This window comes from Lentzea sp. NPDC102401, from assembly GCF_044765805.1.
Taxonomy (GTDB): domain Bacteria; phylum Actinomycetota; class Actinomycetes; order Mycobacteriales; family Pseudonocardiaceae; genus Lentzea; species Lentzea sokolovensis.
The window spans coordinates 55,575-417,853 of sequence record NZ_JBIWKS010000008.1; the positions used below are offsets into that span (position 1 = coordinate 55,575).

Below are 362,279 nucleotides of genomic sequence, written 5' to 3' on the forward strand. Positions count from 1 at the left end.
CGCACGTTTGCTGTGATGCCGGAGTGGATCAGCCCGCGGTCGGAGCGAGGGTGCGGGATTCGGTTGGGGGCTGGGTGTCGTGGCGCTGGCGGAACTTCTCCTTGGTGTTCTCCACCATTGTGTAGAGGGTCGGTACCAGCAGGAGCGTGAGCAGGGTGGAGCTGATCAGTCCGCCGATCACCACGATCGCCAGAGGTTGCGAGATGAATCCGCCGCCCCCGGTGAGCCCGAGCGCCATCGGGATCAGGGCGCCGATGGTGGCTGCGGCGGTCATCAGGATCGGCCGCAGCCGTCGCCTGCCGCCCTCGATGACAGCGTCGCGCACGCTCATGCCCTGCCGCCGGTACTGGTTGATCAGGTCCATCAGCACGATCGCGTTGGTCACCACGATGCCGATGAGCATCAGCATGCCGATCAGGGCGGGCACCCCGAGCGCGGTTCCCGTCACCAGCAACAGGGTGAGCGCGCCGGTCGCGGCGAACGGGATCGAGACCAGCAGGATCAGCGGCTGTACGAGGCTGCGGAAGGTCGCCACCATGATCAGGAACACGATCGCGATCGCGATCAGCAGCGCGGTACCGAGATCCCCGAACGAGTCCGACTGCTGCGCGCTGACCCCGCCGATCTCATATGACGCGCCGGCCGGTAGCTGGAGCGCGCTGAGCCGGTTCTGCAGATCGGTGCTGACCGCGCCGACGTTCTGACTGGTCGCGGTTGCGCTCACGGTCACGGTGCGGGCGCCGTCGACGCGTTTGACCTGTACCGGACCATCCGCTTGGGACACTTGGGTGACGGTGTCGAGCCGGATCGGCCCCGCTGCCGTCATTACCGGCAGCGCTCGGATCTGGTCCAGATCGACCGGCGCCGGCGCACCGCTGAGCAGGACGACGTCGCGCTGCTCACCGTCCACTGTGACCTGGCTGATCGTGCGGCCGTGAAAGGCCTGTGCGACGGACTGGCCGACAGTCGCGTCGGTCAGCCCGTATCGCCCGGCCGCCTCGCGGTTGAGCGTGGCCTGGATGCGCGGCGCGCTCTGGCTCAGGTCGCTGGTCACGTCAGTGGTGCCGGGAACACCCGCGATGGTCTGACGCACCAGATCCGCCGCCGCGGCGAGCGTCTGCTGGTCGCCTGCCTTCACATTGACCTCGAGGTTGCTGGTGTTGAAACCGCCACCCCCGCCAGATCCGACGGTGATGGTGCCCGCGCCGGCGAGCCCTTCGACGCGTTGACGCACCGTCGATCCCACCGCGGCGGCATCTGCGCCATTCTTGAGGGTGACTGAGAATTCGGCGATGTTCGAACCGGTGGCGGCCCCGCCGAATGCGCCGAAGGGACCACCGGCGGTCCCGATGGTCACCTGGTAGGTCTGCACGTCGCTCACGTCGTGCAGCACCGCCTCGAGGCGTTTCGCCGCCGCGTCGGTCGATGCCAGGGTGGTCCCCGGTGGCAGCTGCTGGTGCACACTCAGCGTGTTCTGTCCCGAGTTGTCCAGGAAGTTCGTTTCCAGCCTGGGTACCAGCGCGAGCGTGCCACCGAAGATCAACAAAGCGAGCCCCACGGTCAGCCAGCGGCGGTGCGTCACGAATCGCAGCACTGGAACGTACACACGCTGCAGCACGCTGCGCCGTTCCTTGTCGGCGGTGACGCGGACTTCCGGCTCCGCGGGCTTGAGGAACCAGTACGCGAGGACCGGGATGACCGTCAGCGACACCAGCCACGACGCGAGCAGGGCCACCGCGATCGTCAGCGCGAACGAGGAGAACAACTGCCCGACCATCCCGCCGACCAACGCGATCGGCAGGAACACCGCGACCGTGGTCAACGTGGACGCGGTGATCGCGCCGGAGACCTCCCGCACGCCGTCGAGCACCGCGCGCTGCTTGGCCTCTCCGTAGCCGAGATGTCGTTTGATGTTCTCCAGCACCACGATCGAGTCGTCCACCACCCGGCCGATGGCGATGGTCAGCGCGCCCAGCGTCAGGACGTTCAACGACTCGTTGCCCGCCCACAGGGCGATCAACGCCACCAGCACCGACAGCGGGATGGACACCGCGGTGACCAGCGTCGACCGCAACGACAGCAGGAAGATCAGGATCACCAGCACCGCGAAGGCCAGGCCGAGCAGTCCCTCGGAGGTCAGTCCGTCGACCGACTGCTCGATGAACGGCGCCTGATCGAACACGATGTTCAGCGCGCCGCCGGTGCCAAGCGCAGCGGTCAATGCGGGCAGTTTGTCTTTGATCGCTTGGGAAACGCTGACCGGTGTGCCGTCCGGCGTCAGCGTCACCGACACGCCAAGGCTGTCCTGGCCGTTGGTACGGGTGATCGACGTCGCCGCGGCCGGGGCCAGCGTCACGGTGGCCACGTCACCGAGCCGGACCGGCGCACCGGACGCCCTCGGCAGGAACAAGTCCCTGAGCTGGTCCACCGACGTGAGCGCGGCACCGACCTGCAGGCTGACGTTCTGGTCCCCTTCGACGATCGCCCCGGCCGGAATCGAGACCCCGTTGCCGGTCAGCACGGTCGTGATCGCCGTCGGCGCGATACCGGCGGCCGCGAGCTTCGCGAGGTCGGGCGTGATGGTGACGTTCTCCTCGGCAGTGCCCGTGACAGTCGCCTCCCGCACTCCGGAAATACTCTCGAGCTCCGGTAGCACGCTGGTCTTGAGCCGCTGCACCAGCTGCCGCTGGTCGGTGCCGGCACTCGCGGCGAGGATCACCGCCGGCAGGCTGTCGATGCTGCCCACGACGACCTGGGGTGTCACTCCGGTGGGCAGCTGGAGCCGGTTGAGCCCTTGCTGGATCTGGTTGACCGCACCGTCGACGGAGGTGCCGTACTCGAACTGGATCTGCACCGACGCGGACCCTTCGCGCGAGGTCGAGGTCATCGTGGTCAGGCCGTCGACGCCCTGGACCGCACCCTCGATCGGCCGGACCACCTGCTGCTCGACGAGTTCGGGCGACGCACCCGGATACGGGGCCACCACGGTGGCGGCCGGAAATTCCAGCGACGGGAACAGTTCCTGCTTGAGGGACGGGATGGCGAGAACACCGAACACGATCGCCACGAGCGCCGCGAGGGCGACGAGCGATCTGTTGGCGAGACTCAGCCTGGCCAGCCAGGTCATGGGCAACTCCGCGTCTGATTAGTTAGTCTTACGCTAATAGTCTATGTGAAGCGAAGTATATGCCCGAAGCGGGGCTGTTAACGTCCTGAGAACCCTGCCCAGACAAGGAGACGCGGTGCCGGACGACAAAGCCGAGCTGATCGAAGCGGTGGTGGAACTCCAGCGGGATTTCGCCCACTTCGCGGCGAGCAGCGCCGATCACCCGGTCCTCCAGCTGAACCTGACCATGCAACAGCTCAAGGTGCTCTCAGTGCTCGGCGTGCGGGACAGTCGTTCGTCCCAGGAACTCACCGCCAGCCTCAACGTGAGCTCGGCGACCATGACCGGGATCGTCGACCGACTGGTCGCCCAGGACATGGTGAGCAGGCGTGAGGACCCACAGGACCGGCGAGTTCGCCGGATCGAGCTCACTGACCGGGGCCGGGCGGTGTTGAACGATCTCCAGGAGGCGGGCAGGACCCACACCCGGCATCTGCTGAGCGGACTGGACACCGACGAACTCGAAGCTCTCGTGGGGATCCTGACAAAGCTGACGAAACTCGCCAGGGCGGGCTTCTCGCCATCGGAAGCGACCTGCCAGTAGAGCGGCGAACTGGCCACGGGGCGAGACAGCTGGCCACACTGAGCGTCCTGGTCGGCCGTGTCGCCAACGGGCCGTGGCAGGCGGGTGCCGCCACGGCCCGAGATGTTTGCCTGCCGAGTCAGCCGAGCTGGGGGTGGATTTGCTCGACGCGGTCACGCTTGGTGTACATGTCCCAGTAGTGCGCGGCGAGGTCGTCCGGGTCGACGAGCGGGCCGGCCAGGTCGGGCATCGTCGCGGCGGCCAGCTCACCCATTTCGCTGCGCGCGATGAGGGCCGTGATGGACAGGGTGCCGGCGTAGACACCGATCTGGGTCAGTTCGCCGTTGAGGGAGTAAAGCCAGTTGCGGGCGGCCGCCATGAGCGGGCCTACGCCGCTCATGTAGGGGCGCGGTTGCACGGCCGTGTGGCCGGTGGTCATCAGGAAGGCGCCGTCGCCGCGCTCGGTCCACTCCGGCAGCACGGCGCGGACCACTTCGACGGGGGTGAGCAGCAGCAGCGGGCTGTTCTTCTCCAGAATGGCCGCGTCCAGCTTCGTGGCAGGGGAGAAGCCCTGCTCGCCACTGATCGGGCCGTACTCGATCACGTCGATGCGGCCGAAGCGATCGCGGATGGCCGCGATCAGGTCGGGCACCTCGGTGGGCTGGGACAGGTCGGCGGGGAAGCCGGCTGTCTCGATGCCTTCGGCGGTGAGCTGCTCGACGAGGGCGTCCAGGCGGTCCTTGCGTCGTGCGACCAGGGCGACGCGGAAGCCCTCGCGGGCGAAACGACGAGCGACGGAGGCGCCGAGGCCGGGACCGGCTCCGAAGATGGCGATCACTTTGGACAAGGGGAGTTCCTTCCAATTCCTACTCTTTGTGTGTTGCCCCCATGATGGGACAGTATGGGGGGCCGTACAAAAGGCACATCGATGTGTGTGCCGGAGAGGAATGTGCGCCATGGACGCCGCAGCCCGACCAGGCCCCATCGCAGGCCGGGGCCCGTGCGCCGGGATTCCCGCCGAGCAGATGGACTTCATTCGGCAAGTACTGGACCGCGTCGGCGACAAGTGGAGCATGCTGGTCATCGTCGTGCTGGAAGGCGGCCCGCTGCGCTACACCGACCTGCTGCGACAGGTCCCCGGCATCTCGCAGCGGATGCTCACCCTCACCGTGCGCCAGCTGCAGCAGGACGGACTGGTCACCAGAACCGCGTATGCGGAAGTGCCGCCTCGCGTGGAGTACGCCCTCGCGCCCTTGGGACGCAGCCTGCTCGAGACCGTCACATCCCTCGTCCGCTGGGCCTCCGACCACCATCAGGAGATTCGCGAACACCGAGCCCGCGCCACAACACCATGAAGACCGCACCGGGTGACGGATGGCAAACGGGCAGCTGGCCCACCGGCTTGCTCAGGGTGGCCGACTGCGGCACTCAGTCACACACTGAAGTCCGGCTAGGCCAACGAAACCAGACGCCGGCAGCGTCGTTCCACTCGTGCTTGGCAGGATGCCAACCGCCCTCGAGCCAGCCACGTGTGGACCGGGCGGTTGACATCGACAAATCAGACTTCGCGTTGAGGAACTCACGATCTGCCCGAACCGAACTGTAGTAGAGGCACGTCGTAGAGATCTGCGCGTGCTGACGTCGGCTGGGTGTACGGACGGGCGCGTCATGCCGCAGGGCTCCGCCGCCCTCACTTGAATGAGGCCCTCAGGACCCATGACGTCCTCGTCGACCTCGGCGACGCGATCAAGCAGTACGGGTAGCTGCGAGACCGCCTGCCAGGCCATCGACAAGGATGGCCTCTGAGGCGTAGCAGGAGTACGATGGCAGGGTGACCACGTTCGTGTCGCGACGATGCAACCCTTGCGCCACAGGAACTTGTGTATGCACGGACGAGTCTCACACTGAACGCGGTGGAGCGAAACTGGAGCACGGCAAGGAGTTGAACGTCACCGAACGGCGTGCAACGGCGCTGAACGGCGGCCAACGGCTCTGGATTTCCTGGGGCGATTGGGTTTCCGCAGGTCAGAGTCCTTTATGGACCAAACTGGCAGTGTGAGGGTCAGGGGTTCGAGTCCCCTCAGCTCCACTTGTAGGTAGAACCCGTCTGATCTAGTGATTTTCGCTGGTCAGGCGGGTTTCTTGCTGTTCTGTCTCGATCTTCGGTGATCGTTTGTTGGTCATGTTGCGGTGACCCTGTGGAGCAGTTCTGGAGCAGGATCTCCGGCTTGATCGTCGTGCCGACCGCTGAACTGGCTGATCATCGAGCCGCTCGCACCAGAGGTGTGAAGGGCAGTGGATTGGTTATGTGGCAAGGGGTCCGGAGACGTGGCGTTCTGCAGGTTCCGGTGCTTTCGGATGCGCTCGGACATTCAGGTCGGCTTCGAGCCACCGCCGCCGCAGATCATTGACGAGTTGGAGTTCGACTTCTGGGGCGACGTGCGAGTAGACCTCGGTGACGCGGTTGGGCAGGTGGTGGGCCGAGGCGTCGTGCTTGGACGATCTCTGGCGCTCCGCCGGCAATCAGCCAGGTGTTGTGGCTGTGCCGCAGTCCGTGCAAGGTCAGTCCGGGTCGGATCGGCACAGTACGGATGCCTGAGAGCGGTCGTCCTTCGTTGCCGTTGACCGCGGGTTTGAGTACGCGGCGGATGAAGTGCTGCGCTACAACCAGGTTTCGCCTTCAGCGGTGAACACGAACTCGTTGTCATGTCGCTCGAGATGCTTGCACAGCATGGTGATCAGGAATGGCGGCAGGTGATCGTGCGGGCCGATGATGTGGTTTGGGTGAGCCGAGCCAGTGCGTGGGTCGATGATGAGCGCGCCGAGGTCGACGTCGTCGCGTCGTAGCCCGGTGAGTTCGCCCCATCGGCATCCGGTCCAGCCGATGCGGAGGACCTCGGTGGGTGTCGCCCACACCCGTTCGCGTTCGATGCGGTGGCGGCTGATGGGTTGGTAAGGGATGAGGCCTTCGTCGACGGCGTCGGCGAGGGTCATCGACAGAACTTTGATGATGGTGGCGACGGTGGTGTTGGCGTAGCTGCGCTGGCGCAGGTCGCTGGTCCACTTGTTCAGGCCGAGCGTGGTGATGGCGTTGGGGTGTGGCGCTCCGACTTTGCGTCGTGAGCGCGCGTTGGTGGTTACGTGTTCGACCGCGGTCGCCCGTCGGTGTGTTCCTCCCTGAGCGCGCCGACCTGGTCGCGGATGGCGGTGTCGAGGTCGGTGGCGGTCAGGCCGAAGGTGTCTGCCGTCTCCGTCGCGTCCATGTGGAACGGCGCGTACCACTGGTAGTCCATCTCGGCCATCTCGCGGGCGATGGGTACGACCAGCCCGGCCGTGCGCATCGCGAAGCGCGGCATCTGGATCAGTTTGATCGGCGGCCTGCCCGCGGCGACGGCGTAGCGTCGTGCGAGCTCGCGGATGGTGACGGCCGGTGGGGACGGCACGTGCCAGGCTCGACCCCATGCGCGTTCGTCCTGGGCGAGCGTGACCAGGGTTTTGGCCATGTCGCCGTTGAAGGTGAAGGTGTGCGGCATGTCCAGGTGACCGGGGATCCAGGCGGCGCTGCCCCTCTTCGAGGCAGGCTCGATGAGCATGGAGTAGAGGCCGGCCGCGTCCTTGCCGATGTAGTCGGCGCCGCGAACTTCGACGGTGCGGATGCCGGCGGCGAGGGCCTGTTCCCACATCCGTCTGCGCAGGCGGCCCTTGCGCCCGGTGGCGGCCATGGGGGTGTGCTCGTTCATTCGGCCGTCGGGCTGCGGGCCGTAGGCGTAGAGGCTGCCGGTGAGTGCCAGGACCGCGTCGTTCGCCTTCGCGGCGGTGATCACCGCCGTCTGCAGGGGCGGCAACAAGCGTTCCCAGCTCGTGTACGAGGGTGGGTTCGCGCAGTGGTAGATCACTTTCGCGCCGCGAGACAGTTCGGTCATGCGTGACGGGTCGGAGGCGTCCGCGGCGACCCGCTCGATGAGCGGGTGCGCGGGGCCGGAGCCGCTGCGCGTGACGATCCGGACGCTTTCGCCGCCGTTGGCGTGCAGGCGTGCGACATTCGCGCCGATGGAACCGGCGCCGATGATGACGTGTTCGGCCATGTCAGGTTTTCTCCTTGATGGGACTTCTGGGCGCGTCGTACGGGGGCTGGGACCGGTCAGTCGTCCACGCCGGAGCCGGTGTAGGCAGGCACGTCGGCCAGCATTCCGGCGACCTCGGGGTTGAGTTCGTTGCGGCGCCGGTGCAGTTCCTGGATCTTCGCGTTCAGGTCGGGATCGTCGTCGTCGCTGATGTCGAAGGTTTCGAGCCGTTCGACCAGGTTCAGCCCGAGGTGGTCGGTCTGGTAGGTGGTCGGGTGCGTCAGGTATTCGAAGAGCCCGTCGAGGTCCTCGAGGACGAACACCGAGCTGTACGCGTAGTCGCCGCCGTGGTCGCGGCCGACGACGAAGGACTTGATCACGGGGTTCGACCGGCCCTGGGTGCGCCAGCTCTCCAGCGCCGCCTCGATCTGCTCTGGCGTCGCAGTGGCCTTCAACGTGGCCCGATTGATGTGGTAGATCATGTCGCGCACCTCAGTTTCTAACGTCGTTAGATTTTCTAACGTCGTTAAGTTAGCTGGGCGGGGAGATCGTCGTCAAGGGCGGCGGCTACTGTCCGCGGACACCATCGAAGCGGGGTGGCGGAACATGCCGACCAACACAAGGCGGGACCGGGAACGGGCGAGCACCCGCGAACGGATCATCGAGGCCGCGCTGCACGTCCTCGAGACAGAGGGCACCGCGGCGCTGACGATCCGGCGCATCGCGACCGACGTCGAGTACTCCGCCCCCGTCGTCTACCAGTACTTCGCCAACAAGGACGCGCTCGTGCTGGAGCTGGTCGCGCACGGCCACCGCCTGATGCTGGCCGAGTTCCGGCTGGCCGCCGAGGAGCCCTGCATCGACCGGCGCATGATGCGCATCGCGTCCGAGTACGTCCGGTTCGCCGGCGAGCACCCACACCTCTACGAGGTCATGAACGGCGCCGCGGTCGACGCGGACGAGCGCAGGCACGCCGTCGAACCGGCCATCGCCGTCCTGGAGGAACTGCTCGCCGCCTGGTCGGACGCGCACGACGTGGTCCTGGCCGACCCCGGTGAGGCCTGCGAGATCATCTGGGGCACGCTCTACGGCATAGCCTCGCTCGGCCATCTCGGCACCGTCGGCAACGAGCGCGCCCGGCGACTCGCCGAGCAGGCGCTCCGCGCGATCCTTCTCGGCTGGCGAACCGAGGTACCGGGAAACTGGTAGTCCGGCACCGCCGTCGGCTGTAGCCGGAGTCAGGCGACATGCCGATCCATCGACATTGCCGTGGAGATCACCCGCACATCGAGCACGAGAGTGCGTTGTCGTGGCAGTGCGGCCACGACTCGCGTACCGCACGAAGGCAGGGGCGCCGGCCGTCGCTCCGCCACCTCTTGGGATTGTCGCTGGTCAGCCACGCCTGGTGGTCGTGGAAAGTGCTGCGCCACAACCATGTTCCGCTTTCGAACTGGAATGCCGGGTACTCTGCGGACCGCCTGACGGAAGGACACGGGTGGACGACTCGTCGAAGGTCGGTAGGCATGCTCGCGCGGTGCTGGGCGCCGCGGAGGAGTTTCGCGCCGAGGCGGCAGGGGTGCGCGCGGAACCGGAGCGGCTGCTCGCGCTCGCCCGCGCGAAGTACGAGGCGATCCGGGACTCGCTGGTGGCCGAACGGCTCCGCGCCATGCCGGTGGACAAGCTCCGGGACACCAAGGCGAACCTGCGGCTGAGCACGCTGAAGGCCGCCGGGTACCGGACTGTCGCCGACGTCGCCGAGGCACGTCTGGAACAGCTCGACGGCGTGCCTGGCGTCGGGAGGCAGTCCGCGGAGCAGATCGTGCGGGTCGCCCGCGCCGTTGTCGACGGCGTTGCGCGGGACACGACTGTCCGGTTGAACCCCGATCGTGCTGACCGCGCCCAGACCGAGCTGCTGCAGCTGATGTCCAAGCTGCGCAGGGCGAACCAGCTCGTCGGCCCGCTGCGTGAACCGCTCGGGGACGTGCTGGGCAGGGTCGACGCGGACGTGCGCGCCGCGTCCCGTGCCTGGAGCCGGGTGCGGATGTTCTTCTCGTTGCGGAAGAACCGGCAGGCCGCCATCGAGTCGCTCGACCGGCTCGAGGCCCTGCTGGCCAGTCGTGACGTGGCGGCGTTGCGGGCGGTGGGCACGCAGCTGCGCGTGCCGGACCTGGACCACCGCTCGCTGTGGCGCGACTACGAGCGCGACGCGGCCGCCTACAACACGGTTCTCGCCGACCTCGCCGGTGCGGACGCGGTGCCGGATCGCAGTGCCGCCAAGGGATTCGTTCCGGCCGACATCGAGCACGAGGTCGACGCGACCACACTGGACACCAGTCTGCTGAAGGTGGCGCTGCGCGGTTACCAGGTGTTCGGGGCCAAGTTCGCGCTGGCCCGCAAACGCGTCATCATCGGCGACGAGATGGGACTGGGCAAGACGATCGAGGCCATCGCGGTGATGGCCAGTCTCGCCGCCGGCGGGCGGCGCGGGTTCCTGGTGGTCTGTCCGGCGAGCGTCGTCGTCAACTGGGTCAACGAGATCGCCAGGCACAGCGACCTCGTGCCGCACCGGATGCACGGCGCGGGCCGCGACGGCGCGGTCGGCGAGTGGCTGGCGCAGGGCGGCGTCGGCGTGACGACGTTCGGCACGTTGCCGAAACTGGTGCTGCCGAAGAGGTTCCGCCCGGCGCTGGTCGTGGTCGACGAGGCGCACTACGTGAAGAACCCGGACACGCAGCGCTCGCAGGCGGTCAACACGATCGTGCAGCGCGCGGAGCGGGCGATGCTCCTCACCGGCACGCCGATGGAGAACCGCGTCGAGGAGTTCCGCACCCTGGTCGCCTATCTCCAGCCGAGCGTCGCGGCCCACACCGGAGCCACCGATGCCGTGGTGGGAGCGAAGGCCTTCCGTCGCGTGGTCGCGCCGGTGTACCTGCGGCGCAACCAGGAGGACGTGCTGGGGGAGTTGCCGGAACTGCTCGAGGTGGAGGACTGGGTCGAGTTCGGCAAGCAGGACCGGGGCGCGTACCTCGAGGCGGTGCGCGAGGGGAACCTGATGGCGATGCGCCGCGCCGCCTACGCACCGGGGACGCCCCGCGGCTCGGCGAAGCTGGAACGACTGCTGGAGATCATCGAGGAGTCGAGGGACAACGGCTGGAAGGTCGTGGTGTTCTCGTACTTCCACGACGTGCTGGACGCGGTCGCGAACCACCTCGAGGTCTTCGGTCCCCTGACCGGTGCGACGTCGGCGCAGGGACGCCAGGAACTGGTGGACGCGTTCACGGCGTGCGAGGACCACGCGGTGCTGGTGGCCCAGATCGAGGCGGGCGGCGTGGGTCTGAACATCCAGGCCGCGTCCGTGGTGATCATCACCGAGCCGCAGTGGAAGCCGAGCACGGAGGACCAGGCGATCGCCCGTTGCCACCGAATGGGCCAGGTCCGCAAGGTCCACGTGCACCGGTTGCTGGTCAAGGACAGCGTGGACGCGCGTGTGCAGGAGATCCGCGACCACAAGACCCTGCTGTTCGACCACTACGCGCGCGAAAGCGACACGAAGCACTCGCACGCGAGTGCGCTGGACTCGGCGGTGTCGGTGGAGCAGCGGGTGGTGCGGGCCGAGCAGCAGCGCCTCGGTCTCTAGGAGCTGGACGCCGCTTTCAGACACGACGAAGCCCGGCCGGATGAGTGATCCGGCCGGGCTTCGGTGTAGTCCTGCTTGCCGCTGAGAGTTCAGTGGCGGGCGAGGGGACTAGGCGGGGACGATGTTCTCCGCCTGCGGGCCCTTCTGGCCCTGCGTGATGTCGAAGGAGACCTTCTGGCCCTCCTGGAGCTCACGGAAACCCTGAGCGGCGATGTTCGAGTAGTGGGCGAAGACGTCAGCGCCGCCACCGTCCTGCTCGATGAATCCGAAGCCCTTTTCGGCGTTGAACCACTTGACGGTTCCGGTGGCCATGGTGCACTCCAAGCATTAATGTGGCGCCCGCACTGTGCGGGGCCGGGTAATCCGTCATGGCCGAGGACACCGAACAGCAAAACGCCCGTGACCTGCGATCACGGGCGAACGGTATTTCGTAGCCATGACGATGACCATCACCCTACACGGATCGGCCGCCCAGTGGGCAACGCACACGCCGAAATCTCCAGTTTCTGAGATGAACCAGGCGCAGACCCACCCGGCGATGTGCTTTTTGTCTCGTCGGCATGTGCCGATCGGCACCCCTTGGGGCGTGCCGTGTGGCGTCCGAAGTGGCCGGTCGGGACTTCGGGGCACGGTGGTGGCGTCCCTAGCGTCGGTGGCGTGACGGACAACAAGATCTTCTTGCCGAGGTTCGGGGCTGTGTGCGGGGTCGTGCTGGGCCTGTCGATCGGGCTGCCGGGGGCCGTTGAGGCCTTCACCGGGGAGACGGCGGTCACCAGTGCGGTGATCGGGCTGGGGACGGCTTTCGGGGCGCCCGCGGTTCTGGCGTTGCACGGGCATCAGGCGCACGCGTCGGGGAGGTTCGGGGCGTTCGCGTTCGCCGCGAACCTGCTCGGGCTCGGGTTGTTCACCGGGGTGGCGTTCGCGCTGAACCTGGTGATCTTCTTCCTGGAACCCGGGCAGGTGGCGCCGTTGACGCAGGTGGTGGTGAAGGTGGCCTCGCTGGTGTTCGTGGTCGGCACCGTGCTGTTCGGGGTGTCGATGGTGCGGGCGAAGGTGTTCCCCGCGGTGCCTGCCTGGGGGTACGGGATCAGTTTCGTGTTGCTGGCCGTGTTCGCGGCGTTGCCGGACACGCCCTTGTCGGCACTGGTGCACGTCGCGTGTGCGGCGGTGCTGGTGTGGCTGTCTGCCGCGGTGTGGTCGGCGCGCCCGGCACTAGCCTGAGCGGCATGTACACCTCGCGGCCCGCGTTCTGGGTCTCGCCTGTGATGTGTGCCGCGGTGCTGGTCGCGGGGGTGTACGCGGCGGTGTCCGGGCTTGGCGACACGAGCGTGCCCTTGTTGGTCGGCGGGCTGGTGGTGCTGGTGGCCGTGGACCTCGCGGAGTTCCGGCGTTATCCGGTGCGCACGCCCGAGGCGGTGGCGGCGGGGCTGTTGGTGCTGCGCGCGGTTCTGTACGTGGGACTGGCCCATGTGGACGGTTCCGGGCTGGCGCGGGTGATGTTGTTGCTCGTGCCGTTCACGGCCTACTTCGCGTTCGGGCAGGGCGTTTCGGTTGTGCTCGCGGTGGCGTGCTTCGCGGCCGCCGTGGTGAGCACTCCGGACTGGTACGCCGATCTCGAACAGGCGTCGGACCTCGTGATGTTCGCCGTGGGGCTGGTGCTCACCATCACGATGGCGGCGGTGGCGGTGCGCGAGCGCGACGGGCGGATCCGGTTGCAGGAGTCGCATCGGACGGTCGCGGAGCTGTCCGCTGCGGCGGAACGGGCGCGGGTGGCCAGGGATCTGCACGACGACCTCGGGCACCATCTGACGGCGATCGTGGTGTTGCTGGAGAAGGCCGCCGCGTTCCACGACCTCGAACCGGGCACGGCGAAGACCGCGGTGCTCGACGCCGAACGGTCCGCGCGGCGGGCGTTGGGCGAGGTGCGGGAGTCCGTCCGGTCGCTGCGGTCGTTCCACCTGCCGGCCGCCCTGGACGAACTGGTCGCGGGGCAAGGAGATGTGACGCTGACGGTCAGCGGCTCGCCCGAGGCGCACGACACGGGTGCGTTGCACGCGCTGTACCGGGCGGCGCAGGAGGGCATCACCAACGCGCGCAGGCACGCCGCTGCCGGAAGCATCGCCGTCGCGGTCGAACTCGACGCCGGACGGGCGCGGCTGACCGTGGCCGATGATGGACGTGGCATGGGTGCCGCGGCGGAGGGGTTCGGGTTGCTCGGGATGCGGGAACGGGTCGCGCTGGCCGGTGGACGGGTCGATCTCGCCAGTTCGCCGGGCGGCACGACGCTGACGGTGACGATTCCGGTGAGGACGGCGTGACGCGCGTGCTGGTCGTCGACGACCAGCGGTTGATCAGGGAGGGCATCGCGTCGCTGCTGGGACTGCAACCCGGCATCGAGGTCGTCGGCACCGCCGCGGACGGGCACGAGGCCGTGGAGCAGGCGGTGACGCTGGCCCCGGACGTGGTGCTGATGGACGTGCGGATGCCCGGCCTCGACGGAGTGGAGGCGGTGGCGTTGCTGCGCAGGCGCGCGCCCGCCTGCAAGGTCGTCATGCTGACCACGTTCGACGACGAGGACTACGTGGTGCGTTCGCTGCGCGCGGGTGCCACGGGCTATCTGCTCAAGGACCTGCCGTCACAGGAACTCGCGGCGGCGGTCAAGCTCGCCGCGGCGGGCGTGGCCCAGTTCGACCCGGCCGCGGCGGCCCGGCTGGCGGCGGTGCTCGGCCGGTCCGACGGCCACCGCGAACCGCTCACCGTGCGCGAGGTCGAGGTGTTGCGGCTGGTGGCCGGCGGGGCGACGAACAAGGAGATCGCCGAGCGCCTGCACCTGTCGGAGGGCACGGTGAAGAACCACATCTCGCGCATTCTCGGCAGGCTCGGGCTGCGGGACCGGACGCAGGCCGCGCTTTATGCCCAGTCGCACGGACTTGTGTAACGACGCCTGGCGAAGGTCGCGATGTGGCGGCCATGACCGTTTCCCAGCAGCTGTCGAGGACAGCCGCGATCGCTGCCGGTTTCCTGCTCGTGGTGTCCGCGTGCGGCTCCCAGGAGCCCACCCGGCTCGCGGCTGATCTCACCACCACGACCAGCAGTTCGGCCGTCACGACGACCACGCCTCCACCGGTGACCGTGGAGTCCATCGTGGATGGTCGTACGGCGATGTTGTCCAACGGCACCAAGGTTGTGCTGTCCGGACTCGCGCAGCCAGGAGAGTGCTGGGCCGCGTCGGCCGTCGAGTTCGCGACGAAGACCCTGGTGGGCAAGCCCGTCCAGGTCTCCGCGTCGCGACTGTTGCTGGCCGACGGCACGGACTACGCGGTTCTCGCCGTGGGACAGGGCGCTGCACGTGCGATCGCCGGGGCGGACACGGCGATCCAGGTCGCGGAGAAGGCCGCCAAGACGGCGACCATGGGGTTCTGGGGCCCGTCGTGCGGCGGGCTCGACGTGAAGCCCGCGCCCGTCGTGGCACCGCCCGTCGCGCCGCAACCCGTGGTACCGCAGCCGGAACCAGCGCCCGCGCCCCAGCCACCGGCAGCCGTCTACTACGCGAACTGCGCCGCCGCGAAGGCCGCCGGCGCGGCCCCGCTCTACCGCGGACAGCCCGGCTATCGCGCAGGCCTCGACGGTGACGGTGACGGCAAGGCCTGTGAGAAGTAGCTAGAAGCCGCCGCGCTCCAGCACGGTGCGCGCCTCCCGCTGCTCCCGGTCGCCTTCCGCCTCGTCGAGGGCGCCGGGCAGCGGCGGGTTCGTGTCCTTCTCCGCGACCCACTCCTCCGGTTTCGGACGGTCGGGCAGGGCGTCCCACTTGTTCTCGCTCATGAATCGAGTGTGCCCTGACAAATCGGTGGCCGCTGGTGTCAGCGGAATGTCAGTGGCGCTCGCGATCCTTCAGCCGAAACGAAGCTTCCCCGGCACGACTGGGGTGTGCTGGGGCCGGTAAAACGGAACAAAGGGTTCAAATCGTGCTGAAGAAAACCATCTTCGTGGCATTGATGGGTGCGCTGGTCAGCGCGTCCTTCGGGGCGGGCGTCGCGAACGCGGCGACGGACCGCAACGGTGTCTGCGAGTCGGGCGAGTTCTGCCTCTACTACAACAGCGACCAGGCCGGTTCGGTCTCGGACTTCGCCGGGTCGATCTCCGACTACGGCGACAGCCAGCCGAGCTGCTACGAGTTCAAGAGCGCGGGCAACGGCCAGGGCGTGTGCGTGAAGAACAACGCCGCCGCCGTCTGGAACCGCACCAGCGGCAACGTCACCGTCTACTACAACAGCGGCTACGCCGGCGCCAACCAGACGTTCGCGTCCGGCGCCAAGGGCAACCTGAAGGCGGAGCTCAAGAACGAGAACGCCTCGCACCGCTTCGGCGCGGGCAGCGACCCGGACCCGGACCCCGGTACGGGCACCTACCCGACCCCGCCGACCAACAACCAGCCGTCCGAGGCCGTTCGCGCGCCTCAGGCCAGCAAGCGGACCGCGTTCGTGCGCACGCAGATCGCCGACCTGACCGGTGAGAAGCAGTGCTACGTGGGCGACTACCGCTCCGGTGAGTCGTCGACGAGCAACCACAACACCGGCAACGCGCTCGACTGCACCATCTCGAACGCGATCGGCCAGTACCCGAACGCCACGCAGAAGGCCCAGGGCTGGAAGCTCGCCTACTGGCTGCAGAAGCACGCCGTGAAGCTCGACGTCCGCTACGTGATCTGGCAGGGCAAGATCTGGAGCGTCGCCCGCGCGTCCGAGGGCTGGCGCAACTACACCGCCGGCAGCGGTGTGACCGGTGGCCACTACGACCACGTCCACGTCTCGATGCAGAACCCGTACGGCGACTGATCTGAGTCGTTTCCGAAGAGGCGAGCGCTCCACGCGCTCGCCTCTTCGGCGTTTCAGGACCTCAGGTCGTGGACGATCAACGACGCCGAGAGCAGCCGGATGTCCGTCGGATCGGCCGGGTTGTAGCCGGTGAGTTCGGTGACGCGGCGCAGGCGGTAGTTGAGCGTGTTGCGGTGCAGGTGCAGTTCGTCGGCCGTGCGGTGGCGGTTGTGGTCGCTGTTGATGAACGTCCTGAGCGTGTGCACCAGGTCGGGGTGCTCGGCCAGCCGGTCCATCACGCGGGCCAAGCGTTTGCGGCCGGGGCCGGGGCGGCAGAGCTGGTACTCGAGCAGCACGTCGTCGAGGACGTACGCGCCGGGCGGGCGTCCGAGGCGCTGGGCCAGCTCGGCGATGTCGGCGGCCTGACGGGCGGCGGCGGGAACGTCCTCACGGTGCTCCGCCGCGGCGATCCCGCCGATCAGGAGGGTGCCCGCGGCGGTGTGCAGGCTGCGGACCAGTGCGGCGGCGTCCTCCAGGTCCGACTCGACGGTCTCCGCGGTGGTGGGCAGCAGCACCGTTCCGCCGTCGTGGTCCAACGCCGAGAGGGCGTGTTTCGGCAGTTCAGCCCGTAGGCGTCGCACGAGACCATGGACGGCGAGACGTGCGTCGGCGCCCTCGGCCAGTGATGGCGCGTCGACACGCACGGCGACGACGACGTGGTGACTGGACAGCTCCAGCCCGATCCGTTCGGCCAGCGGCTCGGCCTCCCTGCCGGTCAGCAGGGCCGCGACCAGCGCACGACCGGCCTCGCGGCGTTCGGCGTGCAGGGCCTGCTGCTCGGCGAGGTACGACCCGGCCACGGCGGGAACGGCGACGCTCAGGTACCGCAGCAGCGCCGGAACCGTCGCCAGCAGGTCGGGCACCTCGTCCGGCTCGGCGACGGCGGCCATCGCCTCCCAGCCGACGGTCGCGGCGACGTGGTAGGTGCTGAGCACGATGTCGAGAGGAACGCCCTGCTGAGCGCGGCGCACCGCCGTGGCGATCTGCATGTCGAGCTCCTCGGGCGCGGGCGGCCGCTGTTCCCGCAACGCGCGCAGGAAGACCTGCAGGTGCCGCGTCACGGCTTCGGTGATCTCGCGGTCGACCAACTGGTGCGGCAGCTGCCGGTACGTGGCGGATCTGGCGAAGAACGCCTCCAGCACCTTCTCGGCGATGCGCGGGATCTGCGTCGCGGCCCGGTCGTACAGCGGCGAGTCGGGGTTCGGTGCCTGGATGTCGACCACCGCCAGAGGCTTGCGCATCCGTGAGCCGCAGGCGATAGCCCGTTCCGGTGTGGTTGGTTGCACGAAAGAGGGGCGCCCCCGTTGTGCACGTGCCCCAAACATTTGACCCTATCGAGTGATGGCCGATGAGGACGGCTGCGTCGCGCGGTCAGAATCAGGCGTTGTGAGCAGCGTCGAAGAATGCATGAAGTTGTTGCTGCGTAGCGGGTTCCGGCGGACGGTCGTGCACGATCGGTTCACGTGCGCCAAAGCTGTGATGTTCAGGCGGGTGTGGCGTGGCACCAACGAGACGGTGCTCGCGTTGTCGGAGTCGGAGGCCCTGGCCTATCGCGTGGCCGAGAGCGACGCGGACCCCGCGGATCCGTTCGTCGTCGATCCCGATCTGGCGATGTGGCAGTGCGGTGGCGAGTTCCTGGACGTCGCGGGCCAGTTGCTGGGGTTGCCCGCCGCGCCGGGACAGTCCGCGTTCGACCGAAATTCCGATGGGTGACCTACCGCTGTCGATGCGCTGAGATGGAGTTCGGCTGCCGCCTGTGTGAACCCTGCGACCCCACACAAGGAGCAACCCGATGCGTTTCATGGCGATCGCCGGTGCCACCGTTCTGATGGTGGCCGGCATCCAGCCCGCGGCTCATGCCGGACCGGTGGGCAGCGGCTGGACCGAGCACAGTCCCGCGTGGAACCTGCAGATCCAGAGCAAGGGCGTGATCACGTCCTATCCGGGCAGCACCACCAGCGCCTCCGGGCCCGGCGGCTCCTATGCCCGATCGGGCGGGGTGCAGACCTTCAAGCTGGTCAACAACGGCTCCAACCGGGTCGAGGCGCGGATCCAGGACAACTACCGGACCGGGCAGCGGCAGTTCGAGGGTGAGCTCAAGGTCACCGCGGGCACGGACGACGAGAGCGCCATGCAGATCTTCGGCAACGACGGCGACGGCGCCACCACGTTGATGATCAGGTCGTTCTCCCGCGACGGCGGCACCCTGCGCGGTGGTGGCAAGGATCTGGTCAGCGGCATCAACGGCAAGTGGGTGCGGATCAACGTCACCCACAACGCCACCGCGGCCGGCGGCAGCTACTCGATCTACATCAACGGCAAGCAGGTGCACACGGCCAACGGCCCCAAGGGCGACCACTACTTCAAGTACGGCGTGTACGGCACGTTGAAGACGGCGAGCGCCGAGCACCAGTGGCGCAACGTGCACTTCTACCGGAAGTAGTAATCTCGTCCGGTGGGTGAGACCGACCGGATCGGAGTGTTCTACGACGGCACGTGGTTCGCCTACCTGAGCGATTTCTACGCCACCGCGCACCCCAGGGGCGCGCGCATCTCTCTTGACGGCCTGCACGACGCGTTGCGCTGGTACGTCCACACGGAGACGGGTCGTCCTCTGGACGAGTGCGTGGTCGCGGAGGCGCATTACGTTCGCGGTCGCATCGACACTCCCGCCGAATCCTTCGACCGGGCACTGGCTGCCGCCGGCATCACGCGGCACGACCTGCCGTTGCACAACGGCAAGGAGAAGGGTGTCGACGTCCTGCTCGCGCTGGAGGCGTGGGACCGGGCGACGACGGTGCCGTTGCAGTGGGTCGTGCTGCTGACCGGCGACTCGGACTTTGCTCCGCTCGCGGAGAGGCTGGCGGCGCGGGGCATCCACGTGATCGTGCCGGTGGTGGACATCCGGACGGTCCAGGCGCCGCCCGCGTGGACTCCGCGCACCGCGGCGCCGTTGCGGGCCGCGACGCCGTTCACGCCGGGGTTCGACGCGCTGTTCGCGCCCGGTGACCAGGCCGACTACCCGTTGCGGCGCGCTTTCGTGCGGTCGTCGCAGGTGGTGGCGTCGCCGGTGGGAGCGCCGCGCGGACGTCGCAAGGGCACGGTGGCCAGCTGGAAGACCGGGCAGGCGCACGGGTTCATCACCGACACGCGCGGCGGGTCGTGGTTCGTCTCGCGCGACGAGCTGCCGTCGGGGCTGACCCTGCTGCTGGCGGGCACGACGGTGTCGTTCACCGGGTCGCCCTCGCCGTTGCCCGGCCGCAAGTACCCGAGGGCGCAGGCCGTCCGGCCGGAATGACTTTTGTCATCCTGACCTCGTGACGCTGCCTCACTACTGGTGAAGGCCCGTTCCGACCAGGCTCAACGCCATGGAAACGGTGCTTGAGGTACGAGGGGCCCGGCACGACTACGGTGCCACGCGGGCGTTGGACGGCGTCGATCTCGACGTCGGCGCGGGGGAGTGCGTGGCGTTGCTCGGGCCGAACGGCGCGGGCAAGACGACGCTGGTCAACCAGGTGATCGGGCTGCTGCCCGCCAAGGCCGGTTCGGTGCGGGTGTGCGGTGGGGATCCACGGGTCGCCGCGACCCGGCGGCACCTCGGGGTGGTGCAGCAGTCGCTCGGGTTCCCGAACACGCTGAAGGTGTCCGAGCTGGTCACGGGGGCCGCGGTGCGGGCGGGCAAGCCCCGTTCCGCCGCCGGGCCGGTGCTGGCCGAACTGGACCTCGTCGACCTGGCGGGGCGGCGCGCGACGAAGCTCTCCGGCGGTCAGAAGCAACGGCTGCAGCTCGCGATGGCACTGGTCGCCGACCCGGCGCTGCTGGTGCTCGACGAACCGACCGTCGGCCTGGACGTGCCGGCGCGCAAGCGGTTCTGGCAGATCCTCGCCGAACGACGGGAGCGCGGCACCGGCGTGCTGCTCACCACGCACCTCATCGAGGAGTCGTCGGCCGTCGCCGACCGCGTGGTCGTGCTGGGCCGCGGCCGCGTGATGGCCGAGGGCACGCCGGACGAGCTGGTCGCGAGGCTGCCGGACCGCACGGTCATCGCCCGGACGGGGCTGGGCTTGGAGCAGCTCCAAGCACTGCCGGGGGTCGTGTCGCTGAGCGACGACGGCGACCACGTCCGGCTCGGCACGCGGGCACCGGAGGCGTTGCTGCGGGTGCTGCTGGCGCAGGACCCCGGACTCACCGACCTGCGGGTCGAGGGTGCCGGACTGGAAGAGGCAGTGGCGGGTCTGATCGAGAGGGGTGCGGCGTGAACGCGCAGGTTTCCGGGCAGATCTCCTTGGGGAAGGTCTTCGGTGTCGAGGTCTCGGACGAGCTGAGGGGTATCGTCCGCGAACCCGCCGCCCTGTTCTTCTCGGTGCTCATGCCGGTGGGGTTCTTCGCGCTCTTCGTGTCGCTGTTCGGGAAGTTCAGCGAGGGTGGGATGTCCGCCGGCACCACGATGATCGCCACGTTCGGCGCGTTCGGCGTGATCTCGGTGGTGCTGATGAACCCCGGTCTCGGCGTCGCGGCCGACCGGGACCGCGGCTGGCTGCGGGCGAAGCAGGTGTCGGCGGTGCCGATCAGCGTGACGCTCGTGGCGAAGGTGGTCGCGGCATTGCCCTACGCGGCCGGGGTGCTGATCGCGATGACGGCGACGGCGGCCGTCAGCGGTGCGTTGACCGCGCCGTTGCCCGCGTTGCTGCGGGTGCTGGTCGTGCTGGTCGCCGGCGCGCTGCCGTTCGCGATGCTGAGCCTCGCGATCGGGTTCCAGGTGGGGCCGGGTGCCGGTGCCGCCGTGCTCAACGCGCTGCTCATCCCGACGTCCGTCGTGTCCGGACTGTGGATGCCGCTGGAGATCATGCCGGCGTTCTTCCGCGACGTGGCCGTGTTCCTGCCGAACTACCACCTGGCCGAGCTGGCCCGTGCGCAGCTGACCGGCGGTCCCGTGCTCTCGCACGTGCTCTACCTGATCGGCTTCGCGATCGTGGCCTCGGTGCTCGCGGCCGTGTCGTATCGTCATGCCCGGTCATGAGAAAAAACGTGGGGGTCACCCGCTGGTTTCACCTGATCTACCTCGGGAACCTGTTGTGGGCGCCGGTGTTCGACCCGGAGACGAGCTGGGCCGGCTGGGCGCTCGTCGCCTTCGTCGTGGTGGCCTTCGTGCCGCTGTACGTGCTGTCGTGGCGGCGGCCTGAGCTCGTCCGGCACTGGTGCCTGATCCCGACGGTCGTGCTCGGTGCCCTCGCGACCCCGTTCAACGCCGGTGCCGCCGTGCTCTTCGTCTACGCGGGGGTGTTCGCGGGCCTGTCGGAGTCGCGGCGGGTCGCGATGCGGTGGTTCGTCGGCCTGTCCGCCCTGATCTGCGTGTTCGGCGTGGTGTCCGTGGTGGAGATGCCGTACCGGGTCTGGGCGCTGCTGCCGTCGCTGGTCTTCCTGTGGGTGGTCGGCCTGGTGCAGGTCGAATGGGCGGAACGGGAGCGGGAGCGCTCCGAGCTGCGCATCCGCACCGCGCGGGTCGAGCACCTCGCGACGCTGGCCGAACGGGAGCGCATCGCCCGCGACCTGCACGACCTGCTCGGCCACACGCTCACCGCGATCATCCTGCGGGCGCAGCTGGTCAGCGCCGATCCCGCGCGGGCACAGGAGGAAGCGGCGGAGATCGAACGTACGGCCCGCGCGGCGCTGGGCGAGATCCGCGACGCCGTCACCGGGTGGCGCAGCGCGTCACTGGACACCGAGCTGGAGGCGGCGCGCACCGCGCTCGCGAGCCTCGGCGTCGAGGTGGTCGTGCGGCGCGATCCGGAGCTGACGATCGTCGGCTCGACCGAGCACGAACTGGCGCTCGCGCTGCGGGAGGCCGTGACCAACGTGGCCAGGCACGCGCGGGCCAGGACGTGCCACATCGGTGTCGAGGCCCGCGACGGCGAGCTGCGGCTGGTGATCGCCGACGACGGCATCGGCGGGCACGCGCCGGAGGGCAACGGGCTGACCGGCATGCGCGAACGGATCGCCGCGCTCGGCGGCCTGGTCGCGCGCACCGCCACGGCCGGCACCACCGTCACCATCGCCGTTCCGCTGAAGGTGGCCACGTGATCAGGATCGTGCTGGCGGAGGACCAGGCGATGGTGCGCGGCGCGTTCGCCCAGCTGCTCGACCTGCAGCCCGACGTCACGGTCGTCGCGACCGCGGGGGACGGCGACGAAGCCCTTGCGGCCGTGGCGGAACACCGGCCCGACGTGTTGCTGACCGACATCGAGATGCCCGGCCGCACGGGGCTGGACGTCGCCCACGAACTGAGCTCCCGAGGCGACCCGACACGAGTCCTGATCATCACGACGTTCGCCCGCAGCGGGTACCTGCGGCGCGCGATGGACGCAGGCGTCGCGGGGTACGTGCTGAAGGACGCGCCGATCGCCGACCTGGTCTCGGCGCTGCGTCGCGTGCACGCCGGCGAACGCGTCGTCGCCGCCGAACTCGCGATGGCCGCGTGGGACAGCGCCGATCCGTTGACACCGCGCGAACGCGAGCTGCTGCAGGAGGTCACGACCGGCGCGAGCAACGCCGACATCGCGGCCCGGCTCAACCTCGCCGAGGGCACGGTCCGCAACTACCTGTCGACCGCGATGGCGAAACTGGGCGCGCGCAACCGTTCCGAGGCGGCGAACACCGCCCGCGAACGCGGCTGGCTCTAGTTCTTGCGCTGCACCATCTCGTTGATCCAGATCGGGGCGAACGGTGACGTGCAGCCCGCCGGCGTCGGGTAGTCCTTGAGGACCTCCAGCCGTTCGCCGATCTCGATCGCACGGGCCCGCAGCGACGGGTGCTCGATCCCGATCTGCGCCAGGCAGTGGTTCATCGCCCACTGCAGCCGCTCCGGGGCGTCCTTCAGGTCCTTCTCGATGACGTCGAGCAGACCGTCGAGGTCCAGGCCCTCCGGCTGCTTCGCCACCCGGTCGACGGTCAGCGCCCAGCCCGCGCTCGCGACCACCGGGTCCGGGTCGTCGAACCACAGCACGCGCAGTTCCTCGGTGTGCGGGCCCTTCTTCACGACGTAGTTCACCAGCCAGTCGTGCACCTTGGGGCGCTTGGCCTCGCGCAGCATGGTGTCGAGCTGGTCGCGCGAGAACGCCTTGGGGCGGCAGATCAGCAGCGCCAGCAGCCGGGCCGCGGTGTCGCCCGTCGCCCACAGTTCGAGCGAGAGGTCCTGCTGGGTCTTGAGACGCTTCGCGATCGCGCGGAGCTTGCCGAGGTTCACGCCGTGGTCGTCGCCGTGCTTCTCGTTGATCGCGCGCGCCCTGGGGTCGTCGAGCGCGGCCAGTTCGGCCATCAGCCCGGTCACCGTCTCCGCCACCGCTCGACCTCCCGTTCGCCACCGGTGCCCGACAGCCTACGAGCCGCAACGCCTCAATCGCTCAGCGCCGCCACCACCGGGCACTGGTCCTGGACGCCGTTCTCCGCGACGTCCAGCAACGCCAGTCGCACCCGGTCGAGGTCACGCAGCCGTTCCTCGATCTCGGCGACCTTGCCGGTGATCACGTCACCCACGTCGGGCGTCGTGGAGGCGGAGAGGAGCTGCTCGACCTCGGTGAGGGTGAAGCCGAGCCGTGCCGCGCGGCGGATGAACTTCAGCCGCTTCAACGCATCCCGGTCGTAGTGGCGGTAGCCGCCGTGGGTGCGGGCGGTGGGTACGACGAGGCCGCGGCGCTCGTAGAACCGCACGGTGCTGATGCCCACCCCGGCGGCGCGGGCCAGTTCGGATATGCGCACCACCGGACGCTACCTCCGCACCAGCGCGCGCAGCTGGGCCGCGCCCCAGAACAGCTCCAGCACCAGGAAACCCGCGAGCGCCGGCGTGTGCCCGTTCCACAACGCCCACGCGAACCAGAGGCTGAACAGCGCACGCCCGGCGGTGTCGGCGGCGATCAGCAACGGTTCGGGGCGCAGCCAGCGGACGATCGACCACATCACCACGACCGTGCCGAACAGCGTCGAGAACAGGAGCGTCTCCTTGGTGTGGGGCGTGCCGAGGAGGTCCAGCACCAGCGCGCCGGTCCAGGGCGTGACGAACGCGATGCTCGCCACGAGGTCGTACAGTGCGCCGGCTTTGCCCCAGCGGGCCACGTGATCTTGGGTCATGCCGCTCACGATGCGCCCTGCACCGTGGTGCAAGGTCAAGTCCGTCCCCACTACCGTTGCGAGTGGTTGTCGAACCGAAGGAGTCGCGTGACCGGCCAGATCGTCCGCCACGCCGACCAGATCGAGGCCGTGCGCGTGCGGTTCGCGGCCGTGCACCGGGCCAGCGCGGTCGTCGTCGGCGACGAGACCGTGTACGGGCGGCTGTGCCGGTGGATCATCCACCCCGTCCTGGAGAAGCACGCCCGGCAGGACGAGCTGGTCTCCTACGTCGAGGAGAACCTGCGTCTGATCGTGGCCGGGTTGTACGACCTCTACGGCGTGCGGCCGCCTCGTCCCGACCCCGTGCGGGAGGCCGCTGTTCTGTCGCTGGTCGCGCCGGTCGAGGACTCGGCGCGGGCGGCGATGGAGCTGATCGGGCCGTTGCGGGACGTGCTGGACGAGCTCACCGGGCTGCCGGACGTCGTCGCCGCACATGCGATGACCTGGTACAACATCGCGGCCGAGCAACAGGACATGGCCGACGAGCTCGAGGACTTCCTCGACCACGACGTCCCCGAGTGGAGCGGCGCCGGGGAGCATCTGAGGTTGATGGGCCACAACATCGACGCGATCCGCGGACTCAGTTCGGTGTCGGCGGCGTTCGGGGAGATCATCGAGAGCGTCGGGGTGCTGGTCGCACAGACCCGGCGGCTCGTGCGGGAGCTCGTGATCAGCCTGGCCGTGGCGCCGACGGAAGCGACGCTGTGGCGGCTGGCGTGCCGGATCGCGGTGTACGGGGTGGCGCTCAACGCCACCCTCACGCACCTTCAGGACAGGCTCAGCGATTAGGCCGCTCGTTGCGCGCGGCGGCGGGCGATCTGCGGCAGGAACCACATGTAGACGCCCGTTCCCATGAGGACGAACAACGGCAGCAGCGGCACGTACGACACCCACACCACCGAGTTGTCCACGGTCAGCGCGACGGCCGTGAACACGACGGTGGCCATGAAGACCATGCTCACCACGCGGTGGAACTGACGGATTCCCTTGCTGCTGGCCATTTTCGCTGTCCTCCCGGTTGCTGGTGAGGACAACGGTAGGAGCGTCGGCTCAGCCGCGCTTCTCGATTCCTGACCGGACGATCGCACGGGCTTCCTGGGGGGTGAGGTTGCCGGTCAGGGTCAGGCTCGCGAGCCCCAGCGCCAGGGCGAGGAGCTCCTTCGCCGCGTCGCCGACCAGTGCCGTCAGCAGGGCGATCAGTTCGTCGTAGCCCTGGCGGAGTCGCCCGGCCAGCTCCGGGTTCGTGAGGGCGTGCGTCTCGAACGCCTGCGCGACGCGGAACAGCCGACGGTCGTCGTCGGTCGCGGGGATGAGTTCGGTCAGCAGTGCTTCGGCCGGTGACGACTCGGAGAGCCGGGCCTGGACGCGAGCGGTGCCGCGGTCGTTGATCGCGGTGAACGCGGCCGTGAGCAGGTCGTCCTTGCTGGGGAAGTAGTGCTGGACGCGGCCCACGGACACACCCGCCTGCTCGGCCACGCGGCGGATGCTGACCTGATGGGTGCCCTCGGTGTCGACGATCGCGAACACCGCCTCCAGGATCGTGCCGCGCCGTTCGTCGTGGGCGGCACCCCTGCCTCGTGCAGGCTTCACTCGGCTCCCTCTTTTCGAGACGTTCGCATTGATTTGACCACATGCCGGATCGCGGCTACCGTCGAGCATCAAACCAATACGTTCGTATTCATCAGGGGGAGCTGTGGAGCTGATCGCGCTGGTGTTGCTCGTGCAGGGTGGCGGCGGGTTGATCAACAACCTGACCGGCGGTTCGAAGAGCTGGTTCGCGTTGAACTACGTGGAGATGCCGGACGCACTGCGCGTCACGGCGTACGCGGTGATGGCGCTGCTGGGCCTGGTTCTCGTGGTCCGCAGGTTCGGCTGGGACTGGTTGAAGAGCTAGTGGTGCGCCATGCCGTGCCCGGTGCCGGTGGGTCGTGGCGAGGAGACCTCAGCACTGCGGACGCCTGCGCTCGCCGCTAATTGGGGGCTCTGTACCCATGTGAGCCGGGCCCCCTACCGGGAAGACTCCCTCATCTGGCCGGCGGCGCTGGACTCGGTGGGGTGTGCAGCGCCGCCGGCACTCGTGCCGGAAACTTTCTTGGCGCGAGATGTCGATACCGGGCATCTCCCGTTCGACGCACTGATGACAGCAAGCGCGAACACCGAGGAGAACCAGATGCGCACCTTGATCGCCACCGCCTTCGTCTCCCTCGACGGCGTCGTCGAGGCACCCGGCGGCGAACCCGGTCACCGCAGCGCCGGCTGGACCTTCAAGGACATCGAGTTCGACGAGGCCGCCTACGAGATCAAGGGCCGTGAGCAGGAAGAAGCCGCGGCCATGATGATGGGCCGGGTCAGCTACGAGGCGTTCGCCCCGGTGTGGCCGACGCTCGACTACTTCCCGCAGTACAACGCGATGCCGAAGTACGTCGTGTCCAGCACGCTGAAGGAGGACCAGCTGGTCGACAACTGGGGCGACATCACGATCCTGCGGTCGCTGGACGACGTCGCCGCGCTCAAGGAGACCGAGGGCGGCCCGATCTCGCTGCACGGCAGCGCGACGCTGAACCGCAACCTGTCCGACGCGGGCCTGATCGACCGCTACCACCTGCTGGTGTTCCCGGTGCTGCTCGGCGCGGGCAAGCGGCTGTTCAGCGAGTCCGACAAGGACAAGCAGATGCTCAAGGTCGTGGAGAGCGAGTCGTACTCGAACGGCATCCAGAAGCTGGTCTACGACGTCGTGCGCTGACGTACCAGTTCGGACAGCCGGATCCACGCCGGCGAGTAGTCCTGCACGTGCGCGCCGAGCAGTGACTTCTCGTCGGCGGACAGCACCTCGTGCACGGTCTGCGCCGCCTCCTGCCGCAGCCGGGCCGCCATGACGTCGGCCAGGCCGCGCAGGCGCGGGTCGGCCGGGTCCCAGTCGTGGGCCTAGTCGTAGGTGACGTAGAACTGGCGGAAGTCCGGATCCGCCAGCTGCTCCCGCTTCTGCGCGATCCACGTCGGCGCCTGGTCCGGGTAGGCGGCGGCGAGCACGATCCAGCCGTCGCGTTCGAAGCGCACGCCGCGTTCGCTGACGCCCAGAGCCCGCAGCCGGTCCAGGTAGTCGGTGATCTCGGCGGACAGGAACATCCGGTCGCCCGCCCGCAACGCCGCCACACCGGCCTTGCGGTGCTCCAACTCCTCGATCTGCCGGGTCAGGTCCTGGCCGATCTCCTCGACGGCCGCCGCGAACTGCTCGGGGGTCGCCCTGATCAACTCATGCACTCGGGTCAGCGGCACGCCGGCCGCGGTCAGGGTCCTGATGCGGATCAGGTCGACCACGGCCTGCGCGGGGTAGCGCCGGTAGCCCGAGGCGTCGCGTTCGGGTTCGGGCAGCAGACCGGTCTGGTGGTAGTGGCGCACCGCCCGCACCGTGACCCCGACGTACTCGGCCAGTCGCTTGATCGTCAGCACCCCGTCATTCTGGGGCTTGACCTTGACGGTGCGTCAGCCTTCGAGCATTGCCGTCATGTTCACGAACTGGCATCGCCCACTCCTGGTCAACACCGTTCTCATGCTCGGACTCGCGCTGGTCGCCGCGTTCGGGATCCTCCTCGACGACCGGGAACTCCTCGGTGAGCCGATCTGGCTGAAACCGCTGAAGTTCGGCCTCGCGTTCGCCCTCTACTCCGGCACCCTCTCGTGGTTGCTGAGCACGTTCACGAGAGCACGCAGGTTCGGCTCCTGGATGGGGACGGCGTTCGCGATCGCCGCGTTCGCCGAGGTCGCGGCCATCACGACGCAGGCGGCCCGCGGCACGTTCAGCCACTTCAACACCTCGACCGACTCGATCACCCTGCTCGCCACGCAGGTCTTCACCAACGGCGTGGCGGTGTTGTTCCTCGTGCAACTGGCGATCGTGGCGCTGGCGCTGCTGCAACGGGACGGCGACCGCGGGCTGAAGCGGGCGGTGCGCGCCGGCCTCGCGATGGCGACGTACGGCATGGTCGTACCGGTGTACTTCCTGGCCACCGAGGTCCACCAGCGCACGGTCGCCGACGCCAACGGCCGGGAGATCGTGATGTACCAGGGACACGGAGTCGGAGAGGCCGGCGACTTCCGGGTGCCGCACTTCGTCGGGCTGCACGCGGTCCAGGTGCTGCTGGTGGTGTTCTTCGCGCTGCGGCGGAGGGACGAGGGCAGGCGAGCGCGGCTGATCACCGTCGCCGCGCTCGGCTACGCAGGACTGCTGGCCTTCATGACGTGGCAGACCGGCAGCGGTCACGCCCTGCTCCCGTGGTGATCAGGTGCTGGGACGAGTCACGTGCACTCGCGCACCGCTGCCACGACTCCGGCGAACGAGTCGACCAGCCAGGTCGGGTTCGCGCTGAGCAGCTGGTCGACGCTGTGCACGCCGTAGGTCACGCCGACGGACGACATCCCGGCACCGTGCGCCATGTGGATGTCGTGGGTGGTGTCGCCGACCATGACCGCGTTCGCCGGTGCCACGCCGAGCTTGCGCAGCACGAGGAGGCCGGACTCCGGGTCGGGCTTGGGTTTGGAGACCTGGTCCGCGCCGACGACGACGGAGAACTCCTCGCGCAGACCGGCCGCGGTGAGCAACGCCTCGGCGTTCACGATGAACTTGCTCGTCGCGACGGCGAGCCGGAAACCGTCCTCCCGCAACGCCTGCAGCCCGTCGTACACACCGGGGAACACCAGCTGCGTCGCCATCGGCAGCACGATCTTGCGGAACGTCGACTGGTAGACCTCGACGCACCGGGCGACCACCGGTTCGTCCTCTGGCAGCCCGAGCACCTTCGCGAACGCCGAGGGCAGCGGCAGCCCGATCGTGCCGCGAATGGTCGGAGAGTCCACTGTGGGCAGATCAAGCTGGGCGAACACCGCGGCGAACGTCGTGACGATCCCGCGCGGGGAGTCGACCAGCGTGCCGTCCAGATCGAAGATCGCGCAACGGTTCACGAGGAGAACTCCTTCGCGTGGGCGGCGGCGAGCTCCCCGGCGACCTCGGCGGTGTTGATCAGCACCGCCATCGTCGCCTTCGCGGAACGCCCCTCCGTCGCGCGGTCGACGGCACGCTCGAGGTACTTCGTTCCCGCGGCGAGCACGGATGTGATCACGGACTCGATCTCGGCGCTGTCGATGGCGTCCGCGGGCTTGGTCGGTGTGGTGACGAGGAACGAGCCAGGGTTGCCGAGCGCCCAGTGGCTCTCGATCGCCCGGGCGAGCATGGCCGGGTCGTCGAGGCGGTGCGGCGCGCGCAGTCCGCTGGACACGCAGTAGAACGCGGGGAAGTCGTCCGACCGGTAGGCGACGACCGGAACGCCGTGCGTCTCCAGGAACTCCAGGGTGAGGCCGAGGTCGAGGGTGCTCCTGGCGCCCGCACAGACCACCGCGACCTTCGAGCGGGTGAACTGGACGAGATCCGGCGAGACGCGGCGCGCGTCGCGGTGCACACCGCCGATCGCGGCCGCGGACAGGAACTTCAGTCCCGCCAGCTCGGCCGCGATCAAGGAGGACGTGACGGTCGTCGCGCCCATCGTCCCGCGGGCCAGCACGACCGGAAGATCCCGGCTGCCGACCCGCGGAACACCTGGTGTGGAAGCGAATCGCTCGATGTCGGTCTCCGAGAGGCCGACGAGGATCCGGCCCTTGTCGATGCCGATCGTGGCGGGCACCGACCCGCTCGCCCGCACCGCGTCCTCGACCAGGCGCGCGGTCTCGGCGCTGTCCGGGCCGGACCTGAGCACGCCCGACTCCAGTGCCACGACGGGTTGCCCCGCCGTGATCGCCTCGGCCACTTCCTCGCCGTACACCAGGGGAATGTTCATCGGCACCTCAGTAGCTCGGGGTCTTGCGCAGGAACTCCTTGCGTTCCAAGATCTCCGGCGCGTAGACCTGGTCCTGCCACGCCTGCGGGTCGACCGGTTCCACGGCGATCGACACGACGCCCTCGTCGCAGCCGAACGCCCGTGTCACCGCCTCGGTGATGGCCGAGACCAGCTCGGACGTCTGCTCCTCGTTGAGCGGTGCAGGGAAGTGCTTGATGTTCACGTGCGGCACTGCGACCTCCTCACGACTGACCTCCCGCGATGGCGAGGGTGACCGCCTTGGTGACGGCCGCGATCAGTTCGGCCATCTGCTCGTCGGACAGCAGCACCGGCACCGCCGCGATCTCCTCGCGCACGGTGGCGTTCTGCTCCATCGACGCCAGCAACTCGTCGATGTCGGGCTCGCGCAGCAGGCTGTAGTGGTCGGCCTCCAGCTCGACGATCACCGGGTCGGTGACCGAGAAGCCCTCGCTGCCCTCGATGAACGAGTAGTCGTCGCCCCGCGCCTTGAAGATCGTGAGCGGCGCGGTGATCGTGCGCTCGGCCAGCTCGCTGAAGGTGTACTTGAAGGAGAACGTCTCGGTGACGATCCTGATGATCCGCCGCACGAGCTCGCTGTCGAGGTCGCGGAACTCGCCGCTGATGAAAGCCGCGAAGCTGTCGTCGTCCTTCGCGACCTCCAGGCACCGGTCCAGCCGCGCGTCGGTGATGCTGCCCGCGAAGACCGAGAACAGGATCGTCACGAACGCGCTGTTGTCGTAGGAGGCCTCGTCGCTGTCCCGCTCCGAGCGCACCTTCGGCGACCCCGGCGCGATCAGGTACAGGTTCGCGATCTCCTCGCCCGCCTGCTCCAGCTGGTAGGCCGTCTCGAACGCGACCCGCGCGCCGAAGGAGTAGCCCCACAACGTGTACGGGCCCTCCGGCTGAACCTCCTTGATGGCCTCGATGTCGGCCGCGGCCATCTCGCGGATCGTGCGGTACGGCGTCTCGCCCTCGTTGATGCCGTGCGCCTGCACGCCGTAGAACGGGCGCTCCGAACGACTTGCGAGCGTGCGCAGGTTCATCGGGTAGCCGCCCAGGCCTGGCCAGCAGAACACCGGCACCGCGTCCCCGCCCGGCTGCAACGGAACCAGCCGCGAGATCGGCCCCTCGTGCAGTCCGTCGACCCGCCGGGAGAGCTGCTCGATGGTCGGCGACTCGAAGAGCACCTGCAACGGCAGGCTGGTGCCGAAGTCCTTGTTGATGCGGTTGACCAGGCCCACCGCGATCAACGAGTTGCCGCCGGTCTCGAAGAAGTCGTCGTGCGTCGAGACGGTCTCGCGCTTCATCAGCTTCTTCCACATCTCGCTGATGCGGCGCTCGGTGATGGTGCGCGGCGCGACGAACGGCCGGTCCTGGTCGTCGACGTTGGTCTTGTCCGACTTCTCCAGGGCCTTGACGTCGATCTTGCCGTTGGCGGTGACCGGCAACGCGTCCAGCACCACGACCTTGTTCGGGATCATGTAGTCCGGCAGGAAGTTGACCAGGTCGTCCCGGATCAACTCGGCCGGGCCCTTCATGTGGACGACGTCCTCCTTCATGCCGGGGCTGCGGCGCTGGTCGTAGGAGACCTTGCCGCCCAGGAAGAAGTACGACGGCCCGTCCTGCCGGCCGGCGGCCTTCAGGACGTCGCAGATGCGCTTGGCCGACGGGAGGTCGTTGTTCGTCTTCGAGCTGTAGCCCGACGACATGAAGCCGAGGTCGACATCGTTGGCGGACAGGCGGTGCATCGTCCGGCCGAGGTCGATGTAGCGCCGCCACAGCTCCGTGGAACGGCCGATGGCGCTGATGCCGAAGCTCGCGCGCTCGTACACCGCCTGGTTGATGGCGATGACGTGCTTGCGCAGCACCAGGTCGTCGGACACGCGCTCGAACTCGCCGTCGGCGTACCGGTACTGGCCGCCGGGCAGGTTCGTGACGCGGCCGGGATGCGTCTGGACGTAGACGTCGACCTCGTCCTCGCGGATGCCGGTGTAGGCGCACAGTTCGAACGTGCCGAGGTAGTAGTCCTCGTCGGCGACGTCCAGCAGTCCCTTGGTCTCCGGGGTGTGCGCGGCGGCCGTGATGTCGAGTCCGTAGCCGGGCAGGACCTCCTCGAAGAGCCCGACCATGTGGCCGGTCTCGATCTCCAGGACCTCCTGGATGTTGTTGAGGTACACCGCCTCGATCGCTGCCTTGCGTCCGATGAAGTGCAGTTTCGCCTGCGCCTCATAGCTTTCCGGCAGCGACGAGATCAGCACGAGCTGGTGGCGCAGCGGGTGGTAGTAGTACAACCCGCTCGGCAGGCCCGCGATGTGGTGCAGTTCCAGGTGGAGCTGGGTCGCGTAGAGCGAGCCCGGTGACGCGTAGCCGTACTTCGGCAGCAGCCGCTGGTCGCTGAAGTGCGCGCCGAAGTAGCGCAGGATCTCGCCCAGTTCCGCGAAGTGGATCGCCTTCGGGTCCTTGGAGCCCGCGCCGATCGGCTTGCGTTCCAGCAACCGCCGCAGGTCGGCGTCGGTGACCTGGCCGCCCTCGTAGAAGCGGTAGGACTTGCGGGAGAAGACGACCTTGCGCTGCAGGCAGCTCGCCTCCTCGCCGGGCAGTTCGAAGCTCTGCCGCTCGCTGAGGTCGTCGCGCACGCCGGGGTTCGACAGCTGCGCGCGGACCTGCAGGCGGCTGGACTTCGACTGGTGGTGCGAGCCGGAGTTGCCCTGGTCCATCAGGGCGGCTTCCTTGGGGTTCAGCTCCACGCACGCGATCAGGTTCTGGAACCCCGTGCGCTCGTCCTCCTTGACGATCACCGCGGCGTTGCGCACCCAGTCGTGCGTCTCGATCGCGAGCCGGATCTCGTCCAGTTCGACCCGGTAGCCGCGCAGTTTGACCTGGCTGTCCGCGCGTCCGGCGAACTGCACGGTGCCGTCGAGGTTCTGCGTCACGAGGTCGCCGGTGCGGAACATGCCGTCCACGAACCGTTCCTCGGTCAGCTCCGGCTGGTGCAGGTAGCCGCGGGCGACCTGGACGCCACCGATGTAGAGCTCGCCGATCTCGCCCGGCGTGACCATGTCGCGGTTGTCGTTGAGCACGAGGTACGTCGTGTTCGCGACGGGCAGGCCGATCGAGATGGACTTCGGTGCCTCGGCGAGTTCGGCGGGATCGACCACGTGCGACGACGAGTTGATCGTCGTCTCCGTCGGGCCGTAGAGGTTGATGAGCGCGACGTTCGGCATGTCCGCGACGAACGCCTGGGCGAGCGTGCGGGACAACGCCTCGCCACCGCTGAAGACCTGCTTCAGCGACGTGACGGTGTGGAACTCCTCGGTGTCGATCAACGCCTGCAACAGCGTCGGCACGCACTGCAGGGTGGTGACGCCGTGCTCGCGCATGGTCTCGATCAGCATCTCGGGGTCGCGGTAGATGCCGGGACGGCCCATCACCACGGTGCTGCCGACCGCGGGGGCCAGGATCTCCCACTGCGCCGCGTCGAAGCTCATCGGCGTCTTCTGCACCACGCGCTTCGTGCCGTCGATGGCGTGGGTGTCGTGCAGCCACAGCATCTGGTTGACGATGCTGCGGTGCTCGATCATCACGCCCTTGGGCCGGCCGGTGCTGCCCGAGGTGTAGATGATGTACGCGAGGCTGTTGTGCGCGGGGGAGAAGCCGTCGTCGAACGCCTCGTCGCAGTCGTCGAGCGTGACGATTCTCGTTGTGCTGGGGGCGAGTTCGGCCAGGCGTTGCTTCAGCGCGGGCTGCGTCACGACGACCTTCGTGCGCGAGTCCTCGATCATGTACCGGAGCCGCTCCTCCGGGTATTCCGGGCTCAACGGCAGATAGGCGCCCCCGCCGCAGAGGATTCCCCAGGCGCCGACCACGAGGTCGAGCGAGGGTTCGACGAACATGCCGACGCAGTCGTCCTCGCTGATGCCGAGGCGGCGCAGATGCGTGGCGAGCGCGGAACTCTGCTCGAAGAGTTCGCCGTAGGTGATGCTTTGTTCGCCGAAGACGACGGCTGTGCGATCGGGGTGTTCCTCCACCTGCTTGCGCAGCAGGTCCGGGAGGCAGCCGCCGTCCACTTCAGCTTCGTGCGACATCTCAGAAATCCCCCAAGCGGTCGACAGGCAAGAGTGGTGCGAGCGCGTTCTTGGTTAGTTGAAGAACGTATGAGTAACGGCTCGAAACCCACTGGAGCGATCTGCCTGGTGACCAGCCGCAGAGGTCTACCAGAACCGCCTTGAACGTCGGCGGAATTCCACCACCTGAGACGATGGTTCGGTCGCGAATGGTTGCTTCACTGTCCACAATGGTGTTGGGTTGACGCCAACTTCGAGGGCGGGGCCACGAGGATGAATGTGCTCGAGTACGTAGCCGATCGCTGGGATCGGCTGTCTTTGCAAGCGTTTCTGCACGTCAGTGCCGTTGTGCAGTGCACGGTTCTGGCGACGCTGCTCGGAGTGCTGATCGGGGTTGCGGTCTACCGCAGTCCGGCCGGATCCGCGCTGGCCACGGCGTTGGCGAGCACGCTTCTGACCATTCCGTCGTTCGCGTTGCTGGCGTTGCTGATTCCGGTGTTCGGGCTGGGCGCGAACACGACGGTGGTCGCTCTGGTGCTTTACGCGTTGCTCCCGATCGTGCGCAACACCGTCGTCGGACTGGCCGGTGTGGATCCGGCTGTGAGCGATGCCGCAAGAGGGATTGGGATGAGCAGAATCGGGGTACTCGCGCGCGTCGAGTTGCGTTTGGCGTGGCCCGCGATTCTCGCGGGAATGCGGGTCGCCACGCAGATGCTGATGGGGATCGCCGTGATCGCGGCCTATGCGAAAGGGCCGGGTCTGGGGTCTGAGGTGTTCTCCGGGCTCGCGAACGCGGGCAGTGCGAACTCGATGAACCAGGCCCTCACCGGAACGATCGGCGTGGTGATCCTCGCCCTGCTGCTCGACGGCGTGTACGTGCTGGTCAACCGTTTCACCGTGTCGAGGGGCGTCCGTGGCTGAAGGCATCGAGATCCGGCTCGACCACGTCACCAAGCGGTATCCGGGGCAGAAGGCGGCCGCGGTCGACGACTTCTCGATGGTCGTGCCCGCCGGGCAGATCGTGGTGTTCGTCGGGCCGTCCGGCTGCGGCAAGACCACGACCATGCGGATGATCAACCGGTTGATCGAGCCGACGTCCGGCACGATCACGATCGGCGGCGAGGACGCGCTCAGGATCGACCCCGACGACCTGCGTCGGCGCGTCGGCTACGCGATCCAGCAGGCGGGGCTCTTCCCGCACTTCACGGTGGCGCAGAGCATCGGGATCGTGCCGGGACTGCTCGGCTGGGACAAGAAGAAGATCGCGGACCGCGTCGAGGAGATGATGGACCTCGTCGGGCTCGATCCCGGCGAGTTCTCCGATCGCTTCCCCCGTCAGCTCTCCGGCGGCCAGCAGCAACGGGTCGGCGTCGCCCGCGCATTGGCCGCCGATCCGCCGGTGCTGCTGATGGACGAGCCGTTCGGCGCGGTCGACCCGATCACGCGCGGGCACCTGCAGGACGAGTTGCTGCGGCTGCAGAGCGAGCTCCGCAAGACGATCGTGTTCGTCACGCACGACTTCGACGAGGCCGTGAAGCTCGGCGACAAGATCGCCGTGCTGGGCGACCGGTCCACGATCCTGCAGTACGACACCCCTGACGCGATCCTGGCCAACCCGGCGGACGACACGGTGGCAGGGTTCGTCGGTGCCGGTGCGTCGCTCAAGGCGTTGACACTCATGAGGGTTCGCGACGTCGAACTGGGCCAGACCGTCACGGCGCGCGCGGACGCCGATCCGTCCACTGTGGAGTTCGGTGACGCGAAGTTCGTGTTGGTGCTCGACCAGCGTGACCGGCCGGTGCGGTGGGTGCGCGCGACCGAGCTGAAGCGCGCGACGTCGCTCGCCCGCATCGGCCAGCCGGTGCAGGACCTGGTGTCGTTGCAGTCGACGCTGCGGGACGCGCTGGAAGCGATGATCACCGAGGGCGGCCGCGCGGTCGTCACCGGTGGCCGCGGCGAGTACGTCGGCACGATCGACCTCGCGACCGTCACTGAGGTCGTCCAGCAGCTGCGGGCGAACGCGTGACGGCCCGCTTCTGGATCCAACCGGCCGCGGTGCTGCTGATCGTCGGCGGTGTGCTGGCGTGGGTGTTCTTCGGCGAACTGACGGCGACCGAGAAGGGCACGTTGAACGCGACGTCGTTGCTGACCGCGTTGCGCGACCATCTGGCGATGACGGTCGTGGTGACCGCGATCGTGGTGGTGGTCGCGGTGCCGGCGGGCATCGTCGCGACCAGGCCGTGGGCGCGCTGGCTCACCCCGGTGTTCCTGGCGGTCGCGAACGTCGGCCAGGCCGCGCCCGCGCTGGGCGTGCTGGTGCTGTGGTTCCTGGTCACCGGTGCTTCCGGCGGACTGTGGGTGGCCGCGCTGCCACTCGCGTTCTATTCACTGCTTCCCGTGCTGCGCAACACGATCGTCGGCATCCAGCAGGTCGATCCGTCTCTTGTGGACGCAGGCCGCGGTGTCGGAATGTCGGCGTCGAGCGTGTTGTGGCGGGTCGAGCTCCCGCTGGCCGTTCCGCTGATCCTGGCCGGCCTGCGCACCGCGCTGGTGCTCGCGGTCGGCACGGCGACGTTCGGCCTGTTCGTCAACGCCGGCGGGTTCGGGTTGCTGATCGACACCGGCTACAAGCTGAACCTGATGAAGGTCCTGGTGACCGGCTCGGCGCTGGCGGCGGGGCTCGCGCTGCTGGTCGACTGGGCCGGCGCGGTGATCGAGCAGCGGTTCGGCCCCAAGGGGGTCAGGTGAAGAGGGTTCTGCTCGTTCTGGCGCTGTGTCTGGCCGGCTGCGGCCTGGACGTCAACAGCGCGTTGCCCTACAAGGTGTTGCCGGGCTCGATCCAGCCGGACCAGTCGCTCCAGGGCGTCGAGATCACCGTGGGGTCCAAGGACTTCACCGAGAACATCCTGCTCGGCTACCTGGCCGAGATGGCGTTGTCCGCGGCCAGCGCCGACGTCGTCGACCTGACCGACCTGAAGGGCTCGCAGACCGCCCGGCAGGCGCTGCTCAACGGCGAGGTCGACGTCACCTGGGAGTACACCGGCACCGGCTGGATCAACTACCAGGGCAATGAACTCCCAGTGCCCGGCGGCGAACAGGCGCAGTACGACGCGACGAAGAAGGCCGACCTGGAGAAGTACGGCGTCGAGTGGCTCGCCTACTCACCGCTCAACGACCAGTACGCGTTCGCCGTCACCGAGGCCTACGGCGAGCAGCACGGCCTCAAGACCACCTCCGACCTGGCGGCGTTCCTCACCCAGAACCCGGACCAGGCGGTGTTCTGCCTGGAGACCGAGTTCACCAGCCGCCAGGACGGTTTTCCCGCCGCACAACGCACCTACGGGTTCCCGACGACCGAGGTGAAGAACTTCGGCATCGGCACGATCTACTCGGCGGTCGCGGGCGGCACCTGCCCGGTCGGCGAGGTGTTCACGACCGACGGCCGCATCGCCGCGCAGAAGCTCCGCGTGCTGGAGGACGACAAGAAGGCCTTCCCGCAGTACAACGTCGCGCCGACCGTGCGCGCCGAGTTCCTCGCGCGGTACCCGCAGATCCGCGGCCCGCTGGAGAGGGTGAGCGCCGCGCTGACCAACGACCAGATGATCGAGCTGTGCCGTCAGGTCGACGTGGAGGGCAGGGACGCGGGCGAGGTGGCGCGCGACTGGATGGTGTCGAAGGGGTTCATCAGGACGGACTGATCAGCGCATCGCCCGTCCGACCGGAGGCAGCACGGACACCATCGCCGCGGCCAGCCACAGCATCAGCGCGATGCCCGGCACGATGATCAGCGTGCCGCCGTGGTCGATGGTCAGCCGCACGACGGCGAAGACGTAGTAGGCGACCACGAGGAACCCGAGTCCGGCGAGGACCCAGCGCGCGAACCCGAGCCGGGCGATCACCAGCGCGGCGAGCAGCAGCACCACACCGCCCGCGACGTAGGTGGCGACGATCGCCGGGTCGCCGTTGGCGATGAAGCCGCGCCCGAACGCCAGTCCCAGCAACGCGACGGCGGCCTCCGGGGTCTGCCGGATGCCCTTGCCGTCGGCGGAGTTCAGCCCTGCCAGCACGAAGCACAGCACCGCGACGACCAGCCACAGTCCACCCGCGAGGAACGCCGGCGTGACGCTCGGCCGCAGCGGCTGACCCCAGCCGGGCGCAGGGCCGTAACCCGGACCGTGTCCCTGCGGCTGCTGCGCCTGCCAACCCTGGTTCGGATGCACGGCAGCCACCATACGAGCCGTGAGGCCAGGCCGCAGGGAATTCGCGGAAGGCCGGGAAACGTTGCCGCTGCGGCAGTTCCAGAGCGACCGCGGACTCAGGCGTCGGCTGGGTTCTTGCGATCGGTGTGGCCCAGCGAGCGTTCCGGCGCCACCCGGTCGCGCACGAGTTGCTTGAGCACGGGGAGGTCCGGGAAGCCTTCCTGCTCCTTGCGCGACCACAGGGTCTCGCCGTCGAGCCGCACGTCGAACACGCCGCCGGTGCCGGGGATCAGCGCGACCTCACCCAGTTCCGCGGTGAACGTGGTCAGCAGCTCCTGCGCGGTCCACCCGGCGCGCAGCAGCCACCGGCACTGGGTGCAGTACTCGATCTCCAGACGCGGTGTCCTCATGTCCGATTCTTAACAGACTCCCCGGAGCGGGTCGCGTCCCTGCCCCAGCTGGCCAGCAGCTGCAGCGCCTCGGCGGACGGCGTGCTCGGCTCCGCGTGGTAGGTCGTCAGGAAGAGGTCGGGCTCGCTGGGCATCCGCAGCGTCTCGTACGACAGCGTCATCTCGCCGACGAGCGGGTGGCGGATCGCCTTGGTGCCGAAGGACTTCTCCTTGACGTCGTGCCTCGCCCAGAGCTGCCGGAACAGCTCGCTCTTCACCGACAGCTCGCCGATCAGGGCGGTCAGCTCGGGGTCGTTCGGGAAGCAGCCCGCGTCCATCCGCAGGAACGCCACGACGTCGGAGGCCTTGCTCTCCCAGTTGACGAAGAGCTCCTGGTAGGAGGGCCGGAGGAAGATGAACCGCGCCCAGTTGCGGTCGCGCGGCTCCAGCTCGCCCCAGTCGCCGAACAACGCCGCCGCCATCGGGTTCCACGCGAGCACCTCGCAGCGCCGTCCGCCGATGTACGCGGGCACGCTGATGTTGTCGAGCAGGTGCTTCAGCGCCGGGCGGACGTTGCTGCGCCCCACCTTCTTCTGCTTCTTGTTGTCGTACGGGCAGGCGGCGAGGTTGCGCAGGTGCGTGTGTTCGGCATCGTTGAGCTGCAGCGCACGGGCGATCGAGTCCAGCACCTCGTCCGAGACGTTGCGGCCGTTGCCCTGCTCAAGCCGTGTGTAGTACGCCACGGAGACGCCCGCGAGCTGCGCCAGTTCCTCACGGCGCAGGCCCGGCACACGGCGGGTGCGGCCGTAACGGGGCAGCCCTACGTCGTCGGGGGACAGCCGCGCCCGGCGGCTGCGCAGGAACTCGCTCAGCTCGGTGCGCGGGTCCACGTCCATGCACCCGAGTATCCCCGGCCTGGGCAAACCGTGCCTGCTACTGCTGGTGGTAGGCACGGCAGACGTACGAAAACCAGGTGTCTGGGCAGCTCCTCGGAACCCCGGCAGTGTCGTCATCGACACGACAACGAGGAGAAAACTGATGAGCACCGTCGCTGCCTACGCCGCTCCCGCACCCAAGGCACCGCTGGAGCGCACCACCATCGAACGTCGCGCGGTCGGCGCGCACGACGTCCTGATCGACATCAAGTTCGCCGGCATCTGCCACTCCGACATCCACCAGGTCGACGAGGGCTGGGGCCAGGGCATCTTCCCGATGGTCCCCGGACACGAGATCGCCGGCGTGGTCGTCGAGGTCGGCTCCGAGGTCACCCGCCACGCCGTCGGCGACCGGGTCGGCGTCGGCTGCATGGTCGACTCGTGCCGTGAGTGCGAGTTCTGCCTGCGCGGGCTGGAGCAGTACTGCGCGAACGGCAACACCATGACCTACAACGGCATCGACCGCCGCGGCGACGTCACCTACGGCGGCTACTCGCAGCAGATCGTGGTCGACGAGAACTACGTCGTGCGCATCCCGGACGCGCTCCCGCTCGACGTGGCCGCGCCGCTGCTGTGCGCGGGCATCACGCTCTACTCGCCGCTCAAGCACTGGGGTGTCGCACCGGGCAAGAAGGTCGCCGTCGTCGGCCTGGGCGGGCTCGGCCACATGGGCGTCAAGATCGCGGCCGCGCTCGGCGCCGAGGTCACCGTGCTGTCGCAGTCGCTGCGCAAGAAGGACGACGGGCTCAAGCTCGGCGCCCAGGACTACCGCGCCACCAGCGACCCGGCCACGTTCACCGAGCTGGCCGGCAAGTTCGACGTGATCGTCTCGACGGTGTCCGCGCCGCTCGACTTCACCGCCTACCTCGGGCTGCTCAAGACCGATGGCGCCCTGGTGAACGTCGGCGCGCCGGAGGAGCCCGTCTCGATCAACCTGTTCGGGCTGCTCGGCGGCCGCAAGACGCTCGCCGGGTCGATGATCGGCGGCATCGCGGAGACCCAGGAGATGCTGGACTTCTGCGCCGAGCACGGCCTGGGCGCCGAGATCGAGCTGATCAACGCCGACGAGATCAACACGGCCTACGAGCGGGTGCAGTCGAGCGACGTGCGGTACCGGTTCGTGATCGACACCGCCACGATCTGAGGACTGCGTCGTGCCCGCTCAGCTGGGCGGGCACGGCACCCCGGTCGCGTAGGCCATCGTGGCGCCCGCGATCACCGTGTCGAGCTGCAGGAGGGTCTCCTGCAGCTCTTCGATCTGCTTCACCACCGACGAGCGGTGCCCGCGCAGCTTCGCCAGGACCTCCGGTGCCGCCACCCCCGTCACCACGCACGGCAGCATCTCCAGGATCGACGTGCTGGAGATCCCGGCGGCGTAGAGCTGCTGGATCAGCTTGACCCGGCCGACGGCCTTCTCGACGTAACGCCGTTGCCCGCTCCCGCTGCGTTCGGACGCGAGAAGGCCCTGCTCTTCGTAGTAGCGCAACGCGCGCACGCTCACGCCCGTGCGTTCCGCCAGCTCGCCGATCCGCATGAGACCTCCGCCACAAAAGCTACCTCTGACGTCAACGTCAGGTTTCTACCTTAGCTCTCATGCTGCTCACGAGCTACGAACTCGGAAACCTGACCCTGCCGAACCGCCTCGTCATGGCGCCGATGACCCGCGCACGGGCCGTTGACGGCAAACCGACCGAGGCCACGGCCACCTACTACGCCCAACGTGCCACCGCGGGGCTCATCGTCACCGAGGGCGTGCACCCGAACGCGGTCGGCCAGGCCGGTCCGTTCATGCCCGGCGTCCACACCGACGAGCAGGTCGCGGCCTGGCGCGTGGTCACCGACGCCGTGCACGCGAACGGCGGCCGGATCTTCGCCCAGCTCATGCACGGCGGCCGCATCGGTCACGCCGAGGTCGCCGGGCACCACCCCGTCGGTCCGTCGGCGATCGCGGCCGGCACCGACGTGTTCACCCCGACCGGCATGAAGCCCGCACCGGTGCCGCGGGCGTTGTCGGCTGCCGAGGTCGCCGACCAGGTCCAGGCGTTCGGGGACGCGGCCCGCAAGGCCGTCGACGCCGGGTTCGACGGGGTCGAGCTGCACGGCGCGAACGGGTACCTGATCCAGCAGTTCCTGTCCTCCAGCGCGAACGAGCGCACCGACGGCTACGGCGGTTCGATCAGCGGCCGCATCCGGTTCGCCGTGGAAGCCGTCGAAGCGGCCGTGGACGCCATCGGAGCGGACCGCGTCGGCATCCGGCTCTCACCGGGCGGCGAGATCCAGGGCATCGTCGAGGAGAACGTGCCCGTGCTCTACGGCGAGCTGCTGAAAGCGTTGCCGGACATGGCCTACATCCACGTGCTCGCGACCGTGGACGACGAGCGGCTGATGGAGTTGCGCAAGGCGTGGCCGAGCGCGTTCATCCTCAACCCCGGCGGCCAGATCGGCCCGAACGAGAGCACGCAGGAGCAGGGGGAGCGCTGGCTCGCCAACGGCGCCGACCTGATCAGCTACGGCCGCGCCTACATCGGCAACCCCGACCTCGTCGAACGGTTCCGTCAGGGCCTGCCGCTCGCCAGTTCCGACCAGGAGACCTGGTTCCAGGCGCCCACCGGCTACGTCGACTACCCCAGCCATCAGCACTGAAGAGCGCGCAGCAGGTGGTCGACGAGCCGTTCGAGGTAGTCGGGCTCGACCTCGGCCCGCCGGACCGACAGCCGCCAGTAGACCGGGGCCGCGACCAGGTCCAGGGCGATCTCGAAGTCCAGATCCGCTGGTAGTTCGCCCCTGTCGATCGCCCGCCGCAGCGTCACGGCGCCGAGCGCGCGCCGGGGTTCGCCGATCGTCGCCGCGATCGCGTCGGACAACGCCGGAGTGCGCACGGCCTCGGCGGTGAGGTCGGGCAGGATCGTGGCGAACCGGGGGTGCGTCAGCCAGTCGTGCACGGCTGTGACCGTGGCCAGCAGGTCACCGCGCAACGACCCGGTGTCCGGAACCTCGGCCAGTGGCACGGAGAACTCCGACAGGGCCGCGACCACCATGTCCTGTTTGGACGGCCACCGCCGGTACAGCGCGCTCTTGCCGACCTCCGCGCGCTTGGCCACCGCCTCCATCGACAGCCGGCCGTAGCCGTGCAGGGCGAGCTCGTCGAACACGGCGTCGGTGATCGCCTGCGTCACCTGGGGCTGCAGGACGGCTGCTCCGGTGGGGGTGCGCTTGGTCATGGCGCACATCATAGGACTGGACGAGACGGTCCCGTTCCACCTAGTGTTGCGGACGGGACGGAACCGTCTCGTCCATTTCGTTCGGAGGAAAATCGATGGACCTCATCCCGAGGGCACTGCAGTTGCTGCTGGACAAGGACATGATCGGGTTCGCCGGCCTGTGGGCCGAGGACGGCGTGGCGGAGTTCCCGTTCGCCCCGCCCGGCTGGCCGACCAGGCTGGAGGGCCGCGCGGCGGTCGAGGACTACGTGCGCGACTACCCGAAGATGCTCGACATCCGGAGCTTCCCGAGGCAGGTCGTGCACCAGAGCACCGACCCGGACGTCGTCATCGCCGAGTTCGAGGCCGAGGGCGTGGTGGTCGAGACCGGAGAGCCGTACCGGGCCGCCTACATCGTCGTGGTCACGACCCGCGACGGCGAGATCGTGAGCTACCGCGATTACTGGAACCCGCTGATGGTGCAGGACCTGGCGTGGTCGCACTGATCATCGGCGGCACCGGCACGACCGGCAGCCGCCTCGCCTCGTTGCTGCCCGATGCTCACGTCGGCACCAGGAAACCGGTGCGGCCCGGCCAGGTCCGGTTCGACTGGGACGTGCCGGCGACGTTTGAAGGTGCACTGGAGGGGATAGATCGTCTTTACCTGATCCCCCCGGTCGGCGTCGTCGACCCCGCGCCGGTGGTCGAGTCGCTGCTCACTCGAGCGCGGCTCGTGCGGCGAGTGGTACTGCTGAGTTCGTCCGCGGTGCCGGAGAGCGCCACGGGGATGGGCGCTCTCCCAGCACTCGTGCGCGCCATGCCGGAATGGGCGGTGCTGCGGCCGTCGTGGTTCATGCAGAACTTCACCGGCGACCACCTCGTCGCCCAGGGCGTCCGGTCCGGTGAGATCGTCACCGCCACCGGGGACGGCAGGGTCGGGTTCATCGACGCCGCCGACATCGCCGCGGTGGCCGCGCGGGCGTTGACGGATCCGTTGCCGCACAACACCGAGCACCTGATCACGGGTCCCGAGGCGCTCAGCTACGCCGATGCTGCCGCGATCATCACCGAGGTGACCGGAAAGCCCGTGCGGCACCGTTCGGTCGGCACAGAGGAGATGACCGAACGGATCGCGTCGGTGTTGCCGAAGGAGTTCGCCGCCCTCCTCGCCGCGCTCGACGAGGACATCCGCGGTGGAGCGGAGGATCGGGTCACCACGACCGTCGAGGACGTGACGGGCAGGCCCGCCCGGTCGTTCCGCGACTTCGTCAGGCGAACGTCCAGCGAGTAGCGCCACCCGGACCCGCGGTGGCCACGGCGTGCGCGCCGTGCAACGTGATCCGGTAGACGTACCAGGGCCCCGCGCCTCCGCTCGGCGCCATGAAGGGCGCGGTGAACGCCGCGCCCTCGCGTTGCGCGGGCCAGCCCGACTCGCGGTACCTCGCGGCGACCCTGTCCAAAGTGGACTCGTCGCCGACCAGGTGCGCGTCGCCCTCCAGCACGAGGTCCATTCCGTTCAGCCGCACCGAGATCGTGCAGGCCGGGTTCTCCGCGAGGTTGCGCGACTTGCGGGTGTCGAGCCCGCTCACGAAGTACAGCGCGTCCTCGAACCAGATCGCGCCTATGCCGACCGAATGCGGCCTGCCGTCCGGTCGCACGGTGTTCAGGAAGAACGGCACGTCCTTCGCCGCGGACTCGGTGGCGAGCAGGTCCTGCGCCTGGCTCCACGGCAGAGCGGCGTTGCCGTAGCGGTCGAGGTTGCGGGTTTCGATCGTCGAGTTCGTCATGCAACCACGTCGAACGAGGATCCGTGTTTTCGACGAGTCAGCGCACCGATTCGCACGGAACGATGAAGAACCAGTCGTCAGGCGCGTGCTCCAGCCGTGCCTCCGTCGCTCCCGCTGCGCAGGCCGCACGGGCGTTCGCGAGGCTCTCGTCCCACGCGACGCCCGTGAGCACGGTCTTCGGCTCCCGCAGGTAGGCGAAGACGCTGACCACCACGAGGAATCCGATCAGGTAGCGGCTTCCGGCGACCACCGCGCGTTCCCAGGTCTTCGCCGGCGTCGCGTCGAGGCCCACGAAGATCGCGGTGAACAGGAACAGGCACGGAGCGATGCTGTAGCGCTGCGCGGCCATCACCACGTCCTCGGCCTGCACCTGCAGGACCTGCGTCCAGTTCAGCACCAGGCACGCCACGATGAGGATCACGCTGTAGGCACTGGCGACCAGCGCGAGCGTCCGTCCGGCCCGGTCACCGAACCGCAGGCCCGCCGCGATCGGCACGGCGGCGGCCAGCAGCGAGCCGAGGATCAGCAGGTTGCCCATCGCCGGGTAGAGCTCGACGACCCGCTCGGATCCCGTGAACGCCACCACGGGCACCCGCAGCAGGCTCGCCAGCAGCACCTGAACCGGGTCGACCGCGTCGTGCGAGTACGGCGTGCGCGACGCGAACAGCATCGTCAGCCCCTGCACGACCAGCCCGGTGAGGAACGCGATCGGCACCTCCCTGCGCGGCTGGAAGAGCCGCAGGATCGCGATCGGCGCCAGGATGAACACCAGCGGGCTCGTCAGGGCGGCGAGGACCACGAACAGCGCGATCGGCACGCGTGGGGCGTTACGCCACAACAACGCCCAGAAGGCGCCGTAGAGCAGGAACCAGTGCAGGTTCGCCATGTTGTTCAACGTCTCGGAGTTGCCCGCCGGCAACACGATGACGAGCGCGGCCAGCGCGAACCGCATCGGTGTCGATTTCAGGTACGCCTTCGAGGCCGCGAACGTGATCAACGCGATGAGCGCCCGCAGAATCGCTGCGCAGACCGCGAACCCCGCGGCCGCCCACTCCAGCGGCAGCAACGCGACGAGCTGGGCGACCAGGCGCGGCAGCATGTGCAGGTAGCCGCCGTACGGGTCGGTCAGGTTCGACAGCACGGGCGAGCGCACGGCGTCGACCATGAACCGGGCGCCGTCCTCGGCCCACAGGTGGTCGAGCCGTGACCAGCCGGCCGGGATGAGAAGCAGGAACGCCATCGCGGCGACGAACCCGCCCAGGAGACCCAGCCACGCCAGTTCGTGCCGCGGCTCGTCCGGCAGCGGCAGCACGCTGTCCGCGAGCGCCCTGGGCCGTTGCGCCGTCAATGCCACCAGTCGGTCCCCCGTGTCCGATTCGAAGCTGGTGGCGTGGCCCGGCAACGTTCCGCGTAGCGCCACCAAGGGGAGAACGTAGCCGGTCAGGGCCGGACGAGGTCCGGCAGGCGCTCGTACGCCGCCCACTGCTCGGCGGACACCGTGCTGATCTGGGACGAGTTCAGCGTCGCGAGTTCGGTCGAGCCGACCACCCACAGCTTGCCGTCGAGCAGCAGCCCGACCGCGCCGTCCGGGTTGCTCACCGCGGGCGCGCCGGCCGGGACCTTGGCCGTGAGGTTGAACGACTCGACGCCCCGCGGACGGGTGCCGAGCACGCCGCGGGAGAACTTCTCGGCCACCGAGCGGCGTTCGAACCGCATCAGGTTGCCGCCCGCGACGACGTCGAGCGTGCGTTCCGGGGACGGCACCGCGAAGCCGTTGAGGACCCTCGCCTCAGCGGCGGTGGCGCATCCCCTGGTGCCCTTCACGTCGATGCCGAAGTGGGAGATGTTCGTCGGTCCCGCCGGACCGTCGACGGTGCCGCGCAGCACGTCGATCGCGACTCGGCCGCACGGGTCCTTGGCGTTGATCGGCGCGTGGCCCTCGGGCGTGCGCAGGAGGCCGGGGCCTTCCTTCCACGGGCCGGGGATCAGCACCGGTTCGAACGGGTGCCGGGTGAAGTCCCTGTTCCAGAACGTGATGGTGGTGCCGTTGTCGGTCTCGTGGGCGATGGCGAACGACGACACCGCGTCGATCCACATCCAGTCCGCGCTGAACGCCTCGACCACGGACCGGGTGCGCGGCCCGTTGTTCGACGTCACCGGCTTGAAGCCCTGCTGGCCGAGCGCCTCGACGCCCTTGGCGAACGTCGGGTCCTTCGAACGCAGCACGTACTGGCCCGCGCCGTTCTGGTGCGAGGCGAGGCCGGTGGTGTCGGTGAACATCAGGTACACCCAGCCGTCGAGGTAGATCGCCGACTGCTGGCCCGCGCCGTAGGTGTTCTCGCGGATGTTGTCCCCGGCCGGGCCGAGGATCGGCTGGCCGCCGTTCTCGCGCGTCCAGGTGATGCCGTCCTTGCTGGACGCGACACCCGCCGAGCTGCCGTTCGCGTGGTTGTCCCGCGAGGCGCCCGTGTAATACATGTAGTAGACGCCGCCGATCTTGATCAGCGACGGGTCGCAGGTGTGCATCGCGTCGAAGCTGCCGCCGCTGCCCGAGAACACCGGTGCCGCCGTCGAGAACGGTCCACCGACGGACGAGCCCTCGCTGTAGAGAATGTCGTCGCCACCGGGCGGTGCCGCGCTCAGCTGGCTGCACCACCACGCGCGCACCTTGCCGCTTTCGAGCATCACGGCGGGCGCGTAGTTGTAGGGCGCGTCCCCGGCCCCGGCGATCACCGTGCCACCGCTCTGGCGGCCGTTGTCCACGGTGAGCTTGAGGTTGTCCCTGGGAGGCGGCGCCTGTGTCGGCTTCTTCGACGAAGTGGGCTTGTCCTGCTCAGACGGTGCTCCGACCGGGTCGCCGACCGCCGCGTTGGTGCACGCTGTAACCGCACTGACCAGCGCGAGCGCAGCGAGTAACGCGAGAGGTCGACGACTCAGGGGCACTCACCCATCATAGTGATCAGGTCCTCCGTACGGGTGAAGTGCGTTGGCGCAAACCGATTCATGCCCTCTCGATTAGCCTTTCTCGCCGCCGTGAGAAGCGCGATTCCGCTGCCCAAGAGCACAATTCCGGCGGTTCAAAGCGCCAACGGAGACGCACAGGTGTTAGCCCGGCCTTGTGGCCGAGACGTGCGTGGTGGCACCAGGTCTCCGGGGTCTGCACGACCGATGGCAGCCGAGCCGGGCCAGGCTGCCGCGGCAGCGCTGAGCAGGACGAACCCGGGGTCGGCGGGAGGTCGTCGAGCCTGTCGCCGGCCTCGTAGAACCCGGCGAACGCCTCGGAGCTGGTGACCGTGCGCTTCATGTCTGTGACGGTGAGCACACCCGTGTCGTCGGCGGAGAGCCTGCCTTCACCTCAGCCGGCCGGTGGGTGTTCGCGGACCGCGCAGCGGCGGCGGAACCAGACGAGGAACTTCGCCGGGTCGCCGCCCTGCTGGAGCGCGGACACCGCGCCGGTCAGCGGGAACATCGTGGCGTGCGTGCGCGCCCGTTCGTAAAGGCCGGGCCGGACCCGCTTGACCAGTGGCCAGCCGTAGAGGGCGAACGCCGCCGCTTCGAGGGCCGGGTCTCCGGCGCAGGCGAAGTCCCAGTCGATGACTCCGCTGATCTTTCCGTTGTGCCGGCGCAGGTTCAGCGGTGCCAGGGCGGTTCATCAAGCAGCGCGCCGAGTTCGGCGTCCGGTTCCACTGCGGCGAGCGCGTCCAGCACCTCGCGGACGGCCTCGTCGCTCGCGGGCCCGCCGGGCAAATAGGAGAGGACGGCGTGAGCCTGGCCGAGTGGCAGGCCAGCCGGTCCTCGACGACCTCCGGCACGGCGAACGGCAGGTCCAGGCGCTAGATCCAGCGGAGTGCCCGCGCGCGACGCCTCACGTCCACGAGGTCTCTGCGAGGGAATCGGGCGACCTACTTCCCCCGCACCACAACGGCATCGTTGAACGTGCCGCGCGCCCGTGCCGCGCCCGGCGTCCTGAGCAAGTCCTCGATCGTCATCAGCTGCCCAGGTAGCGGACGACGGCCATCACGCGGCGGCTCACGCCGGACGAGCCGGAGAGGCCGAGCTTGTCGAAGATGGCGTTGATGTGCTTCTCCGCGGCGCTCTGCGAGATGTGCAACTGGGTGGAGATGCGGGCGTTCGTGAGGCCTTGGGCCATCAGTTCGAGGACGTCCTTCTCCCTCGCCGTCAGCGTTTCGAGCGGGTCGACGTGGGTGGTCCTGGTCAGCAGCCTGCGCACGACCTCCGGGTCGAACGCCGCGCCGCCCGCCGCGACCCTGTCCAGCGCCTCCAGGAACTCGTCCACCTGCGCCACGCGGTCCTTGAGCAGGTAGCCGACCTTGCCGCCGGTGCTGGTGATCAGCTCGGTGGCGTAGCGGTTCTCGACGTACTGGGACAGCACCAGGACGCTGACCTCCGGCCACCGCTCGCGAATCTCCAGCGCGGCACGCATGCCGTCGTCCTTGTGGTCCGGCGGCATCCGGACGTCGGTGACCACGATGTCCGGCCGGTGTTCCTCGGTCGCCTTGATCAGTTCCGGCGCGGTGCCGACGGCGGCCACGACGTCGTGCCCCTCCTCGGCGAGCAACCGGATCAGGCCCTCGCGCAGCAGTGTCGAGTCCTCGGCCAGGATCACTCGCACGGCAACCTCGCGTAGATCATGGTGGGACCGCCTTCAGGACTGGTCACCTCGAACGTCCCGTCCACCGCCTTGACCCTCCTGGCCAGCCCGGACAGCCCGGTGCCGGTGGGATCCGCGCCTCCGAAGCCGTCGTCCCACACCATCACCGTGATGTCGCCGGGCGCCGGCCAGACGGAGATCTCCACGACCGTCGGATCGGCGTGCTTGGCCGCGTTGTTGACCGCTTCGGACGCCACGAAGTAGATCACCGTCTCCAGTGCCGTGCCGGGCGACGCCTTGAGCTCGTTGCTGATCTCGACGCGCACGCTCGACCGCTCCGCCAGCACCTCGAGCGCCGTGTCCAGCCCCGAGTCGTCGAGCACGGCGGGGTAGACGCGGGTCGCGACCTCGCGCAGTTCGTCGATGGCCTCGCCCGCTGTGAGATGCGCCTGCTGCAACAACTCCTGCAACTGCTCCTCACCCTTGGCCCGCCGCGCCCTGCCGATCAGCATGCCGAGTGCGACGAGCCGCTGCTGAACGCCGTCGTGCAGGTCGCGTTCAATGCGCCGGCGCTCGTCGTCGATCGCCTCGATCACCTCGGCCCGCGTGCTCGTCAGCTCCGCGACCCGTTGCCGCAGCAGCGTCTGCTGACTCGTCCCGAGCATCGCGGTGGCGAGCCAGCGGTCCAGCACCGCCACCCCGACCACCCCGGCCGTGGTCACGAAGATGACCAGCGCACCCGGAATCGCCACCAGCGCGATCAGTTCGAGGGTGACGCGATCCCCGTCCTCGATCAGGCTCCAGTCGCCGTCGAAGAGCCACGCCGTCACCATCGAGATGGCGACGGCGTACCAGAACGCCAGCATCCAGATCACGCCCGCGCCGAGCGCGCCGACCAGCCACCGCACCGCGAGGTAACGACGGCATCCCTTTCGCGTCAGCGGGTTCGTGTGCACGGCCCGGTCGAACCGCGCGATCCGGCCCAACTCGTATTCGGTCTGCCCGACCACTCCCACGTCGACGGCCGCGGCGGCGAGACCCAGCAGCCCCGTCACCGAACCGATCGTGAGCCCGGCGAGCATCCGGAACCAGCCGCGCACCTGCGAACCCGCACTGAGCTGCCCCTCCTGATGCACATTCGCCACCGTACTGGCCTGCCCGATCCCGGGCATTGCGGTTTACCGCAGTATCGCCCTGCGGTTTCCCCCACGATTCCCGACGGACAACCTCATGGTCCCGCGCTTTTCCGATTCCTAACGTGGACCTCGACCGAATCGCCTTTGTGTGAAGGGAAATCCAATGCTGGCTGAATGGGCCGTCTCGCTGATGGAGTCACTGGGAGGCGTGGGCGCGGCCGTGGTCGTGGGCCTCGACAACCTGTTCCCGCCCATCCCGAGCGAACTGGTGCTGCCCCTGGCCGGCTTCTCCGCTAGCAAAGGCGTGTTCAGCCTGCCGGCGGCCCTGTTCTGGACCACGCTCGGCTCGGTGGCGGGAGCCGTCATCGTCTACCTGGCGGGCATGCTCCTGGGCCGCACCAGAACCCGCGCACTGGTGGCCCGAATCCCGCTGGTCCGCGTGTCGGACTTCGACAAAACCGAAGCCTGGTTCACCCGCCACGGCACCAAGGCCGTGTTCTTGGGGCGAATGGTCCCGCTCTTCCGCAGCTTCATCTCGTTGCCCGCAGGCGTGGAACGCATGAACTTCCCGAAGTTCCTCGCACTCACCACACTGGGCAGCCTGATCTGGAACACCATCTTCGTAGGAGCCGGCTACCTGCTGGGCGAGAACTGGCACCGAGTCGAGTCCTACGCGGGAATCTTCCAGAAGCTCGTGATCGCCGCGGTGGCCGTCGCCGTCACGCTCTTCGTAGTCACCCGCCTGCGCCAGCGCTCCTCGGGCGACCCGGAGGCGACGACCGTCTTACCGCGAGTGAAGCGTTAACGCTGCCGCGCAACACAATCCGGCCGCCCGCGTCAGTGCCGGCATTCTCGGCTTTGTGCGATCGCTGCGCGCCGCGTCGTCAGTTCGATCATGGTGTCAGGCGTCAGCGGTGGCGTTGTCCCGCACCATGATTCGGCTGGGTGGCGTGAGCGCCTGCGGATTCTCGACCGGCATCTCGGCCCGTGCGGTCGAGACGTGCCGCGGCCTGAGTCCGGAGCGGTGCCGTGCGTCAGGCGATGACGTTGCCGCGCAACACGATCAGGCTGGGACGCGTCAGCACGGACGGATCCTCGACCGGGTCCGCGTCGTAGGCCACCACGTCGGCGAACCCGCCGTCCTCCAGCCCAGGCAGCCCCAGCCACTCCCGCGCGGTCCACGACCCGGCCCCGATGGCGGCCTCCACCGGCATCCCGGCCTTGATCAGCCACGAGATCTCACCCGCCACCTCGCCGCAGGGCTTGTTGTCGGTTCCCGCCAGCACGGTCACCCCGGCTTCGTGCGCCTCCCGCACGGTGGGAAACGCGTGCTCCCACCCGCTGAGCAGCCACTCCCGCAACCGCGGGTCCGGAACATCGTGCAAGCCCGACGCCGCCTTGGCGAAAGCCGAGAAGGTCGGCACCAGCGCAGTTCCCTGAGCCGCCATCCGAGGAAGAAGTGAATGATCGAGGTGCATCCCGTGTTCGAGACTGTCCGCTCCGGCCAACACAGCGTTGCGGCACCCCTCGGCTGTCTGGCAGTGCACGGCGACGCGTCCGCCGATGGCGTGCACGGCCGAGACCACAGCGGTCAGAAGGTCCAGCGGCACAGGAGGATCGTCCGGCATCCAGTCGCCGATCACCTTGCACCACCCCACCGCGGCCTCTTCGACCGCGGCGGCGACCAGCTCCTCCTCGGATACCCGCCTGCCGTAGGACGGGAAGAACCGTCCGGGCGTGGCGAGCCAGGCGCCGCCGCGCACCAGGCGAGGCAGATCGGGATCGTCCGGCCGGTCCGGCAGCGGATCTGGCGAGCCGGGCGACCGCACGGTCAGCACCCCGGCCGCGCGGTGCGCGAGCATGTGCCGGCGGAACATCGAGTGCGAGTAGTCGTCGCCGGGCTTCTCCATGCCGGCGTGCGAGTGCACGTCGGTCAGCCCCGGCAGCAACCACAGAGAGTCCGCAGTGGACGAAGGTGTGGTGCGCAGCCGGTCTCCGTCCACGACGAACGAGACCTGAGCGCGCGAAGGCAGAGCAGTCCCCGAGATCGTGACCCCCATGAAGACGAAGGTACCCCAGGCCGGGGGAGTGGCCTGGGGTACCTGGGAGGGGCTGGATCAGACGTCGTAGCGGTCCGCGTTCATGACCTTGTTCCACGCGACGACGAAGTCCTGGACGAACTTCGAGGAGGCGTCGTCACTCGCGTAGACCTCGGCGACGGCGCGCAGTTCGGAGTTCGAGCCGAACACCAGGTCGTTGCGGGTGCCGGTCCAGCGGACGGCTCCGGTGGCGCGGTCGCGGCCCTCGAAGTTCTCCTCGTCGTCGCTGACCGACTTCCACTCCGTCTCCATGTCGAGCAGGTTGACGAAGAAGTCGTTGGTCAGCGTCTCCGGCTTGGCCGTGAGCACGCCCGCGGTCGAACCGCCGTGGTTGGCGCCCAGCACGCGCAGGCCGCCGACCAGCACGGTCAGCTCCGGGGCGGAGAGGCCGAGCAGGTTGGCCCTGTCGATCAGCAGGTATTCCGACGGCAGCGGGGTGGCCTTGCCGCCGTAGTTGCGGAAACCGTCGACGGTCGGCTCCAGGACCGCGAACGACTCGGCGTCGGTCTGCTCCTGGGTGGCGTCGACGCGGCCCGCGAGGAACGGCACCTCGACCTCGTGGCCGGCGGCCTTGGCGGCCTGCTCGATCGCCGCGGCACCGCCGAGGACGATCAGGTCGGCCAGCGAGACCTTCTTGCCGCCGGTCGCGGAGCTGTTGAACGCCTCCTGCACGCCTTCCAGCGTGCGCAGCACCTGCGCGAGCTGGTCGGGCTCGTTGACCTCCCAGCCGCGCTGCGGTTCGAGGCGGATGCGGGCGCCGTTGGCGCCGCCGCGCTTGTCGCTCTGGCGGAACGACGAGGCCGAGGCCCACGCGGTCTTGACCAGCTGCGAGATCGTGAGACCGGTCTCGAGGACCTTGGCCTTGAGCGAGGCCACGTCAGCGGCGTCGATCAGCTCGTAGTCGCGGGCCGGCAGACGGTCCTGCCAGATCAGCTCCTCCTGCGGCACCTGCGGGCCGAGGTAGCGCTGGATCGGGCCCATGTCGCGGTGGGTCAGCTTGAACCACGCGCGGGAGAACGCCTCGGCGAACGCCTCGTGGCTCTCCGCGAACCTGCGCGAGATCGGCTCGTAGATCGGGTCGAAGCGCAGCGCGAGGTCCGTCGTGAGCATCTGCGGCGTGCGGTTGAGCGTGCCGTCCTCGGGGTCGGGCACCGTGTTGGCGCCCGCGCCGTCCTTCGGCTTCCACTGGTGCGCGCCCGCGGGGGACTTGGTGAGCTCCCACTCGAACGCGAAGAGGTTCTTGAAGAACAGGTTCGTCCACTTGGTGGGCTGCTGCGTCCAGGTCACCTCCAGGCCGGAGGTGATGGCGTCACGGCCCTTGCCGGTGCCGTGCGTGCTGATCCAGCCGAAGCCCTGCGCGTCCATCAGCGAGCCCTCGGGCTCCGCGCCGACCAGCGACGGGTCGCCCGCGCCGTGCGCCTTGCCGAAGGTGTGGCCGCCCGCGATGAGCGCGACGGTCTCCTCGTCGTTCATGCCCATGCGGCCGAACGTCTCGCGGATGTCGCGGGCCGAGGCCAGCGGGTCCGGGTTGCCGTTGGGGCCCTCGGGGTTGACGTAGATCAGGCCCATCTGGACGGCCGCGAGCGGAGACTCCAGCTCGCGCTCACCGCTGTAGCGGGTGTCGCCACCGAGCCACTCGGTCTCCGGGCCCCAGTAGACGTCCTCGTCCGGCTCCCACACGTCCGCGCGGCCACCGGCGAAGCCGAAGGTCTCGAAGCCCATGGTCTCCAGCGCGCGGTTGCCCGTGAAGACCATGAGGTCGGCCCAGGAGACCCTGCGGCCCCACTTCTTCTTGACCGGCCACAGCAGACGGCGGGCCTTGTCCAGGTTGCCGTTGTCCGGCCAGCTGTTGAGCGGAGCGAAGCGCTGCATGCCCGCACCGGCGCCACCGCGGCCGTCGTGGGTGCGGTAGGTGCCCGCGCTGTGCCACGCCATGCGGATCATGAACGGGCCGTAGTGCCCGAAGTCCGCGGGCCACCAGTCCTTCGACTCGGTCAGCACGGCGTCGACGTCGCGCGCCAGCTCGTCGAGGTCGACGGTCAGGAACTCCTTGCCGTAGTCGAACTCACCGCCGAACGGGTTGGCCTGGACGGGGTGCTTGCGCAGGATTCGCAGGTTGAGCTGCTTGGGCCACCAGTCGCGGTTGCCGCCGCCCTCGGTGGGATGGCTCCGCCGGCCGTGCGCGACAGGGCAGCCGCCGGCCTCCTCCTCGTTCAGGTCGCTCAGCTTGGCGTCAGTGCTGTCGGACACGGGAATCCTTCCGGGTGTTCAGGAACTTTTCGCGGCGGTCGTGCACTCGGGGCAGGAGCCCCAGTAGATGACCTCGGCCTCGTCGATGACGAACCCGTGGTCGTCGGATGCGTCCATGCATGGCGCGTGGCCGACCGCGCAGTCGACGTCGGCGATGGCGCCACAGGATCTGCACACGACGTGGTGGTGGTTGTCCCCGACGCGCGCCTCGTAGCGGGCGACCGAACCCTGGGGCTCGATCTTGCGCAACAGGCCGGCGCCGGTCAGTGCGCGGAGCACGTCGTACACGGCCTGATGGGAGACCGCGCCGAGGTTCTGACGCACGACACCGATGATCGAGTCCGTGTCGGCGTGCGGGTGGGAGTGCACTGCGGACAGCACGGCTATCCGCGGAGCCGTCACCCGGAGCGACGCTCCACGCAACAGGCGCTCGAAATCGGAAGCCGTGGGCACGAACGCCACCCTGCCGTCTTTTCTGGAATGAGTCAAGTTAATGAACGATGCAGTTCACCCGAACGCGGTCACCGCCGCACGGCCACCACGGCGTCGGCCAGCCGCCGCACGCCCTCGGCGAGCACGTGCTCAGGTGCGCCGCCGTAGGTCAAACGAAGAAAACTGCCCGGCGGTTCAGCGGCGAACCACGGCCGGCCCGGGAACACCACGACATCGCGCGCCGCGGCGGCCGTCGTCAGCTCCAGGTCGTCCACGCCGTCGGGCAACGTCGCCCACAGGTGCAGGCCACCGGACGACTTGGCGAGCTCGAACTCCGGCAGGTGTTCGCCGATCGCGTGCGTCAGAGCGTCACGCCTGGACCTCAAGGACTGCTGGAGTGTGCGCAGGTGCCGCCGCCAGACCGGGGACGTCACGAAGTCGATCGCCGCCTCCTGCAACGGTCCCGCGACGTACAGGTCCTGCCGGGAGCGGGTGTTCTTCAGCCGCGTGCCCGCCGGGCCGCGGGCGCCGATCGCGGCGACGCGCAGTCCGGGCGCGGCGACCTTGGTGAGCGAGCGGACGTAGACGACGTGGCCGTCGGTGTCCTGCGAGACCAGTGTCGGCGGCGCGGTGCCGTCGATGGTGAAACCGCGCGCCCAGTCGTCCTCGACGAGGAACGCGCCCATGCGGCGGACGATCCGCATGACCTCGGCACGGCGTTCGTCGGACAGCACGGCGCCGTGCGGGTTCGCGTGCAACGGCTGGCAGTAGAAGACCTTCGCGCCGGTGCGTTCGAACGCGGCCTGGAGCAGGTCCGGCCGCACACCGTCCTGATCCGCCGGCACCGGCACGACCTTGAGTCCGGCGTCGCGCGCCGCCGCGATCGCACCGAGATAGGTGGGCGACTCGACCAGCACGGCGTCGCCACGGTCACCGAGCCCGCGGAACACCGTCGCGAGCGCCTCCTGGGCGCCCGCGCACACCGTGATGTCGCCGGCCCTGAGCTCGCCGCCGGCCTCCTTCGCGAACCACGCGCGCAGTTCTTCCCTGCCCTCGACGGGAACACGCCCCCACGAGGCCGGCCGCCGTGCCGCGCGACTCAGCGCGGCACCGAGCGCGTCCGTGGGCTGCAGCTCAGGATCGAGATAGCCACTGGTCAGCGGGATGGCCTCGGGTTTCGGCACCGCGACGAGGTTCGCCACCAGGTCCTCACCCGGCCTGCCCTCGCCGAGCGCCACGGCCTGCCACGACAGGTCGCGGCTGGTCGCGGTCGTGCGGGCGGCGACGTAACTGCCGCGGCCGGGCCGCACCTCGACCAGTCCCTCGGCGGCGACGCGCTGGATCGCCTGCTGGACCGTCGCGGGCGAGGCCCGGTGCCGCGCCATGAGATCGCGCACCGAGGGCATGCGGTCGCCGGCCCGGCCGGACCGTGCGACTGCTCTCAGGTCCTCGATAACGCGGACGGCTGCGTTATCCTCATTCATGAGAGCCAAGAGTAACGTTATCCTGCCAGCGGGGGTAACACTGGGAGCGCTCGGCGTCCTGGGTTTCAGCTACTCCCTGCCCGCGACCCGCCTGGCAGTGGCCGGACTGGACCCGTGGTTCGTCGCGTTCGGCCGCGCCCTCGTCGCAGGAGTCCTGGCGATCGCCTACCTGGCGTTATCGCGAGCTCCGCGTCCGACGGCAACGCAGATCCGCCGCCTGGTCGTCGTCGCCGTGGGCATCGTGATCGGCTTTCCGCTCCTCACCTCGCTGGCCCTCACCACCCAGACCTCAGCTCACGGCGCCGTCGTGATCGCCGTGCTGCCCATGTCCACGGCGATCTGGGCCGTCCTGCGCGCCTCCGAACGCCCGCCGATCGCGTTCTGGCTCGCCAGCGGCGCCGGCCTGCTCGCGGTGCTGGCGTTCGTGGCCACCGGAGGCGGCCTTTCCGGTTCGCTGAGTCTGGCCGACGTCTACCTGCTCGTCGCCGTTGTGCTGTGCGGCCTGGGTTACGCAGAGGGAGGCGCGCTCTCCCGAGAACTGGGCGGCGCCAGGACGGTCTGCTGGGCGTTGGTCGTCTCGCTGCCCGTAACGATCCCGGTTTCCCTGTACACAGCGGACTTCTCGCGCGCCGACGGCGTCGTGTGGCTCAGTTTCGCTTACGTGTCACTGATCTCGATGTTCCTGGGCTTCTTCGCCTGGTACGCGGGCCTGGCCGCGGGCGGTGTGGCCAAGATCGGCCAGATCCAGCTGGCCCAACCGGTTCTGACGCTCATGTGGTCCGCGCTGGTCCTCAGCGAACCGGTCGGCTGGCAGGCCCTCGCCACTGCGGCCGTCGTGCTCGTCTGCGTCGTGCTGACCCAGCGCAGCCGCGTGCCCAGCGGCCCGAAACTGTCAGACCCTCCTGCCATCCTCGACCCATGCCGATCGAAGTCGCGAGCAAGCGACGCAAGCTGAAGCGCCCGGACGCGGTGGTCATCGACGTGACGTCCCGCGGTCCTGAGCCGTGGGTGCGCTTCAGCCCGTTCTACCCGCACGGCCAGATCCCGGTGCCGTTGTCTCCTGGCGTGACGAGCGAGTCCGTCGAAGGTCTTTGGCAGGCGTTGAAAGTCTTCGAGAGCACTGACGTCGATCCGTCGAAGCTCGCGGTGACGTCGATGAAGGGTCTGAAGCGCACGGTCCGCCGCTTCGGTCAGGTCCGGGGCCACCGCGCGGGCCTGACTGGCGAGCGCCTGCTCGACTACCGCACGGCCCGGCAGGAGATCTACTTACCGGCCTACCGCTGGGTCCTGGAGCACCGGCTGCAGGCGGAAGTCGCGCGGCTGCACGAGGTGGCCGAGTCCTCCGACGTCGTGCTGCTCGACTACACGACCAACGGCGACGTCGAGGACCTCAGCACGCCGCTGTCGCACGCCGCCCTGATCGCCGAGCACCTGAGGAGGCTCACCGCTCACGCGTCCTGAAAGCCGGATTTATACTTTCCGCTCTTCGGCTTTGGGGGTCGGCAGTGGCGACAACGAGCAAGCAGCTCTTCAAGATCCTGGACGGGCTCGCCGAGGTGCAGCGGTCGTCCGGGCAGCAGTACGACTCGTTCCGCGTGCGGGGCAAGTTGTTCGGCTACTACTGGCCGCGCACGCAGACGGTGGGGCTGAAGCAGACGTTGTCCGAGCAGCTGGCGCTGGTGGCGGAACGGCCGGAGGTGTTCGAGGTGCAGTTCACGGCCGGCGGTTTCGGCTGGGTCGTGGTGTACCTCGAAGGCATCGAGGCGGACGAGATGAAGGAACTGGTCTTCGAGGCGTGGCGGTTGTCGGCGCCGGAGGAGCTCGTCGCCCAGGTGCCGGATCTCGCGCTGTGACCAGGGTTGAATTCGAGCTGCCCGCTGACGATCTCGGCCGTGCGACGGCCTTCTAGCGCGACGTGTTCGGGTGGTCGGCGCAGCAGTTGCCGTTCGACCACGTGCTCGTCGACACCGAGGGGGAGCCCGTCGCCGTCGGCGATGCCGACGGCGGGATCTCACCGCGGACCGAGTTCGTGCAGGGTCCAGTGCTGATCATCGACGTGCCGAGCGTCGACGAGGTGGCGCGGAAGGTCGGGCAGCGTGCTGTGCCTGTGGGAGTCGATTCAGGACTGACGGCGCAGAGCCAGCGACGAGCCGTCCGCGAACATCAGCCTGACGACCGGCCGCGCGGGCAGACTTGCTCCCACGCAAGGGGTTTCCAACGACCGCACGGCGCCGCCGGGGATCTCGGCGAACGTCGTGAACACACTGGAAGGCTTGGCTTCGAACAGACGCGTCGGGTAGACGACGGCCACGCGCTGGTCGCTCACCGCCAGCCGGGCGTTGCCACGGCTGAAGGCGAAGTGGTCCGCCAGCGACACGGCAAGGCAGGAGGCGGCCGGCGCGTCGACCCAGTAGCCGAGCGTCGGATCGTCGGTCCAGTCCTGCGGTGACGGGGGAGCGGGCAACGGCCACCGCTGCTTGTCCAGCTCCAGCGCGGGCATCGGACTCGACGCGACGAGAGGCAGCCGCACCTCTCCGCCGACGACGCCGCCCACGTAGCCGACGATCGGCGGCAGGCCAAGCACCAGGCGTTCGCCGCGGCGCAGCCAGAACTTCGTCAGCTCCGAGACGACCACCTCGTCGTCCGCGACAGCAGGGTTCTCCAGCAGGAACTCGAAGCCCGAGCCGTCTACGAATGTCACGCGGTCATGCGAGACAGAGGCGATCTGTGCGCGCGAGAACTCGCACACGATCCGGTAGTCCGGCACCGTGACGGGCTCGCCCTCCACGTGCTCGCCGTACTTCCTGCGGTTGTCGGCGAGGATCTTGCCGACCTCGCGGCCGAACCCGATCGCCTTGCCCAGGAACGACTTCTCCTCGACAGGCTCAGCGGCCACGTACCGCTCGGCGATCACCAGCCGAGTGGACGTCAACGCCCACAACCGATCCACGCGCCTGCCGGGCTCGAACCGCGCCATCGCCGAAGCGGCCAGCGAAGCAGAAGAAGGCCCGAACACCAGGTGATCGGCGGCCGGAGCCTTGTCGTCGCCCGAGTCGCCACCGCCGCCCAGCACCGTCAGCGCGAAGTCGCCCACCCCGCGCCCCACGGCGGAAGCACCGCGGGCGAACAGCGACCGGCCCGGCGCGCCGAGCTGGTCGAGGCCGTCGACGGCGTAGTAGAAGGTCCGCCGGTACATCGCCCACACCAGCGCCTCGCCTGCCCGGCAGACCTGCTGCCGGGCGACGTGGCCGGGGCCCAGGGGCTCCGCGAAGATCACTCGTACTCGAATCCTCGGTTCATGGCGTCAGCGCGGTCCTCGTCGGAAGACGTGTCCTGACTGGAGTTGTAGCCGTACTTGATGCCCTGCTCGACGGCGAGACCGGGAGCATTCTCCATGATCCCGTTGGTGATGGCGGTCGGCACGTGGGTCGTGCCGCTCAGGCCCGCCGTGCGCAGGCCCGCCTCGGTGAGGTTCGTCGTCAGCGAGTCCGCACCGGGGCCGTCGACGCCGAACCGGCCGGCGAAGCGGTTGCCGGTCTTGGACGCCATCGTCGCCGGGTCGGCCTTGGTGACGATCTTGGCCAGCGGATTGGCGTCGATCTTGCGCATGACCCACTTCTCGGCCATGTTGCCGTCGCGCAGGCCCTCCGCCTTCTCGACGAGCTTGCGGAGCGGTCCCTTGCGCAGCGCCTGCAGCAGGTCCTCCAGCTTGTCGATCAACGGCTTGAGCTTGCCGAGCAGCTGCTTCACCTTGAGGCCCAGGCGCGCCATCGTGCCGCCGACCTGGGCGGTGGTGGCGACGCCCGCCGCGGCCATCGAGGCACCGGCGGTGATCCACGAGGCGGCCAGCGCGGCCAGCCACTCGATGATCAGGCCCATGACCAGCTCTTGCAGGATGTCGATGCAGATCTCGACGAACGCGTCGAACAGGTCGGCGGCGAGCTCCAGCATCTGCTGCAGGCCGCGGATCTCGTTCGAGAACGCCTCTGCGCCCGCGCCGAACTCGTCCATCTGCTTGCGGAACTTGTCGCCCGCCTGCCCGGTCCACGGCTCCGACGTCGCGGCGGCACGGGTCTTCTCGTGCTCGCCGGTCTGCTTCACCCAGTCCGCGACCTTGCCCCAGCCGGTGCCGGTGCTGCGCATCTGCTCGGGGTCGCCGATCGCGGGTTCGAGCACGAGCTCGACGATCGGGCTGATCACGATGCCGATCAGGAACCCGAGGCCGTTGTCGATGAAGGACTGGCCGGGGCTCATCACGAACTGCAGCTGCTCCATGCGCGCGTTGACCGCCGCGATGGCCACGTCCGGCGGGCTGCCGGCGCGGGAGATGTCGCCGCTCGTGCTCATCCACGAGCTGCCGTAGCCCGCGTTCTGCCCGAAATCGCTCTTGCGGTTGCCGTTGCCCGCGCTGTTCAGGTCCGCCAGCGAACCAGGGCCGCCACTGCTGAACTGCTGCAGCCCCTGGTGGATCGCGTCCTCGACGTCGCGGTACGTCTGCGCCGTCTGGTCGGTGCGCTCGGCCACGCCCTCCAGGAAACCCTTGGCCTTGGTGGCCATCTCCTGGCATTCCCGCAGACCCTCGAAGTACTTGAACGCCATGAGCTCACCGAGCGGACCGAAACAGTCGTCGCTCACGCGTGCCTGGTCGAGCAGGGTCGCCAGCTGTCCGAAGTGGCCTGCGGCCTCTCGCGAACCCTGGCCGTGCGCCGTCAGCGCACCGCCCTGCACCTGGAATCCCGTCATGCCCCCATCACCTCAGGATCGAGTTGCCGCCGAAGTCGTCATCGTCTGAGACCGGCCTCGGCCTCGGACGGTTCCCGGCAGGCGGTGCGGGCGGCATCACGTTCTGCGTCATGTTCTGCGGCACGTTCGGCGCCGCATGAGGTGCGGGAGCCTCCGGCATCATCACGGCCGAGTGCGCGCTGAACGCGTCCTTGAACCGCTCGGCCTGATCACCCAGCACCGGCGTCACGGTGTCCTGCAACGCCTGCGCGGCCTGCTGCGTCGCCGCCCTGATGGTGGCGAGGATCTCCTGCTGCAGCTGCGTGTGGCTGTGCTTCATCGCGTTGGGACTGAGCTGCAACCCCAGCACCGCCCCCGACGGCGCGACGGTCACGGTGACGGAGCCGTCGCCGCTGCGAGCCTGGCCGCGCAGGTCCGCGATCTTGTCCTTGAGCTGGCCCGCTCTCGCGGCCTGCTCCTGGAACGCGCGGATCTTCTGCTCGATCTGTGCCCTTCTGTCCGGCACGGCGACCCCTTCCCCAGTGTCTGAACAGGTCGCTCACCACGGTAGCAACGCGGTCTGACACCTCACTGACGCCTCAGCGGAAGAGGATCCGGGTGATCTCCGTGTCGGTGGCGCGGCCCTCGTCGTAGGCGCCCTCGCCCTTGAGGTTGTTCATGATCGCGAGCGTGTACCGCGCGTCCTGACCGACGAACCCGACGGAGTTCATCACCCAGCCGCCCTCTTCCTCCGACCAGCCGTTCTTCGCCCCGGAGTCGGGTCCCCAGACGCCCCACTGCTGCACGGTGCCGACCTGGCGCATCTGCCCGACGATGTACTCGCGGTCCTCGGCGGGGACGGTGTCGAGGATGTAGTTCATCAGGCGGTCGAGGTCGTTCGCGGTGCACTTCTCGAAGCCCCAGTAGGGGAATGTGGCCGTATATCCCTTTTGTGGCACCAAATCGGTCATTCCGTACTTGCCGAACGCCGCGTTGAACGTCGTGCCGCTGTACTTCTTCCACAACGAGTCCGCCGCGTCGTCGTCGGACGTGTGCAGCATCGCGTTCATCAGCGAGCGGTCATCGCTGCTCAGCTTGATCTTGCCGGCGCGGTGGCGCTCCAGCAGGTTCACGACCATCGCGAGCTTGATCGTCGACGCGGTCCACGTCATGTCGCTCGCGTGGTCGTTGCGCCAGGTCGCCCCGTTCTTGCGGTCGCGCAGCACGAAACCCACGGTTCCCGGCCTGGTCTCGGCGTAGTCCTGGGCGGCCTTGAGGCGCTTCTGGAAGTCGCACTCGAACCCGCTGTCGGGCAGCGGGCACACCTCGGGCGTCGCGACGAGAGGCGCTGCCGCGGGGGTGTGGGACGGCGGTTGCGTGCGTGCGGCGGCGGGAGGTTCCGCCGTCACTGCGTGGCCACACGCCGTGAGGGCAAGCGCGCACGCAACAAGGATCGGACGGAGCATGCGCCGCACGCTAATGGCTCCGATCGGAGGTAGTCGACCGCCATACGGACGCGTTGATCACGAAAAGGTTAAGTCAAAGATGTTTGACACGGTGTCTACTTCGCTTTACCTTGGTGATGTCAGGTTTCTTTGACATCAGGAGCGGGACCATGGCGTTCGAGGAGAAGCGGGCGTGGGCTCTGGCGGTCATCGCCGTCGTTGGCTATGCCGTGTATGTCGTGCTTGTCCTGACTGGGATGGACGGCAGACCGCTGGCCGAGGCGCCCTACGTCGGCGCGTTGCTGTGGACGATCTTGTTCGGGATCGTCGCCGGCATCGTGTCCGGTATCTGGTTCGGCATCCAGTCGCGCAACGACGGCCTGCAGGCCGACGAACGGGACCGCGAGATCGGCCGGCTCGGTGACCACATCGGGCAGTCGTTCGTCGTCATCGGCGGCATCTCCGCCATGGTGCTCGCGATGCTCGAAGCGCCCTACTTCTGGATCGCCAACGTGCTCTACCTGTGCTTCGTGCTGTCCGCGGTGCTCGGGTCGTTGGCGAAGCTCGCGCTCTACCGGCGGGGAATGCTGTGAAGCCCACGAAAGTCACGAACTCCATCCGTGCGCTGCGGTTCGCGCACGGCGAGATGAAGCAGGCCGATCTCGCCACGGCCATCGGCGTGACGCGGCAGACGCTGATCGCCATCGAGCAGGGGAAGTACTCGCCCTCGCTGGAAGTGGCCTTCAAGATCGCCCGCGTGTTCAAGGTGTCGCTCGAAGACGTGTTCCAGTACCCCGAGGAGGAAGAGCTGTGAAGGCTGTCGTGCAACGAAGATACGGATCGGCGGTGTTCGGTGACCTCGATGTGCCTGTGCCTGGGAAGGGCGAGGTTCTGCTGGAGGTGCGGGCGGCGGGCGTCGACATGGGCGTCTGGCACCTGCTCACCGGGAAGCCGTATCTGCTGCGGTTCCTCGGTTTCGGGTTCCGCGGGCCGAAGTCCCCGGTACCGGGACGGGACGTCTCCGGTGTCGTGACGGAGATCGGGCCCGGCGTGACCGGGTTCGAGGTCGGCGACGAGGTGTTCGGCACGTGCGAGGGGTCGTTCGCCGAACACGCCGTCGCGCCGGTCTCACGGCTCGCGCGCAAGCCGCGGGGAATCTCGTTCACCGAGGCGGCGGCGATGCCGATCTCGGGCGGCACCGCGCTGGAGGGACTGCGCGGAGTCCAGCCGGGGCAACGGGTTCTGGTGCTCGGCGCCGGTGGCGGCGTCGGATCGTACGGAGTCCAGATCGCGAAAGCCTTGGGCGCGCACGTGACAGCGGTGTGCAGCACGCGCAAGGTGGAACTCGCCAGGACACTGGGTGCCGACGAGGTCTTCGACTACACGGTGGCGGACTTCACCGGCACGTACGACCTGATCCTCGACTGCGGTGGCGCCAGGCCGTTGTCCAGGCTGCGCGCGGCGACGAACGAGGGCGGCCGGATCGTGCTGGTCGGCGCGGAGACCGGGGGATCGATCACGGGAGGGTTCCACAAGTCGATCGGCGCGCTGTTCCTGAACCCGTTCTCGTCCAGGAAGTTCGTCCCGTTGATGGCGAAGGAACTCGGCGCCGTCTTCGAAGAGCTGCGTGTCATGGCTGAAGCAGGCACGGTGAAACCCGCGGTGGGCAAGGTCTTCCCGCTGTCCGAAGCGCTCGACGCGGTGGACCACGTCTACTCGCGACGGTCGGTCGGCAAGACGGTCGTCGCGATCTGACCACCTATCACCACGGTGCTCACGTGGTGCAACGCCGTGATGTCCCGCATGGGATCTCCTTGCACGGCGATGATGTCAGCATCCCAGCCAGGCTTCAGCGCGCCCTTGCGGACGTTCAGCGCCTTCGCCGCCTGGCTGGTGGCACTCGCGAGCGCGACCGCGTTCGGGATGCCGGCCTCGATCATCTGACCGAGGGCGTGGGCGGTGATCCCGTGCGGTTTGCCCGCCCCGATCCCGCCATCGGTGCCGGACACCGCCCGGACACCGCGGTCGTTCATGCGGCCCAGGATGTTCAGCTTCGCCGGAATGCTCATCCCGGCACGCTCGAACGCTTCCAGGACGTGTGGCGGCGGATCCTGCGTGTTGCCCAGGGTGTGGCAGACGGCGATGTCCGCCTCGGCCAGCGCGTCCATCAGCTCCACCGGCATCCGCATACCTCGATCGGTGAGGCACGTGCAGTGCTCGATGCCGTCCACGCCCGCGGCCACGGCCCGTTGGATCGCGGCGAGGCTGTGCGCGTGGGCGGTCACCGGCAGGCCGTGGGAATGCGCTTCCTCCACGACCACACGGAGTTCGTGTTCGGTGAACTGACAGTCGTCGACGGCGGTGCCGGGCGTCGCGAACCCGCCGCTGGCCATGATCTTGACGACGTCGGCCTGCCGTTCCGCCCGTTCACGCACGGCACGGCGCAGCGCGTCGTCGCCGCTGGTCTCGCCGCCCATTGACCAGCAGTGACCACGAGTGCAGGTGAGAGGAGGGCCGGACGCGAGGATCCGCTGACGGTGCCTGGTCCGCTGTTCGAGCACCGACCACCGCCGGTCGCCGAGATCGCGGACGGTGGTCACGCCTGCCCGCAGCTGGCGGTCGAGACTGTCCTTGATGACCGCGTCCAGGTGTTCCGAGGTGAACTCGGGCAGCCGGTCCAGCGCGCCGTCCTCGCTGTCCGCGCCCAGGTGGACGTGGGTGTCGATCAGTCCGGGCAGGACGGTGGCGGTGCCGAGATCGACGACCTCGGCACCGGCGACGTCCGGATGCCCCTGCTCAACGGCCTTGATCGTCCCGTTCTCGGTGATGACCGTGACGGGTCCGGCGATCGACCGCTCACCGTCGAACGCACGCCCTGCCCGCAGCGCCAGCATCGGCACATTCTGAGCTCCACATGCTGGGAAAGCAATGGTCAGCGTGCGTGCGGAAGGGTGGTGAACTCGTCGACCTGCGGCAGGTCGTGCCCGAGCCGGTCGCGCTTCGCGGTCAGGTAGGCGATGTTGTGGGCGTTGGGGGTCATCAACGACGGCACCCGCGCCGTCACCGAAATTCCGTGGGACTCCAGGGCCGCGATCTTGTCCGGGTTGTTGGACATCAGCCGCACGGACTGCACGCGCAGATGCTTGAGCACGCGCGCCGCGGGGGAGTAGTCGCGCACGTCCACGGGCAGACCGAGCGACGTGGCCGAGTCCAACGTGTCCAGTCCGGCGTCCTGCAGCACGTGCGTGCGAATCTTCGACACCAAACCGATTCCGCGCCCCTCGTGCCCGCGCAGGTACACGAGGATGCCGTTGCCCTCACGCACGATGGTGTTCAGCGCGGCGTCGAGCTGCTCGCCGCACTCGCAGCGCATGGCGGCGAAGATGTCCCCGGTCATGCACTCGGAGTGGATGCGCACGAGGACGTTCTCACGCAACTTTGTCTTGCCGTAGACCAGAGCCATGTGCTCGTGACCGTCCGCGCGGAACGCGACTGCGCGGAAGGTGCCACGCCGTGTCACCAGATCGGACTCCGCAACGTCTTCCTCGTTGAAGGCCTGTTCGAACATCTCCGGTCCCCTTGTCGCCAGGCGCCTTCCGAACGTGCAGCTACGCTCGGATGGAGGTCGCACCGTAACCCGACCGCACAGCGGAGGTCATCCTGTTCAGCATCACCGTTCGCGATCACGTGATGATCGCCCACAGTTTCCGCGGCGAAGTCTTCGGTCCGGCACAACGTCTGCATGGAGCAACGTTCCTGGTGGACGCAACGTTCAAACGTGCTGAGCTCGATTCGGACAACATCGTCGTCGACATCGGACTCGCGACCCAGGAGCTGAACAAGGTCCTGGCCGCCTTCAACTACCGCAATCTGGACGAAGAACCCCAGTTCGCGGGCATCAACACCTCCACGGAGTGGCTCGCGAAGCACATCGCGGACCAGCTCGCGGACAGGATCTCCGAGGGCGCTCTGGGTGAGGGCGCTCACGGGATGGATGCGATCGCCGTCACACTTCACGAGTCCCATGTGGCGTGGGCCGGCTACGAACGTGCACTTCGTCCTTCCGGCTGACGTCGGGGATCCGGGCAGTCCCAGCGGCGGCAACGTCTACGACCTGCGCGTGAGCGCTGGCCTGAACCGTCTGACCGTCGCTGGTGACTGGCCGTGTCCGAGCGACACCACCGCGTTGCGGCAAACGCTTGCGGCGATCCCCGACGGTGATGTGGTGCTCCTCGACGGCCTGGTCGGCTGCGGAGTACCCGAAGTCGTGGTTCCTCACGCCCAACGGCTCCGATTCGCCGTGCTCGTGCACCTGCCGCTGGCCGACGAGACAGGTCTCGACCCCGAGACGGCGCGCGACCTCGACGATCGGGAAGGCCAGGTCCTGAGGGCCGCGAGGGCGGTCATCGCGACCAGTCCGACGGCCGCGCGGGACATCGAGCGCCGGCACGGGCTCGACCACGTCCACGTCGTCGTCCCCGGCACCGACCCGGCGCCACGGGCACGCGGCACGGACGGAGTCCACCACCTGCTCTGCGTCGCGTCCATCACACCCCGCAAAGGCCACGACCTGCTGGTCGGAGCGTTGCGGCGGATCGAACGCGACTGGCGGCTGACGTGCGTCGGCCCGCACCGGCCGTTCCTGCGCGAACTCCCGCGAGATGAGCGCGTCAGCTTCCCCGGACCACTCGCCGGCGAGGCCCTGACCAGCGCATACGACAGCGCGGACCTCTTCGTGCTGGCCTCTCGGAACGAGACCTACGGCATGGTCGTCACCGAGGCGCTCGCCCACGGTCTGCCGGTCATCGCGAGCGCGGTCCCTGACGCACTCGGCGACGGCGGTCTGCTCATTCCCGCAGGGGACGAAAATGCATTGGACGCTGCACTAACGCGCTGGTTCCAAGATCAAGATTTCCGGGCTGAACTGCGTGCGAAGGCGCTCGCCCGGCGGGCCATTCTGTCCACTTGGGACGAATCCACAGAGGACCTGCGGAGGGTGCTGGCTACGCTCCGGCCATGACCTTCGCCCCGGAATGGCTGGCACTGCGGGAAAACGCCGACGCTCAGGCTCGCTCGACCGAGCTCGCCGACGTGGTCCGCGAAACTCTGGTGAACCGAAACCCCCTGACGATCCGTGACCTCGGTTGTGGAACGGGATCGATGGGACGTTGGCTCGCCGGGAGGCTCGGCGGCGTACAGCACTGGGTGCTGCACGACCGCGACCCCCGGCTGCTCGGGCTGGCCGAGGCCGGCATGAACGCCCTCGAGAACGTCACCGCCGAGACCCGTGAGGGCGACCTCACGGCCCTGACAGCCGCCGACATCGCGGGTGCTGACCTGGTCACTTGCTCCGCGCTGCTCGACTTGCTCACTACTAACGAGATGAACGCTCTGGCGGTTGCATGCGTAGAAGCACATGTGCCCGCTCTGTTCACGCTCTCGGTGGCAGGCCGGATCGACATCGATCCGGCCGAGCCGCTCGATGCCGCCTTCCAGGACGCGTTCAACGCTCACCAGCGCCGCGTCGTGGACGGGCGCCGTCTGCTGGGACCTGATGCTCCCGCCGCCGCCGAAGAGGCATTCGTGGCAGCCGGCGCTTCGGTTCGGACGGCCCAGAGCCCCTGGCGGATGCACGGCGACGCCCTGCAGTCCGAGTGGCTCAAGGGCTGGGTCGACGCCGCGGTGGAGCAGGAACCCGCACTCGCCTCCGAGGCATCCGAGTACCTGCGCCGCAGGTCAACGGCCTCTGTGGTGGTCCACCACGTCGACCTGCTGGCAATACCTGGAGCTGCATGATGAAGAAGTTCTGGCCGTGGCTTCGCCTGGTGCTGGCGTTGGGCATCCTGGTCGCTCTGGGCGTACGCCTGGGCACCGGGGCGTTCCTCGACGGACTGCGCGCGATCGACGCGTTCTCCGTCGCCGCCGCACTGGCGATCGGGCTCGTGACGACGGTGCTCAGCGCGGGTCGCTGGGTCCTCGTCGCGCGCCGCCTCGGCCTGCCGCTGACCCTGAAGTCCGCGGTCAGCGACTACTACCGCGCCCAGCTCGTCAACGCCGTGCTGCCCGCCGGCGTGCTCGGCGACGTGCACCGCGCGGTCAACCACGGCCGTGAGTCGGGCGACGTCGGACGGGGCGTGCGCGCCGTGTTCTTCGAGCGCTTCGCCGGTCAGATCGTGCTCATCGGGATCGGGCTCGCGGTGCTGCTCACGCACCCCGCGCCCGGCCTCGACCTCGCGCCGGACGGCACCACCGCCGGACTCGTTCTCGCCGGACTGGCCATCGCCGCGGTCGTCGGCTGGCAGATCGGGCCGGTACGCCGCGTCCTGGTCCACACCCTCGCCGACGGCATCAGGCTGCTGTCCTTCCGGACCTGGCCCGCCGTCATCGGGCTGTCGGCCGCCACGGTCGCGGGTTACGTCGCGATGTTCCTGGTGGCCGCCCGCGCCGCCGGGTCGGACGCCACGATCGCCCAGCTCGCGCCGGTCGTCGTGCTGGCGTTGCTGATCATGGCCATCCCGGTGAACATCGGCGGGTTCGGCCCGCGCGAGGCGTTCCTCGCGGTGGCGTTCGGCGCCGCCGGTCTGGGCGCCGCGCAGGGCTTCACCACGGGCATCGTCTACGGCGTGCTGGCGCTCATCGCGGCGCTGCCCGGCGCGGTCGTGCTGTTCCTGTCACGCCGGAAGACCGAAAAGGTCCAGGTAGTGACGGAACGACTCGGTCAGCCCCGCGAGCAGGAGCTCGCCCTTGCGCGCTGACGCGAGCGACGGCCGCCCGATGACGCCGGAGGACGTGTACGGCGCCAGACCCAGGGTGAGCATGTGCCGCCGGTCCTCCGCCAGGTGGTCAGAGCCTTCGTAACCGGGACGGATCAGATCGGGGTGCGCGTGCAGCAGGATCGAGGTCTCCAGTTCGCCCGCGTGCATGTCGCTGTACGCCGAGGTCTCGATGCCGGCCTTCTCCCGCGCGAACGCCCAGTCGTCCCGTCCGGGGAACAGGGCCAGACCTTCGCCCTCCTGCACGATGTTCGACAGCACGTAGTTGCCGCCGTGGCCGTTGACCAGCACCACGTTCGTGACACCGTTGCGCCGCAAGGACTCCGCGATGTCCGTGACCACTGAGATCAACGTGCTCGCGGAGATGCTGACGGTCCCCGGCCAGTCGGCGTGCTCCTGCGAGCACGAGAACTGGATGGGCGGCAGCAGCCGGACCGGATACCTCGCCGCGATCTCCGACGCGATGGTCCACGCGATCACCGAGTCGGTGGCCAGCGGCAGGTGCGGGCCGTGCTGCTCGGTGCTGCCGACCGGGAGCACGGCGACGTTCTTACCGCGGACGTCGATCGTGGTGTCACTCGGAAACATGGGCCTGACCGTAGTCAATCCGGTGGCACAGCGCCGGAATCTCGCCGTCGGCCAGCCTCGGCATCACGTCCGGGAGCTCCTCGAACGCGCTGTGGCCCGTGATCAGCGCGTCGAACCGGTCGTCGGCCAGCAGATCCAGTGCGACCGCCATGCGTTCGGCGTAGCTGCGGTCCGGGCGGCCGACCGTGCCGACCTGGCTGCTGCGGATCGTGAGCCGGCGCGAGTGGAAGAACTCGCCCAGCGGCACGGAGATCTTCTTGTCGCCGTACCAGCTCAGCTCGATCACCCGGCCCTCCGGCGCGAGCAGGTTCAGCGCCGTGGAGAGGCCCGGTTCGGTCGCACTGGCGTGGAAAACGAGATCGCATCCGTCGAGAGCGTTGCCCGGCAAGGCGAATCCGACACCGAGCTGCCGGGCGACGGCCTCACGAGCCGGATCGGCGTCCACGAGCTCGACGCGGGCACCGGGGAACGTCGCCAGCACCGCCGCGATGCTCGACCCGACCATGCCGCCGCCGACCACCGCGATCCGGTCGCCGATCAGCGGACGCGCGTCCCACACGGCGTTGACCGCGGTCTCGACGGTGCCCGCCAGCACCGCCCTTGCCGCCGGAACAGCGTCGGGCACCGGCGTGACCGCGGTTTCCGGTACCACGTAACGAGTCTGATGTGGATAGAGGCAGAACACCGTGCGCCCGCGCAGATGCGAGGGCCCGTGTTCGACGACCCCCACGTTGAGGTACCCGTACTTGACCGGCCACGGGAAATCCCCCTCCTGGAAGGGAGCCCTCATCACCGCGTACTGGTTCTCCGGCACGCCACCGCGGAACACGAGGGTCTCCGTGCCGCGGCTGACGCCGGAGAACAGCGTGCGCACCTCGACCTCACCGGAACCGGGCTCGGCCAGTGTGACCTGCCGAACTTCCCCTTTTCCCGATTCATTGAGCCAAAAGGCACTCGCCGTACGTGTCACTCACAACACCTCCGCCGCACGAAGTTCGTTAGGGGCACCTGATGATCACACTTCAGCACACCAGGACGGCACCCGTCCTCCGGGAGCCTGCCATCTGGGCGGGACTTCAGATCCTCGCGCTGGGCGTGGTCGCTGCCACAACCGGTCTCGGGCCGCTCGGCTGGGCCGCCGGTCTGGCCTACGGGTTCGCCACGTGGGCGTTCCTCGGCTACGGCATGCAACGCCACCGCACCTCGTCGTTAGGTCCCGCCGACCGCGTCACGCTGGCGCGTGGCCTGATGGTCGGAGCCGTGACCGCGCTGGTCGCGGACCGTGCCGGGCAGGACGTTCCGGTCGCGCTGGTCGTGACGCTGGCGGCCGTCGCGTTGTCGCTCGACTGGGTGGACGGTCAGGTCGCTCGCCGCACGGGCACCTCGACCGCGCTGGGCGCCCGGTTCGACATGGAGGTCGACGCGTTCCTGATCCTCGTGCTCAGCGCGTACGTCGCCGTGCACATGGGTCCGTGGGTGCTCGCGATCGGGCTCATGCGGTACGTGTTCGTGGCTGCTTCCTGGCGTTTGCGCTGGATGAACGCGCCGCTGCCGGCCAGCTACGCCCGCAAGGTCGTGGCCGCGGTCCAGGGGATCTTCCTCGTCGTCGCGGCCTCGGGCCTGCTGCCGTACGCGGGCGTGCTCGTCGGTCTCGCGCTGGCATCGTTGGTGTGGTCGTTCGGTCGCGATGTGCTCTGGCTGTGGACCAGCACCGCCGTTGCGGTGGGAGAATCCCGCCATGCCTGATCAGACCTCGACCGCGGCGAAGATCGGCAACATCGTCGTCTGGATCCTGCAGATCGTGCTCGCCGTGCAGTTCGTGATGAACGGCTACGCGTTGTTCACCGACTCGTTCGTCGCCAAGTTCGACGACATCGGCTTCGGTCAGTGGTTCCGGTACTTCACCGGTGTGCTGGAGATCGCCACCGCGATCGGCCTGCTCATCCCGCCCATCTGCGGCCTCGCGGCGCTGGGCCTCGCGGGCATCATGGCCGGCGCGGCGCTCACCGAGCTGACCCTGGTCACCAACGGCGGCTTCGACGACGCGATGATGCCGCTGATCTTCATGGTGTGGGCGCTGGTGATCGCGGTCTACCGCCGCGAGCAGATCTTCGGCGCGCTCAAGCTCGTCAGGAAGTGACTTTCGGGAAGTAGCGGAGCACCGCGACGTCCCCGACTTTCGTGACGTCCTCCAGGTGGAATCGGCGTGCCGGTCCACCGGGGAATTCGGCGGGATTCACGAAACGCGGGGCCGTCGCCTGTCCGATCAGCATCGGTGCCACCGCCACCCGGATCTCGTCGGCCAGTCCGGCTTCGAGGAACGCCGTGTGAATGCTCGTACCACCTTCGACCATGAGCCTTCTCACTCCGCGTGCACCGAGATCGTCCAGGATTTCTGAAAAATCACTGAAGGTCCTCGTTTCGGCGAGGTGCCCGACCGTGGTCTCCTGGCTCTTCGAGTAGACGAGCCGTTCGCCGCCGCAGTGCCAGAACCGCAGGTCGGGGTCCAGTTGGCCACTCCGGGTGACGGTGACTCGCAGCGGGAACTCCGGTTTGCCCTCCGCTATTCTCCGCGCACGCCGTTCGTCGCTGTAGACGAGCAGTCGCGCGTTGTCGCGGCGCAACGTCTCGGCTCCGGCCAGAATCGCGTCAGACTCCGCGCGCAACCGGTCGACGTGATCGAAGTCCTCGTCGTTGGAAAGCGGAAACCTCTCGGTGCCGCGATCGTCGATGTGGCCGTCCAGGCTGACGGCGACGCTCAGCAGAACGTGCGGGCGGGTCACGGGATCCGATGATAGGGCAGTTGAACCGTTCGCGGGCTGTGCCGCGTTTACCTCATAGGGTCTGGAAAGGGGAATCTCGGTGAGGATGTTGCTGCGGCGGACGGCCACGGTCCTGGCAGGGCTGTTCGTGTTGTTCGTGCTCATCGCACCGAGCGACCTCGAGAAGTTCTCCTTCGAGGCGTTCCTGCGGGTGCCGCTCGAAGGCCTCATCGGCGTGCTGGTGCTGGTGCTGCTGCCGGACCGGTTCCGCAAGCCCGCGGCCATCGCCGGCGGCGTCGCGCTGGGCCTGTTCACGGTCGTGAAGATCATGGACATCGGCTTCGACATGGTGTTGTACCGGCCGTTCGACCTCGTGCTGGACTGGCCGCTGCTGGTACCCGCCATCGACTTCGTGGACGTGACGTTCGGTCGCTTCGCCTCCGTCCTGGCCGTCGCTCTCGCGGTCGCACTGGTCGCCGGAATCGTGTTCGTCGCGGCTATCTCGGTGCAGCGCCTCAGTTCGGTCGCCGCCGGACGGCGCCCGACCGCGATCCGTGCGGTGGCTCTGCTCGCGGTCGCCTGTGTTTCGCTTGCCGTGCCAGGGGTTCCGGTCTACTCGGACGCCGCCGCCACCTCGCTGGTAGATCACGCGCGCCGCGTGCAGGCCGGTCTGAACGACAAGGAGGTGTTCGCGGCGGAGGCCTCGGTCGACGCGTTCCGCGGGCATCCCGGGCTGCTGTCCTCGTTGCAGGGCAAAGACGTCGTCTTCACTTTCGTGGAGAGCTACGGCAAATCCGCCCTCGACATGCCGGACGTCGCGTCGAAGCTGGCTGATGGCAACTCACGGCTGAAGGCGGCCGGTTACTCGGCTCGCTCCGCCTACCTGACCTCGCCGACCGCGGGCGGTGGCAGCTGGATGGCGCAGGCGACGTTGCTGTCCGGGCTGTGGATCGACAACCAGCAGCGCTACCGCAACCTCGTGGCGTCCGACCGGCTGACGCTGCCGAGGGCGTTCCGCGAGTCGTCGTGGCGCTCGGTCGGTGTCGTCCCCGGCATCACGCAGGCGTGGCCGGAAGGCGACTTCTTCCACTACAACCAGATCTACGCCGCCCAGGACCTCGGCTACAAGGGTCCGCGCTTCGGCTACGCCACGACACCCGACCAGTTCACCTTGGAGTCGTTCCAACGCAACGAGCGCTCGAAGGCCCACGGCCCGGTGATGGCGGCGATCCCGATGGTGTCCTCGCACGCGCCGTGGTCCCCGACGCCGGACTCCGTGGAGTGGGACAAGCTCGGCGACGGCTCGATCTACTCGACCATGCCCGCTTCGAACGACCCGCCGGAGTCGATCTTCGGCCGCGACCCGGCGGCCGTGCGCGCCGACTACGCGCACTCCATCTCGTACTCGCTGGAGTCCGTGCTCTCCTACATCGAGAAGTACGGCGACGAGAACCTGGTGATGGTGTTCCTCGGCGACCACCAGCCCGCGCAGATGGTGACCGGCGAAGGTGCGTCGCGGGACGTGCCGATCACCATCGTCGCCAAGGACCCGGCCGTGATGGCCGAGGTCCAGGACTGGAAGTGGGACGACGGGATCAAGCCGGGAGGGTCGGCCCCGGTGTCGCGGATGAGCGACTTCCGGGACCAGTTCCTCTCGACCTTCAGCCCGCCCAAGGCGTGATCAGCCCATGGTCTTCTGACCGTCGATCGTCTCGCGGATGATGTCCGCGTGGCCCGCGTGCTGCGAGGTCTCGGCGACGATGTGCACGAACACGCGCCGCGCCGACCACGTCTTGCCCTCGGGGAACCACGGCGCGGACGGCAGCGGGTGCGAGAGGTCCATGTCGACCGTCTCGACCAGCTTGTCGGTGTGGGCCGCGATCTCGTTGTAGCGGGCGATGATGCTCTCCAGCGTCTCGCCGGGCGCCATCTTGAAGTTCGCTTCGTGGTTCTCGTAGGCCTCCGACTCGGGGTCGGCCTCCATCGCGGAGGTGCCCTGCTCGATGAACTTGACCCAGTTCTCCTCGACCGACGCGACGTGCTTGATCAGGCCGCCGATGCTCAGCGCGCTGGCCGTCGGGCTCGACGCCGCCTGCTCGTCGCTCAGACCCTGGGCCGTGAACGTCAGGAACCAGCGGTGCTGCTTGAGGGTCTCGAGGAGGTCCGCGCGCTCGCCGGTGAGGATCTCGGTGGTGGTCATCGCTTCTGTCCTTCGTTCGTTTGTCCCGACATGAAGGACTCTAGGACCACTTGAGGTCAGCTTGTGTCCTAGACGATGGGCCGCTCCAGCGAAACTTGAGCGCCGTTCAAGCGGTACGCGGCTGACCTGTGGTCACTGTCCGTGAATCCGTCGAAAGTGAGATGGTCGGTACCGGAGATCGACCAGACTCGCGGGATGCGTCTGGCCCTGGCCCTGCTTCTCGTGCTGACCGCGTGCTCGACCACGCCGGCGGATCCGGTGGCCCTGCTCCAGGAGTGGCGGCAGATCGCCCAGCGACAGGGGTCGGTGCGGTTCGACGTCAGGATCGAGGTCGACGGCAAGGATCCGCGCAGGCAGACCTACGCGGGCGTGCACCACGTCGGCAGCGCCGGCGCCACCACGCAGGAAGACGTGACCGCGCACATCGAGAACAGGTACCGCACCACCGACTACCGCTGGGTGACCGTGGGCGACGACGGCTACCTGCGGCACAGCGGGCTCACGATGCCGCAGGGGAAGACGTTCTCCAGCATGGGACTCAACGACGCGCCCTGGGTCGGGCCGTACTCCAGCGACCTGTCGATGGCCACGAAGGACTACCACCCCGGCAACCTGTTCAGCGACATCGACCGCGACACGCTCCGCCTCACCGAACGGGACGGCGACCGGTACGTGTTCAGCGCGGGCGGGGTGCCGCACTCGGGTGGCTACGCGAACGGCGACGTCCGGCTCGTCGTCGAGGTGGACGACGAGAACCGGGTGGTCCGGGTCGAGCAGAGCATGCCGTCACCCGACAGGCAGCAGGCGCGTCTCACCGCCGTGTACAGCCAGTGGGGCACCGCACCGGACGTGCTGCGGCCTCCACAGGAGACCGTGGCGAAACCGGAGGAAGTCGTCGCCGTGCAACGTTAGTGTCGGTGTCATGATTGCCGAGGACCTCCAGCGCTACCTACAGGCTTCCCGCGACTCGATCGTGTCCTCTTTGGACGGACTGGGCGAGTACGACGTCCGGCGCCCGCTCGTGCCCAGCGGCACCAACCTGCTCGGCCTGGTGAAGCACCTGATCGGCATCGAGTTCGGCTACCTCGGCGACAGCGCGGGTCGTCCCGCGCCGGTCACCCTGCCGTGGAACGAGGACGGCTCGGTCTGGGAGAACGGCGACATGTGGGCCAAGCCCACCGAGAGCCGTGAGTACCTCGTCGACCTGTACCGCGCAGCCTGGAAGCACTCGGACTCCTCGATCGCGGAACTGCCGCTGGACGCGCCGGCGGAGGTGGCGTGGTGGGCCGAGCACAAGCGGCAGACCACGTTCGGGCACCTGCTCGTCCGCGTCACGGCGGAGACCGCGCAGCACGCCGGGCACTGCGACGTCGTGCGGGAGCTCATCGACGGGCGGTCCGGCGCGGACAACCCCGACGGCTACTACGACCTGGTCCTGAGCATGGCGAGCGCGCCGACCACCGGGCCGGGCACGAGCAGCAGGAACGCGTAACGCCAGGTCACGACCTCGGCGAGCAGCGGAACGAGCTGGATGCTGACCACCGTCAGGCCGAACCCGACGGCGGTCAGCGCGGTGAGGGCCGTCCCGACGTAGCGCGGGTCGGCGACCTCGCTCAGCGACGCCGAGAACACCCCGGAGTCCGCGATCACCGACGCGCCCCACACCGCGCAGAACGCGATCAGCAGCGGTGTTCCCCAGGCCAGTGGCGAGAGCAGGCAACACAGTCCGCTCACCGTCAGGGCTCCCACGGCGGCGGGCGCGCGGCCGAACCGGTCCGCCGCCCAGCCGCCCGCGAGACAGCCGGCGAACCCCGCCACGCCCATCGTCAGGAACACGGTGAGGCCGACGGGTTCCCCGGAGCTCAGCAGGAACGTCGGCAGCCACGTCCACAGCGCGTACAGCTCCCACATGTGGCCGAAGTAGCCGAGGTTCACCAGCCGGGGCTTGCGCTCGCGGAACATCTGCACGGCGTAGCGCGGGTTGAGCTGCGTGGTCGTCCCACTCACGAACGGACCCGGCCGCACGAACGCAAGCGCGACCACGGCACCGAGAAACGCGATCAGCGCGGCAGCGACGAGCACCTCGCGCCACGGCAGCCGCCCGAACACGTGAGGAAGCGCCGACCCCAGGGTCAGCGCTCCGATCAGCACGCCCAGGGCACGGCCGCGGGTGCGGGTCTCCGACCACGACGCCATCAGCTTCATGCCCACCGGGTAGACGCCCGCGAGCGCCACCCCGGTGAGGAACCGCAACGGGATCGCGGCGGCCAGCCCGTCCACGAACAGCCCGAGCACCAGCGTGAACGCCGCACCGGCCGCCGCGCAGCAGGCGATCAGCAGGTGCGGGCGGACGCGGTCGGCCAGGTTGAGCACCGTGGCCCCGACCGCGCCCACGACGAACCCGAGCTGCACGGACGCGGTCAGCCACACCGCCGCGCCCGCGCTGATGCCCCACTCGACCCGCAGGGAAGGAACGACGGCGGACATCGAGAACCACACGGCCAGGCCGAGGACCTGGACGAGTGCGATGGCCGCCCGTCTCATCCGCAGACCTCCCAGCACGGCCGCGAGCGTGGTCCGCCACGGAATCGTGCCGTGAATCTTCCACGCTCCGGCCACCGGCGCAGCAGGAGCCGTCCCGGTCAGGACGCCGATGGTGGACTGCGCGGTCCTTGTCGAAAGTTAGGTCCGATCGGTTCCGAACGGCAGGGGCGCTCACGCCGCGGCCTTCGTAGGTTCGGCTGGGTGACTTGGCTGACTGTGGGCACCGACGCGGTGCTCGGTGTGTTCGCGTTGATGTTCTTGCTGCTGTGGTTCAAGCACAGGCTGCGTGCGTTCCTCGCTGGAGCCGGTGTGGTGGTGGCCTACGCGATCAGCGAGGTCGTCAAGCTCGTCGTGCAGGAGGAACGGCCCTGCCGCACGACGCCGTCGATCGCGGAGTGCCCGGTGCCGGGCGACTGGTCGTTCCCCAGCAACCACTCGGTGATCGCCGGCGCGTCCGCGATGGCGATCTGGGCGTTGCACCGGACCTACGGCTGGGTGGCGGCTGTGTGCGCGATCGCGGCGGCGTCGTCGCGCGTCATCGTGGGTGTCCACTATGTACACGACGTCATGGCCGGGCTGGCGCTCGGAGCGTTGGTGTCGTGGGGGATCGCGGTGCTGCTGGAGAAGCGGCAGCGCAGGGCGGTGACCAACGCCGACGCGCCGACCGTGGTGATGCAGCGACTGCGATGATGGTCGCCGTGTGGGAGGTCCTGCTCTACCTGGTCCTGTTCGGCGCGGCCTTCTTCCTGGTGCGCGACAGGCCCGCGGTGGCTCTGGGGATCGCACTGGGAGCCTGGCTCGTCTGCTACCTGGTGAGCGTGGAGTTCGACGTCCGGGTGGTCGCGCTCGCTCCCGCGCTGGCGCTGGTCAGCTTTCTCGCCGGACGCCACGCCCCGGATCCGCGGCCGGGCGCGATCGCCCTGACCGTCGCCGAGATCGCGGGCGTCGTCGTGGCCCTGACCGAGCGCGGCGGCTCCGACACCGCGCTCGCCGTGACCTCCGGCGTCGGCGTGCTCGGCGTCATACCCTGGGCCTTCGGCCGGTTCCGCCGCCGGTACTGGGAACTGCGGGAGGTCGGCTGGGAGCTCGCCTCCTTGCTGGAACGGGACGTCGACAACGCGCGTAACGCCGAACGGGCCCGGCTCGCGGGCGAGATGCACGACCTGGTGGGCCACGAACTCGCACGGGCCGCGCTGCTGACCGGTGCGCTGGAACTGGAACCGACGCTCACCGCACAGCAACGCGAGGCCGCCAAGACGGCCCGCGCCAGCGTCACGGCCGCCGCGGAACGGCTGGCCGACGTCATGCAGGTGCTGCGGGCCGACGAGGACGAACCCGTCGCGACGATCGAGGAGGTCGTTGCCAGAAGCGGACTCGACGCCGAACTCACCAACGACCGCACGACGCCGATCGACGGCATCATCGCGCGCACCGTGCACCGGGTGGCCGCGGAGGCGCTGACGAACGTGATCAAGCACGCCCCCGGCGCGAAGGTCACGGTGAGCCTGACCGCGAACCTCGAACTGCGGATCACGAACGGCCCGGCGCCGAAGACCCACGCGGTCGGCAGCGGCAAGGGACTGGTGGGCCTGGCCGAACGCGTCGCGCTGGTCGGCGGCTGGTTCGAGGCGGCGCCCTCGGACGACGGCGGGTTCGAGGTCAGGGCGAAGCTCCCGGAACGCCCGCGTGCGCGGAACACACCCACGCACGTGCGTCGCGAACGCACCGAGAAAGAACTCCGCAAGAGTGCTCGCAGGACCGTGCTGATCACATCGGCCGTGTGCGTTGGAATCGCGATCGGGGTGCCGGGCTACATGGTGTTCGACGCGGTGACGTCCGTTCTCACACCGCAGCAGTTCGAACGGGCACAACTCGGGCAGAACGAGGACGACATGGATCTGCCGCTGCGCACCCGCGTCGACAACCCGCTCGGCGTCACCGCGCCGCCCGGCACCGAGTGCCGCTACTACAGCACGCACCCCAACCCGTTCGACGGCGACCGCCACGACCTGCACCAACTGTGCTTCCGGGATGATCGGCTCGTGTCCAAGCAGTGGCTCGCCAGGAGGACCGGTTGATCAGGGTCGTGCTCGCGGACGACGAGCCGGTGGTCAGGTTCGGCGTGAAGGCCGTGCTCGCGACCGCCGGGGACGTCGAGGTGGTCGCGGAGGCGGAGAACGGCAGCGAGGCGATCGACCTCGTCGCCCGGCACCGGCCCGACGTCGCCGTGCTCGACATCCGCATGCCCGTGTTCGACGGGCTGGACGCGGCCAAGGTGATCCGCGAGTGCCATCCGGGCACGAAGACGCTGGTGCTGACGACGTTCGCGGAGGACGCGTACATCAGCCGGGCGCTGGGGGAGGGCGCGGCCGGGTTCGTGCTGAAGACCGGCGACCCGCAGGAGATCATCTCGGGCGTCCGCGCGGTCGCGAGCGGCGGCGCGTTCCTGTCTCCCGTGGTGGCCAAGCGAGTCGTGGACCAGCTCTCCCGCGCACACCCGCGACCGCTTGCGACGCAACGGATCGAGGTGCTCACCGCACGGGAGCGCGAGGTGCTCGGCCTGGTCGGCGCCGGCCTGTCCAACGCGGAGATCGCGGCCCGCATCCACGTCGTCGAGGGCACCGTGAAGGTCTACGTGAGCACGATCTTCCGCCAGCTCGGCGTCCGCAACCGCGTGCAGGCCGCGATCATCGCTCACGAGTCCGGGATCATCCCTGCCGGATAAGTCCGATGTGGGCTGAATGTTCTTGCGGCACAAGCGAAATCACTCGAATGTGCCGCAGGTCACCGTACACTCCGGACCGTCATCGGACGGGCGAATGGGGGCCGTGGTGAGCGGGATCAAGGTACTGGTGGCAGGGGCGAGCATCGCGGGACCCGCGCTGGCCCACTGGTTGCGGCGGCGGGGAGCCGAGGTGACCGTGGTGGAACGGGCTCCAGGGTTGCGTCCCGGCGGTCAGGCGGTGGACGCGCGCGGGGTGGCCAAGGAGGTCATCGCGCGGATGGGACTGGACGCGCAGGTGCGCGCGGCCTGCACCGACACGGTCGGCGCGTACACCGTGGACGTCGACGGGACCGTGCTGGAGACCTACCGCGCCGACGACGACGGCGGTGACGGGTACATCGCGGACATCGAGATCCTGCGCGGAGACCTGTCGCAGGTGCTCTACGACGACACCCGCGACGGCGTCGAGTACGTCTTCGGCGACCGGATCGCCGAGCTCACCCAGGACGCGGACGGCGTCGACGTGACCTTCGCGAGCGGCGGGCGGCGGCGCTTCGACCTGGTGGTCGGCGCCGACGGGCTGCACTCGGCGTTGCGCTCGATGGTCTTCGGGCCACGCGAGAAGTACGTGCGCCACCTCGGACTCGTGCTGGCCTTCTGCACCGTGCCCAACGAGTTCGGCGTGGACGGCTGGATGATCGACCACCAGGACCAGGTGACCGGGCGCTCCGCCGGGCTGCGGCCGCTCAAGGACGCCACCAAGGCGATGGCGATGTTCTCGTTCCCGGCGGCCGACTTCGACGTCGACCACCGCGACATCGAGGGCCAGAAACGCCTGCTGCGTGAGCAGGCGGACGGGCTGGGCTGGCTGGCGCCGCGCATCCTCGCCCACGTCGGAGACAGCCAGGACTTCTACCTCGACCAGGTCGCCCAGGTCGTGATGGACCGCTGGTCGGACGGACGGGTCGGGCTGATCGGCGACGCCGCGTTCAGCTCGTCACCGATGTCCGGCGGAGGCACCGGACTGGCCCTGGTCGGCGCCTACCTGCTGGCAGGGGAACTGGCCGCCGCCGACTGGGACCCCAAGGCCGGGTTCGCCGGCTACGAGGAGCGGATGCGCCCGTTCGTCGAGGCCAACCAGGAGATCGGCCGGTTGCACGTGGCGAGCCGCGCCGTTCCGGATCCGGACGCCGAGGCGGCCCCGGAGCCGGACATGGACGCGCTCATGGCGATCGTCGACCGTGCGATCAACGGTGCCGAACTGCCGGACTACGCGGGCTGAATCAGGTGCGGGCGCCGATGCCGGAGATCGCCCGCACCTCCATCTCCGCTGCCTTGGCGGTCATCTCCGGCTCGCGCTTCGAGAAGATCGTGGCGAGGAACCCGCAGAGGAACGAGAACGGGATCGACACCAGACCGGGGTTGCCGAGCGGGAACCACGCGAAGTCGATGTCCGGGAAGATCGACGTCTTCGCGCCGGACATCACCGGCGAGAAGATGATCAGCATCAGGCACGAGCCCAGGCCGCCGTAGATGCTCCACAACGTGCCGGTGGTGTTGAAGCGCCGCCAGAAGATCGTGTAGAGGATCGTCGACAGGTTCGCCGAGGCGGCCAGCGCGAGCGCCAGCGACACGAGGAACGCGACGTTCTGCCCGTTCGCCGCGATGCCGCCGATGATCGACAGGATGCCGACGACGACCGCTGTCAACCGGGCGACCCTGATCTCCCTGCGCGGCTCGGCGTTGCCGCGCTTGATCACGTTCGCGTAGACGTCGTGGGCGAACGAGGCGGAGGCCGCCAGGGTCAGGCCCGCGACGACCGCGAGGATCGTGGCGAACGCGACGGCGGACACGATGCCGAGCAGCACCGCGCCCCCGATCTCGAACGCGAGCAGCGGCGCCGCCGAGTTCTCGCCACCCGGTGCCGCGGCGATCTTGTCCGTGCCGACCAGTGCCATCGCGCCGAAGCCGATCACCAGCGTGCACAGGTAGAAGATGACCATCGTCCAGGTCGCCCACACGACCGAGCGACGGGCCTCGGAGGCGTTCGGCACGGTGTAGAAGCGCATCAGCACGTGCGGCAGGGACGCGATGCCCAGCACCAGCGACAGCGCCAGCGAGACGAAGTCCAGTTTGGACATCGCGCTGAAGCCGTACTTCGCGCCGGGGTCGAGGACGGCCTCGCCGAGCTTGTTGTTCTCGGTGGCCTGCTGCATGATCGCCGACAGGCTGAAACCGAACTTGCCCAGCAGGAACACGCTCATCAGCGTCACGCAGAGCAGCAGCAGGACGGCCTTGATGATCTGCACCCAGGTCGTGCCCTTCATGCCGCCCAGCAGCACGTAGAGCACCATGACCATGCCGACCAGCGCGATCAGGATCGCCTGGCCCCACTTCGAGGTCACGTTGAGCAGCAACGCGATCAGGCCGCCGGCGCCCGCCATCTGCGCGATCATGTAGAAGAACGAGATCACCAGCGTCGCGTTCGCCGCGGCGGCGCGCACCGGGCGCTGCCTCATCCGGAACGCCAGCACGTCGCCGACGGTGAAGCGGCCGGTGTTGCGCAGGCCCTCCGCGATCAGCAGCAGGCCGACGAGCCACGCGACGACCCAGCCGACGGAGTAGAGGAACCCGTCGTAGCCGTGCGCCGCGATACCGCCGGAGATGCCGAGGAACGACGCGGCGGACAGGAAGTCACCGGACAGCGCCACGCCGTTCTGGGCGCCGGTGAACGAGCTGCCGGCGGCGTAGTAGTCCGACGCCGTCACGTTCCGGCTGCTGAAGCGGTAGACGATGTAAAGGGTGATCAGGACGAACACCGCGAAGACGCTGAGGTTCAGCACCGGGTTGCCGGTGGTGGGCATGCCTTACTCCTCGACGCCTGTCATCTCTGCGAGCAATTGACGCTGCGGGTCAAGCCGTCGCTTTGCGTAACGGGCATAACCGAGCGTGATGATGATCGAAGTCACAAACTGTCCGAGGCCCAGCAGGATCCCGAGGTTGATCACCCCGATCACCTTGGTGCTGACGAAGTCTTTCGCGTACGCGGACAGCAGTACGAAGGTCAGGTACGACGAGAGGAAAAGCGCCGTCATCGGGAAGATGAACGTCGTGAGTCGCCGGCGCAGGACGCGGAATTCGTCGGTCTGCCGAATCAGCTCGTACTTCGGGTTGCCGTCGGAATCGACGTACGACAAAGTCTCGGGGTCGTCGAACGACGCGAAACCCCGGATTTCCCGGTACTCGTGCTGCGCTTCGCCAGGCGACCTCATCGCCTTGGTCATGTACCCCTGCCCCTCGTGTGCGGCGCTCACTGTAGCGCTCTCACGTGTGCAGTCAACGTCGCGGACCTCCCGGAAACGGACGAAACAGGACCAATGCCGGGCAGTCATCGGACTGAAACCGGACTGTAAACCGGACGCCATTCGTCTCAAATGGTACGTCCCGGGCTTTGTCTCAAGTGGAGAGTCCGAGGTTGCGTCGTGTGCAACACCTGAAGCCTTGGTCAAGCCCGTTGTCGCACGTGTGCAGCTGGCCTAGGATCGATCGGTCCGCGTATTGGTGACGGTTGGGGATAAAGTGGGGTTCTTAGCGCGCGAACGTCAGGTCGCGCCTCCCGGATGGAACCGCTGGCTCGTTCCGCCCGCAGCACTGGCGATTCATCTCTCCATTGGTCAGGCCTACGCCTGGAGCGTCTTCAAGACTCCGCTGGAGAAAACACTCGGCATCACCGGAACGCAGTCCGCGCTGCCGTTCCAGCTCGGCATTGTGATGCTCGGGCTCTCCGCCGCGGTGCTCGGCACGACGGTCGAGCGCAGGGGCCCGCGCTGGGCCATGCTGATGTCCCTGATCGCCTTCTGCTCCGGTCTGCTGATCTCGGCGGCCGGCGTGTGGGCCGGTCAGTACTGGGTCGTCGTCCTGGGCTACGGCCTCGTCGGCGGCATCGGTCTCGGCATCGGCTACATCTCGCCGGTGTCCACGCTGATCAAGTGGTTCCCCGACCGGCCGGGCATGGCGACCGGCATCGCGATCATGGGCTTCGGCGGCGGTGCGTTGATCGCGTCGCCGTGGTCGACCTCGATGCTGACCGCGTTCGGCGCCACCTCGACGTCGGGCATCGGCAAGGCCTTCCTCGTGCACGGCATCGCCTACGCGGTCTTCATGAGCGTCGGCGTGCTGCTGATCCGCCTGCCCTCCAAGGAGTTCACGGCGGAGAAGGAAGCACTGCTCAAGGACAAGCCGAAGGCCACCGTCGGCTTCAACGTCTCGGCGAACAACGCGATCAAGACGCCGCAGTTCTGGCTGCTCTGGGTCGTGCTGTGCTTCAACGTCACCGCGGGCATCGGCATCCTGGAGAAGGCCGCGCCGATGCTGGTCGACTTCTTCAAGGAGTCCTCGACGCCCGTGGCCGCGACCGCCGCCACCGGTTTCGTCGCGCTGCTCTCCGCCGCGAACATGGCGGGCCGGTTCATCTGGTCGTCCACTTCGGACATCGTGGGCCGCAAGAACATCTACCGCCTCTACCTCGGCGTCGGCGCACTGCTCTACCTGGTGCTGCTGACCGTCGGCTCGACCAGCACCCCGCTGTTCGTGATCGCGGCGATGGTGATCCTGTCGTTCTACGGCGCGGGCTTCGCGACCGTCCCGGCGTACCTGCGCGACCTGTTCGGCACCTACCAGGTCGGCGCGATCCACGGTCGCCTGCTGACCGCGTGGTCGGTGGCGGGCGTGCTCGGGCCGCTGATCGTCAACGCCATCGCGGACGCGGGCAAGAAGGCCGGGCACGTCGGTCCCGACTTGTACGCGACGTCGTTCTACATCATGATCGCGCTGCTGGTCGTCGGTTTCGTCGCGAACGAGTTGATCCGCCCGGTCGACCCGAAGTTCCACGAGCCGAAGGCCGCCGAGGAGACCGAGAAGCCCTCGTCCAAGGACGACGACGAGGCCACGGTCGCGAAGTGGAACGAAGCCGAGGCCGCCGACGCTGCCGAGACGGCTGTTGACAAGGAAGACGCGGAAGGCGTGGTGAAGAAGTGAGCGCACCCCTGGAGAACCGGTCGAGCACGTTGCTGCTGATCGGTGCGTGGCTGTGGGTGGGCCTGCCGCTCGCCTACGGCCTGTACAGGCTCTTCCTGAACGCGGCCAAGCTCTTCGTCTGATGTTCAACGCGCTCGTCAACTGGCGCAACTGGCGCCTGCCGGTGAAGCTCGCCGCGGTGTTGATCGTTCCGGTCAGCATCGCGGTGGGCTCCGGCGTACTGCAGATCAATTCACAGATTGATCGTGCCGAGTCCTATGCGGCGCTCCAGCGACTGGTGAAGGTCCGCGCCGCCCTGATCCCCGTGATCGAGGGCGTGCAGGCGGAACGGCGGATCGTCGCCGAAGGTGCCGGCCAGCAGCTCCTCGCCGAACAGACCAAGCGCACCGACGACGCCCGCGCGGCGTTGCGGGACGAGATCGCGAAGACCTCGCTCGGCGAGGTCGTGACCGCCCGCATGAACGACGTGCAGGGCAGGATCGGCGACCTGGCGGCCTTGCGGGAGCGGACCGACGACGTCCCCGCCGTGATCAAGACGTACAGCGAGCTCACCGAGTCGTTGCTGGACGTCGACGAGGTGATCGCCAGCGAGTTCGGCGACGCCGCGCTGCTGCGCACGGCGATGGGCCTGCACCACGTGGTGCACGTGCGGGACCAGGTCCTCTACCAGCAGGCGGTCGTGCTGTCCGGGCTCACCCGCGGCCAGCTGACGACCGCCGAGGTGCGGGCGCTGGTCGAGTCGAACGTCAAGCTCGGCTACATCGCCGGCGAGTTCGCCGCGCTCGCGACCCCGGACCAGCTGAAGACCTACGGCAAGAACTTCAACGGCCCGGACATCGAGGCCCAGCGCACGATGCTGGCCGCCGCGGTGCTGCACCCGACCTCGGACGCGCCGACGCCGGGCAACAACACGGGCAACAACAACACGGGCAACAACCGCCCCAGGCCGTTGCCGATCGCGGCGGCGGACTGGACCAAGGCGTCGGGCGCCGTCGTGACGTCGATGGACGGCGTGGTGCAGGGTCTGCAGACCGACCTGCGCGACACCGCGAACCGCCTGCGCGACGAGAGCAGCGACGCGGCCGGAACGGCGTCCGCGATCCTGTTCGCCAGCCTCATCCTGGCCGCCACCATCGGGTTCGTCGTTGGCCGCTACCTGCTGCGTTCGCTGAACGCGCTGCGCCGCTCCGCGCTCGACGTGGCCTGGGAGAAGCTTCCCGAGATGGTCGCGACCGGACGCGGCAGCACCGAGATCGAACGCGTGCCGGTGGACACCACCGAGGAGTTCGGTCAGGTGGCACGCGCGTTCGACGAGGTGCACCAGCAGGCCGTCAAGTCGGTCATCGAACAGGCCGGCATGCGCGCGAACATGCGCAACATCTTCGTGAACCTGTCGCGGCGCAGCCAGAGTCTCGTCGAACGCCAGCTCAAGCTGATGGAGGAGCTGGAGAAGTACGAGGAGGACCCGGACCAGCTCGCGAACCTCTTCAAGCTCGACCACCTCGCCACCCGCATGCGCCGCAACAACGAGAACCTGATGGTGCTCTCCGGCGGCGACGTGGCGCGGCGGTTCCACAAGCCGATCCCGCTCACCGACGTGCTGCGCGCGGCGGCCGCGGAGATCGAGCAGTACCAGCGGGTCATGGTGCACACGGCACCGAACGCCGAGGTCGTCGGTTACGTGGCGAGCGACCTGGTCCGGTTGCTGGCCGAACTTCTCGACAACGCGACGGCCTTCTCGCCGCCGCACACCCAGGTCTCGATCAGCGCGTCCATCGAGGCGGGCGACATCGTGCAGATCGACGTGGTCGACCAGGGCATCGGCATCGACCCCGAGGCACTCGAGGGCGTGAACCAGCGCCTGGAGGCCGCGGGGGAGGGTGTCGACGTCCAGGTGTTCCGCGAAATGGGACTTTTCGTCGTCGGCAGACTCGCGGCACGCCACCAGATCGTGGTACGTCTGGACGCCAAACAGGGCCAAGGGACTCGCGCGATCGTGTTGGTTCCGGCCGAACTGGCACCAAGGCGGGAAGAGTCCTGGGAGTCTTTCCGAGGGGAGACGATCGAACGGCAGCAGGCATCGTGGTTCCAGCAGACGAGTCCGGCCGCCGTACCGCCGCCTCCCCCCGCACCCGCACGTCAGACGCCGGAATCGGCCCGGGGCTTCCTCGACGCCTTCCAGCGCGGTGTGCAGCGCGGCCTTCCCGACCACCAGGAGAGTCGATGAGCACGCAGGTTGACCAGTTCGGCTGGCTGGTCACCAACTTCGCCGAACGCACACCAGGCATCGAGCACGCCGTGGTGATCTCGGCCGACGGCTTGGTGTTGATCTCGTCCTCGAAGCTGCCCGAGCAGGTCGCACCGCAGTTCGCGGCGATCGTGGCGGGCGTGGTCTCGCTCGCCGACTCCGCGTCGAAGTGCTTCGCCGGGGAGTCGGTCGTGCGCACCGTCGTGCAGATGGACCGGGGCGTGATGCTGCTGTCGGCGATCAGCGACGGCTCGGTCCTCGCGGTGCTGGCGTCGTCCTCCGCGGACGTCGCGCAGATCGCGTACGAGATGACCGTGGTCGTGCGGCAGGTGGGCCAGCTGCTCACGCCGGAACTGCGGGCAGAGCTGGCATGAGCAGAGAGCCTGACGATCAGGTCAACTTCGGCGACCTGATCAGCGGTTTCAGCTTCGACAGCGAACGGATCCGCAAGCGCGGCAAGAAGAAGTCGCAGCGTGCGCCGGAACCGCCGCCGGAGCAGCCGGACCCGTACGCCACGGCGCCGTTCGAACCGGTCCCGCCGCTGCCGTCGATCGAGGACGACGCGTCGTCCTCGATCGTGCGCGCCTACGCGTGGACCGGCGGCCGCACCACGTCCGACGTGCACCTGGAGATCGAGACGCTGGTCTCGGTGAACGAGTTCTCGGCCACCGCCGTGCGCCCGGAGCACCAGGACGTGCTGGCCCTGTGCTCGCAGCCGCGGTCGGTGGCGGAGATCGCGGCCCTGCGCGGGCTGCCGCTGGGCGTCACCAAGGTGCTGCTCGGCGACATGGCCGGGCACGGGCTGATCGACGTGCACCGGACGGCGTCGTCCTACGGCGGCGACCGGCCGGACGGGATGCTGCTCGAACGCGTGCTGGCGGGCCTGCGCAGGCTCTAGCCCCTGGGGACGGCCCGGCCGCTGATACGGTCGTGGCTCGACTATCTGGGGGTAGCGATGGAGTTTCAGGACGTCGTCCGCCGTCGGCGCATGGTGCGCAAGTTCACCGACGAGCCGGTCAGCGACGAGAGTATCCAGCGGATCATGCGCAACGCCGTGCGCGGTCCGTCGGCCGGGTTCTCGCAGGGCCAGGGCTTCCTCGTCCTGCGGGGGGAGCCGCTGAAGCGGCTCGCCGAGATGTTCGAGTGGTGGGGCGGGGAAGAGGCGAAGACGGCCCCGGTCGTCGTCATCCCGTTCTCGTCCAAGCAGGTCTACCTCGACCGGTACGCGCAGCCCGACAAGGCCTGGGCCGGTCTCACCGAGGAACGCTGGCCCGTGCCCTACTGGGACATCGACACCGGCATGGCCGCGTTGCTGATCCTGCAGACGGCCGTGGACGAGGGCCTGGGCGCGGTGTTCTTCGGCACGGACAAGGAGACGTGGCCGGAGTTGCGCGCGGCGTTCGGCGTGCCGGACACGTACGTGCCGATCGGCATGATCGCGATCGGGCACTCGGCGGAGGAGGGCGTCTCCGAGGGTGCCTCGCCGCTGCGGCGCAAGCGCAAGGTGTTCGACGAGGTCGTGCACTGGGGTCAGTGGACGTGAGGTCGTTCGGCCTGCTCGGGCCGTTGGACGTGGTGCTCGACGGGCGCCACGTCCACATCCCGCCCGGCAAACGGCGGGTGGTGCTCGCCGCTCTGTTGCTGCGGCCGGGGCAGGTGTTCCCGGTCGACGAACTGGTCGAACTCGCCGGCGGTTCGCGCAACGCCCTGCAGACCACGGTCGGCCGGCTGCGCGAGGTGTTGCCGGGGCTGGTGCTGACCAAGCCGGCCGGATACCTGCTGGACGTGCGGCCCGACGAGGTCGACGTGCACCTGTTCGACCGGCTGGAGCCGCGCGAGGCGCTGGCGCTCTGGCGCGGGCGCCCGTTCGCGGACATCGGCAGCGACGCGCTCGAACGCGACCACGTGCCCGCGTTGACGGAGAAGTACCTCGCGACGCTGGAAGCGCGGATCGAGCAGGAGCTGCGCGCCGGCGAGCACGAGCGGTTGGTGCCCGAACTGCGTTCGCTGACGGGCCAGCACCCGACCAGGGAACGGATGTGGGCCCAGCTGATCGTGGCGCTGCACCGCTGCGACCGGCAGACCGAGGCGTTGCAGGCCTACGACGACATCCGCGGCAGACTCGCCGCGGAGCTGGGCCTCGATCCCGGAAGGGACCTGCAGAAAGCCCACCAGCAGGTGCTCACGGCCGACAACCGGCCGCGCGCCCGCAACGACCTGCCCGGCGACATCGCCGACTTCGCGGGCCGTGCCTCCGACCTGGACGAGATCCTCGCCGCCGTGCCGTCCGGGTGCGTGGCGATCACCGCGATCGACGGCATGGCGGGCATCGGTAAGACCACGATCGCGGTCCGCGCCGCCCACCGGCTGGCCGCTCGTTTCCCGGACGCACAACTGTTCGTGGACCTGCACTCCTACACCGCGGGCGTCGAGCCGCGCACCCCGTCCGATGCGCTGCTGGCGCTGCTGACCGCGCTCGGCGTGCCCGCGCAGGACATCCCGGACGGCCTGGACGCCCGCGCCGCCCGGTGGCGGGCGGAAATGGCGCACCGCAGGGCACTCGTCGTGCTCGACAACGCGGGCAGCAGCTCCCAGGTCCGCCCGCTGCTGCCCGGCACCGGCCTGGTGCTGGTCACCAGCAGGCGCCGGCTCGTCGACCTGGACGCCGCGCACACGATCTCGCTGGACGTGCTGTCCGAAGAGGACTCCCTGAACCTGTTGGCGAGCATCGTCGGCCGCGCGAAGCTCGACCAGGACCTGGACTCCGCACGCGAGATCGTCCGGCTCTGCGGCTACCTGCCGCTGGCCGTCCGCATCGTCGGCGCCCGCTGGCGCACCAGGCCCGCGTGGTCCGCGCAGGACCTGACCCGCCGCCTCACCGGGCAGAGGCTGAGTGAGCTGACCGCGGGCGAACGCAGTGTCGCGGACGCGTTCGCCCTGTCCTACCAGCAACTCACGGCCGAGCAGCAGCGCCTGTTCCGGCGGTTGGGCCTGCACACGGGCGAGGACTGGGCCGCCGACCTCGCGGCCGCGGTGATCGGCTCGACGTGCGCCGATGCCGAACGGCTGCTGGAAGAACTCCTGGACGCACATCTGGTGCAGCAGAAGGAGAACGGCCGCTACCGGTTCCACGACCTCCTGGCGGACCACGCGAAGGCCAGCGTGAAGGCGGACGAGAAGACCGAGGCCGTCACCCGTCTCCTCGACCACTACCTGCGCAACGCGGCTGAGGCCGCGGACGTGCTGAACCCCGGCCGGCCGGGGATCGACATCGCCGTCCGGTACGAACCGGCTGGCCCGCTGCGGTTCGTGACGCAAGCCGACGCGGTGGCGTGGCTGGAGAAGGAGCGTCTCAACCTGAAGGCGGCCGTGTACCTCGCGGCCTACCAAGGGCACTACCAGCACGCGTGGCAGATACCGCACCTCATCGCGTACTTCCTGCTGATGCGCGGCTACGGCCGCGAACGGGTGGAGCTGCAAAGCCTCGCCCTGGCGGCCACGCACCAGCTCGGCGACCTGAAGGCCCGCGCGGAAGCGTTGCGGGGGCTGGGATCGGCGTACATGGAGGACAGCGACCCGCGTGCGGTGGAACACCTGCACCAGGCGCTCGACCTGATGCGGCAGATCAAGGACCTGCGCGGCGAGGCCTCGACGCTGGGCGTGCTCGGCATCATCGCGCGGGAGCGCCGCGAGCTGGACAAGGCGATGGAGTACTTCCAACGCGGTCTCACGCTGATGCGTCACATCGGCGCGAGAACGGGCGAGGCGAACGCGTTGCACAACATCGGTGCCGTGTACGCGGAGCGGGGTGAGAACGACCAGGCTCTGGTCCACATCGAAAAGGCGTTGGAGCTGCTGACGGAACACGGCGACGTGCGGTCGTGCGGAATGGTCCTGCACGACATCGGCTACGTGCACTACAACGAGTTCAGGGACGAGGAGGCCGTCGCGTTCATCGAACGGACCCTCGCGGCGTACCGGGAGTCGGGCGACTGGCGTGGCGGGGTGATGGCCATGGCCGACTTCGGCTACCTGCTGTACGCCATGGACAGGCTCGACCAGGCCCGCGAGATGATGCGCGTGATGCTCCGGCAGACCCGTGAGTCGATGAGGCAGCCCGACGACGAGTCCGTCCTCTCGGCCATGGCGAAGGTCAGGGACCACCAGGGCAGGATCGCGATCCTGATCTCGCTGGCCCTCCACGCGGAGCTGAACGGACGGCTGGGCGCGGCGGTGCGCTACGCCCAGCGGTGCCTCGAGCTGGTCCGCCACAACAAGCGGGGCTGGGGCGAGGCACGTCTGCTCATCCAGCTGTCCGGCCTGCACCACGCGCTCGGGGACACCGCCGCCGCGATCCGCTGCGGCGAGGAGGCGGTGCGGGCCGCCGAACGCCTGTGCCAGCGGCGGACCATCGACCGCGCGAAGCAGGCACTCGCTACAGCGTCAGCCCCAGCGCAACCAGCGTGATCACGGCCGCCGCCAGCACGGCGAAGGCCACCCACTGCCGCACCCTGTCCCTGGTCGTACGCATCCCCTGCTCCCCTCGGTGGTGTCGCCACCGAGGGTCGTGAAGCCCGTCCCCACCTCGTCCCCACCGCGGTCACACGCCCGTGAAGCCGCGGGAGTTCTGTGTGAAACTGAATTCCGCTGACAAGGTCTCCGGCGGAAGGAGCGGTGTGGAGATCGCGCTGTTCCCCCGCCCGCACCAGCTTCCCGCCGCCGTCGCCGACTTCGTGGGGCGGGAGGAGCTGCTGCAGTCCGTCGTCGACCGGATCATCCCGTTTCCGCAGGTGGTGTTGCTGACCGGTCCGGTCGGCACCGGCAAGACGACGCTCGCCGTGCAGGCCGCGCACCGGGTCGCGAACGGCCACTTCCCGGACGGTCAGTTGTTCGTGCGGCTGCGTGGCACGACCCCGCACGAGGTGCTCGGCCGGTTCCTCACCGCGTTCGGGTTGCCCGCTCCCGGCGATTTCGCCGCCCGGCTGAGCGCCTATCGAGACGCTGTCGTGCGCCAGTCGCTTCTCCTGGTGCTGGACGACGTCACGTGCGTCGACCAGGTGAAGCCGCTGCTGCCGCACGCACCTGGATGCGCGGTGCTCGTGACTTCCCGGCACGCCTTGAAGTTGCCCCACGTCGTCGAGGTCGGTCCGCTGGAACCCGCCCAGGCGATGATGTTGCTGGGCAACCAGATCGGTCCCGACCGGCTGGCCGCCGAGAGCGCGCCGGCGGAGGCGCTGGTGGCCGCCTCGGACTGTTCGCCGCTGACGGTGCGGATCGCCGGGGCCGTGCTCGCGGCCCGCCCGCACTGGCCGCTGGCGCTGCTCGCCGAGCGTCTTCGCGACCCGCGCGGCCGGCTGGAGACCCTGTCGCACGGCGGTTTGTCGGTCCGGGCGAGGCTGGAGGAGACGGCGGGGGACCTGAGCCCGCACGCCCGCCGGTTGCTGGGCCTGCTCGCGGGCGTGGGCGCGCGGCGGTTGCCGTCCTGGGCGCCGGTGGCGGCGTTCGGGGACGTGCGCGGACAGTCCGCTGTGGACGAACTGGTGTCGGCGCACCTCGTCTCGGCCGGCGAGCACGGCTACGCGGTGCCCGAACTGGTGCGGGAGTTCGCGGCGGGTCAGTCCGACGCCGGTGAGGCCCTGCGCCGCGTGCTCGGCGGCTGGTTGTACCTGCTGGACCAGGCCCGCGCCGCGGTGTACGGCGGGGACTTCTCGGTCGTGCGAGGCTGTTCGGCACGCGAGGTGGTGCGGCCGGACCGGCTGCTGCGAACCGATCCGCGGGAGTGGCTGGAGTCCGAGCACGAGAGCCTGTGCGACGCGGTCGAACTGGCCGCCGGGGCCGGTCTGGACGAGCCGGCCTGGGAGCTGGCGCACCGGCTGGTGACGTTGTTCGAAACGCGCACCGGCTTCGAAGGCTGGCAGCACACGCACGACATCGCGCTGGCGGCGTGCGAGAAGGCGGGCAACCGGCGTGGCGCGGCCGTGCTGCACTGCTCGCTCGCGTCGTTGCACATCAGCCAGAGCCGCTACGACCTCGCGCACGAGATGACCTTGCGGGCCAAGGACTTCTTCGAGGATCACGACGACCCCGCGGGCCTCGGGCTCGTCTACCGCAACCTCGGCATCGTCGCCCGCTCGTCCGGCGAGTTCGCCGCCGCCCGGCGGTGGTACCAGCACGCGCTCGCGGTGTACGAGCGGTTCACCGACCCGGTCGGCCAGGCGTCCGTGCTCCAGCACCTCGCCCAGATCGACCTGTACGACGGCGACACCGCCGGCGCCGGGGAACGCCTGAGCGCCGCGCTGGCCGCGTGCGACGGAACCGGGCCCGCGCGAGTCCTGGCGCAGATCAACTACCGCCTGGGCAAGCTGCTGGCCGTGGACGGACGGCACGACGAGGCATCCGGCGTGCTGACCACCGCGCTCGACCTGACCCGCACCGCACGGGATCGTCGTGGCGAGAGCTTCGTGCTGTACGCGTTGGGGCGCAACGAGTTCGTGCGCTGCCGACTCGACCAGGCCCGCGCCTTGCTACACGAGGCGGCGCTCCTCTGCGAGGCGAACTTCGACGTCGTGGGAGCGGCGCGGGCCCGCCTCGAACTGTCCCGCGTGCACCGGGCGCGCGGTGAGGTTCAAGTCGCCGCCGAGCTGGAAGCAGCGGCCCGCGCGGTTTACTCGGAATTCGGCCTGAAACCCGTCCCGGGTGATGTGATCTTTCAGCCATAAGGTTGGTGTGAGGTATTGCTCCAACCGAGTGCTTGGCTCACCCGTAAGATTCCGTTAGGGTCGCATTCGCGGACAATTGGCAGGGCGGGCGGCGTTATCAAAAATCGCCCGAAAATTGATCAAAAATTAGTCACTTGTTCGTTTGCAACCATGATGCTGCTCCGTCCGGGTGGTGCCTTCCACGGCAGGACCAGTCGCTGCTCACCCTGCGGGACGGTGTTGACGGAGACGTGTGCGTGCAGTGGTGCGGGGTCGGCCAAAAGGGGCTTGCGAGTCGTGAGAATCGGACCAGTCTTGTCTAATGGCATCGCCGGGATCCGTCCGGCGGACAGTGGCCTCGACGCGGGGGTGGAACGCACCATGGGTGGTGTCCCGACGTTTCCCCACGGCAGACCGCTGACGTGGGCGGATCTGGAGGCGATGCCTGATGACGGGCACCGTTTCGAACTCGTCGACGGGGTGCTCGTCATGAGCCCCTCACCGCGCCCCGTGCACCAGCGGGTGGTCGCCCGGCTGCTGGTGGCACTGACCGCTGTCTGCCCACCGGAGCTGGAGGTCCTTCCCGCTCCGGTCGACGTCGTGCTCGCCGACGACACGGTCTTCATCCCCGACCTGGTGGTGGGCCGGCGTGAGCAGTTCTCGAAACAGGCGCTCATCGGGCCGCCCGTGCTGGCGGTCGAGGTCCTTTCGCCGCGCACGCGACACGTGGATCTCGAACTCAAGCGGGCGAAGTTCCAGGAAGTCGGCTGCGAGAACTACTGGATGATCGACTACGACAGTCCGTGGCTGCGGTGCCTGCACCTGGAGAACGGCGTCTACGTCGAACAGGCGCGGTCCGACGGCGAAGAGATCATCGAGCTGCAATTCCCGTTCGCGGTGAAACTCAGCGCCCAGTCACTGGTGCGCTGAGTGGTCGCCGGTCGGAACGGACTGGGCTGAACGGGCGACACCGATCTACGAACGTGTGGATCAACGTTTCACCATCTGGCGTCCCCGCGCGCCGGGCTGGTTGCGTGCATCGCGACACGTCCACCGCGCGGAGGTTCACACCACATGCAGCCGTTCCAGCTGCCGGAGTTCTACACGCCCTATCCGGCCAGGCTGAATCCGAACCTCGAACGCGCCCGCGTCCACACACGGGCCTGGGCGCACGAGATGGACATGATCGACGTGCCGCAGCACGGGACGGTGATCTGGACCGACGACGACCTCGAGTCGCACGACTACGCGTTGCTCTGCGCGTACACCCACCCCGACTGCGACGGTGAGACGCTCGACCTCGTCACCGACTGGTACGTCTGGGTCTTCTACTTCGACGACCACTTCGTCGAGCTCTACAAGCGCAACCCCGACATCAAGGGCGCGCAGGCCTACCTCGACCGGCTGCCGCTGTTCATGCCGGTCAACGGCGTGATCACGGCGACGCCGGAGAACCCGGTCGAGAAGGGCCTCGCGGACCTCTGGCGCCGCACGGTCGGCAAGCACTCGCCCGACTGGCGCGAGCGGTTCGCCGACAACACCAAGCACCTGCTCGACGAGTCGATGTGGGAGCTGCACAACATCAGCGCGCAGAGGCTCAGCAACCCCGTCGAGTACATCGAGATGCGCCGCAAGGTCGGTGGCGCGCCGTGGAGCGCGAACCTCGTCGAGCACGCGGTCGGCCTCGAAGTGCCGGCCTCCATCGCCCTGTCCAGGCCCATCGGGGTCCTCCGGGACACGTTCAGCGACGCCGTGCACCTGCGCAACGACCTGTTCTCCTACGAGCGCGAGGTGCTCGACGAGGGCGAGCTGTCCAACGGCGTGCTGGTGTTCGAGAAGTTCCTCGACGTGCCCACCCAGGAGGCCGCGGAGGCCGTCAACGACCTGCTGACGTCCCGGCTGCACCAGTTCGAGCACACCGCCCTCACGGAGGTGCCGATCCTGCTGGACGAGCACGCCGTCGATCCGATCGGGCGCGCGGCCGTCCTGGGTTACGTGAAGGGCCTGCAGGATTGGCAGGCTGGCGGCCACGAGTGGCACCTGCGGTCGTCGCGGTACATGAACAAGGGCGCCAGGACGGGCCTCTCCGCCACGAACGTCCTCGGCTCGTACGCCAAGACCATGCCGCAGCGGCTCAAGCAGTTCAGCAGCACGCCGAAGGTCGTCGAGCCGTACACGCTGCCGGAGTTCAGGACGCCCTTCACGCTGACCCTGTCGCCGCACCTCGACCAGGCGCGCGAGGAGGTCATCACGTGGGGCCGGGAGATGGGCATCCACGACGAGGGCATCTGGGACGAGGCCAAGCACCGGGGCTTCGACCTCGCGCTGTGCTCGTCGGGGCTCGACCCGGACGCGACGCCGGAGGAGCTGTTCCTCTCGGCGGCCTGGCTCACCTGGGGCACCTACGCCGACGACGTCTACCCGTGGGTGTTCGGGCGGCTGCGGGACCTGGCCGGGTTGAAGATCCAGACCGCGCGGCTCAAGCAGTGCATGCCGCTGGACCTGGTGCTGACCGTGGCGCCGGTCAACGCGATGGAACGCGGCCTGGCCGACCTGTGGCAGAAGACCGCCGGTCCCATGTCCGGCGAGTTCCGCGCGACGTTCCGGCAGACCGTGGACGACATGGTGGACGCGTGGGTGTGGGAAGTCGTCAACATCCAGCAGAACCGCGTGCCGGACCCCGTCGACTACCTGGAGATGCGGCGGTCGACGTTCGGCTCCGAGCTGACGACGTCGCTGTCGCGCTTTTCGCATTCGACGACGGTGCCGCCGGAGATCTGGGGAACCAGGGTCATCCAGACCATGGAGCGGTCGGCCATGGATTACTGCTGCATGCTCAACGACGTCTTCTCGTACTTGAAGGAGATTCAGTACGAGGGCGAAGTGCACAACATGGTGAAGGTGGTCGAGACCTTCCTCGGTGTTTCGCAGTCCCGCGCTTTCGAACTGACCTACGCGTTGATGGACGCCCGTCTGGGACAGTTCATCGCGTCGGTCGACACGCACCTGCCGAAGATGTTCGACGACCTCTCACTGGACTCGGCCACACGGGCGTCGCTCACCCGGTACGCCGACGAGCTGAAGGACTGGATCGTCGCGATCATCAACTGGCACGAGGAGACCAGCCGGTACGGCGAGGACGAGATCCGGACCCCGGTGAACTCGGGAGCGTTCAGCCAGGCCCCGTCGGGCCTCGGCACGTCGGCCGCCCGGCTCCTCACCCGGTAGCCGCTGTCAGGCGCTGACCGCCGACGGTCAGTGGACGGTCAGCGCCTGCCCGCACCTTGTGAGCAACACCGACTCACAGGGGGCAACACCATGAAGAACGTCCTGATCTCCGGCGCCAGCATCGGCGGACCCGCACTCGCCCACTGGCTGCGCCACCACGGTTTCAGCGTCACCGTGGTGGAGCGGGCACGCGGCATGCGGTCCGGCGGCCAGGCCATCGACGTGCGCGGCCCGGCCCTGGAGGTCATCGAACGCATGGGTCTCGGCGACCGGTTGAGGTCGTTCAGCACCAACATGCGCGGCATGAACGTGGTCGACGCCGACGGCAACGAGCTGTACCGCTCCACCACGCACACCCTGAGCGGCGGCGACCTGTCGAGCCCCGACGTGGAGCTGCTGCGCGACGACCTCGCCCGGATGCTCTTCGACGCGGCGGACGGCGTCGAGTACCTGTTCGACGACACGATCACCTCGATCGACGGCACCCGCGTGACGTTCGAGAAGGCGGCCCCGCGCGACTTCGACGTCATCGTCGGCGCGGACGGGCTGCACTCCAACGTCCGCAGGCTGGCGTTCGGCCCCGAGTCGGACTTCATCACGCACCTCGGCATGAACCTCGCCGTCTTCACCGCGCCGAACTTCCTCGGTCTCGACCACTGGCAGACGTTCCAGCAGGGCGAGGTCGTCGGCGGCGGCATCATGAGCGCCCGGTCGAACGCGGAATGCCGTGTCTACATGGGTTTCAACGGTGTGACCGCCTTCGACCACCGCGACGTCGACGCCCAGCGCGCCCTGATCGCCGAGAAGTTCGCCGACGCCGGCTGGGCGTGGCCGACCGCGCTCAAGCACATGTGGGAGGCGCCGGACTTCCACTTCGACTCGATGAGCCAGATCCGGATGGACTCCTGGTCCCGCGGCAACGTCGTGCTGCTCGGCGACGCCGGCTACTGCGGTTCGCCGTTGTCCGGGCAGGGCACCAGCATGGCGCTGGTCGGCGCGTACGTGCTCGCCGGTGAGCTCGCCAAGGACCCGTCGACCGCCTTCGAGCGCTACGAGGAGATCCTGCGGCCGTACGTGGTCGCCAACCAGGACATGGCGCTGAAGAACCAGGCGAACGGCGGCGCGCCCACGGAGGAGTTCGCCGACGTCGTCAACAGCCTCAGCCTTCCCAGTTACTGATCTTCTCCTGGATCGCCGCGCGGACCTCGTCCTCGGGGATCACGGCACCGGTGAACCTCACCACCGCCGTGATCCCCTTGGCGTCGAGGTGGCGGTAGTCGGCGAAGCTCAAGCCCTCCAACGCTTCCCGGATCTCGGAGTCGGCGAACGAGGTGTGGCCCATGACCTCCTGGGCGTCGACCACCTGACCGGCGCGGGCGAACGACAGCCGCGTGAGCCGGTTGACGTTCCAGTAGTGGCTCGCGGCCTTCCCGTTGCGGGACAGGCGTTCCAGCACTTCGCCGCGAGAACCCTGCCAGTTGTTGCCCTCCACGACGAGCACACCGCCGTCGATCTCCAGGGCGATCGAGTCCTCCTCGAACTCGCCCACGACGTCGTCCACGCCGGCGTTCGTGATGATCGTGACCGTCGCCGCCTCACCGAGCACTTCCCTGAGCCACCGGTACGGCCGCTCAGGACGGGAGATCGGCGGCGGCGCCGGTTCGCCGCGCAGCAGGTGCCCGACGCGGTCCGTCTTCTTGTGCAGCAACGGATCCGACACCGGCTGCGGCCAGATCGTCAGCTCGTAGCGTTCGTCGTCCTCGTCACGGCCGCTCGCGCAGACGCGGACCCGGAACTCTCCCGGCCACGGAGCGGTGGCGCCGTGACCGAACCTGGCGTCGCCCTCCACCGCGACGTAGCTGATCTCGGCGACCTCGTCCCAGCTCTCCAGATCCGGCGGTCCCGGCTCGTCCAGCAGGACCCTCACGGACACCGGGACCTGGCCCTGCTCGATGCCCGTGCGGACCGCGAACCCGGTCTCGATCGCGCCCGCCAGGCCCGTCGCCGTGAAGTCCGCCTTGGCCTTGCCCAGTTCCTCGACCAGCACGAACTCGTGGTCGAACACCGGTGCGCTCGTGCTCCAGGACAGGCCCTGGTACTCCCGGCGCCGCTTCTCCAGCAACGCCCTGTCGTAGGCGGGAGGCATGGGGACGTCCGGCAGGATCTCGGCGGCCGCGCCGATCGCGATCCCGATGGCCGCCACCGGATCGGCCGCGGTCGGGGTGCCGAGCGCGTTGAGGATCGCCCTGGACACCGCCACGGCCACCGCCAGGTGCGCGGCCCCGCGTTTGGTGGCGATGGCCGCCTCGTCGCCCGTGACCTCGCTCAGGTCCGGGAGCATCGCGCGCACCTGCTCGACGATCAGGTCGGTGGCGCCCTGGTGCACCGCGTTCACCATGCTCATCGGCGTGGCCAGCGCGCTCTGACCGCTCATCGACATCAGTCCGAAGCTGCTGCCGTCCGGCAACGGCCGCAGTCGCGCGACGAGGTCGGCGGGCGCGGTCAGGTCCAGCCGGGCGACGCCCAGTTCCAGCGCGCCGAGCAGCCGTTCCGCCGGCAGCGAGGGAAACGCGTGCAACGCCTGCTGCACCACGGAACCGACCGCGAAGCGGTCCTGCCTCCTGCGCTCGGTGTGGCGGCCCAGCAGCGCCGCCGGCTCGTCCGGGATGAGCGCCTCGATCGCGGGCACCACGTCGTCGATCAGCCTTCGGAAGTCCCCCATGCCCGTGATTCTGGCATGTCCCGAGCAAAGAATTGGCTCAGACCATTGACGACAAAAGGGATGTCTGAGCAGGCTGAAGGCAGGGTCGTCGCCCCCCGACTCGTGAGGAGGAGTCGTGAGAACTCGCGTTCTCGCCGCGGTCATCGCTGTCACGGCGGCGTTGTCCGTCAGTGCGCAGTCGCAGGCCGCGGAACCACTGCAGAGCCTGGTGCCGGTCCCGGTGTCGGTGCAGGCCAGAAGCGGTGTCACGCACACCCTGACGGCCGCCACGAAGATCTACACGGCTCCGGCCGCACGCGACGTCGGCACCTTCCTCGCCGGAGTCCTGCGGCCCTCGACCGGTTACGCGTTGCCGATGTCCGACGCGACAGGAACGCCGGCGGACGGAATCTCGCTGCTGCTCTCGGGCGCACCCGGCACGGTCGGGGAGCAGGGCTACCAGCTCGACGTCGCCGCGAACAGCATCGTCCTGCGCGCCAACACGTCCGAAGGTCTGTTCACGGGCGTGCAGACGCTGCGGCAGCTGTTGCCCGCCAAGGTGGAGAGCACGACCGCGCAGGCCGGTCCGTGGACCGTGCCGGGCACGCTGATCGTCGACTACCCGCGGTTCTCCTACCGCGGCGCGATGCTCGACGTGGCCCGCCACTTCCACCCGGTCTCCACGGTCAAGCGCTACATCGACCAGCTGGCGTTGTACAAGATCAATTACTTCCACCTGCACCTGAGCGACGACCAGGGCTGGCGGATCGTGATCGACAGCTGGCCGCGCCTCGCCACCTACGGCGGCAGCACGCAGGTCGGCGGCGGCCCCGGCGGCTACTACGCCAAGGCGCAGTACAGCGAGATCGTGCAGTACGCGGCCTCGCGCAAGATCACGGTGATCCCCGAGATCGACCTGCCGGGCCACACCAACGCGGCACTGGCCTCGTACGCGGAGCTCAACTGCAACGGCCAGGCTCCGCCGCTGCGCACGGACATCGAGGTCGGCTACTCCTCGTTGTGCGTGAGCAAGGAGATCACCTACCAGTTCCTGGACGACGTGATCCGCGAGATCGCGGCGCTCACACCCGGCCCGTACTTCCACATCGGCGGCGACGAGGCGCACTCGACGCCGGACGCCGACTACCAGACGTTCATGAACCGCACCCTGCCGATCGTGAAGAAGTACGGCAAGACCGCGCTCGGCTGGCACGAGTTCGTGAAGACCACGACCGACACCACCGCCATCCCGCAGTACTGGGGCACCTCGACGTCCAACGCCGTGGTGCAGGCAGCGGCGGCACGCGGCCACAAGGTCATCATGTCGCCCGCGAACAAGGCGTACCTGGACATGAAGTACAACTCCAGCACGCCTTTGGGCCTGTCGTGGGCGGGTCTGATCGAGGTCCAGACGGCATACGACTGGAACCCCGGAACGCACCTGAGCGGCGTGCCGGAGTCCGCGGTCCGCGGCGTCGAGGCTCCGCTGTGGAGCGAGACGCTGGTGACCGGGCAGGACATCGAGTTCATGGCGTTCCCGAGGCTCGGCGCGATCGCGGAACTGGCCTGGTCGCCGTGGTCGACGCACAACTGGGACCAGTTCAAGGTGCGCCTGGGCAACCAGGGCACGCGCTGGACGACCATGGGCATCAACTTCTACAGGTCCACCCAGGTGCCGTGGGACACCGGCGGCCCCGGGCCCGGCCCCTGCGCGCAGCCGGCGTGGGAGCGCGACAAGGTCTACACCGGCGGCAACGTGGTCTCGCACAACGGCCACAAGTGGACCGCCCAGTGGTGGACGCGAGGTGAGGAGCCAGGCACCACCGGCGAGTGGGGCGTCTGGCGCGACGCAGGCGTTTGCTGATTGCTCCGGTGCGGACGAGTAGCACTCGCCCGCACCGGGTATCAGATTGTCGTGGATGCCCGAGTTGCCGTATTTGCCCCGTCCCCGCAGTTGACCGTGACCGTCGAGGACCTCGATGGCGAGCCGGACGTGCACCTGCACGCCGGTGGCCAGGGTTTCTGGCAGTCCAGGATGATCGCCGCGTTGGGCGTCGAAGCAGTGGTGTGCGCGACGTTCGGCGGCGAGACAGGCCGTGTGCTGCGCACCTTGCTGGAAGGCGAGCACGTCGAACTTCAAGCACGAGAAGTCGCCGCACGCAACGGCGCCTACGTGCACGATCGCCGCGACGGAAGCCGCGACGAGATGGTCGAGATGCTCCCGGACGCGTTGTCCCGGCACGAGCTCGACGACGTGTACGAGTCGGCACTGGTGGAAGGCATCCGTGCGGGCACAGCCGTGCTGAGCGGGCCGTCCGACGACCGGGTGCTGCCCCACGACACGTACTTCCGCCTCACCTCCGACCTGACCGGCAACGGCTGTCGCGTGATCGTCGACCTGGCGGGAGAACGGCTCGCCGAGGCCGTGCGCGGCGGCCCGCACGTCGTCAAGGTGTCGCACGAGGAACTGGGCGAGGAAGAGCTGCCCAAGCTCATCGAGAAGGCCCGCGAGATCGCTTCTTCGTGCGTGCACGGCGTGGTGGTGTCCCGTGCCGACGAACCAGCGTTGGCGCTGCTCGAAGAGCAGCTGTACCTCGTGCGGATGCCACGGCTGGAGCCCGTCGACACGCGTGGCGCGGGTGACTCCATGACCGCGGGGATTTCGGCGGGCCTCGCGCTGGGTATGTCGCTGACGGACGCGGTGAAGCTCGGAGCGGCCGCCGGCGCGGTGAACGTGACCCGGCACGGCCTCGGCAGCGGGGGCGGAGAGGCGGTGCGCGAGCTGAGCAAACGCGTGGAACTGGAGCCGATCGAGGAATGAGCGGATGCGCGCGCTGATCACGAACGACGACGGAATCGACTCGCCCGGCCTGGCGGTGCTGGCGTCCGCGGCCCTGGAGGCAGGCCTGGAGGTGGTGGTGGCGGCACCGGCCACCCAGGCCAGCGGCACGAGCGCCTCCGTCGCGGCGGCGGGCGAGAACGGCCGGGTGGCGAGCGAACGCCGTTCGCTGCCCGGCCTCGACGTGGAGGCCTACGCGGTCGCGGCGCATCCGGGGCTGATCTCGCTCATCGCGTGCCGCGGCGGCTTCGGCGGCAAGCCCGACGTGGTGCTGTCCGGGATCAACCTCGGCGCGAACGTCGGCCGCGCGATCCTGCACTCCGGCACCGTCGGCGCGGCGCTGACCGCGCACCTGAACGACGTCACGTCGATGGCGGTGTCGCTCGACGTGGGGTTGGACGAGCCCGAACCGTTGTGGGACAAGGCGGGCGAGGTGGTGCGCGTCGTGCTGCCGGTGCTGCTGGAGATGCCCGCGGCCCCGGTGCTGTCGGTGAACGTGCCGAACATCGCCGACGTGCGCGGACTTCGCTGGGCCGAGCTGGCGCGGTTCGGCACCGTGCAGAGCCGCGTGGACGAACTGGACGACGGCGAGGTCGAGCTCGTCCACGTCTACGCGGAGGAGTCACTGGTGCCCGGCACGGACACGGCGTTGCTGGCCGAGGGTTTCGCGACCGTGACGGCGTTGCGCTCGGTGGACCGCGATGTCAGTTCTGAGCGCGCTTTGCCGGCCTGGCCAGCGTGATCACGAGCCCGATCAGGGCCGTCCGCACCTCGAGAAAACTTTCGGTCGTCAGGTCGTTGAGCGAGAAGGCCAGCATCCCGAACGACAACAGCAGGAGAATCCCGTACATCCGCGCGAGGTCGTGCCGCCACGCCATCGCGACGCCCAGCGCTCCGACCCCGATCTGCACCACGTGGTAGTTCGGGTCCAATCCGAACACGTCGAACCATCCGAACGCGAGCTGCAGCAAGCCCGCCGTGAGAGTGAGCGCCTGCGGCCTCGTGAACTCGAACTGATCGTTCAGCAAGGCCATGGGTCTCTACCCTTCGGATCGCCGCCAGACCGCGTCGTACTTCGCCTGTCGCGCGCGGTCCCTCACGGCGTTTCGTTCCCGGCGACCCTGAGTCGCCGACCCTCGTGGATACCCGTACTTCGTGAGCCGGTAATCCACGCTTTCGGGTGCGTAGGAAAGCGCGAAGTACAGTCCTACAACGAAACCGAGCGCTCCGCACGCGATTGCGAGTGGCCACGCCGAGTCGAGTCCGAAGACCAGCGCCAGCGTGATGGCCGTCGTCAGCGGTGTGACCTGCACAAGACTGCGCACCGTGAAGCGCACCAGCCACTTCGGACCGGTCACGTCCTCGAAGACGAACTCCCGGTACTTCTGCGGAAGCCTGCCGCCGGCGTAGTACCAGAGCTTCAGCGCCGGGTTCATCGGGTGGCCTTGGCGATCACCTTGTGCAGCACCTGGTTCAGCTGCGCGAGCTCTTCGAACGTCATGTCGAGCTGCTCCACGACCTTGAAGGGAATCTTCAGCGCCTCTTTTCTCAGTTCCTGCCCGGCCTCGGTCAGGGTGAGCGCGAGCGCGCGTTCGTCCGCCTTGTCCCGCTGCCGCTCGACGTAGCCGACCGCCTCCAGCCGCTTGAGCAGCGGGCTGAGGGTGCCGGGGTCGAGCTGCAGGACGTTGCTCAGGTCCTTGACGGTGCGCGGCGACCGTTCCCAGAGCGCCAGCATCACCAGGTACTGGGGATGAGTGAGGTTCAGAGGCTCCAGGATCGGGCGGTAGACCGCGATGACCGTCCGGCTGGCCACGGCCAGCGCGAAGCAGACCTGCCGCTCCAGTTCGAGCGGGTTCTCCGGAATACTTGGTGTACTAATCATTGGTGTACACACTAACTCGGAGGCGCGCTCAGGTCCAAGAGATGTGGTGCAGTGCTCAGGCGGTCACTTCAGGGCCTCCGCCAGGACCTCGGCGGTGACGGCGGCGCCCGCGCGGGTCATCACGGTGCCGCCGTGGTCGACCTCGTTGATCAGCACGGGTTCGTGCAGCGCGGGCAGCGCGGCGCGGAACTCCTGGGCCTGCTCGACGGTGTAGGCGGGCGGGCTGTCCGGGCCGGTGCTCCACTCGGCGTGCAGGAACCAGGTCGGCACGGTGAGTTCCCGCCAGCGCGACTTGCCGAAGATGACGTCGGTGGCGTCGGCGATCAGGGTGTCGGCCGGCAGCCTCAGGTGGCCGTCGGCGGTCAGGTCGTGCGCGAAGTAGTCGCGGATCAACGGGTCGGTGGCGTCGATCAGCGGGTTCACCACGGCCTGGACGGCGAGGTACTCGTCGACGGTCCAGGTGCGTTCGCGCGCGGCCAGCTGCGGGGCGAACGCGGCTGAGAGCAGTTCCTCGGTCATCTGAGCGTGGGCGGGCATCGGGAAGCCACCGTCCACGAGCACGAGCGTGCGCACGCGGTCCGGGTGACGTACGGCCAAGTCGACGGCCACGTACGCGCCCATGGACATGCCACAGACCGTCACGGTCTGGAGGTCGAGGGCGTCGAGCACGCGGACCATGTCGTCGGCGTGCTGACCGATGCCCGCGCCGAGGACCGCGGAGCTGTCGCCGCGGCCGCGCAGGTCCGGTGCGATGAGGGAGAAGTGGTGGGCCGCCACCCAGTTCCAGAGCTTGCGGCTGCCGCTGACGCCGTGGATCGCCAGCACGGGCGGGGTGTCGCCGTCGTGGATCTCGACGGCCAGGTCGCCACCGTCTACCGGGACGAACATGCGGACTCCTCAGGCCTTGCCGGGATTGAAGAGGTTCAGCGGGTCGAGCGCGTGCTTGATGGCCTGCTGCACGGCGTGTGCGCCGGGGCCGAGCTCGCGGATCATGCCGTCGCGCTTCAGAAGGCCGACGCCGTGCTCGCCGGTGACGGTGCCGCCCAGTGCCAGGGCCTGGTCGATGATGTCCTCGAACGCCGCCTGCGCCGCGATCCTGGCGTTGTCGTCGCCGGGCGGGGTGATCAGCAACGGGTGCAGGTTGCCGTCGCCGGCGTGGGCGATGGTCGCGATCCGGACCTGGTGGCGCGCACCGATCTCCTCGATGTGCGCGAGCATCGCGGGGACCGCGGACCGGGGCACGCACACGTCCTCGGTGAGCAGCGGGCCCAGGCGTTCGAGCGCCGGGTAGGTGAGGCGGCGGGCGGCGAAGAGGGCCTCGGCCTCGGTCGAGTCGGTGGACCGCTCCGTCCAGACGGCGCCCGCGTCGGTGAAGGCCGCGACCAGCCCGTCGGCGTCGGGCGTCTCGGCGCGGGCCAGCAGCATGGCTTCGGTGTCCGGCTCGATGCCGAGGTGCTTCCAGTCCTCGACGGCCTGCAGGCACGCGCGGTCGATCAGTTCCAGCGCGGCGGGTTGCAGACCTCGGCTCGTGCTCAGAGCAACGGCCTGACCTGCGGCGACGAGGCTGTCGAACGCGCCGACGACGGTGTCCGCGGGCCGTGGGGCCGGGCGGAGGCGGACGGTGATCTCGGTGACGACGCCGAGCGTGCCCTCGGACCCGACGAGCAGGCTGGTCAGGTCGTAGCCGGCGACACCCTTGGTGGTGCGCCTGCCCAGACGTACCGCGGTGCCGTAGGGGACAGGGCCGCCCAGCACGGCTTCCAGGCCGAGCACGTAGTCGCGCGTCACGCCGTACTTGAGGCAGCACAGGCCGCCCGCGTTCGTGGCGACGTTGCCGCCGATCGTCGACCACGGCGAGCTGGCCGGGTCCGGCGGGTACCAGAGTCCTTGCGCGGCAACGGCTTTCTTGAGGTCGTCGTTGACGACGCCCGGTTGCACGACGGCGAGCAGGTTGTCCCGGTCGATCTCGATGATCCGGTTCATCCGGCTCAGGTCGAGAACCAGGCAGCCGTTCGTCGCGTTGGCGCCGCCGGACAGGCCCGTGCCCGCACCTCGCGGCACGATCGGGACGCTGTGCTCGGCGCAGGCTTTCACGGCCCGCTGAACGTCCTCTGTGGACTGCGGCCGGAGCGCCGCGTACGGCGTGCCCGCCGGTGCCCACTCGGCCTCGTCGTGACTGAGGCCGGCCAGCGTGTTCGGATCGGTGATGAGGTTCGGCAGCTTCATGATCGCTCCAACGCGCCGTGCGCGGCCTTGTGCGCGACACGTTCCAGCGCCGCGCCCCATTCGGCGGGCGTGGTGCCGGCGTGGATCGGGACCGCGCCCATGCCCGCCACCGCGAACCGGGCGAAGAGCACCAGGTCGAAGGCCTGGTCAGGGGAGGCGAGCGGCGGGGTCAGGATCGTCGCGATCTGCGCGGCGCCCGTGTTGAGCTCCTGCGTGCCGGTCGCGATGAGATCCGGTTCCTTGACGATCACCGCGCGGCGGCCGAGTTCCAGCGCCCACTGCTCGGGGGTGATCGTGTCGACGGCCGTGCGCACCGCCGTCGTGAGCGCCGCGACGGGATCCGGGTCCGGGGCGAGGGCACGAACGACCCGGCTGAGGAACGCGTCGTACCAGAAGATCGCGGCCTTGGTGCCGAACGTGCGGAAGAGCGTGCGTTCGGAGACGCCCGCCCGATCGGCGATGGCCTTGGTCGACGTGGCGGCGAAGCCCTGGTCGAGGCACAGGGCGATGGCCGCCTCCTGGATCGCGAGGCGGGTGCGCAGGTCCTTCGCGGCGCGCGTGGTCAAGGTGTCCACGTCGCTACGGTAGCGCGAAGCGTCAGTTACTGCCAGAAGTTTTGGCAGTAACTGACGCTTTTTGAAGCTTTAGAGCGCGCGGACGGCCGCGCCGAGGCGCGTGATGCCCTCGTCGATCTGCTCCGGCGTGACGCCTGAGAACGCGAGGCGGAGGGCGTTGTCGCCGCCCTCCAGCAGGAAGTCGGAGCCCTTCACGAACTCGACGCCGTGCTCCTTCGCGACCGGCACCAGCTTGTCGATCGACACACCCGGCAGCTCGACCCACATGAAGTAGCCGCCCTGCGGCGCGGTGAAGACCGCCTCCGGCAGCTCACGCCGCAGAGCCGCCACGAGAGCGTCCCTGCGCGCACGCAGCGCCGTGCGGACGTTCACGACCGACTCGTCGAGACGGCCGGAGCGGCAGTACGAGTTCACGATCGACTGCGCCACCATGTTCGGCGAGATGTACGTGGTGGTGGCGATGTCCTGGACGGCCTTGATGACGGCCTTCGGGCCCACCAGGTAACCGCAGCGAATGCCGGGCGCCATGGTCTTCGAGAACGACGACGCGTAGACGACCTTCTCGTTCTTGTCCTGCGAGAGCATCGTCGGCAGCGGCTCTCCCTCGAACCGCACCTTGACGTAGGGGTCGTCCTCGAACAGCACGAAGTCGTACTTGGCCGCGAGGTCGAGCAGACGCGCGCGCTTCGCCTCGGACAGCGTGTAGCCGGCCGGGTTGTGGAAGTTCGGGATGATGTGCGCGAGCTTCGGGCGCACACCGCTCTCCAGCAGCTTCTCGAGCGCGTCGACGTTGATGCCGTCGGTCTCCAGCTCGATCGCGTGGATCTTGGCGCCGCGCTGGCGCAGGTTCAGCAGCGTGCGGTCGTAGGTCGGAGCCTCGACCACCACGTCGTCGCCCTGCTGGACGAGCAGTTCGAACAGGAACGCGTCGGCCTGCATCGAGCCGTTGGTGACGAGCACCTGCTCCGGCGCGACGCCGTGCTGCTCCGCGAGCCAGGTGCGCAGCGGGACGTAGCCGACGCTCGTGCCGTACGCGAAGGTGCCGCCGGGGTCGTCCGTGAAGGCTTTCTGCGCTGCTTCGCGCAGGCCTTCCTGGTCGATGATGTCGAGAGAGGGCGCTCCGCGCGTGAACAGGATCGAGGCCATGCGCGGAGCGTACAACTCCCACAATCTGGGCTACGGCCTATATGCGTATGAGTTGAGCAGGCTCACCGCCGCCTGGGCGTCGCCCAGGTGATAAAGATCGACTGCCAGGAAGTTCGGCTTCTTCCTCGCCGCTGGCTGGCAGAACTGCTGCGCCCGGTTCGCGAGCTTGCCGTTGTCCGTCGTGGCGGTGCCGGTGAACGGAACGTCCCGGAAGTGGTTCATCACGAACAAAGGCTGGAAGCTGCCCGTCGCCGTGAGCGGTTTTTCATCCCATCGGCTGTAACAGGACCAGTCGGAACTACCCAGACCCGAACCCATCGACCAGTAGTTCTCGACAGTCCAGTCCTTCTGGTAGAGCACGCCGCTGTCCTCGCGCCCGTCCTTGCCGTGGTCGGTGAAGATGATCAGCCGCTTGTTGCTGCTCTGCAGCTGGCTGCGCGTGGGCCACCCGTTCTGCTGCACGCCCTCCGCCCGGTACAGGACGTCGTTCAGCCCCTGCACCTTGCGAAGCTCGGCGCGCAGCGTGTTCGCGTCGACGTAGTCCTCCAGGAAGACCGTGATGATCTCGCCGCGGTTGTTCTTGAGGAAGTCCACGATCCGCTGGACGTCCACGTTGAGCGCCACCGGCTTGCTGACGAGCGTGCAGCTGTTGTGGCACAGGATCGCGCCGTCCGGGGTCTGGTGAATGTCCAGCATGAAGCCCCGCACGCCGTCGCCCAGCTGCTGCACGATGCCGCGAGTCTGGTTCTTGGCGAGGTTGACGAACGGCGGCGCGAACCCGCCGTCCACCCCGTTCGCATAGGCGTTGTGGGCGGTCAGGAACGTCATCTGGTCGAGCCGCGGATCCGCCGGCATCGGCTCGGTCTGACCGCTGACCGGCGTCAGGTACCAGCGCGACTCGCCATTCAGACTGAAGAATTCCCATTGATCACCGAACTGACGGGGCTCGTGAACCGTATCCCCTTGTGAACACGAACCCATGGTGAGCTGACGGGTGATGCACTGACCCGGCGAGTCGGTGTTCTCGAACCTCCCGTCGCTCAGCCGCCACTGCTGGCGGTCCTCGTTGCCTTTGGGGCGGTGCAGCGCCAGTCCACTGCCGCTCTGGGCGACGTTGAGTCCGGTGCTGACACTGGTGACGTAGAACGTGCCCGCGGGAGCCGCGTCGGCGGTGGCGGGTACCAGGGGAAGTAGCAGCAGGGCTGCGATGGCAGGGAGGTATCGCATGGTGACCAGAGTCATGCACCGGGGTGAAACATGAAACGCTTTCAAGGGTGTGAACGTTTAACACTGTGGGTATCCCCAGCATCGTGAATCGCTCTTGACGAGCAGGGGAACCACGCGGGAACCAGTACGTCGCAGTACAACTCCACGGCAGCCGTCGCCCGACCGAAGGGTTAGGGCCGGTACTCGGGCGCCGCCTTCACAAGCCGCGCAGGGTTCGACTCCCTCGGTTGCCACTTGCTCCGGGCACGTCCCGTGAGCGCACGTCGTCGACATCCCGCGGCGGCAAGTACAGGCGTCGTGGTCGACGGACCGCGGCGCCTGTGTCGTCTCAGAACGGCGGATCGCCCCCGAACGTCGTGCCGGCATCACGGTCACGCGGCGTGGTGCGGGACCTGCCCAGGGCTCGCAGCTGATCGCCGACGTACCTCAGGCCCTCACGCAGCTGTTCCTTGCTCGCCTCGGCACGACGTTCGACGCCCATGACGCCGTTCAGTTCGCTGTTGACCGCGCCGGGATGGCGGCCGGAGTCGGTCGCCAGCAGGAAAGCGGCCTTGTTGAGGGACTTCCGCAGGCTGTGCGAGGTGGTGATCTTGGGTGTGGAGCGGTGCGGTGGCCACGGGAGCGGCGCGGCCTGGCGCCGGGGGAGTGGAGCCGGTGCGGCGTGGTCCTGAGGCCGCGGGGCTCGGCGGTCGCGGTTCGCACGGCAGGTCGTGCGTTCGGCCGGTGTCAGGTGAGCCCAGCACGCCATGGGGGTTCGCGGCGAGGCCGGCAGGATCGGGTACGCCCCAGTCCGCCGCGCGGGCCTCGCAGCGACGGCCGTCCTTGCGCTGCCGGACGCACTGCGGCGCCGTCACCGCGCGGCCGAACCCGGCAGGCGACCACGAGGTCCGGAGTGGACTGAGGAGAGGGAACGCATGGCGGTACCAGGCCTTTCGATCGTCGTGGCTTTCCGAACTAGCTGATGTGACCACGATGACAGACGGGTCTGACACTCCCGAGAAGTCCAGCTCAGCGCCCGTTCTGGAGGTCTGGGCACGAAGAAGCCCGCCCGGCGCGTACCGAGCGGGCCTCCAAGAGCTGAATCAGATGGCGCGGACGTCCTGCGCCTGCGGCCCCTTCTGACCCTGGCCGATCTCGAACTCCACGCGCTGCTGCTCTTCCAGCGACTTGAAGCCCGAGCCGGAGATCTGCGAGTAGTGCACGAACACGTCCGGACCGCCGCCGTCCTGCGCGATGAATCCGAAGCCCTTCTCGCCGTTGAACCACTTCACGGTGCCCTGCGCCATACCGAATGCTCCCTAGATGTTGGTCCCTCGCCAGAGCGAGGTGCGCGGGCAGTCTGCCAGTCGACGGTCTCTCTCACATCGTGGTTAGCCCGGTGGTGTGACGAAGTAAGTTGAACGTGGTACCCCGAGAGGAGCAGGGATGACGAACTGGCTGGACGTCGCGCACGAGGTGGCGGCGACGCTCAGGTCCGACGCGGCGGACAGGGACCGGGCGAACCAGCCACCCGTCAAAGAGGTGGAACTGCTCAGGCAGAGCGGCTTGCTGAACGTCGGCGACTGGACTCAGCAGCAGAAGATCGGCCGGATCATCGGGGCCGCCGACGCCAACATCGGGCACCTCCTCGGGTACCACTACCTGCAGATCTGGCGCAGCGGCCTGTTCGACGCGCCGTTCAGCGTCCGGCCCGACCAGTTCTGGGCCGGTGTCAGCAACCCGCTCGACGCGGCGCTCGAACTCAGCCCCGCCGAAAAAGGTTTCGTCCTCAACGGTCGCAAGACGTTCGCCACTGGAGCCGCCGTCGCCGACCGCCTAGTGGTCAGTGCGACCCGCACGGACAACGGCGAGAAACTCACCTTCCTGCTCGACGGGAAAGCCGCCGGAATCACCTACTTGGACGATTGGGACAACATCGGCCAGCGCCTCACCGCGTCCGGTGGCGTGAACTTCGAGAACGTCGCGGTCACTGAGATCCTCGGCGTCCAGCCGGCGAACGAGGACCCACAGATCAGCCTCGCCGCGATCGGCTTCCAGCTCGTGCTCGCCCAGCTCTACGTGGCCATCGCGGAAGGCGCGCTCGCCGAAGCCGCCGACTACACCCGCACGAAGACCCGCCCGTGGTTCGTCAGCGGCGTCGAAACGGCCACCGAGGATCCGTACATCGTCGCGGCCTACGGCGAGATGGTGTCCCAGACCAGGGCCGCCGGGCTGCTCGCGGACGAAGCCGCGCGGCAGCTCTGGGAGGCGACCGAACTCGGCAGGCACCTGACCCCGGCCAAGCGCGGCGAGGTCGCGGTCACGATCTCCGAGGCCAAGGTCGTCAGCACCAAGCTCGTCAACGAGGTCACCAGCCGCATCTTCGAGCAGGTCGGCGCGCGCGGCACGGCGGCCAAGTACGGCGTGGACCGCTTCTGGCGCAACGCCCGCACGCTCACGCTGCACGACCCGGTCGTCTACAAGGCACGCGAGGTCGGCGAGCACTTCCTCACCGGCGCGCGCCCCGCGCACACCGGGTACAGCTGATGCAGCCGGTCCTCGCCGACTCGGTGAAGCTCACCGAGAACGGCGTCCTGATCCTCGACCGGCGGCAGTTCCCGTTCGAACGGAACTGGGTGCTCTGCCGCACGGCCGAGGAGGTCGCGCGGGCCATCGAGGACATGGTCACCCAGTCCTCCGGCCCGTACTTCGCGGTGCTGTTCGCCCTGGTGCTCAAGGCACGCACCCTCGAAGGCCTGCCGTTCGAGAACGCCCGCGCGCAGCTCGCGGAAACCGCACGGATGCTCGAGAACACCAGGCGCACCAACAACGCCCTGCGCAAGGCGACCAAGATCGTGCTCGAACACGTGGACGCCGCGCAGGACATCGCGCACGCGGTGACCGGCGCCGAGGAAGGCGATCGCAGGTACCGCGCCAAGAGCCAGGCGCTGGGGGAGCACACGGCGAACCTGCTGCCCGCCGACGCCACGGTCATGACCCACTGCTGGGCCGACCTGTACCTCACCGAAACGGTCAAAGCCGCGCAGGCGCAAGGCAAGCGGCTCAAGTTCTTCTGCACGGAGACCAGGCCGTACCTGCAGGGAGCCCGGCTCACCGCGGAGACGTTGATCGAGATGGGCGTCGACACCACGCTCATCACGGACGGCATGGGCGCCGCCGTCCTGCAGAGCGGGCAGGTCGACGCGTTGGTCACGGCGGCCGATCGCGTCACCATGGACGGGCACGTCGTCAACAAGGTCGGCACACTGGGGCTGGCCGTGGCGGCGCACGCGTTCGGAGTACCGTTCCACGCCCAAGTGCAGGCACCCGATCTGCAGGCGCCGACGACGGAACACGTCGAAATCGAGTACCGCGACGGCTCGGAAGTGTTGCAGGTCCTCGGCAGGCCCAGTGCCACGCCGAGGGTGAAAGGGCACTACCCGGCGTTCGACGTGACACCGCCGCGCTTCGTCACGACCGTGGTGACGGACCGGGGTGTCTTCGACGCCGGCGCGCTCGACGAGTACTACGAGGGAGAACAGCGGTGAGCAAGTGGGTCGTGCTCGACATCGAGGGCACGCTGAGCGCGACGGACCAGGTGCTGGTCGTCCTCTACGACTACGCCCGCCCCCGGCTCGGGCCGTGGATCGAGCAGCACGGTGACGACCCGGTGGTGGCCGACGCCGTCAAGCAGATCAAGGAACTGAGCGGGCACGACGACGTTGTCAAAGCGCTGCACGACTGGATGGACGCCGACCAGAAGGTCACGCCGCTCAAGACGTTGCAGGGCCTCATCTGGCAGCAGGGCTATGCGCAGGGCGACCTGGTGGCGGAGTTCTTCCCGGATGTCGTCCCCGCGATCCGCAAGTGGCACGACGACGGAGTGAAGCTCGCGATCTTCAGCTCCGGCTCGGTCGCGGGCCAGGTCGCGTTCTTCCAGCACACCACGGACGGCGACCTGACCCCGTTGCTGGAGCACCACTTCGACACGGTCAACGCCGGTCCGAAGCGCGAAGCCGCGTCGTACCACAAGATCGCGGAGACGCTCCAGAGCGACGACATCACTTTCTACAGCGACGTTCCGGCAGAGCTGCACGCCGCGCAGGAGGCGGGCTGGAAGACGGTCGGCGTCGCCCGCGCCGGTGAGCCGTACGGCAACGCCGACTTCACGCCGCACCCCACGGTCTGGGAGCTGTCGTGACGGCGGAGCTCGCCCGCGAGTGCGTCCGCTACGCCCAGATGGGCTGGATGCGCGGCACGAGCGGCAACCTCTCCGTTGTCCTGCAGCGTGATCCGCTCCGGCTCGCGGTCACGGTCAGCGGCGTCGACAAGGGCGAGATCACCGCGGACGACAGCGTGGTCATCGACGTCGACGGCAACGCGGTCGACTCGCCGAAGGTCCCGTCCGCCGAAGCGGGCCTGCACGCCAGGATCGCCCACGTCTCGGGTGCCGGCGCCGTCGTGCACGTCCACGCGCTGGCCACCGTTGTGGCGGCGGAACACTGGCCCGACGGCGTGGTGCTCAAGGACCTGGAGATGCTCAAGGGTTTCGGACGGCACGACCACGAAGAGGTCGTGATCCCGGTCGTTCGCAACTCGCAGGACATGCTCGAACTGGGCGACGCCTTCGAGAAGGGCTTCGACCCGAAGGTCCCGGCACTGCTCGTCGCGCGGCACGGCGTGTACGTGTGGGGCGATGACCTGATGCAGGCACGGCACCGCCTGGAATGCCTGGAGTGGTTGCTGCGCTTCAAGGTGGAGACGCGAGACATCTTTACGGGGAGGCACTCATGACGCTGTTGACCGTGTGGCCGGAATCCGGCCCCGAGGAGACCGTCCTGCGCACCACCGACGCCGAGGAGATCGCCACCGCGCTCAAGGAGCACGGCGTGCGCTTCAGTCGCTGGTCCGTTGTGGACGGTGTCACCGCCGAGAACGCCCTGGACATCTTCAAAGACGACATCGCCCGCGTCAGCGAGACGGAGGGCTACGGCTACGTCGACGCGATGGAGATGACGCCGGCCGACACCGACGAGTACCGCGCGAAGGCCGTCGAGTTCCGCGACAAGTTCCTCGCCGAGCACACCCACGACGACGACGAGGACCGCTACTTCGCCCGTGGCGCAGGGGTTTTCTACCTGCACATCGGCGACAAGGTCTACGCGGTGTTCTGCACGGCGGGCGACCTGCTGAGCGTTCCGGCGAACACGACGCACTGGTTCGACATGGGCACGACGCCGGACTACGTGTCGGTCAGGTTCTTCCACGACGACGACGGCTGGATCGGGAACTTCACCGGCAGCGACATCGCGAAGAAGTTCCCGACCTTCGACGAGCTCAGTTCAGGAATGTGAAAAGTTCGCCTATCTGAACATTGTTCCGGAATTTGAACGAGCTATTGATTCCCTCCGCCCTCTGACCTCACAGTGGTACAGACCACTTATCGAAGGTCGGAGGGATTCACCGTGGAAACCCCTGCACTCCACACACGACGATCCGTGCTCGCCCTCGCGTTGACCGCACCCCTGCTCGTGGCCCCGGCGGCTCAGGCCCTCGCTCAGCCGCCGTCCGCGCAGTGGGTGTCGGCGCCGTACACCTACACCGTCCAGAAGCCGTACAACCTGGCTCTGAGCAGCCGTTACACGTTCTCCGGCGGCGTGCACACGATGTGGGTGTACGACTACGACCAGCCGCACACCCAGGGCAGCCCGACGGATCCGCGCACCGAGATGCGCTTCAACCAGGAGTACTCCAGCGGGTCGCGCGCCTGGGAGGGCGAGATCTTCATCCCGGCCGGTGTCAGCGGCCCGACCGTCGTGCAGATCCTGCGCGGCAGCCGCCCGGACGGCACCCGCGCCACCGACGTGATGCTCAACGTCGCCAACATCAACGGCGGCACCCTGCGCAAGGACAGCAACCAGGTCATCGCGACCGGCATTTACAACAAATGGTTCAAGATCCGCGTCGAACACACCGCCGTCGCGGGCGGCCGGGGCACCGTGAAGACCTACTACAACGGCGCTCTCAAACTCACCCACCAGGACGAGGGCCCGGCGACGCGCTATTTCAAGAACGGCGTCTACCACCACGGCAGCGGCCGCGCGGAGGCCCGTTTCCGCAACATCACCTACTGGCGCCAGTAATCCCTTCTTCCGGGACCCTAGAGTGAGTGCATGAGCTCACAGGTGGCGGTGGCATCGCTCGGCGGCACGATCACGATGACGGGCTCCGGCGCGGTGTCGCCGACCCTGGGCGCCAAAGACCTCGTCCAGGGCCTCGAGGTGGGCGAGATCGCCACCCTCGCCACGATCCCCGGCGCCTCGCTCACGTTCGCCACGCTGCTGGACGCCTTCGACTGGGCCGACAAGCAGGTTTCCCAAGGCGCACAAGGTGTCGTGGTCATCCAGGGCACCGACACCCTCGAAGAGACCGCGTACTTCTTCGACTGCCTGTGGCCGCACGAGGAACCGATCGTCGTCACCGGCGCGATGCGGCACCCAGGACTCCCCGGCGCGGACGGCCCCGCCAACCTCGCCGCGGCCGTTTCCGTTGCGGCTGCCCAGAACTCACGCGGGCGCGGCGCGTTGCTCGTCCTCAACGACGAGATCCACGCCGCCCGCTGGGTCCGCAAGACGCACAGCAGCCTGACGAACGCCTTCACGTCGTTCCCCGGCCCGCTCGGACTCGTCGTCGAAGGCGCGCCGCGGTACTTCCATCCCGCGCACCGGCTTCCGGCGTTGCCGCGACCTCTCGACGCGCCCGCGGTTCCGCTCATCGAGGCCACTGTGGACGATGACGGCGCGATCCTCGACTGGCTCAACGTCAAGGGCGCCGTCGTCGCGGCCGCGGGCGTCGGTCACGTGTCGCAGGGCATGGCCGAGGCGATCTCGCGGGCCCAGTTCCCGGTGGTGGTCGCGACGCGGACAGGCGCCGGGACGACGTTCCGCGACACCTACGGCTTCACCGGATCCGAGTCGGACCTGATCCAGCGCGGCGCGGTGATGGCCGGGTGGTTGTGCCCGCGCAAGGCACGCGTGCTGCTGCGGCTCACGCTCGGCTCGCAGTGTCCGATCGAGGACGTGTTCGCCGCCCGCGGTGACGTCTTCTGAACTGGTGCTCCTTGACGACGGTGGCCAGGTCATGACCGACCTGCGCGCCGGGCAGTTGCTGGACGAGGGCTGTGACTTCGTGTTGATCGGCCGGGCTGGCACCCTCGCGCGGGACCTCCCTCTGCAGGTGCTGCGCACGAGCGGACTCGCGCGTTGCTCGCCGGGGTCCTGATCTCCTTGTCCAGCAACGAGATCAGGACCACCGACCGGACTCTCTTCGAGAGCGGCGACCGCGAGGCACTAGGCAGCGCGGATCGCATTGGTTCTCGGTCTTCGGAGCGGGTCGATGAACGCCGGTGGGCGGAAGGCCGGGACGCCGTCGAGCATCTGGACCTGCCACTCCGACTGGTGGGCCAGGTCGTGGTGACGGCGGCAGAGCAGGGTGAGATTGGCCGCGTTGGTCTCGCCGCCCTCGGACCAGTGCCTGATGTGGTGGGCTTCGCAGTGCGTGGGCGGGCGGGTGCAGCCGGGGAAGGCGCAGCCCTTGTCACGGGCCACGAGGACGCGGCGCAGACCGGCGTTGATCGTCCTGGTCCTGCGGCCCACGTCGTAGACCTGGGAACGGCTGCCCAGCAGGACGGGGATGACGCCCGCGTCGCAGGCGACCTTGCGGACCTGGTTCATCGGCAGGTGATCGCCGTTGTCCAGCAGGGCGCCGCCGATGCCCTTGCGCAGCTTGTCGAAGTCGACCGTGACCGTCAGCTGGACTCGCTCGCCGCCGTGGATCCTGTTGCCGCTCGCGCGCAGGGCCAGATCGACCACCTCGCACAGGGCGTCGCCGTCGCGTTCTGACGCGAACCTCAGGTCGTGGGGTTCGGGCTTGGCCAGTGGGTCGATGAGAGCGTCGAGCTTCGCTCCCGTCTCAGCGTCCAGGTCGGCGGACAGCAGGTACCGGCCCGCCCTCCACTGGCGCCGCAGGGAGTTCTTCTGCTGGACCGGCTCCGGCTCCTTGGGCTCCGGGCCGTCCTGGTCGAGCCGGTAGGCCAGCTCCTTGCAGAACGCCTTCGCCGAGCGAGGTTCGTGCTGGAGCGCGTAACCGACGACGTGCTCTTCCGCCACGGAGGGCAGGCCGGCCATCGCCTCGGCCAGCACCTCCACGTGGTCCTCGGACAGTTCGCCCTCGGCCATCGCGGCCGCCACGCCCGGCAGCGCCGGGGCGATCTGGGAGCCGGTGGGCGTGATCGTGGGGCACAACGCCTGCGCCTGCTTGATCTTGCGGCGCGAGACCTTGGGATCCCAGCGCAGCGCGTGCTTGAAGACCTCGATCAGATCCTTGTACCCCAGCGTTTCCGCCGCACCCTGCTGGTCCAGCGCGCCGATGATCTCGAGGACCTGGAACTGGAGCTGGTGCAGCGCACGGACTTTCCGCTTGAGCTCGTCGAGGAGCTCAAGCGGGGAAGCGAGTCCGAGGGCTGTCATGCGTTCATCGTGGCATGAACAGGTGTTCGAATTCCATTCCACGATTCGGTGAACGTGCAGGTCAGACCCTATGGCGCCGTGTGTGCCGCACGGCGCCATAGGTCATCACGTTTTCACCCGAACGAGCCCGTGGCATGGTTCAAATCCAAGCCATACCGTCACTGAGCATGACCGCGATCATTTCGACTCCGTACAGCCGGGATCTCGGCGACGAGCTACGCCGTCTGAGAGAGACCACCACCCTTTTCCACGGCCGTGCGATGGCCGTCCAGCTCGGCTGGGATCCGAGCAAGGTGTCCGACATCGAACTCGGCAAGGTACGGGCCAGCGAGATCGACCTCGTCCAGTACCTGACGACGTGTGGCAAGGACATCGACTTCATCGATGCGTTCCGTGGCCGCTACTACAACGCGTTCGACCTGTTCTTCGCGCAGCTGCCGGACGACCTGCGCACGCTCGCCATGGCCGAGGCGATGGCCACGAAGATCATCAGCCTCGACATCATGACGGTGCCTGGTCTCGTGCAGGTGGAGGACTACGCGCGGGAGCTGTTCGTCGATTCCCACATCGAGGCGCCCGAGGACATCGAGAAGTTCGTCCGTGCGCGCATGGAGCGGCAGGCGATCATGAGGCGCCCGAGTCGTCCGGAGTGCTTGTTCTACGTGCACGAGCTGGCGTTGCGGATGCAGCTGGGCAGTGCCGCGGTCCGTGAAGATCAGTACCTGCGTCTCCTCTTCAACACCCACATGCTCCGGGTCGTGCCCGCACACATCACGGCTTTCCGTTCGCCTTGCGTGCTGTACGAGTTCGAGAAGGCGTTGCCGGTCGTGTACTGCGAAACCGACATGGCGAAGGTGTTCGCGCAGGACAAGACCGCTGTCGCGCGGGCGAGGAGGCTCTTTCAGCGGCTGGATGCCGTTGCCCTGGATGAGGAACAATCGCGGAGCAAGCTGATGGAGTATGTCAGCGGCCTGCGAGAGGACTCGGATGTTCCAGGAACGGACTTGGCGTAAGAGCAGCTACAGCGGTGGCAGCGGCTCGGGCAACTGCGTGGAGGTGTCGCTGGCCGAGGACGCGCTGGTGCGGGACACGAAGAACGCGAGCGGTGCGGTACTCGCGTTCTCCACCCCTGCCTGGCGCGCCCTGATCAACTCGCTCTGACCACCGACGTGTTCGCGGTCTCGACCGTCACCCGGACGGTCTGAGGCGCGAGCGACTGCAGGTACTGCGCGTGGTCCGAGCCGATCGTGTCGCTGAACGCGATGAACGCCAGGCGCGGCAGCTCGAACGCGGTCGTGGCGCAGAACTCCTCCAGGCGGTCGAAGCCGCGCCGGATGCCGGTGGCGTCGAGGCCGAACACGGCGTGCCGGTCGAGCTTGGCGGCGCCGACGTCGAGCAGGTGCAGCGCGTGCATGGCGTGCGTGAACGCCATCGCGCACACCTCGATGCGCGAGCACGCCATCAGCAGCGTCCGCACCATCGACGGGTGCAGTGACTTGCCGGACGTGCGCAGGACGACGTCGATTCCGGCGGCGCGGAACAGTTCGACGATCTCGAACAGGCCGGGGACTCCCAGCGGTTCCCCGCCTCCCAGCGTGACGGTCTCGGGGCGCATCGAGATGAGCGCCTGTGCGATGTGCAGCATTCGGTCGTGGCTGAGCCGCGCGTGTGCGACGTCCCAGGTGATGTCCATGCGATCGGGCCCCCTTCGGCGGATACGCCGATCCAAACGAGGACGAAGTCCCGCCGTCAGGTGACCGGTGTCCCGACTAGGAGGGACTTCCCAGCCCGGCCTCCCGGGCCCGCACGATGGCCTGCGCGCGATCGGCCACCTGGAGCTTGGTGAAGATCGCGGAGACCCGGTTGCGCACGGTCTTGCCCGAAAGGCTCAGCCTGTGCGCGATCGACGGGTTGTCGAGCCCGGACGCCATCAGCTCCAGCACGTCCCGTTCGCGGTCGGTGAGCTGCGGGAACAGCACCGCCTTGGACGAGGAGATCGCGGTGAAGTAGCCCATCATGCGCTGGGCGATGGTGGCGCTGAAGATCGCTTCTCCGGCTCCTATCGCCTGCACGGCGCGCACGATCTCGTCGTCGTCGGTCGTCTTGACCAGGTAGCCGCGGGCTCCGGCCTTCATCGCCGCGAACACGAGTTCGTCGTCCTCGTGCATGGTCAGCACGAGGACACCGATGTCCGGCAACACCTCACGGATCTGCTTCGCGGCCTCGACCCCGCCCAGCACGGGCATGTGCAGGTCCATCACGACGACGTCCGGTTCCAGGTCGAGGACGACCTTGACGGCCTCCTGCCCGTCGGCGGCGTCACCGACGACCTCAAGGCCGTCCTCCCCGTCCAGCAACGCTTTCAGCCCGCGCCGGAACACCGGGTGGTCGTCCGCGATCACCACGCGCGTCACTGGGCCTCCAACGGGATCCGCGCCACCACCCGAGTGCCGTGTGGTTCCGCGGGTCCTACTGTGCACGATCCACCCAGCTCCGCGCACCGTTCCCGCATCGAGTCGAGGCCCACGCCCGGCTTGGAATCAGCCGCGACCCCACGTCCGTCGTCCACGATCTCGACGATCAGGTCGCCGTCGGCCCGCACCGTGATCTTGCACGTCGACGCGCCCGAGTGGCGGGCGGTGTTGGTCAACGCCTCCGCGACGATCCGATAGGCCGCGACTTCCACGGCCGCGGACAGCCCCTCGATCTCCTCGGCCTCGACCTGAACCCGCAGGTCGCCGTTGAAGCGTGCGGCCTCATCGCGCACGGCCAGGGCCAGGCCCTGGTCGAGGATCGGCGGCCGCAGCCCGTCCACGAGGCTGCGCACCTCGCCGGCCGTCGAGTCGACATCGCCCAGCACCGGGTCCAGCACTTCGCCCAGCGAGCGGCGCAACGCCTTGAGCTGCAACCGGATCCCGACCAGCGCCGGTCCGACGCCGTCGTGCAGGTCGCGCCGCAACCGCAGCCGTTCCTCCTCGCGGGCGCGCACGAGCCGTTCGCGGGCGAGCTGCAGATCGGCGGTCAGCTTGATCGACTGCGCGGCCGGAGCGGTGGAGCGGGCGAGATCGACGAGCAGGCTCAGTTCCTGATCGCTCAGCCGTTCGTCGGGCGCCCGCGGCTCCACGACGAGATCGCCGACGACAGAACCCCGGTACGTCATGGGAAAGCGCAGCTGCGGCCATCCGCGACTGCGTCCGTGCTCGGCCAGCACCGAACCGCCGCGAATCGCCACGTACGGCAGCTTCAACGACTCCGCGACGGTCTGCGCGACGGTCGGCAGCACGTCCTGCGAGCGTTCGAGCTTCTCGCTCAACGTGGACAGGGTCGCGTAAGGATCCGAGCGCTGGCCGTACAGCCACCGGTCGAGCTTGCGCTGCACCCAGCTGCGAATCGGCGCGAACGCGAGCCCCGCCGCGACCACGCCGATCACCTCGGCGTCGTTCGTGAACAGCTCACCCGCACCGACCATCACGCCGAGATAGACGAGCAGCAGCACCACGGTCAACGTGCCGTAGAGCAACGACCGGTGGATCAGCAGGCTGATGTCGTACAGGCCGTACCGCACGATCGCGATGACCGCGGCGGCCGGAAACGCAAGCACACCAACGATCCACGCGATGTGCCCGTCCGTCGTCTCCACGACGGTCGCCACTCCGGCGAGCGTCAGCAGCGCGAACGCCCACACGAGCAACCGGCGTTCGTCTCCTTCAGCTCTCCGCCACCGCAGAGCCAAGGACACCACTGCTGCCAGCACGGAGACCCCGGCCGCGAGCACGGCGACGAGCGTGATCGTCTTCGCGAGCCCGCCGCCACTGCTCTGCCAGAACGAGGCGGGATCGCCCCACGACGCCCAGGCGATCCCGATCGTGCCGGCGACAGCGCTGAACAGGGACGCGCCGATGGCGATCCACCAGCGGTTGCTCAACGGCCTGCCGTTCGGGAAGACCAGTGCCACAGCGGGCAACAACGCGTACGTGGGCCACCAGACCCACGCCTCGACCCATCGGGCGGGATGGTCCTCGGGCTGACCCGCGACCGCGATGGCGACGGCGCCGAACACGCCCATGGCCAGCAGCAACCACCCGACGGACGACCTGCGGACGTGGCCGATCACCCGCACCCCGAGCAGGGTGCAGGCGAACGCGACCAGCCAGTTCCGCGGATGCGAGACCGCGCCGGTGACCGCTGTGTGCACGACGGCGAAGAGCACACAGGCGGCCACCAACGCGCCGATGACCCGAGCGAGGGTGACCTCGCGCCGGGTCAGTCGCTGAGCCAGTGCCACAGGTTGTGGAACGGAGAACCGGCGTCGAGGGTGGAGAGCCCACCCGGCCAGCCCTGGAACGTCATGATCCGATGGCGGAGCTCTTCGACGGTCACCGGCTTGGCCGGCTGGTGAGAGTGATCGAAATCGACGTCCCCAGGCGGCGCGTTCATCGCGCGCGCCTGAAGCTCCGCGTACCAGGCGAGGAGCTCTTCGTCGGACATGTGCGAGAAGTACGGCGGTACTTCTACGTTCTGCCGGGGTTTCGACATGCCTGGAAGGAGTCATGGGCACTCGTCTGGATACACGAGTGCCCACGAACTTCTGAGAACTTTCTCGGATCAGCTCACGGCAGGACCTGGATCTTGCGGCCCTTACCGGCTTTGAACTGGTCCAACGCCCCGGCGTAGTCGGCCAGCGGCACCCTGTCACTGATGAAGATCTCGGGGTCCAGTACTCCGGTCGCGAAGAGGTCTGCCGCCCGTTCGAACGAGTGCAGCACCGCCATCGAGCCGGTGATGGTGATCTCCTGGTTGTAGATCTTGTACGGCTCGATGGTCACGCGGGCCGAGTAGTCCGAGACGCCGAACTGGAGGAACGTGCCGCCCTTGGCGACCCGCCCGATCCCGTCCTGGATGGCCTTCTCGTTGCCGGTGGCGTCGATGACGACGTCCCAGCCCTGCGGCCGGTCCAGCTCGTCCGCGTTCGCCGCCACCGCCGTGACGCCGAGCTGACGGGCCGTTTCGAGGCGTTCCGCGTTCAGGTCCACGACCTCGATCGACGACGCGCCGGTCAGCTTGCCGAGCTGCAGCATCATCAGGCCCATCGTGCCCGAGCCGTAGATCAGTACCCGCGACGCCATCTGCGACCGCAGCACGTCGTAGCCGCGCACCGCGCACGACAGCGGCTCGATCAACGCCGCGTCCTCGGTCCGCACGTGGTCCGGCAGCTTCACGCAGTTGGCCACGGGCGCCTTCGCGAACTCCGCCGCGCCACCGGACGTCGTGACGCCGATGGCCGCCCAGCGCTCGCACAGGTTGTTCTTGCCGGAACGGCACATCCGGCACTCGTGACAGTAGAGCGACGGGTCGACGGCCACGCGGTCGCCGACCTTCAGCTCGCTGACCTGCGAACCGATCTCCACGATCGTGCCGGCGAACTCGTGGCCCGGCACGACCGGCAGGGTGGGAGCGAACTCGCCCTGCAGGATGTGCAGGTCCGTGCCGCACAACCCGCAGGCCGCCACGTCGACGACCACTTCGCGGGGACCGCAGGTGGGATCGTCCACAGTGGTCACTTCGACGGACCCGACGCCGGTGATCACTGCTGCTTTCACTTGACTGCTCCCAACGAGAGGCCCTGGACGAGCTTGTCCTGAGCGGCGAACCCGGCGATGAGCACCGGTAGAGAGACCACGACCGCCGCGGCGCAGACCTTGGCCAGGAAGAGGCCCTGCGACGTGACGAACCCGGTCAGGTACACCGGCGCGGTACCGGCGACGACACCGGTCAGCACCCGTGCGAAGAGCAGCTCGTTCCAGCTGAAGATGAAGCAGATCAACGCCGTCGCCGCGATGCCGGGCATCGCGATCGGCGCCACCACCCGGCGCAGGGTCGTGATCAGCCCGGCGCCGTCGATCGAGGCCGCTTCGAGGATCTCCTTGGGGACCTCGGCGAGGAACGACCGCATGAGCCACACCGCGATCGGCAGGTTCATCGAGCAGTACAGCAGCGTGAGGAACGAGATGTTGTCGAGCATCCCGGAGAACTGCGCGATCAGGTAGATCGGCAGCAGCGCCGCGACCACCGGCATCATCTTGGTGGACAGGAAGAAGAACAGGACGTCCGTCCACTTCTCCACCGGCTTGATCGACAACGCGTACGCGGCCGGGATCGCCAGCAGCAGCACGATGATCGTCGATCCGATCGAGGCGCTGAACGAGTTGATCAGCGGCGGCCACGCACCGGCGTCGAAGAACTCCGCGTACCCGTCCAGAGTCAGCGGCGCCGCGATGGACGGCGGGTTCGTCGCCGCGTCCGACTCGCTGTGCAGCGACGTCAGGAACATCCAGGCCACCGGCGCGAAGAACACGAGGCCGGCGAGCCAGGCGAGCACACCCCAGCCGTGTTTGACCCATTGGGTGCTCATCGCTTCTCCTCCTTGAACAGCGAGGACACCGTGCGCAGCGCGAACGTCGCGATCAGGATCGACCCCGCCACCACGATGACGCCGGCCGCGGAGGCCTCGCCGTACTCGTGGGCCTGGTAGAAGGTCTGGTAGATCATGTACGGCAGGTTCGCCGTGCCCAGACCGCCGGACGTGATCGTGAAGACCGCGTCGAAGTTCTGCACGATGTAGATCGACCCGAGCAGCCCGCCGAGCTCCAGGTACTGGCGCAGGTGCGGGAACGTCAGGTAGCGGAAGATCTGGAACGACGACGCGCCGTCGATCGTGGCCGCCTCGACGGGTTCGATCGGCTTGCTCTGCAGGCCCGCCAGCAGGATCAGCATCATGAACGGCGTCCACTGCCACACCAGCGACAGCACGACGGCGCTCATCGGCATGGTGGAGATCCAGTCCGGCTGGGCGTCGAAGCCCAGCCAGTTCAGGATTCCGTTGAACAGGCCGTACTCCGGGTTGTAGAGCACGTGCTTCCAGATCAGCGCCGCCGCCACCGGCACCACGAGGAACGGCGCGATGAGCATGGTGCGCACGAACCCGCGGCCCTTGAACTTCTTGTCCAGCAGCAACGCCAGCCCGAGTCCGAGGACCAGGCTGATCAGCACGACCGACGCGGTGAGCACGATCGTGTTGACGACCGAGGACCGCAGATCGGGGTCGGTGAAGACGTTGACGTAGTTGTCGAAACCGGCGAACCCGCGGCTGTTCGGGTCGAGCGAGTTCCACTTCATGAACGAGATGACCAGCGTCGCCACGAACGGCAGCTGCGTCACGATGATCAGGAAGATGAGCGCGGGCAGCAACGGCGCCCGCCGCGCCCACTTGGGATAGCTCCTGCGGGGGGCGGGAGACGGCCGGTCCACGACCGGCCGCTCCTGCTCTATGACCGCCATGTCACTGCCCCTTGTACTTCGCGGCGACCTTCTCGGCGAGTCCCTGACCGTTGTTCAGCGCGTCGTCCACCGTCACCGCGCCCGCGATCGCCGAGCTGATCTGCTGCGACACCTGGGTGCCGAGATCGGTGAACTCGGGGATGCCGACGAACTGGATGCCGGGCGCCGGACGTTCCTGCACACCGGGGTTGAGCGGCTTCGCGCCCTTGATCGCGGCCTCGGCCATCGCGGAGAAGCTGCCGGAGGACTGCTTGTACTCGGCACGCTGGTAGGTCGACGAACGCTTGCCGTCGGGGAGCTTCGACCAGCCGAGGTTCTTGCCGACCAGTTCCTCGTAGCCCTTGCCGGACGCCCACGAGATGAACTTCCAGGCGTTGTCCTGCTTCTTCGACGCCTTCTGGATGCCGAACGCCCACGTGTAGAGCCAGCCGGAGCTGTCGGTCTTCACGACCGGTGCTTGGGTGAAGCCGAGCTTGCCCTTGATGGGGGAGTCGGCGGCCTCGAGCAGGCCGGCGGCGACCGTGGCGTCGTACCACATCGCGACCTTGCCCTGCGTCATGTTGTTGAGGCACTCGGCGAACCCGGCCTGCGGGGCGCCCGCCTCACCGTGGTTGCGCACGAGATCCACGTAGAACTTGGTGGCCTCCTTGAACTCGGGCGCGTTGACCTGCGCCTGCCAGTCCTTGGTGAACCACGTGCCGCCGAAGGTGTTCACGACCGTCGTGAGCGGCGCCATGACCTGACCCCAGCCCGGCTGGCCGCGCAGGCAGATGCCGCGCACCTCGGGCGTGGCGACCTTCTGCGCCGCTTCCGCGACCTGCTGCCAGGTCGGCTTCTCGGGCAGCGTGACGCCCTTGGCCTCGAAGATGTCCTTGCGGTACATGAGGAACGACGACTCGCCGTAGAACGGCTGCGCGTACACCTTGCCGTCCGCCGCGGTCAGCGACTGCCTGATCGGCTCCAGGATGTCCGCCTGGTCGAAGCCGCTGTCCTTGGACACGAAGTCGTCCATCGGCGCGAGCCAGCCGTTCTTGGCGTACATCGGCGTCTCGTAGTTGGAGATCGTCGCGACGTCGTACTGGCCTGCCTGGCTGGAGAAGTCCTGGCTGATCTTGTCGCGGACGTCGTTCTCCGGCAGCACGGTGAAGTTCACCTTGATGCCCGTGTCCTTGGTGAAGTTGTCCGCGGTGAGCTTCTGCAGATCCTGCATCTGCGGGTTGTTCACCATCAGGACGTTCACCGAGTTCTCACCACCACCCCCGCCACCGGCACCCGAACAGGCGGACGCGAGCAGCAACACGGCGGTGGCGGCCCCGAATGTGCGAAGTGGTGTGCGAATCGACGGCATCGTCGGTTCCTTTCAAGGGTTTTTGGGCGCGTCAAAGTAGGGGGATGGCGCCCAAAGGAGAGGGGCGTTCAGGCTCTGATGACCTTGGGGCCTAGCAACGTGTAGCGGTGGGCCTCGTGCGCGCTGAGGCCGCTGTCCGTGACGACCGCCTCCAGATCGGAGACCTCGGCGAACCGGTGGAAGCTGGAGACGCCGAACTTCGTGTGCGTCCCGACGAAGATCTTGCGCCGGGAAGCGTTGAGCGCCTTGGCCTTCACCGCGCCGACCGCCGGGTCGGGCGTGGTCAGGCCGTGCTCGCGGGAGATGCCGTTCGCGCCGATGTAGGCGAGGTCGATGACCATCTCGCCGAGCATCCTGGTGGTCCAGTGGTCCACAGTGGCCAGTGTGTGGCCCCTGACGCGGCCGCCCAGCAGCAGGACGGTGCACGACGGGTGCTCGGACATCGCCGCCGCGGTCGGCAGCGACGCGGTGATGATCGTGAGCGGGTTGGTCGTGGGCAACGCCTCCGCGACGAGTTGCGGCGTGTAGCCCTCGTCGATGAAGACCGTTTCGGCGTCGTCGAGCCGTTCGGCGGCGGCCTTCGCTATGCGCCGCTTCTCCGGGACGTGCGACCCGGCGCGGAACCGGAGTCCTGTCTCGAAGCCGGCGCTCTCGACGGGGACACCGCCACCGTGCGTGCGGCGCACGAGGCCGTGTTCGTCCAGTACGCGCAGGTCGCGCCGGACCGTCTCGGGTGCGACGCGCAGTTCCTGCGCCATCTCCACCACGTCGACGCGGCCGTCGGCGCGGGCCCTGGCCAGGATGCGCCGCTTGCGTTCCTCGGCTCGCATGTCACCTGCCCACTCGGCTCTCGGGTTGCCCGTTCGGGCCGTGCATAGATGAAACACCCTCGAAACATTGTGGTCGGTGCCACAACTACGTGGAATCCTGCCCGAATTATGCCCGGCTCGCAGTGCGTGACGGCTCGTTCACGCAGGTCGACGAGAGCGGGCATGCCCGAGTCCCGGTGCCGTTCTGCCCGCATCGCCCCCATGTGGGCAAAAACAGTGAGCGGTTGTGGTCACAGTTCGACCACAACCGCTCACTGTTTGTCAGTTCGTTCCTAGCTCAGCCAGGCAGCCGCGTCCTTCGGCAGCTTTCCGTCCTCCAGCGGGATGCTTGACAACGTTGGCACGCCCGGCAGATCGATCGGAGCGTCCGACAGGTTGACGACGCACGTGTGATCGCCGCGCTTGAACGCCAGCACGTTCTCGCCGAGGTCGAGCCACTCCAGGTCGCCGTCGATGCCGCGACGCTGCGCGAAGACCTGGCGGTACAGGGCGAGCATCGAGCCGGGGTCGTCCGTCTGGACGGCGACCGAGAAGTCCTGCCAGTTCTCCGGCTGCGGCAGCCAGCTCGGACCGTCCTCAGCGGACCAGGGGAGCGGCACGCGGCAGCCGTCGCGGCCCCGGTCGGTGAAGCCGGAGCGGTGCCACACCGGGTCCTCGCGCAGCTCGTCCGGCAGGTCCTCGACCTCCCAGAGGCCCAGTTCCTCGCCCTGGTAGACGTACACGCCACCGGGCAGCGCGGCCGTGAGCATGATCGCCGCACGGGCGCGACGGGTGCCGAGCTCGAAGTCGGTCGGGGCGCCGTGCTGCCTGTCCGCGAAGGAGAATCCCGTCTTCTCGCGGCCGTAGCGGGTCACGTGCCTCGTGACGTCGTGGTTGGAGAGCACCCAGGTCGGTGGCGCTCCAACGGGTTCGTGTGCGGCGAGCGTGCTGTCGACGACCGTGCGCAGCTCGTCGGCGTTCCACGGGCAGCAGAGGAAGTCGAAGTTGAACGCGCTGTGCATCTCGTCCTGCCGGAGGTACCGGGCGAACCGGACCGGGTCCGGCAGCCACATCTCGCCGACGAGGATGCGGTCGCCGTCGTACTCGTCGACGATCTGCCGCCACCTGCGGTAGATCTCGTGCACGCCGTCCTGGTCGGAGTAGGGGAGATCCACGTCGGGCTTGCTGAAGTCCTTGATCAGACCGTCCGCCACGTCGATGCGGAAGCCGTCGACACCGCGGTCGAGCCAGAACCGCAGGATGTCCTCGAACTCGTCGTGGACGACCTGGTTCTCCCAGTTGAAGTCCGGCTGCTCGGCGGCGTAGAGGTGCAGGTACCAGCGACCGTCCGGAAGCTTGCTCCACGCGGGGCCGCCGAAGCGCGACTGCCAGTCGTTCGGGATCTCCTCGGTGTCACGGACGTGGAAGCGGTCCCACAGGCCGTCCTTGAACCACGGGTGCTGGTCGCTGCTGTGGTTCGGGACGAGGTCGATGATGATCCGGATGCCGAGTCCGTGCGCGTCCGCGATGAGCTTCTCGGCGTCGGCGAGCGATCCGAACACCGGCTCGATGTCGCGGTAGTCGGCCACGTCGTAGCCGCCGTCGGCCAGCGGGCTCGGGTACCACGGGTTGAGCCAGATCGCGTCGAAGCCGAGGCTCGCGATGTGCTGGAGCTTGGCGCGGAGGCCGGCCAGGTCGCCGATGCCGTCTCCGTTGCCGTCCGCGAAGCTGCGCAGGTAGACCTGGTAGATGGATGCGTTGCGCCACCAACTCATCTGGTGTCCTTTCAGCCTTTTACGCCGCCCGCGGTGAGCCCCGCGAGGATGTGCCGCTGGAACGCCAGGAACAGCGCCACCATCGGCAGGCTCGCCAGCACGAGGCCCGCGAGCAGGAGGTTGATCGGGGTGTCCGGAGCGAAGCGCTGAAGCGCGACACTGAGCGTCTGCTTCGCCGGGTCGGGGAACACGAGCAGCGGCCAGATGAAGTCCTTCCACGCCGCCACGACCGCGAAGATCGAGACGACGGCGAGGATGGGGCGAGAGATCGGCAGCACGATGCGGACGAGGGTCGTCCACGTTCCCGCGCCGTCGATCCTGGCCGCTTCGAGAAGTTCTTCCGGGATCTGGTCGAAGAAGCGCTTGAGCAGGTACACGTTCAGCGCGTTCGCCGCGGCCGGCAACCAGATGCCCGCCGGGTTGTTCAGCAGATCGAGGTCGGTCAGCGTGAGGTACACGGGGACCAGCACGGCCGTCGACGGCAACATCAGCGTCGCCAGCATCAGGCCCATGATCGCGTTGCCGAAGATCGGGCGGAGCTTGCTGAGCGCGTAGGCCGCGGGCACGATCACGGCCATCTGCACGGCCCACGCGCCGATCGCGACGACGAACGTGTTGAGGAAGAACCGGCCGAGGTCCATGTAGTTCCAGGCGTCGACGTACGCGCCCGGCTCCCAGGTCTCCGGCAGGATCGTCGGCGGTTGCTGCGCCAGTTCCGCCGGCGGTTTGAACGCGCCGATCAGCACCCAGACCAGCGGGAGCAGGAACGCCGCGGTGAACAGGACCAGCGTGCCGGCGAGGAGGATCCAGTACGCCGGGCCCGTTCCCCTCGTGAGAGTCCTCATGCGTCGGCCTTCTTCGTGATCTTGAGGTAGAGGAAGGAGAAGACGCCCAGCACCGCGAAGAGGATGAGGCTCAGCGCGCTCGCGGTGCCGAAGTCGTTGTAGTAGAAGGCGTAGCGGTACAGCAGCAGGAGCACGGTGACCGTGGACTCCTCCGGGCCGCCGCCGGTCATGATGAACGGCTCGGTGAAGATCTGCATGGTCGCCACGACCTGGAGCAGCAACAACATCAGGATCACGAACTTGGTCTGCGGGATCGTGACGTGCCAGACCTTCCTGACGATCCCCGCGCCGTCCAGGTCGGCGGCCTCGTACAGCTCGCCGGGGATGGTCTGCAGTGCGGCCAGGTAGATCAGCGTGGCCGAGCCCATGTTCGCCCACGTGATCACCAGGACGAGGCTGATCATGCTGGTGCCGGCGGAGTCGAGCCACTGGGACGTCGGCAGCCCGAGTCCTCTGAGGACGGAGTTGAACAGCCCCGGCCCCGGATCGTAGAACCACTTCCACAGCAGGGCCGTGACGACCGGCGGCAACATCACCGGCAGGTAGACCAGCAACCGGAAGTAGCCCTTGGCGTGCCGCAGTTCGTTGAGCACCACGGCCGTCAGGAACGGGACGCCGAAGCCGAGAACCAGCGCCAGAAGCGTGAAGTACAGCGTGTTGCGCCACGCCACCCCGAACAGCGGGTCCGCGAAGAGTCGCTCGAAGTTCTCCCAGCCCACCCAGTCGGGACTCGTCACGAAGTTGACCTGCTGGAAGCTCAGGACCACCCCGCGCACGATGGGGTACCAGGAGAACACCGCGAAGACGACCAGCGCGGCACTCAGGAAGCCGTACGCGGTGACGTGGCGCCGCACTTACTTCACCTGCGCCAGAACGGCGTTGACCTTGGTCTCGGCGTCCTTCAGCAGTGCCGAGTGGTCAGCGTCCTTGTTCGTCAGCACGGCCTGCACGACGGAGTCGAGAATCGCGTAGACCTGCTGCGCCTGCGGCGGTTCGAGCGAGCCCTTCGTGGCCTCCGAACCGTCCACATAGGCCTGGAAGTTCTTCACCGGCATGGTGGCGTACTTGGCCTTCAGGTCTTCCTGCTGCTTGCGCGGCTCACCGGTCCAGATGTCCGCGATCGGCGGGATCGGCAGGCCCACGGGCTGACCGCGGTCCTTGTACTTCTGCAGGTTGCCCTCGAGGCGGTCCGGGTTCAGGTACTTCCACTGGATCCACTTCAGGCCCGCCTTGATCTTCTCCGGCGTCGCCTTCGGGTTGATCATGTAACCCTCGCCGCCGAGCAGGGTTCCCTTCTGCTCCGGGATCGCGGCCAGGCCGTAGTCGTCGTACTTGCCCTTGAACTGGTTGACGATCGCGGCGACGTTGTCCGGCGCGGCCAGGTACATGCCGAGCTGCCCGGCGCCCATCATGTTCTGGACGTCGCCGATCTCCAGGAGCTGCTTCTCGCCCATGGAGTTGTCGTCCCAGCGCATCTCCTTGAGCCTGCGCAGGACTTCCTTGCCCTTGTCGTTGTTGAAGTCGGCCTTGTAGGTGTCGCCGTCCTTGCGGGCGATGTCACCACCGACGGACTTCATCCAGGTGGTGAAGTGCCAGCCGCCCTGGTTGCTCTTGCTGTACTCGGCGAACCCGGTGACACCGGCGTCCTTGAGCTTCTTGGCGGCGGCGCGAACCTCGTCCCACGTCTTCGGTGGCTGATCGGGGTTCAGGCCGGCCTTGGTGAAGTTGGTGCGGCTGTAGAGCAGGCCCATCGTGTAGTTCGCGGTGGGCAGCCCGTAGACCTTGCCGTCGACCGTGAAGACGTCCTTCAGCTCCTGCTTGAGGTCGCCGTAGTGCGGGACGTCCTTGACGTAGTCGGTGAGATCGGCGGCCTGTTTGCGTGCGATGAGCGCGGCGGGATCGGTGAAGTAGACGTAGAAGACGTCTTCGAGCTGACCGCCGGCGAGCTTGGCGGAGAACGTCTTCGGGTCCATGAACCCCTCGTGCGGCACGAGGTCGATGTCCTGGTTCTGCTTCTCGAACTCCGCGACGTCCTCGTCGAAGACCTTGCGGTCGAACGCCTGAGTCTGCGGCGGCTGACCATTGATGTTGATCGTGACCTTGCCGCCGGGCTCAGTCGTGGAACCGCTCCCACAGGCGGCGGTGCTCAGAACGAGGACACCGCCTAGCAGCACGGCAGCGGACTTCTTCATGGTGGGGCCGCCCTTCTCGCGAGCGCGTCGATGTGACGGCGACCATAAGTCTCCGTTACATCTGAACGCAATATCCAGACGAAAACTCGCAAGAAGACGACTGTGCTTGTTACCTCACCGGCGCACTGGACGCCCGCACCACCAACTCCGGCTCGAACAGCAACTCGTCCGGCGCCACCGCGTTGCCAGAGATCTGGTTGGCCAGCAGCTCGACGGCCGCCCGCCCCATCGCCTCAATGGGCTGTCGCACCGTCGTCAGAGGCGGATCGGTGCAGGTCATGAAGGCCGAATCGTCGTACCCGATGATCGACACGTCCTTGGGCACGTCCAACCCAGCACGCCGCACGGCCCTTATGGCACCGAGTGCGAGGGGGTCGCTGGCGCAGATGATCGCCGTGACCCCGCGCTGCACGAGCTTCATCGCCGCCGCCTGCCCACCTTCAAGGCTGAACATGGCGTGCTCGACATCCGCGCCACCGCACTTGTCGATGGCCTGCATCTTCCGCTGACTGGGCACGTGATCCGGCGGCCCGAGCACCGCTCCGATCCGCTTGTGCCCAAGCGACGTGAGGTGCCCGTACGCCTGCTCAACGGCCACCGCGTCATCACACGACACCCGCGGAAACGCCAGGTCGTCTATGGCGGCGTTGACCAGCACCGCAGGCAGCTTCCGCGACATCATCTGCTGGTAGTGCCCGTGGCTCGCGTCCTTCTGCGCGTACAGCCCGCCAGCGAACACGATCCCGCTGACGTGCTGCTCCAGCAACAGTTCCAGGTACTCCGCCTCCGTCACCCCGCCGGCCGTCCGCGTGCACAACACGGGCGTGAACCCCCGTTGCGCCAGCGCGTTCCCGACCACGTCCGCGAACGCGGGAAAGATCGGGTTCTGCAACTCGGGCAACACCAGCCCGACGAGCCTCGCCCGTTCGCCCCGCAACTGCGTGGGCCTCTCGTAACCCAGCACGTCAAGTGCCGTGAGCACCGCACTCCGCGTGGCGTCCGAGACCCCCGGCTTGCCGTTCAGCACCCGGCTGACGGTGGCCTCGCTGACCCCGACCTTGGCCGCGACCTCGGCCAGCCTCCGTTGCGTCATGGCGCAAGTGTACGCAATTTCTTGCGCTCGCTTGCAGTGCCATGCTCACCCTCCTGGCAGGCGCCCGCCGGGCCACGTCGTGGCTAGGCTCCAATGCCATCCGCAGGTGAGGGAGACCGAGATGGCCACCGACCCGCTCAAGCCCGTTCCCACCCCGGTCCCGCAGGATCCGGAACGCTCCTGCTGGCCGCTGAAGCCGGTGAAGCCGGTCCGCGGAGTCGACTGGTTCCTGCGCATGCCCAACGGCGGCGGCACCGTTTACGCGAGGCCAGCGGACTGACCTTCGCGTGGTCGCGTGGTCGCGATCTGGTGACTCAGCCCATCGCCTCGCGCCACAGCAACGCCACCCCGTGCCCTGGCAGCAACCACGATCGCACGTCCAGGTCGACGAGGTCGGTCGCCTCCAGCCACTGGGCGGCGGCGGTCGCCGACTTGAACGTGAACGGCATGACCCGGAACTCGTGCCTGGGGGACTGGTCGACCGCCAGTTGCGTCGCGTCGAAGCTGATGGTGTCCACAAAGGACGGATAGGGTGACTGCCAGTAGCAGAATCCGTCATTGGTGCGCTGCAGGGTGCGCGACGAGATGGTGAGCCGGCGGATCGCGCGGACCACGTGGTCGTCGGCGATGCCGTTGAGATCGCATTCGAAGATCCGCAGATCACCCAGGTGGTCGTGCGGGCTGAGCTTTCCCAGCGGGGCCATGGGTTGCCGGAAGAACCTCAGGTAGTTGGCCCACTGGTCGAATCTCACCTCGACCGGCGGGATCTGGCTGGGTTGCACCGAACGGGGCTGGTCATCGTGGTCGAGGTAGTCGATGTCGATCTTGGTGGAGTCGAGCAGGTCGTCGACGGATTCGAGGAACAGCGACGGGTCCGGGATGAAGTACAGCTCGAACAACGGGTAGCGGCAGGCGGCGCTGATCGTGTCGCGCAGGGTGGCGTTCGACGTCGCGAAGATGACGAAGCGGTCAGTGGGGACGTCCCTGCGGAACTGGTACCGCTGGGTCGTCATCAGGTGGTAGGTCTTGGTGTCGATGCCCTGCAGTCGCAGCTTCACCGTGGTGCCGGTGCTGATCGTCAGGTCGCCGCCGTGCGGACGTACGCCCTCGCCGCCGAGAACGCCCGCCACCACGTCGTCGTTGGCCTGATCCGCTCCGTACACGGTCGACAGGAACGTGCGTAGGACTTCGGACGGCAGCAGGTGCTGGACGATGCCGGGCCCGGAGATCCGGCCGATCTCCGCGACGAGGCGCTTGTGCAGGAACAGTTCGTAGGTGGCGAGCAGGAAGCCCGCCAACGCGGGCAACGGCCAGAGCACGACCAACACGTCGTGCAACAGGCTTCGCGTAGCGGGCTGCCACAGCAGTACCGCGGTCAGGTCCGCGGCTGCGACAACGATCAGCAGGATTGCGACGGCCAACGCTTGTTTGTGCCTGCGCGCCGCCACCACCTGGTCGCCGCCCCCTCACTCCACCTGGTCGTCCATACATGGTGGGAGTGATGGGGGATCAGCGCCAGACCCTTTCGGTCCTTGTCGTATCAGCAACGCGTCAGCGCGACTTGCCCCAGATCGGGTTGTCCGACACCCCGACGTAGGTGCTGAGTGTCGCCTTCGGCTGCGTGTCGTCGGCGGCCACGTCGTTGTACAGGCCGAGAAGGTGAGTGGTCATCGCGCTCTTCGCGCCCACCTCGTCGTGCCGGCGGAGGAACCAGATCACCTGCTCGTGCTCGTTCGCCGAGCGGTTGTGCACCTCGCGGGACGGATGCGCGTGCCGCTTGCAGTCCTGCAGACCGGGCACGAGCACCTGGTACATCTGCTCCAGGAGTTCGTTGTGCGACGCGCGGATCAGAGCCGAGTGGAACTCCTCGTCCGACTCGATCACCTCCTGCGTGTCGTCGACAGGTGCCCGCTGATAACGGTGGTTCAGCTTCGCCAGTTCGTCCAGCTCACCGTCACCCGCGCGCACGGCCGCGAGACTCGCGGCGGTGGTCTCCAGGGCGATCCGCACTTCCAGCAGGTCCGTCTGGGAGAACTGCCGGGCGGCGAGCCTGCCTTCCAGGTGCTCCTCGACGGCGGCGAGGTCGGTGCGGCGCACGTACCAGCCCAGGCCGCGGCGGACCTCGACGATGCCCTGCAACTGCAGTCGTTGCAGCGCTGTACGCAGCGACGACCGGGCGACATCCAGTTTGCGTGCCAGTTCCGGCTCGGTGGGGAGGCGGTCACCGGCTTTGAGGGTGCCGCCGATGATCTGCTCCCGGAGCTTCTGCTCGATGAGTTCCGGAAGGGGCCGTCGCGAATCCGGCGAGAGCGACCAGCTCTCGCCGAAATGGACGTCGTCGGCGGGCATTGGTCCAGGGTAGGCCTGTTGCCTGTCGGTTGCAACTTGTCTGGCAACCTGGCGACCGTTGACAGACAACCTACAACACGAGACGCTTGTAGCAGGCGAGACGCCCAGGACCGCCCACACCTGGGAGCACGCGCTCGCTCAGTCGGGAGGAAACGAGATGTCCACAGGGAGTGCACTCGGAATCGCCGGAGCCGTCGCAGTCGCCGTCACCGCCATCGGATGGCGCACCGTGCTCACGATGGTCGCAGTCTCGATCATCGCGCTTGCCGTCGTCGGCTTCGTGAACGTCACCAGCATCATGTTCGGCTGATGAGACCCAGCAACCCGGTGCCCGGTCAGCGTCCTCCAGGCGCAGGCCGGGCACCGGTCTTCTAGGGGGATCCCGCTATCGCGTCAGTGACGCAGGTCGCTATCTTCCCGCGACAGGGAGCTTTCGGTGGTCACGCGCCGACTCCACGCCGCCGGGTACGTGAACACGGGGTCTTCGATGTTGGGTTCTCCATCAGCACCTGCACTGCACGCGCGGCTCGCACCCGCGGATGTGCTGGTCGACGAGCGACGTGCGCTCTACCGCGTTGCCGTCGACCTGTTCGTGCCCGGCACGGAGATGTCAGACAACCTCCTCGACCATCCGATCGTGCGCTACGAGGTCGGTCGCGCCCTGGCGGGGCATGGTGGCGTGGACCTGGAGGCGCTGCGCGAGATCGCCGCGATGGACGTGCGGGACGTCGGCATCGCGGTGGCGTCCGATCCGGCGGCAGCCCAGCAGCTCGAAGCACCGTTGCGCATCATCGCCCCATCCGGTCAGGCGCCGCAGCCGCTCACCGAGGCGGACGGAGAGCGGTTCGAGACGGCGATCAAGATCGTGGCCGAGGGTGTCGACCTGTTCAGGCGCCTCGCACCCGCGATGGCCGGCGACCTGCTGGCCCACGTGTCGATGCTCGCGGTGCTCAAGGCGGAGACGTCCGGGGGAGTGGTCTCCGCGTCGTCGCGATACGTGCCCGGAATCGTGCTGATCGACGAGCCTGTCAGCCCGATGGAGGTGGCTGAGGCGCTCGTGCACGAGGGCGCGCACGAGAAGTTCTTCGACTTCGCCATCACGCGAGAGTTCCTCGACGCGCACGCCGAAGACGCGGAGTACTTCGAGAACTCCTGGTCTCACGCCCGCTGGCCCCTGGAGCAGACCTTCGCGGCCTGGCACGCCTACACCTGCCTCGGCCAGTTCTTCCTGTTGTCCGACTCGGAACAGCTCGGCCCGCACTCCTTGCTGCCCAAGGCGCGGGAGCGGGCCGCGGAGATCGGCGACTGGTTGCTGGCGCACGAGCACGACCTCTTGCCGGACGCACGGTGGTTGCTGTACGCGCTCGCGGGCCAAGTGGCCGGTGCGGCGGAAGAGGTGTCCACTGCGGATGCGTCCCTCCTCGCCACCGGCGTCCGCGAGGACGGGAGGTTCCGGGTGCTGCCGGACGTGGCGTACCGGCTCGCGAAGAGCGGTCGCGCCGTGGTGGGCCGCATGGAGGAACAGCCGGAGATCTTCTGGCTCGACCCCGACGCCGGCTGGGTGCTGAACGAGTGCCGCCGGGCGCCGGTGCCGTTCGGGCTGCTGCTCGGGAAAGCCGCCGAGCAGTGGCAGATCGACGTGCCCGAGACGCGGCGGCGCCTGGTGGCCGCTCTGGGGTCGTTGCACGTGTTCTCGATCATCGAAGCGAGTGAGTGACTCACATCTTTCGAGAAGGAACCATGACCACCTCGAACCGGGTCGTCCGTCAGCAGCAGTTCCCTCCAGTCACGGGGGCGCGGCTCCCGCGGCTGCCCCCTGGGGCGGGCGTGCCGGAGGGGCGGTCCGTGGTGCCGATCGAGTGGTTCCGGCGCATGCCGAACGGCGGCACGGTCTACCTGCGCCCGCCACGTTGATCTTGTTGGTGGCGCCGCCTATGACCGCAGGTATTTCGTGCCGAATGAGAAATGTGTTCATTTCTTCTATTCCTGGCTGAGTGAGTCGTGCTTAGGATGACGGTCGGGAGCAGTTGTTCCGCCGCACGGCCCATCGCGGTCCCGCCTGATGTCCTGCAAGTGCGGGCTGAACGGGCCTCACACTTTTGTGTTCCAAGCGGCGAACGTGCAGGTGAGGCCCCCTGTGGAGCGTTGTAGACTTCCGCATCCGGTCCACCCGGTGTGCCACAAACCCCTACGCGTTCGACGTAGCCACCACTCGTTTTCCGGCGCGCGTCGGGACGTTGGGTGATGAATATCGTTCGAGGTCACACTCAGGCGAACCGGGTATCACCAGCTCGACACCGTCTTGTAGACGACTCGTGACTGAGGGCTTCTCGGGGTATCCGGTGTTACTCGGGCGAAGTCCCCGACCATTCGTCGAGAAGGAAGTATGACCACCCTGGACCAGCCTGACGGTCGACCTCGGCCCTCCGGCGGCGATGGAGATCCAGACCCGCACGTCTCCGTCGCGAAGGTGCGGATCCGCGTAGTCGTTCCGCACACTCAATTGCACGACGTCCTCGCTGCCCTCCTTGACCGCGAAAAGGACGAGGAGGGCAGCTAGCGCCGACTGCCGAGCGGTGCGCCGGATGATCTTGCGGGAGAGCAGCCCTCGCTGCGCGAGTTTCCGGCCGATTGCAGAGGTGAACGCAATTCTTCTGTTCCCGGCGGCTTGTATCGCACCTAGGATGGCCGCCGGGAGCAGTTTTGCATCGCATGCGAGGCCACGGCCCGTGCGTTGTCACTCTCATGCGGACCGGACGTCGAGCCTCACACTTTCGTGGTATCAATGCGGAAACGTGCAGGTAGGGCGCTTGTGGGCCGTTGTACACTTCGCCATCCCGGTCTACCGGTATTGCTACACGGCAGTTCCGCATCTCCTCGTCAAAGCGGTTCACCAGCGGTTTTCTGGCGTTGCGCCGGACGATAGATGATCAATACCGTTCGAGGTGACACTCAGGCGGACCGGGCTTCATCAGTTCGACTCCCTGGTTTGGGGCGGTCGCGGCTGGCAGCGTTCGGCGGCACGAGTGTTCTTCGGACTAGGTCCCGAACCATTCGTCGAGAAGGAACCATGACCACCCCGAACCAGCCTCTCGGTCTGCCCCAGATCCCCCTTGGCGCCGGCGTTCCTGTTCCCCACCTCCCCACTGGGGTGGGTCCGGTGCTCGGCCAGCCCGTCACCCCCGTTGACTGGTTCCGGCGCATGCCGAACGGTGGCACGGTGTTCCTCAAGCCCGCCGAGGTGGCGCAGAACGACTGAGGTCGTTCAGCGCTTGTGTGCTTTCGAAGGGGGTCTGCCCGTCAGGGCAGGCCCCCTTCGGCGTTTGGTCGTTTGGGGATACGACCTCACGGAGGGGTAACGACTCGGCCACAAGGGCGTAGTCGATCGTCATCTAGACCGTTCGGGGGTCGTCGATCGTCTTAGATCGCCGCATCCATCAACCCCCACGGAGTAACCCGATGCGTCTGACGCCTCTGAGAAGATCCGGCCTGCTCGGCGCCACCGCCGTGGCTGCCGTGGCCACCCTCGCTCTGGTGACCACCGCTTTCGCCCAGCCCGACAAGCCGGCTCCGACGTCTGGTGACAGCCGCGCGGTCGCGTACGCGGGCAACGTCGACATCAGCCACAAGGACGCCTGCACCGTCGGCGGGCTGACCGGCACCCCGATCGCGCCCGGCGAGTTCACCTTCACCGGCGGTGTCGACCAGCAGGACGTGGACATCACCGCCGGCCCCACGGGCGTGACGGTCACCGGTGTCGTGGTGAAGGGCGCGGACGCCTACAACGTCTACCTCGCCGACAAGCTCGGTTCGCTGCCGTGGAACGACCTGCGCGCGCCGGACAAGAACGACAAGGCTCCGGCCATCAGCCACTGGTACGCCTGTGGCATCAAGGACACGACGACCACGACTACGACCACGACGACTTCCACGTCGACGGTCACGCACTCGTCGTCCCCGAGCTCGACCACGAGCACCACGACGACCACGACCTCTGGCGAGATCGCGCCGACCACGACCACGACGGTCGCGCCGGTGCCGGTCGCCAACGAGGACGACCTGGCCTCGACCGGATTCGGGTCCGCCTGGCTGCTCGGCCTCGGTGCCGCGCTCGTCGCCGCTGGTGCCGCTGTGCTGCTCGTGATGCGCAGGCGTCGCGCCTAGAGCCACCCACGTCTTGAAAAGCCGCCCCGCCGTAGTTCTTCACGGTGGGGCGGCTTTCGTTTGGGGTTGCACCTCACGGAGCAGTAACAACTCGGCCACAGGGATCACTGTTGATCGTCATGTAACCCGATTGGGGGACGTCGATCGTCTTAGATCGCGGCATCCGCCGAGCCCACGGAGTGACCCGATGCGTTTGACGTTCCCGCGAAGATCCGGCCTGCTCGCTTCGGCCGCGCTGGCCGGTGTCGCCTCGCTGGTGCTGGCGACCAGTGCGTTCGCCGACGGGGTGAGCACTGACGACGCGCGTGCGCAGCCCTTTCTCCAGTTCGTCGACTTCAATCATCCCGAGGCCTGCACCGTGGGTGGGCTGACCGGGACGCCGATCCATCCCACCAAGTTCACCTACGCCGGTGGCGACAACCAGCAGAACCTGGACATCACCGCTCTGCCGGCGGACTTCAAGGTCACGGGCATGGTGGTGCGTGCTGGGGACGTGTTCAACGTCTATCTCGCCGGCAAGCTCGGTGAGGCGTTGCCGTGGAAGGGGTTGCGGGCTCCGATCGTCGGGGACTCGGCACTGCCGGAGATCGGTGAGTGGTTCGGGTGTGGTGTGGCCATCGAGAAGCCTCCGGTCACGACGACCACCACCACGACCACCACGACCACCACGACCACGACGAAGACCTCGACTCAGTCTCCGACGTCGAGCACTGCCGCGACGTCGTCTGCGGAAGTGGTGGTGCCGACGACCACGACCACCGAGGTGCCGGTCGCCCAGGTCGCTCAGACGGGCGGGCTGGCGGCGACCGGGTTCGGGTCTGCGTGGCTGCTCGGGTTCGGTGCCGCGCTCGTGGCCGCTGGCGCCGCGCTGGTGCTCGTGATGCGCAGGCGTCGCGTCTAACTGTTCTCCATCAGCAAGCCCCAGAGCGTGCCGAAGAGAATTCGCACCTCCAGGTGAAACTCCACGTCTGAAGAAGCCGCCCCGCCGCCGTAGCTGTCCACGGCGCGTTGGGCGGCTTCTTTGCCGCGGGCGCCTGCCAGGCAGGCCAGGTCCCAGGCGATCGGGCCGCGCCAGGTGTCCTCGAAGTCGTTCCAGACCGGGCCCGTCGGGGTCATCAGCAGGTTGCCGTAGTGCGAGTCGCCGTGCAGCGGCTGGACGTCGTTGTGGTGCGCGTCCCACTCGGACAGGAGTTCGGCGCGGCGGGAGCGGAACTGGTCCAGGTCCGGCACGCCCAAGCCGTCCAGGTAGATCAGTGTGTTGTCGACGTCGTCCATCGGGCCGCGCGACGGCAGCGCGCCGTCGTAGAGACGCAGTTCGGCGTGCAGGTCGGGCAGGAGCTTGAGCACTTCAGGGCGAGTCAGTTCGGCCGAGGGGTCGTGCGGGACGTAGGTGCTGAACGTGAACACGAAGCCACCGCGCGTGTGAGGTCCGGGAGGAAGTCCCTCGGAAGGCGTCACGATCGGCACGCCGCGTGAGGCCAGGAAGGCTGACACGGACAGATCGCGGGCGAAGTGATCGGCGACGGCAGGACGAACCAGGGCTGTGCGCGCGGCGATCCGGGCCGCGACCGGGGCCGGACGCAGATGCACGATGACGTTGCTGCCGTCCTTGAGCACGACGGGATCGGTGCACGTCACACCGTGCAAGGCTGCAAACGACACCGCGGCGCGCACGCCTGCCAAAGCATCCACGGCCAGAAGGCTGGCATCAGCCCTGAGGGAGAAGCGACTCCATTTCCGCGATCTCCTTCTCCTGGTGGCTAACGACGTCCTGGGCGAGCTTGCGGGTCTCGGGGTCGGTGCCGGCCGAGAGGTGCTTCTGCGCCATCTCCACGGCGCCGCGGTGGTGCTGGATCATCAGCGACAGCCACTGGCGGTCGAAGTCGGTGCCGTCCAGTTCGGCCAGGTTGCCCAGTTCGACCATGCCGTGCGTCTCCGTGTGGCCGTGCGTGGAGTGCGAGGACGCCTGCACCGGCGCGTTCCACGTCCGGAGCCAGCCGTTCATGCGGTCGATCTCCGGCTTCTGCGCGCCCTCGATGCGCTTGGCCAGATCGATCACGTGCTGGTTCTCCGTGCGGGACGCGACGAGGCCGGACATCTCCAGCGCCTGTTCGTGGTGCGGGACCATTCCCCGCGCGAACTCGACGTCCGCGGAGTTGTGCGTGGCGGGAGAGCCGCAGGCGGCCAGCAACAGGACAGAAGCGACAGCGAGCAATCGGAGCACGGCGGCAGGATACGTGTGACGTGCGCTACGCCGCTGGCCACCGGCCATGGCCCACCCGAATGGAGCTGATCGGCTCCGTCTAATATCCCGGGGAGTTTCCCGAACGAACTGGTCCCACCAAGGCCTGGAGGCACCGTGACGGCCGTAGCCCCGCAGCCGATCGCAACGCGTCCTTATCCGACGCGCACTGCGGTCAAGGGGTCCTTCCTGCTGCGGATGTTCCGCACCACGGACCACAAGCAAATCGGCATCATGTACCTGGTCACCTCGTTCGCCTTCTTCATGGTCGGCGGCGCGATGGCCATGCTGATGCGGACCGAGCTGGCCCGGCCCGGCATGCAGTTCCTCTCGCAGGAACAGTTCAACCAGCTCTTCACGATGCACGGCACCGTGATGCTGCTGCTGTACGCAACGCCGATCGTCTTCGGCTTCGCGAACTTCGTCCTGCCGCTGCAGATCGGCTCGCCCGACGTGGCGTTCCCGCGGCTCAACGCCTTCTCGTACTGGCTCTACCTCTTCGGTGGCCTGATCGTGATGGCGGGCTTCATCACCCCCGGTGGTGCGGCTGACTTCGGCTGGTTCGCGTACACGCCGCTGAGCAACGCCATCCACTCGCCCGGCGTCGGCGCCGACCTGTGGATCTCCGGCCTGGTGGTCGGTGGTCTCGGCACCATCCTCGGCGCGGTGAACATGATCACCACCGTGGTCTGCCTGCGCGCGCCCGGCATGACGATGTTCCGGATGCCGATCTTCACCTGGAACATCCTGGTGACGTCGGTGCTGGTGCTGCTCGCGTTCCCGATCCTGACCGCGGCCCTGCTGGGCCTGCTGGCGGACCGGCATCTCGGCGCCCACGTGTTCGACCCCGCCAACGGCGGTGTGATCCTGTGGCAGCACCTCTTCTGGTTCTTCGGGCATCCGGAGGTCTACATCGTCGCCTTGCCGTTCTTCGGCATCGTGTCGGAGATCTTCCCGGTGTTCAGCCGCAAGCCGATCTTCGGTTACAACGGCCTGGTCTACGCGACGCTCGGCATCGCGGCCCTGTCCGTCGCCGTGTGGGCGCACCACATGTACGCGACCGGCGCCGTGCTGCTGCCGTTCTTCGCCTTCATGACGTTCCTCATCGCGGTCCCGACCGGTGTGAAGTTCTTCAACTGGATCGGCACGATGTGGAAGGGGCAGCTGACGTTCGAGACGCCCATGCTGTTCAGCATCGGCTTCATCGTCACGTTCCTCTTCGGTGGTCTGTCCGGCATCCTGCTGGCCGCGCCGGCGATCGACTTCCACGTGTCGGACACGTACTTCGTCGTCGCGCACTTCCACTACGTGCTCTACGGCACGATCGTGTTCGCGACCTTCGCGGGTATCTACTTCTGGTTCCCGAAGATCACCGGCCGTTTCATGGACGAGCCGCTCGGCAAGCTGCACTTCTGGACGACGTTCCTCGGCTTCCACGCGACGTTCCTCGTCCAGCACTGGCTGGGCAACGAGGGCATGCCGCGCCGGTACGCCGACTACCTCGCGTCCGACGGCTTCACGACGCTGAACATGATCTCGACGATCGGCGCCTACATCCTGGGCGCGTCGACGCTGCCGTTCATCTGGAACGTCTTCCGGAGCTACCGCTTCGGTGAGGTCGTGAAGGTGGACGACCCGTGGGGCTACGGCAACTCGCTCGAGTGGGCCACCTCGTCCCCGCCGCCGCGGCACAACTTCACCGAGCTGCCCCGGATCCGTTCGGAGCGCCCGGCGTTCGAGCTGCACTACCCGCACATGATCGAGCGGATCCGGAACGAGGGCCACGTGTCCTTCACCGGCAAGACGATCGCGCACAAGGACGCGAAGCCTGCTCCGTCGGAGCTCGCTGCAGCGGCCATCAAGTCTGGTACGGCCTCCGAGAAGGAAGATCCGAACCACGACAAGTAACCTGCCAGTAACAGGTTCAACGATGAGCCCCGGCTGCTTCTCGCGGTCGGGGCTCTTCGCGTCTGACGAGGAGACGACGACGTGAAAACGCCCGTGCTCATCACCGTGACCGGCCCCGACAAGCCCGGCGTCTCCTCTGTGCTGTTCGCCGTGCTGACACGGCACGGCGTCGAGGTGCTCGACGTGGAACAGGTCGTGATCCGGGGCCGGCTGGTGCTCGGCGCGCTGGTCTCGACCGACCACGACCCCGAGGGCCTGCAGGAGTCGGTCGAGCAGGCGATGGCCACCGTCTCGATGCACGTGGAGATCGAGATCGGCGCGGACTCGAAGCGCACCGCGCGCCTGGAGTCGTCGCACGTGCTGATCGTGCTCGGCCGTCCGGTGACCGCGAAGGCGTTCACCGAGGTCGCGCGCCGGCTGGCGTCGCTCGGTGTGAACATCGACGCGATCCGCGGCGTCGCCGACTACCCCGTCACGGGCCTCGAGCTGCGCGTTTCGGTCGCCGACGACACGATGGAGAACGACACGGAGCTGCGGTCCGCGCTCGCCGAGGTGTCGGTGCGGGTGGGCCTCGACATCGCGGTCGAACGGGCCGGCCTGACCCGGCGGGCGAAGCGCCTGGTGGTGTTCGACGTCGACTCCACGCTGATCCAGGGCGAGGTGATCGAGATGCTGGCCGCGCACGTCGGGTGCGAGGAGCAGGTGCGCGAGATCACCGAGGCCGCGATGCGCGGCGAGCTCGACTTCGCCGAGTCGTTGCGGCGCCGGGTCGCGTTGCTGGAGGGCCTCGACGAGAAGGTGCTGGAGGAGGTCGGGGCCTCGCTGGAGCTCACGGCCGGTGCCCGCACGACGATCCGCACGTTGAAGCGCCTCGGCTTCTACTGCGGTGTGGTGTCCGGCGGCTTCACGTCGGTGATCACGGGCCTCGCGGACGAGCTGCAGCTGGACTTCTGCGCGGCGAACACGCTGGAGGTCGTGGACGGCAAGCTGACCGGACAGGTGATCGGCGAGATCGTCGACCGGCCGGGCAAGGCCGTGGCGCTGCGCCGGTTCGCCGAGGAGGTCGGCGTGTCGCTCGCGCAGTGCGTGGCGGTCGGTGACGGCGCGAACGACATCGACATGCTGAGTGCGGCCGGTCTGGGCATCGCGTTCAACGCCAAGCCGGCGCTGCGCGAGGTGGCTGACACGGCCTTGTCGCACCCGTTCCTGGACGCTGTGCTCTTCATCCTCGGCGTGACGAGGGCCGAGGTGGAGGCCGCGGACGCTGCGGACGGCTTGGAGCTGACCCGGCTGTGATGATTCTCGACCTCATTGCCTCCCGGAACTACGCGGAGGAGTCCGAAGTCCGCGCGATGCCCATGGTGTTGCGCATCGAACGCGTTGATCCGCCGTCCCGGACGGCGTTGCTGGAAGCCGCGGCCGCTTCGGCGGTCGCGGTGTGTCTCGACCCACGGGCCGACGTCGGTGGCGAGTGGCATGAGGCCGTGCGGGCGTGGGTGGCCGGGCGGATCCGCAAGGTGTCGCGGCGGGCCCGTGGCGTGCAGTGGGACGCCGTGCAGGAGCTGCCAGGGGTGACGATCACCGTGGACGGTGCGTCGGTCCGGTCGTTGCTGCCGGTGCTGGTGACCGAGACGCCTCGGGAGGTCGCCAAACTGCAGATCTCCGGGTCCGACCTGCCTCCTGACGAGCCCGGAGCGGTTCCTGAGGGTGCGCGGCTGCTGTACGTGAACCCGCGCGTCGAGATGTCCGCCGGGAAGCTCGCGGCCCAGGTCGGGCACGCGTCGATGCTGCTGGCGCCGCGCCTGTCCGAGGCCGACCTCAAGGCGTGGGCGCTGCTGGACTACCGGTGCGCCGTGCGGACGCCGTCCGTCGCGGAGTGGGATGCGCTGCTCGGTCGTGACGACGTCGTCGCGGTGCGGGACGCGGGTTTCACGGAGGTCGAGCCGGGAACGACGACGGTGCTCGCTGTTTAGAAGCGCGCGAAACGGGTAAATCCGCCTCGTGGGCTTACTCGATGTTCTCGACGCCCGGCTCGGTGACGGGCTGGAGAACCTGCTGTGCTCGCACCACACGCGCCGACTGCGGCGGCTGGGGTGGGGCGAGGTGCTCGACGGCGACGGCGCGGGGCCGTTCACCCCGCGCCGGCCGGTGCAGCACGGCAACAAGATCGAGGTCCTGATCGACGGCGCCGCCGCGTTTCCCGCGATGGCAGAGGCGATCGAGAACGCGCAGAAGTACGTGCACATCGCGAACTGGCACGCGTCACCGGACTTCCGGTTGACCCGCGAGCCGGGCGCGCCGCAGTTGCGTGAGCTGCTTTCGGCCGCCGCGGAACGGGTTCCGGTGCGCGTGCTGCTCTGGGCCGGTCCGCCCTTTCCCATGTTCGAGCCGACGCGCAAGCGTGCTTTGGCTGCCCAGAAGGCTTTCTGGGAGTGCGGCGCCGTCCGGTGCGAGCTGGACGCGCGCGAGCGGACCCTGCACTGCCACCACGAGAAGATCGTGATCGTCGACGACGTGGCGTTCGTCGGCGGCCTCGACATGACCGCGGTGGAGGGCGACCGGCACGACTCGCCGGAGCATCCGCCGCGTGACCTCGGCTGGCACGACCACATCGCGCGCATCGAGGGCCCCGCCGTCGCGGAGGTGGCCGCCCACTTCGCCGCGCGCTGGCTGGAGATCGCGGGGGAGACGCTGCCCGCACCCGTCGTGCCGCCGGAGGCCGGATCGTCGTCGGTGCAGCTGGTGCGGACGATCCCGGAGAAGACCTACTCGTTCGCGCCGCACGGCGACTTCAGCCTGCTCGACTCGTACCTGCGGGCGCTGCGGTCGGCGGAGTCGTTGATCTACGTGGAGAACCAGTTCCTGTGGTCGCCGGAGATCACCGAGGTGCTGCTGGAGAAACTGAGCAACCCGCCGACGCCCGAGTTCCGGATGGTGTTGCTGCTGCCGCAGAAGCCCAGCAACGGCGCCGACACCACCCGCGGTCAGCTGGGCCGGTTGATCGACGCGGACACCGACAAGCGACTCGTCGCCGCAACCCTTGTCTCCCATGGCGATGCCCCGGTCTACATCCACGCCAAACTGGCCATTGTGGACGATCGATGGCTCTCGGTCGGCTCGGCGAACCTGAACGAGCACTCGCTGTTCAACGACACCGAGGTGAACGTCGTGACCGACGACCCGGAGGTGGCCCGGTCGACCCGCCTGCGGCTGTGGACCGAGCACCTGGGCGCGGACGCCTCCGGCCCCGCGCACGTCGTGGTCGACGAGGTGTGGCGGCCCGCTCTGGAGCGCCCGGCGCGGGTCACGCCGTTGCCCGGTGTGTCCCGCCGTGCCGGAAGATTGCAAGGACCGTTACGTGGATTGCTGGTCGACGGCTGACCTGCGCCGCTAGCGTGGCGGCGTGGCCAACGAGGTGACGATCCCGCTGCTGCCGTGTGCCTCCATCGACGAGGTGGCCGAGTTCTACGTGATGCTCGGGTTCACGGTCACGTACCGGCAGTACCGGCCGAACGCGTACCTCTCGGTGCGCCGCTCGGAGATCAACCTGCACTTCTTCGGCATCCCGGGCTACGAGCCCGCCGAGTCGTACAGCTCGTGCCTGATCCAGGTCGAGGACCCGCGGGAGCTGTACGAGGCGTTCGCCCACGGCATGCGCGCGGTCTACGGGCAGGTGCTGCTCACCGGCATTCCGCGGATGACGCGGCCGCGGCGGGACGGGTTCCTGATGGTCGACCCCGGCGGCAACTGGATCCGGGTGGTGCCGGCCGTGCGGGAGCGGGAGGCCACGCGCAACGGGCTGACCAGGGCGTTGACCAACGCGGTGACGCTGGCCGGGTCGCACGGGGCGGAGCGGCAGGCGTTGAAGATCCTCGAAGGGGCGCTGGTGCGGGAGGTGCACGCCTCGGAGGAGGAGCGGGCGTCGGCGCTGGAGTTCCGCGAAGAGCTGCTTGAACGGCTTAATCTACATAGGTAGTATTAGTGGCGTGGAGCCACTGCAACGCATCGGCAAGGCCACCGTCGACGTGCTCGAAGTGCTGCTCGGCGCCGACGAGCCGCGCTGGGGCCTGGAGATCATCAAGCTCACCGGCAGGCCGTCCGGCAGCGTCTACCCGTTGCTGGACCGGCTGGAACGGGCCGGGTGGGTCTCGTCGACCTGGGACGACGACGCGGAACGGCGTGGGCCGCGCCGGCGGATGTACCGGCTGACCGGCGAGGGTGCCGCGGAAGCACGTCGAGTCGTCGCTCGGGCGGCTCCGGCGCCTCGGTTCGTGCCCAGGGCGGCGCAATGAGAGTCGCGTTGTTGTTGGTGCGGTTCGCGGCGGCCGTTGTGGGTGATGAGCGCTATCGCGAGCAGTGGGAAGCGGATGTCGTTGGTGCGCGCGAACTGGGCATGTCGCCGCTCAAGGTCGCACTCGGCGCACTTGTCGCTGTGGTCGCCATTCCGTCGAAGGGAACCGTCATGGTGCCTGTTGGACCGCTCGCCATCGCGCTCAAGCACGCGAGGACGCCACGCGGGCGTGTGCTCGTCATCGCCGTCGTGTCCGCGTTGTTGTTGCTGGGCGGAGTCGTGATGCTGTTCGCATGAGCAAATAGCTCCGTGTCGTTTCGGCGCGTCCGGGCTTAGCTTCGGGCGGTGGCAAACGAACTGACGATTCCACTCCTTCCTTGTCGGGACATCGACGAAATCGCGTCCTTCTACGAGATGCTCGGCTTCTCGATCACCTATCGGCAGACGCGGCCGAACCCGTACGTCTGCATGCGGCTTGAGGACATCAACCTGCACTTCTACGGGATGGATGTACACGTTCCGGAGCAGTCGCACAGCACGTGCGTGGTCATCGTGGAGGACACCGGGCCGCTGTACGACGACTTCGCGGCTGGAATGCGTGCCGTGCACGGGAAGGTGCTCATCTCCGGCATTCCGCGGATGACCCGGCCTCGGCTGCGCAACGACCGGTACACCGGGTTCGCCGTCGTCGATCCGGCCGGCAACTGGATCCGGATCAACAAGGCCACCCAGGAACCCGAGGCTCAGACGAAACTGGCTCGTGCCATGGAGAACGCGGCACGGCAGGCGGACGCGCGCGGAGACGAGCGGCAGGCGTTGAAGATCCTGGAAGGGGCGCTGAAGCAAGCCGGCGGTTCCGAACCGGAACTGCCGGACGTCCAGGCCTACCGCGACGAACTGATCGAGCGGATCAGCGGGGCTGAGCCTCGTCCAACCGCTTGAGGGCGCCGCGGACCACCTCGGGGTCGTAGGTCGTCCAGAACGGGGGGAGTGAGGCCCTGAGGAAGCCGCCGTAGCGGGCCGTGGCCAGTCTCGGGTCGAGGATGGCCACCACGCCCTTGTCCGACATCGACCGCAGCAACCGGCCCGCGCCCTGGGCCAGCAGCAGGGCGGCGTGCGTGGCGGCGACGGTCAGGAAGCCGTTGCCGCCACGTGAGCTCACCGCCTTCTGGCGGGCGGAGGCCAGCGGGTCGTCCGGGCGCGGGAACGGGATCCGGTCCATGATCACGAGCTGCAGGCTCGGGCCTGGCACGTCGACGCCCTGCCAGAGCGACAGCGTGCCGAACAGACAGGTGCGCTCGTCCTCGGAGAACTTCTTGACCAGCAGGCCCGTCGCGTCGTCGCCCTGGCACAGGATCGGGAACTCGAGCTTGTCCCGCAGCGCCTCCGTGGCCGCCTTCGCCGCACGCGTCGAGGAGAAGAGGCCCAGCGCGCGACCACCCGCCGCGTTCACCAGGCCCTCGATCTCGTCGAGGTACTCCGGCGGCAGGCCGTCGCGCCCCGGCTGAGGCAGATGCTTTGCCACGTAGAGGATGCCGCTCGTGCCGTGCTGGAACGGCGAGCCGACGTCGAGGCCGGACCACTTCGGGCCGTCGATGTCCTTGTCGGTCGCCGCGCCCTCGATCTTGCGGACCTTCTCCGACGGCGGCAGGCCCCACTGGCGCGCCATCGTGTCGAAGGCGCCGCCGAGCGTCAGCGTCGCGGACGTCAGAACGGTGGTGCGCTTGGCGAACAGCCGTTCCCTGAGCAGGCCGCCCACGCCGAGCGGGGCGACCCTGATGGCCGGCGCCTTCTGGTTGAAGTCGCCCGACACCCACACGACGTCGTGTTCCTCGTCGAACGCCTCCAGCACTCGCACAGCGCAGTCGTGGACCTCTTCCAGCAACGCCAGCGCGAGCTTGCGCGCCGTCGCCCCGTCCGGGTCCTCCTTGCGTTCCGAACCCATGGCCGACATGCAGGCGTGCGCCGCGTCGCGCGTGGCCGCCAGCGCGCCCGCCAGAGCCCTGGGCAGCGCGTCCAGCCGGCCCGATGGCATGTCTTCGAGGATCATCGCCAGCCCGTCACTGGCCTCGGCCAGCCGGTCCGCGATGTCCTGGTCGATGAGGCGCCCGCACCGCCGCGCCGCCATCGAGACGCTCGCGCCGCTCAGTTCCTCCGTGGCCACCGACGTGATGCGGTCGACCAGGTCGTGCGCCTCGTCGATCACCACCACGTCGTGGTCGGGCAGAACCTGGTAGCCCTCCAACGCGTCGATGGCGAGCATCGCGTGGTTCGTGACCACCACGTCCGCCTTGCCCGCCTCGGCCCGCGCCCGTTCCGCGAAGCAGTCGGCCCCGATCGGGCACTTCGACACCCCGAGGCACTCCCTGGCCGTGACGCTGACCTGCCGCCACGCCTGCTCGCTGACGCCGGGCACCAGTTCGTCGCGGTCCCCGGTCTCGGTGTCCGACGACCACTGGTGCAGCCGCTTCACCTCGCGCCCGAGCTTCGACACCGCGAACGGGTCGAACAGCGCGTCCTCCTCCGGCTCGTCCGGAGCCCCGTTGTGCACGCGGTGCATGCACAGGTAGTTCCTGCGGCCCTTGAGGATCGCGAACGTGGGCTCGCGCCCCAGGTCCTTCTTGAGCGCTTTGGACAGGCGCGGCAGATCCCGGTCGACCAGTTGCCGCTGCAACGCGATCGTGGCCGTCGAGACCACCACGGTCTCGGCCTCGGCCACCGCGTGCCGGATCGACGGCACCAGGTACGCCAGCGACTTGCCGGTACCCGTGCCCGCCTGCACCGCGAGATGCTCGCCCGTGCGGATCGAGTGGTCGACGGCCTCGGCCATCTCCACCTGACCAGGACGCTCCGCGCCACCCACGGCGTGGACGGCGGTTTCGAGCAGGCTCAGGGTGGGGGGAACTTCAGGCACGGGACAGACCGTACCCGGCAGGTCCGACAGTCTCGTCAGACCCGCTCAGTCGCCGCCGCCTCCACCGCATCCGCCGCCACAGCCGCTGCCTCCGCAACCACTGCCGCTGTCGCCCGACGAACAGCCGCTGTCGGACGAGCAACCGCCCCCGCAGCTGCTGCTGGTCGTCGTGTCACGGCCGGGCAGCGTCGCGATCATGACCGCGCTGAGCCCGAACATGCCGGCGACCGCGACCCCGCCGATCCTTCCGCGCAGCCCGCGCACGGCGACCGCGCCGACCGGGTCCTGCGGGCTCACCCGGCGCGTGGCCCGTTTCAACAGGACGTAGCCGGCCCTGGTGCGCAGGCGGCCCGGGTCGCGGGCGCGCAGCACCGAGGCCCAGACGAGCGTCACCGCGGCGGCAGCGAAGAAGTACCAGAACGGGAACTCGGTCAGCTGCGGCGCGAAGTCCAGGAAGTCCACCAGGAGGTGCGGAGCCACGGCGCTCATCACCCCGGCGATCATGAGCAGCGGCGTCAGCAGGAACAGCCACGGGAAGAGGCGGGGGCGCAGGGAGCGGCGGCGCCGGAGCAGCCCGCGGTTGATCAGGTGGCCGCGCAGGCCCTCCGCCTCCGACGAGCTGAACGCGCCGAGGACGACGTCGTTCAGGTGCCGGCCCGAGCGCAGGCCGTGCAGGATCTGCGCCTCCAGCGGGGTCGCCGGGCGGGCACCGGGCACGTGGACGGCGCTCAGCACGCCCTCGCGCGAGACCCGGACCAGGCCGGCCTGGATCAGGCGGGCCAGGGCCACCTCGGCCGCGCGGGCCGGGCCGCCGGCCAGGCAGCCCAGCTCTTCGGGGGTATGCGTGGTCACGCGGATTTCTCGGCCGCGGAGGTCAGGTCGTTACGTCGGTCAGGATCCGGTCGAACAACTCGACGGTCGCCCGCGCGTGAACCGCGGTCAGTTCCACGGACGGGTCGTGCCGCGCGGACACCACGTCCAGGATCGGCAGGTCGGGCCAGCGGGCGGTGGCCAGCTCGCCGGCGCGCGACTTGCCGACGATCTCGCCGGTCCGGATCGTGTGCCACAACCGCGCGGGGCCCAGTCCTAGCCAGAGAACGCCGTCACGCGGCAGCTCCGGCATGGCTCGAACCTGGTCGAACAGAGGCTTCCAGTAGCTGAGGAGGTTCGAGCGGCAGTACGCCTCGACATCAGCGGCGGTGCCAGGACAGGTGGGGCGTGCGCCGCGCACGGTCTGCCCGACTGTGCGCAACTGTTGCCACAGCACGGGAGTGATCTCACCGGCCAGCGGCGTCACGTCGAAAACGGGCTTCTCCAACGAGCCCGCCAGAACCACGGCGACGTCGGCGCCCTCGAAAGCGGGTACTTCGGCGGCCGACACGAGCTCGATCACGATGTCCAGGTCCGAGTCGGCGACGACGTCGTCCAGCACGCGTGACCCATGAAGATGCGCGCCTGCCACGAGACCCGGCAGGCGCGCGTCCAAGAACGTCAAGTACTCCCCAGGTGTCACCACCCGGTGCAAACTACCGGCGGCGCACGAGGGCCCAGGCTCCCGGCAGCACGCCCGCGGCCAGCGCGATCTTCAGCGCGTCACCGATCAGGAACGGCAGCACGCCGACGGCCAGGGCCTTGCCGAACGACATCCCGGTCATCGCCATCAGCCACGGCACGCCCACGGAGTAGATCGCCAGGTTGCCCAGTGCCATCGTCCCCAGGGTGCGCATCGGCGTGCGGTCGCCGCCGCGGCCGGCCAGGTAGCCCACGAGAGCACCGGCGAACACGAAGCCGACGACGTAACCGAGCGAGACCGGAACGCCGGACGAGCCGCCCTGGAACCACGGCACGCCCGCGACGCCCGCGATCAGGTACAGCAGCATCGAGGTCGCTCCGCGTTGCCAGCCAAGGGAAGCGCCGACGAGCAGGGCGGCGAACGTCTGGCCCGTCAGCGGAACCGGGCTGCCGGGAATCGGCAGGGCCACCTGCGCGGCGAGACCGGTGAAGGCGGCACCGGCGACGACCAGCATCAGGTCGCGGGCCAGTGCGCCCGGCACGAAGTCGGCGAGCACGGTGCGACGGGGCGCGAGTGCGAGAGCCACGTTCCCTCCCAGACGGAATCGAGTGAACCGAGGTTAACCACGGAAGCTCGAGAACGTCTTTGTTCGATCTCTACAAAGTGACCGGTCACACATCCAGCGCGACTTTGCCCGCCACGCGGTCCTCGTTGCGGCGCGTTTTGGTCCAACCGTTGTTGCCGCGCACTAAACGGATCAGCGCGCGCCACGACGTGATGTAGAAGGTGTAGATGTACAGCGCGTAGCCGAACCCGTACGCAATGGACTTCCAGAACCCAACGGGCTCACAGCGTGCGCGGTACACCGGTCCCCACAGGACGAACGGCATGAGCCCGAACGCGCCGTAGACCGTGAACAGGATCCAGGCACCGTCGAAGAACCACGCCACGACTTCGGAGGGCGACACCGCGAACCGGTACGCCATCATCGCCATCGGAATCGGGTAGATGAGCGTGCCGAGCAACTGCATCCACGGTTGCGCGAGGTAGTACATCATCTCCGCCGCGCCCAGCGTGGTCAGGTGGTCGGAGTCCCAGATGCGCCGCAGATAACGCATGCACTGCATGGTTCCCTGACCCCACCGCGTGCGTTGCGCCAAGAACCGCCGCAACGAGTACAGCGCCTCCTGGTTCACGTGCGTGTCCAACGAGAAACCCGTGTGCCAGCCCGCCGTCAGCAGGTGCACGCCGAGCTCGAAGTCCTCCAGCAACGAGCCGCGCCACGGACTTCCGGTCGATCCCGCGATCGAGTCCAAAGCGGACAGCCGGGTGAACTGGCCGTTGCCGCCCATGGAGATCGTGCCGGTGGCGCCGCGCGACATCTGGATCGCCGCGATGGCCGTGCGGAACTCGAGGTCCTGCATCCGCACGAGTCCGGCACCGAAGGCGCGCCGCCACCACGTCACGCCGGGTTGCCGCTGACCCGCGTTGATCATCCGCACGTCCACCTGCACGGCGCCGATCCGCGGGTTGCCGAAGAGGTGTTGTGCCGCACAGACTTCCAGGCAGTTCGGTGCGGGACGACCGTCCGCGTCCACCACGACGACGATCGCGCGGTCGGCGTCCGCACGCCGCCCCATCCACATCTTCAGCGTGCGGTACGCGTCGTTCAACGCGTTTCCCTTGCCGGTGCGGGCATACGGACGTTGGCGCTGCACGAGGTGGATCTGTGGATCCCGGATACCGCCGTTGCGCTTCAACGTCCGCACGACTCCGGCCGTGCTGTCGTCGGAGTCGTCGTCGATGACCCACACGTGCGCGATGGGGAACGTCGTGCGCAGGTACCGGATCGTGTCGCCGATGACGGCCTCCTCGTCGCGGCACGGCACGAAGAAGTGCCACTCCAGCGACGAGGGGTCGCCGACGGGCGCGGGTTTGCGCCGCAGGTACGGGATCACGATCACGAACACGTACGTCACGAAGGCGACGCTCATCGTCAGCGCGAGCGCCTGCGTGAACCCGAGAACGAGGTCGAGGCTCACTTCCGCGTGGCCAGCCAGACGAACGCGACCAACGCCGCCGCGCCACCGAACACGCTCACCATCGAGCCGAGCAGGGTGTGGCCCCAGTAGTAGCCGGTGTCGACGCCCAGCCACTGCACCAGGCCCACCAGCGTCAGCACGCGGAACTGGTTGACGATCACGACCGCCAGTGCGGCGACCCCCAGCGCGAACAGCACGCGGTTCTGGATGCGCGGACGCAACGCGATCATCACCGCGCCCACCACGATCAGCGGCAGCACCAGGAACGCGGACGTGCACTCCGGCGTCATCCGCAGGCCCAGCGGAGTGTCCGAGCCCAGTCCGAAGTAGACGGTCTGGCGGTCCGGGATCACGTCTACACCGTAGGAGCTGATGACGCTCAGGATCGCGCCGGACAGGGAGATCTCGGCCGTGCGGTACAGGCGGTGTGCGAACACGAGTCCCGCGGCTACGGCGAGCAGGACGACCACGGTCACCCGGCTCGGGAGTGTGGCGCGGCGCAGGGCAAGCGTCACCCGAGGATCCTTTCCACCGATGAGGGAGCGCCCAGACGGGCTACTTGACGTTCCATCGGTAGACGCAACGTCATCCCTCACCCCCGGATCGGGTGACGCCGTAACCGGAAATTGATCAAAAAAGCCACGATGGGTGGCGCCGATTGGGCGAGTCGAGTGGTCCCGTCGCCCGATACGGGGAGTAACCCTCAGTTCCCTCGAAAGAACGCCGATGCCGGTAATTGCCCCCGGAAAGCGTGAAACCGCATTGGTATCAACGCGCCCTGGGGCCGGAGGAACCAAGGGAAGGAGTTTCATGCGTGTCCGAATGACGGGACTGGCTGGAGTCATCGCGATTGCCGCACTCCTGGTCGGTGCCGCACCTGCTTCGGCCGCACCGGGGGACGCCTCGGCTTATGGTGCGAAGCTCGACGTGACGCTGCTCGGCAGCCCCGCGGTCAACGCGGAGCCAATCGCTGCAGCCAATGCGAACGGCCCGACGAAGAACACGTTCGCAGGCGTCGACCTCACCGGAATCCTGAAGACCGGTGTCATCAACGCTTCCGCGTCGCGGGACGAGAATTCCGGCGGCGTGTACTCGCGGGCGAGCACCGCGGACGTCCGGGTCGACCTGCTCTCCAAGGTCACCGGAAAGATCTCCGCCGAACTGGTGGAGGCGGAGTGCACGGCGACCCAGAAGGGTCTGGCCGGCAAGTCCAAGCTCGCGGGCGTGAACCTCGGCAAGCTCGGCCAGGTCAACGCCGACCCGGCGGCCAACACCAAGCTCGACGTGCAGCTGGCCGGAGTCAAGATCGCTGAAGTGATCTTCAACGAGCAGTTCAAGAACGACGACGGCAGCCTCACCGTGAACGCGATTCACATCAAGCTGCTGCAGGGCGTGCTCGGCGGCATCGGCACGGGCGACGTGATCCTCTCGTCCGCCACGTGCGGCCCCGCGGGCCTGCCCATTCCGATGGCGTCGGGGGCGGGCCTGTGGATCGGCCTCGGCCTGCTCGGTGTCGTCGCCGCTCCGGTCGCCTTCACAGCGCTGCGCCGTCGCGCGTCGCTCAACGCGGCCTGATCGAGGAGAGCGGCGAATGTACAAGGTCCCCGGTACGGGCGTCGGTGTCGGCACGAGCGTGGGCGCCCTCGCGGTCACCGGTGCGGACGTGACGTGGTGGATCGCCGCGGGAATCGTGCTCTTGCTCGCTGGTGCGCTCCTCATGCACAGCACGCGCAAGAAGCGCCGAGCGGTCCCGGTCCAGGTCAGACCGAACCGAGCTGGCTGAAATGGTCCGCCTGGGGTGTCCCCCCGGCCCCAGGCGGACCTCCCGGTCTCCCCGAGAAGAGGACAACGGTGAGGAAAGAAGTTCTGCTCGTGGCCGGCACCCGGCCGGAAGCACTGAAGATCGCCCCTGTCGCCATCGCGCTGAAGGGACATCCCGGCCTTCGTCCCACGATCGTCCACAGCGGACAGCACGCCGGCATGGTCGAGCAGGCGCTGCGCGCGTTCGACCTGGAGCCGGACGTGCGGCTGGACGTTCCCCGCGTCACCGGGACGCAGGCCGAGCTGGTCTCCCGGTTGCTGCCCGAGTTCGACGCCCTGCTGGAGGAACGCGACCCGGCGGTCACCCTCGTGCAGGGCGACACCACGACGACCCTGTCCGCGGCGCTGGCCTCGTTCTGGCGCGGAATCCCCGTGGCACACCTCGAAGCCGGCCTGCGCACCGGTGACCTGTACGGCCCGTTCCCCGAGGAGGGGAACCGGCAGATGATCTCCCGCATCACGTCGCTGCACCTCGCGCCGACCGACGACGCCGCGAACGCGCTGAACGCCGAGTCCCTGCCGGACAGCCACATCGTCGTCACCGGCAACACCGTCGTGGACGCCGTGCAGCGCGTCGCGTCCGCGGACCTCCCCGCGTCCAGCCCGGACGTCGTCGCCCTGGAACGCTCCCTGGACGCCACCGGTGGCCGCCTCATGCTCGTCACCGTGCACCGCCGCGAGTCGTGGGGCCGCCCGCTCATGCGCGTGCTCAACGCCGTGCGCGCCATCGCCGACCGCCACCCCGATCTGCACGTGCTGATCCCCGCGCACCCGAACCCCGGCGTGCGCGAACAGGTGGTGTCGCTGCTGGGCGGTCACGAGCGCGTCGTCATCACCGACCCGCTCGACTACCCGGACCTGGTGCGCGTGCTGCGCCGCTCGGCCCTCGTGCTGACCGACTCCGGCGGCATCCAGGAGGAGGCGCCGTCGTTCGGCGTGCCGGTGCTGGTGCTGCGCGAGACCACCGAACGCATGCTCGCCGTCGACGCCGGGTGCGCCTGGCTCGTCGGCACCGACACCACCCGCATCCTCGCCGAGGCGGGCTGGGTGCTCGGCTCCCGGCTGCGGCTTCCCCTGGGGCGCAACCCGTTCGGCGACGGGCGTGCCGCCGTGAGGGTGTGCTCCGCGCTGGAGAAGCTGGCCGGTCTCCCCACCGCCCTGCCTCGCCGGGAGCCGTTCGCCACGCTCGTGGGCGTCCACTGACGAAAACGCCTGTCACTCAATCAGGTAATTGCCTACACGAACGGGTGACATGGGGTGCTGGGTCGTCATCAGTGCCACCCAACACCACCATTATCGGGCCGTGGGAACAGAGGCAATGCGAAAGATGAGCAAAATTTCGATCGCGGGCGCTGTGCTCGCGTTGACGTTCGCGACCGCGGGTACCGCCCTCGCGGCGAACCCGCCCGGCACCGCGTCGTCGGGTTCCGCCGACTTCGCCAAGGCGGACCAGACGTTCAAGGTCGCCCCGCTCGCGGTGTGCGACGTGAATCCGGACGTGGCGGGCACCGTCACCGGCGCCAGCCCCGCCGTGAGCAGGACCGGGCTCAAGATCGGTGAGACCAGTTCGGCGTGCACGACCGAGGTCGTGAACCCGGACGAGTTCCTCACCAAGACGAAGTCCGTCGCGAAGGGCGCCGGTTTCGACCTGTCCGCCCTCGCCGGGCTGTCCGGTGGGAACAAGGGCCCGCGGCTCAAGATCGCCGAGTGGACGATCACCTGTGACGCCACCGAGAAGGGCACGTCGGCGGGCTGGGAGCTCAAGGGCATGTCCGGGTGGACCGGGCTGCCGCAGAACATCACGCCCGGCTACGTGCACGACATCAAGGCCGCCAACGGAACCGTGCTGGCCAGGGCCAAGTTCACCGACACGGTGTTCCCGGTGCCGAACGACGGCAGCATCTCGATGACGCTGGTGAAGATCACCTTCGAACCGTCGTCCGGCTACACCGGCAGCATCACCGTCGGCACGGTGGCCTGCTCGCCGACTCCGTAGAGGACTCAGACGACACCGACACCCGCGGCGAGCAGTTCCTCAACTGCGGCGTCGCGGGTCGTCGGCGAGACGGCTGCCGTCAGGTCGACGAGGACCGTCGTGCGGAAGCCGTTGCGCTGCGCGTCCAGTGCCGTGGCGCGGACGCAGTGGTCGGTCGCGATGCCGACGACGTCCACATCGGTCACGCCGTTGTCCGTCAGCCAGCCCGCGAGGTCGTTCTCCGCCTCGAAACCCGAGTAGGCGGCGGCGAAACGGCCCTTCGAGAAGACCTGCTCCACGCGGGCGACGTCGAGCTCCGGGTGGAACGACGCGCCGGGCGTGCCCGCCACGCAGTGCACCGGCCACGAGTCGATGAAGTCCGGGGTCAGGGAGAAGTGCGAGCCCGGATCCACGTGGTAGTCCCGCGTCGCCACGACGTGGTCGTACGGCGTGGTGGCGATGTGCTGCGAGATGGCCGCGGCCACGGCCGCACCACCGTTGACGGCCAGCGAACCGCCCTCGCAGAAGTCGTTCTGGACGTCGACGACGATCAGTGCCTTGGTCATGTCAGCCTTCCAGGTAGATCGTCGGGATCGCGGGCTCGCCGCGCGAGAGCTTGAGGCCCTCCCACGGCACGCTCACCAGTGCCGCGCGCAGGCGTTCGCGGTTCTGCTCCAGCGTGGGGACCTCGTCGGTGACCTGTCCGTCACGCATCAACGGGATCTGCACGAGCCTGTCGTACGGGCCGAGCTCGGGTTCGTTCGAGGCCTGGAACACGACCTCCTCCAGCGCCGTACCGGTGTCCTTGTGGCGGCGCAACGCCTTCTTCCAGCCGCCGCGCGACTGCTTCGACGTGCTGCGCTTCTCGACGTGCCTGCCGTCGACCTCGACCAGCTTGTAGACCATGCCCGCGGTCGGCGCGCCCGACCCGGTCACGACCGACGTGCCGACGCCGTACGCGTCCACGGGCTCGGCGCGCAGGGCGGCGATCGCGTACTCGTCGAGGTCGCTGGACACGACGATCCGGGTGTTGCGGGCGCCCAGCGAGTCGAGCTGGTCGCGGGCCTGCCTCGCCATCACACCCAGGTCGCCCGAGTCGATCCGGATCGCGCCGAGGTCGGGACCGGCCACCGCGACGGCCGTCTTGATGCCCTCACTGATGTCGTAGGTGTCGACCAGCAGCGTCGTGCCGACACCCAGCGCCTCGACCTGGCTGCGGAAGGCCTCTTCCTCGGAGTCGTGCAGCAACGTGAACGCGTGCGCGCACGTGCCGGCCGTCGGAATGCCGTGGCGGCGGCTCGCCTCGAGGTTGGAGGTCGCGTGGAAGCCCGCCAGGTACGCCGCGCGGGCGGACGCCACGGCGGCTTCCTCGTGCGTGCGGCGCGAACCCATCTCGATCATGTGACGGCCGTTGGCCGCGGTCACCATGCGGGCGGCGGCGGACGCGATCGCGCTGTCGTGGTTGAGGATCGAGAGCGCGAGCGTCTCCAGCACGACACCCTCGGCGAACGACGCGCGGACCGTCAGCACCGGCGAACCGGGGAAGTACAGCTCGCCCTCGGGGTAGCCGTCGACCTCGCCGGAGAACCGGTAGTTCGCGAGCCATTCCAACGTGGAATCGTCGACCACGGCGTTGCGGCGCAGCTGGTCGATCTCCTCCTCGCCGAAGCGGAAGTCCCTGATCGCGTCGAGCAGCCTGTTCGTCCCCGCGACGACGCCGTAGCGCCGTCCGTCCGGGAGCCTGCGGGCGAAGACCTCGAACACGCACGGACGGTCACCGGTGCCGTCACGCAGCGCGGCCGCGAGCATGGTGAGCTCGTAGTGGTCTGTCAGCAACGCCGTCGAGTTCATGGTCACCAACCCTAAGGTCGCATCCGGTTTACCCGCACGCGGTCTCCGTCACTGCGGCGAACATGACACCATTGGCGGTATGACCACGCCCGTCGAACAGGAACGGACGCAGCCGGAGGCCGTCGGCGAGGAGATCGCAGCCGAGGACCGGCCGTGGCAGACCGTGGTCTGGAACGACCCGGTAAATCTGATGTCCTACGTGACGTACGTGTTTCAGAAGCTGTTCGGCTTCAGCAGGGACCATGCGACCAAGCTGATGCTCGACGTGCACCACAAAGGCAAGGCGATCGTGACATCGGGCACCAAGGACAAGGTGGAGGCCGACGTGGCGAAACTCCACGCGGCAGGACTCTGGGCGACCATGCAGCGGGCCTCGTGAAGAGGTGGATCCGCGACGGCGACGTCGTCGTCGGCAGGCTGGATCGGCAGGAGGCCGCGGTCGTGCGCGGTCTGGTCAGCCAGATCCAGGACATGCTGCTGGCCCGCGCCGAGGACGCGCCGCAGGACGAGCTCGCGGAGCTGACCGGCATCAGGACAGGCCCGTCGGAGGCACCCGACGATCCGATCCTGGGCAGGCTGTTGCCCGACTTCCACCGTCTCGACGACGACGCGCCCGACCCGGACGAGGTCAACTCGGCGTCGGCGCTGCGCTCGTTGCACGAGCCGGAGCTTCTGGACCACAAGACGGCCGCGGCCGAGACCGTGCTGAAGACGTGCTCGCCCGACGGCGGTGAGCTCCGGCTGACCATCGCCGAGGCCGAGGCGTGGATGTCGTCGCTCAACGACGTGCGCCTGGCCCTGGGCACCGCGCTGGACGTCACCGAGGACATGCCGGACGAACTGCCGCCGGAGGACCCGCGTTCGCCGCACCTCGGCGTGTACCACTGGCTGACCTGGGTGCAGGACACGCTCGTCGAAGCGATGATGCCGTGATTCCCGGCGTCCTCGTCGGGCATCACCACCGCGTCGAACCGGGCTGGGCGACGGGCACGACCGTCGTGCTGGTGCCGGCGGGAGCCGTCGGCGCCGTCGACGGCCGCGGTGGCGCGCCCGGCACCCGCGAGACCGACCTGCTGGACCCGTCGAACCTGGTCCAGCAGGTGCACGCGATCTGCCTGAGCGGTGGGTCCGCCTACGGGCTCGCCGCGGCGGACGGCGTCATGCGCTGGCTCTCCGAACGCTCGATCGGCTTCCAGGTGGGCGCTCAGCCACACCACGTCGTGCCGATCGTGCCGGGAGCGGTGATCTTCGACCTGCCGATGTCGGAGTGGGGCAACCGGCCGGACTCCTCGTTCGGCTACGCGGCCTGCGAGGCGGCCTCGGAGTCCTTCGAGCTCGGTTGCGTCGGCGCGGGTGCCGGTGCGCGGGTCGGGTCGCTGAAGGGCGGCGTCGGCGTCGCCTCGACAACGGTCGGCGCGCACCGGATCGGCGCCCTGGCCGTGGTGAACGCGGCCGGCGAGGTCGTCGACCGCGCGTCCGGTCTGCCGTGGCTGCCCTCGCTCGGCACGTCCGCGGTGGTGTTGCCCGAACGCAAGCCCGACGGCCTGAACACCACGATCGGCGTCGTCGCGGTGGACGCGGACCTGTCCAAAGCGGAGTGTCAGCGGCTCGCGATGGCCGCGCAGGACGGCCTCGCCCGCGCCGTGCGTCCCGCGCACTCGATGTTCGACGGTGACACGGTGTTCGCGCTGGCCACCGGTGCCGTGCCGCTGGCGGAGCCGCGCGTGTTCGCGCTGGACGCGCTGTGTGCCGCCGCCGCCGAGATGTTCGCGGAGGCCGTGGTGTCCGGTACGCGCGAGGCGACGTCCTTGAACGGTGTGACGGCTTTCCGCGACCTCTGAGTGGGTACCCGCCGGGCATGGCCGATGTCATCGATCAGGCAGCAGGTGTCGTGTCCGAACTGGCGCCGCCCGGTGCGGCGCGGGAGATCCCCGGCAGGGAGCTGGCGGTGGTCGCGCCCGCAGGGTTGTTCGCCGCGGCGTTCCTGGTGCCACCGGGGCTGGGGAAGGTGCTGATGAAGCTAGGCGTCGCCGTCACACCGTTCGCGGCGTGGGCGGAGCTGACCGCGTGGCGCGGGCTCGACCAGGCGCAACGACGGCGCGGAGTGGCGTTGCTCGCCCTCTACCTCGTGGTGGTGCTCAGCCGGCGTCGATGAACGCCTTGAAGTTGTCGAGGTTGCGCTCGGACTGCTCGCGCAGCGACTTCTCCAGCAGCTTCCGGCCCAGCTTGAGCAGGCCGGACAGCTCGATCTCGCTGTCGGACACCAGTCTGGTGGTGTGCTCGTCGATCGCCGAGTAGCGGTTGGTGATCGTGTGGACCATGCCGCGCGCCTCGTAGCGGGAGGTGCGTTCGTCGGCGGTCGCGGCCAGCACGGTCTCTTCGAGGGTGAACTTCCGGTAGGTCAGCGTCGCGGTCGAGCCCGCCGCGCCGGGCGTCTCGCCGTGCTGGGTGATGCTGACGAGGTCCGGCTGCCAGTGGTGGACGTGCGCCGGGTCGGACGTGAGCACCCGCACTCGTTCGATCGGCTGGTCGAGCACGATCTCCTTGGTGAACCTCATCCGAGCACCTTGACCCATTCTCCGGCGAGCTGCTCCGCCAGCGCGTGTGCCGCGGCCAGGTCCTCCGGCGCGGAGGCGGCGATCCAGTCGACGGCGCGTCCCTCGGGCAGTTCGTCCGCGAGGTACTTCTCCAGCGCCACCAGCCCCAGTTCCCAGCCTGCGCCGGTGCCAGGGACGAACTCGCCGGGCATGGGGGAGTGCGTCAGCGTGAGGACCGTCGAGTCGCCGTCCGCGTCGAGCCGGACCAGCACGTCGGTGTTCATCTCGCCGATCTCCCAGGTCAGGACGATCTCGCTGGGCCGGTCGCAGCGGACGATCTCGCCGCCCGCGTTGCCCTCGAGCTGGTAGCGGCCGCCGGGCCGCAGCTCGCCGCTGATCGGCAGGAACCACCTGACCAGGCGTTCCGGCGTGGTGATGGCGTCCCAGACGTCCTCGCGTCCGGCCTTGTAGTGCCGCCGGATGACGAGCTTCTCGTCCTCGTAGCCGCGTCAGTCATCTTCTGCCTCCAGCCTTCGCTCACGTCTGCCTCGTGCCAGCTCGGTCGCGAGGGCGTCGAGGTGCGGTTCCCAGAACCGCCGGAAGTGGTCGAGCCACGCGTCGATCTCCCGCAACGGGTCGGGCGCCACCGCGTACAGCCGCCGCGTCCCGGACGGTCTGACCTCGACGAACCCGTTCGACCGCAACACTTTCAGGTGCTGCGAGACGGCGGACTGGGTGATGCCGAACTCGGCCTGGACCACTTCGCCGACGTCCCCGGCCGCCCGCTCACCACCGGCGAGCAGTTCCAGGATTCGCCTGCGGACCGGGTCCCCGAGTACGTCGAACGCGTGCACGGCGGTCACTGTAGTAGCCGCTGCTAATATAAGCCAGAGCTAAATCAAGCTGCGTGACGTGGGTATCTCGCATACCGAGACAACTCCGGCCAGCCCGTAGGATTGAGCGCGTGCTGGTGATTCGCCGTGACCTGGTGGACGCGATGGTGGCCCACGCGCGCCGCGACCATCCCGACGAGGCGTGCGGGGTGATCGCCGGGCCGTACGGGTCCGACAGCCCTGAGCGCTTCATCGAGATGGAGAACGCGGAGCGGTCGCCCACGTTCTACCGGTTCGACGCGGCCGAGCAGCTCAAGGTGTGGCGCGGGATGGACGCGAACGACGAGGTGCCGGTGGTCATCTACCACTCGCACACCGCCACGGAGGCGTACCCGTCCCGCACCGACATCTCGTTCGCGGGCGAGCCGGAGGCGCACTACGTGCTGGTCTCCACGCGTGACCCGATCGAGCACGAGCTGCGGTCGTACCGCATCGTCGACGGTGTCGTGACCGAGGAACCGGTCAAGATCGTCGAATCCTGAGTTGCACCCGTTTCCCGGAGGTAGAACCACCATGGCAGTCACCGTGTCGATCCCGACCATCCTGCGCACCCACACCGGGGGCGAGAAGTCGGTGTCCGCTGCCGGTACGACGCTCGCCGAGGTCATCGACGACCTGGAGAACAACCACGGCGGCCTCAAGGCCCGCCTGGTCAAGGAGGGGACGCTGCACCGCTTCGTCAACGTCTACGTCAACGACGAGGACGTGCGCTTCTCCGGTGGCCTCGCGGCCGAGGTGAAGGACGGCGACAACGTCACCATCCTCCCGGCCGTCGCGGGCGGCTGATCTTCCCGATGGCCCGCTACGACTCGCTCCTGGACGCGCTCGGCGGCACACCGCTGGTGGGCCTGCCGCGCCTGTCGCCGTCCGAGAACGTGCGCATCTGGGCGAAGCTCGAGGACCGCAACCCGACCGGCTCGATCAAGGACCGGCCGGCGCTGGCCATGATCGAGGCGGCGGAGCGGGACGGCGTGCTGCGTCCCGGCGCGACGATCCTGGAGCCGACGTCCGGCAACACCGGCATCTCGCTCGCCATGGCCGCGAAGCTCAAGGGCTACGGCCTGGTGTGCGTGATGCCGGAGAACACCTCGACCGAGCGCAAGCAGCTGCTGCAGGCGTACGGCGCGCGCATCGTGTTCTCGCCCGCCGCCGGAGGGTCGAACCAGGCCGTCGCCACGGCGAAGGAGATCGCGAAGCAGAACCCGGACTGGGTGATGCTCTACCAGTACGGCAACCCGGCGAACGCGGAGGCGCACTTCCGCGGCACGGGCCCGGAGATCCTCAAGGACCTGCCGGAGATCACGCACTTCGTCGCCGGGCTCGGCACGACGGGCACGCTCGTCGGCGTCGGGCGGTACCTGCGCGAGGCCAAGCCGGACGTGCAGATCATCGCCGCCGAGCCCCGGTACGGCGAGCTGGTCTACGGGCTGCGCAACCTCGACGAGGGCTTCGTGCCAGAGCTGTACGACGAGTCGGTGCTGACCGGGCGGTACTCGGTCGGCTCCTACGACGCGTTGCGCCGCACCCGGCAGCTGCTGGAGACCGAGGGCATCTTCGCGGGCATCTCGACGGGCGCGATCCTGCACGCCGCGCTGGCCGTGGCGCAGAAGGCCGAGGTGGCGGGGAAGGCCGCGGAGATCGTGTTCGTGGTGGCCGACGCGGGGTGGAAGTACCTGTCCACCGGCGCCTACGCCGGAACGCTGGACGAGGCGGCCGCCAGGCTCGACGGCCACCTCTGGGCTTAGCCCGACGATCTTGTCGGTGGTGCCGAGTACGTTGTGATGTAGGGGTCCCCAGATCGAGGGGACCCCTGCGACAGCCTGCGGAGGCCGGTTCCCGACCGTGTCCGAGCAGCTCGGTCAGCCGTTGAACGCGACGCTCGGCACGCCCTGCCCGGCGCCGGGCAGCACCAGCACGGAGCCGTTGAGCTGCCGGTCCATCAGCGCCTGGTCCGAGAGCCCGACGCGCGCCGACGTGACGTAGAGGTCGGTGAAGTCCGGTCCGCCGAAGCAGCACGCCGTCGGGTTGTCGACCGGCAGTTCGATCTCGCGGTCGAGCTCGCCCTGAGGCGTGTAGCGGCGCACGGCGTGCCCACCCCACAGCGCGACCCACACGCACCCGTCGGCGTCCACGGTGAGCCCGTCCGGCCAGCCGTCGGTGTTGCCGACGTGGGTGAGCGGGCGGCGGTTCGCGACGGTGCCGGTGGCGTTGTCGAAGTCGAGGACGTCGATGCGGCGGGTCGGCGTGTCGATGTAGTACATGAGCTTCGCGTCCGGGCTCCAGCCGACGCCGTTGCTCGTGTTCACCTTGTCCACCATGACCTTCGCGGCGCCGTCGCCGGTGATCCTGGCGAGCCAGCCCTCGTCGGCGGCCTGGTCGTAGCGCATCGTGCCCGCCCACAGCCGGCCCGACGGGTCGATGCCCGCGTCGTTGCCGCGCACGCCCTCGCGCGCCCAGTAGACGAGCCAGCTCTTGGCGCCGTCGCGGTCGATCAGGGCGATGCCGTCCCGCAGGTTGCAGACGATCCCGCCCTGCGCACGCGGCTTGGCGGCACCCACGTGCTGCGGCACCGCGAGCACCGCGTCGTCGTCGCGCGCGGGTGCGTACCGGTGCACCTCGGAGGCGAGGATGTCCACCCACAGCAACGTGGAACTGCTGTGGTCCCACGTCGGGCCCTCGCCGAGCTGGGCGGACGCGCGTACGGCTACTTCGATCGACACCCAACCACCCTAATCGGCACGTACCCTGGACGAGTGGACCGCACCGCGCTCGCGAAACGGGTAATACCGCCACATCCAGTGCTGTCGTTGTTCGTCGTGGCCGGATTCGTCGGGTTCCTCTACTTGGTCGAGGCCTTCGACGTGGCGACCGGCGGCTCGCTGGAGGACGACGGCGTGCGGCCGCGCGACTTCAGCCAGTGGGACAACCTGCTGTGGATGCCGTTGATCCACGGCGACTGGAGTCACCTCACCGGCAACGCCGTTCCGTTGCTGCTGCTCGGGTTCCTCGCGACCTCGGGCGGCCTCAAGCAGTTCTTCCAGGTCACCGCGATCATCTGGCTGGCCTCGACGCTGGGCGTGTGGGTGTTCGGCAGCCCCGGCAGCCACATCGGCGCGTCCGGGCTGGTGTTCGGGTTCCTGGCGTTCCTGCTCGTGCGCGGGATCTTCGCGCGCTCGTGGCTGCAGCTGGTGATCGCGGTCGGCGTGTTCGCGCTGTACGGCGCCGCGCTGTGGGGCGTGCTGCCGGGTCAGCCGGGAGTGTCCTGGGAAGGCCACCTGTTCGGCGCAATCGGCGGCGTTCTGGCTGCGTGGGGTGTTTCCCGCGACAACCGCCGCACCAGCGCACCGGCTACATTCACGGCGTGACGATCGGGATCATGGACTCGGGCGTCGGCGGCCTGACGGTCGCCCGCGCGATCATGGATCAGTTGCCGGGCGAGTCGATCCACTACATCGGCGACACGGCCAACGGTCCCTACGGGCCGCTACCGATCGCACAGGCGCGCAAGCACGCGTTGGAGATCTGCGACCGGCTCGTGGACGAAGGCGCGAAGATGCTGGTGATCGCGTGCAACACCGCGTCCGCCGCCTGCTTCCGCGACGCCCGTGAGCGCTACGACGTGCCGGTGGTCGAGGTGATCCTTCCCGCCGTGCGCCGCGCTGTCCGGACGACCCACAGCGGTCGTGTCGGCGTGATCGCCACTGTGGGCACGATCAACTCGCACGCCTATCAGGACGCGTTCCAGGCGGCGCGCGACGTGACCGTGACGGCGGCGGCGTGCCCGCGGTTCGTCGACTTCGTGGAGCGCGGCGTCACCTCCGGGCGGCAAGTGCTCGGGCTGGCGCAGGCCTACCTGGAACCGTTGCAGCGCGCCGAGGTCGACACGGTCGTGCTCGGCTGCACGCACTACCCGTTGCTGACCGGCGTGATCCAGATCGTCATGGGCGAGCACGTGACGCTGGTGTCGAGCGCCGAGGAGACGGTGAAGGACGTCGTGCGGCTGCTGACCGAACGCGACGAGTTCGCCTCCGAACCTGCTCTGCACCGGGTGACGTGCACCGGTCCGCCCGAGCGGTTCGCGAAGCTCGCCGCGCGGTTCCTGCCGACCTTCGAACAGTGGGGCTGATGTGCTGCTGACCGTGCTCGGCTGCTCCGGCAGCATCCCCGGACCCGGCGCGGCGGCGTCGGGTTATCTGCTGGAGGCCGACGGGTTCACGCTGGCGCTGGAGTTCGGCAACGGCGTGCTGTCGCGGTTCCAGGAGGAGCGGCCGCTGTTCTCGATGGACGCGCTGGTGCTCTCGCACCTGCATCCCGATCACTGCGTCGACGTGTCTTCTCTGTACGTGGCACGGAAGTACCATCCTGAGCCGCCTGCCTCGGCTCTGCCGGTCTACGCGCCCGCCGAGGCGCACTCGCGGTTCATCGCGGCCTACGCGCCGAACGAGGCCGAGCGGTCGTCGCTGGACTTCAGCGACGTGTTCTCGTTCCACGGCCTGGGCTCTCCGGTCCACATCGGACCGTTCACCGTGGACTCCGCTGTCGTTGCGCATCCTTGCGAGGCCTACGGGTTCCGGATCTCCTGCGGCGGGGTCACGCTCGCCTACACCGGGGACAGCGGACCGTGTCCTGCGCTGGACTCGCTGGCCTCCGGCGCCGACGTGGTGCTGAGCGAGGCGAGCTGGACGCACTCCCCGGACCGGCAGGCCGGCCTGCACCTGTCCGGGCGCGAGGCGGGGGAACTGGCTGAGCGAGCGGGCGCCGGGCGGTTGCTGATCACGCACGTGCCGCCGTGGACGTCGCGTGAGGACGTGCTGCGGGAGGCGCGGTCCGCGTTCGGCGGGCCGAGTGAGCTGGTCGTGCAGGGCGGCCGGTACGAGGTGGGGGAGCGGACATGATCAACCTGGAGCGCGTCGGCGAGCACGAGTTCGTCGCTTCCAACGGGCGCGGCGCGTCGGTGCGGATCGGCCGCAAGGGCCAGGAGGGCTCGTTCAGCCCGGTCGAACTGCTGGTCGCGGCCGCCGCGGGCTGCGCGATGGTGACGTCGGAGACGTTGATCCTGCGGCGGACAGGCGGCGATCAGCTGACAGCGGAGGCGGACGCGGTCCAGTCCGAGAGCGGCAACGAGGTGATCTCCATCCCGGTGACGCTCTCGTACGACCTGTCCGCCGTGGACGACCCGGAGGCTCTCGAGACCGTCGTCCGGCGCGCCGTGGAGCAGTTCTGCACGGTCACGCGGACGTTGAAGCAGTCGGCGACGTCGCCGCTTCAGCTCCCGACACCGCTCCACACCGCGTCCGACCCGCTGTGACCCGCCCGCACGGTCTGCACCGTCGTTCCGACCGCGAGCAGCACGACCAGCACGGACACCACGACTGAGATCACCCGCCACGTCTTCGTGGTGGGTGCCTCCGCCTGGCGTTCGCGATCCGCCAGCCTGCCCGCGACCAGCAGCGCGATCACCGCGACACCGAACCCGAGCGCGATGGGCAGCAGCATGGTGCCGAGGTCGGCGTGCGTCTGGATGGCGGGGTTCTGCACGCCGTTCTTCGCGAGCGCGGCCTGGAGGTCCTCGCCGGCCTGCTTGGCCACCGGGACCGCCGCCACACCGGCCAGCGTGACCCCGAGAACGGGCCACGCGTACCGGCGCCGCCAGGCCGGGACCAGCGCGATCGCGACCGAACTGAGCGCCGCGAGAGGCAACAGCACGACCACCGCGTGCACCAGCAACGGGTGAAGCGGAATACCGTCGATCGTCAGCATGTATCTCCCTACGCCATGGCGCTCCGCAGGGTTCATTAGGGTAGGCGCCGTGGTGCGAAGCGACGGCCGAAACGACGACGTGTTGCGTGACATCCGGATCACGCGTGGATATCAGACCTGGCCCGCGGGCTCGGTCCTGATCGAGTTCGGGAACACCCGCGTGCTGTGCGCCGCGAGTGTCACCGAAGGCGTCCCCCGGTGGCGCCAGGGCTCCGGCCTCGGCTGGGTGACGGCCGAGTACGCGATGCTCCCCTCGGCCACGCACAGCCGCAGCGACCGCGAGTCCGTGAAGGGCCGCATCGGCGGCCGCACGCACGAGATCTCGCGCCTGATCGGCCGTTCTCTCAGGGCTTGCATCGACCTCGCAGCTCTGGGCGAGAACACCATCGTCATCGACTGCGACGTCATCCAGGCCGACGGCGGCACCCGTACCGCCGCGATCACCGGCGCCTACGTGGCACTGGCCGACGCGGTGACGTACCTGGGCGCAGCGGGCCGCCTGGCCGACCCGTCACCCCTGTCGTGCGCGGTCTCCGCCATCTCGGTCGGCGTGGTCGACGGCCGAGTGCGTCTCGACCTGCCGTACGAGGAGGACTCGCGAGCGGAGGTCGACATGAACGTCGTCGCCACCGACGCGGGCACGCTGATCGAGGTCCAGGGCACCGGCGAGGGCGCGACGTTCGCCCGCTCCACTCTGGACCGCATGCTCGACATCGCCCTCCAGGGCTGCGCCGAGCTCAACCGCCTGCAGGCCGAGGCTCTCGCTCTGCCCTACCCCGGCATCCTGCCGGAGCCCAAGTCCGGTGGTCGCAAGTGAAGCTGCTCCTGGCTTCCCGCAACGCGAAGAAGCTCCGCGAACTGCAGCGCATCGTGGTCTCGGAGTCGCTCGACGGCATCGAGGTGCTGTCGCTGTCGGACGTGCCTTCGTTCCCGGAGGCCCCCGAGACCGCGCCGGACTTCGAGGGCAACGCGCTGGCGAAGGCCCGCGACGCCGCTGCGGCCACGGGGCTCGTGTCCGTGGCCGACGACTCCGGGCTTGCCGTCGATGAGCTGAACGGCATGCCCGGCGTGCTGTCCGCGCGCTGGTCCGGTCGTCACGGCGACGACGACGCCAACCTGGACCTGCTGCTGGGCCAGCTCGGCGACGTGCCGGACGAGCGCCGCGGCGCGGCCTTCGTCTCGGTCGTAGCTCTCGTTGTGCCCGGTGGCGAAGAGATTGTCGTTCGTGGCGAGTGGCGTGGCACGTTGCTGCGGGCCCGTCGCGGCACCAACGGCTTCGGCTACGACCCGATCTTCGTGCCTGAGGGCTACGAGATCACGTCAGCCGAGATGACGGCGGAGGAGAAGGACGCGGAGTCCCACCGGGGCCGCGCCCTCAAGCTCCTGGTCCCGTACCTGCGCAAGCTGGCCTAGCCGCGCCATTCGACCTTGACGTCGGGGCCGAGCTCTTCGACCCCGACGTAGGTGCACCGCTTGTACAGTTGCAGTTTCAGCGACCGATCACGCAGCGGACGCACGTCAATTGGCTCGCGGCCGGTGAGTGCGAGAAACTCCAGGACCGGTAGCGCGGACATAATCTTCGGATCGCTCCAGCCTCGGCAGTAAAGGGACCGCAGGCCGATCACTTCAGCGAGTGCACTCACATCGCAATCCGGATCCACTTTGCTGAGTTGCAGGGTTCGCATCGACCTACCGCGGAGGAAGTCGAGACTTTGCCACGGCTCGCGCTGGTAGAGGCCTAGAGAGGAGCGGACCTCCGGGAGGCTTTCCTTGTTCGTGTAGCGCTGGGCGCCCCCGAGAATGATCATCAGCGTCCTCGTCCCAGCAAGAGGGCTGAGATCTATCGCTCCCTGTAGGTGAGTGTAGAGGTACAGCAGTGGAGGTAGATCCTCTACGAAGCTCAGACTCATCTGTGGCTCGTCCAGTGACAGCCAGACGTCCACGTGGGTCAGGTGGCGAAGTAGGCACAGGTGGGGGAATAGCCGAGGTGACTCGACCGTGGCGAGCCCATTCACCAGTGGCGCGTCTGCCAGAACCTCTTCCGCATACCGTTGGACATCGAAGCTCAGCCACGCTTTCATCAGCGCCTCTTGAACATTCGGTCGCGGATCCCTCGCGTACCCGGCGAGCTTGGTTATGGCTTCCGGCGATGCCACAAGTGCCGCGCTGCGCACCGTTGCTGCTGCTGAAGCTTCAGTGAGTTCTTCGAGTGAGGCCGGGAGGTGGCGGAGCACACGGTGGCCGATCGTGGCGAGCGACATGGTCTCCTTGTCGCTTCGTGGTGGTACCAGCCGCTCCCTGATGATCGTGTCGATCTGGTCGCACACGTCGGCATCAACGTCGCTGACGGTCTCCAGGCACGCGGCGGCGAGTAGCCGAAGCCGGCGGGCTTTGCGCGGTTCGCGATCGGCTCTGGCGAGTACGTCGGTCAGCAGTTCCGTCACCTGGGTTCGCTGGCCGTGTCCGCAGGCCAGCACGATCGTCTGCGTCCACGAGTCCAGGTGGGCGTGGGCGACCAGGGTCTCGACCTGGCCGTCCTGCATCGCCTCCGCGCCAGCCAGGTACTCCTGGAACGTTCGGTGCACGAAGTCGACCTTGCCGGGTATTGGTTCACGGAGGACACCGCTGCGTTCCAGTAAGTGCGTGAGGATGGCTTCCGGGTCCTCGTCGACGTTGGGCATCGAGCGGATCTTGCGAGTCACGTGCTCGCGGACTTTGGTCTTCGGCAGCTGTGACAACCCGCCCAACTGCAGGCGCCAGGCTAGATCTCGCAGCAGCACCGTTTTGTCTGAAGTGGTCAGGATGCGGGCGATGCCGCGTTCGGCGTCGCGCAGGTCGAGCAGCATCGTGAGCGCCGCCGCGTACAACTCCATCCGGTTGTGCGGTAGCTCTGACACCCGTCCAAGGTTCAACGCGCACAACATCGCGCACAGCAGGGGCGAAGCGGCCAGCGCTTGCAGGTGTTGGCGGCTTTCGAGTTGGGTGAGGAGTCGTCGTTGCGCTTCCTCGGGTGCCTCGGCTGCTTCGTGCCAGCGTTGCAGGAATGCCTTCACGTCGCCAGGGCTCATCTGCTCCAGTTCGACAGAGGAGAAACCCAGTTCTGCCAACCACTTCTCATCCGTGGCGGCCGGACGTGCCGTCACGACGACTCGTGCCTCGGGGAAGGCCTGGATGAGTTCGCGCAGCCACTCCCGGACCTTCGGGCGCTTCTGCGGCGGAACCTCATCTACCCCGTCTACCAGAACGAGTCCTTTGCCTGCCAAAAGAACGCGGTGGACCCAGCCCGTTGGCATGATCCCGCTCAACCAACCGGAGATGAACTCTTCCGGCTTCGTCGGCAGGGGATCGTCGGCATACTCGCGCAACCTGATCGGGAACGGCACCATCCCGTCCCAGTTCTTCATCCGGCCGGTGAATCCGTTGCGAGCAGAGGTGACGGCCAGCCAGTCGAGCAGCGTCGTCTTGCCGGAACCCGCTTCGCCGCGCACGAAAGTGCGCTTCACCAACGCCGACTCGACGCGCATCCCCGAGTGCGCGTGGTTGTCGATCTCGCTGAACCAGTTGCCGCGTTCTCGTTTCTGGCCTGACACGGTGAGGCTCAGGTAGGCGACGCTCAGCGCCAGGCGTGGGCGGTCTTTCATGGACAGGCCCAGGAGTTCGAGCTTGTCCAGGTTGGTGCAGATAAAGCGGAGGTACTCGTCTCGGAACTCGTCGTCGTTGTCGGTGCCCTGAGGCGCGTAGAGCGAGGTGCGGGGGAGTCGGGACAGGACGTCATCGAGCATCGCGGCACTGGCGGTGGCGCGGGACAGGACCTCGGCGAGGGCACGCGGCTGGAACGACGGCAGGTTTCTGATGATCTGCACGAGGTAGCGGCACGACTGATCGAGCGCGATCTCGTAGCAGCGGCCCAGATCTGCGCGGGGTAGTGAGCTACGGATGCGGTGGGCCAAAACTTCCGGGTCGGCGTCGTCGGCCAGGAGGGCGGCGTCGGACAGGTCGATGGACGACATCGCCTCCTCCACTGCGGTGAGGGAGGAGGCGATGTCGTCGTCGGTGAAGCGTTCCAAGGCCGATTCCAGCTGTTCGGTCACCTGGTGGCCGATGTGCTCGACCAAGGTCTGGAGTTTGGCTCGCTGGGTGGGCTTGGAGAGTTCGGCCGCGGCCAGTTCGGCCAGGGACGCGGTTCGCTCATCGGTGTGGCTTGCCAGCCACTCGGTGGCGGCTCGGAGCGCTACTGACTGGCCGAGTTTGGAGACGGCCTCGATTTCTAAGCCCACCCAAACGAGATTAGACGGCCGCCTGGGCGTGGGAGGCCACCGACACGACGCAGACGCCTGCGGCGATCAGGGCCATGCCGGCGAGCATGGCCAGGTTGAGTGGGTCAGAGAAGAGGACTCGGCTGGTGATGGCCACCAGGGCTATGCCTGCGCCTGCCCAGATGGCGTAGGTGATGGCTACCGGGACGCCCATTCTGATCACTAGTGATTCCAGGTAGAGGGCCGTTAGGAAGCCGGTTGCGAGGCCGGCTGTGGGCCAGGGTTTGGTGAAGCCGTCCGAGTATTTGAGGCAGAGGGTTGCGAAGACTTCCGCGCCTACGGCGAGGGCTAGCAGGATCCACTTGAGCATTGAATTTTCCCAGCACGAAATGCACGCAGCGCTAGGCGTGCGTGTTGAGGAGAACGGGTGATGGTAGGCGAAAAAGCCTGGTCAGCCGCCGCGCGTGGGGAAGTGGACTCGCAAGATGAAATCAGACGGGATGTCGGGGCCGTTAGGTGCCGTCAAACGACACACGGTGTATCACCCTCACCGGAACAGGGGCGGCATTGTTGCGCGCCCTCGGGTCCAACATACCTGAAAAAAGGGCCGCCGTCGCAACCAAAGCGACGGCGGCCTCAGGTGAGGTGAAAGGTCAGGCGGGGAGTTCGCGCAGGAGTTTGGCGACGTGGCCGGTGGCGCGGACGTTGTACATGGCCTTGACGATCTTGCCGTCCGGGCCGACGAGGAACGTCGAGCGGATCACACCCTGGACGGTCTTGCCGTAGTTCTGCTTTTCGCCGAAGGCGCCCCATTCGGTGAGGACCTTCTTGTCCGGGTCGCCGAGGAGCGGGAAGGTCAGGCCTTCGGCGTCGCGGAACTTCGCGAGCTTCTCCTGCTTGTCCGGCGAGATGCCGACGACCTCGTAGCCGGAGTCGGCGAGGACTCCGAGGTTGTCGCGGAAGTCGCAGGCCTGCTTGGTGCAGCCCGGCGTGCTCGCGGCCGGGTAGAAGTACACGACCACGGACTTGCCGAGGTAGTCGGACAGGGACACCGGCTTGCCCTCGCTGTCGGGCAGCGTGAACGCGGGCGCCGTGTCACCAGGTTCGAGACGACTGGTCATGCCCTGAGCCTATTCGGGGGACTACGCCTGGCCCTCGAAGACGGTGGGCGCGTCCTGGCCCTGTCCGCCCGGCTGGATCGTCAGCTCCATCCGCACTGCCGACTCCGGTACGGCGAACGCCAGCTGGAGCTGGGTGTCACGGCCCGGCGGGAGTTCGGCGACGGCTGCGGCGAGGCCGTTGAGGCCCTGCACGGAGTCGACCAGCTCGGCGGCGGGCTGGCCGTCCGCGAGTGCGCGTACGGCGAGCTGGGAGGAGCGGTAGGGCGACTTGGAGCCGTTGTAGACGGTGATCGTGAAGACCGCCGTGCGCTTGGCCGGGGGGATCGCCGTCGCGGACGGCGCGAGGGAACGGGGAGCGGACACCACGACGGACAGGCCGGAGGCCCACACGCGTTGGGTGCCGAAGGCTGCGGCACCGGACGCGCTGGGCGTCTCAGCTCGCTGCTCGACTGTCAGGTTCTCGTTGGGAGTGACGGCGACACTGGGGCCCGCACATCCCGCCACGGCCAGCAACAGGCACAGGCCCGCGGCCGATTTGGCGAACTTCACGAACTCCCCTTTCCCACCCCGGCGGTGGGTGTGAGCGACTCACGTCAACTGTGACGGTGCTGAAGGGGCAGTGCGAACGAAAGAGGCCTGAAGAAGCGGACCTGGTGCCGGGCCGTGGCCGACTCGTAATGGGCGGCGTGGGCGGCGCCACACAGTGCGCCGGCCCCACGCCGTCCGATGCGACCGAGGCCGCAGGTGATGCTAGGGAGCGCGTCGGGGGGCGTGCGCGCTCATACCGATCATCGCCCACTGTGTGCCGCGCGCTACAAGCGGAGCCGTTTATCACCCGTTCAGAGCAGTGTCAGTCGTACAAAACGTGAAGGTCACGCCTGACCGACTCACGTATGTGCGGCTGAACGGCCCATCGACGGCGTCCGTTCGGCCACATCGCCGAGGAGTTCGAACGAACGAAGGCGGTCTTCGTGCCCGTGCACGATCGTTGTCACCATGAGCTCGTCGGCCGCCGTCGACTCCATCAACTCGTCGAGCCCCGAACGGACCGTTGAGGGGGATCCGATGATCTGGCTCGACATGCGGTCCTCGATCACCAGCTCGTCGATCTCGGTGTACGGGTAGTCCGCCGCCTCCTGCGGCGTGGCCAGCGGTGCCGGGCTGCCCTGACGCAGCCGCACGAACGAGAGCGCTCCCGGGCCCGCGATGTACCGGGCGTGCTCGTCGGTGTCGGCGACGATCACCGAGGCGCACACCATCGCGTAGGGCTCCTGCAGGACCTCGGACGGCCGGAAGTGCCGCCGGTACAGCTCCAGCGCCGGCAGCGTGTTCTGGGCGCTGAAGTGGTGGGCGAACGCGAAGGGCAGGCCCAGCAGACCCGCGGCCTGCGCGCTGTAACCCGACGAGCCGAGCAGCCAGATCGGCGGCTTGTTGCCCGCGGCGGGCACGGCGTTGAGGTCCGCGGTGCCCTCGAAGTACTTGATCAGCTCGGTCAGCTCCTGCGGGAAGTTCTCCGCGGAGAGACCGGCTTCGGTGCGCCGCAACGCCCGCGCCGTCTTCTGGTCGGTGCCGGGCGCGCGGCCGATGCCGAGGTCGATGCGGCCGGGGTGCAGCGCTTCGAGCATGCCGAACTGCTCGGCCACCACGAGCGGCGCGTGGTTGGGCAGCATGACGCCGCCGGAGCCGACGCGGATCGTCGACGTGGCGTCCGCGATGTGCCCGATCAGCACGGCCGGCGCGGACGAGGCGATGCCGGGCATGTTGTGGTGCTCGGCGAACCAGTAGCGGTGGTAGCCGAGGCGTTCGGCCTGCTGAGCGAGTTCCCGCGAGTTCCGCAGCGCGGTCGTCGCGTCCGACCCCGACGTGATGGGCGCGAGGTCGAGTACGGACAGCGGGATCTCACTCAGACGGCTCATACATCGATCAACACCGATGCTTGGTCACTTCTTCCGTGAGCTGGGTAACTCGTTTCGCCGCCTTCTCGTAGGTCGTGCCCTCGGGATGCAGCGTCAGCACCACGACGATGCTGAACAGGCACGTCCCGGACGTGTGCAGGGCAGGCGACTTCGTGTCCAGCTCCCACTGGATGCGCGGGCGCGGCCTGTCGACGCACGGCTTCGTCGGGTCGCCGAACCCCGACCAGCCCTGCTTGAACGCGGGCCTCCACGTGGCGGACGGTAGCCCGAACGACTGGTCGAACCCGTCCGACGCGCACTTCTCGGCCCGCTGCAGGTGTCCCATGATCGTGCGCCGCACCTTCGGCTTCGCGTCCTCCAGCAGATACCGGTAGATCTTCACGACGTCATAGGCGCTCACGGCCGTGTAGCCCCACATGCCGCGCTTCTCCGGTGGCCTCGTGTCCTTGAGCTTCAACCGCTCGGCCGTGCGCACGACCAGCTGGTCCCAGCCGTTCTCCACCCACAGCTCGCTCGCCGCGTTGTCGTCGCTGACGCGCAACATCGGTTCGATGCGCGGGTCGTCGCCGCGCGTCTCCAGCTGTTCGATCGCGATCAGGATCTTCACCAGCGAGGCGGATCTGATCGGCTTGTGCACGTCCCGGCCGGTCAACGTGTGCGTGATCCGGTCGTAGACCGCGTAGGAGGCCGTCGTGGTGGGAACGGGTGCCGCGAGCAACGCCAGCGTCAGAAGTAGGTGCACGCTGCCGGAAGTTAGCGGTCGTCCGAACCTTTTGCCCGATGTTTTGTAGCTCACAGGTGAGAAGAACCGGCGGCCTCCTTCCGTTGACCGTGATGTGACGGATGTGGTGGTGATCGGCGCGGGACAGGCGGGCCTGTCCGCCTCGTACTTCTTGCAGCGGCGCGGCGTCGAGCACGTGGTGCTGGACGCGAACGACTCGCCCGGCGGCGCCTGGCTGCACCGGTGGCCGAGCCTGCGCATGCGGACCGTGCACGGCATCCACGAACTGCCCGGCATGCCGTTCGAGCAGCCCGCACCCGACGAACGCGCGAACGAGGCCATCCCGTCCTACTTCGCCCGCTACGAACAGCTCTTCGACCTTCCCGTCGTCCGTCCGGTGAACGTCACCCAGGTGGTCAACGACGGCGCGCTGCTCAAGGTCGAGACCTCGGACGGCGTCTGGACCACGCGTGGCCTGATCAACGCGACCGGCACGTGGCGCCGCCCGTTCTGGCCGCACTACCCGGGCCAGGAGACGTTCCAGGGCCGCCAGCTCCACACCGCCGACTACCAGGGCCCCGCAGAGTTCGCCGGTAAGCGCGTCGTGGTCGTGGGCGGCGGCGCGTCGGCCACGCAGTTGCTCGTGGAACTCGCTCCTTTCGCAGCGGAGACCCGCTGGGTCACGCGGCACGAACCGGTGTGGCGGGAGGGCCCGTTCACCGAGGACTACGGCCGCTGGGTGGTCGGCATGGTCGAGGAACGCGTCCGGGCCGGCCTGATCCCGCGCAGCGTCGTCAGCGTCACCGGGCTGGCGCTGACCGACCAGACCCGCGCGGCCATCGCGTCCGGGGTGCTGGACCGCAAGCCGATGTTCGAGCGGGTCACTCCTTCCGGAGTCGAGTGGGCTTCCGGGGAGCGTTTCGACGCCGACGTCATCCTGTGGGCCACCGGGTTCCGGCACGACCTGGACCACCTCGCCCCGTTGCGGTTGAGGGCTTCCGGTGGCGGGATCCAGGTGGACGGCACCCGTGTGGTGTCCGATCCGCGGATTCACCTCGTGGGGTACGGGCCTTCGGCCAGCACGATCGGGGCGAACCGGGCCGGGCGCAGTGCTGTCCGTGAGCTGATGGGCCACCTGGACGGGCTGAAGGTCGCGAACTGAGCGACCACCGATCCCGGCTGTGTTCGACTGGACGTGAAGTGGGCGGTGTCGTGCCAGGGCACGACCGCAAGGCTGGGCGGCTTGCGGGTCGTGGGTGCTGTGACGGGCTGGCGGTGCGGCGATGAGGACACGGCGCGGCCGCCAGGCTTCGTGAGCGTGGCCTGCTCGGCGCGGCTGTTCCTAGACGCGGGAGTCGGCCCGCTTCTTCGACAGCCGGGTGACCACGAAGATGGCCACGGCCACCACGGCCAGGCCCAGGACGACCTTCGAGCCGATGCCCACGTACTGCTCGACCAGGTGCCAGTTGTCGCCCAGCAGGTAGCCCGCGAGGATCAGCGCCGTGTTCCACAGCAGGCTGCCCGCGGCGGTGTAGGCGAGGAACGGCGCTAATCGCATGCGTTCGACGCCGGCCGGGATCGAGATCAGGCTGCGGAACACCGGGATCATGCGGCCGAAGAAGACCGCGCGGTAGCCGTTGCGCAGGAACCAGGCCTCTGTCCTGTCCACATCGGACACCCGGACCAGCGGCATGCGGGAGGCGATGCGGCGCACCCGCTCCCGGCCCAGCGCGGCGCCGATCCAGTACAGCAGGAGCGCGCCCGCGACGGATCCGAACGTGGTCCAGAGGATGGCGTCGAGCAGCGACATCTTGCCCTGGGCCGCGGTGAAGCCGGCCAGGGGCAGGAAGACCTCGCTCGGCAGCGGCGGGAACAGGTTCTCCAGCGCGATCGCCAAAGCCGCTCCGGGTGCGCCGGCCACGTGCATCAGGTCGGTGACCCAGTCGACCAAGTTCATGCTGTCCAAGTTACGGACGCGGGGAGCCGGGGACATTGGGGTAAACCGCAAGGTTGGGGTGGGGAAAACCCCACCCCAACCTCAGGGGAGAGCACCTAGGCGCAGCGAATCCTTGCGTCCGCCCAAGAAGCGTGGTCGTTCTGCGTGCCGTCACCACCGTCCAGAACCCGCAGCGTGAGAGTCCTCACGCCGGTCACGTCCACGGCCAGGTCGCGGGCCGGGGAACGCACGCCGAGCACGTCCGTGCTGGCCAGCACCACGCCGTCGCCGACCACCTGGAACGCGACGGTGCCACCGGCGCGCTGGCGGGCCACGTCCAAACCGGCCTCGTCGTCGACACCGACCGAGGCGGCGAACGCGGTACAGCCCGCATCCAGCGCGTAGGTGATCTCGGACGCCGCGTGCGTGCCGAGGCCCTTGCCGTAGGTCACGCGGCGCAGAGCGATGCCACGTCCATCACCGGCTGCGGCACCGCCGTTCGTCAGGTCCTTCTCCACCGGGCCGTCACCGCCGACAGCCGACGTCCACGGCCGGTCCGACACGTACGACCAGCCGTCCGGAAGCGGCCGGACCAGGTGCACCCTGGCGGTCTTCTCCGACTCCACCCCCGAGTTGAACGACGCCACGACGGGGATGTCGAAGTGGCCGTAGGACGAGGGCGAAGCAGGCGGCACGACGGTCCAGGTGCCGGACAAGGCCTGCCCGGGACGCACCACCCTTGCCGTGACAGGGTTTCCGAGCACCGACCATCCCGCGGGCACGCGCGGCGCCAACGTCACCCCGCGCACGTCCGAGCGAGTGGTGAACAACCCGGTCACCGTGAACCCGCGGGCCGAAGCCGAGACCGAAGTAGAGGGCACCGCGGAAACCGGCCGCTCGCACGTGGAAGACCCGGCCCGGCAAGCGATGGCCGCGAAACCTCCGTTGGCGGTGACGTCCAACGTCAGCACCTCCCCTGCGCGCACGGTCCGTGACTCGCGCACGAGCCCCGCAGGACCGTCTCGGGTGATCTCCACCAGCCAGCGACCGGAAGGCAGCGAGAAAGGCACTGACACGGTCCGTGCGGCACCGGAGTACCCACCGCCGATGAACCACCGGTCGCCCGACCGCCGCGCGAACACCGAGTGGTCCGCGGGACGCCCGGACAGCAACCGCGTCTCGTCCCACGCGGTCGGCACCTGGTCGACGAACCGTTCGGCGACGGGCCGCGCGGCGTAGTCCTCCGGCCGCCCGGCGAGGTTCGCCAGACCCGACTCGTAGATCACGGTCAACGCCAGTTCGTGCGCGTCGGACGTGGTGCGGGAAGGACGGTGCCAAGCCAGCGGCGTGTAGTCCATGCCTCCGACGACACCGCGAGTGAACGGCAAGGCGGTCAGATGCTGACCTGTCAGGCCCGACGACTTCTCACCGCCGTGCACGGCCTCCATCGTCATGACGTGCGGCCACGTGCGGTGAATGCCGTGCGGGATCGTCGAACCGTGGAAGTTCACGAGTAGACGGTGCGCGGCGGTCTCGGCGAGAATCCGGTCGTACCAGCGGTAGCGGTCCTGGCCGTCGGAGTCCATGAAGTCGATCTTCACGCCCGCGATGCCCCACCGTTCGAACAACGCCAGCCGGGTCGCGCTCTCCGCGGGCGTGTCCAACTCGTCGTAGTGCACCCAGAGATGGATCTTCACGCCCCGTGCGGCGGCATAGGAGACCAGCGACGGAATCCACGAGGTCTGCTCCCACGACGGGTCGTAGTCCCAGTTCGGGTCGAAGTACCAGCCCGCGTCGACCAGCGCGTACGGCCAGCCGTGCGCCGCCGCGTAGTCCACGTACTGCTTCTGCGTCGCGAGACTCTGGCCGGCCTCGCGACCACCGGCGAGCCAGCTCCAGAACACCTTGCCCGGCTTGATCCACGACGTGTCGCGCACCTTCGACCGCGGCGCCAGGTCGTCCACGAGGGTCGACGCCGACACGTCCGCCAGCGAACCGACGACAGCGGTGCGCCACGGCGACTGCCACGGTCCGTCCACCGCCACCTCCTCGTCCCAGTACTTGACCGAGTACACACCGGAACCGGCTGTGTGCGCGAGGTGCGCGCCGGAGTGCCGTCCGTCCACAGAGGACTCTGTGAGCAGTGAGTACACGCCGTTCGTCTCGAACAGCGCCGGATGCAGGTAGTCGGCGGTCTCGGCGGTCGCCGCGTTCGTCTGCACGAACGGGTTTTCGTAGTCGCGGCGGTACTTCGCGATCCAGGCGGTGGCGGCGGCCGGAATGTGGAACGCCGAAGTCTCGCGCAGCACGTTGCCCAGCCCGGCCGGCAGTTCGTACCGATAGGCCACACCGTCGGCGGCGGTCCGCACGACAAGATCCAGACGGGCCGCTCCGGTGAACGAGTACCGCTCTTCTTCGTGGACGACTGTGCGCTGTCGTTGCTTCCCGGATGACGCCGTGTAGTGCTCGACCACGCGTCGCTTGGTCCGGCCCGTCAGTCGCAGGCCGGTCGAAAGATCCGCTCTTTCCGTCACCACGCCCAGTGGGCCCGGTTCCAGCACCGTGGTGCCGCCACGGCTCACCGCCAGGGTCGGAACGCCGTTCGACAGCGTGACGACAGCCTTCGGCCACGGATCGGTTTGTGCTGATGCTGTTGGAGTTGTGACGCTCGCTGTCAGCGCGATGACGAGCGCTCCCGCCACGTGCCATCGCACGGTGGACAACCGCATGCCCAGTCCCCTCAGACGTCGGTCGCGGCGGCGACAGATCCGATGTATACGCCGTCGAGGGCCATTGGTCCACAACCGGTCGGTAAGGCCTTTCCGGCGGTTAATCGTTTGACTACGATGGACTTCGATGGCTGACCAGGTGGGGACGTGTGCGATCTGCGGCACCGCGACCGCCACCTCCCGGCGCAGACACGCGCGGTACTGCTCGAACGCCTGCCGGCAACGGGCCTACCGGCAGCGCGCCAACGAACCCGTGATGGCACTGGACAGTTTCATCGGCCGCGACGCCGAACTGCTCCGTCTCACCGGGCTCACCGGCACGCGCATGCTCACGCTCGTCGGAGCGGCCGGGGTCGGGAAGACCAGGCTGATCAAGGAGTTCGTCGGAAGCCGGGCGACGCTGGTCGAGCTCGCTTCGGCGACGGACGTGGCACGGGCGTGCGCGGCGGCGCTCGGCGAGCCGGTCGGAGAGCCCGTCCTGAGCACGCTGGTGCGCGCGCTGGCCGGCCGCAAGACGCTGCTGGTGCTGGACAACTGCGAGCACGTCGCGGCGGAATGTGCGGCGCTGCTGGAGCCGTTGCTGCTCGGCTGCCCCGGCCTCACGGTCATCGCGACCAGCCGGGAACCGCTGCGGGTGCCGGGCGAGGTGCTGGTCGCGGTGCCGCCGTTGTCGATCACGAACGCGGTGGAGCTGTTCATCGACCGCGCCAGCGCGAACCAGGTGGGCCTGAGACTCGGTGACAGGGACGTGCTGGCCGCTCTGTGTGCACGCCTGGACCGCCTCCCGCTGGCGATCGAACTCGCGGCACGGCTGGTGACCGTGTTGCCCGTCAAGGAGCTTCTGGCACGCCTGGACGACCGCCTGGAGTTGCTCAACCGCGGCAACCGCACCGCCGCCGAACGTCACCAGAGCCTGCGCGCCGCGATCGGCTGGAGCTACGACCACCTGAGCGCCGACGAACAGCACGTGTTCCGGTGCATCTCGCAGGGCCCTCGCGGGTTCGGGCTCGACGTCGCGGTCCAGGCCTGCGACCTGCCCTCGGACCGGGTGCTGGTGGTGCTGTCGGCGCTCGTGGCCAAGTCGCTGCTCACGTTCACCGCGGCCGGCCGGTTCGAGCAGCTGGAGTCGGTCCGGCTCTACGGCAGGGAACGCCTCGCGGAGCAGTTCGCTGGTGATGTACCCGGTGCCTCAGCGGCTAGTTTGAAGGTGGTTCGCCGCGGGCCAGCCCCCGCGGCGAACCACTGAAAAGCGCTGATCAATGAGGTCGGGGGGACTCGAACCCCCACTGGCTGGGACCTAAACCCAGTGCCTCTGCCAATTGGGCTACGACCCCTCGCGGGGAAGCCTATCGGCCGTTCATGGACTCGCTCTCCCGGGTCTGATCAGGGTCGCACGAAGCCGCGTCACCGACCGTCCACTACGGTTGCGGGCAGAACCGCTGCTAGGAGGACATGTGGCTCGCGATCCCGAGACCATTCAGCGCGAGATCGAGCAGGCTCGCACCGCGCTGGCCGCCACCCTGGACGAGCTCAGCGAGCGCGCCAACCCGCAGAAGCTCGTCGAGCAGGGCAAGTCGTCCGTGCTCGACGTGCTGAGCCAGCCCAAGGTCAAGTACACGTTGATCGCGGTCGGCGTCGTGGTCGGCTTCGCGCTGGTCCGCAAGCTCTTCCGCTAGGAAACCCGCACCAACGGCAGGAGCACCTGCTCGACGACCTTCTCCACGAACGGTTCGTCGAGCGGGTCCCCGGTCAGCATCAGCCGGTAGATCAGGGCGGCGCCCGCGATCTCGACCGCCATGCCGCGCGGGGCGTCGGCCTTGAGCTCGCCCCGTTCGGCGGCCCGGTCCAGGATGCCGCGCAGCACGTCGCGCTGGGAGATCAGGAACGTCTCCCGGAACGCCGCCGCCAGTTCCGGCTCGTGCGGAAGTTCGCCCACGAGCGCCTGAGCGGCCTTGCCGATCGGTCCCGAGAGGAACGCGGCGAACGACGAGAGGAACTCGCGCAGGTCTCCGGCCAGCGAGCCGGTGTCCGGTGCCGCGAGGTTCTGCGTGGCGAGCTGGGTGCACGTGTCGATCACGAGATCGAGCTTCGACTCCCACCGCCGGTAGATCGTTGCCTTGCCCGCCCTCGCACGGGCCGCCACGGCGTCCATGGTGAGGGCCCGGTACCCGACCTCGGCCATCACCTCGAGCGCTGCCTGACGTAAAGCGTCGTCCCTGCTGGCGTCGCGAGGACGCCCCCGCTGGGGGACCCTGCCCTCGTTGAACGCCGTTGTCGACACGGCCATGGCCACCTCCTCGTACAGGGCACGGCTCATGCGTGTCCTCCCCGCCCCTTTGGCGGCACATCCTAGGCGTCTTACCCATGTAGCAGGGTGAGCAGCACCCGGTTGTTGCATCGTGTTGCGGTTGGTTGGGTCTTGCGCGATGTGCCCCAGAACTCCTACCTTTCGAGTTGTCTGAACCACGCTGCCTCGCCGCGCAGCTGAACGTGAGCAGTCGTCATGCGCGGGCGAGGAGTGGGTAGTGGTCTTGGGAAGAAGGGGTTTCCTCGGGGGAACCACGGCAGCGGTGTTGCTCGGTCAGTCGGGGGTGGCGACCGGGAAAGAGACCGGGCCATCGGATGTTTCCGGCTGCGACGGCATGTCGAAACGCGACTGGGAAACTTTCGTCGGGGCGCAGGATCTCGTGTGGAAAAAACCTCCGACCCGCTACGGGCAGGCTCCGTTCCTCGGTGACGGGCGCCTCGGCAGCGTCGTCTACGCCGAAGAGAACGTCGTCAGGTTCACCGTGCAGCACGCCGACGTGCAGGATCACCGCACGAGCGGCGGCAGCCAGTTCGGGGTCTGCCGGCTTCCTGTCGGAAACCTGAAGATGACGGCGGCCGGCACCGTCACGGCCGTCGACTGGCGCCTGGACCTGTGGAACGCCGAGCTGCGTGGAACCGTGACCACCTCGCTCGGCGTGCTCACGTTCGCCGCCTACGTCCACTCCGAACGCTCGGTGTTCTCGCTGAACGTCACCGCGACCGGCGCCGAGAAGCCGGTGCTGGAGTTCGTTCCCGCCCAGGCGATTCCGCCTCGCGCGGACTTCGACCCGCTGCCGGAGGGGTACGTCCGCAACCCCGGTCCGGTGACGGCGGCGGACGGCCGCGAGACGCTGGTGACGCAGGCGCTGAACGCGGGCGGGCAGACGGCAACCGCTTTCCGGTTGATCACCCGGGGCCGCACGCAACGGCTGCTGCTGTCGGTCGCGCACACCTATCCCGAAGCCGCCGCCGACAAGATCGTTTTGAAGGCGGTGCGCGAGGCTGCGGTGCTCGGCGGGCGGCTGACCATGTCGCACCGCAAGTGGTGGAACGACTTCTACCGCAAGAGCTTTCTGTCGTTCGGAGACCAGCGGCTGCAGTCGTTCTACTGGATCCAGCTCTACAAGGTCGCGTCCGGTTCACGCGCCGGGGGCCCGGTGATGGCGACGACCGGCCCGTGGCTCGAGAGGACGCCGTGGGCGGCGGCCTGGTGGAACCTCAACGTGCAGCTGGAGTACTGGCTGATCCACGGCTCGAACCACCTGGAACTGGACTCGATCGCCAGCACCCTGAAGGGCAGCCAGGACCAGCTCGTCCGCAACGTCAAGGAGCCGTACCGGCACGACTCGGCGGGCGTCGGCCGCAGCACCGACCGCACGACGTCGAACGCCGGCACGCTGTACGAACCGGGCACCGGCGGCACCGGCGTGAAGGAGCTCGGCAACCTGACGTGGGCACTGCACAACGTCTGGCTGTCGTACCGGCACAGCATGGACGCCAGGATCCTGTCCGACGTCGTGTTCCCGCTGCTGCGCCGGTCGATCAACTACTACCTGCACTTCCTGAAGAAGGGGAGCGACGGCAAGCTCCACCTCGACGTCACCACCTCGCCCGAGTACGGCGACGCGCCCGACTGCAACTACGACCTGCAGCTGATCCGCTGGGGCTGCCAGACGCTGATCGACTCGGCGGCCAAGCTGAAGATCAACGATCCGCTGGAACCGAAGTGGCGTGAGGTCCTGCGCGACCTGACCCCGTACCCGGTCGACGCCAACGGGTTCATGATCGGCGCCGGGGTGCCGTTCACCGTGTCGCACCGGCACTTCTCGCACCTGCTCGCGACGTTCCCGCTGATGACGGTGAACTGGGATCAGCAGGAGAACCGTGAGCTGATCGAGAAGTCCCTGCACCACTGGATGTCGCTGGAGCCCGCGCACCGCGGCTACAGCTACTCCGGGTCCGGCTCGATCGCCGCGCGGATGTTCCGCGGCGACGAGGCCTACGCGTACTTCGTGAAGATGTTCGACACCACCAAGCGCTACCCGGTGCTCGAGAACACCATGTACACCGAGGCCGGCCCGGTCGTCGAGACCCCGCTGTCCGGCGCGCAGACGATCCACGACTTCGTGTGCCAGAGCTGGGGCGGGATCGTCCGGGTGTTCCCCGCCGTGCCGTCCGCGTGGCCCGACGTCATGATCGCCGACCACTCGTGCGAGGGCGGGTTCTCCGTCACCGCGAGGCGCCTGAAGGGCAGGACCGAGTTCGTGCTGGTCCGCAGCCGCGCGGGCGAACCGCTGGTGCTGCGGCACGGCATCGACGGCCCGGTGTCCGTGGTGGCGCCGGTCCGCCACCACGACCGCGGCGACGGGACGCTGGAGATCCCGTTGCGCCGCGGGCAGGAAGTCCTGGTGCACCCCAGGGGCCGCCGCCCCGACCTGGCCGTCCGGCCGGTCGCCATCACGACCCCCGGCAAGCCCTGGGGTCTTCCCGCGTGATGCTCGGAGAGGAAAGCCCCATGCGCACCATCGCCTTGGCCGTGCTGTCCACAATGGTCAGTGCGGTTCTCGTCGTCCCCGCCGCGCAGGCGTTGCCGGACGGCCTCGCACTGACCCCGCCGATGGGCTTCAACAACTGGAACACCACCGCCTGCCGCACCGAGTTCAACGAGGCGATGGTCAAGGGCATCGCCGACATCTTCGTGAACAAAGGCCTGAAGGACGCGGGCTACGAGTACGTCAACATCGACGACTGCTGGGCCGAGAAGACCCGCGACTCCGCCGGCAAGCTCGTCCCGAACAGGACGCGGTTCCCCAACGGCATCAAGGCCGTCGCCGACTACGTGCACTCCAAGGGCCTGAAGTTCGGCATCTACACGAGCGCGGGCACCAAGACCTGCAACAAGGACAACGGCTTCCCCGGCGGCCTGGACCACGAGGAGTCCGACGCGCAGCAGTTCGCGAGCTGGGGCGTCGACTACCTGAAGTACGACAACTGCAACAACCAGGGCGTCGACGCGAAGCAGCGCTACCGCAAGATGCGGGACGCGCTGAAGAAGACCGGCCGTCCGATCGTGTTCAGCCTCTGCGAGTGGGGCCAGAACAAGCCGTGGGAGTGGGCGTCGGACACCGGACATCTCTGGCGCACCACCGGCGACATCAACGACACCTGGCCGCGCACGATGGACATCTACGAGAAGAACGTCGTGCTGGACTCCTACGCGGGACCTGGCCACTGGAATGACCCGGACATGCTCGAAGTCGGCAACGGCAAGATGAGCGCCGTGCAGTACCGCAGCCACTTCTCGCTGTGGGCGATCATGGCTGCGCCGCTGCTGATCGGCTCGGACCTGCGCAAGGTCTCCGCCGACACGTTCACGATCCTGGAGAACAAGGACGTCATCGCGGTCGACCAGGATCGGCTGGGCGTGCAGGGCAAGCGGATCCGCACCACCGGCAAGTCCGGTGTCGACGTGATCGTGAAGCCGCTCGCGAACGGCGACAAGGCCGTGGCGCTGTTCAACAAGTCCGGCTCCACGCAGACGATCTCGACCTCGCTGGCGGAGATCGGCATGTCCGGACCGGCGGTGCTGAAGGACCTCTGGACCAAGTCGGCGCGCACCACGACCGGCACGATCTCGGCCTCGGTTCCCTCGCTCGCCACGGTGATCTACCGCGTCTCGAAGGACGGCCCGCGGCCGACCCCGCCGGCCGGCACCACCGACCTGTCCGCGTTCGAGGCGTCGTCCTCGGCCAACGGCTGGGGTCCCGTCGAGATCGACAGGTCCGTCGGCAACCAGGCCGCCGGTGACGGCAGGACGATCACGATCAACGGAGTCGTGCATCAGAAAGGCTTCGGCGCGCACGCGGCCGGGACGATCGACTTCTACCTGGGCCGCAGGTGTTCCACGCTGTCCGTGGACGTCGGGGTCGACGACGAGGTGGCCGCGGGCAAGGGATCGGTGATCTTCCAGGTCTTCGCGGACGAGGTGAAGGTCGCCGACTCCGGCAAGCTCACGGGCACCGACGCGGCGAAGAAGCTCACCGCGTCGCTCACCGACGCCGAGAACCTGCGGCTGGTGCTGACCGACGCCGGTGACGGCATCAACTCCGACCACGGCGACTGGGCCTCGCCGCGCATCACCTGCGCGTAGCCGTGGCCAGCTGGGTCATGTACCGCTTCACGACCCGGCCGCCGTACCGCGTGTCGATCAACGACGTGATGTCCGCGATCAGCTGATCGCGTGAAGGCAGCGCGATGTGGTTCGAATACGTGAGGAGCAGGTCGACGTACGCCTCGGTGTCGTAGGCCTGCTCCCACTCGTACCGGTGGAACTCGGGCTCGTCGAAGAGCGCGCTCTCGTCGAACTCGCAGGGGATGGCCGAGGCGGGGGACTGCCGCAGATTCGGTGGCGTGGCGGGATCCCAGCGCTCGTAGCACTCCTGCACGTCCACGAAGAACTGCCCGGTCCCGCCCGCGATGTGGTGTGTGGAGATCACGGCCAGCACGCCGCCGGGACGCAACGCGGCGGCGCACCGGGCCATGCGGGTGTGCGGATCGAGCCAGTGGAACGCCGTCGCGCACACCACCAGGTCGAACGGCGTGGCGGGCAACGGCCAGTCGTCGAAGTCCGCCACGACCACGTGGGCGTCGGGAGCGTGCGAACGGGCGACGGCGGCCAGGTCAGGGCTCAGCTCGACCGCCGTCACGTCACCCAGCGCGGTCAGCGGCAGCGTGGCCTGGCCCGTGCCGGGGGCGATCTCCAGGATCCGCGGGCCGTTCAGGCGTTCGAACAGCTGCGGGGGATAGGTGGGACGGGCCCGGTGGTAGCGGGCCGCGTCCTCTCCGAACGTGGTGCGCCAACGCTCGCGATCGGTCACCCGCCGAATTCAAGCGAGCGGGACGGCAGCGCGTCCATCCCGTTTCGCGCGAATCCCGCCCACGTGCTCCGGACGGTCTTCGCCAGCTCGGCGTCCGGCTCCTGCCCGGCCAGCATGCCCGCGCCGATCCAGCCGTCCGGGTCGAACAGGAACGGCAGCTCCATGCAGTGACACGAGCCCATGGGGGCATCGGCGGGCGCCCACCGGAAGACGTAGGTCGCGGCCTGTCCACCCGCGGCCGTCCAGTCCCGCGCCAGTTCACGGGCCGGCAGAGCGAAGATCAGTTCGGTCACCGCCTCCCAGTGCTCGCGGCTCGGCACGTACGGGCTGCCGTCGTCGGCCGTGTGCCCGACGAGCAGTTCGACGCGGGACGCCGCCGCGGCGAGGTCGACCTCGTCCAGGGTCGGGGCGAAGGGCATGCCACCGGACGGTGCGAACCGCGGTCCCATCTCGACCACGGCGGCGGCCTGGGCTGCCAGCACGTCGTCCACAGAGGTCGTGGCGTCGACCGAGATCGACGCACGCAGCGCGGCCGTCATCTCCGCGCGTTCGGGGCTGCGGGTGCCCAGCGGTGCGCTCTGCAGGATCGCCCGGTGGAACAGGTTCTCGGTGTCGGTGAGCATCAGCGCGTACACCGAGTCGGCGCCCGCGGACTGCCCGAACGCCGTCACGTTCGCCGGATCGCCACCGAACGCGGCGATGTTGTCCCGCACCCAGCGCAACGCGGTGAGCTGGTCGAGCAGGCCCAGGTCGTCCTGGAGATAACCGAAGACGCCGAGGCGGTAGCTGACGCTGACCACCACAACGCCTTCGGAGGCCAGCAGACCGGCGTCGTACTTCGCCGACTCACCGCTGCCGGTCACGTAGGCGCCGCCGTGGAACCAGACCATCACGGGCAGGCCGGACGCGTCGGCGGGCGCGGTGACGGACAGCACCTGGCAGTGCTCGTCGAACGTCAGGCCGTCGACGGAGCTGCCGACCAGCGCGGCCAGGGCCGATGGCGGCTGCGGGCAGGCGGGACCGCGCTCGCCGGCGTCGATCACACCGTCCCACTTGTACGGCTCGGGCGCGGCGAACCGGGAAGCGGTCGCATATCGGACACCACGGGCTCGCACGAGACCTTCGTTGATCGGCACGGCACCGATCCTAAGCACGCGTAACCAATTCCACAGCGTCTCGATTCGGCGGGAACGGCCACATAGGAGGACCATGTAACGGTTGAGCAACGAGACAAGAGGAGGCTCCAAGGTGCGGGCTACGACGATCTACGGCACTCGTGACATCCGCGTCGAGGAAGTGCCGGACGCGGCGATCAAGGAGGCCACCGACGTCGTCGTCCGGGTCGAACTCGCGTGCATCTGCGGCAGCGACCTGTGGGCGTACCGCGGCGTGGCCAAGCGCGAGGACGGGCAGCGGATCGGGCACGAGTTCCTCGGCATCGTCGAGGAGGTCGGCGGGGACGTGAAGAGCGTCCAGGTCGGTGACCGCGTCATCGCGCCGTTCGTGTGGAGCGACGGCACGTGCGCGTACTGCCAGGCCGGACTGCAGACGTCGTGCCGCGCCGGTGGGTTCTGGGGCAGCAAGGGCAGCGACGGTGGCCAGGGCGAGGCCGTGCGCGTGCCGCAGGCCGACGGCACGCTGGTCAGGGTTCCCGCGGACGCCCCGGCGTCGCTGCTGCCCGCGTTCCTGAGCCTGTCCGACGTCATGGGCACCGGCCATCACGCGGCCATCGGCGCGGGCGTCGCTCCCGGCAGCACGGTCGCGGTCGTCGGTGACGGCGCGGTGGGCCTGTGCGGCGTGCTCGCGGCCAAGCGGCTCGGCGCCGAGCGGATCATCGCGATGGGGCGCCACGAGGACCGGGCGAAGATCGCGTCGCTCTTCGGCGCCACGGACCAGGTCGCCGAACGCGGTGACGCCGCGATCGAGCGCATCAAGGAGATGACCGGCGGCCTCGGCGCGTCGGCCGTGCTGGAGTGCGTCGGCACCGAGCAGTCGTGGGAGACCGCGATGGGCATCGTGCGCGACGGCGGCCGGATCGGGTACGTCGGCGTGCCGCACGAGATGAAGGGCCTGCCGCTCGGCAAGTTGTTCGGGCGCAACATCGCCATCGGTGGAGGTGTCGCGCCCGTGCGTGCCTACCTGCCGGAACTGCTGGCCGACGTGCTCGCCGGCCGGATCGACCCCGGTCCCGTGTTCGACCGGACGGTCTCGCTCGACGACGTCGCGCTGGGCTACCAGGCGATGGACGAGCGGACCGCCCTGAAGGTCATCGTGCAACCGTGAATCATTTGGCAGTGAGCACGTAGTCCTCGGCGCGCACGCGCTTGGTCCGCATCCAGTACCGCCAGGTGAATCCCGGCCACACGGTGCGGTTCACGCCCTGCGCGTCGAGGTACCAGCTCTTGCACCCGCCCTGGGTCCAGACGCCCTTGGTGAGCTTCTGCTGGATCTCTCGATTGAACTCCTGCTGGGCCTCCAGCCGTACGTCCAGCTCCGCTGCGCGGTGTGTGTCGAGGAGCTGGAGGCACTGCGAGATGTACCGGATCTGCGACTCGATCATGAAGACGACCGAGTTGTGGCCGAGTCCGGTGTTGGGGCCCAGCAGGAAGAACAGGTTGGGGAATCCCGAGACCGTGATGCCGAAGTAGGTCTCGATCCCCTTCTCGCGCCACTGCTTCGCGAGGTCGACGCCGCCCTTGCCCTGGATGTCCAGGTAGTCGAACGAGTCGACGACGTGGAACCCGGTGCCGTAGATGATGACGTCGACCTCGTGCTCGACGCCCGCACTGTCCACGATGGACTTCTCGCGCACCTCGGAGACCTTGTCCGTCACCAGGTCGACGTTCGGGTTGCCCAGCGCCGGGTAGAAGTCGTTGGAGATCAGGACGCGCTTGCAGCCCATGGTGTAGTCGGGCTTCAGCTTCCCCCGCAGCTTCGGGTCCGGCACCTGCTTCTTCATGTGTCGCAACGCGATTCCCTGCGCGAACTGCATGATCTTCGGGTTGACCGCGAAGCCCAGCGCGGACGACTCGCGCGTCCAGTAGACGAAGTCGCGGTAGAGCCGCTGCGTGAAGGGCAGGGCGCGGAACAGCTTCTGCTCCCAGCCGTTGATCTCGCGGTCGGCCTTGGGCATGATCCACGGCGGCGTGCGCTGGAAGATCTTCATCGAACCGACCTGCTTGGCGATCTTCGGCACGAACTGGATCGCGGACGCGCCCGTGCCGATGACGGCGACGCGCTTCCCGGTCAGGTCGTAGTCGTGGTCCCACTGCGCGCTGTGGAACGTCCTGCCGCTGAAGTTCTCGATGCCGGGCAGTTCGGGGACGTTCGGGATGTGCAACGCGCCGACGCCCGCGACCAGGGCCTGGGCGGTGTAGGTGTCGCCCTGCTCGGTCGTGACGTTCCAGCGCTTGGCCTCGTCGTCCCACTGCGCGCCGGAGACCTTGGTGTTGAAGCGGATGTGCGGCCGCAGCCGGTACTTGTCGGCGACGCGCTGCAGGTAGCCGAAGATCTCGCCCTGCTGCGCGAACATCCGCGACCACCTGGGGTTCATCTCGAACGAGAACGAGTACATGTGCGACGGCACGTCACACGCGCAGCCGGGGTAGGAGTTGTCGCGCCAGGTGCCACCGAGGTCGGCGGCCTTCTCCAGCACCACGAAGTCGTGCTCACCGCGGCGCTTCAGCTCGATGGCCATGCCGAGGCCGGAGAAGCCGGTGCCGATGACGAGCACTTTCGTCTCTCGGTGCATGGGGAAGTCCCTCCGCTCGCGGTAGCTACTTCTCGGTAGGTTACCCCGAGTAAGTTACGAGCGGTAGACTCCATTCGTGACAGCCCCCCGGCGCCGAATGCCCAAGGCCCAGCGCATGGCCCAGATGCTCACCGTCGCTGAGGAGATCTTCGCCGAGCAGGGCTATCTCGCCACCTCGATGGACGAGATCGCCGAACGCGTGGGCGTGTCGAAGCCGATGCTCTACGAGTACTTCGGCTCGAAGGAGGGCCTGCTCATCGGCTGCATCCACCGGGCGCGCACGGAGCTGCGGGAGAAGACGGCGGCCGCGATCGCGGGAGCTCAAAGCCCGGAGGAGTTCCTCCGGCTGGGGCTGCTCGCGTTCTTCGAGTTCATCGACGAGCACCGCAGGTCGTGGGCTCTGCTGCGGCAGGAGGCGGCTGTGGCGGTGCCGTCGGCGCAGGAAGAGGTGGAAGGCATCCGTCAGCAGCAGACGGACATGATCGGGGCCGTGCTGGCGTCGTTCACGCCGGAGATGGACCCGCTGGAAGTGGAGGCGTTCGCCGAGATCGTCGTCGGCGCCACGGAACGCCTCGCGGTGTGGATGGAGCGCAGGCCCGCGGTGGGACCTGCGCTCGCAACCGACTACGTGATGGCCGTGATCTGGCCTGGCGTCTCAGACCGTCTCAGGAAGCAGCCTTCACCCGCTCTGCCCGCATAGCGGACACGGCCGGGAGGTCCAGCGGCGCGGGCTTCGTGCCCGTCGCCCACTCGATCAGCAGGTCGGCGAGCTGCGGGTTGCGCGGCAGCACCGGGCCGTGCAGGTAGGTGCACAGGATCCGGCCCTGAACGGCGCCCTCGACGCTGCCGTCGTTGCCGGTGCCGACCTTGACGTGCGCGAGCGGCCGGGCGGCCGGGCCGAGCACGGTGCGGCCCTGATGGTTCTCGAACCCGGTCAGCACGCCCTCGAACAGGCCGTTCGCCGGCTCTGCGAGGACCTCGCCGATGGCGCGGCTGCCGCCCGCGTGCGAGGTCGAGTCGATCAGGCCCATACCGGGGTGGGTGATGTTGTCGGCGCGGGTGAAGCTCTCACCGAAGATCTGGATGCCGGCGCAGACGCCCAGCACCACGGCGTTCTTCGTGACGGCGCGCTGCAGGCCGGGGTGCTCGCGAAGGTGCTTCACCGCCAGCGTCTGGGCGGTGTCCTCACCGCCGCCGACGACGTAGATGTCGCACGAGTCCGGCACCGGCTGGCCGTAGTTGATCGGCACGATCTCGGCTTTGATGCCGCGCCACGTCATGCGCTTCTCGAGGACCACGGCGTTGCCGAAGTCGCCGTACGTGCCGAGGAGATCCGGCAGCACGAGCGCGATCTGGATTGTCGACTCACTCATCAGCGGCAGCCCTGGCATTCAAGTCGCGGAACGCGGTGTAGTTGGCGATGACCTCGACCGCCCCCTGTGGCATCTGGTCGATGGCCTTCAGCGGGTCGGGCACGATCGTGTGCTGAACCTCGGCGTAGGTCAGGCGGACGGCGAGATCGGTCGCGCGCTCGCCGGACGCGATGACCGTGCGGCCCTGCAGGCGCTCGAACGGGACGTCCCAGAGCCACGAGAGATCGCGGCCGTCGGCCTCGTTGGCGTTGATCACCAGGACGGCCGGGTGGCTGGCCTCCTTGACGACCGTGAGGGTCTCGCTCCAGCCCGCCGGGTTCTTGCTGAGCAACAGGCGCGCGCTGCGGCCGTTGCGGTGGATCGTGCGGTAGCGGCCGCTCACGTTCGAGACGCCGCGCAACCGGCGGACCGCCTCGTCCGCGGGCACGCCCATCGCGTGGGCCGCCGCGGCCGCCATGACGGCGTTGGCCTGGTTGAACTTGCCCGGCAGCGTGAGGCGCAGTTCGAGCTTCTGGTGCTCCGGCGTGATCATCGCCTCGTCGGCGGTGATCCAGTTCGGGTGCGGGCGGGCGAGGTCGCAGCCCGTGCAGTGCCAGTGCTCGCCCTGCCAGCGGATCGGGTTGCCGCAGCGCGGGCAGCTCGCCGAGTCGTGGTGCCAGCCGGTGCCGGTGGCGACCCAGATGACCTTGGAGGCGTTCCATGCCGCACTCGTCACCATCACGTCGTCGCAGTTCGCGACGATCGTGCAGTTCTGGAGCCTGGCGACGGTGTCGCGCAGCGAGCGTTCGATCGTGCGGACCTCGCCGACGCGGTCGAGCTGGTCGCGCGAGAGGTTCAGGATCACCGCGACGGACGGGTTGCTGGCGCCCGCGACGGCGGGGAAGTAGCCCTCGTCGCACTCCAGCACCGCGTACGGCGCGTCCGGCTGCTTCGAGAGCGCCGTGACGTGACCGTCGGGCATGTTCGCGCCGCTGTGGTTCGTGGCGACCTCGCCCAGCGCGCCCACGGCCCTCGCCAGCATCATCGTGCTGGTCGTCTTGCCGTTGGTGCCCGTCACGACGGCGACGTTGCGGCCCTGGGTGAGGCGGTTGAGGGCCTGCGGGTCGAGCTTCAGCGCAACCCGGCCGCCGATCATGCCGCCGGCGCCGAGGCCCATCTTCTGCGACAGCGTGGAGCTCAGGTTGCCCAGCTTCACGGCGGCTGCGGTGCGCAGAGGGAGGCGGGCGGGGGAATCGTTCACCCCGGCGATGTTACCGGCGCTGCGGTTTGCCCCTTTCGGACGGTCGTTGCGTTGGTGTGAACGGGGTTCGGTACAACTACCGGCTCAGGCCTCGCAGTATCCGGATGAGTTCCACGGTGGGGAGCTGGCACAGCTGCGCCATGTTCTCCAGGGCGGGCAGGTCGAGGTGCACCTCGGGTGAGGCACTCGGCGGCAACGCGTGCAGCCGTCCGGCCGCCCACCGCTTGAGCGGCAGGAGGCGCGGGTTGTCGGTCGCGGCGATCGAGGTGAGGCTCAGCGTCAGGTGGCCGGCGGGGGTGTCGCCGAAGAAGCGTTCGTGCACGCGGGCGAGGACCTCGTGCGCCGGCACGTCCAGCGCGTGACAGATCTCCACGAGACGCACGACGGAACACTGCCGCGTACCGAGCTCGTAGGTCGCCAGCGTCTGCAGCGAGATCTCCGTCTGCAGTCGCTTGTTCAGCTCCTTGCGGGTCCATCCGCGCTGCTTGCGAAGGCTGCGGATCTCATCACCGAGCACGCGCTGGTACGCCACTGTGTCGATTTGGCCGTTCGCAGTCTGCACCCTGGTCCTCCACCCCGTGAGCGGGTCTCACGGTGATGGAAGGCGCCAGTGCTTCGCCGCTTACGCAACTTGCCGGGATTATCCCCCGAACGGGCTATAGTTCTCTACTCTGCGTATCAGTTCACGCAGCGCACGCCGTCCGCGGAGATGGGCGGAGGGGCCGCGGGATCAGCCGGTTGCTGACGCGCACCGTCCAGGGCGAGCACTCCGGATCCGGTGAAACCCTGCGCGCCGGGACCCGAGTAGTCCGAGCCGAGGAAGACGCGGGCGGCCCCGGCGGGCACGTTCACGTCCTCTTCGATCTTCAGGCCGCCGAGGGCCTCCTGGACCGCGTTGGCACCCGCCTCACCGCCCTTGCCGTAGCGGACGACGGACTTCGCCAGGGCCTCGGCGTTGCCCGTCTGGCCCTCCTTGAAGCCCTTCGCGACGAGCGACTGGAGCACCTTGCCCGCGAGGCCGGGCTGGCCGGAGGCGTTGCGGACGTCGACGGTCACCGTGGACTTGTCGAACTTCGGGTCGGCCGGGTTCGACGTCGCCGGGGCCTTGCCGAGGTTCTTGACGAACGCGCGCACCTCGGACTCGGTCACCTCGACCGCGGAGCCGTCCTCCGGCGTCTGCAGGTCGGGGTTGCCGGTCGGGATCGTCTGGAACGTCATGTTGCCGCCCGTCATGTCCTTCATCTGCAGGGCGAACTTGGTGATGTCCCAGCCTTCGTCGAGCACGATCGCGCTGCTGACGGCCTTGATCATCTCGCTGCGCTTGGTGCTGTCGGTGAGCACGCCCGCGGACAGCATCTTCTTCGCGAGACCGGCCATGAAGACCTGCTGGCGCACGACGCGGTCGAGGTCGCCCATCGGCAGGCCGTGCCGCTGGCGGACGAACGCGAGCGCGTTCTTGCCCTCGATGGTCTGCGGACCGGCCTTGAAGTTCGCGCCGGAGAAGCTGTCGCGGACGTTGTTGGTGAGGCAGACGTCGATGCCGCCGACGGCCTTGGTGATGTCGTAGAAGCCGACGAGGTTGACCTCGGCGTAGTGGTCGATCGTGGAGCCGGTCAGGGTCTGGATGGTGTCGATGAGGTTCTTCGCGCCGGCCTTGCGCGTCTCCATCTCGATCTCGGGCGCGGGCTTGCCGCTGCCCTGCAGCTTCTCGGCGGCTTGACCCTTGGCGTACCCGTAGGCAGAGTTGATCTTGTGCCGCCCGAACCCGCCCGCGATCTTCACGTAGGAGTCGCGCGGGAACGACACGGCGTAGGCCTTGCCGCTGTCGTTCGGGATGTGCAGCAGGATCAGCGTGTCGGTGTTGAACCCGCCGTCGTCGCTGCCGCCCGCCTGCAGTTCGTTCAGGATGTTCTGCGGCAGCGGGTTGCCCTTGGAGTCGGTGCGGCTGTCCATGCCGACCAGCAGGATGTCGATCGCGCCGTCGGCGGGCTTCTCGCCCGCGTCGGCCAGGTTCAGGTCCTGCTTGGTCAGTCCGTCGGTCAGCGCGGTCAGGTTCTGCCACGCGACGCCGGTGACCAGCAGGATCGTGGCGGACAGCATGCTGAGGAAGATCTTGGCGCCGGTGGACGCGCCGCGCTCGGCCTTGCTCGGCCTGCGGGCCGCGGCGGGCCTGGGCCTCGGCCGGGCCGCGGGTGCGGCCGCCTTCGCCTTCGCCGGGGTGGTGCGGACCGTCGGGCGGTCGGCCACCGGACGCGGCCGCGGGGCGGACGACGAGGCCCTGCCCGGTTCACGGGAGCGCTGGGGCTCGCGGCGCGGAGGTTCGGAACGACTGGCCGACTCCCGGCGCGGAGGTTCGCGGCGAGGCGGTTCGGAGCGGCTCACCGGCTCGCGGCGCGGCGGCTCCGAGCGTTTCGGCGGCTCGGAGCGCTTCGGGGGCTCAGCCCGGCCCGGCTGCCTGCGCGGGGGCTCTGAGCTGCGCGGCGGCACCTGGGGACGGCGGGGCTGACCCGCCTGGGGACGCGGGGTGGCAGAGGGTCGCCTGGGATTCCCGTTCGGGTCTCCCGGCCGCGGCGGCCGGTTGTCCACACCCACTCCTCTCGGCGAATCGGGTACACCAAGTAGACGTGCGGGGCCGCCACTCGGTTGTGCACAGGGTGACACAGTGGCGGAGACCACCCGATCAAGGCCCCCTGACCAGCGGTTTTGTCCGTTTCGTAGACTCGTCGCCGTGTTGACGATGCAGGACGCGCTGCTCGCGCTGACCAAGTACTGGACCGACCGAGGTTGCATCGTGGTGCAGCCGTTCAACACCGAGGTCGGGGCGGGGACGCTGAACCCGGCCACCGTGCTGCGCGTGCTCGGTCCCGAGCCGTGGCGCGTGGCGTACGTGGAGCCGTCCGTGCGGCCCGACGACGCCCGCTACGGCGAGAACCCGAACCGGCTGCAGACGCACACCCAGTTCCAGGTGATCCTCAAGCCCGACCCTGGCGACCCGCAGGAGCTCTACCTCGGTTCGCTGGAGGCGCTCGGCATCGACGTGCGCGGGCACGACGTCCGGTTCGTCGAGGACAACTGGGCCTCGCCCGCCCTCGGCGCCTGGGGCCTCGGCTGGGAGGTGTGGCTCGACGGCCTGGAGATCACCCAGTTCACCTACTTCCAGCAGGCCGGCGGCATGACGCTCGACCCGGTGTCGGTGGAGATCACCTACGGCATCGAGCGGATCATGATGGCGCTGCAGGGCGTCGACCACTTCAAGAAGATCGCCTACGCGCCCGGCATCTCCTACGGCGAGGCGTTCGGCCAGGCCGAGTACGAGATGTCGCGGTACTACCTCGACGACGCGGACGTGGAGGCGAACAAGCGCCTCTTCGAGGAGTTCGCGGCCGAGGCCCGGCGCATGCTCGACGCCCGCCTGCCCGTTCCCGCGCACAGCTTCGTGCTGAAGTGCTCGCACATCTTCAACGTGCTGGACGCGCGCGGGTCGATCTCCACGACCGAGCGCGCGCGTGCGTTCGGCCGGATGCGGGGGCTGGCACGGGAAGTCGCTTCGCTGTGGGCCGAGCGTCGTGCCGAACTCGGGCATCCGCTCGGTGTGGCGGAACTTCCGGCCGCCGTCGCCAAGCCTTCGTCGTTTGTGGACGTGGTCGCGCCGGCGACGTTGCTGTTCGAGATCGGCACCGAGGAACTGCCGCCGCACGAGGTGCTGCGGACCGTGGACGCGGTGCGTTCAGCGGTGGTTTCCAAGCTGGAGGCGACTCGGCTGACGCATGGTTCGGTGACCGTGCACGGCACGCCGCGCCGGATCGTCGTGCTGGTGCCTGCTGTTTCGCCGCGTGAGCCGGACGCCGAACGCACGGTGCGTGGCCCGCGTGTGTCCGCCGCGTTCGACGGTGACGGCAATCCGACGAAGGCCGTGCAGGGCTTCGCGCGTGGCCAGGGCGTTGAGGTTTCCTCGCTGGGGCGCGTGGTCGAGAACGGCGTCGAGTTCGTGGCGCTGACCAAGTCCGACGCGGGTCGCGGCGCCGTCGAGGTGCTGAGCGGGCTGCTGGGCGAGGTCGTGTCGGACCTGCGTTCCGAGAAGAACATGAAGTGGAACGACCCGAAGCTGTCGTTCACCCGGCCGATCCGCTGGCTGCTCGCGTTGCTGGGGGAGACGCCGGTGCCGGTCGCGGTGTCGTCGCTGGCTTCCGGGACCACGACTCGGGTGCACCGGACCGCTGCCTCGCCGGTGGTGCGGGTGTCCCAGGCGGACGGTTACCTGGAGTTCCTGGAGTCGCACGGCATTCAGGTCGACTCCGCTGTCCGTTCCGCCGCGATCGTTGCCGCGGCGCAGGAACTGGCGGCGTCGGTCGGCGGTGTCGTCGAGGTCGACGGCCTGCTGGACGAGGTGACGAACCTGGTCGAGTGGCCCACGCCGATCCTCGGCTCGTTCGAGGAGCGGTACCTGGAGCTGCCTGCCCAGATCCTCACCACCGTGATGCGCAAGCACCAGCGCTACCTCCCGGTGCGGTCGGCCGACGGAGCGTTGCTGCCGCACTTCGTGGCCGTGGCGAACGGTTCCGTGGACGCCGACCTGGTGCGCGCGGGCAACGAGGCCGTGCTGCGCGCGCGGTACGAGGATGCGGCGTTCTTCTGGCGTGCGGACCTCAAGACACCGCTGGAGGAGATGAAGTCCGGTCTCGCGAAGCTGACGTTCGCGGACAAGCTCGGCTCGATGGCGGACCGGGCTGGACGCATCGCCTCGCTCGCGGGGCGGTTCGCCTCGGTGGTCGACGTCGACCGCGAGACGTTGGATCGTGCGGGTGCGCTGGCGAAGTTCGATCTCGGTTCGCAGATGGTGATCGAACTGTCGTCGCTGGCCGGTGTGATGGCTCGGGAGTACGCCGTGCGCGCGGGGGAGACGTCCGAGGTCGCGCTGGCGTTGTGGGAGATGGAACTTCCGCGTTCGGCCGGTGACGCGCTGCCGTCGTCGGTGCCCGGGGCGTTGTTGTCGCTGGCGGATCGGTTCGACCTGCTGGCCGGGTTGTTCGGGATCGGTGCGCAGCCGACCGGGTCGTCGGATCCGTTCGGGTTGCGGCGGGCGGCTCTCGGTGCGGTCACGGTGTTGCGGGCGTTCCCCGACCTGCGGGCGATCACGCTGCCGGTGGCGCTTTCCCTTGCCGCTGAGGGGCTTGAGGTGTCCGCGGAGGCCTTGGAGACTGCCCGGGAGTTCGCGGTCCGGCGGTACGAGCAGGCGTTGCTCGACGCCGGCCACGAGCACCGGTTCGTGCAGGCGGTGCTGCCGTTGGCCGACTCGCCGGTGCTGGCCGATGAGACGCTGGCACAGTTGGAGTCGTTGGCGGGCAACGAGTCCTTCGACGCGTTGGCTGCGGCGCTGCAGCGGGTGCGCCGGATCGTGCCTGCGGCTGTCGAGGGTTCTTACGACGCCTCGGTGTTGTCGGAGCCTGCGGAAGTGGCGCTGCACAAGGCGTTCGACGGTGTCTCGCGGGACGTTGTCGGGCTGGCGGCGTTCTTCGGTGCTGCCGAAGGGCTCACCGGGCCGATCAACACGTTCTTCGACGAGGTGCTCGTGATGGCCGAGGACGAGAAGGTGAAGGCCGCGCGGCTCGGTCTGCTGGCGTCGATCCGCGACTTCGCGGCGCCGGTGCTGGACTGGACCCAGCTGTAAGACGAGAAGGAGGAGGGGCGTCCCTGTTGCCGGGGACGCCCCTTTCTTCGTTCGCGCGGTTACTTGATCTCGAAGCTCTGGCCGTAGACCTTCCACTTCAGCGGGGTGTTGAGGTCGAGGTTGCCGGCCTTGAGCCACACGCGTTGTGCCGTGTCGACGCGGCTGGTGTTCTCGTGTGCGGGCTCCTGCTTCATCGTCCACACGCGGGCGTCCATGAAGGCGTTGAGCCACGTGGTCTCGTTGCCGCCCTGCGAGGGCGGCTTCGCCTTGCCCAGCGCGCGTTTGCGGATGCTGGAGAAGTCCAGGTCGCCCCAGCCGTCGCCGTGCATGACGATCGCGTCGTAGTAGGCGAACTGGCCGAGTGCGCGCACGCCGTCGGCTTTTGCCTGGCGGACAGCCGGGTTGAAGTAGACGCGGTCGCGTTCGGACTCCTGTGCCGCCTTGAAGACGGAGTCCTTGGCCGCGGTCTTCCAGTCCTTGGTGTAGTTGGGATCCAGGCCCGAGTGGGAGTCGGTGCCGTTCACCCTGCGCAGCGCGGGGAGGTACTTCTCCAGCACGTTGCCGGGTTTGCGCTGCTTGTAGAGCTCGACCAGGTCGAGCATGTCGCCGGTGCCGCTGCAGAAGCCGATGATGCCGGCGGTGTAGCCGCGGCCGTCGTCGATGTCCTCGATGTAGCTGAACTGCGCTTTCCAGTTCGTGGAGGAGTTCTCCGCGCTGGACACGATCTGCATCGCGATGTCCTTCATGCGCGGGTCGTTGAGGTCGGCTGCTTGGGCGGTGCCCGTGGTCGCGGTGGCGAGCGCGACGCACATCAGAACTGCGGCCAGCGTGCGGCCTGGGATCTTCACGCGTTCCTCCCGGGGTGTCCCGGGCGGCGGTGCAGCAACGGTAAGGGGTTCGGACCTTCACCGGCAAGGATGTTCATTCGATTACGAAACTGTTGTCACACATGGGAATTAGGGGCGCTCCCGGCTGGGTGCGCCCCTAATTCCCATGTGTGAAACGGCGGAGCTAGTTGATCGTGAAGCTGTCGCCGTAGACCTTCCACTTGAGCGGCGTCTTCAGGTCGAAGTTGCCGGCCTTCAGCCACACGCGCTGCGCGGTCTCGATGCGGGAGACGTCCTCGTGGGCCGCTTCCTGCTTCATGGCCCACACGCGGGCGTCCATGAAGGCGTTGAGCCACGTGGTCTCGTTGCCGCCCTGTGACGGGGGCTTCGCCTTGCCGAGCGCGCGCTTGCGGATGTTGCTGAAGCTCGTCTTGTCGCCGCCGTCACCGTGCACGACGATCGCGTCGTAGTAGGCGAACTGACCCAGGGCGCGCACGCCGTCGGCCTTGCCCTGCTTCACCGCGGGGTTGAAGTAGACGCGGTCGCGTTCGGACTCCTGTGCCGCCTTGAAGACGGAGTCCTTGGCTGCGGTCTTCCAGTCCTTGGTGAAGTTGGGGTCGAGGCCTGAGTGCGAGTCGGTGCCGTTCACCTTGCGCAGCGCGGGAAGGTACTTCTCCAGCACGTTGCCGGACTTCTTCGTCTTGTACAGCTCGACGAGGTCGAGCATGTCGCCGGTGCCGCTGCAGAAGCCGATGATGCCGGCGGTGTAGCCGCGGCCGTCGTCGATGTCCTCGATGTAGCTGAACTGCGACTTCCAGTCCGTGGAGGAGTTCTCCGCGCTGGACACGATTTGCATCGCGATGTCCTTGAGACGCGGTTCGTCGAGGTTGGCCGCCGAGGCGGTACCGATGGTGGTGGTGAAAAGAGCGGCGCACGTCAGCAGTGCGGCCGCGATGCGACCAGTGATCTTCACGAAGTTCCCTCCGGGGCAGGGATGTCGGGGGCCCGGGCGGCGTGGGAGCAACGGTAAGGGGTCCATACCTTTATTGGCAAGAGTCTTTACTAATTCGCGAAACGGACAATTGCCGTCAGTGGGCGCATTCCGGCGGAAACGCTTGCCGCGCACACGTTTCCGCCGGAATGTCAGGTCAGCGGATGTCGAACTGCTGCCCGTAGACGTGCCACTGCAGGGGGCGTTCGAGGTTCAGCTTGCCCTCGTTGAGGAACCGGCGCTGCGCGGTGTCGACCCGGCTGGTGTCCTCGTGCGCGGGCTCCTGCTTCATCGTCCACACGCGTGCGTCCAGGAACGCGTGCAGCCACTGCACCTCGTCGCCGCCCTGGGCCGGCGGGCGCGCGCCGGTGTCGAGCGCGCGCCGGCGGATGCTGGAGAAGTCCAGGTCACCCCAGCCGTCGCCGTGCATGACGATCGCGTCGTAGTACGCGAACTGGCCGAGTGCCTGCACGCCGTCCTGCTTCGCGCGGTTGACGGCCGGATCGAAGTACACGCGGTCGCGTTCGTGCTCCTGCGCGCCCTGGAACGTGCCGTCCTGGGCCGCTGCCTGCCAGTCGCCCTGGAAGTCCGGGTCCAGGCCGTCGTGCGACGGCGTGCCGTTGACCCGCTCCAGCGCCGGCAGGTACTTCTCCAGGACGTTGCCGGGCTTCCAGTCGCGGTAGAGGCGGACGAGGTCGAGCATGTCGCCGGTGCCGCTGCAGAAGCCGATGATGCCGGCGGTGTAGCCGCGGCCGTCGTCGATGTCCTCGATGTAACCGAACTGCGCGCGCCAGTCCAAAGAGGAGTTCTCCGCACTGGACACCAGCTGCATCGCGATGTCCTTGAGCTGCGGATCGTTCAGGTCCGCCGCCTGGGCGGTGCCGGGCGTGACGAGGGCCGCCGCGCACAGAACCGTTGCCGCGAGCCGTGTAAACGTCTTCATGCCGCTCCGTTCCACAGTGGAATCGGCGGCGACGATGGCCCGACCGTAGCGTGAGAGCGCGCGCACGACAAGGGCCGGCTCACCCTGGTGGGCGAGCCGGCCGTCAGGAATCAGCCAGTTTCAGCCGCGCACTTGACGTCGTTCGGACGCTGTCCACCGAGCAGGTACGCGGTCACCTTGTCGTTGGCGCACTTGTTCTTGCCGAAGACGTAGGCGCCGTGCCCGCCCTGGTCGATCGTGATCATCGCGGCCCTGTCGCCGAACGCGCGGCGCGTCGACTGGGCACCGACCAGCGGCGTCGCGGGGTCGCGCTCGTTCTGCACCAGCAGCACGTTGCGCGGGCCCCGGTCGGACGGCAGAACCTGCTTCTCCACCGGCTTCGGGAAGAAGGCGCACGGCTGGATGTTCGCCGCGGCCGCGCCGAACATCGGGTTGCGGACGCGGTCGATCGCCACGTTGCGCTCGTACGTGCCGACCGACGACGGCCAGGTGGAGTCACCGCAGATCACGTTCAGGCGGCCCGCCAGCAGGGCCTGGACGCGCGGAACCTCCGGGTACTCCTGCGGCGGCTGCGGCTGGCCGGTGTCGAAGGCCTTCCAGGAGGCGGCGAGCTTCGAGAAGGCCTCGTCGCCGGTGGAGTACAGCGCCGTGAAGGTGAGGAAGCGGAACAGCCTGCCGTCGAAGCCCTCCACCGAAGGCTGCTTGTCCAGCCGCGCGACCAGGTCGAAGAACTTGGCGCGCACCTGCTGCGGCGTCGTGCCCAGGTCGTACTCGGGGTGCGCCGCCGCCCACTTCGCGAAGTCGGGGAAGGTGTCCTCGACGCCGCGGCCCATCAGCCTGCCGCCCTCGACGTCCCAGCCGCCCTTCGGCAGGTTGCTGTCGATCACGACGCGCTCGGAGGTCTTCGGGAACAGCGTGGCGTACACCGAACCCAGGTACGAGCCGTACGAGTACCCGAGGAACGACGCCTTCTTCTCGCCCAGCGCCGCACGGACCGAGTCCAGGTCACGCGCTATGTTCGCGGTCGTGTTGTACGGCAGTTCGCCGGCCGAGGACGACCTGAGGCACTGCTCGGCGATCTTCTTGACCTCGTCGGCGCGCTGGCGCACCTCGGCGGAGTTGTTGGCGTACGGAGGCACGCTGCCGTCCGCCATCTGCTCGTCGGTCATGTCGCAAGTGGACGGTGAGCTGTATCCGATGCCACGCGGGTCCATGCCGATGATGTCGTAGGCGTCCTGCACGTCCTGCGGCAGCCCGACCGCCTTCAGCACGAACGGGAACGTCAGTCCCTCGCTCGGCCCGCCGGGGTTGGTCAGCAGGATCCCCTTGCGCTTCGCGGGGTTCTTGCTGGCCAACCGGGTGATCATCACCTCGGTCCTGCGGCCCTCCGGCTTGCGGTAGTCGAGCGGCAGCTGGAGCTTTCCGCACTCCAGACCGGGCAGCGCCACGTCGGTGGGACAGGCTACCCACTGCACCTCGGGCTTCGGCGTGGCGGCGGCCGACACCCCCGGCGCCGCCACGAGCCCTGCGGCGGCGGTCACGACCGCGGCCAGGGACAACGATTTTCGCATTAGCAAATACCTCCCCGACGACGCGCCCGTCCAGGCGCGCCGAACCAAATGGAATGTCAGCCGCTCATGCGGACGAGAACGTCCAGCTGGGCCTTGTTGTAGAGCTCGACCAGGACCTTGATGACGGTCTTCCTCGCGTGCTCCACACCGCGCGGTGCGTCGGTGTACAGACCGGCCGGATCCGGGAACGCTGTTCGCAACAGCGCCATGTACGGCATCTCGCGCATGCCGTCCGCCACGGCCTGCCGGGTCTGCTCGTCCGCGTCCTCCGGCAGGTTGTCGAACGCCACGACCGCCGGATCCCGCGCGTAGTCCTTCAGCGTCCCGGCGTACTTCGCCAGCGTCTCCGGCGAGAGCAGTTGGGCCAGCACGACGGTGAACGAGCGGTCCTGCGGAGACAGGTTCGCGTTCTCGATCATCGCCGCGACGTCCGGCGGCAGGTCGGTCGGCGCCTCCTGGTGCAGCACCAGCGCCAGCTCGGCCCTGATCCGTTGCAGCCGCTCGATCTGCGCGGCCAGTTCGGCGTCGAGCTCCCGCAACGCCTCGCGAGGATGTTCGTCCCCGTCACCGAGCTCCGCGATCTGCGTGAGCGACAACCCGAGGTCGGTGAGGCGCTTGATCCTCAGCACCCGCACGAGATGGGGCACGCCATAGCTCTTGTAGCCGTTGGCGCGGCGTTCCGGCTCGGCGAGCAGGCCCACGTCGTGGTAGTGCCGGATCGTGCGCAACGTCGTGCCGGCGAGATCGGCCAGCTGGCTTGTGCTCCACGCCACGACGTTCCCCTCCTCCTTCGGTTGCTGACACGACCCAGTTGAAACTATGCCGCTGCGGCACGGTCAAGGCAGGCCGGAACAGTTCAGACGAAGGTGGTGGGGGAGAGTCCACTTTCGTCGCATGCGAAAGGCCCCCGTCAAGAACCCGGGGGCCTTTCGTTGTCCTACAAGGACTTACAGGAACTGGCCACCACGGGTGACAGCACCGTAGGCGTCCACGATGCCGTGACCGTAGAAGCCGTTGAACTTCGAGTCACCTTCACAGGTGGCGTCGAACTCCGGCGTGCGGCCCACGTTGACGTACGAGACAGTGCGCGGGTTCGGGCAGGCGCGCTGCGTCGCGGTCTTGTAGAGCACCTTCTCGACCTTGTCCGGGTCGAGGGTCAGACCGGGGTTCTTCTTGTCCTTCTTGCCGTACTGGCTGACGATCAGCGCGGCGACACCAGCGGCGTGCGGGGCGGCCATCGAGGTGCCCTGCAGGAACTGGTAGTAGCCGACCTTGTCGCCCTGCACGGCCTTCTTCACACCCGCGGCCAGACCGGCCTCGGTGATGTTGCCGGCCTCGTCGATCGCGCCTTCGGCGAGAGCGACGTTGCGCGGGTAGGTCGACAGGATCAGGTTCTCGTTGGTGCGGTACCACGGCGTGCCGAGGCCGTCGCGGAAGTAACCACCGGGAGCCGAGATCGCCGTCTGCTCAAGGCCGTAGTTCGAGTAGTCGGCCTTGGCGGTCGACGGGCCGAGAGCCGACACCGAGATGACGTGGTTGCCCTCGGTGGGGAGGTTGAGGCACGTCGCGTTGTCGATCGGGCGCGGGCGGTTGTGACCCGGCGGGTAGTTCGGGCTCACGGTGTCCTGGCGCGGCTTGCCCAGGTCCTCGTGGTTGTTGCCACCGGCACCGATCAGCGTGACGCCCTTGCGGTGCGCGTAGTTCAGTGCGCGCTGCACGGTCGCGATGATCGTGCGCTGCTCCAGCTGCTCCTCGGCCGAGGCCGTGGGGTCGTTGGCGCAGTTCATGTACCAGGGGTCGACGTAGAACGACATGTTGATGACGTCCAGGCCGATGTCGGCACCGTAGGTCAGGGCGTCGACGACGGGCTGCAGGAAGAACGATCCCGCGTCCTGGCCGCCGCGGATGTTGACCAGCGACACGTTCGGCGCGACACCGGAGATGCCGAAACCGTTGGCAGCGGCGCCGATGGTGCCGGCGACGTGCGTGCCGTGGCCGCCGTCGTCCCAGTTGGCCGGGTCGACGCAACCGCGGAACTCACACGGGCCGTCGAACACGCCACCGTCGGAGTCGTTCGGGATGTCGACGGTGAAGTTGCGCGAGAGCTCGTTGTTGAAGTTCGGCGCGATGTCCGGGTGGGAACCGTCCACACCGGTGTCGAGAATGCCGACGTACACGCGCTTGTCGCCGGCCTGCTTGGCCCGCGCGATGTTGGAGCGAACGAGGTTCAGGCCCCACAGGTCGCCGTCGAGCGGGTCCATGCCGGCCGTCGACTTCGACGCGGCAGGAGCCTTGGCGGCCTGCTCGGTCTTGTTCTCCTTCTCGACGTCGTCCCGCTTGACCTTCTCGGCCTTCGCCGCGGGCGCGTGCCCGATCGGCTTGGTCCGAGCGGCGCCGACGATCGCGCTCGAAGCGGAAACCTTCTCCGCGAAGCCGTTCGCGGGCGCCTTGACCGTCAGCAGGCCGACGGCGTCGTTGCTCCGCACGACCTCGCCGCCCGCCGCCTGCACGGCGTCGATCGCGAAGTCGCGGTTTCCGGGTTCTTCCAGAAGGACGGTGTACTCCGTGGTCGGCCCTGTGGTGGCCGGCGCGGCCCCCGCCGCCGAAGTGCCCGCTGCGATCAGCGACACCGTTGCCGCCACCGCCATCACGGTTCTGCGCGTTCTCACCTAGCTGTCTCCTCACACCCGGTCAGGGCTGGATCCAACAACACGGTGCGGCCCCCGATTGCCGCCCAAGTTGGACACACTGACACGAAAATACGTCACGCATCAGCGCCTTTCGTACGGAATCGAACTGTAGCCGATCGGCAGCGGAGCGTGATGTTATGAGAACAAATCTTGACTTAACAAGATTCAAGGACTGAACTCCGCGTTTATGCGAAGACGGGTAATGGCATCGTCGGCGTGCCTGCTCTTTCTCCTCTCTGCCTGTGGTGAAGCAGGTCAGGGGTCTCCGACGCTGCCTACGCGTGGTCCCAAACCAATCGTCGGGGTAATCCTTCCCGACCGAACGACATCCACGCGTTGGGAAGAGCAGGATCGTCCCCTGCTCACACAGGCGTTCAACTACGCGGACATCGAACCGTTCATGGAGAACGCCGAGGGAGACGAGGCGAAGTTCGCGCAGATCGCCGACGAGATGATCCGCCGCAAGGTGAAGGTCCTGATGATCACGCCGTTGTCGGCGGCGGGCGGCCTCGCGGTGCAGAAGAAGGCGAAGGCCGCGAACATCCCGGTCATCGACTACGACCGGGTCACCCTCGGCGGCCAGGCGGAGTACCACGTCGGTTTCGACAGCGTGAACGTCGGCCAGCTGCAGGCGGACGGCCTGCTGGCCTGCCTCGGCGACAAGCCGGGCGCCAACATCATCGAGATCGAGGGCGCTCCGACGGACCACAACGCCACGCTCTTCACCCAGGGCCAGAAGTCGCGGCTGTCCTCGAAGTACGACAGCGGTGCGCTCAAGCTCGTGAAGTCGCAGCCGGTCGCCGACTGGAACAACGACCTCGGCGGGCAGCTGTTCGAGCAGATCCTGAACGAGAACCAGGGCAAGGTCGACGGCGTGGTCGCGGCCAACGACGGCCTGGCGGGCGCGGTCATCGCCGTGCTCAAGAAGAAGAACCTCGCGGGCAAGGTCCCGGTCACCGGCCAGGACGCCACTGTGGACGGCCTGCGGGCCGTGCTGCGCGGCGACCAGTGCATCACCGTCTACAAGCCGGTGCGCGACGAGGCCGAGGCCGCGTCCAGGCTGGCGATCGCCATCGCCCGCGGCGACCTGGAGGGTGCCGACGACCTCGCCACCGGCAACCTGCGGGACCCCGTCGCGCGGCGTGACATCAAGTCGGTGCTGCTCGGCGCGACGCTGATCAAGAAGGAGAGCGTCCGGACGCTGGTCACCGAGGGCATCGTCAAGCCGGCGGAGCTGTGCGCAGGCGACCTCGCCGCGGCCTGCGCCCAGCAGGACATCGTCGGAAGCTAGTGGCGCGTCACGGAACGTCGGCGAGGTGATCCGTTCCGAGCCACACCACTAGAGCTCGCTCGTCACGGCCTGTCCTGATCAGGCAGGTCGTGACGTCCCGAGATGAACTCCTGCACGGCGATCTTCGCGCGGATGATCGGCTGCCTGATCCGCGCCTCCCGGCGGTAGGCGCGGGTCAGCTTGCGCGAGCCTTCGTGGTAGCGCCAGCGAGCCCACGGTGAGCCGGGCCTGGCCAGTCGCACGGCGCCCACGGCGGGCACCACCGGCACGAGCAGGCCGAGCAGCCCGGTCCAGATCTTGCCCTTGAGCAGCGCCACGATCGCGAAGCACAGGTTCACGGAGATGATGATCAGCCGGAGCGTGAACGTGGACGCCGGCGTCGTCTCCGGGTTGAGCTGCAGCACCTCGTCGTAGCCGAACGGGCGCGCGCCGAGCAGGAACGTCCCGGTGAGACCGACGGCGAGGAACACGGCGTCCACGGACAACCGGCCCGCCTTCGTCCAGTACACGTCCCTCAGGTGCAGGATCAGCGCGAACTCGTCGAGCACCAGCGCCGCGCCCACGCCGAGAACGGCCGCGGCGGCCAGCCTGGCCCCGTACATGTCGTCCGGGATGACGAGGCTCGTGACGCTCGACAACAACAACAGCACGGTGCCGAACACGACGTGATGCACGTGCGTGTCGCCGTGTACGAAGTTGCCCGGCCACCAGCGGACCTTCGCCCTGATCAGGCGCACGCTGATTCGGATGAACACGAATGTGGTCACCAAGCCGATGAAGAAGAAGAGCAGTCTGTCGCTGCCGGTCAAGCCATGGCCCCCTGGGTCAACGACCCTCCAGGTTACCGGTCCCGGTAGTGGACGTCCCCGTGCACGCTGCCGATCTGGAAGAGCGTGCCGTGGACGGGTCCGCTGGACTTGTTGACCACCGTCGTGCGGTCCTTGCCCCGGGTCTCCCCAGCCTGCTTCGCGAGGTACTTGGTGACCAGCCCGAGCAGACCACCCGCCATCCGCGGGGCGACTGTGACCGTGATCGACAGCGTCATCTGCTCGGGCACGGGTACCTCCGCGAGATCATTTGGAGTCTCACGATAGCAGCGAGATCAGTGAGATCCATAGCTCGACTGATGCCGGGGACCCATGGTTGACTGTCCATGGTCGTACGTTGCGTGTTCGTGGATTTCCCCGCTCGCGGAACGAGGTCGCGAGTGCGTGGTTTCTCCAGGTTCCGGAGAAGGCACCGTCGTGTCCTGACCCCGGTGGTCGCGAGCGCGATCCGGCACCTGTTAGAGGAGAAGTAGCAAGATGGCAGTACAGGGCACCGTCAAGTGGTTCAACGCGGAGAAGGGCTTCGGCTTCATCTCCCCTGACAACGGTGGCGCCGACGTGTTCGTCCACTACTCCGAGATCCAGATGAACGGCTACAAGGCTCTCGAAGAGAACCAGCGGGTCGAGTTCGAGATCGGTCAGGGCCAGAAGGGCCCGCAGGCCCAGGGCGTTCGCGCCGTCTGAGTCTGACTGGTCAGCACATCTGATCTGTATCTGACAAGCCGCCTGTCCACTATCGGACAAGCGGCTTTGTCGTATCTTGTGCCTGATTGATCGCGATCAGTAGCGTCGCGGCATGGGGAGACTGTTCGTAGCCGCTCTGTTGCTCTTCGTGGCCGGGTGCTCCGGCGGTGAGAACGCTGTGCCGGGCGGGAGCAAGATCGACGCCCTGCTGGCCAAGGCGCCCGTCTACGCAGGTCAGGTGACCCCAGGCTCGGCCGTCGACCGCATCAGGAAGCGCGGCGAGCTGATCATCGGCGGCTCCCAGGACGCCCCGCTGCTGTCCCAGCTCGACCCGATCAGCGGCGAGCTCACCGGCTTCGACGCCTACCTGGGCAAACTGCTCGCGCAGTACGTCGTCGGCAAGCCCTCCGCGGAGCTGCTCTCCGCGACCTCCGAGACCCGCGAACCGTTGCTGGCCAACGGCACCGTCGACGTGATCATCCAGACGTACACGATCACCCCGCAACGGGCCGAGCGCGTGTCGTTCGCCGGACCGTACTACCAGTCGGGGCAGTCCATCGCGGTGCGCAAGGGCACGTCCGGCATCGGCAAACCCGCTGATCTGGCGGGGAAGACCGTCATCGTCGGCGCGAACACCCCCGGTGTGAAGGCGGTGCAGGACGTGGCGCCCACCGCGAAGATCCTCGAGTTCGGGTCCGATCCCGAGTGCCTGACGGCGTTGAAGCAGGGCCGCGGCGAGGCCTACGTGCAGGACCAGGCGATTCTGGTGGCCGACGCGTCGAAGGACAGCGAGCTGCAGCTCGTCGGCGAGCCGTTCACCGAGGACCCCTATGGCATCGGCATCAAGCACGGCGACGCGGAGTTCACCGAGTTCGTGAACGACTGGCTGCGCGAGATCGGCAAGTCGGGGCTGTGGCAGGAGGTCTGGAAGCAGACGATCGGCACCGTGGTCACCGGCGACGCACCGGCGCCACCCGCGATCGCCTCATGAGCCTGGTCCTCGAAGGCTTTCTGAACACCGTCGCCCTGACCCTGCTGTCGTTCGCCGGCGCCTTGCTCGTCGGGTTGCTCGTGGCCGTACTGAGGATCGTGCCCGTGCCGTTGCTGCGAGGCGTCGGCGTGGTCTACGTCGAGGTGTGGCGGAACATCCCGCTGCTCGCGTGGCTGGTGCTGTTCGTGTTCGGGCTGCCCGAGGTGGGCGTGAAGATGCCGTTGTTCTGGACGGCCTTCACGGCGATCGCGCTGTACGAGGCGGCTTTCGTGGCGGAAGCACTACGGTCGGGCGTGAACTCGGTGGCGTCCGGGCAGGGCGAGGCCGCGCGGGCGTTGGGTCTCTCGTTCCGGCAGTCGTTGCGGCACGTGATCCTGCCGCAGGCTTCGAGACGCGTCGTGCAGCCGTTGGCGAACATCGCGATCGCGTTGACGATGGCCACGGCGTTGGCCGGTGTCGTCGGCGTGGTGGACATGACCCGTGCGGCGCAACGGATCAACCTGGAGCTCGCGCAGCCGTTGCTGGTCTTCACCGGCGTCGGGCTCTGTTATCTGGTGATGGCCGCCGGCATCGGGTTCGGCGCGCGGGTGCTGGAACGGCGGCTGGCCTGATGTTCGACGCTCCCGGACCACGTGCGCGCCGCCGGATCCTCTGGATCTCGGTGGTGTCCGCTCTCGTGCTGGCCGGACTGGTGGCGCTGGGGTTGCGGCAGTTCGCGGCCGGTGGGCAGCTGGACCCCGTCCGGTGGAGGCCGTACCTGACCTGGCCCGTCTGGCGGTATTTGCTCGGTGGCCTGTGGTCGACGGTGGTGGCGGCGTGCGCGACCGGCGTGCTGGCGATGGCGGGCGGGTTGCTGCTCGCGTTGCGGCCCAACCGGTTCACTCGCGCCTACGCCGAGGTCATGCGCACGGTTCCGGTGCTGCTGCTCGTGTACGTGATGCTGTTCGTACTGCCGTCGTTCGGCGTGAACCTGCCGCTGTTCTGGAAACTCGTGGTGCCGCTGGCGTTGTCGCACGCGGCCTCCTACGCGGTGATCTTCCGGGCGGGCGTCTCGGCGGTCGATCCCGGCCAGCGCGAGGCCGGGTTGTCGCTGGGCATGCCGGACGGCGCGGTGACGCGGTTCGTGGTGCTGCCACAGGCCGTGCGGCACATGACGCCGTTGCTCGTGACCCAGGCCGTCAGTCTGTTGAAGGACACCTCGCTGGGATATGTCGTGTCCTACACGGAGTTGTTGTTCAACGGCCGGGTGCTCGCGAACTACAACGGTCTGCTGATCCAGACCTTCATCGTCGTCGCGTTCGTCTACCTCGTGGTCAACCTGGCGCTGTCCAGGCTGGCCCACCGGCTGGAGGCTTCTCGTGCCCGCACTGCTCGCTGAGGTCACCCGGTCCGGGTTCGTGGAGAGCCTGCACCACGGCAGCGTCGTCGGCCTGCTGCCGTCGGGTGACATGGGCGTGTCCGTTGGCGCGGTGCGGGATCCGGTGCTGCCGCGGTCGTGCATGAAACCGTTTCAGGCGCTGGCGTGCCTGTCCGCCGGAGCGCCGCTCACGGGGCCCGCGCTGGCGATCGCGGCCGGGTCGCACACGGGGGAGGACCGGCACGTCGAACTGGTGACGCGGCTGCTCGGCGAGTTGCCGGTGGAGTTGCTGCAATGCCCGCCGTCGTGGCCGGAGGACGAGGAGACCCGTCAGCGCGTGCCGGAACCCACGCGAGTGCGGATGAACTGCTCCGGCAAGCACGCGGCGATGCTGGCGGCGTGCGTGGCGTCGGGGTGGCCGACGCAGACCTATCTGGAGCCTTCACATCCGTTGCAGCAGCTGGTGATGCGGACAGTCGAGGAGCTTTCGGGCGAGTCCGTCGCGCACACGGCGATCGACGGCTGCGGTGCGCCGGTGTACGGACTGTCGTTGCACGGCTTGGCGCGCGCGATGCAGGGGCTGGTGCGCACGCCCGTTGCCGATGCCATGCGCGGGTTTCCCGAGTACGTCGGCGGAACCGGGCACGTGAACACCGTGGTCATGCAGCGGTTGCCGGGCGTGGTGGCCAAGGGCGGCGCGGAGGGTGTGCTGGTGCTGGCGACCACCGCCGGGCACGCGGTCGCGGTGAAGGTGCTCGACGGCAATCCCCGTGCCACGACGGCGATCGGGCTCACGGCGCTGGCGGCCCTGGGGTTCGACGTGTCGCCCGCAGGGGAATCCCTGTCCGTGCCGGTGCTCGGGGGCGGGCAGGTCGTCGGAGAGGTGCGCGTGGTCCTCTAGAACTTCTCGGGGACGTCGAGCATGCCGAGCTGGCTCATGACCGTCGCCGTGTCGCCGTAGACCCGTTCGCAGACGAGAACGTCCTTGTCGAAGAGGAAGAAACCGACCATCCTGACCTTGAACGACCGCCCGGTCACCTCTTCGCCGATGAGGCTGCCGAGGTGCGTGCCCTGCAGCTCGAACTCGAGGATCACGGCGTCGTCCGCGTGATGGACGTCGATGACCTTGTTGCGCTGGTCGGGAAACGCCGCGCGGGTGCGCTGCCAGTAGTCGCGGACCGCGTCCACGCCTTCGAAGACCTGGCCGGACGCCATGATCTCGTAGCGGGGGTGCGGAAACGTGTTCAGGGAGGTGTCGAAGTCGTGGTCGTTCTGCGACTCCATGTGCTCCAAGACGATCGCTTCGCGCAGCGCTCTGAGCGCCTTGGACTCGGTCATGCCGGCCGACCCTCCTACGTACGCCGTACGTCGCAGGGAAGTTACTCCACGTCGTATGGTCTCCGCCAGTGTCCTCATCACGTGAACCGCTGACCCGTGCCCGCATCGTGGATGCGGCAGTGCGGTTGATCGAACGTGAGGGCGTGGAGGCCGTCTCGATGCGTCGTCTCGCCGCCGAGCTGGGCGCGGGCACGATGTCGTTGTACAACCACGTGCCGAACAAGGCGCTGCTGGTGGATCTCGCGGCTGAGCGGATCATGGCCGAGGCGCGGCCGTACACGGTCGACAGCGACGACTGGCGCGACCACATCCGGGCGCACGCCCGTGCGGTGCGGGAGCTGGCGCGCCGGCACCCCCGCGCGTTCGTGATGCTGGCGACGCGGCGGCTGAGCACCGAGGCGGGGTTCCGGACGATCGAGGCGGCGCTGGTGAACTTCGACCGCGCGGGGTTCCGGGGCGAGGTGGCCGTCGGGATGATGCGGGCGATGGTGTCGTACCTGCTGGGCACGTTGATGCGGGAGGTCGCGACCTCGCCGGAACTCGGCGGGATCGCGTTGTCTCCCTATGTCGACGTCGACATGGCGGCGTTTCCGCTGTCCGCCGGGGTTCTGGACGAGCTGGGGACCTACGACCACGATCATGAGTTCGAGTTCGGGCTCGAACTCATGATCGCGGCTTTGGAGCGCTACCAGTCCGGCTAGCAGGTGATCTTCAGGTCACCCCAGTCTGCGTGGTCGTAGGACTTGCCGTTACCGCCGTCCTTGACGATCAGCCGGGTGACCGTGGCGCCGGAGACGTCGGCTTCCAGCGACTTCGCGGCGTCGGTGCCGGTGACCGGGCCGCTGTCGTGGACCATTCTGTTGTCGGCCCAGACCTCGTAGCTGACCAGACTGAGCGGGTTGACCTTCCGGTCGTCGATGCCGATGGTCGCGGTGAGCTTGGTGCAGTTGCCGCCCGTGTAGTACTCGACGTGGGCGGGGGCGTGCGTGCCGAGGCCCTTCGCGAAGACCTTGCCGCGGATCGTGATCGGGCCGCCGTCGCCCTGTTTGGCCTCGCCGTTGGTGGTGTCGATCTCCACCGGGCCGTGGCCGTTCGCTGACCGCAGCCACTTCAGGTCGCTGACGAAGAGTTCGCCCTCCGGGGCCGCGCCGGGTACCAGCGCCTCGGCGGAGTACTGCCTGGTCACCGGGTTGTTCTCGTGCGGGCTGTGGAAGGTGAAGCTCGCGTTGACCGGGAACCTGCCGGCCTGGGCGTTCTGCGGCACGGTGACCTGCCAGGTGGTCCGGAAGCTCCTCTCGCCGGGCAGGATCGCCTTGAAACTGGTCGTCGTGGCTTTCGCGGACCAGCCCTGGGGGACCTGGAGGGTGGCCTGGACCAGGGCGATCGGCAGGCGCCCGGCGTTGGCGACGGACGTGGTGTAGGTGACGGTCCTGCCGGGCTGGACGATCGGAAGTGCGCCTGGGTACAGGACTTCGCCGTCCGCGGCCGTGGTGACGGTGGGCGGGTACCGGTACCAGTCGTTGGCATTGCTGACACGGAACATCGCCGAGCCGTGCGGCGGGAGTGCGGCGCTGATCGCGTTCGCGGTGTGGGTGGTGGTCTTGGCCCAGAGGTCGCGGACCTTGTAGCCGTTGGTTTTGCCGAGGCCGAGTTCTTGTGCCGTGACGGACATGGTGGTGGCGCTGTCGTTCTCGTTGAAGAGGAGGACGGCCTTGTCGCCGTTGCTGAGCGGCTTGACGAGGACGTGGTTGCCGCCTTCGTCGCGGATCACCTTGCCCTGCAACCCGAGCTTGTCCTGGTTGACGGCGATGACCTCGCGGTTCTCCAGGATCTCGAACGTCTCCGGGCTGACCTTGCGCAGATCCGCGCCGATCAGCAGCGGGGCTGCCATGATCGACCAGAGGCTGAAGTGGCTGCGGTACTCGAGGTCCGTCATACCGCCGTTGCCGACCTCCAGCATGTCAGGGTCGTTCCAGTGACCGGGGCCCGCGAAGTCGGCGAGTTCCATGTTGCGCTTGGCGATCGACACCATGGTGTTCCAGTTGTCACTGATGTCGCCGGTGGTGCGCCACAGGTGGCCGACGTCCTTCGCCCACTCCCACGGCTTGTTCTGACCCCACTCGCAGAGGCTGAACACGATCTGGCGGCCGGTGGCGTTCAGAGCGTCGCGCATCCTGGTGTAGCGCAGTTTCGCGTCCACGCCCTGGTTGTTGCAGTTGTCGTACTTGAGGTAGTCGACGCCCCAGCCCGCGAACAGCCTCGCGTCCTGCACCTCGTGGTCGAGGCCGCCCGGGAAACCGCCTTCCTTGTTGCAGGTCTTGGTTCCCGCGCTCGTGTAGATGCCGAACTTGAGGCCCTTGGAGTGGACGTAGTCCGCTACCGCCTTGATGCCGTTGGGGAAGCGTGCCGGGTGGGGGACGAGGTCGCCGTTCGCGTCGCGTTCGGGGAGCGCCCAGCAGTCGTCGATGTTGACGTACTCGTAGCCGGCGTCTTTCAGGCCCTTGGTCACGAAGATGTCGGCGATGCCCTTGACCATGTCTTCGTTGAAGTCGTTGCGGCAGTGCGTGCTGTTCCAGTTGTTGAAGCCCATCGGCGGTGTCAGCGCCAGGTCTGGTTTCTGCGCCTGTGCCTGGGGCGTGACGAGAGTGCCTGCGGCGATGAGGGTGGCGACTGCGGCTGTGCGCCATCTGCGGAGATCCACTTGCGCGCGCTCCAATCTGCGGAGTGCGGCGGCAGAGCCTCATGTAAACGTTTGTGTAACGCGCACGTCAAGGGGGCGGAACCTGTCGGCTCCGCCCCCTTGTGTCTCGTTCGGTGCTCTAGGGGCGCATCTCGTACCGGCCGGACAGCGCCTCGACCTGCTGCCAGACGGCGTCGAAACGGGCCTGGTCGACGTGCGGCTTGCGGATCTGCGCGACGGCCCACTGCTGCTGGGCCTCGGTGCTGCTGGCCTTGCCGTGCAGGGCGGTCGCGTAGCCGGCGAAGTCGCGGACCAGGACGTCGAAGATCTGGTCGAGGACGCTCTGGTCGGTGCCCGTGATCTTGGCCTGCTCCAGGACCAGCTGGCCGTAGACGACCAGGGTGAACAGGTGGCCGAGGTTGAGCAGGAAGTCGAGGTCCTTCTGCTGGTCCGCGTCCGGTGCGGCCGTGGTGAGCAGGGTCTTGATGGCATTCGCCTGTTCGTGGAACAGCGCCACGTTGGGCAGGTGGGCATGCTCGGCGTAGATCGGCTCCCAGTCGTGGAACTGGATCTTGCCGAGGCCGCGCGCGGGGCCCTGGTGCCAGAAGAAGTCGTCGTCCGTCGCGTCGTGACGCGTCGGGACCTCGTCGTAGGCCTTGGGGTTGAAGAGGTAGTTCGGCATGAACTTCAGCACCAGCGCCAGGTTCACGTGCACGGTGCCCTCGAGCTTGGGCAGCGCGCGGATGTCGGCCGTGGCGCGGGTGAAGTAGGTGTCCTTCTCGAAGCCCTTGGCGGCGATGACGTCCCAGAGCAGGTCGATGACGTTCTCGCCCTCGCTCGTCACCTTCATCTTGGTGATGGGGTTGAAGAGGAGGTAGCGGCGGTCGTTCTCGTTGGCGCTGCGGAAGTAGTCGACTGACCTGTCCGCGAACAGCTTCATGGCGGTGAGGCGCGCGTAGGCGTCCACGAAGTTCTGGCGCACGTGCGGGAAGTTCGTGACCGGGTTGCCGTAGAGGATCCGGTTGTGGGCGTGGGTGATCGCCTCGTAGAACGAGTGCTCGCAGATGCCGATGCTGGCCGTGCAGAGGTTGAACTTGCCGACGTTGACCGTGTTGAGCGCAGCGCTGAACGCGTCGGGGCCGCGGTGCAGGACGTCCGCGTCGGTGATCGGGTAGTCGTCGAGGCGGAACTCGCTCACGAACATCTGGCTGTCCACGACGTTCTTGACCAGCTCGAAGTTCTCGTGCTGGCTGTCGACGGCGAAGAAGACGTACTCGTCGGAGTCCGCGAGTTTGCCGAAGACGCTGACCATGCCGGCGACGTTGCCGTTGCCGATGTAGTACTTGCTGCCGCTGGCCCGGTAACCGTCGTCGGTCTTCGTGACGATCATGTCGGTGCTGTAGACGTCGGCGCCGTGCTCCTTCTCGGAGAGGCCGAACGCGAAGACCGCGCCGCTGTCGAGGAGGGCCGCCGCCTTCTGCTTGGCCTCCTCGTTGCCGCTCATCCAGATGGGGCCGAGGCCGAGAACCGTGACCTGCCAGGCGTACCAGTACTGAAGGCCGTAGAAGCCGAGCACCTCGCTGAACGCGGCGTTGCGGGCGGCGTCCCAGCGCTTGGTGCCGTCGACGCTCGCGGGCGTGCAGAAGGTGGCGAAGAGCTTCTCGCGCTTCACGAAGTCGAGGAACTCGGTGTACCAGACCTTGTCCTGCGCGTCCGCGATGAGCTGCCGCTTGCCGCGGGCCTCGAACCAGTCGACGGTCGCCCTGAGCAGGCGCCGCGTCTCGTCGTCGAGGTGGGCGGGGTCGTAGTGGTTCGGGTCGAGCAGCACTGGAGCCTCCTTGCGTCTCTTCTTTCGGACGCTACCAGTGAGTAACTTGTGGGTCTACGTGGGGTTTCCCTCGCGCTCAGAAATTGTCAGACCCCCGGCGTAACGTGCTCCGCATCACATCTTCTGACTGGGAGGCTGCGTTGCGATGACGGTGGTCGTGGCGATCGGTACGCGCAAGGGACTGTGGCTCGCCCGTAGTGAGGATCGGGTCACGTGGCAGGTCGACGGGCCGCACCACGCGATGCAGGAGGTGTACGCGGTCGCGTTCGACTCGCGTGCGGGACTGCGCCTGATGGCCGGGGTGTCCTCACCGCACTTCGGCCCCGGCGTGTCCATCTCGGACGACCTGGGCGCCACCTGGGAGGAGTCCTCCACACCACCGATCGCGTTCCCGGTGGAGGACGCCGCGTTGGAACGCGTCTGGCAGCTCCAGCCCGCTCCGGCCTCGCAACCGGGCGTGGTCTACGCGGGCACCCAGCCGTCAGCGCTGTTCAAGTCGTCGGACGGCGGCCGCTCGTTCGAGTTCGTCGAGGGCCTTTGGAACCATCCGCACCGCCCGGAGTGGGAGGCGGGCTTCGGCGGCCAGGCGGTGCACACGATCGTGCCCGACCCGGTCGACCCCGACCGGATGCTGGTGGCGATGTCGACCGGCGGCGTCTACCGCACGGCCGACGGCGGCAAGTCCTGGGAAGCCCGCAACAAGGGCATCAAGGCGTACTTCTTCCCGGACCCGTGGCCGGAGTTCGGCCAATGCGTCCACAAGGTCGCACAACACCCTTCGTCGCCTTCGCGCTTCTACGCCCAGAACCACCACGGCGTCTACCGGAGCGACGACGGCGGCGACACCTGGCAGTCCATCGCCGAGGGCCTGCCGACCGACTTCGGCTTCGCGATGGTCGTCCACCCCCACGACCCGGACACGATCTTCACGTTCCCGATCGAGGCGGACGGCCGCCGCTTCCCACCGGAAGGCAAGTGCCGCGTCTACCGCTCCCGCGACGCCGGCTCGTCCTGGGAGGCGCTGGGCGAAGGCCTGCCCGACGCCTTCTGGACAGCCGTGATGCGCGACGCCATGTGCGCCGACGACGCCCCGGTCCCCGGCGTCTACTTCGGCTCCCGCTCAGGCGAGGTCTACGCCAGCCCGGACGAGGGCGAGACCTGGCACCGGGTAGCCGCCCACCTCCCGGACGTGATGTCGGTCCGAGCCGCGGTGATCCCGACGTGAAGGTCACCGTCCTGATCCCAGGCGTCCTGCGCAACGCCACCGACGGCGCCGCCCACCTCGACGTTGAAGTCCCAGACCCGGCCACCCTGGGAGCCGCCCTCGACGTACTGGCAAACACCTACCCAGCCCTGGACCGCCGCCTGCGCGACGAACGATCCACCCTCCGCCGCTACGTGAACTTCTACGTCAACGGCGAGGAGTGCCGCCGCCTGTCCGGCCCGTCCACCCCACTCCCGGCAGGCGCCGAAATCCAGATCCTGCCCTCGGTGGCAGGAGGCTGACGGCCCAGCTCGAGCCGGGTTGCGCCGTACCGGGGATGGCGGCGCACCCCGGCTCCGGCCGGCAAGCAACACGCGGGTCGCGGGCGCTACGAGCGGTGGCCCAGCCCCCGGCCAGCGCCGCCCAGCCCGGGCCAGCTCCGGCCACCCGGACGGGTGAACCTGGTCCTGATCCACGCCTGACCCCGTCTAGTAGATGTCCGGAAACCATGATCACCTTCCCCCGCAAAGCGGAAGGGGGCGGGCGGGCGGCGGCAGGTGCGGCAAACGGAGGTGAGCGAGAAGGCACGACCGGACAGGACGAGCCCCTGACCTGGCCCTCCGGACCGACCAGCTACCTCGATCGGCGGCTCCGACCTGCGGCTCCGAACTGCGGCTCCGGCCTGCGGCTCCGGCCTGCGGCTCCGGCCAACCATCCCGGCCGACCTCACCGCCCTGCTGGCCCCGCCCTGCCGGCCCCGCCCGACCGTCCCGACCAACCTGCCGGCCCCGACCGGCCGACTCGATCAGCCGCGCCGACCGGCCGCCCCGATCAGCCGCCCTGACCGGCTGCCTCGTTGCCCCCCGGACCAGCACCCTCTGACTGGCTGCCATCGACCGCTTGCCCCGAGCGGGACTACCTCGGTGCGCGGGAGTGATCAGATCAGCAGGAGCGACTTGCCGAGCGTGGCGCGTTCCTCCAGTGACCGATGCGCCTTCTCCGCCTCCGCCAACGGGTACGTCGCGCCGATCACCGGCCGAAGTCGGCCCTGCGCCGCGAGAGCGAGCGCGTCCGTGTGGAGTCCGCGCAAGGTCGCAGGGTCGGGCGCTCCGGCCGCCAGCACGTTGTCCACGTGCACTCGCCGACGGCTCGCCAGTTCCGGGTCGACGTCGGCGAACCCGCCTGAGCTGCCATAGGTGACGAAGCGGCCGCCGTCGGCCACGGCCTCGAACACGGCCCTGCCGAGTGCTCCTCCCGCGCCGTCGAAGGCGAGGCCGACCCCGCCCGTGGCCTCGCGCACCCGGTCCTGCCAGCCGTCGAGCGAGTAGTCGACGGCGAGTTCCGCGCCCAGTTCCCGGCTCAGCGCGAGCTTGTGCTCGCCGCGGGCCGCGGCGATGACCCGTGCGCCGGCGTCGCGCAGGAGTTGGACGAGTAGCGAACCCGCGCCGCCCGTCGCGGCCGCCACCAGGACCCAGTCGCCTTTTGTGATCTCCACGCGGCGGGCCAGCAGCAGTGCGGTGGCGCCGTCGTGCACCATGGCCGCGGCCTCCGCCGAGCCCAGGCCGTCGGGGACCTCGACGATCTCGTCGGCCGGGAAAAGGGTCTGCTCGGCGTAGCCTCCGGGGACGCGGGCGAGGACGCGGCGGCCCAGCCAGGCCGGGTCCACGCCTTCGCCTACCGAGAGCACGCTGCCGACGCCGCCTCCGCCGGGTACGTACGGGAGGGTCAGCGGGAAGTACTCGCCGCCCCAGCCGCTGCGGAGCAGCGTGTCGAGGAGGATCACGTCGGCGACCTCCAGCGCCACCAGGACCTGCCCCGGACCTGCCGCCGGCTCGGGGATCTCTTCCACGCGGAGCACCTCGGGTCCGCCGAACTCGTGCACACGGACAGCACGCACCGCAACCACATCCCCAACTCGATCAACCTGGTCGCGTTCCACCGTAAAAGCTCAAGCTTGGTGGAGATCAAGGCCGAGTTCAGCAGGCGGCGAAGTCGTCCAGCAGTGCCGAGGCCACCTCTACGTCCGGGCTTAGCTGGCGGTCGGACATGTCCGGGTTGAGCTTCGACTCGGCCGTCTCGAAGGCGGACCGCAGCGACTGGGTTCGCGGGGTGATGCCGCGCAGCCGCAGGGCGCGGACGGCGGCTACTACCTCGCAGGCCAGGACCAGGCGGAACGCGGTCAGGGAGCGCAGGGCCTGGGACGCGGACTGGAAGGCGAAGCTCGAGTTCTCCTCCTGGCCGCGCGACACGACGGCGTTGCCGATGGTCGCGGGTTCGGCGAGGGTGCGGACCTCGGCCAGTGCCGAGTTGGCGCTGTATTCGAGGATCATCACGCCCGAGCTGCCGGGCACGCCCTCCGCCAGGAACGGGCGCAGGCCGGTGAAGCTCGGTTCCACCAGCGTCGCGAGGCGGGCGGTCGAGATGTGGCCGGTGTGCAGCATCGACAGCCGGAGGCGGTCCAGCGCCTGGCCCAGGTACGCGCTGTGGAAGGCGCCGTGGTGGTAGGCGGCGTCGTCCTCCGGGCCGAAGTGGTCGGAGACGATCAGCGGGTTCTCGGCGGCGGCGTTGAACTCGACGTCGAGGACGCGGGCCAGGTCGGTGGCGGCGTCGACGGCCGGGCCGTGGATCTGCGGGAAGCAGCGGTAGCCGAACGGGTCCTGGATGCGTGCGGCCGGGCGTGGGGGTTCGCCGATCAGGCGGCGCATTTCGGCGGCCACGGCGACTTGACCTGGGTGTGGGCGGCCCAGGTGGACGCGTTCGTCGTAGGCCTCGGCGGCTCCGTCCACGGCCAGGAACGAGAGTGCGGCTACCACGTGCGTGGCTTTCAGCAGTTGGTGCGCGTCCTGCCAGGCCAGGCCCGCCATGCCGATGGTGAGGGCGTTGCTGCTGATCAACGCCAGCGCGTCGCCCGAGTCGAGTTCGATCGGGTCCGGGGTCTGCGTGGAGCCGAGCCAGTAGCGCTCGCCGAGCAGGGTCAGGCCCGTTTCGGCCAGGGCGGTGAGGTCGCCGGTGCCGATGGCGCCGTACTCGTGCACGCCGGGGTAACAGCTGCTGTTCAGGGCGGCGAGGAGCGCGTCGGCCACGGCTCTGCGCACGCCGGCGCCGCCCGCGAGGAGTTGGTTGAGGCGCACGACCATCATGGCGCGCACCTGTTCCTCGGGGAGCATGCCGCCGAGTCCGCCCGCGTGGCTGCGCAACAGGCGCAGGCCGTGCTCGGCCCAGCCTTCCGTGCTGACGATCTGGTCGCGGTTCGCGCCGACACCGGTCGTGCGGCCGTAGACCTGTCGTCGCACCACGAGCCGCTGGCTCGCGCCCCACGACGCTTCGAGGCGTGCGACGCCATCAGCGTGCAGAGCCACCGGGGAGTGGTACCGCGCGACGCGCACCACGTCATCGGCGCTGAGGGACTGACCGTCCAGCACGACAGGGGAGTCTTCGACCATGGCGCCAATGTGAGCACATAGGGTTCGGACGTGCTCGTACTGCATGGCCTGTGCACGACCGACGGCGTCCTCGCGCTGTGGGCCGAAGACTCCGGGCTGCCCGCACGCAGTGAGAGCACGCGACGGGACGCACCGCACCCGTTCGCGGCGACGGCCGAGTCGCTGGCCGCCGCGCTCGGGCAGGAACCGTTCAAAACAACCACGCGAGCGTTGCTGTTGCCGTCCTTCTCGTCGGGTCCGATGGCCTCGCCCGAGCTGGTCCGCGACCCGCTGACGGCGGGACGGGCGCCGCGCGGCAAGGTCCAGTTGCGGCAGTGGGGCGTCCCCACGATTCGCCTCGACGGCGCCCCGGAGCTCGGTGGCGAGATGCGGCTGAGCGACTCCGCGCGGTTCGTGTTCGATGTGGCCGGGTTCGCCGCCGACCTGGTCGACCGCGGCCGCGTGCTGCCCTCGGTCGCGCCGGAGCGGGCTGTCGCGCGGTGGGTGCCGGTGCTGTCGGGAACGGACTCGGCGCGGTTAGCGGCGCTGCAGGCCGCGATGCCGCCCGCCTGCCGGTGCGAGGAGATCGTCAGCGACCCGGCGGAACTGGTGCGCGCGGCCCTCACGACCGCGGTCGACGAGCAGGTGCGGAGCCGGTTGAACGGAACGGCGCTCGCCCCGGCACGACGCGGCCGCGTGACGACGGCGGAGTCGTGGCTCGCCGCGCTCACCGGCGAACCCGCGTTCGACGCCGACCCGGTCGAGCTCTACGAACTGCGCGAGCAACTGGACCGCTGGCGGGACAGCGCGGGCAACGAGAGCCCGGTGCGCACGTGCTTCCGGCTGCGCTCGCCCGAGCAGCGCGAGGACGACGAGTGGGCCGTCGAGTTCCTGCTGCAGGCCGTCGACGAGCCGAGCGTTCTCGTGCCCGCGCACCAGGTGTGGTTCGCCGACGACGGCGTGCTGCGACGCTGGATCCCGGCACCGCAGGAACATCTGCTGGCCGATCTCGGCCGCGCGAGCAAGCTGCATCCCGAACTGGACGAGGCGTTGCGCGGCTCGCATCCGGCCGAGATGGAAGTTGACGCGGAAGGCGCGTACCGGTTCCTGACGGCGGCGCCCGTGCTGGCGCAGGCCGGGTTCGGCGTGCTGCTGCCGTCGTGGTGGCAGCAGACGACGAAGCTCGGCCTGAAGCTCACCGCGAAGAGCCGCGGCACGGCCGGAACCGTCGCGAAGGAGAGCGAGATCGGCCTGAAGTCCATTGTGGACTACAAGTGGGAGCTCGCCCTCGGCGAGGACACGCTGACCGACGCCGAGCTCGCCGAACTGGCCAGGGCGAAGGTGCCGCTGGTCAAGGTGCGCGGCCAGTGGGTGCAGGTCGACCAGAAACGGCTCGCCGCGGGACTCGCGTTCCTCAAGCGCGGTGGCGGTCAGATGACCGCGGCCGAAGTGATGCTCCACAGTGGACTCACCGAGGAGGACGAGAGCCTGCCGCTGCCGTTGATGTCCGTCGAGGCCGACGGCTGGCTCGGCGACCTGCTGTCCGGCAAGGCCGACGAACAGATCGAACCCGTTGAGCCGCCGGAGAACTTCCTCGCGCAGCTGCGCCCGTACCAGCAACGCGGTCTGGCCTGGCTCGCGTTCCTCGACAAGATCGGCCTGGGCGCGTGTCTCGCCGACGACATGGGCCTGGGCAAGACGGTTCAGCTGCTGGCACTGGAAGCGTTGAACCGCAGCCACGGCAAGAGGCCGCCCACGTTGCTGATCTGCCCGATGTCGGTCGTCGGCAACTGGCAACGCGAGGCGGCGCGGTTCACCCCGGAACTCTCGGTGCACGTGCACCACGGCGCGGACCGCCTGGGCGGCGACGCGCTGCGAGAAGCCGTGGAGAGCAGCGACCTCATCCTCACGACCTACGCGCTGGCCGCCCGCGACGCCGACGCGCTGAGCGACCTCGCCTTCGACCGCGTGGTGCTCGACGAGGCGCAGAACATCAAGAACAGCGCGACCCGCCAGTCCCAGGCAGTGCGCCAGATCAAGGCGCGCCACCGCGTCGCGCTGACCGGCACGCCCGTCGAGAACCGCCTGGCCGAGCTCTGGTCGATCATGGACTTCGCCAACCCCGGCGTGCTGGGCACGATCAACACGTTCCGTGCCCGCTTCGCCGTCCCGGTGGAGCGCCACAACGACCAGGGCGCCGCCGCCCGCCTGCGCAAGATCACGAATCCGTTCGTGCTGCGCCGCGTGAAGACCGACCCGCGCATCATCAGCGACCTGCCCGACAAGGTCGAGATGCGCCAGCTGTGCAACCTCACCACCGAGCAGGCCTCGCTCTACCAGGCCGTCGTCAACGACATGCTGGAGAAGATCGAGGAAGCGGAGGGCATCGGCCGCAAGGGACTGGTGCTCGCGACCATGTCGAAGCTCAAGCAGGTCTGCAACCACCCGGCCCACTTCCTCGGCGACGGCTCCCGCGTCGCCGGCCGCTCCGGCAAGCTCGCGCGCCTGGAGGAGGTGCTGGAGGAAGTGCTCGCCGAGGGCGACAAGGCGTTGTGCTTCACGCAGTTCACCGAGTTCGGCAGCATGCTCGTGCCCTACCTGGCCGCGCGCTTCGACACCGAGGTGATGTTCCTGCACGGCGGCACGAACAAGGCCTCCCGCGACCGCATGGTCGAGCGCTTCCAGGACAAGAACGGCCCGTCGCTGTTCCTGTTGTCGCTCAAGGCAGGCGGCACCGGCCTCAACCTCACCGCCGCCAACCACGTGATCCACCTGGACCGCTGGTGGAACCCGGCGGTCGAGGACCAGGCGACCGACCGCGCGTTCCGGATCGGCCAGCGCCGCAACGTGCAGGTGCGCAAGTTCGTCTGCATCGGCACGCTGGAGGAACGCATCGACGCCATGATCGAGGAGAAGCGCGCCCTGGCCCAGCTGGTGGTCGGCGCCGGCGAGAACTGGCTCACCGACCTGTCCACCGCGCAGCTGCGGGACCTGTTGACGCTGTCCGGGGAGGCCATCGGTGAGTGAGCACTGGTCGGGCGAACGCCCCCGTTACGGCAAGACCATCAAGGTGGACAACGGCATCAAGGCGACGAGCAAGCGCGGTGACATCGGCGCCACCTGGTGGTCACGGCGGTTCATCGAGGTGCTGGAGTCGTTCGGCATGGGCGGCAGGCTGACCCGCGGCCGCAACTACGCGCGGCAGGGCCAGGTTCTGTCGTTGTCGCTGTCCACGAGCATGGTCGTCGCGCTGGTGCAGGGCTCGCGTCCCACGCCCTACAAGACGCGGATCGCGATCAAGTCGTTCACCGGCCAGGAATGGCAGCGCATCGAGCACGCTCTGGCCGGAAAAGCCCTGTACGCGGCCAAGTTGCTGGCCGGCGAGATGCCGAGTGACATCGAGTCGTTGTTCGCCTCCCTGGGGTTGCGGCTCTTCCCCGCGACGCAGCGCGAGCTGACGATGGACTGCAGCTGCCCGGACTGGGAGGTGCCGTGCAAGCACCTCGCCGCCACCTGCTACCTGCTGGCCGAGTCGTTCGACAAGGACCCGTTCGAGATCCTCGCTTGGCGAGGCCGCGGCCGTGAGGAACTGCTCGACCGACTCCGCGCGCTCCGTGGAACCGCGCGTTCCGTTGTCGTGCGCGAGGAGGCTCCGCCGCTGACGAGGTGTCTGGACACGTTCTGGCAGAAGCAGACCGCCACGAGCATCAACCTCGGCGACCCGACCGCGGCGGTGCGCACGGACGCGGTGCTCGACCAGCTCGACGGCGTGCCGATCACGGTGGGCAGGTCGTCGCTGGCCGATCTGTTGCGTCCTGCCTACCTGTCGCTGGGACCCGCGGACTAGAGAAGCTTGCTGATCGACTTCCAGGTGAACTGGTCGGTCCAGCTGTTTTCGTTGTGCAGCCTGGCTTTGAAGGCCGTGTGGATCTTGCGTGATGCTGGCTGTCGCCTGGGTTGCGGGTTCGGTGGATCCGGGTGCCATCGAGGACGGCAGTGCGACGTTCGGCCATGTCACATCGTGACGCCCGGAGACGCAGGAACCCCTGCTCGCCGGGAGCGTCGTCCAGACCGTCGTTGTCCACGGCACCGAACAGTCGCTGGAATGGCCCGCCGATCGCGGCGAGGTCTTCCGGAGCGGGCGATGGTTGTACGGCGGGTGGACTGGCCGGCCGTGGACCCGTTGGGCGCCGTGCGGTCCGGGCGCGGTGGCGTGTGGGCGCGCGGAGGGCGTGGCGGCTCGGGTCTTGGCGGACGGGTGGGTGGGCGGCCGTGGGGCCGCCCTTGCCCGGAGGGTCAGCGGTGGAGTTTCTGCCTGGAGCGGTTGGCCAGCATGGTCACGCCGGCACCGGCGAGGCCTACCTGCAGGGCCAGCTCGATCCAGTCGATTCCCGGGGTGTTCGCGACACCGAGGACCGTGGCTGCCGCGGTGCCCAGCAGGGCGGCGACGATGCCTACGAGGATGGTCGCGAGCAGCGAGACGTGTTGCCTGCCTGGGATCACCAGGCGGCCGAGACCACCGATGATGGCTCCGAAGAGCAGCGCGGTGAACAAGCCGCCGATTTCCACTGTTACCCCCTGAGACTCTGGTGCCTGCTACTCCAGAATCCGCCGGGCGCGGGTTTCGCGAATCAGGTCTTTCCCTGAGTGGCCCCTGACTTTCCCCCTAGCAGCACGGCGGCTGTCGCGGAGAGTTCACGGCCGGGGACGTCCGGATCGCAGCCCACCCTCGCCAGGCGGGCGCGGATGGCCGTGGGGGAGCGCTGCATGTCGTCGGCCAGGGACCTGATCAGGGCGGGGGAGAGGAGGTCGCTCGGGGTGAGCCAGGTGGTGCGCAGTTCGGTGTCGAGGGATTCGGTCCAGGGCTGATTGGCGTTCGCGTGGCGGGACGGCTTGCCGCGCAGGCGCGTGTGGGCGCCCAGGATGCGGGCGAGGAGCTTGCCGATCGTGGTGCCGCCCTCGACCGGCAGCCGGAGGCGGCCGTCCGCGACCACCTCGCCCGAGTCGAGCGAGCCGAGCAGGTCGAGCACCATCGATTCGTCGGAGTCGGTCGTCGCGCTCAGCCGGTAGTTGACCTCGCCGAGCTTGATCTCGTTGTGGAAGGTGGATGTCATGGGGTCGACGTTAGGGAGGGGGTCTGACTCTTTTTCCGGGGTGAGCCGCCGGAGAGGCCTTGGGACGGGGGGAGTTCACTCGAAGGGGTGGGGGGCCACGCCTAGCCCGACGTCACGGCGCTTCGCCCGGTACCGATGTCGGCGCGGTCCGCGGCCGCACGTCCGGCACCCCAACCCGCAGCTGACCGCACCGTCACGCGCGAGGTGCGCGTACGCGTGAACATCTGCTCGAACAACGTGTCCACGGCCTGCTTGCGGTCCGCGAGCACCGGCAGCAGCCGCTCGTCCGAGACGATCGGGTCGTCCGGGGAGACCGGCGCAGCCGCCATGGCCTCCAGCCGCTCCCCGATCCGCGACGCGTACGCCACCAGGAACGCCTTCCGGAACGGCCGTGAGCGCGCCTCGCTGCCCTTCCCCGCCGGTCCGCCGATGGCCACCATCGCCCGTGTCGCCTGCACGAGCAGAGACGTCGACAGGAGCTCCACGCTCTCCAGGTCCACCTCGTCACCCACGAGAGCGATGAACCCGAACCCGTCGTAGGCCACCGCCCGCGACCGGAACGCCTCCGCGACCACGTGCACGAGCTGCGACTTCTCCTTGAAGTAGCTCTTGTCCAGCCACATCCGCCGCGACGTCGCCTCCGCCGGCAGGTCCGCGTCGAGCATCGCCCGCTCCAGCGCGTGCCGGTTCATCAGCTCCTGCGCCTTGGCCGACAGCGCCTCCGCCTCCTCGGGGAACGCCGTCGACTCGGCCTTCGCCAGCAGGCCGCGCACCCGGTTGAGCACCTTCGGGTCCAGCCCCGCGCGCACGGCGGACATCAACACGTCGCCAGGCAACGGCAGGATGTGCGGCAACGAAGGCAACCGGCCGAGGAACTTCAACAGCTCGGCGGCCGTGCGGTTCGCATACGACAGCGTCTCGATGTGACGCGTCGCCCACGCCTCGATCAGCGGCCCCTCCCACCACACCGAGGCGCCGATCTCGTCCAGCTGGCGCTGCCACCGCGGATGCACCGTCGCCGGCGCATGCGGCGAACAGGACAAAGCGATCACGTCCACCACGAGGGACGAGGCCGACTCGTCGAGCGAACGCGACACGATCTCGCGAAGGTCGTACGGCAGCCAGCCGCGCTGCCAGAGCGCGTCGACCGCTTTCACCAGTTCCACGCCATGCAGTATGAGACGTCCGCCATGTGCCAAGGTCGGGGACCACCTGGTAGACACGGGATGTGATCGAGCTCCAGTTCCGCGGCCGGACCGTCGTCCGCGACCACGCGCTGGTGATGGCGATCATCAACCGCACGCCGGACTCGTTCTACGACAAGGGCGCCACCTACGCCGAGGACGTGGCCATGGAGGCCGTGCACCGCGTCGTGGACGAGGGCGCGGACATCGTGGACATCGGCGGTGTGAAGGCGGGCCCCGGCGATCTGGTCGACTCCGGCGAGGAGGTCCGCCGCGTCGTGCCGTTCATCGCTCGCGTGCGTGACGCCTACCCGGATCTGATCATCAGCAGCGACACCTGGCGCGCCGACGTCGGCCGGCTCGTCTGCGAGGCCGGTGCCGACCTGCTCAACGACACGTGGGCGGGCGCGGACCCGCAGCTGGCCGAGGTCGCCGCGGAGTACGGCGCCGGCTACGTCTGCTCGCACACGGGCGGTGCGCGGCCCCGTACGCGTCCGCATAGGGTTAGTTATCCGAACCTCGTAGCGGATGTCATCGCGGAGACGACGACGCGCGCGGAGAGGGTGGTCGCGCTCGGTGTGCCTCGCAAGAGCGTGCTGATCGACCCCACACACGACTTCGGCAAGAACACATGGCACAGCCTCGCGCTGGTGCGGCACACGGACGAGCTGGTGGCGACCGGGTGGCCGGTGCTGATGGCGTTGTCCAACAAGGACTTCGTCGGGGAGACCCTCGGCGTGGAACTGCACGAGCGCGTCGAGGGAACCCTCGTCGCGACCGTGATCGCGGCGTTGGCGGGCGCCGCGGTCTTTCGCGCGCACGAGGTGGCGCGCACCAGACGAGTACTCGAGTCCGTCGCTCGACTCTGAGCTGGAGGTAACAGGTGGACGACGTCTTCGCCCGGTTCTCGGACGACCGGTGGGACGACTTCCTCGACGAACTCGACAAGATCCGCGTGAGCGTGGTGGATCCCGCGGAACTGCAGCAGATGAAGGTGACCGCGCGCCGCGACGCACGAGAAGCGGGCACTCAGCCGTTGCTCGTGCGGATGGCCCTCGCGGACCACTACCTGAACCTGCTCGCCATCGGCGTGTGGGCGGGCGACGAGAGCTGGCGTGCCGATCTGCGCGACCTGGTCGTCTCTCTCGTGCCCGAGGACGACGAGCAACGTGACGACGCCCTGTTGAGCTCTGTCATCGCCGTGGTGCTCGCACAGCTGCTGCAGGACGCACGGCTGCGCGGAGGTTCCGAGGCCGACGTCATCGCACGGTCGGCGTGGGAGAAGGCCCAGGAGTGGGCGGCCTACGCGGAGGACCGTCACGTCGAACGGCTCCTGCACGCCTCCACAGAGGCAGGTGCGCGCGTCGTGACGGAGTCGGAGGTGCGGGAGGTCGTCGAACTGGCCACGGCCGCGGCGGACGACCAGCACGCCGAGACGATCGCCGTGCTGGAGACCGAGGGCTTCACCGCGGAGTTCATGAACGGCGTGTGGGTTGTGGAGGGCGAGTTCCGCAACGCCGTGCGGGCCGCTGCGCGCGCGATCACGCTCACGGGCCATGGCTGCGTCCTCGCGCGCAACATTCGGTCATCGGCCGTGATGTTGTGGCACGAGAACACTCTCGCCATGGCGGACTCGAAGGTGCCGCGCTGGCGCGTCTACCCGATCCTCGCGCCCGTTACGCCGCAATCGAAGTTTTCCGGCGGTGAAGGTCTCCCGTTCACCCGCGAGACACACCCGTTGGCACCCGCTCCGGAAGTAGTGCGCCGGTTGGCCGACGCCGTTGGTGTCAACCTGTCCCATCTGCTGGCTGCATTGCGGTGAAAGGGTGATCTTTGCCTTTCCGCTACCTCGACTCGTTATCTTGGTGTCATGCCCAGATTTGCCGAGTTCGATGTGGAAGGCCTGCGTAAATCCAGCGCCGTCGCCGACTTTCCCTGGTCAGAGACGTGGGTCACGTTGATCCGCGTTGATGCCAAGGGAGTTGTGCGGCAAGCCAAGTCGTTGACCGAGAAAGCTTCTTTGCTGACCGTCGCGTCGGACAAGGACCTGGTCATCGCGTCCTGCCCCGAGATTTACGCGGTCGACGACCTGGTGGCGGCTCGTGCCGCTGTCAGGGCTTCGGTCGCACGCGAAATGATCCCAAGCCTCGGATGAATGACTCCCGCCACTCGGGCTCAGCGGCGAGCACGAGTTCCGGGAATCGTCGAAGGAGCGTTCCGAACGCGATCTCGCCCTCGATACGCGCCAGCCGCGCCCCCACGCAGTAGTGGATCCCATGACCGAACCCGACGTGTGGGTTTCGACCCAGCTGCAGCACGCCCGGATCGGAGTACCGGGACGGATCCCGGTTCGCCGCCCCAAGTGAGACGGTGACCTGCGAAGATCTCGGAATCGTGACCCCTCCGATCACCACGTCGGCAGTGGCGACACGACTCAGACCCAGAGCGAACGGACCGTCGTGGCGCAGGAACTCCTCGACGGCCTCCGGAGTCAGCATCGGATCGTCGACCAGCGACCGCCTCAGGGCGGAATCGCGCAGCAGGGCGAGCAGGCCGCTGCCGATGAGCTGCGAGGTCGTCTCATGACCTGCTGTGATGAGCAACACAAGGGTGTTCACGAGGTTCGGTTCGTCGCGGAGCTCGGTGATGACGTCGTCACCGGGCTCTTTGGTGTGCACGAGGTCCTGCGCGTAGGCGGCGAACCTGCCGTACGCCTCGGCCATGGTCGCCGGTGCGAGCAGCTCCGCGGTCAGCTTCCGGACCTCGGCTCTGTCCTCTTCGGGCACACCTAGGAGTTCACATATGACAGTGATCGGCAGCGGATAGGCGAACGTCTCGATGACGTCCACCTCCTCCGCGTCCTGCCACGCGTCGAGCAGCTCGTTGGCGATCTCCTCGATGCGTGGCCGTAGCGCTTCCATCCGCCGTGTGGAGAACGCGCGCGCGATGGGCTTGCGCAACCGGGTGTGCTCCGGCGGGTCGGTGTGGTTCAGCATGCCGCCGGGGATGATGGCGCTGCTGAGGCACGGGTGCCCGAGCGCCTGCACGACGTCGTCGTACCGGCTGATCATCCACGACCTCTGGCCGTCCGGGGTCTCGATCAACGCGGGCCCCCGCTCGCGCCACTCGTCGAAGTACGGGGTCGGATCGGTGAAGAAGCTCATGCCGTCATCGTGGTGTTCGCGCTGGTCAGAGGCATGAGTAGGCGATCACCCATCTTGGCGGCGCCGATCACCTGGCCTGACGGGGTGGGGTGGCCGTTCGTGGGGAGGGACGCCGAACTCGCCGCGGTCCGCCGTGCGGTGCGTGGTGCGGGGCTGATCGTGGCTGGTCCTGCCGGCGTGGGCAAGACACGGCTGTTGGTCGAGGTCGGGTGCGACGTCCGGTTGCGTGCGACAGCGGCGATGTCGGAGATTCCACTTGGCGTGATGGCGCCCTTCTTGCCGTCGGTAGACCCCTCGCCGTTGGCGATGTTGACCGCCGCACGGACCGCGTTGCGCGATCGCGTCGTGGTGGTCGATGACGTTCATCTGCTTGATGACGCGTCGGCAGGCCTGTTGCACCAGCTCGTGCACCACCGCGCGGTGAGCTCGCGTTGGTCCTTACGGATGACCTCGGCGCACGGGGATAACGCGCGGCACGGGTCCGAACGACAGGTCCGGCATGAGCAACGGGTACGCGGTCGTCGACGTCGAGACCACCGGACTTTCACCTGGTCAGCACCACCGGGTGATCGAGGTCGCCGTCGTGCACCTCGACGCGTCCGGCCGCCGGGTGGACGAGTGGTGCACGCTGGTCAACCCGCGCCGCGACCTCGGCGCCCAGCACGTGCACGGCATCAGCGCCGCGGACGCCCGTCGCGCGCCCGAGTTCGCCGGTATCGCCGGTGAGCTCGCCGCGAGGCTGTCGGGACGGGTGCTCGTCGCGCACAACCTGTCGTTCGACCTGCGGTTCCTGCGGGCCGAGTTCGCGAGGCTCGGCCACGAGCTCTTCGCGGAGGGGCTCTGCACGATGAACCTCGCCGGCCGGTACCTCGGTGCCTCGTCACGGTCGCTCGCCGCGTGCTGCGAGCTGGCCGGCGTGCCGATGGGCACCGCGCACTCCGCGCTGCACGACGCGCGGGCGTCCGCGGGGCTGCTGGCGCGTTGCCTGGACCGCGTCGGGGACGTGGAGCCGGTGCGCCTGACGGTGCCGCGAACTCTGAACGCGTTCGCCGTGCAACGCAGCCACCCCCACGGAGCCGAGCAGCACTTCCTGGCGAAACTCGTGCGGTTGCTGCCTCGGGTGGAGACCGCGTCGGGCGACGAGTACCTCGACGTGCTCGACCGGGCGCTGGTCGACCGGCACCTGACGCTGGAGGAACAGGAAGAGCTGCTCGAAGTGGCTCGTGCGCTCGATCTCGGCCTGTCGCAGGTGATGGAGCTGCACCGCGGCTACCTCGCCGCGCTCGCCGACGCCGCCTGGGAGGACGGCAGGGTGACCGCGGACGAGGAGGCGGACCTGCGGCTGGTCGCGTCGTTGCTCGGCGTGGACGTCGGCGACGCGCTGCGCAGGCCGGTCCGGCTCTCGCTGGGCGACCTCGTCGTCTTCACCGGCCAGATGCGCGAGGGCCGAGACGTGTGGGAGCGCCGGGCGCTGTCCGCCGGGCTCACCGTGAAGGCAGGCGTGACGACGCGGACCGCTGTGGTGATCGCGGCGGACCCGGACTCCATGTCAGGCAAGGCGGACAAGGCGCGCACGTACGGGATTCCGGTGGTGTCCGAGGACCTGTTCGCCGGTCTGCTCGGTCAGCTGAGCGGGTCGGCATGAGCGCGATGGACCGGGTGGCCGCGCTCATCCAGGAACGCAATCGCATCGACGCCGAACTGTCGGCGTGCATCGGGCGGCCCGCGTTGACCGGGCACCTCGGTGACTGGATCGCGGCACAGGTCTTCGGCATCGGAGACGGCAGGCTCGGCGGCGGCCGGACGGTGGGCGTCCGGTGGTACACGAAGCGGGAAGGCCTGCTGGATCTGAAGGAGCAGGGTCCGGACCTCTACCTGGTGCTGGCCGGGCCCAAGTCGGCCGCGGCCAGTTCTCGTGGCACGACAAGGCCGTTGGTCATCGACGCCGTGTACCTGTTCGACGCTGCGGCCGTCGTGGCTGAGCTACGCGCGCGTGGATGCAGAATCGGAACCGCGTCCAGCGTGCGCACGGAGTTGTGGGACGCCGCGGAGATCTACCCGCGGCGCAACCCGTCGTTCCCGCTCACCTCCGAACAACGCGAACAGCTGGCGTTGTTCGGGAGTTAGTCATCGGCCGTGAGGCTGTGCCCGTCCCACGTGAAGCGCACGGTCGTCACGGCGTCGTCGCCGTCGGTGCCGGTCGTGAGCTGGTGGATGGCGATGCCGGTCAGCTCCCGGTAGTCGCACCACTCGTGGTCCGACGTGAGCACCAGGTCGAGATCGAAGTTGACCAGCAGTTCCAGCAGTTGGCCGCGGTTGGTCGCGTCGACGCCGACGAAGACCTCGTCCAGCAGGATCAGACGGGGTGCGGTCGGCGTGGCGTGGTAGTGCGCGGCCGCCGCGGCGAACAGCGGGAGGTGCAGCACGATGGCCTTCTCGCCGCCGGACAACGCGCCGTGCACCCGTTTGGTGACCGGAACCCAGCCTTCGCCCCTGTCCACCTTCACGACGAACTGGTGCCACGTCGTGTAGTCGAGCACCTGGGCGAGTTGTTGTTCCCAGCCCGTTGCGGAGTCATGCGCGCGTGCTTCTTCCACGCGCTCACGGAAGAACTGGTGCAGCAGCTCGCGTTCGTCGTCGTTCAGGTCCGATCGCAGCAGGAGGTCGCGGGCCTCTCGGGTGCCCGGCGGTAGTTGCGGGTCCACCTGCCAGTCGAGCTGCACGCGGATGCCGGACGCGGTTTGGACGCGCTCCAGGCGTTGGTTCATGGTGGCGACCAGCTCGGAGGCGCCCTGGATGCGTTGGGCGATGTGCCTGCGCGTGTCGCCGGTGAGGGTTTGGTCGAAGAGGTCCCGTTCGACGTCCGTGATGTGCGTGCGCACGCGGTCGCGTTCGGCCTGCAACGTCTGAAGCAGGGCGTGCGCACCCATGCGCGCGCCGTCCAGCGTCGCGGTCAGCACGGTGACGTCGTCGTCGGGGTCGAGCGACAGGTCGATGCGTCCGGCCAGCTGGTGCTGTGCCTGGTGCACGGCGGCACCGAGACGGGACTCGGAGTCGCGGATCAGGCGCGGGTCCACCGGTTCGTCGGGCACCTCACCGGCGTCGGCGGGCAGGTGGCCGCTGGTCAGGTGCCGGTAGCGCGCTTCGGCCGCCTCGTGCACGACGGTGGCTTCCGCGGCACGTGCGGTGTCGATCTTGCGCTTCTCCTCCAACGTGCCGAGTGTGCGCGCTAGGCCCGTCTGCTTGTCCTGCAGCAGTTCGCGTTCCTCAGCCAGAGCGAGAGCCTTGGCGCGCAACGTGATGAGCTGCTGGTCCAGGGCCTGGAACTCGGAGCCCGCGGCACGTTCGACGGTCTCCAGCGTGATGGCGAGGTCAGCTGCCTCCTGCTGGCGCGCGGCCGTCGTCTCCTCGGCCTCGTCGGCCAGCGCGCTGCTCGTCGAGGTGCGGTTGCCGGCCTCGACCGACAGCGCTTCGGTGGCGAACGCGTCGTGGCGGTCGTCCAGCCAGCGGTGGGCCGCGGTGGCGAACGCCGCCAGCGCGTCCGCGTCCGGGACCTCGGTGGTGGCGGTGTGCTGGGCGACGACGGCCTCGGCCTCGGCCACCCGCTGGGCTGCGGCCGCGACGGCATCCTTCCTCGCCGCGCAACGCAACTGTGCCTTCGTCCGCTGTTCTTCGGCGATCTCGATCGGATCGGTCGAAGGCTGCCTGGCCAGTTCGCCGACCAGCGTGGCGCGGCGCACGGCGATCTGGTTCAGCGCCGCGTCCACACCGGACAGATCGGTGGCGAGCTGCTCGATCAGGCCGGTCAGTTCGGCGATCCGGCCCGCGCGGGCCCGTTTGCGCGCGTCCGCACCGATGTAGGTGGGGAAGTCCTTGGTCCAGCGGCCGTGCGCGTTGGCCAGGCGCCACGTCCCGTCCGCGCCGATCGCGACGGCGTGACCCGTGGCCGTGTCGCCGAACGCGACGCCCTCCAGGAACTGCCGGCAGCGCTCGTCGTCGGTGACCAGTACCTCGAGCAGCGTGTAGCCGGGAGCGGGAGGTGCCAGCGACGGTTCGGCGAACCGGTCCCGGTCGGCCGTGCCGAACGAGTTGTCCGGCGTGATCCACGCGTCGAGCAGGCCCGAGGCCTCCAGCGCCGCCTCGACCGCGCCACGCACGGGAAGTGGCGTGCCAGGACGGAAGTCGACCAGACGCCACAGAGGGGCGCCCACAGCATGAGAGCGGTACTCGTCGTCACGCGTGTACGGCGCGGGCGGCGGTACATCGACCTGATTGGCGAGCTTCTCGCGGATGGAGTTGTACTGCGAGAGCTGGCCGTTCAACGCCGTGCGCGTCTCCTCCAGACGCGCTTCGATGCGGCTGAACTCCTCCCGAGCGCGTGCCGCGGCCTCAACGACCTCGCCGTGCTCGGAGACGTTCAGCTCGGAACAGCCGTGGGCCCACGTGTCGAAGTCCGCACGGAACTTCGCAAACGCTTGCTCGAACGTCCGTTGCGCTTCGGCTTCGGCTTCCGTGGCGAGGTCGAGCTCGTCACGCGTCTCCTCAAGCCGTTGGCGTGCGGCATTCCGTGCGTTGACTGCTCTCTCGTGCGCGGCGACGGCACGACTGATCGAGTTGATCTCGGTGGACCGGGACTCGATGGCGGCGGTGAGCAGCTGACGGCCCGACCGCGCGTCGGAGTGCGTCTCGATCTCCTCGAACACCGACGGCATGCCCGCGTGCTCGGCGGCTTCCCGTGCGATCACCGCGGAGCGTCGAAGCTCATCGGCGCGTGCGGCCGCATCGGACTTGGCCTGCTCTGCCCGTTCCTCGTCGGCAACGGCACGCGCGCGGAGTTTCACGGCGTGCGCGGCGGCCTCCGACGCGCGCAGGGTCGCGGCGGAAAGCTGCTGCCGCAACAGGTCGAGCTGCTTGCCCTCCTGGTACGCGGGGAGGTCGGAGATGCCGGAGATCTCCGCGTCGACCGCGCTCGCCTCACGTCCGAGCGCCACGAGCTGGTCGAACGCCTCGTCGCTCAGCGTGATCTGCCGCTGGTAGCGGCGTTCGCTCATCCGCGCGGCCCGCGTCAGGTCCTCGAGCTGTTCGGTCGCCGACTCCAGCGCCCGTGCGGCCACACCGAGAACGCGCTGGGCGTAGACGCGCTGCACGTCCGCGAGCCGTTCGGCGGTGGTGATCTCCTCGTCGAGCCGCCGCAGGTCCTCGCGCTGGCGGTCGAGTCGTTCGAACCCCTCGGCGATCTCGGTCAGGTCGGACTGGTCCAGCGGCGGAAGTGCCTTGGACAGCAACGAGGACAGCACGCTCGGGTCGAGCCGCTCGGACAGCTTCGGCGTGCGCAGCTGCAACAGCGCGGTGATCAGCGAGTCATACCGTTGCTCGCTCACGCCGGGGAACAACGTCGTCCGCACCGTGTGGCGGTAATCGGTCGGTGAGGCGTGCACGACGCCGTGGTCACCGATCGCGGCGATGAGATCGGTCTTGGTCAACGGGCGCCCGGCCTCGTTCACCAGCGCCAGATCACCGATCCTGAGCGACGTCGTGAAGTACGTGGCGATGACGTTCGTCGTGTTCGTGGTGGCCTGGAGCCGCGCACCGCACGTGAACCACTGCTCGCCCTGCTGGAACTCCAGCCACACGTACCCGACGCGCGTGCTGCCCTGGTTGCCCTCGCCCATGAGGTTCCAGTGCATCGTGCGGTCCGCACTGCCGAACGTCGACAGCCGGTGCGGACGCAGGTTCGCGTCGAACAGGTACGGCAGCAGCAGCTCGAGCGCCTTCGACTTGCCCGTGCCGTTGGGACCTCTCAGCAGCAGTCTGCCCTGGTAGAACGAGAAGATCTCGTCGTAGTAGCGCCAGACGTTGATGATGCCGGCGCGGCTCGGTTGCCACCGGTCAGTCATTGAGCTCCTCGACCGCGTACCTGGCTGCGGCGGGCAGCCTGTGAACGGTGCCGTTCTCCGTGCGCACGAGCCCGAACGCCGCCAGCAGTTCGAGCGCGTCCGCCGCGAGCCTGCCCGCGCCACCGTCCGACTGGTAGGCCTTGGCCCAGGTGCGGAACTTCGTGAGCAGCTCGCGTACTTCTTCGACCAGGTCCTCCGTGGTGGCCGGACCCTCTGCCAACCGGTCGAGCAACAGCAAAGCGGCTACCTTCGCGTGGTTGTCGTCGTCCGGGAACCTCGTGTCCGTGGCGATCGCGTCGGCGTCGACCACGAGATAACCCTCGGCGCGTTCCTCCAGGGTGCACCCGGCGAGCCGGATGCCCGTCTGGACGACCTTGCGCCCGGCGGGGGACGTCAGGAACGCGAGCTGGCTCGCGGTCAGATCTTCCTTGTAGAGCACCGGATCGTCGATGAGCCTACGCATCACGGAGTGCCGTTGCCACAGGCTGCGGTGCGCGGTGTCGTAGCGGGTCTCGCGGGTCAGTCCGGCGATCGTGTCCACTGTGGAGGGTGGCACCGGCGCTGCCAGCAGGCGAGTGATGAGCGTCGGGTCCGCGCGGACGTGCTCGCCGGTCTCGACGGCGCCGTTCTCTTCGAGGAACGTCAGGACGTCGTTGAACGCGTTGCGGTCGCTGCGCCTGGCCGGGTCGAACGTCAGGCCGTCCTCGGCGGCGGCCTGCTTCGTGCGGGTCGTCAGCTCGTCGAGCGTGCTCACCGCCGTCGCCAGCAGCTCCGCGCACACGAGGCACAGCAGCGTGTAGCGCCGCCGGTCGAACGCCGGCCGCGTGCGGTCGGGCCGTTGCGTCACCTTGAAGAGGCGCGCGTAACCGGCGCGCGGCTCGACGATCACACGCCAGCCGCAGTAGTAGTCGAACCACTTCGTGATCGGCTCGCGGCGCCTTCTGATGAGGTCGAAGCCGTCGTGGTCCTGCGTCGCGGTCAGCAACGGACGCGCGAGCAGCAGACGAACGCCACGCGCCACCTCTTCGCTCTCCAGCCGTGCGAGCTGGTTCCCGGGGCGGCTCATCGGCTCTGCACGTCGATCACGTAGTCGGGCCCGCTCAGCGTGCCCTTCTGGGTGGTCATGGTCGCCCAGCCGCGCGCGTTGCGCAGGTTGATCTGCATCCGACCGTCGCTGGTGCCGGCCGTGCGCGTACCGGTGCTGTCCGGATCGCTGCCCAGCGCCCTGCCGACCAGGTCGATCAGCCGGTGGAACGTGTCGTGGTCGAGGTTGGTGAGCGTGGAGATCCGGATCGCGCCGTCGGTCTGGATCTGCGACCACGCGTACTCCAGCTCGGCACGTTCCTTCTCGGCCTGCTCGCGGCGGTTGCGGCGCACCTCCTTGACGTTGCGGACCTTGCCGGTGCTGCCGATGTGCTCCTGCTTGCCGGTCGCGCGCAGCTGCGGCGACACGGGCACCGGCGGCGTGTTGTGCCACGCCTCGCCGCTCGGCAACAGCTCACCGTCGGCGTGCGCGAGGTGCGCGTGCCTGGCCGGCCACAGCCCGAACGCCGCGTTGAACAGCTCGTGCGCCTCGTCCTCGGTCTCGGTCCGCGCGAACCACCGGGCGAGCGCCCTGAAGTCGGCCGCGGTGTTCGTGGGCTTCTTGCGCTGCTCGCTGATCCGGTCGAGCACCCGCAGCAACTGCACGATCGCCTTGCGCGACACGTCCTGCAGCTCCTCGACACGCGGCGGGTTGTCGCAGAACCAGTTGCGGAGGCCGCTCCAGTTCTCCTTCCGTTGCTGCAACCACTGGTCGGGGACGAGCCCGGCGCCGTTGCGCGCGCGTTCGTGCAGCTCGGCGGCGTCGATGGCGCTGACGGCCTCGCGGATCTTCAGCTTGCGGGCGTCCAGTTCCGCGATGAAGTCGCGCAGGTAGGTGACCGTCGTGCGCTTGACGTCCTGGAACGTGGCCAGGTCGGCCTGGTCGTCCCTCAGGAGCCTCTGCAGGTCGGCGTTGAACCGCGTCGTGCCGGTCTTGAAGGCTTCGAGATGGCCTTCGAGCTGCGTGAGCGTCGCGAAGGTATGGCGCTCGTCCAGCGGCTCTCGGAGTTCGTCGAGGTGGGCCGCGATGGCGTCGAGCACCGAGGTCTGCAACGCGCCCTCGGTGGTGAGGGTGTGCATGGCGTGCTGGATGCCGGCGTACGCGGCCTCACCGAACCGGGTGAGGCCGTACCGGTGCTGCGACGCGTCGAGCAGTCCCCACTGACGGAGAGCAGTGAGGGACGCGGTGAGCTCGTCGTCCGTCACCTGCTCGGACCAGCCGACGCTTCGCAGCCGTTGCTGCACGTCATCGGCGGTGAGGACGGTCTGCAGGCACTCGTTCGCCACCCCGAACACGCGCATCACTGCGGTGTGCAGCTCCGCCTGGTCGGTCGTGGTGAAGCGGAACAGGTCCGCGGGCACCGGTGGAAACGTCGTCACCTGTGCCACCGTAGCTGGCGTTGTAGGGCTTTCGGGTGACAGGGCGGGCGGCGGATTCTCGTGACGGAATCCAGGGACCGACCGGGGAGCCCGTGCCATCGACAGGTGGAATGTGACGGCGGTGTGCTTCCAGATCTCGGGGGATGAATTCTGCAAACCGCCCACGATCGTCGGAAGTCGTCATTAAGGTCGCCTGCAAGATCATCACCTCGCCGCTGACCCGCACGCGCGGGGTTGAAGCCGAGCGAATCCACCTGCGCTGACGGGAGATCTGTCGATGGCCGACCACGGCGACCGGGACCAGTTGGTGACCGAACTCCTCCAGGAGGTGCTGCCCGCGGACGCCGCGTTCGCGGTGCTGGGTTGCAAGGACTTCACCACGCTGGCTTTCACGCTTGCTCGGGCAGGGCGTGACGACGCGAACAAGATGGAAGGCCTCCTTCGCGAGGTGGCTGTGGAGCTGGAGCCGCACACCCTGGAGTGGCTCGCGGCCGGTGCCGAGTCCCCCGCCGGCTACCTGACGAACAAGGTGCGCCGCGCTCACCGGGAGCAGTAGCAGCTGCCGGTCTCTGCCGCGTACGGGATCGCGAGCACGTGATCACGATGGGGTGATCCCCGTGGTGGCGTTGATCGACGAACGGGTCACGTTGGGCTGTTCGGCCTAATCTCCCGCCATGCGGACGAGGCTGACCCCCATGCAGCAGGCGGTGGTGGACGCCGGGCGTCCGTTGCCGCAGCTGACCGATCCGCTGGAGGTCGAGCTTCAGGTCAGCTCGTTCGCGGGGCCCTTTGCCGACAACGAGGAGTTGTGGGAGGTCGTCGTCCGGCATCTGGAGGAGGTGCCCAGCCGGCGTAGTGCGGCGCTGCTGACGGCACTTGGGCATTTGCTTCCTGGGCGGGCCGGGGTGTGGGCGCGGGAGGCGGCTCGGCATCAGGACGAGCCTCAGTGGGATCTGGGAGCGCTCTCATTCGGGGAATGCTGGATTGGTGACCGGTCGATCGACGCGGGATATCTGGCACTGCTGTGCAGTTATTCGTACGGGGAGTCGCCGCACGCGATGGTTTTCATGATCGACGAAATCAGCGGCAGCTTGACGCGGCACGCGTTTCTCACCCGGCAGGTCGAGGAGGCCCTGGCTCGACTGAGGGAGGAGATGCGGTTGGAGCTGATCACCCCGGTGGCGGCTCACTGGCTGCTCAGCCGCAGCTACGACCGGTTTGAGCGGCGGCCTGGGCTCGGGGTGAGCATGGACGTTCATCAGACTCGGCTGGTGGCGCGCAGGCGGATTGCGCTGGCGATGAATTAGCGTGGCCTGTGCGAATCGCAACGTGGTGATTCATCCGACTGTGCAGAGTGTCTGTAGCTCGATCGTGGCTCGGCTATTACTGTCCGGGTTGTCGATCACAGGGCGGAGGGATGATCATGACCGCTCTTCTCGGGCGCGATGATCAGGCCCTCAGTCGTGTCCCTGACCAGGCGCGGCACCCTTGGTTGTCGGTCGCGACCCAGCGCTTCGGGCAGACGACCGCGCTGAGTCAGTTGCTGCTGGGCGCGACCCTCGGCTTCGGCATGACGTTCTGGGACGCGTTCATCGCGCTCACGATCGGGGCAGTGCTTCTCAACGCCGTGGCGATCACCGTCGGTGTCATCGGGCAGCGGGAAGGGCTCTCCACGGCCATCCTCACTCGGTGGACGGGCTTCGGGCACGCCGGGTCGGCGGTGCTCGGGCTGATCATCGCCCTGTCCTGCACCGGGTGGTTCGGGGTGCAGACGGGGCTGGCCGGGGCGACGCTCGCCGGGGTGGCCGGGGTGTTGCCCGCGCCGGTGTGGTCGTTGCTCTTCGGCATCGTTGTCACGGTCATCGCTGCCTATGGCGTGCGGTGGATGGCGTGGACCTCGTACGTCGCCGTGCCCGCGTTCCTGGGCCTGTTGCTCTGGCTCGTGCTGACCAACGTCAACGATGTCGGTGCGGCCATCTCCGGTCCGGCGCCGGGGCCCGCGATCGGGATGCTGACCGCGATCACGCTGGTCACCGGCAGTTTCATCGTGGGCGCGGCGATCGCGCCGGACATGACGCGCTTCAACCGCAACGAGTGGGACGTCGTCAAGCAGACCGTTCTGGGGATCACGCTCGGCGAGTGGGTCATCAGCCTGGCCGGGGTGGTGCTCGCACGTGGGGTCGGCACGACCGACGTCATGGGCGTCATCAGTTCGTCCAGCGGCTGGATCGGCGCTCTGATCGTGGTCACGGCGGTTCTGAAGATCAACGACTGGAACCTCTACTCCGCCTCGCTCGGGATCGTGAACCTCGTCGACGCCGTGTTCGCCGTCAGGATCAGCCGGGCGCAGGTGACGATCATGGTCGGGTGCGCGGGCAGCTTCCTCGCGGCGGCGGGGATCGTGCACCAGTTCAGCCACTTCCTGGTGTTGCTGGGCGTGGTGTTCCCGCCCGTCGCCGGGATCATGGTCGCCGAGTACTACGTCGTGCGGCGGTGGCGCAACGAGATCATCTCCACGCGGCCGCTCGTGCCGCGATCGGCGCCTTCGTGGGTGCCCGTCACCGTGGTCGTCTGGCCGGCCGCGGCCATCGTGGGTGAGCTGCTGCCGTTCGGGCAGCCCAGTGTGAACTCTCTCGTGCTCGCCTTCGCGCTGTACGTGTCCGCTGGGCGGTTGGACCTCTTGAGGATGCGCACGCGACGAGCCACCAACCGTAAGGTGGTCGGGGAAGCGACGGCCGCCTGAGGGGTGCACATGCACATCGGTATCGACGTCGGCGGCACGAACACCGATGCCGTTCTCGTCGAGGGCCGCCGGGTGCTGGCCGAGTGCAAGGCGACGACCACGGCCGACGTGACCACGGGGATCATCAGGGCGGTCAGCGGGCTCGCGTTCGACCGGGCGGCGATCACAGCGGTCATGATCGGCACGACGCACTTCGTCAACGCCGTCGTGGAGGGCCGCGGGCTCGCCCGGACGGCGGCGGTGCGGCTCGGACTTCCCGCCACCACGGCACTTCCGCCGTTCGTCGACTGGCCGGAGCAGCTGCGGCAGGCCATCGGCGGGCACGCGTACCTCTGTCACGGCGGCCACGAGTACGACGGCAGGGTCATCTCGCCGCTCGACGAGGACGAACTGCGCGCGGTGGCCGCCGACATCGCGGCCAACGACGTGCGGTCGGTCGCCATCTCGTCGGTGTTCTCGTTGGTCAGCAGCGACTTCGAACGCAGGGCAGCCGAGATCCTGACGGCCGAGGTGCCGGGCCTGCTGGTGAGCTTCTCGCACGAGATCGGACGGCTCGGCCTGCTGGAGCGGGAGAACGCGACGATCATCAACGCCGCGCTGCGCGTGCTCGCCGAGCAGATCGCCGACGGACTCACGGAATCCCTGACGGCACAGGGCATCGACGCCCCGCTCTTCCTCAGTCAGAACGACGGCACGCTGATGGACCTGGAGTACGCGCGCAGCCACCCGGTCGCCACGTTCGCCTCCGGGCCGACGAACTCCATGCGCGGCGGGGCGTTCCTGTCCGGCATGGACGACTGCGCGGTGATCGACATCGGCGGCACCACGACGGACATCGGCATGCTGCACAACGGTTTCCCGCGCGAGGCCTCGTCCGAGGTGCTCATCAGCGGCGTGCGCACCAACTTCCGGATGCCCGACGTGCTGTCGGTCGGCCTCGGTGGCGGCAGCGTCGTGCGGCAGGAGCAGAGCGACGTCCAGGTGGGGCCGGACAGCGTCGGATTCCGCCTGTCCCGGCAGGCCCTGGTGTTCGGCGGCGACATGCTGACGGCGACGGACGTCGCGGTCGCGGCGGGCCTCGCCGACATCGGCGACGCGACGCTGGTGCGCCACCTCGACCGCACGCTCGTGCGGTCGGTGCTCGACCACGTCCGCGGCCGGATCGCCACGCAGGTCGACCGCATGCGCACGAGCCCGGCGCCGTTGCCCGTCGTGCTGGTCGGGGGCGGCAGCGTCCTCGTGCCGGACGGGATCGAGGGCGTCAGCGAGGTCGTCCGGCCCGAGCACCACGCCTTCGCCAACGCCATCGGCGCCGCGATCGCGCAGGTCGGCGGCGAGGTCGACCGGGTGTTCACGATGGAACCGCGGCGGCGCGACGAGGTGCTCGACGCGGCCCGGCAGGAGGCCGTGGACAAGGCCGTCGCGGCGGGTGCGAAGGCCGACAGCGTGCGAATCGTCGAGGTCGAGGAGATCCCGCTGGCGTACCTGCCGGGAAACGCGAGCCGGGTGCGGGCGCGTGCGGTGGGTGATCTGCTGCTCGGCCACTAGGGTCACGCGCATGCACCTGCTCCGGCCCGACGAGGTGGACCAGCTCGCCCTGGGCGTGGTCGTGCTCGGCAGCGGGGGCGGTGGCGGCGAGCAGGAGACCCACGCGTTCGCCGCGATGCTGCGGCACGAGATGCGGCAGAGCGGGCCGGTCACGGTGCTGTCGCCGGAGGAGGCCGATCCGGACGGCTACGGCGCGCGGGTCGGGCTGATCGGCGCACCGACCGTGATGATCGAGAAGCTGCCGTCCGGCCAGGAGGCAGAGGAAGCCCTGAAGGCGTTGCAGGCGCAGGACTCCACGCCCGTGACGGCCGTCATCGGGTGGGAGATCGGCGGGTGCAACGGCCTGTTGCCGCTGATCCTGGCCGCACGGCTGGGGTTGCCGTACGTCGACGTGGACGGGATGGGGAGAGCGTTCCCACGGATCGACCAGACGACCTACGACGCCGCCGGCCTGCCCACGACCCCGTTGGCCATCACCGAACCCAGCGGTAACCGCGCGGTGCTCGACTCGACCGGCATCGAGAAGCTCGCGCGCACCGTGATGGTCGACTTCGGCGGCTGGGCGATGATGGTCGCGAAGCCGCTGAAGCTCGCGGACGCGGTCAAAGCGGGCATAACGGGCTCACTCGCCCGTGCTCTGAAACTGGGCGGGATCTGGTCGCGGCACACGGCGTCTGTCGAGAAGAGAGCCGAGGAGTCCGGCGGTTTCCTTGTCACGCGGGGAAAAGTCGTCGAAGTGTGGCGGGAGTCGGTCGGGGACTTTCCACGCGGAACGGTGGCGCTGCGGCGGCTGGACGCCGACGATGCGTACGTGCGCCTGGAGATGCAGGGTGAGTACCTCGTCGCGCTCGCGGACGGCGAGCCCCTCGTGACGACGCCGGATCTGCTGTGCTGCCTGGACGCCGAGACCGGCCACCCGCTGTCGACGGAACGACTCAGGTTCGGCGCGGTCGTGGACGTGGTAGCGCTCCCATCACCGCCGCAATGGGTTCGGGGAGAGATGCTCGGGCGGGTCGATCCGCGGGCGTTCGGCTACGACCTCGACTACGTCCCCTTCCGGGACGCCGAGTGATCGACGACGCCGACTCCCTGACCGTGCGCGATCTGCTGGAGATCGGCGTGCTCGGCGACGCGACCCTGCTGGCGGGCCAGCGCGGCGTCGGCACCGAGGTCGCGGACGTGCGGCTGGCGGCGGACATGACGGCCGTCGAAGCGTGTTCGGCGGGCGACCTGGTGATCCTGACCGGGCACCAGCCGTACCTCGTCGAGGTGGCGTTGCGCCGGGCCTACAGCGCGGACGTGCGGGCCGTCGTGCTGGTGCGGCCGTCGACCGGCTCCTACCAGGCTCCGTCCACCGCCACGATCTCGTTCGCGAACCGGCTCGGCGTGCCGCTGCTGCAGATCGACGCGGACGACCCGTTGCTGGTCGCGGACGCGTTGCGCACGGCCGTGCGGCGGCCCGAGGTCGCGGCGGCCCGCCTGCTCAACGCCGTCACCGCGCGGCTGGGACGCAGCAGGCCCGATCCGCGTTCGGTGATCACGATCCTGTCCGGCGAGCTGCACGTGACGTGTGCGGTGATCAGCGCGGACGGCACGGCGATCGAGGGCGTCTCCCCGCCCGGCCTGCCGCCGGACCTGCTGGCCGGCTCCGTCGCCGCCACCGTCGAGCTGGCCGAGGGCTTCGCCGTCGCCGTGCCGGTGGAGACCGACCGGACCGGGCACGTGCACCTGTGGCTCGTCTCGCACGCCGGCGGCAGCAACAGGCGCTGGGCCGAGACCGTCCTGCAGATCAGTCAGGTCGCCTCGTGGGCGCTCGGCAACTGGGTCGCCGCCGAACGCCTCGAAACCGAGCGCCGCGCCCGTTCCCGCGGCTCCCTGCTGTCCGAACTGCTCGCCTCCGGCGACGACGTGCCGCCGCAGCTCGTGCAGCAGGCCGTGCTCGCCGGGTGGCGGCTCGACGGCTGGCACACCGGCGTCCACATGGCGCCGAACCCGCCCGCGCCGGACGCGCTCGACACCGCCAACACCGAACGGCTGCGCGTCGAGCTGTCCCGCCGCGGCCTGCACGGCCAACTGGTCGAGGGCGCGGAGGGCTGGTCGTTCTGGCTCACCAACGACTCCGAGCCGCCGCAGTCGCAGCACCGCGAGCTGGCCACGAAGATCGCCCAGGTGCTGGGCGGCTGCACGCTCGTCGCCGGCATCGGGCGCCCGCACCACGGCGTCTCCGGTGTGGGCAGGTCGCTGGCCGAGGCGCGCGAGGCCGCGGCGATGACCGGGGCGGTGAAGGTCGTGCACATCGACGAACTGGGCGTGCGGCGGCTGTTGTCGATGGCGGCCGAGACGCCGGCGCTGGTCGAGCAGGCCGCGCGCCTGCTGGAACCGCTGACGGGCGTGGAGGACGGGCAACTGCTGCGCACCCTCGCCATCTACCTGGACGAGGAGTCGGTGACGTCGTCGGCGGCCGTGCGGTTGAAGGTGCACCGCAACACGGTGGCGCAGCGGATCAACCGGGCCGAACAGCTGCTCGGCGTCAGCTTGCTGAACCCGGACGAGCGGCTCGCGGTCCACCTGGCCTGCAGGGCGGTCCGCGCCTCCGACGAGTGAGGTCAGGTCGGCACGAACGCGGGCAGGACGGCGTCGACCTCGAAGCCGCCGTCGTCGGTCGGGCCCGCCGTGAGGGTGCCGCCGACCATCTCGACGCGGCCGCGCAGGCCGCGCAGGCCGCTGCCGGAGCCGGGCAGCACCAGGGCGGGGATCGCGGCCGGCCTGGTGTTGCGGATGACCGCGCGGACGCTGCTCGGTCCACAGTGGATGGTGATCTCGGTGTGGGCGCCGGGAGCGTGCTTGTGGACGTTGGTCAGCGACTCCTGGACCACCCGGTACATCGTGCGGCGGACGGCGGGCGAGATGGTGTCGGCGTCGCCGTGCTCGGTCAGGGTGATCTCCAGACCGGTGGCGGCGGAGTCGGCGACGAGACGGGAGAGCCGGTCGGGCAGCACGTCCGGGATGCGCGCGGCACGGCCGGACCGCAGCACGCCGACCAGGTCGCGCAGTTCGGCCAACGAGTGGCAGCCGGCGGCGCGCAGTTCCTCGGCGGCTTTGCGCACCTCATCGTCTTTGGCGGCCATGCGCAACGCACCGGCGTGCAAGACCATCAGGTTCAGCCGGTGCGTGACGACGTCGTGCATCTCGGCGGCGAGCCTGGTGCGTTCGTCGGCGCGTGCGTGCTCGGCCATCAGTTCACGTTCCCGCTCGGCGAGCGCCTCCACGAACCGGCGCCGCTCGCCGAGGTGAAGGCCGGTCAGCCCGGCGACCGCGACCAGGCAGGGGCCGACGAGTCCGTCCGGAAACGTCCACATCGCGGAGCCGGCCAGCCACGCGAGGGCGTGGACGACCACCAGCCAGCGGTGCCTCGTGGTGTGAGCGGTGATCGAGTAGGCGGACACGACCGAGGCGAAGACCGGGGTGAGGAGCGTGAGGAAAGCGATTGCCGAGCCGGAGGCGACGGGGTGGGTGCGCCGCCACCACAACGCCGCCGCCGCGAGCAGGTGGACCGTGACGTAGAACGTCGTCCCCGCGGCCACGAGATGGGACGGCGCGGGCAGCGCGAACTCGCGCCCGATCCCCAGCGCTGCCACGAGCAGCGCCAGCGCCAGCTCTCCGGCCCGTGTCACGCGGGTGACGATACTTGCGGTTTTGTGCCCTGGATCACCTACTGGAGCAGGGCGTTGACCCTACTTTCGCAGGTGGCGACCACCGACTTTTCCGCCTGCCGGACGCCTGCGTCCGTTGGCTGCACTTACTCGCGGAACAGCGCCGTCCACAGGAACGACTTGCCGAACGCGCGGGAGTCCAGAGGCTCCTCGGTCATGCGGCGCAGGTCGACCTCGGTGAGGTCCTGGAAGATCCAGCGCAGGTCGTCCGGGGAGTAGCCGACCCCGCCGGACAGCCCGGACTGCCGGTACAGCTCCACGTCCGGCGTGGCGGTGCCCTCTTCCGCGGTGAAGCAGGTGAGGGCGACGTGGCCGCCGGGCCTGAGCACGCGGTCGAGCAGTGCGAGATAGCCGATGCGGCGGTGCGGTGGCAGGTGGTGGAAGCAGCCCGAGTCGTAGACCAGGTCGTACGAGCCCTCGGTCGCGAACGCGTCGCTGTGCCGGAACCGGACGTCGAGGCTTTCGGCGCGTTCGGTGGCCCACCTGATGGCGGTGGCCGAGATGTCCACGGCGTCGACCTGGAAGCCGTTGCGTGCCAGGAAGAGGGCGTTGCGGCCGGGTCCGCAGCCGACGTCGAGCGCCCTGCCCGGACTGATCAGGCCGCGTTCCAGATAGCCGACCAGGTTCTCGTCCGGCTTGGCCACGAAGAACGGGACCTCGCGCGCGGTCCGCGTAGAAGCCGTCCCACCAGTCGCCCGCCCGAGCGTCCAGCGGTCGGCTTCCGGCGCGAACAACCCGTCCGGCAATGCCATCACGTCGTCGATCGCGCGCACGTTCCGTTGCACTCAAACCCCCAGGTAGATGCCCTGCCAGTCTACCTGGGGGAGGAGGTTGGAGGCCGCCTTCGTTCAGGCGCTTGCGGTAGCCGCGGGCGCCCTCGGAGCCGACGTTCTCGTGGAAGTCGAGGCCGCCGGGGTTGGTCTGCACGTGGTATTGACGTGCTCCACGCCGTGAACGGCGAGGATTCTCGTCCGTGCCGCTCACACGGCACCCCGACGGCTTCCTGCTTCATCGACCTGTGCCCAACTGCTCGGTCTTACCTGGTCTCCACAGGCGTTTTGTGTCTCCGCACGCCCTGCGACGACTGTCACGCTGTGTCGGTCGTGACGTCTCGAGGCTTCCGGTGTTGATCCTTCGCCCCGCACACCAGCCAGCATGGGGCACGCTCGGCCGTGACCGGCCTCCCGCGCGGGCCTTCACCACCGGGCGGTGAGCGGGCCAGGCAGGCGCTCGCGGGCGTGCTGTCGGCCGAACCGGAACTGCTGCTGCTCGACGAACGCACCAACCACCTCGACGACCAGGCACTCGCCTGGCTGGAGAACAAACTCGAGCAGCACAGGGGAACGGTGGTCGTCGTCACGCACGACCGGTTGCTGCTGGAACGGGTGACCACGGCGATCGTCGAGGTCGAGAACCGGACGATCACCCGATACGGCAACGGTTACGCGGGCTACGTCGCCGGGAGGAGGGCGGCGCGGCAGCGGTGGGAACAGGCCTACGAGGAGTGGGCCGGCGAGATCGGCCACTGGACCGAGTGGCGCGGCACGACGGCACACCGCGTCGCGCCTGCGCGACCGATCCGGGACCACAACAAGTGCAAGTACAACGGCGACGGCCGCCGCGTGCAGGCGTCGATCAGGACGCGGGTGCGCAGCGCGTCCGAACGGCTCGAGCGGCTGCGCGCCGAACCGGTGCCGAAACCGCCGGAACCGTTGCGTCTCAACGCTCCGCTCACCGCGGCGGTGAGCGAGGGCGTGGTTCTCGAGTTCGAGGAGCTGAAGGTCGAGGCCGGGCAACGGTTGCTCGTGACAGGACCGAACGGCGCCGGCAAGTCGACGTTGCTCGACGTGCTGGCGGGTGCTCTCGAACCGGCTCGCGGCACGGTCGTTCGCAACGGCGTCATCGGGTATCTGCCGCAGGAAACCGTTGTGCGCGAACCGAAGCAGACGGTCCTTGAAGCGTTCGGCGGGAGTGCGGACGAGCTCGAAGCGCTGGGTTGCTGCGCAGGGAAGACTTCGCCACGCCGGTGGGTGCGTTGTCGATCGGGCAACGGCGGAGGCTCGCGCTCGCCCGGTTGCTCAACCGGGAATCCGACGTGTTGTTGCTGGACGAGCCGACCAACCACCTGTCGCTCGCGCTGGTGGAGGAGCTGGAAGCCGCGCTGGAGAACTATCCCGGCGCGGTCGTCGTGGCGTCGCACGACCGGTTGCTGCGCCAGAGGTGGCAGGGGGAGGAGCTCAGAATGGTTCGTAGCAGTCGAACGTCTCGACAGCGCTGATCAGCCCGTCGCGCGTGTCCACGAACTGTGCGATGTGCGCGACGAGCTGTTTGCCGTCCCGGAGCACGCCGGTCCAGGTCAGGCGCAGGATCGCGGTGTCGCCGGAGACCAACGCCGAGTGCACGTCGTACTTCTGGCTCGCCAGCAGGCCGACGCCCTTCTCGGAGTTCGCGAGCATCTCGGCCAACGGCGTCCGCGCGCCGTTCGGTTTGATCAGGTTCGGGCGCTCGACGGTCACCGCGTCGGCGGTGAAGTGGCGCCGCAGCGCGGAACCGGACTCCCCGGCTTCGAGTGCGCGGTGCAGTGAGGTGGCAGCGTCAACAGGACTCATGTCCACAACCATAGTTGTACAACCGTGGTTGTCAATGTCACCATGTCCGCTGTGGATCTGATGGACATCGACCTCGCGACCCTCGCCTACCTGGCGGGCAGTTCCGCGAACGACGCGATTCTCCAGCGGCTGCACGAGATCGGGCACGAGGGCGTCCGGGTGTCGCACGGCTACGTGATCCAACACCTGATCGAAGGCGCGCCGACGGTGTCCGAACTGGGCGAGCTGCTCGGCGTCACCCAGCAGGCCGCCTCGAAGCAGCTGCTCGAACTGGAACGCCTCGGCTACGTCACGCGGGAGCCGGACCGCACCGACAGCCGAATCAAGCGCGCGGGGCTCACCGACCGAGGCCGGCGGCTGGTCGAGGACAGCCGCCGGCTCCGCGGCGAGTTGGACGTGCACGGCGATGACGCGGTCAAGCGTGCGTTGATCAGGTTGCTCGACGCGACCGGCGGCACCGAGACCGTGCTGAAGCGCCGGGTGGCTACGGCCTGAAGACCGGCTCGATCCCGTAGTTGCTGGCGTACCAGCTGTCCGTCGGGAAGCCGCCGTCGTAGCTGTACACGCCGGCGTTCACCGGGATCTTGAACGGCGTCTGGACGAGGTTGCCCACGAAGTAGTTCTCCGTTGCCTTGTAGCCACCTGAGGGCGTGACGTACGAGACGACGTACTCGGTGCCCGCCATCACGGGAACCGGGGTGCTGAAGGTGATCCGCTGGCTGTAGGCGGCGCCGGGGGCTTCCTGCTCGGCCAGCAGCGTGCCGTCGGACCAGATCCGCGCGGTCACGGGGCCGGTGTAGCCGCCGCGCTTGATGATCACGGCCGTGATGGAGCCCGGACGGTCGACCTGGGTGCGCAGGCCGAGTTCGACGGCCTGCTCGTCGGGATCGTTGACCGTCGGGCTGTACGTGTCGTGCAGCATCAGCGAGGTCTCGTGGGTGAGCGCGGGGACCGTCGTGCCGCCGACGTGGATGGTGCGCCACGCGGTGACCGGTCCGGTCGTGGACGCGGTGTGGGCGCGGGCCAGGATCGTCAGCGGGCCGGGGACGGACGGGAAGAGCAGGACCGACCACCGCTCGCCGTGCGCGTCGACAGCGGTCCAGTTGGTGCCGTTGTCGGTGGAGAAGTCGACCTCGGTGATGCCGCCCGACTCTCCGTTGACGGCGCCGCCGATCACGAGCAGCGGCTCGTTCAGCGGGACGGAGGCCTCCGCGGTGGGCGAGAAGATCATCGCCATCGGGCCGTCCGCCGCGAGGGCAGGAGTGGGAGAGACCAGGACAAGTGCCAGCAGCAGTACTGCTAATCGTCTCATGTACGGCAGATCGTCCCCGGTGAAGACGCAGTTACGGTGATCCGCCGGCCAGCCCTGCACCCGTTCGGCTGACAGGCGTACCCATGTCCGCCAGATGTCGTTGACGAGTACATGACCTGTGACAACGAAGTCCCGGTCCCCGAAACCCGGGTCCCCGTGCGCCGGCGGCAGTTCCTCACGTTCCTGGTCGCGGCGCCGGTGCTCACCGTCGCTGTTCCCGGCACGGCCGAGGCCGTCATCCCGACGCTGCCGCAACCGGCCGAGATCCTGGATCTCGGCGACGTTCTGATTCTGGCCGGTACTCCGACCGCGGGCGCGCTCGCCGTGCTCAGCGTCGGCGAGGACGGCGTCGTCACACTCGAACTGCCCCGCGCCGAGGTCGGTCAGGGCATCACCACGGCGTGCGCGATGCTCGTCGCCGAGGAACTCGACCTGCCACTGGACCAGGTTCGCGTCACGCTTGCCGACGCGCGGCCAGAGCTGCTGATGAACCAGCTCACCGGCGGTTCGAACACGATGCGGTCGGTGTACGGCCCGGTCCGTCAGGCGGCGGCGGCCGCACGGGCCAGGTTGCTCGCGGCGGCGTCGAAGCAGTACGGCGTCGCGGCAGACCGACTGTCCACAAGAGATGGTGCGGTGATCCTGCCGGACGGGCGTCCCATCGTCTACGGGTTGCTCACCTCGGCGGCGGCACAGCTGACCGGAGTCTTCGCCGCGCAACCGAAACCGGCTTCGGAACACCGGCTCATCGGCACGCCGCAGTCGCGCATCGACGCCCGCGCGATGGTCACCGGGCAGTTCAAGTACACGCTCGACCAGGACGTGCCGGGCGCCATGCCGACGGTCGTGCGCAGGCCACCGACGATCAACGGCTCGGTGAGGTCGGTCGATTCCACGGTCGCGAAAGCCATGCCCGGTGTGCTCGCGATCGGGGTCGTGCCCACCGGTGTCGCGGTGGTCGCCGAGACCTTCGGCCAGGCCATGGCGGCCCGCGACGCGCTGAAGGTCACCTGGAACGCCGGCACGATCGACGCGTTGTCGGACAAGGAGATCCGGGCGAAGCTGCAGGCGGCCGCACTGCCGTTCATCGTGCCGCCGCTGCTGACCCAGCACGTCGACATGGAGTTCGATTTCGCGTTCGTCAGCCACGCGCCGATGGAGACGAACTCGGCGATCGCGGACGTTCGTGACGACCGCGCGGAGATCTGGGCGGGGCTGAAGTCGCCGATCGTGGCGCGGCAGACCATCGCGGCGGCCATCGGACTGCCCGAGTCCGCGGTCACCGTCCACGTGATGCAAGGTGGCGGCTCGTTCGGACGCAGGCTGTTCTTCGACGCCGCGATGGAAGCCGCGCAGATCTCGAAGGCGTTGCGGCGCCCGGTGAAGCTCATGTGGGACCGCAAGGACGACATGCGCCACGGCCGTGCCCGTGCCGCCAGCCACCACAAGCTGCGGGCGACGTTCGCGCTGGGCAACGTGCTGACGTTCGAGCACCGCGTCGCCTCGGTGGAGACCGACTTCCGGCACGGCCTCGGCGAGATCCTCACCGCCACCGCCGCGTCGCTGCCGGTCGCGGGCAACCTGTCGTTCGCGCAGACGGTGTTCCTCACGACCTGCAAGGTGCCGTACAACTTCGGCGCGGTGACCTCGCTGCTCAACGAGGTGCCGCTGCGCATGCACACGGGCTCGTGGCGGTCGGTCTACTCCGCGAACACCCGTGGCGCGGAGGAGATCCTGGTCGACCAGCTCGCGAAGAAGATGGGCAAGGACCCCGTCGCGTTCCGCCGCGAGTACCTCAAGACCGCGCGCCAGCGTGCCGTGCTCGACAAGGTCGTCGCGGAGGGCGAGTGGGGCCGGGCGATGCCCAAGGGGTTCGCGCAGGGCGTCGCGTTCCACGACGAGTACAAGTCGTGCACCGCGTGCCTGGTCGAGATCGACGCCCGCGACCCGCAGAACCCGCGCGTGGTCAAGGCGGTGATCGCGGTCGACGTCGGCCGCCCGATCAACCCGCGCGGTTTGGAGGCGCAGATCCTCGGCGGTCTGACCGACGCCATCTCCACCACGTTGCGCGCCGGTCTGCACATCGACAAGGGCCTGCCGCTGGAGGGTTCTTACTCGCAGTTCCACTACGCCCGGCAGAAGGACGCCCCGAAGGACGTGCGGATCTTCGTGATGCCGGCGACCGGGGAACCGGGCGGCGCGGGCGAACTGGGCGTGCCTGCCGCGGTCGGCGCGATCGCCAACGCCTACGCGCGGGCGACCGGCGTGGTGCCGCGCAGCTTCCCGATCATCTTCCCGGTCGACTTCGAGCCGTTCCCGCGCTGAAGGAGCGTCCCCTGTGCCTACTTACACCATGATCGTCAACGGGAAGCCGGTCACCGTCGACGCTCCCGCCGACATGGCTCTGCTCTGGGTGCTGCGCGACAAGCTCGGCGTGCGCGGCCCCAAGTTCGGCTGCGGCATCGGCGTCTGCCGCGCCTGCACGTCCCACCTCAACGGCGCCGAGATCCAGCCGTGCGTGACGCCGGTGGCCGAGTGCGCAGGCCAGTCGGTGACCACGATCGAGGGACTGGCGTCCGGTGACGACCTGCACCCCGTCCAGGAGGCGTGGCTGGAGCAGGACGTCGCGCAGTGCGGCTACTGCCAGCCCGGCCAGATCATGGCCGCGGCTGCCTTGCTCCGGACGAAGAAGGAGATTTCGGACGAGGACATCGACCGGATCGCGAACGTCTGCCGGTGTGGCACCTACTTCCGCATCCGGCAGGCCATAAAGTCGGCAGCGGCCAAGATGAGTTAGAGCCGGGCCCGCCGGCGCAGGAGGATCCCGTGCTGGCGCTGTCGGTGTTGCTGCTGGTCGCTGTGCTGGTCTGCGCGGTCGTCCGACCGTGGGGCTGGCCGGAGGCGGCGGTGGCGGTGCCCGCGGCGGTGCTCGTCGTGCTCGCCGGGGCGTTGCCGTTCGACCACGTGGTGGACGAGGCGGAGCGGCTGGGACCCGTGATCGGGTTCCTGGCCGCGATCCTCGTGCTCGCGCAGCTCTGCGACGACGAGGGACTGTTCCAGGCGCGTGGCACCTGGATGGCGCGGGCGTCCGGCGGCAGACCGAAGACGTTGCTGGGCGGTGTGTTCGTCACGGCTTCGGTGACGACGGCGGTGCTGAGTCTGGATGCGACGGTCGTGCTTCTGACGCCTGTCGTGTTCGCGACGGCCGCACAGCTGGGCGTCCGGCCGAAGCCGCACGTCTACGCGTGCACGCACCTGTCCAACAGCGCGTCGCTGCTGCTGCCGGTGTCGAACCTGACGAACCTGCTGGCGTTCGCGTCGAGCGGGCTCAGCTTCACGCGGTTCGCGGCACTGATGGCGCTGCCGTGGATCGTGGCGATCGTCGCCGAGTACGTGGTGTTCCGGCGGTTCTTCCGCACCGATCTCGACGCGCCCGCGCACGCGCCGGTGGTGCGGCCGCAGCAGGAGTTGCCGGTGTTCGCGCTGGCCACCGTCGGGTGCACGCTGGTCGGGTTCGTGGTCGCGTCGGCCACCGGGATCGACCCGGCGTGGGCGGCCTGCGCGGGCGCGCTCGTCATGGCGGTGCGGGCGCTCGCGAAGAAGCGCACGACCGTGGTCAAGGTGGTGCGGGCGGCGTCGCTGCCGTTCCTGGCGTTCGTGCTCGGCCTGGGCATCGTGGTGCGGGCGGTGGTCGACAACGGGCTGGACGACGTCCTACGGCTCGCGATCCCCGGCGGCACCAGCCTGTGGGCGTTGCTCGGGGTGGCCGCGGTCGCCGCCGTGCTCGCCAACGTGATCAACAACCTGCCCGCGGTGCTCGTCCTGCTGCCGCTGGTGGCGCCGATGGGGCCAGGAGTGGTGCTGGCGGCGCTGCTGGGCGTGAACCTCGGCCCGAACCTCACCTACGCCGGGTCGCTCGCCACGTTGCTGTGGCGGCGGATCGTGCACGACCACGACACCGAGGTGAACCTGCCGGAGTTCACGAAGCTCGGCCTGCTCGCCGTGCCTGCCACCCTGATCGGCGCCGTCGTGGCACTGTGGGCGTCCCTGCACGTGATCGGAGGATGACCATGACGGTGGTCGTGTGGATCGCCGGCGACACCTGGCAGGACTGCGTCGACGCGGCCCGCGCGTACTCGGGCGACTTCCTGTTGCTGCACGTCAGCGACCACGACGTGCCCGGCGCGGCCCATGGTGCGTTCGCGGGGTTGTTCGGCCGGGGTCAGCCCGCCCGCGACCCCGGCAGCCGCCTGGACGACCTCGCCGCCGGTCACGCCGCAGAGCTGTTGGACGCGGCTGCCGAACGCCTGGGGGTTCCGTGTGCGAAGGAGGCACGCGTCGGTCGCGTTGAGCACGAAGTCGTTGCGGCTGCTCGGGAAGCGTCCCTGCTGATCCTCTGCCGGGACGGCGACGTCAGCCACGTCGGCCCGCGCAGCCTCGGCCCGGCGACCCGGTTCGTCGTCGACCACGCGCCCTGTCCGGTGCTCCTCGTCTGGCCATCATAACTGCGATTGCGCAAACTTGCGTGCACGCACTTTTGTCTTCTAGTCTCGGTGGCATGCGCGCCAAAGGCATCGCGTACGACACCGGTTTCGTGCGCCACGGAGAGATCTCGCTGGAGAAGTTCGACCTGGACGCGGTCAGGAGGGACCTGACCGTCATCAGGGACGACCTGCACTGCAACGCCGTCCACCTGGTCGGAGGCGACCCGGAGCGGCTGGAACGGGCCGCGGAGATCGCCGCCGAACTGGGGCTGGAGATCTGGTTCTCGCCCTACCCGCTGGAACTGACACCCGCCGAGATCCTCGACCTGTTCACCGACTGCGCCCGACGAGCCGAGCGGATCCGGGCCAGTGCCGAGGTGGTGTTCGTGACGGGCGTCGAGCTCAGCATCATGAACTCCGGCTTCCTTCCCGGCGACGACCTCGTGCAGCGCCTGACCCGGCTGCTGGGCGAGGCAGACGGTCGCGCGGAGCGGATGCGGGAGGCGGGCGCGAGGCTCAACGAGTTCCTCGCCGAGGCCGTCGCGGTGGTGCGGGAACACTTCCAGGGCAAGGTCACCTACGCCTGCATCCCGTTCGAGAACCCCGACTGGGACCTGTTCGACGTCAAGTCGTTCGAGCTGATCCGTTCCGCCGAGGTCGCCGACGTGTACGCCGCGAGCATCAGGAACGTGGTGGCGGAGGGAAAGCCGGTCGCCATCACGGGCTTCGGCACGGCGGCCTGGCACGGTTCGGGGGCCGTGGCGCCGCGCAGCATGGAGATCGTCGAACATGACGAGGCCGGGCTGCCGGTGCGGGTGAAGGACGGCTACGTCCGCGACGAGGACGAGCAGGCCACGTATCTGCGCGAAGTGCTGGAGACGTTCGAGGCCGAGGGTGTCGACGGCGCGTTCGTGTACATGTTCGCGCTCAACAACTACGTGCACCGGCCGGACGACCCGAGCCGCGACCTCGACATGGCCGGTCCCGGCATCGTGAAGGTCTACGAGGACGGCACCTGGGAGCCCAAGGCCGCGTTCGGTGCGGTGGCCGAGGTCTACGCCCGGACATAACCGCTTGGCGTGCCAGGCGAAGGCGGTCAGACTCGTGGGCATCATGAGCAGCAGGTTGCGAGCGATCGCCCACGACACCGTCGCCATCTCGGAGCGCGGCTCCTACTCCACCGACGCGGGCGACGTGACGGTCGCCGTCGCCCCCGCCGTCGCGGGAACCCGGCTCCACCTGCCGGACGAGGTGCTGTCGCTGCCCTCGGAGACCGACGGCGTGCGGATCGACGTCACCAACGAGTCCACTTTGGACGCCGCGCGCCGGCTCGGCGGTGACGTCGCCGGTCTGGTCTTCGCCTCGGCCCGCAAGCCCGGCGGAGGTTTCCTGAACGGCAGGGAGGCGCAGGAGGAGAGCATCGCCCGTGCGTCGGCGCTCTACCCGTGCCTGCGCGCCGCCGATGACTTCTACGACCACCACCGCGCGCACGACGATCTCACCTACAGCGACCGCGTGATCTACTCGCCGCGCGTGCCCGTGTTCCGCGACGACGACGGAAACCTGCTGCCGGAGCCGTACGAGGTCTCGTTCCTCACCGCCGCGGCACCCAACCTCACGGCGATCCTGCAGAACCAGCCCGGCCGAGCCGACGGCGTCCCACTCGCGTTGCTGCGGCGCACCATCCGCGTGCTGCACGTCGCCGCGTCGCACGGGCACCGCCGGCTCGTGCTGGGCGCCTGGGGTTGTGGCGTCTTCGGCAACGACCCCGCGACCGTCGCGCAGATCTTCGCGCTCGCGCTGCGGGACAACCGCTACTTCGAGCACGTCGTCTTCGCGGTGCTGGACCGGCAGAAGGGCACGCCGACGCTGACCGCGTTCGCTGACGCCCTGCTCGGGTAGCCCGTCGGTCGGGGACTTGATCAGCCCTCTGACCTGCGCTGAGCCACAATGATGCCAAACTGAGCCAGAAATGCTTGCCGGTGGTGCCACCGTGTGCCATAGTGGTGCCATGGATCTGACCCCGTATGTGGCTTCCCTCGGCCGCGAGCTGCTGACCGCCGTCGAAACAGGCGGCGAAGAAGCGAGCAAGCTGGTCGAGCGGTTGACCGTGACGATGGAGTCGGCGATCCGGCTGGCGCTGCTGGAGGCGCTGTCCGCTGCCGCCGACGAGATCACCGCGGACCTGGCACCGGACTCGGTGCAGGTGCTGCTGCGGGGCCGCGACCCGAAGTTCGTCGTGACGCGCCGGACGCCAGAACAGCCCGCCGTCGTGCAGGAGCCCGTCGCCGCGGCACCCGCCGAGGACGTGGCGGCCGGCTTCGACGACGGCACCACCGTGCGCATCAACGTCCGGCTGCCCGAGCCGCTCAAAGCCGCGATCGACGAGGCCGCGGCCAAGGAGGGCCGCTCGGTCAACGCGTGGCTCGTGCGCGCCGCGTCCGCGCAGCTGAGCCCGAAGCGTGACTCCGTCACCGACGCGCTGACCGGCGGCATCCCCGCCACCCAGCGTTTCGTCGGCTGGGTCCGCTAGCACCAGCTCTTTTCACTTCACGTCTCTGACCTGCGGAGACGTTCTCAAGACACCTTCTGAGGGGACAGCCATGCCTTCTTACGAAACGCCGGAACCGATTTCCGTACTGCTCGACGTCTACGCGGGCTACGTCCAGATCGTCGCGAGCGACCGCACCGACACGAAGGTCGACGTGAGGCCCTCCGACCCGTCCGACTCCTCGGACGTCGAGGCCGCGCAGAAGACCAAGGTCGACTACGCCGACGGCACCCTGACGGTGCGCGGGCCCAAGCGGACGTTCGACTTCTCCAAGAAGACCAGGTCGGTCGACGTCGTGATCGAGCTGCCGACCGGGTCCGGAGTGGACGCCGACGTGTCGGCGGGCAGCGTCCGCACCTCCGGGGTGCTCGGCGCGACCGAGGTCGACATGTCCGCGGGCAACATCCACCTCGACCGGACCGGACCGCTCAAGGCCGACACCGGCGCCGGCGTGGTCAACATCGGCGCGGTCGAGGGCAACGCGGATGTCAAGACCGGCAGCGGCCACATCCGCATCGGCACGGTCCACGGCTCGCTCGTCGCCAAGAACTCCAACGGTCACATCGACGCCGGCTCGGTCGAGGGCGAGCTGAAGGCGCGTTCCGCCAACGGCGACATCACCGTCGAACGCGCCGGTGGGCCGGCGGAGGCCAGGACCGCGATGGGATCCATCAACATCGGCGAGGTCGTCCGCGACACCGTCACGCTCAACACCGCGATGGGCGGCATCGAGATCGGCATCGCCCAGGGCACCGCCGCGTGGCTCGACGTCAAGACCGCTTTCGGCCGCGTCACCAACACGCTCGACGGCAGCGACGGCCCCGGCAACTCCACGGAGACCGTCAAGGTCACCGCCCACACGTCGTTCGGCGACATCGCCGTCCGCCGCAGCTGAGGGGACCTCCATGAACGCGATCAAGGCGACCGGCCTGCGCCGGTCCTACGGTGACAACGAAGTGCTGAGGGGCGTCGACCTGAACGTCCAGCGCGGCACCGTCTTCTCGTTGCTCGGCGCGAACGGCGCCGGCAAGACCACCACCGTCAAGATCCTCTCCACGTTGATCGGCGCCCACGGCGGCAGCGCGTCGGTCGCCGGTCACGACGTGGCGAGCGACCCGGACGCCGTCCGCGGCGCGATCGGTGTCACCGGCCAGTTCTCCGCCGTCGACAACCTGATGACCGGCCGCGAGAACCTGAAGCTGATGGCCGATCTGCACCACCTCGGCAAGGTGGACGGCAGGCGCAGGGCCGAGCAGTTGCTGGAGCAGTTCGACCTGGCGGACGCGGCCGACAAGTCCGCGGCCACCTACTCCGGCGGCATGCGGCGCCGGCTCGACCTCGCGATGACGCTGGTCGGGTCGCCGCAGGTGATCTTCCTGGACGAGCCGACCACGGGCCTCGACCCGCGCAGCCGCCGCACGATGTGGCAGATCGTGCGGGAACTGGTGGCGAGCGGCGTCACGATCTTCCTGACGACCCAGTACCTGGAGGAGGCCGACGAGCTCGCCGACCGGATCGCGGTGCTGGACCACGGCAAGATCGTCGCCGAGGGCACCGCGGACGAGCTCAAGCGCCGCATCCCCGGTGGCCACGTCCTGTTGCAGTTCACCGATCTCCGGCACCTCGAAGCCGCGACGCGGATCGTGCGCGACGCCTCCCGTGACGGTGAGTCGCTCGCCCTGCGCGTGCCCAGCGACGGCAGCGTCCGTTCGCTCAAGGCGTTGCTCGACCGCCTGGACGAGAACTCGGTGCTGGTCGACTCGCTCAGCACCCACACGCCCGACCTCGACGACGTCTTCCTCGCCCTCACTGGCAGGCCCGAAACGGTGGTCCAGCAATGAGTTACGTTCTGACCGACTCGGCGACGATGGTGCGCCGCAACCTCACGCGGATGATCCGCTACCCGTCGCTGACGTTCCAGCTCCTGATCATGCCGGTCGTGTTCCTGCTGCTGTTCGTCTACGTCTTCGGTGGCACGCTGGGCGCCGGGCTCGGCGGACCGAGCGGTGGGCGGGGCGAGTACCTCGACTACGTCACGCCGACGATCATCCTGATGTCGATCACGGCCGCGGTGCAGGGCACGAGCATCTCGATCGCGATGGACATGACCGAGGGCATCGTGGACCGCTTCCGGACGATGAAGATCGCCAGGGTGTCCGTGCTGACGGGACACGTGGTCGGCAGCCTCGTGCAGACGGTTCTGGCCATGACGTTCGTCTTCGGCGTCGCGGTCGCGATCGGGTTCCGGCCGCAGGCGAGCGCTTTCGGCTGGCTCGCGCTGGCAGGCCTGCTGATCTCCATGTCGTTCGCGATGATCTGGTTGTCCGCCGCACTGGGCCTCGCCAGCAAGTCCGTCGAGTCGTCGAGCAACGTCGGCCTGCCGCTGATCCTGCTTCCGTTCTTCGGCAACGGTTTCGTGCCCACCGACTCGATGCCGACCGTGCTGCGCTGGTTCGCCGAGTATCAGCCGTTCACCCCGTTCATCGACGCCCTGCGCGGATTGCTGATGGGCACACCGATCGGCAACAGCGGCTACATCGCCTTCACCTGGTGCGCCGTCATCGGGCTCGGCGGCTACCTCTGGTCCAAGAAGCTCTTCAACCGCGAATCCACCCGCTGAAGGAGATCACCGATCATGTTGCACGGCCTTCCCATGGAACGCGACGTCACACCGTTCGTCCCGCCCGGCAAGATCACCCTGGTCCGCGAGACCCGCCCCGTCAGCCCGATGCTCTTCCCCGACGGCCACGAGGGCTGGCTCGTCACCGGCTACGAGGCCGTCCGGCAGGCGCTGGCGGACACCAGGTTCAGCAGCAGACAGGACCTCGGCATCATCCACGTGCCGTTCCCGACGCCGGGCATGCCGGAGATGACCGAACCGGTCCCGCAGACGCCGGGCCTGTTCATCAGCATGGACCCGCCGGACCACACCCGGTTGCGCCGCAAGCTCACCGGCGCGTTCACCGTCAGGCGGATGAAGGCGCTGGAAGAGGGCATCGTCGAGATCACCGAACGGCAGCTGGACGCGCTGGCGGCACTCACCCCGCCGGTCGACCTCGTCAAGGAGTTCGCGCTTCCGGTGCCGTCGCTGGTGATCTGCGAGATCCTCGGTGTGCCGTACGACGACCGCGACTCGTTCCAGCACAACTCGTCCAAGTTCATGGAGAGGCAGGTGAACCTGGAGGACAAGATGGCCGCGTACATGGCGATGAACACGTACCTGTACGAGCTCGTCAGCAGCAAGCGCGCCGAGCCGGGTGACGACCTGCTGTCCGATCTCGCCCAGGACGAGGACCTGAGCCTCGAGGAGCTGACCGGGATGGCGTTCCTGCTGCTGCTCGCCGGGCACGAGACGACCGCGAACATGCTGGCGCTGGGCACTTTCGCGTTGCTGGAGCACCCGGACCAGCTGGCGGCACTGCGGTCGCACCCGGAGCAGATCCCCGACGCCGTCGAGGAACTGCTGCGCTACCTCGCGGTCGCCGACATCTTCTTCCGTTACGCGGCAGAGGACATCGAGTTCTTCGGCGAGACGATCCGCGAGGGTTCGATGGTCGTCCTGTCGCTGCTGGCCGGCAACCACGACCCGGAGCGCTACGAGCACGCCGGCACGCTCGACGTGCACCGCAACGCCCGTGGTCACCTCGCATTCGGGCACGGCGTCCACCAGTGCCTCGGCCAGCAGCTCGCCCGGATCGAGATGCGGGCCGGCTTCGAGGGGCTGCTGCGCCGCTTCCCGTCGCTGGAACTCGCTGTTCCGGCAGGGGAAGTGAAGCTCAGGACCGACATGAACATCTACGGCGTGCACGCCCTGCCGGTCACCTGGGAGTAGTACCCGTCAGACGGTGAATCCACCGTCCGCGTTGATGCTGGCACCGGTGACGTACGCACCGGCCTCACCAGCCAGAGCGGCTACTACTTCGGCGATCTCCGACGGCTTTCCGTAGCGCCCCAACGCGGTCAGCCCGCGAATCGTGTCCGCCATCGGCCCATCGGCCGGGTTCATGTCGGTGTCCGTGGGGCCGGGGTTGACCACGTTCGCCGTGATGCCCAACGGTCCCAGCTCGCGAGCGAGTCCCTTCGTCATCCCGATCAGCGCGGTCTTGCTGGCGGAGTACAGGGCGAAGCCGGGGAACGGCGCGTACACCGCGACGTTGCTGCCGATGCTGATGATTCGCCCGCCTTCACGCATGTGCCGTACCGCCGCACGCGCCGCGAGGAACGGTGCGCGCACGTTCACGGCCATCGTGTGGTCGAACTCGTCACGGCCGAGCTCCTCCAGCGGTCCCACCTGGAAGACGGCCGCGTTGTTCACGAGGATGTCGAACCGTCCGAAGTGGACGGCGGTCTCGTCGACCGCCGCCACCACGGCGTCCGGATCGGCGCTGTCCGCCTGGATGGCGAAACCGTTGTCCGGCTTGGTGTTCTGGTAGGTGACGGCGACGTGGGCGCCGAGAGCGGTGAGCTTCTCGGCGACCGCGGCCCCGATGCCGCGGCTCCCGCCGGTGACGAGAGCCGCTTTCCCTGCAAGTGATCCCATGCCGATCAGCCTGCTGGAATCACCGCCTGGATTCTGGCGGGAATCGGACCGTCAGTTGTTGCCCCGGACGTACGCCCACGCGGTGCGGTTGAGCGAGTCCTCGATCCCGGTGAAGCCCTCGCTGGGGTTGAGGACGTCCTCGTGGAAGTCGACGTCGATGTCGTCGGCGGTGCCACCGATGGCGTCCGGACCCACGCCGAACATGCCCTTCGGGTTGCCGCCCTGGTCCATGATGGCGTCGAGCGCGTTGAACTGGTCCTGGTGCCAGCTGCCGGACATGTGGCCGGCCTCGTGGGCGGTGATGTTGCCGATCGCCCTGCCGATGAACGCGATCTTGTCGCTGGCCGGGGTGATGTAGGTGTTCAACGAGGTGCGCGACTGGGTGGCGGGCGCGCTGAGGATGTCGAGCAGCACCAGTGCCGTCTCCTCCTTGGCGAAGTTGCCCGCGTCGATCGACTGCGCGATGCCGACGGTCGGGATGCCGGACTCGGCGATCGAGCCACCGACGACCACGCGGCTGACGTTGCGCTGACCCCACGGGTCGGCGTGGTCGTGGCTGTTCAGGATCCGCACGGCGAACCGCTTGTTCGTGCCCTTGGCGGCGAGGTCCTTCTCGATGTTCTCGCGCACGGTCGCGACCACGCCGTCGATCACGGCGTTCTCGTCGGCGTCGGTGAGACCCCAGCCGGGCAGGAACTTCTTCAGCGGCGAGAGATCCCGGTTGCCCGCGGGGTCGGCTCCGAAGATCCGGGTGTTGACCCGCGCGCCGTCGAAGTCGAGGAAGATCGTCAGCACCTCGGGACGGGGGTTGAGTTCCGAGCCGGGACGGTAGGCCTCGACCGTGACGTCGTAGGCGCCGTCACCGTCCTCGACGCCGACCGTGTAGCGGCCGTCCTTCGGCGCCACGAAGTCCGCGACGGCGTTGCCGCCGGCGGGCAGCGGGGAGTTCTCGGCGAAGATGAAGCTGAGGTCCTGCGACGAACCGAAGACCTCGCGTCCGGCGGGGTCGTGGACGACGACCCTGGTCGCCTTGCCCTTCGCCGACGCGCCGAGCACGTCGCCCGCTTTCAGGTCGACGGAGAAGTAGTCCCTGTCCACCTGGCCGCCGCCGGAGGAGATGGTCAGGTCATACGCGCCCTCGGTGAGAACGCGCTTGCCGGTGCCCGGCTTCATCGGGTCGGCCGGGATCCCGCCCGGTCCGGCCGCCGCGACCATGACGTACACGTCCTGTCCTGCGGACAAGGGGATCCGCAGCCTGCTGTCCGTGCTGCCCGCGAGGTTGTCGTGCTGGTCGAGCAGCGCGCCCGTCGCGCTGAACACGGCGAGCATCGTGTCCAGATCACCGGTAGGAGTGTCCGTCTCGACGACGACGATTCGTCCCGCGGCGCCGCCGGAGAGTCGGTAGAAGTCGTGGTCACCGGTGCCGTCGCCGCCACTGCCGTACGGGCCGTCGCCGATCGTGCCGCTGGTCCGCAGGGACGCGGATGCGCCGAGATCGCTCGCGAGCGGGACGGCGTCGTTGGTCTCGGCGAACGGCGGCACCACGGGGATCGTGGGATCTCCTGCGAGGTCACCGGTGAGCGTGAGCTTCGGGTTCCTGCCCCGGCCCGTGCCGAACCCGGCCACGTGCTCGGCACGGGCGGGCGCGTCGTTGGCGCCCTGCCCGGTCTCCTTCTCGTGGTACGTCAACGGCTGGCCGGCGCTCTTCGCCGCCACCCGCGACTGCTTGCGGGACTCCCGGTTGCGGTGCACCGCGGCCCAGTCGACCGTCGCCTCGGCCGGCAGGAACGCCAGCACCGGATCGGGTTGGCTGAGCGGCGGCGCGGGCTCCGCCACCGACTGCCCGGCAGCGACCAGAGTGAGCGCCACACCTGCCGTGAGCACGCCAAACAACTTCTTGCGCATAGGAACTTCCCCCAGTTCGGTCTTGAACCGAGGAAACCAGCGCCGTGCGGGTCAGGCGGGCGTTTTGGCCGACCCCTGTCCAGTTTCGGACATTCAGGCCGCGGCCTTGGCGCGCAACGGTGCCGCGACCTCGTGCAGGTGTTCCAGCACGTACCCGTACGAGCGGAACAAGCCGCACTGCGCATAGGAAATGCCGCGCTGCTCGCAGAAGTTGTGGACGATCACCTGCGCGTGCCGCAGCGCCGGCCGGGGCATGCTCGGGAACAGGTGGTGCTCGATCTGGTAGTTCAGACCGCCGAGCAGGATGTCCGTGAACCAGCCGCCCCGGATGTTGCGCGAGGTCAGCACCTGCTTGCGCAGGAAGTCGAGCGAGTGGCCCGCCGACAGCACCGGCATGCCCTTGTGGTTGGGGGCGAAGGAACAACCCATGTAGAGACCCCACAACGCCTGGTGCACGAGGATGAACGCGATGGCATACACGGGCGAGAGCACCCAGAACACGACCCCGAGGTACACCACGACGTTCGCGATCATCACGAACCGCTCGCGGCCCGAGTACCGGATCGAGTGCCAGTGCAGCGCGAAGCCTTCGAGGAGCAGCAACGGGAAGAACAACACCGCCTGGTGCGAGGCGATCCACCGCAACACCCCGCGCTTGTCCGCGCCCTGCCGCTGCGTGAACGCGAGCACCGTGATGTCGACGTCCGGGTCCTCGTCCTCGTGGTTCGGGTTGGCGTGGTGGCGGTTGTGCTTGCCGACCCACCAGTCGTAGCTGACGCCGACCAGTCCGCTGTGGACGTAGCCGGTGATCTCGTTCCACTTCTTCGTGGCGAAGATCTGCTTGTGGCCCGCGTCGTGCCCGATGAACGCGAGCTGCGTGGTCATCGCCGCCAGCACGACCGCCACCGCGAGTTGCCACCAGGAGTCGCCGAGCAGGGCGAACGTCACCCACGCCGCCGCGTAGACGGCGAGGTTCACGCCGATTCGAGCGAAGTAGTAACCACGCCGCCGAGCGAGCAGGCCAGCCTGCTTGATCTCGGCCGCCAAGTGGGCGAAGTCGCTCGCCTGCCGGAGTGCCATTTGCGCAGAATGCCGGATGGCGGCGACGAAGTCATGCACGGCCGATGAAGTCGTTACAAACCGCTCGGGTCGGTCCCGCACCGACACGATCAGGTGATCATGATCATCATCTCCGGCGAGCCGCTGGCTCCCGCCCCGGACCCTGAGGTCCAGTGCTGCGCAATCGGGCCCGCCGCGGACGCGGGCCGATCCGGAGAGAGGACCAGTAGGCGTGGTCGACCACACCACCGTGCTCATCGCGGGCGCGGGGCCGGCGGGGCTCGTGTTAGGCAACTTGTTACGTGCGGCAGGGATAAGCACCCTCATCGTCGAGCGGGCGAGCCGTGAGCAGGTGCAGACCAGGGCCAGGGCGGGTTTCCTGGGACCGAACAGCGCCCGGATCCTCGTTCAGCACGGACTGGGTGCCGGGATGCTCCACAAAGGACGATCGCACGGCGTCTGCGCTTTCCGGGGCGAGGACGGGGAGTTCGAGCTGGACTACGCCGCGCTCGGCCAGGGCGAGGTGCACACCGTCTACCCGCAGCAGGACCTCGTCACCGACCTGCTCGCCGAATACCTGGACCGCGGTGGCGACATCCGGTTCGGTGCCGCGGTCACCGGTGTCGATTCCGGCACCGCGACGATCCGTTACCGCGATGAGCAGGGCGAAGACGTTGTCACCGGCCGGTTTCTCGCGGGGTGCGACGGCAGCAACGGCGTCACGCGCCAGGCCGTCCCCGCGGACTTGTGTTCGCGCCACACCCAGGACCACGGCGTCAGCTGGCTCGCGGTGCTCGCCGAGGCGCCGCAGAGCATGGCCGCGGTCACCTACGCGATCCACGACGACGGCTTCGCGGGCCACATGGCGCGCAGCCCCGAGGTGACGCGGTACTACCTCCAGGTTCCTCTCGGCGATGATCCGGAGGCCTGGACCGACGAACGGATCTGGGCCGCTCTGGACACCCGGATGCGCACCGACGAGTTCGGTCAGCTCAAGCAGGGCCCGATCATCGAGCGCCGGATCGTCCGGCTGCGCTCCGAGGTCGTCGACCCCATCCAGCACGACAGGCTGTTCCTCGTCGGTGACGCGGCCAGTCTGATCAGCCCGTCCGCCGCCAAGGGCGCCAACCTGGCGATCATGGAGGCCGAGGTGCTGGCCTCCGCCCTGATCTCCGCTCTGCACCGGGACGACGAACGGCCGCTGGCCGCGTACTCGCGCACCTGCCTGCCCCGCGTCTGGCGGGCGCAGGAGTTCTCGCGCTGGATGATCGATCTGCTCCACACCCAGGACGACGACTTCCGCCGTGCTCTACGTCGCGCCCGGCTGCACAGCCTGCGTGACTGCCGCGCCCACCAGAACTTCTTCGCCGAGCACTACGTCGGCATCTGAGCCACAGGAACCGTCACCATGATCTCGACCAGCACACCTGTCATCGCCGCGGCCGACCTCGACCGGCTGACCTCCACGATGGCCCTCATCGGCGCGCACGACACGCACTCGGCCCTCGCCGCCGCCGTGCCGTCGCTGCCCGCCGACCAGCGCGCCGCCGTCACGCGGCACGCCACCCTCGACCACGCCGCGTTGCTGATCTTCCCGGAAACCCTTGCGGGACTTGCGGACGAGCTCGCGCGCCACGGCATCGAGGTCGGCACGATGACCCCGAGCGTCGTCGTGCGCGAACGGCTCAGCGCCCGTTACTCGGTGCCCGTCGCGGACCTGAAGGTCGGCATCCTGCGCGCACCCGTCTCCGACCGCAACGGCTGGCCGTGCGAATTGGAGATCTTCGTGATGGTGACGCCGCCGGAGCTGGCGCACATCGCGCAGGACGAACGCCGTCACCAGCACGAGAACCACGTCGGGCTGGCCGTGCGCAGGCCGGATCCGGTGCTGCTGCGCGGACTCCGGACGATGATCGCCGGCGTCATGCGGCCGGACGGCGGCGGGTACAACGGCTACGAGAACAACTCGGTCCTCTACTTCCGCGACGCGCACTGCGCCGACCCCGCGTTCCGCCGTCTCGAACTGATCGCCGCGGGCAGGTTCCCGCAGTTGCAGGCCACCCACCAGCGCGAGTCCTGCGCCGGCACCGAGTTGCTGCGCCTGCTGACCGGCGCGTGGGCGACGCAGGCGATCGCGACCGCCGCCGAACTCCGGTTGCTTGACCACCTCGTGACGATCCCGGACCTGCCCGGCCTGGCATCGGCCACCGGCACCGAACCCCAAAGCCTGGCAAGGCTTCTGCGGTATCTCACCTCGCTCGGTGTCGTTCACCTGTCCGGTGAGCGGCACAGTCTCACCGACCTGGGGGAGCTGCTGCGGTCGGACCTGACTGGCTCGATGCGGCCGCTCGCCCTGATGTACGGCGGCCCGTTCTACCGGTCGTTCGCCGAACTGACCGAGGCCGTCCGCAGCGGTGAGGAGTCGTACGCGAAAGCGTTCGGCGCCCACCACTTCGCCCACATGGCAACGGATCCGGACCTGGCCGAGCTGTTCCACGGGTCCATGGCCGCGAGCAACGCGATGTTCACCGGCGTCACCAAGGTCGTCGACTTCTCCACCGCCGGCACGGTCGTGGACGTGGCGGGCGGCAACGGCGAGCTGCTGTCCCGCGTGCTGCACGCCAACCCGGCGCTGCGGGGCGTTCTGCTCGACCTCCCGAACGCCCTCGCCGCAGCCGAGCCCCGCCTCGCCGACCTCGCGGACCGCGTCAGCCTCGTCCCCGGCGACTTCACCCGCTCCATCCCCGGCACCGGTGACGTCTACCTGCTGTCCCGCGTGCTGCACGACTGGGACGACGAGCAGTGCCGCACCATCCTGGCCACGTGCGCGCGGAACATGCCCGCACACGCCGAACTGCTGGTGATCGAGCGCCTGCTGCCCGAGGCCGGCGAAGTGGACTCGCTCGCGATTCCGTGGGACATCCACATGTTGTGCAACACCGGCGGCCGCGAGCGCACCGAGTCGCACTACCGCGCGTTGCTCGCCGAGGCCGGTTTCGACTTCGTCGAGACGCATGCCCTGCCGTTGGACGCGCACGTGATGCGCGCCCGGCTGAGCTAGCCCACCAGGCAGAAGGGGTGGCCGGCGGGATCCGCGTACACGTGGAACCGCTCGCCACCGCCTTCGAGCCTGCGCGCGCCCAGAGCGAGCACCTTCTCGCCGGCCGCAGCGAGATCGTCCACGCGCACGTCGAAGTGCATGTGGGCGGTCTCGTCCGGCCACTTCGGCGGTTGCCAGCCCTCGACCCGCGCGAACGCCACGCCGGGCCGGTCGGGGGCGTCGCCGATGACGACGAACGCGCCGTCGTCCTGCACCCGGATCATCCCGAGCAGCTTCTCGTAGAACTCCGCGAGGCCCTGCGGATCAGTGCAGTCGATCACCAGGCCGTGCCAACGTCCGATCATGCGCGGGATGCTGGCACGGATCGAGGACAACGACCGCCCTGGATCACACGAGCGGCATCGCCATCACCGGTGGCGTGGACGGCTTCTCCGACCCTCCCGAGGGCTCCACGGTCAGCGCGACCTCCTTCGCCCCGGTCAGTCCGCTGACCACGACCGGCGTCGACCGGGACTGGAGCAGTCCGGCCGGGTGCGGGTCGTTGTCGGCGCCGATCAGCCAGAGCTGGTAGATCCGGCCGTCGCCGGGATCCGGCAGGTCCTTGGCGAGGAACAGCGCCTCGTCGCGGCTGGCCGACACGACAGCGGTACCGGTGGCGCCGTTCGGTGCCTTGCCGTTGATGAGCTTCGCGTCCGGTGTGGACAGGAAGTCGGAGAACCGGCTGTACTCGCTGGACAGCTGCGCCAGCTGCCTGTCCTGGTCGGACTCCGTGTACTGCACCGTCACGAAGACCGCGGCGACCAGGCAGGCGGCCGCGAGCAGCCCTCCCGCCCAGCGCACCCGGCGCGGGTTCGGCACGCGGGCCGTGTGGGGAGAGACCTGCCGGGTCTCCGCCGCGGCGGCGAGCACACGAGCGCGCAGCTGCGGTGGCGGCGGGGACTCCACCGCGACGCCCAGACGTGCGGCCGTGGCCGCGAGTTCGGCGACCTCGACCGCGCAGCTCACGCAGCGGGTCAGGTGCGCCTCGAACGCGGTCCGTTCGATGTCGGACAGCGCGTTCACGGCGTAGGCGCCGGTGAGCGTGTGCAGATCAGCGGATGTGGTCCTCATCCGGTCACCCCCATGCAGTCCCGCAGTCGGATCAGGCCGTCGCGCATCCTGGTCTTGACCGTGCCGAGCGGGATGCTCAGCAGGCTCGCGACCTCCGGATACGAGTAGCCCTGGTAGTAGGCGAGCAGCACGGACTCGCGCTGCAGTTCGGTCAGGAAGCTCAGGCACCGGCGCACCTGGCGTTGTTCGAGCCGGCCGTCGACCTGCTCGCTCACCTCGTCGAAGGGCCTGCCCGGATCGAGCCGGGCGGCGCGGTCCTCGCGGTGGGTGGCGGCCTGGGCGGACCGGACGCGGTCGACGGCACGGCGGTGCGTCAGCGTGAGGATCCAGGTCGTGGCGCTGCCCCGGTCGGGGTCGAATCTGGTCGCGGTCCGCCACACTTCGAGCATCACCTCCTGGAACACCTCCTCCGACTGCGCCTGATCCCGCACCACCCGCCTGATCAGCCCGAACACCGAGCCGGACACGACGTCGTAGAGCCGTTCGAACGCGGCCTCGTCGCCCCGTGCGACCAGGGCGAGCAACTCGTCGGCGGTCGGACCCACGTCCCGCGGGGTCCTCGGCAGGCTTTGCAGCGCCCGCTCACGCTCAGGCATCCCAGGTCCTCTCCTCAGCGTTGTCCTCTCGTATTCGCAGCGGAGGCGCTGATGGATCGGTGCCGGATGCGTCACATCCCGGATTGGGTAACGGATTGATAACCGCACCCATCCGTTCTCCAGGGGGCGGCGAATCACGGGCAGCAACTGCTCGATCACCCCTTGGAGATGTCCTGTCATGAACAAGACCGTCCGCAACACCGTCCTGGCCGTCGGCGCCGTCTCGCTCGCCCTGTTCGGCGCGGCGTGCGGCTCGGGTGACATGGCCAGCAGCGGCACCTCTTCCAGTGCCGCGCCCACCTCGACCGCCACCTCGTCCGCCGCGATGGCCGACCCGGCCAAGGACCTCGTCGGCCCCGGTTGTGCCGACTACGCGAAGCAGGTTCCGTCCGGCGCCGGCTCGGTCTCGGGCATGGCCGCTGACCCGGTCGCCGTCGCCGCGAGCAACAACCCGCTGCTCACGACGCTGGTGAGCGCCGTGTCCGGCAAGCTCAACCCGAAGGTCAACCTGGTCTCGACGCTGAACGGTGCGGAGTTCACCGTGTTCGCGCCGGTCGACTCGGCGTTCGCGAAGATCGACGCCGCGACGATCGAAAAGCTCAAGACCGACGACGCGCTGCTGACCAAGATCCTGACCTACCACGTCGTCCCCGGCCAGATCACGCCCGACAAGATCGTCGGCGACCAGAAGACGGTCGAGACCGGCACCGTGAAGGTCACCGGTTCCAAGGACGCGCTGAAGGTCAACGACGCCAACGTCATCTGCGGCGGCGTGCACACCGCCAACGCGACCGTCTACCTCATCGACTCGGTCCTGCTGCCTGCCTGACATCTCCAGAGGTAGCAGTACCGCGACTCCGGGAACCGCACAGTGCGGTTCCCGGAGTTTTCTCGTTTGCCCGGCTCCTGCCCGGCTTCTGCTCGGTATTGACAGAGCCGCCATCTGCGAACAACCATGGAAGCGCTCTCATAACCGGTCTGGACCAGTTCTCGGACCGGAGGCCGCCGACCGCCCTGTAACCGGTCGGGGGACCTGCCGGCAGAGCACCCCTGCACAAGGAGTCAGATGCGCACTCGAACGAAGTGGTTCAGCGCGCTCGCCGCACTGGCGGCGATCGCATCGGCGGCCATCGCGAGCACACCGGCACAGGCGATCGGCCCCGACCTGCTGCCGCTCAACGTCACGAACAACAGCGGCCGGTCCGAGGCCGTGCACCTGTACGTCCTGGGCACGGACATCCGCAGCGGGCGCCTCGGGTACGTCAACCAGGCGGGCGCGTTCACGCCGTGGTCGCCGGGCGGCAACCCGCCCACGCCCGCACCGGACGTGTCGATCGCCGGTCCTGGTCCCGGTGGCACCGCCTCGCTGCGGGTGCCGCGGTTCATCTCCGGCCGCGTCTACATGTCGTTCGGCGAGAAGCTCAAGTTCTTCCTGACGCCCGACGGCCTGGTGCAGCCGGCGCCGTGGGCGTCCGGCGACCCGAACAGCGGCATCCTGTTCGACTGGAGCGAGTTCACCTACAACGACGCGGGCCTGTGGCTCAACAGCTCCCAGGTGGACATGTTCGCGGTACCGCACGCGGTGACCGTGACGGGTGCGAGCGGCGCCACGAAGAAGACCGGCGAACTCAAGTCCGGTGGCCGGGACGCCGTCATCAACGGCATCCGCAACCAGGCGGGCTGGGGCGGGTCGGTCATGTCCCGTTCGGACGGCACGGTGCTGCGCGTGCTCGCACCGGGCAAGGCGGCCGACGTCGGCAACTTCGACCGCAACTACCTGGACTCGTACATCACCCAGGCGTGGAACGCGTACATGACCAAGACGCTGACCGTGCAGCCGTTCGGCGACCGTCCGGACGTGAAGTACTTCGGCGGCACGTCCGGCGGCACGATGAACTTCAGGAACACCGCCGGGCAGCAGGTGGCGTCGTTCACGAAGCCGTCCACTTCGAACGTGTGGGGCTGCGACGGCGCCCTGGCCGCGCCCAACGACCAGGTGGTCGGTCCGATCGCGCGCACCCTGTGCGCCGCTCTGCACCGCTCCACGCTCGGCCGCATCGACGTGCAGCCCGGTGGCGGTCCCGCGGACTTCTACCAGGGCGCGATCACCAACCACTACTCGCGGCTGGTGCACCAGAACATGGTGGACGGCAAGGCGTACGGGTTCGCGTTCGACGACGTGCAGGCGCAGGAGTCGCTGGTGCACGACGGTGACCCGCGCTCGGCCGGGATCATCCTCACCCCGTTCAGCGGCGGCTCCACGACGCCTCCGCCCGCCAGCACCAGCAGCATCGTCAGCGACTGGCACGGCAAGTGCATCGACGTGCCGAACTGGAACTTCGCCGACGGCCAGCGCCTGATCGTGTGGAACTGCACGGGCGCCACGAACCAGAAGTTCGAGTTCACAGGCGGCACGCTGCGCACGGAGAACAACAAGTGCGTGGACGTGGCGTGGGGTTCGAGGGACAACGGCGCGGCCGTGCAACTCGCGACCTGCTCGGGGAACGCGGCCCAGCAGTTCGTGCTGTCCGGGGCCGGTGACCTGGTGAACCCGCAGGCGAACAAGTGCGTGGACATCGCGGAGTGGAACCCGAACAACGACGCGGTCCTGCACATGTGGGACTGCGTCGGCGGCGCCAACCAGAAGTGGCACCGCGGCTGACAACCAGAAGCGCGGCGAGGCAGGCCGGGATCTCCGGTCTGCCTCACCGCGTTCGTCAGCAGGGCGGGGTGTACGGAACGTCCGGGACGTGCCTGCGCCACTCGTCCTCGGTCAGGCGCGGTCCCGCCGAGTCGCACGCCTCGGCGACGGCGGCGCCGAGATCCGCGTTCAGCAGCCGCATGGTCGGGTCGAACATGGTCCACACCAGGGTCCGGCCGTCCGGGCTGAACGCGATGTCGGCGACGGCGATGGCGGCGCCGGACAACGTGGCGATCTCGGTGACGTGCCCGGGATCGGTGACGTTCCACAGCCGCACCGTGCGGTCGTCGCTGCCGGACGCGAGCGTGTGACCGTCCGGACTGAACGCGACGCTGCCGACGACGTCCTCATGACCGGTGAGCGAGGGGTGCTCGGCAGGCTTGCGGGGGTCGGTGACGTTCCACAGCCGCACGGGTTTGTCGTTGCCACTGCCGACCGCGAGCGTGTGCCCGTCCGGGCTGAAGGCCAGGTCGTACACGTCGATCCGGTTGCCGGACAACGACATGATCTCGACGCCGTCCTGCCACAGCCGCACGCTGTGGTCGTCGCTCCCGGTGGCCAGCGTCCTGCCGTCGGGGCTGAACGCCACCGACCGCACCGCGTCCGTGTGGCCGCGCACCGTGGCGGTCAGGATCGGGTTGCGCGGGTCGCTGACGTTCCACGTCCGCACCTCTCCGGTGCCGGAGCCGGCCACGAGGGTCTGACCGTCCGGGCTGAACGTGGCCGCACGCACGGACCCCATGCCGGTCAGCGCCGCGATCTCCTTCTGTTCGGCCCACAACCGCACGGTTCCGTCGTCGCCGCTCGACGCGAGGACCTTCCCGTCCGCGCGGTAGGACAGTGCGCGCACGGCACCGGTGTGGCCGGTGAGAGTGCCGAGCCGGACCGGTTTGCGCCGGTCGCTGACGTTCCACAGGCGGATCGAGTGGTCGCGTCCCGCCGTTGCCAGCGTGCCGTCGCTGCTGAACGTCGCCGTGTACACCTCCTCGTCGTGGGCCGTCACGACGGTCGCCAGCGTGCTCAGCACCGCGTCGCGCGTCTTGCGCGTCGCGGCGAGATTGTGTGCGGCCAGACCGAGCTGCAGCCCGAGCGACGGGTTCGCGCGATGCTCCACCACCGCCTCGGACGAGAGGTTCTGGGCGATCGCGCTGTTGCGTTGCGACGTGATGTCGTTGCGCGTCCGCACCGCGTATAACGTCGTCGCCGCCGAGACGACCAGCAGCGCCGCGAGCACTCCGACCAGATAGCCGAGGCGTTTCGCACGGCGCCTCGCCAGCACGTGTTCCTCGGCCTCGGCATCGGTGCTGGCCTCGACGAACGCCCGTTCGCGAGCCGTGAGGGCCTGGGATCGGGTGGCCCACTCGCGGGCGATCGCCAGCCGGGCTCCCCGGTACAGCGCGCTGCGGTCGCGGTCCAGTTGCTCCCACACGTCGGTGGCGTGGGTCAGCTCCCGGTGGACGCGTTGCCCCTCGCGGTCGCTGCTGAGCCATTCCCGGAACCGGGGCCACGTGCGGATCAACGCTTCGTGCGTGATCTCGATGCTGTCCGTGTCGCGCACGACGAGCCGTGCGGCGGTACACCTGTCCAGCACCACCGCGGTGTCCTGGTCGTCGTCGAGCTCGGCAGGGGAGATGCGGCGTTTGGTGTCCTCGGTGTTCTCACCCAGCACGGCCAGGCGCCGGAAGAGGTCCCGCGCACGGTCCTGCTGGCGCGCGTCCAGCGAGTCGTACACCGCCTCTGCCGTCTTCGCGAGCGCGCCGTCGATGCCGCCGACAGCCTGGAACCCGGTGAGCGTGAGCCGGTTTCCGCTGCGCCGGCGCCACGTCTCCAGCAACGCGTGCGACAGCAACGGCAGGACACCCGTCTGGCCGTGGGCGTGCGCGATGAGCGTGGCCACCAGATCGCTCTCGACCGCGCAGTTCGCCTTCATCGCGGGCAACGTGATCGCGCGACGCAGCTCCTCGGCCGTCATCGGCCCGACGGTGAACTGGGAGTCCTGCAGCGCGCCCGCCAGCTCGGGAACCATGCAGCAGTGCGTGTAGAAGTCCGACCGCACGCCGATCACCGCCCGGCGGCCGAGCAGTTCGGCGATGAACCGCGCCCGTTCGTCCGCGTCCTGGCAGAGGGTGAAGACCTCCTCGAACTGGTCGACCACGATCACGGTCTCCGGGTCGGACGGAAAACCGGGCACCAGCCGCATCGGATGTTCACCGGGTGTCCGGAGAACGTGCGCCGGTAGCCGCGGCAGAAGTCCCGCGCGAATCAGGGACGACTTTCCCGACCCGGACGGTCCGAACACCGCGACGAACTTCTGCCGTTGCACAAGGGCGAGGAGATCGTCGACAAGGCGTTCCCTGCCGAAGAACCGGGACGCGTCCTCGGCGCGGTAAACGGAGAGTCCGACATAGGGCGCCTGGTCGTAATCCTCCGGTTCAGCGGCAACAGTCGCGTTGAGTTCGGCCGCGAGAGAGTGCCACCGCTGCTCCCACAGGTCGACGTCACCGTCGCACGCGCGCACGTAGGCGAGCGTGACGTCCAGACTGGGGAACCTGCGTCCGCCGGCGGCCTCGGCGAGCGTCGTCGCGGAGTAGCCGCCGCGCTTCCCGAGCTCGCGATACGACGGACCGCCGCTGTCCTGACGCAAACGCCGCAGGTCAACGGCGAACTCGACAAGAGCGGTCCCATCGAGTTCCAGCGGTCGCTCCGGCCGTGGCACCTGACGTTTCTCCTCGGATTCGTGTTGTCCGGTGCGCCGTTCTCCGGCGCCTGACAACACGACCACGCTATACACATCACGGGTCCGGCCTCGATGGCCATCAATTGGGGGTGTCATCGAGGCTGGACCGGGTATTGCGACCTGGGTCGTGAATCACTGCGCCGGTGTCCGCGCAATCAGTTGTCTGCGCAATCAGTTGTCTGCGTTCAGGAGAACAACGTCGTCCATCGCAAGACGCCGGAAGGCGCGCCGCTGGGGCAGGTGCACGTCACCGATGCGGTGGCGGACGGTCGCCGCTTTCAGGAACGATTGTTCTTGACTGATCGTTCCTGAAACCGCTACGGTCGTCACATGGGACGACGCAGGTCTTTCGACGTGGACGAGACCGTGGAGGCGGCGGCCGACCTGTTCGCCCGCCGTGCCTACGACGGTGTCTCGATCGACGACCTGGTGACCCGGCTCGGCGTGCACCGCAACAGTCTCTACGGCGTGTTCGGCAGCAAACGCGGTCTGTACCTGGCGGCGTTGCGCCGTCACATCGAGCAGGACGTTCGCCCGCACCTGGCTCGTGCCGCCCAGTCGGAACACCTGCCCGCGTGGGACTTCCTGCTGGTGGCCGCGGTTGACCGGGCGCCCTACGACCCCGAGGTCGCCGGCCTGGTGTCGTCGGTCCTCGCCGAGGTCGACGAGGCGACGGGTGACCCGCGCGCCACCGAGGTGTTGCTGGGCCGATGGCTGCGCGCCAGACCGCAGGCCGTCCGCCACGGGGAGGCCGCGGACGTCCCCACCATTCGTGAGGCGCCGGAAACGGCGACCGTTAAGGAGAACTGACATGGCGACGATCAGCGTGCAAGGCCAGGACCTGGTGGTGGAGATGAACGGCCTGGACAAGTTGTGGTCGTTGAAGAGCAAGCTGACCATTCCGCTCGCACACGTGCGCGGTGCCACGGTCGATCCGGGAATCCTGGGGGAGCCGAAGGGGATTCGGGCGCCGGGCACGCATCTGCCAGGCGTGATCACGGCCGGCACGTTCCACCAGGACGGCGAGAAGGTCTTCTGGGCGGTCCGCGACGCGCAGAAGGCGGTGGTCGTGGAACTGGCCGACGAGCACTACACCCGTCTGGTCGTCGAGGTCGACGACCCTCGCGCGGTGGTGGCCATGGTCGAACAGGCGACGAGTCGATGATCGTCAAAGTCGCCTCGGCACTCGTGGCGGCGGTCTTGGCCGCCGGCGTCACGCCCACCGCCGTGCTCGCCGCCGGCCGCGACTCCACGGCCTGGGTGCCCGCACGCGACGAGCAGGTGTCGTTCGTGGTCGAGGGCACGACCACCTACGGGACGCTCCACGTGCCGGCGCGGCGGCGCGGCGAACGCCTGCCCGCGGCCCTTCTGCTGCCGGGCAGCGGTCCCACCGACCGCGACGGCAACCAGCCGCCGTCGCTCACGCCGAACACCATCCGCGACCTCGCCGCCGCACTGGACCGCGATCGGGTGGTGACCCTCCGGTTCGACAAGTACGGAACGGGCCGGACGGGACTGGGCGCCTGGGCTGGGAGGCCTCAGGACATCGACTACCCGGCCTTCGTGCGCCAGGCCGCGGCAGCCCGCGACCTCCTGCAACGCCGTGCCGAGGTGGCACGGAACAGGGTGGCTCTGGCCGGTCACAGCGAAGGAGGCATGACGGCACTGGTGCTCGCCGCGCAAGCGCCTCCTCGCCAGCGTGCCGCTGCCCTGATCATGTCGCAGCCCCAGGCGTTGCGGCTGCTGGACGTGCTCGCCACGCAACTGCACGACCAGATCGGGCAACTCGTCGAAGCCGGAGGGCTGACCGAGCAGGAAGCGGAGATCATCGACCGGGCGATCGACGTGGCCGTCGCGGACCTGCGAGGTGGCCGCCCTGTCGACACGACGACCATGCCGGCACCTCTCGCCGCGCTCTTCCAGTCACTGGCGGGACCGAACCGCCGCTTCGTGATCACGGACGACGCGGTCTTCCCGCCCGACGTCGCACGCGGGCTGCCGCCGATGCCGGTGCTTTTGACCTGCGGCGAGCTGGACCCCCAGGTGCCCTGCCACGCGACTGACCAGCTCGCGTCCGTCGTGGGCCACCGCGTGGTGCTCCCCGGCGTCGGCCACGCGATGACCACCGCCGACGGGACGCTCTCGCCTGTCCTGACCCGTGAGCTCAGCGCCCTGCGGTGGTGACGGGCCGCCAGGCTTCCGGGAAGCGCGCAAAGAGTGATTGACGAAAACCTGGAAATGCGGAGAAGCAGGTAGGGACGAATCTCCACCTGCTTCTCTGGAGTACGCCGCCAGGGACTCGAACCCCGGACCCGCTGGTCAAGAGTCCTCGGGTGGACCTCGACGGTGGTGTCGGCTGATGCTGGCGACGAGGCACCTCTGATGTGCGCACTCGCGAGGAGCACACTGGAACAGTGGACAGACAGGCGGTTCACGATGACCTCGAGCGCACGCGGACGGCGTTTTGCGCGTTGCTCGACAGCGCGGCGCGCGACGAGCTGCGGCGCCGCACGAACGGCACTCGCTGGACCAACCGGCAGCTGCTGTTCCACATGCTGCTCGGATTCCTGATCATGCGGGCGCTGCTGGCGCTGGCCCGGATCATGGCGCGACTGCCGGGCTGGGTGGGTCGTGGATGGGCGAGGTTGCTCGACGCGGGTACGAAGCCGTTTGACGCGGCCAACTTCGTGGGCTCGTGGCTCGGCGGGAGTCTGATGCCGCGCAGAGCGATGATCGTGTTGTGTGACCGCACCATCGCAGCGATGCACCGTCGGTTGGAGCGTGAGAACGACAGCAGCTTGGCGACGGGAATGCCGTACCCGACGCGCTGGGACCCGTACTTCCAGGACTTCATGACGCTCGCCGACCTGTACCGCTTTCCGGTGCAGCACTTCGACTTCCACCGCGAGCAGCTCTCGCTGAGCTGATCTGAGGTCACCTGAGCAGCTTGCGGACCACGTGGGTGGCGTCGCGTCCGGCGCCTCGCAGGGTGGCGGACGAGAGGCTGCGTTGCCATTCGAGCCCGATGAAACCGAGTCCGCGATGCTGTCGGGAGATGCCGCGATCGTGCTTGGTGCTCAACGTGCTCAGGTACGGCAGGTCGGGCCGGTACCCGGTGGCCAGGATGATCGCGTCGACATGTTCGCGCTGCTCGTCCGGCCAGATGACTTTGGAGTCCTCCCGTGCGGTGAACATCGGTCGGCGGTCTGGGCGCTGCTGTTGGAGGGCAGCGCGGTAGCGGCCGGTGTCGAGGACCGGAGTGGTGAAGCCATCGGGGAGCCAGGGGCCGATCGGGAGGTGGTCGAGGCCGGTGCGGTCGAGCCAGAAGTGCAGGTCGCGGCCGAACGGGCGTTGTGCGGAGAACTTCACCGGCTTGCGGGTTGCGAGGGTGACGCGGGCGTGTTCGGCGAGTTCGGCGGCGATCTGGACGGCGGAGTTGCCGGCGCCGACCACGATGACGCGCTGGCCGTGGAACGGTTCGGGGGACCGGTACTGCGCGGCGTGCAGGACGGTGCCGGGGAAGTCGTCGAGACCGGGTAGCGCAGGGCGGTGCGGTTTTCCGAAGCCGCCGGTGGCGGCGATGACGATGGGCGCGGTGAAACGGGCGCCATCCTCGGTCGTGACGCTGAATTCGTTGTCGTGCACTACTTCTGCGACACGTTGGCCGGTGCGGATGTCGGCGTCGAGGCGCGTGGCGTAGGCGCGGAGGTAGCCGACGACTTCGTCGCGGTGTGGATAGTGCTCGGGATCGCCGGGGAACGGCAGGCCCGGTAGGGCGCTGTAGCGGGCGGGCGAGAACAGGGTGAGGCTGTCGTAGTAGTGCGGCCAGGAGCCGACTGGTTCGGTTCCGGCTTCGAGTACGAGCGGGCGTGAGCCGCGGGCGAGAAGGGCGTGGGCGGCGGCGAGTCCGGACTGGCCTGCACCGATGACGATGGCGTCGTGGCTGTTCATGGGCACCTCGAATTGACCGTCGCCGTATTCGGCGACGGTTGTGGGGTGGTCGGATTAGTTGGTGGCTCGACGTTCGAGGAAGACGGTGTCGCGCCACACGCCGTAGTGCTGCGCGATGCGTTCGCGGACGCCGAGGGTGCGGAAGCCCGCGGAGTGGTGCAGGGCGAGGCTGGCGCGGTTCTCGGGGAAGATCGAGGTCTGCAACGTCCACAGTCCGGCGTCGTCGGCCGCGGTGACGAGCTTGTGCAGCAAGACCTTGCCGACGCCTCGGCCACGGCAGTCGGCACTCACGTACACCGAGTGTTCGGCCACGCCGGCGTAGCAGTCTCGTGTGGACACCGGGGTTGCCGCTGCCCAGCCAGCCACTGTGCCGTCGATCTCCGCGATCCAGCGGTGATCGCGCAGCCACCTGGAGTCGAGCGCTCTGCGTTGGGGGACTTCGGTTTCGAATGTGGCGTCGCCGGTGGCGATGCCCTCGGCGTAGATGCGGCGCACGGCGGTCCAGTCGTCGTTTCGCATCGTGCGGACGGTGACGTCGAGTGGCAGGTCGTCGGGGCAACACGGACGTGGAGCGAGTATGCCCATGACGACGTCTGCTGCATGGGGCAGGCCGGTGCAGCACGACGGGTTGACGGTGACGTGGGTGGCGGTGCCTTCCTTGTGCAGCAGCAGGAATCCGACTTCGGCGAGCTTGCGCACGTGGTGTGAGCAGGTGGATTGGCTGATGCCGACCAGTTCGGTGAGCTCACCGACGGTCATCGCGCGTCCAGCGGTTGCGATGGCGTGCAGCAGCCGTACGCGAGTCGGTTCGGCGAGACAGGCGAACCAGTCCGCATAGGTCGCGGCGTCGTCGGCGGGCAGCACGGCCGGCGTGGTCGCTGTCGTCGTCATGAGTGAAGTATCGACACACATCGATGGTTGCGTCAATCGATCCCGGTCGATACAGTCCGACCAACTGATTCGAAGTACTTCGATACAAGGGGTGTGTCGTGAGTGAGTTGCCGGTGGTCGTGGTGGGTGCTGGACCTGCGGGTTTGTCCGCGGCGGCGCATCTGGTCGAGCGGGGTGAGCGGGTGCTCGTGCTGGAGGCAGGCGATCGGGCCGGTGCGGCGGTGTCGCAGTGGAACCACGTCCGGTTGTTCTCGCAGTGGAGCGAGCTCGTCGACCCGGCGGCCGAGCGGCTGCTGAGCCGGACGGGGTGGGCACGGCCGGACGGGGACGCCTATCCGAGTGGCGGGGAGTGGGCGGAGCGGTACCTGCGGCCGCTGGCCGCGGTGCTGGGGGACCGGGTGCGGTTGGGTGCGCGGGTGGTGGGGGTGGCGCGGCGGGGGCGGGACCGGATCGTGGACGCCGGCCGTGAGGACGAGCCGCTGACCGTGCACGTGCGGACCGCGGACGGGGAAGAGCGGATCACGGCGCGTGCGGTGATCGACGCTTCCGGCACGTGGGGCACGCCGAACCCGTTGGGCGGAGACGGACTCCCCGCGGTGGGGGAGCGGGCGGCTGCCGAGAAGATCACCTACCGCGTGCCGGACATCGCGGCTGAACGTGCTCGGTATGCGGGCAAGCGGATCGCGGTCGCCGGCAGTGGTCACTCCGCTCTCACCGCGTTGGTGGTGCTGACGGAGCTTGCCGAGCAGGAGCCTGGCACGAAGATCGTGTGGTTGCTGCGGCGCGGTGTGGTCGGCACCGCGTTCGGTGGTGGCGAGGCAGATCAGCTGCCGGCGCGCGGTGCGTTGGGGCTGCGGGCGAGGAAGGCGGTCGAAGCCGGGCGCGTCGAGACGGCGACCGGGTTTCGCACGGCGGCGGTCGAGCGCGCGGCGGACGGTAGCCTCACGCTGGAGTCGTTCGACGGTCATCGGGTCGATGGCGTTGATGAAGTTGTTGTGCTGACGGGGTTCCGGCCGGACCTGTCGTGGCTGTCCGAGGTGCGGCTCGACCTGGACCCGGTGTTGCAGGCGCCGTCCAGGCTGGCGCCGTTGATCGATCCGAACGTCCACTCGTGCGGCTCCGTCTATCCACATGGTGAAAACGAGCTGCGGCACCCTGAGCCGGGTGTTTATCTGGTGGGCATGAAGAGCTATGGCCGTGCGCCGACGTTCCTGTCGCTGACGGGCTATGAGCAGGCGCGGTCCGTCGTGGCCGCGATCGCCGGTGATCACGAGGCGGCCGGGCGCGTCGAGCTCGTGCTGCCCGAGACCGGGGTGTGTGGTGGGGCTGGGGTGTTCGACGCGCCGCAGGAGCAGAAGAACAGTGGCGGCTGCTGCGGCTCGCCGGAGACGGTCGACGTGACGATCGGACTCGCGCCCAGTGCACGCTGACACGACGGCGCGGCCCGGCATTGACGCCGGGCTGCGCCGCGTGCTGATCGTGTTGTGCACCACCGAGATCATCAGCTGGGGCCGACCATCAGCGCGCGGACAGGGGGTCGCTCGCGGCGATCACAGCAGGGTTCTCCGTGAGCCAGATCGTCGCGGGACTGGTAGGAATCCCGGTGGGCAAGCTGCTCGATCGACATGGCCCGCGCGTCATCATGACCTCAGGCTCGATCGTCGCCGCGCTCGCACTGGTAGCGCTGGCGACCGCGATCACCGACCGATGGGATGCCCGGGCAGCACCATGGCTGCCTGGCTCGGCGGCTACCCGGCTGTGTTCGTGGTTCCGGGCGCGATCGGGGTGCTGGCGGCCGCGTTGTCGACCGCCAGCGTGCCGCGCTAGCCGAGCAGTTCGGCAACCAGGCCGCGCACCCGGCGGTCGATGTCGTCGCGGATCGGGCGGACGGCGTCGATGCCCTGTCCGGCGGGGTCGTCGAGCTGCCAGTCGAGGTAGCGCTTGCCGGGGAACACGGGGCAGGTGTCGCCGCAGCCCATCGTGATCACAACATCGGAGGCCTCGACGTCCTCCGTCGTGAGCTTCGAGGGCACCTCGGCGGTGATGTCGAGGCCCCACTCGGCCAGCGCCGCGGCTGCGGCCGGGTTGACCTTCTCCGCAGGCTCGGAACCGGCCGAGCGCACGGTGATCCGGCCCATGCCGTAGTGCTGGAGCAATGCGGCGGCCATCTGGGAGCGGCCCGCGTTGTGCACGCAGACGAACAGCACCTCGGGGGTGGTGGACACGGCGGTTCTCCTTGTTCCCAAACGGATTTCAGTCGTGGAGCAGTTCGGACAGCAAGCCGCGGACACGGCGGTCGATGTCGTCGCGGACATCACGGACGGTGCCCAGCGAGGCGCCGGCCGGGTCGGCGACGTCCCAGTCGAGGTAGCGCTTGCCGGGGTAAACCGGGCAGCTGTCGCCACAGCCCATGGTGACCACGACGTCGGCGGCGCGCACCACCTCGTCGGTGAGCGGTTTCGGGAACGCCTCGGTCAGTGTGATGCCCAGCTCGGCCAGCGCGTCGGTCACGGTCTGCGGGATCGTGCCGGTCGGCTTGCTGCCCGCCGAGCGCACGGAGACCTTGCCGAACGCGTGGTGCTCCAGCAGCGCGGCCGCGATCTGCGAGCGGCCGGCGTTGTGGACGCAGACGAACAACACCTGCGGCACGGTGATCGTGGTCAGGCCGTCGGCGCGGCCCTGGTCGGCCAGCCGCTGGCGGGCGAACCGCGCGGTCAGGACCGGTAGGAAACCGGTGATGGTGGCGTGCTCGGCGAGCAGGTCGTAGGTCTCGTCCACGATCTTCGCGACGGTCTCGCGGCTGAACACCCCGTGGAACTTGTCAGAGAGTTCATCGGTGATCCGGAGCAGCTGGGCGGTGAGCTCGTGCTGGGGGAGTCCGCGGGTGCGGGACATCAGATCTCCTTGGACCGAAGTTCGTCGATGCAAATCACACCCCCTGTATCGACTTTTGTCAATCCAAACCGCTATGGTCAACGTCATGAGCCCGGACCAGACGCTGCTCGACTCGGCGACCGCCGCACGCTTGTTCAAGGCGCTCGGCGACCCGATCCGCGTCGACCTGGTCAGCCTCGTGCGCCGGACCGAGGGCCAGGAAGCGTGCTTCTGCGACCTCGCTGACCAGTTCGACATGCCGCAGTCCTCGCTGAGCCACCACCTCAAGATCCTCGTCAACGCAGGTGTGCTCAGCCGGGAACGCCGCGGGACCTGGAGCTGGTATCGCATCGACAACGCCGCCATCGACACCCTTGCGGCCGTGCTGGCGCCGGGAGGGCCGCTGCGCGACACCAGCGCCTGCTGCGACTGACCTGACCACGCCGAACTCGCCGATGTCCGTCATCGGGCGATGACGCCTGCCTACACCCAGGAGAACCTGTTGAGCACCACGGAAACCGCGGCACCGGACGTGCTGCACCGACTGTCCTTCCTGGACAGGTTCCTGCCGGTGTGGATCGGTGTCGCCATGGTCGCCGGCCTGCTGCTCGGCCGGTTCGTGCCCGGTCTGCAGGGAGTCCTGGACGCGGTGAAGATCGGCGAGGTGTCGCTGCCGATCGCCCTCGGCCTGCTGCTGATGATGTACCCGGTGCTCGCCAAGGTCCGCTACGACAAGCTCGACACCGTCACCCGCGACAAGCGCACGATGGTGCTGTCACTGGTGCTGAACTGGGTCCTCGGCCCGGCGCTGATGTTCGCGCTCGCGTGGGTCTTCCTCGCCGACCTGCCCGAATACCGCACCGGCCTGATCATCGTCGGTCTCGCCCGATGCATTGCCATGGTCATCATCTGGAACGACCTCGCCTGCGGAGACCGCGAAGCTGCCGCGGTGCTCGTTGCGCTCAACTCCGTGTTCCAGGTCATCATGTTCGGCGTGCTCGGCTGGTTCTACCTCGACCTGCTCCCCGGCTGGCTCGGCCTGGACACCACCGCGGTCGACTTCTCCGCCTGGGAGATCGCCAAGTCCGTGCTCATCTTCCTCGGCATCCCGCTGCTCGCGGGCTACCTGAGCCGCAAACTGGGGGAGCGGTCGCGCGGCCGGGACTGGTACGAATCGAAGTTCCTGCCCCGCGTCGGCCCGATCGCGTTGTACGGCCTTCTGTTCACGATCGTCATCCTGTTCGCACTGCAGGGCGAGACCATCACCAACCGCCCACTCGACGTCGTTCGAATCGCGCTGCCGCTGCTGGTCTACTTCGCCATCATGTGGGCCGGTTCCTACGCCCTGGGCAAGGCATCCGGGCTCTCCTACGAGCGGACGACCACGCTGGCCTTCACCGCGGCGGGCAACAACTTCGAGCTCGCCATCGCCGTCGCGATCGGCGTGTTCGGCGTGACCTCCGGACAGGCGCTGGCCGGCGTGGTCGGGCCGTTGATCGAGGTGCCGGTGCTCGTCGCGCTCGTGTACGTCAGCCTCTGGCTTCGGCGTCGATGGGTGGGTCGTGCTCAAGTCTGACGTCGTGGTGATCGGCGGTGGCCAGGCAGGGCTGGCCGCCGCCTTCTACCTGCGCCGCGCGGGCGTCGACCACGTGGTGCTCGACGCGCAACCGGTGCCGGGCGGGGCGTGGCCGCTCACGTGGAACTCGCTGCGCCTGTTCTCCGTTGCCCGCCACAGCTCGCTGCCCGGCTGGCCCATGCCGTCCTTTCCGGACGGATACCCGACCGCACACCATGTCGCCGACTACCTCGCCGCCTACGAGAAGCGCTACGACATCCCCGTTCACAGGCCTGTCCAGGTGACCTCGGTGAGCCGAAGCGAGGACGGGCTGCTGGTGCACACGGACTCCGGAACCTGGTCGGCGCGGCACGTCATCAGCGCGACCGGCACCTGGTGGCGGCCATTTCGGCCGCTGATGGACCTACCCGGCCGCCAGCTGCACACAGTCGACTACCGCGACCCGCTGGAGTTCGCCGGGCAGAAGGTCGTCGTGGTCGGCGGCGGCAACTCCGGCGCCCAGATCGCCGCAGACCTGGTGCCGCACACCGAGCTGACTTGGATGACCCGCCGGCCACCGCGGTACATGCCGGACGAGATCGACGGCAAAGCGTTGTTCGACATCGCCACCCGGCGCGGCAGCGTCAGTGAACTCGGCGACATCGTGGCTGTGCCGCCTGTTCGCGAAGCCCGTGACAGCGGGCTGCTCGTGGCCACACCGACGGACGCCGAAGCGTTGTCCAACGCAGACGTCGTGGTGTGGTGCACAGGATTCCGGCCGGCCCTGAGCCACCTGGCTCCGCTGAGACTGCGCGACACCGAAGGCCGCGTCACGGTCGACGGCACCGCGGCCGCGGATGAGCCACGCCTGCACCTGCTCGGTTACGGCAGCTGGACCGGACCCGCCTCGGCCACCCTCATCGGGGTCGGGCCGACCGTGAAAGCAGCGATCGCGAAGATCGCCACGTCGATCAGGCCGTGACCGACCGCCGGTCGCGGGTCACGTTGCTCAACATCGCGGCCATCCGATCGGTCGTCTCCGGGCGAACCCAGTAGTAGACCCACGTACCCCTGCGCTCGCAGTCGACCAGGCCCGCCTGGCGCAGCAGCTTGAGGTGATGCGAGATCGTGGGCTGGGACAGTTCGAACGCGGGCGTCAACTCGCAGACGCAGACCCCGCCCTCCGTTCGTGAAGCGATCATCGACAGCAGCCGCAGGCGCACCGGGTCACCGAGTGCCTTGAACATCGCAGACAGCTCGGCCGCCTGTTCCGCGGCCAGCGGGTCCTCCGGCAGCGGATCGCAGCACCCCACCTCTTGCTTCGACATTTTTCAATATTGACGGCACTTCGGGTTTTGCGCAACACTGCATAGACAGATTTCAATACAGCCTGGAGGCGCTACCCATGACTGAGCAGACCGAGCTGCGAGAGACCGTCCGTGCCCGCTACGCCGTAGCCGCGACCGCCGTCACACAAGGAGGAGGCGGCTGCTGCGGCCCGCAGGCCGTGGAGGTCGACGCGACCTTCGGCGCCACGCTCTACCCGGCGGCCCAGCGCGACGAACTGCCCACCGAAGCGGTCGCCGCCTCACTCGGCTGCGGCAACCCCGTCGCGGTCGCCGAGCTGCGCGAAGGCGAAAGGGTGCTGGACCTGGGTTCCGGCGGTGGCATCGACGTCCTGCTCTCCGCGCGCCGCGTCGGTTCCGCCGGCAAGGCCTACGGCCTGGACATGACCGACGAGATGCTCGCGCTCGCACTGTCCAACGCTGAGAAGGCCGACGCCACCAACGTCGAGTTCCTCAAGGGCAACATCGAAGCAATCCCGTTGCCAGGCAACACCATCGACGTCGTGATCTCCAACTGCGTCATCAACCTCTCCGTCGACAAGCCCGCCGTGTTCGCCGAGACCTTCCGCGTCCTGCGCCCCGGTGGCCGCCTCGGCATCTCCGACGTCGTCGCCGACGACCACCTCACCACCGCCGAGCGAGCCGAGCGCGGCTCCTACGTCAGCTGCATCGCAGGAGCCCTCACCTTCACCGAGTACCGCGAAGGCCTGGAAGCGGCCGGGTTCGCCAACATCGAGATCACCCCGACGTTCCAGGCCGCCGACGGCATGCACTCCGCGATCGTCCGAGCGGTGAAACCCCTCGACATCAAGCCCGTCCCCACGGCTGTCCCGGCGCAGGACGCAGGCTCGTGCTGCGGTGTCAGCGCCTGCTGCACGACCGATGAGCAACCAGTCGACTCGAATCTCACCGTGGCGGACGCGAAGTCAGCAGCGGGTTGCGGCTGCCAGTGAGCCCACCCGGTGCCGCGTTTGGTTGCCCTCACACGATGAGTGCGTCTTCGAGTGACATGAAGAGGGTGACAGGACAAGCGGTCGGCGCCTCGTTGCGAGATGGCTGCTTCGCGATGAGCGCTTGGCTCGTTCGGAGTTGGTGAGTACTGCCTGGGGTCGAGCACCAGCTGGTGGTGGGGGAGCGGCCGTCGGAGCGATGTCGTGTCCTCCCTGTCGCTGGTGAGCGGCATGCCGGAGTGATGCGTCAGGCCATGTGTGCCCTGCGGACTTCAGCAGGCACGCGCACTTACTACGACCGCCAACATGCCCGCGGTGTGCCGCACAATGCCGCCCTGCGCCACGTCGCCAACCGGCTCGTCGGCATCCTCCGCGGCTGTCTCTCCACCCGTATTACCTACGACGAAGCCACCGCCTGGGCGCACCACGTCGAGCGGGCCGCCCAACTTCCAGGGATGTCTCGGGCTCGCAAACCATGATCCACAACGCAGAAACGGAGAATGAAGATGAACCCCCGAAATACAGAGAAGCAGGTCGACTCGAAAGTCGACCTGCTTCTCTGGAGTACGCCGCCAGGGACTCGAACCCCGGACCCGCTGATTAAGAGTCCTCGGGTGGGCCTCAATTGTGATGTCGGCTGATGTCGGCGAGTGCCGTTTCCGCACTTCAAATGCAGGATCCGGGCGCGTTGCTTGCTGTGCGGTGTCAGTCTGTGTCGTCGCAGTTCAGGGTTCTCGGGCCCGTCCCGGGCTCGCAATCAGGGCTTCTGCGGGACGTGTCGCGGGTAGTCACAGTGATAATCGCGGTGGTCGTGGGCTGACTTTTCTCTTTGATTCGGCAACGTTCTGAGTTCTCTGAACTTTGATCATGTTCGACGGTGTCACGAGTTCGTGCTGGTCAGCGGTCCGTGGTGAGCGTGGGGATGCCGAGTTCGACGGTGGTGTGTCGTGTCGGTGGTGTGTTGAGCTGGCCAGTTTGTGCTCGGCGGCGGTGAGGCTGATGCGTAGGCCGTCGACCTCGCCGAGCCAGCCCTCGCGTTCGGCCTCGGCGATGCGGGCGATGAGGTTCGCCGCCCAATTGTCCGTGGCGCCGTGCTAATGGCGTGGTTGGCCGATCGTGATCTTTGCCGTCGACAAGCAGTGCTGAGCTGCCATCCGCGATGCGGACGATGTCAGCTGCGAGCAGGTATGCACGTCTCGGCCTCCGAAGCGGAAACCTCGTCGTGGACTCCCTTGCTCGCAAGGGAGTCCAATGACTTCAGCCGCCCGCCGAGGCTGTCGAGGGTTGCTTTCAGGACACTGCCCTGTGTCCGTCCGCCAAGCTGATCGCGGACGTGCTGGAGGAGGCGGTTGCTGTACAGGTCGTCGGACATCTTGCGTTCGATGCCGTCGTCGCCTGTGATCTTGAGGTCAGTGGCCGAGTACAAGGCGCCGGCGAGTGCCTTGGTCATGCGGCGGCAGGAAGTCAACGCGTGCGCCAGATCTCCCGGCACGTGCCCAGGTGTGCTTCAAACTCGGTTCCCTCGGCGTCAGGGAGTGCCGAATGCGTGAGCACCGATCAGCAAACTCGGGTTGATCGCACGGGTTGTTCCCGGTTTCAGCCAATTGGGTCCTAAGTGGAGTGTATTGTCTGGGCATCCGGTGTCAGCCGAGCAGTGCCGTGACGTTGGCGCGGTCGGCGCCGAGAGTCACGTAGAGCTGGGCCCACTGTTTGTCGGTGTCGGTGGGGGTTTTGCCGTCGCAGAAGGGTTTGCGGCCGTGGACGGTGTAGTAGCGCAGTAGTGACAGGGTTTCGCCGGTGCTGCGCATCGCTTCGTCGGTGTAGCGGGGGCCTGGCGCCTGGGGTTGGTGGCTCAGGCAGGTGAGCTCCTTGCCGTTCTCGTTGTCGAAGACCGGTCCGGGGTCGGGGGTCGTGGTGCAGGCGGTCAGAACGGCGGCGCCGCACAGGAGCGGGATGAGAAAGCGCATCGCGCCTCCTATTCGAACAGGGCTCGGGCAGTCAGCCCGAGGCCGACGACGAGGACGAGCCCGGCGGTGATGACGGGCAGGGCGGTGAATCGGTCTCGGAAGCGTTCGACGGCGGCGAGACGGTCGCGCAGGCGAACCAGCAGCAGGCCGACGGTGGTGAGGGTGGTGGCCATGCCCAGGCCGTAGCCCAAGACGAGCAGGACGCCGAACCAGGTACGGCCCAAGGCGATCGCGCCGAGCAGCACTACCAGAGCCGACGGGCTGGGGACCAGGCCGCCCGCCACACCCATGCCGATCAGACCGCCACGACCTACACGGTGCCCGTGTCCATGTCCATGTCCATGCCCATGCCCGTGACCATGGCCATGCCCTATGGCGACGGGTTGCCGTTGCAGAGCTGAGCGCAGCAGAAACGCCCCGATGGCGGTGACGAGCACACCGCTGGCGATGCCAAGCACCCGCAACAGAGACTCTCCGGCCAACGCGCTGGAGGCACTGATCACCAGACCTATCAGCAGCACCCCGAGCGTGTGGGTGAGGGTGACCGTGGCGCCGACCACGACAGCGTCGCGGGCGGTGCCGTCACGGCCCGCGAGGTAGGCCGCGATGACGGTCTTGCCGTGTCCGGGCAACGCGGCGTGGGAAGCGCCGAGCAGCAACGACAGCAGCACGGCGAGCACGCCGACCAGAGGGGTGAGGTCCTGCTGGCCGACCAGCCCGGTGAAGGCGCGGGTGGCCGCACCGATCAACGTGCTGCCGCCCTGGGGCGCGGCGATACCTGAGGCCGCGCCGGCTCCCGGTTCCACGCGCAGGCTCACTGTGCGGACGTCGAGGGGGTTGGCCAGCAGGTCGTCGGGGTAGACGCGGAGCTCGTTGCTGGAGCTGGTCGACGGCACCGGTGGGTCGATCAGCGCGATGCCGTCGCCGATTGCGGTCATCTCATGCCAGCCGACGCGGTTGGGCCGGTAGGTGTCACGCACGTCGATGGTGGCCGCGGTGCTCAGGTCGGTGGGTGCGCTCAGCAGGCAGGTGAGCCGGGTCGTGGCGAGACCGGCTTCGCCTGAAGGGAACTCGACCGAGGCGGACCGCAGCGCCACGGCCGTCCGCGTGCCGTTGACAGTCACCCCCAGACTGCTGCGCACGGTGTCGCACTCGCGGCCGGCATAGTCGGTCTGGCGGGCGGGTTGTTCTTGCAGGGTGGGGATCTCGGCGAGGTCGATGACGGAGACGAGGTCGATCCTGGCGGGGTGCACGGTGATGGCGTGGTGGTGGTTGATGGTGAAGTTGCCCAGCGGGTGGGCTCCGGCACGGGCCGGGATCGCCAGCATGGCCAGCGCGGTGAGGACGAGGGCTGCCAGCGCCTTCATCGCAGACCGTCCAGCGCGGCGCGGGCGGCAGGGGCGTCCACCGGTGAGAAGTACGGGTTGGTCCGCAGCGCCGAGCCGAGCGCGCCGACGGCGTCCACGGTACGGCCGAGGTCGCGCAGGATGATGCCGCGGTGGTAGGCGAACGTCGCGTTGCGCCAGCCCGCGGCAGCGGCGCGGTCGGCGTAGCGAGGAGCCTCAGCGTCGCGTCCGGCCAGGTGCAGTGCCCAGGCGAGTGCGTCCGCGACCAGCGGGTGCTGCCGGCGGCTCCATTCACGTTCGGCGGCGGCCAGTGCGGTGGCGGGATCACCCCGGTCGGCGGCGGCGACCGAGGCGGCCAGGTCGTCGGTGCTGCCCGAGGCGGCGAGCAGCCGTTCCTGCTGAGCGAGGAGGTCGAACTGGCGGGCGGCGTCCTCGGTGCGGCCCGCGACTTGCAGCAGGACGGCGTTTTCGTGCAGATACTGCGGTGACGGCACGCGTGCCACGAGGTCGGCGTAACCGGCGAGCGCGTCGTCCAGCTTGCCTCGGGCGGCCGCGATCCTGGCGCGCCCCTGCAGCAGTGCGGGGTCGAGCGGGTCGATCAGCAGGCCCTGTTCGTACTGGGCGGAGGCCTCGTCGAGGTCGCCGTTGTCGAAGGCCAGTTCGCCGAGGTGGTAGCGGCAGAACAGCGAGTCGGCGGGCGAGGAGGAGGCGTCGAGCGCGCGGGTGAGGGCTCGGCGTGCGGAGTCGACGTCGCCGCGCTGCTCGAAGTCGTAGGCGGCGCGGGTGAACGCGGGCACTCCGGGTTCGAGATCGAGCATCCGCTGCACGGCGGCCCGCGCCTCGTCAGCCAGACCGAGCTGGGTGAGGGCGTCGGCGAGCACGCCGTAGACCTCGGCGGTGTCGGGCAACGCGGCACGGGCGAGTTCGGCCTGGTCGCGGGCGGCGGTGAAGTCGTGGCGGGCGTTGGCCAGCGCGCCGAGGCCTAGGTGGGCGTTGCCATTTGCCTCCGGCTTGTGCCGTAGCGAGGTGCCGAGCGCGCCTTGGGCCTTGCCGTAGTAGGTCGGGTCGCCGGTGATCCTGGCCTGTTCGACGTAGGCCGAGCCGAGCTGCGCCCACGTGGCGGCGTCGCCAGGCACGCGCTTCAGCCGGTCCTGGGCCGCAGTGATGGTGCGCTGCACATTGCTGCGCACGACAGCGGCGCCTGGAGCAGGAGGGGCCGGGTCGTCGCCGCGGCTCAGCGCGGTCGCGGTGGTGGCGAGCAGCGCGGCGCCGGCGGTGATCGCCAGCACTGCGATGATCTTGCGGCGGTTCATGGCGCGCTCCGTAGGTTGCTGCCGAGGGACGTGTCGGGGAACGGAAGAGATTCCGTTCCCCGGCACGCTTTTACGCGACTGCGGGAACCGCGGTCCGAAGTGGACGGCGGCCCAGCAGCCACACGCCCGAGCCGATCAGCAGCGCCGAGAGGACGGCGTTGAGGATCAGCCCGTCCGGCAGACCGCCGCCGCCGCCGCCGGCGCCACCCGCGCCTGCGGGTGCCACTGCACCGGCAGCGCCGGAGTTGACGGCGGTGTTGTTCGGCAGTGCCACGTAGGGGAACGAGGTGCCGAACGCCTTGTCATTGGCGTTGACCTTGTCCCCGGCTGCAAGCGCGGGCACGATGCCGCTGACCGCGGCGCCTTCCAGCGCCTGCACGCCGATGTCGAGCACGTCGTCGGTGAGCCGGCGCCCGTTGGGGAAGCCCTGCAGGTCACCGGCGAGCACGCCCAGCCGGTTCGGCGATGCCGCCGGCGGGATGGACGTGTTGAGCCGCAGCTGTTCCGACGGCGTGAACTTCTTCGGATTCACGTCGGCGTTGTTCAACTGCGAGTTCAGGTCGGCCTTGATCGGCCCGCCGAGCTTGGTGGTGATGCCGGTCAGGAAGATCTCCACCAGGTCGTTGCGCGGCGTGGCCGGGGCTGGCAGGCCGTAGATCGCCTGGATCAGCTTGGGCACCTCGGGGTCGGTGACCCGCTTGACCAGATCCGGCGTCTTGCCGTCCTGGTCGGGTGTGAGGGCGTTGAACTTGTCCTTGAGGCCCGCAGGGACGACGACCTCGTTGACCAGCGGGTTGCCCAGGCGCGAGACCTGGACGAACGGGCCGACCGCACGCGATTCCCCTGGGCTGAGGATCATCGACTGCCGTTCGGTGTCGCTCCACACCCCGATGACCGGGTTGCGGGTCGCGTCGCCCTTGAGCGCCAACTGCGACTTGGGCACCTGCAACGCGATGGTGTTGACGTTGTAGCCGCGCAGCGTGTCCTGGCCGACCTCGGAGAGGTTGCCGCCGTAGAGCAGGTCGAACACCCGCAGGTCGAGGAAGAACGCGTCGTCGGACTGCCCGACGTAGCTCTTGCCGCCACCGGGCACGTCGGTGATCGCCTGGGCGCGCAGCGCGCCGTAGTCCGGCATGGACGCCGGGCCGGTGTTGGACGGCGCGACCTTGCCCGAGCGGATCAGCTTGCGATCACGACCGTCGCGGTCGATCAGCTCCAGCGTGTAAGTCTGCCGGAACAGCAGGTCCTCGTCGTCCAGCGACGTGACCGGCCCGTTGTTGTACAGGAACGTCGACTTGCCGCGGCGGTCCTCGGTGCGGAAGGTCCACCGGTAGGTCAGATCCGCCTTGGCGTCACCATCGTTGTCGATGTTGATGTCGTAGCGGGCATCGGTCGCCCACGGGTAGAAGTTCGGCCCGCCGTTGGGCTCCTGGAACGGCGACCAGCTCGCCACGAGCGTCACCGTGTCCGGCTTCTCCGGGCTGACGAACGCGTAGACGTCCGTGTTGTCCACCGCCGGATCACCCGCGATCAACGGCGCCTCACGGTGACTCGACGCACCGGCCGAACCTGAACCACCGATCAAACCTGCCGCGAGCAACGTGCTCCCGACCGCGATCAGACTTACCGCCACGCGTCGTCGACGACGCGTGGGAGGGGGTGCTGACATGCTCCATCCCTTCGGATCGAAGCCCGTCCGGAGCGAAACCCGCCACACGGACAGGACGCCATCCATTCGGCGCCAAGGCCGAGGAGGCTTGCCCAGTTCACCCGAACGCCCTCTTGCACACTGCTGGCATCAAGCGTTGACGCAGGCTGATGTCACGGCCAGCGACGACTGAAGACCGATCGTCGACGCACCGCCAACGCCGTCGTCTGCCTAATCGACGTCTGTTGTCTCTTGTAGAACTGTCCGAAGTGGACGAAGTCGGCCAGGCCCATCTGATGCGTGGCCGGTCTCATCCTCTTGAGGCGGAAGGTGACCTGGAATCGGCGACCGGTGAGACGCGCAGGACGAGCAACGCCGTGCCGGGCCTCACGTTAACTCGAAAGGATGAACGTACGTCAGTACCACCTGGACTGATTTCGGGGTGCCTATCCCGGATTTGATCGCATGGTCATGCCACGTCGAGAAGTACGCCGCGACCTCGAAAGGCAAGTGCGGCATGGGTTGCCGATCACGTGGATCACGCATGTTCACTCGAAAGTGGAGATTTCTGCAATCGCAGTCGATGAGTTACGTTGAGTTTCAACCACGACTTGCCGACCGCTTTCCGGTGTACGTGCACCGGTGTGATCCCGCTGCACGACAGGGCAGACGTGAGTGACGCCCGCCTCATGCCTCGGCTTCGAACCCGTGGGCGGACAAGTATCACGAGAAGGAGCGCGATGCAGCAACGCGACCTGACACAACGGATCATGTCCCGTGGTGTCGCCGAATCCTCAGAGCTGGACGATTCGGCGGAGGACCTGCTGGCGTGCGTGGCACGGGGCGATGAGGCTGCGTTCGGGCGGTTGTACGACCTCGCGGCGGGCATGGTGTTCGGGCTCGTGCGCCGGGTGCTGCGTGACGAGGCGCAGTCCGAGGAAGTGTTCCAAGAGGTCATGCTGGAGGTGTGGCGGACGGCGAGCCGGTTCGACCCGGACCGCGGCAAGGCCACGACCTGGATCATGACGATGGCGCACCGGCGTGCGGTTGACCGGGTGCGGTCCTCGCAGGCGGCGACCAATCGCGACGAACGCGTCGCGGCGTCGGCGGTGGAGATCCCGTTCGACGAGGTCGTCGAGCAGGTCACCGACCGCATCGAGCAGCGCAAGGTGCGTCGTTGCCTGTCGTCGTTGACCGACCTGCAGCGCGAGTCGGTACTGCTGGCCTACTACCAGGGCTACAGCTATCCGGAGGTGTCCAGTCTGCTCAGTGTCCCGCTGGGCACTGTGAAGACCAGGATGCGTGATGGCCTGATCAGACTGCGGGACTGCTTGGGGGTGACCGTGTGAGCATGTCGTCAGATCTGCACATGCTGACCGGCGTGTACGCGATGAACGCCCTGCCGGAGGACGAACGGGCGGAGTTCGAGGAGCATCTGGCGGACTGCGCCTCGTGCGCGCAGGAAGTCGCCGAACTGCAGGCCACCTCGGTCAGGCTCAGCCTCTCGACGGAAATCGAGCCCCCGTCCCATCTGCGCTCACAGGTGCTGGCGAAGGCAGCGGCCACCCCTCAGTTGCCACCGGAGACAACCGCCACGGTGACCGTGCTTGCTTCGCGCTCGCCGAAAAAGTGGCTGATGCGGGCGAGCCTGCTCACGACCGCCGCCGCTGTGTTCGGCGCGGTTGTGCTCGGTGTTCAGGGTGTGCAGGACCGGAATGAACTCGACGAGCTCCGTCAGTCGGCCGCCGGCTACAGCCAGGTCTCGGACCTGCTGAACGCTCCCGACGCGAAACTCGTCAGCGACTCGGCATCTGCGGGTGGCAAGGGAACCGTCGTGGTCTCGCCGAGCCGGGGCAAGGCGGTGTTCCTCGCCAGCGGACTGCCGAAGCTGCCGTCGGACCGCACGTACCAGCTGTGGATGGTCGGCCCGGACGGACCGCGCTCGGCAGGTCTCCTGCGAGACGAACCCGTTGTCGCAGAAGGCCTTGCGGACGCACAGAAGCTTGCGCTGACCGTCGAACCGAGCGGTGGATCATCCAGCCCCACGACGACCCCGGTTCTTGCGATCTCGGTGGTGTGACACGAAGACGAAGAGACCCCGACGGCCTCCAGGCCATCGTGGTCTCTTCGTCTCTGCTGGTGTTCAGAGCCAGGTGGAGAGCGCCTTGAGGATGTCGGCGCGCTTGCGTGGTGCGGTGAGGGTGGCGACGGGTTGTCCGCCGGAGAACAGCATCAGGGTGGGGATGCTGAGCACGCTGTAGCGGACGGCGATGTCGGGGTTGGCGTCGATGTCGATCTTCACGACGGAGATCTTGTCCTGGTGCTCCTCCGCGATGCCGGTGACGACCGGGCTCAGTGACTTGCAGGGCCCGCACCAGGGCGCCCAGAAGTCGACCAGCACGGGCTTGTCCGCGCTGAGTACATCGCTGTCGAAGGAGTCCGTGGTGACGTCGGTGAGGTGCATGGTGGTGTTCCTGATCATCCGAAGGTGAAGGAGAAAGCCTGGACTCCGGGGCTGACGGTCGCGGTGAGCGAGCCGCCCTGGATCTGTTGCGTGGCCACGAGCTGGTAGGAGTTGGGGGTGCCGTCGACCTCGATGGTCTTGGTCTGCCCGTTGTTCTGGACGGTGACGGTTCCCTTGCCGGACAGGACCATCCGGACTTCCTTGGCGCGGTAGTTGAGCTTGATCTGCCCGGAGTCGCCGGTGGGGGTGATGGACTGGGTGTCGAGCTTCCAGGCGCCGGCCAGGGCGAAGGTGCCGGTGCCCTGGTTTTCGGGGAACTGGAAGGACTTGTCGCCGCTGGTGTAGTTCTCGGTGCCGGCGAAGTTCACGCGCTTGGTCGAGCCGAGGTAGGTCTCGCGGGTGATGTCGGCGTTGACCGGGGTGTCGTCGGCCAGTTCAGTGGCGGCCGGGAGCCTCGTCTCGGGGTTGGCGTCGGTCAGCAACTGGCGGATGAGCTTCTCGGTGACCTTGTAGTCGCCTTCACCGAACTTGATGTGCCGCACGGTGCCCTGGGCGTCGATCAGGTAATGCGCCGGCCAGTAGCGGTTGCGGTAGTTCGTCCAGGTGCCCAGGTTGTTGTCCAGGGCGACCGGGTAGGTGATGCCGAAGTTCTTGGCGGCGGACTTCACGTTGTCCGCTTCCTTCTCGAACGCGTACTCGGGCGAGTGCACGCCGATCACTTGAAGGCCAGCGTCACGGTAGGCCTTGTCCCACCCGGTGACGTGCGGGATGGAGCGCTGGCAGTTGATGCAGGAGTAGGCCCAGAAGTCGAGCATGACGACCTTGCCCCGCAACGACTTCAGATCGATCGCCTGGTCGCCCGAAGTGTTGAACCACTGCTGGATACCGGTGATGTCCGGCGCGGTGCCACAGCTTTCCAGCTCAGGAGCGCCATCGGAGCACTTGTCGAGGTCCTTGTTCTGATCGTTGACCAGCCCGCCGAGGTTGAGCGCCTTGCGGACCTGCTCGGAGTTGTTCACCTTGTCCTGCAACGAACTGGTGTAGTCCGGGATGACGCGCTGCAGCAGCTGCGGCAGGTTGAACACCAGGCCGAACGCGAGTGCGATCATGACGACACCGGCGGTGATGCGGATGCCGCGCTGGCGCTTGCGGAAGGACTGCACGCGTTCGGCGACGCGGCGGCCAGCGAGGGCGAAGATCAGCAGCGGGATGGCCGCACCGACGGCGAACGTGAGCGTGAGGACGACGGTCTCGGTGCCGATCCTGCCGGTGGACCCGGCGACGGTGATGGCGGCCAGCACAGGCCCCGCACACGGGACGTACACGGCGCCCAGAGCGAGACCCAGCGTGAAACCGCCGCGGGTCGCATCAGGATTGCGCTGCGGGATCCAGGAGAACGGCTTCTCCAGCAGCTGCTCGAAGCGCGGCACGATCAGGCCGATGCCGATCAGGATGAGCACGACGATGCCACCCCAGCGCAGAACGTCCTGCGGCAGGTTGAGGATCGTGAGCAGCAGCGACCCGAACAGCGTGACCAGGCTGAAGCTGACGACTAGTCCGGCAATCACGAGGTAGGGCCGAGTGCGTGACGCCGGCTTGGTCGCCACGGCCACCCCTCCTGACCCAGGCGTCGTGGAGCGGGCGCTCTGGGTGCCGCCGGAGAAGAAGATGACGGGAAGGACGGGCAGGATGCACGGCGAGATACCGGTAACCAGGCCGCCGATCAGACCGATCAGTGCGAGGGTCAACATGTGGGCCCTACTCGGATTGACGGAAGTGTGTGATGTCAGTGCTTCGGGACTGAATACATCACGGATTGCTCATGTGGCAGAAGTACTTGCGACATAGAGGAGTGAGGCGCAGTTACTGTCGACTGTGGACGTTGTGTTTCCGGCGCGGTGCCTGCCCTGTTCGCGCGTGATCCGCGGTCTCGTTGGTAACAGATCGATAACCAGACCCATCCGTTCCCCGAGGGGCGGCGAATCACGAGTAACAACCTCCCCCGCTCATTCCTTGGAGATGTCCGTCATGAACAAGACCGTCCGCAACACCGTTCTCGCCATCGGCACCGCCTCACTCGCGCTGTTCGGCGCGGCGTGCGGTTCGGGAGACATGGCTTCCAGCAGCTCCAGCACTGCGCCCACCTCGGCGACCTCGACGGCTCCGTCATCGCAGGCGATGGCCGATCCGGCCAAGGATCTGGTCGGCCCTGGTTGTGCCGACTACGCGAAGCAGGTTCCGTCCGGCTCCGGTTCCGTCACGGGCATGGCCGCCGACCCGGTTGCCGTCGCCGCGAGCAACAACCCGCTGCTGACGACGCTGGTCGCCGCGGTGTCGGGCAAGCTGAACCCGAAGGTCAACCTGGTCTCGACGCTCAACGGCGCCGAGTTCACCGTCTTCGCGCCGGTGGACTCGGCGTTCGCGAAGATCGACGCCGCGACGATCGAGAAGCTCAAGACCGACGACGCGCTGCTGACCAAGATCCTCACGTACCACGTCGTCCCCGGCCAGATCTCGCCCGACAAGATCGCCGGCGACCAGAAGTCCGTGCAGACCGGCGTGGTCAAGGTGACTGGTTCCGGCAACGCGATCAAGGTCAACGACGCCAACGTCATCTGTGGCGGCGTGCACACCGCGAACGCGACCGTCTACCTCATCGACTCGGTCCTGATGCCCGCCTGACATCTCCAGGGCAGCAGTACCGCGACTCCGGGAACCGCGCTGTTCAGGCGGTTTCCGGAGTTTTCACGTCTGCGGGTTGTCTGGGTCTTGTTGCATGTGGACGGTCACGATCCCGTCGGACGCGAAGATCGCGTGGTTCTCCGGTTCACGGATGATGACCACTAACAAGGCAACGGGGTTGAGCTGCCGGACCGCCCTCGTGATCAGAAACGCGTTGAGGTCGTCCGGCACCGCGACGATGACACGATCGGCGATGTCGGCGGTTGCTTGGTCGAGCGCACATCTGTCTCGCCCATCGCCGACAAGCGCGGTGGCACCGTTAGCTGTTGCCTCGGCGACAGCGAGGAAGTCGATGTCCAACACGATCAGCAGCGCGTCCGGCTGTGAGGCCAGCACGGAGTTCACGGCGCTGCGTCCGGTGTCGCCGTAGCCGATGACGAGAATGTGATCGGTCACAACCGGGATTCGGCGTGCCGCTCGAACCGGATTGCGTCCGATTCAGCGAAGAGCGATGCTGAGAACCTGAGAGCCAGTCGGGCTCGGGGAACCGCCCGCCGGCTCGACGGTGAGAACGGCTTTGCCGGCCCCCTCGAACCCGCTCACGAGCAATGAAGTCACACTGCCCGCCGGACGCGCGATGCCCGCTGATCGTGGACCGTGGTCGTCGATCAACCACAGTTGGTAGACGCGGTCGCGCGACAGCGTGTGCAGGCCGTGTGCCAGGAAGAGCATCTCGTTGCGGCTGAGCGAAATCGCCGCGGTGGCCGCAGGCTCTCCTGCCGTGACGAGCCGCAGGTCAGGCGCCGCCAGCAGATCACCGATCTGAGTGTGGGGAGAGGCGGCCACGGGGGTGATCGGCGACGTGGTCAGTGCGCCGTGCACACCGGCCACCGCCGCGGCGACCACACAGGCGGCCGAGATGAGCACTGCGGCGCGCCGAAAACTTTGGCGTCGCGAAAGAACTTGTCCGAACTGAGGGGTCGGCGGTACCTGCCTCGCGCGGCGGACCGCGTGCAGCACCTCTGGCCGAAGGGTTGTGGGGACGGCGTGGTCCACGGCGCTGCCCAGTCGGGCCGCGGTCTCAGTCAGTCCGGCCATCTCGGCCGTGCAGCCTGGGCATCTGTTCAGGTGTGCTTCGAACTCGGCTCGCTCGGAGTCCGGCAGCGTGCCGAGCGCGTGAGCACCGGTCAGCAGGTGCGGATTGGTCGCACGTGTCTCTCCCGGTTTCACATATCTACTTCGTAGCCGCCAGCTGATCGGATTGCACACCATCTGGTCACGGCGAGACTTAACGTCCCGATAGGACTGTCCTCGTAGGCAGGTTCACATGATCGCGGTCCGCAGCAGTGATCAGCAATTCGCTCACCCCTGCTGCGGCCGGCGCTCGGCACTGAGGGCGCTCACCCAATCTGGCGTACGACGGGCTCCGGTCGCTGTATCGGGTCCGTCGGTTCAGTTTGCGGGTGTCGTCGGGTAGTCCACCGCCCGCGTAGACGTCCTCGGCAAGCTTGGCCAAGGCGGTGAGTGCGACGTTCTGGCTCCACGGCCCGTAAGACACGCGCGAGATGCCGAGCTTCTGCGCTGTGTCCAGGGGGATCGAGCCGGGGATGCCGATCAGGTTGACCTTGCGTTCACCCAGCGCCTCGACCAGCCGCTCGACCTGTGTGGTGTCGAGCTTGCCTGGGACGAAGAAGTTCGAGGCCCCCCGCGTCGAGGTAGGCGCGGCCACGGGCGATCGCATCTGTCAGCACGTCCTCGGGGTCACGGTCACCTGCCTTGACGAACGCGTCGGTGCGGGCGTTGAGCACGAAGTCGACCCCGGCGGCCTGCGCGGCGGCGACCGCGGCCTCGACGGCCCGCACCGACTCGTCGAGCGGCTTCATCTGGTCTTCGAGGTTGGCGCCTGCCGCGCCGGCGTCGATGGCCCGCGCGATGGTGCCGCCAGGGGCGCCATAGCCGGCTTCCAGGTCGGCGCTGACCGGCAGGTCGCCGGCCACGCGCACGATCAGCGCGATCTCGGCGATCATCTCGTCGCGGGGAATCTTCTCGCCGTCCGGGTAGCCGCGGGAGGAGGCCGCGATGCCGTGGCTCGGTGTGGCGAGCGCCTGGGTGCCGGGTGTCTCGGCGACCACCTTCGCGGTGATCGCGTCCCACACGTTGACGACGAGCAACAGCTCCGGTGCCGCGTGCAGGGCCTGAAGGCGCTTGGCTTTGTCTGCCGTGGAGGTCATGTCCGCCTTTCTGCAGTCACTCGGCCGGAAGCGTCGGCTTGAGCGACTGGGCGAGGTGGGCGGCGTTGCGGTCTGCGGTGGCCAGGTAATCACTCCATCGGGTAGATGGCGTCGTCGCGTCGATCCAGCACGACCAGGTCGCGCGGATGTTCTGCGTGCGGATCCGCCAGATGCGGTTCAGCCGGTTCGGGACGGCGCCGCGCAAGTCCCTGTGCGTTCGCCGAAGTTGGTGCCGGACGCACAGGGACAGAACCCTTCACGCGAGCGGTGAACAGTCCACGCAGCGCTCGGTTGGGCATCCGGCGTCGTCAAGCGCTGAACCAGAGTGGAGCGGGCGACCCTCCAGCGGACCGAAAGATCACCTGAGGCGGTGTGGATGCCGAGGTGACGGGAATCCTGAGTTCGGTCGCATCGTGATGCACAGGCCTGTCGATCCGATCGTCCGTGCACTCTTGCGCGCTTATGCTCCGAATCGCTGCAAGGGAGTCGAGGGGAGGCTGCTTGTGGGCCAACCGGTGAACGGTGGCGTCGAGCTCGGTCTTGAGCTCGACGAGGGGACTCCGGCGCTGCGGGCGATCCGGGCGCGGATCGCCGATGCACTCGTGGGTGAGGACGAGGATCTGGTGCAGGACGCCGCACTTGTGGTCACCGAGCTGGTCAGCCACGCGGCCGGACCACGGATCGTGCGGCTGTCGTGCAAGCCACAGAGATAGATCGCGCCGCCGCCGACCAGGTAGACCGCTGCCCGACGGGCCGTACTGGCCATCAGCAGTCCTGCGACACCAAATGTGATGTGGACCAGGTTGTGCAGCACGGACACCGCGAACACGCCCAGCAGCAGTGCGCCTTCGTGGTGACCGGCGAAGGAGAGCTGGTCAGCGTTCGCGGTGACGCCTGGGACGAAGCCGAAGGCGCCGACGAGTAGGAACACCACCCCGACCACCGCCGCGACCAGCTGGATCGGCCGAGGAGGCGTCTTGCGGGTGTCTCGCGCGGGAGGAACTTGTTGGAGTCAAAGGACTCACCTCCGAGAACCTTGACGCGAATTTGACATTGATGATTCGGAACGCGGTCATTCATGGATTGGTGATCACTGTGCGTCGATGTGGTTGGCGCGATCATGTGCCACAAAGTAGTCAAAACAGATGTTTCGAATTTGTTCGCGTCGCTGATCTGCGACAACAGAAAACTTCCACTTTCGGGTGAACCGGCGCCGGAGCAGCTCCGAATAGGAGCATGTACGGGTGCTGATTCGTTGAAAGGGGGTGATTGCATGAAGACGACGTGCTCTACAACGCTAAGGCGCGCACTGGGTGTGGCCGGCTTTCTCATCGGTTTCGGCCTGCTCTCGGCGGGAGTCGCGAGCGCTGATGAGGGCGACTCACCCGGCTTGCTGGATGGGGTCGGTGCGCTCATCTCCCCGGTGACGGACGTGGTGGCACCGGTGGTGCAGCAGGTCGCGCCGGTAACGAGAGGTGTTGCGGCGGTGACCGATCCGGTGCTCAAGCCGGTTCTGAAGGCCGCCGCGCCGGTGACCGAACCGCTGCTGGCACCGCTCGCACCGATCGTCGACACCGTGGTGCGGCCCTTGAGCCCGGTGCTGGAGCCACTTCAGCTCGTTACGGCGCCGCTTCTCGCCCCCGTGGTGAGCACGGTGCAGGACGTGCCGGTGGTGCCGCAGGCCGCGAAACCGTTGGTGACACAGCGATCCGCTTCGACGGATGTTCCGCAGCCGGCTCCTGTGCCCGACGTTCCCATTGCTGTGCCTGCGGTTCCTGAGGCGCCGTGGACGCCGGTCATCGCGCCGGATGCCTACGCTGTGGCGCTGCCAGACCGAGTCGCGGTGGCGATGTTCCCACGGCAGCAACAGATCTCCGCATCTGATGTGGTGCCACCGACTGAGGCGCCGCTTCCACCGTCACCTGACGTGCCGTTCGCTTTGCCCGGCACGATGGGATCGGTGTCGTCAAGTGGATCGACGAGTCCCGCTGTCTCGGATCTCCCCGCAGGTTCAGGAGTTCGTCCGAACAACGGATCGCTTGTGGTAAGTACAGATCACCAGGTCCACGGGTCGTGGTGTTACTACTACGGCCGAAGTCATCCCAGTTGATCAGTCCTGCCAACCAAGCCGACAGATCACCAAGCTTGTTTGACAGGAAGGTTCGACATGCACAGCTATGTGCGACGCGGTCTGATGGCCGCAGTGTTCTCGGGAGGCTTCCTCCTGGCCGGCTCGGCAATCGCGAGCGCTGACACGGGAGGCAATGGCCTCCTGGGCGGCGTCGGCGATGTCGTGCACTCGGTCGTGAACGGCGGCAACGGCGGTAACTCGGGTAACGGCGGCAAGGCCTCCAGCTCGAACAACGCCACGTCCGGCAACTCGGGCAACTCCGGGAACTCGGGTGCGACCGGCGGCAACAGCGCCTACGGCGTCTGCGTGCTCGCCAAGTGCAACACCCAGGTGAGCTCGGGCAACTCCGGGAACACGGGCGCGACGGGTTCGTCCGGCGATGCCTCCAACCACAGCACCACGGTGGGCGGCAAGTCCGGTGCGGCAGGCAACGGCGGCGACGCCACCGCGGCTGGTCGTTCGCAGAACGCGAACTCGGGCAACGGCGGTAACTCGGGCAACGGCGGCAACGCCTCCAGCTCGAACAACGCCACGTCCGGCAACTCCGGTAACTCGGGCAACTCGGGTGCCACCGGCGGCAACAGCGCCTACGGCCTGTGCGTGCTGGCCGAGTGCAACACCCACGTCACCTCAGGCGACTCGGGCAACACCGGTGTTACGGGCTCGACCGGTGACGCCTCCAACCACAGCAACACCGTGGGCGGAAACTCGGGTCCCGCCGGTGACGGCGGCGACGCGGCGGTCGTGAGCAAGAACCAGAAGTGGAACAACCACGGCAAGTCTGGTTCGGCTGAGGCGACTGCGGGCAACGGCGGTAACTCGGGCAACGGTGGCAACGCCTCCAGCTCGAACAACGCCACGACCGGTAACTCGGGCAACTCCGGGAACTCGGGCGACACCGGCGGCAACAAGGCCGTCGTGTGGACGATCGGCTCGGACAAGGGGCACGGCAAGTCCTGGAACAGCTCCAAGTCCTGGACCACCGTCACCTCGGGTGACTCGGGCAACACCGGCGCGACGGGTTCGACCGGCGACGCGACCAACCACAGCAACACCGTGGGCGGCAACTCCGGTCCGGCCGGCGATGGCGGCAACGCCTGGGCGACGACCGAGCAGGGCAAGTCCTGGAACCACGGCAAGTGGAGCCACCGCAACAACAACTCCGGCTCCACGGAAGCCACCGCGGGCAACGGCGGCAACTCGGGCAACGGCGGCAACGCCAGCAGCTCGAACAACGCCACGACCGGTAACTCGGGCAACTCCGGGAACTCCGGTGCCACCGGCGGCAACTCGGCAGTGGTGAAGTCCGAGAACAAGAACCAGAAGTGGAACGACCACCGCGGCGACAACTGCCACGGCTGGAACAACCACGGCTGGAAGCAGTCCGGCTGGAAGAACCACGGCACCAAGTCCTGGACCGAGGTCACCTCGGGCAACTCCGGTGACACCGGCGCCACGGGTTCGACCGGCGACGCCTCCAACCACAGCAACACGGTCGGTGGAAACTCCGGTCCGGCGGGCGACGGCGGCAACGCCTCGTCCTGGACGCACGGAAAGCATTCCGTGAAGGCGTGACCACGAGGTGATCGCAAAGGCGGGGCCGGTGGAAACCGGCCCCGCCTTTCTCGTGCGAGCAAACGTCAGCGCCGCGCGAACTTCGAGGCCAGCGTGATCGTGCCGGTGGCGTCGCGCACGATGAAACCCGACGCGTTCGCGCGCAGCACCGAACTGTTCAGGTTGCAGTGCATGACGTTCGCGCCGGTGCCGATGAACGAGCCTGCGGACACCTCGGCGCCGTCGGTGCCAGTGACGGAGACCTGGAAGGTCTGTCCTGAGGCGAACCCCTGTCCGTCGAGTTTGATCTCTACTCCCCAGGTGTGCGGGACGATGGACGCCTCCGCGGTCACTCCCGGAGCCTGCTGGACGAGCGCGACTGGTTCGAGTGGTGCGGCGGGGCGCAGGTACCACCAGGTCGCGCCCGCGATCACCACGGCGGCAGCAGCGGTGACCAGAAGCGTCGTGCGCGTCCGCCGTCCACGTTGGGCATCGACCCGCCGCACGACCAGCTCTTCGAGATGCGCGGGCACAGTGACGTTGTCGGCGTTCGCGCCGGCCAGTGCACGCGCCACTGGGGCGAGTTCGGCGACGGTGCTCTGACATTCCGCGCAGTCGTCAAGATGGTCCAGCACCGCCGCGAGCTCAGACCCCTCAAGGTGGTTCAGTACGTAGGCGCCGAGCAGTTCGGTTCGCCTCCGATGGACGAAGTCGTTCACAGCCGCACCCCCATCTCCTCCATCGCCAGCCGCAACGCCTTCAAGCCGAAGAAGACCCGGCTGCGCAGCGTCACCTGCGACACGCCCACCTCGGCGGCTACGTCCCGGTAGGACCGGCCGCGCAGATAAGTCTCCACGAGCGCCACGCGGTGGTTGTCGCTGATCCTCAGCAGTGCTTCCTCCACCAGGCGCTGATCGAGCACCGAGTCGGCGAAGTCGGAGATGTTCGCGGGCCGGTCCGCTGCCACCGCGTGGAGTCGCCGGGTGTGCCGGGCTCGCGCCCGCGCTTCGTCGATCACGACGTTGCGGGCAATCGCGAACAGCCACACACGCAGGCTCGCCAGGTCCGGATCGAACCGTTCGGCGGACCGCCAGGCCTTCAGGAACACCTCCTGCACGGCCTCCTCGGCCGCCTGGCCGTCCCCGAGCTGCCGGAGCGCGAAGCGATAGATCTCCGGGCCGTGCGCGGCGTAGACGTCCCGGAGGTCCAGATCTCCCCGCTTGTCGGTGATCGCCATGAGCTCCCCGTCGCCGCTCCTGAAAGCCAGTTCGGCGCCGGGGGCGGGTCGGATGGGTCTGAATTTGTTTTGTTGGCGCTTCAACATCGGCCTTGGGCGTGCCGTATGCACCCGTGTTCCGCGTTCACAGCCCTGGGAGAAACCATGCGCATCGCTCGCACGACCGCCATCGCCGCCGCGGCAGCACTGCTCACCGGAGTACTCGGCGCGGCGCCCGCCTCGGCGTCCGGCGACCAGCTCCGCGTCCACCTGCTCACCGACGACGGTGTGCTCAGCACCCGGACCTGGTCATCCCCGCTGTTCGCCCAGCACCGCGTCCGCGTCACCGGCCTCAAGGCCCACGACCGGCTCGCCGGCATCGACGTGCGACCCGCCACCGGCGTGCTCTACGCGATCGGACGCTCCGGCCAGCTCTACACCGTCGACACCCGCACCGGCCGCGCCACCGCCGTCGGAGCCCCGATCACGCTCAACGGCACGGCGATCGGCTTCGACTTCAACCCGACCGTGGACCGCATCCGCCTGGTCACCTCGACCGGCCAGAACCTGCGCCTGGTCCCTGACACAGGCGCACTCGCCGCCACGGACGGCCCGCTCGCCTACGCACCCGGTGACCGCGCCGCGGGCAGCACACCGAAGGTGTCCGCCGCCGGGTACACCAACAGCGTCGCCGGCGCGACGTCCACCACGCTCTACGACCTCGACAGCCACAAGGACACGCTCGTCACCCAAGGCACCGCGGCCGGTGTCACCCCGGTCGTCTCGCCGAACACCGGTCAGCTCTTCACCGTCGGCAAGCTCGGTGTCGATGTGGACAAGGCCAACGGCTTCGACATCGCCACCGTCAACGGTCGTCACCACGCCCTCGCCGCCGTGCGCCCCAGCCTGTCGTTGCTGGGCGGGTCGGTGCTGGTGAAGATCAACCTGGAGACCGGCAGGGCCTCGGTCGTCGGGTTCGCGGGCGGCGAGGTCGTCGGCGTCGCGTTCGCGAAGTAGCCGTCGAACTCCAGGAACAGCGCCACGCGCTGTTCCTGGAGTTCATCGGCTCGCGAAGGCCTGACGCAGGAACTCCAGCACGACGAAGCGCGCGGTCTGGGCGGAGATCGAGCCCCAGATCAGGTCGAAGCAGTGGTCGGCGCGCTTGAGAACGACGAGCGTCGGGAGCTCCGGCGCCACCATGTACGGCGTGATCGTCTCCAATGGAACCCACTGGTCGCGTGCCCCAGTGACGACGCAGACGCGTGCTGGCGCGGATTCGACGTGGGCGATGGGCGAACTCCACTCCCAGCGCTCCGCCACCTCGTGCGGTGTACCGCCGAGGAAGTCCACCAGCGGAGACACCTCCCGGCCGACAGGGCTGATGCGCTTGCGGCGCAAGGCCTCGTAGAGCGACAGCAGATCCACCGGCCCGTACATCGACACGACTGCACGGGGCCGCGGTTGTTCACCGAGGCTCGCCGCGAGCAACGCCAGGTGCCCGCCCGCGGACGAACCGAACAACGCGATCCGATCCGGGTCGACACCGAGTTCACCGGCGTGCGCTTCCACCCAGCGCACCGCGTCGATCACGTCGAAGGGAGCGACGTCCCAGCGTGCCGGAGGAGCAAGCCGGTAACTGATGCAGACCGCGCGATAACCGTTGTCCGCCAACCAGTTCGCGTAGGCGCGCAACTGTCGCCAATTCCCGCCCGCCCAACCTCCGCCATGCACGAGCACGACCACGGGCCCCGTCTCCGAGCGATCGGCTGGATGCCAGACGCCAAGCGGAAGACGTGCGCCGTCTCGTGAGACGAGCTCGTGCGTTTCCGGTGCACGTGCGCGAAGAAACCCCGTGAGGTCGAAGAGCGCGGCGAACAGCGACGGGCGCGCACCCATCGCGAGTGCTTGTCCCCACTGCGCTCCAGCCACGCAGACCTGTGCGCCTGCGGTGACCGCCGCGATGACCGCGAAGACGAGATATCCGTTGAACACGGCCACGACCGCCATCGCTGTAGCGAGAAGGGCCAGGGGAGGGGCGAGGCTCAACGTCAGAGCACGGACCACCCAGAAAACAGGTGCGGGTGACGGCATCAGTGAGACTGCCGCGAGTACCGCGATCAACACGATGGTGGTCTGGTGCAAGCTGATCGGCCTCTCCGATGGGCTTCAGCGCCGAGCTGTGCTGCCCTGCGGTGTGGACACCCGTGATTCGACAGCGTGCGCCCTGCGGATTGGCTGAGCACGAAATGCCGCCCCCAGACGCAAGTCCGGAGAGGCTTCTCTGAGATGCCAGAGGCTGAGGTCGAGGTCGTTCAGCACCGTCGAGCCTGCTCGTTGATCATTGCCGCTGGATTTGGACGGCGACGTCGAGCCCGCCGCCGGGTGCGTCGTGGACCAGACGAGAGTGATTGGTCATTGGCCGATCACCCTCGCTGTACAAATGAGCTAGGGCTTCGGGTCGGAAGAAACAGCGGTGCCCATTGCTTCGCCAGGGATGGCAGGAAGTTCGCGACTCCGTGAGCGAGAAGCTCACGACCTGGCGACGCCTCGACGAAGACCTGCTCGGGCCGACGGCCACGTTGCGGTTGCTGACGATCGGCGGCTCGACCGGCAACACCTCGCAATGGTGGGGACAGGGACGTTGGACAGCGATCTGCCGCGCCATCGTCGAGGACGCCGTCGCAGGCGGCATCGCACTTCCGGCGCCCTACGGCCAACTCGGTCCAGAGCGCTTCGTCGTCGACCTCGCCGAACCGGATCAGCTCGGCGACGACGTCCTGGAATGGCTGATCGACATGCCTGCCGCCGGAGCGGACGGCCCTCGAGGGCTGCGGTTCCACGCCGCCTGCGAACCCATTTCGCGCATGGTCGAACCGGTTGACTGGAACCTGGGATAGGAATCCGTGCGGCCCCACCGCACGGCGGAAGTAGTGGGAACGGGCTTGAGCACTGGCTCCAGCATCCCGCCGGCAGCTGGTCCGCCGAGGGAAGTCAGTGGTGTTCGGGAGCAGGCCTTGACCGGCATCGAGCCCGAGGTCAAGATCGGGCCGCCTTCTCGACCACGGCCAACTCCGCTTCGGGGACGATATGGCCCCGTTCGACTTGCTGGATGGCGTAGCGTGGCCTCTTGATCACGGTTGGCGAGAGTGGGGTCGGATGGGGCAGCAGGACTCGCGTCGGTCCAACGATGCGCTCGACGTCCAGAACGTGCTCTCAGGTGTCACCGGTTCGGCTGTGCAGGCCGGGTCTGTCACCGGCGACATCGTCATCAACCAGCATCCTCCGGCGCCGAGGCTCGTGGTGCCGGACCAGGTGCCGCGGACGACTCCGCGCTTCGTCAACCGGGTCCACGAGATGACGCTGATGGACTCGGTGGCGACGGGAGACGGCAGTTCGCCGCAGATTCTCCTCGTCAGCGGCATGGCGGGGGTCGGAAAAAGCGAGACCGTCCGGAAGTGGGTGGCGCGGCAGCGCGAGGCCTTTCCCGACGGACGCTTGTACGTAGATCTCGCTATGCTGCGCACACAGGACGGCACCGCTGTGGGAGACGGACTTGCCGACTGCCTGCGCGCGTTGGGGGTGGACGAGGCGCAGATCCCGTCGACTCTGGCCGGCCGCTCCAGCCTCTTCCGCACGAAGATGGCCGACTGCCGTCGTGTGGTGGTGCTCGACGACGTCACTGAACCGAGCCACGTCGCACCCTTCGTGCCTGGAGCGGGCGGCAGCGTCGTTGTCGTCACCAGCAACAGCAAGCTCGTCGAGCTGACTCTCGATGGCGCGACGGTGGTGGAACTCGCGCCGCTGACGGCAGGTGAGGGTGTGCAGCTGCTGTCGGGGCTGTGCGGGGACGGGCGGATCGAGGCGGATCCGCAGGCGTCCGCTGTCCTGGCGTCGGCGTGCGCCGGGCTGCCTGTCGCCCTGCGCGTCGCGGCGGCGCGGCTGCTGGCCCGCCGGCATCTGACGGTGGCGGCACTGGCCGCGGAGTTGGTGAACGAGGAGCGGCGGCTGGCTGGGTTGTCCGTGGGAGGAGAACAGGTCGTGTCCGTCGTGTTCGACAACTCCTATCGTGCCCTCGACCCGGATGCGGCCGCCCTGTACCGAGTGCTGGGTCTGTTGCCGTTCCCGCACATCGCTTTCGATCTCGTTCCCGAGCTGGTGGGCACGAGCGCCGAGCGAGCACGAGAACTGCTCGACACGCTGGTCGAGGCCAACCTCCTGGACGAACGAGTTGCAGACTGGTTCTCCTTTCACGACCTCGTGCGGTTGCACGCGCGGGAGTGCGCTTTGCGAGAGGAGCCGCCGAGCCGTCAGACCGAGGTACTGGATCAGGCGCTTCGGCACTACCTGCCGCGGTTGTGCCACGCCGACCAAGCCGTGATGGGGAATCGGTTGCGCGTCGCCGATCACCTGGCGCTCACTGACGGCACGAGCAACCCGTATCCGGAAGGCGATGCGGGCAAGCGGCAGGCGATCGACTGGATGGTCGCGGAACGCGCCAACCTGCTGGCCCTGCTCCGCTGGGCGGAGCGTGAGGGGCGCGATGATCCGGTGTGGCAGCTCGCCGAGGCGTTGACGGCGCTGTACCTCAACCGTCGCTACGTCGATGATTGGACGGAGTCGGCGGAGGCTGGGGCTTTCGCCGCACGGCGAGCGAACAATCCCGCCGCTGAGGCCCGGCTGCGCAGCGTGGTGTCCCGGGCGTACACCGATCTCGACGATCACGACCGCGCCGGGCAGGAACTGCGCCTCGCCCAGGAACAGGCCGACCGGGCGGGTGACGCCCTGCTGTCGGCCTCGGTGTGGGAGTTCACCGGCCGCCATCTCGACCAGACGGATCCCGCCGCGGCTGTCGGCGCCTACCAGCGCGCGATGGAAGGCAGCCGGATCGCGGGTTCGGACAGAGGCGTCGCGCTGGCGATGCTCTTTCTCGCGCGAGCCCTGCACGCGGCGGGCGAGCACGTCCAGGCCCTTGCCACGATGCAGCAGGCTCACGTGGCCTTGGAGGCGGTGGGCGACTCGCGCATGGCCGGTCGTGCCTTGATCGGCCTCGGTTCCCTGCGTCATGAGGCCGGGCAGCTCCGTGAGGCTCAGTCCGACCTGGAACGCGCGGTCAGCTGGTTCACCGCGGCGGGGATCACGCAGTACGAGGCCGAAGCGCGCCTGGCGTTGGTGGATGTGCTCGGTGACACCGCGGCGGCCGTGCCGCATCTTGAGCGGGTGGTGGAGATCCGCCTCGCGCAGGGCGCCGACGTCAGCTGGCTGAGGGCGGCGTTGCAGCGGATCACCGGGACACCGTGACCGTGCCGCTTCGGGTGCCCGCCCGCAGCTCGAACTCATCGGGAATGACAGTCCCGGCGGCCACGAAGGTGTAGAGCGCGGACGTGAGCAGCCCCGCGTCGCGCAGTGTCTCCGGCGCGTGCAGACTCAGGCGCCGACCGTCGCGGATCATGATGTCGCACCCGCCTGTGGTGGCGTGCCCGGCCATGCGGCAGCCTGGGAACCGCTCGAGAGTGGACGTCAGCCAGTCGTCGATCCGGTCGTCGGCGTGCACCTCGCCGCGCACGATGGTTGCGGCATCGGCGAACCGGCGCAGATTGCGCTCGCGCACGTCGATGCCGACGTGGCGGAGTGCCGCAGAGTGTGGCCGGTGGCTGCTTGCCTGAACGGGGAAGCGGTTCAGCTCGACCGTTGCTCCATCGTGGACTATCCCGGTGATCTCGAAGGCATGCACTCGCGGCAAGGTTTCGCGCGGATCAGGACATCTCAACGACGGCTGTCGATAGTCCGGTTCGGACAGACCCAGAGCGTCGTAACACCAAGCGCGCAACACTTCCAGTGCCCGGCCGGGCAACGCGAAAAGGGCGTCCGCCACGAGTTCGGCCTTCTCCGTCTCATGCTCCGCGATAGCGGCGTCCACTTGTCCGCGCAGGTCGACATCGGGATCCAACCTGCGCGCGGTGCGTCCCAGCTCCGCCATCGGCGTTCCGTCGACCACCTCGTCGCCGAACGCGGCCAGTATCAGCGGACGGCCGGAAGCCGCGGCGTACAGGCTGAGCGAGCCGTGATCACCGAGTACGACATCCGATGCGATCATCGCCGCGTGCCAGCCTTGCGTGGGGTCCACGAGCAACAGGCCGGACTTCAGCGCGGTGTCCAGGATCCGGCGCACCTCCCACGCTCCGTGCCAGGTCCACACGTTGGGATGGGCCACCGCAGCCACCCGGTACTCGTCTGCCGGTAGCTCGCGCAGTAGCCGTTCCGCCAGATCCGGGCGGGCGCCGAGCAGAGACTGCCCACCCCAGGTGGACGTGAGCAGCACCAGCCGCTGCCTGCCGGCGAGCCCGAGCCGGTCCCGATAGTGGTCACGCAGCCAGGCACTGCCGGTGAGCAGGTCGAAGCTGGTGTCGCCGCCGAGGACAGTCCGGCCGACCGCTTCGGGAAGGAGGGAGGTGAGATGTCGCTCCTGGTCGGGATGGGTGATCAGGATCCGGGTGTTGTCCTGCCGCAGCACTTCCGGGGCGACCACACCGGACACCCTGGTCTCCGAGGAGTCCACGTCAGGAACGTGCTTGTGGAAGCCCACCCCGTGGGGCAGAACGAGAATCGGAACACGGCTGGCAGGCTCGAAGTCGATTTTCTCGCTGGCCGCCAGCACCAGATCGCAGTCGATCCCCTGGGCCTCCTCCCACGGGATGGCGTGTGCCGGTAGTCCGCGGATCAGCTCAACAGCGCCGTAAGAGAACCGCGAACGCGTGTCCACAGTGAACAGAACCTGCACGCGGTGATCGCCTGCGAACACCGGAAGTGCTTCCAGCAAGCGGATCGCTGAGGTGAGAGTGCGTGCCACGACGAGCACACGGCTTTGTGGGCGCAACGTCCCCCACCGGACGGCTTCCGGGCTTCCGGGCTTCCGGGCTTCCGGGCTTCCGGGCTTCCGGGCTTCCGGGCTTCCGGGCTGATTCTTCAAATCCTAGCCCGTCTGACGCCGTCACCGAGGTTTCAGTGCAGCGGGTCACGCACATCTCACTCGATAGTGGCACGACTTCGGATCATAGCGAAGTCGCATCCCAGGCCTGCTCGTCGCAGCAGAGGAGGCATGGCGAAGGGTCAGCAACTCCGGCACCTGAACGTGTCGCCGGCCGACTGACACGTCGCACGCGCCACGCGACCGCTGGTGAGGTCTGCGGAACTGTCTGATAGTCATGATCTATGAGCCGGTACCTGTTCGTGCCGTTCCCGGCGCACGGTCACGTCAATCCGATGCTGCCGGTCGTGGCCGAGCTCGCGGCACGGGGAGCTGACGTGCGCGTCGCCGTGCCGAGCGAATTCGTCGAGGTGGTGCGGCGTTCGGGTACCGGCGTCGTAGAGTTGCCGGTGGAGTTCGAGGTGTACGTGCCGGACCGGGCTTTTCCGTTGGATGGTCCGAGGTGGTTCCGCGCCCGGACACGCAGGTGGTCGGCCAGGAAAGCTTCAGCTGACGTGCTGCGGAAGGAGCTTGGTGCCAGACCGGCGGATCTCGTCGTCGTGGACACCATGGCCTCGTGGGCGGGTCGGGTTGCCAAGAGTCTTGTGCTACCGCAAGCGTCGTTCAGCACGACGTTCACGCGGCGCCGTGTGAACGTCGTGAACGCGATGCCTGAGCTGCAGCCCGGTCAAGGTCAGCTCGTGGGTCCGTTGATCCGCGCGTGCGACACGGTCGAGTGCGAGTTGCCCTGGAAGCGCATTCGCGAGTCGAGGACGTTGTTGGTGTCGCCGGGCACGGTGTTCGCCAGGAAGCCGGAGTTCTTCCGCTGGATCGCGGATGCGTTCGCAGGGTCGGACTGGCTGGTGGTGGCCGCGAGCGGGCCGGTAGCCCTTGGCGAGCTGGGAGCGTTGCCAGAGAACGTGATCGTACGCCGGAAGGTGCCGCAGCTGGCGGTTCTTGCTCACGCGCAGGCGTTCGTCACGCACGGCGGGATGAACTCGGTGCTGGAGTCGTTGGCCGCCGGGGTACCGATGTTGCTCGCGCCGAGGTCGCGGGAGCAGCGCGCGACCAGCCGCCGGCTCCGCCGCCTCGGAGTCGGCGTCGAGCTCGCGCTGACGGAAGTCCGGCAGCAGGTCGAGCGGGTCAGCGGCGACCTGGCGGTTCAGGTCGCTCTCGGGCGGTTCCGAGGTCTCGCCGACACGGGCTTTGCCGGTGTGGTGGCCGACTTCCTGCAAGGACTCACGGCGGAGGCTCCAGGGGCGAGAACTTCGCTTTGACGTCGAGGTCTGCGCGGACAGCGTGGAGTAGGTCCTGCACGGCGTCGGTGAAGTCCTGTGCGGATTTGGAGTGGTCGGCGCGGAATCGTTCGGCGATCGCGTTGCCGTGACCGGCCTTGCTCTCGGCGCGGATCTTGGCGATGTGCTCGACGAGGCGTTCCGCCGCGGAGAGGGTCTTGGCGGCGCGTTCGGTGACGCGGCGAGGTGCGATGATCTCGAACTCGACGGTGAGCTGACGGATCGCGTCGAGCGGGTTGCCGGCAACGGGAGCGGCCGGCCAGACAGGAGCGCGTTGCAGCTCGCGGCATTCCTGGATGAAGTTGTTGTAGAGCTGGCGCTTCACCTCGGCCCAGCGGAAGGCGCTCTCCCGGCGGCGCGAAAGGAAGCTGATCCACATCGTGGCGAACAGAGTCAGCAGCACACCGGCGAACGTGATCACCGGCGTGCCCCACCAAGGCCCCGTGGAGTTCATGCTGGTCACCCTAGTTGTCGGCGACTGGGTGTCGTGATTCGGTCACTGTTCGAGTTCGATCATCGGTAGGCTCTCGCGCATGAGTGAGGGCCGGGTCGCACGCCTCCTGCCGCCGGACACCGTCGGGTTCCACGACCGCACGCCGCAGCTGCTGGACCTCCGCCGGCTGGTGATCGACGCCGGTGGACCGGTGCGCTGCCTGATCACCGGGCTGGCCGGCATCGGCAAGACGTGGTTCGCGATCCGCACTGCCCACGACCTCAGCTCCCGGTTTCAGGGCGCCCAGCTCTACTACGATCTGCGCGGCTCGACCGGGCACCCGGCCGATCCCTCGGACGTTCTGCGTCACTTCCTCACTCAGCTCGGTCTCGGCCACTCCGAGATTCCAGCTCATGAGGAAGAGCGGGCAACCGTCTTCCGCTCGCTGACCGCGAACACGCACGTGCTGGTCATGCTCGACGACGCCGACTCGGTTACCCAGGTCCGCAAGCTCCTGCCGTCGTCTCCGCACAGCCTGGTCCTCGTGACCAGCCGCAACCGTCTGGCCAACCTGCGCACCCGGCACGGCTTCCACCAGGTCGACCTCGGCGCGCTGGACACCGGCGACGCGCGCCACCTGCTCACCCGGTTCCTCGACCTGACCGGATCCGAAGCGGAGGAACGCGCGATCGCTCAGTTGCTCGACCTGTGCGCGGGTGTGCCGCTGTCGCTCAGCGTCGCGGCGGCCCGGCTGGACGGCCGCGGCACCCTGATCGACGTGGTCGTTGAGCAGATCCTCGCGGGCCGTTCGCTCGACCTCCTGGTGGACGACGATGACCTGGCGGTCGAGGCGATCTTCGACATGTCCTACGCCAGACTGAGCCCGGACGCCGCCGTGGCGTACCGGAGTCTCACTCTGCACCCCGGTCCGGACTTCGGGCTGCCCGCCGCGGCCGCACTTCTCGACGCGACACAGGGCAAGGCGTTGCAGCTGATCGACGAACTCGTCGAGGCGACCCTGCTGGAAGCCCGCGGCGGTGGCAGGTTCGGCTTTCACGAGGTGGTCCGCGAACACGCGCACCGCCTCGCACTCGACGAGGACTCTCCCGAAATCCGCCGCGCGATCCGTCTGCGCTCGGCGATGTGGTACCTGCGGCACCAAATCGCGCTGTGCAAGGCGATCGCTCCACGGTGGACAGTCAGCGCGTTGTTCGACGAGATCGAGAAGGCATCTCCGGATGAAGCTTCGGTAGAGCTGGAACGCGAGTACTCCAACGTGATGCGCGCTTTCGCCGTGCTCGACGAACTATGCGCGGACGAGCTGCTGCCGGCGTTCTGCGAGGCGGTGCAATCGTGGCAGTACAACACCCGCCGCTCCGACGATGTGATGGCGGTGGCCTCTGCAGCGCTGGCCGCCGCGCAGCGGCTCGGCGATCAGCGGGCCGAGATGCGGGTGCGCAACCTGCTCGGCACCGGCTACGAGCTCGCCGGGGCGTTCGAGAAGGCCCTGGAGCAGTTCGAGACCTCGCTGGATCTGGCCCGCCGGCTCGGGCACGTGCTGGGCGAGCAGAGCGCGCTGGAGTGGATCGGACTCGTGTACGGCGGGCAGGGCGTTCTCGCCCAGGCGATCCCGCACCTGCGCCAGTCCGCCGAGGTGGCCGAACACATCGCTGATCCCGTGCAGCGCGAGCGCGCGCTGACGCTGCACAAGATGCACGTGGAGCGATTGCTCAACCGTGCTTCCGGAACCTCGATCGCCGATCTCGCCGGACTTTCCGGCTATTTCCGGGACAACGGTGAACACGTCAACGAAGCGCGAATCCTGACGCGCATCGCAACCGCCCACCGCGCTCAAGGCCAGGCCGGACCTGCCGTGCTCGCATGGAAGCAAGCGGCCGCCGCCTTCGCTCGTGGTGGCGCCGTAGCACTGCAGGCGGAGGCACTCCGGCAGCTCGCGGACGTGGAAGACGAACTCGGCGAGCACGACTCCGCAGCCGCACACCGCGCCGACGCGGATCGCCTCACCAGACCCTGACGGTCACATGGTCGCTGCGCTGTCCAACATGGACGGTGATGCCCGTCGCGAGGTCGCTTAGGCTCCTGCCGCTGGACATCCACTCGTACGCGACGGAGGCGTAGACGTCAGGCGCGAGACCAACGAACTCGGCGTGCTGCCCGTCGTCGGTCCTGAGCAACGTGCGGTCGCTGCTGACGACCGCGATGATCTCGCAGGTGGCCCTCGTGCCCGAGAGCCACTGCTCGGCAGGCTCGTCGAGCTCGGCCTCGTAGCAGAAGAGCACGTCTGCGTTCGACCTCAGCGCCCGGCCTGGATGATCGATGTGGCTGACCAGGTGGTGGTCGTCGGTGACCGCGGGAAACAGGGCATGCGCCTGCACCTCGGCCGGATATCGGACGACCCGCGCACCCCCCGAACCGAACTCGACTCTCACCCTGGCAGTGGTCGGCCTCGGCGGCGTAGCGGGCAGTCCGTCGAGCGGAATCGGTGGCAGGATCGGCTCTCCGGCCGGTTCCGGCAGCCCTAGAACGCGGTAGAACACGCTGCGCAGCAGACGTACAGATTCCAGCGGTTCGGACGTCACCAAGTCGGTGACCGCCTGGAACTTCTCCACGCTGTGCCGGCTGATCGCCTCGTCGATCTGCTCGCGCAAGGGGCGTCGGTTGTCCAGCCTGGGTGCGATCCTGCCGAGCGCGTCGACCGGCGAGCCCGCGGCGACGTTGTCCGATGGGAACGCCGCCAGCAGCGTGGGCCGGCCGAGCGCGGCGCCGTAGCAGGTGGTGGCGCCGTTGTCGCCGATCACGCAGTCAGCCGCGATCAACGCCGCCCGCCAGCCCTCGAGCGGTGGGATGAGCGTGAGCCCGGCTCGCACGCTGTCCGCCAACCAGGTGCGCACCTGCCACGAACCATGTCCCTGCCAGATGTTCGGGTGCACGATCGCGGCCAGCTGGTACTCGTCGACCGGGAGTTCCGCGAGCAGTTGCCGTGTCAGGTCAGGCCACGTTCCGAGAAGCGAATCAGGAGACCAGGTCGACGACAGGACGATCAGCTTCCGGTCGCCGATGGCTCCGAACGCGCGTCGATAGCGGTTGCGCCGATCGAGACTGGCCAGCATGCGGTCGTAGCACGGGTCCCCAGCGATGACCGCGGTGTCCGCGGCCTCCGCGGCGATGGCTTCGAGGCGGGCGAGCTGCTCCGGGTGCGACAGCACGAGGGCCTCGGCGATCGGCTTGCCGTTGTAGAGCACCCATTGCGGCGAAAGGCCGAAGGTTTCCGGTTTCCGGTTTCCGGTTTCCGGTTTCCGGTTTCCGGTTTCCGGTTTCCGGTTTCCGGTTTCCGGTTTCCGGTTTCCGGGTGAATTTTTAGTATATCCGATTCCGTGCGAAAGAATGACCAAGGGTGCGTTCGTGTCGGTGAGTCCGCCGTGATGGCTCGCCGTGATCGCGAGGTCGAACCGCGTCCGGATCGCTTGGTCCCATGGCATGACGACGATCCCGAGTTCGTCGAACGCTTCCTTCAGTCCCCGGTGAAATGGGTCCGTTCCGCTCCAGCTCGCTACGACCTGCACGCGGAAGTCCGAGTCGAATGCCGGCAGCACGTCCAGCAGACGGGTCATCGTCGTGATGTTGTGGCCGATCACGAGCACCGTGCGCTCAGGGGCGACCGTCACCCAGTGCTCCGACCCCACGCCGACCGGCACGTCGATCATCGGACCGTCCACCACGCTCGCGACTCGCTCTCTCGGCGTCGATCAACTTTCTACATGGCAAGACGGTAGCTGATCAGCCGAGGTGTCGAGCAGGTCGCCCGCAGACAGCAAGACCCCGTCGGCGCTGAAGGTGAACGTCGACATCGAGCACAGCTACCGCGCGGGGACATCGCATTTGCTGCACAGCCTCCGGTGGGGTCTCGAGTATCACTAGCCATCACGGCACGTTGACGAATGCCACTTCGTGTTTCCTCGAGCAGGCCGCCAGGCTGAGGGATCTCGGCGCCGGCGTTGCGGTGCCGATCAGCGCATCGTTTGGTGCGTTCTTCAGGTGTTGGTGACGGATTCGAGCAGTTTCCCGGCCACGATGCGGAGCTTGGTGTTCTCGTGCCGGGATCGTTCCACGAGCATGGCGAAGGCTTCGTCGGCCGAGCAGCTGTGCACCGCCATCAGCACGCCTTTCGCCTGGTCGATGACACCGCGTGACACCAGTGCCTGTTCCAGTTGTTCGACCCGCTCGCGCAGGCCTTGCCATCGTTGTGCGCCGCTGATCGTGGCTGATGCCGCGGGTGGTAAACAGCCGCATGAGGCCTTCGTCGAACGGGTCGAAGGCGGACGCCGTGTAGCTGTAGATGTTGAGCGAGCCGATGTGCTGCTCCTCGGTTCCGTCCGTCGCCGGCAGCATCACGGGAACGGACAGGTAGGCGCGTACTCCGTGTTCGGCTGCGGCGGCGTCGAACTCAGGCCATTCGTGGTTTTGCCGGCCGACGACCGCACGCACGGCCTTGCGGGTGCGTGCGGACTCCAGGCATGGGCCGCGGTTGGCGCTGTACTGCTTTTCGTCGACCTCGACGAGACGGGCGTCCGTGGCGGCCGCGGTGCGCGGCTTCTCCAGCGTCCTGATGGAGACGGTCACAGCGTCCGCGTCGGGTGTCGCTTTGGCGCTGTCTCGGCCAACTGCTGCAGCGCGTCGTCCAGTGGCTCCTCGCCGGTGATGGCGTCGCGCAGCGCGGCCAGCGCGTCGGTGGTCTCGTCGAGGCGCTCCAGGGCATCGCGGTGATCGTGGTTCTGCGACTGGGCGGATGACGGCTGGAATGCGCGCGTCTCGTTTGTCATCTCCGCAGCACTCCTTCGCGGTCAACGGGGAGTCTGCGGCGCCGACCGCTTGGTGACGCGCGCCAGCGAATGATACGGCTGCCGGTCGCACTATGGCGGGGCTTGCCGAGGCGACCTCGGGGAGTCGCAACCGGGCCGGCGGCGGGTAGCTGGTTTGCTCAACATCCCGCGCCGACTCCGGCCGGGACCACTGGAAGCGGTCCTACCGTGCGTGCACGCGCATGCACGACTTTCCATCAGTACCCGAACTGTTCCTGGCGCACTCCTCCGGCGAAGTTCTGATGAGCCCTTCTCGGCTTGTTCCGCGTTGCGAGGGGCGGGGCGAGGAGTGAGCCTGCGCGCAGGTCGTGTTGCCGATGTTCGCGGGCCTCGAACCCTCATGCCACCTAATCGGCAGCGCGGAGCTCGGCTGCACCGGTTCCCCGAGTAGCGGGCGCTACTGGCGGAGCAGCCTCGCCTGTGGCTGGACAAGGCGGGCCCCATGACTGCGCGGTTGTTCTCAGAGCGCTGGAGCGAGGCCTGAGATCGAGGTGGTGTGCCGATCCGGTAAATGGCCGCCAGGCCGCTGCTCCGATCTTGGTTGCCCAGGATGTGGCCTGACGACGATGGGCGGGTGTCCCGTCAGTGGTCCACCCGCCCATCGGGTCAGTCCTTGTGGAGGGCTGCTTTGACCTTTTCGGCGGCGGTGCCCAGTGCGTCCTTGACGTCCTCGACGACGTCCTTGACCGCGGCCTTGGCCTGGTCGGCGATGCCCTCCCCGCGCAGTTCGTCGTCGCCTGTCACTTCACCTGCGGTTTCCTTTACCTTGCCGCCGAGGTCCTCGGCCTTGTTGCTGATTTTGTCGCTGAGCGACATCGTGGTTTCCTCCTGGGTCTGGTCGTCCGATGGGCTGCTGATTCCATGGAACATCGGACTCGGGTCGAGGGCACGGGATTTACCGCAGGTTCACTCTGGCCCGTGACCAGAATCCCTGCCGACCCCGCCGAGGTGACGCAGGGCAATTGCCAGGCAGGTCTAATCGCCACTATTGAGGCGAGTTCGGGTGGTGATCGCTCACCGCGTGGTTACTACGGGCGGCTCCTCGCGATGGTAATCACGCAGTCTTCAACCCACCCACCTAGAAGCCTATCCTCGTGACTTCGCGCGCAGTACGTGAATTCCTTTTGGAAACGCCGCGCCGTTTCGTCGGGTTCACTCGATCGGCTGGGGTCGGCGTCGGCGTCGAGCGGGATCACGATTCTGGTGGTGGCCTGAATAAGGGGTGCGCGTCGCGCACCGAGATTGCCCGAATCGTCTTTTGGAGGGACGGCAATGTCCGAGTCAACTGTGACCGCCTCGAAGTCCAGCGGGTACAGCGCACCGGCCCAGAGGTCGGGAAGCGGCAAGGCGGATCTGGTCACCAGCCACGGCACGACGTCGATCGCCGATGGTGTGGTGCAGAAGATCGCCGGTCTCTCGGCGCGGGAGGTGCCAGGTGTGCACGGGCTCGGCGGCGGCGCGGCGCGCGCGTTCTCGGCGATCCGGGAGCGGATCCCCGGCGCGACCGCGTCGGCGGGCCAGGGCGTCTCGGTCGAGGTCGGCGAGAAGCAGGCGGCGGTGGATCTCCAGATCGTCGTCGAGTACGGGGTCGCGATCACCGACGTGGCGCAGGCCATCCGCCGCAACGTAATCGGCGCGGTCGAACGGATGACCGGCCTGGAGGTCGTGGAGGTCAACATCGACGTGCAGGACCTGCACATCCCGTCCGACGACGAGGACGAGCCCACCGACAACGGCCGGGTCAAGTGAGCCCGGATCCCGACGCCGCACGGATCGCCGCCGCCGTGCGGGCTCTACCCGAGGTGGTAGGCCTGCACGGTGGGCGGTTCGGTGAGGTGGCGACGTTCACGCCGCCGCACCGGACCGTCGGGGTTCGGGTGCGCGAGGACGAAGTGACGGTCGGCGTGGTAGTCGGCTACCCGTTCGCCGCCGGTCAGGTCGCGGAGGCTGTCCGTGGCGCTGTCGGCGCGGCGGGTGTGCCGGTGCACGTGGTGATCGGCGACCTGGTCGAACCGGGGCTGCCACACGACGAGCACACGGGTGGTGCGCTGCGGGAGCCGCCCGTAGCAGGTGATCTCGCGGAGGTGACGTCATGAGCAGGACGCAGATGGGCTTGCTGATAGGTGTGTTGCTGGGGCTGGCGGCCGCAGTGGGCGGGTTCGGGGCGTTCGCCGCGACCGTCGTCTTCGGAGCGGTGGGTCTGCTGGTGGGTCGTTACCTGGACGGCAAGCTCGACCTGTCCCAGCTCGTCGGCCGCGATCGGGGCTGACGATCGTGACCGCAACGATCCCCGCTCTGCTCACGGCGATGCCGCAGCGCGACAGTGGACCCCGAGAAGTCGCCGATGCCTCCGAACGCGGTGCGCTGTGGATCTCGGAGGAGGTCGTGGCGCGTGTCGCCGGCCACGCGGTTCGCGAGGTCGACGGTGTCGGTGGTGCCGACGGCCAGGTGCTGGGAGTCAGCCTGGGCGGGAAGACTCCCGCCCCCGCCGCGAAGGTCTCCGCGCACGTCGCGGGCGACACCGCGACGTTGACCGTGCGGCTGTCGCTGACCTATCCCGCGCCGGTCGCCCGCACGGTGCAACGCGTGCGTGAGCACGTGGTCCGCCGGGTGGGCGAGCTGACCGGGCTGTCGGTCACTCGCGTCGACATCGTCGTGACCGCACTGCACAACGCCACCGGCACCCGACGCAGGAGGGTCGAGTGAAACGACGTCCCAGCCGAACCATCCCGGCCACGGTCACCGCGCTGATCCTGCTCGCGGCAGCGGTGCTCATCGCGGTCGTGGCGATCCAGATGCTCCTACAAGAACCAGCATGGGTGAACTACGACGCGGTCGCCGGCTACGTGCACGGACTCCGATGGACCGACACAGCCGTGGCCGCTGCTGGTGGTGTTGTCGCCGTGCTGGGCCTGCTGCTGGCGTTCGCGGCCGTGGTGCCAGGCGTGCCGACAGTGCTGCCGATGCAGGGCACGCCGAACTCCGGTGCGTCCAGCCGCGGCCTGCGCTCCACGCTGCGCGCCGCAGCCTCCACAGTGGACGGGGTCAGCGGCGCAACCGTCGCCCTTAACGGACGACGGGTGAAGGTCCACGTGAACACCGGCCGCACCCGCCCAGAAGGACTGGCCGACGCGGTCCGCGCCGCGGTCGCACGCCGCCTTGACCAGATTGCTCCCGTCGCCCGGCCCGCCGTGTCGGTGCGCGTCCACTCATCAAGGAAAGCGTCGTGACCGCCCCCCGTCGCCCTGCGCGGCTCAACCGCACAACGCTGGCCACGATCGGTGTCGCACTGCTCGCAGTGGGCGGGTTCACGCTCGCCACCCACTTCCGCGTTCTGCACCTCGTCGACCCCAGCGCACCCGTCGTCCCCGGTGTCGATCCGCCGCCGACCGGGGCGCTGTACGCCACAGCCGGCGCGGCGGTCCTGGTCGGCCTGCTGGCGCTGCATTGGCTGCTCGCACAAGTCGTTCGCGGCCCCCGTTCACCGACCTGGCGTGAAGACACCGACCTCGGCCACACAGAACTCTCCGCAAGCACGGCCGTCGCGCCGCTTGCCGAAGAGCTACGCGGCTATCCCGGAGTACACGACGCCCGCGCCACGCTCACCGGACCGCGCGACGCCCCGGAACTCGCACTGATCATCGTGATCGGGCAGAACACAGATCCCGCCGCCGTCCGCCACCAGCTAGAGGACGAGGGCTTGCCCCGACTACGCCAGGCACTCGAGCTGGACACGGTTCCCACTGATATCGAGTTCCGCTTCGCCACCGTCACGACACGCAGCCTCCGCTGACCACGCCAGAGACGGGCGGGCGGCTGTGCCGGGAGTCGGATCCGAAGCCTGTGTTCGCGCACCTGGCCCGCCAACTCGGTATGCATCACGAGGCGTTGCGTACTGGATTCGCCAGGATGAGGCCGACCGCGGTGGCCTCAGCGTATGTTCGGAGCGTCGGCGCGGGCGGTCAACGTCGGATTTGAACGCGGGCTGGCGACACCTGTGAGCCGTCAGTCCAGCGGGCGGCAACGCGGACTCAGCTCCGGTGGGCGAGGGTTGCGCTTAGCTGGTGTAGTCCGGGATCACGCGTTGCGTCAGCTGTGGCAGGTTGAACACGAGGCCGAGCGCGATCATCGCGATCATGACGATGCCTGTGGTGATGCGGATGCCGACTGTGGACAGCGCGGCGGGCAGCGGGGCGCCGTCTTGATCGGCGTGCTTGGTGTGGCGGATCACTGAGCAGGCGTTGCCGCCGGCGCCGGAGGTGCAGTAGTCGTCCGCGGGCGGCATGTCTCAGTGTCTGAGGGGGCAGCAGCTGTGATCCCCGGTGATCCCGGTCAGACGGTGGTGGTGATCGCGATCCTGGCCGGAGTGGAGCCTTGGTAGCTACAGGTGCGGTGTTGAGCTATGCGAGGCCGATGCCTGGTCGCTGGCGAGATGCGCCACGATTGCGGGCAGCAGCCACCGGTGGGTGAGCACTGGGTTAGAGCGGGTTTGTGAGTCCTTCCCGAGACGCGTGCGCTCGCTGGTGGTTGGGGATGAGCGACCGCTAAGGGATGTCGTGCCCACCTGGCGCTGGTGTGAGCACATCACCAATACCTGCCGGCGTTCTCCCGCTGATCGCTGTCGCTGAGGTGTGGAGGTGTGTGCCGTGTTGTTCGTTGGTGATGACTGGGCTGAAGGTCATCACGACATCGAGATCATGGACGGGCACGGCAAGAAGCTGTGCGGTACGCGATTGCCTGAAGGCGTCGCGGGCATCCAGCAGCTGCACGCGTTGATCGCTGACCACGCTGACGGCGGGCCGGACAAGGTACTGGTCGCGATCGAGACTGATCGCGGGCCGTGGGTGACAGCGCTGGTGGCTGCGGGCTATCGAGTGTTCGCTGTCAACCCGCGCCAGGCCGCCCGGTTGATGGGGCTCTGCGAAAGTCCTCAGGGGTACTCGCTGAAATTCCCCAGCTGAGAAGTGCAGCATAACCGTTGTCAGCGGCGAAATGCGGTCACTCCATCGGGGGCAGTGATCGGGATCTGCGGACGTGCCATTTCGGGCGTGGTGAGCAGTGCGACGATGCTGACCGGGCCGCCGCAATGCGGGCAGTCTCGTTGCGCCGCGAGCTGCGGCAGCGGCGCGGGCGGTGGTGCAGAGGCAGCCGCCGAAGACGGCGGCCCGAAGGCCCTGACCAGGCTGCTGATGCGTTCGACCTCGCGGCGGGCCGCGGCGGTGCGTTTGCATTCCCGTGAGCAGTAGACGCCGGTCTTGGCTTGACGTCCGGTCGCGATGAACGCTTCCCAGCAGATCGGGCAAGTCTTGGTAGTGGTGTTAGGAGACACGCGTTCACCGCCTTCCGCAGTTTGTCCGAAGTGGACTGATGTGATCGCAAGCGGTAGGACGGGCCGTTGATACCGACCACCGTCGCCCGATGCAGGAGCCGGTCCAGCATAGCCGCGGCGACCGTCGCATCACCGAAAGCTGTTGCCCAGTCAGCAATCCCGACGTTGGTCGTCAGAATCGTGGATGACTTCAGGTAGCGTTGATTGATCACCTGGAACAGTGCCGACGCCCCGTCGCCGGGCAGCGGCAAGTAGCCAAGTTCGTCAATCACCAGGAGCTTCGGGCCGGCGAAGAACCGCATGCAGGTCGCCCACCGTCCCTCGACCGCGGCCTTGTGGCAGCGGGCGGCGAGGTCTGCGGCGGTGGTGAAGTAGACCCGGTGCCCGGCTTCGGCCGCGCCGCGCGCCAGCGCGGTGGTCAGCATCGTTTTCCCGACCCCTGGCGGGCCGACGAACAGAACATTTGAGGCGTCGTCGAGGAAACGCAGCGTGGCGAGGTCGCGGATCAGCTTCTCGTCGACCCCAGGTTGTGCGGCGAAGTCGAAATCCGACAACGTCCATGGATCCGGCAGGCATGCGAACCGCAACCGTCCGGCGAGGCGGCGGGCTTCGGTGGCGTTGACCTCGATCTCCAGCAGCCGCTCGAGCGCGGCGGTCATGGACAGGTTCTCGTGCCGGACCTCATCGAGGACTCGCGGTAGCGCTTCGGCGGCGTTGTCGAGTTTGAGGTAGGAGAAGTGCGCGCGAAGTTGTTGGTAGCGTCGAGCTTCGCTCATCTGCGGTGCGGATTCGTTGACAGACAACAGGTTCAACCTTCCCTGGATTCATCGGTGGGTGCCCTGTCAAGCCGAGCGGCGGTGGCCGCGTAGGCGGACAGGTCAATCACGACGTGGGCCGCGGGCCCCGTCGCGGGTAGGCCGCGCAGTCGTGCAGCTTCGGCCAACGCCGCCGCCGAGGGCGGCCGACGGGTCTTGTGGGTGCAGGGCCGCTCACTGGTGAACGCGCCCAACACGGCTTTTTCCAACGCGGCAACGTGTCCGTCGTCGCGGATCACCCGCCCGGCGCCATCGAGGGCGCGGTGGTGCACCGCAACGGTCGAGCCGCCGGCGGTGACGATGCGCAGGGTGTCCGCGCCGAGCCGGTGACGGACATGAGCAGCGGCGCCGCCCAGCCCCGGCGGGACGGAGTAATGGTTGCCACGAAAGGAAACGAGCGCTTGTGGAGTCACGGTTCGGGTCACGTCGAACTCGGCCGGAAACGCCACCAGCGGCGGCGGTCGCAGCGCCTCGTCGGCGGCCAATGCGGCGACAGTGGTGGGTTCGCCGTCGCGGACCCGGCGGCGGTCGTCAAGCTTGATCGCGAGGCGGTCCAAGCCCGCTTGCGCCTCGGCGACGGAGGCATCGTCGGCGACGGTGCGCCACCATCGCTGCGCAGCCGAGTGATTCGCCTTCTCCACAACACCTTTGCGGTTTCCCCGACGTGGCGGGCACACGACCGAACGGACCCCGTAATGCTTGGCGGCCTGGGCAAACGCCGCAGTCAATCGGCCCGTGGATGGGTAGCAGACGGTCGCCATGCGGTCGAAGCGCCAGTCGTGGGCGGTGCCGCCGAGTTTGCGCACGACGATGTCGAGGGCTTCGATGAGATGCGGGAAGTCTTCGGCGTCGGCGAGGACACCACGCCACCGGCCCGAATACGCCAGCGCGCCGACGAGCAGGTGCGCGTGCCGTCCGGCGCCCCAAGCCGCTGGTGGGTTCGGCAGCTCTACCCAGTCGAACTGGGTTTCCTCGCCCGGCGGGTGGGCGATGGCCGCGACGTCGCGGCCGCGGGACACTTGGCAGGGTTCGCAGTGTGGGCGCAGTTGGTGGCGGCGCAGCGCGCGGGTGAACGTCGAGTAGCCGCCGGGATAGCCCAGGTCGGTGAGCTCGTCGAGCAGGGTCGAGGCCCAGACATGCGGATCGTCGGCCAGGCGGGTCCGGCAGTAGGCGACGTACGGCTCGAACGGGTCCGGGCCTGCGGGTTTGCGCCGGCCGGGTTCGGTGTCGCCGGAGAGGTAGCTACGGATCGTTTTGCGGTCACGTCCGAGATGTCGTGCGATGGCCGAGATCGACCAGCCTTGATCGCGCAGTGCCTGCGCTTCCACGTTTTCCTCCAGCGAGAGCATCCACCCTCCAGCGACGATCCACGGCGATCAACACCGAAACCGTCACCCGAGGGCCGTTGACCAGCGCAAACGACGCGCCGACAAGACACCCAGCTGGGGAATTTCAGAGAGCAGGAGTGAGGAATTTCAGAGAGCGCCATCACGGTTCCGGGAACGGTTCGCGATGTCCGGAGCCAAGAGCGATGCTGCGGACGCGCACGCGTTGGCGGACATGGTGCGCACGGACTCACACCAGCTGCGTCAAGTGGCGGGCGACAGCGAGTTGTCTGAGGCGATCAAGCTGCTCGCCCGCACGCACCAGACCTTGATCTGGGACCGTCAACGACAGGTCGCTCGCCTGCGCGCGCAGCTACGCGACTTCTTTCCCGCAGCGCTGGCCGCGTTCGGCGAAGAGCTCGCCGCGCGGGAGGCGTTGGACCTGCTCAAGCGAGCACCGGATCCGGACGCTGCGGCAAAGCTCTCTCGATCGGAGGTTCTGACCGTGCTGAAACGGGCGGGCCGAAAGCGACTCGTTGACGAGCGCGCCGAGCGGGTTCACGCGGGACTGAGCTCAGAGCAGCTTCGCCTGCCCGCAGTCCTGCAGCGTGCCTACGCCACCACCGTCCGCTCGATCGTGGGAGTGATCGCTGCGCTTGTCGAGCAGATCAACGCCATCGAGTCCGAGTTGGTGAAACGGCTTGATCAGCACCCGGATGCGCAGACCTACATGTCGCAACCCGGTATGGGTGAGATCGTGAGCGGCAGGGTGCTGGGTGAGTTCGGTGATGACCGCACCCGCTATGCCGAGGCAAAGGCCCGGAAGAACTATGCCGGCACCAGCCCGGTCACGATCGCGTCAGGCCGTAGGAGCACGGTCAACGCCCGACGCGTCCGCAACACACGGCTGATCGACGCGCTGATGCGCCAGGCCATGTGCGCCCTGCGAAGTTCACCAGGTGCGCGGGCGTACTACGACCGGCAACGTGCTCGAGGTGTGCCGTACAACGCCGCCCTGCGGCACGTCGCCAACCGGCTCGTCGGCATCCTCCACGGCTGCCTCGCCACCCGCACCACCTACGACGAAGCCACCGCCTGGGCCCATCAGGTCGTGCGGGCCGCCTAACTTCCAGGGATGTCTCGGGCTACTACTGGCGACGCGTTACCTAGCACTGCACGGCGCGTCGGTGGAGGATCTCCGGCCGCTGCGCAGGTTCACCTTGTTCGTCAGCGCGGTCTCACTGGCGCTGAACGTCGTCGAGCCAGTGCTGTCGGGTAACTACGGCAAGGCGGCGTTCGATGCGGTGGGGCCGATGCTGTTGATCGGCTGGGCTGAGATCGGGCCGCAAGTCTTGCAAGCGCTCGCTCGGATCGAGATACCTGTAACGCCTTCTGTTGAGCGGCGACAGAGTGATGGCCAACGCGAGCCAGTTGCTGCGCGGGCAGATGATGATCTCTCTCGTGCGCGCCGAGCTGATGCTCGGCATTGGTCTGAGCATCGCCGGCCTATATCGGCTGATGCCCTTCGTCGAGAACTGGAGATCGGAGCTGATCGAGCTCGTGAGCTCGTGGAGGTTGTTCGGAGCGAGGTTGCAGCCAAGGTGTGCGCAGCTGTGTAGACGGCCTGGACGCGCTCCGACGCTCCTGGCCTCACGTTTAGGCGGTTGACATCGTGGTCGTTGTTCTCGCAATGCTGGGCCGAGCTGTCGCCGGTCGAGGTTCTCGAATGACTCAGCACCTACTTCCTGTTCTGCGCGGGGCCGCCGTACGGCGTTGCCCACCGGCGGGACAGGAGCTGACATCGTCGGGCGGGAGGTCGCAGTCCGATCAATGCCCGCTCACAGGCAGGTGACGATCGTTGTCGTGATCTCGTAGCGTGCACCGCCGAGGAAGAGGTCGATGTGTTCGGGCAGCGAACAGAGCGGTTTGCCCGCAGCGATCCACGCGACGGCTGTCGAGGCCAGGGCGAAGCCGGACACGCTTGAGCAGTCGAGCTGAACGCGGTGCCCGTCGCGGGTTCCGGCGATCCATGAGCCGTCTATGGACAGCCTCGCCGCCACCATGGCGCCGGGCAGAGCCGCGAGTGTCTGGGTGATCCACGTCGTGGCGCCGCCGGGTTCTTCGTTCACGATGACGTCGGCCAGTTGCAGCGCAGTCTCGGAGGGCTCGTTCGTGCTCACGGCGAGGTGCGTGTTGGCGTTGGAAGGCCTGCCGCGCAGGAGGAGTTCAGCAGGCAGTCGGACGACGGTCGCTCGCACGGCGCCGTCCTCAAGTTCAAGGGCGACGTGGACTGATTGTGTGGCAGCGTTTCCTTCGGTCACCGCAGGTGCGGGTAGAGCTGTTGCTTCTGCAGGGGCGTCCGGTTCCACAAGGTTCAACAGCCGGTAGAACTCGGTGCGCAACAGGGAATGAGATTTGAGGGGAGTCGCGGTGGTGAGTTCCGCGATCTCCTGCAAGCCACTGCTCAGGTTGTTCGCCAGCGCGGTCTCGATCTGAGGGCGTAGCGGATCCGTGCGATGAAGCCGCGGGGCCGCATCGAGGAACTTTCCGATCGCGGAGGCAGGGTCCACGGTGTCGTGCGGCGTTTCTGCGAGGAGGACGGGCCGGCCGAGTGACGCTCCGTAGAAGGTCACGGAGCCGTGGTCGCCGATGACGAGGTCCGCTGCGAGCAGACCAGCTCGCCAGCCTTCGTCTGCCGGAAACAAGATGACACCCGATCGTGTGCATGTCTCCAGCCAACGACGGATCTGCCAGGGAGAGTGGGCGGACCATGTGTTCGGGTGGAGTGCCACGGCGACTTGGTAGTCGTCCAGGGGGAGCTCGGCGCGCAGGCGCTGGACCAGGTCCGGCTGGCGGCCATACAGGGAGGCGGGGCCCCAAGTGGACGAGATGAGCACGAGTCGTTGAGCACCTCGGATCCCGAGAGCGTCGCGGTACAGGTCACGTAGGGGGATACTGGCCAGCATCCGGTCGAAGGCGGGATCGCCCGTGACGACCGCTACTTCGGCGGCCTGCGGGCAGGACAGCCGCAGCCGGTCGAGTTGCTCAGGATGGGAGAGCACGAGCGAGGTCGCGATGACCCTGCCGTCGTGAATGAGCCATTCCGGCGACATGCCGAATACCCGGTTTCCGGTTTCCGGTTTCCGGTTTCCGGTTTCCGGTTTCCGGTTTCCGGTTTCCGGTTTCCGGTTTCCGGTTTCCGGTTTCCGGTTTCCGGGGCAAGTATTTATTGTATCCCATTCCGTGCGGTAGTACGACTAGCGGCGCTTTCAACTCGTGCAGTGGTCCGCCGTGGCTCGCGGCGATGGCCAGGTCGAACGGAGTTTCGATCGCCTGCTCCCACGTGATCGGGGTTACCTCGCGTGCGGCGAGGTGCTCGGTGATCTGACCGTGGAACGGCGACGATTCAGGGCAGGTGAAGTGCACCTGGACGCGAGGATCGGTTGCCAGGATGGGCAGTACGTCGAAGAGTCGCGTGGCGGCGGTGACGTTGTGCACGACGGCCAGCACGACTCGATCCGCCCGGCGTGTCACCCAAGGCGAATTCGGGTCGAGTACTCCTGGTCGCTGCACGTTGAACACAAGCGGCGATCCTAACTCCGATCACACGCGGTGCGATGGGTGTGACGGAAGCGATAGGGTGCGGTCTTGGCCAATGCGCGTGCGGGGAGGCTCAGCGTGGAGGACGGGTACGACGTCGACAACCGGGTGAAAGGTTCTGTCGGGCACGTTGTCCAAACCGGGTCGATCGGGGTCATGAACCTGAACATGGATCGGTTCTCCCTCCCGGTTCCCGCTCAGCTGCCCAGACCCATCGGCACGCTGGTCAACCAGAAGCACGTGCTGTCCGCGCTCGACGATGTCCTGGAGCGGCTCGACGACAAGCCCGAGATCGTGGTGCTCGCCGGCGCGCGCGGCAGCGGCAAGTCCACGGCGGCCGTCTACTGGCTGCAGCACCACGACGAACGCTTTCCCGACGGGCAGCTGCGCGCCGACCTGGGCGCGTGGGCCGATCACGCAACGGCGCCCTCCGAGGTGCTCCTCGGTTTCATCACGTCTCTCGGCGTCAAGCAGGCGGACGTCCCCGCTGACCTGGAGTCGCGGGTGAACCTGTTCCGCTCGCTCACCAGGGGCCGGTCGCTGCAGATCCTGCTGGACGACGCGGTCACCGCTTCGCAGGTCAGGTCCCTGCTGCCAGGCACTGGGCGTTCGATGGTGGTCGTGACCGGTCAAGGCGGCTTCGGGGCACTCGCCGAGAACGATGCGACGTTCATCGGCGTCGAGCCTCTCGAGGACGAGATGGCTGTCGAGCTGCTCAGGGCGTTCGCCGGCGACCGCGTCGACGTCGAACCCGATGCGAGGGCCGCGGTCGTCGAGTTGTGCGGGGGCCGGGCAGTCGCGCTGAGCGTGGTGGGCCGGGTGCTGCGTGAAGCGCCGGATCTGCTGATCAGCGAACTGCTGGAGGAACTGGAGTTCAGCGGTGGCATCACGCGCGTGACCGTCGATGGTGAACCGGCAATCGCCGCGGTCCTCGACGCCGGGTACCGCCGTCTGAGCGAACCGGCGCAACGCGTCTACCGGACGCTCGGACTTCACCCCGGTGCGGAGGGCGCGTCCACTGCGGCCCTGGCGGCAGTGCTGAAGATGCCCGAACCGAAGCTGCGGCCGATCCTGCGCGAGCTCGTGGACGGCAAGCGCATGGTTGACAAGATCGACGGACGGTTCCGCCTCGACGCCTTGGTGCGTGAGCACGCCAGGAACGTCGCCGCCGACGTCGATGGTTCCGACGTCTGCGAACTGAGGAAGCGAGTGTTCGTCGCCTGGTACGTCAAGGGCGCGCTGGCGGCCGACGCCGCGCTACAACCGGCGCGGCCATGGGTGCGCGGCTTGTTCCCGGACGTTGTCGTGGACACCGGCCATCCGGCGAATCGCCAACCGCGCGAGTGGATGCTCGCTGAACGCGGCACGCTGCGGGCAGTGGCGGAGCTCGCGGACACCCTCGGCGAGCTGGAGTCGTTGCAGCGCTTGTGCGTGGCGCAGTGGTGGCTCTACGAGTCCGAGAAGTGCTCCGACGACCTCGTCGCCACCCACGTCCTGGGCGTCCAGGCCGCCGAGCATCTCGGGAACCTCGCCGTGAAGGCGCTCCTGTTGGTGCAGCAGGGATACGCGGAACGGACTCGGTCGCGGTTCGACGAGGCGGCTCGGCTGCTCGCGCAGGGAGAGGCCCTTGCGCGGGCGCAGGGCAGCGCGGAGCTGGCGGCGACGGCGGTCGAAGGAGCCGGACTTGCCCTGTTCGACCGCGACGACCTCGCCGGCGCACGGCGCCTGCTCAACCAGAACGTCGAGCTCGCCGAGCGCATCGGCGACACGCGCAGGACGTCCCTGGCGTACATGCACGCCGCCAAACCGGCCGAGCCAGTGGAAGCGTTGCGGCTGCTTGCCGAAGCACAAACCGGATTCCGCGCCTCGGGTCAACCAGAACAGCACAACCTCGGCAAGGTACTGCTCTGGCAGGGACGCAAGTTCGGCGAACAGGGCGACCTGAGCGAGGCCAAGTCGCACCTCGACCGCGCGCTGGCGTTGATGGCCGAGATCGGCCGTGAGTTCGACCGCGCCCAGGTCCTCGACGCACTCGGAGACGTCCACCTCGCCACCGACCCGTCGGCGGCCCGCCAGTACTACGCGCAAGCAACGCAGATCTACGAGAAGAGCGGCCGCCTGGTCGCCGCCGCGAGATCGCACCAGCGCGCCTCTCAAGCCAGCTGAAGGGGACCGAAGATGCGTGTGGCACTGAACCCGAAGCAGCTCGCCGTTCTGAAATGGATCAGCGATGGCTGCGCGGACGGTGTCTACGAAGGAACGGCACACCGGCTGGTCGCTCGCGCCCTGCACAACCGCGGCTTGGTCACGATCAAAGGCCACGGCGCGTCGTGGTCGGCGCAGACAACCAGTGGCGGCAACCACTACCTCGAACACGGCGTGTACCCCGAAGCCGACGCCAACGAGAACGGCGGACCGGCAAAAGCCACTCGCCCGGCCAAAGCACGCAAGCACGGACCGGTCGACGAGCTCATGACCTCGCTCGCGGAAGCTCCGGACCAGCGGCTGGTCGTGCCCTACGCCGAAGCCGGCAGATATCGCAGACTCGCCGGGATCGCGAAGAACCTCGAACGGATGCCGGACGGCCTCCGTATCACCTTCGGACACGAGAACGAAGACGACGGACCGAAGCTGACGCTCACCCTGGAACCGTTGCCCGACTGGCAGACGAAGGTGCTCGATCCACTGCACGTCGGACACGAGTTACCGGAGCCGAGCGACATCGTGCGCACCCTGAAGGAGAAAGAGAACTTCCAAGTCGTCGGAGACCCGCGAGAGCGTGCTTTCCGTTTGCTCGACGCGCTCGTGGTCGGCGCACGCGAAGCCGGAATGGCGGTGGCGGTCGGACAGCAGGCCCGAGGTGGGTACGGAGCGGCCTATCGCGTGCAAAACGAGGTCGTGTTCAGCCTCGGTCAGGACAGCTTCCAGCTTCGCTTCACCCAGGCCATGCTGCAACGCCCCCATGAACCGACGGAGCAGGAACTCGCCAGGGCACGCCGAGGTCACCTGTTCCCCGACTTCGACGAGGTTCCGGACGACCACCTCGGCATCGTTCTGGACGGACCAGGCGGGCAGTTCTGGGCGAGCAGGTGGAAGGACACCAGCGATCACCGGCTGGAGGACGACCTGCCCCAGATGCTGGAGGAAATGAGGCTGCGCCACGGAAGTCTGACCGACCTGCGCCAGAAGCAGTACGAACGAGAACTACAAGAAGAGCAAGCACGAGTCGAACGTCAGCAGCGCCTGCAGATCGCACGTCAACGCGCCGCGGTGGCCCACCGAGAGCACATGATCGACGAAGAGGCTCGCGATCAGTCACGGCGATGGCACGAGGCGAGCCAGATGCGGGCCTACGCGGCAGAGGTCCGTCGCTTGACTTCAACACGAGAGCGGGACGCCCAGGAGCAGGCCCACGCTTGGGCGGACAGGATCCTTGCGGTGGCGGATGCCTTCGATCCACTTCCGGACAAAGCCGTTGCGCCGACGAATGTTCCGGCCCCTTCAGAGGTCGACCTCCAAAAGTTCATGAGGCTCTGAGCTGTCTCAGCCCCACCGGCGGCGGCGCGGAACCTCGATGTACCGCACGGGGATCTCTGATGGTTTCAACGGGCGGTCGACGACAGGCCGGAAGTTCCCAGGGGCGATGCGCTCTTCCTCGTGCACCTCAGCGATCACGTCGGCGAACCTGCTGTGGCCGTTCTCGCGCAACTGATCGACCAGCCGCGTAACGAGCAGATCGAGTCGCCTCACCTCTGCCTCCGCCGCGCCGAGTCGTTCCTGCAGGGACACCGCACGGTGACCGCACCAGCCGCGTAGGAGTTCATGCAGCGGGCGGACATGTTCCAGGTACGTGCTGTACATCCGTTCGGGGCTGATGGTCCAATCCTCCCCTCGACTGCTGGTGATAATGCTGCCGCGTTTGGTTGTCTCCCGATACTCCTGCTCTTCCTCGACCACGAGCGCGAGTATCGGCATCGGAGTCACCGTGCAGGCGAGCTCGGCGATCATCAGCGTGCCTTCCGGCGAAACGAACTCCTTCCCCTCCTCGCCGACGAGCGACTCAACGCGCGCGACCAGGTCCGTCACCGGTGAACCGATCAGCAATTCGAGCTTCGCTGGATCAGCGATCTCGGTGACGTAGTCGTCCCAGTGAGGATGTGCCACCTCCTCTGGAATAAGCGTTTCGAAGACGTGCGTCACCGCGGACTTCTCCACACTCGTCAGCTCGAAAGCGGCGATCCGCTGCCAGTTCGCCACGTTCTCGTCGTACTGGCGGACACCCGACCAGGGCCCTCGCAGTCGCCTCTCGGGAACATTCTCCCGCTTGCCGGCTCGTTCACCGTCGAGGAACTCGATCTCGTAGCGCGGATTCCGCTTGCTCGTGTCGATCGAGACGACCCGCACGCGTTGCGAAGGATCCTGGTCCCGCTGCCGGTAGATTTGCTCATCGCCGATCTGGATCATCGTTTGTGAACCTAGTCGATCGCCGCTTGGTCGAAGGACCAGATCCTAGGCACGAACCGGAGGTGGGAAGTGACTGACCGCGCGAAGTGCGGACGTCCGACGAAGACCGGGACACCGTGTGGGGCGGTTGTTCGCCAGTCGGTGCCGTTGAACACGGTGGCGCCCGCCTGCCGGAAACACATGACTCCAACGGAAGTGCAGGAGATCGATTCCAATCCGCTGTGGTCGACCGAGGGACAGATCTTGTGGCTCTTCGGAGAGCAGGAGAAGGAAGACGGGTTGCTGACGACGGCGGAGGTCGCCGGCCGGTTGTCGCTTTCACCGCCGACCGTGTCGTACGCGCTGCGGCGTTTGCTGAACGAGCGCAAGGTCGCGACGTGGGAGGTAGACAAACGGGAAGTCTGGGGGATCAGCCAGCAGGTTGCCTCGTGGCGAAGGGAACGTCACCTGGAGGCGCAGAAAGTAGAACGTGAGCGTGAGCAGGCCCGTGAACATGTGCTCAAGGACAATGAGGCGCTGAGGGAGGCCGAGACCCGACTGCGAGAAGCCTGCACTGGGCGCGGCGTCGACGTGTCCGTCTTCCGAGGTTTCGAAGTCGGAGAGGGAGGACCGCGCCGACTGTCGCTCCTGCTCTCCGTGGACGACCCGGAGGCTGCTGCCTGGCTGGTGGGGCGCATGAGCAGGCCTGTGCCGGGTGAGGACGCGCCGTCCGACGAGGAGTGGGCCGAGTACGCCGAACACTTCGAGGCGCTCGTCAGCTGCTTCGAATGGGCAGGATGGTCGGAAGGCGAGCACGACTACTTCCACGAGTACGACGACGAGACCGGACCGATCCTCTACACGACCATTCGCCGGACCTGCATGGCCTTCGACGTCGAATACCACCCTTCCAGCGCCCGGCTCCGGCTTCTCCACCACGAGTACCCAGGTGGCTGGCCGCAGATCTTCAGCATGCTCGAAGACGAAATCGTGATCGAACTCGACGGAGACGCCGACGAACAGCAGCGGCTCGTCGCGGAACGTGCCGGTGCCCTCGGCCTGCTCGACGCGACCCGCGTCGAGGTGGATCCCGATTCCGACGTGACCTTGCGGCAGTTCATGGATGTCCAGTTGACTGAGTTCGTCTTCGACGAGATCGCTGGCTATCGCCAAAAGACGATCGTTGAAGCCGTCGATGACCTTGACGCAGACACGTATCTCCAGACCTTCTTCTCCACGGTCGTTGACGTGTTCGGGCAGGGCGTACTGCCAGATCTGGTTCCGGACGCCGCAGTCCACGGAATCGCGGCGTGGTGCTGGCGCAACGACACCGCTGTCGAGACCTGGCACGTACGGGACGACGTGCTGATGGCCCGGATCAACATCGCGGTCACCAGGAAGATCGCCGAGCACGTCGACCCCGACGAGGGCGTCGACTGGATCGGCCTGGAGGCGGCGCTGACCGATCCTGAGTGGGCCTTGCCGGACGGCAGGACGATCTCTTCGCTCTTCGGCGAGGGATGGCAGGAAGTGCGGGGCACCGTGAGCGAGAAGCTCACGACGTGGCGTCGCCTCGATGAAGACCTGCTCGGCCCGACGGCCACTTTGAGGTTGCTGACGATCGGCGGCTCCACAAACTACACCTGGCACTGGTGGGGACGAGGTTGCTGGACGGCAATTTGCCGGGCGATCGTCGGGGATGCCGTCACAGGCGGCATCGCACTTCCGGTGCCGTACGACCAACTCGGCCCAGAGCGTTTCGTCATCGACCTCGCAGAGCCGGACCAGCTCGGCGACGACGCCCTGGAGTGGCTGATCGACATGCCGACCGCCGGAGCGGACGGCCCCAGAGGCCTGAGATTCCATGCCGCCAGCAAACCGATCTCGCGCATGGTCGAACCGGTGAACTGGAACCTGGGACAACCACCCGCCACCACTACCGATTTGTAAGCGTCGACTCGCCACTGCCGTGGTTCAGACATGCTGGTCCGCCGGGTGTAGTCAACTCGTGTGCGGCTGGGTGCCAATACGGCAGTTCGCTCCAGGATCGCTGTGATGGCGGATAGCTCCGCTGACTCCGAGTCGCTACGACGGTTATAGCGACTACAAGTTCCGCGTTGGCCTGCTCTGCGCTCGGCACTTGATCGCGAACGTGCCTATGCAACACGGGCGGCGGATTGAGCGATGAGAGGTACGGCAGCTCGGCAAGCTCATGGAGGTGGCGTGGGCCGAACTCGGCAATCGGAGGTTCAAAACCAGGATCGAGCGACGCTCATTGTCGTTGCAGGACGTGAGATGTGAACATTTCACCGCTGGTCGGCACTGCTGCACGCCGTCGTCGTGTGCTCGCGCACCTGTCGCCGATCTTCGAGCTCCACCTCAACCGGGCCCGCAACCCATCGGCTGTTCAGTGGTCGGCCTACGACTTCATCGCGCTGATCCAGGTCACGGTCGACATGATCGCCTTGTCCTCGGGGCTGGACGGCAACTTCGGTGCTCCGCGCACCGACGTGCTGGAAGAGATGACGAGGACGGCAGCCGCCATGGCTCCCGACCGTCCATACGAAGAGCATGCACACGTCGCCCGGCATGTGCTCGACCACCTTCTGCGTCACGACGAGCCGAGCCCGTACTTCTCGGTGGACTTCGCGGACCCAGGCTTGGCGTGGCGCAAAGTGACGCATTCGGTGCGGGTGTTGTACGAGACTCTTGCCGTCGATGGTTCGACGCTGCAGGTCAACGTCGACAACACCGCTGTGACGCTGCTGCTGATCGCCACCAACCGGTCGCTCGAGGACGAGCACGAGGCCGTCATCGCGGTGATGAGGGCACAAGCTGACAGCGGCCGGCTCGACTCGGCTATCGAGTCTGCGGAGGATGCGTTGACGCTCTCGCGCACGTACGCCGCCAACGTCCGCAGGATGATCTCCGAGGCTGAGCGGGACGTCAGCCGGATCGACTACATCAACGCTCTGCGTCCGGAGCTGTCGACTGCGAAGAAGCACGTGCAGCGCCGCGTCGAGGTCGACGGCACCCTTCTCCGGCACTTGGAACACATGCGCGCCGATGCTTCGGAGAAGCAGAACCCGGACGAGGTCCGACTGCTCACAGGAGCAGCGGGCCGCTTGTCGGACGCCTTGGAGATCCTCGCCGAACTGCACACCGAGGTCATCGGCGCTACTCCGAGGTGGCGTACCGCCCAGGCTGCCCAGGCCTTCAGCGCCGCGCCCCTCAGCGCGGTGGACCCGACTACCGATGTGTTGACCGCGTTGCTCATCGGCGAAGAACTGCCACCAGGTGCCAACGCGTCACCACCCGCACCAGCCCGCCTGCTCGACTTCACGGCTCTGACGAATCGCCTGGTTGCGCCGCCGAGGAGGGTCCTGGACATCCCCGGTCCGGCTGAGCACGGAGATCCGCTCGTGGACAGCGACGGCGTGTACGAACAGTTTCCGGAGCAGTTCCACAGCACCGCCGACCTGCTGAGGGCGCACCGCGCGTCTCCCGGAATGAAAACTCGGCTGACCGAACTGCTGAACGATGTCGACGTGCTGTTCACCCACCAGAGCATCGGCCTGGTGGAGGAGTTGGTGGCGTTGGCTGGAACCGCGGACACGGCGCGCCGTCGCCTCCGCCTCTTGCTGGCGCTCGACGCGATGATGCTGTGGCGTCCTGACGATACCCCCGATGCGCACGACGAGTGGTGGGCCGTCGATGACGGGATCCGCGCAGTTCTGCCGGACCTGGATCTGCCGGACCTGCTCATCCACCGGAAGGGAACCGAAGATGACCGCCCGTGACGACGCTCGGGACGCCGGCTTTCTCCTCCGATACGCACTGGACCACACACTCACTCCCAGCCGCCAGGACGACTACGGCCGACTTCTGGACCGCTACCACACCGATCCCGATCTGCGCACAGCCTTCGACCAGGTCATCGAAGGCCTCGGCGTGCGAGTGCTCACCGCTGACCGGGCAGTCGGTCTCGTGTTGGCCGCCGAACCCGACTCACCGATGGCGGTGTCGGACACCGCCCCCTGGCTGCGAGTCAAAGGTGCTGAGGACCGCATGATCTACGGAGTAGCCCTCGGAGGCACAGCGGCCTGGTGCTATCCGACCTCCCGGTCGGTGCGGGAGCCCGGCACTCGACGGGTCACTGCGGTCGACGTGGACCGGCTCGTTCGTGAGCACGCCGCCGCGGTGGAATCCGGAGACATCGGCCTGGATGCCGGACTGGACGAGGCATGGGAGGCCTACCGGCGGCGCAAGCAGGTCGCCTACGGCAAGGGACGAAACCTCGCGGTGGGCTGCACGGTGAAGATGTGCGACGACGTTCTTGGCCTGCTCGGGGCATTTGGCCTGCTCATCGCGGACAGATCCGCGGCGCCGCCACTGCATGGCCTGCGCGTCTGGCGTTCCACCGACCGCTTCCGCGCCCACGTCGCCACCAGCGGAGGACCGCTCGCCTGGCAGACGATCGTCCAGTCGCACGTGGCGGAACAGGTTCTCCATCTCGACGAGCGGGAGTCCTGATGCACACGGCCTGGCGCTTGGAGCGCACGTATCTCGCCGGAGCGGGTCGCGACGAGTCACGCCTGGAGGGCCTGGACATCAGCTGGGCCGACCCGTTCGACGCCTCGGGACACGCGGCGCTGTGGGCTGACAACGGAACCGGCAAGACCATGATCACCGCGTTGCGTTACGCGCTGTACCTACCGCATTCGCGGGACTTCATCCGCGGTGATTCGGACCGATCTCTGGCCAAGCTGGTCCGCTCACGGGACGTCTGCCACGTCGTGGAGCAAGTCAGCAGAGTGGTCGACGGCGAGCTGCAGCGGGTCGTCGTCGGGATGGTCGCCGAGTGGCCGGACGGCGGCACGAGAGACCTGGACAACCCAGGGAGACTTCACCGGCACTTCTACGGATGGCAGTGTGGTGCGGCCGGGCCCACGATCGACGATCTGCCGTTTCGCACTCAGGCGGGCCGGTGGTCGACCCGTCCCCAGTTCATCAGCGGTGTGCGCGAAATCCTCCCGCGCAGTGGAGCAGGCGCTCCGTACCCACCGTCCGATCACCAGGGGAGCTGGCAGCGTTGGCTTGCCAACGCGGGCATCGACTTGGAGCAGGTGCGGTTTCAAACCATCATGAACGCGTCGGAGGGAGGCGTGGACCGGGTCATGCGGTTCGCTGACTCTGACGCGTTCGTGCGGTGGTTGACCGGCGCGACGATGTCCTCCTCGACCGTCGACCAGATCACCAAGAGTGTCGAGACGCTGCGCGCCAACGCTTCCGCACGACCTCACTGGGTCACCGAACTGGATCTGTGGGAGAAGCTGGCGGGACCGATTCTGGACCTCGCCGTCGCCTACGACCGGGTAGGTGCCAGTCGACGAGCGCTGGCGACAGCTGAGGCCGACGCCGTAAGAGTGCTGACCGTCGGGGACGCGACGATCAGAGCGGTGGCCGTCGAGTGTGAAACCGCGAACCGACTGCAGGGCGAGTACGACAAGAAGCGCCGCGACGCGAGCGCAGCCCTCCGCCGTGCACAGGCACACCGCCTGCGCATGGAACTGCGTGCCTTTGAGCTGACGGCAGCCGACGCACACAGCATCGCAGAGCAGCGTGCTCGCGATCGGGACGAGGCGGTACGCGCCTTGAGCGCCTGGCGGCTGGTTGGTGATGTCCTCGATCTCACCATGAACGAAGGCGTGCTCGCCGGCCTGGAAGAGCGTCGTGACGCGGCGGAGAAGCAGACCGAGGAACTGCGGCAGGACGAGCAATTGCACCGCCGGGCGCTGGCCCGCTTGTTGACCAGCCGGCGTGACGGCGCGGCCCGCGCGGCAGCGGAAGCGTCCCGCCTGTTCAAGGCAGCAGCGGCGGTGCTCGAAGACGCGGAACGTGACCTCCTCGCTCAGGTAGGCGGCCAGTCCGCTGAGGCGCAGCTGGTCATCCAGCTTCGATCGACGATCGACACGTCGGAACTGGTGCTCAACCAGGCTGTGCTCGACGGACTCCTTGGTGAAGGTGAGGATCCGGCACGACGTGCCGAGCGGGCTGCTGAGAGCGAGCGTCGGGCGCAGCTCGACCGAGATGCCGCTGACCGAACGCTGACGGAGGCCGACCGCGACATCCGCAAGACTGAGAAGGTTCTGTCCGGGGCACAACGACGTGCCGACACGGCTCGTGATGACGCCGAGAAGGCTGAGCGCGACCGCCTTGCGATCGAGAGCCGAATTCGAGCGCTGACAACAGATGTCCGCTTCTTGGACGTCGTTGGCTCTAGCGTGGACGATCCGTGGGAAGCGCGTGCGTCGATTGTCGAGTCTCTCGCCGAGTACGCGCGTGTGTACGAAGAGGAGGCGGCGACCGCCCGGCAACACCGCAACGCTGCACAACGCACCATCCAGTCGGTCGGCTCCGACGGGTTGCTTCCTCCGCCGCAGCTCGCTGAGGACATCGTCGTTGTCCTGACTGAACAGCAGGACAGCATCCTCGCCTGGCCTGGGTGGCGCTGGCTTGCGGACACCATGACCGCTGAGGAGGCCACCACCTTCGCCCTGGCCCGTCCGGAAATCGTCTCCGGGGTGGTGGTGGCGCGACCGGACCTGCTTGACCGTGCCGCTGAACTGGCGGCGAACGTGAACCGAGATGTCGCGGTGTGGATCGGCGCTGTCGTCGACCCGGCCGCCGCAATGGCACGAACGTCGACTGACGACGGTGCGCACGGTCGCGTGCTGTTGCCGCCGCCCGGCACGTACGACAGGGACGCGGCGTCGAAGATGATCGACAAGGCGGCGGACGCACTGGCAGAGGCCAACGCCAAGATCGACTTGGCGACCCGCCGCGCGTCCAACGCGCGGAACATGGCCGCGTCGTTTGCCTCGCTGTGGACGGACTTTCCCGCAGACCCGAGGCTTGCCTTCGCTGACAAGGCCCGTGCGGCACATGAACGCCGGGCTGAGGCTAAGGGCGACCTGCAGGCTGCAGAGAATGAGCTGGAGATCCTTGCAACGCGAAGAGAAGAAGCGCAGCTACAGAGGAGCGATGCGCAAAACACGATTGACGGCTTGAGGAGTACGCGACTGCTTCTGGTGCCCGTCGTCGAGGCGGCGAGGTCGGCTTCGCAGGCGAGGCAAGAACTCCCGACGCACCTCGAGAAGGAACTGACGCACAGACAGCGTGTCGCGGAGCTTGATACCCAGATGCCAGAGTTGCGGGAGAAAGCCCGTGACATGGAGCAAACGGCGAACGACGCGAACAGACAGCACACTGACGCGGTCGAAGCGTTGCGCGCCGAAGGTCTTGCCCCGAACTCGGAAGGTCCAGTCCCCGCAGCGGGTGAAGCGGCTCTCCGGGCAAGGCTCACCAGCGTCGAGGCGGCGTTGGCGCGTGCAGCTGTAGATCCGGACCTCCACCAGACCATCCACAGCACTCGATCGAAACTGGCAGACCTCGAGGCCCGGCTCGACCGAGACCGCGCACTCCGCGCCCTCGCTGAACAGTTCGCCGAGACCGACGGCGCGCGGCATCTGGCGGCACTGACCGAATCGGTGGCCGCCGCGGAGAAACGCGAAGGTGTCGCACGCGAGAGATACAGCACGGCACAGGCACACGCAGACACGGCGTACAAGACCTACCGCGCCCGCTCGGCTGAGGTCGCAGACCGGGCATCGCCCGATGTCGAAGGATTCCCGTCCGCCAACGAGGTCGCTAAGGCGCTGGAGGCGGAACGGGTCGCGCATAGGCTGAACGCCAAGGCCGGGGAGCTGTCCGATGCTCACCGCGAGGCTGAGGCGAACCTGGACGAAGCCAAGAATGTGCTCCAGCGCGCCGAAGAAGCCGCGAAGCTGGTCGAGCGTGCAGTGAAGCCGTTACGTCGGCTAGCTGCTCCGATCAAGGACGGCCGGCCCGCCGCGGACGTCGACCAGCTGATCGACCAGCTGGACGATGCGAACGAACGGATCCACGACACACGGCATGAACTGGACGCCAACGAAGGCGGGCAGAACCGAGCGGCGAATGCCGTACGCGCACAAGCCAACAGCCCCCAGGCGCGGCTCGTCGAAGCTCGTCCCGATCAGGACCCGCGGTTGGTCGACCTGATCCACCGGCTGCGCGGGGATGAACAACTCCCCTCGGACGCGATGCGGATCGCCGACGAACTGGAGCAACGGATAGCGACCTTGCGTGACGACCTCACCAATCACGACGAGCACGTTCGCACCACGGCCAAGATGCTGCACGTCCAAGCCGCTACGGCACTCCAACGCCTGCGCGCGTACCAGAACCAGTCGAGCTTGCCGGAAGGGCTCGGTGAGTGGTCACAGAGGAAGTTCGTGACCATGGACCATGGGCCGGTGCCCGATGACGAGTCCGTGGCCGTCGACCGAGTCGCACGGGTCGTCCACTCCCTTCTCGCACCCGGCACGGGGCGCTCCGACGCGCAGGAGATGTTGTTCGCCGCCGCCCGCGCACTCGTGGACGCACCGTTCCAGGTGCGTATTCTCAAGCCTCACACCAATCTCGCAGTTGACCGCGTAGACGTGGCCGAGCTGAAGAACTTCTCAGGAGGGCAACGCGTCACCGCCGGCGTGCTGCTGTACGCCGCGATGACGAGGGTCCGTGCCTCCGGCGAACCGTCGTCGATCGGGTGGCTCTGGCTGGACAACCCGTTCGGCCAGGCATCGGCGGACCAGTTCGTGCGCACGATGCGACTCGCCGCCGACAAACTCGGCCTTCAACTGGTCTTCACCGCGGCACCGAAGGACAAAGGTGCGCTGTCGATGTTCGATCGGGTCGTCATGCTCGCACGCAAGTCACGCCCGTCGTCGAAAGAACGGGTTGTCGTTGTGGACAACGGTGCCCGCGAGGTAGTCGACCTGACCTTGGTCCAGAAGGACGCTTTGGCGGTGCTGGGCGAATGAGGAACGTGGATCTCGACGCCGTTGTCGCGATGCTGGACCCAGACAGGCGTGGCGGGCGTCGTGGTGTCGAAGCCGTGTCTCTTGCTGTCCAAGCGATCGTTCCCGACATCGAAGCGGCGACGGTTGCCGAGCTGGTGCGCGAGACGATCGATCGAGGAGAACGCGAGGGACGATGGTCGGCCACCCGGACCGCGACCGTGCTGTCCGGCGTGATCGTGCTGCCCAAGTCCGTGCTGTTACCGCGACGCAAGGAACCACCAGAACGCCGACGGACGATCGACACGCCGCTACGCCACGAACTGTCGACATGGGCCACAGGGCTACTGCTGTCTGCTGCCCAGCGAGAGGTCCTGCTGGCAGTGAACGAGTGGCTCAGGCGCACGAACGGGGGCAAGGTTCCCGTCATCGCAGCCGCCGAACGTGCCTATGAGGTTCTGGGCGACGAAAAGGCGTTCGACTCCTCACCACCACGAGGCGGGACGACGCTGTGGCAGTCGAACCGCTTGACCTTCGGGCTGCTCCGATGCGAGCGGGTGCCGACGCCGCTCACGTGGGAGTCCGTGAGTCTATCCGCCACAGGTGCGGGAAGAATCGTGTGCGTCGAGAACCACGCCACGTTCCGCACCCTGCTGCGCGTGCTCCGCGAGTTGCCCTCCTCGCCATGGGCAGCGGTGGCGTGGGTCCAGGGGCGCAACACCGCGCCCTTGGAGTCGTTGCCAAGCCTGCCGTTCTCCGTGACACGCCTCGACTACCTCGGCGACCTGGACGCCGCTGGTTTGGAGATCGCCTTCACGGCGTGTGCCACGGCCGAAGGTGTCGGTGTCCGAGCCGGGCCCGCGTGTCGGCTGTGGGAGCTCCTGATCGACAGGTCGTCAAGGCCAGGACGTGCAGTCGACGTCACCCATGCCAAGCGACTGGTCGGCTGGCTTCCCCAAGAGGTACGAGAAAAAGCATTCGACTTGCTGACCGAGGGCCGGGTGATTCCTCAGGAAGCGCTCCGCTACGACCTGCTCCGGACCTTGATCGTGGTGTAGCTGTTGTCGTAAAGCGTTGCGATGTGTTCCACCTGTCGTACGCAACCTTGCTCGGCTGGTCTCCCGTTACACGGATGCTGCTCGACCGCAAGCGGCGCAGCGATCCCGCATTCGACGAGAACGAGGACGGAGGTCGAGCGATCGCGGTCGAGGAAGGTATCTCAGCGCTCGTCTTCGGCCACGTCCGTCGTCGCCGCTTCTTCGAGGCTGGCGGTACGGTCGATCCTGGCTTGCTGACCTCGATCGAGGAAATGATTACCGGCCTCGAGGTGGCGAACGTGAGCCGACTCGTGGAGGTTGTTCGGAGTGAGGTCGCGGCCAAGGTGTGCGCAGCGGTGTAGCTGATCGTCGGAAGTGGACTGCCCGACGCGGCGTGCACGGGCGTTGCACGACTCGTGGTCACAGCAGGGATAGCTGTTCGCCCTCGGGCAGATCGAGGACGACGACGCGTTCAGTGGCGACAGCGCCGGTGTCGGTGAGCAGCCGGGCTTCACGAGTATTGCGCACGAGCACTTGCACTCTGTCGGGTAGGCGGTGTGCTGAGGAGGGGCTTGGCCTGATGACCGCGCACAACTCTTTGTGTTCGCCGTACACCGGCGCTTTCAAATACACCGCCACTCCGTACGCGTGCTCGAGGGTGGCCTTCTTGTCAAGCTCAGGACGTCCCCCTGCGTTGCGCCACATCGGACTGAGCTCGATGTCTTGGAGCCGATCGCGCACTGCGGAGAACAGCTCTTCGCGCTGAGCCATTGACAGGTCCTGCCACCACAAGGTCGCGGTCTCGCGCTCAATACGTTCTTGCTGGCGAATGGCCTCTTGCTCGGCTTCGCGCTGCTTCTCACGTGCTTGTTCGTCCAACTCTCGCTGCCGTCGGAGCCTGGCCCACCTCGCCTCGTCCTGGGCTTGCTGGTGCTTGAGCACGCGATCAGCTTCGGTTCGCCGTATGTCTTCAGCGAGGGCGTCTTCATGCGCCTGAAGCAGTTTCGCCTGGCGAGCCAGTTCGGCCTGTTCACGTTTCCACGCCTCTTGTCGCTGCCGCATCTGCTCATGACGGCCCTCGGCGTCGATGCTGCGTGGACTGGTCCACACCGCTTTGCGGCTCGCTGCGCCGGCACCGAGCAGGCTCCGCCGGTAGCGCGGCAAGATCTCGTGGAAGAGGATCTGTTCGCGCAGCACCCAACCGAGCACGTCGGACAGAGAACTGCGGGTCATACGCCAGGAGCCTTCTCTGTAGTCGAAGCCAGCCACTCCGTCCACGACCGTCCAAGCCCCGTTCCCGTCTGGTGCTTGGACCTGGAAGGAGGGGACGAGGCCCATCCATGACAGCCGATCTGCTGCTCCGACCCAGCACACTTCGATCCCGTCTAGGGCGTAGCGGCTGGTCCGTGCGGTGATGTCCTCGGTGTCGATCGGAGAGAGCTGGACTTCCCAGGCGATGCGTCGGGTGCCGTCTTGGGTGCTGGCCAGCACATCGGCACGCCAACTGCCATCCGGCGCACGGACCTCCAGTTCGGCATGCCAGCCTTGGGCGCGGATCGCGACGGCCAACTCCAGTTTGATCAGGTGGTGTTCCAGCGACTCGTTGTCCCAGGCGCATTCGCGGGGACGGCCGGGGTTGTGCGCGAAGTAGCGCAAACGGCGGGCTGAGACCTTGGCGTGCACGCTGTGCGCGCAGTCTGGGCACGTCAGAGCGACCCGCGGCTTGGTCTTGTGTACTTGCTCCCACGCAAGGCCCGCACCGAGATCTTGGCGGGTCGCGTCGATGCGTCCTGCCTGTGGGTGGATCGCTGCGAAGGCCATCTCCACAGTGTGCGCCAGGTACAGCTGAGGTTGGGCTAGCGCTCGCCGCAGCCACGCCGCTGTAATTGTGTGCGAGTTGACCTAGCCAGGCTGCATACTGTTCGGTTGGTTTTCACTATCCGGACGGCTGGCCTAATGACGCTCAACCTCGCCATCGCCTCGACCGAGTCACTTGTGTTCGAACCGGCACGCCAGGCCCTGCACCTTCGGCCTGCTGTCGGCGGTACCCAGATCGAGCTGGACCTGACTGTTAGGCGAACGGCGGCGTACAAGGAAGGGGCCCGCATTCATCGCCGCGCTAGCTTGTGGCGAGCCTGCTGACTGCTGACTGCCGACCGCGTCGTGGGGTCGGTGAGTTGACCGCAGGCCGTGCACCGCTATAAAGACCGGATGGCAGCAGATCTCGCTGGGTCCGATCCGGCTGAGCCTCGCGACAGCAGCACGCCTGACCACGACTCCGCGGGGTTTCACGACCACGTGGCCGAGCAGTGCGCCCTCGGCGGAATGTTGCTCCGCAAGGACGTCATCGCGGATGTGGTCGAGATCCTGCACCCGCGCGATCTCTTGTTCGCGGCACATCAACTCATCTATGACGCTGTTCTGGGCCTCTACGGGCCAGGTGAGCCGGTGAACGTGGACACAGTGGCGAGTTACCTGGCCGCGCGGGGCAACCTCGAAGCTGTAGGCGGCACCACGTATCTGGAATCCTTGGCCACCAACGTTCCTACGACATCGAACACGGCCTACTACGCCGAAGTGGTTGTCGAGAAGGCGTTGCTTCGACGGCTCGCGACTGCGGGCCGTGAGCTGTCCGAACTCGCGTCGCAGGCAGATGCCAACGACTCTGTCGACTTCGACGACGTTCTCCGTCGCGCCCGGTCGTTGGTTGCCGAGTTCGCCGCCGACCCGAGTGAGGAAGACCTTCCGGAACTGAGCGAGATTCTGCTTCCGGCGTTGGATCAGATCGACGCCATCGCAGGAACCGGAGTGTCGCCGTTCGCGGTGCGAACCGGCTTCACGGACTTGGACGAGCTCACAGGTGGGTTCGCGCACGGGTCACTGGTCGTGATCGGTGCTCATCCCGGTGTGGGCGCCAGCAACCTTGCGCTGGACATCGCCAGGTTCGCCGCTGTTCGCGAGGAGGTTCCGACGGCCTATCTCTCGCTGGACAACCCCGCCGAGGCGATTACCCAGCGGCTGCTCTGCGCCGAGGCAAGGATTCGGTTGAGCGACATGCGGTCTGGTCGCATGAGCGACGCCGACTGGACCCGGCTCGCGCAACGGACGACCGAGATCAGCGAGAAGCCCATCGTGATCAGCCAGGTCCGCGACGCCGAACTCGCCGCAGTGACCAAGAGCATCACGGAATTGGTGGCTTACAGGAAGGTGCGGCTTGTTGTAATCGACTCGTTGCATCTCGTCAGCGCACGCCGCGATCTGCCCTACGAGAATCGTGAGCGCGAGGTGGCCGAGGTGGCCCGCAGGTTGAAGCGGCTCGCTCTTGACACTGGAATCGTCATCGTCGCCACGGTGCAGCTGTCGACCAACCCCGGGCCGAGAGTGCCTGTCCCTTCCCGTCCGTCACTGGCCGATCTACGTGACTCTGGCTCGATTGCCCACGTCGCCGACTACGTGCTGTTCGTTCAACGTCCGGATGCATGGGAACGGGACGATCCGCGGGCAGGGGAAGCCGACCTGATCTTGGCCAAACACAAGCACGGTCCGACTGCGACCGTGGTGGTCGCCCACCAGCTTCACTACTGCCGTTTCGCAAATCTCCTCGGAGCACCACCTCCGCAGCTGTAGCGTTCACGACGACCAGTACTCAAAGCAGCAGCTCAGGCGGAATCGTACTGCCGTGCGCGGCTTGTAGGCAGGTCAGCGGTGCGCCTTCTCGAACTCCTCGATGACGCTAGTAGGAATCCGACCGCGGTCGGCGAGGCTATGGCCGTTGGCGCGAGCCCATTCCCGGATGGCTTTTGTCTGCTCTTTGGTACGGGACTCGGCCACGATGGTGCGTGTGGTGCTTACGGCCTTCCGGGTGCGGCCACCAGTGCGGCGGGCACTCGCGACAAAAGCTGCCAGGCCATCGCGGAGCTTCGCAGCATTGTCCGGCCTGAGGTCGATGTCGTAGGAGATGCCGTCCAAGCCAAAGCTGACGGTTTCAACATCTTCAGCAGTGGTGCCATCGAGGTCATCGATGAGCCGTACGAGGACTTTCTGCGCCATACCTGATCTCCTTCGAGGTTGGATGCCGACTTTAGCAAGTTCACGTTGCTGGCGAGGTGGCTGGTAACGACCAGCTTGGGACAAAGCCAGGATTCACCGAAACGACGGAGTCAACCACGCCCCCGTGGCCTCGCCTGCTTGGATTCAGTGCTGGGCGAAATTGCTGCCCTGGGAGTGTCGTAAGCCCTGCAGTAGGGCATCATCGGCTAGTGAATTCTGAGCCGGCGGACCGGAGTGACTACCTGATGGCGCGCATGTTCGCGCAGAGATGGGCGGATGGCACACTTCGCCAGGCGAGACGCCTCCGACACGCCCTCAAGGCGGCGAGTGACATGGATCGGGCATACGAGCGAATGGACGCCCCCGGCATCACGGAGCTGGACATTGCCGCGAAGATCGATGAGGTGTGGACCGAGCAACATCTGCTCATGGTGTCTGCGCAGCAATGCGAGAAGTGGGCCACGAAGATGGCTGCGGCGCGTGGCGAAACCCGGCCTGAGGAGGCCCGGCTCATGCGGCTTCTGCGTAACAGTCTCGAACACCTCGATGAAGCGAAGCTCAACGACTTCGAGGCGCTGCCTGGACCGAGTGGGAATAGATCACTTCGCGACCTACCCAACAGTCGTCTACCTCTAGGCGTAACGCTTGGGGCGGACAATGTGATGGTGTGTGACTTAGTTGAGCTGGATGAGATCGAGAGGAACTGCCGCCAGCTCGCCGATGAGATCGGTGACGAGATCGAAGGTCCGGCGATCGATGCCTACATCGACTGGATGATTGACGACGCCCGCGGAAGATAGCCGACCGGCCGCTCCTGTGCGTTCCAAACTCAGTAAAAGTTTCGCAATGGAAACCATCGCCGAACCCGGCCGAGATGATCGCCTTGAGGGTGGTTGTAGAGCCAGCCCCAAGGTTCGCCTGTCTCGGCATCGGCGTATGCCAGCATGGCGGTGCGGCACCGCGACTCGACGACGCCATCACCGCGAACGAGGTGGTTTTCGACGGCACTGCCGACAGCCGACGCTGCGCCATCAGCCATGCGTGCCCCGAGCACGACAAGCCCATTGCTAGCACGGGCAACCTGATGAAGCGAGGTGACTGTCCACGAGATCACGTCGTCTTCCGTGAGTCGGTCGTACTCGTCCGCGTCGGCGTCGAGATGGAGATGACGTCCGCCGATGTCAGGGAAGTTGTCAATGAACACAGGCATGCCTCGTTCGGCGGGTGAGCGTGCCCAGGCGATCAAGGACTCTGGAGACGAGAACCTGTCACGATCACAGGTCACCCAGGCTGGTCGCAGCTGCCGCTCGTGAAGATGGTCATGCCACTCCCTCAGCAGGCCGCTTGCGACACGGTGGTCACCAGAACTGATCGACATGACCTGGCCGGTGATCACTGCGCTGCTGCCGGCCCCGATCGCGTATGCGTCCAGGCCGGGCCACGGAGTGCTGATGAACTTGTAGCCAGCAGCGGAGTCAGACGACCCCGTAGCTGGGCGTGGAGCCGCAGCCTGATCGTCGCCTGGCTGTTGAGGAGGAACGGAAGCCACAGGAGATGCCTTCTGGTTAGGGGAGGCAGGGAGGAGTGACGCGGTACTTGACCGTAGCGCTCAGACGGCCGCAGCCGACCACACGCAGCGCCGAACTAAGCTAGCGATTCACGGAGACCTCGTGTCAGGGGCCCTCATACTCGGGAGACAGGCGTGGAGGAGTTGCCACCGCCGCCATCGTCGGCGGGAAAGGCCATCACCGACGAGCTCCTGCGTGTGCTCAGAAATCACCCGAAGTTCCAAGGCCGGCGCCTTCGACCGTGGATGTACAAGATCCGAGAGTGGCCAGGCAAGGTGGTGCCCACCAACGAAACACAGATCCAAGCGGCCGTGCTCACATTGATCAGTCGTACGTTGTGGCCTGGGTCTGAACATGCCGCGTTGATCAAAGAGCTGACTCCGCTGTACAAGCAGGGCTGGTGCAATGACGCCATCATCCGTGCGATGGAGTTCAATCCAGACGGGGAACGTACACGGCCGTGGCACACCGGCACGGGCGATGGCAAGTACAACGGCGCCCTCACCAAGTACCTACAGTCACGCTTGAGGATCTGGCGTCAGGCGGACCCTGACAGCCTGGCCACCGTGGAGTCCCACATCCCTCCCACGCCGATCGAACGCGCGGTGTCCTTTGAGGAATGGGCGTACCGGATGTGGCAGGTGTACGGCGATGGAGAGCGCGACGGCACCAACAATTCGATGACTCCCGAACAAGCCAAAGCGATCTTCGAACGCAACCACAATCGTCGGGGCACGCCGCTCGACCGGAGTCGTCTTCGGGCACAACGTCTCAGAGAAACCGCGCGCAACCTGGACGAGCTCGGCGGCACCATCCCGTCCAACGCGAGTAACGAGCACGAGCTCCTAGACCCAGATGACGAACTCGCGCTGATCCTGGATCAGGACGTGCTTGAGGCTGTGCAGACGTTCGTTGCCGTGCCCCAGCGCGAGCATCGCCACCTGACTGCTCTCCGTGCTGCCGTGGTGCGGGCTCGTCGTAGGGGCACCTTAGACCGCCAGCTGGCATCGTTGCCTGAGGTCGCCCGCTTGGTTGGGACTGTTGTGGATGCCAACGGCTCCAGGGCTTCCCTGGCCAGCGTGCGGTACCTCATCGAACGCGCACGCTGACCCGTCAGGCCCGAGGATTTGCCTTGCTCGACTGATAACAAGGGCTGTTCGACTCGCCGACCACTGCCATCGATCAGCATGGAAGCGACAGCCGGCTCAACTTGCAGGCGAGGTTGAGGCGCGTCCGGCGGGTGTTTTGTCCCACAACGTGCTTGTCAGCTTAGGCCTGCTGATCAGCTCATCGACTAGGTCGTTCGCGGTTGCCAACATGAGTTCAAGCAGCTGAGGGCCGCTTGCATCATCTAGCGCAAGAACGACGAGGTCGCCTGGTGCTTGATCAACATGTACCGCTCCGTTCCCAGCCACCCTGACGATGTCGAGGCGTTGCCCTAGGGTTGCGCTAATCCGTGGTCGGAGCCGGTCGTTCAGCACGGCAAGGGTCGCCCCGGAGGGTGCGCTTGGATCCAAGACCTTGATCAGACGTTCCAACGTTGTGCGAGCCATAGCGGCTCCCGCGCGGCGCGAGACGGCTGCAACGGCGGTGGCCTCCTCGAACAACTCGCGGACTTCGGTCGGCATGTCCTCATGGGCTGCTCCTCCGAGTCTCAAGGGATACAGCATGCGCTCATGCCGCCAGACTGACGGCTGTTCGCAGGACGCGCAGACGGAAGTCCACCAAGCCTCGGCGTACGACGCGACCGCCATCCTGGTGTTGTCCCCCTCAAGGGGGACTGACTCTCGGCTGGTGCGAGAAGCCTTGATCCGCCTGAGAGTTGACCACTCGTGTGGCGTGTACATCTGACAATGCGGGCATGTGAACTTCGATGCCCTGAACTGGGGACGACGCTCCTCCAGCGGCGGCAGGCCGGTCATGAGGGAACGGTAACCGAACCGTTCGGGGGCCGGAAACAGACTTTGCCGTGTGCAGCAGCCGGGTGATCGGTGTCGCTCCTCGGTGTCAGTAAGTCGAGGCGACGCCGGACGCTTCTGATGAAGTGACCGTCGGCAAGATCGGAGCGCAGGTGCGACACCGCGGTGGGCGCTTACGCTTGGCCGCCCAAGCCGTCGCTTCAGCAGGCGTGATCCGGCGGGCACTACGTGATGAGTCGTAGTCGTCGAAGTCGAATGGGTACATGGCGCGCATGGCGTAGGTGTGCCGGTCCGGATATACCGGTGGTGGGGCCTCCGATACGGTGCCGCAGTCCCAGCGGTGGATCTTGGTCTCGGTGGCGTTGAGCGTGTATGGGTGCGACTCGGCGGTCAGCGACGCTGACCGGCGTTCCCACTGTTCGAGCTGGGCGCGCTGGTTCGCGTCGAGCTTGGGCCACTCATCAAAGATCTCGTCGCACACCTGGCAGCAGTCGCTGAGGTATGCGCTTGCGTCGACCAGCAGTTTCCGCATCCGTTCAGCTGACAAATCACCGCGTTGTACGGCGTCGAGCAGCCACAGGACACCGTTGAGCTCGACCATGCGGTCAGATCGATCCGGTTCTACGGGAGGGGCCTTAGAAGCAAGCTCGCGATTGAGGTAGGTGTGATGCCCCATGCCGAAGGTAACCACGAAGTTCGGGTAAGTCTGGACCCGGGCTTTGTCCAGGTAGAGGTGCAGTCGGCGATTGAACGCCACGGTGTATTCCTTGTCTGCTGTGGGGCGTCAGCTGCCGAGGGTGTCTTCGGTAACCCGACGAAGCGTGTCAGGTAGGTAGGGGTAGTACTCGTTGGCGTCGCCGAGCCAGTGAAGGGTGTTTTCGTCGCTCAGGCGCGGCCGTGCTTCCTCGTAGAATGGCGTCTGGACTCGGCGCACGAAGTCGACGTATGCGTTCAGGTCGGAAACAGCGATGTGCGAGTAGTCGCCACCCTTGATCGGGCCGGGAGACAGCCAGCTCAAAAGCATGGCAAGGCCGTTCGGGCCCAGGAAGTGGTCCAGGTCCAGGTTGGCGGAGTAACCAGCCGCAGAACCAGGGTCACAGCGGCGCGGTTCTGGAGCGTCGAGAATCGTCTTGTGGACGATCTTGAAGTCGAAGTATTCGAACCGGTTGTTTACCCGTCTGTCTCTCCACACGACCAGGCCGTCGTTCGGGTCACTGCTGAGCGGATCATGGCAGACATCGCAGTTCCAATGCTGTAGTGGCACGGTACCTCCATTTCGTCAGTGGTTCATGGGCATCTATGGTGCCGTGTCAGTTCACGCATCGGCCGGCAGGCTCGCGTGGGATTCGCAAGTTACACCACTCGGGCGAACCTCAGGGTGTTATTGATGCGCGCGACTCGTGCAGGCGGGGGTGGTCTTCGATCTCCATAGCCTTTGGTCCAGCTTTCCCGCATTATTCGTGGTGAAGTGGATACCGGAATCGAGGTTGGAGCCGGGGCCTCGGACGAGCCTGACACGATGTCGAAGCATCTTCGATGCTGACGCTCACCCAGGTGTGTAACTCGGTTGGAGTGGCTCGCGCCCGCTGGTTGACTTGTGCGCCTTACCTGTGGTGAAAGGAGCAGCGGTGACCGCGCCCGAGGATGTAGACGAGACCCCAGAGGCCGGCGCTTCAGTTGGCTCGGAGCAGACTGCTGGGCGGGCTGACCAGTATCGGCACGACCCGGCGTTCGTACCTGGGCTGGCGAGCCTGGCGGACATCTGCTGTGAGGAGGCGACGGACCTACTCAACGCTTCGTTGAACATGCGGGCGCTTGCCGCGGAGACAGACCCGCCACTGGATCCGGCTGGCGTTGAGGTTGTGTTCAACACCTTCTGGTACAGGCTGACACCCGCAGCGGTCGACGAGGTCGCGGGCGCTTCGCTGGAGCCGATCGAGGGCCCGTCGTTCGCGCCGTTTGCTTTGCGTGAGGCTGGCGAGGACATCCGTCAGCTGTGGCTAGCTCTCGCCGACCAGGTCACGCATCCGGTGATGCGGGCGCGGTGTTGGGACATCGCGTTTACGTTGAAGCTCCTCAAGAACGGGCGTGACACCGCAGAGAAGGCTGGCCGCGCCTACCTTGAAACCATCGGTACCGCACTTGGACCGCGTGAGCTGGCTGCCGGATTGTTGCGCGGACGGACTCTGGCACGCCAGGTGGGCTTGGTCGATCTGGAGCAGGAGATCGCTGCGGCCATGATCGATGTGGTTGAGGATGTGCTTTCTCGCGACGAAGATCCATACGGGGCGATCCCGCTTCTGGGGGCTCTGATCGCGCCGCCACCTCGCGGGAGGTCTGCTGCGCCTGTAGATCCGAAAGTTGATCAGCTGCTGGACCAGGCTCTGGCGGCTTTCCCGCAGGTACATGTCATCGAGGATGTAGCGGTCCTGGTACGCAAGCGTGCCGCAGACGATCCGGATCGTGCCGAGCGAGCGAATCGGCACTTGATAGATGCGATGCTGGCTGAAGCTGACGGCGAGACCCAGCCGATGCTTATCCGGTGGCTGTTCAGCCAGGCTGCAACCCGAGCGCGAAGCCTGGGGCTGACTGATCTTGAGAAGATCGCCGTTGCCAAACTGCAGGCCGCTCCCGCACTCACCTGGGAGACGACCAAGCTCGAACTCAACTTCCCGTCAGAGCTGTTCGACGCTTACCTGCCAGGCTTTGACACCGCGACAGACTGGCGTGGGGCCCTCGGGATCTGGCTGCACCCCGCCCATTCGCCAACGGGCAGCCACCGGGACAACAAGATCATTGCCACGCGGACGACGGAGGCGTCGGCGATCATGAACAGCATCACCACTGTTGTCTTCCGCAGCGATGATCTTCCCGCTCGAACCCTGTCTGCCGGCGAACGGTTCAACCGTGAACTGACCAGCCTGGAATCCGTGCGGATGGGCAGCGCAGGGAAGTTCGCGGGCAACGCTCTCTTCAGAATCCGCGCCCGCTTCGGCATACCACCGCGCGCCGATCTCGAAGAGTTCCTGCGGAGCTTCGGAGCTGCGCCTTCGCTCGTCACGCCGCTGGCGACCGCTCTGCAGCTGTACTGGGTCGGCGAGTACGACGCTGCGGTGCATCTAGCAGTGCCCAAGATCGAGGCGGCGGTTCGGGCTTTGCTGATGGAGCTCAACGAGCCTGTGTTTCGTACACAGGCGGGTGACACCTCTGGGATGTTTCCCGGCTTGGGAAGTCTGTTGCCTTCTTTGGTGGACAACGGTTTCGACCCGGACTGGGAACGGTTCCTGCGCACGTTCCTGCTCGGTGAAGGCTCCAACGTACGCAACCTCACCGCACACGGATTCCTCGCCGCAATCGACCCGGTCAACGCAGCCCTTGCCCTGCAGGCCTGCGCCGTCATGGTGTTGTTGACCACCGATGCGGCAGTCGCCCGCGACAGTGCCACGGTCAAAGCCACCCTGGCCAGTCCGGCTGGTTCGAGGCCGCGGAGGAGCCTGCGGAAGCGCATCGTCGCCGCTGCCGTCGCTGCCTGGTTCGAGCTACGTCGCACCTAGGCCAGCAGTTAGCGCTCATAGTGTCCACTCTGGAGGTGTCGCGTATGGACGAAGATCATCTGCATGAGGCCGCAGACCCTGCAATGGCGGTGACCCTGTCGAAGGTGTTCGCGATGGTCGAAGTCTGGCGAGAGCGAACCCATGCTGATGCGCCAGTTCCCCTGCCCGGTAGCAGCCTTGCCGGAGACGATCGGGTGACTGATCCGTTTCGGCTGTCGCACGCTGTAGTGCCTGCGCTCATCAGTGCAGTCGACCACTTCGAGACCCTGCGTTTGGTGATCCAGGAACAGCAAGTGCTGCCGGCCCGAGGCGGGTTCACGTTGCTGCGAGCGGCGCTAGAGAACGCGGCGATCGCAGTGTGGCTGCTCGCGCCGATGAACCGGAACGAGCGAGTATTTAGGTTGTTGCGGTTGGAATGGGCGGACGCGTGGGACGAGTCTCAAGCGATGGATTTGATGGGAGCCGCTCACGAGCGTGACAAGCGCAAGGTCGAGTTGCAGGCTCTGGCCCGTGACCGCGGCATGTCGCAGGAACGGATCGCCCAGGTTGCCGCGCGGACCGTCAGCTGGGGCGAGATCGTCGCCACCGCAGGTGATGAGGCCGGAAATCTAACTGGCATGCGTGCTAAGTGGGCGTGGACGGTCTGCAGTGGTCTGGTGCACGCTCGTCGGTGGGCCGCTCTTGGTTTTCTGCAGCGGGAGTTGTCTCCGGGTGCGACCGATGACCTAGTCAACGTGAAGTTGAGTGCGACGGAGCAGCAGGTAGCGATCATGGCGAACATTGCGGCGCAGATGCTTGCTGAGGGTTGGCGGTTGTTCGACCAACGGAGCCGATCCCATCTCAGCATCTGAAGTAGTCCGCTTGGCATACCCTCGCGACGTTGGTTGAGCTTTCGGCTGCTCGCTTCCATCGCAGACCCCTGCTTGGCGAGCGACGCATCATGCCCAGGTAGCGGGTGTTGTGCCGCCACCTGAGATGCAGATGCATCGCCCGCAGCTCCTTCGGGGTGGACTCAGGCCGCCATCGAGAACGCGTGCTCAGCGAACTCCCCGTCGGCAGCAGCGAGGCGAAACGCCGTGAACTCGCTGGTCGTGAACTCAAGCTCGGTGACGCTGCCGCGCTGCGGCACTTGGCTCCGGAAGATCCAGGTGGAACCGTCGCGAACGACGACCTCGATGCAACCGCCTGACAGCTCGCCGCGGGCGAGCCGTGCAAGGAAGTCGTCGAACTGCGCGGCAGTAAACGACAGTCGGTGATCATCAGGGGCACCGAAGGACTTCTTGGTGTCCCGAACCTCCACCGTGCCGTCGCGCCGAGCGATGTGAACGCAGTCCTTGTCTGGGACGCTCCGACTGGACTTGCGGAAGTCAGCTTCCTCGAACGTCGGTGCGCTTGCGGTCATCTCCTGGTCTCTCCTCTGCCTACTGACTGCTACTTGCCGAAGTCCCGCGCCACTCGGCGCATGAACTCTCGCGACTCCTCGTAGCTCAGGGCCGCGGCTGATAGGCGAGCATGTGCCTGATCGTGCGCGTTCAGGCTCAGTTCGTCATCCAGATATCGGATCTGACCCTCGCCCTCGGTGTAGGCCAGCTCCAGATGGCCAGCCGCACCTGGCGACGGAACCCGGACGAGGGTGAACGACGTTCCAAGAACGACCCGGCGGCCAGCAGGGACCTTAAACGGCAGCACTTGGATCATCAGGTTTGGGCGTTGTGAAAGCTCGACCAAGTACTCCATCTGCTCTCGCATCACCGCCGGGTCCGCCCACTCGCGCCGCAGGCACGACTCCGACAGCACCATGTGCACGTCCGGCGGGCTGTCCTTTTCGTAGATGTCCTGACGGGCCAGCCGTGCCCGAACTCGGTCTTCGACAGTCAAGCCGTCTGCCCCTGGCTGCCCTTCGTGCATGGCGCGGACGTATCCCTCGCACTGCCCCAAGCCGGGGACGACCTCCGACTGCACGATTCGGATGCGATCGGCGAGCTTCTCCAAGTCCACACGCAGCCGCATGTCCTCGCCATAGGCGCGGTTGTGACCCGTTGTCCAGAAGCCCCGTTTGTGGTTGTCGCGGCGCAACTCGAAGAGTGTCGCCTGGTAGCCGGGGTCGCGGAAGCCGAGCATGTTCGCCATCCGCTCAAGGTCTCCGACCGTGATGTTGCCACTGCCGTTGATCAGCCCCGCGATCCGGCTCTGGCCTGCCTCGATCGTCGCGCCGGCTTCAGCCTGCGTAAGGCCTGACTCCTTGATCATGTGCTCGATCTCTTTACCGAGCAGCAACTTCTTGGCTGTACGGACAGCGGCCATGCCGAGTTGAGCCTCTCCGGGATGGGTCTGCTGCACGAGTAGGTGACAGTGGTAGTCACGCAGCCTGACTGGCTGGCGTGGCCATGATTACCTCGTATTCGATAGGGGTCAACCTGCC

The 362,279-nt window shown here is 68.1% G+C and carries 372 protein-coding genes, 1 tRNA gene and 6 pseudogenes; 196 read left to right on the top strand and 183 right to left on the bottom strand.

Annotation, left to right across the window (positions count from 1 at the left end; genetic code table 11):
- Positions 1-28: 28 nt before the first annotated feature.
- Positions 29-3,127 (bottom strand): efflux RND transporter permease subunit, encoded by a 3,099-nt coding sequence (locus ACIRG5_RS26550; RefSeq protein WP_402909096.1) that lies wholly within the window; start codon positions 3,125-3,127, stop codon positions 29-31.
- Between the two features lie 115 nt (positions 3,128-3,242).
- On the opposite strand from ACIRG5_RS26550, the gene ACIRG5_RS26555 reads away from it, so the two are divergent.
- Positions 3,243-3,710 carry a MarR family winged helix-turn-helix transcriptional regulator gene (locus tag ACIRG5_RS26555; RefSeq protein ID WP_402909099.1) on the top strand — a complete coding sequence of 156 codons (468 nt, stop codon included), beginning with the start codon at positions 3,243-3,245 and terminating at the stop codon, positions 3,708-3,710.
- Between the two features lie 118 nt (positions 3,711-3,828).
- Here ACIRG5_RS26555 and ACIRG5_RS26560 read toward each other — a convergent pair whose 3' ends face one another.
- Positions 3,829-4,527 (bottom strand): SDR family NAD(P)-dependent oxidoreductase, encoded by a 699-nt coding sequence (locus tag ACIRG5_RS26560; RefSeq protein ID WP_402909924.1) that lies wholly within the window; start codon positions 4,525-4,527, stop codon positions 3,829-3,831.
- A 118-nt stretch (positions 4,528-4,645) separates the two neighbouring features.
- Here ACIRG5_RS26560 and ACIRG5_RS26565 point away from each other — a divergent pair, with 118 nt between their 5' ends.
- Positions 4,646-5,044 carry a winged helix-turn-helix transcriptional regulator gene (locus tag ACIRG5_RS26565; RefSeq protein WP_402909102.1) on the top strand — a complete coding sequence of 133 codons (399 nt, stop codon included), beginning with the start codon at positions 4,646-4,648 and terminating at the stop codon, positions 5,042-5,044.
- Positions 5,045-6,350: 1,306 nt separating this feature from the next.
- On the opposite strand, the gene ACIRG5_RS26570 is transcribed toward ACIRG5_RS26565, so the two are convergent.
- The 3 genes from ACIRG5_RS26570 to ACIRG5_RS26580 all read right to left on the bottom strand — a co-directional run bounded on the left by ACIRG5_RS26570 (position 6,351) and on the right by ACIRG5_RS26580 (position 8,235).
- Positions 6,351-6,683: a hypothetical protein gene (locus ACIRG5_RS26570; protein WP_402909104.1), complete on the bottom strand. Its 333-nt coding sequence runs from the start codon at positions 6,681-6,683 to the stop codon at positions 6,351-6,353.
- 143 nt (positions 6,684-6,826) lie between these two features.
- Entirely contained in the window at positions 6,827-7,774 is a 948-nt protein-coding gene (locus ACIRG5_RS26575) for an NAD-dependent epimerase/dehydratase family protein (protein WP_402909107.1), read from the bottom strand.
- 56 nt (positions 7,775-7,830) lie between these two features.
- Positions 7,831-8,235, bottom strand: coding sequence for a Dabb family protein (locus ACIRG5_RS26580; protein ID WP_402909110.1), 405 nt, complete (start codon positions 8,233-8,235; stop codon positions 7,831-7,833).
- Positions 8,236-8,359: 124 nt separating this feature from the next.
- On the opposite strand from ACIRG5_RS26580, the gene ACIRG5_RS26585 reads away from it, so the two are divergent.
- Both ACIRG5_RS26585 and ACIRG5_RS26590 read left to right on the top strand, forming a co-directional pair.
- Complete coding sequence (locus ACIRG5_RS26585; protein WP_402909113.1) at positions 8,360-8,962, top strand: TetR/AcrR family transcriptional regulator; 603 nt, start codon at positions 8,360-8,362, stop codon at positions 8,960-8,962.
- A 286-nt stretch (positions 8,963-9,248) separates the two neighbouring features.
- Entirely contained in the window at positions 9,249-11,390 is a 2,142-nt protein-coding gene (locus ACIRG5_RS26590) for a DEAD/DEAH box helicase (protein WP_402909115.1), read from the top strand.
- Between the two features lie 108 nt (positions 11,391-11,498).
- Here the strand turns inward: ACIRG5_RS26590 and ACIRG5_RS26595 are convergent, their stop codons facing one another.
- On the bottom strand, positions 11,499-11,702 hold the full coding sequence (locus ACIRG5_RS26595) for a cold-shock protein (RefSeq protein ID WP_030475722.1): 204 nt from the start codon (positions 11,700-11,702) through the stop codon (positions 11,499-11,501).
- Positions 11,703-12,047: 345 nt separating this feature from the next.
- On the opposite strand from ACIRG5_RS26595, the gene ACIRG5_RS26600 reads away from it, so the two are divergent.
- The 4 genes from ACIRG5_RS26600 to ACIRG5_RS26615 are packed head-to-tail and all read left to right on the top strand — an operon-like array spanning position 12,048 to position 15,050.
- A complete protein-coding gene (locus ACIRG5_RS26600; protein ID WP_402909117.1) occupies positions 12,048-12,611 on the top strand; it encodes a hypothetical protein in 564 nt (187 codons plus the stop codon).
- A 5-nt stretch (positions 12,612-12,616) separates the two neighbouring features.
- The gene (locus tag ACIRG5_RS26605; RefSeq protein WP_402909120.1) at positions 12,617-13,708 is read left to right on the top strand and encodes a sensor histidine kinase; all 1,092 of its coding nucleotides are present in this window, start codon (positions 12,617-12,619) and stop codon (positions 13,706-13,708) included.
- Positions 13,705-14,328 carry a response regulator transcription factor gene (locus ACIRG5_RS26610; protein WP_319977929.1) on the top strand — a complete coding sequence of 208 codons (624 nt, stop codon included), beginning with the start codon at positions 13,705-13,707 and terminating at the stop codon, positions 14,326-14,328. The genes ACIRG5_RS26605 and ACIRG5_RS26610 overlap by 4 nt, the downstream gene beginning before the upstream one ends.
- A 32-nt stretch (positions 14,329-14,360) precedes the next feature.
- The gene (locus ACIRG5_RS26615) at positions 14,361-15,050 is read left to right on the top strand and encodes an excalibur calcium-binding domain-containing protein (protein ID WP_402909123.1); all 690 of its coding nucleotides are present in this window, start codon (positions 14,361-14,363) and stop codon (positions 15,048-15,050) included.
- On the opposite strand, the gene ACIRG5_RS26620 is transcribed toward ACIRG5_RS26615, so the two are convergent.
- A complete protein-coding gene (locus ACIRG5_RS26620) occupies positions 15,051-15,212 on the bottom strand; it encodes a hypothetical protein (RefSeq protein ID WP_402909126.1) in 162 nt (53 codons plus the stop codon).
- Between the two features lie 143 nt (positions 15,213-15,355).
- Here ACIRG5_RS26620 and ACIRG5_RS26625 point away from each other — a divergent pair, with 143 nt between their 5' ends.
- Complete coding sequence (locus tag ACIRG5_RS26625; protein WP_402909129.1) at positions 15,356-16,225, top strand: peptidase inhibitor family I36 protein; 870 nt, start codon at positions 15,356-15,358, stop codon at positions 16,223-16,225.
- A gap of 53 nt (positions 16,226-16,278) precedes the next feature.
- Here the strand turns inward: ACIRG5_RS26625 and ACIRG5_RS26630 are convergent, their stop codons facing one another.
- Positions 16,279-17,505, bottom strand: coding sequence for a PucR family transcriptional regulator (locus ACIRG5_RS26630; RefSeq protein ID WP_402909131.1), 1,227 nt, complete (start codon positions 17,503-17,505; stop codon positions 16,279-16,281).
- A 166-nt stretch (positions 17,506-17,671) separates the two neighbouring features.
- Between ACIRG5_RS26630 and ACIRG5_RS26635 the strand changes: the two genes are divergently transcribed.
- The 7 genes from ACIRG5_RS26635 (at position 17,672) to ACIRG5_RS26665 (ending at position 22,944) form a co-directional block, all read left to right on the top strand.
- Positions 17,672-17,977: a hypothetical protein gene (locus ACIRG5_RS26635; protein ID WP_402909134.1), complete on the top strand. Its 306-nt coding sequence runs from the start codon at positions 17,672-17,674 to the stop codon at positions 17,975-17,977.
- Positions 17,978-18,056: 79 nt separating this feature from the next.
- Positions 18,057-18,707 (top strand): hypothetical protein, encoded by a 651-nt coding sequence (locus ACIRG5_RS26640; protein WP_402909137.1) that lies wholly within the window; start codon positions 18,057-18,059, stop codon positions 18,705-18,707.
- 12 nt (positions 18,708-18,719) lie between these two features.
- Positions 18,720-19,562, top strand: coding sequence for an NYN domain-containing protein (locus tag ACIRG5_RS26645; RefSeq protein WP_402909140.1), 843 nt, complete (start codon positions 18,720-18,722; stop codon positions 19,560-19,562).
- Positions 19,563-19,632: 70 nt separating this feature from the next.
- On the top strand, positions 19,633-20,523 hold the full coding sequence (locus ACIRG5_RS26650; RefSeq protein ID WP_402909142.1) for an ABC transporter ATP-binding protein: 891 nt from the start codon (positions 19,633-19,635) through the stop codon (positions 20,521-20,523).
- A complete protein-coding gene (locus ACIRG5_RS26655; RefSeq protein WP_402909145.1) occupies positions 20,520-21,284 on the top strand; it encodes an ABC transporter permease in 765 nt (254 codons plus the stop codon). The genes ACIRG5_RS26650 and ACIRG5_RS26655 overlap by 4 nt, the downstream gene beginning before the upstream one ends.
- Positions 21,281-22,345: a sensor histidine kinase gene (locus ACIRG5_RS26660; protein WP_402909148.1), complete on the top strand. Its 1,065-nt coding sequence runs from the start codon at positions 21,281-21,283 to the stop codon at positions 22,343-22,345. The genes ACIRG5_RS26655 and ACIRG5_RS26660 overlap by 4 nt, the downstream gene beginning before the upstream one ends.
- The gene (locus tag ACIRG5_RS26665; RefSeq protein ID WP_402909151.1) at positions 22,342-22,944 is read left to right on the top strand and encodes a response regulator; all 603 of its coding nucleotides are present in this window, start codon (positions 22,342-22,344) and stop codon (positions 22,942-22,944) included. The genes ACIRG5_RS26660 and ACIRG5_RS26665 overlap by 4 nt, the downstream gene beginning before the upstream one ends.
- On the opposite strand, the gene ACIRG5_RS26670 is transcribed toward ACIRG5_RS26665, so the two are convergent.
- From ACIRG5_RS26670 to ACIRG5_RS26680, 3 genes are all read right to left on the bottom strand, one after another.
- Positions 22,941-23,579 carry a DNA alkylation repair protein gene (locus tag ACIRG5_RS26670; RefSeq protein WP_402909927.1) on the bottom strand — a complete coding sequence of 213 codons (639 nt, stop codon included), beginning with the start codon at positions 23,577-23,579 and terminating at the stop codon, positions 22,941-22,943. The genes ACIRG5_RS26665 and ACIRG5_RS26670 overlap by 4 nt on opposite strands.
- A gap of 77 nt (positions 23,580-23,656) precedes the next feature.
- Entirely contained in the window at positions 23,657-24,019 is a 363-nt protein-coding gene (locus ACIRG5_RS26675) for a MerR family transcriptional regulator (protein WP_402909154.1), read from the bottom strand.
- 9 nt (positions 24,020-24,028) lie between these two features.
- A complete protein-coding gene (locus tag ACIRG5_RS26680) occupies positions 24,029-24,388 on the bottom strand; it encodes a hypothetical protein (RefSeq protein ID WP_402909156.1) in 360 nt (119 codons plus the stop codon).
- 87 nt (positions 24,389-24,475) lie between these two features.
- Here ACIRG5_RS26680 and ACIRG5_RS26685 point away from each other — a divergent pair, with 87 nt between their 5' ends.
- Positions 24,476-25,216, top strand: a complete 741-nt coding sequence (locus tag ACIRG5_RS26685; protein ID WP_402909158.1) for a hypothetical protein — start codon at positions 24,476-24,478, stop codon at positions 25,214-25,216.
- Here ACIRG5_RS26685 and ACIRG5_RS26690 read toward each other — a convergent pair.
- Together ACIRG5_RS26690 and ACIRG5_RS26695 are read right to left on the bottom strand one after the other, a co-directional pair.
- Positions 25,213-25,428 (bottom strand): hypothetical protein, encoded by a 216-nt coding sequence (locus ACIRG5_RS26690; protein WP_401036631.1) that lies wholly within the window; start codon positions 25,426-25,428, stop codon positions 25,213-25,215. The two genes, ACIRG5_RS26685 and ACIRG5_RS26690, sit on opposite strands and share 4 nt — an antisense overlap.
- Before the next feature lie 49 nt (positions 25,429-25,477).
- A complete protein-coding gene (locus tag ACIRG5_RS26695) occupies positions 25,478-26,017 on the bottom strand; it encodes a TetR/AcrR family transcriptional regulator (RefSeq protein ID WP_402909161.1) in 540 nt (179 codons plus the stop codon).
- A 103-nt stretch (positions 26,018-26,120) separates the two neighbouring features.
- Here ACIRG5_RS26695 and ACIRG5_RS26700 point away from each other — a divergent pair, with 103 nt between their 5' ends.
- Positions 26,121-26,321, top strand: a complete 201-nt coding sequence (locus tag ACIRG5_RS26700; RefSeq protein ID WP_330270737.1) for a hypothetical protein — start codon at positions 26,121-26,123, stop codon at positions 26,319-26,321.
- Between the two features lie 276 nt (positions 26,322-26,597).
- Positions 26,598-27,170 (top strand): dihydrofolate reductase family protein, encoded by a 573-nt coding sequence (locus ACIRG5_RS26705; RefSeq protein ID WP_402909164.1) that lies wholly within the window; start codon positions 26,598-26,600, stop codon positions 27,168-27,170.
- On the opposite strand, the gene ACIRG5_RS26710 is transcribed toward ACIRG5_RS26705, so the two are convergent.
- Together ACIRG5_RS26710 and ACIRG5_RS26715 are read right to left on the bottom strand one after the other, a co-directional pair.
- Entirely contained in the window at positions 27,152-27,301 is a 150-nt protein-coding gene (locus ACIRG5_RS26710) for a hypothetical protein (RefSeq protein WP_402909167.1), read from the bottom strand. The genes ACIRG5_RS26705 and ACIRG5_RS26710 overlap by 19 nt on opposite strands.
- 51 nt (positions 27,302-27,352) lie before the next feature.
- Positions 27,353-27,877 carry a MerR family transcriptional regulator gene (locus ACIRG5_RS26715; protein ID WP_402909170.1) on the bottom strand — a complete coding sequence of 175 codons (525 nt, stop codon included), beginning with the start codon at positions 27,875-27,877 and terminating at the stop codon, positions 27,353-27,355.
- A gap of 55 nt (positions 27,878-27,932) precedes the next feature.
- Here ACIRG5_RS26715 and ACIRG5_RS26720 point away from each other — a divergent pair, with 55 nt between their 5' ends.
- Positions 27,933-28,706, top strand: a complete 774-nt coding sequence (locus ACIRG5_RS26720; protein WP_402909172.1) for a hypothetical protein — start codon at positions 27,933-27,935, stop codon at positions 28,704-28,706.
- 17 nt (positions 28,707-28,723) lie between these two features.
- On the opposite strand, the gene ACIRG5_RS26725 is transcribed toward ACIRG5_RS26720, so the two are convergent.
- Genes ACIRG5_RS26725 through ACIRG5_RS26740 form a run of 4 tightly spaced genes read right to left on the bottom strand, consistent with a single transcriptional unit; the run spans position 28,724 to position 34,361 of the window.
- Positions 28,724-29,386, bottom strand: a complete 663-nt coding sequence (locus ACIRG5_RS26725; RefSeq protein ID WP_402909175.1) for an HAD family hydrolase — start codon at positions 29,384-29,386, stop codon at positions 28,724-28,726.
- Complete coding sequence (locus ACIRG5_RS26730; protein WP_402909178.1) at positions 29,383-30,255, bottom strand: pseudouridine-5'-phosphate glycosidase; 873 nt, start codon at positions 30,253-30,255, stop codon at positions 29,383-29,385. Before ACIRG5_RS26730 ends, ACIRG5_RS26725 begins: the two co-directional genes overlap by 4 nt.
- 7 nt (positions 30,256-30,262) lie before the next feature.
- Entirely contained in the window at positions 30,263-30,487 is a 225-nt protein-coding gene (locus ACIRG5_RS26735) for a tautomerase family protein (RefSeq protein ID WP_330270732.1), read from the bottom strand.
- A gap of 10 nt (positions 30,488-30,497) precedes the next feature.
- On the bottom strand, positions 30,498-34,361 hold the full coding sequence (locus ACIRG5_RS26740; RefSeq protein ID WP_402909182.1) for an amino acid adenylation domain-containing protein: 3,864 nt from the start codon (positions 34,359-34,361) through the stop codon (positions 30,498-30,500).
- Positions 34,362-34,613: 252 nt separating this feature from the next.
- Between ACIRG5_RS26740 and ACIRG5_RS26745 the strand changes: the two genes are divergently transcribed.
- From ACIRG5_RS26745 to ACIRG5_RS26760, 4 genes are read left to right on the top strand one after another with little or no spacing between them, the layout of a single operon-like run.
- Complete coding sequence (locus tag ACIRG5_RS26745) at positions 34,614-35,261, top strand: ABC transporter permease (RefSeq protein WP_402909185.1); 648 nt, start codon at positions 34,614-34,616, stop codon at positions 35,259-35,261.
- Positions 35,254-36,366, top strand: coding sequence for an ABC transporter ATP-binding protein (locus tag ACIRG5_RS26750; protein WP_402909188.1), 1,113 nt, complete (start codon positions 35,254-35,256; stop codon positions 36,364-36,366). The genes ACIRG5_RS26745 and ACIRG5_RS26750 overlap by 8 nt, the downstream gene beginning before the upstream one ends.
- Entirely contained in the window at positions 36,363-37,088 is a 726-nt protein-coding gene (locus ACIRG5_RS26755; RefSeq protein ID WP_402909191.1) for an ABC transporter permease, read from the top strand. Before ACIRG5_RS26750 ends, ACIRG5_RS26755 begins: the two co-directional genes overlap by 4 nt.
- On the top strand, positions 37,085-38,038 hold the full coding sequence (locus ACIRG5_RS26760) for a glycine betaine ABC transporter substrate-binding protein (protein ID WP_402909194.1): 954 nt from the start codon (positions 37,085-37,087) through the stop codon (positions 38,036-38,038). The genes ACIRG5_RS26755 and ACIRG5_RS26760 overlap by 4 nt, the downstream gene beginning before the upstream one ends.
- On the opposite strand, the gene ACIRG5_RS26765 is transcribed toward ACIRG5_RS26760, so the two are convergent.
- The 3 genes from ACIRG5_RS26765 to ACIRG5_RS26775 form a co-directional block, all read right to left on the bottom strand.
- On the bottom strand, positions 38,039-38,560 hold the full coding sequence (locus ACIRG5_RS26765) for a hypothetical protein (RefSeq protein WP_402909197.1): 522 nt from the start codon (positions 38,558-38,560) through the stop codon (positions 38,039-38,041).
- A 95-nt stretch (positions 38,561-38,655) separates the two neighbouring features.
- Positions 38,656-38,949 carry a SelT/SelW/SelH family protein gene (locus ACIRG5_RS26770; protein ID WP_402909200.1) on the bottom strand — a complete coding sequence of 98 codons (294 nt, stop codon included), beginning with the start codon at positions 38,947-38,949 and terminating at the stop codon, positions 38,656-38,658.
- Positions 38,946-39,824, bottom strand: coding sequence for a helix-turn-helix domain-containing protein (locus tag ACIRG5_RS26775; RefSeq protein ID WP_402909203.1), 879 nt, complete (start codon positions 39,822-39,824; stop codon positions 38,946-38,948). Before ACIRG5_RS26775 ends, ACIRG5_RS26770 begins: the two co-directional genes overlap by 4 nt.
- A gap of 142 nt (positions 39,825-39,966) precedes the next feature.
- Between ACIRG5_RS26775 and ACIRG5_RS26780 the strand changes: the two genes are divergently transcribed.
- Positions 39,967-41,007: an NAD(P)-dependent alcohol dehydrogenase gene (locus ACIRG5_RS26780; RefSeq protein ID WP_402909205.1), complete on the top strand. Its 1,041-nt coding sequence runs from the start codon at positions 39,967-39,969 to the stop codon at positions 41,005-41,007.
- A gap of 18 nt (positions 41,008-41,025) precedes the next feature.
- On the opposite strand, the gene ACIRG5_RS26785 is transcribed toward ACIRG5_RS26780, so the two are convergent.
- On the bottom strand, positions 41,026-41,397 hold the full coding sequence (locus ACIRG5_RS26785) for a MerR family transcriptional regulator (RefSeq protein WP_402909207.1): 372 nt from the start codon (positions 41,395-41,397) through the stop codon (positions 41,026-41,028).
- Between the two features lie 59 nt (positions 41,398-41,456).
- On the opposite strand from ACIRG5_RS26785, the gene ACIRG5_RS26790 reads away from it, so the two are divergent.
- Complete coding sequence (locus tag ACIRG5_RS26790; RefSeq protein ID WP_402909210.1) at positions 41,457-42,506, top strand: alkene reductase; 1,050 nt, start codon at positions 41,457-41,459, stop codon at positions 42,504-42,506.
- Here the strand turns inward: ACIRG5_RS26790 and ACIRG5_RS26795 are convergent.
- Positions 42,497-43,084, bottom strand: a complete 588-nt coding sequence (locus ACIRG5_RS26795; RefSeq protein WP_218164533.1) for a TetR/AcrR family transcriptional regulator — start codon at positions 43,082-43,084, stop codon at positions 42,497-42,499. The two genes, ACIRG5_RS26790 and ACIRG5_RS26795, sit on opposite strands and share 10 nt — an antisense overlap.
- 95 nt (positions 43,085-43,179) lie before the next feature.
- On the opposite strand from ACIRG5_RS26795, the gene ACIRG5_RS26800 reads away from it, so the two are divergent.
- Positions 43,180-43,569, top strand: coding sequence for a nuclear transport factor 2 family protein (locus tag ACIRG5_RS26800; RefSeq protein ID WP_402909214.1), 390 nt, complete (start codon positions 43,180-43,182; stop codon positions 43,567-43,569).
- Positions 43,557-44,354, top strand: a complete 798-nt coding sequence (locus ACIRG5_RS26805; RefSeq protein WP_402909217.1) for an NmrA family NAD(P)-binding protein — start codon at positions 43,557-43,559, stop codon at positions 44,352-44,354. Before ACIRG5_RS26800 ends, ACIRG5_RS26805 begins: the two co-directional genes overlap by 13 nt.
- On the opposite strand, the gene ACIRG5_RS26810 is transcribed toward ACIRG5_RS26805, so the two are convergent.
- From ACIRG5_RS26810 to ACIRG5_RS26825, 4 genes and pseudogenes are all read right to left on the bottom strand, one after another.
- Entirely contained in the window at positions 44,332-44,850 is a 519-nt protein-coding gene (locus ACIRG5_RS26810; protein ID WP_402909220.1) for a pyridoxamine 5'-phosphate oxidase family protein, read from the bottom strand. The two genes, ACIRG5_RS26805 and ACIRG5_RS26810, sit on opposite strands and share 23 nt — an antisense overlap.
- A gap of 37 nt (positions 44,851-44,887) precedes the next feature.
- Positions 44,888-46,204 carry a hypothetical protein gene (locus tag ACIRG5_RS26815; RefSeq protein WP_402909222.1) on the bottom strand — a complete coding sequence of 439 codons (1,317 nt, stop codon included), beginning with the start codon at positions 46,202-46,204 and terminating at the stop codon, positions 44,888-44,890.
- Positions 46,205-46,290: 86 nt separating this feature from the next.
- A complete protein-coding gene (locus tag ACIRG5_RS26820; RefSeq protein ID WP_402909225.1) occupies positions 46,291-47,793 on the bottom strand; it encodes a beta-xylosidase in 1,503 nt (500 codons plus the stop codon).
- A gap of 571 nt (positions 47,794-48,364) precedes the next feature.
- A pseudogene (locus ACIRG5_RS26825) lies at positions 48,365-48,493 on the bottom strand (phosphotransferase); the annotation flags it as partial.
- On the opposite strand from ACIRG5_RS26825, the gene ACIRG5_RS26830 reads away from it, so the two are divergent.
- The gene (locus ACIRG5_RS26830) at positions 48,487-48,687 is read left to right on the top strand and encodes a hypothetical protein (protein ID WP_402909228.1); all 201 of its coding nucleotides are present in this window, start codon (positions 48,487-48,489) and stop codon (positions 48,685-48,687) included. The pseudogene ACIRG5_RS26825 and the gene ACIRG5_RS26830 overlap by 7 nt on opposite strands.
- 151 nt (positions 48,688-48,838) lie before the next feature.
- Here ACIRG5_RS26830 and ACIRG5_RS26835 read toward each other — a convergent pair whose 3' ends face one another.
- Together ACIRG5_RS26835 and ACIRG5_RS26840 are read right to left on the bottom strand one after the other, a co-directional pair.
- Entirely contained in the window at positions 48,839-49,483 is a 645-nt protein-coding gene (locus ACIRG5_RS26835) for a response regulator (protein WP_402909230.1), read from the bottom strand.
- Positions 49,474-50,598: a sensor histidine kinase gene (locus ACIRG5_RS26840; RefSeq protein WP_402909233.1), complete on the bottom strand. Its 1,125-nt coding sequence runs from the start codon at positions 50,596-50,598 to the stop codon at positions 49,474-49,476. The genes ACIRG5_RS26835 and ACIRG5_RS26840 overlap by 10 nt, the downstream gene beginning before the upstream one ends.
- Before the next feature lie 163 nt (positions 50,599-50,761).
- Here ACIRG5_RS26840 and ACIRG5_RS26845 point away from each other — a divergent pair, with 163 nt between their 5' ends.
- Entirely contained in the window at positions 50,762-51,403 is a 642-nt protein-coding gene (locus ACIRG5_RS26845; RefSeq protein WP_402909235.1) for a DedA family protein, read from the top strand.
- 229 nt (positions 51,404-51,632) lie between these two features.
- Here ACIRG5_RS26845 and ACIRG5_RS26850 read toward each other — a convergent pair whose 3' ends face one another.
- The 4 genes from ACIRG5_RS26850 to ACIRG5_RS26865 form a co-directional block, all read right to left on the bottom strand.
- On the bottom strand, positions 51,633-52,658 hold the full coding sequence (locus tag ACIRG5_RS26850; RefSeq protein WP_402909238.1) for an amidohydrolase family protein: 1,026 nt from the start codon (positions 52,656-52,658) through the stop codon (positions 51,633-51,635).
- 57 nt (positions 52,659-52,715) lie between these two features.
- On the bottom strand, positions 52,716-54,947 hold the full coding sequence (katG, locus tag ACIRG5_RS26855) for a catalase/peroxidase HPI (protein WP_402909241.1): 2,232 nt from the start codon (positions 54,945-54,947) through the stop codon (positions 52,716-52,718).
- 18 nt (positions 54,948-54,965) lie between these two features.
- A complete protein-coding gene (locus tag ACIRG5_RS26860) occupies positions 54,966-55,400 on the bottom strand; it encodes a Fur family transcriptional regulator (protein ID WP_402909244.1) in 435 nt (144 codons plus the stop codon).
- Between the two features lie 68 nt (positions 55,401-55,468).
- Positions 55,469-56,863, bottom strand: coding sequence for a PLP-dependent aminotransferase family protein (locus ACIRG5_RS26865; protein ID WP_402909246.1), 1,395 nt, complete (start codon positions 56,861-56,863; stop codon positions 55,469-55,471).
- Here ACIRG5_RS26865 and ACIRG5_RS26870 point away from each other — a divergent pair.
- The 3 genes from ACIRG5_RS26870 to ACIRG5_RS26880 are packed head-to-tail and all read left to right on the top strand — an operon-like array spanning position 56,862 to position 58,716.
- Complete coding sequence (locus ACIRG5_RS26870; protein ID WP_402909249.1) at positions 56,862-57,818, top strand: DMT family transporter; 957 nt, start codon at positions 56,862-56,864, stop codon at positions 57,816-57,818. The genes ACIRG5_RS26865 and ACIRG5_RS26870 overlap by 2 nt on opposite strands.
- Positions 57,782-58,324: a DUF6939 family protein gene (locus ACIRG5_RS26875; RefSeq protein ID WP_402909251.1), complete on the top strand. Its 543-nt coding sequence runs from the start codon at positions 57,782-57,784 to the stop codon at positions 58,322-58,324. The genes ACIRG5_RS26870 and ACIRG5_RS26875 overlap by 37 nt, the downstream gene beginning before the upstream one ends.
- A 44-nt stretch (positions 58,325-58,368) precedes the next feature.
- A complete protein-coding gene (locus ACIRG5_RS26880) occupies positions 58,369-58,716 on the top strand; it encodes an MmcQ/YjbR family DNA-binding protein (protein WP_402909254.1) in 348 nt (115 codons plus the stop codon).
- Between the two features lie 52 nt (positions 58,717-58,768).
- Here the strand turns inward: ACIRG5_RS26880 and ACIRG5_RS26885 are convergent, their stop codons facing one another.
- The 5 genes from ACIRG5_RS26885 to ACIRG5_RS26905 all read right to left on the bottom strand — a co-directional run bounded on the left by ACIRG5_RS26885 (position 58,769) and on the right by ACIRG5_RS26905 (position 63,051).
- Positions 58,769-58,915, bottom strand: coding sequence for a hypothetical protein (locus ACIRG5_RS26885; protein ID WP_402909257.1), 147 nt, complete (start codon positions 58,913-58,915; stop codon positions 58,769-58,771).
- Between the two features lie 67 nt (positions 58,916-58,982).
- A complete protein-coding gene (locus ACIRG5_RS26890) occupies positions 58,983-60,140 on the bottom strand; it encodes a hypothetical protein (protein ID WP_402909260.1) in 1,158 nt (385 codons plus the stop codon).
- Positions 60,137-61,606: a WXG100 family type VII secretion target gene (locus ACIRG5_RS26895; protein ID WP_402909262.1), complete on the bottom strand. Its 1,470-nt coding sequence runs from the start codon at positions 61,604-61,606 to the stop codon at positions 60,137-60,139. Before ACIRG5_RS26895 ends, ACIRG5_RS26890 begins: the two co-directional genes overlap by 4 nt.
- A 7-nt stretch (positions 61,607-61,613) precedes the next feature.
- Positions 61,614-62,111: a YbaB/EbfC family nucleoid-associated protein gene (locus ACIRG5_RS26900; protein ID WP_402909265.1), complete on the bottom strand. Its 498-nt coding sequence runs from the start codon at positions 62,109-62,111 to the stop codon at positions 61,614-61,616.
- Between the two features lie 73 nt (positions 62,112-62,184).
- Complete coding sequence (locus ACIRG5_RS26905) at positions 62,185-63,051, bottom strand: tat pathway signal sequence (RefSeq protein ID WP_402909268.1); 867 nt, start codon at positions 63,049-63,051, stop codon at positions 62,185-62,187.
- A 149-nt stretch (positions 63,052-63,200) separates the two neighbouring features.
- Between ACIRG5_RS26905 and ACIRG5_RS26910 the strand changes: the two genes are divergently transcribed.
- From ACIRG5_RS26910 to ACIRG5_RS26920, 3 genes are read left to right on the top strand one after another with little or no spacing between them, the layout of a single operon-like run.
- On the top strand, positions 63,201-63,623 hold the full coding sequence (locus ACIRG5_RS26910) for a hypothetical protein (RefSeq protein ID WP_402909270.1): 423 nt from the start codon (positions 63,201-63,203) through the stop codon (positions 63,621-63,623).
- A 53-nt stretch (positions 63,624-63,676) separates the two neighbouring features.
- Positions 63,677-63,844, top strand: coding sequence for a helix-turn-helix transcriptional regulator (locus ACIRG5_RS26915; protein ID WP_330278231.1), 168 nt, complete (start codon positions 63,677-63,679; stop codon positions 63,842-63,844).
- Positions 63,841-64,785 (top strand): NAD(P)-dependent alcohol dehydrogenase, encoded by a 945-nt coding sequence (locus ACIRG5_RS26920; RefSeq protein WP_402909272.1) that lies wholly within the window; start codon positions 63,841-63,843, stop codon positions 64,783-64,785. The genes ACIRG5_RS26915 and ACIRG5_RS26920 overlap by 4 nt, the downstream gene beginning before the upstream one ends.
- Here the strand turns inward: ACIRG5_RS26920 and ACIRG5_RS26925 are convergent.
- Together ACIRG5_RS26925 and ribA are read right to left on the bottom strand one after the other, a co-directional pair.
- Positions 64,743-65,924, bottom strand: coding sequence for an amidohydrolase family protein (locus ACIRG5_RS26925; protein ID WP_402909275.1), 1,182 nt, complete (start codon positions 65,922-65,924; stop codon positions 64,743-64,745). The two genes, ACIRG5_RS26920 and ACIRG5_RS26925, sit on opposite strands and share 43 nt — an antisense overlap.
- Positions 65,925-65,962: 38 nt before the next feature.
- Complete coding sequence (gene ribA / locus ACIRG5_RS26930; RefSeq protein ID WP_093598477.1) at positions 65,963-66,598, bottom strand: GTP cyclohydrolase II; 636 nt, start codon at positions 66,596-66,598, stop codon at positions 65,963-65,965.
- Positions 66,599-66,690: 92 nt separating this feature from the next.
- On the opposite strand from ribA, the gene ACIRG5_RS26935 reads away from it, so the two are divergent.
- Genes ACIRG5_RS26935 through ACIRG5_RS26950 form a run of 4 tightly spaced genes read left to right on the top strand, consistent with a single transcriptional unit; the run spans position 66,691 to position 69,785 of the window.
- On the top strand, positions 66,691-67,101 hold the full coding sequence (locus tag ACIRG5_RS26935; RefSeq protein ID WP_402909930.1) for a 6-pyruvoyl trahydropterin synthase family protein: 411 nt from the start codon (positions 66,691-66,693) through the stop codon (positions 67,099-67,101).
- Positions 67,055-68,050: a glycosyltransferase family 4 protein gene (locus ACIRG5_RS26940; protein ID WP_402909278.1), complete on the top strand. Its 996-nt coding sequence runs from the start codon at positions 67,055-67,057 to the stop codon at positions 68,048-68,050. Before ACIRG5_RS26935 ends, ACIRG5_RS26940 begins: the two co-directional genes overlap by 47 nt.
- On the top strand, positions 68,047-68,826 hold the full coding sequence (locus ACIRG5_RS26945; protein WP_402909280.1) for a class I SAM-dependent methyltransferase: 780 nt from the start codon (positions 68,047-68,049) through the stop codon (positions 68,824-68,826). Before ACIRG5_RS26940 ends, ACIRG5_RS26945 begins: the two co-directional genes overlap by 4 nt.
- Positions 68,823-69,785, top strand: a complete 963-nt coding sequence (locus ACIRG5_RS26950; protein WP_402909283.1) for a YbhN family protein — start codon at positions 68,823-68,825, stop codon at positions 69,783-69,785. The genes ACIRG5_RS26945 and ACIRG5_RS26950 overlap by 4 nt, the downstream gene beginning before the upstream one ends.
- Here ACIRG5_RS26950 and ACIRG5_RS26955 read toward each other — a convergent pair.
- Positions 69,702-70,391 (bottom strand): creatininase family protein, encoded by a 690-nt coding sequence (locus ACIRG5_RS26955; RefSeq protein WP_402909285.1) that lies wholly within the window; start codon positions 70,389-70,391, stop codon positions 69,702-69,704. The two genes, ACIRG5_RS26950 and ACIRG5_RS26955, sit on opposite strands and share 84 nt — an antisense overlap.
- A complete protein-coding gene (locus ACIRG5_RS26960; RefSeq protein ID WP_402909287.1) occupies positions 70,378-71,361 on the bottom strand; it encodes a zinc-binding alcohol dehydrogenase in 984 nt (327 codons plus the stop codon). Before ACIRG5_RS26960 ends, ACIRG5_RS26955 begins: the two co-directional genes overlap by 14 nt.
- Before the next feature lie 41 nt (positions 71,362-71,402).
- On the opposite strand from ACIRG5_RS26960, the gene ACIRG5_RS26965 reads away from it, so the two are divergent.
- Both ACIRG5_RS26965 and ACIRG5_RS26970 read left to right on the top strand, forming a co-directional pair.
- A complete protein-coding gene (locus ACIRG5_RS26965; RefSeq protein WP_402909290.1) occupies positions 71,403-72,137 on the top strand; it encodes a CDP-alcohol phosphatidyltransferase family protein in 735 nt (244 codons plus the stop codon).
- Positions 72,130-72,531, top strand: coding sequence for a DoxX family protein (locus tag ACIRG5_RS26970; RefSeq protein ID WP_402909291.1), 402 nt, complete (start codon positions 72,130-72,132; stop codon positions 72,529-72,531). Before ACIRG5_RS26965 ends, ACIRG5_RS26970 begins: the two co-directional genes overlap by 8 nt.
- Here the strand turns inward: ACIRG5_RS26970 and ACIRG5_RS26975 are convergent.
- Positions 72,521-73,174 (bottom strand): RibD family protein, encoded by a 654-nt coding sequence (locus ACIRG5_RS26975; protein ID WP_402909294.1) that lies wholly within the window; start codon positions 73,172-73,174, stop codon positions 72,521-72,523. The genes ACIRG5_RS26970 and ACIRG5_RS26975 overlap by 11 nt on opposite strands.
- A gap of 85 nt (positions 73,175-73,259) precedes the next feature.
- Between ACIRG5_RS26975 and ACIRG5_RS26980 the strand changes: the two genes are divergently transcribed.
- Entirely contained in the window at positions 73,260-74,834 is a 1,575-nt protein-coding gene (locus ACIRG5_RS26980) for a sulfatase (protein ID WP_402909933.1), read from the top strand.
- Here the strand turns inward: ACIRG5_RS26980 and ACIRG5_RS26985 are convergent, their stop codons facing one another.
- Entirely contained in the window at positions 74,835-75,353 is a 519-nt protein-coding gene (locus tag ACIRG5_RS26985; RefSeq protein WP_402909297.1) for a DinB family protein, read from the bottom strand. It abuts the gene before it with no gap.
- 195 nt (positions 75,354-75,548) lie between these two features.
- Between ACIRG5_RS26985 and ACIRG5_RS26990 the strand changes: the two genes are divergently transcribed.
- Positions 75,549-76,265 (top strand): hypothetical protein, encoded by a 717-nt coding sequence (locus ACIRG5_RS26990; RefSeq protein ID WP_402909299.1) that lies wholly within the window; start codon positions 75,549-75,551, stop codon positions 76,263-76,265.
- Positions 76,266-76,275: 10 nt separating this feature from the next.
- Positions 76,276-76,845, top strand: coding sequence for a DinB family protein (locus tag ACIRG5_RS26995; protein WP_402909302.1), 570 nt, complete (start codon positions 76,276-76,278; stop codon positions 76,843-76,845).
- On the opposite strand, the gene ACIRG5_RS27000 is transcribed toward ACIRG5_RS26995, so the two are convergent.
- The gene (locus tag ACIRG5_RS27000) at positions 76,776-77,972 is read right to left on the bottom strand and encodes an MFS transporter (protein WP_402909305.1); all 1,197 of its coding nucleotides are present in this window, start codon (positions 77,970-77,972) and stop codon (positions 76,776-76,778) included. The two genes, ACIRG5_RS26995 and ACIRG5_RS27000, sit on opposite strands and share 70 nt — an antisense overlap.
- A gap of 126 nt (positions 77,973-78,098) precedes the next feature.
- On the opposite strand from ACIRG5_RS27000, the gene ACIRG5_RS27005 reads away from it, so the two are divergent.
- From ACIRG5_RS27005 to ACIRG5_RS27020, 4 genes are all read left to right on the top strand, one after another.
- On the top strand, positions 78,099-78,587 hold the full coding sequence (locus ACIRG5_RS27005; protein ID WP_402909308.1) for a phosphatase PAP2 family protein: 489 nt from the start codon (positions 78,099-78,101) through the stop codon (positions 78,585-78,587).
- Entirely contained in the window at positions 78,584-79,975 is a 1,392-nt protein-coding gene (locus ACIRG5_RS27010; RefSeq protein WP_402909311.1) for a sensor histidine kinase, read from the top strand. Before ACIRG5_RS27005 ends, ACIRG5_RS27010 begins: the two co-directional genes overlap by 4 nt.
- Positions 79,972-80,622, top strand: a complete 651-nt coding sequence (locus ACIRG5_RS27015; protein WP_402909936.1) for a response regulator — start codon at positions 79,972-79,974, stop codon at positions 80,620-80,622. The genes ACIRG5_RS27010 and ACIRG5_RS27015 overlap by 4 nt, the downstream gene beginning before the upstream one ends.
- A 106-nt stretch (positions 80,623-80,728) precedes the next feature.
- Complete coding sequence (locus ACIRG5_RS27020) at positions 80,729-81,904, top strand: FAD-dependent monooxygenase (protein WP_402909313.1); 1,176 nt, start codon at positions 80,729-80,731, stop codon at positions 81,902-81,904.
- A 1-nt stretch (position 81,905) separates the two neighbouring features.
- Here the strand turns inward: ACIRG5_RS27020 and ACIRG5_RS27025 are convergent, their stop codons facing one another.
- Both ACIRG5_RS27025 and ACIRG5_RS27030 read right to left on the bottom strand, forming a co-directional pair.
- Positions 81,906-83,486 (bottom strand): cation acetate symporter, encoded by a 1,581-nt coding sequence (locus ACIRG5_RS27025; RefSeq protein WP_402909316.1) that lies wholly within the window; start codon positions 83,484-83,486, stop codon positions 81,906-81,908.
- Positions 83,487-83,489: 3 nt separating this feature from the next.
- The gene (locus ACIRG5_RS27030; protein WP_402909319.1) at positions 83,490-83,906 is read right to left on the bottom strand and encodes a DUF485 domain-containing protein; all 417 of its coding nucleotides are present in this window, start codon (positions 83,904-83,906) and stop codon (positions 83,490-83,492) included.
- A gap of 295 nt (positions 83,907-84,201) precedes the next feature.
- On the opposite strand from ACIRG5_RS27030, the pseudogene ACIRG5_RS27035 reads away from it, so the two are divergent.
- From ACIRG5_RS27035 to ACIRG5_RS27085, 11 genes and pseudogenes are all read left to right on the top strand, one after another.
- Positions 84,202-85,530, top strand: a pseudogene (locus ACIRG5_RS27035) (OFA family MFS transporter); the annotation flags it as partial.
- A 125-nt stretch (positions 85,531-85,655) separates the two neighbouring features.
- Entirely contained in the window at positions 85,656-85,781 is a 126-nt protein-coding gene (locus tag ACIRG5_RS27040; RefSeq protein WP_319978009.1) for a hypothetical protein, read from the top strand.
- Positions 85,781-87,886 carry a nitrate- and nitrite sensing domain-containing protein gene (locus tag ACIRG5_RS27045; RefSeq protein WP_402909321.1) on the top strand — a complete coding sequence of 702 codons (2,106 nt, stop codon included), beginning with the start codon at positions 85,781-85,783 and terminating at the stop codon, positions 87,884-87,886. The genes ACIRG5_RS27040 and ACIRG5_RS27045 overlap by 1 nt, the downstream gene beginning before the upstream one ends.
- Positions 87,883-88,281, top strand: coding sequence for a roadblock/LC7 domain-containing protein (locus tag ACIRG5_RS27050; protein ID WP_319978011.1), 399 nt, complete (start codon positions 87,883-87,885; stop codon positions 88,279-88,281). The genes ACIRG5_RS27045 and ACIRG5_RS27050 overlap by 4 nt, the downstream gene beginning before the upstream one ends.
- The gene (locus ACIRG5_RS27055; protein WP_402909325.1) at positions 88,278-88,805 is read left to right on the top strand and encodes a DUF742 domain-containing protein; all 528 of its coding nucleotides are present in this window, start codon (positions 88,278-88,280) and stop codon (positions 88,803-88,805) included. The genes ACIRG5_RS27050 and ACIRG5_RS27055 overlap by 4 nt, the downstream gene beginning before the upstream one ends.
- Positions 88,806-88,862: 57 nt before the next feature.
- Positions 88,863-89,450 carry a nitroreductase family protein gene (locus ACIRG5_RS27060; RefSeq protein ID WP_402909328.1) on the top strand — a complete coding sequence of 196 codons (588 nt, stop codon included), beginning with the start codon at positions 88,863-88,865 and terminating at the stop codon, positions 89,448-89,450.
- Complete coding sequence (locus ACIRG5_RS27065; protein ID WP_402909331.1) at positions 89,441-92,374, top strand: BTAD domain-containing putative transcriptional regulator; 2,934 nt, start codon at positions 89,441-89,443, stop codon at positions 92,372-92,374. Before ACIRG5_RS27060 ends, ACIRG5_RS27065 begins: the two co-directional genes overlap by 10 nt.
- A gap of 209 nt (positions 92,375-92,583) precedes the next feature.
- Positions 92,584-94,626 carry a tetratricopeptide repeat protein gene (locus ACIRG5_RS27070; protein WP_402909334.1) on the top strand — a complete coding sequence of 681 codons (2,043 nt, stop codon included), beginning with the start codon at positions 92,584-92,586 and terminating at the stop codon, positions 94,624-94,626.
- Positions 94,627-94,902: 276 nt separating this feature from the next.
- Entirely contained in the window at positions 94,903-95,535 is a 633-nt protein-coding gene (locus tag ACIRG5_RS27075; protein ID WP_319978016.1) for a Uma2 family endonuclease, read from the top strand.
- 144 nt (positions 95,536-95,679) lie between these two features.
- Positions 95,680-97,833 (top strand): germacradienol/geosmin synthase, encoded by a 2,154-nt coding sequence (locus ACIRG5_RS27080; RefSeq protein ID WP_402909338.1) that lies wholly within the window; start codon positions 95,680-95,682, stop codon positions 97,831-97,833.
- Positions 97,834-97,923: 90 nt separating this feature from the next.
- Positions 97,924-99,012, top strand: a complete 1,089-nt coding sequence (locus ACIRG5_RS27085; protein ID WP_402909341.1) for an FAD-dependent monooxygenase — start codon at positions 97,924-97,926, stop codon at positions 99,010-99,012.
- On the opposite strand, the gene ACIRG5_RS27090 is transcribed toward ACIRG5_RS27085, so the two are convergent.
- Positions 98,993-100,555, bottom strand: coding sequence for a hypothetical protein (locus ACIRG5_RS27090; protein ID WP_402909344.1), 1,563 nt, complete (start codon positions 100,553-100,555; stop codon positions 98,993-98,995). The genes ACIRG5_RS27085 and ACIRG5_RS27090 overlap by 20 nt on opposite strands.
- 115 nt (positions 100,556-100,670) lie before the next feature.
- On the opposite strand from ACIRG5_RS27090, the gene ACIRG5_RS27095 reads away from it, so the two are divergent.
- The 3 genes from ACIRG5_RS27095 (at position 100,671) to surE (ending at position 104,115) form a co-directional block, all read left to right on the top strand.
- The gene (locus ACIRG5_RS27095; RefSeq protein ID WP_402909347.1) at positions 100,671-102,398 is read left to right on the top strand and encodes a family 20 glycosylhydrolase; all 1,728 of its coding nucleotides are present in this window, start codon (positions 100,671-100,673) and stop codon (positions 102,396-102,398) included.
- A gap of 96 nt (positions 102,399-102,494) precedes the next feature.
- On the top strand, positions 102,495-103,355 hold the full coding sequence (locus ACIRG5_RS27100; protein ID WP_402909349.1) for a 1-phosphofructokinase family hexose kinase: 861 nt from the start codon (positions 102,495-102,497) through the stop codon (positions 103,353-103,355).
- A gap of 4 nt (positions 103,356-103,359) precedes the next feature.
- Positions 103,360-104,115 (top strand): 5'/3'-nucleotidase SurE, encoded by a 756-nt coding sequence (gene surE / locus ACIRG5_RS27105; protein WP_402909352.1) that lies wholly within the window; start codon positions 103,360-103,362, stop codon positions 104,113-104,115.
- Here the strand turns inward: surE and ACIRG5_RS27110 are convergent.
- The 10 genes from ACIRG5_RS27110 to ACIRG5_RS27155 all read right to left on the bottom strand — a co-directional run bounded on the left by ACIRG5_RS27110 (position 104,078) and on the right by ACIRG5_RS27155 (position 111,715).
- On the bottom strand, positions 104,078-104,407 hold the full coding sequence (locus ACIRG5_RS27110; RefSeq protein WP_319978022.1) for a hypothetical protein: 330 nt from the start codon (positions 104,405-104,407) through the stop codon (positions 104,078-104,080). The two genes, surE and ACIRG5_RS27110, sit on opposite strands and share 38 nt — an antisense overlap.
- Positions 104,408-104,413: 6 nt before the next feature.
- Positions 104,414-104,809, bottom strand: a complete 396-nt coding sequence (locus tag ACIRG5_RS27115; RefSeq protein WP_402909355.1) for a DUF5313 family protein — start codon at positions 104,807-104,809, stop codon at positions 104,414-104,416.
- Positions 104,806-105,255: a MarR family transcriptional regulator gene (locus ACIRG5_RS27120; protein WP_330270664.1), complete on the bottom strand. Its 450-nt coding sequence runs from the start codon at positions 105,253-105,255 to the stop codon at positions 104,806-104,808. The genes ACIRG5_RS27115 and ACIRG5_RS27120 overlap by 4 nt, the downstream gene beginning before the upstream one ends.
- A gap of 63 nt (positions 105,256-105,318) precedes the next feature.
- Complete coding sequence (locus ACIRG5_RS27125) at positions 105,319-106,143, bottom strand: alpha/beta fold hydrolase (RefSeq protein ID WP_402909359.1); 825 nt, start codon at positions 106,141-106,143, stop codon at positions 105,319-105,321.
- Positions 106,144-106,152: 9 nt separating this feature from the next.
- A complete protein-coding gene (locus ACIRG5_RS27130; protein ID WP_402909362.1) occupies positions 106,153-107,481 on the bottom strand; it encodes an FAD-binding oxidoreductase in 1,329 nt (442 codons plus the stop codon).
- A complete protein-coding gene (locus ACIRG5_RS27135; RefSeq protein WP_402909365.1) occupies positions 107,478-108,056 on the bottom strand; it encodes a TetR/AcrR family transcriptional regulator in 579 nt (192 codons plus the stop codon). The genes ACIRG5_RS27130 and ACIRG5_RS27135 overlap by 4 nt, the downstream gene beginning before the upstream one ends.
- Positions 108,057-108,125: 69 nt before the next feature.
- Complete coding sequence (locus ACIRG5_RS27140) at positions 108,126-109,202, bottom strand: PLP-dependent aminotransferase family protein (protein ID WP_402909368.1); 1,077 nt, start codon at positions 109,200-109,202, stop codon at positions 108,126-108,128.
- A 30-nt stretch (positions 109,203-109,232) separates the two neighbouring features.
- The gene (locus tag ACIRG5_RS27145; RefSeq protein WP_402909371.1) at positions 109,233-110,429 is read right to left on the bottom strand and encodes a PI-PLC domain-containing protein; all 1,197 of its coding nucleotides are present in this window, start codon (positions 110,427-110,429) and stop codon (positions 109,233-109,235) included.
- A gap of 328 nt (positions 110,430-110,757) precedes the next feature.
- Positions 110,758-111,177, bottom strand: coding sequence for a hypothetical protein (locus ACIRG5_RS27150; RefSeq protein WP_402909373.1), 420 nt, complete (start codon positions 111,175-111,177; stop codon positions 110,758-110,760).
- Positions 111,178-111,511: 334 nt separating this feature from the next.
- On the bottom strand, positions 111,512-111,715 hold the full coding sequence (locus ACIRG5_RS27155; RefSeq protein ID WP_030479286.1) for a cold-shock protein: 204 nt from the start codon (positions 111,713-111,715) through the stop codon (positions 111,512-111,514).
- A gap of 139 nt (positions 111,716-111,854) precedes the next feature.
- Here ACIRG5_RS27155 and ACIRG5_RS27160 point away from each other — a divergent pair, with 139 nt between their 5' ends.
- The 8 genes from ACIRG5_RS27160 to ACIRG5_RS27195 all read left to right on the top strand — a co-directional run bounded on the left by ACIRG5_RS27160 (position 111,855) and on the right by ACIRG5_RS27195 (position 117,689).
- Positions 111,855-112,955, top strand: coding sequence for an acyl-CoA dehydrogenase family protein (locus tag ACIRG5_RS27160; protein ID WP_402909375.1), 1,101 nt, complete (start codon positions 111,855-111,857; stop codon positions 112,953-112,955).
- Positions 112,955-113,956 (top strand): s-methyl-5-thioribose-1-phosphate isomerase, encoded by a 1,002-nt coding sequence (locus tag ACIRG5_RS27165; protein WP_402909377.1) that lies wholly within the window; start codon positions 112,955-112,957, stop codon positions 113,954-113,956. The genes ACIRG5_RS27160 and ACIRG5_RS27165 overlap by 1 nt, the downstream gene beginning before the upstream one ends.
- Positions 113,953-114,609 (top strand): acireductone synthase, encoded by a 657-nt coding sequence (gene mtnC, locus ACIRG5_RS27170; protein ID WP_330270656.1) that lies wholly within the window; start codon positions 113,953-113,955, stop codon positions 114,607-114,609. The genes ACIRG5_RS27165 and mtnC overlap by 4 nt, the downstream gene beginning before the upstream one ends.
- Positions 114,606-115,202, top strand: a complete 597-nt coding sequence (mtnB, locus tag ACIRG5_RS27175; protein WP_402909379.1) for a methylthioribulose 1-phosphate dehydratase — start codon at positions 114,606-114,608, stop codon at positions 115,200-115,202. The genes mtnC and mtnB overlap by 4 nt, the downstream gene beginning before the upstream one ends.
- Entirely contained in the window at positions 115,199-115,762 is a 564-nt protein-coding gene (locus ACIRG5_RS27180) for a 1,2-dihydroxy-3-keto-5-methylthiopentene dioxygenase (RefSeq protein ID WP_402909382.1), read from the top strand. The genes mtnB and ACIRG5_RS27180 overlap by 4 nt, the downstream gene beginning before the upstream one ends.
- A gap of 111 nt (positions 115,763-115,873) precedes the next feature.
- The gene (locus tag ACIRG5_RS27185) at positions 115,874-116,551 is read left to right on the top strand and encodes a polysaccharide lyase family 7 protein (RefSeq protein WP_402909385.1); all 678 of its coding nucleotides are present in this window, start codon (positions 115,874-115,876) and stop codon (positions 116,549-116,551) included.
- Between the two features lie 30 nt (positions 116,552-116,581).
- Complete coding sequence (locus ACIRG5_RS27190) at positions 116,582-117,517, top strand: asparaginase (RefSeq protein ID WP_402909387.1); 936 nt, start codon at positions 116,582-116,584, stop codon at positions 117,515-117,517.
- Between the two features lie 4 nt (positions 117,518-117,521).
- Positions 117,522-117,689, top strand: a complete 168-nt coding sequence (locus ACIRG5_RS27195; protein WP_402909390.1) for a hypothetical protein — start codon at positions 117,522-117,524, stop codon at positions 117,687-117,689.
- Positions 117,690-117,757: 68 nt separating this feature from the next.
- On the opposite strand, the gene ACIRG5_RS27200 is transcribed toward ACIRG5_RS27195, so the two are convergent.
- Entirely contained in the window at positions 117,758-118,936 is a 1,179-nt protein-coding gene (locus tag ACIRG5_RS27200; protein WP_402909392.1) for a DUF222 domain-containing protein, read from the bottom strand.
- A gap of 167 nt (positions 118,937-119,103) precedes the next feature.
- Between ACIRG5_RS27200 and ACIRG5_RS27205 the strand changes: the two genes are divergently transcribed.
- Both ACIRG5_RS27205 and ACIRG5_RS27210 read left to right on the top strand, forming a co-directional pair.
- Positions 119,104-119,949 carry a helix-turn-helix domain-containing protein gene (locus ACIRG5_RS27205; RefSeq protein ID WP_402909394.1) on the top strand — a complete coding sequence of 282 codons (846 nt, stop codon included), beginning with the start codon at positions 119,104-119,106 and terminating at the stop codon, positions 119,947-119,949.
- Entirely contained in the window at positions 119,924-120,097 is a 174-nt protein-coding gene (locus ACIRG5_RS27210; protein ID WP_402909397.1) for a DUF397 domain-containing protein, read from the top strand. The genes ACIRG5_RS27205 and ACIRG5_RS27210 overlap by 26 nt, the downstream gene beginning before the upstream one ends.
- On the opposite strand, the gene ACIRG5_RS27215 is transcribed toward ACIRG5_RS27210, so the two are convergent.
- From ACIRG5_RS27215 to ACIRG5_RS27280, 14 genes are all read right to left on the bottom strand, one after another.
- Positions 120,084-120,629, bottom strand: a complete 546-nt coding sequence (locus ACIRG5_RS27215) for a hypothetical protein (RefSeq protein ID WP_402909400.1) — start codon at positions 120,627-120,629, stop codon at positions 120,084-120,086. The two genes, ACIRG5_RS27210 and ACIRG5_RS27215, sit on opposite strands and share 14 nt — an antisense overlap.
- 76 nt (positions 120,630-120,705) lie before the next feature.
- Positions 120,706-121,350, bottom strand: a complete 645-nt coding sequence (locus ACIRG5_RS27220; RefSeq protein WP_093599306.1) for a response regulator transcription factor — start codon at positions 121,348-121,350, stop codon at positions 120,706-120,708.
- On the bottom strand, positions 121,347-123,221 hold the full coding sequence (locus ACIRG5_RS27225) for a sensor histidine kinase (protein WP_402909401.1): 1,875 nt from the start codon (positions 123,219-123,221) through the stop codon (positions 121,347-121,349). Before ACIRG5_RS27225 ends, ACIRG5_RS27220 begins: the two co-directional genes overlap by 4 nt.
- Entirely contained in the window at positions 123,200-123,472 is a 273-nt protein-coding gene (locus ACIRG5_RS27230) for a hypothetical protein (RefSeq protein ID WP_319978044.1), read from the bottom strand. Before ACIRG5_RS27230 ends, ACIRG5_RS27225 begins: the two co-directional genes overlap by 22 nt.
- 74 nt (positions 123,473-123,546) lie before the next feature.
- Complete coding sequence (locus tag ACIRG5_RS27235; protein WP_402909405.1) at positions 123,547-124,536, bottom strand: zinc-dependent alcohol dehydrogenase family protein; 990 nt, start codon at positions 124,534-124,536, stop codon at positions 123,547-123,549.
- Positions 124,533-125,348 (bottom strand): carbohydrate ABC transporter permease, encoded by an 816-nt coding sequence (locus ACIRG5_RS27240; protein WP_402909407.1) that lies wholly within the window; start codon positions 125,346-125,348, stop codon positions 124,533-124,535. The genes ACIRG5_RS27235 and ACIRG5_RS27240 overlap by 4 nt, the downstream gene beginning before the upstream one ends.
- On the bottom strand, positions 125,345-126,274 hold the full coding sequence (locus ACIRG5_RS27245) for a carbohydrate ABC transporter permease (RefSeq protein WP_402909410.1): 930 nt from the start codon (positions 126,272-126,274) through the stop codon (positions 125,345-125,347). Before ACIRG5_RS27245 ends, ACIRG5_RS27240 begins: the two co-directional genes overlap by 4 nt.
- Position 126,275: 1 nt before the next feature.
- On the bottom strand, positions 126,276-127,622 hold the full coding sequence (locus tag ACIRG5_RS27250; protein ID WP_402909413.1) for an ABC transporter substrate-binding protein: 1,347 nt from the start codon (positions 127,620-127,622) through the stop codon (positions 126,276-126,278).
- Positions 127,623-127,690: 68 nt separating this feature from the next.
- The gene (locus ACIRG5_RS27255) at positions 127,691-128,452 is read right to left on the bottom strand and encodes a DeoR/GlpR family DNA-binding transcription regulator (protein WP_093598618.1); all 762 of its coding nucleotides are present in this window, start codon (positions 128,450-128,452) and stop codon (positions 127,691-127,693) included.
- A 272-nt stretch (positions 128,453-128,724) separates the two neighbouring features.
- Positions 128,725-130,206 carry a glycoside hydrolase family 13 protein gene (locus ACIRG5_RS27260; RefSeq protein ID WP_402909416.1) on the bottom strand — a complete coding sequence of 494 codons (1,482 nt, stop codon included), beginning with the start codon at positions 130,204-130,206 and terminating at the stop codon, positions 128,725-128,727.
- A gap of 11 nt (positions 130,207-130,217) precedes the next feature.
- Complete coding sequence (locus ACIRG5_RS27265) at positions 130,218-131,051, bottom strand: carbohydrate ABC transporter permease (protein WP_402909419.1); 834 nt, start codon at positions 131,049-131,051, stop codon at positions 130,218-130,220.
- Complete coding sequence (locus ACIRG5_RS27270) at positions 131,048-131,905, bottom strand: carbohydrate ABC transporter permease (RefSeq protein ID WP_402909422.1); 858 nt, start codon at positions 131,903-131,905, stop codon at positions 131,048-131,050. The genes ACIRG5_RS27265 and ACIRG5_RS27270 overlap by 4 nt, the downstream gene beginning before the upstream one ends.
- On the bottom strand, positions 131,906-133,243 hold the full coding sequence (locus ACIRG5_RS27275; protein ID WP_402909424.1) for an ABC transporter substrate-binding protein: 1,338 nt from the start codon (positions 133,241-133,243) through the stop codon (positions 131,906-131,908).
- A gap of 109 nt (positions 133,244-133,352) precedes the next feature.
- Positions 133,353-134,336 (bottom strand): substrate-binding domain-containing protein, encoded by a 984-nt coding sequence (locus ACIRG5_RS27280; RefSeq protein ID WP_319978053.1) that lies wholly within the window; start codon positions 134,334-134,336, stop codon positions 133,353-133,355.
- Between the two features lie 106 nt (positions 134,337-134,442).
- Between ACIRG5_RS27280 and ACIRG5_RS27285 the strand changes: the two genes are divergently transcribed.
- Entirely contained in the window at positions 134,443-134,616 is a 174-nt protein-coding gene (locus ACIRG5_RS27285; RefSeq protein WP_402909428.1) for a hypothetical protein, read from the top strand.
- Positions 134,617-134,650: 34 nt separating this feature from the next.
- Here the strand turns inward: ACIRG5_RS27285 and ACIRG5_RS27290 are convergent, their stop codons facing one another.
- The gene (locus tag ACIRG5_RS27290; RefSeq protein ID WP_402909431.1) at positions 134,651-135,757 is read right to left on the bottom strand and encodes a hypothetical protein; all 1,107 of its coding nucleotides are present in this window, start codon (positions 135,755-135,757) and stop codon (positions 134,651-134,653) included.
- Between the two features lie 130 nt (positions 135,758-135,887).
- Positions 135,888-136,685: an FCD domain-containing protein gene (locus tag ACIRG5_RS27295; RefSeq protein ID WP_319978056.1), complete on the bottom strand. Its 798-nt coding sequence runs from the start codon at positions 136,683-136,685 to the stop codon at positions 135,888-135,890.
- A gap of 157 nt (positions 136,686-136,842) precedes the next feature.
- Here ACIRG5_RS27295 and ACIRG5_RS27300 point away from each other — a divergent pair, with 157 nt between their 5' ends.
- The 6 genes from ACIRG5_RS27300 to ACIRG5_RS27325 all read left to right on the top strand — a co-directional run bounded on the left by ACIRG5_RS27300 (position 136,843) and on the right by ACIRG5_RS27325 (position 141,750).
- On the top strand, positions 136,843-136,995 hold the full coding sequence (locus ACIRG5_RS27300) for a hypothetical protein (protein WP_189158876.1): 153 nt from the start codon (positions 136,843-136,845) through the stop codon (positions 136,993-136,995).
- Positions 136,996-137,121: 126 nt separating this feature from the next.
- Positions 137,122-138,402: an aKG-HExxH-type peptide beta-hydroxylase gene (locus ACIRG5_RS27305; RefSeq protein ID WP_402909435.1), complete on the top strand. Its 1,281-nt coding sequence runs from the start codon at positions 137,122-137,124 to the stop codon at positions 138,400-138,402.
- Positions 138,403-138,425: 23 nt separating this feature from the next.
- On the top strand, positions 138,426-138,599 hold the full coding sequence (locus ACIRG5_RS27310) for a hypothetical protein (protein WP_402909438.1): 174 nt from the start codon (positions 138,426-138,428) through the stop codon (positions 138,597-138,599).
- A gap of 1,156 nt (positions 138,600-139,755) precedes the next feature.
- Positions 139,756-139,944, top strand: coding sequence for a hypothetical protein (locus ACIRG5_RS27315; RefSeq protein WP_402909441.1), 189 nt, complete (start codon positions 139,756-139,758; stop codon positions 139,942-139,944).
- Positions 139,945-140,144: 200 nt separating this feature from the next.
- Positions 140,145-140,849 carry an LPXTG cell wall anchor domain-containing protein gene (locus ACIRG5_RS27320; protein WP_402909444.1) on the top strand — a complete coding sequence of 235 codons (705 nt, stop codon included), beginning with the start codon at positions 140,145-140,147 and terminating at the stop codon, positions 140,847-140,849.
- Positions 140,850-141,036: 187 nt separating this feature from the next.
- Positions 141,037-141,750, top strand: a complete 714-nt coding sequence (locus tag ACIRG5_RS27325; RefSeq protein WP_402909448.1) for an LPXTG cell wall anchor domain-containing protein — start codon at positions 141,037-141,039, stop codon at positions 141,748-141,750.
- Here the strand turns inward: ACIRG5_RS27325 and ACIRG5_RS27330 are convergent.
- A complete protein-coding gene (locus ACIRG5_RS27330; RefSeq protein ID WP_402909451.1) occupies positions 141,747-142,541 on the bottom strand; it encodes a phosphotransferase family protein in 795 nt (264 codons plus the stop codon). The genes ACIRG5_RS27325 and ACIRG5_RS27330 overlap by 4 nt on opposite strands.
- Before the next feature lie 16 nt (positions 142,542-142,557).
- Positions 142,558-143,073, bottom strand: a complete 516-nt coding sequence (locus ACIRG5_RS27335) for a DUF305 domain-containing protein (protein WP_402909453.1) — start codon at positions 143,071-143,073, stop codon at positions 142,558-142,560.
- 135 nt (positions 143,074-143,208) lie between these two features.
- On the opposite strand from ACIRG5_RS27335, the gene ctaD reads away from it, so the two are divergent.
- The 8 genes from ctaD (at position 143,209) to ACIRG5_RS27375 (ending at position 150,232) form a co-directional block, all read left to right on the top strand.
- Entirely contained in the window at positions 143,209-144,999 is a 1,791-nt protein-coding gene (ctaD, locus tag ACIRG5_RS27340; protein WP_319978065.1) for a cytochrome c oxidase subunit I, read from the top strand.
- 81 nt (positions 145,000-145,080) lie between these two features.
- Positions 145,081-146,295 carry a phosphoserine phosphatase SerB gene (serB, locus tag ACIRG5_RS27345; protein WP_402909456.1) on the top strand — a complete coding sequence of 405 codons (1,215 nt, stop codon included), beginning with the start codon at positions 145,081-145,083 and terminating at the stop codon, positions 146,293-146,295.
- The gene (locus tag ACIRG5_RS27350; protein WP_330270629.1) at positions 146,295-146,972 is read left to right on the top strand and encodes a peptidyl-tRNA hydrolase; all 678 of its coding nucleotides are present in this window, start codon (positions 146,295-146,297) and stop codon (positions 146,970-146,972) included. Before serB ends, ACIRG5_RS27350 begins: the two co-directional genes overlap by 1 nt.
- Positions 146,973-147,000: 28 nt before the next feature.
- On the top strand, positions 147,001-148,380 hold the full coding sequence (locus ACIRG5_RS27355; RefSeq protein WP_402909459.1) for a phosphatidylserine/phosphatidylglycerophosphate/cardiolipin synthase family protein: 1,380 nt from the start codon (positions 147,001-147,003) through the stop codon (positions 148,378-148,380).
- Between the two features lie 22 nt (positions 148,381-148,402).
- Positions 148,403-148,975 carry a VOC family protein gene (locus ACIRG5_RS27360; protein WP_360040100.1) on the top strand — a complete coding sequence of 191 codons (573 nt, stop codon included), beginning with the start codon at positions 148,403-148,405 and terminating at the stop codon, positions 148,973-148,975.
- A 10-nt stretch (positions 148,976-148,985) separates the two neighbouring features.
- On the top strand, positions 148,986-149,291 hold the full coding sequence (locus tag ACIRG5_RS27365; RefSeq protein WP_402909462.1) for a helix-turn-helix transcriptional regulator: 306 nt from the start codon (positions 148,986-148,988) through the stop codon (positions 149,289-149,291).
- On the top strand, positions 149,288-149,587 hold the full coding sequence (locus ACIRG5_RS27370) for a hypothetical protein (protein ID WP_402909465.1): 300 nt from the start codon (positions 149,288-149,290) through the stop codon (positions 149,585-149,587). Before ACIRG5_RS27365 ends, ACIRG5_RS27370 begins: the two co-directional genes overlap by 4 nt.
- A gap of 48 nt (positions 149,588-149,635) precedes the next feature.
- Positions 149,636-150,232, top strand: a complete 597-nt coding sequence (locus tag ACIRG5_RS27375; protein WP_402909468.1) for a hypothetical protein — start codon at positions 149,636-149,638, stop codon at positions 150,230-150,232.
- Here the strand turns inward: ACIRG5_RS27375 and ACIRG5_RS27380 are convergent.
- The 6 genes from ACIRG5_RS27380 to xrtP all read right to left on the bottom strand — a co-directional run bounded on the left by ACIRG5_RS27380 (position 150,201) and on the right by xrtP (position 156,274).
- Positions 150,201-152,120 (bottom strand): ATP-dependent DNA helicase, encoded by a 1,920-nt coding sequence (locus ACIRG5_RS27380; RefSeq protein WP_402909939.1) that lies wholly within the window; start codon positions 152,118-152,120, stop codon positions 150,201-150,203. The genes ACIRG5_RS27375 and ACIRG5_RS27380 overlap by 32 nt on opposite strands.
- Positions 152,121-152,249: 129 nt before the next feature.
- Entirely contained in the window at positions 152,250-153,056 is an 807-nt protein-coding gene (locus tag ACIRG5_RS27385) for a TIGR04222 domain-containing membrane protein (protein ID WP_402909471.1), read from the bottom strand.
- Between the two features lie 22 nt (positions 153,057-153,078).
- Positions 153,079-153,699, bottom strand: a complete 621-nt coding sequence (locus ACIRG5_RS27390; protein WP_402909474.1) for a hypothetical protein — start codon at positions 153,697-153,699, stop codon at positions 153,079-153,081.
- Positions 153,700-153,730: 31 nt separating this feature from the next.
- Entirely contained in the window at positions 153,731-154,231 is a 501-nt protein-coding gene (locus ACIRG5_RS27395; protein ID WP_402909942.1) for a biotin transporter BioY, read from the bottom strand.
- 157 nt (positions 154,232-154,388) lie between these two features.
- On the bottom strand, positions 154,389-155,711 hold the full coding sequence (locus ACIRG5_RS27400) for a glycosyltransferase (RefSeq protein ID WP_402909944.1): 1,323 nt from the start codon (positions 155,709-155,711) through the stop codon (positions 154,389-154,391).
- Positions 155,712-155,755: 44 nt separating this feature from the next.
- Complete coding sequence (xrtP, locus tag ACIRG5_RS27405) at positions 155,756-156,274, bottom strand: exosortase P (RefSeq protein ID WP_402909477.1); 519 nt, start codon at positions 156,272-156,274, stop codon at positions 155,756-155,758.
- Between the two features lie 295 nt (positions 156,275-156,569).
- Here xrtP and ACIRG5_RS27410 point away from each other — a divergent pair, with 295 nt between their 5' ends.
- The 4 genes from ACIRG5_RS27410 to ACIRG5_RS27425 all read left to right on the top strand — a co-directional run bounded on the left by ACIRG5_RS27410 (position 156,570) and on the right by ACIRG5_RS27425 (position 159,576).
- On the top strand, positions 156,570-157,334 hold the full coding sequence (locus tag ACIRG5_RS27410; protein ID WP_402909480.1) for a choice-of-anchor P family protein: 765 nt from the start codon (positions 156,570-156,572) through the stop codon (positions 157,332-157,334).
- A 16-nt stretch (positions 157,335-157,350) separates the two neighbouring features.
- Positions 157,351-157,542, top strand: coding sequence for an LPXTG cell wall anchor domain-containing protein (locus ACIRG5_RS27415; RefSeq protein ID WP_402909482.1), 192 nt, complete (start codon positions 157,351-157,353; stop codon positions 157,540-157,542).
- Positions 157,543-157,610: 68 nt separating this feature from the next.
- Entirely contained in the window at positions 157,611-158,783 is a 1,173-nt protein-coding gene (gene wecB / locus ACIRG5_RS27420; RefSeq protein ID WP_402909485.1) for a non-hydrolyzing UDP-N-acetylglucosamine 2-epimerase, read from the top strand.
- Between the two features lie 124 nt (positions 158,784-158,907).
- Positions 158,908-159,576 carry a hypothetical protein gene (locus tag ACIRG5_RS27425; RefSeq protein WP_402909488.1) on the top strand — a complete coding sequence of 223 codons (669 nt, stop codon included), beginning with the start codon at positions 158,908-158,910 and terminating at the stop codon, positions 159,574-159,576.
- 5 nt (positions 159,577-159,581) lie between these two features.
- Here ACIRG5_RS27425 and ACIRG5_RS27430 read toward each other — a convergent pair whose 3' ends face one another.
- Both ACIRG5_RS27430 and ACIRG5_RS27435 read right to left on the bottom strand, forming a co-directional pair.
- Complete coding sequence (locus ACIRG5_RS27430; RefSeq protein WP_401036346.1) at positions 159,582-160,121, bottom strand: isochorismatase family protein; 540 nt, start codon at positions 160,119-160,121, stop codon at positions 159,582-159,584.
- 1 nt (position 160,122) lies between these two features.
- Positions 160,123-161,406: a nicotinate phosphoribosyltransferase gene (locus tag ACIRG5_RS27435; RefSeq protein WP_402909946.1), complete on the bottom strand. Its 1,284-nt coding sequence runs from the start codon at positions 161,404-161,406 to the stop codon at positions 160,123-160,125.
- 79 nt (positions 161,407-161,485) lie between these two features.
- On the opposite strand from ACIRG5_RS27435, the gene clpS reads away from it, so the two are divergent.
- From clpS to ACIRG5_RS27455, 4 genes are read left to right on the top strand one after another with little or no spacing between them, the layout of a single operon-like run.
- Complete coding sequence (gene clpS, locus ACIRG5_RS27440) at positions 161,486-161,785, top strand: ATP-dependent Clp protease adapter ClpS (RefSeq protein WP_093598701.1); 300 nt, start codon at positions 161,486-161,488, stop codon at positions 161,783-161,785.
- On the top strand, positions 161,782-162,339 hold the full coding sequence (locus ACIRG5_RS27445; RefSeq protein WP_319978081.1) for a DUF2017 domain-containing protein: 558 nt from the start codon (positions 161,782-161,784) through the stop codon (positions 162,337-162,339). Before clpS ends, ACIRG5_RS27445 begins: the two co-directional genes overlap by 4 nt.
- Entirely contained in the window at positions 162,336-163,247 is a 912-nt protein-coding gene (locus tag ACIRG5_RS27450) for a P1 family peptidase (RefSeq protein ID WP_402909493.1), read from the top strand. The genes ACIRG5_RS27445 and ACIRG5_RS27450 overlap by 4 nt, the downstream gene beginning before the upstream one ends.
- A gap of 17 nt (positions 163,248-163,264) precedes the next feature.
- Positions 163,265-163,561 (top strand): hypothetical protein, encoded by a 297-nt coding sequence (locus ACIRG5_RS27455; protein WP_402909496.1) that lies wholly within the window; start codon positions 163,265-163,267, stop codon positions 163,559-163,561.
- Here ACIRG5_RS27455 and ACIRG5_RS27460 read toward each other — a convergent pair.
- Genes ACIRG5_RS27460 through ACIRG5_RS27470 form a run of 3 tightly spaced genes read right to left on the bottom strand, consistent with a single transcriptional unit; the run spans position 163,545 to position 164,797 of the window.
- Positions 163,545-163,964, bottom strand: a complete 420-nt coding sequence (locus ACIRG5_RS27460; RefSeq protein ID WP_402909499.1) for an SRPBCC family protein — start codon at positions 163,962-163,964, stop codon at positions 163,545-163,547. The genes ACIRG5_RS27455 and ACIRG5_RS27460 overlap by 17 nt on opposite strands.
- Positions 163,961-164,425 carry an SRPBCC family protein gene (locus tag ACIRG5_RS27465; RefSeq protein WP_402909949.1) on the bottom strand — a complete coding sequence of 155 codons (465 nt, stop codon included), beginning with the start codon at positions 164,423-164,425 and terminating at the stop codon, positions 163,961-163,963. Before ACIRG5_RS27465 ends, ACIRG5_RS27460 begins: the two co-directional genes overlap by 4 nt.
- 27 nt (positions 164,426-164,452) lie before the next feature.
- Positions 164,453-164,797 (bottom strand): ArsR/SmtB family transcription factor, encoded by a 345-nt coding sequence (locus tag ACIRG5_RS27470; RefSeq protein WP_402909502.1) that lies wholly within the window; start codon positions 164,795-164,797, stop codon positions 164,453-164,455.
- 110 nt (positions 164,798-164,907) lie between these two features.
- Here ACIRG5_RS27470 and ACIRG5_RS27475 point away from each other — a divergent pair, with 110 nt between their 5' ends.
- The 3 genes from ACIRG5_RS27475 to ACIRG5_RS27485 are packed head-to-tail and all read left to right on the top strand — an operon-like array spanning position 164,908 to position 166,581.
- Complete coding sequence (locus ACIRG5_RS27475; RefSeq protein ID WP_030479226.1) at positions 164,908-165,318, top strand: Mov34/MPN/PAD-1 family protein; 411 nt, start codon at positions 164,908-164,910, stop codon at positions 165,316-165,318.
- A gap of 31 nt (positions 165,319-165,349) precedes the next feature.
- Complete coding sequence (locus ACIRG5_RS27480; protein WP_030479225.1) at positions 165,350-165,622, top strand: MoaD/ThiS family protein; 273 nt, start codon at positions 165,350-165,352, stop codon at positions 165,620-165,622.
- A gap of 8 nt (positions 165,623-165,630) precedes the next feature.
- Positions 165,631-166,581 (top strand): PLP-dependent cysteine synthase family protein, encoded by a 951-nt coding sequence (locus ACIRG5_RS27485; RefSeq protein WP_402909506.1) that lies wholly within the window; start codon positions 165,631-165,633, stop codon positions 166,579-166,581.
- Positions 166,582-166,695: 114 nt separating this feature from the next.
- On the opposite strand, the gene ACIRG5_RS27490 is transcribed toward ACIRG5_RS27485, so the two are convergent.
- Positions 166,696-167,556 (bottom strand): SMP-30/gluconolactonase/LRE family protein, encoded by an 861-nt coding sequence (locus ACIRG5_RS27490; protein ID WP_402909508.1) that lies wholly within the window; start codon positions 167,554-167,556, stop codon positions 166,696-166,698.
- A gap of 33 nt (positions 167,557-167,589) precedes the next feature.
- Between ACIRG5_RS27490 and ACIRG5_RS27495 the strand changes: the two genes are divergently transcribed.
- Genes ACIRG5_RS27495 through ACIRG5_RS27510 form a run of 4 tightly spaced genes read left to right on the top strand, consistent with a single transcriptional unit; the run spans position 167,590 to position 170,144 of the window.
- Positions 167,590-168,201: a rhomboid family intramembrane serine protease gene (locus ACIRG5_RS27495; protein WP_330270604.1), complete on the top strand. Its 612-nt coding sequence runs from the start codon at positions 167,590-167,592 to the stop codon at positions 168,199-168,201.
- Positions 168,202-168,212: 11 nt separating this feature from the next.
- Positions 168,213-168,962, top strand: a complete 750-nt coding sequence (gene murI / locus ACIRG5_RS27500; RefSeq protein ID WP_402909952.1) for a glutamate racemase — start codon at positions 168,213-168,215, stop codon at positions 168,960-168,962.
- Position 168,963: 1 nt separating this feature from the next.
- Positions 168,964-169,731 (top strand): MBL fold metallo-hydrolase, encoded by a 768-nt coding sequence (locus tag ACIRG5_RS27505; protein ID WP_402909512.1) that lies wholly within the window; start codon positions 168,964-168,966, stop codon positions 169,729-169,731.
- On the top strand, positions 169,728-170,144 hold the full coding sequence (locus ACIRG5_RS27510; RefSeq protein ID WP_402909514.1) for an OsmC family protein: 417 nt from the start codon (positions 169,728-169,730) through the stop codon (positions 170,142-170,144). Before ACIRG5_RS27505 ends, ACIRG5_RS27510 begins: the two co-directional genes overlap by 4 nt.
- Here the strand turns inward: ACIRG5_RS27510 and ACIRG5_RS27515 are convergent.
- Entirely contained in the window at positions 170,102-170,596 is a 495-nt protein-coding gene (locus ACIRG5_RS27515; RefSeq protein WP_402909517.1) for a DUF2231 domain-containing protein, read from the bottom strand. The two genes, ACIRG5_RS27510 and ACIRG5_RS27515, sit on opposite strands and share 43 nt — an antisense overlap.
- A 49-nt stretch (positions 170,597-170,645) precedes the next feature.
- On the opposite strand from ACIRG5_RS27515, the gene rph reads away from it, so the two are divergent.
- Entirely contained in the window at positions 170,646-171,413 is a 768-nt protein-coding gene (rph, locus tag ACIRG5_RS27520) for a ribonuclease PH (protein ID WP_402909520.1), read from the top strand.
- The gene (gene rdgB, locus ACIRG5_RS27525; protein WP_402909522.1) at positions 171,410-172,009 is read left to right on the top strand and encodes an RdgB/HAM1 family non-canonical purine NTP pyrophosphatase; all 600 of its coding nucleotides are present in this window, start codon (positions 171,410-171,412) and stop codon (positions 172,007-172,009) included. Before rph ends, rdgB begins: the two co-directional genes overlap by 4 nt.
- On the opposite strand, the gene ACIRG5_RS27530 is transcribed toward rdgB, so the two are convergent.
- From ACIRG5_RS27530 to ACIRG5_RS27555, 6 genes are all read right to left on the bottom strand, one after another.
- On the bottom strand, positions 172,006-174,873 hold the full coding sequence (locus tag ACIRG5_RS27530; RefSeq protein ID WP_402909525.1) for an NACHT domain-containing protein: 2,868 nt from the start codon (positions 174,871-174,873) through the stop codon (positions 172,006-172,008). The two genes, rdgB and ACIRG5_RS27530, sit on opposite strands and share 4 nt — an antisense overlap.
- Before the next feature lie 10 nt (positions 174,874-174,883).
- Positions 174,884-175,222, bottom strand: coding sequence for a DMT family transporter (locus ACIRG5_RS27535; protein WP_402909527.1), 339 nt, complete (start codon positions 175,220-175,222; stop codon positions 174,884-174,886).
- 283 nt (positions 175,223-175,505) lie between these two features.
- Positions 175,506-175,973 carry a thioredoxin-dependent thiol peroxidase gene (gene bcp / locus ACIRG5_RS27540; protein ID WP_093598740.1) on the bottom strand — a complete coding sequence of 156 codons (468 nt, stop codon included), beginning with the start codon at positions 175,971-175,973 and terminating at the stop codon, positions 175,506-175,508.
- 21 nt (positions 175,974-175,994) lie between these two features.
- Entirely contained in the window at positions 175,995-176,522 is a 528-nt protein-coding gene (locus tag ACIRG5_RS27545) for a hypothetical protein (protein WP_319978095.1), read from the bottom strand.
- A gap of 338 nt (positions 176,523-176,860) precedes the next feature.
- On the bottom strand, positions 176,861-177,889 hold the full coding sequence (locus tag ACIRG5_RS27550) for an LLM class flavin-dependent oxidoreductase (RefSeq protein WP_402909530.1): 1,029 nt from the start codon (positions 177,887-177,889) through the stop codon (positions 176,861-176,863).
- Positions 177,890-177,896: 7 nt separating this feature from the next.
- Positions 177,897-178,631, bottom strand: a complete 735-nt coding sequence (locus ACIRG5_RS27555; RefSeq protein ID WP_402909532.1) for a hypothetical protein — start codon at positions 178,629-178,631, stop codon at positions 177,897-177,899.
- Positions 178,632-178,725: 94 nt separating this feature from the next.
- Between ACIRG5_RS27555 and ACIRG5_RS27560 the strand changes: the two genes are divergently transcribed.
- Positions 178,726-179,772, top strand: a complete 1,047-nt coding sequence (locus ACIRG5_RS27560) for an FAD-dependent oxidoreductase (protein WP_402909535.1) — start codon at positions 178,726-178,728, stop codon at positions 179,770-179,772.
- A 180-nt stretch (positions 179,773-179,952) separates the two neighbouring features.
- Here the strand turns inward: ACIRG5_RS27560 and ACIRG5_RS27565 are convergent, their stop codons facing one another.
- Together ACIRG5_RS27565 and ACIRG5_RS27570 are read right to left on the bottom strand one after the other, a co-directional pair.
- Positions 179,953-180,567 (bottom strand): DedA family protein, encoded by a 615-nt coding sequence (locus ACIRG5_RS27565; RefSeq protein ID WP_402909537.1) that lies wholly within the window; start codon positions 180,565-180,567, stop codon positions 179,953-179,955.
- Positions 180,568-180,662: 95 nt separating this feature from the next.
- Entirely contained in the window at positions 180,663-183,275 is a 2,613-nt protein-coding gene (locus tag ACIRG5_RS27570) for a glycoside hydrolase family 97 catalytic domain-containing protein (protein ID WP_402909540.1), read from the bottom strand.
- Positions 183,276-183,402: 127 nt separating this feature from the next.
- On the opposite strand from ACIRG5_RS27570, the gene ACIRG5_RS27575 reads away from it, so the two are divergent.
- The gene (locus ACIRG5_RS27575; RefSeq protein ID WP_402909542.1) at positions 183,403-184,521 is read left to right on the top strand and encodes an ATP-binding protein; all 1,119 of its coding nucleotides are present in this window, start codon (positions 183,403-183,405) and stop codon (positions 184,519-184,521) included.
- 14 nt (positions 184,522-184,535) lie between these two features.
- On the opposite strand, the gene ACIRG5_RS27580 is transcribed toward ACIRG5_RS27575, so the two are convergent.
- Positions 184,536-184,609 (bottom strand) — tRNA-Leu (locus ACIRG5_RS27580).
- A gap of 120 nt (positions 184,610-184,729) precedes the next feature.
- Between ACIRG5_RS27580 and ACIRG5_RS27585 the strand changes: the two genes are divergently transcribed.
- The gene (locus ACIRG5_RS27585) at positions 184,730-184,951 is read left to right on the top strand and encodes a DUF3618 domain-containing protein (protein ID WP_093598761.1); all 222 of its coding nucleotides are present in this window, start codon (positions 184,730-184,732) and stop codon (positions 184,949-184,951) included.
- Here ACIRG5_RS27585 and ACIRG5_RS27590 read toward each other — a convergent pair.
- The gene (locus ACIRG5_RS27590) at positions 184,948-185,592 is read right to left on the bottom strand and encodes a TetR/AcrR family transcriptional regulator (protein ID WP_245822135.1); all 645 of its coding nucleotides are present in this window, start codon (positions 185,590-185,592) and stop codon (positions 184,948-184,950) included. The two genes, ACIRG5_RS27585 and ACIRG5_RS27590, sit on opposite strands and share 4 nt — an antisense overlap.
- Positions 185,593-185,917: 325 nt before the next feature.
- Here ACIRG5_RS27590 and ACIRG5_RS27595 point away from each other — a divergent pair, with 325 nt between their 5' ends.
- Together ACIRG5_RS27595 and ACIRG5_RS27600 are read left to right on the top strand one after the other, a co-directional pair.
- Positions 185,918-188,077, top strand: coding sequence for a glycosyl hydrolase family 95 catalytic domain-containing protein (locus ACIRG5_RS27595; protein ID WP_402909546.1), 2,160 nt, complete (start codon positions 185,918-185,920; stop codon positions 188,075-188,077).
- Positions 188,078-188,097: 20 nt separating this feature from the next.
- Positions 188,098-189,732 carry an NPCBM/NEW2 domain-containing protein gene (locus ACIRG5_RS27600; RefSeq protein ID WP_402909548.1) on the top strand — a complete coding sequence of 545 codons (1,635 nt, stop codon included), beginning with the start codon at positions 188,098-188,100 and terminating at the stop codon, positions 189,730-189,732.
- On the opposite strand, the gene ACIRG5_RS27605 is transcribed toward ACIRG5_RS27600, so the two are convergent.
- Together ACIRG5_RS27605 and ACIRG5_RS27610 are read right to left on the bottom strand one after the other, a co-directional pair.
- On the bottom strand, positions 189,719-190,459 hold the full coding sequence (locus ACIRG5_RS27605) for a class I SAM-dependent methyltransferase (RefSeq protein WP_402909550.1): 741 nt from the start codon (positions 190,457-190,459) through the stop codon (positions 189,719-189,721). The genes ACIRG5_RS27600 and ACIRG5_RS27605 overlap by 14 nt on opposite strands.
- The gene (locus ACIRG5_RS27610) at positions 190,456-191,595 is read right to left on the bottom strand and encodes a carboxylesterase family protein (RefSeq protein ID WP_402909552.1); all 1,140 of its coding nucleotides are present in this window, start codon (positions 191,593-191,595) and stop codon (positions 190,456-190,458) included. The genes ACIRG5_RS27605 and ACIRG5_RS27610 overlap by 4 nt, the downstream gene beginning before the upstream one ends.
- 112 nt (positions 191,596-191,707) lie before the next feature.
- Between ACIRG5_RS27610 and ACIRG5_RS27615 the strand changes: the two genes are divergently transcribed.
- Positions 191,708-192,742, top strand: a complete 1,035-nt coding sequence (locus ACIRG5_RS27615) for a zinc-dependent alcohol dehydrogenase family protein (protein ID WP_402909554.1) — start codon at positions 191,708-191,710, stop codon at positions 192,740-192,742.
- A 1-nt stretch (position 192,743) separates the two neighbouring features.
- Here ACIRG5_RS27615 and ACIRG5_RS27620 read toward each other — a convergent pair whose 3' ends face one another.
- On the bottom strand, positions 192,744-194,210 hold the full coding sequence (locus ACIRG5_RS27620) for a flavin-containing monooxygenase (RefSeq protein WP_402909556.1): 1,467 nt from the start codon (positions 194,208-194,210) through the stop codon (positions 192,744-192,746).
- 115 nt (positions 194,211-194,325) lie between these two features.
- Here ACIRG5_RS27620 and ACIRG5_RS27625 point away from each other — a divergent pair, with 115 nt between their 5' ends.
- Positions 194,326-194,910: a TetR/AcrR family transcriptional regulator gene (locus ACIRG5_RS27625; RefSeq protein WP_402909955.1), complete on the top strand. Its 585-nt coding sequence runs from the start codon at positions 194,326-194,328 to the stop codon at positions 194,908-194,910.
- Here the strand turns inward: ACIRG5_RS27625 and ACIRG5_RS27630 are convergent.
- The 4 genes from ACIRG5_RS27630 to ACIRG5_RS27645 form a co-directional block, all read right to left on the bottom strand.
- Positions 194,876-195,583: a glutamine amidotransferase gene (locus ACIRG5_RS27630; RefSeq protein WP_319978107.1), complete on the bottom strand. Its 708-nt coding sequence runs from the start codon at positions 195,581-195,583 to the stop codon at positions 194,876-194,878. The genes ACIRG5_RS27625 and ACIRG5_RS27630 overlap by 35 nt on opposite strands.
- Positions 195,576-196,823 carry a MurT ligase domain-containing protein gene (locus ACIRG5_RS27635; protein ID WP_402909560.1) on the bottom strand — a complete coding sequence of 416 codons (1,248 nt, stop codon included), beginning with the start codon at positions 196,821-196,823 and terminating at the stop codon, positions 195,576-195,578. The genes ACIRG5_RS27630 and ACIRG5_RS27635 overlap by 8 nt, the downstream gene beginning before the upstream one ends.
- Before the next feature lie 76 nt (positions 196,824-196,899).
- The gene (locus tag ACIRG5_RS27640; protein WP_402909563.1) at positions 196,900-197,385 is read right to left on the bottom strand and encodes a helix-turn-helix domain-containing protein; all 486 of its coding nucleotides are present in this window, start codon (positions 197,383-197,385) and stop codon (positions 196,900-196,902) included.
- A 116-nt stretch (positions 197,386-197,501) separates the two neighbouring features.
- Positions 197,502-198,923, bottom strand: coding sequence for an LCP family protein (locus tag ACIRG5_RS27645; protein ID WP_402909566.1), 1,422 nt, complete (start codon positions 198,921-198,923; stop codon positions 197,502-197,504).
- Here ACIRG5_RS27645 and ACIRG5_RS27650 point away from each other — a divergent pair.
- Together ACIRG5_RS27650 and ACIRG5_RS27655 are read left to right on the top strand one after the other, a co-directional pair.
- A complete protein-coding gene (locus ACIRG5_RS27650; protein WP_402909569.1) occupies positions 198,922-199,329 on the top strand; it encodes a hypothetical protein in 408 nt (135 codons plus the stop codon). The two genes, ACIRG5_RS27645 and ACIRG5_RS27650, sit on opposite strands and share 2 nt — an antisense overlap.
- Positions 199,330-199,560: 231 nt before the next feature.
- Positions 199,561-202,491, top strand: coding sequence for a glycine--tRNA ligase (locus ACIRG5_RS27655; protein WP_402909958.1), 2,931 nt, complete (start codon positions 199,561-199,563; stop codon positions 202,489-202,491).
- Between the two features lie 59 nt (positions 202,492-202,550).
- Here the strand turns inward: ACIRG5_RS27655 and ACIRG5_RS27660 are convergent, their stop codons facing one another.
- The 6 genes from ACIRG5_RS27660 to ACIRG5_RS27685 all read right to left on the bottom strand — a co-directional run bounded on the left by ACIRG5_RS27660 (position 202,551) and on the right by ACIRG5_RS27685 (position 209,471).
- Complete coding sequence (locus ACIRG5_RS27660; RefSeq protein WP_402909961.1) at positions 202,551-203,303, bottom strand: chitosanase; 753 nt, start codon at positions 203,301-203,303, stop codon at positions 202,551-202,553.
- Between the two features lie 199 nt (positions 203,304-203,502).
- Positions 203,503-204,273 carry a chitosanase gene (locus ACIRG5_RS27665; RefSeq protein ID WP_402909964.1) on the bottom strand — a complete coding sequence of 257 codons (771 nt, stop codon included), beginning with the start codon at positions 204,271-204,273 and terminating at the stop codon, positions 203,503-203,505.
- A gap of 193 nt (positions 204,274-204,466) precedes the next feature.
- A complete protein-coding gene (locus ACIRG5_RS27670; protein ID WP_402909572.1) occupies positions 204,467-205,252 on the bottom strand; it encodes a chitosanase in 786 nt (261 codons plus the stop codon).
- A 110-nt stretch (positions 205,253-205,362) separates the two neighbouring features.
- A complete protein-coding gene (locus ACIRG5_RS27675; RefSeq protein WP_402909575.1) occupies positions 205,363-206,823 on the bottom strand; it encodes an alpha/beta hydrolase in 1,461 nt (486 codons plus the stop codon).
- A gap of 56 nt (positions 206,824-206,879) precedes the next feature.
- The gene (locus tag ACIRG5_RS27680) at positions 206,880-207,596 is read right to left on the bottom strand and encodes a MerR family transcriptional regulator (protein ID WP_402909578.1); all 717 of its coding nucleotides are present in this window, start codon (positions 207,594-207,596) and stop codon (positions 206,880-206,882) included.
- A gap of 174 nt (positions 207,597-207,770) precedes the next feature.
- Positions 207,771-209,471, bottom strand: coding sequence for a S8 family serine peptidase (locus ACIRG5_RS27685; protein WP_402909966.1), 1,701 nt, complete (start codon positions 209,469-209,471; stop codon positions 207,771-207,773).
- Positions 209,472-209,715: 244 nt separating this feature from the next.
- Between ACIRG5_RS27685 and ACIRG5_RS27690 the strand changes: the two genes are divergently transcribed.
- Positions 209,716-210,804 carry a sugar ABC transporter substrate-binding protein gene (locus ACIRG5_RS27690; protein ID WP_402909580.1) on the top strand — a complete coding sequence of 363 codons (1,089 nt, stop codon included), beginning with the start codon at positions 209,716-209,718 and terminating at the stop codon, positions 210,802-210,804.
- A gap of 62 nt (positions 210,805-210,866) precedes the next feature.
- Here ACIRG5_RS27690 and ACIRG5_RS27695 read toward each other — a convergent pair whose 3' ends face one another.
- Positions 210,867-211,571 carry a hypothetical protein gene (locus tag ACIRG5_RS27695; protein ID WP_402909583.1) on the bottom strand — a complete coding sequence of 235 codons (705 nt, stop codon included), beginning with the start codon at positions 211,569-211,571 and terminating at the stop codon, positions 210,867-210,869.
- Positions 211,572-211,645: 74 nt separating this feature from the next.
- Positions 211,646-211,861: a hypothetical protein gene (locus tag ACIRG5_RS27700; protein ID WP_402909586.1), complete on the bottom strand. Its 216-nt coding sequence runs from the start codon at positions 211,859-211,861 to the stop codon at positions 211,646-211,648.
- Between the two features lie 247 nt (positions 211,862-212,108).
- On the opposite strand from ACIRG5_RS27700, the gene ACIRG5_RS27705 reads away from it, so the two are divergent.
- The 5 genes from ACIRG5_RS27705 to ACIRG5_RS27725 all read left to right on the top strand — a co-directional run bounded on the left by ACIRG5_RS27705 (position 212,109) and on the right by ACIRG5_RS27725 (position 215,564).
- Positions 212,109-212,315, top strand: a complete 207-nt coding sequence (locus tag ACIRG5_RS27705) for a cold-shock protein (RefSeq protein WP_030468404.1) — start codon at positions 212,109-212,111, stop codon at positions 212,313-212,315.
- A gap of 112 nt (positions 212,316-212,427) precedes the next feature.
- Positions 212,428-213,306, top strand: coding sequence for a glutamate ABC transporter substrate-binding protein (locus ACIRG5_RS27710; protein ID WP_402909589.1), 879 nt, complete (start codon positions 212,428-212,430; stop codon positions 213,304-213,306).
- Entirely contained in the window at positions 213,303-213,917 is a 615-nt protein-coding gene (locus ACIRG5_RS27715) for an amino acid ABC transporter permease (protein ID WP_402909591.1), read from the top strand. The genes ACIRG5_RS27710 and ACIRG5_RS27715 overlap by 4 nt, the downstream gene beginning before the upstream one ends.
- A complete protein-coding gene (locus ACIRG5_RS27720) occupies positions 213,917-214,684 on the top strand; it encodes an amino acid ABC transporter permease (RefSeq protein ID WP_402909594.1) in 768 nt (255 codons plus the stop codon). The genes ACIRG5_RS27715 and ACIRG5_RS27720 overlap by 1 nt, the downstream gene beginning before the upstream one ends.
- The gene (locus ACIRG5_RS27725) at positions 214,665-215,564 is read left to right on the top strand and encodes an asparaginase (protein WP_402909597.1); all 900 of its coding nucleotides are present in this window, start codon (positions 214,665-214,667) and stop codon (positions 215,562-215,564) included. Before ACIRG5_RS27720 ends, ACIRG5_RS27725 begins: the two co-directional genes overlap by 20 nt.
- On the opposite strand, the gene ACIRG5_RS27730 is transcribed toward ACIRG5_RS27725, so the two are convergent.
- Positions 215,561-216,001, bottom strand: coding sequence for an ester cyclase (locus tag ACIRG5_RS27730; RefSeq protein ID WP_319978124.1), 441 nt, complete (start codon positions 215,999-216,001; stop codon positions 215,561-215,563). The two genes, ACIRG5_RS27725 and ACIRG5_RS27730, sit on opposite strands and share 4 nt — an antisense overlap.
- A gap of 68 nt (positions 216,002-216,069) precedes the next feature.
- On the opposite strand from ACIRG5_RS27730, the gene ACIRG5_RS27735 reads away from it, so the two are divergent.
- Positions 216,070-216,702 carry a TetR/AcrR family transcriptional regulator C-terminal domain-containing protein gene (locus tag ACIRG5_RS27735; protein ID WP_402909600.1) on the top strand — a complete coding sequence of 211 codons (633 nt, stop codon included), beginning with the start codon at positions 216,070-216,072 and terminating at the stop codon, positions 216,700-216,702.
- On the opposite strand, the gene ACIRG5_RS27740 is transcribed toward ACIRG5_RS27735, so the two are convergent.
- Together ACIRG5_RS27740 and ACIRG5_RS27745 are read right to left on the bottom strand one after the other, a co-directional pair.
- On the bottom strand, positions 216,699-218,702 hold the full coding sequence (locus tag ACIRG5_RS27740) for an NPCBM/NEW2 domain-containing protein (RefSeq protein WP_402909603.1): 2,004 nt from the start codon (positions 218,700-218,702) through the stop codon (positions 216,699-216,701). The two genes, ACIRG5_RS27735 and ACIRG5_RS27740, sit on opposite strands and share 4 nt — an antisense overlap.
- Before the next feature lie 118 nt (positions 218,703-218,820).
- Entirely contained in the window at positions 218,821-220,509 is a 1,689-nt protein-coding gene (locus ACIRG5_RS27745) for an acyl-CoA dehydrogenase (protein ID WP_402909605.1), read from the bottom strand.
- A gap of 145 nt (positions 220,510-220,654) precedes the next feature.
- Between ACIRG5_RS27745 and ACIRG5_RS27750 the strand changes: the two genes are divergently transcribed.
- A complete protein-coding gene (locus ACIRG5_RS27750; RefSeq protein WP_402909607.1) occupies positions 220,655-221,734 on the top strand; it encodes a WD40/YVTN/BNR-like repeat-containing protein in 1,080 nt (359 codons plus the stop codon).
- Positions 221,731-222,015, top strand: a complete 285-nt coding sequence (locus ACIRG5_RS27755) for a MoaD/ThiS family protein (RefSeq protein WP_402909609.1) — start codon at positions 221,731-221,733, stop codon at positions 222,013-222,015. Before ACIRG5_RS27750 ends, ACIRG5_RS27755 begins: the two co-directional genes overlap by 4 nt.
- A gap of 635 nt (positions 222,016-222,650) precedes the next feature.
- Here the strand turns inward: ACIRG5_RS27755 and ACIRG5_RS27760 are convergent.
- Positions 222,651-223,610, bottom strand: a complete 960-nt coding sequence (locus ACIRG5_RS27760; protein WP_402909611.1) for a zinc-binding dehydrogenase — start codon at positions 223,608-223,610, stop codon at positions 222,651-222,653.
- A gap of 79 nt (positions 223,611-223,689) precedes the next feature.
- Positions 223,690-225,156: an aromatic amino acid ammonia-lyase gene (locus tag ACIRG5_RS27765; RefSeq protein WP_402909613.1), complete on the bottom strand. Its 1,467-nt coding sequence runs from the start codon at positions 225,154-225,156 to the stop codon at positions 223,690-223,692.
- A 30-nt stretch (positions 225,157-225,186) separates the two neighbouring features.
- On the opposite strand from ACIRG5_RS27765, the gene ACIRG5_RS27770 reads away from it, so the two are divergent.
- Positions 225,187-228,162: a DEAD/DEAH box helicase gene (locus ACIRG5_RS27770; RefSeq protein WP_402909615.1), complete on the top strand. Its 2,976-nt coding sequence runs from the start codon at positions 225,187-225,189 to the stop codon at positions 228,160-228,162.
- On the top strand, positions 228,155-228,982 hold the full coding sequence (locus ACIRG5_RS27775) for an SWIM zinc finger family protein (protein ID WP_402909618.1): 828 nt from the start codon (positions 228,155-228,157) through the stop codon (positions 228,980-228,982). The genes ACIRG5_RS27770 and ACIRG5_RS27775 overlap by 8 nt, the downstream gene beginning before the upstream one ends.
- 449 nt (positions 228,983-229,431) lie before the next feature.
- On the opposite strand, the gene ACIRG5_RS27780 is transcribed toward ACIRG5_RS27775, so the two are convergent.
- The 3 genes from ACIRG5_RS27780 to ACIRG5_RS27790 all read right to left on the bottom strand — a co-directional run bounded on the left by ACIRG5_RS27780 (position 229,432) and on the right by ACIRG5_RS27790 (position 231,415).
- A complete protein-coding gene (locus tag ACIRG5_RS27780; protein WP_402909620.1) occupies positions 229,432-229,704 on the bottom strand; it encodes a GlsB/YeaQ/YmgE family stress response membrane protein in 273 nt (90 codons plus the stop codon).
- Between the two features lie 62 nt (positions 229,705-229,766).
- A complete protein-coding gene (locus ACIRG5_RS27785; protein WP_402909623.1) occupies positions 229,767-230,249 on the bottom strand; it encodes a hypothetical protein in 483 nt (160 codons plus the stop codon).
- Positions 230,250-230,350: 101 nt separating this feature from the next.
- Complete coding sequence (locus ACIRG5_RS27790) at positions 230,351-231,415, bottom strand: DUF2786 domain-containing protein (RefSeq protein ID WP_402909626.1); 1,065 nt, start codon at positions 231,413-231,415, stop codon at positions 230,351-230,353.
- 62 nt (positions 231,416-231,477) lie between these two features.
- Between ACIRG5_RS27790 and folP the strand changes: the two genes are divergently transcribed.
- The 3 genes from folP to ACIRG5_RS27805 are packed head-to-tail and all read left to right on the top strand — an operon-like array spanning position 231,478 to position 233,588.
- Positions 231,478-232,302 carry a dihydropteroate synthase gene (gene folP, locus ACIRG5_RS27795; RefSeq protein ID WP_402909628.1) on the top strand — a complete coding sequence of 275 codons (825 nt, stop codon included), beginning with the start codon at positions 231,478-231,480 and terminating at the stop codon, positions 232,300-232,302.
- Between the two features lie 14 nt (positions 232,303-232,316).
- A complete protein-coding gene (locus ACIRG5_RS27800; RefSeq protein ID WP_402909631.1) occupies positions 232,317-233,255 on the top strand; it encodes a hypothetical protein in 939 nt (312 codons plus the stop codon).
- A gap of 48 nt (positions 233,256-233,303) precedes the next feature.
- Entirely contained in the window at positions 233,304-233,588 is a 285-nt protein-coding gene (locus tag ACIRG5_RS27805; RefSeq protein WP_093598851.1) for a hypothetical protein, read from the top strand.
- On the opposite strand, the gene ACIRG5_RS27810 is transcribed toward ACIRG5_RS27805, so the two are convergent.
- Positions 233,545-234,597, bottom strand: coding sequence for a cytochrome P450 (locus ACIRG5_RS27810; protein ID WP_402909634.1), 1,053 nt, complete (start codon positions 234,595-234,597; stop codon positions 233,545-233,547). The two genes, ACIRG5_RS27805 and ACIRG5_RS27810, sit on opposite strands and share 44 nt — an antisense overlap.
- A gap of 499 nt (positions 234,598-235,096) precedes the next feature.
- On the opposite strand from ACIRG5_RS27810, the gene ACIRG5_RS27815 reads away from it, so the two are divergent.
- The gene (locus ACIRG5_RS27815) at positions 235,097-236,242 is read left to right on the top strand and encodes an exonuclease domain-containing protein (RefSeq protein ID WP_402909636.1); all 1,146 of its coding nucleotides are present in this window, start codon (positions 235,097-235,099) and stop codon (positions 236,240-236,242) included.
- On the top strand, positions 236,239-236,724 hold the full coding sequence (locus tag ACIRG5_RS27820; RefSeq protein ID WP_402909639.1) for a hypothetical protein: 486 nt from the start codon (positions 236,239-236,241) through the stop codon (positions 236,722-236,724). Before ACIRG5_RS27815 ends, ACIRG5_RS27820 begins: the two co-directional genes overlap by 4 nt.
- Here ACIRG5_RS27820 and ACIRG5_RS27825 read toward each other — a convergent pair.
- The 3 genes from ACIRG5_RS27825 to ACIRG5_RS27835 are packed head-to-tail and all read right to left on the bottom strand — an operon-like array spanning position 236,721 to position 242,957.
- Positions 236,721-240,494, bottom strand: a complete 3,774-nt coding sequence (locus ACIRG5_RS27825; protein WP_402909641.1) for a TIGR02680 family protein — start codon at positions 240,492-240,494, stop codon at positions 236,721-236,723. The two genes, ACIRG5_RS27820 and ACIRG5_RS27825, sit on opposite strands and share 4 nt — an antisense overlap.
- Positions 240,487-241,560: a TIGR02678 family protein gene (locus ACIRG5_RS27830; RefSeq protein ID WP_402909643.1), complete on the bottom strand. Its 1,074-nt coding sequence runs from the start codon at positions 241,558-241,560 to the stop codon at positions 240,487-240,489. Before ACIRG5_RS27830 ends, ACIRG5_RS27825 begins: the two co-directional genes overlap by 8 nt.
- Positions 241,557-242,957, bottom strand: coding sequence for a TIGR02677 family protein (locus tag ACIRG5_RS27835; protein ID WP_402909645.1), 1,401 nt, complete (start codon positions 242,955-242,957; stop codon positions 241,557-241,559). The genes ACIRG5_RS27830 and ACIRG5_RS27835 overlap by 4 nt, the downstream gene beginning before the upstream one ends.
- Positions 242,958-243,234: 277 nt before the next feature.
- On the opposite strand from ACIRG5_RS27835, the gene ACIRG5_RS27840 reads away from it, so the two are divergent.
- The 6 genes from ACIRG5_RS27840 (at position 243,235) to ACIRG5_RS27865 (ending at position 249,852) form a co-directional block, all read left to right on the top strand.
- Entirely contained in the window at positions 243,235-243,513 is a 279-nt protein-coding gene (locus ACIRG5_RS27840; RefSeq protein ID WP_402909647.1) for a hypothetical protein, read from the top strand.
- A gap of 139 nt (positions 243,514-243,652) precedes the next feature.
- Positions 243,653-244,264 carry a hypothetical protein gene (locus ACIRG5_RS27845; protein WP_402909649.1) on the top strand — a complete coding sequence of 204 codons (612 nt, stop codon included), beginning with the start codon at positions 243,653-243,655 and terminating at the stop codon, positions 244,262-244,264.
- Between the two features lie 116 nt (positions 244,265-244,380).
- Positions 244,381-245,700: a purine-cytosine permease family protein gene (locus ACIRG5_RS27850; protein WP_402909651.1), complete on the top strand. Its 1,320-nt coding sequence runs from the start codon at positions 244,381-244,383 to the stop codon at positions 245,698-245,700.
- Between the two features lie 9 nt (positions 245,701-245,709).
- Positions 245,710-247,248 (top strand): hydantoinase/oxoprolinase N-terminal domain-containing protein, encoded by a 1,539-nt coding sequence (locus ACIRG5_RS27855; protein WP_402909653.1) that lies wholly within the window; start codon positions 245,710-245,712, stop codon positions 247,246-247,248.
- Between the two features lie 10 nt (positions 247,249-247,258).
- Complete coding sequence (locus ACIRG5_RS27860; RefSeq protein ID WP_402909655.1) at positions 247,259-248,320, top strand: DUF917 domain-containing protein; 1,062 nt, start codon at positions 247,259-247,261, stop codon at positions 248,318-248,320.
- A complete protein-coding gene (locus tag ACIRG5_RS27865) occupies positions 248,317-249,852 on the top strand; it encodes a helix-turn-helix domain-containing protein (protein WP_402909657.1) in 1,536 nt (511 codons plus the stop codon). Before ACIRG5_RS27860 ends, ACIRG5_RS27865 begins: the two co-directional genes overlap by 4 nt.
- A 2-nt stretch (positions 249,853-249,854) precedes the next feature.
- Here the strand turns inward: ACIRG5_RS27865 and ACIRG5_RS27870 are convergent, their stop codons facing one another.
- The 3 genes from ACIRG5_RS27870 to ACIRG5_RS27880 all read right to left on the bottom strand — a co-directional run bounded on the left by ACIRG5_RS27870 (position 249,855) and on the right by ACIRG5_RS27880 (position 252,487).
- Positions 249,855-250,922, bottom strand: a complete 1,068-nt coding sequence (locus tag ACIRG5_RS27870) for a sensor histidine kinase (RefSeq protein WP_402909659.1) — start codon at positions 250,920-250,922, stop codon at positions 249,855-249,857.
- A gap of 125 nt (positions 250,923-251,047) precedes the next feature.
- Positions 251,048-251,746, bottom strand: a complete 699-nt coding sequence (locus ACIRG5_RS27875; RefSeq protein ID WP_402909661.1) for a class I SAM-dependent methyltransferase — start codon at positions 251,744-251,746, stop codon at positions 251,048-251,050.
- Between the two features lie 411 nt (positions 251,747-252,157).
- Positions 252,158-252,487, bottom strand: coding sequence for a hypothetical protein (locus tag ACIRG5_RS27880; protein WP_402909663.1), 330 nt, complete (start codon positions 252,485-252,487; stop codon positions 252,158-252,160).
- A 279-nt stretch (positions 252,488-252,766) separates the two neighbouring features.
- Between ACIRG5_RS27880 and ACIRG5_RS27885 the strand changes: the two are divergent.
- Both ACIRG5_RS27885 and ACIRG5_RS27890 read left to right on the top strand, forming a co-directional pair.
- Positions 252,767-252,856, top strand: a pseudogene (locus ACIRG5_RS27885) (ATP-binding cassette domain-containing protein); the annotation flags it as partial.
- Positions 252,857-252,957: 101 nt separating this feature from the next.
- Positions 252,958-253,239: an ATP-binding cassette domain-containing protein gene (locus ACIRG5_RS27890; protein WP_402909665.1), complete on the top strand. Its 282-nt coding sequence runs from the start codon at positions 252,958-252,960 to the stop codon at positions 253,237-253,239.
- On the opposite strand, the gene ACIRG5_RS27895 is transcribed toward ACIRG5_RS27890, so the two are convergent.
- Positions 253,199-253,570: a nuclear transport factor 2 family protein gene (locus tag ACIRG5_RS27895; protein ID WP_402909667.1), complete on the bottom strand. Its 372-nt coding sequence runs from the start codon at positions 253,568-253,570 to the stop codon at positions 253,199-253,201. The genes ACIRG5_RS27890 and ACIRG5_RS27895 overlap by 41 nt on opposite strands.
- Positions 253,571-253,612: 42 nt before the next feature.
- On the opposite strand from ACIRG5_RS27895, the gene ACIRG5_RS27900 reads away from it, so the two are divergent.
- On the top strand, positions 253,613-254,065 hold the full coding sequence (locus ACIRG5_RS27900) for a MarR family winged helix-turn-helix transcriptional regulator (RefSeq protein ID WP_402909669.1): 453 nt from the start codon (positions 253,613-253,615) through the stop codon (positions 254,063-254,065).
- On the opposite strand, the gene ACIRG5_RS27905 is transcribed toward ACIRG5_RS27900, so the two are convergent.
- Positions 254,055-254,882, bottom strand: a complete 828-nt coding sequence (locus ACIRG5_RS27905) for a DUF4082 domain-containing protein (RefSeq protein WP_402909671.1) — start codon at positions 254,880-254,882, stop codon at positions 254,055-254,057. The two genes, ACIRG5_RS27900 and ACIRG5_RS27905, sit on opposite strands and share 11 nt — an antisense overlap.
- Positions 254,883-254,993: 111 nt before the next feature.
- On the opposite strand from ACIRG5_RS27905, the gene ACIRG5_RS27910 reads away from it, so the two are divergent.
- The 11 genes from ACIRG5_RS27910 to ACIRG5_RS27960 all read left to right on the top strand — a co-directional run bounded on the left by ACIRG5_RS27910 (position 254,994) and on the right by ACIRG5_RS27960 (position 265,749).
- Positions 254,994-257,207: a molybdopterin cofactor-binding domain-containing protein gene (locus ACIRG5_RS27910; RefSeq protein ID WP_402909673.1), complete on the top strand. Its 2,214-nt coding sequence runs from the start codon at positions 254,994-254,996 to the stop codon at positions 257,205-257,207.
- A 13-nt stretch (positions 257,208-257,220) separates the two neighbouring features.
- Positions 257,221-257,679 (top strand): (2Fe-2S)-binding protein, encoded by a 459-nt coding sequence (locus ACIRG5_RS27915; RefSeq protein ID WP_402909675.1) that lies wholly within the window; start codon positions 257,221-257,223, stop codon positions 257,677-257,679.
- A 29-nt stretch (positions 257,680-257,708) separates the two neighbouring features.
- The gene (locus ACIRG5_RS27920) at positions 257,709-258,950 is read left to right on the top strand and encodes an SLC13 family permease (RefSeq protein ID WP_402909677.1); all 1,242 of its coding nucleotides are present in this window, start codon (positions 257,709-257,711) and stop codon (positions 258,948-258,950) included.
- Positions 258,951-258,952: 2 nt separating this feature from the next.
- Entirely contained in the window at positions 258,953-259,387 is a 435-nt protein-coding gene (locus ACIRG5_RS27925) for a universal stress protein (protein WP_402909679.1), read from the top strand.
- A gap of 53 nt (positions 259,388-259,440) precedes the next feature.
- Positions 259,441-260,436 (top strand): hypothetical protein, encoded by a 996-nt coding sequence (locus tag ACIRG5_RS27930; protein ID WP_402909681.1) that lies wholly within the window; start codon positions 259,441-259,443, stop codon positions 260,434-260,436.
- A 43-nt stretch (positions 260,437-260,479) separates the two neighbouring features.
- Positions 260,480-261,268, top strand: a complete 789-nt coding sequence (locus ACIRG5_RS27935; protein WP_402909683.1) for a TIGR02452 family protein — start codon at positions 260,480-260,482, stop codon at positions 261,266-261,268.
- Positions 261,269-261,377: 109 nt separating this feature from the next.
- Positions 261,378-261,899, top strand: a complete 522-nt coding sequence (locus tag ACIRG5_RS27940; RefSeq protein ID WP_402909685.1) for a ribbon-helix-helix protein, CopG family — start codon at positions 261,378-261,380, stop codon at positions 261,897-261,899.
- Positions 261,900-261,969: 70 nt separating this feature from the next.
- A complete protein-coding gene (locus ACIRG5_RS27945) occupies positions 261,970-262,812 on the top strand; it encodes a DUF4097 family beta strand repeat-containing protein (protein WP_402909688.1) in 843 nt (280 codons plus the stop codon).
- Positions 262,813-262,822: 10 nt separating this feature from the next.
- Entirely contained in the window at positions 262,823-263,758 is a 936-nt protein-coding gene (locus ACIRG5_RS27950) for an ATP-binding cassette domain-containing protein (protein ID WP_402909690.1), read from the top strand.
- The gene (locus ACIRG5_RS27955) at positions 263,755-264,537 is read left to right on the top strand and encodes an ABC transporter permease (RefSeq protein WP_402909693.1); all 783 of its coding nucleotides are present in this window, start codon (positions 263,755-263,757) and stop codon (positions 264,535-264,537) included. The genes ACIRG5_RS27950 and ACIRG5_RS27955 overlap by 4 nt, the downstream gene beginning before the upstream one ends.
- Before the next feature lie 15 nt (positions 264,538-264,552).
- Positions 264,553-265,749 carry a cytochrome P450 gene (locus ACIRG5_RS27960; RefSeq protein ID WP_402909696.1) on the top strand — a complete coding sequence of 399 codons (1,197 nt, stop codon included), beginning with the start codon at positions 264,553-264,555 and terminating at the stop codon, positions 265,747-265,749.
- Positions 265,750-265,755: 6 nt separating this feature from the next.
- Here the strand turns inward: ACIRG5_RS27960 and ACIRG5_RS27965 are convergent, their stop codons facing one another.
- From ACIRG5_RS27965 to ACIRG5_RS27975, 3 genes are all read right to left on the bottom strand, one after another.
- Positions 265,756-266,457: an SDR family NAD(P)-dependent oxidoreductase gene (locus ACIRG5_RS27965; protein ID WP_402909699.1), complete on the bottom strand. Its 702-nt coding sequence runs from the start codon at positions 266,455-266,457 to the stop codon at positions 265,756-265,758.
- 51 nt (positions 266,458-266,508) lie between these two features.
- Positions 266,509-268,362 carry a hypothetical protein gene (locus tag ACIRG5_RS27970; RefSeq protein WP_402909702.1) on the bottom strand — a complete coding sequence of 618 codons (1,854 nt, stop codon included), beginning with the start codon at positions 268,360-268,362 and terminating at the stop codon, positions 266,509-266,511.
- 93 nt (positions 268,363-268,455) lie between these two features.
- On the bottom strand, positions 268,456-269,442 hold the full coding sequence (locus tag ACIRG5_RS27975; protein ID WP_402909704.1) for a fatty acid desaturase family protein: 987 nt from the start codon (positions 269,440-269,442) through the stop codon (positions 268,456-268,458).
- A 211-nt stretch (positions 269,443-269,653) separates the two neighbouring features.
- Between ACIRG5_RS27975 and ACIRG5_RS27980 the strand changes: the two genes are divergently transcribed.
- On the top strand, positions 269,654-270,811 hold the full coding sequence (locus ACIRG5_RS27980; protein WP_402909706.1) for a 4-hydroxybenzoate 3-monooxygenase: 1,158 nt from the start codon (positions 269,654-269,656) through the stop codon (positions 270,809-270,811).
- Between the two features lie 18 nt (positions 270,812-270,829).
- Positions 270,830-272,482: a methyltransferase gene (locus ACIRG5_RS27985; RefSeq protein ID WP_402909708.1), complete on the top strand. Its 1,653-nt coding sequence runs from the start codon at positions 270,830-270,832 to the stop codon at positions 272,480-272,482.
- Here ACIRG5_RS27985 and ACIRG5_RS27990 read toward each other — a convergent pair.
- From ACIRG5_RS27990 to ACIRG5_RS28000, 3 genes are read right to left on the bottom strand one after another with little or no spacing between them, the layout of a single operon-like run.
- The gene (locus tag ACIRG5_RS27990) at positions 272,479-272,826 is read right to left on the bottom strand and encodes a VOC family protein (RefSeq protein ID WP_402909710.1); all 348 of its coding nucleotides are present in this window, start codon (positions 272,824-272,826) and stop codon (positions 272,479-272,481) included. The two genes, ACIRG5_RS27985 and ACIRG5_RS27990, sit on opposite strands and share 4 nt — an antisense overlap.
- A gap of 43 nt (positions 272,827-272,869) precedes the next feature.
- Positions 272,870-273,592 carry an anti-sigma factor domain-containing protein gene (locus tag ACIRG5_RS27995; protein WP_402909712.1) on the bottom strand — a complete coding sequence of 241 codons (723 nt, stop codon included), beginning with the start codon at positions 273,590-273,592 and terminating at the stop codon, positions 272,870-272,872.
- The gene (locus ACIRG5_RS28000; RefSeq protein ID WP_319978184.1) at positions 273,589-274,188 is read right to left on the bottom strand and encodes a sigma-70 family RNA polymerase sigma factor; all 600 of its coding nucleotides are present in this window, start codon (positions 274,186-274,188) and stop codon (positions 273,589-273,591) included. Before ACIRG5_RS28000 ends, ACIRG5_RS27995 begins: the two co-directional genes overlap by 4 nt.
- A 178-nt stretch (positions 274,189-274,366) precedes the next feature.
- Between ACIRG5_RS28000 and ACIRG5_RS28005 the strand changes: the two genes are divergently transcribed.
- Positions 274,367-275,017: a fasciclin domain-containing protein gene (locus ACIRG5_RS28005; protein ID WP_402909715.1), complete on the top strand. Its 651-nt coding sequence runs from the start codon at positions 274,367-274,369 to the stop codon at positions 275,015-275,017.
- Between the two features lie 237 nt (positions 275,018-275,254).
- Positions 275,255-276,850, top strand: coding sequence for a beta-1,3-glucanase family protein (locus ACIRG5_RS28010; RefSeq protein WP_402909718.1), 1,596 nt, complete (start codon positions 275,255-275,257; stop codon positions 276,848-276,850).
- Between the two features lie 55 nt (positions 276,851-276,905).
- Here the strand turns inward: ACIRG5_RS28010 and ACIRG5_RS28015 are convergent, their stop codons facing one another.
- Positions 276,906-279,605 (bottom strand): XRE family transcriptional regulator, encoded by a 2,700-nt coding sequence (locus tag ACIRG5_RS28015; RefSeq protein WP_402909720.1) that lies wholly within the window; start codon positions 279,603-279,605, stop codon positions 276,906-276,908.
- Positions 279,606-279,698: 93 nt separating this feature from the next.
- On the opposite strand from ACIRG5_RS28015, the gene ACIRG5_RS28020 reads away from it, so the two are divergent.
- The 5 genes from ACIRG5_RS28020 to ACIRG5_RS28040 all read left to right on the top strand — a co-directional run bounded on the left by ACIRG5_RS28020 (position 279,699) and on the right by ACIRG5_RS28040 (position 282,553).
- Positions 279,699-279,938, top strand: a complete 240-nt coding sequence (locus tag ACIRG5_RS28020) for a hypothetical protein (protein WP_402909722.1) — start codon at positions 279,699-279,701, stop codon at positions 279,936-279,938.
- Positions 279,939-279,956: 18 nt separating this feature from the next.
- Complete coding sequence (locus ACIRG5_RS28025; protein WP_402909724.1) at positions 279,957-280,436, top strand: TetR/AcrR family transcriptional regulator; 480 nt, start codon at positions 279,957-279,959, stop codon at positions 280,434-280,436.
- Position 280,437: 1 nt separating this feature from the next.
- Positions 280,438-280,791: a hypothetical protein gene (locus tag ACIRG5_RS28030; RefSeq protein ID WP_319978191.1), complete on the top strand. Its 354-nt coding sequence runs from the start codon at positions 280,438-280,440 to the stop codon at positions 280,789-280,791.
- The gene (locus ACIRG5_RS28035; RefSeq protein ID WP_402909727.1) at positions 280,788-281,810 is read left to right on the top strand and encodes an alpha/beta hydrolase; all 1,023 of its coding nucleotides are present in this window, start codon (positions 280,788-280,790) and stop codon (positions 281,808-281,810) included. Before ACIRG5_RS28030 ends, ACIRG5_RS28035 begins: the two co-directional genes overlap by 4 nt.
- A 230-nt stretch (positions 281,811-282,040) precedes the next feature.
- Positions 282,041-282,553 (top strand): DinB family protein, encoded by a 513-nt coding sequence (locus tag ACIRG5_RS28040; protein ID WP_402909730.1) that lies wholly within the window; start codon positions 282,041-282,043, stop codon positions 282,551-282,553.
- A 7-nt stretch (positions 282,554-282,560) separates the two neighbouring features.
- On the opposite strand, the gene ACIRG5_RS28045 is transcribed toward ACIRG5_RS28040, so the two are convergent.
- The gene (locus ACIRG5_RS28045) at positions 282,561-283,577 is read right to left on the bottom strand and encodes a flavin-containing monooxygenase (protein ID WP_402909733.1); all 1,017 of its coding nucleotides are present in this window, start codon (positions 283,575-283,577) and stop codon (positions 282,561-282,563) included.
- Between the two features lie 54 nt (positions 283,578-283,631).
- Positions 283,632-284,468, bottom strand: coding sequence for a helix-turn-helix domain-containing GNAT family N-acetyltransferase (locus tag ACIRG5_RS28050; protein WP_402909736.1), 837 nt, complete (start codon positions 284,466-284,468; stop codon positions 283,632-283,634).
- 98 nt (positions 284,469-284,566) lie between these two features.
- On the opposite strand from ACIRG5_RS28050, the gene ACIRG5_RS28055 reads away from it, so the two are divergent.
- On the top strand, positions 284,567-285,898 hold the full coding sequence (locus ACIRG5_RS28055; RefSeq protein WP_402909738.1) for an FAD-dependent oxidoreductase: 1,332 nt from the start codon (positions 284,567-284,569) through the stop codon (positions 285,896-285,898).
- Positions 285,899-286,291: 393 nt separating this feature from the next.
- On the opposite strand, the gene ACIRG5_RS28060 is transcribed toward ACIRG5_RS28055, so the two are convergent.
- Positions 286,292-286,693 (bottom strand): arsenate reductase ArsC, encoded by a 402-nt coding sequence (locus ACIRG5_RS28060; protein ID WP_402909741.1) that lies wholly within the window; start codon positions 286,691-286,693, stop codon positions 286,292-286,294.
- 28 nt (positions 286,694-286,721) lie between these two features.
- A complete protein-coding gene (locus ACIRG5_RS28065) occupies positions 286,722-287,363 on the bottom strand; it encodes a three-helix bundle dimerization domain-containing protein (RefSeq protein WP_402909744.1) in 642 nt (213 codons plus the stop codon).
- Between the two features lie 85 nt (positions 287,364-287,448).
- On the opposite strand from ACIRG5_RS28065, the gene ACIRG5_RS28070 reads away from it, so the two are divergent.
- The 3 genes from ACIRG5_RS28070 (at position 287,449) to ACIRG5_RS28080 (ending at position 289,879) form a co-directional block, all read left to right on the top strand.
- Positions 287,449-287,775, top strand: a complete 327-nt coding sequence (locus ACIRG5_RS28070; protein WP_402909746.1) for an ArsR/SmtB family transcription factor — start codon at positions 287,449-287,451, stop codon at positions 287,773-287,775.
- Between the two features lie 69 nt (positions 287,776-287,844).
- Entirely contained in the window at positions 287,845-288,918 is a 1,074-nt protein-coding gene (gene arsB, locus ACIRG5_RS28075; RefSeq protein WP_402909749.1) for an ACR3 family arsenite efflux transporter, read from the top strand.
- Entirely contained in the window at positions 288,905-289,879 is a 975-nt protein-coding gene (locus tag ACIRG5_RS28080) for an ArsO family NAD(P)H-dependent flavin-containing monooxygenase (RefSeq protein WP_402909751.1), read from the top strand. Before arsB ends, ACIRG5_RS28080 begins: the two co-directional genes overlap by 14 nt.
- Here the strand turns inward: ACIRG5_RS28080 and ACIRG5_RS28085 are convergent.
- Complete coding sequence (locus ACIRG5_RS28085) at positions 289,869-290,225, bottom strand: ArsR/SmtB family transcription factor (RefSeq protein ID WP_402909753.1); 357 nt, start codon at positions 290,223-290,225, stop codon at positions 289,869-289,871. The two genes, ACIRG5_RS28080 and ACIRG5_RS28085, sit on opposite strands and share 11 nt — an antisense overlap.
- 77 nt (positions 290,226-290,302) lie before the next feature.
- Between ACIRG5_RS28085 and arsM the strand changes: the two genes are divergently transcribed.
- Positions 290,303-291,196, top strand: a complete 894-nt coding sequence (gene arsM, locus ACIRG5_RS28090; RefSeq protein ID WP_402909755.1) for an arsenite methyltransferase — start codon at positions 290,303-290,305, stop codon at positions 291,194-291,196.
- 1,168 nt (positions 291,197-292,364) lie between these two features.
- Here the strand turns inward: arsM and ACIRG5_RS28095 are convergent.
- The 5 genes from ACIRG5_RS28095 to ACIRG5_RS28115 form a co-directional block, all read right to left on the bottom strand.
- Positions 292,365-292,643, bottom strand: coding sequence for a hypothetical protein (locus ACIRG5_RS28095; protein WP_402909758.1), 279 nt, complete (start codon positions 292,641-292,643; stop codon positions 292,365-292,367).
- A gap of 193 nt (positions 292,644-292,836) precedes the next feature.
- Entirely contained in the window at positions 292,837-293,160 is a 324-nt protein-coding gene (locus ACIRG5_RS28100) for a hypothetical protein (protein ID WP_402909760.1), read from the bottom strand.
- 8 nt (positions 293,161-293,168) lie between these two features.
- Positions 293,169-294,527, bottom strand: coding sequence for a High-affinity nickel-transporter (locus ACIRG5_RS28105; RefSeq protein WP_402909763.1), 1,359 nt, complete (start codon positions 294,525-294,527; stop codon positions 293,169-293,171).
- The gene (locus tag ACIRG5_RS28110; RefSeq protein WP_402909765.1) at positions 294,524-295,819 is read right to left on the bottom strand and encodes a tetratricopeptide repeat protein; all 1,296 of its coding nucleotides are present in this window, start codon (positions 295,817-295,819) and stop codon (positions 294,524-294,526) included. Before ACIRG5_RS28110 ends, ACIRG5_RS28105 begins: the two co-directional genes overlap by 4 nt.
- A 70-nt stretch (positions 295,820-295,889) precedes the next feature.
- Positions 295,890-297,452, bottom strand: coding sequence for a DUF4331 domain-containing protein (locus ACIRG5_RS28115; RefSeq protein ID WP_402909768.1), 1,563 nt, complete (start codon positions 297,450-297,452; stop codon positions 295,890-295,892).
- A 785-nt stretch (positions 297,453-298,237) separates the two neighbouring features.
- Here ACIRG5_RS28115 and ACIRG5_RS28120 point away from each other — a divergent pair.
- Both ACIRG5_RS28120 and ACIRG5_RS28125 read left to right on the top strand, forming a co-directional pair.
- On the top strand, positions 298,238-298,816 hold the full coding sequence (locus ACIRG5_RS28120; protein ID WP_402909969.1) for a sigma-70 family RNA polymerase sigma factor: 579 nt from the start codon (positions 298,238-298,240) through the stop codon (positions 298,814-298,816).
- Between the two features lie 2 nt (positions 298,817-298,818).
- Entirely contained in the window at positions 298,819-299,547 is a 729-nt protein-coding gene (locus ACIRG5_RS28125; protein WP_402909771.1) for an anti-sigma factor domain-containing protein, read from the top strand.
- 63 nt (positions 299,548-299,610) lie between these two features.
- Here ACIRG5_RS28125 and trxA read toward each other — a convergent pair whose 3' ends face one another.
- Both trxA and ACIRG5_RS28135 read right to left on the bottom strand, forming a co-directional pair.
- Entirely contained in the window at positions 299,611-299,949 is a 339-nt protein-coding gene (gene trxA, locus ACIRG5_RS28130; protein WP_402909773.1) for a thioredoxin, read from the bottom strand.
- The gene (locus ACIRG5_RS28135; protein WP_402909776.1) at positions 299,946-301,682 is read right to left on the bottom strand and encodes a cytochrome c biogenesis protein DipZ; all 1,737 of its coding nucleotides are present in this window, start codon (positions 301,680-301,682) and stop codon (positions 299,946-299,948) included. Before ACIRG5_RS28135 ends, trxA begins: the two co-directional genes overlap by 4 nt.
- 277 nt (positions 301,683-301,959) lie before the next feature.
- On the opposite strand from ACIRG5_RS28135, the gene ACIRG5_RS28140 reads away from it, so the two are divergent.
- On the top strand, positions 301,960-302,613 hold the full coding sequence (locus ACIRG5_RS28140; RefSeq protein WP_402909779.1) for a fasciclin domain-containing protein: 654 nt from the start codon (positions 301,960-301,962) through the stop codon (positions 302,611-302,613).
- A 63-nt stretch (positions 302,614-302,676) separates the two neighbouring features.
- Here the strand turns inward: ACIRG5_RS28140 and ACIRG5_RS28145 are convergent, their stop codons facing one another.
- The 5 genes from ACIRG5_RS28145 to ACIRG5_RS28165 are packed head-to-tail and all read right to left on the bottom strand — an operon-like array spanning position 302,677 to position 305,049.
- Entirely contained in the window at positions 302,677-303,069 is a 393-nt protein-coding gene (locus tag ACIRG5_RS28145) for an NAD-binding protein (RefSeq protein WP_402909782.1), read from the bottom strand.
- A 42-nt stretch (positions 303,070-303,111) separates the two neighbouring features.
- Entirely contained in the window at positions 303,112-303,885 is a 774-nt protein-coding gene (locus ACIRG5_RS28150; RefSeq protein WP_402909785.1) for an anti-sigma factor domain-containing protein, read from the bottom strand.
- Between the two features lie 16 nt (positions 303,886-303,901).
- A complete protein-coding gene (locus ACIRG5_RS28155) occupies positions 303,902-304,354 on the bottom strand; it encodes an isocitrate lyase/phosphoenolpyruvate mutase family protein (protein WP_402909788.1) in 453 nt (150 codons plus the stop codon).
- Positions 304,245-304,844 (bottom strand): isocitrate lyase/phosphoenolpyruvate mutase family protein, encoded by a 600-nt coding sequence (locus ACIRG5_RS28160; RefSeq protein ID WP_402909791.1) that lies wholly within the window; start codon positions 304,842-304,844, stop codon positions 304,245-304,247. The genes ACIRG5_RS28155 and ACIRG5_RS28160 overlap by 110 nt, the downstream gene beginning before the upstream one ends.
- A gap of 16 nt (positions 304,845-304,860) precedes the next feature.
- A complete protein-coding gene (locus ACIRG5_RS28165; RefSeq protein ID WP_402909793.1) occupies positions 304,861-305,049 on the bottom strand; it encodes a hypothetical protein in 189 nt (62 codons plus the stop codon).
- Positions 305,050-305,347: 298 nt separating this feature from the next.
- Here ACIRG5_RS28165 and ACIRG5_RS28170 point away from each other — a divergent pair, with 298 nt between their 5' ends.
- Positions 305,348-305,557 carry a hypothetical protein gene (locus tag ACIRG5_RS28170; RefSeq protein WP_402909796.1) on the top strand — a complete coding sequence of 70 codons (210 nt, stop codon included), beginning with the start codon at positions 305,348-305,350 and terminating at the stop codon, positions 305,555-305,557.
- Here the strand turns inward: ACIRG5_RS28170 and ACIRG5_RS28175 are convergent.
- Positions 305,551-305,805 (bottom strand): annotated as a pseudogene (locus ACIRG5_RS28175) (DUF4383 domain-containing protein); the annotation flags it as partial. The gene ACIRG5_RS28170 and the pseudogene ACIRG5_RS28175 overlap by 7 nt on opposite strands.
- A 312-nt stretch (positions 305,806-306,117) precedes the next feature.
- On the opposite strand from ACIRG5_RS28175, the gene ACIRG5_RS28180 reads away from it, so the two are divergent.
- Both ACIRG5_RS28180 and ACIRG5_RS28185 read left to right on the top strand, forming a co-directional pair.
- A complete protein-coding gene (locus tag ACIRG5_RS28180; RefSeq protein WP_402909798.1) occupies positions 306,118-306,954 on the top strand; it encodes a hypothetical protein in 837 nt (278 codons plus the stop codon).
- A 57-nt stretch (positions 306,955-307,011) separates the two neighbouring features.
- The gene (locus tag ACIRG5_RS28185) at positions 307,012-308,550 is read left to right on the top strand and encodes a hypothetical protein (RefSeq protein WP_402909800.1); all 1,539 of its coding nucleotides are present in this window, start codon (positions 307,012-307,014) and stop codon (positions 308,548-308,550) included.
- Between the two features lie 65 nt (positions 308,551-308,615).
- Here ACIRG5_RS28185 and ACIRG5_RS28190 read toward each other — a convergent pair whose 3' ends face one another.
- Positions 308,616-309,248, bottom strand: coding sequence for an anti-sigma factor family protein (locus tag ACIRG5_RS28190; protein WP_402909802.1), 633 nt, complete (start codon positions 309,246-309,248; stop codon positions 308,616-308,618).
- A complete protein-coding gene (locus tag ACIRG5_RS28195) occupies positions 309,245-309,766 on the bottom strand; it encodes a sigma-70 family RNA polymerase sigma factor (protein ID WP_402909805.1) in 522 nt (173 codons plus the stop codon). Before ACIRG5_RS28195 ends, ACIRG5_RS28190 begins: the two co-directional genes overlap by 4 nt.
- 144 nt (positions 309,767-309,910) lie before the next feature.
- On the opposite strand from ACIRG5_RS28195, the gene ACIRG5_RS28200 reads away from it, so the two are divergent.
- Positions 309,911-310,762, top strand: a complete 852-nt coding sequence (locus tag ACIRG5_RS28200; RefSeq protein ID WP_402909808.1) for a DUF4394 domain-containing protein — start codon at positions 309,911-309,913, stop codon at positions 310,760-310,762.
- Between the two features lie 42 nt (positions 310,763-310,804).
- On the opposite strand, the gene ACIRG5_RS28205 is transcribed toward ACIRG5_RS28200, so the two are convergent.
- Positions 310,805-311,752, bottom strand: coding sequence for an alpha/beta fold hydrolase (locus tag ACIRG5_RS28205; protein WP_402909811.1), 948 nt, complete (start codon positions 311,750-311,752; stop codon positions 310,805-310,807).
- A 509-nt stretch (positions 311,753-312,261) separates the two neighbouring features.
- On the opposite strand from ACIRG5_RS28205, the gene ACIRG5_RS28210 reads away from it, so the two are divergent.
- Positions 312,262-312,642 (top strand): hypothetical protein, encoded by a 381-nt coding sequence (locus ACIRG5_RS28210; RefSeq protein WP_402909814.1) that lies wholly within the window; start codon positions 312,262-312,264, stop codon positions 312,640-312,642.
- Between the two features lie 259 nt (positions 312,643-312,901).
- Positions 312,902-315,043 carry a tetratricopeptide repeat protein gene (locus tag ACIRG5_RS28215; protein WP_402909816.1) on the top strand — a complete coding sequence of 714 codons (2,142 nt, stop codon included), beginning with the start codon at positions 312,902-312,904 and terminating at the stop codon, positions 315,041-315,043.
- Here the strand turns inward: ACIRG5_RS28215 and ACIRG5_RS28220 are convergent.
- Positions 315,027-316,400: a hypothetical protein gene (locus tag ACIRG5_RS28220; RefSeq protein WP_402909818.1), complete on the bottom strand. Its 1,374-nt coding sequence runs from the start codon at positions 316,398-316,400 to the stop codon at positions 315,027-315,029. The two genes, ACIRG5_RS28215 and ACIRG5_RS28220, sit on opposite strands and share 17 nt — an antisense overlap.
- Positions 316,401-316,954: 554 nt before the next feature.
- On the opposite strand from ACIRG5_RS28220, the gene ACIRG5_RS28225 reads away from it, so the two are divergent.
- Positions 316,955-317,986 carry a glycosyltransferase gene (locus ACIRG5_RS28225; RefSeq protein ID WP_402909821.1) on the top strand — a complete coding sequence of 344 codons (1,032 nt, stop codon included), beginning with the start codon at positions 316,955-316,957 and terminating at the stop codon, positions 317,984-317,986.
- On the opposite strand, the gene ACIRG5_RS28230 is transcribed toward ACIRG5_RS28225, so the two are convergent.
- Positions 317,949-318,458, bottom strand: a complete 510-nt coding sequence (locus tag ACIRG5_RS28230) for a hypothetical protein (RefSeq protein ID WP_402909824.1) — start codon at positions 318,456-318,458, stop codon at positions 317,949-317,951. The two genes, ACIRG5_RS28225 and ACIRG5_RS28230, sit on opposite strands and share 38 nt — an antisense overlap.
- 79 nt (positions 318,459-318,537) lie before the next feature.
- On the opposite strand from ACIRG5_RS28230, the gene ACIRG5_RS28235 reads away from it, so the two are divergent.
- Complete coding sequence (locus ACIRG5_RS28235; protein WP_402909826.1) at positions 318,538-320,472, top strand: NB-ARC domain-containing protein; 1,935 nt, start codon at positions 318,538-318,540, stop codon at positions 320,470-320,472.
- Here ACIRG5_RS28235 and ACIRG5_RS28240 read toward each other — a convergent pair.
- The 5 genes and pseudogenes from ACIRG5_RS28240 to ACIRG5_RS28260 all read right to left on the bottom strand — a co-directional run bounded on the left by ACIRG5_RS28240 (position 320,459) and on the right by ACIRG5_RS28260 (position 324,133).
- Positions 320,459-322,162, bottom strand: a complete 1,704-nt coding sequence (locus tag ACIRG5_RS28240) for a hypothetical protein (protein ID WP_402909829.1) — start codon at positions 322,160-322,162, stop codon at positions 320,459-320,461. The genes ACIRG5_RS28235 and ACIRG5_RS28240 overlap by 14 nt on opposite strands.
- A 327-nt stretch (positions 322,163-322,489) precedes the next feature.
- Positions 322,490-322,612: an ANTAR domain-containing protein gene (locus ACIRG5_RS28245; RefSeq protein ID WP_402909971.1), complete on the bottom strand. Its 123-nt coding sequence runs from the start codon at positions 322,610-322,612 to the stop codon at positions 322,490-322,492.
- A gap of 181 nt (positions 322,613-322,793) precedes the next feature.
- Positions 322,794-323,078 (bottom strand): annotated as a pseudogene (locus ACIRG5_RS28250) (hypothetical protein); the annotation flags it as partial.
- Positions 323,075-323,278: a hypothetical protein gene (locus ACIRG5_RS28255; RefSeq protein WP_402909832.1), complete on the bottom strand. Its 204-nt coding sequence runs from the start codon at positions 323,276-323,278 to the stop codon at positions 323,075-323,077. The gene ACIRG5_RS28255 and the pseudogene ACIRG5_RS28250, both read right to left, overlap by 4 nt.
- Positions 323,279-323,923: 645 nt before the next feature.
- Positions 323,924-324,133, bottom strand: a complete 210-nt coding sequence (locus ACIRG5_RS28260) for a CsbD family protein (RefSeq protein WP_402909834.1) — start codon at positions 324,131-324,133, stop codon at positions 323,924-323,926.
- A 456-nt stretch (positions 324,134-324,589) separates the two neighbouring features.
- Between ACIRG5_RS28260 and ACIRG5_RS28265 the strand changes: the two genes are divergently transcribed.
- From ACIRG5_RS28265 to ACIRG5_RS28290, 6 genes are read left to right on the top strand one after another with little or no spacing between them, the layout of a single operon-like run.
- A complete protein-coding gene (locus tag ACIRG5_RS28265) occupies positions 324,590-325,066 on the top strand; it encodes an Asp23/Gls24 family envelope stress response protein (protein WP_319984957.1) in 477 nt (158 codons plus the stop codon).
- Positions 325,063-325,413 (top strand): hypothetical protein, encoded by a 351-nt coding sequence (locus ACIRG5_RS28270; protein ID WP_402909838.1) that lies wholly within the window; start codon positions 325,063-325,065, stop codon positions 325,411-325,413. The genes ACIRG5_RS28265 and ACIRG5_RS28270 overlap by 4 nt, the downstream gene beginning before the upstream one ends.
- Positions 325,410-325,586, top strand: a complete 177-nt coding sequence (locus ACIRG5_RS28275) for a hypothetical protein (protein WP_402909841.1) — start codon at positions 325,410-325,412, stop codon at positions 325,584-325,586. Before ACIRG5_RS28270 ends, ACIRG5_RS28275 begins: the two co-directional genes overlap by 4 nt.
- Before the next feature lie 5 nt (positions 325,587-325,591).
- Positions 325,592-326,023 carry an Asp23/Gls24 family envelope stress response protein gene (locus ACIRG5_RS28280; protein WP_402909844.1) on the top strand — a complete coding sequence of 144 codons (432 nt, stop codon included), beginning with the start codon at positions 325,592-325,594 and terminating at the stop codon, positions 326,021-326,023.
- Positions 326,020-326,547, top strand: a complete 528-nt coding sequence (locus ACIRG5_RS28285) for a DUF6286 domain-containing protein (RefSeq protein ID WP_402909847.1) — start codon at positions 326,020-326,022, stop codon at positions 326,545-326,547. Before ACIRG5_RS28280 ends, ACIRG5_RS28285 begins: the two co-directional genes overlap by 4 nt.
- Positions 326,544-327,110, top strand: a complete 567-nt coding sequence (locus tag ACIRG5_RS28290; protein ID WP_402909849.1) for an alkaline shock response membrane anchor protein AmaP — start codon at positions 326,544-326,546, stop codon at positions 327,108-327,110. Before ACIRG5_RS28285 ends, ACIRG5_RS28290 begins: the two co-directional genes overlap by 4 nt.
- A 264-nt stretch (positions 327,111-327,374) precedes the next feature.
- Here the strand turns inward: ACIRG5_RS28290 and ACIRG5_RS28295 are convergent, their stop codons facing one another.
- Entirely contained in the window at positions 327,375-327,602 is a 228-nt protein-coding gene (locus ACIRG5_RS28295; protein ID WP_402909852.1) for a hypothetical protein, read from the bottom strand.
- A 361-nt stretch (positions 327,603-327,963) separates the two neighbouring features.
- Here ACIRG5_RS28295 and ACIRG5_RS28300 point away from each other — a divergent pair.
- Positions 327,964-328,224, top strand: a pseudogene (locus ACIRG5_RS28300) (transposase); the annotation flags it as partial.
- Positions 328,225-328,315: 91 nt separating this feature from the next.
- Here the strand turns inward: ACIRG5_RS28300 and istB are convergent.
- Positions 328,316-329,449, bottom strand: a complete 1,134-nt coding sequence (gene istB / locus ACIRG5_RS28305; RefSeq protein WP_402909854.1) for an IS21-like element helper ATPase IstB — start codon at positions 329,447-329,449, stop codon at positions 328,316-328,318.
- Positions 329,450-329,454: 5 nt separating this feature from the next.
- On the bottom strand, positions 329,455-330,810 hold the full coding sequence (gene istA / locus ACIRG5_RS28310; RefSeq protein WP_402909857.1) for an IS21 family transposase: 1,356 nt from the start codon (positions 330,808-330,810) through the stop codon (positions 329,455-329,457).
- A gap of 100 nt (positions 330,811-330,910) precedes the next feature.
- On the opposite strand from istA, the gene ACIRG5_RS28315 reads away from it, so the two are divergent.
- Positions 330,911-331,912: a transposase gene (locus ACIRG5_RS28315; RefSeq protein ID WP_402909974.1), complete on the top strand. Its 1,002-nt coding sequence runs from the start codon at positions 330,911-330,913 to the stop codon at positions 331,910-331,912.
- Between the two features lie 112 nt (positions 331,913-332,024).
- Here the strand turns inward: ACIRG5_RS28315 and ACIRG5_RS28320 are convergent, their stop codons facing one another.
- From ACIRG5_RS28320 to ACIRG5_RS28330, 3 genes are all read right to left on the bottom strand, one after another.
- Entirely contained in the window at positions 332,025-332,273 is a 249-nt protein-coding gene (locus tag ACIRG5_RS28320; protein WP_402909860.1) for a hypothetical protein, read from the bottom strand.
- Positions 332,274-332,624: 351 nt separating this feature from the next.
- The gene (locus ACIRG5_RS28325; protein WP_402909863.1) at positions 332,625-333,899 is read right to left on the bottom strand and encodes a hypothetical protein; all 1,275 of its coding nucleotides are present in this window, start codon (positions 333,897-333,899) and stop codon (positions 332,625-332,627) included.
- Positions 333,832-334,296 carry a hypothetical protein gene (locus ACIRG5_RS28330; protein WP_402909866.1) on the bottom strand — a complete coding sequence of 155 codons (465 nt, stop codon included), beginning with the start codon at positions 334,294-334,296 and terminating at the stop codon, positions 333,832-333,834. Before ACIRG5_RS28330 ends, ACIRG5_RS28325 begins: the two co-directional genes overlap by 68 nt.
- Before the next feature lie 258 nt (positions 334,297-334,554).
- On the opposite strand from ACIRG5_RS28330, the gene ACIRG5_RS28335 reads away from it, so the two are divergent.
- Positions 334,555-336,552 carry a tetratricopeptide repeat protein gene (locus ACIRG5_RS28335; RefSeq protein ID WP_402909869.1) on the top strand — a complete coding sequence of 666 codons (1,998 nt, stop codon included), beginning with the start codon at positions 334,555-334,557 and terminating at the stop codon, positions 336,550-336,552.
- Between the two features lie 12 nt (positions 336,553-336,564).
- Positions 336,565-337,923: a hypothetical protein gene (locus tag ACIRG5_RS28340; protein WP_402909872.1), complete on the top strand. Its 1,359-nt coding sequence runs from the start codon at positions 336,565-336,567 to the stop codon at positions 337,921-337,923.
- A 6-nt stretch (positions 337,924-337,929) separates the two neighbouring features.
- Here the strand turns inward: ACIRG5_RS28340 and ACIRG5_RS28345 are convergent, their stop codons facing one another.
- Complete coding sequence (locus ACIRG5_RS28345) at positions 337,930-338,601, bottom strand: hypothetical protein (RefSeq protein WP_402909875.1); 672 nt, start codon at positions 338,599-338,601, stop codon at positions 337,930-337,932.
- A 444-nt stretch (positions 338,602-339,045) separates the two neighbouring features.
- On the opposite strand from ACIRG5_RS28345, the gene ACIRG5_RS28350 reads away from it, so the two are divergent.
- From ACIRG5_RS28350 to ACIRG5_RS28375, 6 genes are all read left to right on the top strand, one after another.
- Positions 339,046-340,779 carry a winged helix-turn-helix transcriptional regulator gene (locus ACIRG5_RS28350; protein WP_402909877.1) on the top strand — a complete coding sequence of 578 codons (1,734 nt, stop codon included), beginning with the start codon at positions 339,046-339,048 and terminating at the stop codon, positions 340,777-340,779.
- Positions 340,780-341,126: 347 nt separating this feature from the next.
- Positions 341,127-342,629, top strand: a complete 1,503-nt coding sequence (locus ACIRG5_RS28355) for a hypothetical protein (protein ID WP_402909880.1) — start codon at positions 341,127-341,129, stop codon at positions 342,627-342,629.
- Positions 342,616-343,362, top strand: a complete 747-nt coding sequence (locus ACIRG5_RS28360; protein ID WP_402909882.1) for a hypothetical protein — start codon at positions 342,616-342,618, stop codon at positions 343,360-343,362. Before ACIRG5_RS28355 ends, ACIRG5_RS28360 begins: the two co-directional genes overlap by 14 nt.
- Complete coding sequence (locus ACIRG5_RS28365; RefSeq protein ID WP_402909884.1) at positions 343,362-347,753, top strand: hypothetical protein; 4,392 nt, start codon at positions 343,362-343,364, stop codon at positions 347,751-347,753. The genes ACIRG5_RS28360 and ACIRG5_RS28365 overlap by 1 nt, the downstream gene beginning before the upstream one ends.
- A gap of 5 nt (positions 347,754-347,758) precedes the next feature.
- Positions 347,759-348,787, top strand: coding sequence for a hypothetical protein (locus tag ACIRG5_RS28370; RefSeq protein WP_402909886.1), 1,029 nt, complete (start codon positions 347,759-347,761; stop codon positions 348,785-348,787).
- Between the two features lie 23 nt (positions 348,788-348,810).
- On the top strand, positions 348,811-349,128 hold the full coding sequence (locus tag ACIRG5_RS28375) for a hypothetical protein (RefSeq protein ID WP_402909889.1): 318 nt from the start codon (positions 348,811-348,813) through the stop codon (positions 349,126-349,128).
- A 58-nt stretch (positions 349,129-349,186) separates the two neighbouring features.
- Here the strand turns inward: ACIRG5_RS28375 and ACIRG5_RS28380 are convergent, their stop codons facing one another.
- Entirely contained in the window at positions 349,187-350,587 is a 1,401-nt protein-coding gene (locus tag ACIRG5_RS28380) for a competence protein CoiA family protein (protein WP_402909891.1), read from the bottom strand.
- 477 nt (positions 350,588-351,064) lie between these two features.
- Between ACIRG5_RS28380 and ACIRG5_RS28385 the strand changes: the two genes are divergently transcribed.
- Entirely contained in the window at positions 351,065-352,393 is a 1,329-nt protein-coding gene (locus ACIRG5_RS28385) for a replicative DNA helicase (protein WP_402909894.1), read from the top strand.
- Between the two features lie 72 nt (positions 352,394-352,465).
- Here the strand turns inward: ACIRG5_RS28385 and ACIRG5_RS28390 are convergent, their stop codons facing one another.
- Positions 352,466-352,816 carry an Lsr2 family protein gene (locus ACIRG5_RS28390; protein WP_402909897.1) on the bottom strand — a complete coding sequence of 117 codons (351 nt, stop codon included), beginning with the start codon at positions 352,814-352,816 and terminating at the stop codon, positions 352,466-352,468.
- A 209-nt stretch (positions 352,817-353,025) separates the two neighbouring features.
- Here ACIRG5_RS28390 and ACIRG5_RS28395 point away from each other — a divergent pair, with 209 nt between their 5' ends.
- On the top strand, positions 353,026-353,616 hold the full coding sequence (locus tag ACIRG5_RS28395; protein WP_402909899.1) for a hypothetical protein: 591 nt from the start codon (positions 353,026-353,028) through the stop codon (positions 353,614-353,616).
- Between the two features lie 29 nt (positions 353,617-353,645).
- Here ACIRG5_RS28395 and ACIRG5_RS28400 read toward each other — a convergent pair whose 3' ends face one another.
- The gene (locus ACIRG5_RS28400) at positions 353,646-354,026 is read right to left on the bottom strand and encodes a hypothetical protein (protein WP_402909901.1); all 381 of its coding nucleotides are present in this window, start codon (positions 354,024-354,026) and stop codon (positions 353,646-353,648) included.
- Positions 354,027-354,518: 492 nt separating this feature from the next.
- Here ACIRG5_RS28400 and ACIRG5_RS28405 point away from each other — a divergent pair, with 492 nt between their 5' ends.
- Complete coding sequence (locus tag ACIRG5_RS28405; protein ID WP_402909903.1) at positions 354,519-355,493, top strand: hypothetical protein; 975 nt, start codon at positions 354,519-354,521, stop codon at positions 355,491-355,493.
- A 96-nt stretch (positions 355,494-355,589) separates the two neighbouring features.
- Here ACIRG5_RS28405 and ACIRG5_RS28410 read toward each other — a convergent pair whose 3' ends face one another.
- From ACIRG5_RS28410 to ACIRG5_RS28420, 3 genes are all read right to left on the bottom strand, one after another.
- The gene (locus tag ACIRG5_RS28410; protein ID WP_402909905.1) at positions 355,590-356,306 is read right to left on the bottom strand and encodes a hypothetical protein; all 717 of its coding nucleotides are present in this window, start codon (positions 356,304-356,306) and stop codon (positions 355,590-355,592) included.
- Between the two features lie 85 nt (positions 356,307-356,391).
- Entirely contained in the window at positions 356,392-357,060 is a 669-nt protein-coding gene (locus ACIRG5_RS28415; RefSeq protein ID WP_402909907.1) for a hypothetical protein, read from the bottom strand.
- A gap of 27 nt (positions 357,061-357,087) precedes the next feature.
- The gene (locus ACIRG5_RS28420) at positions 357,088-357,567 is read right to left on the bottom strand and encodes a hypothetical protein (RefSeq protein WP_402909910.1); all 480 of its coding nucleotides are present in this window, start codon (positions 357,565-357,567) and stop codon (positions 357,088-357,090) included.
- 364 nt (positions 357,568-357,931) lie between these two features.
- Here ACIRG5_RS28420 and ACIRG5_RS28425 point away from each other — a divergent pair, with 364 nt between their 5' ends.
- Positions 357,932-359,857 (top strand): hypothetical protein, encoded by a 1,926-nt coding sequence (locus ACIRG5_RS28425; RefSeq protein ID WP_402909912.1) that lies wholly within the window; start codon positions 357,932-357,934, stop codon positions 359,855-359,857.
- 44 nt (positions 359,858-359,901) lie between these two features.
- Positions 359,902-360,708, top strand: a complete 807-nt coding sequence (locus ACIRG5_RS28430; protein ID WP_402909915.1) for a hypothetical protein — start codon at positions 359,902-359,904, stop codon at positions 360,706-360,708.
- A gap of 161 nt (positions 360,709-360,869) precedes the next feature.
- Here the strand turns inward: ACIRG5_RS28430 and ACIRG5_RS28435 are convergent, their stop codons facing one another.
- Together ACIRG5_RS28435 and ACIRG5_RS28440 are read right to left on the bottom strand one after the other, a co-directional pair.
- On the bottom strand, positions 360,870-361,259 hold the full coding sequence (locus ACIRG5_RS28435; protein WP_402909918.1) for a DUF397 domain-containing protein: 390 nt from the start codon (positions 361,257-361,259) through the stop codon (positions 360,870-360,872).
- 29 nt (positions 361,260-361,288) lie between these two features.
- Positions 361,289-362,197: a Scr1 family TA system antitoxin-like transcriptional regulator gene (locus ACIRG5_RS28440; protein WP_402909921.1), complete on the bottom strand. Its 909-nt coding sequence runs from the start codon at positions 362,195-362,197 to the stop codon at positions 361,289-361,291.
- Positions 362,198-362,279 lie beyond the last annotated feature (82 nt).

Coding starts and splice junctions, on each gene's coding strand:
- ACIRG5_RS26550 (WP_402909096.1), bottom strand. CDS start 3,127: ATGACCTGGCTGGCCAGGCTGAGTCTCGCCAACAGATCGCTCGTCGCC.
- ACIRG5_RS26565 (WP_402909102.1), top strand. CDS start 4,646: ATGGACGCCGCAGCCCGACCAGGCCCCATCGCAGGCCGGGGCCCGTGC.
- ACIRG5_RS26570 (WP_402909104.1), bottom strand. CDS start 6,683: ATGACCCTCGCCGACGCCGTCGACGAAGGCCTCATCCCTTACCAACCC.
- ACIRG5_RS26575 (WP_402909107.1), bottom strand. CDS start 7,774: ATGGCCGAACACGTCATCATCGGCGCCGGTTCCATCGGCGCGAATGTC.
- ACIRG5_RS26580 (WP_402909110.1), bottom strand. CDS start 8,235: ATGATCTACCACATCAATCGGGCCACGTTGAAGGCCACTGCGACGCCA.
- ACIRG5_RS26585 (WP_402909113.1), top strand. CDS start 8,360: ATGCCGACCAACACAAGGCGGGACCGGGAACGGGCGAGCACCCGCGAA.
- ACIRG5_RS26595 (WP_030475722.1), bottom strand. CDS start 11,702: ATGGCCACCGGAACCGTCAAGTGGTTCAACGCCGAAAAGGGCTTCGGA.
- ACIRG5_RS26605 (WP_402909120.1), top strand. CDS start 12,617: ATGTACACCTCGCGGCCCGCGTTCTGGGTCTCGCCTGTGATGTGTGCC.
- ACIRG5_RS26615 (WP_402909123.1), top strand. CDS start 14,361: ATGACCGTTTCCCAGCAGCTGTCGAGGACAGCCGCGATCGCTGCCGGT.
- ACIRG5_RS26620 (WP_402909126.1), bottom strand. CDS start 15,212: ATGAGCGAGAACAAGTGGGACGCCCTGCCCGACCGTCCGAAACCGGAG.
- ACIRG5_RS26630 (WP_402909131.1), bottom strand. CDS start 17,505: ATGCGCAAGCCTCTGGCGGTGGTCGACATCCAGGCACCGAACCCCGAC.
- ACIRG5_RS26635 (WP_402909134.1), top strand. CDS start 17,672: ATGAAGTTGTTGCTGCGTAGCGGGTTCCGGCGGACGGTCGTGCACGAT.
- ACIRG5_RS26640 (WP_402909137.1), top strand. CDS start 18,057: ATGCGTTTCATGGCGATCGCCGGTGCCACCGTTCTGATGGTGGCCGGC.
- ACIRG5_RS26650 (WP_402909142.1), top strand. CDS start 19,633: ATGGAAACGGTGCTTGAGGTACGAGGGGCCCGGCACGACTACGGTGCC.
- ACIRG5_RS26660 (WP_402909148.1), top strand. CDS start 21,281: ATGAGAAAAAACGTGGGGGTCACCCGCTGGTTTCACCTGATCTACCTC.
- ACIRG5_RS26670 (WP_402909927.1), bottom strand. CDS start 23,579: ATGGCCGAACTGGCCGCGCTCGACGACCCCAGGGCGCGCGCGATCAAC.
- ACIRG5_RS26680 (WP_402909156.1), bottom strand. CDS start 24,388: ATGACCCAAGATCACGTGGCCCGCTGGGGCAAAGCCGGCGCACTGTAC.
- ACIRG5_RS26690 (WP_401036631.1), bottom strand. CDS start 25,428: ATGGCCAGCAGCAAGGGAATCCGTCAGTTCCACCGCGTGGTGAGCATG.
- ACIRG5_RS26705 (WP_402909164.1), top strand. CDS start 26,598: ATGCGCACCTTGATCGCCACCGCCTTCGTCTCCCTCGACGGCGTCGTC.
- ACIRG5_RS26710 (WP_402909167.1), bottom strand. CDS start 27,301: ATGGCGGCCCGGCTGCGGCAGGAGGCGGCGCAGACCGTGCACGAGGTG.
- ACIRG5_RS26720 (WP_402909172.1), top strand. CDS start 27,933: ATGTTCACGAACTGGCATCGCCCACTCCTGGTCAACACCGTTCTCATG.
- ACIRG5_RS26730 (WP_402909178.1), bottom strand. CDS start 30,255: ATGAACATTCCCCTGGTGTACGGCGAGGAAGTGGCCGAGGCGATCACG.
- ACIRG5_RS26740 (WP_402909182.1), bottom strand. CDS start 34,361: ATGTCGCACGAAGCTGAAGTGGACGGCGGCTGCCTCCCGGACCTGCTG.
- ACIRG5_RS26745 (WP_402909185.1), top strand. CDS start 34,614: ATGAATGTGCTCGAGTACGTAGCCGATCGCTGGGATCGGCTGTCTTTG.
- ACIRG5_RS26770 (WP_402909200.1), bottom strand. CDS start 38,949: ATGAGGACACCGCGTCTGGAGATCGAGTACTGCACCCAGTGCCGGTGG.
- ACIRG5_RS26775 (WP_402909203.1), bottom strand. CDS start 39,824: ATGGACGTGGACCCGCGCACCGAGCTGAGCGAGTTCCTGCGCAGCCGC.
- ACIRG5_RS26780 (WP_402909205.1), top strand. CDS start 39,967: ATGAGCACCGTCGCTGCCTACGCCGCTCCCGCACCCAAGGCACCGCTG.
- ACIRG5_RS26785 (WP_402909207.1), bottom strand. CDS start 41,397: ATGCGGATCGGCGAGCTGGCGGAACGCACGGGCGTGAGCGTGCGCGCG.
- ACIRG5_RS26790 (WP_402909210.1), top strand. CDS start 41,457: ATGCTGCTCACGAGCTACGAACTCGGAAACCTGACCCTGCCGAACCGC.
- ACIRG5_RS26795 (WP_218164533.1), bottom strand. CDS start 43,084: ATGACCAAGCGCACCCCCACCGGAGCAGCCGTCCTGCAGCCCCAGGTG.
- ACIRG5_RS26800 (WP_402909214.1), top strand. CDS start 43,180: ATGGACCTCATCCCGAGGGCACTGCAGTTGCTGCTGGACAAGGACATG.
- ACIRG5_RS26810 (WP_402909220.1), bottom strand. CDS start 44,850: ATGACGAACTCGACGATCGAAACCCGCAACCTCGACCGCTACGGCAAC.
- ACIRG5_RS26845 (WP_402909235.1), top strand. CDS start 50,762: ATGCTGGCTGAATGGGCCGTCTCGCTGATGGAGTCACTGGGAGGCGTG.
- ACIRG5_RS26850 (WP_402909238.1), bottom strand. CDS start 52,658: ATGGGGGTCACGATCTCGGGGACTGCTCTGCCTTCGCGCGCTCAGGTC.
- ACIRG5_RS26870 (WP_402909249.1), top strand. CDS start 56,862: ATGAGAGCCAAGAGTAACGTTATCCTGCCAGCGGGGGTAACACTGGGA.
- ACIRG5_RS26865 (WP_402909246.1), bottom strand. CDS start 56,863: ATGAATGAGGATAACGCAGCCGTCCGCGTTATCGAGGACCTGAGAGCA.
- ACIRG5_RS26875 (WP_402909251.1), top strand. CDS start 57,782: ATGCCGATCGAAGTCGCGAGCAAGCGACGCAAGCTGAAGCGCCCGGAC.
- ACIRG5_RS26885 (WP_402909257.1), bottom strand. CDS start 58,915: ATGATCAGCACTGGACCCTGCACGAACTCGGTCCGCGGTGAGATCCCG.
- ACIRG5_RS26895 (WP_402909262.1), bottom strand. CDS start 61,606: ATGACGGGATTCCAGGTGCAGGGCGGTGCGCTGACGGCGCACGGCCAG.
- ACIRG5_RS26905 (WP_402909268.1), bottom strand. CDS start 63,051: ATGCTCCGTCCGATCCTTGTTGCGTGCGCGCTTGCCCTCACGGCGTGT.
- ACIRG5_RS26910 (WP_402909270.1), top strand. CDS start 63,201: ATGGCGTTCGAGGAGAAGCGGGCGTGGGCTCTGGCGGTCATCGCCGTC.
- ACIRG5_RS26915 (WP_330278231.1), top strand. CDS start 63,677: ATGAAGCAGGCCGATCTCGCCACGGCCATCGGCGTGACGCGGCAGACG.
- ACIRG5_RS26925 (WP_402909275.1), bottom strand. CDS start 65,924: ATGCTGGCGCTGCGGGCAGGGCGTGCGTTCGACGGTGAGCGGTCGATC.
- ribA (WP_093598477.1), bottom strand. CDS start 66,598: ATGTTCGAACAGGCCTTCAACGAGGAAGACGTTGCGGAGTCCGATCTG.
- ACIRG5_RS26940 (WP_402909278.1), top strand. CDS start 67,055: ATGTGGCGTGGGCCGGCTACGAACGTGCACTTCGTCCTTCCGGCTGAC.
- ACIRG5_RS26945 (WP_402909280.1), top strand. CDS start 68,047: ATGACCTTCGCCCCGGAATGGCTGGCACTGCGGGAAAACGCCGACGCT.
- ACIRG5_RS26950 (WP_402909283.1), top strand. CDS start 68,823: ATGATGAAGAAGTTCTGGCCGTGGCTTCGCCTGGTGCTGGCGTTGGGC.
- ACIRG5_RS26955 (WP_402909285.1), bottom strand. CDS start 70,391: ATGTTTCCGAGTGACACCACGATCGACGTCCGCGGTAAGAACGTCGCC.
- ACIRG5_RS26965 (WP_402909290.1), top strand. CDS start 71,403: ATGATCACACTTCAGCACACCAGGACGGCACCCGTCCTCCGGGAGCCT.
- ACIRG5_RS26970 (WP_402909291.1), top strand. CDS start 72,130: ATGCCTGATCAGACCTCGACCGCGGCGAAGATCGGCAACATCGTCGTC.
- ACIRG5_RS26980 (WP_402909933.1), top strand. CDS start 73,260: ATGTTGCTGCGGCGGACGGCCACGGTCCTGGCAGGGCTGTTCGTGTTG.
- ACIRG5_RS26985 (WP_402909297.1), bottom strand. CDS start 75,353: ATGACCACCACCGAGATCCTCACCGGCGAGCGCGCGGACCTCCTCGAG.
- ACIRG5_RS26990 (WP_402909299.1), top strand. CDS start 75,549: ATGCGTCTGGCCCTGGCCCTGCTTCTCGTGCTGACCGCGTGCTCGACC.
- ACIRG5_RS26995 (WP_402909302.1), top strand. CDS start 76,276: ATGATTGCCGAGGACCTCCAGCGCTACCTACAGGCTTCCCGCGACTCG.
- ACIRG5_RS27010 (WP_402909311.1), top strand. CDS start 78,584: ATGATGGTCGCCGTGTGGGAGGTCCTGCTCTACCTGGTCCTGTTCGGC.
- ACIRG5_RS27025 (WP_402909316.1), bottom strand. CDS start 83,486: ATGCCCACCACCGGCAACCCGGTGCTGAACCTCAGCGTCTTCGCGGTG.
- ACIRG5_RS27030 (WP_402909319.1), bottom strand. CDS start 83,906: ATGACCAAGGCGATGAGGTCGCCTGGCGAAGCGCAGCACGAGTACCGG.
- ACIRG5_RS27045 (WP_402909321.1), top strand. CDS start 85,781: ATGTTCAACGCGCTCGTCAACTGGCGCAACTGGCGCCTGCCGGTGAAG.
- ACIRG5_RS27050 (WP_319978011.1), top strand. CDS start 87,883: ATGAGCACGCAGGTTGACCAGTTCGGCTGGCTGGTCACCAACTTCGCC.
- ACIRG5_RS27055 (WP_402909325.1), top strand. CDS start 88,278: ATGAGCAGAGAGCCTGACGATCAGGTCAACTTCGGCGACCTGATCAGC.
- ACIRG5_RS27060 (WP_402909328.1), top strand. CDS start 88,863: ATGGAGTTTCAGGACGTCGTCCGCCGTCGGCGCATGGTGCGCAAGTTC.
- ACIRG5_RS27080 (WP_402909338.1), top strand. CDS start 95,680: ATGCAGCCGTTCCAGCTGCCGGAGTTCTACACGCCCTATCCGGCCAGG.
- ACIRG5_RS27085 (WP_402909341.1), top strand. CDS start 97,924: ATGAAGAACGTCCTGATCTCCGGCGCCAGCATCGGCGGACCCGCACTC.
- ACIRG5_RS27090 (WP_402909344.1), bottom strand. CDS start 100,555: ATGGGGGACTTCCGAAGGCTGATCGACGACGTGGTGCCCGCGATCGAG.
- surE (WP_402909352.1), top strand. CDS start 103,360: ATGCGCGCGCTGATCACGAACGACGACGGAATCGACTCGCCCGGCCTG.
- ACIRG5_RS27110 (WP_319978022.1), bottom strand. CDS start 104,407: ATGGCCTTGCTGAACGATCAGTTCGAGTTCACGAGGCCGCAGGCGCTC.
- ACIRG5_RS27115 (WP_402909355.1), bottom strand. CDS start 104,809: ATGAACCCGGCGCTGAAGCTCTGGTACTACGCCGGCGGCAGGCTTCCG.
- ACIRG5_RS27120 (WP_330270664.1), bottom strand. CDS start 105,255: ATGATTAGTACACCAAGTATTCCGGAGAACCCGCTCGAACTGGAGCGG.
- ACIRG5_RS27125 (WP_402909359.1), bottom strand. CDS start 106,143: ATGTTCGTCCCGGTAGACGGTGGCGACCTGGCCGTCGAGATCCACGAC.
- ACIRG5_RS27130 (WP_402909362.1), bottom strand. CDS start 107,481: ATGAAGCTGCCGAACCTCATCACCGATCCGAACACGCTGGCCGGCCTC.
- ACIRG5_RS27140 (WP_402909368.1), bottom strand. CDS start 109,202: ATGGCCTCGATCCTGTTCACGCGCGGAGCGCCCTCTCTCGACATCATC.
- ACIRG5_RS27145 (WP_402909371.1), bottom strand. CDS start 110,429: ATGCGATACCTCCCTGCCATCGCAGCCCTGCTGCTACTTCCCCTGGTA.
- ACIRG5_RS27150 (WP_402909373.1), bottom strand. CDS start 111,177: ATGGCGTGCTGGGCTCACCTGACACCGGCCGAACGCACGACCTGCCGT.
- ACIRG5_RS27155 (WP_030479286.1), bottom strand. CDS start 111,715: ATGGCGCAGGGCACCGTGAAGTGGTTCAACGGCGAGAAGGGCTTCGGA.
- ACIRG5_RS27160 (WP_402909375.1), top strand. CDS start 111,855: ATGACGAACTGGCTGGACGTCGCGCACGAGGTGGCGGCGACGCTCAGG.
- ACIRG5_RS27165 (WP_402909377.1), top strand. CDS start 112,955: ATGCAGCCGGTCCTCGCCGACTCGGTGAAGCTCACCGAGAACGGCGTC.
- ACIRG5_RS27180 (WP_402909382.1), top strand. CDS start 115,199: ATGACGCTGTTGACCGTGTGGCCGGAATCCGGCCCCGAGGAGACCGTC.
- ACIRG5_RS27190 (WP_402909387.1), top strand. CDS start 116,582: ATGAGCTCACAGGTGGCGGTGGCATCGCTCGGCGGCACGATCACGATG.
- ACIRG5_RS27200 (WP_402909392.1), bottom strand. CDS start 118,936: ATGACAGCCCTCGGACTCGCTTCCCCGCTTGAGCTCCTCGACGAGCTC.
- ACIRG5_RS27205 (WP_402909394.1), top strand. CDS start 119,104: ATGACCGCGATCATTTCGACTCCGTACAGCCGGGATCTCGGCGACGAG.
- ACIRG5_RS27210 (WP_402909397.1), top strand. CDS start 119,924: ATGTTCCAGGAACGGACTTGGCGTAAGAGCAGCTACAGCGGTGGCAGC.
- ACIRG5_RS27215 (WP_402909400.1), bottom strand. CDS start 120,629: ATGGACATCACCTGGGACGTCGCACACGCGCGGCTCAGCCACGACCGA.
- ACIRG5_RS27230 (WP_319978044.1), bottom strand. CDS start 123,472: ATGTCGAAACCCCGGCAGAACGTAGAAGTACCGCCGTACTTCTCGCAC.
- ACIRG5_RS27240 (WP_402909407.1), bottom strand. CDS start 125,348: ATGAGCACCCAATGGGTCAAACACGGCTGGGGTGTGCTCGCCTGGCTC.
- ACIRG5_RS27245 (WP_402909410.1), bottom strand. CDS start 126,274: ATGGCGGTCATAGAGCAGGAGCGGCCGGTCGTGGACCGGCCGTCTCCC.
- ACIRG5_RS27250 (WP_402909413.1), bottom strand. CDS start 127,622: ATGCCGTCGATTCGCACACCACTTCGCACATTCGGGGCCGCCACCGCC.
- ACIRG5_RS27255 (WP_093598618.1), bottom strand. CDS start 128,452: ATGCGAGCCGAGGAACGCAAGCGGCGCATCCTGGCCAGGGCCCGCGCC.
- ACIRG5_RS27260 (WP_402909416.1), bottom strand. CDS start 130,206: ATGAGTTGGTGGCGCAACGCATCCATCTACCAGGTCTACCTGCGCAGC.
- ACIRG5_RS27265 (WP_402909419.1), bottom strand. CDS start 131,051: ATGAGGACTCTCACGAGGGGAACGGGCCCGGCGTACTGGATCCTCCTC.
- ACIRG5_RS27275 (WP_402909424.1), bottom strand. CDS start 133,243: ATGAAGAAGTCCGCTGCCGTGCTGCTAGGCGGTGTCCTCGTTCTGAGC.
- ACIRG5_RS27280 (WP_319978053.1), bottom strand. CDS start 134,336: ATGACGCAACGGAGGCTGGCCGAGGTCGCGGCCAAGGTCGGGGTCAGC.
- ACIRG5_RS27295 (WP_319978056.1), bottom strand. CDS start 136,685: ATGCCCGCCGACGACGTCCATTTCGGCGAGAGCTGGTCGCTCTCGCCG.
- ACIRG5_RS27300 (WP_189158876.1), top strand. CDS start 136,843: ATGTCCACAGGGAGTGCACTCGGAATCGCCGGAGCCGTCGCAGTCGCC.
- ACIRG5_RS27310 (WP_402909438.1), top strand. CDS start 138,426: ATGACCACCTCGAACCGGGTCGTCCGTCAGCAGCAGTTCCCTCCAGTC.
- ACIRG5_RS27315 (WP_402909441.1), top strand. CDS start 139,756: ATGACCACCCCGAACCAGCCTCTCGGTCTGCCCCAGATCCCCCTTGGC.
- ACIRG5_RS27320 (WP_402909444.1), top strand. CDS start 140,145: ATGCGTCTGACGCCTCTGAGAAGATCCGGCCTGCTCGGCGCCACCGCC.
- ACIRG5_RS27325 (WP_402909448.1), top strand. CDS start 141,037: ATGCGTTTGACGTTCCCGCGAAGATCCGGCCTGCTCGCTTCGGCCGCG.
- ACIRG5_RS27350 (WP_330270629.1), top strand. CDS start 146,295: ATGATTCTCGACCTCATTGCCTCCCGGAACTACGCGGAGGAGTCCGAA.
- ACIRG5_RS27370 (WP_402909465.1), top strand. CDS start 149,288: ATGAGAGTCGCGTTGTTGTTGGTGCGGTTCGCGGCGGCCGTTGTGGGT.
- ACIRG5_RS27380 (WP_402909939.1), bottom strand. CDS start 152,120: ATGGCCGAGGCCGTCGACCACTCGATCCGCACGGGCGAGCATCTCGCG.
- ACIRG5_RS27395 (WP_402909942.1), bottom strand. CDS start 154,231: ATGCTGGTCGTCGCCGGTGCCGCCTTCACCGGTCTCGCCGCGCAGGTG.
- ACIRG5_RS27400 (WP_402909944.1), bottom strand. CDS start 155,711: ATGAGCGTCGCCTTCGTGACGTACGTGTTCGTGATCGTGATCCCGTAC.
- ACIRG5_RS27410 (WP_402909480.1), top strand. CDS start 156,570: ATGCGTGTCCGAATGACGGGACTGGCTGGAGTCATCGCGATTGCCGCA.
- ACIRG5_RS27415 (WP_402909482.1), top strand. CDS start 157,351: ATGTACAAGGTCCCCGGTACGGGCGTCGGTGTCGGCACGAGCGTGGGC.
- ACIRG5_RS27425 (WP_402909488.1), top strand. CDS start 158,908: ATGAGCAAAATTTCGATCGCGGGCGCTGTGCTCGCGTTGACGTTCGCG.
- ACIRG5_RS27430 (WP_401036346.1), bottom strand. CDS start 160,121: ATGACCAAGGCACTGATCGTCGTCGACGTCCAGAACGACTTCTGCGAG.
- ACIRG5_RS27435 (WP_402909946.1), bottom strand. CDS start 161,406: ATGAACTCGACGGCGTTGCTGACAGACCACTACGAGCTCACCATGCTC.
- clpS (WP_093598701.1), top strand. CDS start 161,486: ATGACCACGCCCGTCGAACAGGAACGGACGCAGCCGGAGGCCGTCGGC.
- ACIRG5_RS27455 (WP_402909496.1), top strand. CDS start 163,265: ATGGCCGATGTCATCGATCAGGCAGCAGGTGTCGTGTCCGAACTGGCG.
- ACIRG5_RS27460 (WP_402909499.1), bottom strand. CDS start 163,964: ATGAGGTTCACCAAGGAGATCGTGCTCGACCAGCCGATCGAACGAGTG.
- ACIRG5_RS27480 (WP_030479225.1), top strand. CDS start 165,350: ATGGCAGTCACCGTGTCGATCCCGACCATCCTGCGCACCCACACCGGG.
- ACIRG5_RS27485 (WP_402909506.1), top strand. CDS start 165,631: ATGGCCCGCTACGACTCGCTCCTGGACGCGCTCGGCGGCACACCGCTG.
- murI (WP_402909952.1), top strand. CDS start 168,213: ATGGACTCGGGCGTCGGCGGCCTGACGGTCGCCCGCGCGATCATGGAT.
- ACIRG5_RS27510 (WP_402909514.1), top strand. CDS start 169,728: ATGATCAACCTGGAGCGCGTCGGCGAGCACGAGTTCGTCGCTTCCAAC.
- ACIRG5_RS27515 (WP_402909517.1), bottom strand. CDS start 170,596: ATGCTGACGATCGACGGTATTCCGCTTCACCCGTTGCTGGTGCACGCG.
- ACIRG5_RS27535 (WP_402909527.1), bottom strand. CDS start 175,222: ATGCTCAAGTGGATCCTGCTAGCCCTCGCCGTAGGCGCGGAAGTCTTC.
- bcp (WP_093598740.1), bottom strand. CDS start 175,973: ATGACCAGTCGTCTCGAACCTGGTGACACGGCGCCCGCGTTCACGCTG.
- ACIRG5_RS27550 (WP_402909530.1), bottom strand. CDS start 177,889: ATGAGCCGTCTGAGTGAGATCCCGCTGTCCGTACTCGACCTCGCGCCC.
- ACIRG5_RS27565 (WP_402909537.1), bottom strand. CDS start 180,567: ATGAACTTGGTCGACTGGGTCACCGACCTGATGCACGTGGCCGGCGCA.
- ACIRG5_RS27570 (WP_402909540.1), bottom strand. CDS start 183,275: ATGCGGTTGTCCACCGTGCGATGGCACGTGGCGGGAGCGCTCGTCATC.
- ACIRG5_RS27575 (WP_402909542.1), top strand. CDS start 183,403: ATGGCTGACCAGGTGGGGACGTGTGCGATCTGCGGCACCGCGACCGCC.
- ACIRG5_RS27590 (WP_245822135.1), bottom strand. CDS start 185,592: ATGAGCCGTGCCCTGTACGAGGAGGTGGCCATGGCCGTGTCGACAACG.
- ACIRG5_RS27595 (WP_402909546.1), top strand. CDS start 185,918: ATGTCGAAACGCGACTGGGAAACTTTCGTCGGGGCGCAGGATCTCGTG.
- ACIRG5_RS27600 (WP_402909548.1), top strand. CDS start 188,098: ATGCGCACCATCGCCTTGGCCGTGCTGTCCACAATGGTCAGTGCGGTT.
- ACIRG5_RS27620 (WP_402909556.1), bottom strand. CDS start 194,210: ATGCACCGAGAGACGAAAGTGCTCGTCATCGGCACCGGCTTCTCCGGC.
- ACIRG5_RS27625 (WP_402909955.1), top strand. CDS start 194,326: ATGGCCCAGATGCTCACCGTCGCTGAGGAGATCTTCGCCGAGCAGGGC.
- ACIRG5_RS27630 (WP_319978107.1), bottom strand. CDS start 195,583: ATGAGTGAGTCGACAATCCAGATCGCGCTCGTGCTGCCGGATCTCCTC.
- ACIRG5_RS27650 (WP_402909569.1), top strand. CDS start 198,922: ATGCTGAGGAAGATCTTGGCGCCGGTGGACGCGCCGCGCTCGGCCTTG.
- ACIRG5_RS27645 (WP_402909566.1), bottom strand. CDS start 198,923: ATGCTGTCCGCCACGATCCTGCTGGTCACCGGCGTCGCGTGGCAGAAC.
- ACIRG5_RS27655 (WP_402909958.1), top strand. CDS start 199,561: ATGCAGGACGCGCTGCTCGCGCTGACCAAGTACTGGACCGACCGAGGT.
- ACIRG5_RS27660 (WP_402909961.1), bottom strand. CDS start 203,303: ATGTGCGTCGCGCTCGCCACCGCGACCACGGGCACCGCCCAAGCAGCC.
- ACIRG5_RS27670 (WP_402909572.1), bottom strand. CDS start 205,252: ATGAAGACGTTTACACGGCTCGCGGCAACGGTTCTGTGCGCGGCGGCC.
- ACIRG5_RS27675 (WP_402909575.1), bottom strand. CDS start 206,823: ATGCGAAAATCGTTGTCCCTGGCCGCGGTCGTGACCGCCGCCGCAGGG.
- ACIRG5_RS27685 (WP_402909966.1), bottom strand. CDS start 209,471: ATGGCGGTGGCGGCAACGGTGTCGCTGATCGCAGCGGGCACTTCGGCG.
- ACIRG5_RS27690 (WP_402909580.1), top strand. CDS start 209,716: ATGGCATCGTCGGCGTGCCTGCTCTTTCTCCTCTCTGCCTGTGGTGAA.
- ACIRG5_RS27705 (WP_030468404.1), top strand. CDS start 212,109: ATGGCAGTACAGGGCACCGTCAAGTGGTTCAACGCGGAGAAGGGCTTC.
- ACIRG5_RS27710 (WP_402909589.1), top strand. CDS start 212,428: ATGGGGAGACTGTTCGTAGCCGCTCTGTTGCTCTTCGTGGCCGGGTGC.
- ACIRG5_RS27715 (WP_402909591.1), top strand. CDS start 213,303: ATGAGCCTGGTCCTCGAAGGCTTTCTGAACACCGTCGCCCTGACCCTG.
- ACIRG5_RS27720 (WP_402909594.1), top strand. CDS start 213,917: ATGTTCGACGCTCCCGGACCACGTGCGCGCCGCCGGATCCTCTGGATC.
- ACIRG5_RS27730 (WP_319978124.1), bottom strand. CDS start 216,001: ATGACCGAGTCCAAGGCGCTCAGAGCGCTGCGCGAAGCGATCGTCTTG.
- ACIRG5_RS27750 (WP_402909607.1), top strand. CDS start 220,655: ATGACGGTGGTCGTGGCGATCGGTACGCGCAAGGGACTGTGGCTCGCC.
- ACIRG5_RS27765 (WP_402909613.1), bottom strand. CDS start 225,156: ATGGTCGAAGACTCCCCTGTCGTGCTGGACGGTCAGTCCCTCAGCGCC.
- ACIRG5_RS27785 (WP_402909623.1), bottom strand. CDS start 230,249: ATGACATCCACCTTCCACAACGAGATCAAGCTCGGCGAGGTCAACTAC.
- ACIRG5_RS27805 (WP_093598851.1), top strand. CDS start 233,304: ATGCCCAGATTTGCCGAGTTCGATGTGGAAGGCCTGCGTAAATCCAGC.
- ACIRG5_RS27810 (WP_402909634.1), bottom strand. CDS start 234,597: ATGAGCTTCTTCACCGATCCGACCCCGTACTTCGACGAGTGGCGCGAG.
- ACIRG5_RS27815 (WP_402909636.1), top strand. CDS start 235,097: ATGAGCAACGGGTACGCGGTCGTCGACGTCGAGACCACCGGACTTTCA.
- ACIRG5_RS27820 (WP_402909639.1), top strand. CDS start 236,239: ATGAGCGCGATGGACCGGGTGGCCGCGCTCATCCAGGAACGCAATCGC.
- ACIRG5_RS27825 (WP_402909641.1), bottom strand. CDS start 240,494: ATGACTGACCGGTGGCAACCGAGCCGCGCCGGCATCATCAACGTCTGG.
- ACIRG5_RS27830 (WP_402909643.1), bottom strand. CDS start 241,560: ATGAGCCGCCCCGGGAACCAGCTCGCACGGCTGGAGAGCGAAGAGGTG.
- ACIRG5_RS27840 (WP_402909647.1), top strand. CDS start 243,235: ATGGCCGACCACGGCGACCGGGACCAGTTGGTGACCGAACTCCTCCAG.
- ACIRG5_RS27845 (WP_402909649.1), top strand. CDS start 243,653: ATGCAGCAGGCGGTGGTGGACGCCGGGCGTCCGTTGCCGCAGCTGACC.
- ACIRG5_RS27850 (WP_402909651.1), top strand. CDS start 244,381: ATGACCGCTCTTCTCGGGCGCGATGATCAGGCCCTCAGTCGTGTCCCT.
- ACIRG5_RS27855 (WP_402909653.1), top strand. CDS start 245,710: ATGCACATCGGTATCGACGTCGGCGGCACGAACACCGATGCCGTTCTC.
- ACIRG5_RS27860 (WP_402909655.1), top strand. CDS start 247,259: ATGCACCTGCTCCGGCCCGACGAGGTGGACCAGCTCGCCCTGGGCGTG.
- ACIRG5_RS27895 (WP_402909667.1), bottom strand. CDS start 253,570: ATGAGTCCTGTTGACGCTGCCACCTCACTGCACCGCGCACTCGAAGCC.
- ACIRG5_RS27900 (WP_402909669.1), top strand. CDS start 253,613: ATGTCCGCTGTGGATCTGATGGACATCGACCTCGCGACCCTCGCCTAC.
- ACIRG5_RS27905 (WP_402909671.1), bottom strand. CDS start 254,882: ATGAGACGATTAGCAGTACTGCTGCTGGCACTTGTCCTGGTCTCTCCC.
- ACIRG5_RS27910 (WP_402909673.1), top strand. CDS start 254,994: ATGACCTGTGACAACGAAGTCCCGGTCCCCGAAACCCGGGTCCCCGTG.
- ACIRG5_RS27925 (WP_402909679.1), top strand. CDS start 258,953: ATGACGGTGGTCGTGTGGATCGCCGGCGACACCTGGCAGGACTGCGTC.
- ACIRG5_RS27930 (WP_402909681.1), top strand. CDS start 259,441: ATGCGCGCCAAAGGCATCGCGTACGACACCGGTTTCGTGCGCCACGGA.
- ACIRG5_RS27935 (WP_402909683.1), top strand. CDS start 260,480: ATGAGCAGCAGGTTGCGAGCGATCGCCCACGACACCGTCGCCATCTCG.
- ACIRG5_RS27940 (WP_402909685.1), top strand. CDS start 261,378: ATGGATCTGACCCCGTATGTGGCTTCCCTCGGCCGCGAGCTGCTGACC.
- ACIRG5_RS27945 (WP_402909688.1), top strand. CDS start 261,970: ATGCCTTCTTACGAAACGCCGGAACCGATTTCCGTACTGCTCGACGTC.
- ACIRG5_RS27950 (WP_402909690.1), top strand. CDS start 262,823: ATGAACGCGATCAAGGCGACCGGCCTGCGCCGGTCCTACGGTGACAAC.
- ACIRG5_RS27955 (WP_402909693.1), top strand. CDS start 263,755: ATGAGTTACGTTCTGACCGACTCGGCGACGATGGTGCGCCGCAACCTC.
- ACIRG5_RS27960 (WP_402909696.1), top strand. CDS start 264,553: ATGTTGCACGGCCTTCCCATGGAACGCGACGTCACACCGTTCGTCCCG.
- ACIRG5_RS27965 (WP_402909699.1), bottom strand. CDS start 266,457: ATGGGATCACTTGCAGGGAAAGCGGCTCTCGTCACCGGCGGGAGCCGC.
- ACIRG5_RS27970 (WP_402909702.1), bottom strand. CDS start 268,362: ATGCGCAAGAAGTTGTTTGGCGTGCTCACGGCAGGTGTGGCGCTCACT.
- ACIRG5_RS27975 (WP_402909704.1), bottom strand. CDS start 269,442: ATGGCACTCCGGCAGGCGAGCGACTTCGCCCACTTGGCGGCCGAGATC.
- ACIRG5_RS27985 (WP_402909708.1), top strand. CDS start 270,830: ATGATCTCGACCAGCACACCTGTCATCGCCGCGGCCGACCTCGACCGG.
- ACIRG5_RS27990 (WP_402909710.1), bottom strand. CDS start 272,826: ATGATCGGACGTTGGCACGGCCTGGTGATCGACTGCACTGATCCGCAG.
- ACIRG5_RS27995 (WP_402909712.1), bottom strand. CDS start 273,592: ATGAGGACCACATCCGCTGATCTGCACACGCTCACCGGCGCCTACGCC.
- ACIRG5_RS28000 (WP_319978184.1), bottom strand. CDS start 274,188: ATGCCTGAGCGTGAGCGGGCGCTGCAAAGCCTGCCGAGGACCCCGCGG.
- ACIRG5_RS28005 (WP_402909715.1), top strand. CDS start 274,367: ATGAACAAGACCGTCCGCAACACCGTCCTGGCCGTCGGCGCCGTCTCG.
- ACIRG5_RS28010 (WP_402909718.1), top strand. CDS start 275,255: ATGCGCACTCGAACGAAGTGGTTCAGCGCGCTCGCCGCACTGGCGGCG.
- ACIRG5_RS28020 (WP_402909722.1), top strand. CDS start 279,699: ATGGCCATCAATTGGGGGTGTCATCGAGGCTGGACCGGGTATTGCGAC.
- ACIRG5_RS28025 (WP_402909724.1), top strand. CDS start 279,957: ATGGGACGACGCAGGTCTTTCGACGTGGACGAGACCGTGGAGGCGGCG.
- ACIRG5_RS28030 (WP_319978191.1), top strand. CDS start 280,438: ATGGCGACGATCAGCGTGCAAGGCCAGGACCTGGTGGTGGAGATGAAC.
- ACIRG5_RS28035 (WP_402909727.1), top strand. CDS start 280,788: ATGATCGTCAAAGTCGCCTCGGCACTCGTGGCGGCGGTCTTGGCCGCC.
- ACIRG5_RS28045 (WP_402909733.1), bottom strand. CDS start 283,577: ATGAACAGCCACGACGCCATCGTCATCGGTGCAGGCCAGTCCGGACTC.
- ACIRG5_RS28050 (WP_402909736.1), bottom strand. CDS start 284,468: ATGACGACGACAGCGACCACGCCGGCCGTGCTGCCCGCCGACGACGCC.
- ACIRG5_RS28065 (WP_402909744.1), bottom strand. CDS start 287,363: ATGTCCCGCACCCGCGGACTCCCCCAGCACGAGCTCACCGCCCAGCTG.
- ACIRG5_RS28070 (WP_402909746.1), top strand. CDS start 287,449: ATGAGCCCGGACCAGACGCTGCTCGACTCGGCGACCGCCGCACGCTTG.
- ACIRG5_RS28085 (WP_402909753.1), bottom strand. CDS start 290,225: ATGTCGAAGCAAGAGGTGGGGTGCTGCGATCCGCTGCCGGAGGACCCG.
- arsM (WP_402909755.1), top strand. CDS start 290,303: ATGACTGAGCAGACCGAGCTGCGAGAGACCGTCCGTGCCCGCTACGCC.
- ACIRG5_RS28095 (WP_402909758.1), bottom strand. CDS start 292,643: ATGACCAAGGCACTCGCCGGCGCCTTGTACTCGGCCACTGACCTCAAG.
- ACIRG5_RS28100 (WP_402909760.1), bottom strand. CDS start 293,160: ATGCGCTTTCTCATCCCGCTCCTGTGCGGCGCCGCCGTTCTGACCGCC.
- ACIRG5_RS28105 (WP_402909763.1), bottom strand. CDS start 294,527: ATGAAGGCGCTGGCAGCCCTCGTCCTCACCGCGCTGGCCATGCTGGCG.
- ACIRG5_RS28110 (WP_402909765.1), bottom strand. CDS start 295,819: ATGAACCGCCGCAAGATCATCGCAGTGCTGGCGATCACCGCCGGCGCC.
- ACIRG5_RS28120 (WP_402909969.1), top strand. CDS start 298,238: ATGTCCCGTGGTGTCGCCGAATCCTCAGAGCTGGACGATTCGGCGGAG.
- ACIRG5_RS28125 (WP_402909771.1), top strand. CDS start 298,819: ATGTCGTCAGATCTGCACATGCTGACCGGCGTGTACGCGATGAACGCC.
- trxA (WP_402909773.1), bottom strand. CDS start 299,949: ATGATCAGGAACACCACCATGCACCTCACCGACGTCACCACGGACTCC.
- ACIRG5_RS28135 (WP_402909776.1), bottom strand. CDS start 301,682: ATGTTGACCCTCGCACTGATCGGTCTGATCGGCGGCCTGGTTACCGGT.
- ACIRG5_RS28140 (WP_402909779.1), top strand. CDS start 301,960: ATGAACAAGACCGTCCGCAACACCGTTCTCGCCATCGGCACCGCCTCA.
- ACIRG5_RS28150 (WP_402909785.1), bottom strand. CDS start 303,885: ATGGTGTGCAATCCGATCAGCTGGCGGCTACGAAGTAGATATGTGAAA.
- ACIRG5_RS28155 (WP_402909788.1), bottom strand. CDS start 304,354: ATGCGATCGCCCGTGGCCGCGCCTACCTCGACGCGGGGGGCCTCGAAC.
- ACIRG5_RS28160 (WP_402909791.1), bottom strand. CDS start 304,844: ATGACCTCCACGGCAGACAAAGCCAAGCGCCTTCAGGCCCTGCACGCG.
- ACIRG5_RS28180 (WP_402909798.1), top strand. CDS start 306,118: ATGAAGACGACGTGCTCTACAACGCTAAGGCGCGCACTGGGTGTGGCC.
- ACIRG5_RS28185 (WP_402909800.1), top strand. CDS start 307,012: ATGCACAGCTATGTGCGACGCGGTCTGATGGCCGCAGTGTTCTCGGGA.
- ACIRG5_RS28195 (WP_402909805.1), bottom strand. CDS start 309,766: ATGGCGATCACCGACAAGCGGGGAGATCTGGACCTCCGGGACGTCTAC.
- ACIRG5_RS28200 (WP_402909808.1), top strand. CDS start 309,911: ATGCGCATCGCTCGCACGACCGCCATCGCCGCCGCGGCAGCACTGCTC.
- ACIRG5_RS28205 (WP_402909811.1), bottom strand. CDS start 311,752: ATGGCGGTCGTGGCCGTGTTCAACGGATATCTCGTCTTCGCGGTCATC.
- ACIRG5_RS28215 (WP_402909816.1), top strand. CDS start 312,902: ATGGGGCAGCAGGACTCGCGTCGGTCCAACGATGCGCTCGACGTCCAG.
- ACIRG5_RS28225 (WP_402909821.1), top strand. CDS start 316,955: ATGAGCCGGTACCTGTTCGTGCCGTTCCCGGCGCACGGTCACGTCAAT.
- ACIRG5_RS28230 (WP_402909824.1), bottom strand. CDS start 318,458: ATGAACTCCACGGGGCCTTGGTGGGGCACGCCGGTGATCACGTTCGCC.
- ACIRG5_RS28235 (WP_402909826.1), top strand. CDS start 318,538: ATGAGTGAGGGCCGGGTCGCACGCCTCCTGCCGCCGGACACCGTCGGG.
- ACIRG5_RS28240 (WP_402909829.1), bottom strand. CDS start 322,162: ATGATCGACGTGCCGGTCGGCGTGGGGTCGGAGCACTGGGTGACGGTC.
- ACIRG5_RS28245 (WP_402909971.1), bottom strand. CDS start 322,612: ATGGCGGTGCACAGCTGCTCGGCCGACGAAGCCTTCGCCATGCTCGTG.
- ACIRG5_RS28255 (WP_402909832.1), bottom strand. CDS start 323,278: ATGACAAACGAGACGCGCGCATTCCAGCCGTCATCCGCCCAGTCGCAG.
- ACIRG5_RS28260 (WP_402909834.1), bottom strand. CDS start 324,133: ATGTCGCTCAGCGACAAAATCAGCAACAAGGCCGAGGACCTCGGCGGC.
- ACIRG5_RS28265 (WP_319984957.1), top strand. CDS start 324,590: ATGTCCGAGTCAACTGTGACCGCCTCGAAGTCCAGCGGGTACAGCGCA.
- ACIRG5_RS28275 (WP_402909841.1), top strand. CDS start 325,410: ATGAGCAGGACGCAGATGGGCTTGCTGATAGGTGTGTTGCTGGGGCTG.
- ACIRG5_RS28295 (WP_402909852.1), bottom strand. CDS start 327,602: ATGCCGCCCGCGGACGACTACTGCACCTCCGGCGCCGGCGGCAACGCC.
- istA (WP_402909857.1), bottom strand. CDS start 330,810: ATGCTCTCGCTGGAGGAAAACGTGGAAGCGCAGGCACTGCGCGATCAA.
- ACIRG5_RS28320 (WP_402909860.1), bottom strand. CDS start 332,273: ATGCCGAGCATCAGCTCGGCGCGCACGAGAGAGATCATCATCTGCCCG.
- ACIRG5_RS28325 (WP_402909863.1), bottom strand. CDS start 333,899: ATGTCGCCGGAATGGCTCATTCACGACGGCAGGGTCATCGCGACCTCG.
- ACIRG5_RS28335 (WP_402909869.1), top strand. CDS start 334,555: ATGGATCGGTTCTCCCTCCCGGTTCCCGCTCAGCTGCCCAGACCCATC.
- ACIRG5_RS28340 (WP_402909872.1), top strand. CDS start 336,565: ATGCGTGTGGCACTGAACCCGAAGCAGCTCGCCGTTCTGAAATGGATC.
- ACIRG5_RS28360 (WP_402909882.1), top strand. CDS start 342,616: ATGACCGCCCGTGACGACGCTCGGGACGCCGGCTTTCTCCTCCGATAC.
- ACIRG5_RS28365 (WP_402909884.1), top strand. CDS start 343,362: ATGCACACGGCCTGGCGCTTGGAGCGCACGTATCTCGCCGGAGCGGGT.
- ACIRG5_RS28380 (WP_402909891.1), bottom strand. CDS start 350,587: ATGGCCTTCGCAGCGATCCACCCACAGGCAGGACGCATCGACGCGACC.
- ACIRG5_RS28390 (WP_402909897.1), bottom strand. CDS start 352,816: ATGGCGCAGAAAGTCCTCGTACGGCTCATCGATGACCTCGATGGCACC.
- ACIRG5_RS28400 (WP_402909901.1), bottom strand. CDS start 354,026: ATGCCTGTGTTCATTGACAACTTCCCTGACATCGGCGGACGTCATCTC.
- ACIRG5_RS28410 (WP_402909905.1), bottom strand. CDS start 356,306: ATGACCGGCCTGCCGCCGCTGGAGGAGCGTCGTCCCCAGTTCAGGGCA.
- ACIRG5_RS28430 (WP_402909915.1), top strand. CDS start 359,902: ATGGACGAAGATCATCTGCATGAGGCCGCAGACCCTGCAATGGCGGTG.
- ACIRG5_RS28435 (WP_402909918.1), bottom strand. CDS start 361,259: ATGACCGCAAGCGCACCGACGTTCGAGGAAGCTGACTTCCGCAAGTCC.